This is a genomic window from Nonomuraea sp. CA-218870 (assembly GCF_050936535.1).
Taxonomy (GTDB): Bacteria; Actinomycetota; Actinomycetes; order Streptosporangiales; family Streptosporangiaceae; genus Nonomuraea; species Nonomuraea corallina.
The window spans coordinates 900766-1353805 of sequence record NZ_JBNJMN010000002.1 but is presented as its reverse complement, the minus strand read 5'-3'; the positions used below and the strand labels follow the sequence as shown (position 1 = coordinate 1353805).

Genomic DNA, 453040 nt, shown 5'->3' with positions numbered 1-453040 from the left:
TCGTCGAGGTCGGACGTGACGTAGTGGGCGGTCGCGCCGATCAGCTTGACGCCGCGGTCGTGGGCCTGGTGGTAGGGCTTGGCGCCCTTGAACGACGGCAGGAACGAGTGGTGGATGTTGATCGTCCGCCCGCTCAGCTTGGCGCACAGCTCCTCCGACAGCACCTGCATGTAGCGGGCCAGCACGACGAGGTCGACCTGGTAGTGCTCGACCAGCGCGAGCACCTCGGCCTCCTGCTTCGGCTTGGTGGCGGGCGTGACCGGCAGGTGGTGGTAGTCGATGCCGTGGGACTGGGTGAGCGGGCGCAGGTCGGGGTGGTTGGAGACGACCGCGGCGACCTCGATGTCGAGGGCGCCGCTGCGCACCCGGTAGAGCAGGTCGTTGAGGCAGTGGTCGAACCTGCTGACCATGATCAGCACCTTGGGCTTCCTGGCCATGTCGCGGAGCTGGAACTCCATGGCGAAGTCTGGGGCCAGGGCGGCGAAGGCGGAACGCACCTCGTCCTCGCCGAGCGGGGAGGTGAACTGCACCCGCATGAAGAAGCGCGCGCTCTCCCGGTCGCCGAACTGCTGGCTCTCGGTGATGTTGCAACCGTGCCGGGACAGCAGGCTCGACACGGCGGCCACGACCCCGGGCCGGTCGGGACAGGACAGCGTGAGGACGTACTCGGCAACGCTCATGGATCGCTCTCGGTGAGGTCTGCGCGACTGATCCATCGAGATTACCGTCCCATGAAGCCCACTCTCACCTGCCTCATTCGCTCGATCTTGGGTAGATAGCCCATATCCGTTGCTTGGCCCGGAGGTTGCCCATGCCTGTAGACGCCGTCGTGCTCGTCGTGATCGCGGGGCTGTTCGCGATCGTGTCCGGCATGAACGACGGCGGCGCGCTCCTGGCCACCGGGCTCAAGCTGCCGTCCGTGCGCCCGGTGACCGGCATCCTGGCCATGATCGTGGTGATCGCGCTGGTGCCGCTGGCCACGCACGAGGTGGCGCTGACCCTGGTGAACCGGCTGGCCACCTTCGAGGGGCCCGGCGGCCGGGCGGCGACCGCGATCGCCGTGCTGAGCGCGCTGGCCGTGGTGACGGTGCTCACCTGGAAGGGCCGGCCGACCAGCCTCACCCTGGCTCTCGTCGGCGGGCTCACCGGGGCGGGCCTGGGCTGGGGGCTGCCGGTCTCGGGGCCGTACGTGGCCCTGGTGCTCGGCTTCGGTCTGGCCGCCCCGATCGTGGGCGGCCTGGTGGCGTGGGGGGTGACGGCGCTGCTGGTGCGGGTCTCGGACGCGCGCCAGCTGAGCGGCTGGCATCGGCTGGGATTCCTCCTGCAGATCCTCGCCTACGCGGCCAACGACGGGCAGAAGATGCTCGCCATCTTCATGATCGCGGTCGGTTTCTCGGACGCGCCGCCGCGGTACACGATCCTGGTGGCCGTGCTGTTCGGGCTCGGCGCCATGTACGGGCTGCCGAAGGCGGGCCGCACGCTCAGCAGGGAGATCATCGCCTTCCGTCCGCTGCACGGCGTGGCCGCGGAGCTGTCCGCGGGGACCGCCGTGCTCGGGTGCTCGGCCGTGGGCATGCCGGTCAGCATGACGCAGGCGGTCGCCGGCGGGTTGATCGGCGCGGGACTGGTGCGGGGCAGCGGCCGGGTCCGCTGGTACGCGGCCGTGAAGATCGTCGTCGCGTGGGTGCTGACGCTTCCGGCCAGCGGCCTGCTGGCCGCGGCCGCGGCGTATGTAGGAAAGGGAGTGGTGGGGTGAAGGACAGCAGGCCGGTGAGGAGGCTGCGCAGGATCCGCGACCTGCTGACGGGACGCATGGACACCGCGCTGTCGGACGCGCTGCTCGGCCAGTTGAAGGCGACCAAGGAGGGCGCGTGGCTGGCCATGGCGATGATCGGCGGCGAGGTCGGCAGGACGGGCGCGCACGAGCAGATGCGCACCATTGAGCACCTGGGCGACGAGGAGCGCCGGCTGCTCGTCGAGGAGCTGGAGTCGGCCCTGATCACGCCCATCGACCGGGAGGACCTGTTCAGGTTGTCGCGCTCGATCGACGACGTGCTCGACTCGCTGCGCGACTTCGTCCGCGAGTCGCACCTCTATCGCGTGCCCGACCAGATCCGCTTCACCCCGCTGCTGGATCAGGTGATCGTCGGCATCGACGCGCTGGAGACCGCCGTGCGCGACCTCGTCTCCAGCCCGTCGGCCGTGGTGCACGACGCGCTCGAGGCCAAGAAGGCCGGCAGCGCGATCCGGCGGATGTACCAGTACGAGATCTCGCGCATCTTCTCCGGCGAGCTGACCGCCGACCGCATGAAGGAGCGCGAGCTCGTACGCCGCCTGGAGATCGTGGGCATCGCCATCAGCGAGGCGGCCGATTCCATCGCCGACGGCGCGATGAAGCGCTAGCGCAGGCGGGTCTCCCCGAGCCGGGGATCGGCGTGGGACCCGCCCCGATCGCGTCAGGCGCGGGAGGGCCTCGTCAGAGGCCGAGGGTGGGGGCGAGGCGCTCCAGCTGGCGCGGCGCGTCGTCGGGGTCGGGGCCGTCTGGCGACAGCGGCTGGACCGCCACGTGGTCGGCGCCCGCGTCGAGGTGGGCGTGCGATCGTGCGGGTGGCCCCGACGCGCTCCTCATGAGTACGATGTTCGATCGAGATGGAACACTACACCGAGGTTCGACCGCCATCGAACACGACACGTCCTCCTTCACACGTCTCCCCCGTCGAGGCGACCCTCCAGGCCGCCCTCGACGCGCTCGGCGACCCCATCCGCCGCCGCATCGTCCGCCAGCTGGCCGGAGCGCCCGACTGGACCCATCCCTGCGGCGCCTTCCACCAGCTGCCCGTGGCCAAGTCCACGCTCAGCCACCACTTCGCCGTGCTGCGCGGCGTGGGGCTGCTGGAGCAGCGCGACGAGGGGCCGCGCCGGCTCAACCGGCTGCGCGCGCCCGAGTTCGAGTCCCGCTTCCCCGGCCTGCTGCGCCTCGTCCTGGAGGAGGAGAAGTGACGGCCGTCAACGCCCGGCCCGCCGCCCGCGTGGTCTGTCTCGACCGTGACGACAGGGTGCTGCTCATCCACTGGTACGACAAGGTCAGCGGCGCCGATCTGTGGGAGCCGCCCGGCGGCGGCATCGAGTCCGGCGAGACGCCTCTGCAGGCGGCCCGGCGGGAGCTGACCGAGGAGACCGGCCTGCCGGGCTCGGCCGTCGAGGACCGGTGGGTGGCGGTCGAGCGCGACTTCCCGTGGCTGGGCGTGCGCTACGTGAAGAGCGAGCGCTTCTACCTCGCCCGCTTCGCCGCCGCCCGCCCGCCGGTGGACCCCGGCGAGCTCACGGACGAGGAGCGCGAGGCCTATCTGGGCTGTCAGTGGGTGGAGCGCCTGCCCGGCAGCGTGCAGCCGCCGGAGCTGGCGCAGGTGATCGAGCGCCTCACCGCGCCCTGACCCCGGGCGCGACCCCCTTACGCCTGGTGGCCCAGTTCCGCCAGCGACACGGTCAGCAGCGAGCGGAGCAGCGACCCCGACACCCGCTCGTGCTCCGACTCGACCGACATGCCGGCCAGCACGTCGGCGCGGTAGGACTCCCGCGCGCCCGCGTCGGCGTACGGCTGGGCGGTCAACGCGACCACGACCGTCGCGCGGGTCCCCTCCGAGGGCAGCACGGCCACGGCGTGGGTACGCAGGCAGGTCTCGTCCGGCTCGCCGAACCAGCCGCACTTGACCCCCGATCCCGGCGCGCCCAGCGCCTCCCGTACGCCGAACGCCTGGTCGCCCGACACCTGCCGCATCCACGCCAGCACGTCGCCCGCCACCGGGTCGCCGGCCAGCGCCGCCTGGGCGAGCGCGGCGTACGCGGTCGCCACCTCCTCGGCGGCCACCTCGATCGAGCCGAACCGCGACGGGTCGCCGTTGTGCATCGGCCAGGAGACCCCGGTGCGCTGGTAGATGTCGTCCAGGATGACCAGCGGGCCGACCGCCAGCCACAGGCTGCGGGTGTCGGCGTTCGACGAGACGACGACCGCGGGCTCGGCGTGACGGCGCCACCGTTCGGCGTCGGGGATGCGCCCCGCCGTCACCCACGCGTACAGCGGCTTGAGCAGGGAGGCGCAGCGCAGCCGGTGCGGGCCGGAGCGCACGGCCACGGTCCGGGCGGGCGGGCCGCCGTGCCCCCGGCTGACACCGGCCGCCTGGGCGCCCGCTCCCGGCTGGAGATCGCAGAGCAGCTCGTTGAAGGCCACGCGCCCACGCTAGCCCGCGAGCCACCCCGGAGAGTGGCGATTCGGCTCACTTCCGCAGCCGAGCCGGTAACAGGGCGAACTCAGGGGCGGCCCGCGGACGGCTCACAGGGGGCCGGCGCGGGCCTCGTCGGCCGCGGCCTCCTCGGCGCGGCCGAGGGCGCGCAGGGCGACCGCCCGGTTGGCGTACAGGTCGGGCTCGGGGCCCAGCTCGATCGCCCGCGTCAGGTCGGCCACCGCCCCCGCCGGGTCCCCGGCCGCGTACCGCAGCACGCCCCGGTTGCCCCAGGCCGCCACGAGCCCGGGCGCCCGGTCGATCGCCAGGTCCAGCGCCCCGCGTGCCTCGGCCAGCCGTCCCGCCGCGGTCTCCAGCTGGCCGAGGACCGTGAGCAGGTGCGGGTTTCCTGGCGCTCGCGCGAGCCCGGCCTCGACGTCCGCCCGCGCCTCCGCGTCGCGATCCAGCGCGGCGAGCAGCCCGGCCCGGTTGATGTACGCGTCCACGTACGAGGGATCCAGCTCGATCACCCGGGCCAGGTCGGCCAGCGCCCCCGCCACGTCACCCTGGACGAGGAGCACCTCCGCCCGGTTGTAGTGCGCCTCGGGCAGCGGCGGCCCGACCCGCAGCGCCGACTCGTAGTCCGCCAGCGCCTCCTCGTGCAGGCCCAGCTTGAACAGCAGGTTGCCGCGGTCCACGTAGTAGTCGGGGAACATGGGGTCGACGGCGATCGCGGCGGAGAAGTCCTCCAGCGCCTCCTTGACCCGTCCCATCCCGGCCAGCAGCTGGGCCCGGTTGGCCAGCAGCACCATCCGGTGCACCGGGTGCCCGTCCCCCAGCTCCCGGGCGAGCTCGATGGCCGACTCGACCAGCGCCAGCGCCCGCGCCGGGCGGCCCTCCCGCAGCTCGACGAGCGCCAGCCCGTTGCGGTCGAAGCCGAGTTTGAACGCCCGCTGCCGGGGGTCCGTCAGCAGCGTGGAGATGGCGATCGCCTGGTTGATCCAGCCGCGCGCCCTGCCCAGGTCGCGCCGCTCCGGTTCGGGGTCGCGGGCGTCCAGCATGGCGAGCCCGTAGGCGGTGGCGGCGTGCACGGCCGGGTCCTGGCTGGACCGGCGGGCCCGTTCCCACACGGCCCGCGCCTCCGCCCGCCGGCCCAGGCCGCCGAGCGCGGTCGCGGTGCGCTGCAGGAGCCGCCACCACGGCTCGCGGCCGGGCTCGACCAGGGCCAGCGCCCGCTGGCCCAGCTCGGCCGCCGCGTGCAGGAACCCCTCACGTACGCACCGGTCCACGAGCGCCCACAGCTCGGCGGCGTCGCGGGTGTCGGGAGGGCGCCCGGGTCCGCCTGCGTACACGACGACCGCCAGGACCGACGCCGGGATCCTGCGCATGAGCACGTCCAGCAGCTCGGTGTCGGTGGGGTCGGCCTGGTCGGCGTTGCAGACCACCACGCACAGGCCCGGCTCCACCGCCTCCCGGACGAACTCGGCGATCCCGTTGGCCAGCCGGAGCGTGCGCCGGGGGGCGGGGACGAGGATCCGCTCGTCGTCGGGGAGCCAGGCGTCCAGGGTCACCCGCCGGGCGGGCACGAGCTCCGCCAGCGCGGGCGCCGCGGCCCTGATCTCGATGTCGTGCTCGGCCACCAGCTCGGGGCGCCGGTCGAGGGCCTCCGGCACCAGCCTGCCCAGGAGAGCCGCCCCGACGGTGTACGGACCGAGCGGCTGCCGATGACCGTCGATGGCGGGCATCAGCAGCCGCAGGTTCCCGAACCGGGAGGGCGGACCGCCCTGCGCTCTGAGATGGGACCTGTCCTTCGTCACCCCTTGTGAATGACGCTGGAGGTCCCGCCGAGGCGCGCGGTTCCGGGCTTACGGACGACGATGCGCTTCATCATGCACCTCTTCACTGGGGTATGGTTCATTATTCGGACACCCCAGCGAATATCAAGATTTATACCGTATAAGTCAGCTTATAATAACTAAACAGCGTTCGATATTTCCCCCGGCTATCGTCCTATTCCGGGCGAAACCAGCACGGGTAGGTCTCACCCGATCTTTTCTTGCTCGCCTCGTTCATCAGCTCACACAGGCATCGGCCGAGGAAGGGCACCGACTGACAGCGTCCCTCCTCCGCCTCGCCGCCGGCGCGGACGATCCGGCTGGCGCGCTCGATGAGCCGCTCCAGGCTCGGCTCCGTCGTTCCCTTGACCGCGCGGTCCCGCCAAGGGCACGCCTCGATGCCGGCGCACTCCCCCGCGGCCGCCTCGGGCAGCTCCCGGTCGCCCAGCCGCAGCGGGTCCTCGCGCTTGACCTTCAGCTCGCTGAGCACCCGGGACGCCCGCCGCGAGATCAGCAGCAGGTCACGGCGGCGCGCCTGGGGCTCGTCCAGCGGGGCCGCGCCGGGCGACGGGACCGCGAGCAGCATCGCCGCCGCCATCAGCGCGCCGCCGATCACCATGCTCCAGCCCATCTGCTCGCCGAACCAGATCACCGCGATGGCCGCCACCCAGAACGGCTGCGACGACATCAGCACGGCGCTGGGCACCGCGGGCACATGCGCCTGCCCGTACGACCGAGCCAGGAAGCCGAGCGCGCAGGAGACGACCGCCAGGTGGCCGAGCACCACCCAGTCGGACGTGCTGCCCGGGAGCGTGAGGCCGTCCCGCACGGCGGGCACCCCGGTCCCCAGGCCGATCACCCCCAGCTGGATGACGGTGAGCGCGTAGGCGTTGAACTGCTCGCCCTTCCTCGACAGGCGGGCCAGCAGCAGGGTGTGGCCGGAGTAGAGCGCGGCCGCGCCGAGCGTCACACCGAGGGCCAGCAGCGAGAAGCCGCCGCCCTCGACCCCGCGCAGCAGCGTGAACACGGTCATGCCGGCCGTCGCCAGCGCGACCCCGATCCACACCCGGAGGGGCACCTTGGCCTTGAACACCGCCAGCGCCATGATCGGCGTGATCACGACACTGCACCCGACGGCGAACCCCGAGACGGCGGCCGGCAGGTGGTCCAGCGCCATGGCCTGGGCGCTCTGCCCCACCCCGAACATGACGCCCAGCAGGACCCCGTAGCCCCACGTCCCCCGGGGGAGACCTCTGAGGCAGCCGGGCCGGATCGCGAGCAGCGTCAGGGCGGCCAGCGTGTAGCGCTCGGCGAGCAGGTCCTCGACCGGTAAGCGGGGGATGAGATCCTTCATCAGCGGGAAGGCGGAGCCCCAGGCGGCACTGACGAACAACAGGAGCACGGCGCCCGTGAGGGGCCGGGGAGCGGCCACTACTGCCATGGACGGAAGCATCCCACCACGGTCCGCGACGGCCGGATCGCGGACGGTCCGTGGTGATGCTCCTCTACCACCAAGAGTGAAGAGCCTCACTAGAGGACCGGACATCCTTATCCTCTCGACGCAGTGAACCGGCAATTCCCCACATAACGCCGCGCTCTCTCGTGTCCCATCTGTCCGTTATCGACCTCGTAAAAAGGAAAAAGCGCCCGATAGGGCCGCCTTTTTCGACATATCGCTACATTTCCGCAGATACGGGGGACAGCCGCTTCTCCCCGTGCACGACGGTCAGGGCGCCCACCCGCTCCCGCGCGACCTCCCGCCACCCGTGCCGTTCGTACAGCGCCAGCGCGGCTCCCTGGTTGAGCGTGGTGTCCCCGCGCAGCCGCTGGAAGCCCAGCTCGGCCGCGCGCCGTTCGAGCGCGGAGAGCATGGCCTCGCCGAAGCCGCGCCGCTGGACGTCCGGATGCACCCGCAGCCGGCACACCTCGGCGGTCTCACTGTCGACCGGCTTCAGCCCGCCCATGGCCACGACTCTCCCGCCGGCCTCGCCCACCAGGAAGTCTCCCCCGCACGCCAGATAGATCTCCTGGATGCGGGGGAAGTCGTCGTCGTAGTAGACGCCGTCGCCCGGCACCAGCCCCACCTCGGCGAGGCAGATCTGGTGGAGGGTCAGGAGGGTGTCGAGGTCAGACCACCTGTAGCGGCGAATCCGGAGCTTCATGCACCTCCGGACCCTTCTCCCCCGGCGGTCTGCCGGGGGCGCAGTTGCTCCTGGTAGGCGGGCAGGGCCGGATGGCCGGGGTCACGGGCCATGATCGACTGCTCCAGCGCGACGGCGGGACGCAGGATGAAGTCGGTGCGGTACTCGTCGCCCAGCAGGCTCAGCGCCTCGGTGGCGATGCGCAGCGCCTCACCCGTCTCCCCCTCGATCAGCCTGCACTGGGCCTGGTCCAGCCTGATCAGCGTCTGGTCGAGGATGTGGTCCTGATACTGGTGGAGGGCCTGGTCGAGGATGACCTCCGCCTCCAGGGTCTGGCCGAGCTTGGTGAGCACGTCGCCCTGGTAGAAGTAGAGCTGCTTCTCGGTGTAGCCGAAGCAGACGTCCTCGCGCTCGCCCTCCTTGATGTGGGAGAAGGCGCTGCGCGCCCGCGCGAGCGCGCGCTTGGCCTGGTCGACGACCTCCTTGCGGCTGTCGGTGCCCGAGAGCACGGCCAGCGCCCTGGCCTCGACGACCGGGGCCATGGCCTGCGCCGCGCACGGGGTCTGACCGGCCAGGTCACGGCTCTTCTTGGCGAGGTTGAGCGCCTCGCGGGCGTCGCCGTAGTACAGCGGGACGAGCGCCTCGCGCGCGGTCACCCACGCGCGCAGCGCCCGGTCGCCGGTCTCGTCGGCCGCGATGCGTCCGGTGCGGAAGAACGACCGGGCGAGCCGGTGGTCGCCCAGGTTGATCATGATCATCCCGCTCAGCCCGGAGAGCTGCGCGGCCATCCGGCACAGGCGCTCCTGGAGATCGATCGGCTGGCGCCGGCACATCGCGTTGCGTACCGCGCTCAGCTCCAGCAGCACGTCGCAGAGCAGCCGGAGCGGCGCCGTGGTCGTGTACTGCCGGCCGAAGGCGAGCGTGGCCTCCTCCCACTGGTCCAGCATGGCGGGGGAGACGGTGGACGACACGAGCGTGGAGTCCATCCGCCGCCGGATGCCCTCACAGGCGCCCAGCACCCGCCCGTCGAGGTCGTTGGCCCCGGGTTTCTTGCCCAGGATCGCTAATAGCTTGTGGCGGAGGGTGTGTTCGTCCCCCTCGCTGTCGCTGTTCTTGTCGGGATGCGACGACGGCGTGCGCAGCTCGGTCGGCTCGGGCAGCGCCGCGCCGTGGCGGCCATGGAGGTCGGCGCCCGGCAGGACGCCGGGCATCCGGTGGCCGTGGCCGCAGATGCACGGGCCGTCGTAGCCCAGAGAGGGGGGCTCGACGCGGTAGACGGTGCACAGATAGTGGAGATACTCGGGGCCGGGGCGCTTGAGCCCGCTCTCGTACGCCGACAGCAGGGTCTCCCCGATGCCCGGCGCCGGCTTCTCGTCGCGTTCGAACAGCGCTCTGACCTGTTCGATGACGTCGGCGAGGGCGATGCCGTGGGCGAGACGGTGACTCTTGATCTTCGTCGTGGCGAACTGCGCGCCGCACGTCTCGTGGATCTCCTCGGCGATCTGGGCGGCGGTGCGGCCGGTGGCGAGGCCCTTGGCCCTGATCCGCCGCGCCATCTCCGTTTCCCGGTGTTGTCTGCCGGACATCCCGGCCCCTCTCACGCATCCATCCTGACCGGCTCTCACCCTAGTCACTGAGAGTAGCGTCCAGGTTGCAGTCCGCCTAGATGCGACTATGGCGCAAGGTTGACTCGTTGAAAACGCCTTCCCGAAAGTAACGGATAAGAATCGTCCCCCCACGGACTGTTTCTTCCATTCCCGGAGTGAAAGGCGACTCCCCGTGACCGGTTGTGCGCGTTGCGCCGACAGGCGACATGAGTCATCTTGGGCCCACCAGCAACGATTCGAGGGAGGACTGAAAGGTGGGGGACGACAACTTCGGGCATCTTGAGCGCCTGGTGTCGGAGCTCGACGCCCGCGGGTTGCTCGCACGAGTGGTACGGGCGCAGAGCGGCAGGCTCTTCGTCCGGGTGATCAATCCGAACGCGACCAGCCTGTCCGAGAGCGTCACCTGTCGCCCGGGAACCGACCTGCCGGACTGGTGGTACTGCTGGTCCTGGGGCGAACGGCTGCACACGGCCGACGACCCGGCCGGCGCCGCGACCAAGGTCGCCCGCGTGCTCGCCGCGGTGGGAGAGTGATCCGGAGGCGATCCGGGCGGAACGCAGCCGCCCCGCCGCCTCCCATCACAGAGAGTGACGACTGATAGCTATTTTTCGGTCTTCCCGAAAACCGATCCCCCTCCCCCTCAAACGGCACGGGTCATGCTTCCGGGTGCGTGGCCCGTCCGAGCCGCACGTCATCGGAGCGTCAGGTTCCTCCCTCCGCGGCCCAGGGCCTGACGACCCCGTCTTCCCCGGCGTGATGTGACGGCGGCCGGTTCGACCGGCGGTAGATTTTGGGGCGTACGTGGCCCCGTGCCGCCGGTCGAACCGCTTTTCGGAGGAGGATCTTTCGTGTCCCTGCTGTCCCCGCCATCACCCGAGCCGACGACGTCCATGGTTCCGGACCTCGACGAGGTGAGCACCAAGATGGCGGAAATCTGCGAGGGGGACGCACTCCTCTGCTCCGTGCTGGCCGGCTGGATGGACAACGCCAGCTGGGCCCCGCTCGTGGCGAGCGCGATCACCATCCTGCTGATCGTGATCCTCGGCTTCGTGGTCCGCAACATCGCCAACCGCCTCATCACGCGGGTCGTCGGCCGCGCCGCCACCCGCCCGGTGGGCCGCTTCCGCAAGGGCGCGACCACGGCCGGCGTGGACGCCCTGCTGCACGAGCGGCGCAAGCAGCGGGCCGAGACCATGGGGTCGGTGCTCAAGCACGTGGCCACCATCGTCATCCTCGGCACGACCCTGCTGACCGTGCTCGACCGGCTGACCATCCCCATCGCGCCGCTGCTCACCAGCGTCGGCATCCTCGGCGTGGCCATCGGCTTCGGCGCCCAGGAGCTCGTCAAGGACTTCATCGCAGGCATGTTCATGCTGCTGGAGGACCAGTACGGGGTGGGCGACGTGATCGACGCGGGCACGGCGGTCGGCACCGTCGAGGCGGTCACCCTGCGCATCACGCGGCTGCGCGACGAGGACGGCCGGGTCTGGTACGTCCGCAACGGCACCATCACCCGCGTCGGCAACGAGTCGCAGGGCTGGTCGCGCGCCTACATGGACGTGCCCGTCGCCTACGACAGCGACATCACCACCGTGCGGGTGCTGCTGGAGCACGTCGCCGAGGAGATGTGGGCCGACGCCGAGCTGCGCGAGGCGGCGATCGTGGAGCAGCCGCAGGTGTTCGGCGTGGAGCAGCTCTCCGACAGCCGCCTGGTCTTCCGCGTGTCGGTCAAGACGCTGCCCGCCAAGCAGGGTGAGGTGGCGCGGGAGCTGCGGCTGCGGATCAAGTCCGCGCTCGACGCCGCGGGCGTCCCCATGGTCGCCGGCGCATAGGCTGGAGCCGTGACTGAAACCTCCTTCTATGAGGCCGTCGGGGGCGAGGAGACGTTCCGCCGGCTCGTGCGCCGTTTCTACGAAGGGGTGGCGGACGACCCGCTGCTGCGCCCGATGTACCCCGACGCGGACCTGGAGGGCGCGGAGGAGCGGCTGCGCAAGTTCCTGGTCCAGTACTGGGGCGGCCCCACCACCTACAGCCAGGAGCGCGGACACCCGAGGCTGCGCATGCGGCACGTGCCGTTCGTGATCGGCCAGCAGGAGCGCGACGCCTGGCTCAAGCACATGCGCGACGCGGTCGACGATCTCGGGCTGAGCGAGGAGCAGGAGAACCGGCTCTGGACCTACCTCGTGAACGCCGCCCACAGTCTGGTGAACTCTCCTACATAGCGGGCATGACACGCCACATGGATATCCCCTGGTGGCGTGATGCCGTCGTCTATGAGATCTACGTCCGCAGCTTCGCCGACGCCTCAGGAGACGGCGTCGGCGATCTCTCCGGGGTACGCGAGCGCCTGCCCTACCTGAAGGACCTGGGGGTCGACGCCGTCTGGCTGACCCCCTTCTACCCCTCCCCCATGGCCGACGGCGGTTACGACGTGGCCGACTACCGCGACGTCGACCCGCTGTTCGGCACCCTGGCCGACTTCGACGCGCTGGTGGCCGACGCGCACGCCCTCGGGCTGCGGGTGCTGGTGGACCTCGTGCCCAACCACAGCTCGTCGGAGCACCCGTGGTTCCAGGCCGCGCTGCGCGGCGAGGGCCGCGACCGCTACGTCTTCCGCGACCGGCCCAACAACTGGCAGTCCACGTTCAGCGGCCCGGCCTGGACCCAGGTCGACGACGGTTCCTGGTATCTGCACCTGTTCGCCCCCGAGCAGCCGGATTTCAACTGGCGCAATCCCGAGGTCCGCGAGGAGTTCCTCGACATCCTGCGGTTCTGGCTCGACAAGGGCGTGGACGGGTTCCGCATCGACGTGGCGATGGGGCTGTTCAAGGAGGAAGGGCTGCCGGACGTCGGCGACCAGTCGTTCGCCTCCCGCTCGCCGGTGTGGGGCCGGCCGGAGGTGCACGACGTCTACCGCGACTGGCGGGCACTGCTCGACACCTACCCGGGCGAGCGGATGGCGGTGGGCGAGGTGTGGACCGACACGCTGGAGGACCTGGCGCTGTACGTGCGTCCCGACGAGCTGCACCAGAGCTTCAACTTCGCCTGGCTGCAGGCTCCCTGGTCGGCGGCGGCGTTCCGCAAGGTGATCGACGACACGATGGCGACGGTCCCGTTCGCGACCTGGGTGCTGTCCAACCACGACGTGGTACGTCACCGCACCCGTTACGGCACGGCCGACCCCGGCACCGGCATGGCGCGGGCCAAGGCCGCCCTGCTGGCGACGCTGGCCCTGCCCGGGTCGGCGTATCTCTACCAAGGGGAGGAACTCGGACTCCCGGAGGTGGAGAATCTTCCCCCAGAGGCGCGGCAGGACCCGGTGTTCAAGCGCTCGGCGGGCAAGCTGCCCGGCCGCGACGGCTGCCGCGTGCCGATCCCGTGGTCGGCTCGGGGCGACTCGTACGGGTTCTCGCCCGAGGGGGTCAAGCCGTGGCTGCCGCAGCCGGAGGAGTTCGCCGAGCTGAGCGTGGCCCGGCAGACGGGCGACCCCGGCTCGACCCTGGAGTTCTACCGGAGCGCTCTGGCCTGCCGGCGGGAGCTGGGGCGGACCGTCCCGTACGAGCTGGAGTGGCTGGAGTCGCCCGAGGACGTGCTGACGTTCGCGCGCGGCTCGCTGGTCTGCGTGCTCAACTGCGGGACCGAGGCGGTGCCGCTGCCCCCGCACAAGAGCGTGCTGCTGTCCAGCGGCCCGGTCAGCGGGGCCCTGCCGCCCGACACGGCCGTCTGGCTGGAGCGCGAAACCGGCTAGGGGGACCGGGTGGCGCGCTCGTGGCGGACCGGGATGACCGGGATCGAGATCAGCGTGCAGGCCAGCCCCACCGCGAAGGCGGCCCAGTAGCCGGCCTGGGTGATCAGCACCCCGGCGAGGGGCGCCACGGCCAGGGCGACCACGTTCTGGGCCGTGTTGTGCGTGCCGAGCACCCGGCCGGCCGCCGCCGGGCCGGCCAGCTCGCCCGCCGCGAGGTAGGCCAGCCCGTTCCCGGCCACGCTGACCACCGCGGCCAGCGCCAGCATGACCACGCCCAGCCAGGATCGCCCGTACGTGCCGAGCACGAGCAGGGCGAGGGCGGCGAGCGTGGTGAGGGTGAGCAGGCGCAGCGGCGCCATCCGCAGCCCGGTCAGGTCGGACCAGCGGCCCGCCGCGACCCGCGTGACGGCCCCGGCGACGGCCGCTGCCGCGAACAGCCGCCCGGCCGCCACACCGTCCCACCCGTACACCTCGACCAGGCAGACGACCCCGTACGTGCCGACGATGATCTGCGGCACCACGTGCAGCGCGCTCGTGGCGTGCACGCGCCAGAGCGTGGGCTGCCGGTACGGGGACCCGGCGGGCGTCCTGGCGGAGCCGCCGGCGGCGTGCGGCGGCTCGGCCAGGAACGCGGCCGCCAGCACGGCGGCCAGCAGGCAGACGCCCGAGCAGACCAGCATGACCCCGGAGATGCCGTACGCCCGCGCCACGGGCGGGAGGGTGAAACCGGCCACGGCGATGCCGAGGGTGTAGGAGATCTGCCGCACCCCCATGGCCACGCCGCGCTCGGGCGGCTCGAACCAGCGCAGCACGATCCGGCCGCCGCCGACCAGCGCGGCGCAGCCCGCCGCCCCGGCCAGGGCGAGCAGCGCCACCACCGCCCAGGCGCGCTCGGCGACGGCCGCGGCGGCGAACAGCAGGGCGGCGCTCCCGACGCCGAGGCCGAGCACCAGCCGCTCGCCGTAGCGGTCGGCCAGCGCGCCCCAGGCGACCAGCGCGAACAGGATGCCGATGCCGGGGGCGTTGGCGATGACCCCGGCCACCGGCAGGGAGACGCCGAAGTGGCGCTGCACGTCGGGGATCACCAGGGGCAGCCCGGACAGGCCGAGGGTGACGCCGGCGTGCGCGTTGACCCCGAGCGCCAGCATGACCCAGCGCCGGCGGTGCGGGGCGGTCACGCGAAGCGCTTGAGGTACGCCATCTCGTCCTCGGTGAGCCGGCGCGGCGCCGCCCGCTCGGCGTCGTAGGCCACCATCGTCGACAGGGCCGTGACGTACACCTCGTCGTCGTCGCGGATCTCGTAGCGCAGCGTGAACCGCACCCGGCCGAGCTCGGTCACCCAGGTCTCGACCCGTACCGGTTCGGCGCGGAAGCCGAGCGGCCGCCGGTAGTCGATCTCGTGGCGGGCCACGACCAGCCCTTTGAAGGGGGGATCGCCTGCTTTGTAAGGATCGACGTGCAGCATGCCCCAGCGGGCGTCCTCCAGGTAGTCGAAGAAGCGGACATTGTTCACGTGTCCTTGCGAATCGATGTCCGCGAATCGCACCATGCGGGAGAAGACGTGCCGTTGCGCCAGGGGATGTTCAACCACGAAGGCAACGGTACCGGTTCACCTTCCGCGTCCTGAGGGGCCCTACCATTTCTAGATTTAGTTACTAGAATTTGGTTCGTCATCAGTCAGGCCGAGGATCGAGGTGTCGGATGAGCGGGATCGCCGAGGGGCGCGTGGTGGTCGTCACGGGCGCGGCCAGGGGCATCGGCCGGGGGCACGCGCTGGAGTTCGCCCGCCAGGGCGCCAAGGTGGTGGTCAACGACCTGGGCGCGGAGGTCGACGGGACCGGCTCCTCGGGGGCGGCGGCGGAGGTCGTCGCGGAGATCGAGGCCATGGGCGGGGAGGCGATCGTCAACGGCGAGGACGTCGCCGACTTCGACGGCGCCCGGCGGCTGGTCGAGGCCGCCGTCGAGCGCTTCGGCGACCTGCACGTGCTCGTCAACAACGCCGGCATCCTGCGCGACCGGATGCTGTTCAACATGAGCGCCGAGGAGTGGGACGCGGTCGTCCGGGTGCACCTGCGCGGCACGTTCGCCCCGCTGCGCCACGCCGCCGCCTACTGGCGCGAACGGGCCAAGGCAGGCGCGCCCGTCGACGCCCGGGTCATCAACACCACCTCGTCCTCCGGCATCTACGGCAACCCCGGCCAGGGGAACTACGGCGCGGCCAAGGCCGGCATCGCGGGCCTGACCGTCATCGCCGCCAGGGAGCTGGAACGCTACGGCGTCACGGTCAACGCCATCGCGCCGACCGCGCTGACCCGGATGACCGACGGCCTCATCCCCGGCGACGCCGACGCGGACCCGGGCGACGTGGCCCCGCTCGTGGTCTGGCTGGGCAGCGCGGAGTCGCGCGGCATCACCGGCCGGGTGTTCAACGTGCGGGCCGGGCGGATCAGCGTGGCCGAGGGCTGGCACGCCGGCCCCGGGGTGGACAAGGGCGCCCGCTGGGACCCGGCGGAGCTGGGCGAGGTGATCGCCGCGCTGGTCGGCAAGGCCGCGCCGAACGCGCTGACCAACGGCGAGATCCCCGGCCGGGAGGTCACCGGATCGTGAGCGGGTCGAGGCGGCGGATCAGCGTCATCGCCGCCTCGGCCACCTCGCGGGCGTCCTCCTCGGAGTCGCTGGTGGCGACCTCGCGGGCGGCCTCGCCGATGATGCTGGTCAGCACCGTCACGGTGAACCGATCGAGCGGTTCGCCGCCGGACCCGAGCAGCACGGCGTTCTGCCGTACCCACTCGCGGTTGCGCGTGCGGCGGATCAGCTCGAAGCCGGGCGGCCCGTCGCCCTCGATGAACAGCCGGACCAGGTCGCGCCGCTCCCACGCGCCGTCGAGGTAGGCGCGGGCGCCGGCGATGAGCAGCTCGACGGGGTCGGTGACGCCCTCCTGCTTGGCGCGCGCCACGCTGGCGCTCGCGGCCTGCTCGTGAGCCGCCTGATGGTCCTCGTAGAGGGCCAGGAACAGCTCGGTCTTGCCGCCGAAGTGGTGGTAGAGGCTGCCCACGCTGGAGCGGGCGCGGGCGACGACCTCGGAGACGTTGGCCTCGGCGAAGCCGTGCTCGCCGAACACCTCTCGCGCCGCCTGGAGCATGCTCTTGCGGGTCTGCGCCGTGCGGCTCCACTCCCACGAGGTCTTCCGTGCCATGCGAGTATCTTAGGGCCGTTGAATTCTAGAATCGAATTCTTGACACGCGCCACGCCAGAGCCGAACCTTGTCCTAGAGGTTTGTTCTAGGAAATGAGGCGGCCGTGGACTTCTCGCTCAGCGCCGAGGAACGGCAGATCAGGGACACAGTCCGCGCGTTCGTGGAGCGAGAGGTCATGCCGCTGGAGCCGGACGTGCTGCGCAACGAACGCGCCGGCCGCCCCGCGCTCGACCCCGACGTCCACGAGGAGCTGCGCGACAAGGCACGCAAGACCGGCCTGTGGGGCATCAACACCCCTGAGGAGTACGGCGGCGCCGCGCTCGGACCCATCATGTCCGCGATCATCGCCATGGAGCTGGGCCGCACGTTCGTGCCGTTCACCTTCGGCGGGACCGCCGACAACATCCTGTACGCGGGCACCGAGGAGCAGAAGCGCCGCTACCTGATCCCCACCATCGAGGGCGAGCGCCGCTCCTGCTTCGCCATCACCGAGCCGGGCGCGGGCTCCGACGCCCGCAACATCCGCGCCAGGGCCGTACGCGACGGCGCCGAATGGGTCATCAACGGGGAGAAGACGTTCATCACCGGCGGCAACGAGGCCGACTTCGTCATGGTGTTCGCCGTCACCGAGCCGTACGGGGTCACCTGCTTCCTCGTCGACCGCGACATGGGCTGGACGTCCGAGCCCATCCCCACCATGGGCGAGTGGGGGCCCGCGTCCCTGGTGTTCCAGGACGTCCGGGTGCCGGAGGAGAACATCCTGGGCGAGCTGGGCAAGGGCTTCGAGCTGGCCATGCAGTGGATCGGCCAGGGCCGCTACATGATCCCCGCCAGGGCCATCGGCTCGGCCGAGCGCATGCTGGGCATGGCCATCGAGTACGCCAAGATCCGCAAGTCCATGGGCCAGGCGATCGCCGGCTACCAGGCCATCCAGTGGATGATCGCCGACTCGCAGGTGGAGATCGAGGCGGCCAAGTGGCTCACCCTCTACGCGGCCTGGCGCGTCCAGGAGGGCATGGACGCCCGGCACGCCGCCTCGATCGCCAAGCTGAACGGCGCCGTCATGGCCAACCAGGTCGTCGACCGGGTGCTGCAGATCCACGGCGGCATGGGCTACACCAAGGAGCTGCCGATCGAGCGGTGGTACCGCGAGCTGCGGCTGCTGCGGATCTTCGAGGGCACCGACGAGATCCAGCGCCGCACGATCGCGCGCAATCTCATCAAGGGCCACGCCCGGCTGGGGACGATCGGGGAATGACGTCCGCCGCGCCGGCGGACGATCACGTGCGAGCGGGTCCGGCCCCCGCGGAGACGCGGGGCCGGGAGGGTCGACGTCGCTCAGGGGCTCGGGACGCCGTTGCCGTTCCTGCCGTTCCCGGCCAGCACCTCCTCCAGCGTCGCCCTCGGCCCGTCCGGGCGGGGGCCCACCTGGGCCAGCTGGATGAGCACCCCGTGCGCCTCCTTGGGGTGCAGGAACACCTCCCGCCAGCGAGGTTCCGACAGGTTCAGCCCGTGCAGCCGGTAGCCCCGCTCGGTCAGCCGCGCCACGGCCGCGTCGATGTCGCTCACGTGGAAGTTGAGGTGGTGCACGCCGCCCCGGCCCCGGGTCAGCTCGAAGAAGCTGTCGAAGAACGTCGACCCGGCCAGCGGCTCCATCAGCTCGATCTTGCTGCCGTTGGCATAGGCGAGCTGCAGGGTCCGGTATCCGGCCGTCCGGTTGTCCCCGCCTCCCCCGAGGTGCCGCCCGCGGAGCAGATCGTGGTAGATCGGCAGCAGGTCCCTGATGCGCGGCGCGGCCACGGCCGTGTGGTCGAAGGCCACCTCGATGCCGTCCAGTTCGAGCTCCACCCGGACTCCTTCCCCTGATGAGAATCTAGAATCAGATTCTAGACATTCCGCTCGGTCCCTCGCACCCCCACGTCGCCCGCTCCGCCCGGTCGCGGGCCGAAACGCCGAATCCCGCACGGGACACTCCCCGTGCGGGATTCGGGTGGCCGTGAGGACCTAGCGGGTCAGTCGCGGTGCAGCTTCCGGTAGGTCACCCGGTGCGGCCGGGCCGCGTCGGCGCCCAGTCGTTCGATCTTGTTCTTCTCGTAGTCGGCGAAGTTGCCCTCGAACCAGAACCAGTTGGACCCTTCCTCCCACGCCAGGATGTGCGTGGCGATCCGGTCGAGGAACCACCGGTCGTGGGAGGTGATGACGGCGCAGCCGGGGAAGTCGAGCAGCGCGCTCTCCAGCGAGGACAGCGTCTCGGTGTCGAGGTCGTTGGTGGGCTCGTCGAGCAGCAGCACGTTGCCGCCCTGCTTGAGGGTGAGCGCCAGGTTGAGCCGGTTGCGCTCGCCGCCGGACAGCACCCCCGCCTTCTTCTGCTGGTCGGGCCCCTTGAACCCGAACGCGGCGATGTAGGCGCGCGACGGCATCTCGACGGCGCCGACCTTGATGTGGTCGAGCCCGTCGGAGACGACCTCCCACACGTTCTTGCCCGGGTCGATGCCGCCCCGGCTCTGGTCGGCGTACGAGATCTTGACGGTGTCGCCGACGGTGATGGAGCCGCCGTCGGGCTGCTCGTCGCCCGTGATCATGCGGAACAGCGTGGTCTTGCCGACGCCGTTGGGGCCGATGACGCCGACGATGCCGTTACGCGGCAGGTCGAACGTGAGCTTCTCCATCAGCAGGCGGTCGCCGAAGCCCTTGGTGAGATCCTCCGCCCTGATCACCGTGGTGCCGAGGCGCGGGCCCGGCGGGATCTGGATCTCGTCGAAGTCGAGCTTGCGGTGCTTGTCGGCCTCGGCCGCCATCTCCTCGTAGCGCTGGAGCCGGGCCTTGCTCTTGGTCTGGCGGGCCTTCGGGTTGGACCGGACCCACTCCAGCTCGTCCTCCAGGCGCTTCTTGCGCTTGACGTCCTTCTGGCCCTCGACCCTGAGCCGGGCCGCCTTGGCCTCCAGGTAGGTGGAGTAGTTGCCCTCGTAGGCGAAGGCGCGGCCGCGGTCGAGCTCGAGGATCCAGCCCGCGACGTTGTCGAGGAAGTAGCGGTCGTGGGTGACGGCCAGGACGGTGCCGGCGTACTTCTCCAGGTGCTGCTCCAGCCACTGGACGCTCTCGGCGTCGAGGTGGTTGGTCGGCTCGTCCAGCAGCAGCAGGTCGGGCGCCTCCAGCAGCAGCTTGCACAGCGCCACGCGACGGCGCTCACCACCGGACAAGGAGGTCACGTCGGCGTCGGGCGGCGGACAGCGCAGCGCGTCCATCGCCTGCTCCAGCTGGCTGTCGAGATCCCACGCGTTACGGTGCTCCAGCTGCTCCTGCAGCCTGCCCATCTCGTCGAGCAACTCGTCGCTGTAGTCGGTGGCCATCTGCTCGGCGATCTCGTTGTAACGCTCGAGCATCGCCATCGTCTCGGCGACGCCCTCCTGGACGTTGCCGAGCACCGTCTTCTCCTCGTTGAGAGGAGGCTCCTGCTGGAGCATGCCCACGGAGAAGCCCGGCATCAGCCGCGCCTCGCCGTTGGACGGCTGCTCCAGGCCGGCCATCATCCGGAGCAGCGTCGACTTGCCCGTGCCGTTGGGCCCCAGGACACCGATCTTGGCCCCTGGCAGGAACGACAGGGTGACGTCGTCAAGGACAACCTTGTCGCCATGCGCCTTGCGCACGCGCTGCAACGTATAGATGTACTCCGGCATGCTATCTAGCTTAGGGGCTCCGGGCCCGAGCTTCCGCCGTCCGCGACCGCCCGCATGACCGGGGATCAGCCGGCCGTGTCGTCCCGCAGGCGGGTCGGCGCCACCGGGAGGCAGACGCGGTTCCTCCCCAGCTCCTTGGCCCGGTAGAGGGCCAGGTCTGCGGCCGCGAGAAGCTCGATGAGGTCGTCGCCGTGGACCGCCATCAGGGCGACGCCCGCCGAGACGGTGACCGTGATGATCGCCTCGTCGGCGGGGACGGACATGCGCCCGATCCGGTGCCGCAGGCGTTCGGCGACCCGGCGGGCCTCGTGCAGGTCGGCCCTCGGCAGCAGCACGACGAACTCCTCCCCGCCGAACCGCCCCACCAGGTCGTACTCGCGCAACTGGCTGCGCAGCACCTCCGCCACGTTGATCAGCACCTGGTCGCCCGCCAGATGCCCGTAGGCGTCGTTGACCCGCTTGAAGTGGTCGATGTCGATGACCAGGAGCGCGAGCGCCTCCCCCGTCCGGCGCGCCCGCACGATCTCGGTGTCCGCCTCCCGCTGCCAGGCGGCGGCGTTGAGCAGACCGGTCTTCGCGTCGGTGCGTGCCGCGGCCTGCAACTGGGCGTGCAGGAGGCTGCGCTGCAGCAGCACGACAGGGGGGAGCGCGAGCACGAGCAGGAGGGGATGCAGCGCGCACCCGACGGTCACCGTGACGCCGAGGCACGACTCGACCACGTCCAGCGTGACGCTCTCCCGGTCCCAGAGCACCTCCCGCCAGCCGCCGTCGGGATTGGCGGTGTGGGCGGCGATCGCGATCAGCGTGGTGTTGATCAGCGCGAACACCACGGCGGCCAGGACCGCCACCAGGATGGTGATCGTGGTGTCGCTCTGGGTCAGCGGCCAGGCCCGCGGCGCCAGCCGGTGGAACATCAACGACGCCACGCATCCGGCCAGCCCGATCGCGGCCGCGCTGAACACCCGCCGGTGCAGCATCGCCGCCCGCACCCGCACCTGCAGCAGGGTCTGCAGCACGATCGGCGCGAGCAGCGCGTACATCGGCGGCAGCAGGAGCGCGACCGGCAGCCACCACGCCGACAGCAGGTCGCGGGACACCCCGGCGGGCATGCCGAGCCGCCTGGTGGCCTCGATGCAGATCGCGCCGCAGCTCATCAGCGCGACGAAGATCAGCGGCTCGTGCCAGCGCAAGGGCGCCGCCAGGGCCGTGAACACGATCGCGGCCAGGTCGATCACGACGATCACGCTGATGTAGGCGACCAGGGCCCGGCGTTGCCCGAGAAATGGCCACCGGGTGACCAGAGCCGACAGACCGTCACGTCGCTTTACCGAGTCGTGACTGGTCGCCGCCATCTGGACACCCCTCTCGCTAACGATGTGTAACAGAGTAGTTGCGTAGTGTGCAGTACGCGATGGGAAACGATGGCTTCGCCGGAGAAACCCTCGGGGCTATGCCTCCCTCAGGCGAAGACCCGCACCCACCACCCAGGCTCCCGTAGGCCACGCTCCACGCCCCCCGGAGACCGGGGCGAACCGGTCCCCGGAGCTACGGCGGGCTGAGCGGGCCGCAGGCACGCGTGACGGCGCCCAGCCCGAGGGGTCTCCCCAAAAAGCTTGTGGGGTTTGCGAGAACACCCACCTCAGAACGGGCGGCACGGCCCCCGGGCACACCGCGAGGAGTCCCGGGCGGACGTCAGCGCGCGGGGATGATCGGAGCGGGACGCCGGGCGGTGGCGTCCCGCCGCCGGGGCGGGTCAGGCCGCCGCTCGTTCCTCCTGCGGCCACCCGGCGTCTTCGGACTCCTTCTCGTTGTCGTCGGCGCCGATGATCCGGACCGCCGCCTCGTCCGCCGGGATCTCCCTGACCACCAGGCCCGGCCCCTTGCGGGCGCCCATCGCCCAGTCCTGGGTCTCCTCGTCGAGGCGGTCACGCATCTCCCTGCTCACCCCGGACCCGCCGGCCCGCTCGGGCTTGACGAAGGTGCCGGTGCCCCAGCGCAGGTCGTGGCCCACGGCCGAGGCCTCGATCTCGGGCATGAAACGCCGGTCGCCCTCCGGGCCGAACTCGCGGATGCGCAGTTTGCCCGACACCACCACCGGCTGGCCGACGCGGACGGACTGGGCGACGTTGTCGCCGAGGGTGCGCCAGCAGCGCACCGCGAAGCAGACCTTCTCGCCGTCGACCCACTGGCCGGACTTCCTGTCGAAGTAGCGATGGGCGGTGAGCACCCGGAGCGAGGTGACCTTGGAGCCGTCGTCGAAGGTGTATTCGCGCGGCTCCGCCGCGACGTTGCCGGTGAGCGTGATGTAGATGTCGTTCATCCGTTGCCTCCCCATGTGGCGGGCCGGGCGCCCGCGACCTGGGACTACGGTGCCGCCGGCGTCCGGCCCCGAAAGCCACCGAGCGGTGTTCTGGGGATGACGCCCCCGGCGGCGGCCCGGCCTGTGGAACGCCGCCTCGGAGAGCCGCAGCGAGGCCGGGTCAGCTCGACAGGCCGCGCAGGGCCGTGTAGAAGGCGTGGTGGCGGGCGAGCTCGCGTTCGACCGGCTCCACCACCATCTTCTCGGCGATCCCCGCGACCCGCCGCCGCATCTCCCGTTCGAGCCGCTCCCGCTCGCGCGAGGCGCCCAGCTCGACGAAGTTGCGTGAGGCGATGCCCGACAGCGCCCCCATCCCGAGGACGGAGACCGTCATCAGCGCCGCCCAGGGCAGCGCCGCCGTGTCGCCCATCAGTTCCAGCGCGGGTGGCAGCGCGCCCGGCGCGAGCAGCCCCAAGGTGATCCAGAGCAGGCCGAACCCGAACGCGGCGACCAGGGCGTACTGCCACACCTTGAGCAGCCGCCACCAGCCGGGCACCCGGTCGAGCTGGGGCGCGACCTCGGTGAGGTCCTTGGTGAGCGCGGAGGGCACCTTGCCCAGCTGGGACCGGGCCGCGTGGTGGACCGCCGAGCGCCACACCGGGTGCATCGCGCCGGACAGCCCTTCGGCCAGCGCCTGGACGGCGTTGGTGACCTCGGCCGCCTGCGCGCTCACCGTGCCGGTGGCGATCCCCCTGATCTCGTCGCTGACATCCTCCAGGCGCAGGGCCCTGATCGGGTCGGGGCGGAGCCGGTCGACCCAGCGCGGATAGGGCCAGCCGACCCACCGGTTGGAGCGCTCGACGTAGATGTTCTCCATGGCCTCGCCCACGGCGGGCACGCCGACGGCGTCGCAGAGCGCGTCCACGAGCCCCATCTTGCGGGCCTCGTCGACGGCGGCGGGGACGGCGAGCGCCTCGCCGACCGGCATGGCGGCCGACATCCGCTGCTCCAGCTTGCGGAGGTCGGCCTCCAGCTTCTGGATGGCGGCCCGGCGGCGGGAGACGGCGGCCGCGATGACGCTCTTGAGGCTCTCGACGCCGCGCCCGGTGACGGCGGAGGTGGGGACGACCGTCGGGTGCTCGACGCCTTCGCGGCGCAGCAGGTCGTTGAGGTCGATGACCAGCTCGGCGAGCTCCTCGGGGGACAGCCGGTCGGCCTGGTTCAGCGCGAACACGGTGACGGCCTCGTGTCCCGCCAGCTCCGTGACGTAGCGGCGGTGCGTGGAGGCGTCGGCGTACTTCTGCGGGTCGAGCACCCACACCACCAGGTCGGCCCGCCCGATGAGCCGGTCGGCCTCGTTGTCGGTGAGCGCCCTGATCGAGTCGTGGTCGGGCAGGTCGAGCAGGATGAGCCCGTGCAGCTGGCTCTCGCCCTTGTCCAGCGCGCTGGCGCGGGCGAACCGGTGACGCCACTGGATCTGCAGCCAGTCGAGCAGCGGCGCCGCGCCTTCGAGCCCCCACACGCAGGCGTGGGTGCGGGCGGTGGTGGGGCGGCGCACGCCGGTCGGTGACAGTTCGAGCCCCGAGACGGCGTTGAACAGCGACGACTTGCCGCTGCCCGTGCCGCCCGCGAGGGCGACCACGGTGTGCTCCGACGACAGCTTGAGCCGGTCGCCGGCGCGCCGCAGCAGCGACTCGGCCTCGGCCATCAGCTTCGGGTCGAGCCGTCCTGGCCCGAGCTCCACGAGCTTGGACAGCGCGGTCAGGCGGGGGGCGAGCCCCGGCCTCGGTGGGGTGACGGTGGTCATCGTGCCACCTCGAGATTGTACGTGGCCTGATAGAGCCGCGTCGCGGCGGACTCGTCGGGAACCCCGGCCGAGTCGAGCGCTTGCACGTAACGCATGGACTCCTCGTCGAACAGCATGCCGATCCTGGCCCTCAGGTCGCTCAGCGCCTTGGCGCCGATGCCGCGCAGCGACTCCGCGCCCAGCAGCGCCTTGACCAGCCGGTGCGGCACTCCTTCGACGTTGCCGCCGCTGAACATGGCGACCATGAAGATCAGCGAGAGCGCGTCGGCGTCGAACGACACCAGCTTCGACACCGACCGCTTGGCCACGCCCTCGGTGCGGACCAGGTCGGTGACGTGTTCCTGCCAGGCCGCGACGGCGCGGCCGGTGTGCCGTACGAGGTCGTCGGACGGCCGTTCCAGCCCTTTGGCGAGCGCCGCTCCGGCCTCGGCGCGGTGCCGCCAGCGGGCGTTGACCTCTTCGGCCGCGCGGGTGGCGGCGGCCACGATCACCGATTCGAGGCCCGTCCGCAGCGCCGCGCGGAAGGCGATGATCCGCTCCGGCGTCTGCCTGCCGCTCCTGGCGCGCTTGCGCAGCTGGAGCGAGCGCATCAGGTCGCCGGAGCCGGCGAAGTCCTGCCAGCGGGCGAGCACCTCGCCGTGGATGAGCGCGCCGCTCCTGAACGCCTTGTCGAGGTCGGTGAGTGCGGCGAGGTAGGCGGACTCCACGTCGCCGCGCAGCTCGCCGCGGAAGGCGATCTGCGTCTCCAGGTGCTTGGCCAGCGCCGGCACGCGGGTGCGGAAGCTGTCGAGCACGCCGTTGAGCGTCTCCCTGACCGCCTGCGCCCGGCGCGACTGGTCGACGGACAGCTCGGCGAGCCACAGCCGCAGGTCGGTCACCTCGCTGTCGGGCAGCCGCCCGTCGGCGACCTTCGACTCGCCGACGACGAACCGGTCGATCTCCCCCAGGCCGTACTCGGTGAGCATGCGGACGAAGTGCTTGAGCACCACGTCGCGCGCCCTGTCCTGGACGCGGGAGAGCACGATGGCGAGCCGGGCGCCGCGCTCCTTGGCCAGGCGCAGCAGGTTCCACGCGGGGGCGTCGGCGTAGCGGGCGGCGGTGGTGACGAAGATCCACAGGTCGGCGGCGTCGAGCATCCGGCGGGCGATCTCGTGGTGCTCCTCGACCACCGAGTCGATGTCGGGGGTGTCGAGCAGCGCCACGCCCTGGGGCAGCTTCTCCGTGGAGCTGATCACGATGGACCGTGGACCGGCGTCGGATCTGGCCTGGTCGAGCCGCCGCAGCCCGCCCAGCAGCTCTCCCTCGGCGAACCAGGGGCGGTCGTCCGGGTGGCAGACCAGCACGGGCACACCGGTGGTCGGGCGCCGCACGCCGGTGCGCGAGACGTTCTTCTCGGCGAGGGAGTTGACCAGCGTCGACTTGCCCGCGCCGGTCGAACCGGCGACGACGATCAGGGCGGGCGCGGTGTTCATCCGCACCCGGGGCAGCACATAGTCGTCGAGCTGGGCGAGCAGCTCGCCGCTCGCCTTGCGGGCCTCCTCGGCGCCCGGCAGGTCGAGCCCGAACCGCAGCGAGGCCACGCTCTCGCGCAGCGCCCCCAGCGCCGACGTCAGAGCCTCCACCACCTCGGGCGGCAGCTCCTCCTCGCGCTCCCGCGCCTCCTCACCGTCCTCCGCCGAGGAACCCTCACCTCCGGGCTCGTCCTCGGACGCGTCCTCCGCCTCCGATTCCGGTACGTCCTCCGCCTCGGACTCGGATACGGCCTCCTCGGAAGCCGACTCCTCGGACTCCGGTACGGCCTCCGCCTCGGGACCCGCATCCGCCTCAGGCTCGGATAGATCCTCAGCGTCGGAACCCGGCTCCGCCTCCAAGTCTGGTACGGCCTCGGGCTCGGATACGCCCACAGCCTCGGAAGCCGACTCCTCCGAGTCCGGTACGGCCTCGGGCTCGGGGTCCGGCGCGGAGTCCTCCTTGGCCGGCTCGGGCTCGGCGGACGCGGTGGGGTCGTCGGCCGGCTCCGCCGCGTCGGGCTCCGGCTCGGGCGGGGAGCCCGGAGGGTCGTCGGTGATCGCACGGAACCTCAGGGTCTGCTCCCCCGGCGACTCACCGCGCCCGTCATCCATGGCGGTGTTCACGGCAGGCGCTCCGCTCGAACCATCTCGACCTCCTGGCCGACCTTGACGACGTCGCCGACGACGACGATCGCCGGTGGCCGTATCCCAGCCGCGGACACGCGGTCGGCCACGGTGGAAAGCGAAGCGGTGACCGCCCGCTGGGTCGGAAGGGTACCGTCCTGCACCACCATTACGGGAGTCTCCGGTGAACGTCCGTCTCTGATGAGGGTCTCGGCGACCGCCGCCAGCCTTTCGACGGCCATCATGAACACCAGCGTGCCGCCGGAACGCGCCAGGCCGGGCCAGTCGACGGTGGAGCGCGGGTCGCCGGGCGGGACGTGCACGGAGACGACGTGGAACTCCTGGCTCACCCCTCGGTGCGTGACGGGGACGCCCGCCGCGGCGGGCACCGAGACGGCGCTGGTGATGCCGGGCACGACCAGCACGGGGATGCCGGCCCGGGCGCAGGCGATCATCTCCTCGCCGCCCCGGCCGAACACGAACGGGTCGCCGCCCTTCAGCCGGACCACGAACCTGCCCGCTCTGGCGCGCTCCACGAGCAGCTCGTTGATCGCCTCCTGGGGCAGGGACCGCCCGTAGGGGACCTTGGCGGCGTCGATCAGCTCGACGTCGGGGGCCAGCTCGTCGAGCAGGGCGCGGGGGGCCAGCCGGTCGGCGACGACCACGTCGGCCTGGGCGAGGAGCTGCCGGCCGCGTACGGTGATCAGCCCGGGGTCGCCGGGCCCGCCGCCGACGAGGGCGACGCCCACCGGCTTGGTCCGGTTGCGCCGGGCGTCGACGGTGCCGTCGCGCAGCGCGCCCACCACGGCGTCGCGGATCCCGGCCGCCCTGCGCGGGTCGCCGCCCGCGGTGACGGCCACGCTGATCTCGTCGACCCGGCCGGAGGCCGGGGTCCAGGCGGCGGAGGCGTCCTTGTCGTCGGCGCGCACGCACCAGATGCGTTTGGCCTCGGCCTCGGCGGCCACCGCGGTGTTGACGGACCGGTCGTCGGTGCACGCCTGGACAAGCCAGGCGCCGTCGCAGTCGCCCACTTGGTAGGGCCTGGCGTGCCAGGTGACGCGGCCGGCGGCGATGAGGTCGTCCAGAGCGGGGGTGACGGACGGCGAGACCAGGCTCACCTCCGCGCCCGCCTCGATCAGCGCGGGCACCCTTCGCTGGGCGACTCGCCCGCCGCCCACGACGAGGACGCGGCGGCCGGAGAGCCGCAGGCCGAGGAGGTAGGGACCCATGGTAGGGGAATCTTCCGTTCGCGGAACGTTACGTGCTAGGTGGTAAACCTACCGGCTCCCGGCGCACCGGATCTCAACGCATCAGGTGAATCGCATGGGTCATCGGCCGTCGAGCAGAGGTTGGCGCGGATCCCAGCGCGGGCCGCCCGCGTCGTCGGCGCGGCGTCTGGCCATCGCCGAGAGCGCCTCCAGGATGACCCTGTTGCCGAGCAGTGCGGTGATGTCGGCGTGATCGTACGGGGGCGCGACCTCGACGACCTCCAGGCCCGCGACGGGCAGTTCGTAACAGACGCGCCGCACCGCGTCGAGCAGTTGCCTGGCGGTGAGCCCGCCCGGCTCGGGGGTGCCGGTGCCGGGCGCGTGACCGGGGTCGCACACGTCGATGTCGACCGACAGGAAGATCCGGTCGCACTCGTCCAGCGCGATCCCGAACGCCTCGGTGAGGCAGGTGTCCAGGCCGCGGGCGACGATCTCGGTCATCTCGTACGAGCGCATCCGCTGCTGGGCCATCCACTCCAGCGTCTCGGGCTCCGGCCAGTAGCCGCGCAGCCCGATCTGCAGGAACCGGTCGCCGCGGATCGCGCCGGACTCGATGAGGCGGCGCATCGGCTGGCCGTGACCGTGCAGGTGGCCGAAGGCGATGTTCCCGGTGTCGGCGTGCGCGTCGAAGTGGATCATCGAGGTGCGGCCGGGGGCGTGCGCCCGCGCGGTGCCGCGGGCGTCCGGCAGCGCGATCGTGTGGTCGCCGCCGAGCACGACCGGGACGGCGCCGGAGGCCGCGACGCGGTGCACGGCCGACTCGATGGCCGCCAGCGAGGTCTCCACGTCGCCCGAGTAGCACTCGACGTCGCCGGCGTCGAGCACCCGCAGGTCGCGCAGCGCGTCCACGCGCAGCGCGAGGCTGGGCCTGGCGCCGTCGTGCGGCAGGTAGCAGGCCTGCCGCAGGGCCATCGGGCCGAACCGGGCGCCGGGCCGGTGGGAGGTCCCGCCGTCGAAGGGCGCGCCGACGATGACGACGTCCGCGTCCGCGTAGCTCGCGGGGTCGTCCAGGTCGCAGCGTTCGACGCCGAGGAATGTGATGTCCGGGCCGTACATCGGTCCGTATCTGGGCACTGTCACCTCACATGGCTCCTGTCCCTTTTATCATCACATGGGCTTTTCGGTGACTCCTGCCGAGTCGAACGTGGCGACCTCGTGCATGACCCGTACGGCGGCGCAGACGAGCGGGTGGGCCAGCAGGCCGCCGGTGCCCTCGCCGAGCCGCAGCTCCAGGTCGACCAGGGGGCGCAGGCCGAGGTGGTCGAGCGCGGCGGCGTGTCCTGGCTCAGCGGAGCGGTGGCCGGCGACGCAGTGGTCGACGACGGCGGGATGGAGCGCGGCGGCGGCCAGCGCGGCGGCTCCGGCGATCACCCCGTCGAGGATCACCGGCACCCGCGCCGCCGCCCCGGCCAGGACGAACCCGGCGATGGCGGCGTGCTCGAACCCGCCGACGGCCGCGAGCACCCGTGACGCCTCGGCCCGGCGGTCCGGCGCGGGCCCGCCGTCCGGCCTCCCCGGCGTCGCGGGCTCCCCCAGCAGTCCGTTGACCTGGAGGGACTCGCGGACCACGGCGATCTTCCTGGCGTGGGCTTCCCCGGTGATGCCGGTGCCGAGACCGGTCACCTCCGCGGGGTCGCGGCCGGTGAAGGCCGCGATGAGCGCCGCGGAGGCCGTCGTGTTGGCGATGCCCATGTCGCCGGTGATCAGGCACCGGGCGCCGGACGCGACCAGGTCGCGGGCCACGCCGATGCCCGCCTCCAGCGCGCGTACGACGTCCTCGCCCGTCATCGCCGGCCCGCGCGACAGGTCGGCGGTGCCGTACCCGATCTTCCGCTTGACCAGGCGGGGATGGTCGGGCAGGTCGGCCGCGACGCCGACGTCCACCACGGTGACCGACGCCCCGGCCTGGGCGGCGAAGGCGTTGGCCACCGCCCCGCCGGCCAGGAAGTTGCTCACCATCTGCACCGTGACCTCCTGCGGCCACGGGCTGACGCCCCGGGCGTGCACGCCGTGGTCGGCCGCGAAGATGGCCAGCGCGGCGGGCGCCGGCACCGGCGGCGGGCTCACCCCCGCCGCTCCGGCGAGCCGTACGGCGACCTCCTCCAGCGCGCCCAGCGACCCGCGCGGCTTGGTGAGCCGGTCCTGGTGGGCGCGGGCGTCGGCGAGCACGGCGGGGTCGGCGGGGCGGAGCGCGGCGAGCGTCTCGGTGAGCGTCTCGGCGAGCACGGAACCTCCGGGATCAGGGGACCAGGTGAAGCGCTTCCTCGTAGCGGTCGATGACCACGTCGGCCAGCGTCTCACAGTCCCCGATGACCTCGGCGCAGCGGATGTCGAGTTCGGGATGGCCGGCGCCGTAGGCGAGCGCCTGCGCCCACACGCGCTCCAGCGTGCCGCCCGCGAACAGCAGGTAGGGCACGACGATGACGCGCTTGGCGCCCAGGCGGCGGCAGCGCTCCAGCCCGCCGGGCACGCCGGGCGGGGTGAGGGAGACGAACGCGGTCTCCACGGTCATGAGGTCGTACGCGTGCGTCTCCCAGAACAGCCGGGACACGCGGTGCACGTCGGCGTTGGCGGCCGGGTCGGTGGAGCCTTCGCCGACCAGCACGACGGCGGTCTCGCCCGGCTCGACGTGCGCCGGGACGCCGTCGAGGGCGGCGCCGTCGACGGCGCGCAGCCGGGGCCTGCCGCCGACCAGCTCCAGCGGGCGCGGCCTGGGCATCTCGGCGGCGGCGTCGTTGAGCCGCTCGGCGAGCAGCGCCAGCACGCGCGGGTCGGGGCCGACCGGGCGGCCGTAGTCGTAGCGGAGCGTGGGGTGCCGCTGCTGTTCCAGGGCCATGGCGGCGGGCAGGTCCGCGTTGGCCCGGCTCAGGCTCAGCGGCAGCGCGACCAGCCGGTGGTGGCCGCGGGCGACCAGTGAGGCGACGGACTCGCTCAGCAGCGGCGTGGCCCGCTCCAGGTAGCCGCCCGACACAGCGGCTGCGGTGCGGTCGAGCCGGCAGCGGAGCCGGTGCACGAACCTGCCGAACTCGGCGGAGTCGGCGTCGTCGTTGGAGCCCTGCCCGACGAGCAGGAGCGGCGGCTTCATGGGGAAGGTTCTCCGGTGCGTAGATGAGGACACGCGAGGATAACCGATGCGCGGCGCTGAGCGACAGGTCAGGAACCGTCGGCGGGGGTCGCGTGCACCACGAAGACCGGGTCGGCCGAACTGAGGCTGTGCGCGCCGTCGGGGCCGATGACCAGCCCGGCGGCCAGGATCTGGGTGCCCTCGGCGCGGTAGCCGTGCTCGCGCAGCAGGTCGAGCACCGCGGACACGCGCTCGACGGTCTTCAGCGCGCACACCAGCGAGCGGGGCCGGCGGGCGGCGCAGGCGACGACCACGTCGGGCCCGCCGCCGCCGACGAAGACGGCGTCGGGGTCGGGCAGCGGTTCGAGCGCGGGCGGCGCCTGGCCCCGGGTCAGCGCCACCTTGACGCCGTGGCTCAGCACGTTCTCGCGGAGGCGGGCGCAGGCGGCGGCGTCGCGCTCGACGGCCACGACGGCGGCGCCGAACCTGGCGCACTCCACCGCGATCTCGCCGCTGCCCGCCCCCACGTCCCAGACGAGGTCGCCGAGCCGGGGGCCGAGCTTGGCGAGCACGTACGCGCGCACCTCCGCGGGCAGCCTGGACTCGAAGGGCAGCGCCCATCCGGCCGGACCCGGCTGGGCGCCCGCCACCCAGCCCGGTTCCTTCTGGCGGTGCAGCGGGTCCACGACGAGCACCACGTCCGGGTCCTTCCACGGCCGGGTGGTGGCCTCGCCCATGCGGCTGTGGGTGACGCGCTGGTCGGGGCCGCCGAGGTCCTCGCAGACGATGAGGGAGCGCGGGGTGGTGGGGGCGAGCTCCCTGGCGATCTCGCCGGGGCCGACCCCGGGGGCGACGAGCAGCGCGACCTTGGGGTGCGCCCGGCAGGCGTTGACGACGCGGCCGAGCTGGTGCGGGCCGGCCGGGGCGACGACGAGGGCGTCCTCCCAGTTGAGCCCGGCGCAGGCGAAGGCGCGGGTGACGATCGAGGTGGCGGGCAGCACGTCGGGCTCCAGCCCGTGGCCGCGCAGCGTACGCACGACGCCGAAGAAGCCCGGGTCGCCCTCGGCGATCACGACGGCGGAGCCCTCGCCGCGCCCGAGGTGGGTGTCCAGGGCGTCGAGCAGGCCCTCGGGCGGGGCCGTGGCGGCTGACAGGGTGAGCCGCCGGGTCAGGCTCTCGGGACCGATGACCAGCCTGGCCGCCTTCAGCCGGTCGACCGCCTTGGCCGGCAGATCGGAACCGTCCCACCCGACAACCGTGATCATGCGCCTCACCGTCCTCACCCCCCAGATTGACGGGTGCACCGCCGTTTCACCAAGAGCTCGCGGCGCCCGGTTCGGGGAGAGGGCCGCGCGATCAGCTGAGGTCGGCGGGGACGAGGCTGTAGACGACGAGGTCCTCGCCGCGCAGCGCGCCGCGCTCGACGCCCTCGCGGACGAAGCCCGCCTTCTCGGCGACCCGCTGGGAGGCCGGGTTGGACACGGCGGCCCGCAGCCTGAGCCGGTGGAAGCGCTGCTCCTGGAGCAGCCAGCGGCCGATGGCGGTGACGGCCTCGGCGGTGTAGCCCCGGCCGCGCGCCCACGGCGCGGCCATGTAGCCGATCTCGCCCGTCCGGTTGCCCCAGTCCACGTCCCTGAGGTCGACGCTGACCGCGAACCGGCCGCCTTCCTCCTCCTCGACGGCCCAGGCGACGCCCTCGCCGCGCAGCCGCATCCGCTCCGCGTCCGCGATGAACGCGCGGGCGTGCGCCTGGGTGTAGTTGCGCGGCACGCCGGTCATGGACTGGGTGAGCGGGTCGGCCGCGGTGGCGGCCAGGTCCGGCACGTCCTCCTCGGCGAACGGCCGGACCAGCAGCCGGCCGGTGCGCAGTTCGGTCCTGGGCAGGAGGTCGGCCGGGGTGCGGCTGTCGTCGCGCAGCAGGCCGAAGATCACCAGGTCGTGCGGGCCGTCGTCCTCCAGCACCGCGGCGCGCAGCACGCCCTCCCAGGTGAAGCCCGCCTTCCTGGCGACGCTCAGTGACGGCAGGTTGTCCAGGTTGGCCGTCAGGTCGACGCGCCGCAGCGTGGTCTCGGCGAAGACGTACGCGACCAGCCCGCGCAGCGCCTCGGTGGCGAGCCCACGTCCCCGGTGGAGCGGGTGCACGCCGTAGCCGACCTCGGTGGTGCCGGCGCCCCACACGGTCTTGAACAGGCTGATCGCGCCGACGATGAGCCCGTTCCGGTCCGTCATGGCCAGGTGGATGCCCTGGCCGGAGCGGTGCAGCTCGTGCACGCCGTTCGCGAGCCACTGAGGGACGGACGCCACGTGACCCGGGGCGCCGGGAGGCAGGAACCGGGCGCCGGACTCGACGACGGACCGGATCCGATCCGCGTCGGAGGGGCCGAACGGGCGCAGGACGAGCCGCTCGGTGGCGATGGCCGGCTGGGGATCGAACACGTCCGCAGCGTACACAACTCACCATGTTTGCCCACGAAAGCCCGGGTAGGGGGCGGCAACGGGGAGGAGTGACGATGAAAGAGCAGAGCCCTCGCACGGACGAGCGGCGACGGCACGAAGCGGAGGGGCCGGACGGTTCCGGCGGCGGCCCGCGCGGTCTTCGGACCGCGCCCGCCGAGGAGTGGCGCGAGCCCGAGCCCGGCCAGCTGGAGCGGGTGCACCGCTACTCGCCGGGGCAGCGCGGCCACGCCGGGCGGGCCGACCTGGCCGCGTGGCTGAGCGACGCCGACTTTCCCGCGACCCCGTACGACCTGATGCGGCACGCCGAGCGGATGGGCGCCCCTGACGAGGTGGTCACCGTCCTGCGCCTGCTCCCGGCCCGCCGCTACATGACCATTCCCGAGGTGAGCCGGGCCGCGGGACGCGACCCGGCGAAGCGGAGGTGGTGACCTGTGCGACTCGACTTCATCCGGTCGCTCTACGAACGTCCAGGACCGTACGCGTCGGTGTACGTGGGCGCGCTCACCGCGAGGGAGCGGGCCGCCCAATGGACCAGCCTGCGTGACGAGCTGGAACGGGCCGGCTGCGCCGCGTCGGAGGCGCTGCAGGAGGAGGTGCTGAGCCCGGGGCCCGGCCGGGCGGTGTTCGCCGCCGACGGCGAGGTCGTGCTGTCGGAGCCGCTGTCCGACGTGCCGCACCCGATGGCGGCGTTCGGGCCGCTGCCGCTCGTCACCCCCATGCTGATGCGGCGGGGCGAGAGCGTGCCGCACCTGCGGGTGATCATCGACCACGCCGGCGCGGACGTCGCGGTGTACGGGAACGGCTCGCCGCGCACGACGACCGTGCAGGCCGAGGAGTGGCCTCTGCAGAAGACCGCGCAGGGCGGCTGGTCGCAGCGGCGTTACGAGAAGACGGTCGAGGAGACCTGGGAGAAGAACGCCGTGGCCGTCGCCCAGGAGGTCGACGAGCAGGTGCGGCGCATCGGCGCCCAGCTCGTGCTGGTGGCCGGGGAGCCGCAGTCGCGCTCGATGCTCTGCGACCATCTCGGCACCAGGTCCGCCGACCGTCTCCAGATGGTCGAGCACGGCCACCGCAACGGCACCGGCGCGTTCGAGCAGGACGCGGAGAGCGCGCTCGACAGCTGGCTGGACGACCACCGGGCGAAACTGGTGGAGCGCCACGGCGAGCAGGGCGGCCCGTCCGGCGTGGCGGCGGTGGCGCGGGCCCTGCGCGAGGGCCGGGCGCAGGCGGTGCTCATGCCCGGCGAGCTCGCCCGCACGGTCTGGATCGGCGAGGGCGCGACCCAGCTGTCGCCGGACGCCGGTGAGCTGCGCACGTGGGGGGTGGAGCAGCCGGTGGCCGAGCGCGCCGACTCGGCGCTCGTCAGGGCCGCGGCGATGACCGACGCCGAGGTCTGGTTCACCGACCAGGTCCCGGACGTGGCGGCGGTGCTCAGGTACTGACGATCACCTCCAGGGTTCTGGGGCCGTGCACGCCCTCGACCCGGTTCAGCTCGATGTCGCTGGTCGCCGACGGGCCGCTGATCCAGGTGAGCGGGCGCGCCGGGTCGAGCCTGGCCACGGCCTCGGGAACGCCCGCCACGATCTGATCGGCCCGCACCACGCACAGGTGGTAGTCGGGCACCAGGGTCTGCGCGCGGGTGCCCTGGCCGGGGCCGGTGTCGAGGACGATGGTGCCGGTCTCGGCGATGGCGACCGCGCACCCGGTGACCACCCCGTCGGCGGCGTCCAGCTCGGCCAGCGATCCGCCGGCGGGCTCGGCGCCGCCCGACCACGCGGGCGGCAGGCCGTCGGGGATCACCATGCGGCGCCCCCGTACCAGTCCCGCTATCGCGGCGGGCACCTCGTCGGCGGGCAGCACGCGCACGATCGCGCGGTAGTCGCGCACCCGCTCGGCGAACAGCCCGGCCAGGTCGCCGACCGGCGGCGCGGGCCGGTAGGCGCGCGGGATCCGCACCTCGGGCGCGCCGCGCACGGCCTGCCGGATCCGGCCGAGGATCTCCTCACGCGCGCCCATGCCGCTCCTGCCTTTCCCACCAGTCTCTGAACGGTTCCTCCGGGATGCCGGGCAGGTCGCGGGTGTCGGTCCAGGCCGACAGCGGGCCGGGCAGCCTCCTCGGCACCAGCCCGCGCAGCCGCGAGGCCAGGCGCTGGACCAGGGCCAGGCGTCGCCGGTCGCGGAACACCCAGCCGGCCACCCGCATCCCGGCCCGCTCGGCGACCCCGTGCGGGGCCCGTCCGCGCAGGTGGACGAGCACCTCGGGGATGTCGATCGCCACCGGGCAGGCGTCGAAGCAGGCGCCGCACAGGCTGGAGGCGTACGGGAGCGAGGCGTCCAGCTCGGAGCCCATGCCGCGCAGCTGCGGGGTGAGGATGGCGCCGATCGGCCCCGGATAGACCGAGCCGTAGGCGTGGCCGCCCGCCCGCTCGTACACGGGGCACACGTTGAGGCAGGCCGAGCAGCGGATGCAGCGCAGCGCCTGGCGTCCCACCTCGTCGGCGAGCACGCCGGTGCGGCCGTTGTCGAGCAGCACCAGGTGGAACTCCTGGCCCTCGGCCGAGCCGGTCCACATGCTGGTGTAGGGGTTCATCCGCTCGCCGGTGGAGCTGCGCGGCAGCAGTTGCAGGAACACCTCCAGGTCGCGCCAGGACGGCACCAGCTTCTCGATGCCGACCACGCTGATGAGCGTCTCGGGCAGGCTCAGGCACATGCGGCCGTTGCCCTCGGACTCCAGGACCACGAGCGTGCCGGTCTCGGCGACCATGAAGTTGGCGCCGGAGACGGCGACCTTGCTCCGCAGGAACCGCTGCCGCAGGTGGAGGCGGGCGGCCTCGGCCAACGCGGCGGGCTCGTCGGTGAGCCCTTCGGGCGCGTCGCCCATCCGGTCCAGGAAGATCTCGCGGATCTCGGCGCGGTTGCGGTGGATCGCCGGCACCAGGATGTGGCTCGGGAAGTCGTCGCCGAGCTGGACGATCAGCTCGGCGAGATCGGTCTCGTAGGCGGCGATGCCGTGCTCGGCCAGCGCCTCGTTCAGGCCGATCTCCTGGGTGGCCATCGACTTGACCTTGACCACCTCGGTCTCGCCGGTGGCCTTGACCAGGCCGGCGACGATGCGGTTGGCCTCGGCGGCGTCGCGCGCCCAGTGGACGTGGCCGCCCGCGGCCGTGACGGCCTCCTCCAGCTGGAGGAGGTAGCGGTCGAGGTGGCGGAGCGTCTCGTCCTTGATCGCCTTGCCGGCCGCGCGCAGCTCCTGCCAGTCGGGCAGCTCGGCGACGACGCTCTCGCGCCGGCCGCGGATGGTGTGGGTGGCTTTGCGGAGGTTGTAGCGAAGCTGCGAGTTCCGTACGGCTTTTTCGGCATTTTTCGGGAAACTGGCTGGCATGCCGAGGAAAGTGGCACTCATTCGCCCGCCTCCGTGCCGGCCAGGATCTCCGCGAGATGCATCACCCGTACCCCCGTGTTCTGACGCCCGAGCATGCCGCCGATGTGCATGAGACAGGAGTTGTCGGCCGCGCACAGCACCTCGGCGCCGGTGCCGAGCACGTTGCGCGCCTTGTCCGCGCCCATGGCGGCCGAGACGGCGGCGTTCTTGACGGCGAACGTGCCGCCGAAGCCGCAGCACTCCTCGGCGGCGGGGAGCGGGACCAGCTCCAGGCCGCGCACCCGGCCCAGCAGCCGGACCGGCCGGTCACCGAGGTGGAGCCCGCGCAGCGAGTGGCAGGTCGGATGATAGGTCACCCGGTGCGGGAAGTAGGCCCCCACGTCCTCGACCTTCAGCACGTCGAGCAGGAACTCGGTCAGCTCGTGCACCCGCGGCACCAGCCCGCCGACGGCCGCCGCTCCCCTGCTGCCGGGCCGGACCAGCTTGGGGTACTGCTCGCGGATCATCGCGGCGCACGACCCCGAGGGGACGACCACCGCCTCGTAGCCGGCGAAGACCTCGGTGAAGCGGCGCGCCAGCCGCACGCCCTCCTCCGGGTAGCCGGTGTTGACGTGCATCTGCCCGCAGCAGGTCTGCGCGGACGGGAAGTCGACGTCGCAGCCCAGCCGGCGCAGCAGCGACACGACGGCCTTGCCGGTGCCGGGGAAGAGCGTGTCGTTCACGCAGGTGAGAAACAGGGCGACGCGCACGCTTCTCCTTCCGGGTATGGTCAGACCACAGTATGGTCAGACCATAGAGGACCGCAATGCCTCGACGGAGGTCCCGTTGCCTGATACCCGCCCGAAGCGGACCCGCACGTTCGAGGACGTGCTCGCCCAGCTGGAGCGCCGGATCGCCGAGGACGGCCTGACCGCCGGCGACCGGCTGCCCGCCGAGCGGCAGCTCGCCGAGGAGCTGGGGGTCAGCCGCTCGTCGGTGCGCGAGGCGATGCGCGTGCTGGAGACGCTCGGCGTGGTGACGTCCCAGGTGGGCCGGGGTCCTGACGCCGGCGCGGTGCTGGTCTCCCGGCCCGGCCACGCGCTGACCGACCTGCTCAGGCTGCACCTCGGGCTGACCGGCCTGGAGCCGCGCGAGGTGATCGACACCCGGCTGATGATCGAGCGCTGGGCGGCCGCCCGAGCCGCCGCGTCCGGCGCGTCCCGCGCGTCGGGCATGTCCGGGGCGTCCGGGGCGTCCGGCGCTTCCGGCGCGGACACCTCCGCGCTCGCCGTCGCGCTGGCGGGGATGAACGCGGCGCGGTCGGCCGAGGAGTTCGTCGAGCACGACATCGCCTTCCACTGCGCGATCGCGGACGCGTCCGGCAACCGGCTCATCGCCGCGTTCATGCGCTCGCTCCGCGACGCCATGCGACGGCACGCGGTGGACGCGGTGGAGCGGCTGGGCGACACGGCGGTGCTCCGCGCCGGTCACGAGCGCATCCTGTCGGCGATCCACGCGGGCGACCCGGAGGAGGCGGCCCGCGCGGTCACCGACCACCTGTCCGACGCCTACCCGTCCCTGTTCTGACCGCCCCGTCCTGACCGCCCTGTTCTGGCCGCGCCGTTCGGCCGCCCTGTCGGTCTCGCGCCGCTCCCGCGGGCGGGTCAGCGGGCGGTCAGGGTGTCGGCGATCCGGCAGGTCGCGCCCGAGCAGACCCGCATCGCCGCCAGCCGGGCCCGCAGGTTCGCCAGCAGCTCGGGGTCCGCCCGCCGGGCGAGGTTGTGCAGTTGGTACGGGTCCGCCTGCAGGTCGTAGAGCTGCTCCTCCCCCGTCTCGTACAGGACGTAGGTGTGGCGCCGGGTGCGCAGGGCGCTGTAGCCGGGCACCGGCGTCTGCGCGGCCGACACCTGGTTGGCCGGCCTGGCGAACTCGACCAGCACGTTCTCCCGCCACGCGGCCGGCCGCACCCCCCGCAGCAGCGGCGTCATCGACCGGCCCTCGGCGAACGGCGGCACCCCGGCCCCGCCCAGCTCGGCGATGGTGGGGGCCAGGTCGACGGTGGCGCTCAGCTCCTCGACCGACGCGCCGGCCGGCACCCCCGGCCCGCGCACCACCAGCGGCACCCGGATCGCCTCCTCGAACGGCGTGGTCTTGCCCTGCGTCAGCCGGTGCGTGCCGAGGTGGAAGCCGTTGTCGGAGGTGAAGAACACGTACGTGTCATCCAGCCGGCCCGTGTCCCTCAGCGCCTGCATCACCGTGCCGACCAGGTCGTCCACCCCGAGCATGGCCCGCATCCTGGTGCGGTGGATCTCGTCGGCCCGGTCGATCTCGGTCCGGCTCAGGGGAGGCCGGGCGCGCAGCCAGGCCGGCTCCTCGCTGACGTCCGCCTGGTCGAACGACGGCGTCCGGGGCGCCATGAGGTCGCGGAACGCCTCCGCGTGCCGTACCGGGGGGTGGGCCGGCAGGTGGGGCGCGACCGGCGCGAGGAAGAGGAAGAACGGCCGCCCGTCCGCCTCGATGAACTCGCGTGCCTTGTCTCCCAGCACGTCGGCGAGGTGGTCGTGCTCGCCCCAGCCGTACTCGACGGGGCGGCCGTCGCTGTTGAGCCGGTAGCCGTACTCGTCGTAGAGGCCGCGCACGGGCACGTGCCAGGTGTCCCAGCCGGGCGGCACGTAGGTCTCGGGCATCGGGCCGGGGTAGTGGTTGAGGTACTTGCCCAGGTACGCGGTGCGATAGCCCGCGTCCCGCATCCAGGTGCCGATGGTGGAACGTTCCAGACCAAGGCCGTTGAAACGCTCGAACCCCCCTTCGGGCGCCGTGTTGGTCCAGACGCCGTGGCTGTGCACGTACTGGGAGCGCAGGATGGACGAGCGCGACGGGCAGCACCAGGAGTCCGCCGTGAAGAACCGGTCGAACGACGTGCCCTGCCGCACCAGGTGGCGGGTGATCTCGGGGAAGTGGGCGAGCGTGCCGGCCTCCAGGTCGTCGGCCAGGATCACCACGATGCTCGGCCGGGACGCCCGGTGGGCGCCGCTGGGCTCGGCCGCGAGCGACAGCAGGAGCAGGACGCAGGCGAGGCAGCGGATGAGCACAGCTCTGGCTTCCCCTGCGGCTCGCGCATTGACACCCCCGCCCGCCCCGGGGGTAATAGAACTACCTTCCGGAGGTGTCGATGAAGCTGGGCCTGAACGTCGGCTACTGGCAGCGCCACGCCGACGACGCGACCGAGTCGGTGCTGGCCGCCGAGCGGCTCGGCTACGACTCGGTGTGGACGGCGGAGGCGTACGGAACCGACGTGTTCACGCCGCTGGCCTGGTACGGCGCGCGCACGTCGCGGATCAGGCTCGGCACCTCGGTCGCCCAGCTGTCGGCCCGCCCGCCGGTCACCACCGCCATGACCGCCATGACGCTCGACCACCTGACCGGCGGGCGGCTGCTGCTCGGCGTGGGCGCCTCCGGCCCGCAGGTGGTCGAGGGCTGGTACGGCCAGCCGTTCGCCGGACCGTTGGCCCGTACGCGCGAGTACGTCGAGATCATGCGCAAGGTCTGGCGCCGCGAGGAGCCGGTGACCAGCGACGGCCCGCACTACCCGCTCCCCCTGCCCGGCGGCCTGGGCAAGCCGCTCAAGCTCATCACCCACCCGCTGCGCCCCGACATCCCGGTCTACCTGGGCGCCGAGGGCCCGAAGAACGTCGCCCTGGCCGCCGAGATCGGCCAGGGCTGGCTCCCGCTGTTCGCGTTCCCCTCCAAGATCGAGGAGATGTACGGCGACGCGCTCGCCTCGCGCGGCCCCGGCTTCGACGTCGCCGCCATGGTCATGGTGGTCATCTCCGACGACGTCCGGGCCGCGCTCGACGGGGTCAAGCTGATGCTGGCGCTGTACATCGGCGGCATGGGTGCCAGACACCGCAACTTCCACGCCGACATCATCGGCCGCATGGGCTACGCCGAGGCCGCCGAGCGCATCCAGGCGCTCTACCTGGCGGGCCGCAAGGACGAGGCGTTCCGCGCCATCCCGGACGAACTGGCCGACGGCATCTCCCTGGTCGGCCCGCCCGGCCGGATCAAGGACGCCTGGAGCCGTGGCACAGGTCCCCGGTCACGTCCCTGCTGGTCATGGGCCCCCGCGACGAGGACTCCCTGCGTACGATCCGCGACCTCGTACTCGGCTGAGTTCCGGCCATCCCCGGCATCTCCATCGGCGAGACCGATGACGACGGGGATCAGGGAACGACAATCACCACGCACAGCACCTCAGTGATGACAGTATGTGATTATGCGAACGCCCCCGGCGAAAACCTTCAACACCGCAGGTCCGTGTGATCCCCGGTGCCACTACATGCTGCCTCCCACCCCTCGGCTGCCCGAGGCACGAGCGCTGATCGAGCTGGACCGCTACTTCGTGGTCCACGCGCCCCGGCAGACCGGCAAGACGACAGGTCTGCGCACCCTGGCGTCCGAGCTCATGGCCGAAGGCGACATCGCGGCCCTGGCGTTCTCCTGCGAGCGCGCCAAGGTGGCCCGCGATGACGTCGGCTGGGGAGAGTCGATGCTGCTGGATTCCATCCGCGAGGCCGCCGAGCGATCGGGCCTGCCGAAGAGACTGCTGCCGCCCGACCCCTGGCCGCAGGCCACCCCGGGCAGCCGGATCATCACGGCGCTGAGCGAGTGGTGCCGTCGCAGCCCGCGCCGGGTGGTGCTGTTCTTCGACGAGATCGACGCTTTGCAGGGCGACAGCCTGGTCAGTTTCCTCTGTCAGCTCAGGGACGGTCACAACGCCCGGCCCGACGGGCAGCCGTTTCCCACGTCCGTGATCTTGTGCGGGCTGCGCGACGTGCGTGACTACAAGGCCGCGGTGGGCGCCGACCCGGACCGGCGCAATCCGACCAGCCCGTTCAACATCGTCACGGAGTCGTTGCGCCTGGGCGACTTCACCGCCGACCAGATCGGCGAGCTGTACGGCCAGCACACGGAGGCGACCGGGCAGGAGTTCACCAAGGACGCCGTCGACCGGGTCTTCGAACTGACCCAAGGACAGCCGTGGCTGGTCAACGCCTTCGCTCATGAGATCACCTTCAAGATGGGCGTGACCGGCGCCGTCACCGCCGGGCAGGTGGATGAGGCCAAGGAGCGGTTGATCAGGGCACGCGCCGTCCACCTGGACTCCCTGGCCGCGCGGTTGCACGAGCCCCGGGTCAAGCGCGTGATGGAGCCGGTGGTGGCCGGATCGTTCCCGGACCTCGACCCTGCCTTCTCCGAAGCTCTGTCGTACGTCCGCGACCTGGGCCTGATCAAGCAGAAACCCCCGCTGAAGGTGGCGAACCCGATCTACCGGGAGGTCATCCTGCGGGTGCTGGGAGACCCGGCGGAACAGTACATGATGGCCGATCCACATGGCTTCGTCATGCGAGACGGCCGGTTCGACATGGAGCGGCTGCTGCGGGAGTTCGTCGTGTTCTGGCGGCAGCACGGCGAGGTGATCGTCCAGCAGGAGGGCTACCACGAGGCCGCCTGCCAGATCATCCTCATGGCCTTCCTGCACCGGCTGGTCAACGGCGGCGGCTATCTCGACCGGGAGTACGCGGCCGGAACCAAGCGTCTGGACGTGCTGGTCCGCTGGCCCTACACCGGGCCGGACGGCGAACGCCTGGTGCAGCGGGAGGCGATGGAGCTCAAGGTCTGGCGGGCGGGCAAGGAAGACCCGCTGCCCGAAGGGCTGGCCCAGCTCGACGGCTACCTGGACCGCCTCAGCCTCACCACGGGCGTGCTGGTGATCTTCGACCGGCGGCCCGAGGCTCCGCCGTGGAGCCAGCGAGGGACGTTCGACGAGGCGACCACGCCGTCCGGCCGCCAGGTCACCGTTCTCCGTGGGTGAGGGATCGCGGCCGAAGGGTCAGTCGGGGCGCGGTGACGGGTCGGTGGTGACCGCCACCAGCAGGGGCCTGCTCAGCGCCCCGGCCCCGAGCACGCCCGCGAAGCCCAGCGCCACGCAGATCGCCAGCATGACCGCGCCGCTCACGTTCGGGGCGCCGATCATGAACGGCGTCGCGCAGAACACCCCCGCCGCGATCGTCCCGCCGCCCATCACCGTGAGCGGGATCAGCGTCTCGGCCCGCCGTGCCCGGTCCAGCACCGCCAGCGGGGTCCCCGCCAGCCGCAGCAGCCCGTACGTCTGACGACGGTCCAGCACCGACGAGGCCGCGGTGATGCCCGCGCCGGCGATGGCCACCAGGAACGACACCGACAGCACCACCACCGTGCCCACCCGGACGTCGTCCAGCAGCTGGAACCCGAACCGCTGGTCGTCGGCCTCGCTGGTGGGCGTCCGCCCGGGGACGAGCCCGGCCAGCGCGGTCCGCGCCCGGTCGACGACCGCCGCGCCGACAGCGTCCGCGTAACCGGCGGCTCCCTCGCCAGTAGCCGCGTCACCGGTGGGCGGGGCGGCGACGCCGGTCACCGTTACCGTGACCAGCTTCTTCGAGTGTTCGACCCGGGCGGCGAGCCCGGCGTCCCGCACCCGCTCGCGTGCCTGCTCGGCGACCGCCGCGGGCCGCCCCTCCGGCACTGCGAGCCGGAACACCGTGTCGGACGCCCCGCTGGAGAACGCCCCCGGGCTGAGCATCCCGAGGAACCCGGCGACGAACCCGGTGAGCGCGACCCCGCTGACCGTCCGCCAGGCCGAGCGCGGATCGTCCACGAGCCTGCGCCCGGCCAGCAGCAGGGCGGGCCCGCGGGCGAAGGCGGCGGCGATCCGGCCGACGAGGCCGACCACCCACGGCCCGGCCAGGTTGAGCGAGAGCAGGGTCAGCGCGATCGCCACCGCGATCACCGTCGCGCTGGTCTCCAGCCCCACCAGGGGGAAGGCGGCCAGCACCGCGAGCAGCGTGAGGACCCGCAGCACCCGCATCCCGGGCGGCGTCTCGCGCCTGGCCACGCCCAGCGGGCTGACCACGACCCGCCGCAGCCCGGCGACCGCCGACAGGCCGACCAGCAGCGGCACCGCGACGAGCGCGCCGGCCAGCAGCAGCGGGTGCGGCCACAGGTCGCCGGCGTACCAGGGCCCGCCGCCGATCTCGATCCGGGTCAGCAGCGGCACCGCCGCCGCGTACGCCGCCGTCCCGGCGACCGCGCCGCCGAACGCCACGATGACCGCCTCGGCCACCGTCATCCCGACGACCTGCCCAGGGGTCGCGCCGACCAGTCGCAGCGTCGCCAGCCGCTGGTCGCGCCTGACGACCGTGAGCCGGGCCGCGGCGCCGCCGAACACCAGCAGCGGCACCACCATGAGCACGCTCGCGATCAGCGCCAGCACCTGGTACGCCTGCGCGTCCTCCGACACCCTGCCGGTGAAGTCCGCGACGCGGGTGGGCGGCCGGCCGACGACCCAGTCGTCGCTCCGCCCGGCGGTCATGACGGGCGCGTCCGGCCGGTGCCCGACCACGGCCACCAGCTCACCGGGATAGGCCAGCGCCTCCTCCCCCAGCACCCCGGCCACGGCGGGGAAGCGGGCCGCGAACTGGTCGGCGGGCAGCTCCCGCGCCAGTTCGGCCAGCGCCGGCGACAGCCACGTCTCGCCCGGCGCGGGGAAGCGGTCCAGCCCCGGCGGCGGGGCGGGTGACCTGTCCGGCAGCGCCGCCACGTCCACGACCGTCAGCTGCCGGTCCCGTACGTAGTCGAACCGGGCCGCCTGGACGGCTGTCGCCCCGTTCCCCGCCGGCACCGGGTTGCGCCAGGCGTCGCGCTCGCCCCTGGACTGGAAGGCGAAGTTGGCCGTCACCGCGAACAGCAGCAGCGCCGTGGCCACCGCGACCGCCCCCAGGGTCAGCCAGGTGCCGAGCAGCCCGCGACGGCCGCCGCCCTTGAGCAGTCGCCACGTCAGTTCGAGGTTCACGCCGCCACCCCGCCCGCCGTCAGCCTGCCGTCGCGGACCTCGACCGTGCGGTCGCACCAGGCGGCCACGTTCGGGTCGTGGGTGACCACGACCAGGGAGGCGCCGTTGTGCTTGGTGGCCTCCACGAGCAGCCGCATCGTCTCGTGGCCCGTCGTCTGGTCGAGCGCCCCCGTGGGCTCGTCGGCGAACACCACGGCCGGCTTGGTCACCAGCGCCCTGGCGATGGCCACCCGCTGCGCCTGGCCACCGGACAGTTCGCCCGGCCGCCTGCCTTCCATGCCGCCCAGCCCGAGCGGGCCGAACCACTGCCGCGCGGTCCGTACCGCGTCCTGCCGGGCGACGCCGCCGAGCATCAGCGGGAGCGCCACGTTCTCCTCGGCGGGCAGCTCCGGCAGGAGCTGGCCGAACTGGAACACGAACCCGAACCGGGTGCGGCGCAGCGCGCTGCGTCTGCGCTCGCCCAGGTGGTCGATGCGCTGACCGAGCAGGTGGACCTCGCCCGCGTCCGGCTTCATGATCCCGGCCAGGCAGTGCAGCAGCGTCGATTTGCCGGAGCCGCTCGGCCCCATGATCGCCACCGCCTCCGCTGCGGCCACGGCGAGGTCCACCCCGTCCAGCGCCACCGTCTGCCCGAACCGTTTGGCGAGAGCACGCCCCGCAAGCACGTCGTTCATGGCTCCCCAGCGTGCCGGGACGGGCCGGGCGAGCGGATCGGCCATGGGTACGGTCCGCATCGGCCGTTCGGTTGACCCTAGAGTCTGGGGCGTGACAATTCGGGTTCTCATCGCTGACGACCAGGAACTGGTGCGTACCGGGTTCCAGATGATTCTGGACGCGCAACCGGACATGCGGGTGGTCGCGGCCGTCGCGGACGGCGCGGCCGCGGTCGCCGAGGCCACGCGGCTGCGGCCGGACGTGTGCCTGCTGGACATCCGGATGCCCCGGCTCGACGGGCTGGAGGCGACCCGGCTGCTGGCCGGTCCTGGCGTCGAGAACCCGATGCGGGTGGTCATCGTCACCACGTTCGACCTGGACGAGTACGTGTACGGGGCGCTGCGGGCGGGCGCGACCGGGTTCCTGCTCAAGGACAGCGGGCCGACGCTGCTGGTGGAGGCGGTCAAGGCGGCGGCGGAAGGCGAGTCGCTGGTGTCGCCGTCGGTGACGGTGCGGCTGCTGCGGCACCTGGCCCAGCCCCGGCGCTCCCCCGCTCCGCTGCCCGAGCCGCTGACGGAGCGCGAGCTCGACGTGGTCCGGCTGGTGGCCAGAGGGCGCACCAACCAGGAGGTGGCGGCCGAGCTGTTCGTGTCGCTGTCGACGGTCAAGACGCACCTCGGGAGCATCTTCACCAAGCTCGGCACCAGGAACCGGGTGGAGATCGCCGCGTGGGCGTGGGAATCGGGCGTCGTGAGCTGATTAGCGGGTCAGCCTCCGGGATACAAGTGAATCAGAACCTCAGCGCATGGCCCGGGGGGAGAACATCGTGCGCCTTGCCCAGGCACCGCCCACCAAGAGCGCCAACGCCGTCTACGTGACGCTCGCCGCGCAGGTCGTCTCCCTGGGCGCGCTGGTGGTCTTCGAGCAGGTGCGCGGCAGACACCTGGCCGCCGAGGTGGCCGCGGTCGGCGGGCGGCCGTCGGGCGCCGACGCCGACGCGCTGGCGGGCGCGGCGACGGCCTTCGCGGTGCTGCTGCTGCTCGTGGTGACCGCCACCGTCGCCGCCGCGATCGCCTACCTGACCTGGCTGGTGCGCACCCGTCAGTCGGTCGCCCCCTCCTACGCCCGGAGCACGGTCGTCGCCGCCTGGTTCGTCCCCGGCGTCAACCTGATCGCGCCCGCGGTGCTGGTGTACGAGACGTGGCAGGCGGCCGGTCCGCCGGAGGAGGGCCGGCGCGGGCGCGTGGCCCTGGTGGCGGGCTGGTGGCTGAGCTGCCTGGCGACGCTGGCGGTGTTCACCCTCGTCCTGCCCTTCGACGCGGACGGCCTCACCGGCCTGGGTGTCCCGGAGCTCGCCTGCCTGGCCCTGACGGCCGCCCTCTGCGCGGCCACGGTCCGCCGCATCACCGCGCTCCAGCGCGCGTCCTCCGCACGGATCCGCACCGGGTCCCCGGCCCCGGTCGCCCCGGCCACCCATCTGGACCCCGCGACCTGACGAACCGAGAGAGCTGATCATGCCGCGGTGGGGCCGGAGCTGCCCGGGCTGGCGTGCCAGAGGCGGCGGGGCGGGTTGGTGACGGCCGGGCCCAGGTCGGAGTAGGGCGACAGCCGGAAGCCGTTGGCGTACTCGATGGCACGGCCGCCCACCGGGCCCTGGTCCGCCGAGGGCCGGTCCAGTTCGGCGCGGACGGCGTCGAGGCCGCGGGCCCGCCACAGCGCGTCCAGGTCGGCCAGGTTCCAGCAGTCGAGGGCGCGGATCGAGACCGCGCGGGCGCCGGTGCGGCGGACCGCGCCGCGCACCAGCAGCAGCCACGACCCGAACACGGTGGCCGCGCACCGCCCCTGCACCGACTCGAAGAAGGTCAGGTCGATCGGCCCGGTCGAGTCGTCCAGGGTGGCGAAGATGATCCGCTGGCCGGAGCGGATGGCGGGCGTCTGGGTCGCCACCTTGACGCCGGCCACCAGCACCTCGGCCCCGTTGCGGGGGCGGAGCAGGTCCTGGGCGCGGGTCACGCCGAGCGCGTCGAGCAGCTCGTCGTGGAAGCTGATGACGTGCCGGCTGATGTCCATGCCGAGGATCTCCAGCTCGGCCTCGACCATCTCCGCCTCGGTCATCTCCGGCAGCTCGCCGGGGGTGACGTGCTCGGTGAAGCCGAGGGGCAACTGCGCGGCGGCCGGACGGCGGCTCTCCGACGGCCGCGCCGGCGCGTACCGCCTGCTCCGGCGCGGCCCCGCCTGGACGCCGATCGACGAGGCCCGTTCCAGCGTGCCGACCTGGGCGATCAGGTCGCGCCTGGTCAGCTCGCCGGGCCGCCACCGCTCGCCGGCGCCGGGCCGCAGCCCGTGGACCGCGTCCAGCCCGCCGACCTGCACGATCCGCTCCATCGTGGGCCGGGACGGGCGGGCCCGGTCCCAGAAGTCGGCGAGCGAGGTGTACGGCCGGCCCGCCACCATGCGTTCCACCTCGGCCTCGCTCACCCCCTTGACGGCCGAGAACGGCACCCGCAGCGCGTACCCCTCGCCGATCTCCCCGGCCCTGAACGCGCCGGCCTTGAAGGTGCGCCGGGGCCGGTCGGCGTCTTCCAGCCGGGCCGGGTCGACGCGGACCCGGACCCGCGGGCCGAGCCGTTCCACCCGCCAGTCCTTGTCCGACTTGTTGATGTCGAGCGGCAGGATCCGCACCCCGCACTGCCGCGCCTCGTCGATGATCACCCGGGGCGGGTACATGCCGGGCTCGTGGGTGAGCACCCCGGCGAAGAACGCGGCGGCGTGGTGCCGTTTGAGCCACGCCGACTGGTAGGTGGGCAGCGCGAACGCCGCGGCGTGCGCCTTGCAGAAGCCGAACCCGCCGAACGCGTCCAGCACCTGCCAGGCCCGCTCCACCTCCTCGTCGCCGAACCCGTTGGCCCTGGCCAGCGGCACGAAGTGGTTGCGCACCCGCTCCCGGCCCTCGGGCGTGCCGAGGGTGCGGCGGAGCGTCTCGGCGAACGACAGGTCGCGGCCGGTCATCACCTCGATGATCTTCAGCACCTGCTCGTGGAAGACGACCACGCCGTGCGTCTCCTTCAGCGCCTCGCGCAGCCGCTCGTGCGGGTAGTAGGGCTTGCGCCAGCCGTGCCTGGCCTCCAGGTAGGGCGTCACCATGTCGGAGTTGACCGGCCCCGGCCGGAACAGCGAGATGTCCACGATCAGGTCGTGCATGGTGCGCGGCTCCAGCTTGGCGACCAGCTCCCGCTGGCCCGGCGACTCGATCTGGAAGCAGCCGAGCGTCCGGCCGGCGCAGATCATGTCGTACGTCTCCCGGTCGTCGTGCGGGACGTAACGCGTGTCCGGATCGTCGCCGCTCTGGGCGTCGAGCTCGACCGTGACGCCGTCCACCCGCTTGATCTCGCCGAGCGCGTACGCGAGCGCGGACTGCATCCGGACCCCGAGCACGTCCAGCTTGAGCAGCCCGGCCTCCTCCACGTCGTCCTTGTCGAACTGCGACATGGGGAACCCCAGCAGGCTGCGCTCGACGGGCGTGCGGTCGCGCAGCCCGGCGTTGCCGACGAGCACCCCGCACGGGTGCAGCGCGATGTGCCGGGGCAGCCCGTCGAGCTTCTCCGCCAGCCGGAACACCCGCTCCAGCCCGGCCTCGCCGAGCCGGCTCTCGCGCAGTTCGGGCAGGTCGCGCAGGGACGCGGTGATCTGCCTGGCCCGGATGTGCGGGAACGCCTTGGCGATGGCGTCGATCTCGTGCGGCGGCAGCCCCATCGCGCCCGCCACGTCGCGGATCGCGCTGCGCGCCCGGTAGGTCTCCATCATGGACACGCACGCCACCCGCGACTCGCCGTACCGGTCGAAGATCGCCCGATAGCAGTCGAGGCGGCGCGCGGACTCCACGTCCACGTCGATGTCGGGCAGCCCGATCCGCCCTTCGGACAGGAACCGCTCCATGAGCAGGCCGTGCTCGATCGGGTTCACCTCGCCGATGCCGATGAGGTAGTTGACCAGGCTGCCCGCGCCGGACCCGCGGATGGCGCAGCGCACCCCCATCCCGCGGATCATGTCGGTGATGCCGGCCACCGCGACGAAGTAGCCGGACAGCCGCTTGCGCTCGATGACGTCGAGCTCGGCGGCCGCCCGTTCCCTGGCCTCGCGCGAGCGGCGCAGGCCGCGCTCGGCCAGCCCGTCCTCGACCCGGTGGCGCAGCAGCGGCACCGGGTCGCGGCCGATCTCCGGCAGGTGGAGGCCGGGCGGGCTCTGGCGCAGCGCGAGCAGCTCCACCGGATCGGCCGCGCACGCCTCGGCGATCTGCCGGGTGGTGCGCAGCAGGCGGCCGATCCTGCCCTCGTCGTGGCCGCAGATCTTGGCGGCGACCTGGGCCATCTCCTTGCCGCTCTTGAGGTAGGCGTGGGAGGTGGTGCGTTCGAGGTGGCGCGGGTGCAGCGGGACGAGCTGGCGGGCCGCGTCGAGCACGTCGCCGACCTGGTGGTCGGCCGGGTCGAGGTAGCGGACGGCGTTGGTGAGCACGGCGGGCACGCCCATGGACTCGGCCAGCGCCAGCATCCGCAGCGCGGTGGCGGCGTCGTGGAACCCGTACTGGTCGACCAGCTCGACCACCACGCCGGGCAGCGCGTCGCGCCACCGGCCGAGCAGCGCCCGGGCGTGGTCGTCGCGCCGCTCGGCCACCGCGCGGCCGACGTCGGAGCGCGGTCCGAGCAGCGCCACCAGCCCGCCGTCTCCGGCCGCGTCCCACTCTGCGGCCAGCTCGCGGGTGAGGCGGGGGTCGCCGCGTTCGCCCGTGTGGTGGGCGGCGGTGACCAGCCGCGCCAGCCGCGACCAGCCGCGCGACCGCGCCAGCACGGTCACCCGGTCCCGCGCGCCGGGGCCGGTGCGCGGCCGGGTGTCACGCCCGCCCGCCCGTCCGGCGCCGGGGCCGGTGAGCGGCCAGGGCTCCGGCTCTGGTTCGGCGAGCGCCAGGTCGACGCCGAACACGGGGGCGATCCCGGCGTCCGCGCACGCCTGCGTGTGCTTGACCGCCCCGTACAGCCCGTCGCGGTCGGTCAGCGCCAGGATGTCCATCCCGTGCTCGAAGGCCCGCTCCGCCAGCGCCCGCGGGAACGCGGTGCCGTACCGCATCGAGTAGGCGGAGCTCACGTTGAGGTGCGGGAACGGCCCCGCCAGGACGCCCGCCATCAGTCCCACGCCCGCAGGAGCAGCCAGCCGCCGCTGGCGGTGTCGAACCTCAGCTCGTACGTGCCGGCCTCGCGTCCCGGCCCGGCCTCGACCCGCCAGAACCGGCGCTCACCGGGGTCGGTCTCGCTGATCTTCCACCATTCGCGCGCCACCACCCAGTGGTCGAGCACCCGGTGGACGAGGTGAAGCCGGTCACGCCAGACGAACTGGACCGGCTCCCCGTCTCGGGTCCACACCTCTATCGGATCGCCATAGAGTCTGCTCAAGACGCTTCTCCCCGCGGCTCTGGTGCCAATGCTGAGCCACCCGGGGGAAGGCGGGCGCTATGTATCGAACATATGTTCTTACGCGCCGAAGCGCAAGTCGCCCGTGTGCCGGACGAGCGGGTTCGCCCCGATGGAGTTGCGGATGCTGAAGGCCACGCTCCCCGCCCGGTAGCGGTCGTCCGAGCACTCCACCGGCCTGCCCTCGTGCGTGGTGGTCACCCGCCGCTGGCGCAGCAGGGGGCTGCCGCGCCGGACTCCGAGCAGGCGGGCGTCCTGCGCGCTCGCGGGCACCGCGTCGATGAGGTGCTCGCCGTACGCGAACACCACCCCCGCCGACTCGTACAGCGCCTGCGTCACGGACTCGCAGTCGGGCGGCAGCTCCTCGACGACGGGGGCGATCCACTCCGCGTACGCGGTCCGCTCCAGCAGCACCGGCTCGTCCTCCAGGGTGCGCACCCGCAGCACGTCGAGCACCTCGCCGGGGCCGAGCCTGGCCGCCTCGGCCGGGGTCGGCGGCCGGCGGCGCTGGTTGATCATCAGGCCGCCGTAGCGGTGGCCGTTGGCCCGCGCCCACTGGGCGAAGCTGTGCAGCTCGGCGAAGCTCTGGCTGCGCGCGTTGCCCAGCACGATGCGCCGGGCGCCCTGCCGCGATCCGACCAGGCCCTCGGCGGCGAGCACCGCGACCGCCTGCCGGACCGTCCCCCTGGCGGCGCCGTACCGCGCGGCCAGTTCGGACTCCGACGGAAGGTGCGCGCCCACCGGGTGCGCGCCCGAGAGGATCTCGCTGCGCAGCTCGTCGGCGATCAGTTCATAGCGCGCGACCATTCCCGACCATCCCCGTTCACGAAAGAGCAATGGATATGCGACTTACTGGTGCTCGCTTGTTTGTACAAGTTCCCTTACATTCCTCGCACACCCCCGGAGTGGAGGCCACGTGTTCACACCTCGCGTCCGTGCGGCAGGCGTCATCGCCGCCCTTACCGTAGTCACCGTTGCGTGCGGCGCAGCGCCAGGCACCCAGACCTCGACAGCCGAAGGCGGCGTGGACGCGCGCACCGCGACCTCGGCCGCCGACTTCGGCGGCTTCGACAAGCTCGTCGAGGCGGCCAAGAAGGAAGGCGACCTGCACGTCATCGCCCTGCCGCCCGACTGGGCGAACTACGGCGAGATCATCAAGGCCTTCGAGGCCAAGTACGGCATCAAGATCGAGAGCGAGGACCCGGACGCCTCCAGCGCCGACGAGATCAACGCGGTCAAGACCCGCAAGGGCCAGGACCGCGCCCCTGACGTGCTCGACCTGGGCCAGTCCTTCGCCATCAGCGGCGCCGCCGAGGGCCTGTTCGCCCCGTACAAGGTGCAGACCTTCGACCAGATCCCGGAGGGCCAGAAGGAGCCCACCGGCCTCTGGGTGAACGACTACGGCGGCTACGTCTCCATCGGCTGCGACGCCAAGAAGATCACCACCTGCCCGGAGAGCTTCGCCGACCTGCTCAAGCCCGAGTACAAGGGCAAGGTCGCGCTCAACGGCAACCCCACCAAGTCCGGCTCGGCCTTCGCCGGCGTCTACGCGGCCTCGATCGCCTCCGGCGGCTCCTTCGACGACATCCAGCCGGGCATCGACTTCTTCAAGAAGCTGAAGGACGCGGGCAACTTCAACCCGGTCGAGACCACCCCGGCCACGATCGAGAAGGGCGAGACCCAGATCAGCATCGACTGGGACTACAACAACGCCGCCTACGCCCCGCAGATGGCCGCCAAGGGCATCGACTGGAAGGTCAACGTGCCGACCGACGGCAAGTACTTCCAGATGTACGCCCAGGCGATCAACAAGGACGCCCCGCACCCGGCGGCCGCCCGCCTCTGGCAGGAGTTCCTCTACAGCCCCGAGGGCCAGAACCTCTACCTGAAGGGCTTCGCCCGGCCGGTGCTCATGCCGGTCATGCAGAGCGACGGCACCGTCGACAAGGCCGCCGCCGACGCGCTGCCGGCGGTCGAGGGCGAGCCGACCTTCCCGAGCACGGAGCAGGTCGACGCGGCCAAGGCCAAGCTGGCGAGCGGCTGGGACGCGGCGATCTCCGGATGAGACGGTCCACGGGGTGGCTCGGCGCGCTGCCCCTGCTCGCCTTCTACGCGTTCGTGTTCGGCATCCCGCTGGCCGCGCTGCTGGTGGGGGCCTTCACCTCACGCGGCGAACCGACGCTGGCCAATCTGCGGCAGAGCCTGGAAGGCGGCAACCTGACCGCCATGGCCGGGAGCGTGCAGGTCTCGGCCGTGGTGGCGCTGACCGGGGCGGTGCTCGGCTCGTTCCTCGCCTACGCGGTCGTCACCTCGCGCTTCACCGCGCTGCGCAACGGGGTGCTGACCGCCTCCGGCGTGCTGGCCAACTTCGGCGGCGTCCCGCTCGCCTTCTTCTGGGTGGCCACGCTGGGCAACTCCGGCGTGGTGAGCGGGCTGCTGGGGCTGCCGTCGGGGTCGCTGTACTCGTTCTGGGGCCTGGTGATCGTCTACCTGTACTTCAGCGTGCCGCTGATGGTGCTGGTGATGGCGCCGGCCCTGGACGGGCTGCGCCCGCAGTGGCGGGAGGCGGCGGCCAACAACGGCGCCACCGCCTGGCACTACTGGCGCTACGTCGGCCTGCCCGTGCTGACGCCCGCCCTGCTCGGCGGGGTGGTGCTGCTGTTCGGCTCGGCCTTCGCCGCCTACGCCACGGCGGCGGCCATGGGCGCGGGCACGGTCGTCCCGCTGGTCACCCTGAAGATCGCGAACGCGCTGACCAGCGACGTGCTGATCGGCCAGGAGAACGTGGCGCTCGCGCTGAGCCTGGACATGATCGTCATCGCCGGCCTCGTCATGCTGATCTACCTGCCGCTGCAGAGGAGGACCACCCGATGGCTGCAGTGACGGGCCTGGAACAGTCTCTGACCGCCGCCCCCGCGCGGCCCGCCCGCCCGCGCGCCTGGCGGGCCGTGGTGTTCGCGCTGGCCGGGCTCTACTTCCTGGTGCCGCTCGGGGCGTCGCTCTGGTACACGGTCTACACGCCCACCACCGGCCTGTCCCTCGCCCCCTACGCAGAACTGCTGACGGCTGAGGGCTTCGTCCCCAGCCTGACGCTGTCGCTGGTGCTCGCGCTGGCCACGATCACGCTGGTGCTGCTGCTGACGCTGCCCGCGATGCTGGCTGTCCGGCTGTTCGCGCCGGGGCTGCGGCCCCTGATGGAGGTGCTCTGCACGCTCCCGCTCGTGGTGCCGCCGATCACGTTCGTCGCCGGGCTGAGCACCTCGCTGCGGGTCGGCGCCGACGTGCTCGCCCCCACCCCGTTCTGGGCGACGCTCATCGCCGTCCAGGACCCGGGCTTCCCCATCGTGCTCGTGCTCGCGTACGTGGTGCTCGTGCTGCCGTTCGTCTACCGCTCGCTGGACGCGGGGCTGCGCACCATGGACGTGCGGACGCTGGTGGAGGCCGCGCGCAGCCTCGGCGCGTCCTGGCCGCACGTGCTGTTCAGGGTCGTCGTGCCCAACCTGCGCTCGGCCCTGGCCAGTGCCTCGTTCCTCACGCTCGCCCTGGTGTTCGGCGAGTTCACGGTGTCCAGGCTGCTCGGCTACCAGCCGTTCGCGGTGTGGATCGTGACCATCTCCGGCTCGCGCGGCCAGGTGTCGGTCGCGGTCTCGATCCTCAGCCTGCTGCTCATCTGGCTGCTGCTGCTCGCGGTCTCCACCGCTTTCGGGAGGGAAAAGAAGTGACGTCCAAGGTGGAGTTCCGCGGCCTGCGGCGGGTCTTCGGCAAGACGGTCGCGCTGGACGGCCTCGACCTGACCATCGAGCCCGGCCAGTTCGTCGCCCTGCTCGGCCCGTCGGGCTGCGGCAAGACGACGGCGCTGCGCTGCGTGGCCGGGTTCGAGCGGCCCGACTCCGGGGCCGTGCTGGTCGACGGCAAGGACGTCACCGACGTGCCCGCCAGCAAGCGCGACGCCGGCATGGTGTTCCAGTCGTACTCGCTCTTCCCCAACCTGAACGCCCGCGACAACGTCGCCTTCGGCCTGCGCGTGCGCCGGGTGGCCGCCGCCACCCGCAGGGCCAGGGCGGACGAGCTGCTGGAACTGGTCGGCCTGCCCGGCCACGCCGACCGCTACCCGCACCAGCTCTCCGGCGGCCAGCAGCAGCGCGTCGCGCTGGCCCGCGCCCTGGCCCTGGAGCCGCGCGTGCTGCTGCTCGACGAGCCGCTGTCCGCGCTCGACGCCAAGGTACGGGTCGCGCTGCGCGAGGAGATCCGTCGCCTCCAGCTCGGCCTGGGCATCACCACGATCTTCGTCACCCACGACCAGGAGGAGGCGCTGTCGATCGCGGACCGGGTCGCGGTGCTCCGCGACGGCCGTCTCGAGCAGGCCGGGCCGCCCGCCGAGGTGTACGACCGGCCCGCCACCCCGTTCGTCGCCGAGTTCGTCGGCACCATGAACCACCTGCCCGGCCGGCTCGCCGGCGACGGCAAGGTGACGGTCCTCGGCCAGACGCTCCCCGTCGACGGCGCCGTCCCCGCCGACCCCGACGTGTACGTCCTCGTCCGCCCGGAAGCCGTCCAGGTCACCCGTCCGGAGACCACCGGCTCCGGCCCCCTGCCCGGGTCGGGGGCCGGGTCGGGGGCCGGGGAGGTGGTGACGGCTTCGTTCCGCGGCGCCTCCGTCCGCCTGCGTCTGCTGCTGGACGGTCACGAGGTGCTCGCCGACGTGCCCGGTCACGAGGCGGCCAGGCTCGCGCCCGGCACGCGGGTCGCGATCCGGCTGGTGGAGCGCCCCGTCCTGGTGGCCGCGCGTACGGCGCCGGTGGCCGGCGCCGCGCCCGATGCCGTCTGAGGTGCCCGCGGCGGTCCTGTTCGACCTGGACGGCACCCTCGTCGACACCGAGCCGCACTGGTGGCGGGCCACCGCGAGGGTGGCCCGCGGCCTGGGCGTCGACCTGGGCCCGGACGACCAGCCGGACGTGCTCGGCCGCACGGTCGAGCACACCGCCGCCCACCTGCTCGCCCGCGCCCCCGGCGACCACGCCGCCCTGCCCGGGGACACCGGCGACGCCCTCACCCGCGCGTTCGCCGGCGAGCTCGCCCACAGCTTCGACGTCATGCCCGGCGCCACTCCCCTGTTGCGGGAGCTGGCCGCCGCCCGCATCCCCACCGCTCTGGTGACCGCCTCGCCCCGCAGCATCGCCGCCCTGGTGCTCCCCCGCCTCGGTCACCGTTTCGACGAGGTGGTGGCCGCCGAGGACACCCGCCGCGGCAAGCCCCACCCGGACCCGTACCTGGAGGCCGCCCGACGCCTCGGCGCCCGCCCCTCCCGCTGCGTCGTCCTGGAGGACAGCCCGGCCGGCGTCACGGCCGCCACCGCCGCCGGCTGCCGCGTCATGGTCGTCACCCGTACGGGTCTCCCGACGCTCCGCGAGATCCGGTCGATCGCCTGAAGAACCTCCGGCCGCGCGCGCGTCCCTACCGGAAGGCGGCGGCGTTGCGCCGGGCCCACTCGGCGAACGTGCGGGGCGACCGGCCGAGGAGCCGCTCGACGTCGGGGCTGATGCGCAGCTCGGCCGGGGTGGGCTCGCCGAGGATGGACAGGGTGGTCTCGACCACGGGCTCGGGCATGAACCGCAGCATCTGCGCCCGGGCCTCCTCTCGGGTCTGCTCGGTGAACCGGATGGGCTCACCGAGCGCCTCGCCGATCGCCTCGGCCCGCTGCCGCGGCGTGGTGAGGGCGGGCCCGGTCAGTTCGTAGACCTGGCCCGCGTGACCGTCCTCGCGCAGGGCCACGGCCGCGACCTCGGCGATGTCGTCCGGATCGATGAACGGCAGCCCGACCTCCCCGAACGGCGCGGCGACGGCCCTTTGGGCGCGGATCGACCCGGCCCAGGCGTAGACGTTGGAGGCGAAGCCGCCGGGCCGCAGGATCGTCCAGTCGAGGCCCGACCGCCGGACGGCGTCCTCGATGGACCGCGCCGTGCTCCCGTGCGAGGCCGAGCCGGGACGGGTGGCGACTCCCTGGGAGGAGAGCAGCACGACCCGCCCGGTCCCACGGGATCTCGCGTCGTCGAGGACGCGGCCGATGACGTCGCCCGGGCTGCCGGCGGCCGCGACGAAGTCGCCGGAGATCAGCAGGAACAGCGCCCCGGCGCCGTCGAGAGCGGGCCGGAGACCGGCCGGGTCGGCCAGGTCGGCGGCGAGCACGCGCACTCCCCGCGGCACGTCGGACTCGGTGATCTTCCGCGACACGGCCGTCACCGGCTCGCCCGCCTCTGTCAGCAGCCGCACCAGCGTCCGCCCGACGTTTCCGGTGGCCCCGGTCACCACGATCATGAGATCTCCTATTAGTTAGTTGGCTGACTGACTTGGAGACTAGATGATCGGCGCACCGGCTGTCTATAGTCAGTCGGGTGACTGACTCAAAGGCGCGGGCGCGGGGGGCCGACAAACGGCGGCGGCTGATGACCGCGACCGCCAGGGTCCTGCACCAGCAGGGCGTGGAGCGCACCACCATCGCCGACATCGCGCACGCCGCCGAGGTCCCCGTCGGAAACGTCTACTACTACTTCAAGACCAAGGACGAGCTGGTCCGGGCCGCCCTGTCCGAGCACGCCGACCACCTCGCCCGGCTCACCGGTGAGCTCGACCGGCTGCCCGACCCCCTCGAACGCCTCAAGGCCCTGGTCAGCGGGTGGATCAGCCAGCGCGACATCGCGGCCCGGTACGGCTGCCCGACCGGCACCCTCGCCGTCGAACTGGACAAACGCGCCGAGGGAGGCATCGACCTGGAGGCGGGCAACGTCATCCGGTCGCTCCTGGACTGGGTGGAACGCCAGTTCCGCGAAAAGGGGCTGCCTCATCCGGACGACCTCGCGATCACGCTCGTCGGCGCCTACCAGGGCATGTCGCTGCTGGCCAACGCCCTGCGCGACCCGGAGATCATGATCAGGGAGGGAAACCGCCTCATCCGCTGGCTCGAAACCCTGCCCGAGTCCGCGTAGCGCGGCGGCAGCGTGGTGGCCGCGTGGTGGCCGCGTGCCGGCCCGGCCGCGCGCCACGCCGGTAGGGCCCGCGCGGGCGACGGGAAGGCGTGCCACCGCGCGCACCTCATTCGACGGCAGGGCCGGAATCGGTAAGCTTACGCGCCGTGAGCGGTGAAACCTCCCGCATCGGGCGCTACAGGCTGGTGCGCGTACTGGGCCGGGGCGGGATGGGCACGGTCCATCTCGCCGAGGACCCCTCGGGGCAGCAGGTCGCCATCAAGGTGATCAACCCCGAGTTCAGCCAGCATGAGCAGTTCCGCATGCGTTTCCGCAGGGAGGCCGACGCGGCCCGGCGGGTGCGCCGGTTCTGCACGGCCGCCGTGCTGGAGGCCGCGCTCGACGGCGACCAGCTCTACGTGGTCACCGAGTACGTGCCCGGCCCGAACCTCGAGGAGGCGGTGCAGCAGTCCGGGCCGCTGCGCGGGTCCAGCCTCGACGCGCTGGCCGTGAGCGTGGCGACCGCGCTGACCGCCATCCACGGGGCCGGGGTGGTGCACCGCGACCTGAAACCGTCCAACGTGCTGCTGTCGCCCGTCGGGCCCCGGGTGATCGACTTCGGGATCGCGCGGGCGCTCGACAGCCTGGGCGGCGTCACCGGCACCGGAGAGCTGATCGGCACGCCCCGCTACATGGCGCCCGAGGTGCTGCGCGGCGAGCCGGTGTCACCGGCCTGCGACGTGTTCTCGTGGGGCTGCCTGGTGGCCTACGCCGCGAGCGGGCGCTCCCCGTTCCCCGGCGAGACGCTGCCCGCCATCGTCTACCAGGTGCTCAACACCGAGCCCAACCTGGACGCGGTCGAGCCGGGCCTGCGCGAGCTGGTCCGGGCCGCGCTGCACAAGAACCCCGCCGCGCGCCCGACCGCGCAGCAGCTCCTCGACCACCTGGTGGGCCGGGCGGCCGGGCCCGAGCAGGTCGCGCAGACCGTCCAGGTCGCCTGGCAGCAGGCGACGGCGCCCAATCCCGCCGCGCTCCCGTACTCTCCGCGCAACCCCGCCAAGGCCAAGGTCATCGCGGGCGTCACCGCGGCGGCGGCGCTCGTGGTGGCGGTGGGCGTCGCCGCGTGGGCGCTGATGCCGAGCGGCCCGCCGGACATGACCGTGCTCTACCGGGAGGACTTCACCCAGACGTCCGGCGGCTGGAACGGCCGCTACGACGCGAACGAGAGCTCCAGCTACGGCTACCGCACCGACGGCACGTACGGGCTGGACGTGGTGCCGGACTACGAGGAGCGCTGGGCGGAGGCGGCCATCCCCTTCCTGACCAAGACGCCGACCGCCTCCCCGGCCCCGTCGGCGACGCCGACGCCGACGCTGCCCGCGACCGTCCTGGTCGGCGTGACCGCCGAGGTCAGGGAGGTGACCGGCTCCGGCGAGTACGGCGTCTACTGTCACGCGGCGGACGACGACACCTACTACGAGTTCGGCCTCGACACGGCCGGCAACGCCCGCATCCGCCGCATCTACGAAGGCGCCGGCGGCACCATGTCCCAGCCCGCGACGGTCGACGGGCTGAAGGGCAAGGTCCGCATCGAGGCGGCCTGCGAGCAGTCCGGTGACGCGGTGCGGCTCACCCTGTGGGTGAACGGCGACAAGATCGTCTCGGTGAACGACCCGAACGGCATCGGCAGCGGCTCGGTCGGCCTGTTCGCCCGCACGCCGAAGGACGACGAGTCCGTGCTGAAGATGACCTACGACGACTTCGAACTGCGCGGCGTCCCCGCCCAGCCGTGAGCCGCCGGACGACCGGGCCGGCGCGCCCGGTGACGGGGTCAGGGGCGGGCCGGAGGGGGCGGGCAGGGCAGGCCGCCGGTCAGCGTGTCCTCGGGGCGCAGCGGCAGGTTCGACTCCCTGACGTAGTAACGCCGTACGGGTGAGGTCTCGCGCAGGAGCCGGTGCGCGTACCGCGCCACCACCCCCAGCGCCGCCAGCGTCAGGCCGGCGAGCAGGAGATGGACCGGCGGGAAGGGATTGCCGGTCAGCGCGAGCGCCAAGGCGGCGGCCAGGCCCAGGATCGCGGTCGCGTACACGGCGGTGAGCGGCCGCCACGAGAAGCCGAAGAACAGCTCCAGCGCGTGGGCGGCGAGGCGGACCGGGCGGAGCCTGGAGCGGCCCGCCGTACGCGGCCGGTGGGCGACCGGCGTGACCGCGTATCGGGCGCCGATCAACGGCACGGCGGGGATGAACCAGGGCAGCCGCAGATCCATGATCGTACGGGCCACGCCGGTGCGGACGAGCCGGAACGTGGAGGCGCCCCTGGGCATGTCGATGCCGAAGACCCGGCGGGCCGCCCCGTGCATCGCCCGCGAGCCGATCCTGCGCAGCAGCGGGTCGCGGCGGCCCTGCCGCTCCCCGAACACCACGTCGTAGCCCTCGGCCGCCTTGCCGAGCAGGGACCAGATCTCCGCGGGCGGCACCTGCAGGTCCGCGTCGCACTGGACGGTCCACGGGTGCCGTGCGTACTGCACCCCGGCGTCCATCACGGCGTCGAGGCCGAAGTTGCGGGTGAAGGACACGTACGCGACCCTCGGGTCGGTCTCGGCCAGGCGGCGGATCCGGTCCAGGGAGTCGTCGGTGCTGCCGTCGTCGACGAAGAGGATCTCCAGCTCGCCGATCTCGCCCAGGGCCTCGGCCAGCTCCCGGTGGGCGACCTCCACCTGCGCCCCCTCGTTGAAGCAGGGCACCAGCACGGTCAGTCCTGTCGTCATATGCGCCTCTTCAGTACGAGTCCGAGCACGAGCCCCTGCGCCCCGAGGGCGTACACCGCCCCGGCGGCGCCGGCGAGAGGAACGGCCAGCGCGCCCAGCGCGGCCGTCACGGCCCAGGCGAGGACGGCCGCCTTCGCGCTGTCGCGCAGCCCGGCCTCGCCGGTGTTCTCCAGCACGGCGATGCCGAAGCTCGCCAGCGCGTTGGCCGGGAGCAGGGTGACCAGCAGGACACCCAGCACGACCAGCGAACGGGTGCCGGCCAGCCCGCCCGCCAGCGCGGCCCCCGCGACGACCAGCCACAGGGCGCTCACCCAGCTCGCCAGGCCCGCGACGCGCCGGACGAGCGCGCGTACCCCGGCCGCCTCGTCCGTGCTCATCCGCAGCACCAGCCGGGGCTGGTAGATGCGCAGCACCGTGTAGACCACGGACACGGCGAACCCCCAGCCCAGGGTCATCATGTAGAGGTCGCCGCTCTGACTCGCGTACGCGGTGAGCGACAGCTCCACGAACAGGGTGCCGATCATGGCGTTGTTCATCACGTCGGCCGCGCCCATCAACACGACCGTGCGGCCCAGGACGCGGCGCAGCCCCCGGTGCGGCCCCCGGTGCGGCCCTGGGTTCGGCCCTGGGTTCGGCCCTGGGTTCGGCCCGCCGCCGCGCGGCAGCCCGCGCAGCAGCGCCACGTTGAGCACGGTGACCAGGGCGAGCAGTCCCGTCAGGTACGCGACGGGCGGGATGGACACCGCGAACGCGAGCCCGGCCAGGCCGATCATCCCGACGCCGAGCAGCGTGAAGTGCACCGTGTCCCTGGTGTAGCCGCCGAGCGCCCGGTGCACGGCCACACCCAGCATGCCGCAGCCCAGGCCGACGTAGTAGGCGACGGCCAGCAGGTAGAGCGTGACCGTGGAGCTGGGGCTGAGCAGGAGCGCGGCGACGGCGGCCGCGGTGAAGGGCAGCGGCACGTACGCGACGGCGGCCCGCAGCATGCCCGCGAGCTGGTCGCGGGTGCGGCGGGCCCGCGGGATGAGGGCGAGCGCCGCCTTCTCGGGGCCCGACTGGACCACCATGGACAGCCAGCCCACCGCTCCGACGGCGGCGGCGTACCCGTTGAAGTCCTCCCGACTCCAGGCCGCCACCAGCACCCCTGCCGAGCCGTACAGCAGGAGGCGGAAGGCGGCACGGCCACTCAGCAGGGTGAGCAGGCGGCGCGGCCCGATGCGGTGCGCCTCGGCCGCGTCGGCCCTCGTGGTCATGTCGCATCCAGCTCGGCCGCCACGGTCTCGCGCAGCGGACGGGCACCGCTCTCCAGGTACGAGCGCAGCGCCTCGTGGACGCGTTCGTCACCGAAGCGCGCGCGGACGCCGGGGATGGACGGCCCCTTGTCCACGCCGAACAGAGCGGCGAAGAAGGCGGCGGCCTGCTCCCTGGTGAACGAGCCCTCCATGGTCAGCAGGCTCCTGACCGTCTCGGGCTCCGGTGGCGGCGCGGGGGGCGCTTCGAGCCAGGTGGTGGCGCGGCCCGCCGTGGCGAGCCAGCGGCGCAGGTGCCCGACCCGTTCGGTCACGAAGGGGTCGTCCTCGCCGCCCAGCCGTTCGCCGGCGAGGCGGGCGTCGTAGCAGGTCGCGTGGAGCGCGGCGCACACCTTGGCGAACGCGGGCAGCTTGGCGGGCAGCCGGTCGGCGGGGATCTCGCTGACCCGGCCGAGGGTGGCGCGCGCCTCCGGGTCGGAGCGGGCGGCGGCCACCAGCGCGTCCCACTCCTTGTACCAGCGGGCGAGCGTGGCCCGGTCCGGCGCGCCGGGGATGTCCGGTGCGTCGGCGGCACCGGATGTGTCGGGGGCGCGGCCCTGTTCGCGAACCCAGCGGACCATGCGCTCGGGCATGAACACCGCCAGCGGGTCCTCGTCGGCAGGGGCGAGCGGCTCGGGTTCGAGGAGGGGGGCGGAGCCGGCCGGGGCGGGGGGCTCGGTCCCGGGGAGCGAGCCCGGCCTGAAGACCGCGCCGCAGACGCGGCACGAGTAGCGGGGCCGGCGGGAGAGTCCGGCGATCAGGGCGGGGTGCGGGTGGCCGCACTGCACGCAGGTCATGGGCGCGTCCACGGGTCGAGGTCGGAAGAGGATCGGAGATCGGAAAGGGTTAGGGTCAGAAGAGGACGGGGTCAGAAGGGGACGGCTAGGGCGGAGGAGGGCACCAGGTCGGCGCCCAGGGAGCGTTTGACGTCCGCCTGCCCCTTGCCGAAGACGAGTCCGGCCCGGCCGGCGGCGATGGCCCACTCGACCATCCGGACGTAGCCGTCGAAGTAGAGGTGCTTGCGGCCGCCGGTCTCCGGTGGCAGGGCGCCCCAGCTCAGGCAGATGGGCCAGGCGGGGTGGTCCAGGATCAGGGTGAGCCCGATCAGCCGTCCGCCGTCGCGGTAGGCGATCGCCATCACCTCGTCCCCGCCGACCAGCGCGTCCAGGTAGGGCTGCGGCAGGGGGGCGAGCGGGAAGAGCCTGGCGCGGTGCTTGAGGTCGTTCTCGGCCCGCAGCGCGGCGGCCTCCGTCCCGGTCACCAGCTCGCGGGCGGGGCCGACGGCGATTGACAGCTCGGGGTCCGCGGCGAATCCCCTGGCCCGCCTCTTCAGCGAGTCCCTGCGGGCGCGGTCGATCGTGGCGTACCACCCGTCGAGGTCGCGCCACGGGGTGGCCAGCTTGGCCAGCGGCGCGGTCGGCAGGGTCAGCTTGACCGCGCCGGGCAACTGGGCGGGCTCGCCCGGGGACACCTCTCGCCACACCACGGCGCGCCAGCCTGGGCCCAGCTCGCGCCGGACGCCGCGAACGTAGCCGCGCAGCAGCTCCTGCCGCCGCTCCGGAGCCGGGTCGCCGGTGAACCACCAGCCCTTCTGCGAGCGGTTACCCGGCGCGTGCACGTCCACGACTCCCGCCACGTCGCGGCCGGTCGCGTAGGACCCGCGCCGCGGGCGGACGCCGCGCAGGGAAACCGACACGGCGCCGACGGCGGCGCCGTCCTCGTGCAGCACGGTGAGCAGGACGGGGGCCTGGGCGGCCCAGGCGTAGGCGCGCAGCAGGTCGTAGCGCCAGGTCACGCACTGGCCGGCGGCGGTGCGCAGCCGCTCCCAGCCGTCGGGCTCGGGGTCGTGCCGCGGGTCCAGGATCCGCAGAGAGACGCTCATCCCATCGCCCACCGGGGCACGGCGACGATCTTCATCGGCACGTAGTCGAAGCCCAGAGAGCTCTTGACCTCCACGAACCCCCTGCCGCCGTAGAGCCGTTCAGAGCCGTCGGCCAGGGCCCGCCCGACGATGCGGGCGTAGCTGTCGAAATACAGGTCCCTGCGCCCGCCCTCCTCCGGCTGGAGCGCGGCCCACGGCCCGTACGCGGGCGAGACCGGGTGGTCGAAGACGACGGCGAAGGCGAGCAACCGCCGGGCGGCCTCATAGGAGATGACGGTCACGTCCTCGCGCCGGAGGAACTCGGCGAAGCACTCGGCGGGCAGGGGCGGCCTGGGGTCGAAGCGGGCGGCCAACCTGGCCGTGTGCCGGCGGTTCAGCTCGGCCAGTTCGCCGGGGTCGAGGTCGGTCCTGGCCCGGCCTTCCGTCACGACGAGGTCGTCCGACCCGGCGATCTTCTTGAGCTGGCGGCGCAGCGTCGACCTGCGGTTGCGGCTGAGCGAGCCGATCCACTCCGCCACGGAGGTCCAGCGGAGCGGCATGACCGTGGAGCCCGGCGACTCCCTGACGATCGCGCCCCTGCGAGCCACCGAGGGCAGGTGGGGCTCGGTCACCATGCGGTAGAGCACCCCGGTGAGCATCCAGCCGAGGCGCCGTCGCGCCGCCTGCTCGAACCGCCGGATCAGCAGCCGGCGGTCGCCGGGCGTCACGCGGTCGCTGAAGTGCCAGGTGGGCCCGTTGGAGTGACCGGGCAGGCGGACGTCGAGCAGGAGCGGCTCCCGGCGTGGAAGCCGCTGCGCGCGCGGGCGCAGGGCGGTGCGGACGGCGCCCACCGCCCCCGCGACGCCTTGGTCGTCGCGGAACACCGCCACCAGCGGGCGTTCCCACGTGCCGGCGCAGGAAGCGGCGATGACGTCGTACGCCCAGATGGCGGACAGGCCCTCCGCCTGCCGGAACTCTTCCCAGCCCGGCGGCTCGGGTTCCTCGCAGACATCGACAACATCGAGGTGCACGGGCACGGCCTTGACTCTGCTCCATCACAACATGGACACAAACGATCTCCGGCTACCTTATCGGGATATTTCGTCTGATGTGATCACTGCTGCGTTGTCATACAACCCGACACACGCTGTAAGCATGTGCTCACATCAAGAGGTGGCATGAAGGTTGGAGTAACGGGCGGCAACGGATTCATCGGCCGCTACGTCTGCGAAGAACTCGTAGCCCGTGGCCATGTTCCGCTCGTATTCGATCACCGAGGGGCGTCCGGCGCCGACCCCTCGTGGGAAGTCATGCGGGGCGATATCCGTGACGCCACCGCCATGACGGAGCTCGCGGCGCACTGTGACGCGATCGTGCACCTGGCCGCCGTGCTCGGCACCCAGGAGACGATCTCGAACCCCCGCCCGGCGGCAGAGACCAATCTCATGGGCGGGCTCAACTTCCTGGAGGCCGTCGCCCAGTACGACCTGCCCGGCGTGTACATCTGCGTGGGCAACCACTGGATGGACAACAGCTATTCCATCTCCAAGACCGCCGTCGAACGTTTCGTCCGCATGTTCAACGCGCACCGCGGCACGAAGGTCAACAACGTCCGGGTGGTGAACGCCTACGGCCCGCGCCAGCAGGCCGCGCCGCCCTTCGCCTCCGGCAAGGTCAGGAAGATCACGCCCGCCGTGATCTGCCGGGCGCTGAGCGGGATGCCGGTCGAGCTGTACGGCGGCGGCGCCCAGGTCTCGGACATGGTGTGGGTCGGGGACGTGGCGCGTGCGCTCGTGGCCTCTCTGGAGAAGGCCGCCGAGGGCGTCGTGCTGGACGAGGTCGTCGAGGTCGGCCCGGCCACCTCCTCGACCATCAGGGAGGTGGCCGAGCTCATCATCGATCTCTGCGCCGACCGCGGCTACCCGCGCGTGCCCATCGCCGACCTGCCGATGCGGCCCGGAGAGACGCCCGGCACCGCGGTCACCGCGCAGACCAAGACCTTGCTGTCGGTGGGCATCGAGCCGAGCTCGCTCGTCTCGCTCGAACAGGGCATGGCCAGGACGGTGGACTGGTTCATCGAGCAGCGCGGCGTCCACTGGAAGTCTCCCGGGACCGACGGGTGAAGCGACTGATCATACTGGGCGGCTCGGACGGGACGATCAGCTCGTTCCGCGCCGCCCGGCGGCTCGGCCTGGGCACCATCTGCGTCGACCTCCGCGCCGACGCCCCCGGCGCGCGGGAGGCCGACGAGTTCCTCCACCTCAGCACGCGGGACGTCGACGCGGTCACGTCGGCCCTGCGCGGCCGGGACGACGTGGTGGGCGTCCACGCCCCGGGGACCGACATCAACCTGCCGTCGCTGGTCGAGCTGGCCGGCCGGCTCGGGCTGCCCTGCGGGCTGTCCGACGCCGTGCTGCGCGTTTCGACGGACAAGGCGTACTTCAGGGAGGTCTGCGCGCGGCTCGGCCTGGCCGGTCCCGCGTACGTGAGCGGGACCGCCGGCGAGGTGGCCCGCGACGCCGCCCGGCTGGCCTTCCCCGTCATCGTCAAACCCGTCGACTCGGGCAGCTCCCGGGGGATCGCGGTCTGCGCCTCCCCCGCCGAGCTGCCGGGCGCGGCGGCGGCCGCGGCGGAGGTCTCGCCGTCGTCGACCGTGATCGTCGAGGAGCTGGTGACGGGCCGGGACCTGTGCGGCGAGGCGTTCCTGCGGGACGGGCGGGTGGCGCTGCTCGGGCTGAGCGACCGCGTCGTCGAAGCACCCCAGGTGGTCGCGATCGGGCATGACATGTCCCCGCGCGACGACGCGCTCACCGCGGAGGTCACGCGGCAGCTGGAGCTGGTCTGCGCCGAGGTCGGCTACACCGACGGCCCGGTCAACCTCGACCTGTTCGTGACCTGTGACGGGGTCGTGCTGATCGAGATGGGCGCGCGGCTCGGCGGCAACGGCATGGGCGAGGCGCTCGGCCTGATGTACGGGGTGGACACGGTGTCGGCCGCCGTCCAGCTCGCCGTCGGCGAGCGCCCCGACCTCACGCCCCGCTGGACCAGGCACGCCGCGGTCCGCATGATGCGCGCCGGGGCGGCGGGCACGCTGGTCGCGCTGGACGGCCTCGCCGAGGCGACGGCGCTGCCGGGGGTGGCCGACGTGGTGGTCACCGCCCGGCCCGGCGAGCCCGTCGTGCCCTACACCGAGTGCCGGGCCAAGCTGGGCTACGTGCTGGCCTCCGGCGCCACGGCCGGCGAGCTCGCCGCGACGCTGGCCGCCGTCGACGACCTGATCCGGGTCAGGGTCGATGCCGGCTGAGTTCTCGCCGGCACGCTGGGAGAGGGCCTACCGGGCGACGACCGGCAGGGCCTTCGCGCGGGTGCCGTTCTACCGCGACCAGTGGGTGGAGGCGGCGCGGGCGCTGGACGAGCCGGTGCCCACCCCGTCCGCGGCGCTGGCGGGCCAGTTGCACCGGCTGTGCCCGTTCGCCCGGCCGTTCGACGCCTCGCGGGAGCCGTCCGCGTGGATCGGCGACGGCCGGGACCTGAGGGACGCGCTCGTCCTGGCCGGCGCGCCGCGGCGGGCGCCCGTGCTGGAGATCCGCCCCGCCGTGCTGGACCGGCGCGCTCTCGGGCGCGGCGGTCCCCGCTACGGCGTGCTGCTCCCGCCCGGCGCGAACGTCGTCAGCGAGTCACGCCGCCGGGCGCTGAACTCGGCCGCGCTCCGGCTCGCCAGGGACGCGGGGCAGGTGGCCCTGGTGGGCGAGCCGGCCGCCCTGGACGCGTTCCTGCCGGAGCTCGACGGCGTCCGCGTGACCGCGGTGACACGCCTGCCCATCGGCCGGGCCGTACGGGAGAAGGGCGTCGCCCACGACCCGCACCTCGGCTACCTCGCGGCGACCGCACCGGACTGCGGCGCGACCCACCTGCTGTGGCGCCTCTTCCACGCCCGCCTGTCCGGCGGGACCCCGGCCGTCACGGCGCTGCGCCGCACCCGGCCCTACCTGGTCGGCGTGATCCCCGAGGGCGCGGAAGGGCTCACGCTCGCCACCTGCCCCGACCACGCCACCCCGATCTTCGTGACGCACTGACAGGAACTCATGCCGACTACCTCTTTCTGGCGGGCCAACCGGGTGACGCTGCTGGCCGGAGCCCTGGCCGTGGCACTGGTCATCATGGTCCGCTTCGTCATCCCATACGAGCAGGAGATCACCTCGATCTGGATGCTCCTGGTCAAGCTGACCCCGCAGTTCGCCGCCGTCGTCGCCGTCGCCTGGCTCGACGTCGAGTGGGCGCGGTGGCTGCGGCTGCACCTGGTGGCCCTGCCCGCGATCTTCCTGGCCTTCCTCCTCTACTTCGTGCCCATGACGTTCATGACGTCGATGGACATGCAGGACGGGACGGCCGTGTTCGAGGACCTGTACCTGCACGTGGTGGTCTTCGTCCCGTTCATGATCGTCGCACTCGTGCTGGCCTACCGGCTCGGCGGCGGATCACGCGAGGGCGTGCTGCGGGTCGGCGCCGCCACCACGATCCTGCAGATGTCGGGCCTGGAGGACCTGATGGCGGTGCTCATGAACAGCAGGCTGGACGGGATCCCCGAGGTCTGGGACTGGGCGCATCACATGACGGTGCGGCTGGGCCATCCCGCGACCAGGAACGAGGCCTACGCCTTCATCGTGGTGCACGTGGTGCTCGCCGTCGTGGCGCTCACGGTTCCCCGGCGGGTGTTCGACCGGCTCCCGTGGCGCCGTTGACCCTGGCGGGGGTGGCGCCGGAGGGGCGGCGGGCGCCGGTCCCGGCGAGGTGGCGCAGGCCGACCTCGGAGGCGGAGCCCGGCTCGGCGGCGAACAGGTCCATGCCCTGCAGCTCGGGGTCGCCCGGCAGGGCCATCATCTCGGCCGACAGCCGTAGCTCGCCCACCACGGGATGGTCGAGGACGTAGTCGCGGTGGGTGACGGCGGCCACGTGGTGCTCCTCCCACAGCTCGGCGAAGTCGGGGCTCAGCGCGCGGATCGCGGTCACGTGCGCCGTGATCCTGGGGTTCTCGGGATAACAGGCCGTGAGGAACCGGAGCCGGGCCACGTGCTCCTCGGCGAGCCGCCGCCAGCCGTCGCCGTGCATGCGCCTGACGTCCTCGTCGAGGAAGACCAGGTGAGAGATCGTCCGCTCCTCCTCGGGGATCGCCGCGAAGTCGGCGAAGACGGCGGCGCCGAGCGCGTTCCAGGCGATCACCTCGGCGTGCCGGCCCAGGACGAGCGCCGGGGTGAGCACCAGGGAGTCGAGCAGCCGCTGCAGCCCGGGCCTGATCGGGTGCTGCGGGAAGTCGCGGCACCGGTGCCCCGGGTGGGCCAGCGCGTGCAGGTAGGACCGCTCGTCGGCGGTGAGCCGCAGCACGTCGGCGATGGCGTCCAGCACCTCGGCCGAGACGTTCTGGCCGCGGCCCTGCTCCAGCCGGATGTAGTGGGCGACGCTCACCCCGGCGAGCATCGCCAGCTCCTCGCGGCGCAGTCCCCGTACCCGGCGGGTGCCGTTGCTCTTGAAGGGCAGCCCCGCGTCCTCGGGCCGCAGCCGGGCCCGCCGGGACTTGAGGAACTCGCTCAGTTCCGCCTCACGCTCCATGACCGTCCAGCCTAAGCAAGATCTGCGTACGCACGACCCGGGGCTGGCTGGGCGCCGGAGCCGCGGCGAGGCTGACCGGCATGCGAATCCTGTTCCCTCTTGTCCTGCTCGGCCTGGGCAGCATGATCACCGCCCTGGATTTCACCATCGTCTACGTCGCGCTGCCGCAGCTGGCGCGCGAGGTCGGCTTCTCCCCGCACGCGCTGCAGTGGGTGGTGAGCGGGTACGCGGTGGCGTTCGGCGGGTTCCTGCTGCTCGGGGGCAGGCTGTCCGACCTGCTCGGCAGGCGGCGGATGTTCGTGCTCGGCCTGCTCCTGTACGGGGTCGCCTCGCTGCTCGGCGGGCTGGCCGCGGACCCCGGCCCGCTGATCGCCGCCCGTGCGCTCCAGGGCCTGGGCGGGGCGGTGCTGATGCCGGCCACGCTCTCGCTGGTGGTCACCATGTTCGACGAGGGTCCCGCCCGCAACCGGGCGATGACGGTGTGGGCGGTGTGCGGGGCGAGCGGGCTGAGCCTCGGCGCGCTGCTCGGCGGGGTGCTGACCGGGGCGTTCGGCTGGCAGGCGGTGTTCTTCGTGAACGTGCCACCGGCCGTCGCCGGGATCGTGGCCGCGTTCGCCGTGCTGACGCCGGACGGCCCCCGGCGGCCGGGCCGCTTCGACCTGCCGGGCGCCGTCACCGGCACCGCCGGGGTCACCGGGCTGGTGTTCGCCGTCGCGCACGGCCCGCAGTGGGGCTGGACCTCGCCCGGCGTGCTGGCCTGCCTGGCCGCCGCCGTCGCGCTGCTCGCCGGGTTCGCGGCGATCGAGGCGCGCAGCCGCGACCCGCTGCTGCCGCCGCGCCTGCTGGCGAACCCGCACACCCGCGCCGCCGCCGGGGTGATCCTGATCTACGGCCTGACCCTGCAGTGCGTCCCGTACTTCCTGACCCTGCACTTCCAGGAGGTGCTCGGGTACGACGCGATGCGGTCGGGGCTGGCGTTCCTCGGGCCGACGCTGGGCATCACGGCGGGCAACCTGGCCGGCGAGCGGCTGATCCCCCGGCTCGGGCTGCGCGGCGCGCTGACGGTCGGCGTGCTCGTGGGCGCGGCCGGCACGGCGGTGCTGGCCTGGAGCCTGTCCGCGGACGGCTCGTACCTCGGCCTGCTGGCCGGGCTCGTCGGCTTCGGGCTGGGCTCGGGGCTCTGCTTCACCACCATGTTCATCATGGCCACGACCGGGGTGCGTCCGTCCGAGCAGGGCGCGGTCTCGGGGCTGTCCTCCACGGTCCTTCAGGCGGGCAGCGGCGCCGGCCTGGCCGTCCTGGTGGCCGTCGCGGGGCGGGCCGCCGGCCCTGCGGACGCCGTCACGGTGGACGGGCTGCGCTCGGCGATCTTCCTGGCCGCGGCGGTGGCCGCCGTGGGCGCGGTGGCGGCGTCGCGGGCGCCCAGGGAGACGCGGGTGCGCTAGGCCCAGGGCCGGTGTTCCGGCCGCCTGCGCCGCGGGCTCGCGGTGAGCCGGTCAGAGGACGCCGGCGCGGGCCGCCGCCAGGGCCGCGTCCGCCGCCCGGTCGGCGTCCGCCTCCGTCACCGGCTCGTGGGTGACGAACAGCCGGTAGTAGATCGGGGCCACCGCCGCCCTGATCACCTCGTGGGCGTCGACCGTGTGGGGCAGCTCGCCGCGCTCGACGGCCCGGTGCACCACCTGGGCCGACTGCTCGTGGCGGGCCTGGAAGAAGTCGTGCAGGGCCCGGGCCGCCTCGGGGCTCTGCATGGCCGCCGCCACGAACGCCGACGCCACCGGCCCCAGCTCCGGATCGGCGAACCCGCTCCGCACGAGCCGGGCCACCCCGCGCAGGTCGCCCTCGACGGCGCCGGTGTCGGGGACGGGCCACGGCTCGTCGCGGGCCAACTCCAGCGCGTCGGAGATCAGCCCTTCGACGCTGCCCCACCGCCGGTAGACGGTGGTCTTGTGGACCCCGGACCGCTCGGCGACGTGCTCCACGGTGAGCCCTCGGAACCCCTTTCCGGCCAGCTCGGCCAGGGTCGCCTGGCGTACGGCGTCGCGGACGCGGGCGCTGCGCCCGCCGGGTCGCCTGCTCGGCTCCACGGACCCCCTCCTTACGCAACTTCAGTTGCGTTAATACTAAGCCCTGTGCACACTAAAGCGACACAAGTTGCGATTGGAGCGCTGTCCGAAGGCGGCGGGGGCACGCGCTTGCCCGGATCAGTGCTCGAACTCACGGGAGGACGCCATGTTGATCACTATTGCGGACGGGGCCCCGTACGGGGTCGCGACCGGCGCCGACGGGGCGCTCTGGTTCACGCTGGTGCACCAGGGCGCGGTCGGGCGGCTGGTCCCCGGCGGGGAGCCGGTCGTCCACCGGCTCGACCCGGCCGACGGCGGACCCACCGTGATCGCCCCAGGACCCGGCGGCGCCATGTGGATCACCGAGTTCCAGGGGAACCGGATCCGGCGGATCACTCCGGAGTTCGAGGTCACCTCGTACGAGGCCGAGGCCCCGTACGGGATCGTGGCCGGGCCCGACGGCGCGATGTGGTACACGAGCATGCGCGACAAGGTCGGCCGGATCACCGCCGGCGGGGAGCGGGCCGAGTTCGCGGTGCCGGTGGAGGGCGGGATGCCGTCGGGCATCGCGGCCGGCGCCGACGGCGCGCTCTGGTTCACGCTCAACCAGGCCGCGGCCGTCTGCAGGATCACGACCGGCGGCGAGGTGACCGTGCACCCGCTGCCCACCGAGGGGGCGGCACCGGTGCACCTCACGGCGGGGCCGGACGGCGCGCTCTGGTTCGCGGAGATCGGCGCGGGACAGATCGGGCGGATCGACCCGGCGGGTGAGATCTCCGAACACCCGCTGCCCGACCGCGACTGCCGGCCGCACGCGATCACGACAGGCCCGGACGGGGCTCTCTGGTTCACCGAGTGGGCCGCCTGCCGCCTGGGCCGCATCACGGTCGACGGCGTGATCCGGGAGTTCGACCTGCCCAGGTCGGAGCCGCACGGCCTCACCACCGGCCCCGACGGCGCGATCTGGGTGGCGATGGAGTCCGGGAGCCTGGCCCGGGTGCCGCCGGACCGGCTCGCCGCGTGACGCCGGTCCCCCCCGTCTCCGGCCGCCGGGCGATCCGTAGTTGACTAGGGGCATGCGTGCGATCGTGCTGGCCGCCCAGGGCGGCCCCGAAGTCCTCGAGTACGTCGAACGGCCCGACCCGGAGCCCGGACCGGGCGAGGTGGTGGTCGACGTCGCCGCGAGCGGGGTCAACTTCATCGACATCTACCACCGCTCCGGCGCCTACCCGCTGCGGCTGCCCTGCACGATCGGGTCCGAGGGCGCGGGCGTGGTGTCCGCTGCCGGGCCCGGCGTGACGGACGTGGCGGTGGGCGACACGGTGGCGTGGGCGATGACGCTCGGCAGCTACGCCGAGAAGGCCGTCGTGCCCGCCCGCCAGGTGGTGCCGGTGCCCGAGGGGGTCGCGCCCGACCTGGCCGCGGCCGCGATGCTGCAGGGCATGACCGCCCACTACCTCACCCACTCCACCCACCGGGTGAAGGAGGGCGACGTGGTGCTCGTGCACGCCGCCGCAGGCGGGATGGGGCAGCTCCTCGTCCAGGTGTGCAAGATGCTCGGGGCCACCGTGTACGGCACGGCGTCCACCCCGGCCAAGGAGAAGCAGGCGCTGGAGGCGGGCGCCGACGAGGTGCTGACCTACCAGAACTTCGCCGAGCGGCTGCGCGGCAAGGTGGACGTGGTCTACGACGGCGTGGGCGCGACCACGTTCGACGGCGGGCTGGAGGCGCTGCGCCGGCGCGGGCTCATGGCCCTGTACGGGGCCGCGAGCGGTCCGGTGCCGCCGGTGGACCCGCAGCGGCTCAACCGGGCCGGGTCGCTCTTCCTCACCAGGCCGACGCTGGCCGATCACCTGGCCGAACGCGACGAGCTGCTGTGGCGGGCGGCCGACCTGTTCGACTGGATCGGCTCCGGCCGGGTGCGCGTCAACGTGTCGCACCGCTACCCGCTGGCCGACGCCGCCAGGGCGCAGGAGGACCTGGCCGCCCGGCGGACCACGGGCAAGCTGCTGCTGATCCCGTGACGGCCGCGCCCGGCTAGTCCCAGGGCCAGTCGAGCAGGCGGGCGCCGAGCACGGCAGTCTCCAGCGTGAACCGCTGGGTGGGGTCGTCCGGCGAGAACCCGGTGAGGCGGTGGACGCGCTGCAGCCGGTACGTGACCGCGCGGGTGCTGATGCCCAGCCGGCGCGCGGCGGCGGTCTGGTTGCCGTGCGCGGCGAAGACCGCCTCCAGGGTCTCCAGCAGCGGCTCGTGCCCGCCGCGCGCCCCCAGCATCGGGCTGAGCACGCTCGTCACCAGATCCTCCATCGCGCCTCTGTCGCGCAGCAGGACGGGGAAGACGAGCAGGTCGGCGGCCTTGACCACGTCGTGTCTGAGGCCGAGCCTGTCGGCCAGGTCGAGGGCGCCGGCCGCCTCCCGGTAGGAGGTGACGATCCCGCCGGGACCGCGCTGCGGCCTGCCGACGCCGACCCGCCAGCCTGCGGGGAACCGGGAGCGCACGTGGTGGGTGAACTCGCCGACCGCCGCCGGGAGCGTGGCCGGGACCACGCACACCAGCAGCCCGTCCCGCACCGCGACCAGGATGTTGTGCGAACCGAACCGGGCGGTCAGGTCGCGCTCGATGCGGTCCGGGCCGTTCTCGTCGAGCCCGCGGGCGACGGCCACCTGGTACGACTCCGCCAGCCGCAGCCCGAAGTGCTCGGCCCGTTCCGCCAGCCGCTCGGCCCGGCCCTGCAGCAGGTCGTCGACGAACACGCGGCGTTCCTGCTCGGCCTCCCGCAACGCGGCGTGCTGGGCCTCCTCGTACCCGGCCATGAGGGCGCCGACGGACCTGCGCAGCGCCGGCAGCAGCGCCGGCGGCGGTGCCGCCGGAACGTCCGCGGACGGAGCGCGGGGCGTCAGGGCGGCGGCCAGGGCGGCGTCGACCAGCCGGCGTAACGGCACGCCCAGCTCGGCGGCGCGGCGGCCGTCGGCGCGGCAGGCGTCCAGTTCGTCCCTGCCGGGCAGCCGGCCGGTGCCGGCGGCCGCCCGCAGCACCCGAAGGTGCCCGCCGAGCAGCTCGGCGGGCAACTCGGCGGGCACCTCGGCGGGCACCTCGGCGGGCAGCTCGGCGGGCACCGGCGGAGGCATCACACGCCCACGTCGCGCCGGTCGAAGGCGAGCACCGCGGTCAGCGCCAGCACCGCCGCGGCCCCGGCCAGCACCAGGTAGTCCCCCACCGGCAGCCCTTCGTGGAGCGGCCGGCCGGCGGCGTAGTAGTGGAACGGCGACGCCCACTTCAGCCAGGCGATGGCGTCCACGCTCCGCCCGAGGGTGACGACCACGTACCCGGCCACCGCCCACACCCCGGTGACCGCCATGGCGGGCCCCTTGCGGCCGGTGGCCGCGCCGACGGCCAGGGTGACCGCGCCGAAGAACAGCCCGAGCAGCAGGACGCCGGTGTGCGCCGCGAGTATCCGGTCGAACGGCACCCCCATCCCCACCGCCTCGGCCAGCACCCAGGTGATCAGCAGCGTCACGGCGGCCACCGCCACCAGCCCGGCCACCAGGGCGGCGAACCGCTCCAGAACGAGCCGTCTGCGGTCGATCGGGAGCGTGACGACGAGCTCCAGCGTCCCGGCCTCCTCGGGTTCGGCCAGCGCCCGGTTGGCGATGATCATGGCGCAGGCGAGGAAGAGGAACGGCACGAAGAGCTGGTAGACGACCGACTGGAGGTAGCCGGCGCCGCTGGTGAAGTCCTCCAGGCCGCCCATGAGATCTTTGAGCGCGCCGGGGAACTTCGCCATCGCCTGCGGCCCATAGATGTCTTGATTTGTCTTGATATTTCCGTAAACGCCCAGGTAGATCGCCATGAAGGCGCTGATCCCGATCGTCCAGCCGATGAGGGCCCGCCGGTAGTCACGCAACGACTTGGCGATCATCGTGCCTCCCCTCCTCGCCGTAGTAGGTCAGGAAGATCTCCTCCAGGTCCGGCTCCGCGCTGACCAGGTGCACCACGGTGAACCTGGCGGCGGCCTTGACCAGCGCGTCCGGCCGGCCGTCGATCGTGCAGCGCACGCTCGCGCCCTCGACCCGCAGGTCCCGCACGCCCGGCAGCCCCGCGAACGCCTCCGGCGGCACGGGCGCGTCGAAGTGCAGCTCCACCCGCCGCACCGCCTTCTCCCGCAGCGCGGCCACGTTCTCCACGGCGACGAGCCGCCCGGCCCGTACGATGCCGACCCGATCGGAGACGTGCTCCACCTCGGCCAGCACGTGCGAGGACATGAGCACGGTCCTTCCGGCCAGGCGGACCTCCCGGAGCATGGCGAGGAACTCCTGCTGCACCAGCGGGTCGAGGCCGCCGGTCGGCTCGTCCAGGATGAGCAGCTCGGGCTCGTGCATGAACGCCTGGATGAGCCCGACCTTCTGTTTGTTGCCCTTGGAGAGCTTGGCCATGGGCACGCCCAGGTCGGCGCCGAGCCGCTCGGCCAGCTCCTCGATCCGGCCGTGAGGCACCCCGCCGCGCACCCTGCCGAGGAACCGCAGGTAGTCGTGGGCCTTCTCCCGGCCTTCGAGGACGAGCTCGCCCGGCAGGTAGCCGATCCTGGCCCGTACGGCGGCCTCCCGCGAGCCGGCTCCCAGGACGGTGACCCGGCCGCGGGTGGGCCGGATGACGTCGAGCAGGAGCCGGATCGTGGTGGTCTTGCCGGAGCCGTTCGGCCCCAGGTAGCCGAAGATCTCTCCCGGCTGGATCTCCAGGTCGAGGTCCTCCAGTCCACGGCGGCCGCCGTAGTACTTGGTCAGCCCCTCGGCCAGCACCACTGCTGTCATGCCCGCCATGGTGCCCGTCCGGGGGCGCCGCCGTCACTGGCGGGCTCCGGCAAGGTAGGCGGCGGTTCGCTTCCGGCACCCGGCAACCGCCGACTTTGGAATTCCGGTTTTCCGGGTATCTTTCAGCCTCGTGACGACGATCGAGGAGCGGGTGGCCGCGCTGGAGGCCCGGGTCACCGCGCTGGAGGGCGGGGCGTCCGAGCCCCGCGACGCCGGCGAGGAGTCGGGAGTGCTGATGTACGGCGGGCATGCCAGGTTCGGCGACCACCGGTGGAGCTGGGAGATGGCGCGACCGCCCGGCTGGCTGGTGGAGCAGCCGCCGGGCCCGCTGGCGGCCGTGCTGGCCGCGGCCGGCCACCCGGCCCGGCTGCACCTGCTGCAACTGCTCGTGCGGGGTCCCCTGGCCGTCTCCGATCTGCAGGCCGAGCTGTCACCGGCCTCGCAGGGGCAGCTCTACCACCATCTCAAGACCCTCGGCTCGGCCGGGCTGGTCGAGCAGCCTGAGCGCGGCGTCTACCGGGTGCCGCCGAGGGCCGTCTTCCCGGTGCTGGCGCTGATCGCCGCGGCGACGGACGTGGTCCACCCCCGCTGACGGTCACCGGGCTCCTGGCGGCAGGCCGGGCACGTCCGGCGGGCCGTTCCTGATCAGGTCGAGCAGCGCCCCGGTGTCCAGGTTCCGCTCCACCAGGTCGCCGAGCGCGTCCAGGCGCCGCTCGCGCAGCAGGGCGAAGTCGGTGGCCGGGTCGGGCTCGAACGCGCGGCCCGCCCGTCCGGCCACGTCCGCCAGGAAGGCGCGCCTGAAGGCGTCGTTCTCCAGCGCCCCGTGCCAGGTCGTGCCCCACACGTTCGCGACGCGGCAGCCGTCCAGGAACGGCTCGCCGCCCTCCACCATCACCCGTCCGTGGTGGATCTCGTACGCGTGCACCGGATGCCCGTACGCCTGCCCGGACGGCCTGCCGAGGACCTTGTCCGGCCCGAACACCACCCGGGCGGGCAGCAGCCCGAGCCCGGGGACCCGGCCCGCGCCGGACTCCACGTCGTCCACGATCTCCCTGGCGAGCATCTGGAAGCCGCCGCAGACGCCGAGCACCGGCCCGGCCCGCGCGGCGAGGGCGTCCGCCAGCCCGCGCTCGCGCAGCCAGGCCAGGTCGGCGACGGTGGCGCGGGTGCCGGGCAGCACCACCAGGTCGGCGTCGTCCAGCTCGGCCGGGCCGGTGACGAACCGCACCACCACGCCCGGCTCCGCGGCCAGCGCGTCGACGTCGGTGAAGTTCGACACGCGGGGCAGCCGCACCACCGCCACCCGCAGCGTCTGCCTGCCGTACGGGCGACCGGCCACCACGTGGCGGCCGTCGAGGGCCAGCGAGTCCTCGACGTCCATCCAGGGCCCGTCGAGCCAGGGCAGCACCCCGTACACGCGCCGCCCGGTCAGCTCCTCGATCAGGTCCAGGCCCGGCCGCAGCAGCTCCTGCGCGCCCCTGAACTTGTTCACCACGAACCCGGAGACCAGCGCCTGGTCCTCGGCGTCCAGCAGGGCGACCGTGCCGTAGAAGGCGGCGAGCACCCCACCCCTGTCGATGTCGCCGACGACGATCACCGGCAGTCCCGCGGCCCTGGCCAGGCCCATGTTGGCGAGGTCGCCGGCGCGCAGGTTGATCTCGGCGGGGCTGCCCGCGCCCTCGCACACCACCACGTCGTAGGCGTTCCTGAGCCGGTCCAGCGACTCCAGCGCCGCCGACCGCAGCCGGTCCCGGAGCGACCCGTACTCCATCGCGTCCACGTCGGCCAGCGGTCGGCCCATGAGCACCACCTGGCTGCGGCGGTCGCTGCCGGGCTTGAGCAGGATCGGGTTCATGTCGGCCACCGGCTCCAGGCCGGCGGCCCGCGCCTGCGCCGCCTGCGCCCGGCCGATCTCGGCGCCGTCGGCGGTCACGTACGAGTTGAGCGACATGTTCTGGGCCTTGAACGGCGCCACCCGGACGCCCCGGCGGGCCAGCCAGCGGCAGATGCCCGCGGTGACGACGCTCTTGCCGGCGTCGGATGTGGTGCCCGCGACGAGCAGCGCCCCTCTCACGCGCTCCACGGTAACGGTGCGACCGAAATCACCCATTTACGAATCCTGTGACTTCTGCCACTCTGACTAGAACGAATACCTAGAACTGAATTCTAGAGCTGTCTGGGGAAAGGTAGGGCATGGTCGGAACGCTGGGCTCGGCTCGCACCGGCAAGATCGACGCCACGTCCTCGGCGCCGTTCGGCTGGGCGCCGCTCGTCGTGCTCTTCATCGTCGGCCTGGTCGACCGCGTCGAGGCCAACCTCCTGTCGGGAGTGTTGCCGCACATCATCGCGGAGTGGGGGATCAGCGACGTCGCGGCGGGCGCCATCCCGACCGCCGCCGCGATCGCCGGGGCGATCGTGGCCATCCCCGCCGGATACCTGGCCGACCGCTACAGCCGCACCCGCATCATCGCCATCGTGGTCTTCATCTGGGCCATCGCCACGGCGGGCTCCGGACTGGCCACCGGGTTCGCGATGTTCTTCGGGATGCGGGTGCTGCTCGCCGCCGCCGAGAACATCGACAACCCGGCCTCGGGCAGCCTGCTCGCCGACTGGTACCCGCCGGTCAGCCGGGCCAAGGCCTACGGGCTGGTCCGGGTCACCACCTACCTCGGCGGCGTCGGCACCCTGATCGGCGGGGTGCTCGCGCACCAGCTGGGCTGGCGGCAGGCGTTCCTCATCATGGTCATCCCCGGCGTGCTCACGGCCCTGCTGGTGTGGTTCCTGCGCGAGCCGCGCCGCGGCGAGCTGGACCGGATCGTCGCCGGCGCCCCCGCCCCAGGCCCGCAGGCCGCCGTGCACGCCGAGCCGGTGCCCGAGGCCGCGCCGGACACCATTCCCGTGCACGACAAGGTGCCGTTCCGCACCCAGTTCCGCCAGATCCTCCGCATCCCCACGCTGATCTTCGTGTGCGTCGGGCTCGGCCTGCTCACCCTGGGCCTGGCCGGCGTCTTCTACTGGATGACGACCCTGATGGTGCGCTCGTTCGGGGTCACCACCGACGTCGCCGGGTCGCTGAGCGGCCTCATCACCATCACCGGCACGCTGAGCGGCACCCTCGTGGGCGCCTGGCTGGGACGCCGGTGGCACGGCGCCCGCAAGGGCGGCCGGCTGCTCGCGGGCGGTGGCGGCATCACGATCGGTTCGCTGATCCTGGCGGTCGCGCTGTCCATGGACTCGCTGCCCGCGCTGGCCGCGCTGACCGCGCTCGCCAGCGCCTCGATGTCGATCGCCATCCCCAACATGACGGCCTGCCTGGCCGACGTCGTGCCGGCGAGCGCCAGAGGGCTCGGCTTCGCCGTGCTGCAGTTGCTGATGGCGGGCTTCGGCGCGTTCGGCTCGCTGATCGTCGGGATCGTCTCGCAGTACAGCGGCTCGCTGGTGACCGGCATGTACGCGCTGGTCCCCGTCATGGTCGTCGGCGGTCTGCTGACGCTCGGCGCCCGCGCCTCGTTCGAACGGGACGCGCGCAAGGTCCTGGACGCGGCCCGCGCCTCCTGACCGCCACGGGCGGAAGAGTTCCGGCTCTTCCGCCCTTTCGCGTCCGCAGAAGAGCGACGACGGCCGCGAACGCTGGTGGCGCCGGAGCACACGGCCATGCATCCCGACATCCATCTGCGGCTCATGGAGATCCGCGACGCCGAGTTACGCGAACGCGCCGACCGGTGGCGCGCCACCCGCCACCGGCGGCCCATGATGAGCTGGCGCGCCGGCTGGACCCTCGTCGAGCTGGGCCTGCGTCTCGTCCACCGGACTCCCGCCCACTTTCAGCGCATTTAATGTGATCCGCCAATGTGATCCGCCGGTGTATCAAGTGACAGGGTCCTCACTCCATGAGGTTGTCGAAGGAGGCACTCGTGGAATCTGAGGACGGCCGCGTCATCCTGTTCCTCGTCATCGCGATCGCACTGTTCATCGCCGGCCGCCGCTACCAGACGCTGGTCACCACCCGGCGGGCGTGGCGGGACGCGATGCGACTGGTCATCACTCGCAGGCAGGTGGCCGCCGGCGCCACCAGGTCCATGCTCTGGGTGGCCGTCATCACCGGGTTCCTCCTCTGGCTGGTGGCGAGCCTCAACCGGGTGATGTGACCCGGCGCACCGCCCACGCGGCCAGCACCGCCGCACCCGCGGCCGCCAGGCTCACCGCCCTGGTCAGCCGCACCGCCCGCCGGATGTCGCCCACCTGAGGCCGGGGTCCGTCGCCCATGGTGGGCCGGTGCTCCACCCTGCCGCCGTACACGTTCGCACCGCCGAGCGTGACGTCCAGCGCGCCCGCGAAGGCCGCCTCGCACCGCCCGGCGTTCGGGCTCGGGTGGCGGTGGCCGTCCCGGCGCAGCACGGCCAGCGCCCGGCGCCGGTCCGGCGCGGCCAGCACGGTGATCAGGCCGGTGAGCCTGGCCGGCACGTAGTTGGCCACGTCGTCCAGCCGTGCCGCGGCCCACCCGAACCGTTCGTACCGCGGCGACCGGTGGCCCACCATGGCGTCCAGCGTGTTGACCGCCCGGTAGGCCAGCAGCCCCGGCACGCCCGCCACCGCCCCCCAGAACAGCGGCGCCACGACCGCGTCGGAGGTGTTCTCGGCCAGCGACTCCACCGTCGCCCTGGCCAGCTCCGGCGCCTCCAGCTCCGACGGGTCGCGCCCGCACAGGTGCGGCAGCCGCGCCCTGGCCGCCCGCAGGTCGCCCGACTCCAGGGCCGAGGCCATGCGGGCGCCCTCCCGCGCGAGGGTGGTGCCGCCCAGCGCCGCCCAGGTGGCCGCCGCGGTCAGCGCGGTGCGGGCCAGCGGGCTCCCGGCCCGCTCCGCCAGCAGCCCGGCCCCGGCCGCCGCCCCGACGCACACCGCGACGTACCCGGCGCCGTTCGCCCGCGCGTCCGCGTACATCCCGCTCTCCAGCCGGGTCGCGGCCCGCCCGAACAGCGCGACCGGATGCCCCCGGCGCGGATCGGCGAACACGGCGTCGAGCGCCACCCCGAGCGCCAGCCCGGCGGCGCGATCAGACCAGACACCCATGCGCGCCATCCTCCCGCACACCCCGGCGGAAGAACCCGGCGCCCCATCCCCACGCGCGCACCGGTGAGGCGCGGCCCGTCTCGCGGCCCGGCTCTCGGGTGGTCACACGAGCGAGGTGCGCAGGCCGTCCTCGTGGGCGTCCAGCCAGGCGGAGGCGCGGCGGATCCGTTCGCCCGCGCCGCCGGCCCACATCCGCGCCCAGCTCCCGCCGCCCGCCGCCCGCGTCTTCATGACCGCGTACGAGCGGTGGAAGCGCAACCGCGCCACCTCCAGCAGCCGGCGCCGTTCCCTGGGCGGCGTCCCGTACGCGTCGCAGAACAGCCGCAGCCGCTCCCCCACGTCCACCCCGCGCAGCAGCGGATGGCGGTCGACCGGGTCGGCGATCGGCGCCCAGTGGCGCAGGGTCGTCACCATGTCGAACAGCCGCGTCGTCGGCCGCGCCTGGTCGAAGTCGATCATCGCGTACGGTGCCCCGCCGGAGAACACGACGTTGGCCGGGGTCAGGTCGCAGTGGCCGATCACCTCCGGCGGCGCGTCGTCGTTGGACCCGCCGGCCCAGCCGTCGCGGTCGAGCGGCAGCCCTTCGGTGGCGTCGTGGAACCGGCGCAGCAGCCGCGCGAGGTCCGCCAGGGCCTCGTCGGTGACCGAGAGCAGGCTCACGCCGGTCGTGCCGGGCAGGTAGGTGAGCACCTCGCGCCCCAGCTCGTCGAACCCGAGTACGCGCGGCGCTCCCCCGAAGCCGGCGGCTTCCAGGTGGCGGAGCAGGGCATGCACGGCAGGCGTCGAGGGAGTCGTCGGCCTGCGCACCGTGTCACCGACGCGCACCACGCCGTCGGTCACGTCCCCGCCCTGCAAGGGGATCTCATGCAGGAGCGTCGCGAACATGCCACGACAGCTTAGACCCTTCCGGGCCGTCCGCGCCGGGAGTTTCGGTCTCGCCGCCGGGCCGCCGCGACCCCTCGAAGGCGGACCGGCCCGATCTCGGGACGGTCACAGGTCCGTCGCCGGCGCGCATCTCCTGTCGCTTTCTGATCGTTTATGCCTATTTATCGCCATAAACAGGCATAAACTCCTCCCGCACCCCGCGAGAAGGAGGCTCAGTGGAAGACCTGCGTGTCGGAGTCGTCGGCCTCGGCCTGCGGGCCGACCTCGCCCGCGCCGCGCACCGGCCCGGACGCGGATCGGTCGTCACGGCCGTCTGCGACACCGATCCGGAGGCGATCCGGCGCCGGGCCGCGGACTTCGGCGAGCCGGCGATCTTCACGGACCACCGGCGCCTGCTCGACCGCGACGACCTGGACGCCGTCCTCGTCCTCACCCCCGACGACACCCACGAGCGGATCGCCGTCGACTGCCTCGGCGCGGGAAAGGCCGTCTACCTCGAGAAGCCGATGCACATCACGGTCGAGGGCTGCGACGCCATCCTGCGCGCGGCCCGCGCGACCGGAACCCGCCTGTACGTCGGCCACAACATGCGTCACATGGGCGTGGTCCGGATCATGCGCGACATCATCATGCGCGGCCTGATCGGCGAGCCGAAGACGGTGTGGGTGCGGCACTTCGTCGCCTACGGCGGCGACTACTACTTCAAGGACTGGCACGCCGAGCGCGAGCGCACCACCGGTCTGCTGCTGCAGAAGGCGGCGCACGACCTCGACGTCGTCCACTGGCTCGCCGGCGGGTACACCGAGCGGGTCAACGCCTTCGGCGATCTGATGCTCTACGGCGGGCTGCCCCGCCGGGCTCCCGGCACCCCCCGCCCGGACGGCTGGCTGCGCGCGTTCGACTGGCCGCCCACCCGGCGCCGCGACCTCAACCACCGCATCGACGTCGAGGACGTCAGCGTGATGAACATGCGCCTGGACAACGGCGTCATCGCCGCCTACCAGCAGTGCCACTTCACGCCCGACTACGTCCGCAACTACACCGTCATCGGCACGGAGGGCCGGCTGGAGAACTTCGGCGACCGCCCCGGCGACATGGTCAAGGTCTGGAACACCGGGCCCACCGGTTACCGGGACGACTGCGACCTGGCGTACGAGGTGCCCGCGGCGGACGGGTCGCACGGCGGCGCGGACGCGCGGATCATCGCCGAGTTCTGCCGGTTCGCGCGGGAGGGCGGGCACACCGACACCTCGCCCGTCGCCGCCCGGATGAGCGTGGCCGCCGGTCACGCGGCCACGCTCTCGCTGCGTGACGGCGGCATGCCGTACGACGTGCCGCCGCTCGACCCCGGCCTGGCCGCCTACTTCGACCACGGCCAGGCGGAACCGGCTACGCCCGCCTCGTGAACGGCAGCACCAGCCGGGACGGGTGCGCGGCGTCCCGGTAGATCTTGTGCGTGACGGGGCGGCCCACCGGCAGGTGGAACGCGTCCGGCGGCAGCAGCGCGTTGTGCGCGTCGGCCAGGGGCTCGTCGTTGGACAGCTCCGCCACCAGGCGGTGGCCGGGGTTGAGGGTGGCCGCGAACGGATAGAGCCGCAGCACGTACTCCTCGATCTTCCCGGGCTGCACCGGCACGGCGCGGGTGTGCGGGTGGTACGGGTCGCCCTCGCGCGTCCGGTCGTCCAGCTCGCGGTGCGACGCCTTGAGGAAACCGGTGGTGAGCAGCTGACGGCTCCCGTCCGGTGCCGCGTCCCACAGCCGCATGATGAAGTTGGTGTCGTCCTGGTCGATCTCCGCGAACAGGTGCGCCGCGCCGGGCCCGATCAGCTCCGTGGGCTCCTCGAACGGCGGGGTGCTCCAGCTGAGGATCTCCACCTTGTCGGTCACCGTCAGCGGCGCCTGGTAGAAGCCGTCGGGGGCGGCGTGCTCGGCGCCCATCAGCTCGGGCTCGCGGGAGAGCCTGCGGCGCGGGCGCAGGTAGAGCGGCCGGTGGTCGATCTCCTTCGGCGGCCACTGCGCCGCGGTGACGACCTGGCGCGAGCCCTCCACGAAGACGCTGACGGCCGGCTCGTCCATGATCCCGTTGTCGACGCCCTTGAGCCAGTACTCGTACCAGCGGAACATCTTGTCGTGCTCCTCGATCCAGGGGCGCGACTGCATGGGAGGGTACGAGCCGATGTCGAGCTTCTTGGGGCCCTTGAGCACGTGGAAGAGCTCGATGTGGCCGTCGACGGTCCAGCCTCGGCCCTGGTCGATCTGCAGGTAGACCGGGATGTCGATGTTCTCGGCCAGCCTGATGGGGTTGCGCTCCTCGTACCACTCGCCGTCGAGCGGGTTCATCACGATGTCGAACCAGAACTCGCGGTTCTTCGGGTATCTCAGCACGTGCACCAGGTTGGGCCACGCGGCCACGTCCGGGTCCCTGAGCCGCTCCTCGACGAGCTCGGCCAGCCTCTCCGGGGTGTGGACCTCCCGCATCCGGGACCTGACGTCGGTGTGCGCGATGCCGGAGTCGCCGCCGCGCCCCTCCCGGGCCGCGCGCGGCATGAACCACATGACGCCGCCGTGGTACGTGGTCTCGTAGAAGTCGAAGTGCCCGCCGCTGACGAAGATCGCCTTCAGGTGAGGGGGCCGTTCGGCGGCGGCCAGCACCTGCATCGACCCGAAGTACGAGATGCCGATCATGCCGACGTTCCCGTCGCACCACGGCTGCGCGGCGACCCACTCGACGACGTCGTACAGGTCCTGGCCCTGGGGGACGCCGCCGGCGTTGTAGTTGCCGATCATGACGCCGCCGGAGTCGCCGGTGCCGCGCATGTCGCCGATGACGTGCACGTAGCCCTCCGCGACCACGCGCGCGATGTCGCCGGCCTCGATGCAGCCGTCCCACATCGGGCTGGGGCGGCGCTGCGGCGGCGTGGTGAGGGCGAGGGCCTGCAGCTCCTTGCCGTAGGCGCTCATCGCGATCAGGGCCGGCCTCGGCCTGTCCTCCGCGGCGTGGTAGGCGTCAGCGGCGAGGGTGACCCCGTCGCGCATCGGCACCCGCAGGTCCTTGCGGACGGCGATCGTCTGCTCGCCCGCCCGGATCGTCTGGAAGTCAGCCATGGTGGGTGGTTCCTTGTCCTCTTTCAGGAGTTCTGGTCGGCGTGCGCGCGGTAGCCGTGCATCGAGGTGAAGAACGGCGACGGTTCGAGCGCGGGGTCGCCGGTGTAGCCGAGGCTCCGCGCGACCGGGTCGAACGGGGAGTACGGCGAGTCCGTCTCCCGCAGGCCGTCCCGGAGGCAGCGCCGGGCCGCCTCGCCGACCCGGGCCTCGAGGTCCAGGCTCGCCTGGATGGCCTGCGCCGCCTGGCCGGCGTCGAGCTCGACGCCGTACGGCCGGCCGTCCGCGCCGCGGTACGGGTGCCCGAGGTACAACTGCCGCGGGCGCACCTCGTCGCGCAGGTGGAGCAGCCCCGCCCGGTAGGCGACCGGGTCCGCGTAGCCGGGGAAGCCGTTGGCGGCCCCGTGGACCTGGACCGCGTCGCCGACGAACGCGGAACGCCGGCCGTCGATCACGTAGGCCACCGACCCGGGCGTGTGCCCGGGGACCGGGTGGACGGACACGGTCACGTCGCCGCCCAGTGAGAGGGTCTCGCCGCCCTGGAGCGCCAGGGCCGGCTCCAGCTCGCCGGAGATGACCGCGTCCGCGGCGGCGGCCACCTTCGCCGCGCCCTCGGGGTCCTTCAGGTAGCGGCCCCGGCCGTTCAGATACTCCTCCACGTGCGCCCGGCGCGAGCGCAGCATCGGCGCGTCGGCCTCGTGGATCACCACCCGCGCGCGGCGGCCGGTCAGCTCCCACAGGGCGTGCGCGCCGCCGACGTGGTCGATGTGACCGTGGGTGAGCAGGATCCAGCGCACATCCTCGACGCGGCGCCCGATGGCCTCCAGCGCGGGGGCCATGCCCTCGGCGGGCGAGGACGCGATCCCGGTGTCGACGATCGCGGGCTCGGGGGCGTCGATGTAGAAGCTGTACAGCCCGAACCGGCCCCACGGGGAGACCAGCGGGTGCACGTCCCCGTGTCTCATGACGCGCCCCTGAGGAAGGCGGCCGTCTCCTCGAAGACCCGGTGGTACTCCGGGATCCAGGAGAAGTGCTGCACGAACCCGTGGTTGGCGCCGGGGTAGCGGATCACCGCGGCCTCCACCCCGGCCTCCTTCAGCCGCCGGCCGTAGAGTTCGCCCTCGTCGCGCATCGGGTCGTACTCGGCGGTCACGATCAGCGCGGGCGGCAGCCCGCCGAGGTCGGCCCGCTTGATCGGGGACACCCGCGGATCGGCCGGGTCGGCGCCGCTGTCGAGGTAGAAGGCGTTGAACGGCTTGAGCCCCGCCGTCTCCAGCCCGTAGCCGACGGCGTTCTCGCGCAGCGAGGGGTAGCGGGCGGTGTCGAAGTCGAGGTCGAGCGACGGGTAGTACAGCACCTGGTGGGTGATCCGGTCGAAGCCGTCGTCGTGCGCCGTCGCGGCGACGGCCGCGGCGAACGTGCCGCCGGAGCTGTCACCGGCGACGGCCAGCGTCGTGCCGTCCCAGCCCAGGCTCCCGCCGTTCGCGGCGGCCCAGCGGACGACGGCGTAGCAGTCGTCGAGCCCGGCGGGGAAGGCGTGCTCGGGCGCCCGACGGTAGCCGGCGGAGACGACCTTGAGGCCGGTCTCCTTCGCCAGCGACCGGGCGACGTGGTCGTGGGTGTCCAGGCTGCCGAGGAAGAAGGCGCCGCCGTGGAAGTAGATCAGCAGGCCGTGCGTCCCGGCCTCGTCCGGCGTGTAGATCCGTACCGGGACCTGGCCCGCCGTGGCGTCCTCGACCGCGTGCAGCGGCAGCCGCTCCGCCACGGGCGGCACCTGCGCCTCCTCGGCCGCGCGCATGGCCGCCGGGTCCAGCGGGCCGGGAGGCGGGGGCGGCAGGGTGGCGAGCGCCTTGGCGATGTCGGGGTGCAGCGGCATGGTGTCAGCCCTCCTTCGACGCGAACCGCTGGGACTCCGGCTTCTGGCCGGGGAAGACGTCGCTGATCTCGTCCTCCGTCCAGCCCTGGCGGGAGATCCGCTGCAGCTCGTCGGTCACGGGCTTGCGGGCGGCCTGGTAGCCGGCCAGCGCCTCCTTGACCGAGCCGGCCTCCTTGAGCGCGTCGGCGAGGGCGCCGGCGTCCAGGATGGCCGAGTTCGCGCCCTGGCCCTGGTGGTGCAGCATCGAGTGGGCCGCGTCGCCCACGAGGACGACGGAGTCGGAGTGCCAGGTGTCGACCGGGTCGATGTCGTACACGGCGCGGCAGTTGACGGCGTCCATGTCGAGGCCGCGGGTGATGTTCACGATCCGCTCGTCGAAGCCCTCGACGGTCCTCAGCAGGTCGTCCTTGGTGACCTTCGGCGCCCAGGTGGCGTCCGGGCACAGGGCGGTGATGTCGAACGAGACCTGGCCGCGGTGGCGCAGCGGCAGGAAGTAGACCTTCGTGCCGCGGCCGATGTACATCCGGAAGTTGTCGTCCACCGCCATGCCGTGGGCGTCCTCGACGGGGATCACGACGCGGTAGGCGTGCTCGCCGGAGAACACCGGCTGGTTGTCGCCGAACAGCTGCGCGCGCACGACCGACTTGATGCCGTCGGCGCCGACCACCAGGTCGGCGGTGACCGACTCGCCGTTGGCGAAGGTCAGCGTCGCCCTGTCGCCCTCGTCCTCGATGGTCTCCAGTTTGTGGCCCAGGTGGACCATGCCCTCGGGGAGCACGCTCATGAGCGCCTCGATGAAGTCCCCCCGGTGGATCAGGCGGGTCTTCTCGCCGAAGACGTCGATCTCCGGCCACGCCTCCTTGATGATCGGGTCGGCGGTGGCGCTGAGGATCTCGAAGTAGTCGCTCGGCGAGCTGACCCCGGCGATCGCGTCGAAGACGCCCCATTGGCGGAACCGGTCCATCGTGGACGGCCGCAGGCCGATGCCGGCGCCGACCTCGCGGATGGCGCTCGCCCGCTCGTAGACGTTGACGGTGGCGCCGAGGAGGCTCAGGCCCTTGGCCGCGGCGGCGCCGGCGTAGCCCGCGCCGACGACGGCGATGTTCAGGTTCTTCAGGTCCGAGGGCTGCATGCTGGGGTCCTTGTCAGTTCTGGAGCGTCAGGAAGTCGGCGGGGTTGTCGACGAAGATGGTGGTGATCGCGGCCTCGTCGAGACCTGCGGCGCGCAGGTCCGGGATGAGGTCCTCGAAGAGGTAGTTGACGGTGTGGCCCTTCACCCCCGGCCAGCCCAGCGGGCTGCAGTTGGCGTCGGCCGAGGCGAGCACCCGGTCCAGGTGTCCCTGCCGGATGAAGCGGAGGAAGTGGTCCAGCCGCTCCTGGCGCGGACGGGCCCAGAAGGGCGGGTCCTCCAGCTCGGTCTCGTAGCCGAAGGTGTCGAACCCGATCCGGCCGCCCTGCTCGGCGATCCAGGTGTCGCGCGTCCTGTCCGCGTTCACGCCGTCGTCGACGTGGCCGAACAGGACGCGGTCGAGCGGGAGGCCCTCGGCGGTGAAGATGGCGATCGCGTTCTCGGCGTCGATCGCGAGGTGGGTCAGGACGGGCGCGCCGGTGGCCAGGGCGGCGCGGGCGGCGGCGCGGTAGATGCGCTTGTCCAGGTCCGTCATGCGGCCGCCGCGGCTCACGCCGACCTTGATGACGCCCGCCCGGCCGCCGGTGCCGCCGATGCCGACGGTGATCTCGTGGATGAAGTGCTCGGTCAGGTAGTCCACGCTCGCCCGGGCGAAGAACGGCAGCGCGGTGTCGCCGCCGACGAAGCCGGTGCTCGCGACGATGTGCACGCCGGTCTTCGCGGACAGCGTCCGGTAGTAGTCGACGTCCCGGCCGTTGCAGATGCCGGTCGCGTCGACGAACGTGCCGCCGCCGTACTCGTGGAAGCGGCGCAGCTTCGGAACGGTCTCCTCGTACCGCTCCTCGGGCGTCTTCCACCACTTCGTGTCCAGCTCGGAGCCCGGCATGCCGTAGCCGATGTGCTCGTGGACGGCCACGAGACCCAGCTCCTCGGTCGGGATCGGCCCCAGAACGGTGTTAACTCTCGACACAACGCCCACCTCCGGAAATGACGTGACGGTCTCGGACTGCCGTGCTCAGCGCACCGGCAGCAGGTCGCGCGGGTTGTCCACGAGGATCCGGCGGACGTCCTCGTCGGCGACGCCCCGCTGCTTGAGGAGGGGGACGAACGCGGTCAGGACGTGGCTGTAGCTCACCTCGGTGCCCGGGTGGCCCTTGGCGACGCCGGTCGCGCTGCTGGAGAGCAGGATCCGGTCGCCGTGGCCGGCCTCGATCAGTTCGGCCACCAGGGCGGCGCGCTCGGCGTCGGTGACGTGGCCGCCGTCCTCGGTGCCCACGTGGTCGAGGGTCGCGTAGGCACCGCGGGCCGCGACCGCGAGCGGCGCGCCCGCCGCGACGGCGTCCTCGCGGTCGAGCCCGCCGACGGCGACGCGACCCGCGGGCAGGCCCTCGTCCAGGACGACCTCCAGGTCGTGCACGGCGTCGTGGCCGTACCGGATCGAGACCGGGACGCCGGTGCTCAGGGCGGCGCGGGCCGCGCCGCGGAACAGGCTCTCGTCGGTCGCGGTCATGCCCGCGCGGGTCGCGGCGGTGGCCACGAGACCGGCGACGGCGCGCCGTTCGACCCGGGGCACCACCATGCCCTCGGTGACCTCCTTGGCGAACAGGTCGGCGAACTTCCCGGCCGGCCAGGGCGTCGGCGGGTCGGTCTGCGGCGTGAGGAAGTAGCCGCCGAGCAGGTCCTCGGGGCCCTGGCCCGTCGAGGCGACGATGTGCACGCCGGTCGCGCGCGAGAGCGTCTCGTACAGGCGCACGTCGCGGCCGTGGAACATGCCGGTGCTGTCGACGATCGTCCCGCCGCCGTGCTCGCGGAAGTCGACGAGCTTCCCGGCGAGGATCTCGAAGATCTCGGCGCGGTCCATCGTCACGTCGAACGCGAGCTCCGCGCCGGGGAGCACCGACAGCAGCGCCTCGTGGACCGCGACGACTCCCAGCTCCTGCGCGGGAACGGGGCCGAGGACGGTGTTCACGCTCTGGACACGCATCGCTGTCCCTCCTTGGGTCTCGGCAGGTGACCGGGGTCAGGCATGCTGTGAATCGTGTCACCTCAATTTACACGACGTCAAGTAAGCATCCTGGACGTTAATTTTATATTTCCCTCGTACGAGAACAGACCGGCCACCCGGCAGGACGTGCCCTAAGCTGACGGCATGGCGACGCTCCGTGCGGCACAGAAGGAGATGACGCGCAAGCTCCTGCTCGACGCCGGCCTGGACCTGTTCGGGTCCAAGGGCTACGCGGCGACGACGGTCGACGACATCGCGTCGGCGGCGGGGACGACGCGCGTCACCTTCTACGCGTACTTCCCCTCCAAGGTCGACCTGATGAAGGCCCTCATCGCCGAGCGCCTCAACGCCGCGCTCGACCGGCTCCCCTCCCCCGAGCACGGGTCGACCGCGCGGGAGCTGGTCGCCGTGGTCGAGGACGGCTCGCGCGAGCGGATCCGCGCGTGGCTCGCCGCCACCTCGGACCGGTGGGACCTGATCCGCCCCTACACCACCACCGCTTTCGAGGCCGCGGCCGTCGACCCCGAGATCCGCGCGCTCTTCGACGCCTGGCTGGACGAGGCCATCGGCGACGTCGAGGAGGGTCTCGACCGCGCCGGCCGTTTCCCGGCCGGCACCCGCCGCTTCCGCAGCGTCCTCGCCATCACCGAGCTCGACCACGTCGCCCGCCATTGGAAGCCCGGGACGTGGGGCGTCGACCGCGAGGCGATGCTCGACGTCCTCACCGAGAGCTGGCTCGGCTCCATCGGCCGCTCCTGACCCCCGCCGAATAACCGGTGGCGCCGAATAACCGGTGGCGCCGCGAAACCGGCATGGCGCACGATGCCTGGGTGACTACGTCGGAAGAGCACGAATCCGTACCCGAGCGGTGGACGAAGTCGACCGTGTACCTCGACATGTGGGTCAACCCGGACGACGACCCGCGCGAGGAGGGCGACCCGCCCGGCGACGAGCGCGCCATCCTGCTCAGCTCCCTGCGCTACTACCGCCTGACCGTGGAGATGAAGTGCGCCGGCCTGGACGCCGAGCAGCTCGCCAGGCGGTCCGTCCCCCCGTCCACGATGTCCCTGCTCGGGCTGGTGCGGCACCTGACCGAGGACGAGCGGCACCTGCGCCGGGTCATGGCCGGCGAGGACGCGCCGAGGCTCTACCGCACCGAGGAGGACCGTGACGGCGACTGGAACGGCGCCGTCGCCGACCCCGCGGTGGTGGAGGACGCCTGGCGGCGGTGGCGCGCCGAGGCGGAGCTCACCGACCGGTTCGTGGCCGGGGTCCCCGACCTCGGCGCCTGGAACACCGGCGTCTCCGACTACGGCCCCGACGGAGCCGACCTGCAGCTGCGCGACGTGCTGGTGGCGCACATCGCGGAGTACGCGCGCCACTGCGGCCACGCCGACCTCCTGCGCGAGCGCATCGACGGCCGCGTCGGCCAGTGAGCCGGCAGGCGGGCTGGACAAGGCTTCGCCCGGCATGATCACATATGGCGCTGTTCCGCTTGCTCCTCCGCGTGAAAGGCGTCTCGTGATCAGAAGAAGTATGACGGGGCTGTTAGCCCTCGTCCTCGTCCTCGGCGCCGGTGCCCCCGGCGCCTCGGCGGACGCCACGTCCGGCGACCCCACCCATCCCGGCCCCGTCTACAGGACGGTCACCGACAAGAGCGCGAAACTGTCCCTCCAGACGTTCGGCCGTCCGGACGGCAAGGACATGGTGTTCCGCATCTCCGGCTCGGTGTACGCCAACATCGAGGGCAACAGCCTGGACCCGGCGCTGCGGCACGGCCAGAAGCTGTTCAACATCGAGGGGTACAACATCCGGCGGCTCTACCGGGCGCCGGGGACGAACCAGCTCTACCAGCTCTCCCGGGAGATCGTCTTCTACACCGACCCGGCCGACCCGCAGCGGATCGCGCGCGAGTGGCGCAACCCGGTCGACGGCAGGACCTACCCGGTCGTCCCCATCAACAACGACACGGTCAACTTCGGCCCGTTCCCGATCTCGTCCGCCTACGTGGGCCCGCCGCTGCAGCGGCTGCACGACGAGACCGTGTGGACCAGCGACATCCCTGTGCGGACGAACTTCGGCGCCACACTGGGCGAACGGTTCGGCCTGGTCGGCGGCGTGTACGCGGCCCAGGAGATGTTCGACTTCTCCGTCGACGACCGCGAGGTGGCGGCCCGCACCAAGCCCGGCGTCCCGGCCGGCGCGATGAAGACGAAGATCAGCTGGGCCAGGACCAGCCCGTGGGCGCCGTTCATGTGCCTGGCGGAGAGCGAGACGCGCGGGCAGCTCACCTACCACGCCCGCAGCTGGTCGCTGAACTCCTACGCCGACATCGAGCCGTGGCTGCGGGCCGAGGTGGAGAAGAACCACCCGCTGTACAAGGCCGCCCCCAGCGCGCCGGGGGCCAGCGAGAACTCCTGGACGTCCTTCCGCAACAAGCAGCTCCGCCAGGGCGCCGTCACCTGGGCGGACTGGTGCGCCGCCAACGGCCGCGGCTGAGCCTCCCCGACGCGAGCGCCCGGGTCAGACCGCGGGGCGCGGTGCGCTGCCGGACCGGGCGGCCATCAGGTGGTCGACCAGCGCCAGCAGCACGTCACGCCCCGCCGCCCGGTCGCGCGCGTCACAGAGCACCAGGGGCACCTGCGGATCGAGGTCGAGCGCCTTGCGGACCTCCTCCTGCGTACGGTCCCTGACCCCGTGGAAGCAGTTGACCCCGACGACGAACGGGATGCCGCGGCTCTCGAAGAAGTCGATCGAGGCGAAGCTGACCTCCAGCCGGCGGGTGTCGACCAGGACGACCGCGCCCAGCGCCCCGTTGACCAGGTCGTTCCACATGAACCAGAACCGTTCCTGCCCGGGCGTGCCGAACAGGTAGAGCACCAGCCGCTTGTTGATGGTGATGCGGCCGAAGTCGAGCGCGACCGTGGTGGTGGCCTTGCCGCTGACGCCTTCCAGGTCGTCCACGCCGACGCTGGCGTGGGTCAGGTACTCCTCCGTGCGCAGCGGGGGCACCTCGCTCACCGCGCCGACCAGGGTCGTCTTCCCGACGCCGAAGCCGCCGGCGATGAGGATCTTCACCGCCATGGGAGCCGGGGCTCCCCGGTCAGAGTTCGCGTAACCCATCCCTCACCGCCTCCAGGATCGCCATGTCGGGAAGACCGCCCGCCCGCGCGAAGGCCAGCGGCGGGCGGGCCCGCACGTGACCCGACTCGACCAGATCCCCGACGAGGATCTTGGTCACCGACACCGGGAGGTTCAGCGCGGCGGCGACCTCGGCCACCGCCAGCGGCCGCTTGCACAGATCGAACACGGCGCGGTGCTCCGGCTGCATCCTCAGCCGCCCGCGCCCGGTCTCCGGGAAGGAACCGGAGACCGTGGTCACCAGGGTGATCAGCGCCAGGTCGTCCCGTTCGGGAGCGGTCCGCCCGCCGGTGATCGTGTAGGGACGGACGAGGGACTCCTCGGCGTCATCGTCCTCGAAGCCCTCCGTCCAGTGCCTCATCCGTGTCTCTCCCCGCCGTGCGGCGTACGGGCGTCGGCTCCCAGCTTCTGGCCGACCTGCTGGATCAGGGTGTGCATCGCGACGCTCATCAGCTCGGCGTCGACCTCCTGGGACGCGACCACCGCCAGATGGGTCCCCCGGCCCGCCGCCGTGATGAACAGCCACAGGTCGGCCATCTCGATGATCACCTGGTGGACCGGCCCGCCGCTGAAGAGCTGGCCGACGCCGCGGGCCAGGCTCTGCTGGCCGGTGGCGATCGCGGCCAGCCGCTCGGCGTCCGCGCGGTCGATGGACCTGGACCGGCTGATCACCAGCCCGTCGTCGGACAGCACGATGGCGTGCCGGGTGCCCGCGACCTGATCGACCAGGCCGTCCAGCAGCCAGTCCAGGTCTACGTTGGTGGCGGTGGTGCGCTGCGTCATCATCGGTCTTCCGTCGTGGGTGGACTGGGCTCGGCGGATCCGCCCGCCCCGGGCGTGCGGGCGTCGTCACCGGTTCTGCGCCTGCGCGACTGCCTCTGGAAGGCGCCGATCGTGGCACCGGATCGTCGGGGCTGGTCCCGTACGGTCCAGGACTCCTCGCCCGTACGCTCCGCCCTGTCCGACGGGACCCTCAGCTCCGCCGCCAGGCTGGCCTGGCGGACCCGCTGGGGCAGCGGGCCGCGGCCGGGCGGCGGCGCGGCGCCCCGGTCCGGCGGTCCCGGCGACGCCGAGACGGACGCCATCGCGCGTCCCCGGGTGCGGGCCGGCAGCTCGCCCCCGTCACGGGGCGCGCCGGCCGGCTCCGGGGCCTCCGGGGGGACCTCCTCGGTGCGCGGGGCGGGGGCCGGCGCCGTGCGGGGGCGCTCCACCACCAGCGACTCGGGGAGCAGCACGATGACCCGGGTCCCGCCGAAGGCCGAGGTGCGCAGCTCCACCTTGAGGCCCAGGCTCGCGGAGAGCCGCGCGACCACGTACAGGCCGAGACGCACGTCGTCGGCGTGGGTCATCACGTCCAGGCGCGGCGGCGACCGCAACAGCTCGTTGGCGGCCTCGTACTGCTCGGGCTCCATGCCGAGGCCGCGGTCCTCGATCTCCACGGCGACGCCCCGGCTGACCGGAGCGGCCCGCACCTCCACCGGGGTCATCGGCCGGGAGAAGGCGGTGGCGTTCTCCATGAGTTCCGCCAGCACGTGGACCAGCGGCCCCACCGCGCGCTCGGCGATCCACGGCTCACCCTCGACGTCGATCGAGATCCGGCGGTAGTCCTGCACCTCGCCCTGCGCGGCGCGCAGCACGTCGAGCAGGTGCACCGGCTTGCGCCAGCGCCGCTGCGGCTGCCCGCCGCCGAGGATCACCAGGTTCTCCTCGTACCTGCGCAGCCGGGCGGTGAGGTGGTCCAGGTCGAACAGGCCCTCCAGCACCTCCGGGTCCTCGTGCCTGCGCTCCAGCTCGTCCAGCTTCTTCAGCTGCAGGCCGATGAGGATCTGCGTGCGGCGGGCGATCCGCTGGAGCATGCGCTGGAAGCCGCGGTGCTGTTCGGCCTGGCGCACGGCGGTCAGGACGGCGCTGCGGCTGGCCAGGTTGAGCGCGTGCCCGAGTTCGCCGAGTTCGTCGGGGGTGGGCCGGAGCATGCGCACCTCCGCGTCCACGTCGACGTCCTCGCCGCGTTCCAGGCGGGCGACCACCTCGGGCAGCCGTTCCTGGAGCTCCTGGGCCTCGCGGCGCAGGTGCAGGATGCGCCGGCGCAGGACCGCGGTCAGCCGCCAGCTCGTGAAGAACACCAGCACCAGGGCGAGCAGGCCCACGGTGGAGATGCTGACGAAGACGGTGAAGACCATGGTGGCGTGGTCGTAGCCGATCCTGCTCAGGTTCGCGAACCGCAGGTCCAGCAGCTCCCGCAGCTGGCCGGTGACCTCGTCCATCGCCGAGCGCCACGCGGCGCCGTCGTCGCGGAGCGTCACCTGGTCGGCGACGGCGCCGGAGCTGATCAGCCGCCCTTCCAGCGTGGTCAGGGTCTGCCACGCCCTGCCGTCCGTCATCGCCGCGTACGGGGTCTCGTCGCCCGTCAGCGCGGGGATCACCCGCGACCGCATGAGGTGGTTCCTGGTGCCGACGGCGTCGGTGACGATGCCGTACTCGGTCCTGGTCAGGCGCCCCGTCTCCCAGCCGCGGGCCAGGACGGCGTCCTCGCGGCCGAGCATGTAGACCACCCAGTACAGGTCGACCAGGGCCTGCGCCTGCCTGTTCACCTCGCCCTCGTCGGTCTTGCCGAGAGCGGTCAGCACCGCGAGGTCCGACTCCAGGACGCCGCTGTAGTAGTCGAAGGCGCGCTGCGCGCTGGACCAGCCGGCGTCCACCGACCGGCGCTGCTCGGCCAGGCCGGTCAGGCCGCGATCGGTCCTGGCGATGGCGTCGAGGAGCCCTTCCTGCGCGTTCTCGGCGTCCAGGCCCGTCAGCGGGCGGAAGGCCGCCACGGCCCGGTCGGTGACCGCGCGCTGCTCGGCGAGCTGGTCGCGGGCGGCGCTGCCGGGGGCGGCCAGCACCTGCGCGGTGAGCCGCCGCTCCTGGTCGATGCTGAAGAGCAGCTCCGCCGCGGGCCTGCCGACGGTGTCCGTGGCCAGGTCCATCTGGACCTTCTCCGCCTGCCACTGCGTGGCCAGCTGGGACATGCCCGAGGCCAGCAGCGGGGCGAACGTCAGGCTCGGCACGAACACGACGATGAGCAGCACGGTGCGCAGCTTGAGCCGCCGGGCACCTTTCAGCCGTCGCGGCCCGTCGCCGGCCGGCTCCGTTAACCCGTTCCCGTCGCCCATCGTCCCCATCCGTTGTCGCCCGACCTGCCGCGTGCGGGACTCACTCCTCGCCGATCGGCGAGTGAATGAAGAAGATCGCTGTCGGAGCGATCGATGCACGATCGTAGCCATGCGACAGTTGAGTCGAAAGCCCCCGATTCACCGGCATGGGCGGGGTTTTCGACCGATCAACGGGTTGACGTGTGGAATCGCGCGTTAGAAAAGGGACCGGGCCATCGGCGGTCGAAAAGCTTCACGGCCATGCTTGCGCCTCCGCTATTCAGCGTTACTATGTACCAGTAGTCATCATCACTAGGTAGCTGAAGAGGTTGTTCCGTGAGCAAGCTGATGACGGAGATGCTCAAGGGGACGCTGGAGGGCGTCGTCCTCGCGATCCTGGCGACCCGGCCCGCGTACGGCTACGAGATCACGGCGTGGCTGCGGGACCAGGGCTTCTCCGACATCGCCGAGGGCACGGTCTACGCGCTGCTGGTCAGGATCGAGCGGCGCGGGCTCGTCGACGTGGAGAAGGTGCCGTCCGAGAAGGGGCCACCACGCAAGGTGTACTCCCTGAACGCCCGGGGACGCGCGTATCTCGACGAGTTCTGGACCGCCTGGGGCTTCCTCACGGAACGGCTCGGACAGCTTCGCGAAGGAGCCGAGTAGCCGTGGACACAGGGACGAACGAGCCGAAGAGGCGCTACCTGCGCTATCTGGAGGTGGTCACCGGATCGCTGGAGGAAAAGAGACGCTGGTGGCGGTACAAGGCGCGCGTCAAGGAGCTGCCGGAGGACTACCGCCTCGCGGCCGAGGCGCTGGAGCGGTACCTCATGCACTTCGGGCCGGGTGACGGCGCCGAGGCGGCGTCGATGTTCGAGGACCTCGCCGACCTGTTCGAGCGGAGCGCCGCGGACGGCACCCCGATCCGCCAGATCTTCGGACATGACCCCGTGGAGTTCGTCGAGGCGTTCCTGCAGAACTACTCCTCGGGCAGCTACGTCCGCCGCGAGCGCGAACGGTTCACCGACGCCATCGCCCGCGCCGCCGGCGAGACCCCCCGCGACGACGACAGGACGGTCCGATGACGACCCGGCGAGCCCACGCGATCCATGTCGAGGGCCTGGAGAAGTCGTACAAGGAGCTGCGGGTGCTGCGCGGCGTGGACTTCGCCGTGGCGCGAGGCGGCATCTTCGCCCTGCTCGGCTCGAACGGGGCGGGCAAGACCACGGCGGTGAGAATCCTGTCCACGCTGCTCAGGCCCGACGCGGGGACCGCCCGCGTCAACGGCTTCGACGTGGTCACGCAGGCCGCGGAGGTGCGCGCGTCGATCAGCCTGACGGGGCAGTTCGCGGCCGTGGACGAGATCCTCACCGGGCGGGAGAACCTGACGCTCGTGGCCCGGCTGCGCCACCTGAGGCATCCGGACCGGATCGCCGACGACCTGCTCGGCCGCTTCTCGCTGACGGACGCGGGCGGGCGCAGGGCGGCGACGTACTCCGGAGGCATGCGCCGCCGCCTGGACCTCGCGATGAGCCTCATCGGCGACCCCGCGGTCGTCTTCCTGGACGAGCCGACGACCGGGCTCGACCCGCAGGCGCGCGTCGAGGTGTGGCAGGCCGTCAAGGAGCTCGCCGGCCGGGGCACGACGGTGCTGCTCACCACGCAGTACCTGGACGAGGCCGAGCAGCTGGCCGACCGGATCGCGATCCTCCACCAGGGCCGGATCATCGTCGAAGGCACGCTCGCCGAGCTGAGGCGCCTGCTCCCGCCCGCCGAGGTCGAGTACGTCGAGAAGCAGCCGACCCTTGAGGACGTCTTCCTCACCCTCGTCGGCCCGAAGACCTGAGGAACCCCATGGCCAAGCACTTCTTCGGCGACACCGCCACCCTGCTGGGACGGTCCCTGCGCCACATCGCGCGCAGCCCGGACACCGTCATCACGACGGCGATCATGCCGATCGCCATGATGCTGATGTTCGTCTACGTTTTCGGCGGCGCGATCGACGCCGGCACGGACTCGTACGTGAACTACCAGCTGCCCGGCATCCTGCTCATCACGGTCGCCTCGGGCATCGCCTACACCGCGTTCCGGCTGTTCACGGACATGAAGGATGGGATCTTCGAGCGTTTCCAGTCCATGCCGATCGCCCGCTCGTCCGTGTTGTGGGCGCACGTGCTGACCTCGCTGGTCGCCAACCTGGTCTCGCTCGTGGTCGTCGTGCTCGTCGCCCTGCTCATGGGCTTCCGCTCGTCGGCGGGGGTGATGGCCTGGCTCGCGGTGGCCGGCCTCCTGATCCTGTTCATCCTGGCGCTGACGTGGATCGCGGTCATCCCCGGCCTGACCGCCAGGACCATGGAAGGCGCGAGCGCGTTCTCCTACCCGCTCATCTTCCTGCCCTTCCTCAGCTCGGCCTTCGTGCCCACCGACACCATGCCCGGCCCGCTGCGCGCCTTCGCCGAACACCAGCCGGTGACCTCGATCGTCAACGCCATCCGCGACCTGTTCGACCGGCAACCGGCCGGCGCCGACCTGTGGATCGCCCTCGGCTGGTGCTCGGGCATCCTCGTCGTCGCGTACGTCCTCGCCATGAACACCTACCGCCGCAAGATCTCCTAGGCCCGCGTCCGATCAGCGCCCCGAGAAGATGACGGTCATGAAAGGCGTAGGGAACCCATCAAGATTCCCGCCGTGCCCGTATGAAAGCCGTCAAGAACGACAGAACCCCTCAATCCCCCGCGTTTGCTTGATCCGAGGCCGCACAGCAGCGGCGGCGCTCTCGTCATCGAACGGAGGAGTGGGGATGGTCGACGTCATCTTCGTCGCCCTGACGATCGCGATTTTCGCGATCTTCGGCCTGGTCGTGAAGGCGGTGGAACGGCTTTGAGCGCCGTGAACGCCACCGGTCTCGTCGTGGCCGCCGGCCTGATGATCTTCATGGTCGTGGCCCTGCTGTTCCCGGAGCGGTTCTGATGAGCACGGCCGTCGCGGGGGCGCTCTTCGCCGGCTCCCTGGTCGCCGCGCTGGCCCTGGTGCACCGGCCGCTCGGCGACCACCTGTACCGCGTCTACACCGGCACCCGGCACACCAAGGTGGAGCGGGCCGCCTACCGGCTGCTGGGCGTGCGCGCCGACGGCGAGCAGAGCTGGGGCGTCTACGCGCGCGGCCTGCTGGCCTTCTCGCTGGTCTCCGTCCTGGTCGTGTACGGCATCCAGCGACTGCAGGACAAGCTGCCGCTGAGCCTGGGCATGGAGCCGGTCACGGACCACCTCGCCTGGAACACCGCGATCAGCTTCGTGACCAACACCAACTGGCAGGCGTACTCCGGCGAGTCCACGATGGGCCACCTGACCCAGATGGCCGCGCTGGCCGTGCAGAACTTCGTGTCGGCCGCGGTCGGCCTGGCCGTGGCGATCGCCCTGGTGCGCGGGTTCGCCCGGCGCGGGGCCGCCACGGTCGGCAACTTCTGGGTGGACCTGGTGCGCGGCACGCTGCGCGTCCTGCTGCCGATCGCGTTCGCCGGGGCGCTGGTGCTGGTCGCCGGCGGCGTGGTCCAGAACTTCTCCGGCGTCCAGGAGGTGACCACCCTGACCGGCGGCACCCAGTCGATCACCGGCGGCCCGGTGGCGTCCCAGGAGGTCATCAAGGAACTGGGCACCAACGGCGGCGGCTTCTACAACGCCAACTCCGCCCACCCCTTCGAGAATCCGACCGCCTGGACGAACTGGTTCGAGATCCTCCTGCTCCTGCTGATCCCGTTCGCGCTGCCGCGCGCCTTCGGCAGGATGGTCGGGCAGGTCCGTCAGGGGTACGCGATCCTGGCCGTGATGGGCGTGCTGGCGCTGACCAGCGTCCTGCTCACCAACGTCTTCGAGCTGTCGGGGAACGCGACGGTGCCGCAGGCGGCGGGCGCGGCCATGGAGGGCAAGGAGGTCCGCTTCGGCGTCTCCGGCTCCGCCACCTTCGCCGCCGCCACCACCCTGACCAGCACCGGCGCGGTGAACTCCTCCCACGACTCCTACACGCCGTTCGGCGGCATGATGACGCTGGTCGACATGATGCTGGGTGAGGTGGCACCCGGCGGGGTGGGCGCCGGCCTGTACGGCATGCTGATCCTGGCCGTGATCACCGTCTTCGTGGCGGGCCTGATGGTCGGCCGCACCCCTGAGTACCTCGGCAAGAAGATCGGCGCACGCGAGATCAAGCTCGCCTCGCTGTACTTCCTGGTCACCCCGATCCTGGTGCTGACCGGCACCGCGTTCGCGATGGGCTCGGAGGAGCGGCGCGCGGCCATGCTGAACACCGGCCCGCACGGCCTGTCCGAGGTCCTGTACGCGTTCACGTCCGCCTCCAACAACAACGGCTCCGCCTTCGCCGGTCTGACCGTCAACACCCCGTGGTACGACGTCGCGCTCGGCCTGTGCATGGTCCTCGGCCGGTTCCTGCCGATCATCCTGGTGCTGGCCCTGGCCGGCTCGCTGGCCGCGCGGACGCCCGTCCCCGAGGGCGCGGGCACGCTGCCGACCCACCGCCCGCAGTTCGTCGGCATGATGGTCGGCGTGACGGTCATCCTGGTCGCCCTCACCTTCCTCCCCGCGCTGGCGCTCGGCCCGATCGCAGAAGGGCTGTCCTGACATGTCAACCCCCGTACTCGACCGGCCTCCCGCGGTGAAGGGGACCGGCCGGGTGGGTGGCGGCCTGCTCGATCCCCGGCAGCTCGTCACCTCCCTGCCGGACGCGGTCAAGAAGCTGAACCCGGTCACCCTGTACCGCAACCCGGTCATGTTCGTCGTCGAGGCCGGCGCGGTGTTCACCACCGTGCTGGCCGTCCTCGACCCGTCGTTCTTCGCCTGGGCCGTCGTGGCGTGGCTCTGGCTGACCGTCCTGTTCGCCAACGTCGCCGAGGCCGTGGCCGAAGGCCGCGGCAAGGCGCAGGCCGCCACGCTGCGCAGGGCCAAGACCGACGCCCGGGCCCGCAGGCTGAAGGATCCGGCCGACCCCGGCCGGTGGGACGTCATCCGCGCCTCCGAGCTGCGGCAGGGCGACCACGTGATCGTCGAGGCAGGGGAGGTCGTCCCCGGCGACGGCGACGTGGTGGACGGCGTCGCCAGCGTGGACGAGTCCGCCATCACCGGCGAGTCCGCCCCCGTCATCCGCGAGTCCGGCGGCGACCGTTCCGCGGTCACCGGCGGCACGAAGGTGCTGTCCGACCGCATCATCGTCAGGATCACGCAGAAGCCGGGCGAGAGCTTCATCGACCGGATGATCAGCCTGGTCGAGGGCGCGAACCGGCAGAAGACGCCGAACGAGATCGCGCTCAACATCCTGCTCGCCGCCCTGACGATCATCTTTCTGGTGGCCACCGTCACCATGCAGCCCCTGGCCGTCTACTCCAAGCTGGTCAACCCGGGCGTGCCGGACTCCCTCGCCCTGGACGGGAACGGCGTCACCGGCGTCGTGCTGGTCTCGCTGCTGGTCTGCCTGATCCCCACCACGATCGGCGCGCTGCTGTCGGCGATCGGCATCGCCGGCATGGACCGCCTCGTGCAGCGCAACGTCCTGGCGATGTCCGGCCGCGCGGTGGAGGCGGCCGGTGACGTGTCCACGCTGCTGCTGGACAAGACCGGCACGATCACCCTGGGCAACCGGCAGGCCGCCGCGTTCGTCCCGGTGGACGGGGTCGGCGAGGCGGAGCTGGCCGGGGCGGCCCAGCTGTCCAGCCTGGCCGACGAGACGCCGGAGGGCCGCTCGATCGTGGTGTTCGCCAAGGAACGCCACGGCCTGCGCGAGCGCGGGCCGGGCGAACTGGCGCACGCGACGTGGGTGCCGTTCACCGCCCAGACCCGCATGTCGGGCGTAAACCTGGACGGCCGCGAGATCCGCAAGGGCGCGGCCACGGCGGTGACGACGTGGGTGCGCGAGGCGGGCGGCCACGTCACCGGCCAGGTCGCCCGCCTCGTGGACGACATCTCCGCCTCGGGCGGCACCCCGCTCGTCGTCGCGGAGAAGGGCCGCGTGCTGGGCGTCATCCACCTCAAGGACGTGGTCAAGCAGGGCATGCGGGAACGCTTCGACGAGATGCGCCGTATGGGCATCCGCACCGTCATGATCACCGGCGACAACCCGCTGACCGCCAAGGCCATCGCGGACGAGGCCGGGGTGGACGACTTCCTGGCCGAGGCCACCCCCGAGGACAAGCTCGCGCTGATCAGGAAGGAGCAGGAGGGCGGCCGGCTGGTCGCCATGACCGGAGACGGCACCAACGACGCCCCCGCCCTGGCGCAGGCGGACGTCGGCGTGGCCATGAACACCGGCACCTCCGCCGCCAAGGAGGCCGGCAACATGGTCGACCTCGACTCGAACCCGACCAAGCTCATCGAGATCGTCGAGATCGGCAAGCAGCTCCTCATCACCCGGGGCGCGCTGACGACCTTCTCCATCGCCAACGACCTCGCGAAGTACTTCGCGATCATCCCGGCCATGTTCGCGGCCGTCTATCCGGGCCTGGACGCGCTCAACGTCATGCGCCTGGCCAGCCCTCAGTCCGCGATCCTCGCAGCCGTGATCTTCAACGCGCTGGTCATCGTCGCGCTGATCCCACTGGCCCTGCGGGGCGTGCGCCACCGGCCGTCCAGCGCCTCCAAGCTGCTGTCCCGCAACCTGTACGTCTACGGGCTCGGCGGTATCGTCGCCCCCTTCATCGGCATCAAGCTCATCGACCTGCTCGTCCAGTTCCTTCCGGGGATGTCATAAATGGAACGCCTGCCCGGCTGGCTGCGCCAGCACCTCGCCGCGCTCCGCGCGGTCGCCGTCCTGACCGTGCTGCTCGGCCTGATCTACCCGCTCGTCACCACCGGCGTCGCCCAGGCGCTCTTCAACGACCACGCCAACGGCTCGATCATCCACCAGGATGGCAAGGCCGTGGGCAGCTCGCTCATCGGCCAGTCCTTCACCGACGCCGACGGAGACCCGGTCGCCGGGTACTTCCAGTCCCGCCCGTCCGCCGCCGGCGACGGCTACGACCCGACCGCCACCTCGGCCGGCAACCTCGGTCCCGAGGACGTCGTCGACGTGCGGCCGGTGCCGGGCGCCGCGGACGAGGGCAGGCAGTCGCTGCTCACCCGGGTCTGCGCCCGCTCCAAGGCGGTCGGCGAGCTGGAGGGGGTCAGCGGCGCCCGCCCGTACTGCACCCCGGACGGGGTGGGCGCGGTGCTGAAGGTCTTCCCCGACCGCGCCGTCAGCGTCAACCAAGCCTGCCCCGCGACCCCCTTCACCGCCACGTACCAGGGGCTGAAGGTGGAGTGCGCCCGTCCGGGCGAGGACTACGCGGCCGGCCGCACCGTCCCGGTCCGGGGGGACGCGGCGACCCCGGCCGTCCCCGCCGACGCGGTGACGGCCGGCGGCTCCGGGCTGGACCCGCACATCTCCGTCGCCTACGCCGAGCTGCAGGCGCCCCGGGTGGCGAGGGAACGCGGCCTCGCCCTCGACCGGGTGAGGGCGCTGATCGCGGCGCACACCACCGGGCGGACGCTGGGCTTCATGGGCGAGCCGGCGGTCGACGTGCTCGAACTCAACCTCGCCCTCGATCGAGGCTGACATGCGCGGACGGCTACGGGTCTACCTCGGGGCGGCGCCCGGCGTCGGCAAGACCTACGCGATGCTCGGCGAGGGCCGCCGGGCCAGGGAACGCGGCCGGGACGTGGTCGTGGGCCTGGTCGAGACCCACGGCCGTCCCCGCACCGCCGCCCTCCTGCAGGACATGGAGGTCATCCCCCGCAGGACCGTCGTCCACCGCGGCGCGTCCTTCACCGAACTCGACGTGGCCGCCGTCATCGCCCGCGCCCCCAAGGTCGCCCTCATCGACGAGCTCGCCCACACCAACGTGCCCGGCTCCCCCCACGCCAAGCGCTGGCAGGACATCGACCAGATCCTCGACGCCGGCATCGACGTCATCACCACCGTCAACATCCAGCACCTGGAATCGGTCAACGACGTCGTCCAGGAGATCACCGGAGTTCCCCAGCGCGAGACCGTCCCGGACGAGGTGGTCCGCCGCGCCGACCAGATCGAACTGGTCGACATGTCCCCCGAAGCGCTGCGCCGCCGCATGGCCCACGGCAACGTCTACGCCCCGGAGAAGGTCAGCGCGGCCCTGTCCAACTACTTCCGCGTCGGCAACCTCACCGCCCTGCGCGAGCTGGCCCTGCTGTGGGTGGCCGGCAAGGTCGACGAGCAGCTCGACCGCTACCGCGCCGACCACGGCATCGCCACCACCTGGGAGACCCGGGAACGCGTCGTCGTCGCCCTGACCGGCGGCCCGGAAGGCGACACCCTCATCCGCCGGGCCGCCCGCATCGCCGCCCGCACCAAGGCCGCCGACCTGCTGGCCGTCCACGTCACCACCGCCGACGGCCTGACCGGCGCCGACCCCGCCACCCTGACCCGCCAGCGCACCCTGATCGAGAACCTGGGCGGCACCTACCACCAGGTCATCGGCCACGACATCCCCCGCGCCCTGCTCGACTTCGCCCGCGGCGTCAACGCCACCCAGCTCGTCCTGGGCGCCTCCCGCCGCGGCCGCCTCGCCCAGATCCTCTCCCGCGGCGTCGGCGTGGAGACCACCGCCCGCTCCGGCTCCATCGACGTCCACCTCGTCACCCACGACCACGTCAAACAAGGCCGCCGCCCCCGCCGCGGCCGCGCCGCCCTGACCCGCGCCCGCCGCCTGACCGGCTGGGCCGTCACCGCCACCGGCCTGCCCGCCCTTACCGCCGCCCTGATCCCCTTCCGCGACACCCTCCACCTGCCCAGCGACATCCTGATCTTCCTGTGCCTGGTCGTGACCGTCGCCCTCATCGGCGGCCTGTGGCCCGCCATCGCCGCGGCCGTGGGCGGCTCCCTGCTGCTCAACTGGTTCTTCACCCAGCCCACCGGGCAACTGGCCATCGCCCACCCGGACAACCTGCTCGCCCTGGTCGTGTTCGTCCTCACCGCCGCCGCCGTCAGCACCGTCGTCGACCTGGCCGCCCGCCGCACCCGCCAAGCCGCCAGCGCCGGCGCCGAGGCCGAACTGCTGTCCACCCTGGCCGGGCACGTCCTGCGCGGCCAGGCCGCGCTGCCGTCGCTGCTGGCCCGGCTGCGCGAGACCTTCACCCTGGACTCGGTCACCCTGCTCGAACGCATCGGCGAACCCGCCCCGCACGACCAGTCCGACTCCGGCGCCTGGCGGATCGTCGCCACCACCGGCGGCCCTCCCTGCACCGCGCCCGGCACGGCCGACACCGACGTGGTGATCAGCCAGGAACTGGTGCTGGCCGCCCGCGGCCGGCTGCTGGACGCCGGCGACCGGCGCGTGCTGGAGGCCTTCGCCGCCGAGGCCGCCGTCGCCCTGCGCCAGGAACGCCTGCGCGAGCAGGCCGAACGCGCCGAACCCCTGGCCGCGGCCGACAAGATGCGCACCGCCCTGCTCGCCGCCGTCAGCCACGACCTGCGCACCCCCCTGTCCGCCGCCAAAGCCGCCGTCGAGAGCCTGCGCAGCCACGACATCACCTGGACCGATCACGACCGCGACGAACTGCTGGCCACCGCCGGCGAATCCCTCACCCGCCTGCACACCCTGGTCGACAACCTCCTCGACATGAGCCGCCTGCAGGCCGGCGCCCTCGGCCTGTCCCCGCAGCCCGTCGCCCTGGCCGACATCATCCCCCGCGCCCTCGACGACCTCGGCCCCCTGCGCCACCGCGTCACCAGCCACGCCTGCGCCGGCCTGCCCGACATCGTCGCCGACCCCGCCCTGCTGGAACGGGTCCTGGTCAACCTCCTGGCCAACGCCGTGCGCCACAGCCCAGCGGCCCGCCCGGTCCTGCTCACCGCCGGCCGCCACCACGACCGGGTCGAGATCCGCGTCGTCGACCGCGGCCCCGGTATCCCGCCCGAGGACCACGAACGGGTCTTCCTGCCCTTTCAGCGCCTCGGCGACCGCGACAACGGCACCGGCGTCGGCCTTGGCCTGGCCCTGGCCCGCGGCCTGACCGAGGCCATGGGCGGCGCCCTCACCCCCGAGGAGACACCGGGAGGCGGCCTCACCATGATCGTCAGCATGCCCGTCCACGCCGCCACCATGACGCCATGACCAAGATCCTCATCGTCGACGACGAACACCTGGTCGCCGGACCCGGCAGGGGCCACCGGTCAGAGGCGGGTCCAGCGCTGGTTGGCGCCGCTGTGGCAGGCGTAGAGCTGCAGGCGCGTGCCGTTGGCGGTGCCGGCGCCCGCGGCGTCGAGGCACAGCCCGGACTGGACGCCGGTGATGCTGCCGTTGGAGTTGACGCGCCACTTCTGGTTGTCGCCGCCCCAGCAGGAGTAGATCTGGATTCTGGCGCCGTTGCCGGTGCCGGCCGCGTCCAGGCACTTGTTGCCGTACACGCGCAGTTCTCCCGATGAGGTCTGGCTCCACTGCTGGTTGGACTGGCCGTTGCAGTCCCACAGTTGCACCGCGGTGCCGTCCGCGGTGGCGGCGTTCGGCACGTCGACGCAGCGGCCGGAGGCCGCGCCCCTGATCGGGCCGGTGTCGCCGCCGGGCGCCGTCGGCGTGACCGTCGGCGTGACCGTCGGTGTCGTCGTCGGTGAGCCGCCGTCCAGGCCGAAGAAGCGGATGGCGTACGCGGCCATCCCGGGTCGCGGCAGGTCATGGCCGGCGCCGGTGATGGTGTACGCCTCGACCTGCCCGGCGCCGAAGACCCGGCGCGTCCATCCGGACTGCGGGCTGTCAGTGGTCGTGGGGGTCTGGCTCAGCCCGTGCACGTTGGTCCACTGGTCGACCTCTTCCTGCAGCATCGTGTAGGGCAGCACCGAGTCGGCGGTGCCGTGCCAGGCCATCACCCGCGGCCGGGGCCCGGTGTAGCCGGGGTAGGCGTTGCGTACCAGGTCGCCCCACTGCTGCGGCGTCTTGTCCCCGCAGCCGGCGGGCCCGAGGCAGGCGTAGGGGACGCCCGCGAACGGCGCGCCCGCCTTGAACACGTCCGGATACGTGGCGAGCAGGTTGAGGGTCTCCATGGCGCCGGAGGAGAAGCCGGTGGCGAACACCCGCTCGGGGTCGCCGTTGTAGCGTTGCAGCGCGTAGGTGGCCATGGAGACGATCGACACCGGGTCGCTGCCGCCGCCGTGGCGCAGGGCCTCGTCGGACCACACGTCGAAGCAGTTCGACATGCCGTTGGCGCTCTTGTTCGCCTGCGGGTAGACGACGATGAAACCGTGCCGGTCGGCCAGCGAGGCGAACTCGGTCCCCTGGTGGAATCCCTGGGCCCAGCCGTTGCAGCCGTGCATCGCCACCAGGACGCCGGGCCGGGACGCCGGCCGGTCGGGGACGTAGAGGTACATCCGCAGGCCGCCGGGATTGGCCCCGAAGCCGGTGACTTCGGTGAGTACCGCCGCCGACGCTCGCGGGGCAGTGGTGAGGACCATGGACAGTGCGGCGGCCATGACCATGACCAGAGCGGCCACGCCGGCTCCGATGGTGGCGTACGCGCGAGGACGCGGGTTCAATCCTGCCCCTTTCTTCACTCTGGCCCCCGCCGGCCGTTCAGCGGCGGTGAGCTGGGCGGAGGCGAGGGCCGCAGGGTGCCTGTGCGGATCTCGCGTCGCCGTGGTCGTGAGCGCCGCGTGTCCCCGGCGCAGGCCGGGTTGTGAGCGCTAACGCAGGGATGTGCTGGTCGGGCTCCTCCTCGGGGCGGCGGGAGGTGGTGGCGTCCCGGAGCAAATACGAGCGGGAAAGGTCATGTCAAGGCGCCCCATCCCGGGGGCGGCCGGAGGACGCCGCCGCTCCCCGGGCCGACCTGGGGTTACCGGGAACGGCCGCACCCGGCCGGCGAAGGCGGCGCCGTGAAACTTTCATCCCACTCCGCTGGTCCCGCTAGCCGAAACTTTCGACCTGCCTGATCGGGATACCGCACCGGTGAAAACCTGATCGGGCGAGGGCCGTACGCCGAAAGATTTCATTGATTCCTTGACAAGTTTCGGCCAGATTCTCACACTGAGTCCTCGAGGCGATCTCCCCTGCCGGATCGGTGGTGCGCGGCAGGGATCGCCGTCACGACGCCCTTGTGGTGCGCGTTCCCCGTGGCGCGGCGTCGGGTCATGCGGGCGTGTCCCGCGCGCTTTCCTCTCCGATCCACTTATGGAGGCTCAGTCATGCGCATGTCCCCACCTGCCCACCGGCACCCGCTCAGCGGGCGCCGCCGGGCTCTCATCGCCGGCGCGGCCGGCGCGATCGGCCTGGTCGCGGCCCTGACGGTGCCGCTCCCCGCGGACGCCGCGGCGACCACGCTCGGCGCGGCGGCCCAGCAGAGCGGGCGGTACTTCGGCACCGCGATCGCCTCGGGCAAGCTCGGCGATTCGGCGTACACGACGATCGCGAACCGCGAGTTCGACATGGTGACGGCCGAGAACGAGATGAAGATCGACGCCACCGAGCCCAACCGGGGTCAGTTCAACTTCAGCGCCGGTGACCGGGTCTACAACTGGGCCGTGCAGAACGGCAAGCGGGTGCGCGGGCACACCCTGGCCTGGCACAACCAGCAGCCGGGCTGGATGCAGTCGTTGTCGGGCGGCACGCTGCGCCAGGCGATGATCGATCACATCAACGGCGTGATGAACCACTACCGGGGCAAGATCTACGCCTGGGACGTGGTCAACGAGGCCTTCGCCGACGGCAACTCCGGCGGCCGGCGTGACTCCAACCTGCAGCGCACCGGCAACGACTGGATCGAGGTCGCCTTCCGCACCGCACGCGCCGCCGACCCGGCCGCCAAGCTCTGCTACAACGACTACAACATCGACAACTGGACCTGGGCCAAGACCCAGGGCGTCTACAACATGGTCCGCGACTTCAAGGCCCGCGGCGTGCCGATCGACTGCGTCGGCCTGCAGTCGCACTTCAACAGCAACAGCCCCTACAACAGCAACTACCGCACCACCATCCAGAGCTTCGCCGCCCTCGGCGTCGACGTACAGATCACCGAGCTGGACATCCAGGGCGGCTCGGCGACCACCTACGCCAACGTGACCAACGACTGCCTGGCCGTCCCCCGCTGCACCGGCATCACCGTGTGGGGCGTCCGCGACAGCGACTCCTGGCTGGGCGAGAACACCAGCCCCCTGCTCTTCGACCGCAACGGCAACAAGAAGGCCGCCTACACCTCGGTCCTCAACGCCCTCAACGCCGCGGACCCGGACCCGGACCCCGACCCCGACCCCGACCCGACACCCACCCCGGGCGTCGGGCAGATCAGGGGCGCGGCCTCCAACCGCTGCGTCGACGTGCCGAACGCCGCCACCGCGGACGGCACCGCGGTGCAACTGTGGGACTGCAACGGCCAGTCCAACCAGCAGTGGAGCCAGACCTCATCAGGAGAACTGCGCGTGTACGGCAACAAGTGCCTGGACGCGGCCGGCACCGGCAACGGCGCCAGAATCCAGATCTACTCCTGCTGGGGCGGCGACAACCAGAAGTGGCGCGTCAACTCCAACGGCAGCATCACCGGCGTCCAGTCCGGACTGTGCCTCGACGCCGTCGGTGCCGGCACCGGCAACGGCACGGGGCTGCAGCTGTACAGCTGCCACAGCGGCGCCAACCAGAGGTGGACCTACAACGCGTCGTAGGGCCGTCCCGAGGGGCGGGGGCGGGCTTCCGCGAGGCGGTGACCGCTCCCCTCCCCAGGACCGGCGCACCCGGGGACGCGGTGAAACTTTCAGCCGCACGAGCGGTTCGACGCGATCCTTCCGGGGGTGAAACTCCAGGAGGAAAGACCTTCCCCCCTCCCGGCGGATCCGCCGGGAGGGGGCTCGCGTTGACGGCGGGCCGGACCGTCGGATGTACTTCGCGACAACCCGATCGACGGCCGGATCGCAACGCTCTTCTCGCGATTGAAATGTTAGCGCTAACAGCATGACAGCCGAGGTCCCGGGCCCCCGGCGGCGTCCCCGCACACCGTGCCCGGCGCGAACGACACCCTCTGGAGGTTCCTGTGAGGCGCGTGCTCGTTGCTCTCTCGTCCCTGCTTCTCCTGGGCGTGTTCCTCACGCCCCAGGCGTCCCCCGCCCACGCGGCGACCGTCGACACCAACGCCTGGTACGTCCTGGTCAACCGCAACAGCGGCAAGGCCCTGGACCTCTACAACCTCGCCACCAACGACGGCGCCCGCATCACCCAATGGACCAGGAACAACCAGAACCAGCAGCAATGGCAGTTCGTCGACTCCGGCGGCGGCTACTACCGCCTCAAGTCCCGCCACTCCGGCAAGGTCCTCGACGTCTACAACTTCTCCACCGCCAACGGCGGCTCCATCGTCCAATGGACCGACCACAACGGCACCAACCAGCAATGGCGACTCGCCGACAGCTCCGACGGCCACGTCCGCCTCATCTCCCGCCACAGCAACAAGGCCCTCGAAGTCCAAGGCGCCTCCACCGCCGACGGCGCCAACATCGTCCAGTACGACGACTGGGGCGGCAACAACCAGCAGTGGCAACTCGTCAAGATCGACGGCGGCGGCGACCCCGGCCCCGGAGGCACCTACGCCAACCCGGTCGTGTGGCAGGACTTCGCCGACGGCGACATCATCCGGGTCGGCGACGCCTACTACTACTCGGCCTCGACGATGCACTACTCGCCGGGCGCGCCGATCCTGCGCTCCTACAACCTGGTCGACTGGGAGTACGCGGGGCATTCGGTCCCGAGGCTCGACTTCGACTCCGCCGCCTACGACCTGTCCGGCGGCCGGGCGTACGTGAAGGGCATCTGGGCCTCGACCCTGAACTACCGGCCCAGCAACAGCACCTACTACTGGATGGGCTGCGTCGAGTTCAACCGGACCTACGTCTACACCGCCTCCGTCGTGGACGGCACGTGGACCAAGCGCTCGCGGATCAACAACTGCTACTACGACGCCGGCCTCCTGATCGACACCGACGACACCATGTACGTCGCCTACGGCAACGGCACCATCAGCGTGGCCCAGCTCTCGGCCGACGGGCTCAGCCAGGTGCGCGCGCAGCAGGTGTTCCAGACGCCGAGCAGCGTCGGCACCCTGGAGGGCGCCCGCTTCTACAAGCGCGGCGGCTACTACTACATCTGGCTGACCCGCCCCGCCAACGGCCAGTACGTGCTCCGCTCCACCTCGCCGTGGGGCCCGTACGAGATGCGTCAGGTCCTGCTCGACATGCCCGGCCCCATCTCCGGCGGCGGCGTGCCCCACCAGGGCGGGCTCGTCCAGACCCAGAACGGCGACTGGTACTACATGTCGTTCGTCGACGCCTACCCCGGCGGGCGCGTCCCGGCGCTCGCACCGATCACCTGGACCGGCGACTGGCCCGTGGTGCAGACGGTCAACGGCGGCTGGGGGGCCACCTACCCGAAGCCGAACATCCAGACCAGCCGGACCGTCGCCCCCATGATCGGACCCGACACCTTCACCTCCGCCACGCTCGGCCACCGCTGGGAGTGGAACCACAACCCCGACACCAGCCGCTTCTCCACCGGCAACGGCCTGCGCCTGCAGACCGCGACCGTCACCGGCGACCTCTACAACGCCCGCAACACCCTGACCCACCGCATCCAGGGCCCGTCGTCGACGGCGACGATCGAGCTGGACTACTCGCAGATGGCCAACGGCGACCGCGCCGGGCTGGCCATGCTGCGCGACCAGTCGGCCTGGATCGGCGTCAAGCGCGACAACGGCGTCAACCGGGTCGTGATGACCAACGGCCTGACCATGAACAGCTCATGGCAGACCACCGGCACCGGCACCGAGGCGGCGAGCGCGAACATCTCGGGCGGGCGGATCTGGCTGCGGGTCAGCGCCGACATCCGGCCCGGTTCCGGACGGCAGGCCCGCTTCTCCTACAGCACCGACGGCAGCACCTTCACCAGCCTCGGCCCGGCCTTCACCTTGAACAACGCCTGGCAGTTCTTCATGGGCTACCGCTTCGGCATCTTCAACCACGCCACCCAGGCCCTCGGCGGCGCGGTGACCGTGCGCCGCTTCGACCTCACCACCCCCTGACACGGACCTCCGACAGATCGGCCCCCGAAGACCGACGCAGAAAGGCGAATCGGAGCACATGATGAAGTTCAAACCCCTGGCCGTCCTCGCGACGGTGGCCACCTTGGTGGCGAGCCTGTTCATCGCCCTTCAGACGCAGGCCGCCCACGCGGCGACCGTCGACACCAACGCCTGGTACGTCCTGGTCAACCGCAACAGCGGCAAGGCCCTGGACCTCTACAACCTCGCCACCAACGACGGCGCCCGCATCACCCAATGGACCAGGAACAACCAGAACCAGCAGCAATGGCAGTTCGTCGACTCCGGCGGCGGCTACTACCGCCTCAAGTCCCGCCACTCCGGCAAGGTCCTCGACGTCTACAACTTCTCCACCGCCAACGGCGGCTCCATCGTCCAATGGACCGACCACAACGGCACCAACCAGCAATGGCGACTCGCCGACAGCTCCGACGGCCACGTCCGCCTCATCTCCCGCCACAGCAACAAGGCCCTCGAAGTCCAAGGCGCCTCCACCGCCGACGGCGCCAACATCGTCCAGTACGACGACTGGGGCGGCAACAACCAGCAGTGGCAACTCGTCAAGATGGACGGCGGCGGCGACCCCGACCCTGACCCGGGCACGTGCGCACTCCCGTCGACCTACCGCTGGACCTCGACCGGACCGCTGGCGCAGCCGAAGTCGGGCTGGGTCTCCCTCAAGGACTTCACCGTCGCGCCCTACAACGGCAGGCAGCTCGTGTACGCCACGACGCACGACTTCGGCACCCGATGGGGCTCGATGAACTTCAGCCTCTTCACCAACTGGTCCGAGATGGCCACCGCCAGCCAGAACACGATGAACTCCAGCACCGTCGCGCCCACGCTCTTCTACTTCGCCCCGCGCAACATCTGGGTCCTCGCCTACCAGTGGGGCGGGACCGCCTTCTCGTACCGGACGTCGAGCGACCCCACCAACCCGAACGGCTGGTCCTCGGAGCAGGTGCTCTTCTCCGGAAGCATCTCCAACTCCTCGACCGGCCCCATCGACCAGGCGCTCATCGGTGACAGCAGCAACATGTACCTGTTCTTCGCCGGGGACAACGGCAGGATCTACCGGGCCAGCATGCCCATCGGGAACTTCCCGGGCAGCTTCGGCTCCACCTCCACGGTGATCATGAGTGACTCGACGAACAACCTGTTCGAGGCCGTCCAGGTCTACAAGCTGCAGGGCCAGAACCGGTACCTCATGATCGTCGAGGCGATCGGCTCGCAGGGCCGCTACTTCCGCTCGTTCACGGCCACCAGCCTGAACGGTTCCTGGACCCCGCAGGCCACCTCCGAGAGCAACCCGTTCGCCGGCAAGGCCAACAGCGGCGCCACCTGGACCAACGACATCAGCCACGGCGAGCTGCTCCGCACCAGCGCCGACCAGACCATGACCGTCGACCCCTGCAACCTGCAACTCCTCTACCAGGGCCGCAGCCCCAGCTCCGGCGGCGACTACGGCCTCCTGCCCTACCGGCCGGGCCTGCTGACCCTGCAGTAGGGATCGGACGACACGGATCGGGGCGGCCGGCTCCGACCACCGTGTGAACCGGGCCCCGGGTACGGCGTTCTGGGAGCAACCGCCGTACCCGGGGCCCGAATGTCATGGAATGTCCTTGACGCGAGGAAGGTTGACTCGCGTATGAAGAACATCGGTTTCCTGAGCTTCGGGCACTGGTCCTCGTCGCCGCACTCGAAGGCGCGCAGCGCGGCCGACACCCTGCTGCAGTCGATCGAGCTGGCGGTGGCCGCCGAGGAGCTCGGGGCCGACGGCGCCTACTTCCGCGTCCACCACTTCGCCCGGCAGCTCGCGAGCCCGTTCCCGCTGCTGGCGGCCGTCGGCGCGCGGACGAGCCGGATCGAGATCGGCACGGGCGTCATCGACATGCGGTACGAGAACCCCCTCTACATGGCGGAGGACGCCGGCGCGGCCGACCTCATCGCGGGCGGCCGGCTCCAGCTCGGCATCAGCCGCGGATCACCCGAGCAGGTGATCGACGGCTGGCGCTACTTCGGCTACGAGCCGGCCGAGGGCGAAACCGACGCGGACCTGGCGCGCAGGCACGCCGAGGTCTTCCTCCAGGTGCTGGAGGGCAGGGGGTTCGCCCAGCCGAACCCGCGGCCCATGTTCCCCAACCCGCCGGGGCTGCTGCGCCTCGAACCGCACGCCGAAGGGCTGCGGCAGCGGATCTGGTGGGGCTCCGGCTCCAACGCCACCGCCAAGTGGGCCGCCGGGCTCGGCATGCACCTGATGAGCTCCACGCTCAAGGACGACGAGAACGGCAAACCGTTCCACGTGCAGCAGGCGGAGCAGATCGCGGCCTACCGGGAGGCGTGGAAGGAGGCCGGGCACGAGGGCGAGCCGCGGGTGTCGGTGAGCCGCTCCATCATGCCGATCGTCAACGAGACGGACCGCGCGTACTTCGGCCACGAGCGCGACAGCTCCGACCAGGTCGGCTTCATCGACGCCACCACCAGGGCCGTGTTCGGGCGCACCTACGCCGCCGAACCGGACGTGCTGGTCAAGGAGCTGGCCGCCGACGAGGCGATCGCCGCGGCCGACACGCTCCTGCTGACGGTGCCCAGCCAGCTCGGCGTGGACTACAACGCCCACCTGATCTCCTCGGTCCTGACCCACGTCGCCCCGGCACTCGGCTGGCGCTGACCGCCTTCCACCATTATCCGGAAACGAATATACGAAAGCACGGAAAGAAAACACCTGAAGCGGCGTTTCAGCAGGCCACGGCCTTTGAATTTCGCCAAGAGAATTCCTGTATCACTCCGCGCAAAAGTCCTATAATCGATGACGATCCGACCGGAAATCCTCGGCGGAATTCGATGCACAGCGCGTGGAGAACGGCATGATGTTTTCACCCGGCCCGTATGAGGAATTCGACCTGACGGGGCGCGCCTGCGTCGTCACCGGAGCCGCGCAGGGCATCGGCGCCGCCGAGGCGCGGTTGCTCGCCCGGCGCGGGGCCGCCGTGGTGTGCGTGGACCGGGCGGACGCCGGGCCGGTGGTGGACGAGATCCGCGACGCGGGCGGCGCAGCCGTCTCCTGGCGCGGCGACCTCGCCGAGCCGGGAGCGGCCGAGGACGTCCTGGCGGTCGCCGAGGACACCGGGGTGCCGGTCTCGGTCCTGGTCAACAACGCCGGCGTGGTCCGTGATCGCATGGTCTTCAACCTGGACGACGCCGACTGGGACACGGTGCTCGCCGTGAACCTGACCGCGCCGTTCCGGATGTGCCGCGCCCTGGCCCGGCACTGGCGCGCGCGGCCGCGGCGCGCGGGCCGGCGGATCATCAACACGAGCAGCGAGTCGGGGCTGTACGGCAACGCCGGCCAGAGCAACTACGCGGCGGCCAAGGCGGGCCTCGCCACGCTGACCCTGACCCTCGCCGCCGAACTCTCCCGCCACGGGGTCTGCGTCAACGCGATCGCCCCTCGGGCCCGCACCCCGATGAGCGAGGCCGCGTTCGGCACGCTGCCCGGCGGCGCCGGGGCGCTGCCGCCCGAGCGGGTCGCCGCGCTGGTCGCCTGGCTGGCCGGCCCGTCCGGCGAAGACGTCACCGGCCAGGTCTTCGTGGTCGCCGGCGACGTGGTCCAGCGGATGCGCACGTGGTCGCCCGTACGGGAGGTCCGGCAGCCGGAGGAGTGGTCGCCGGGGACGAGCACGCGCTTCCGCGAGGAGCTCTTCGGCGGGGACGCCACCCGTCACGAGCCCGCTCCGATCAGCGCCCTGTTCACCGGCGAAGCCATCAGGTAGGAGCGGCGTCCGTACGGCGGGTGGTGGGCACCCGCCGTACGGACGCGGGCGCGCCCCGGCGCGGATCAGGCCGGCCCCCGGGGGAAGGAGCGGGCGTCGACGGCGGCGAGGGATTCCAGCGCGAGCCCGTGCGCGAGCCCGAACTGCAGCTCGCGGCGGATCAGCATGGTGAGGCACGCGCGGGTGTAGCGGAGCATGAGCGTGGTGTTGGCGGCGAGCAGACGGGCGTGCTCCCAGGCACGGTCGAGCAGCCGGTCCGGCGGCAGCACCTCCGCCACCAGGCCGAGGTCGAGGGCCTCGCGGGCGTCGATGGTGCGCCCGGTGAGCAGGAAGTGCCGGGCCCGGTTCATGCCCAGCAGCCACGGCCAGACGAGGTGCACCCCGTCGCCGGGCACCACCCCGGCGACGACGTGCTGGTGGTCGGCGAACGTGGCGGTCTCGGAGGCGAGGACGATGTCCGACAGGAGGGCGAGCTCGGCGTGCTCGGTGGCCGGGCCGTTCACCGCGGCGATGACCGGCACTTCGATGTCCAGCAGGTCGAAGAGCAGGTGCCGGCCCTCGTGCGCCACCCGGTCCCAGCCCTGCGGGGTCGTGTTGCGCCGCTCGAACGCCATCTCCGTGAGGAAGTCGGGGCCGCTGCCGGTGAGGATGACGACGCGGTTGTCCGGGTCGGTGGCGATCTGCCGGAACGCCTCGGGCAGCTCGCGATGCGCGCGCTCGGTCCACTTCAGCGACCCGCCGTCGGTGTGCAGGGTCACCTGGAGGATGCCGTCGTGCCGCTCCATCCGCACGTCGCCGAACCGGTCCCGGTAGTCCTCGAACCTGCTCACCGCCCGGCCTCCGCGTCGTGGTCGCCGGGCCGCCGGCCGTCGGGCGCCCATTCCGCATAGCCCGGTTCCAGCGGCACCTGGAAGGTGTCCATGAGCATGGTGAGCGCCCGCCAGATCGCGATGACGTAGCAGATCTCGACGACCTCGCCGTCGTTCGCGAGCACCTCCTTCAGGTCGTCCAGGGTCCGCTCGGAGATACTGTCGTCGCGTACCATCTCGTCGGCCGCGCGCATCACGGCGCGTTCGGCGGGCCCGAAGCCCGCGTGGGCGGCGCCTTCGCGCACCCCGAGCACGTCGGCGGGGCGTCTGCCCGGCAGGTCGACGTCGACGGTCGGCGCGTAGTGGTGCGCCCACAGGTAGGCCGAGCCGGTCACCCACGCCACGCGCATGATCGCGAGTTCGCGCAGCCGGGTCGCCTCCGGCCTGACGGTGAGCCTGCCCTCCCAGAGGATGCGGTCGTTGATCTCGTTCTCCACGCGGGCCGACTGCGGCGAGTTCAGCAGCAGCCGGTAGAAGTGGATGCGCGACAGCTCCTCGCGCAGGCCGGCCTCGACGGCGGTCCGCGCCGCCTCCTCCACGGGGAGCATCGGGATCAGGCCCTGGGGTTCGTCGGTCGGCATGGCCGTCGTCTCCTTGTCGTCGATGCGGGTCGCCGGTGTCCTGACCGCCCGGGCACGCGGCCGTCACCGGCCGGGGACGACGGGGAGCACGAGCGCCGACGGGTGGCGGGCGTCGTGGAACACGGTCCGCGGCGCGGGGCGCAGGTCGTCCGGGGTGGCGGCGGCGCCGTCCGCGGTGCCGGCGTGGCGGTCGTACGCGGGGAAGGAGCTGCCGGCGATCTCCAGCCGGACGCGATGGCCCGGCAGGAAGACGTTGGCGGTGGCGATCAGGTCGACCTCGACCCGCACCGGCCCGGATCCGGCGGCGGCGACCTCGGCGGCGCTCACCCGCCGGATGCCGTCGCAGAGCAGGAACGCGCGGCCGTCGGGGTGGACGTCGACGAGCTTGGCCGTCACGTCCATGGCGGGGCCGCCGGCGGTCAGGTGGACCACGGCGCGCACGGGGCCGATGACCTCGACCGGGGCGGTCAGCGGGTCGCTGCTGTAGACGAGGACGTCGTCGCGGTCCTCGACCGCGCTCTGGTCCATCGGGCCGGAGTTCGCGGCCGGGTTCGGCAGGTAGGTCGCGCCGCCGCGGGTGGGCACGGGGTCGCGCGGGTCGTGCCGGAACGTGTCGGGCGGCTGCGGCCCCTCGGGAGGCTCGGGGGCGAGGCGGCCGTCCCCGTGGCGCGAGTTCGCGGCTCCCCCGCTGTGCAGGAACCAGGGGGTGGCGCGGGCGCGGGCGGGCGGCCACTCCCGCTCGTCGCGCCACTCGTCCACGCCCATCACGAACACCCGCACCGGCGGCAGCCCGGGTCCCGCGGCGCCGGCCAGGTGCTGCGCGAACCAGGCGAGCTGCAGCCCTTCCATGTCGATCGCGGCGGGGAAACGCCGTTCGGGGCCGCAGGCGTCGCCGAACAGGGCGGGCGACCACTGCGTCCACGGGCCGATGATCAGGCGCTGCCGCTCCGCGGCCGGCCCGCCCGCCGCCTTGATCGTCTCGTACGCGGCGAGGTTGCCGTCGAGGTGCACGTTGTACCAGCCGGCGACGTGCAGCACGGGCAGGTCGGTCGCGGCGACCGCGTCGCGGGCGCTGAGCTCGTCCCAGTACGGGTCGCCCGGCGGGTGCGCGAGCCACTCGCGGTAGTGGGGGGCGATGTCGTCCAGGGCGGGCACGTCCGTCAGCGGCAGGGCCCGCAGGGCGGTGTCCGGGTCGCGCAGGGCGCGGGCGAGCGCTTGCGCGGTGTCCTCGTGCGCGGCGGCGCCGTCGCGGGCGATCGCGCGGCGGAGCTGGTCGGGGGCGAGGTTCGCCAGGCTCCACCACAGGTTGAAGCCGAGCCGGAACGCGCCGCCGCGCCAGACCCAGCCGTCGCCGTACTCGGGCGCGGTGAAGTGCGGCACGATCGTGCGCAGCGCCGGCGGCCGGTGCCGCAGCGCCTGCCACTGGGGGACGCCGTTGTTCGACGCGCCGTACATGCCGACCGCGCCGCTCGACCACGGCTGCGCCGCCGCCCAGGCGACGCACGCGGCGGCGTCCTCGCCGGAGCGGGCGAACGGGCGGAACGGCTCGTCGCCGCCGGAGCGGAACCGGCCGCGCGCGTCCACGACCACGACGGCGAAGCCGTGGTCGACCGCCCGTTCCGGATTGATCACCCCGTAGACGGAGGCCCAGTTCGACTTGTCGTACGCGGTGTACTGCAGCAGCACCGGGCGCGGTCCCGCGGCCGGGTCGCGGTAGACGTCGGCGCGGAGCACGACGCCGTCCGGGAGCTCGATCGGCACGTCCCGCTCGCGCAGGATCGCCGGACGCATCAGGCGTCCCCCGCGCGCTCCACGCGGGTCTCCAGCGCGCCGAGCCCGTCGATCTCCAGCCGGATCACGTCTCCCGGCTTGATCCAGCGGTCGATCTCGATCCCGGCGCCGGTGCCCACCGTCCCCGAGCCGAGCAGGTCGCCGGGCAGCAGCGTCTCCCCCGCCGAGGCGTGCGCCACGAGCTGCTCGATGGACCAGTGGATCGACCCGGCGGAGCCCTGCGACCACAGCTCGTCGTTGACGAAGGCCCGCATGCCGGCCTGGAACGGGCGCGGGATCTCGTCGACGGTGACGAGATACGGCCCGGTGGCGCAGCCGCGGTCGAAGCCCTTGGTCTTGGCCGGGCCGACGGCGGTGCCCATCTCGCGGCGCTGGACGTCGCGGCAGGACAGGTCGTTGAAGATGGTGAGCCCGGCGATGTGGTCCCAGGCCCGCTCGGGCGGGATGTCACGGCCGCGCCTGCCGATGACGATCGCGAACTCCAGCTCGTAGTCGAGCTTCTCGGTGTACGCGGGCCACTGGCCGGTCTCGTCGGGGCCGAACACCGACGCGCTGCGGGTCACGTAGTGGGAGGGGGCCTCGTACCACGCCCGCGGGACCTCCCTGCCGAGGTTGCGCAGCGCGTTGACCATGTGGTCCTCGAAGGCGAAGAAGTCGCGCAGCGCCGGCGGGCGGTCGACCGGGGCGAGCAGGCGCACCGCCTCGCGCGCGTGGGCGTGCGGCCCGAGCGGGCCGGTCTGCCGCAGCGCCGCCGCGGGGTCGCCGAGAGCGGCGAGGAGCCGCTCGGCCTCGCGCTGGGCCCGGCCGCCTGAGCCGAGCAGAGCGACCGTGCTGCCGGGGAAGGTGGCGCGGGCGAGTTCGGCGGCGCGGCCGGGCTCGCCGCCGTCCGCGACGATCTCCGAGGCGAGGAGGGAGGCCAGGTCGACGATGACCGGCGCGTCGAGCGCTCCGACCGCGGCGCCGGACCGCACCTCTGCCTCCGGCCAGCCGTGCGGCGTGAAGCGGCAAATCCTCATCAGAACCCTCCGTAGATCGCGGCCGGCTGCCGGGCTTGTCGTGCCGCAGGTCTATGTGCGGGCGCGTTACTCCGTCATTAACGGCCACGGAGAACGGCCCGGTAACTACGCGCCCGTTGGATGGCTGCGATGTATCCGGTCACTAGCCTGAGGAGCGAGATTTGAGTGTCAAGGCGATCGTGCAGCTCTATCCGGTCATTCCCGCCGAAGGCGGTGCCGCGGGGCGCGCCGCCCGGCGCCCGCTGGGCCGCGATCGGGACGAGTTCCAGAAGGTGATGCGCGACTGGGCGAGGATCGCCAAGGCCGCCGAGGACCTGGGCTATTGGGGCATCGCCGGGATCGAGCATCATTTCCACTCCGAGGGGTACGAGGTCGCCCCCTCGCCCGGCGTGGTGAACGCCTGGCTGGGAGCGCAGACGAGCCGCATCAACGTCGGCACCAACGGCTACGTGCTCGGCACCCAGGACGCGATCCGGGTGGCCGAGGAGTGCGCGATGCTCGACCACATGCTGGAGGGCCGGTTCTGGGCCGGGGTCAGCCGCGGCTACCAGTCGCGCTGGACCGACGTGCTCGGGCAGCACCTGGGCACCCCGGCCACGCTGTCCGACGGCGGTTCGGCCGACCAGAAGAACCGCAGCATCTTCGAGGAGCAGGTCGAGCTGATGCTCAAGGCCTGGACCGAGGACTCCTTCGACTTCAAGGGCTCCAGGATCCAGGTGCCGTTCCCGTACGACACCGGCATCACCACCTATCCGGCCACGGACACCGCGTCGCTGATGGGCGCGCTGGACGAGGTCGACGAGAACGGCGCCATCCGGAAGATCTCGGTCACGCCGCCGCCGTACCAGCGGCCGCACCCGCCGGTGTTCGTGGCGTCGTCGAGCTCGGAGGAGTCGATCCGGTACTGCGCGCGCAACGGCTTCGTCGTCACCAGCTTCTCCCCCGCGGCGAAGACCGAGGAGTTCGCGAAGATCTACGCCGAGGAGGCCGCCAAGTCCGGCCACCCGGTGCCGCTCGGCGCGAACCAGGCTCCGGTGCGCTGGCCGCACATCACCGACTCCCCTGCGGCGTACGACCGGGCCCTGCGGGACTACGACGCGGACATCTTCGAGAACTTCTACGCGAAGTTCTTCAAGAAGAAGATGCCGGTGAACGGCGACGTCGTACAGGCGGTCAAGGACTCGGGCCTGTTCCTCGGCGGCACCGTCGACCAGGCGAAGGCCCAGTTCGCCGCCGAATGGGAGCAGGTCCCGTACGAGTACTCCGTGCTGATCTGGCACTGGGCGCAGCAGCCGACCGACGACCTGATCCGCGAGATGGAGCTGATGGCCACCAAGGTCTACCCGGAGATCGGCGGCCTGGCCGGCCCCGAGGAGCGTCCGCGCGCGCAGTGGGCCACGACCTGAGCCGCCCCGCCCGCAGGCGCGCCGGGTAACGCCGCCCTGAGAACAACCGTTTGTACATGTGACTGATGAGAAGTACGCAGGATCCGCGCGGCGTGAGGGCTCGCGGCGTCGGACCGTTCCGCGAAGGAGTCGCCGTGTTCGAGTTCTTCCCGGGCGACCACGTCCGGTCGTCGAGCGTGAACCTGGCCTTGATGGCCGGCGGCTCACTCGCTGACCTGGGGCGCTGGCTCGGCCCGCTGCGCGACGCGCCGGAGGCCGGCCTGGACGCCTGGGCCGCCGCCTGGGCCGGCATGGCGCACCAGCAGGAGGCGCTCGCCGCGGCCGACGCCGCGGCCGGCTATCTGGCGGCGGCCGGCCGTCGCTATCTGCGCGCGTCGGTTTACCACGCGGCCGGCCAGCGGCAGATCCCGCCGGGGCCGACCAAGTCGGAGAGTTACGCCGCGTCCCTGCAGGCCTTCGGGAACGCCCTGGACTGCGGAACCTTCCCGCTGGTGCGCATCCACGTCGACTCCCCCGACGGCACGCTGCCCGGTTACCTGATCGCGCCGGACGCCTCCGGCCCGCGTCCGGTGGTCATCGTGTACGGCGGGCTCGACCTGACCAAGGAGATGCTCTACGCGACGGTGGGCGACACGTTCGCCCGGCGCGGCATCACCTGCCTGGTCATCGACACCCCCGGCACCGGGGAGCTGATCCGGTTGCGCGGCGTGCCGTCCCGCCCGGACTACGAGGTGCCGACCGCGGCCATCATCGACCATCTCCAGACCCGCCACGACGTGGACGCCCGGCACGTCGCCGTGCTCGGCGTCAGCTTCGGCGGCTACTACGCCGCCCGCTCGGCGGCGTTCGAGCCGAGGGTCTCGGCCTGCGTCTCCTGGGCGGGCAGCTGGGACTGCGGCGCGCTGTGGCGGCGGCGCTGGGACGAGGGCTCGGCCGAGGAGCCGACGCGGTGGTTCCTGCCCTGGGTGACGGGCACGGGCACGGTCCAGGAGGCGCTGGAGCGGCTGAAACTGTGGACGCTCGCCGACGTCTGGCCACGGGTGAGGCAGCCGCTGCTGATCGTGCACGGCGAGGACGACCGGGAGATCCCGGTCGCGGACGCGCGCCGCGCCTTCGAGGCCGCGGGCTCGGCCGACAAGCGGCTGCGCGTCTTCACCCGCGAGGATGGCGGCGCCGAGCACCTCCAGTCGGACGATCCCGGCCCCACCCTCGACCTGATCGCCGACTGGCTGTCGTCGCGCCTGCCGGCCCTGCCGGGGTCGCCGGTGCCGGCGTTCGCCTGAGACGCGCGGAAGCCGGGAGGGGGACGCCCCCTCCCGGCTTCCGTGTGCCTCCGGACGGCTCAGCCGGCCACAGGCCGCCAGAACGGCAGCGACGCCTCGTCGTTCAGCGGGACGAACTCGACCTCGACCCGCATCCCGATGCGGACCTCGTCGACCTCGCAGCCGATCACGTTGCCCATGACGCGGGGGCCCTCGTCGAGCTCCACGATCGCGACCGCGTACGGCGTCCACTGGTTGAACGGGTAGGCGCCCTGCTGGCGCACCACCGAGAACGTGTGCACGGTGCCCTTGCCCGCCGTGGTCAGCCAGCCGGGCGTGTCACCGCACTCGACGCAGATCTGACGCGGGTAGAACTGGCGGTGGCCGCAGCCGGGGCACTCCTGCACCAGCAGCTCGCCCCGGATGGTGGCCTCCCAGTACGGGCGACCGGCCGCGTCGAGCAGCGGGACCGGCCGGCCCTCCGTCGCGGGAGTGGTCACGTTCGTCATGCCTTGTCCTTTCCGAGTATCACGGTGCCCATCGCCGACAGCCAGCCGCCCGAACCGCACGCGAGGGCGACCTCGGCGCCCTCGACCTGCGCCTCGCCGGCCTGGCCCCGGAGCTGCCTGGTGGCCTCGATGAGCAGGAAGATGCCGCGCATGCCGGGGTGGCAGGAGCTGAGGGCGCCGCCGTCGGTGTTGAGCGGGAGGCTGCCGCCGAGCTGGAGGGCGCCGGAGGCGGCGAACGGCCCGCCCTCGCCCTTCTTGCAGAAACCCAGGTCCTCCAGCATGAGCAGCGCGGTGATGGTGAAACTGTCGTAGAGCTGCACGGTGTCGACGTCGTCCGGGGTGAGCCCGGCCTGCGCGAACGCCTCCTTGCCGCTGCGCTCGGCCGCGGTGCGCGTGTAGTCGGGCATCTGGCTGATGTTCCAGTGGGTCTGGGCCGACGCCGCGCCGAGGATGTGGACCGGGGGCTGGCGCAGGTCCCGGGCGCGCTCGGCGGTGGTGACGATCACCGCGCCGCCGCCGTCGGAGACGACGCAGCAGTCGAACAGGTGCAGCGGATCGGCGATCATGCGCGAGTTGACGACGTCCTCGACCGTCAGCGGCTTGCGGTACTGGGCGTTGGGGTTGAGCCCGGCGTGCGTGCGGCAGGCCACGGCGATCGCCGCGAGCTGCTCGGAGGTGGTGCCGTACTCGTGCATGTGCCGCTGGGCGGCCATCGCGTACGCGCCGATCAGGGTGTTGCCCCAGGGCGACTCGTACTGCAGCGCGCCCGCGACCTGCTCACCGGGCTTCTTCGCGCCGAACCCGGGGTTGGTGCCCGACTTGGTGTAGAGGTCCGAGCCGTAGACGATGAGCACGTTCTCGCACAGCCCCGCCTCGATCGCGGCCTTCGCGTGCTGGATGTGCAGCTCGAAGCTGGAGCCGCCGACGGCGGTGCCGTCGAAGTAGCGGGGGTTGATGCCCAGGATCTCCGCCATGGTGCCGGCGTTGTCCGGCTGGGCGAAGTCGCCCTGGGCGCACATGAACCCGTCGATCTCGCTCTTCTTCAGGCCGCAGTCGGCCAGCGCCCGCTGGGTGGCGAGCACGTGGTGCCCGACCGCGTCCAGGTGGGGCGCTTTGGGGTAATCGCTCAGGCCGATGCCGGCGATCACGGGCGTACGGTCAGCCATGGATGTGATGTCTCCTCGGATACGCGAAGGGATGACGCGAAGGGATGACGCGAAGGGATGACGCGAAGGGGTGACGCGAAGGGGTGACGCGCCGCCTGCGGGCGGCGCGCCGGCGAGGTCAGGTCAGGGGGCGGGGCTCACGGGGCAGGCCCAGGATGCGCTCGGCCATGATGTTGCGCATGATCTCGTCGGTGCCGCCGGCGATGCGCCGTGAGGGCGCGCTGAGCGCGAGCTCGGCCCAGACGTAGGTGCCCCACTCGCCGGTGTCGGCCGTCATGCGCGGGCCGAGCACGCGGCCGGCCAGCTCGCCGATGGCGCGGACGTTCTCCGAGTCCATCAGCTTGATGATCGACGCCTCGGCCCCCGGCTCGCCGCGGCCGGAGGCGCGGGCGGCGGTCCACCGGATCACGTCCCGCCGGATCGCGATCCTCGCGAACTCCTGGCGGATGTGCGGGTCGCCGGCGAGGCCGAAGTGCTGGATGAGGCCGAGCAGCCGCTCGACCGGGTCCGTGGCGGGCGAGGCGGTGCGGTAGCCCATCGACGCGCGCTCGTTGCCGAGCGTGGTCATCGCCACCTTCCAGCCGTCGCCGGGCTTGCCGAGCACGTGGCTGTCGGGGACGAAGACGTCGTCGACGAACACCTCGTTGAATGCCTCACCGCCGGTGAGCTGGCGCAGCGGGCGGACTTCGACCCCCGGATCGTGCATGTCGACCATCAGCATGGTGAGCCCGGCGTGCTTGGGCGCGTCCGGGTCGGTGCGGACGAGCATCTCGCCGATGTCGCTGTAGTGGCCGCCGGAGGTCCACACCTTCTGCCCGGAGACCCGCCAGCCGTCGCCGTCGCGAACCCCCCTGCTCTTCACGCCCGCGAGGTCGGAGCCGGCCTCGGGCTCGGAGAAGAGCTGGCAGGCGACGAGGTCGCCCCGGTACAGCGGGCGCAGGTACCTCTCCTTCACCTCCGGCGTGCCCCAGGCGAGCAGCGTCGGCGCGACGATGTGGTGGCCGACGATGAAGCAGGCCTCCGACGGCAGCTCGTAGTCGGCCGCGACCTCGTCGAACAGCTCCTGGTAGCGCTGGGCCCGGCCGGCGCCGCCGTACTCGGGCGGGCCGGTGAGCCAGCCGAAGCCGGCGTCGAACAGCTCGCGGCGGAAGGCCACCGCGGCCGCCACCATGCTCAGCTCCTCCTCGCGGGTCGGTTCGGCGCCCGCGCTCAGCTCGTCGGGGCCGTTGCCCCAGCCCTCCTCCCATTCCGGCAGGGGCTTGGCATGGGTGTCGAGGAAGGCCCGGACGGCGTCCTGGAACGCGGTCTCGTCCGGGGTCCGGCGCTGGTCGCTCACGATTGCTCCCGAAGCAGGCGGTGGAGCACCTTGCCGCTGGCGTTCTTGGGCAGGGTCTCGCTGTGGATGCGGATGTGGTCGGGGACCTTGTACTTGGCCAGGCGTTCACGGCAGAACGCCTGGAGTTCCTCCGGGGTGGCCTCGACGCCCCCGGCGAGCACGACGTGGGCGCGCACGGTCTCGCCCCAGTGCGGGTCGGGGACGCCGACGACGGCGCACTCCACGACCCCGGGATGGGCGAACAGGGTGGCCTCGATCTCCAGCGGGTAGACGTTCTCGCCACCCCGGATGATCATGTCGTCCTTGCGGCCGGCCAGGTAGAGATAGCCGTCCTGGTCGAGGTAACCGAGGTCGCCGCCCTTGAACCAGCCGTCGGAGATGACCTGTGCGGTCTTCTCCGGCTGCCCGTGGTAGCCGCTCATCACCATGTCGCTGCGGGTGACGATCTCGCCGACCGTGCCCACCGGCACCTCCTCGCCGGCGGCGTCCCAGATCTGCAGGTCGATGTTGAAGCCGGGGCGGCCGACCGACCTGAGCAGGTGCGGGTGGCCGTCGAGGGCGCGCAGGTGGTCCTCGGGGGTGAGCACGGTCTGCATGCCCGCCTCGGTGCCGGCGCCGAAGCCGTTGTAGAAGTCGCACCGCATCATCGCCATGGCCTGGGTGAGCAGCTCGGGCGACATCGGCGCGGCCCCGTAGAAGACCGAGCGCAGCGTGGCGAAGTCGTCCGGCTTCACGCCCGGCTGCCGCAGCAGGGCGCTGATCATCGTGGGGACGAGGAACACGTCGGTGAGGCCCTGGCGGCACCACCGCAGCAGTTCTGCCGGGTCCCACTGAGGGACGATCAGGGACGCCGAGCTTCGGCAGATCGCGTTGAGCACGAGGCTGAGGCCGGCGACGTGGTAGAGCGGGGACGCCGAGTAGCGGAACTCGTCGCGCAGGAAGCGGTACTCCAGGATCGCGTTGGAGACCATCGTCTTCCACATCCGGTGCGACTGCATGACGCCCTTGGGCAGCCCGGTCGTGCCGCTGGTGTAGGCGAGCGCGACGATGTCCTCGTCGTCGACGAACGCCTCCCGGGGCGAGCCGGCGGCGCCGCGCCGGAGCACCTCCTCGAAGGGCACCGTGCCGGCCGCGGCGCCGAAGCCGACGACGTGGTCGAGATGGTCCAGGTCGTCCATGGCGGCCAGGACGCCGGCCGCGTACCGGTCGCCGACGAACGCCCAGGACGCCTCGGCGCTCCGCAGCAGCGTCGTGATCTCCGCAGGGGACAGCCGGAAGTTGAGCGGGACCGCGACCGCGCCGAGCTTGAACAGGGCGAGGAAGGTCTCCACGTACTCCGGCGAGTCGGTGTCCAGGACGGCGACCCGCTCCCCCTGGCCCAGGCCCATCTCCTGCAGGCCGCGGGCGAGCCGGTGCACCCGGTCGCGCACCTCGGCGAAGGTACGGGTGCCCGACCCGGTGACGAAGCAGGCCCGGTCCGGGGAGCGCTTGGCCGCCAGGTCGATCCACTCGCCGAGCTGGACCCTCGACAGGCGCCGGCCGGTGAGGGAGGCCGGGCGGGTGCGCTGGGCGGTCATCTCACTTCCCCAGCAGGTCCGCGAGCAGGGTCATCTCGGCCATGCTGTTCTCCGGCACCTGGTAGCCGGCGTCGTCGAAGATCTCGGCCAGGTGGTCGCGGACGTCCTCGGCGGTGAGCCGGCCGTTCAGGTAGCCGCGGGTGACGCCGATGAACACGCGCGCCACCCGGCCGCCGCCGGCGCTGAGGATCTCGCCGGAGAGCTCGCAGGAGTCGTGGCACAGGTATCCGACCACCGCCGAGACCAGCGCGGGGTCCAGGTGGTCGGCGAGCGGGTTGTCGAAGCCCTCGGTCATGCGGGTCTGCGCCACCGGGCCGATCGCGTTCGCCTTGATGTCGTACTTGGCGCCCTCGATCGCGAGCACCTTGATCAGGCCGACCAGGGCGAGCTTCGCCGCGGCGTACGACGACTGGCCGAAGTTGCCGAAGAAGCCGGCCGACGACGAGGTCACCACGACCCGCCCGAACCCCTGCTCCCTGAACCGCGCCCACGCCGGGCGGGTGACGTTGAACGCGCCCTTCAGGTGCACGTCGAGCACCGGGTCCACGTCGTCGGGGCTGGTGTTGTGGAAGGTCTTGTCGCGCAGGATGCCCGCGTTGTTCACGACGATGTCCACCCTGCCGAACGCGGACAGCGCCGTCTCGATCACCGCCTGGCCGCCGGCCACGGTGGCGACCGAGTTCGTGTCGGCCACCGCGATGCCGCCGCGTTCCTCGATCTCCTTGACGACGATCGCCGCGCGGTCCCGCTCCAGCCCGTCGCCGGACAGGGACGTGCCCATGTCGTTGACGACCACCCGCGCTCCGCGACGGCCCAGTTCGAGAGCGTGGGCGCGGCCGAGGCCGCCACCCGCTCCCGTGACCACGGCGACACGACCATCGAAGCTGAGATCCACGGCAGTTTCCTCCTTCTGGCGGCGGGCATACGCCGGCGTCGGCACCGTCCGCACTCTTGCGCGCGGGGAGTTACTGCGGTCGTTACGGCTCGCGCCGCTCATGCCCGGTGCACGCGGGCCTCCTACCGTCCTGTGGCATGAGCGGACTTCAGCAACTAGCCGACGCGACCGCGTCGTTCACCGGCCTCGCCGAGGAGCACGAGGACTTCCGGGAGAGCGTGCGGTCGTTCGTTGAGCACCTCTCACCGGAGACGCGGGTACGCCACCTCATGGAGGACGAACAGGGCCACGACCCGCAGGCGTGGCGCCAGATGGCCGAGCAGCTCGGCCTCCAGGGGCTCGCCCTGCCCGAACGCTACGGCGGCTCGGGCGCGTCCTTCCTCGAACTCGGCGTGGTGCTGGAGGAGATGGGCCGGGCCGTGATGTGCGGGCCCTTCTTCTCCACCGTGGTCCTCGCCGCCAACGCGCTGCTGCACTCCGGCGACGAGCAGGCCAAGGACGACTTCCTGCCGGGGATCGCCGCCGGGGAGACGATCGCCACGGTGGCGATCGCCGAGCGCTCCGGGTCGTGGCGGGCCGGCCACGTCGAGGCGCGCGCCGTCAGGGAGGACGGCATCTGGCGGCTGAGCGGCGTCAAGTCGTTCGTCCTGGACGGGCACGTCGCCGACCTGCTGCTGGTCTTCGCCCGGACCGGCGCCGGCCTGTCGCTGTTCGCGGTGTACGGGCAGGCCGCGGGGGTGACCAGGACACCGCTGCCGACGATGGACCAGACCCGCAAACAGGCGGTGCTGGAGTTCGACCGGAGCCCGGCCCGCCTCGTCGGCGCGGAGGGCGGCGCGGAGCCCCTGCTGGAGCGGGTGCTCGCCCTGGCGGCGGCGGGCCTGGCCGCCGAGCAGGTGGGCGGGGCGCAGCGATGCCTGGAGATGTCCGTCGAGTACGCGAAGGTGCGCACCCAGTTCGGGCGGCTGATCGGCTCCTTCCAGGCGATCAAGCACAAGTGCGCCGACATGCTCATGGCGGTCGAGACGGCCCGGTCGGCGGCGCACTACGCGCTGTTCGCCGCCGGGGAGGACCTGCCGGAGCTGCCGGTGATCGCCAGTCTGGCCAAGGCGTACTGCTCGGAGGCGTACACGATGGTGGCGACGGAGAACGTGCACGTCCACGGCGGCATCGGGTTCACCTGGGAGCATCCGGCTCACCTGTATGTCAAGCGGGCGATGTCGTCGGCGCTGCTGTTCGGCGGCCCCGACGAGCACCGGGCCCGGTACGCGGACGGGGTGGGACTGTGAACACGCTCCCCGCCATCGCGCGCGACGACCTGCGCGGCGTCATGGCCTGCTTCGCGACCGGCGTCGCGGTGGTCACGGCGGCCCCGCCCGGCGGGCCGGCGGTCGGCATGGCGGTCAACTCGTTCGTGTCGGTGTCGCTGGATCCGCCGCTGGTGCTGTTCTGCGCCGCGCACACCTCGTCCACGTGGCCGGCGATCCGCGCCGCCGGGCACTTCTGCGCGAACGTGCTCGCGTCCGGCCAGGAGGAGCTGGCCCGCGCGTTCGCCCGCAAGGGCGACCGGTTCGCGGGCGTGGCTCACAGCCCCGGCATCACCGGCGCGCCCGTGCTGCGCGACGTGCACGCGCACGTCGAATGCAAGATCGTCGAGACGTTCGAGGCCGGCGACCACACGGTGGTGCTCGGCCGGGTGCTCGGGCTCCACGCCGACACCGAGGCCACGCCGCTGCTGTTCTACCGCAGCGCCTACCGGCTTTTCCGACCCCCCGCGACCTAGAGGAGGACGACGTGGTCGACGCGATCCGTCAGGCCGAATGGCATGCGCAGTTCCCCGAAGACTACCGATGGTCGTACAACGTCATGCTCGTGTACGCCGTGATCCCGGCCGGCGGCGCCGAGGTCGGCGAGATCGACCGGGTCTGCCGCAGGCTCGCCGGCCACGTGGGGGACGACGAGCGGTGGTTCCGCGAGTGGCGGGCCATGGGCGACCGGGTCCGGGCGCTCGCCGAGGACGCGGAGGCGCTCGGCGACCGCCGCGCCGCGACGGGACACTACCGGCGGGCGACGAGCTACTACTTCGCCGCCGAACGGTTCCGCTTCCCCAAGGACGACGAGGCGCTCGACGTCTACCGCGCGATGGTCGGCTGCTTCCGGCGGGCCGCCGAGCTCGACGACCGCTACCGGGTCGAGTACGTGGACGTCCCGTACGAGGACACCGCGCTGCCGGGCTTCTTCGTCTCCGCCGCGCGCCCGCCCGGCGGACGCGCGCCCGCCGTGCTGTTCATGAGCGGCTTCGACGGCAACAAGGAGCACAACTGGTTCCTCGGCGTCGAGGAGCTGCTCGCCCGCGGCGTCTCGGTGCTGTCGCTCGACAGTCCCGGTGTCGGCGAGGCCGTCCGCTTCCGCGGCGTCCACCTGCGCCACGACTACGAGGTCGCGGGCAGCGCGGCCGTCGACTGGCTGCGGGCCCGCGACGACGTGGACCCGGACGGGATCGGCGTGCTGGCGCTCAGCCTCGGCGGCTACTACTCCTCGCGCAGCGCGAGCATGGATCCGCGGTTCCGGGCGTGCGCCGCCTGGGGCGCGATCTGGGACTACCACCGCGTCTGGCGCGAGCGCGTCGAGGCTGCGTTCGCCAAGCAGCTCCCGGTGCCCGGCGACCACCTGGTCTGGTCCACCGGGACCGGCTCGACGCAGGAGGCGCTGAAGGTCCTGGAGGGCTTCCGGCTGGCCGACGTCGTGCCCCGGATGCGGGGCGCGTTCCTGCTGGTGCACGGCGAGGACGACCAGCAGGTGCCGGTGTCCGACGCGCACCTGCTCTTCGAGGCGTGCGGCTCGCCGGACAAGACGCTGCGGATCTTCACCGCCGAGGAGGGCGGCGCGCAGCACTGCCAGATGGACAACCTGTCCATCGCCGTGCCCGAGATCACCCGATGGCTGGCCGACAGGCTCGGCGCGACCCCCTCGTCCCGATAACGACCGGCTTAACGGTCCGCCGCCTAGCGTGCCCGCACCGGCCCCCACCACCCCGCCGACCGTCACCACTGGAGGAAGCTCACGATGTCCACCGGTAAACCTCGCCCGCTGATCTCGGTCGACTCCCATGTCGTGGAGCCGAAGGACCTCTGGCTCAAGCGGCTGCCGCAGCGCTTCCAGCACCAAGCCCCCCAGGTGCAGTCCACCGACCGGGGTGACTACTTCGTCGTGCCGAACACCGGGATGGCCCCGAAACCCGTCGGCACCGAGGGCGCGATGATCAACACCAAGATCAACGGCGTGATCACCAAGCCCACCGGCTACCGCTTCGAGGACCAGCGGCCCGGCGCCTACGATCCGGCCGCCCGCCTGGAGGACCAGGACAGCCAGGGCATCCGGGCCGAGGTCGTCTACCCGGGCTGGCTGATCGTGCACAGCATCCCGGACTTCGACCTCAAGGTCGCCTGCGTCCGCGCCTACAACGACTGGCTGTTCGAGGAGTTCTGCTCGTACGCCCCCGACCGGCTGATCGGCGCGGCGGCGCTCCCCGTCGGGCAGGGCCCGGTCGAGCCGGCGATCGAGGAGGCGCGGCGCTGGGCCGCGCGCGGCGCCAAGACCTTCCTGCTCCCCCAGGCCGTCCCCGGCATGGCCTGGGGCGACGCGCACTGGGAGCCGCTGTGGGCGGAGCTGGAGGAGATCGGCGTCCCCGTCGGGTTCCACCAGGCGGCCGGCCAGGTCGCCATCTTCAACGACAAGACCACGCCCGGCGTGTTCTGGACCACCGCCATCGGCAACAAGATCAGCCTCGGCTGGGTGTTCATGCAGCTCGTCTACGGGGCGGTGCCCGAACGGCACCCGAACCTGCGGTTCATCCTCGTGGAGGGCGGCATCGGCTGGATCGCCTTCCAGCTCAACACGATGGACCACATGTTCACCGACCATCACCGCTGGACGGTCCCCGAGCTGTCGATGAAGCCCAGCGAGTACTTCAACCGCAACTTCTGGGCCACCTTCGAGGACGACCGCCCCGGTATCCTCACCCTGCCGATGCTCGACGAGAAGCGCCTGATGTGGGCCGGCGACTACCCGCACACCGAGGGCAACTTCCCCTTCGCCCAGGAGCAGGTCGCCCACGACTTCGAGGGCATCGACGAACCGGTCGTGGCCGCGATCACCCACGACAACGCGATCGACCTCTTCGGCCTCGACGTCCCCCGCCTGATCGGATCCTGACCGGCGGGGGAACGGTGCGGCGGCGGCCGGGAGGGCCGCCGCCGCACCGTTCCCCGTCGGGACGGGTCACGTACCCCTGAGCTCGCGGACCAGGTGCCGGGTCGCCGGGGTCGGTTCGACCCCGAGCTCGGCCAGGGCCGTGGTGAGCCGCTGGAACTCGGCCAGGACCGCGTGCGGCGACCCCAGCGCGCCCTCCACCCGCATGCGCACGCAGTAGGCGGACTCGCAGAACGGGTCGCGGTTGATCGCGAGCGAGGCCAGGTGTTTGGCGCGTTCCACATGCCCGAGGGAGAACGCCACCTCGGCCGCGTCCACCGCCGCGTTCACGATCATCACCTCCAGCTCGTGCCGGCGTTCCTCGGCCCACTCCAGCTCGCTCTCCGGCAGGTACGGCCCCTCGACCAGCTCCAGCGTGGACTCGACGCGGTCCAGCCGCTCCTCGCCCGACAGGCGGCACGCATCGCCGATCATCCGCTCGAAGCGCAGGTCGGTGCTGTCCACGTACAGGCCGTCCGCCCAGCGGACGTGGCCGTGCGCGGTCCTGGACAGGTTCACCCCCGTCGCCTGGCGCAGCTTGTGCACCACCTGGCGGAAGTAGTTGCCGCCCCGGCGCGGGTCCGCGTCGGGGAACAGCCGCTCCTGCAACCGGTGCCGCTCCACGCCCTCGGGGTGCAGCGCGAGGTAGGCGGCGAGTTCGAGCACCTTGGTGCGGCGCGAGCAGCGGGGCACCCCGTCCACGATCAGGTCGACCACCGGGCCGTGCGTGTGCACGTCCACGACGATCACCCGTTCGGAGGGGGTGGCCGGCTGACGCCTGCGCGCCTCCTGCGGCTGGTGCCCGACGAGCTGCCGCCACTTGGTGCCGCCGGCGTCGTTCTCGATCTGGCGGCGCAGCACGCCCGGCACGTCGTTCAGCGCGTTCTTCAGCATGAACAGGCAGCCGATCGCGCTCGCGGTCTGGTAGGCGAGCTCGACGGCGGCGGAGGCCGCCTCGGCGCGGCCCAGCCGCGCCTCCGCCTCGGCCAGGTACGTCGCGGCGAACGGCAGCATGAGCGTGCGCCCGGAGGCCCGCATCGCCTCGGTGGCGCCGCGCAGCACCCGGGCCGCGTCCTCGGGCCGGTCGATGCGCAGGTAGGCGAGCCCCTGGAAGGTCTGTCCCCACTCGGCGTAGCAGCGGTTGCCGCTCGCCGCCGAGCGGCTGATCGCGTCGGCGAGCGTCATGCGGGCGTCGTCCACCCGGCCGAGCGCGAGTTGCAGCACGCCGACCACGACCTCGAAGCAGGGCTCCCAGCCGAACAGGGTCCGCCGGCTGTGGTCGACCGCGGCCTCGGCGGCGGCCAGCGCCTTCTCCACCTGGCCCTCGGCCCACAGCAGCCACGCCTCGTGGAAGAACCACAGGTCGGTGTGCGCGCCGAACTTGATCGCCTCGGGCACCTCGTCGAGCAGCTCGCGGGCCAGGGGCAGCTCTCCCCGCCACACCAGGGCGAGCAGCGGGTGCGGGGTGCGGAAGAAAGAGCGCGGCGGCCAGTTCCCCTCGTCGGGGAGCATGCGCAGGAGCTGGTCGAGCCGCCCCTGCACGAGCAGCCCCCAGGAGTAGACGCGCTCGCTGTCCACCCAGTCGCGGCCGGGCGGCGGGGCCACCGGCTCGCGGCCCGCCACCGCCTCCAGCTCGTAGCGCACCGCCTCGGCCCGGTAGTCGCCCTCGTAGTTGCGGATCAGCTCCAGGGCCTCGGCCGGGCGCCACTGCATGGCGTACCCGACGAACGCCACCGCGCCCGGGTCGGCCTTGGCGACCTCGCTCAGCCTGCCCTCCTGGTGCAGCCGGAGGATGAGCGCCTGCGCCTCCGGGATGCGCCGCACCCCGTACAGCGCCCGCAGCGCGGCGCCGAGCAGGACCGGGCGGGACTCGACCGCCGCCGGGCCGAACGCCTCCAGCCAGCGCAGCAGCACCACCCAGTCGGCGCGGGCGGACAGCGCGGCCACGGCCTGTTCGGCCACGTCGGCGGCCTTGTCCAGCTCTCCGGCCTCCAGGTAGGTCTCGACGGCGTCCTCGTGCATCCCGCTCTCCTGGAGGAGGCGGGCGTACCGGCTCTGCAGGCCGGGCAGCTCGCTCGGCAGGCGGGCCTGCAACTGCTCGCGCAGGTACTGCCGGAACCGGGGATGGTAGACCAGCGCGCGGTCGACCTTCGTGGCCGGCAGGTGCCGCGAGCCGAGCGACTGCCACAGCCGGTAGCCCCGCTCGCCGCAGAGGGCGACGGCCGCCCTGGCGGTCACCCCGGCCGGGATCGACGTGCGCAACAGGAAGTCCTGCTCTTCCGCGGGCAGCCGGGCGAGGATCTCGCGGGAGACGAAGCCGGCGAGCGCGTCCGGGCCGTTGCCGGGCTGCAGCCCGGGGATGATGTCGAAGGCCACGGCGGCGATCCAGCCCTTCGTGACCTCCATCAGCGGCGCGGGATCGCGGCCGCCCTGGCCGTGCGCGGCGAGCAAGGTGCGGGCCTCGTCCATGTTGAGCGCCAGGTCCTCACCGCTCACCCGGGCGATCCTGCCCTGCAGCATCATGCGGCCGATCGGGCCGCCCAGGTCCTCGCGGCTCATGATGATCGTGCGCACGTTCGGCGGCAGATAGTCGAGGAAGACGCCGAGCGCGGCCAGCGCCTCGTCGGCCGCCACCAGCCATTCGCAGTCGTCCAGGACGAGCAGCAGGGAGGTGTCGTGGACGCCCTCGGCGAGCATCGCCGCGACCTCCTCCGCCGGGAAGCCCTCCTCCAGCGCGGTCTCGACCGTGCGGGGCGCCTCGGGGTTCACCTCGGCGAGGGCCTTGGCCAGGTAGATCATCAGCCGGGACGGGCTGCGGTCTCCCGCGTCGAGCGTCAGCCAGGCGAGCGGCCAGCCGAACCGCGCGGCGAACATCCGGGTCTGGACGGTCTTGCCCGATCCCGCCGCGGCGAAGATCACGATGGTCTCGTGGACGTCGAGCAGCGCCGAGAAGTGCTCGTCCAGGCGATCTCGCGCGATGGTCCCGCGCGGCAGACCCGGGGGAAGAACCTTGTGACTCAAGATCATGCAGACCTCAGTTCACCGGAGAGTAACGTCACGCCATGCCGCCGAAATCCCCGAGTAACAGCGGTGTTGGATTCCATCAAGTGGTACGGGCCGTCCAAAGTCAATAGCTTCGCGTCATTTAATGGCTCTTGGGCGTTATATACCCATAAATGATCACCTGGACGGCTCAGTCCGCCGCCAGCCACCCATCGTGCCTCCCCGGCGTGCTCCGGGCGTCACCCGGACCGCCTTCCCCGAGGCGCCCACGGCCATAACGAGGGGGGTAACGCGGGACGGGTGAGGTGGCTCGCGGAGCCTTTCGCCCACCGCACGTGAACGGAGCCCCTCAGGTGTTCTACTACTTCCCGGACAACTACATGTGGTCCTCGGCCTTCAACCTCGCCCTGATGGCGGGCGGCTCGCTCGGCGAGATGCACCGGTGGCTCGCTCCGCTGCGCGACGGCGAGCCCGAGGCCGAGGCCTGGGGCAAGGCCTGGGAGGGCATGGCCGGACAGCAGGAGGAGCAGGCCGCCAGAGACCTCCAGGCGGGGCTGCGCCGCAGCGCCGGCCTGCGCTACCTGCGCGCCTCGATCTACCACGCCAGCGGCGAGCGGCAGATCGCGCCCGGCCCCGAGAAGGCGGCCAGCTACCGGGCCGCGCTCGCCGCGTTCGAGAAGGCCGTGGAGCTGGCGCCGCTGAACGTGGAGCGGATCGAGGTCCCCTCGCCCGACGGCGTCCTGCCCGGCTACCTCATCCCCGCCCGCACCGCCGAGCCCGCCCCCGTGGTGATCTTCTACGGCGGCTTCGACGTCACCAAGGAGATCCTCTACGGCTTCGTCGAGGAGGAGTTCGTCCGCCGCGGCATCACCTGCCTGGTCATGGACAGCCCCGGCGTGGGCGAGCCGCTCCGGCTGCGGAACGTGCCCTCCCGCCCCGACTACGAGGTCCCCACCGGCGCCGTCATCGACTATTTGGAGACCCGCGCCGACGTCGACGCCGACCGCGTCGGCGTCATGGGCATCAGCCTCGGCGGCTACTACGCCCCGCGGTCGGCCGCGTTCGAGCCGCGCGTCAAGGCGTGCACCGCCTGGGGCGGCATCTGGGACTGGGGCGCCACCTGGGAGAAGCGCTGGGCCACCCGGTCCAAGACGGTCTCGGTGCCGTGGTTCCAGCTCCCCTGGGTGATGGGCACCGACACGATGGAGGCCGGGCTGGAGCGGGTCAAGCAGTGGACGCTCGTCGACGTGCTGCCCAGGCTCACCCAGCCGCTGCTGATCGTGCACGGCGAGAACGACCGCCAGGTCGCGGTCGAGGACGCGCACAAGGCGTACGAGGCCGCCGGCTCGGCCGACAAGACCCTGCGGATCTTCACCGTCGCGGAGGGCGGCGCCGAGCACTGCCAGACGGACGAGCCCGACCCCGCCCGGCAGCTCATCGCCGACTGGTTCGCCCAGCGCCTGGGCACCCCGCCCGCGCAGTCCTGAGTCCCGTTCCGCCACGATGGGGAGACATTGACGTGAGCACCGACACGACCGCCGGGGAAGGCGCGGCGCGCGCCACACGCGGCAAGGTGACGCTGGACGACGTCCACGCCCTGTGCGAGCGCTACCGCACCTGGGGCAAGTGGGGCCCCGACGACCAGATCGGCACGCTGAACTACATCGAACCGGAGATGGTCGTCGCCGCGTCGGCGCTCGTCCGGCAGGGCAAGGTGATCTCCTGCGCGCTGCCGTACGACGGCGACGGCCCGCAGAACGGCTGGGGCGGCCGGGTCAACCCGATCCACCTCATGCTGCAGGACGGCGGCGACGCCGCCATCGGCGCCCAGGACCACATGGCCCGGCTCCGCTACGCCGACGACGCCGTCTACATGCCGCTGCAGTCGGGCACCCAGTGGGACGCCCTGTCGCACGTGTTCTACGACGGCAAGATGTACAACGGCTTCGGCCAGGAGCACGTCTCCAGCACCGGAGCAGGCAAGTGCGGCATCGAGCTGACCACCGAGAAGGTCGTCGGCCGGGGCGTGCTGCTCGACATCCCCCGCCACCGCGGCGTGCCGTGGCTGGAGCCCGGCCAGGGCATCGACAGCGCCGAGCTCGCCGCGTGCGCCGAGGCGCAGGGCGTCACCGTCGGGCGCGGCGACTTCGTCCTCGTCCGTACCGGGCACATCGCCATGTGCCGGGCGCGAGGCTCGTGGGGCGACTACGCGGCAGGCGACGCGCCCGGCCTCTCCCTCGACTCCGCGCACTGGATCTGCGGCAACGAGATCGCCGGCGTCGCCACCGACACCTGGGGCATGGAGGTCCGGCCCAACGAGACCGACGAGATCTTCCAGCCGGTGCACATCGTGCTGCTCGTCAACGCGGGCCTGCTGATCGGCGAGATCTTCGACCTGGAGAGGCTCGCCGACGACTGCGCCGGCGACGGCGTCTACGAGTTCATGTTCGTGGCCGGGCCGCTGCCGTTCACCAGGGCGGTCGGCTCCCCGCTGAACCCGCTGGCGCTCAAATGACCCCGCGCGTCCTCCGGAGACTGCTGTGAACGTCGACGAGCTGAACCGGCTCCCCATCGCCTGGGAGCCGGACCCCGCCGCCTTCCCCGGCACCCCGCTCGGGCGGATGGCCGCCCGGCACGGCCTCACCTCGGTCGACGAGGTCGCCGCCCGCGCCGCCGCCGACCCCGAATGGTTCTGGGCCGCCGCCGCGGACGACGTCGGGCTGCGCTGGCGCCGGCCGTACGAGCAGGTCCTCGACCTGTCCGACGGCCCCGCGTTCCCGCACTGGTTCAAGGGCGGCGGGCTCAACTGGGCCGACTACGCCGTGGACCGCTGGATCGACGAGGGCCGCGGCGGCGCCGAGGCGATCGTCTGGGAGGGCGACGACGGCGCGGTGCGCACCCTGACCTACGCCGAGCTGAAGGAGCGGATCGACCGCGCCGCAGCCGTGTTCGCCGCGCGCGGCGTCGGCGTCGGCGACGTGGTCGCGCTGTTCCTGCCGATGGTGCCGGAGGCCGCCGTGGTCATGCTCGCCGCGGCGAAGATCGGCGCGGTCGTCGCCCCCTTCTTCAGCGGCTTCGGCCCGGCCCCCGTCCGCGAGCGGCTGCTCGACTCCGGGGCGAAGCTCATGGTCACGGCCGACGGGTTCGAGCGGCGCGGCAAGCTCGTGCCGCTCAAGGAGACCGCCGACGAGGCCGCCGCCGGCGTCCCCGGCCTGCGCACCGTGCTCGTGGTCCGCCGCCTCGGCCGCGACGTCCCCCTCGTGCCCGGCCGCGACGAGTGGTGGGACGAGGCGACCGCCGCCGCCGAGCCGATGACCGAGACCCCGGTCTTCGACGCCGAGACGCCCTGCGTGCTGCTGTACTCCTCCGGCAGCACCGGCCGGCCCAAGGGCTGCCTGCACACCCACGCCGGGCTGCCGTTCAAGTTCGCGCAGGAGGCCAGGCACGGCTTCGGCATGGACGCCGGCGAGCGCCTCATGTGGGTCACCGACATGGGCTGGGTCATGGGCGCCTACGTGGTGACGGCCGCCTTCACCAACGGCGGCACCGCCGTCCTGTACGAGGGCACGCCCGACCATCCCACCCCGGACCGGCTGTGGTCCGTCGTGGAGCGCCACCGCGTCACCGCCCTCGGCGTCTCCCCCACGCTCATCCGCGTCCTCGCCGGGCTCGGCGACCGGTGGCCGGACGCCCACGAGCTGCCCGACCTGCGGGTCATCTGCAGCACCGGCGAGCCGTGGAACCTGGAGCCCTGGTGGTGGTGCTTCCGCCACGTCGGCAAGGGCCGCACCCCCATCGTCAACATGAGCGGCGGCACCGAGTGCGGCGCCTCCATCGTGAGCGGCTCCGTGCACCGCCCGATCAAACCGGCGGGCTTCTCCGCCCCCTCGCTCGGCATGGCCGCCGACGTCTTCGACCCCGGCGGCCGCTCCGTCCGCGGCCAGGTGGGCGAGCTCGTCGTCCGCGCGCCCTGGCCCGGCATGACCAAGGGCCTGTGGGACGGTCCCGAACGCTATCTGTCGACCTACTGGAGCCGCTTCCCCGGCAACTGGCGGCAGGGCGACTTCGCCTACGTCGACCCCGACGGCCACTGGTTCCTCCTCGGCCGCTCGGACGACACCATCATGCTCGCCGGCAAGCGCGTGGGTCCGGCCGAGATCGAGTCCCTGCTCGTGGACGACCCCGCCGTCGTGGAGGCCGCCGCGGTGGGCGTCCCCGACGACCTGAAGGGCGAGGCCCTCGTCTGCTTCGTGGTCCTCACCGGCGACGCCGACCCGGCCGAGGTCCTCCCCCGGCTGGAGGAGTCGATCGTGGCCCGCGAGGGCAAGGCCACCCGGCCCAAGGCCGTCCACGCTGTCGCGGCCCTGCCGAAGACCCGCAACGGCAAGGTGATGCGCCGCGTCGCCCGCGCCGTCTACATCGGCGCCGACCCCGGTGACGTCACCGCCCTGGAGAGCCGGGAGCCGCTGACCGGCTTCCCGCGCCGGGACGACGTCTGACCAGGCTGCTCCTGATCCGCCACGTGGAAACCCCGCGCCGCCGTTCCCGGCGGCGCGGGGTTCCGCGTGAGGTCAGGCGGTCTGCGAGCGCTTCTCCGCGACGATGTCGGCCAGCGCGTCCTCCAGGGACCAGCGGGTGGCGTAGCCGTAATCCCGGCGGAAGAGGGAGTCGTCGAAGTTCATGGGCCAGCGGTGGCCGGAGTCGCCGGGCTCGATGACGGCGCCCGGGATGAGCTTGCGGGCGACCTCCACCATGTCGCCGACGCTCCGGTAGTCGCCGCGCACGTGGTAGACGGGGCTCGACGGGGCCGGGCCCTGGCTGGCGCGGACGAACGCGTCGGCGGTGTCGTGGATGTAGACCATGTTCATCATCGAGCCGGCGTGGTAGGCGGGCCTGCCGGGCTCGCCCGCGAGGGGCTTGGTGACCAGTTCGTCGATGAGCCGCCGGGCGGTGCCGATGAGGCAGGCCGCGCCGTAGGCCAGACCGATGCGGATGGAGGTGTTGGCGACCCCGAGGGTGCGCAGGTAGTACTCCCCCATGGTCTCGCCGAAGATCTTGCTGCCTTCGTAGACGTCGCCGCCGTGGATGCGGGCGTCCTCGGCGATCGGGTGCGCGGGGTCGTGGTGGGCCGGGCTGAACAGGGCGGCGCTGCTGGCCAGGACGGTGCGGGTCACGCCGAACAGGCGGGCTGCTTCCAGGACGTTGTAGGTGCCCACGATGTTGGACTGGATGCACTGGCCGCGCTGGGCGGCGGAGCGGTCGTGCAGTTCGGCGGCCAGGTGGATCACCCGGTCCACGCGGTGGCCGCTCACCAGGTCGGCGACGAGGGAGAAGTCGGTGACGTCGCCCTCGACGGCGGTGAGGGCGGACGGGTCGGGGGCGGCCGGCTCGCGGGCCCACTCGGGGCGGCGGTCGAGCGCGACCACCCGGTGGCCGTCGCGCAGCAGCCGGTCGACGACGTACGAGCCGATGAATCCGGTGGCGCCGGTGACCAGGTAGGTCATGGGGGTTCTCCTGATGGCTGGTGGTACGGGGTTGCTCGGGTGGTCGTCAGGTGCCGGGCCGGTAGCCGCCGTCGATCTGCAGCGCGGTCCCGGTGATCGATCGCGCCGCGTCGGAGGCCAGGTAGGCGAAGGCCGCCGCGGTCTCCTCCGGCTCGATCATGCGGCCGAGCGCCATCGACGCGGCGTAGCGCCGCTCCAGGTCGGCCAGGTCGAGGTCCGCGGTCGCGGCCTCGAAGATGCCGGTGCGGGTGGGGCCGGGCACGACGGCGTTGACGCGGATGCCGTCCCGGCCGTACGCGGCGGCCAGGGAGCGGGTCAGGTGCAGGACCGCGGCCTTGGCCAGGCCGTACGCGGGGAAGGCGGGGGTGGGCCAGAGCGCGGCCGCCGAGGCGGTGTTGAGGATGACGCCGCCGCCGTTGTCGCGCATGCGGGCCACGGCGGAGCGGCAGCCGTGCCAGACGCCGCTGACGCAGACCCGCCAGACCAGGTCGAACTGCTCGTCGGCGTCGTCGGCGTCCAGGGGGCCGCCTGCGATCACGCCGGCGTTGTTCACCGCGATGTCGCAGCGGCCGAAGCGGTCCATCGCGACCTGGAACGCGCGGTCCACCTGGTCCGGGTCGCGGACGTCGGCGCGCTGGAAGACCACCGTCGTGCCGGCGGGGTCGATCGCGGCGGCGACCTCGGCCGCGGAGTCGGCGAGGTCGGCGAGCACGACGCGCGCGCCGTCGGCGGCGAAGCGTTCGACGGTGGCGCGGCCGATCCCCGAGCCGCCGCCCGTGACCACGGCCACCCGGCCGTCGAGGGGCGCGGTCATGACCCCGCCCCGGACGGCAGGTGCTCGGCGAGGAACGCGCCGGCCAGGTCGGCGGTGGTGTCGGCGAGCTCGCCCATGGGTCCGCCGTGGCCGCCGCGCGGCAGCAGGTGCAGCACCTTGGGCTCGCCGGCGCGGGCGTGCAGGGCCAGCGAGTGCTCGGCCGGGATGACCGTGTCGTCGCTGGTGGTGATCAGGCACAGGGCGCGGGGGGCGATCGCGGGGACCAGGCGCTCGGGTGAGAAGTCGAGGGCGAGGCGGGCGTTCTCCAGCGGGTAGCCCTCGGGGTAGGCGGCGGCCATGAGCGCGGCCTCGGCGTCGGCGGCCGGGCTCGGCGGCAGCGGCATGAGCGTGCCGAGCGGCACCCGCTCGCCGGCGCCGGTCCGCGCCCGTTCCGCCTCGTCCCCGGCGATCCGGGCGAGGAAGGCGGCCCAGGCGTCGGGGCCGTGCAGGCCGGTGTGCAGGTCACGCAGCCAGCGCCGCCCGTCGGCGAGCGGGACGAGGGCGACGCACGCGCGCAGGCGCTCGTCGGCGGCCGCGGCGGCGATCGCGACGGCCCCGCCGAAGCTGGCGCCCATCACGCCGAGCGCGGAGCCGTCGATCTCCGGCCGGCCGGCGAGGTAGGTGGCGGCGTTGGAGACGTCGCGGACCTGCTCGTACGGGTCGCAGCGGAGTCTGGCGCCCTCGCTGCCGCCGAAGCCGCGATGGTCGAGGGCGAGCACGGCGTAGCCGCGCCGGGCGAGCCGCCCGGCGAGCGGCAGGACGCGGAAGTTCACCGCGCCGCTCCAGCCCTGGCCGGCGACGAGGGCGGGCAGGGCTCCCGCCCGTTCGCGGGGCGTGACCAGCACGCCGCGCAGCCGCAGTCCGTCACTGTAGAAGTGCACGATCTCGGCGTCGACCCGCGGGCCGTCCGGGAGGTCGAGCCGGATCTCGTTGTCGGCCGACACGATCATGGTCGAAGGGCTCCTGTCCGCATGAAGGGGGTGCTCGTCGATGAGGGGTCCACCGCTGGGGCGCTCATCGCTGACACGTAACGCGGCCCCCCATTACCTCCCGCGTTACGCCCGCGCGCCGCCGCGCCGGGGCATGCCGGGCGGTTGTAGTGGGCGCGGGAGAAAGGAGCCCGCCATGGGAAACAGGCCGCTGCCGATCGAGCCGGGCGAACGGCTGGACTACCTGCTGTCGAGGAAGAGCCTGCAGCTCGCGACGCTGGATCCGGACGGGGCGCCGCACCTGGCCACGATGTGGTTCGGCGTGCTCGACGGCGACATCGTGATGTGGACGCAGCGTACGTCGGTGAAGGCGCGCAACCTGCGGCACGACCCGCGCGTGGCGTGCCTGGTGGACTCGGGCGAGGACTACGGGAGCCTCAAGGGACTGTCGGTGACCGGTCGCGCGGAGCTCGTCGAGGACGACGAGGGGCTGCTGCGCATCGGGGAGGCGATCGTCTCGCGCAACTTCCCCGAGCCGGGCCGGCCCGACTACCGGGAGATGGCGCTGTCCGGCGCGCGGATCGGCATCGTGGTGCGCGCCGACCGCTGGGCGAGCTGGGACTTCGCCCGCACGGCCGGGCGGCGCTGAGCCGCCGTTCGGCCGGCCCTCGACGGCGCTGAGGCCGCCGGTCAGCCGGCTCCGTGTGAGGCCGCCAGCGCGGGCAGGAGCTCGCCGAGCACGGCGGCCTCGTGCCGGGGGGACTCGTCCAGCGGGTGCAGGATCAGGTCGGTGACGCCGAGCCGGGCCAGTTCGGCGAGCTGCCCGGCGCAGGTCGCCACGTCGCCGTGGACCGTGGCCTCGCGTCCCCCGTCGGGAGTCCCGTAGAAGCCGGCGAACCAGTCGTCGATCGTCCGGTGGGCGCGGGCGCGGTCGGGCTCGACCAGCAGGTAGACGCGCTTGGCGACGCTGAAGGAGCCGAGCGGCCGGCTTTCCTCCGCGGCGACCTCGGGCAGGCGGGCGGCCAGCTCGGCGAAGCGCGCGGTGGGCTGCCGACCGGCCGCCACCCAGCCGGAGCCGAGACGCAGCGCCCGGCGCAGCGCCGGGATCGACCCGCCGCCGACCCACAGCGGGGGCGGGGCGGCCGGGCGCGGGGTGATCGTGACGCCGGAGCACGGCCAGATGGGACCGTCGTGGGTGACGCCGGGCTCGGTCCACAGCCGGCGCACCACCGTCAGGAACTCGTCGAGGACCGCGCCCGGCCGGTCCGCCCACTCGCCCAGCCGGAGCGCGGGCCACAGGCCGCGGTCGCCGCTGCCGACGCCGACGACGAGACGGCCGCCGGCGAGGTGGCCGAGCGAGGCGAGCTGCTTGGCCGCCGCGACCGGGCCCCTGCCGGGCGCGACGAGGACGGCGATGCCGAGCCGCACGCGGGTCGTCCGCGCGGCGGCGAAGCCGAGCAGCGTGACCGGCTCCGGGGTGGGGACGCGGCCGGCGAGCTGGTCGAGCGTCCAGAGCGCGTCGACGGGCGCGGTCTCGACGGCGCCGAGCCAGGCGGCGATGGCGCCGGGGCCGGCGGTGGCCAGGCGCAGGGGCAGGTTGAGCCCGATACGCGGGCGTGGCGGAGCGGACACGGGGACCTCCTCGGCGAGGGCGTCGCCGTCGCGGACAGAGGGCGGCCAGCGTGCCGGGGTCGCCGTTACCCGCGACGTTACGAACCCGGACCGTAACCCCGGGGCGAACGGCGGAGCGGGAAGGTCACGGACGACAACCAGGAGGCACGAGCATGGCAGTCGAGCGGTTCCCGGTCGAGGGGGGCCACATCATGATGTTCGCGCGGGCCGTCGGGGATCCCCACCCCGCCTTCCACGGCGCGCTCACCGGCACTCCGGCGATCGCCCCGCCCACGTTCGTCTGGGCGGCCGACCACTACGACCCGGACAGCGCCGTCCGCCCGAAGCCGGGCGAGCCCTGGATGGGGTCGGGCGCGACGCCCTCCGGCGTGCCGGCGGGCGAAGGGCAGGGGCTCGGCCTGCACGCCGAGCAGCGGTACGAGTACCACCGGCCGGTCCGGGAGGGCGACGTGCTCAGCGCGGTGGACCGCCCGGGCAGGACGTGGCGGAAGGAGGGGCGCCGGGGCGGCGCGCTCACCTTCACCGAGCGGATCACCGAGTACCGCGACCAGCACGGCGAACCGGTCGTCACCGCGACGATGGTGATGGTGACCACGTCCACCGCGGTGGCCGGCGGATGACGGCCGTGGCGGCGGGCGCGACCAGGGAGCTGGTGCTCGTCCGGGATCTGACGCGGACGCGGATCGTCCAGTACGCGGGGGCGTCGGGCGACTTCAACCCGGTGCACACCGACGAGCGGTTCGCCGTGGAGGCGGCCGGCTACCCGTCGGTGTTCGCCCACGGCATGCTCACCATGGGCATGGCGGGCCGGGTGCTCACCGGCTGGTTCGGGCCCGAGTCGCTGCTGCGCTACGAGGCGCGCTTCCGCGCCCAGGTGTTCCCGGGGGCGTCGCTGACCGCCCGCGCCCGGGTGGAGTCGGTGGACGGCGACGGGACGGCGACGGTCTCGCTGACCGTGACCGACGGACAGGACGTGGTGGTGATGACGGGGAACGCCGTCGTCCGCGCGTCCGCCGATGCGAAATGACCTCCGCGGAACGAGGAGACGTTGTCATGCCGGATGAGAGAGCGTTGATCGGCCGTGTCGGCTTCGGCAGCGGCACCATGATCGCGCAAGGGTACGGCCGGGTGGACGAGGACGCCGCCCGGGGCGCGGTCGAGGCCGCGTACCGGGCGGGGGTGCGGTTCTACGACACGGCGCACTTCTACGGCTCGGGCCGCTCGGAGGCGATCGTCGGCGAGATCCTCCAGGGCCGGCGTGACCAGGTGCGGCTGTGCACCAAGGGCGGCGTGCGGTACACCGACCCGGCGAACCTGCTGACGCTGGTCCGCGACTCCTCCTACGACGCGCTGCGCCGGTTCATGGAGGAGTCGCTGACCCGGCTGCGCACCGACCACGTCGACGTCTACCTGCTGCACCAGTTCGATCCCGCGCTCACGCCGGAGCAGCAGATGGAGAACCTGCAGCGGCTCAAGGACGAAGGGCTCGCCCGCGACGTCGGCTTCTGCAACTTCGGCGCGGAGGCGAGCAGGCGGGCGCTGGCGACCGGCATCCCGACGGCGGTGGAGTACAGCTTCAGCCTGCTGGACCACCGCTACCTGAACGAGCTCGCGGACGCGGGCGCGCGGGGCGCGCTGCGCATCACGTACGGGTCGTTCGTGCACGGGCTGCTGTCGGAGGACTTCGCCGAGGACCACGAGTTCGAGCCGGACGACTGGCGTGGCCGGAGCCGGCGCGAGGGCCGGTCCGGCACGTCGGGCAACGTGTTCTTCGCCGGGGACGCGTTCGCGGCGAACGTGGCGATCGCCCGGCGCCTGCGCGCCATCGCCGGCTCGCTCGGCATCTCGCTCGCCGCGTTCGTGCTGGCCCTGACCGTGCGCCGGCCGTACTCGGATGTCGCGCTGTTCGGCTGCCGCACCGCGGCGGAGGTGGAGGACGGCCTGCGCGGGCTGCCGCTCGCCCTGGACGACGCGACGCTGGCGCGGGCCGAGGAGATCCTGGCGAGCGCGAACCGCCCGGCCGAGAACCTGCTCGGCCTGTGAATCCCCACTGCGGTGGCCCAGCGTAACGGACCCGTTAACGAGGCTTCCGCAGTATCTGGACCCCTGACGCATCGCCGTCACGTTGCAGGTGGCTCCGCCTGAGTCATCCACCCCCCGAGAGGTTGATATGCGAACGAGTAAACCGCGCAAGAGCAGGCTCGGCATCATTCTGTGCACGGCGCTACTGGCGGCGGCGTGCGGCTCCGGCGGGGGCGAGAGCGGCGACTCGGCGCAGGCGGGCGGCCTGCCGGCCACCGTCAAGGTCGGCGTCCCGCTCGACCTGAGCGGCGCGGCCGGCATCGCGGGCGTGGGCACCAGCGAGCGCGACGGGGTGCGGCTCGCCGCCAAGGAGATCAACGAGACCGCCTTCCTGGGCGAGACGAAGATCGAGCTCGTGGAGATCGACACCAAGGCGGACAAGCAGGAGGCCGTGCAGGCGGTGCTGCGCCTCGCGGCGGACCAGGTCGACGCGGTCGTGGGCTTCACCCTCACCCCGTCGTTCCTGGCCGCGGGCCCGCAGCTCCAGCAGAACGGCATCCCGACGATGGCGGTCGGGCTCTCCGCGGCGGGCGTCACTGAGGTGGGCGACTACATGTTCCGCCTCTATCCGGACATGGCGAACGTGATGCCGCCCGCCGACAAGGAGTTCGCCGAGACGTTCACCGGTCTCAAGACCGCGGCCTACCTGTACCAGAGCGACTCCGAGGCGGCCAAGATCGTCATCGGCAAGCGCAAGGAGGTGCTGGAGGGCATGGGCATCTCGACCGTCGGCGAGGAGACCTTCGTCGGCACCGACACCGACGTGCGGGCCCAGCTCACCAAGCTCAAGCAGGCGAACCCGGACGTGCTGGTGACCATGCCGCTGCCCGGCATGATGAGCACGATCTATCTGCAGCTGGACGAGATCGGCTACGACGGCCCGGTGTTCATGGCGCCGGACGTGAGCGACGCCACCATGGAGCAGGCGGGCAAGGCCATGCAGTGCTTCGTGTACGTGACCGCCTGGAACGGCCAGAGCACCGAAGGGAACAACCCGCACTTCCTGGACTACTGGCAGCAGCATGGCGAGAAGCGCTCCGCCACCGTGTTCGAGGCGGCCGGTTACGCGTCGCTGTGGTCGATGGCGCACGCGTTCAAGGCGGCGGGCAGCACCGACAAGAAGGCGGTCCGGGACGCGCTCGCCGGGCTGAAGGACATCGACTCGCCGTTCGGCAAGATCGGCTTCACCGAGAACCGCGCCGCCAGCATCAAGGGCACCAAGCTGCAGATCGTGGACAGCAAGATCCAGCTGTTCGACCCGCAGACCGCCGCCTCCTGTAAGTAACCACCACCGGGAACGCCCCGGCACGCCACCGGCGTGCCGGGGCGCCGCCGTTCCCGCACGGAGAAAGGACTCCCACGATGACTCTGGGCATCACCCACCTCGTCCACGCCAACGTGGTCTGCACGGACTTCGACCGGTCGTTCGACTTCTACACCCGCGTGCTCGGCGCCCGCCTGCTCGGGCAGGTCTTCGCGTTCGACGCCGGGGCGGACTTCCAGGCGATCCTGGACGTCACCGGCTCGGTGCGCTGCAAGGCCGCGCTGCTCACCTGGAGCGACGACGACGCCGCCACCTACCTCGACCTGCTGTGCTTCCTCGACGAACGCGGCGAACCCGTCCACCGCACGGCCAGGCAGCCCGGCCTGGCCCGGCTGGGCCTGCGCGTCCGGGACCTGGCGGCCACGCTGGCCCGGCTGCGCGAGCACGGCGTGCCGGTGACCGCCGGACCGGTCACGCTCACCCCCATGCCGGGCCGGCACCGCCACGTGCTGACGATCCGCGACCCGGACGGGACCATGCTCAACCTCATGGAGTTCCCCGAACTCGCCTCCGGGCGGGGATAACGGCCTGATCCGTCCCCTGATCGGGGTGGCGGGACACGTAACGGCGGCGATAACGAGCGGGCGACACGCTGGGCACCGATCTCGTCACACCACAGTCAGCCTGACCCCCAAGGCTGTGAGAGGGAGCGGAGGATGGTGTGCAGCAGACCATTAACGGCTTGGCCTTGGGCAGCACGTACGCCCTGTTGGGCGTAGGTGTCACCTTGGTGTGGGGTGTCCTCGGCATCCTCAACTTCGCGCACGCGCAGATCCTCACCTGGGGCAGCTTCGCCGCCCTGGTGGCCCTGCACCTGGGCTTCCCGGTGCCGCTCGCCATCCTGGTGGGCATGGTGGCGGCGGGCGTGCTGTCCGTGCTCCTCGATCTGGCCGTCCTCGCCCCGCTCCGGGCCCGCAAGGCGCCCGAGTTCTCCTTCGTCGTCGCGACGATCGGGGTGTCGCTCGTGCTCACCACGATCCTGCGCGCCTACACCGACGCGCAGACCGAGGCGTTCCCCCGGCAGGGCTTCCCGGTGGGGGCCTTCGAGGTGGCGGGGCAGAACGTGCCGCGGCTCCAGGTCGTCATGCTCGCGATCGCGATCGTGGCCATGGCCGGCCTCGCCTTCTGGCTGAACCGCACCAGGTCGGGACGGGCCGTACGGGCGGTCGCCCACAACCGGGAGACCGCCGAACTGCTCGGCGTCAACAGCCAGCTCGTCTTCTCCATCTGTTTCTTCGTCGCCGGAGGTCTCGCCGCCGTGGCGGGCATCTTCGTGGCGGCGTCGGCGGCCCAGGTGTCCTACTCCTCCGGCGACGGTCTGCTGCTGGTCGCCTTCGCGGTCATCATCCTCGGCGGCATGGGCTCGGTGAAGGGCGCGATCGTCGGCGGCCTCGTGCTCGGCGTCATCGAGGTGTACGCGACCTCGTACGTCTCCAGCGTGTTCCGGGAGATCATCGCGTTCGCGACCATCCTCGCGGTGCTGGTCGCGCGGCCGTCCGGGTTCTTCGGCAAGAAGGAGGCCGCTCGTGTTTGACTGGCTCGAACCGCTCCAGCTCTTCCGGCTGGACACCGCTCTCATCCTCACCCTGCTCGTGGTGAGCGTGCACGTCACGTTCCGGGTCGGCATCATGTCGCTCGCCCCCATGGGGTTCGCCGCGGTCGGCGGTTACACGGCCGCGCTCATCTCCACCAGGACCGAGCTGCCCTTCGCCGTCGGGCTGCTGGCGGCGACCCTGTTCGCCGGGGCGATCGGCGCGCTGTTCGCGCCGCCGGTGCTGCGGCTGCGCGGCATCTACATGGCACTCGGCAGCCTGGCGCTCGCGCAGGCCATCGTGGTGCTGATCCGGATCAGCGACTTCACCAACGGGCCCAACGGCATCGCCGGCATCCCCGTCGAGGTCCGTACCGAGTATCTCGTCATCGCGCTGGTCGTCGCCTTCGTCGTGCTGGAGCTGGGCCATCGGTCCTACTTCGGGCGGGCCGCCAAGGCGGTGCGGCTGGACGAGCGCACCGCCGAGGGCCTCGGGATCAACGTGTTCCGGGTGCGGTTCGTGGCCTTCACGGCCGCGGCCGCCATCGCCGGCTGCGCGGGCGCGCTGGAGGCGCACCGCACCATGGTGATCAGCCCCGACCAGTACGGCTTCGCCACGCTGGTGATCGTGTTCACGTACGTGCTGGTCGGCGGCAACGGGCACTGGGCCGGGCCGGTCCTGCTCACCTGGGGCCTGACGATCCTGCGCGACATGCTGCACGTCGCCGGCTCCTACTGGGAGGACATCGTCTACGGCCTGCTGCTCGTGCTGGTCCTGCTGGTCGCGCCGAACGGCCTGTCCGACCGATCCCTGTACCGGGGGCTGCGACGGCGATGGCGGGGCCGCGCGAACCCGTCCCCCACGATCGACGAGCCCGCGGAGAAGGTGGCGAGCCGATGACCGCACTGCTGGAACTGTCCGGTGTGAGCAAGCACTTCGGCGGCATGAAGGCCGTCGACGAGGTCTCCTTCGCCGTGGCGGAGGGCACGGTCTGCGGCCTCATCGGGCCCAACGGCGCCGGCAAGACGACCGTCGTCAACCTCATCAGCGGCTATCTGCGGCCGACCGCCGGGACCATCAGGCTCGCCGGGACGGACGTGGCCGACCTGCGCCCGCACCGCCTGGCCGCCGCGGGGGTCGCCCGCACGTACCAGAACCTGCAGCTCTTCGAGGAGAGCACGGTCCTGGAGAACGTCCTCATCGGCCGCCACATGTCGTTCAAGGGCCGCCGCTGGCAGATGGGCCGCACGCGCAGGCGGGAGGAGGCCGAGCAGCACGAGGCGGCCCGGCGGATCATCGACCGCGTGGGCCTGGCCGGGGTGATCGACGCCGACGTGGCCGAGCTGTCGTACGGCATGCGGCGGCGGGTCGAGATCGCGCGGGCGATGGCCACCGAACCCCGGCTGCTGCTCCTCGACGAGCCCACGGCGGGGATGAACCGTACCGAGTCCGACGAGATCGGCGAGCTCATCGGCTCGATCAACGCGGAGGGCGTGACCGTGCTGCTCGTCGACCACAACGTCCGGCTCGTCACCGAGGTCTGCCACCGGGTCGTCGTGCTCGACTGGGGCAGCGTCCTCACCGAGGCCGGGCCCACCGAGGTGTGGCAGGACCAGCGGGTCAAGACGGCCTATCTCGGCACCCATGACCGTCACGCAGTGGAGGCACCCGATGCTGGCCGTTGATTCCCTCGTCACCCGCTACGGCGCGGTGGAGGCGCTGCACGGGGTGAGCCTCACGGTCGGCCCCGGCGAGGCCGTCGCGATCGTCGGGCCGAACGGCGCCGGCAAGACCACCCTGCTGCGCACCATCTCCGGCCTGGTGCGGCCCGCCGCCGGCACCGTCGAGATCGACGGCCGGGTCATGGGGCGCACGGCCGCGCACCGGATCGCCCGGCTCGGCGTCAGCCACGTGCCGGAGGGACGGGCCATCCTGTCCACGCTCAGCGTGCGGGACAACCTGCTCATGGGCGGCTACCGGCTGCCCGGCGGCGAGGTCGAGGGCCGCGTGGCCGAGATGATCGACCTGTTCCCGGTGCTCGGGCGCAAGCTCGACGACCTCGGCGGCGTGCTCTCCGGCGGCGAGCAGCAGATGCTGGCGATCGCGCGCGGGCTCATGGCCAAGCCGCGCCTCCTCATGATCGACGAGCCGTCGATGGGGCTGGCGCCGCGCATCGTCGGCGACGTGCTGGAGGCGCTGAAGCGGGTGGTCGCCACCGGCACCGCCGTCCTGGTGGCGGAGCAGAACGCCGGTCTGGCGCTGGAGGTGGCCGACCGGGCCTACGTGATGGTCGTCGGCGAGGTCGTCACCTCCGGCCGCAGCGCCGACCTCGACGAGAACAGGCTCCTGGAGACCTACCTGGCCTGACGCGACCCCGGGCCAGGGGGAAACGGCCGGGCCGGCGGTGATCCCGCCGGCCCGGCCGTTCCGGTTCGGGAGGTGGGTCAGAGCCGCTCGATGATCGTGACGTTGGCCTGGCCGCCGCCCTCGCACATCGTCTGCAGGCCGTAACGGCCGCCGGTGCGCTCCAGGTGGTTGAGCAGCGTCGTCATCAGCCGCGCGCCCGTCGCGCCGAGCGGGTGGCCCAGCGCGATCGCGCCGCCGTTGGGGTTGACCTTGGCCGGGTCGAAACCGGTCTCCTTCAGCCAGGCGAGCACCACCGGTGCGAACGCCTCGTTGATCTCGACCGCGTCGATGTCGTCCGGCGTCATCCTGGCCCGCCGGAGCGCCCGCTTGGTCGCGGGGATCGGCGCGGAGAGCATCATGACCGGATCGTCGGCCATCACGCTCATGTGGTGGATGCGCGCCCGAGGCGTCAGCCCGAGGTGCTTCACCGCACGCTCGCCGGCGATCAGCAGGGCCGCGGAGCCGTCGCTGATCTGGCTCGCGCAGGCGGCGGTGATGCGCCCGCCGGGCCGCAGCGCGGGCAGCGACCTGATCTTCTCCCAGTTCGGCTCGCGCGGGCCGTCGTCGGCGGCGACCCCGTTCAGCGGCGCGATCTCCGGTTCGAAGAGCTTGACGGCGTTGGCCCGCAGCGCCCGCTCGTGCGACCCGACGGCGAACTCCTCCATCTCCTCGCGGGAGATGTCCCAGTGCGCGGCCATCATCTCCGCGCCCCGGAACTGGCTGACCTCGCCGTCACCGAACCTGCCGGTCCACGCCGCCGAGGTGGAGAACGGGTCGTCGAAGCCGAGCGCCTTGCCCGCGTTCGCCGCCGACATGAGCGGCACCATGCTCATGTTCTGCACGCCGCCCGCGACGACGAGGTCCATCGTCCCGCTCATCACCGCCTGGGCGGCGAAGTGCACGGCCTGCTGCGCCGACCCGCACTGCCGGTCGATCGTCACGCCCGGCACGTGCAGCGGGAACCCCGTCGCGAGCCAGCAGGTGCGCGCGATGTCGAACGACTGCGGGCCCACCGAGTCCACGTTGCCGAACACGACGTCGTCGACGAGCCCCGGGTCGATCCCGGTCCGCTCGACCAGGGCGCGGATGCTGTGCGCGCCGAGATCGGCGGGGTGGACGGTGCTCAACGGCCCGCCGCGTCTGGTCACGGGGGTGCGGACGGCGTCGATGATGAAAGCTTCTGCCATGACGGGAACGTACGAGCGCGGCGTTAACCCGGCGTGCGCCCCGCGCGCCGTCCGGCGTTAACCGGGCCGTGCGCGCCGGGCGCGGGGCGTGGTCAGGCGGGCAGGCCGCCGCGCTCGACGAGCTGCCGGGCGATGACGTTGCGCTGGATCTCGTTGGTGCCCTCACCCACGATCATGAGCGGGGCGTCGCGGAAGTAGCGCTCGACGTCGAACTCGGTGGAGTAGCCGTAGCCGCCGTGCACCCGGATCGCGGAGAGCGCCACCTCCATCGCGACCTCCGAGCAGAACAGCTTGGCCATGCCCGCCTCCAGGTCGCTGCGCTCGCCCGAGTCGAACCGCTCGGCGGCGTACAGCAGCAGCCGGCGGGCGGCGGTCACCTTGGTGCCCATCTCGGCGAGGTGGTTGCCGACCGACTGGTGCCGCCAGATCGGCTTGCCGAACGACTCCCGCTGCCGGGAGTAGGCGAGCGCGTCGTCGAAGGCGGCCCTGGCCACGCCCGTCGCCCGCGCCGCCACCTGGATGCGGCCGATCTCCAGGCCGCGCATCATCTGCCCGAACCCCTTGCCCTCGGCCTCGCCGAGCAGCGCGCCGACCGGCACGCGGGCGTCGTCGAAGACCACCTCGCAGCTCTCCACGCCCTTGTAGCCGAGCTTGGGCAGGTCGGCGGTGACGGTGACGCCCGGCACCTTCTCCACCAGCAGGATCGAGATGCCCTGGTGCCGGGGGACGGCCTCGGGGTCGGTCTTGCACAGCAGCGCCACCAGCCCCGACATGCGGGCGTTGCTGATCCAGGTCTTGGTGCCGTTGATCACGTACTCGTCGCCGTCGCGCCGGGCCACGGTGCGCATCGCCTGCAGGTCCGAGCCGCCGCCCGGCTCGGTGAGCGCCATCGTCGCGCGCAGCTCGCCCGTCGCCATCCGCGGCAGGTAGCGCTCCTTCTGCTCGGGCGTGCCGTACGCGAGGATGAGCCCGGCCACCACCGTGTGGCCCCCCATGGCTCCGGCGAGGCTCATCCACCCGCGCGCCAGCTCCTCGGTGATCATCGCGAAGCAGGGGGTCGAGACCTGGACGTCGCCGTACGGCTCGGGGATGGCCAGGCCGTAGACGCCCATCCGCTTCATCCGGTCGATGAGCTCGCCCGGATAGGCGTTGGCGTGCTCCAGTTCCCTGGCGACGGGCCGCACCTCGCGGTCGACGAAGTCGCGCACCGCCTCCACCATGGCCGTCTCTTCGGCGTTCAGCGTCATCGCAACTCCTTCGCCGCCCTCTGCGGGCCGGTCAGATGATCTTCTTGTCGGCGAGGTCGTCGATCTCCCGCCGCGAGCGGCCGAGCTCGGCCAGGACGGCCGCGGTGTGCTCGCCGACGGCGGGCACCGGGTCCATCCGCGGTTCCGCGCCGAGGGAGATGGGCGGCAGCAGCGCCCTGATGGGGCCGCCGGGCGTGTCGACGTCCCGCCAGCGCCCGCGCTCCCGCAGCACCGGGTGGCGCAGGAAGTCGCCGACCGTGTTGACGCCCGCGTTGGCGATCCCCGCCCGGTCGAGCAGGGCGGAGGCCGCGGGCGCGTCGAACCCGGCGAAGCGGGCCTCGATGAGGGCTTCGAGGGCGTCGCGATGGTTCACCCGCAGGGTGTTGGTGGCGAAGCGCGGGTCGGTGGCGAGCTCGGGCGCGCCGAGGAACTCCGCGCAGAACCGCGCCCACTCGGTCTCGTTCTGGATCGAGATCAAGATCGTGCGCCCGTCCCCCGCCGTGAAGGGCCCGTACGGGGCGATGGTGGCGTGCCGGGCGCCCGCGCGCGGCTGCTGCCGGCCGCTGCCCGCGGTGTAGTGGGCCGGCTGTCCCATCCACTCGGCCAGGGCCTCGAACAGGGAGACCTCCAGGGTGGCGCCCTCGCCGGTGGCCTGGCGCCGGTAGAGGGCGGCGAGGACGGCGCTGAACCCGTACATCCCGGCGGCGATGTCGGCGACCGAGATGCCGACCCTGGCCGGCTCTTCCGCACCGGTCAGCGAGACCAGCCCGGCCTCGCACTGGGCCAGCAGGTCGTAGGCCTTGCGCCCGGCCCAGGGGCCGTCGCTGCCCCAGCCGGTGATGCCCAGCACGATCGTGCGAGGGTCGCGTGCGCGCACGGCGGCGGCCGACAGGCCGAGGCGGTCGGCGGCGCCCGGCCCGAGGTTCTGCACCAGCACGTCGGCCCGGCCGACCAGCTCGTGCAGGATCTCCCGGCCGTCCGGTGACTTCACGTCCAGCGTCACCGACTCCTTGGACCGGTTGAGCCAGACGAAGTAGCTGGACTGGCCCTTGATCGACTCGTCGTAGCGCCGGGCGAAGTCGCCGGCTCCTGGCCGCTCTATTTTGATCACCCGAGCGCCGAGGTCGGCGAGCTGACGCGTCGCGAACGGCGCGGCCACCGCGTGTTCGAGCGCGACCACGGTGATCCCGGTAAGTGGCAGCACAGCTCCCCTTTCATTGGCATATATAATATATAATCTTTGCCAGCATGGCCAGCCTCGCCTTGCATCACGGTGAGAAACCTCTCCGATCAGGGGGTGGGCGACGGCCGAGAGAGAAGCCGCGATATAGAGGGGGACGCAGACGGCGGCCGGTGGACTAGGCGGGACCCGGTTCGCTCGCGGCCCGCTCGTCGAACTGCCTGGCCAGCAGATCCCCCGCGTGCGCGATGTGATCGCGCATCGCCGTCCGCGCGGCCTCCGCGTCCCGGGCGCGCAGGCCCTCCAGGATCCTCGTGTGGTCGTGCAGGGTGGCCTGCGGCCAGCCCGCGATCTCCGAGTAGAAGCGGGTGGGGATGTACCGCCCGGTCAGGGTCAGCACCCAGGTGATCTTACGGGCGTCCGCGGCCAGGTTGACGAGGCGATGGAAGGCGTGGTTCTTCTCCTCCAGCAGCGCCAGGTCCTTCCGGTAGGCCGCCGCGAGCAGCTCGTGATGCAGCGCCTCCAGCTCGGCGAGCTGCTCCGGGGTCAGCCGGGCCGCGGCCCTGGCCGCCAGCTCCCCCGAGATCAGCGCGTGCGCCTCGAACAGGTCGCGGATGTCCTGCCCGGTCAGCGGCGCCACCTGGAAGCCGCGCCGGGGCAGCAGGTCGAGGAACCCCTCCACGCGCAGCACGTGCAGCGCCTCGCGGGCGGGGGTCGCGGAGATGCCCAGCGCCTGGCCGACCGCCTCCGGCCGCACCGAGTCGCCCGGCCGCCACTGCCCCGACATGATCATGCTGCGTACGTAGGCGGCGGCGTCGTCGCTGAGCTGGGGACGCCCGGCCTCAGCCGCCCTCGCGCCCATCGCACCACTCCTCGCCTCGACCCCGGCCGGTGGCTTTCCCGGAAGGGCAGCCGCCGTCTCCGAGATCCTATATAAAATATCCTCCGGCCCGAGGCCGCATCCGCGGACCCGGCAGGCGGTCGCGCCGGGTCGGTCCGGTGCCCGCGGGCGCCGGCGACCATCCGCCATGGTTCGCCGACCCCCGGCGCACGGACCTCGCCTTGATCGCCGCGATGACTAGACTGATCGCCGTACTGCCGGAAGCCGGGGTCGAGACCCTCGCGTCACGAGGAAGCGCGGAACCGACTTGACGATGAGCGCGGAAGAGGATTTCCGGCAGGTCGGCGCGGAGCTGGCCGATCTGGGGGTGGGGATCTCCAGGATGATGGGCAGGCCCGCGCTCAAGGACCAGGCGGGGAAGGTGTTCGCGAGCCTGAGCCGCGACGGCGCGATGGTGTTCCGGCTGGTCAGGGATACCCCCGAGCACACGGCCGCGCTTCAGCTGGCCGGGGCGTCCCTGTTCGACCCTTCGGGCCGGGGCAGGGTGGTGAAGGACTGGGTGGTCGTGCCCCACTCCTCGGCCGACAAGTGGACGGACCTGGCCGAGGCCGCCCTCAGCCGCCCCCGCTGATCAGCACACACAGCTCCGCCCAGGCTACCTTGAGGTAGTACTCGGCAGTACGAAGTACCAGGAGATCGAGAAGAGCCCGCGATGGACGACCTGACGGAGATGCTGAAGGGCACGCTTGAGGGCTGCGTGCTGGAGATCATCGGCGGCGAGGAGACCTACGGGTACGCCATCACCCGCCGGCTGAACGAGCTCGGCTTCGCCGACGTCGTCGAGGGGACGGTCTACACCATCCTGCTGCGCCTGGAGAAGAACGGGCTCGTCCAGACGACGAAACGACCGTCCGGGCTGGGCCCGCCACGCAAGTTCTATGCGCTCAACGACGCGGGACGCGAAGAACTCGCCAGGTTCTGGGCGAAATGGGAGTACGTCACCTCACGGATCGACAAGCTCAAGGAGGGCGGGAGATGACCTTCTGGGAGCGGACTTCACCGGCCGCAACCTGACGCCGATTCTCGACCCTTTCCACACCGGCCCGCCGATCTCGGGCCGACCGGGCGAAGCCGGCTCGCCGGAGGTGAGGGCGGGATAGCCTGCCTGCGATCTCTCGAACTGACCGAAGGAGTTGATGCTGGAATGACGGCAGGGCGGCCGACACCCGCGCAGGACGACGCGCTCGCGTACTTCGACACGCTGTCGAACTGGGGCCGGTGGGGTGACGACGACCAACTCGGCACGCTCAACCACATCACCGACGATGTCCGGCTGGCCGCCGCGCGGGCCGTGCGCCACGGCCGGAGCGTGTCGTGCGCCTGGGAGGTCGCCGCACCCGAGGACATGGAACGGTCGACGATGACGTGCCCGCGCGCCGTCGACATGCCGGGCGCCGACACCATGCCGGCGCCCGGATTCCTCCGCGACCGGCGCTGGGGCTTCTCGTCCGAGCGGCTCGGCCTCACCTTCCACGGCAACACCGTCACCCACCTCGACTCGCCGTGCCACATCTTCTGGGACGGCACGCTGTACAACGGGCGGCCCCACGCGTCGGTCGACGCCGCGACGGGATCGGCGTGGGCGGCCGTCACCGCGGCGGCGAACGGGATCGTCACCCGTGGTGTCCTGCTGGACATCGCGCGAGTCCGCGACGTGCCGTGGCTGGAACCGGGGCAAGGGGTGTACCCCGAAGATCTCGAGGAGGCGGAGCGTCGCCAGGGTGTCCGGGTCCGATCCGGCGACGCCGTGCTGCTGCGGACCGGCCGTGGCCGCCTCCGGCACGAGGCCGGCCGGGACGGCGGCTACGAGCAGGCCGGCTGGCACGCGTCCTGCCTGCCGTGGCTGCGTGAACGGCAGGTCGCGCTGATCGGCGCCGACACCCCGCAGGAGGTTCAGCCGTCAGGGTACGAAGACGTGCTGATGCCGGTGCACGCCGTGGGCCTCGTCGCGATGGGCCTGTGGCTGCTCGACAACTGCGACCTGGAGGCGTGCGCGACGACGGCCGCCGAGCTCGGCCAGTGGGACTTCCAGTTCGCGGTCGCGCCGGTCCGCTTCGCCGGCGCGTCCGGCAGCCCGGTCAACCCGATCGCCACCTTCTGACCCCGAGGCGCGCACGATGCGCGCAGTACGGATCACGAGAACCCGGCCTCCGTCGTCATCGTCCCGCTCGGCTGACAGTGCGACGTACGCCGGGCGGAGACCGCTCAAGTTCCGATACCGAGATCCTGTTATCGTTGTTACATGGCTGATCGGGAAGAGGTTCGCCGGCGCATCATCGACGCCACGACCGAGCTGCTCCGGGACAAGGGCCGCGAAGGAGTGACGACGCGCACCGTCAGCGCGGCGGCCGGGGTGCAGGCGCCCACGCTCTACCGCCTGTTCACCGACATGAACGGGCTGCTCGAAGCGGTCGCGGCCGACGGGTTCGCGCGCTACCTCGCCCGCAAGCACGGCCAGGCACTGTCCGACGACCCCGTGGACGACCTGCGCCGCGGCTGGGACACCCATGTCGGCTTCGGCCTGGAGAACCCGGAGCAGTACCTGCTCATGTACGGCCGGCCGGCCCCGGGGACCCGCAGGCGCAGCACCGAGCAGGCGACGGCGCGGCTGCGGCTGCTGGTCGAACGCATCGCCGTCGCGGGCCGGCTCTCCGTCGGCGTCGAGACGGCCATGGACATGGTCCATTCGGCGGGAGTCGGCCTCACGCTCAACCTCATCGGCATGCCTCCCGAACAGCGCGATCCCGCTCTGCCCGGCCGCCTGCGCGAGGCCGTCCTCGCGGCGATCACCACGGACGCCCCGGCCGGCCCGCCGAGCGTGGCCCAGCGGGCCGTGGGGCTGAAGGCCGTCCTCGACGAGGTGCCGGACCTGTACACGCCGGGCGAGCTCGCCCTGCTCACGGAGCTCCTCGACCGGGCCACGAGCCACTCCCCCGCTCCCTGACGTCCGCGTTGACATCCCACGGGCGGTCGAGCGGCTCAGCCGTCGCCCGCGCGCAGTACCTCGCCCAGGCGCCGGCGGCGGCGCAGCGCCGACTCGACGGGCGCCACGACGGCGACCCCCGCCAGGAACACGACCGCCACCAGGCCGAGCCCCCACCACGGCGGCGCCGGGTCCGGATCGGTCCCGGTGAGCAGGTGCAGCGCGAGCGAGCCGAACGTCAGGTGGGCGAGCGCCACCCCGAGCAGCGGACCGCCCACAGCGGCGACCAGCACCGGCGGCAGCAGTTCTCCCGCGGCGACCCGGCGGGCCTCCACCGGCCGCAGCCCGAGGGTGCGCAGCCGGGTCAGGGTCCGCCATCGCTCCGGCGCGCCGGCCGCCGCGCCGAGAGCGAGTCCCAGCAGGCCCAGTACCGGCAGGGTGACAGCCGAGACCCACGCCAACCGCACCAGTCCAGCGGCCAGCGGCCCGTCCTCGCTCCCCTGGCCGATCGCGGCGGCGAACGTGAGCGCGTACGAGGTCAAGGCCGCGGAGGTCACGAGCACCAGCAGCGGGAGCACGCGGGCCGAGGTCGCCGCCGCCCTCGCGGCCCCGAACACCGCCAGCGGCCGGCTCGACCGCAGCAGCCGTCTGAGGAGGAGGCGCGTCCCGAGAGGCAGCGCGCGGGCCAGCAGGAGCCCGCCCGCGAGCGCGCAGAGGGCGGGCGCGCCGGCGGGCAGCACCCCGCCGCCGCTCCCCCGCTGGTACAGAGCGACGACGGCGCCGGAGGCGGCCGCCAGCACGCCGGCCTCGAGAGCGGCCCGGCGCAGCCGTACGGTGTCGCGCAGCCACCGCCGGGCGCTCCGGTTGGCCGGGACGCGGCGATCCCGGGTGGCGCGGGCGGCGGTGAGCGTCCCGAAAGCCGGTCCGGCGGCGACGGCCGTGACCACCACGGGCGCGATCCACTCCCACGAGACCCCCGGCGTGACGGCCCGGGCCAGGCCGAGCCCGGCCGCCGCGGCCAGCAGCGCCATCACGGCGGATTCGAGCAGCAGCTCGCCACCGATCACCGGGAGCGACATCCCTCTCTGCCGGGCGGCCGCCAGGGCGGGGGCGCGGCGGCGCACCAGCAGGTCGGCGGCGAGCAGCAGGACCAGGACGGCGACGGCGAGCAGGGTGACGAGCAGGACGGACGCCTGCGAGAACGCCGCGCCGACCTGGGAGCTCACGTTCCGCAGCACCCCGTCGAGCCCGGTCTCCCACTGCGGCGAGCCGTCCCGGGCGGCGGAGGAGCCTGAGGCCGCCTTGAGCGCGACCACCTTCGCGGCGACCGACGGGACCAGGTCCCAGGTGAGCCGGGCCGGGTCGGGGGTGAACGAGACGGTACGCCGCAGCTCGTCCGGTCCGAAGGCGAGCCGGGCGTCGGGCAGCGAGTCGCGGGACAGCAGCCCGGCGAACCGGGTGGTTCCCGTGCCGTCCGCGCCGGTGACGGGACCCAGCAGTGCGGGGAGCAGCCGCCAGGCGGGATCGGCGCTGTCCCGGGGCCGGAAGACGCCGCTGATCCGGACGTCCTTGTCATTCCCCTGGTCGTCGGCCAGCGGGAGGCGGGCGCCTGGACGGAGCTGGAGAGCGGCGGCGTCCGCCTCCGACAGGCCCACCTGCACCGGCCACGGCGGCGCGCCGTAGGCCATCGTCGCGGTCGCGGAGGCGGTGGGCCGGGGCGGGCCGCCCGCGATCCAGGTCACCTCGGGTCCGCCGTCGCGGGCCACGTAGGCGAGCTGGAACGTCCGCAGCACACTGCCGTCGGTGATCTTGAGGGTGGGGCTGACGACGGTGGCGACGGGTGGACGCAGGGCGGCGCGCAGGCCGGGGCCGAGCTCGTCCGTCACCCTGGCCCGGAAGTCGTCCACGGACTCGGCGAGGCGGGGGTGCCGGACGCGGCCGGCGTTCGGCCCTTCGTCGGTCTCCATGCGGCTGTGCACCCGAAGATCGCCGCCGCCCGCGCGCAGCGCGTCCCGTACGGCGGTGTCGGCGGTCTCGGCCAGGAGCGGCGGCGTCGCGGCGGCGAGCAGCGTGATGGCCATCACCACGACGGCGGCCAGGAGCAGGGGCCCCGCGTCCGCGCGGGCGCGGCCGGCGACGCTGGGCCAGTGCGGCGCCGGGATCCTCACGACGCCACCCGCAGATGCGCGGCGTCGGCGAGCCGGGCCTGGACGACGACCACCGCGCTCACCGCCAGCGCGCACGCGGCCGGCAGCGCGGCGAGCAGGACGGCCTCGGCGGCCCACGGCCAGACGGGCAGGACCTCGGGGACGGGGGCCGCGCCGGTGTCGGAGCGGACGAGCAGCGGCGCGACGACGCGGGTGGCCAGCGCGCCGACGACCGCGCCCGCCGCGAGCAGCGGCAGCAGGATGCCGGCATGCTGGCCGAGCAGCACGGCGCGGATCTCGCGCCGGGTCATCCCCAGACCCCGCAGGCGCGCCACCTCGACCGCGCGGGCCCGCAGGTCGAACGTCACGTGCAGGACGATCCCGGCGAGCATCAGCAGCACGGCGGCCGGCACGAGCAGCCGGAGCACGGCCGGCAGCCCGGCCTGCAGCGGACCGCCGGTCAGCCGGGCGGCCTCCGACGCGCGGGTGGTGAAGCCGCCGAGGCCGAGATCGGCCACGTCGTCCCCGGCGGGTCGGCCGACCCACCACGCGTCCACGGGCGCGTCGAAGTCGCCGCTGACGGCGAGGGCGCGCGAGAGGGCGTCGAAGTCGGCCAGGATGGCCGCGGCGCCGGGGGCGGAAGGCACGGCCGGCAGCACCTCGGCCACGCTGACCTGCACGGGGGTGAGCCCGACGGTGAGGTCGAGCCGGGAGCCGGGCCGGGCGCCCGCCTCGTCGGCGAAGCGGGCGGAGACGGCGACGGGCACCGGCCCGGGAGCCGGGAAGGCCGTGGCGACCAGGGTCCTGGCTGCTTCCGGTGGGCCCTTCAGCGCGACGGTCGTGGTCATCCTCAGCTCGGTGCCCGCGGAGGTGCCGGTCACGGCTATGGCCGGGTCGCCGAGCTGTCCGGGGGCAGGCCCGGCCGAGGTGGCGGTCCAGGGCGAGGGCGCGGAGCCGGTCCCCGCCACGGTCAGCGTGACGGCGACGCGGCTGTCGCCCGCCGGGGGTTCCGCCAGGGCGTCGGCGTACCCGGTGCCCACGTTCCCCGTCTCGATCGCGAACGGCAGGGACACCGCGACCAGCCGGAGCCCTTCGGCCGTCGCGCAGTCCGGCAGCGGACGCGCCTTCCCGTCGAGGGGGACGGGCGCGCCGGTGCACGGTGTGCGCAGCCCCGTCGCGTCCTCCAGCAGCAGCCTGGGCGTCACGGTGAGCGGCGTCGCGCCGGTCGCGTTCCCCGTCAGGGAGAACGCGGCTCCGGCCGGGACGGCGACACCGGAGGCCCGCGTCGAGGGCGCGAGGGCTGCGCCGACGGCGTTCCAGGTCCGGCCGTCGGGCAGCCGTCCGCGCAGCAGCGCCCCGGCCCGTGTGGTGTCCACGGCGATCAGCCGCGGCGGGTCACCGGCGCCGCCGAGCCACTGCCCGACCGCGATGCCCCGATCGGTGGCGGGGCTCACCTCGCCGCCGGTGGCCTCGCCGACCCTCGTGCCCTGCCCGGCGGTGGGCGGGGCGGTGAGGGTGAGCGCGAGATCGGTGCCGACGGACAGGTCGGCCTGGTCCTGCTGGGACCGCTGCCACGTGGCGTCGAACCCGATCCCGAACGTGGCCGCCGCGCAGCCCAGCGCGACCAGCAGTCCCGCCGCGACCGCCTGCGGCCTGCGGGCGGCCTCGAACGCGGCCAGCGGCACCATCAGCCCTCGAGCCCGTCCGGCCAGCCGTTCCACGACCCGCAACGCGGGCCACACCAGCCGCAGCATCACCGCGGACCCGGCGATGAGCAGCAGCGCGGGAGCGAGCACCCGTACGGCGTCGACGGGAGACCCCGAGCCGGTCGGCTGATCGCGCAACTGCCACCAGCCGACGGCGGCGAGCGCCACGAGCAGCACGTCGGCGCCGGACCGGGCGAGCAGTTCGCGCCGCCCGCGCACCCCCGGTGACGAGGTCCGCAGCGACGGCATGACGAGCACCGCCGCCAGCGCCAGCGCGCCGCCGGCGACGGACCACACCTGCGCGGCGTTCACGCCGAAAGGCGCGGCGAGCCCGGCCCCGGCCATGGGCGGCAGCCGGGTCAGCCCGGCGTGCAGGGCGGACGAGGCCGGGATCGCGACCGCGGTGGCGAGCACGGCGAGCGCCCCGGCCTCGGCGAGCGCGGCGCCGGCGAGTTGACCGCGGCCGGCGCCCAGCGCGGACAGCAGGGCGGTCTCGTCGCCGCGCACCCCGGCGCTGAGCCGGCCGGCGAGCGCGAGGGCGGTCGCGGTCAGGACGAGCCCGATGGCGGCGACGGCGAGCACGGCGGCCGTGGTGACCCGCTGCTGATCGTGCGCGGCCAGCAGGGTCGCGGGCAGTGCGGAGGCGACGCGCTGGATGCGCACCCGGTCGCCGAGCGTCCGTCCCAGCCGGCGGTCGGCGCCGAGCAGGGCCTGGGTGACGGTGTCGAGGTCGCGGCGGTCGGGGTCGGACAGGTCGGGGCGGGCGGTGATCTCCAGCCGGTCCAGGGTGGAGCCGCCGCCGAGCAGGTCGGCGAGGTCGACGACGAACGGCCCGTACGCGTGAACCGGGCGCGCGGAGCGGCCGTCGCGATAGGCCGGCTCGTAGCCGGCGGCGGCGAGGGGGTCACGCTCCCAGCCGGCGCCCGGCAGCGGGCGTACGATCCCGACCACGCTCACCTCGATCCCCTGGTCGGGGTCGTCGGCCAGCTCCGCGCCGAGGCTGACCCTGCTGCCGACGGTCAGGCCGAGCCGCCGCGCGGTGCCCTCCAGGACCACCGACTCCGCCGGCGCGGCGCCCGCCCGAGGCAGACGTCCGACGGCCGGTTGGACGCGGGCCGGCAGGTCCTCCACCCCCGACAGGTACGCCACGGCCGGAACGCCGGCGCCGGGGAACGACCGCATCACGGACGACGCGCGCGCGGCCGTCGTCGTCGCGAACGGGGCCAGGGCCGAGGTCAGCACCGCGCGGGTGTCGTCGGCGACGGACCTCGCGTGCTCGCCGCGAACGGTGACGGTGTAGGCGGTGACGTCGATCCGGTCGGCGGTGGCGCGGGAGGCGGAGGTCTCCAGCGCCGTCTCGGCCGTACGGGTGAGCAGGAGGGCGCAGGTGCCGAGCAGCGTGGGGCCGACCACGGCGACGGCCAGCAGAGCCGCCAGCAGGGGCCACTGCGCACGGGCTCGCCGGGCGGCCAGCCTCAGCACGGGCGGCTCTTGTCGATCAAGAATCGTCCCGGCAGTCGGAGCGGGCGTCGAGCCGCCCGTCGTCGATGCGGATCACCCGATCGGCCAGCGCGAGCATCGTCGGGTCGTGCGTGGAGACCAGCGCTGTCACCCCTTCCGACTCCACCACCCCGCGTAACAGCGCCATCACCGACAGGCCGGTCTCGGCGTCCAGCTGCCCGGTCGGCTCGTCCGCGATCAGCAGCCGGGGCGAGGCGGCCAGCGCCCGGGCGATCGCCACCCGCTGCTGCTGCCCGCCGGACAGCTCATCGGGAAGCTGTCCGGCATGGGCGGCGAGGCCGACCAGGTCCAGCAGCAGCGCGACCCGCCGCTCACGCTCCGCCGGACGCACGCGGGCCAGCCGCAGCGGGGCGCCCACGTTCTCCGCGGCCGACAGCACCGGGATCAGGCCGAAGGTCTGGAAGACGTACGCGACCTTCTCCCGCCGCAGCAGGGACAGGCCGTCCTCGTCGAGGGCGGTGACGTCCGTGCCGTCGACGACGACGGTGCCGGAGTCCGGGCGGTCCAGGCCGCCGATGACGTTGAGCAGCGTGGTCTTGCCGGAGCCGGACCGGCCGACGAGGGCGGTCATGGTGCCGGACGCGAGCTCGAACGTCACGTCCCGCAAGGCGTGCACGGCGGTCGCCCCGCTGCCGAACCGGCGGTGCACGCCGCGCACGCTGACCAGGGGCCCGCCGTTCATCCGGCCTCGCCGTCGTCGGGACGGATCGCGACGTGGTCGGCCTCCAGGACCAGCCGGACCCGGCGCGTCAACGCCAGCGCCTCCCGGTAGTCGCGCGGCACCTGCACCCGCCCCGCCCGGTCCATCACCGCGTACTCCTCGGCGATCATCCGCTGGGCGCCGTCGTCGCCGGTGGCGGTACGCCGCAGCACCTCGCTGCTGGTGCGCCCGTCGCGGATCGCCACCGTCCGCTCCACCTGCCCGCTGACCGCGGGATCGTGGGTCACGACGACGACGGTGACGCCCAGCCGCCGGTTGACCTCGCGTAACAGCCCGAACACCGCCGCAGACGTGGCGCTGTCCAGCTCGCCCGTCGGCTCGTCGGCCAGCAGCACCCTGGGCTCGTTGGCCAGGGCCACCGCGATGGCCACCCGCATCTGCTGCCCGCCGGACAGCTGCGCGGGCCGCCGCTCGGCGCACTCGCCGACGCCCAGCAGGTTCAGCAACTCGGCGGCACGCCTGCTGCGCACCCGGCCGGGGGTGCGGGCCGCGGTCATCGACAGGTCGACCATCTGCCGCGCGGTCAGGTACGGGATGAGGTTCGCGGCGGTCTGCTGCCGGACGAATCCCACGGTGTGCCGCCGATACCGGACCCGGTCGGCCCGCGACATGTCCAGCAGGTTCCAGCGGTCGACCCGTACGCGTCCGGCGGTGGGCGCGTCGACCCCGGCCAGGATGGACAGCAACGTCGACTTCCCCGACCCGGACGCTCCGACGACGGCCACCATCTCCCCGCCGTCCACGACCAGGTCCAGCCCTTGCAGCGCCTGCACCTCGACCGACCCGGACTGGTAGATCCGCACCAGGCTCTCGCACACGATCAGGGCGTCCTGCCCGAACTCCGGCGCCTTCGCGGGAGGCTGCGGCAGGGACCAGGGCGAGACGGACATCCCCCTCCTCAACCCGGCGCGGGCGGTGCTCCGGCGCCAGACTCTATCGTCCTCACCGATCGGGCCCAAGGCCTTTCCCGCCGCGGATCTCACCGTGCGCCCGCACGAGATGCCCGACGGCGGCGAGGGGGACGTCCTCGGTGAGGCCGCGGACCAGCAGGGTCTCGACGCCGAGCAGCATGGCTCTCGCCGTCTCCCTCGGCAGGTACGCGGTGTCGACGATGAGGCTGAGCCGGCCGGTGCCGGGGTCGGTCCCCAAGGTGAAGAACACCTTGAACCGGACCCCGGGCCAGGCGTTCGTCACGTACGTACGGGTCTTCGCCGTGAGGAGGGTCAGGTCGTCGCCGGGGGCGAGGCGGGGCAGGTTCGGCCAGGTTCCGTCGCCCCGCCTGTCGTTGAAGAAGGCGTCCAGGTCCGGTTCCCCGCCCCTGACGCGGCCGATCTCCTCGCGCATGGCCTGCATCTCGAACGGGTCGTAGTGGGCGTTGCGGTAGGCCATGAGGGCGCTGCGATGCGCGGCCAGGCAGGTGTCGGCGAAGCCGGTCCCGGGCAGGTCGAGCACGAGCAGGCCGTCCTGGCCCACGGTGGCGACCAGCGGACGGGTGCGGGGATCGCGCCGGTTGCTGTGGACGAGCTGCATGACCGCCCGCGGCCGTCCGCTCACGACCGCCAGCACGGTGGCGCAGGCGGCCATGACCACGCTCGTCGTGCTGATCGTCAGCCGCTCGGCCAGCCGGACGGCCGCCGCCGCGAGCGCCACCGACTCCATGCCGACCTCGATGAACCGCGGCTCCTCCGGCTCGCCCGGCGGATGGTCGAACACTTCCAGCGGGACCGTTTCGAGCACCGAGCGCCAGTAGCCGACCGACCGCCGCGAGCGCCTCAGGAACGGCTCCTCACGCTCCAGCGCCGCCTGCTCCATCGGCTGCCACTCCGGCGGCGGCAGGTCGTCGCCTCTCAGCAGCGCCCGCCACTCGGCGGACAGCAGGCTCAGCGCCTGGAAGTCCACCGCCAGGTGCGAGAAGGCGAACGCCAGGGCTCTCGGCCTGCCGTCGGCGAGCACGACGACGCAGCGCAGCGGCAGGTCCTCACCGTGGGCGAAGACCGTCGTGCCCAGCTCGGCGGCGATCCGCTCGGCGGTGCCCAGCGGCCCCTCCGGGCCCGTCACCGCCAGCTCCACGGTCAGCTCGCCGTCGCGCGCCACCCGCTGCACCGGGCCGTGCGGGGTGTCGGCGAAGGTGGTGCGCAGGCTCTCGTGGCGTTCGAGCATCCGGCGCAGCGCGGCCAGCACGGTCGCCAGATCGCGCCTGCCGTGGACCGGCAGCACCCACGGGCAGTTGAGGAAGGACTGGCTGGGACCCATGAGGTGCACGGCCCGCCACATCAGCCGCTGCCCCCAGGTCAGCGGCGCCTCGCCGCCCCGCGTCCCGCTGAACGGCACCGAGGCGGTCGCCGGAGCGGTCGCCGGAGCGGTCATCGGGGTGGTCGCCGGGGTGGTCATCGGGGTGGTCATCGGGGTGGTCATCGGGTGTCCAGCAGGTCCGACACATGGGCGGCCAGGGCGTCCACGTGGTCGAAGGCGGACAGGTCGCCGCCGAGATCGACGTCCACCCCGAAGTCGTCCTCGATCGCGTCGATGAGCCGGATCCACGCCAGCGAGGTCAGGCCCAGCGCCGACAGCGAGTGCTCGCCCGCGAGCGCCTCCTCGGCGCTGATCTCCCCGTCGGACACGGCGGCCACCAGGTCCGCGAGCCTGCGTTCCAGGTCGCCGCTCACCGCGCGCTCCCGCCGCGTCCTGGCGCGGCCGTACTGTCGACGACCGCCTGGTGTCGTCCCGTCATTTCACTCTCCTTGGATCGCAGGGCTCGTACGCCGACCAGGTCGTCGGCGACGGCGTCGGGGACCTCGCGGTCGAAGCGGGCCAGCGCGGGGACGCGCATGGCGGCCAGCGCGATCGCCACGATGACGAGGCCGAAGAGCACGTACATGAATCCGATGCCGCGGCCGGGGCCGGTGCCGATGACCGCCCCGACCGTGGAGGCCAGCGCGCCGCCGTCCAGCAGCAGCGGGTCGAGCAGCGAGGCGGCGTACGGGGCGACGAGCCCGTAGCCGATCGGCAGCGTGGACCAGGCGATGAGCGTGTTCATCGCGAACACCCGGCCGTGGAACCGCTGCGGCACCTTGACCTGCACGATCGTGGTGTAGATCCCGTTCAGCAGCGTGATCCAGAGCGTGATGCCGCACACGCCGGCGGCGATCACGGCCAGGTCGGCGCGCAGGCCGGTGAGCAGGCAGAAGAAGCCGAGGACGAGGGTGCACAGCAGCACGCCGCGCAGGCGCAGGCGGCGCGGGCCGCCCCAGACGATCATGACGAGGGCGCCCGCGAACGTCCCGACCCCGGCCAGGAAGGAGATCCTGCCGACGTCGGCGAGTTCGGCGAAGGCGAGCACCAGCGGCGAGAACATCAGCAGCAGCGGCGCGAGGAACACGTTCAGCACGACGAAGAACAGCAGCATGGCCACGAACCCGCGATGGCCGAGCGAGTACCGCAGCCCGCCCAGGATCTCGTTCTTGATCGACTCCCGGCGCCGCCAGGGCATGGTGGCCGGGAACCGCACCACCAGCAGGATGACGATGGCGACCGCGTAGCCGGCGATGTCGAGCAGGAGGATGCCGCCGAGCCCGATGGTGGACAGCAGGCCGACGGCGAAGAGGGGCACCAGGAGCTGGGCGGTGCCGGTGCCGAGCTGCGTGACGCCGACGGCGTGCCCGAGAAGGTGCTTGGGCACGAGCTGCGGCACGGCCGAGAAGTACGCGAGCCGCTGGAACGTGAGCGCGACGGACAGGCAGCCCAGCAGCGGGTAGATCATCTCCACGGAGAGGTTCCCCGTCCACAGCAGCACGCCGAACGCGAGCTGGATCGCGAACGCGGCGACGTCGCCTGCCAGCATCACCCGCCGCCGGCTCGTCCTGTCGATGATCGCCCCGGCGAGCGGCGCGACCAGCATCCCCGGCACCAGGCCCACGACCGCCATCAGGGCGAACTTGGCCACCGACCCGGTCGTGGTGTAGATCCACAGGGGTACGGCGAACTCCGTCAGCGCCGACCCCGTCATGGACACGAGCTGGCTCAGCGCGACGGCGAGGAAGCGCGGGATGCCGGGCCGCACTCCGGCCGGGGCGGGCAGCGTGTCGGAGTGGGACAGGTCGTGCAGCCACCAGGTACGGTCGCCGGTTCGTGCCGGTTCGTCCACCGGTTCGTCCACCGGTTCGTCAGGGGTCGGGTGGGCCGGTTCCTCCAGGCCGCGGTGGACGGTGGTGACGATCTCGGCCAGCTCTTGCGCCCGATATTTCAGGAAAAAGTGTCCCGCTTCCGCGAGCACGACCACCGCCGTCACCGAGGTCAGGAAGTGCCATTCGCGGAAACGTTCCTGGTAGTAGTCCGTCGCCGGGTCCTCGGAGCCCACGATGCTGACCACGGGGGCGCGCAACCGTCGCGTGCCCGACTCGAACAGGCGGGTGTAGTACTCCTCGGCCTCCCGCGAGTCGCGGCGCATGTTCCTGACGATGCGGCGGGCCTGCGCGGGATCGAGGTCGCTCATGTCCACGCCCTGCGAGATCAGCCAGTTGACGTAGCGCTGGTCGCTGCGGAGCCGCTCGGCCTCGGCGATCCTGGCGATCCGCGCCATCACGCGGCCGCGCGGGCGGGCGAACGGGAAGATGCCGCCGATGTAGACGCCGTCGAGGTCCCTGCCCGCGGCCTCCAGCCTGCGGGCGATCTCCACGGTCAGGGCCGAGCCGACGCCGCAGTGCCCGTACAGGGCGATCGGGCCTTCGACCTTCTCCAGGATCTCGCGCACGCACCCTTCCGCGAGCTCGTCGAACGACAGTCTGTCCTCGTCGACGCCCACGTCGTGGCCGGGGATCGCCACCGACCACAGCGCGTGCCCGTCCGGCAGCGCGTCCGCGAGCGGCTGGTAGACGACGGCGCTGCCGCCCCCGTACGGGACGCACACGTAGCTCAGGACCGGGCTCATGCTGCGGGCGGCGGTGAGCCGGTGCAGCAGCGCGCGGGGGCCGCGCCGGTCCGCCGGGGTGTCGGCGAGCGCGGCCAGCTCGCGGATGGTGCGGTGTTTGAACACGTCCATGACGCTGACCTCGGCGCCCGCCTGCTGCCGCAGCCGGGCCACCACCTGGGTCGCGAGCAGGGAGTGGCCGCCGAGGTCGAAGAAGTCGTCGGCCACGCCGACCGCCTCGACGCCCAGCAGGTCGCCCCAGATCGCGGCCAGCGTCCGTTCCGTGGGGGTGTCCGGTGCGATGAACTCGACCGTGGCGTCCCTGGCGGCCACGGGCGCGGGGAGCCGGCGCCGGTCCAGCTTGCCGTTGGGGCTCAGGGGCAGGGCGGCGAGGGTGACGTAGCCCGCGGGGACCATGTAGTCGGGCAGCGTCTTCTTCAGCTCGGCCCGGAGGGCGCCGTGATCCAGCGCCTGGTCCAGCGCCTGGTCCAGCGCCTGGTCCAGCGCGTGGTCCAGGGCCTGGTCCAGCGCGTCCGCGCCGTCGGCGGCGCCGGTCCGGCCGGCGTCCGGGGTGACGTAGGCGACCAGGCGGTCGTCGCGGACGATCACGGCGGCGTCCCCGACGGCCGGCAGGGCGCGCAGGGCCGCTTCGATCTCGCCCGGCTCGATGCGCAGGCCGCGCAGCTTGACCTGGGCGTCCAGCCGGCCGAGGAACTCCAGGACTCCGTCGGGGCGGCGCCTGACCAGGTCGCCGGTGCGGTAGAGCCGCGATCCCGGCGGGCCGTACGGGTCCGGCACGAACCGTTCGGCCGTGAGGGCGGGACGGTTCAGGTAACCCGTGGCCAGGCCGGCGCCGCCGATGAACAGCTCGCCCGGCACCCCGATCGGCACCGGTGACAGGGCGGCGTCCAGGACGTACAGGGTGGTGTTGGCGATGGGGGCGCCGATCGGGACGCGGGCCGCCGAGGTGAGGGTGCCCGGCAGGCAGTGCCAGGCGGACACGTCCACGGCCGCCTCGGTGGGGCCGTACAGGTTGTGGAGCTCGGCGGCGGGGAGCGTCGCGACGCAGCGGCGGGCCAGGTCGGCGGGCAGCTCCTCGCCCGAGCAGATCACCCGCCGCAGCGAGCCGCAGCCCGCGCCGCCGTTCCCTGCGCTCTCAGGGCCGCCGTTCCCGGCGAGGAAGACGGCCAGCATCGACGGGACGAAGTGGGTGGTGGTCACGCCTTCCGTGGTGATCAGTTTGCGCAGGTACGCGGCGTCCTTGTGGCCGCCGGGCGTCGCGAGCACCAGCCTCGCGCCGCAGCGCAGCGGCCAGAACAGCTCCCACACCGACACGTCGAAGCTCAGCGGCGTCTTCTGCGCCACGACGTCCGCGTCGTCCAGCCGGAACCGTTCCTGCATCCAGTCGAGCCGGTTGGCGATGCCGCCGTGGGTGTTCGGCACGCCCTTGGGCCGGCCGGTGGAGCCGGAGGTGTAGATGACGTAGGCGACGTCGCCGGGCCGCACCTCGGGAAGCGGGCCGGAGCCGCCGGTCCAGACGTCCGGATCGTCCAGGTCGAGGATGGTCGCGGTGGTGTCCGGCAGCGCCGGGCGGATCCCGCTCTGGGTGAGCAGCACGGCCGGCGCGGCGTCCGCCAGCATGAACGCCACCCGGTCCGGCGGATAGTCGGGGTCGATCGGCAGGTACGCCGCCCCCGCCTTGAGCACGCCGAGCAGGCCGGGCAGCAGCTCCAGCGAGCGTTCGGCGCACACGGCGACCACCGACCCCGGGCCTGCGCCGAGGCCGCGCAGCGTGCGGGCGATCCGATCCGCCGCCGCGTCCAGCTCGCCGTACGTCAGCGCGCGCCCTTCGAAGCGGACCGCGACCGCGCCGGGCGTACGCGCCGCCTGCGCCTCGATGGGACCGTGCAGCGTGGCCTCGCCGGGGAAGTCGGCGGCGGTGTCGTTCCATGCGTCCAGGACGAGGCGGCGTTCGTCCTCGCTGAGCAGGTCGATCCGCGAGAGCCGGGCGTCCGGCCGGGCCGCGACCCGTTCCAGCAGCGTGCACAGGTGACCGGCGAGGCGTCCGACGGTGTCGGGCTCGAACAGGTCGGTGTTGTAGACGAACATGCCGCCCGAGTCGTCGCCGGCGTACAGCTCCAGGTCGTATCTGGTCGCCCAGGCGTCCACGGGGAAGTCGGCCACGGTCAGCCCCGCGGGCGGGTCGACGGCCTCGTTCCGGTAGTTCTGCATCGCGAACATGACGCCGAACAGCGGCGACCTGGACACGTCGCGCGGCAGGTCCAGCTCCGAGACGAGCTGCTCGAACGGCAGGTCCTGGTGGGCGAAGGCGTCCAGGACGGCGTCGCGCACCCGGTCGAGCAGCTCGGCGAACGTCGGATCGCCCGTCAGGTCCACCCGCATGGTCAGCATGTTCACGAAGCAGCCGATCACGCCGTCCAGCTCCGGAACCTGACGGCCGGCCACCGGCGATCCCACGGCGACGTCCTCGACGCCCGCGTACCGGCCGAGCAGCGCGGCGAGCGCGGCCAGCATGACCATGTACGGGGTGGCCCGGTGCTCGCGCCCGAGCCGGGCCAGCCCGTCGGCCGCCTCCTGGCCCAGGGAGAACGGGTGCGCGGCGCCGGTGTAGGTGCGTTCCGGCGGGCGGGGCCGGTCGGTCGGCAGGTCCAGCGGTTCCAGGCCGGACAGCCTGGCCCGCCAGAAGTCCAGGTCGCGCCGGGAGGGGGCCAGGCCGCGCTGCCAGGCCGCGTAGTCGCCGTACCCCACCCGCGGGGCGGGCGGCGTGCGGCCGTCGTAGCGGGCGAAGACCTCGCGCATCAGCACGTCGGCGGACCAGCCGTCGGCGGCGATGTGGTGCACCGCGACCACCAGCACGTGGTCGTCGTCGCCCAGCCGCACCAGCAGCGCCCGCGCCACCGGGCCCGCCACCAGGTCGAACGGGACCGCCAGGAACCGCTCGGCCAGCGCCTTCGCGGCGGCCTCGTCGGGCGCGTCGCGCACGGTCAGCGGGAACGTCGCGTCGTCGGCGAGGACGACGCGCGGCCGGCCGTCCCCGGTGTCGGGGAAGCGCATGCGCAGCGCGTCGTGCCCGGCCACGACGGCGTCGAGCGCGGCGGCCAGGGCGCCGGCGTCCAGCGGGCCGCGCAGCCGCAGCCTGATCGGGATGGTGAGCTGGGTGGTGCCCGGCGCGAACTGCTCCAGGAACCACAGCCGCTCCTGCGCGTGCGACAGCGGCGGCGGCTCGCCGGCAGGGCGCGAGGGTATGGTGTGGCGCGCCACCGCCGCCGCTCCGCGCCGCAGCCGCTGCGCCAGCAACGCCTGCTTGGCCGCCGACAACGCCTCGGAGTCGGTCACTCCCCCACCTCCAGCAGATGTGCCGCCTCGTCGTCGGTGAGCGAGGACAGCTGCTCGATCACCAGCCTCTCGACCGCGCTCGCGAACCCGGCGACGGTCGGCTGGTCGAACACCGTGCGGATCGGCACCTCCGTGTCGAGCGCGTTGCGCAGCAGGGCCGCGACCCGGGTCGCCAGCAGGGAGTGCCCGCCCAGGGCGAAGAAGTCGTCGTCGACGCCGACCGCCTCGACGCCCAGCAGCTCGCCCCAGATCCCGGCCACGAGCGCCTCGGCGTCCGTGCGCGGCGCCACGAACTCCGCGACGGGGCCGGGCCCCGGCGCGGGCAGGGCCGCCACGTCCACCTTGCCGGTGATCGTGAGCGGCAGCGCCGGCAGGCTCACCCAGGCCGTGGGCACCAGATGGGCCGGCAGGGCCGAGGCCAGATGCGCGCGCAGCTCGTCCGGCCCGGCCGGCCCGACCACGTACGCGGCCAGCCGCTCCCCGTCCGCTGTCACCACCGCCTGGCGGACGCCCGGATGGGTCAGCAGGGCGGTCTCCACCTCACCCGGCTCCACCCGGAAGCCGCGGACCTTCACCTGGGCGTCGAACCGGCCGAGGAACTCCAGGGTCCCGTCCGGCCACCGCCTCACCCGGTCGCCGGTCCGGTAGAGCCTGGCTCCCGGTGGGCCGTGAGGATCGGGGACGAACCGGTCGGCCGTCAGCTCCGGGCGGCCCAGGTAGCCCCTCGCCAGTCCCTCCCCGCCCAGGCACAGCTCGCCGGGGAAGCCCGGCGGCACGGGCTCGCCGTACGGGCCGAGGACGTGCGCCGTCGTGCCGCCGATCGGCCGGCCGATGGGCGGGCGGCGGACGGCGTCCGCCTCGTCGAGGTCGGCGGCCGTGGCGATGACGGTGGCCTCCGTCGGCCCGTACGTGTTGACCAGCCGGACCCGGTCGCCGAACCGGTCCCGCCACCTGGCCACCGCCGCCGCGTGCACCTGTTCCCCGCCGAGTATCACCAGCCGCAGCGGCTCCGGCCAGGTCACGTCGTCGAGCGCCTCGGTGAGCCGGTGCCAGTAGGCGGTGGGCAGGTCCAGCACGGTGACCTGCCCACCGGCCGGGGTGCGCAGCGCGTCCGGCAGCGACGCGGCGCCGTCGGGCAGCAGCAGCACGCCCGCGCCCGCCGTCAACGCCGGGTACAGCTCCTCGGCGTGGGCGTCGAAACTGAGCGACGCGAACTGCGCGACCCGGTCGTCCGGCCCGACGCCGTACGCCTCCCGCATCCAGCGCACTCGCCCCGCCAGACTGCCGTGCTCGACCAGCACCCCCTTCGGCCTGCCCGTCGATCCGGACGTGTAGATCACGTACGCCGGGTCGGCCGGCTCGACCGGGCTCCAGCCGCCCGACCACCGGGGGTCGCCGTCCTCGGACTCGTCGGCGGACACGAGCACGACGGTCTCCCCGGGCAACCTGGGCGCGAGCTCCGCGTCGGTCACCACCAGGCGTGCGCCGCTGTCGTCGACCAGGAAGGCGAGCCGTTCGTCGGGATAGTCGGGGTCGAGCGGCAGGTACGCGCCGCCGGCCCGCCATACGGCCAGCAACGCGACGACGGCCTCGGCGGATCGCCGCAGGCAGACGCCGACCACGCACCCCTCAGCGACCCCGCGCCGCCGCAGGGCCGCCGCGAGCCGCGCCACCTCGGCGTCGAGCCGCGCGTAGCTCATCGCCTCGCCGCCCCACAGCAGCGCCGGGGCGTCGGGGGTGGCGGCGACGGTCCGCTCGATGAGCGCCGGCACGGTCTCCGCGCCGCCGCGCCGCCCGTCCTCGTCGCCACGCGCCGGGGCACCCCGTACGGCCGCGTCGTCGGCGTCCGTCAGCATGGGCAGCTGTGAGATCGGCGTGCCGGGGGCGTCCGCGATGCCCCGGAGCAGCACCTCGAACCGCGCGGCCAGCCCTTCCATGGTGGCCGCGTGATACCGGGTGGCGTCGTAACCGAGCACCGCGAGCAGCCCCTGCTCGTTGCGCCAGGTCTCCAGGGACAGATCGAACTTCGTCTGGCGGTAGCCTCCGTCGAACAGCTCCACCCCGAGGTCGCCGACCCGCTCCGGCGGAGTCCCCTCCCCCGCCTGACTGTGCAGAATGATCATGGTGGCCAGCAGCGGATTGCGACGGAGGTCGCGCGGCACGCCCAGCTCGCCGATGAGCCGTTCGAACGGCACGGTCCGGTGGGCGTGCGCGTCGAGCACGGTACGGCGGGTCGCGCCGAGCAGGTCGGAGAAGCTCGGGTCCTCCGTGAGATCGCCGCGCAGGACCAGCGTGTCGGTGAGGTAGCCGATGACCGGTTCCAGCTCCATCCGGTCCCGGGTCGCCCACGGCGTGCCGACCAGGATGTCTCCCTGCCCCGTGTGCCGGGCCAGCAGCGTCTGGTAGGCGGCCACCAGCACCATGAACAACGACGCGTTGTGCTCCTGCGCGAGCCGCTCCAGCCGGGACACCAGCTCCGCGGGCACCAGGAACGAGTGGAACGCGCCCTCGGGCCGCTCCCCGCCGGGCAGGTCGGCGGGCAGCTCCAGCAGGGGCGGGTCGGCGAGCTGTCCGCGCCAGTAGGCCAGCGACTCCTCGGCGGCCTCGCCGGAGTCCCGTTCCCGCTGCCACAGCGCGATGTCGCCGTACTGGACCCGGAGCGGCGCGAGCTCCGCCTCCTCGCCCCGCACCCGGGCCAGGTAGAGGGCGAACAGGTCGTCGAACAGGACCCCCAGCGACGACCCGTCCGCGATGATGTGGTGCAGCACGAAGCAGAGCACGTGGTCGTCCGGCCCGAGCCTGAGCAGGCTGATCCGCAGGGGCGGCGCCCCGGCCAGGTCGAACGGCGCGTTGGTGCGGTCGGCGACCAGCCGCTCGGCCTGCTCCTCCGCGTCAGGCGAGCCCTCCAGGTCGAGGCGTTCGCAGGACACGGGACCGGGCGGGTGGACGACCGTGACCGGCTCGCCGTCCACGTCGGCGAACGACGTGCGCAGGCTCTCGTGCCTGGCCACCACCGCGTCCAGCGCCTCCCCCAGCGCGCCGGTGTCCAGCCCGCCCCGCAGCCGCAGCACCAGGTACATGTTGTACGAGGCGTCGCCGGGGTCGAACCGCTGCAGGAACCACAGCCGTTCCTGCACGAACGACAACGGCGGGTCGGCCCCGTCCGGCCGGGGCCGTATCTCCATCGGCGGGCCGTCCGCCTCGTCCGCCGCGACCCGCTCCCCCCGCAGCCGGACGATCTCCTCGACGACCCCCTTGATCGTCGGATCGTCGAAGAAGGCGTCCAGCGACACGTCCACGCCGACGCTCTTCCTGATCCTGGCCGAGATCTGCGTGATGGTGAGCGAGTGCCCGCCGAGGTCGAACAGGTCGTCATCGGCGCCGACGTCGTCCAGCTCCAGCACCTCGCACCAGATCCGCCGCACCTCCTCGACCAGCGCCACCTCGCCGTACAGGCCCGGCTCCAGGCCCGAGGCCGGATCCGGGCCCGCCGGCCCGGACGGTTCGGGGAGGGCGGCGCGGTCCAGCTTGCCGATCGGGTTCAGCGGAAGGGCGTTCAGCACGACGTAGGCGCTCGGCACCGTGGCGGCGGGCAGGGTCCGCGCCAGGTGGGCGGCCAGCGCGCCGGCGTCGGGGGTGGCCGCGCCCGGCGCCGGGACGACGTACGCGATCAGGCGGTGGTCGTCCGTCTCCCCGTCGCGGACGACCACCGCCGCCTCGCCGACCTGGGGGTGCTCCAGCAGCCGGGTCTCGATCTCGCCGAGCTCGACCCGATGCCCGAGCAGCTTGACCTGACCGTCCTGGCGGCCGAGGAACTCGATCTCGCCGTCGGCCCGGTAGCGGGCCAGATCCCCGGTACGGTACAGCCGTCCCCCGGGCGGACCGAAAGGATCAGGGACGAAACGCTCGGCCGTACGCGCCGGCCTGCCCCGGTAGCCCCGCGCCACCCCGGCCCCGCCGATGCACAGCTCGCCCGCGACACCGGGAGGAACCGGGCGCATCGCCGCGTCGAGCAGGTAGATCCGGGTGTTGGCGAGGGGACGGCCGATGGTGATCGGTTCACCGGGGTCGCCCGGCTCGCCGTAAGTGCTCCAGATGGTCGTCTCGGTCGGGCCGTACACGTTGACGACGCGGTCACAGCGGGCGCGTAACTCCCGCGCGAGCCCGGCCGGCAGCGCCTCTCCCCCCGCCAGCGCGGTCACCCCGGCCATGCCGCCGGGCAGCAGCAGCCGCCACACCGACGGCGTGGCCTGGACGTGCGTGACGCCCTGCTCGGCGACCAGCCGGGCCAGCGCCTCCGGCTGCCGCACCGCGCCGTGGGGCGCGACGACGACCCGGCCGCCGACGACCAGCGGCAGGTACAGCTCAAGGGCGCTGATGTCGAACGCGGGCGAGGTGAGCGCGAGCCAGGTGTCACCGGGCGCGGACCCGAGCCGGTCGCGCATGGCGAGCAGCAGGTTGGCCAGGTTGCCGTGGTCGACCTCGACCCCCTTGGGCCGCCCCGTCGACCCCGAGGTGTAGATCACGTAGGCCGTCTCCCCGGGCGACGCCGGCCGTACCTCCTCCCGCGGCGCCGGGTTCCCGCCCGCCAGGAGCCCGCAATCCACCAGGAGCACGGGCCCCGGCAGCTCGTCCGGCACGGCGGCCTCGGACAGCAGCAGCCGGGGACGGGCATCGGCCACGATCATGGCGAGCCGTTCGGCGGGGTGGTCCGGATCGAGCGGCAGGTACGCGGCCCCGGCCCTGTGCACGGCGAGCAGGCAGACCAGCAGCAGGTCGGAGCGCCGCAGGTGCACGCCGACCAGCTCGCCGCGCCCGACCCCGGCCTGCCGGACCCTGGAGGCCAGCCGGTCGGCCGCCGCGTCCAGCTCCGCGTAGGTCAGCGACCGCTCCCCGAACGTGACGGCGCACGCGTCCGGCCGGGCCCGCACCTGCTCGGCGAGCAGACCCGGCAGCGTCGCCCCGGCGGGGTAGGCGGCCTCGGTGTCGTTCCACCCGATGAGCATCCGCCGCGACTCCGCCGCCGGCATGACGTCCAGGTCGGCCAGGCGGGTGTCGGGATCGTCGGCGGCGTGGCGCAGCAGGGCGCGCAGCCCGTCGGCGAACCGGGCCGCGACGTCCCGGTCCACGGCCGCCGGGTCGTGGCGCACGCACAGCGCCAGCCCGTCCGGACCGTCCAGGAACTGCAGGTGCAGCGGGTTCCGCGCGCCTCCGCCGAACATCATGCGGTCCACGGTGACGGTCAAGCCGGGGAAGACGGGGTCGGCCTCCCGCCTGCGGTAACTGATCGACACGGGTACGGCGGCGCCCCGGGCCTCCCGGCCCAGCACCCGTCCGGGCGGCACCTCGCGGAGCCTGTAGACCGCGCGCAGCTCGTCGCGCAGCTCCCGGACGAACCCGCGGAACGCCTGGCCGGCCTCGGGCCGCGACAGCACGGGCAGCTCGCTGACGAACGGGCCGATGTGGTCACGGGTGGCGGGGCCGCGCGTGGTCACGTCGATGGCGACCGCCACGTTGTCCGTGCCGTACCTGAACAGCAGCGCGTGCACCCCGGCGAGCAGCACCTCGAAGGTCGACGCGCCGATCGCCGCCGCGGCCTTCGCGGCGGCGCCGCCCAGCTCGTGGTCGAACCCGGCGTCGATCTCCTCCCCCGGCCCGTACCGCCGGCCGGTGCGCCGCTGGCCCGGCAGGACGATCTCGGCCGGCTCCGACCAGCGCCCGGCCCAGAACTCCCGGGCCTCGGCCAGCGCGTCCGGCCCCGGCTCCCGCCAGGCGAACGACACCGGCTCCACCGCCTCGCCGGCGCCGAGCCCGGACGCGTAGAACCGGGCGAGGTCACGTACCAGGATGTCCTTGGACATGCCATCGAAGACCAGGTGGTGTGCCACGAACAGCAGCAGATGCCGTCCCGGTCCCGCCGGCGCCAGCGTGAACCTGGCCGGCGGCCCCTTCTCCAGGTCGAACTCCCGCGCGCTCTCCTGCCTGATCAGCCGTTCGAGGGCGCCGGGCGAGGGGTCGGGCAGCTCGGCGAGGGTCACGACCGGTTCGGCGGCGGACACCAGCCGCAGCCCGTCGCCGCTCTCCGCGACGGCGGTGGCGAGCACCGGATGCCGGGCGACCACCCGCGCACACGCGCCGAGCAGCCTGGACACGTCGAGCTCGCCTTCGAGCCACAGGGCGAGCGGCAGGTGGTACGTCAGCCCCGCCCCCATGCGTTCGCCGACCCACATGTCCTGCTGTACGAACGAAGCCGGCATGCTCTCCTGGCAGTGCGTCATGTGCGTTCTTCCTGTGTTCGCATGGAGCTCTGTGTGGTCACGTGGAGCCGTCCGCCGGTGGCCCGAGCAGGTCACGCAGCCGCGACTTCACCACCTTGCCGAGGTGGTTCTTCGGCAGTTCGGGCACGAACAGCAATCGGCTCGGCAGCTCGTGCCTGGCGAGCCGGTCCATCAGGAACGTCCGGAGGTCGGCGGGGGTGACCGGCGATCGGGTGACGACGGCGGCCGCGGTGACCCGGCCGAGCACCGGATGGGGAACCCCGACCACGGCGGCCTCGGCGACCGACGGATGCTCGTACAGCGCGGCCTCCACCTGCAGCGTGGACACCTTGTGCGCGCCGGACTTGATGACGTCGCTCTCACGGTCGACGAGGTAGAGGTAGCCGTCCTCGTCGAGGTAGCCGACGTCGCCCATGCGCACCCAGCCGTCACGGAAGATGTCGTCGCTCAGCCGCCGGTCGCGGTAGTAGGAGCGGGTCCCGGCGGGCGAGCGCAGCCAGACCTCGCCCCGCTCCCCGGCCTTCGCGGACCGCCCGCCCTCCCCGACGATCTTGAGGTCGCCGCCCGAGGAGGGCCGCCCCACCGACGCGGGCCGATCGGGGTCCACGATCATCACGGTCTGCGCCGGAGCCGCCTCCGTCGAGGTGTAGTAGTTGACGATCGTCGCCCTCGGGAACGCCTTCGCCATCCCGGCCGCCACGGCGGGCGGCAGGCTCGCCGCCGTGGAGCCGAGCAGCCGCACGCTCGACAGGTCGTGGCGCTCCTGGACGCCCGCGTTGAGCAGCTCGATGGCCATGGCGGGCACCACGAAGACCGTCCCCACCCCGTACGACTCGATCAGCCGGGCGAAGCGCGCGGGCGTGAAGCGCGGCAGGGTCAGCGCGGCCGGGCGGGCGCCCAGGGCGTTGACGAGCATGGTCTGTCCCGCGTTGCTGCCGATGGGGAACGCGTGCAGGAAATGCCGGGAGTGCAGGAGCGTGCGGCGCCGAGGGTCGGCGGAGAGGCCGTAGGCGAGGTTGGCATGGGTGGCGCCGACCCCCTTGGCCCGGCCCGTGGTGCCGGACGTGTAGATGATCTGCGCCAGCCCGCCGGGGGCGACGTCCCGCCGCACCGGGCCGTTCCCTCCCCGGTCCCGCTCCTCCAGCTCCGACGGCGTCGCCCGCCAGGCCCCCACGTCAGGCGGGCCGACGCCGGACCCGTGCAGGACTGCGCTCACGGAGCAGTCGGTCAGCGCGTGGCGCACCTCGGCGGGAGCCAGCCGGCCGGACAGCGGCACGGCGACGCAGCCGGCCCGCATGACCGCGCACCAGGCGACGGCGAGGTCGATCCAGTCCCGCTCGTCGAACAGCAGCCCGACCCTGCCACCGGACGGCAGACCGCGCTCGACCAGTGCGCGGGCGACCGCGTCGGACCGCCGGTCCCAGGCGCCGAACGTGAGCGTCCCGACCTCGGCCACCACGAGCGCCGGGTTCTCCGGCCGCTCCTGGGCGCGACGCGCGAGCAGGTCCGGAATCATGAGCCCGGCGTCACGGTTCACCACGCCAAGTGACCGAAATATTTCGGGAGCATGACCCACCTCCTGATTCACAGTCCATCAGACAGGGCCATATAGGGCCGCCCCGAAGCCCGTACGTTCGGAAGAATAGGCAATCGGGGCCGTTTGCAACAGAGAAATATTTAAGTACTTTCCCGAAACTTTCGGCTCGGCGAGCAGGCGCCGGCGGGGGTGTTCGCGTCTCACGAGACCTCGGGAGGTCGGTCACGTCCTCGAAGCCGGCGGGTAGCCGACCTTGAGGTCCCTGAACCTGAACGGCGGCCGGCGACCTGGACCGTTCGTCCACTGGCAGGAGACACCGTCCTCGACGACGAGGCGAGCCCTTCGGCGCGGTGGTGGGGTGCGATCAGTGGGTCCGCGCGCTCGGGCGCGCCGCCAGGGCGGTGATGAAGGTGGCGACCTCGTCGGGGTTCTCTTCGGCCATGAAGTGCCCGGATGAGGTGGGCTGGTAGGTCAGGTCCGGCGCCCAGGCCCGCCACAGCGATGCGGCGTCGAAGCCGAGCTGGGAGCCCCAGTCCTGCGAGATGACGCCGACCGGCATCGCGAGCTGCGCACCACGCTCACGGTCGGCTCGATCCATGTCGAGATCGACGCTCGCGGTGGCGCGGTAGTCGGCCACGATGGAGTCGATCGCGGCGACCGAGCTGTCGATGTAGTAGGCGCGCTCCTCCGGGGTGAACGTCGTGCCGCCGGGGTCCCACGCGTCCAGGAAGGAGCCGAAGAACTCCGGGGCGACTGCGCGGATCATCTTCTCGGGAAGCCCGACGGGCTGAGCCATCAGGTACAGGTGCCAGGCGACCTTGGCGTCGGCTCCTCGCAGGACGGCCCACGTGTCCAGAGTGGGCAGGACGTCGAGGATCCCCAGGTAGTCCACGACGGCGGGGTGGTCCAGGCCTGCGCGGACGGCGACCAGCGCGCCGCGGTCGTGCCCGACGAGCCCGAAGTGGTCCGCGCCGAGGGCGGACGCGACCGTCACGATGTCCTGGGCCATCGTGCGCTTGGAGTACGTGGCGGGGTCACTCCCGTCCGGCTTGTCGCTGGCGCCATATCCCCGCAGGTCAGGGACGATCACCGTGTGGTCGCCGGCGAGCCTCGCCGCGACGTGGCGCCACATGTGGTGGGTCTGCGGGAACCCGTGCAGCAGGACCACGGCCGGCCCGCTCCCGCCGACGGCGACGTTGAGGTTGACGCCGTGGGCGCCGGGGATGGTCCGGTAGTCGAAGCCGCTGATCGTCGGTCGAGTGGTCATGCGTTCTCCTTCGCGTCGGGCGCGGCGCTGTCATGGGCGGCGGGGGCCGGACGGCCGGAGAAGATCCCGGCGGGCAGCGGGGCCCGCCGGGACGATGCCTTCAGGGCCGGGATGACGACGGTGTCGACGAGTGCGGACAGGTACTCCTCGTCAACGGCGAGGTCGTTGACCCGTCGCAGCAGGAGGGCGGCGCCGACCACCTCCTCGAAGGCGAACGGATCGGCGCCGTGGGGCAGCTCGCCGCGTGCGATCGCGTTGTCGATGACCTGTCGCGGCAGCCGAGCTCCTGTGGGGCCAACGGCGTTCTCGATGGCCTGGCACAGGTCCGGGTCCTCCAGACCTGCTTGCAAGAGCAGCATCGCGGTCTGACTGTCGGCAGCGCGCATGGTCTGGTCCAGGCGCCGGCACAGGCTCAGCACGTCGCCGCGCAGGGTGCCCGTGTCGATCGGCTCGCCGGCCTCGCGCCGTGCGGGGCCGGCCTTGACCGCAGCGATCACCATCTCCCGCTTGGACCCCCACCGTCGATACAGGCTCGCCTTGGAGGTCTGGCAGCGCCGGGCGACCTCCTCGAAGGACACCCCTTGGTAACCGGACTCCGCCAGCACCTCCAGGACGACAGCGGTGATCCGCTGATCCAGGGCCGCGTCACGGGGACGGCCGCGCGCCGTCCCATTTTGATACGTCACGAACCGTATCGTAATACATGGTGCTCACCTTCAACTTCAGCAGGGTCAGCCGGTCGATGCCGTGCTCTGCGGCACTTCGCACGGCTTATCGACTCCTACCGATGAGTTGAGCCGGCTTACGGCTGTCGCGCCGGCTTCCTGAGCACCTCCGTGAGGACCGAGATGCTCTGATCGCCGTAGCCCGCCTCAACCGCCCGCCTCACCAGGTCGTGGAGCGGGGCAAGCCAGGCCGTGTCGACGTTCGTCTCCCCGGCCAGGTCTTCGTCGTGGGCCGCCGCCGCCAGGAAGAGGTTCACCGAGGAGACGGCGTCGGTGTAGTCGCCGCTGTCAATCTCCTTGGCGTAGGTCGGCAGCAGGGACTTGATCATGTCCAGCCACTTGCCGGCGAAGCGCACCATCGTGTTCACCTCCAGCCCGCGCGCCTGGACCGCGGCGGCGCCCTGGAAGAAGCCGACGAGAGCCGGCAGCAGCATGGCACCCACCGCCATCTCGTACAGGGCAGCCAGGTCGGCCTCGTCGCCGAGGTGGACGGTGTCGCCGCCCAGCACCTTCAGGGTCGTCTCGAACTCCTCGAAGACCGCCTTGTCGCCGCTGTAGTACAGCAGGGTGTCCGGCGCTCCCACGGCCGAAGGCACGTTCTTGACCGCGCCGGCCAGGAACCGGGCGCCATGGTCGATGGCCCAGGCGGCCGTCTCGCGGGCCCCGGCGGGGGAACCGCTGTTGAGGGTGACCAGGGCCCGTCCAGGCAGCGACGCGCCGGCGGGCCGCAGTGCCAGCCGGGTGTCATCGAAGGCGGTCAGGCAGGTGACGACCAGGGGACTTGCCGTTACGGCGTCCTCAACGGCCTCCGCATGCCTGGCTCCCATGGCGATGAGGGGCGCGGCTTTGGCGGCGGTTCTGTTCCAGACGGTGGTCGGGTGTCCGGCCTTGACGAAGGCCTCGGCCAGTGCTGTGCCCATCGAGCCCAGTCCGATGACGGTCACGGGTGTCATGTTCTTCGCAGTCATATGCGTACTCCAGCCACAGAGATAAGGAGGCGAGCCGCTGCCTTGAGACCGTCGTGGTCCTGGCGCGAACCTGACCCATGCTGGCCGGAGCGCTTACATTCTCTCAAGTACCTACATTTTTGCCGGGTACTGACATAAGTGTGAGTATAGGCCGGTGAAAGAGACGAAGAAGCGGACGTTCACCTGCGGTCTCGACGCTGCCATCGCCGTCATGGGAGGCAAGTGGAAGGGGTTGATCCTGTTCGCGCTCCAGGATGGCCCCCTGCGCTTCGGTGAGTTGCGGCGCGCGGTGCCCGGCATCAGCGAGCGGGTGCTGATCCTGCAGTTGCGGGAGATGGAGACCACCGGGCTGCTGCATCGTGAGGTCTATCACCAGGTCCCGCCGAAGGTGGAGTACTCGCTCACCGAGTTCGGCCATTCGCTGAACACCGCGATGGCGCCGCTCGGTGAGTGGGGCGAGGAGCACGTCGAGCGCATCGAGGCCATCCCGTGGGACCAGATGGGGTGAACTGGCGCGGACGGATGGGCAGCTCGGCATGCCCTGATCCGGTCGGAGACCATGCGGCCTGAGCCGGTTGACCTACATGATCGTAGAGGCGACGCTGGTCTGCTCTGCTGCGGTCATGGGCGTACGAGCCTGACGGCGAGGAAACACGGTCTTTGGTGCAGCCTGTCGTAAGCGGCCTCGTCGATCTCTCGCAGTTCGGCCACCGGGCGCGGCTCGATGAGTCGTTCCAGGACGAATCCGGCGACCAGCAGCTCACCCAGGAACGTCTCCAACGGCATCCGCTGGAAGCGGATCGACAGTGAGCTGCCATTGAGGGGAAGCTCGACCCAGTCGTCGGCGTAGTACGAGCCGCCAAAGTGGCGCCAGTCGGCCGCCGGGTGGGTCGTCGAGACCACGAGCCATCCCCCGGGCCGCAGCACACGGCGCAGTTCGCCCAGCAACCGCGCGCGATGGGTGAGGTGGTGTAACACCAGTGCACATACGACCCCGTCGAACGACGCGTTATCGGCGAAGTCGAGGGGTTCCTCCAGATCGTGCAGAACAAGCGTGGTCCGCTCGCCTGCGCGTACCCGCGCGTGCTCCAGCAGCGTGGCGCTACCGTCGACGCCGACCACCTCTGCACCGCGTGCCAGCAACTCAGCCGCGTAGTGCCCGGCGCCGCAGCCGACATCGAGGACCTTCGCGCCGGCGACGTCACCGGCGAGGTCCAGCATCGCGGGCCGATCGGTGTAGGCGTTGTACGGGCTGATGCCGGCGTGCTCGGCGAAGTAGTCTCCGAGCGCGTCGTGGTAGGCGGTCTTCGGGGGCATCAGCACATCATGGCGGCGCTTGTGATCCACCGCGAATGGATTTCAGCGTGCCGGAGCCACACTCGTGATCAGATGCCGGACGCTGACACTGGTACAGCTTGACACCTTAGCCTGGATCCACGGCTAGAAATCTGATGGATGTGTTGTGAATGCGGCGAGGTACCCTCTGACCTGGGAAGATTGGAGTTCTCTACGCTTCAATCAGCCAGCTCAGGAAGGCACCTCGTAAGTGCGATTCTCCCACGCCGCGAGCAACACTCATGCGATCTTCGATGAAGAGCATCTAATCTCCTACGGTGGGCTGGCCCCGGCGCTGCGGCTGGCTGAGCGGGCGGGCCTGGAGCGTCTGGTCGGCGAGCATGTGGCCCCGGCAGCGGCGGACGGAGCGAACGCTCCTGCGAAGATCGCCTCGATCGTGGCCGGGATGGTCTGCGGCGCCGACACTACACAGGTTGAATACGTAGAGTCCTAGCGCGTGACGGATCGCTTTCGAAGCGGTACGACCGAAGCATGCGGTACGGGCAAAGGGGTGGGTACACGCCCGCGGAGCAGGAGCGGCGGGAGCGTGTACGGCTGCAGGCGGCCGAGTGGTTCGAGGCCGGAGAGCCGACCAGGACGGTCGCGGCGCGGTTACGGGTGCACGAGCGGTCGGTGACCCGCTGGCGGAAGGCCTGGCGGGAGGGCGGCAGGTCGGCGCTGCTGTCCAAGGGGCCGGTGTCGAGGGAGAAGCTGTCGGCCCGGCAGTGGGCGCGGCTGGATGCCGAGTTACGGCGGGGCCCACTGGCCTGGGGTTATGCCGAGGACCAGTGCTGGACGCTGGGTCGGGTCAAGACGCTGATCGGGCGGCTGTTTCACATCGGCTACACCATCGAGGGCGTGGGCAAGCTGCTCCATCGCCACGGCTGGTCGGTGCAGGTCCCGGCCCGGCGCGCGATCGAGCGGGACGAGGAGGCCATCACGTTGTGGAAGGCCGAGGTGTGGCCCGCGGTAAAAGAACCGCGGCGGACCTGGGTGCCTACCTCTGCTTCGAAGACGAAGCCGGGCAGGGTCTGAGGCCGCCGAAAGGACGCACCTGGGCGCCGGTCGGCGCCCGGCCGGTGGTGACGGTACGGGGCAGAGGCTCGGGCCGGGTCAACATGGCCGGCGTCCTGTGTTACCGCGACGGCGAACGGCCGCACCTGTTCTACCGCCTACACGTCCACCACGGCCGCAAGGGCGAGCCCAAGACCTTCTCCTGGATGGACTATCGGGACCTGATCGTGGCCACCCACCAGCACCTGGGCACGCCATTGGTGTGGTGCTGGGACAACTTGAACGTGCACCTGGCCACGCAGCTCGCCGACTTCGCCGCCGAGAACGCCGACTGGTTACGCATCGTCCAGCTTCCCGCCTACGCTCCCGAACTCAATCCAGCCGAGGGTGTGTGGTCGCTGCTCCGCCGGGCCTTGGCCAACTTCACCGTCACCGACTTGCCCGGTCTGGTCCGAATCGTCAAACGCAAGCTGAAGAAGATCCAATACCGGCCCCACCTGCTCACCGGCTGTCTGACCCAGACCGGGCTCACCCTCGATACCCCGGCAAACCCATGACCGACTCTACGAATTCAACCTGTGTAGCAATGAGAGTAAGAATCTTGTGCGTGTTGCCTTAGGGCCTAAGAAACATCCGGAAGCCGACGAAGCATCTCTGGTAGCTACCGCAAATCATCCGTTCTGGGATCCCGTGCGGCGAGAGTGGATAGAAGCAGGAAATCTTCAGCCCGGACAATGGCTCCAGACGTCTACTGGAACTTAGGCACAAGTTGACTCTATCCGCAACTGGACGGCAGTCCAGCGCGTGCATAACCTCTCCATTGCTGGTTTTCACACCTATCATGTTGCAGCAGATGATGTTAATCTCCTCGTCCACAACACGGCGCCATGCTATAAGCTGGCGTCGGACATCAAGAAGGATTCATTTCTAGTTCGCGAGGCCAAGGCAGCTGGCGCGAGCCGCCAGCGAAGCCTAAATCAGCTGCTTGTACAGATCGCCAATGGAAATTTCAACTCAGGAATCGGCGGCTCGGCTTTGAAGGGAACGGATGTTGTCGGCAAAGCTAATAAAAGAAAAGAAGACAGGGTTATAGCGAGGCTGAAGAAACTGTATGGATAATGACGCTTACTATACCTGGCGAGAAGCAGGATTCTCCGTATCGATACTGCTCGATGGAGATGCCGATCCAGAAGATCTAGAACGTGGAGATGCGATCGTTCTCTTGCCGAGGGGAGATCGATATAGTGCACTGCTGCTCACAAGAGAGGAGGTCGCTCGCGTGATGGATCGTGGTGCAGAATCCGGAGAATCGCTGAGTGGAAGCTATTTCTGCACATCCGATCTTGTGATTGTTAGGCTGCGAGGGGTGACAGCTATGATTGATGTGATCCGGGATATCGTTGCATCTGGTAATATATCGGCCTATCTTCCCAAGATTGTGGACGATGGAGAAATCGTAGTGCCAACGATGTAACGTAGCAAAACTATGCCGCCTAATGGATAACTGTATAGGTGTATATTCTGCGCCGCTGCCAGAGCCTCGCCACTGTCCAGCGCATTGTCGTCGGCAGGACGCGATCACGTCCCGCGTCGTGCTGAACTAACCTCGATCCTTCAGGGGTGCTGATCGTTTGATTGAGTGTCCGGTTGCTGCCCTTTTGTCCTGTGGTGAGGCTGGGCCTTCGCGTGTCGCTGCGGCTGCGTCCGGTTCGCTCTATCACTTGATCGCCTTTCGCGGGTTGCGCCGCGGAGAGGCGTGCGGGGCGCGGTGGGTGGATCTCGACTTCGACGACGCCGTGCTGACGGTGGCCAGACAGCTCACGATCGTGGACCGGAAGGTACGGGAAGGGCGTCCGAAGACGGAAGGCAGTGATGCGCCGGTGGCCCTCGACTCGGGAACGCTGGCTGTCCTGCGCGCGCACCACCGGCGGCAACGTAAGGAGCGGCTGGCCTCGGCGGGAACATGGCTTGAGTCGGGTCGGATCTTCACCCAGGAGGACGGCAGCGAGCTGAAGCCGGACTGGGTGTCGGAGTACTTCGAGCGGCTGGTCTTCGCAGCCGGGCTGCCGCCGATTCGTCTGCACGATCTGCGGCACGGCGCCGCGACCCTGTATCTCGCGGCGGGGAACGACATGAAGACCACGAGCGCGATGATGCGGCACTCGAATCAGGCGATCACGTCGGACACCTATACGAGTGTGCTGCCGGAGCTGGCTCGGGTGGCGGCGGAGGCGAGCGCGGCGCAACCCGCAGGTCACAGCGGTGATACAGGCGCGCCCTGCAGGATTCGAACCTGCGACCGTCGGATTAGAAGTCTGTGGATCAGCGTGCCGGGTGGTGTCAGGTCTTCGCGCGTTCTGACATTTCCGCAGGTAGGTGAGTCGTAGGCGGGGTCGGACAGTGTCGGAAACACCGTGCTGAAACGGTAGTGTCCGAGACTGCCGGTCCCCCTACGGTCCCCCACTTGGAGCCCGACGACCAGGCGCAGCACAGCCCCGATCGCGGGCCTGCCCTGCCCTCGTTGAGATCTTCGGGTGGCGCAGGACTCCTCACTGGGCCTGGACCGGACAACCATGGACGCGCTCGTAGACGGTGGGGTCGTCCGGCAAGCTTGAAGACAGCTGGCCCGCAGCATCGGCGGCACGCCGACAAGGCCGGGGCGTCGGCCACACCCGCACTTGACGGTCGTCGAGAGTGTCCTCCACGATGATCATCGAGGCGAAGAGGTACAGGTGTCATGACGTTGTCCGGCAGGCACATCTCCCTGACGGGTTGTGCGGCACTAGTTGCAAGTTTGCTGGTGCTCGCAATTATTGTGATCGGATCAGGCTGGGACGTACTTGGCTTCCCCAGGGAACCTAACGTACGAAAGGTGGATCCACTCGCGCTTTCGGAGATTCGTAAAGTAGGGCAACTAATCGGCGAGGATACCGACATAGCTCACGAGTGGGAGAACGACTACGTTGAAGCGAAGCACTTGGCAGTATACCTGAAGCCAGGTACGGGGAACGATATTATCACCGAGGCCGAAAAACGCTTGCACCAGGCGGGTTGGCATGTCTGGAACAGAGAGCCGCCCGAAATTTTCCTGGAATCGGCCAAATGGCCTGCCACCTACATGGTGGTGGAGGGCCTTGGTGGGGCGGACATTTTAAGCGAAAAACTGCAAAAAGCAGTCAATGCCTCCAGCTTGGCCGTAAGCAGGATGGTATATATCGTCATCCACAGATAGATGCACTGCTGCGTTAGCCTCGATGACTCACGGGGTGGCCGTCCCTCCTAGTGGTTTCAGCTGATGGAGGTTTCCGACTGATCGTCCCGTTCGCTTCGGGCGACCGGGACGGCAAGCCGCCCGAAGCGCTCGGGCGGGCGGCGGTTCCACAGGCCGCGGCAGGGGCGGAAGTTACTCCTCTCCGGATCGGCGGGACGCGATCGCGATGGTCAGGTAGGTGCGGGCAGGGCGCAGAGCCGCTGCCAGCAGACCAGGAAGGCGTTCGTCCACGGCCAGGTGGCGCTGATCTTCAAGATCCGCCGGCGGGCGTGGCAGACGAGCCGGGCGGGCAGATGCCACAGGCAGTAACGCAGGGTCTGCGGCTCGGCGCGGGCCAGCTCGGCATCGTCGTGCAACCCCAGCAGTCGCGTCCAGGCATCGAAGTCGGCGGCGAGGTTGGCGGCCAGCACCCAGCCGACGTTGACGTTCCAGGTCTTGGACGGCAGGTTGCGCAGCCCCATCGCCTTGTTGCAGCGCACCCGGTCCTCGACTTCGGCGTGGTCGCGGTGGACGGCGTCGATGAAGGCGAGCTGGTGGCTGCCGGGCACGCCGCGCAGGCCGCGCGGCCCACGCGATAGGCGCGCCCTGCAGGATTCGAACCTGCGATCGTCGGATTAGAAGGGTGGTGTCAGGTCTTCGCGCGTCCTGACATTCTCGCAGGTAGATGGATCGTAAGGAGGTCGGACGGTGTCGGAAACACCGCGCTGAAACAGCAGTGTCCGAGACTGCCGGTCCCCCTACGGTCCCCCCACATGGAGCCCAACAACCAGGCGCAACACGGTCGTGATCGCGGGCCCGCCCTGCCCTCGCTGAGATCCTCGGATGGAGGCGGCACGCCGAGGAACCATCGCGCATCTCCAGGTTCATGTCTTCGACACATGTCGGCGGGATCCCCGAGTTCCGCAGTTGGCGGGCAGACGAGAGCTCAAAATTCCGAGACCACAACCCTCATCATGATCACCAGGCGACGCTACCAGCAAGCTCGCTGTCTAAACAGCATTGGCCCTCTTAGTGAGTGTTTGAGATCGACGATCTTGCTTAGCCGCAGACGATTTTGGCCTGTCGCCGAGCGGGGCCGCTCCGGGTGAGGCGGCGGGTCATGCCGGCGATGGCAGCCCAGCGGATGATCGCCTCGGAGACGGCGGGGTCGCGTTCATAGTCACGGGCAAGCCGTCGGCAGGCGGTCAGCCAGGCCAGCGTTCTCTCTACCACCCAACGGCGGGAGATGACGCTGAAGCCGCGCTGGTCAGCGGGCTTGCGCACGATCTCCAGGGTGGTGCGCAGAGTGTCACGGGCCCAGTCCACCAGCCGGCCGGCGAAGCCCTGGTCGGCAAAGACGGGCCGGATCGGGGTGGTCAGGTACGCCGACAACAGGGCGGTCTTGGCGCCATCGCGGTCCTGCCAGCTCGCGGCCAGCACCGCGACCGTCACGAGCAGGCGGGTGGTGTCGGTGACGATGAACCGCTTGCGGCCGTTGACCTTCTTGCCCGCGTCGTAGCCGCGGCTGTCGCGGCCGACGGTGTCGGCGCCCTTGACGCTCTGGGAATCGATGATGCCCGCGGTCGGCTCATCGGCGCGGTCGGCCTGGCGGCGGGCCTTGACGCGCAGCTCGGTCAGCAACGCCTCGGTGACGCCGACCTGTTCCCACTGCTGGAAGTACCAGTACACGGTCTGCCAGGGCGGCAGATCGGTGGGCAGGTAGCGCCACGGGCAGCCCGAGCGGACCACGTACAGGATGGCGTTGACGATCTCTCTGCGTGGGTGCTTCTCCGGACGCCCGCCGGTGTTCGGCTCAGGCAATAACGGCTCGATCAGCTCCCACTGCGCATCGGTCAGGTCCGAGGGGTAGCGATCCGAGGGCATTGGGCCACCTTGGCAGTGTCAGTGCTCGTCGTCACGCTGCCGCGCCGAACATGAAGATCTTCCAAACACGCACTTAGCCTCTGCGCTCCACTTAAGGGACCTTTGACACCTCAATATAGACAAGTGATCGTTCTTCGACAGGCACCTTCTCAAGCTGCCTCAAAACCTCTGGGTAGTCTTCTAGATACGCAGCATTGAATGGCCTCAAGACCACCTCTACGCCTTTCCACTTACTAGAGTTCATCGATATAATGGTTGGGCGGTTTTCAGCAACAGTCACCCAGCTTCGCTCGCCCAGAAGATTTGCAGCCCGATCGAGCGCCTCTTGCTTACCCTCAGTTCCGACGTCTATCACTAGCAGGTTGTAAATTTGCGTCCCGTTACCCCAGCTGCTCTCGAAGCTGGACTCCGCCTTAGTCTCCCCAATACTACGAACACTCTCGAGAGCAACCGACGGAACTCGCAGGATCAGAGGTGCTGATCCAAAGCAACTTGTGAGTAGGATAACTACACCGATAGCGATCGGAGTTACCCAATAGCCACGAACCCTATCATTTCCAAGGAAGGCCATCAGTCGCAGTCCTTCTCCCAGCCCACACGATTGCAGAATTCATCCGCAGCATGACCCGGGGAAAGCCATGTCAATATCTGATTGCGGCGCGCTATTCCAGTCAGCCGGCTGTTGCCTTGAAGAGCCTTATCTTGCCAACCGCTTTCCGCCCAGGCTCTGAACTTTGTCGTAGTTAGCTTCGTGTTGCCCGAGATAGGATTATCCACCGTTACACCAGAACATCCACAGTAAGCAATTGCAGCTTCCCTGTCATCGAGATAATGCTTCACCCCACCTTTCATGTACCACACGTTTTCCTTCAAATGAGCCAGCCAGGCGGCGGCCAAATGTATGGCCCGGTTCGGATTAAACGCCTGCTCGGCATATTCGCCGATTGTTTTACCCTCCCACTCCTTCTTCCCGTAATGTTTCATCATCATCATGCGAACCTTGTAAATTTCCAATTGGGCAATGCCCACAGATACCCCCGCCCCCTGATTTTTCCTATCTCCAAGATTCCCGAAAACCCAGTCAGCGAATTGACTCCACGCCCCATATTTGTTGGCCTTCTGATTGATCTCCCAAAGAAGGACGGCAGTAAGAACATTTTTGTTGATTCCATGGTTCGTTGCTGCCTTGGCTATAGTTTTATGGTACCTCAGAAGGCGCTTATAAGTATCGTAGTACTTGAATTCAAGCTTTTTTGGACTGTAAATTGGGCCACCGGCATATCCGCCACTGGCATATAGATGGGCGGTTGCCATTGCACCGCCCGCCAAAGCCCAGTTATTCATCAACCTAATATCATCTGCTTCAGGATACCAGCCAGCCATATAGGCGTTACGAACTTCTTCTGAAACTGCGTCGTCCCAGAAGAACGGCTGGTCTACCGGCCGTCCGTTGTTCATAACTCCGATACGTTTGGCCTCCTCATCCGACATCAGTGGACTGGAGTCGTAGTCGTAGCCGGGGGAGTTGATGAGATCGCTCCACCAGCGTTCGTTTACGTAGGTCTCGTGGCAGATGCTGCTGCTGCTGTCGACGCAGCCGCCTCCGTAGCTCATTGTGGTACCAGCGTAGGCGCTGATATCTCCGTAGCCGGTACCCGGACTCTTGAACCCGCCGTTGAGGGCGTCACCACCTCCCGCTCCCAAGCACAGGTAGCCAATGCTGCATCCGGCACCCGAATAGCCGCTGCCGCTGTCGGTGCCCAAGCCCGTTGAGGTGGTGTAGTGGCCGGTTGGGTCGATGCCTGTCAATGGTGCGGCGTTGGCGTAGGTGTAGCGGTTGGCTTGAACGGACGGCCTCGGATTTAGGGTGGCGGTGTCGCGACTGGTGAAGGTGCCGGTTACGGGCTGGTACCAGCGGGCGTGCATGTTGACCTTGCCGGTGTCCGGGTCGGTGTACTCACCCTGGTATCCCAGTGTGGTGGCGGCGCCGGTCCGGGCGGTGACAGCACCGAACGGGTCGTAGCTGGTGCTGCTGGTCAAGGATGTGGTGAACGTGGCGACCAGGTCGCCGTGCAGGTCCGACAGGGCGGCGACGGCAGACCCGCCGGCTTCCTGCAGGCCGAGCAGGGCTCCGAACGCGTCTCGGCTGTACTTCGCCTGGAGGGTGCCGCCAGCGCTGATGGTGGCCAGGTCGTTGCCCAGCCCGGAGTAGGCGAAGGTCTGGTTGGTGGTGCCGCGGATGCGGCTGGTGACGCGGTTGAGGGCGTCGTAGCTGTAGAGGCTGTCGCCGTCGGCGATGAGCCGGTCGAAGGCGTCGAAGGTGTAGGAGGTGGTGGTGCCGTTCCTGGTGTGGCCGGCCAGGGTGCCGCGCGGGGTGTAGGTGTAGTCGGTGCCGTCGCCGGAGGTGAGGCGGTTGCGTTCATCGTAGGTGAAGGTCTTACTGCCGGCTTTGGTGCGGTTGCCGGAGGCGTCCCACTCATATGCGGTGGTGGTGCCGCCGGGGGCGGTCCAGGAGGTCAGGCGGCCGGCGTGGTCGTAGCCGTAGGTGTTGGTGCCTGCGCCAGCAGTACCGGTGGTGGTCTTGGTGGTGAGGTTGTCGTCCTTGTCCCACCCGTAGGTGATCTTGGCGAGCTGGGTGCCGGAGCCGTTCTTCAGCGTGTGGCCGGTCAGCCGATCCATCGCGTCGTAGTCGAAGGTCTGGGTGCTGGCCTGGCCGCTGGTGGCGGTGATGGTCTTCAAGCGGCTGGCCGCGTCGTAGCCGTAGGTGAGGGTGCGGCCGGTGACCGGGTCGGTGGCGGTCTGCAGCCGGCTGTTGTTGTCCCAGGTGAAGGCGGCGGTGCCGGCGGCGTCGATGCGCTGGATGGGGTTGCCGAGCGCGTCGTAGCTGTAGGCGCTCTGCTGGCTGCCGCCCTTCGACACGGTCAACGGAAGGCTGCGGTCGTTATAGTCCACGCTCAGGTCACCGATCGTGGTGGCGCGACCGGCCAGGTCGTAGCCGAAGCTGCGCTCGGCGGTCGCCGCACCGCCGCCGCTGCCGTCCTCGTCGGTGAGGCGGCCCAGGTGGTCGAAGATGCGGTCGATCCGCACCCCGCCCGGCTGGACGGTGGCGACCTGGTTTCCGGCCGCGTCGTAGAGGTGAGTCCAGGTACGGTCGGACAGGTTCGGGTGGACGGTGGTGGCGGGTTCGGTGACGGTTTCGGGCAGACCGAGGCTGTTATAAGCCGTCCAAGTGGCGTTGCCGCGGCCGTCGGTGAGCCGGGTGCGGGCGCCTGCGGCGTCGTAGCCGAAGCTGGTGGTGATCGACTCGCTTGCGGAGACCGGTTCGATCAGCGAGGTCAACCGGCTGAGGGCGTCGAAGGTTTGCTCGGTGGTGTGACCCTCCGGCGTAGTCGCGCTGGTCGGGTTGCCGGCCGCGTCGTAGCCGTAGGAGAAGGTGCGCTGCACGATGCCGCCGGAGTTGAGGTCCTTGGCCGCGGTCTGCCGTCCGGCCAGGTCGTACTCGGCGGTGGTGGCGTTGCCCAGCGGGTCGGTGGTCTTGATCAGGCGTCCGGCCACGTCATAGTCCATCGTGGTGGTCTGGTTGGCCGGGTCCTTGACCGCGGTGACGTCGCCGGCCGGGTTCACCGTGTAGATGGTGGTCTTGTTACCGGGGGCGATCTGCTTGACCAGCCGGCCGGCGTCGTCGTACTCCATCCGGCTGACGTAGGCGGCGGTGGAGGGCTTGCGCTCGATCCGGGTGCTGGTGATCTGGCGACCCAGGTCGTCGTAGGTGGCCTCAGCGCGGGCACCTGTCGGGTCAGTCGTGACCCGAGTCTCCCCGGCCTCGTTGTATTCGGTCACCCAGGTTCCGGCGGTCTGCCCGGCAGGTGCCGGATCAGTGACCCTGACCTGGCGGCCGAGCTGGTCATAGGTGTAGCCGGTCACGTTGCCACGCGGATCGGTAGTGCTGGTGCGTAGTCCGGCCGCGTCGTAGGCGTGCTGGATGACCGGGGTGATCGGGCTGCCGCCCGGCGGGGTGTAGGCGGGCGCGGTGGCGCTGATCAGGCGTCCCGCCTTGTCGTAGGCGGAGATGTGGGTGCGGCCCTCTGGGTCGGTCTGGTGGGTCTGGTTGCCGGCGGTGTCGTAGCCGATCAGCGCCGACGGGCTGGTCTGGCTGGTGGTGCCGTTCTTGTCCACCTGCACCTCGGGGGCGGTGGTCTCCACCAGCCGCTCCAGCGCGTCGTAGCGCAGCGTGGTGGTGTAGTCGGCGGCGGTGGCGCCGTCGGCGTTGCCTCGCGGGTCGGTGATGGAGGTGACCAGGCCGCGCTCGTCGTAGCCGAGGGTGGAGATGATGTCCTGGGCGCCGTTCTCGACGGTTTCGCGGGTGATCTGGTTGAGCTTGTTGTAGGCGTAGCTGGTTGACTCGGTCCGGCTGGTGCCCGCGGCCGTCAGGGTCTTGCTGGTGACGTTGGTGTTGGCGTCGTAGGCCAACGTGGTGGTGCGGGCCAGAGCTCCCGGGTCCAGCGTCTGCGATACCAGCCGGCTGGCCTGGTCGTAGGTGAAGACGGTGATGGCGGTGCCGTGGCCGGCCATCTGCTCGATCAAGTTGCCCGCCGGGTCGTACTCATCTGCGCGCACGACCACATCGCGCGGCGTCGTTGAGCCGTTGAGCTTGGCGTCGTCGGCGATCTGCTCCTTGAGGCGATTGTCCGTCCAGTACACGTTGGTGGTCTTGCGGCCCATCGCCTCCACGCTGGCGACCCATCGTCCGGCCGCGTCGTAGGCGTAGGACTCCAGCAGCAGGTCTTGTGGCGCCTGCGGGTTGACCGGGCTGCCGGTCCAGCCCTTCAACGTGCGCGAGACGAGTTCGCCGCGCTTGCTGTAGCCCGACTCGATGACCGTGCCCCGTGGGTCGGTGGTCTGCATCAGCCAGCCCCGCTCGTTGAACACCTGCTGGACCACGCCGCCCTCGGGGCCGGTGATCGTCTCCTGTCGGCCGTGGCTGTCGTAGGTGTAGGTGGTGACGCGGTCGGGCTCACCGCCGGTCAAATCCGCCACCGTCTGCGACAACACGTTGCCGTCCGCGTCGTAGACGTAACGGCTCTGAGCGGTGTGCGTGACCTCGGTGATCTCGTTCTCCACCCCGGGAGCCGTGCTGGTGGTCACCCGGCCGCGCCCGTCGTAGGCGATTGTGGTTTCCGCGCCCGCAGGGACGGCATCGGAGATGCGGGTGCTGGAGACGAGGCGGCCCAGCAGGTCATGCTCCAGTTCGGTGACCAGGCCTTCGGGGTCGGTCTGCTCGGCCAGGTCACCGGCGGCGGTGTAGCGGTAGCTCCACACGTTCCCGCGCGGATCGGTGCGGGTCTTGACCAGGCCCGCCGGGGTGCTGCCGCCGCCGACCGCGCTCTCGGTGCCGTCGGTGTAGGTGACGCTGGTCGAGCGGCCGGACGGGAAGTCCGTCGTCTTCGGGCTGGTCTGTGCCGTCGGCTCGCCGTAACTGTTGTAAACGGTGGTGCTGGCGTAGGTGTTGTCGGTGTCGGAGTTCGAGCGGCCGTCCCGATAGGCGACCACTCGGTCGTTGCGCGGGTCGAACGGGTCGTTGGCGTTCAGGTAGTACGTCCAGAACTCGATCGCGCATTCTCCTGGGGCCCGGCAGTACTGCCGGCCGAGGGTGTTGCCGCGTTTGTCCTGGTAGATCTCGTTGGCGATGTTGTTGCGGTCGATGACCTTCTTCAGGAAGCCGGCCTGGTCGTACTCGTACCAGGTGGTGTATTCGAGTTGATCGGTCTCGCCGCGGATGCGGTAGCCGCGCCAGGCGTCATACAGATACACCAGCGTCTCGTCGTCCGGGTCGGTGACGGTCACCTGGGCCTCACCGTACTGCTGGTTGATGCCGAGGTCGCCGATCTGCCAGGTGCCGCCGTGGTTGTCGGTGTGGGTGGCGATCCGGTCGGTCTTGCCGTCGTAGGTGTTGGACGCCCACACCCGCCCGGACGGCAGCGTGATCGTCGACAACTGATGCGTCGCCCCCGCTCGGGCCGCGTAATGCGCCTGCACCTCGGCCGCGGTCAACGGCTTACCGTAGAGGGCGACCTCGTCCATCTGGCCCTGCAACGGGAACGCCTGTACCCCGGAGGGGACCGCCGGCGACTTGGCCGGATCGGTGACGCCGTTGCCGATCGTGGCGTAGGTCCGCCACGCCGTGCCGGCGCCGGTGGTGGTGCCCGCCTGCTGCCCGTCCAGATACAGCGTCTGATCCTCACCGGCCACGGTCAGCACCACGTGATGCCATTGGCCGTCGTTCACCGTGCCGGTGGAGGTGATGGGGGTCATGACCGCGTCCAGCGCGCCGCGCAGCTTGCCGTCGGTGCCCACGTACAGCATCGCGCCGCGGGCGAGGTCGCCGGTCTGCTGGGTGCCGGCCGCGACCAGCACGCCGGACTGGCTGGTCTTGAACCAGGCCTCCACTGACAGTTGATCGCCCAGGTGCGGGATCGTGTTGGACGGCAGCTTGACGATCGAGCCCGTCTGGAAGGTGGCGGCGGTGTCGGTGGTGCCCGTCAGGGCGCCCTGCTGGCCCAGCGTCACCCCCTGGTAGGTCAGATCTCCGGCGCCGGACCCGAGGTCGGTGCCGGTGGTGCCGGATGCCTCGCCCAGCCTCCAGTAGCCGAACGGGTCGGAATCCAGCACCCGGCTGCGATACAACGACCCGCTGCCGTAGGCGTAGGTGGTGCAGTTCGGTGCCGCCACCGGCGCGCAAACCTGCTCCAACCGGCCCGCGTCATAGGTGTAGGTCCAGGTCAGCGGCTGCCCGCCGACCGGGTCGCTGGAGACTGAGGCCACCTGGTCGCCCTGCCAGGTGAACGTGATCGACCGGCCGCCCACCCCGCTGACCGTGGTGAGTTTGCCGCCGACGTCGTAGGTGAGGGTCTGGGTGCGTTCCCGCGAATCCTTGATCTCGGTCAGCTTGCCGGAGGAGTTGAACAGGTAGGTGGTGGCGCTCTTGTCCATCAGCCGCCACTCGCCGCCGCTCTCCTCGGCCAGGGTGGCGTACATGCCGGGCGGCGGCTGGAAGGTGCCGTCCCCGTTGGAGATGAACCGCACCTGACGCCCGTCCGGGTAGGTTACCAGCGCTGAGGTCGAGGCCCCGCGTACCTCCTTGGCCACCTTCATGTCCCAGCGGGTCGACCAGCCCACACCGAACATGCCATCGGTGCGCGGGTCCATGCTGTTGTAGGTGCGCACCACCGACAGTGGCGGTCCTGCGGTGGCCACGGTCAGGTCGGTGAAGGTGGCGGTGTAGTTACCGGTCTGCTGGTTGAACTCCTGCCCTCCGGCGCCCGGAGTGGCCAGCAGCGACGACACCACCGGTTGGCGCACACCGGTGGTGAAGGTCAGCAGCGGCGAGTCGGTCGTGGAGAAGTCGTAGGGGTCGCGGATGGTGACCCGCCACCAGTACTGCTTGCCCCACGCCAGCTTCCCGGCCGGCACCTGCCAGTTGTTGCGGTTGCCGGACACGTATCCCGAATCGGTGCATCCGGAGCCGGACATCGCCTCCACATCGCAGATCTTGAACGAGTACGACAATGCCGAACCGCCGTTGTTGCTGCTCCCCCACGCCCGCAACGTCGGCCTCAGCACGTCGACCAGATAACCCTGCTTCGGGTAGACGTCCACCAGGCTCGGCACCGCCAGCACAGCGCGTTCGGCCTGTTCGGCGTTGCGCACCCCCGCCGGCAGGTCTTCATCCGTCTGAGTACCCGTGTCCTGGGTTCGGTCTTCGGCGGGCACAGCCCCCTCGGGAGGCTGCACCTGCGCCTTCCACCCACCCCCGGGTTCTGCCACCTGTTCCAACTGCGTTGCAGGCAGCAACGACGGCAGGTTCTGCGCCGAGCCGCGCATCTGCTGCGGAACCACCGGCGAAGCCGCGACATCGTTGGCCAGCGCCGTCACCGAGGTCGCCGTGGCCGGGTAGGCGGGCAAGATGAGTAAGCCCGGCGTCATACCGGCCAGCGCGACAACAGTGCTTACAGAACGACGCCATGACAAAACCCGGCGCATGCGCCACCACACTCCGAACCACAACGGACGTTAGGACATCGACCGTCACTCGTCACCGCGCGTTCCACGTTCCTGCTGCGGCTCGAAGTTGATCGTCTAGCTAAGATCAACGTAAGAAAACCGGTCCAACCCGACAAGATCCGCAATGATCACAAATTGGACACCGGCTCTAGCGGGCGAGTTACGCTCCGTACGCATTCCCTCGGCGCGGAACCGGGCGCGCGCACGGTAGGAGGCACAGCGACAGTCAGCCGTCGAAAGAGTCCGGCGCCTTCCTTTCGGCCAGCGACCAGGACGCATTTGGCGCAGTATCAGACCAGTCACCTATCGTGTCCCTTGATCACGGTTCGCTTCTTCTCGATCGGGCCACGGGCACTTTCCATCTCGCGTTCGGGATGAAGGTCACGGGGCTGGTCCACGTATCGCCCGGAGCGAGCCTCCGCGGATTGCTTTATGCGCACAGCAGCTTCAACACTGCGTCGCTCGGGAGACAGCGTCCTGCGCCGGGCGACTTCCTGCTCCACAGCAGCATGCTGGCGCCGCAACAGCACACGATTCCCGCGGGCGGCCTCCTCCCGCCGCCCGGCATCAACCACATCCTGAGCACGAGCACTTCGTTGAGCAGCGGTGAAGTCTCGATCCAGGTCGTCGCGACGGCGCCGTACCAGCGGCCAGGTGACCTTCGGCGGTGCCTGTTCCGCCGCCTCCTGGGCGGCCTGCCGCAGCTCCGGCATGCTCTCGGCGAGGACGTCACGTCGTTGCCGGTGCTGCGTCCGCTGGTCCGCCACGCCCGCCAACTCAGTTTCCAACTCGCGGCGGCGTGCCCGTTGCCACGGCCGCAGCTTGCCGAGTTCGCCGGCGAGGTCGTGCTCACGCTGACGGAGCTCATCGAGCTGGCGGCCGTCCGCCGCCGCGGCGAGGGCCTGATGCAGTCGCTCGGCGGCCGACGATGCCGCCTCGATTCTGCGGACCTGCTCGGCCGCATGATCGCGCTTGGCGATCAGCCGGCTCTCGATGGGGCCGCCGCCGGCTTCGGCGAGCCGGCGCCGGTCCCGCTCGGCGGCCCGGATCTCGGCTTCCGCGACGGCGATCTGCCGGTCCAGCTCGTGCAGGCGCATCTGGAGCTCGCTCTCGGCGAGCAGGCCCACCCCGTACCGCGACTGGGCCAACGCCAGGGCCGCCGCCGCCCGCCGCACGGCGACCAGCGCCTCACGCTCAGCATCGCGCGGCTGGCCGTCACCAGCCCTCGCAGGGACGTCGTCATCGCGAGACACCTCCCGGTCGGCCGCATGCTCGCGGCTGATCTCCTTCTCCCGTCCGCCGGCCGGGCGCGGGGCGACCGGCTCGGGCTCGGGAGTGAGGAGCTTGTCCGTGCGGTCGCCTTCCAGGGTGGCGGCGTAGGCTTCCATCGCCCGCTGCAGTTCATGGTCCTCTCCCCTGACCTCGCCGTGACGCGCGCGATCGGCGTCGGTTTCCAGCAGTTCCAGCGGCAGATACAGGCGGGCGGTGGCGCGGTCGCGGGCCATCGCCGAGTACAGCGTGTGCGGGTCCAGGCCCATGCCGTAGATCAGGGCGTGCTCGGTCGTCAGCCCCTGCGCGGCGGCCACCGTCATCGCCGTCCCGTACGACAGACCACCCTCGGCGATGAACCGCCGACTGATCCACTCGGTGGCCAGGGCAGGCCCGTCGGGGCCTGCCTGGCGCCACTCGACCTGGACCCGGTGGCGCGCGTCGATGGCCACCACTGTGCCGCGGTAGCCATTGAGCACGTTGAGCTCGCCCTCGCCGCGCCGGGCCCGGTAGTCGTTGCGCCGTACGCGGACGTGATCCCCGACGGCCAGAGTGATGCTACGGCCGCCGGCGATCCGGTAGGTGCGCTCCGGCCCGGTGATCTCGCCGAACTCGCGCCGCAGAGCCCGAGCCGCCAGATTGAGCCGTTCGACGGCTTCGTTGGTGCCGGCCAGGACCAGCACGTCGCCGAGTTCGTCGTGCACCGCCTCGCGGTCACCGGTGCGATAGGACTGCCTGGCCTCGGCCCAGTCGGCGATCAGCCGGGCCATGGTGTCGTCGGCGCCGCGCCCGAAACGCACCCGCTCGCCCTGGCTCCACACGTACAGGGCTTCACCTCGTTGGTGGGCCCGCCACAGCTCCAGGGCTTTGCGTTCCAGCGGATCCCGCTGGCGGCGGTTGTGCCGCAGTATCAGCCCGCCGATCTGGCGGTGCACCGCGCCGAAGCCGCCGCCGACGCCGACCGCGCGCAACTGCAGCGGGTCGCCCACGAGCACGATCTTGGTGCCCCTGCGTTCGGCCTCCTGCAGCAGCACGGCCAGCTCGCGATCGTCCACCATCGCGCCCTCGTCGACCACCAGCACGTCCACACCCCGCAGCCCTCGCCGGTCGGGATCGCGGATGCGGCGCAGCCAGCCGGCGACGGTGTGTGAGGCGATGCCGGATTCGGCGGTCAGGTTCGCGGCCGCCACTGCGGCGGTGGCCGCGCCGCGCACCACGAGGCCGTGCGCCTCGAACGCGGTCTTGACGGCCGCCATGAGCGTGGTCTTGCCCGCGCCGGCCACACCGATGATCGCCTCGACACCGTGCCCGCCGGCCAGCACCCGCTCCACAGCGGCTCGCTGCTCGCCGGACAGCTCCACGGCGTTGCCGACCTCGAAGGCGTCGACGGCCATGCGCACCGTCCGGGCGTCGAGAACGGCTACGCCGCTGCCGTACCTGCGTCGTACGCTGGCCAGGATCGCGTTCTCGGCGTCCAGGACGTCCTGGGAGGTGAAACGCTCGGCGTTGCTCAGGTGGCCCGGCCCGGATTCCGGTAGTTCCACGGCGGGCGCGTGCCGCAGGACCTCGTCGGTGAGCGCCTCGGCATCGGCCACGCCCGCTACCCCGTCGGGCAGCGCGTCGATGACCGCAGCCAGCACATCGGCGCGGGTCACCACCTTGCGATGCGCGGTTAATCCTCCTCCGGCGCGCCAGATCCAGGCGGCGATCTGTTCGGTGCTCGGCCGCGGCGGCAGGGCGGCACTCTGCTGGGAGGCTTGGATCAGCGTGTCCGCGTCGATGCCCTCGGCTGAGAGCTGGCGGAGCCAGTCCGCGCGCAGGTCCACGTCCCCGACGTCGTCTCGTTTGTGCTGGCGGCTCTCGGCGGCAGCCACCTTGCGAGCCCGGCGCGAGGCCTGCTCATACGGCTTGCCGAGCTGGGCCAGCAGCTCCTTGACCTGCCCGTCCCGCTTGGAGAACAGGACGCGTACCCGTTCGGGGATAGCGGCGATCTCCCAGGCGCCGGTGTGCGGGTCCCGGATCCAGGAGATGCCGTACCGCTCGGTCAGGACGCGGCGGATGCGGGCCTTGAGCAGGGCGTCGGCGGCGTGCGCGTGCCGATGGATGTCCCGGCCGCCGGCGGCGATCGCCGACCACCGGCCGTCGCCGCGGCCGCGCACCAGGTTGGCGATGGTCACGTGGGCGTGCAGGTGCGGGTCGGGTGCCGCGCCGTCCACTGGCCGGGCGGTACGGTGCCACATCACCCATCCGAGCAGCCCGGTCGACTCCTCCCGCTCGGCTACCTGGCCGTCGCCCTGGTGGCCGCGAAGCCCGTAGGCGGCCCAGCCCTCCACCGCCCCCACTGTCTCGACCACGGCGTCGGCGAACACCGTCTCCAGTTCGGCGGCGAACTCCCGCCCGGCCAGCCCGTACAGCACCGACAGGCTCTTGGCGACGTCCAGGGTCAGGTCGTAGCCGCGGTTGCCGACGCGTACCCGACCGGTGCGCCACCGGCGTGCGGCGGCCAGTTCGTCGGCTGGGTACGCCTCCCCCACGTCGAGGTCGGCGGCGCGGGCGACCTGCTCGATCTCGGTGACCGTCATGAGATGGGCCTCGCCTTGGCGGGAGATGCCGCGCGCCATGCGGGCCACGCGCCTGGCCACCGCGGGCCGGTCGGATAACCGCTCCTGCACCGTGGTGCCCTGCTCGGCCGCGGCCGCTTCCAACGCCGCCAGGAGCGGTGCGGCGGGCAGCTTGGCGCGCGGGTCGACCGCGTGCTTGGCGGGCACCAGGACCTCGCCGCTCCACGGATGCACGCCGTTCATCAGCGCGCGGGCGGTGGCGTACTGGTCGGGGGTGAGCGGGGTCTGCGGGATGATGCCAAACTCGCCCAAGCCCTGGCCGATCCACATCAGTCCGCGTTCGTCGGCCAGGTAGGTGAGCTGCTCGTGCGGTTGCTGGGGCGGTGCGCCTTCAGCTCGGTCATCCTCGCGGTGGGCGCCGCATCCGGCGCCGTCCTGCAGTCGGTACTCCACCTGTTGCGTGGAGGGTCCGATCACGCTCACCCAAGCCAAGGCGATCCACCTCCCCCTGGCGGCCGGTACGGCTGCGGACCAGGCGCGAACATCGCAGATACCTTGGTCCAAGGACATGATCAGGTTGCGTAGGAGTGAGATAGATCGTCAAGATCATGCCGGTTGCAGGTGGGTTGGCGGCAGGTAAGGATCTCGCCGGGGTGTACTCACCTGGGGGGATGAGGGATGGGATGGGGGTGCGGATTCCCGAGATCGTGTGCCTCCGCACCCCTCGCCGGGATCCCGCTTATCGATCGGACGGGGTGTGGGTGCCCAGCACGCGCCGCCTGAACCTGCGTGGGGAGGTGGGAGATGCGGCCGGAACGCCGCGCCGGTCGTCGCGCTGGATACTGACTACGGCGGCGCCGAACCCGACGAGTACGAGAACGCCGAGGGCGATACCCGCTGCGGCGATGAGAGTGCCCCAATCGAGGGCGATGGTGCGGAGGAAGGTGTTGCGCATGAGGGGCTCCTGTCTGCTGAAGGGGGCCGCTTGCGTGAGCGGCACCGGCCTTGGGTGTCCCGGCGAGGGCGACTTCGCAGGCGAAGGAGCGAAGGACAACTTGACCGTCAAGATGTTTTGCGCAGCAAAAGATCTTGCAAGGGGCAGGTTGTCCGCAGTGACGGCCTGCGAGGCTGACCTTGTTCGGGACACCAGACGGAGGTGCGAAAGTGCCGCCTGCGCGACGGCGAGCCGCGGGCGGGCGCTGGCGAGAGCCGGGGACCGCAAGGGAGGGCGAGGTGCCGCGCGGAGCGTAGGCGTGACGAAGGCGGAGCGCCAGCGGAGCCGAAGTTGCGCCGAAGTGGAGCGCGCCGCGCACCGGGTCGGCCGCAGGCCGATCGTGTGCGACGCTCGCGCAGCGAGCGCCCTGTGCGCGGAAGATCTGGGCTGGCGAGCCCGCTACGGCGAGGTAGATCCGGGTCGGTGGGCAGGGACGACGGCGCTCGTCGGGACCAACGTACGGCGTCGCACGGTAGAAGCGGCCGGCCTGGAGGGGCGGGCTGTGCTCTGGACTGAGGAGCGATGGAGCGAAGCGACTGAGCGACGAGGGAAGAGCGCAGCCTCAAGCGCCCCGATACTGGCCGGCCGCGGTACGGCGGCCAGCCGGTCCGGACAATCGCCCCTCCCCTCCAGGCAGCGGGCTTGCCTGATCGCCCACGGCGCGGCTTCCCCTGTGATTAAGGGTGAGACCTTCTGGCGCATCTGTTCGATAATCAAGTGAGTGAAGCTCATGCGCTTCGAGATCATGACCTGGCCGTCCGGGAGAGGACGGCGGCGCCGGCTTGGCGCCGCCGTGGTCGGCCGCGTCCGTGAGACTTCGCCCCCGCCTGCCCTCGAAGGAGATCCCGTGCCCGCCTCCCTGTCCCAGGTACGTCTGCATGCCGACCAGGACGGTCACCGCTACGAGCTGACCCTGACCGTCGATGGTGATCGGCTGCACATCGAGCTGCGCGGCAACGACGCCGACGGCCAGCTCCTCGCCGACTTCAGCACAGCCGAGCCCATCCCGGCGGCCCACCTGCCGGTGCTCATCCAGCTGCTGACCGGCGGCCAGGCCGCGCTCGCCGGAAACCGGCGGACACCGACATTGCAGGAGCGGCGGCACACGCACAGCAACTCGCACCGCCCCTGGACCCCCGAGGACGACCAGCGGCTCAAAGACCTGGCCGCGGCTCCTGGCACCACCGTCCGGGATCTGATGCAGGTCTTCGGCCGCAGCCGCGGCGCCATCCGCTCCCGGCTGGAGAGGCTGGGAGTCGAGCCGGGCGACGACACAGGCAAGAGCTGAAAGTTCGGCCTTGCCGTGTTCAGCCGCTGCCCAGGAGCGGCGTGGCGGAGTTCGTACGTCCGCCACGCCGCCCTCGGCGTCCTTACGCGGGCGTCGTCTGGCCCTCCGGCGCTCGCTGCGTGGCCTTGGCCGAGGCGCTGGCGAGGATGTCGGGCAGGTGCTTCTTGACGAGGGTGCGCAGGCGGCGCTCATCTGTGCCGAACCGGTTCGCGGCCTCGCGTACCAGCGGCTCGACGTCCGCCAGGTCCGGGGTCGGCTCGGGCAGGACGCCGGCCTCGTCCGCGCGCTTGAACAGGCGCTCGAACTCGCGGCACCACCCCTGCCGCTCGCCGAACTCCTCCATCTCCTCACGGCTCATCGGCAGCGCCTTCAGCACGTCGTGCACGTGCTGGGGGTAGGCCTTCACCTCCGGATCGGTGAGGAGGAAGCGCAGCAGCGGGTCCTCGGAGGCGGCCAGCTTCTGGTGTGCCTCGGCGTGCCTGGTCTTGTACGCCTTCTCCACCTCGCGCAGGGCGGCGTCCCGCTTGTCCTGCGCTTCGGAGTAGGCCGCGACCTGGTCGGGAGACATGGTGTGGTCCCAGTCCGGAACCGGATGTGCGCGGTACACGCGGTCGGTCTCGATGTGGAGATTCCGGTCGTCGATGGCGTCGAAGAACGCCTTCACCTCGGGCAGCATGATGGAGAGTTCTCCTTGTTCCCGTGCTGATGGATGGGCTGCCGGAAGAAGGGCTTGAGGGGTGAGAACCCCGGGCCGAGGCGGCGGGCTTCCCCCTTCCGGCGAAGAGCCGACAGCGGCACGGCGAAGCGGGCCCGCGATCGTTCGGTTCTGCCTGTTTCAAGATGTTTTGCGCCAGCAAAAGATCTTGAAACAGGCAGAACTCGCCCACCAGGATCCGCAGAGCGGGGCGAGAGGACGGTCGCGGGGCGCGCCACAGTGCCGCAGGCTGCGAAGCCGGAAAGGAGAAGCCTGCTACTGCCCGGATGCCGCACCCCCGGCGCCCCTGAGGAGGCCTGCGTGTCAGCTGCGTGGAGCCCCGGGGCATGCTGACGGCCGCTGGTGATCGCGGCCGCCAGCACACCGCCTGAGGCTCAGTGCCGGGTGGCGGTCCTGTCCTCGTCGGTGAAGCCGTACCGGCCACTGAGGCTGCCCCGGCGGACCATCTCGCCGGCGGTGGACAGCGCCGTCTGGCTGAGGTCGTGGTCGTAGTGGATGGTGGTCTCCTGCCGGATGCCGAGCAGGCCGGCGAGCCTGGTGACGTAGGAGCCCGCGCCCAGCAGGACGAACACCCACTTGCGTTTCTTGGCCTGCAGTTCCTCGATCCAGGCCCGCAGGCGCGGCGCGTCGTAGCGGTGGGAGGAGTTCTCCGCGCCGTCGGTCAGGATGACCGTGATGATCTCCTCAGGGCGTTCCGGCTTGGGCAGTGCCAGCACCAGGGTGCGGGCCCGCTCGATGGTGTCGCCGATCGCGTCGAACAGGGCGGTGGCGGCGCGCGGCTGCAGCCGGATCTCCGGCACCTCGGCCAGTTCCACGTTGCTGAAGACGAGTTCGCCGACGTCGTCGAACTGGTACAGGGTGGCGGTGGTGCGGCCGGGCACCTCCCGCTGTGCTTGCAGGAAGGCGCGCAGGCCCGCTTCGGTCTGGGCCGTGATCGGGTGCATGGACCCGGACCGGTCCAGGACGATCTCGATGTGCCGCCAGCGGGCGGCGGGGTCGTCGGTCACCGCGTTCTCCTTCAAGAGGTCGGTGCGGCGGGCCGGAGTGGCCCGCGCGTGGGCCGCATCGACCACGGGTTCCAGGCGCGGGGGCCGGCCGCGCCTGGAAGGGCTCTGGCGGCGGCGCCCCCGCGCCGGGGTTCCGTGGTAGGCCCAAGCAAGCGCGGGCCCATCCGGCGCGAGCGTCCGGCCGGGAAGTCAGCCGGCGGTGAATCTCAGGCGGCCTGAGCGCGGCGGCGCAGCTCGGCCAGCGGCAACGGGCGCGTCACTCCGTGCCGTCGTCGCTTGAGGATGGCGACGTCGCCAAGTTCGGCGAGTAGCCGGTTCTCTTCGTGCTCGGCGCGCAGGAAGCGGTCGGGATGCGTGCGCAGGTGGTGCAGCCATTGCCGCTGACCGGCCCTTACGCAACTGCCGCCGCAGTTGTTGTGCCGGTAGCCCTGCTCGTACAGGCGGGGCGGGCGCACGCCCAGCGTTCGGGCGGCCTGCAGCATCTGTTCCTGGGTCAGGAGGGGCGGCTCGGCCATCGGGAAGCGCACCCGCCACGGTGTGCCCAGCCCTTCTGGATGCCGGGGATGCGGTGTCTTTCGGAGGAGTCGATGCCGACGTACACGATGGTGGTGCGCGGGTCGGCGTGGGCGGTGAGCCAGTCGCGGCAGGGTTTCTGCTTCAGCCAGTACGAGCAGGGGGCGATCCTGGCGTTACCGAGGAAGCGGACGTCGGCGAACACCTCGAACGGGGTGCGGCCGTCGCAGACGACGGTGAGGTCGACGCCGAGCTGGGCGGTGGCGTCCCGGTTGAACCGGTACAGGTCGTCGTCCTCGACGAGAGTGTCGGCGAACAGCAAGGTCAGCCGCTCGGTCCCGTGCACGGCCGCGACGCGCTGAGCGGCCGCCCAACTGCCGATGCCGCCGGAGAACTGGACTACGTGGCGCATCATGTGAGCTTTCCGGGCGACGGCCGCCGGGGCCAGGACACGAGCTTGCGCTGCGCGGTGGCCTGCCGGCACAGCCGGGCGCAGGCGGGGCACAGGGCTTGGCGCTGGACGAGGGGATCGCCGCGCCGGGCCGGATTGCCGTCGGGGCCGACCGGGGTGCCGGTGGCCTGATGGATCAGGACGGATACGGCATGGTCGGGGTCGACGAGGAGCGGACGCACGCCGCACCGGCAGCATTCGGTGAGCAGAAGCATGTGCCCCTCGAACGGGAGCGGCTCGTGCTCTCCGGGGTCGCTCACGGACATCACAGGTCCGCCCACCCATCGGGCGTACGCCGGATATGGCGGATTTCGCCAGCGGCGCGGACTTTGAGCAGCGCTCCCCCTTCCCGGACGGCCAGCACGACAGCGGAGCCGCGGCCGGGCACGGAGAGGATCTCCCCGGCGGTTGCGGAACGGCCGGGAGCGGGCGTGGGGGTGTTGCCGAGCACGCAGGCGAGCTCACGCTCGTCGATCTCGTCGCTGAGCAGGCGAGCCAGCTCGTCGATGACATGCAGCAGAGCGGGGCGCAGATCCGCGCCAGACTCGTTGAGCACAGCGCCGACGAAGTTCAGCAGATCCGTCAGGTCCGCGCGCGTGGAGGTCGTCAACATCGAGATCGTTCTCCTTCCATGACGGGCCGCCGTTGCCTCCGACAGGCGGACGGCCGCAGGCGCGGCGAAGCGAAAGGGATCGAGTGGGATGAGGGCGAAGGGCCCGCCCGGAGGGAAGCCGGGCGGGCCCTGTAGGTGTCAGAAGTCCGGCTCGTCACCGGCCGCCGCGCCGGCGGGAACCGGCTCGCCGTTGGCCTGCGGCCGCTCGGGCAGCGTGCTCTCCCACGGACTGTCCTGCGGCGGAGTGTTCGGGCGGTTGCGCCGGGTCTTGGCCACCTTGGCAGTGGCGTGGCGCAGGGACGGGCCGATCTCGTCGACCTCGATCTCGTACACGGTGCGCTTGTCGCCGTCCTTGGTCTCGTACGAGCGCTGCCGGAGCCGGCCCTGGACGATGACGCGCATGCCGCGGGTCAGGGACTCGGCGGCGTTCTCCCCCGCCTGCCGCCAGACGTTGGCGGTCAGGAAGAGGCTGTCGCCGTCCTTCCACTCATTCGACTCGCGGTCCATGTACCGCGGGGTGGAGGCGATGCGGAACCGGGCGACCGCCTGCCCCGTCGGGGTGAAGCGGAGCTCGGGGTCGTCGACGAGGTTGCCGACGATGGTGATGACGGTGTCGCCTGCTGCCATGGGTCTTCCTCCTGTGCAGTGGTTACGGCGGGTTCCGAAACGAGGGGCGGAAGGTGGCGGAGGCCGGAGCCCCCGTCACCGGCCGGGGGCTAGAAGGGGATCTCGCGGTCGGCGACCGTGGACTGGCGGTAGGCCTCGACGGCCTCGCACACGCACCCCAGGCAGATACGGCCACCGTCGAGGGTCTTCCAGCTGTGCTGGAGGGTGACCTCGTTGCCGCAGCGGGTGCAGGCGGTGATGTCGGTGGCGTAGAGAGGGAGGTCGAGGCTGAGTCGCATGTCCGGCTCCTTTTCGTACGGTGCCCCTGCTGGGCGGCCGTTCCGCGTTTCGGTGAGGGAGGACACGCAGGTGGAAGTGACGGAAGGCAAGGCGGCGGCCCCGTATGGGCTAGATGTTTTGGCGCCCGTTCCTGCTCTTGCGCCAAAAGATCTTGACCGTACGGGGTGAGCGGAGCGAAAGCCGCCTTGCCTGGAGGAACGTGCCTGCGAGGCTGACCGGTCCGAAATGAGGGGCGGGTGACCGGCAGGCGCATACGGCAGGGCCGACCACCGGCGTCAGATTCGACCGCACCTTCGGCGCCGGACCTCGGCCACCAGCACGGGACTACGGCGACGTGCTCGTCCGGCTCGGCCGGCCCCGGGCGCGTCCGATGTCCGAGCGGCTCGGTGAGCGGCTCGACCGGTCACCGTCGACATGAGCGCGTGCGCCGCGCGATGGAGTCGCCCACGAAGGGCCGGCCTGCTTGGGCGCAGGACGAGAAGATCGCTTGCCATGGTGGTCTCGGGGGCGTGCTCAAGATCGGCCGGACGAATCACCATGCCATCACCGGCGGCGACCGGCCGACAATGCGACCACTCGTCGGCTCATGCCTCCAACGTCGCCTCGGCGGCCGGCTTGAGACGCGGGACGGCGAGGTCATGGGCGGAGCGGGCCAGCCAAATCATGATCAGGACACTCGAGACCACACCGAGAGCCTCGACGGCGCTTTCCTGGTCCGGGAACGGCAACGCCGCCAGGATCAGGAAGATCGGCGCCACCAGGGCGGCGATGCCGTACGCGACGGTCGCCGTCCCCCAGCGGTCGTCGCACGCCTGGGCCCGCAGGACCAGCACCGTCCAGACCAGGATGGCCAGGCCGCAAACCAGCTCCGCCCCATCCGGGACGGACCAGTCGACGAGGTCGAGGACGCCGAAGACGGTGAACCCGCCGTACCCGAGCACCCCCGCGCCCCTCGCGTACTCCCGGTCGCCGCCCAGCACGCGCATGAACAGCAACACGACCACCCACATCGCCCCGGTGTCGAGCACCGAGGCAACCGCCCAGATGCCCGGCGGGACGAGGTGGAGCAGCCACGCCGTAGCGGTCGCGACGTAGAGCGCCACCCGTAACCGCAGGGTGTTCCGGTCCTGCTGAGCTGGCGGCCCCGCCAGCGGCCCGCGCAGGACCTGCCAGATCCCCCATGCCCAGAACAGCCCGGCCAGGACCAGGAGGAGCACGTTCTGTCCTGTCGCCGCGATGCCTTCGCTCACGGCCGCGAACAGCGTCAGCCACCGCAACGGGCCGAGGTCGCCCGAGATCAGGGCGATGACGACGGCGAGCGTCAGCGCGGCGCCGTACAGACCGGTGAGGAGCAGGGCGGGCAGGGCTGAACGGTGACGAGATAACACGGGCGCATCCTGGGAGGTTCGTAGGACAGGGGTGCGAACGCCTCACCCTACAAGCGATCAAGAGGAGCGGCCCCGGGCGGAGATCGTGCGCCCGCGGGGGCTGGAACGAGACAGGAAAGGACAAGCTCCTGCCAGCCTCAGTCCAGCTGTTTCACGAACGATCCCAGCCGGTGGTGACGTTGTTCAGCGGGCGGACTTGAGATAGCCGGCCAGAGTCTGCTGCAACGGCTGGAGCCAGTCCGGCCGGGGCGGCCCCATCATGATGTCGATCTCGCCGAGCGTGGGCATGCGGTCGCGAAGGGCTCCTGCGGGCACGTTGTGCTGCAGCGCCATCTGAACCAGCAGGGCCATCGAGTAGAAGGGCTCCCTTGCCAGAACCTCGGTGACGGCGCGGCAGGCGGTGTCCCGTTCGCCGAGGTGCCAAGCGGTGAAGGCCAGCAGGGAGCCGACCGGAGCCAGGAACGCGGGCTCGATCCGATCGGCCACATCCAGCAGCACAGCGGTCATGACGACCGGCTCGACCTGCGAGGCCAGCCAGGCTTCGTCGCGGACGCGGATGATCCGCAGGTCCATGCTGAGGCGGATGGCGGTGGCGTCATCCACGCTCCCGCCGTCGCGGTAACGGCTGATTGCCTCCTGCAGCCGGGCCCGAGCCTCGTGCACGATCTGGCCGGTCGGCGGTTGGGTGCTGAGCTGGTCGGCGAGTTCGGTGGCGAGCCGGCGGGTGAGGTGTCGCAGCCGTGCGGCGCGGTCTGCGTCCGGCTGGGGGGTGGGCAGGTTGGCGGAGGTCATGGCAGGCTCCTTGATCGATCCAGCCGCTGTCCGGGGGCCGGTCCCCCGGACGGCGGACACGATGGGCGAGGGCGTTCACGGATGGCGGGCGAGGGCCGCCTCGTCGGGGGTGCGGCTGAAGACCAGGTCGTCGGCGTAGGCCATGGCCGCCCGGTCGTCGCCGAGGAACCAGATGCGCAGCCGGCCGAGGTGGTCGACGGTGTCGATGCGGGCCTGGACGGGCATCCACCCGCCGCCGTCCGGGGTGTCGCCGGCGGCGAGGCGGACGTGCCAGCCCGGCTCGATGGCGCGGGCCGGCCGGAACTCGCCGGTCATGCCGGTGCCGGATGGTGTCCGAGGCCGAGTGCGGCGCCCAGCTTGGGGCCGAGTTCCAGCGCCTCGTGCACGGCGGGCAGGGCACGGCGCTGCCAGCCTTCCAGCGCCACCGGCAGGTCGGCGCCGTAGCGCAGGTGCTGCCGCAAGGTGGCGGCCAGGGAGGTGGCCTGCTCGATGCCGTTGTTGGCGCCGCGTGCGGTGTTGGGCCGGACCGGGGCGAGCGCGTCGCCCAGCAGGACGGCGTGGGCGTGGCGGCCGACCGGGTACACCATGCGCTCGGGTGGGGCGATGTCGACGATGGGGGCGGCGGTCCAGGCGGTGGTGGCTTCGATGATGTCGGCGGCTGCGGTGGGCAGCAGTTGCCGGGCGTGGCCGGAGACGTGCTCGCGGGCGTGCGCGGTGATCTGCTGCGGCAGGACGTAGGTGCGGCGGGTGGGATCGGCGGCCAGCAGGGTACGGAACTCCTGCTCGGAGTGGTTGAGGTAGAAGGTCCAGTCGGTGGCGATGCCGCCGTCACGCCGCTGGATCGGAAACAAGTGGAAGCCGGCCCCGTACGGTTCGATGCGGGTGTAGTCGTGCAGGGCCTGCGGGACGGTGGGCGCCTGGCCGCGCCAGGCGACGTAACCGCCGTAGCGGAGCTCCCGGCCCGGGTCGAGCAGGCGACGACCGGTCGAGCGGCGGCCGTCGGCGAAGACCACCAGGTCGGCGCTGATCGGGTCAGCGTCGGCGATCTGCAGCTGGGCGCGGCCGTCCGGACCGGGGGTGAGTCCGTGGACGCGGCGGCCCAGGCGCAGCCATCCCTTGGGGAGGCGCTGCAGCAGCGCGGTGTTGATCAGGTGCCAGGCGGTGGAGCGGCCCGGGTAGAAGGTGTGGGTGCGGCCGGTCTCGCGACGGTCGGCGACCTTGACCGCAACCACGCGCTCGCTGGTGAAGGGGACGAACTCGTGCTGCGGGACGCCGATGGAGTCCAGGACGTCCAGGGCGGTGTGCTCCAGGCCGATGACGCCGCCGGCCTGCGCGTGCAGGTGGGTGGAGGCGTCCAGGACGGTCACGTTCGTCAGGCCGGCCTGGTGGAGTAACAGGGCCAGGGTGGGGCCGGTGATGGAGGCTCCGACGATGACAATCGCGGGCTGGTCGTCAGGCTGGCAGGACGGTGCGGGGCGTACGGGGGCGAGCGAGGACATGGCAGCTCCTTGCCGGATGGCTGATGGGCTGCCGGATGAGGGGCCCTGGCATCTCGGAGGGCTGAGTGCGGCGGGGGTTCCCCTTCCGGCGGCGGCCGTCAGCGACGCGGGGAGCTGCGCCCGCAACCGTGCGTGTCTGGCGGGTTCAAGATGTTTTGCGCCAGCAAAAGATCTATGGATCGCCAGACCTCGCCCTCCGAAGGCCCCGCTGTGCGGGGGCGAGAGCAGGGTTGCGGGAGCGGCGACCGTGTCGCAGGCTGCGAAGCCCGGAAGGGGTCACCGTCGTGCTGGCCAGAGCATGCCAGGCGGTCAGCCGCGTCGAGCCGAAGTTCACTTGGCTGGAGCAGTTCATGATGCGATCAAGACAGTGCTCCGGCTCGTTCCGCGATGTCCTTGGACAGATGCACGACTCGCCTGACCAGCAGCGGACGCTCCTTCAGCGGATAGCGGTCTGGTCCGTACACGCGGGGGCCGAGAAGGCCCGCCGGAATCGCCCACACCCGCCTGATCACCTCTGCGGTGAGCCCGGCTGGGATACATTCCCCGACGCGTGCGAGTCACCGGCGTGGTCATCGAAGCCGAGCGAAGCCAGGTGCTGGACCAGGGCAACGACCGCTCCTGATCATGCGGGGAGCAGACCCCCTCGATCTCGATGGGGAGCACATGAGCAGGGACCATCCCCGCGTGCGCGGGGAGCACATCACCCTCCGGCACGCGGACGGGACCCCCGAGGGACCATCCCCGCGTGCGCGGGGAGCACCGGTACGGGGTGCCGGACCCGAGCAGGAAGCCGGGACCATCCCCGCGTGCGCGGGGAGCACGCTTGGCCGGCGTACGCCGCTTGCATGAGCCAGGGACCATCCCCGCGTGCGCGGGGAGCACCCCCCGCAGCGCAGGCCCGACACGCCGTTCTCGGGACCATCCCCGCGTGCGCGGGGAGCACCCGGGCGATCGGCCGTCTGTGATCTCGCTGAAAGGAGACAGCTACCGGCTGAAGAACCGCGACCTGGGCCGCGTCCCACCGGCCCGGCCTGAGCACAAACGATAGTCAACGACAACAGCAGGGGGTCAAGATTCAGACGTCGCTAGGGGGTCAGGATTCGACCGTCGTTGACACACCCGAGGTTCTCCCGCAGGCTATCGACCTCGTGGGGACCATCCCCGCGTGCGCGGGGAGCACCAGCGTGCTGGAGTCGTCCACCTGCACGAGCGGGGACCATCCCCGCGTGCGCGGGGAGCACGCCAAGGTCGCATAGCTCAGAGGAAGAGCACCGGGACCATCCCCGCGTGCGCGGGGAGCACGCCCTGGAGGAGGAGGGGTGCAAGACGTTCTCGGGACCATCCCCGCGTGCGCGGGGAGCACTCCGGCGGAGGTGTCGGCAGTCACCGGGACGGGGGACCATCCCCGCGTGCGCGGGGAGCACCTTGCATGACGGGTCCTTTCGGTCGGTGCCCGGGGACCATCCCCGCGTGCGCGGGGAGCACCACACCTACTTGTGTTCGTGTTTTTTACGAGCGGGACCATCCCCGCGTGCGCGGGGAGCACGAACGCCTCGGCGAGCTGTTCCTGGCCTGCCGGGGACCATCCCCGCGTGCGCGGGGAGCACATCACGTCTGCGATCTGCGTCCATTTCGCCGCGGGACCATCCCCGCGTGCGCGGGGAGCACTCCTCTTCGTCATCGAACGGCCTGCCGTCCTGGGGACCATCCCCGCGTGCGCGGGGAGCACATCCAGTTGGCGGCGGCTTACGTTCATGACGGGGGACCATCCCCGCGTGCGCGGGGAGCACGACCGTCCCCGGTTCCACGTCCACGCGGGCGGGGGACCATCCCCGCGTGCGCGGGGAGCACTCCGCCGGCCATCCCACGGAGTCCAAGATGCGGGGACCATCCCCGCGTGCGCGGGGAGCACCTGGCCATCCCCCGGAAGTTCAAGCGGTTCAAGGGACCATCCCCGCGTGCGCGGGGAGCACTCCGGTCGCGAGGGCCGCAAGATCGCGGAGATGGGACCATCCCCGCGTGCGCGGGGAGCACTGGTCGTGGCCGACTACGGCCAGATCGAGCTCGGGACCATCCCCGCGTGCGCGGGGAGCACATCGTGCAGTGGTTCGCCCAACTGCCCGGCATGGGACCATCCCCGCGTGCGCGGGGAGCACGACGGCTGCCTTGATCCGGGCGTCCAGCTTGCCGGGACCATCCCCGCGTGCGCGGGGAGCACTTGCCCGCCGACAGGTCGTAGTGCAGCAGCGTGGACCATCCCCGCGTGCGCGGGGAGCACTCGCCCGGCTGTGGCGCGGCCGACGGCCGCGTGGGACCATCCCCGCGTGCGCGGGGAGCACCGTGCAAGCAAAGGAGGTGGGATGCGTAGATCGGGACCATCCCCGCGTGCGCGGGGAGCACCCGTCCCCGCCTCCTGGTTCCCCGCCGACCAGGGGACCATCCCCGCGTGCGCGGGGAGCACCCTCGACGACCTGCGGGTTTACAGAGCAACGAAGCCGATTCTGAGCACTTTTGAAGAGTCAGACATTCTACCCATAAGATCCATATAGCCCCACATCCGGAACTGTTGCCACGTAGCATCTCAGGCAGACTCTGATCACCAAATCTGAGATCAGCGTGCTGGCGGCTGCCGTCACTTGGTCCGCGTCACGTCAAGGAAATCATGCTGTCAACGGCTGGGAGCCGTTCTTCGTCTCACGACCCGCACCAGCGCGTACGGGCGGGTGGAACACGGCGTCGATTCGTACGCTTACGCCACCCTCAATGGTCAAGAGGTGGAGGACACCGACTACGGGCGAGGACCGACCTGCTGAGCAATAAGCCTCTCCAGATCTCCGCGAGTGTTGTCGGACTCGAAAAGCCCACCCTCGTCGTGGTGCTCGGCTTCGGGATCGAGGCCGATGAGATGGGCAGCTCGGTGACTGACGTGGATGACACGCTTGCCGCGCACCTCCCGTACGAGGTGCACGGGGTCGTCGTCGGTGGCGAGCATGTACTGCCAGAGCGAGTACGGCACGGCCGGGAGGTCGGCCTCGGTGACGGGAGTGTCGTCAATGAGCATCCGGTGGTCGCGGATGTGCACGAGCCACTTGCCGCCGGCAGCGAGGGCGACATGGCCGGCGTAGCAGCAGCCCGTTCCGCACCGGCTGCGGTAATGGAACTGCCACCAGCGTTCGCCGGAGTCCGGGCGGGTTTTGATGGCGGTGATGCGGTCGAAGCCCCGCCAGGCCGCCTGGCGGTGGCGAAGCCGCTGGGCAGAATCGGTGGTCATGGCGATTCCCTTCATCGTGGGTCCTGGCGCGACCCTTCGGCCGCGGGGTGGGCAGCCTGCTGGTCTTCGATGAGGTCGGCGTCGACGACCTCGTGGTCCTGTTCGCCGACGAGTTGCCGGTGCAGGGTGGTGGCGAAGGTCTGCAGTTGATCGAGATTGGCCCGTCGCATCGTGGTGCCGGTCATCGCGTGGAAGGTGTCGTGCAGCTCCGTGAGGCCGCCTGGCCAGCTGTGGAGGATCTGGTGGCGTAGCCACTCGGCCTGTACCTGGGGGGTGGGCCCCGGGATGGCGTCGCTCTCGGCCGGATCTGGTGCGGCAGGCGTCTCGGCGGGGTCGTGCTTTCCAGCAGGCGCCTCGTCGACGCCCTCGGGGCCGGCCGGCTCCTGTTGCCGGGCTGTAAGCGCGGCGCCCACGGTGTTGAGCACGGTGCGCAACTCTGGGGTGAGGTGTCCGGCCTCGAGTGCCTGACGCCAGATGACGCGTATCCGCTCGGGAGTGGTCGCGGCGGCAGCCAGCGCGAGGTAGTCCGGCAGCGTCTGGCCGGAGGGGTCGCCCTCGTCGGGTGCGTCGGGCGGCTGGGTGCTGTGGCCGCGGGGCAGCGCGGGCGCGTTGCGCCGCGCCAGCTCGGAACGCGCCGGTACGGTGCCGGTCATCAGCTGCCGGGGTGAGATGCCCTCCACCCGCAGCCGCGGCACCGGGAAGGTGACGGGCTTGCCGTCCTTCAGGGTGCGAGTTTCGGTGACGAGCAGGATGGCGTCGATGTAGTCGCCGGCGCGTTCGATGAAGGCGGCCCGGTCCGGCAGGTCCTCGGCGGCGTTCAATCCGCCGCTGACCAGCAGCCACGTGCCCAGGCTGGGCACGTCCTGCAGCAGGACCGACAGCCGGGTCTTGACCGTGCACCGCAGCCGCCCCTCAGCCCGGCACAGGCAGGGCCGCCCCGACTTCTGTTCGATGGTCTCGCCGTCGCAGCGGCGTTCGCAGTAGGGGCCGTCCCAGTACTCCATCCACTGGGTGACCGAGTGCGGCGGCAGCAGCACGGGGATCTCGTCGGCCGTGGTGGTGACCTGCCATTTGTCCATGCCCCGGGTCATCTCGGCGACGGTGCCGCCGTACAGGTCGGCGGCGGCCTCGATGAGCGGGCGGGACGGGGAGGTGAAGCGGAAGGTCGACAGCTTGCGCGGGCGTACGCCGTGCTCGGTGGGGACGCTGTCGCCGATGCGGATGTGGCCGTCGGGCCAGTGGGCGCGCTGCTGGCGTTTCATCCGCTCGAACATGCGGGGGTGGATCGGCATCATGACTCCTTCCTGGTGGGCGGTTGGATGGGCTTGCGGCCGCGCAGGTCGGTCCGGTGCAGGTAGGCGGTGACGGGCTGCAGCCCGCGGAAGGCGGCGAACGCCGCGTCGTCGGCGGGTAGTGGGATGAACCCGTAGCCGGTGGTGCGCAGGTTGAGCACCGCGGCGCCGACGAACTGCGGGACCGGGAACTCGTGGGTGCCGTCGTGGTGGTCGGTGGCGCCGTAGCGGCACGCGGGCGGGCAGGCCAGCGCCACCGTCGCGTGCCGCAGCGCGGCGAGCTGCAGCGGGTACTCCTCCCACACCGCCGAGGCGGGATGTTTGAGGCTGGTCTTGATGTCGACCAGCCACAGCCCGGACGGGGTGGGCAGCGGTGCGGCCGGCACCGAGCGGGGCTTGAACCGGGGTACCAGCGGCGAGGTCGGGGTGGGGAAGCTCAGGTTCACCCACAGGTCGCTGGTGCCGCCGTAGCCGAGGTCGCGGTTGAGCATGGTGCACTCGGCGGTGACGATGTCGGAGGCGATGTCGGAGGGGATGTCGAGGCCGAAGTCGGTCAGCCACTGCCGGTAGGAGCCGAGGAACGGTTCGGCTTCGGGGTCCGGCGCGATCGGCGCCTGAAGGTTGACGGCCTGGGCCTGGCGATGGACGCGAGTCCCAAGCCGCATTCGCCGCTCCCACTCGATCTGATAGGCGGTTTTGGCCTGTTTGACGAAGTCGGCCAGGTCGTCGGGGTCGGCGGCGGCGCGGAGCGCGGCGGGCAGGTGTTCGGCGAACCATTCGGCGGTGTGCTTGGCGGCCGCCGGCGCCAGGGCGTGCTTGGCCATGGTGGCCAGCACGTTGGTGACCGAGATCAGGAGCGCGCCGGTGGCCGGGTCGCTGTAGTAGCGGCCGTTGCCGGTGGCGACGGCATGCTGGGGGGCGTCGGGATCGTGTTCGTGGACGGGGTCGTCCGGCGCGGCGCCGGGGCGGGCCGGGGCATCCGCGCTCATCGCTGTTGCCCCGTCTCCTGCTCCGCCTGCGCGGCCGTGGTGGAGGTCGTGGTTGAACGGTCGGCGTCGCAGGCCTGAGTCAGCGCGGGTCCGTACAGGAGTTGCCCGTCGACGGTGACGCGTAGCTGACGGTCGGCGCGCCGGTCGCGGGTGTACAGCTCGACCAGGATGCCGCCGTCCAAGGTCTGGCGGACGTAGCCGGTGATCTGGTTGGCCTGGATGCGGGCGATCGGCCAGCCGGTGACCGCGTCCTCGATCATGTCGGCGGTGATGGCTTCGACGTCAACGATGCTGCGGCCAGTCGCGGTGATGATGGCGCTGATGGCGGCGAGGGTGTCCGGTCCCCAGTTGCCGTAGGCGGCCAGGAGGGTGCGGTAGATGTCCTCGATCGCCTGGATGTCGGAGATGAGCGCGTGGGCGCGCGGCACCGGCAGCGGGTACGGGCCGGGCAGGTCAGACAGGCACACCACAGTGCCTCCAATCCGAAAAAGGTACGCACGAAGGGACCGCGGCCCCCGGTCCCGGAGGGAAGACGGACCGGAGGCCGCGGAGACAAGGGGTTCAGGCGCCGGCGGCCAGGTGCAGCACGCGCACGGCCTGGCCTTCCATCTCGTGCGCGGTGTCGGCGTCGGGCAGCGTCCGGGCGACGCTGGTGACGGCGTGCATGACGCCGCCGGCGCTGGTGTCGCCGCCCTGGATGAAGTGGGACAGGATCTGCCGCTGCTGTTCCTCGGTGTAGGAGAGCTTCTTGGCCACCAGCTCGATCGTCGCGGCAGGGTCGGCGACGCGGGCGCCGGACATCCGGGCCAGCTGCTCCAGCTTGACGCGGACGTAGTCGAGGTCGAGGAAGGTGGTGATCGCGTCCCGGGTCTGGGCGGTGATCAGGGCCAGATTCTTGTCCTGGGTGTCGGCGCTCCAGCGCACCACGCCCTCGTCCATGCGTCCGCCGAGGTGGACGTGCCGGGCGGCGTCGGCGTTGATGGTCATGCCGTTGCGGCAGACCTGTACCACCAGGCGCGGCACGATGGTGAACGCGCCTTCGCCGACCTCGCTGTTGGTGATGACGAACCCGGCGAACACGACGGGGTTGTCGGCGCCGCGCTCGCCGGTGAACGGGCTGCGGTAGTCGCGCAGCAGGTCCGGGGCGAGGGCGCGGACCTGCTCGCAGACCACGCGGACGTACATGCGGCGTTCGGTCAGGTCGCAGCCGTCGATCTGGACCTGCACGCCGCTCTGGCGCACGCCGTCCAGGGCCGCCATGAGGACGTCGAAGTTGTCGATGATGCGGTAGCTGTCGGACAGGAAGGCCCGCGCGATGCCGTGCTCGCCGTCGCCGCGCAGGCCGCGCAGCAGGAAGCGCCGGTCGGCGTCGGCGAGCCAGCCGTTGACGTTCGCGTCGTACAGGTCGGGCTTGTGCTCGCGCAGGCGGCGCAGGTACGGCAGCGGGATGGCGAGCTTGCCGGCCACGCCGCCGTCGCACACCGTGGTGGGGGTGTAGAGCCCGGCGGTGGTGGTGACGCCGCGCTCGGACAGCAGCGGCGCGGTGCTGATGCGCAGGCGGGCGCCTTCGGCGCGGATCTGGTCGCTGTGGACCACGACGTCGACCTTGTGCGCCTGCTGGTGGCGCAGCAGGTCGACGAGGTCTTCCAGGGCCGCGTTGCGGGTGGTCAGCGTGGGTGCGGACGCGGAACTCATGGGAGGGCTCACTTTCGGGAGAGTGGGCGGAAAGGGAAGGTCCCGGCCGCCTGGCGGGCGGCCGGGACCCAGAGGGGCAGGGGGTGGGGGTTACAGCGTGGTGAGGAATTCCTCGTCGCTCGGCAGTTGGTCGAATCGCCAGCCCGTGACCAGGGCCGCCGGATAGTGATCGTGGGGGTGCGGCCGGGTGGCGAAGCGGCCTCGGTTGTGCGGGGCGGCCTGCCGGCCCCGGTACACCTCGAAGACCTGGGTGTCGAGGTCGACGAGGTAGCCCCACTCGCAGTCGGAGGACTCCACGGGGTAGCAGGAGGCGTCCTCGATGACGCCCGCGCGCAGCATCGCCTCGGGGCCGCCCTGGGTTTTCCAGAGCAGTTCCACCCAGGAGGTGACGCCGCAGGAGGAGAGGTCGTCGGCGTACTCGCCCAGCCGCTCGATGTCTTCCACGGTGGGCCGGGTGTCGGAGCGGACCACCCGCAGGGCGGCGACACGCTCGCGCAGCAGGTCGGGCGTCTTCGCGGCGGTGCGCAGCCACGCCAGCACGAGCAGGCCGATGCCGTCCGGGCCGGAGTCGAAGTGGTTGTAGGCGATCTTCTCGGTGTGGTCGGTGACGAAGCCGACGAATCCACGGCTGGCCATGGTCACCGGACCTCCGCGTCGGTACAGGTCATGTCAGGTCCTTCGCGTCGTTGGCGGGAATGCCGGAACTCGGTGGGAACGGGGCAGCCGCCGTTGGTTTCAGGCCGCCTGGAGACCGTCGTCGGCGATGACGGTCTCCGTGCCATCGGCCGCCCCCGGGTCCGCGGGTTCAGAGGATGTGGCGTCGTGCTCCGGGATGTCGGCGGTGGTGGCGCCGTGCTCGGGTGCGGGCGCATCGTCCGCGGCGGGGTTCTGGTCCACGGCTGAGTCCGCCGGATCGTCGTCGTCCGGGCCGGGAGTGACCGGTTCGGTGGCGGGCGTGTCTCCGAGGTACGGGACGCCGTCGATCAGGGCCTGCTCGATGGGCGCCGGCACGTACGCCTTCTCGCCGAGCTCCGGCCCCAGCTCGTTGACCAGGAAACGCAGCCAGGCAGCGGCGTCAGCGGTCGAGCAGGGGCTGTAGCGGCCCTCGCGCCAGGTGTTCTTGCACTCGGCGGAGGCCTGGCTCATCTGGTACTCCCACGCCACGGCGATCGGCAGGAGCTGGAGCATGGTCAACCGGCCGGCAGCGGCGGTGGCCAGGGCCGCCTCCAGGTCCGCGGGCCCGCCGAGCTTGCCGTACAGCGTCGACAAGGCGGCTGAGCCGAGCTTGTCGCGCACCGGCGCCGGCATGTCGTTGAGCATGCGGGTGATGAACCTGGCGACCGGCTTGGGCGCGCTCTTGCGCGCCAGCAGCGTGGCCAGCCACTCCTGGCGGACCGTGGCCGCCGCCATCCACGCCCGGTTGCCCTGGACGACGACCTTGCGGGACGGGCCGTCGTGCTCGGTCTTGGCGGGCGGCGGAAGCGTGATGGCCGGCGGTGGCGTGTAGCCGTGCCGCTCGGGGGTGCTGCAGTACAGCTCCGGCTGTTCGGGGCGAAAGCTGGAGAAGAACGCGCCGCGGCCCGGGCAGTCGGTGTGCTGCTCGGGGTCGAAGCCCTCCATCCTGGTCGCGAGCCGGCTGAGGCGGACGGCACCGGCCGGTTCGTCCTCGGTCACTGGAATGCCGGCAGCGGCGAGGTCGGCCAGTGCCCGGTCGTGCGCGGCCGCCTCCTGGCGTTCCCGGCGCACCCGCTCGATGGCGTGCCGGCCGCTGTGCCCCCAGCTGGAGATGAAGGAGTCGATCCGGGCCAGGGCCTCCTGGTCGCCGTCGAACTCCTCCAGCAGCGCGAGCTCGTCCAGCGTCCAGGCGTACTCCATGGCCTGGGCCCTGCGGCGGGTCCGCTCCGACAGCTTGCCCGCGGCGATCGCCTGGGCGACCTCCTCCCGGGTGCGGCCGGTCCGCTTACGGATCTCGGTCCTGGTGGCGCCCAGCTGGTGGGCCATGAACAGAGCGCGGGACTGCTCGAACGGGGTGAGGCCGATGCGGAAGTCGTCGTCGTTCTCCACGACCTGGTCGACCAGCAGGCTTGCCTTGTCCTCGGCCTTGGTCAGGTCGATCAGGCACAGCAACTTCGGCAGCTTGATCGTGATGGCGCCTTCCAGGCGGCGGTTGCCTTTCACCACCCACCAGCGGTGTTCCTCTTCTCCCTCGCCGCGCTGGTAGTCGGCCGGGATCGGGATGACGGTGACCGGGACCTGCAGCTGAGCCTTGAGCGAGGCGCAGAACTCCTGGGTGAGGTGGTAGTCCTCCCGCACGTTGTCGGGGAAGTGGCCGAGCTGGCGTACCGGGATCCGCGCCAGGCGGAAGTCCTCGGGCAGTTCCAGATCGGCATCGGGTTCGACGGTCTCGGAATCGGAGCCGGACGGCTCGCGGGCTTGGTCGGTGATGGACATGGGGCAGCGACTCCCGTCGGGACGAGTGGAAGGGAAGAGGGCTCCCGCCGCCCGCCCATCCGCGCAGGCGAGTGCGCGGAGGACCCGGCGGGGCGGGCGGCGGGAGGAACGAAGAGACGCCGGCGGGAGGGAAGGCCGGCGCCTCTTCGGCTTGGGAGGCCGTCAGGCCGCGGCGGCGGTGGACGCGCTCTCGTCGGCGGCGGAGGCTCCCTGCACCATGCGCGGGGAGACGGCGCCGGGCTGCGAGGGGCTGACGCTTTCGCCGACCATGCTGTAGCGGGAGGACAGCCCGATCGCGGTGGCGGTGATCTTGATGATGCTGCGTACGGTCGGGTGACCCTTGCGGTCCTTGGACTCGAAACTCCGGGCGACCATGTCGCATCCCTGGACCACCAGCAGGTGGCCCTTGCGGTAGGACTCGCCGGCGCGGATGGCCGCGACCCCGTAGGTGACCACCTCGACCGCCCGGGTCGGCACGTACGGAGAGCCGTCGCGGCCGGGCGTCGGCGGCCCGTTGACCTCCAGCCTGGCCGACCACATGGCGGGCGAGTCGCCTTTGGCGGGGAAGAAGCGGGGCGGGAAAGCGATCCTGCCGGTGACGCTGACCTGGATGTCCATGTGCGAGGCCCTTCCTCGGCCGACGCCCCGGACGGGACGCGGCGGACTTGATCGGCTGCCGGGGCGAGCTCTGACCGTGTGGTGGAGCCCGTCCCGGCAAGGCAGACCCAGCGCCGCCGGGCGTGAGGGCCGCAACCGGGTGGTGCCGGCCACGGGCAAGATGTTTTGCGCCAGCAAAAGATCTCTGCCGTGGCGGGCACGAGCCTCCTGGCGAGAACCCGGTTTGCGGCACCGCGACCAGGGCGGCGCACAGTCAGCCGGCCGGGACGAGCCCGCCATCCGGTCCCTGACCCGAGCTGATCCCTGGCTGATCAGGATGCTGGGGCGCGGCGGCTATCCGGCGAGCTTGGCCCGGCAGCGCTTGGCGTCCTCCACTCCCCCGTCCGCTTCGAACGTCGCGGCCGCGTCCCGGTACTGCTCGTCGGCCTCCTGCCGGCGGCCCAGCGCGGCCAGCGCGTCACCGGCCGTCTCCTGCGCGCGTGCCTGCCCGGCTCGGTGGCGCAACCGCACGCTCAGCTCGCGCGCCTGCTCGCTCAACCGCAACGCGGGCTCCGCGTGACCGGCGTTGAGCATCAGCGTGGCCAGTGTCTGCAGTGCCAGCCGCAGGTAGGACCGATCCTGCGGTGCCTCAGCGAGTTGCTCGGCCACGGTCACCGCCTCATGGCCCAGGGCCAGCGCGCGTTCGTGCTCGCCGCGCGCGCTGAGCACGGTGGCCATGGCCCGCAGGCAGACCAGCTCCGCGTGACGGTTGGCGATCTCTCGGGCGATGCGCAGCCCTCGACCGGCGTCCGCCTCGGCTTCGCTCAGCAGAGCGGAGTGATCCGGGCCGCTCGAGAGCTGACGGCGGCATACCGCTCGCAACGCCAGCGACCGCGCCAACCCGAAGAGGTCTCCACTGCTCTCCCTCCCCTGCACACAGTCATCCAGCAGTGGCAGCGCCCGCTGTGCCCCGCCCGGCCCCTGCATGATCAACGCGGCCAGACGATGGCGCACCTCCGCGGTCATGCGCGCATCGGTGGGCGAGAAGCTCTGCAGCAGGTGCCGCCACATGTCCGCGGCGTCGCGATGGCGGCTCTCGCGGTACAGATAGGACGTCACGCGCAACGCCAGCCCCATCGCCAGGCGGTGTAGCCCGTGCTCGCTGACGATCCGGATCACGTACAGGAGATTCGCCGCCTCGGTCGCCAGCCAGCCATCGGCGTCGTCCACGATCGACTGGCGGACATCCGACGGCGCGAACATGACCATCTCCAGCACCACGACGGGCGGGTCATGCGGTTCCCGGGCGATCTGCTCGTCGGCCAGGCTGGCCAGCTCCAGCCAGCCCAGCATTAGCCGGTGGATGGCCCGGTCGCGCTCGTTGGGCCGTTCGGCCAGGCACGCGGCGGCGAAGACGCGCAGCAGGTCATGCTGGTGATAGCGGGGCTGGCCCAGCGAGTCCACCCCGAGCATGGTCAGCAGGCTGCGGCGGCTCAGGCGCTCCAGCACCTCCTCGACGTCGTCGATGTCCCCGCCTCCCAGCATGGCGACCTCCCAGCCGGCGAACCCGCCCGGCCTCAGCAGCGACGCCAGGCGGAAGACCCGCGCTTCGGGATCCGGCAGCGACTCGTAGCTGTCGGCGATGCTTGCCTCGACCGTCATGCCGTCGGCCTGCAGCATGCTCAGCAGCCGCTTGCGCAGCCGGGTGACGAACATCGCCAGCGGCCAGTGCGGCTGCCCGGATAATCGAGCGCCGGCGATCCGCACGGCCAGCGGGAGCCCGCCACAGGCGTCGACGATGTCGGCGGCCGCGACCGCGTCGGACCGGATGCGCTCGGCGCCGATGATCTCGCCCAACAGGGTCAGCGATTCCTCCGATGACAGGGGTTCCAGCCGCACCGTCCGCATGCCGGCCCCGCCGACCAGGTGCGCGCGGCTGGTCACCATCACCGCGCATCCCGGCGTACCCGGTAGCAGCGGGTCCATCTGGTGCATGCCGGACACGTCATCGAGCACCACCAGGACCTGGCGGCCGGCCAGGACCGAACGGTAGAGCGCGGTGCGGCCGGGAACGGTGGCGGGCACGTCGCTGAGTTCGACGCCCAGCGCGGCCAGCACCTCCCCCAGCACATCGGTGATCTCCCGCGGCTGGTCGGACAGGCCGGCGAGATGCACGTACACCTGGCCGTCCGGGAAGTGCGGCCGCAGCAGGTGCGCGACCTGATGGGCCAGGGCGGACTTGCCCACTCCCGGAGGGCCGCTGATCGAGGCGATAGGCATGCGACCGGTCTGTTCGGCGGTGCGCAGGTATTGGGTCAGTTCTTCCATCTCCGCCGCGCGGCCGGTGAAGTCGCTCACCGCCGGTGGCAGCTGTGCCGGAGTCAGTCCCCCGGCGCCCCATGTGGTGGCGGGGGTTGCTTGCTCGTTCTCGTCCAGAGTGCGGAGATCGAGGGTGTCGTTGACGATCTCGTCACGCAACCGGCGCAGCCTCGCCCCTGGGTCCGCCCCGGCCTCCTGGGCCAGCAGCGTCACCAGGCCGTCGTAGTGCCGTAACGCCTCCATCCGGTATCCGGCCCGGTACAGGGCGGTCATCAGCAACGCGTTGAGCATCTCCGACAGCGGATCCTCAGCCAGCTCCCGGCGGAGGTCGCCGAGCAGCTGCTGGTGCTCCCCCGTCTTCAGCCGGGCCTTCAGGAGGTCCTGCTGGGCGACCTTGCGTTCCCACAGCAGTTCTTGCCGCCAGGTCGCCAGTCGGATGGGGTCCTCGGGCACGTCGGCCAGGGGAGGGTCGCCCCATAAATCCAATGCCCTTCGTAATGAGGCGACTGCGGCATGTTGATCACCGGTTGCTATCCGGACCCGACCCTCCTCGGCCAGCAGCCGGAATTCCGTCAGGTCGAAACTGTCTTCCGGGCGCAGCACGATGCGGTACCCATGACCGCGTGCGGACGGAATACGCCCTGGGAGCAGTTGACGAAGCTGCGACAAGGCGGTTTTCAGCGAGTTCTCCCGGCCGTAAGTATCACCCCAGACCGCCTGCGTCAGCGTCTCGGCGACGATCCCGTCGGAGCCGGCCAGCAGCAGTGTCGCCAGCAGCGATCGCCTGGTACGCGTGATCTCGACCGGCTCGTCCCCGCACTCGACCTGGAGCCGGCCCAAGATGGCGAACCGCACAGGAGCCCTCCATTCACCATGTGAAGGCGATCGGCGATGTGATAGCAGTGATTCCTGATCAAATATGACCAATGTGGATATTACTGCGCAAATCCACGAGAGGATCATGACCCGGCGACAACCACATCACAACCGGGTCAACACCATCGCCTGACAGGTTCCCAAGGGGTCAAGAGTCTCGCCTGCGAAGACGGACTGAGCCTTGTGTCTCGTTTCCATTGACGTGAAACATGTATGCGTTATCTGCCTTGAGTGAAGGGGCTCGGCGTCTCCGAGTATGAACAGCTCCAGCGCCGCCGGCTTCTCCCTCAGAGGCCGAGCCAATAGGCTCGGGCAGTGAGGAGAACCTTCGTCTTCGATGTCGGCGAGACCATCGTCCGCGACGACCGTTACTGGGCATCCTGGGCAGACTGGCTCGACGTACCGACACACACGTTGTCGGCGCTCGTCGGCGCTGTAGTCGCTCAAGGTCGGGACAACGCCGACGCCCTTCGACTCCTGCGACCCGGCATTGATATCAGGGCCGAGTATGCCGCACGTGAAGCAGCAGGTCGCGGTGAGCGCATCGAGGAGGCCGACCTCTACCCGGACGTCCGACCGGCGCTCGCCGCGCTGCGGGCGGCCGGCCACCGCGTGCTCATCGCCGGGAATCAGACACGTCGCGTCGCCGAGCTGCTACGCGCTCTCGACCTTCCCGTCGACGGGATCGCCACCTCAGGCGAGTGGGGCGTCGCCAAGCCGCACCCGGCATTCTTCGCCCGCCTGGTGGAGTTCGCCGACACTCCGCCTGAGCGAATCGTGTACGTCGGCGACCATCCCGCCAATGACGTCATCCCGGCCAAGGCGGCCGGCCTCGGCGCCGCTCACATACGGCGCGGCCCCTGGGGGTACTTGTGGGCCGACGATCCCGGCACGGCCGCGGCCGACTGGCGGATCACCAGCTTGCGGGAGCTCGTCGACATCACCGGGTGACGCGAACCTCTGGGCACAATCGTCACCGGGTCGCTACAGTCCGAGAAGAGCACACGGGAGCACCTCATGCCTACCACTCCTCACCGCGGGATAGGCAAGCGTGTCGCCTATTACCGGAGCGTCGCTCGCCTCACTCAGCAGCAGTTGGCCGATGCCGCGAGCATCCATGTGGGCACGCTACGCAAGATCGAGCGTGGAGCTCGAGGGGCTGGCGACAACATCCTGGAAGCACTCGCCGCGGCGCTCGGCATCGACCCGTCGCTATTGGTAGCCGATCGGGCGCAGGCAAGCTCCCGGATCGCCGCGGCGATCCCCGCTCTGTCGGCAGCCATCGCGGCCTATGATCTGCCCGACGACGGACCCGTGCGCCCGCTGCCGGAGCTCCGTGCTGCCGTCGCCGAGGCGACCACGTGGCGGCTGGCCTCCCAGTACGTGCGCATCACGCGCCGACTGCCCGAGCTGCTCGGCGAGCTGTTACGTGCCGGGCCCGACCACGATCCCGACGTGGCAGCACTCCTCGCGTCCGCCTGTAGAGCGGCGGACGCCGTCGCCTTCAAGTTCGGCGCCTACGACCTATCCGCTAGATACATCGAGCTGATGCGGTGGGCCGCCGCCAAAACTGGCGACCCCATCCTGACCTCCACGGTCGCCTACGTCCGCACGGAGACTTTCTTCGCCTCCAACGCCCATGCCAAGGGCCTGCTTGCCCTCGAACTCGCCATCGACGCCGCGGCCTCGCCAGACACCCCGCCAGCCATCGCCGCGTGCGGCGCACTTCACATGCGGGCTGCTGTGATTGCCGGTCGTACCGCAGACGCGGACGCCGCCGACCTCCATCTCGCCGAAGCCCGTCGGCTGAGCGACCAGGTGCCCGAAGCCATCTACTCCGGCACTGCCTTCGGGCCGTCATCGGTCCGCATACATGAGGTGTCCGTCGCGGTCAGCCTCGGCAGAGACTACGTCCGTCGCGCCCTTGACATCGTCCGCGGGTGGACACCGCCGCCTGAGCTGCCCGCCGAGCGGCGCAGCGGGTTCTACATTGAGCTGGCCCGCGCGCAACTGTGGTCCGGCTTGCCGGACGACGCGTTCGAGTCCCTGAAGATTGCCCGGCGAACCGCCCCTCAACACGCGCGCGACCATCGATGGGTACGGGAGGACGCCGCGACTCTGCGCAGACTCAAGCGCGCCAACAGCGAGGATCTGAACAGCTTCGCCGAGTGGTGTCACGCCACCTGACCCCGGTGACCCACATTGGGTCACTTCCCCTCTGGCCTCCGGACGACCATCTGAGTGTCACAGCGACCAGACGGGACCCGCTATGTCAGAGGCAGCACTCCCCACCAAGCTGATCACCGCGCTGGACGACGCCACCACTCTGCGGGCCCGGGCGCACAGGGACGGCGAAGATCGCTTCGAGACCGGCCGAACCATGGTCGCCGTGCTGGACAGAATCTTGCTTGGGATACGGCTCAACACGCTGAACCGCCGCGATCGCCCCGCCTGATCACGCCATGACCAGGTGCGACCCGGCCACCTCTAGCAGGTGTAAGCAGGGTCGGCCAACCCGGCCGAGGAACGGGACCACATGCCGCGCGAGCGGAACTGCTCACTCTCGGAGCCCTGCGCCCGCGCCCTCCTGCATTCCAACTTCCGGAAGGACTCCTTCTCATGCCGCCCCCCACCCCCACCGACCACATCGCCGCCACATACGCCGGCCATCTGCATACGTGGACAGGCGAACCAGGCCTGGCCGGCGTTGCCGCGTACCGGATCCAAGCCGAACTGTGGCAGGGGCATCGGGTCGCGTCGGAGGTGCACCACGGCGGCAAGGTCGCTCTGGTGTCGGTGGCCACGGAGCTGGTCTGCTGGACGGACGGGCATCGCTGGTGGTGGTGGACGGGCCGTACCTCGGTCAAGGGGCACCGCCTCTACACCTACGTGCGCACCGAGTTCCTCGAGGAGGCCGCCCAGCGGGTCGCCGCCCGGTACGCGGAACTGCAGGTGGAGCAGGACACCTCCCGCCCAGCTACTTCCCCTCAACCCATGTCGGAGGTCAGCGCTCGATGAGCCTCCCTGATCACGCCCCCACGCCTGGCGTCGAGCCCCTGTCCCAGCAGTCGACACCCGCCCGCCTGTACGGAGCGCTCGGCGAAGGCAAGGATCACTTCCAGGTCGACGAGGACAACGCCGCCGCGCTCGACGAGATTCTGCCGGGCATGGCGCGCATCGTGCCGGACAACCGCAGCTGCCTGCGCCGCATGGTGGCCGCCGCAGCGGATCTGGGGATCAGCCAGTTCGTCGACCTCGGCTCCGGCTTGCCCGACCAGCCGCCCAACCTGCACGAGGTGGTTCATGACCGGCAGCCCGGCGCGAGCTTCGTCTACGTTGACCGTGACCCGGTGGTGTGCACGCACGGGCGTGCCCTTCTACGCGCCCCCCGGGTGACCATGGTCGAGGCCGATGTGCGTGACCTTGACGACGTGTTCAGTCGGCCTGAGGTGCGCATGCGGGTCGACTTCGGGCTGCCGGTATGCCTGGTGCTCGGCGCGGTTCTCCACTTCCTTGCTGATGATGAGGTCCGCGGGGTGATGGAGGCGTCCCACGACTGGTTGCCGCAGGGCAGCCTGCTGCTGGTCACGCACGCCACCAGCGACCAGCCCCACTACACGCCCGAGCAGGTCGAGGCCGCCCGTGACTTCTACCAGGCTCAGACCGGCGAGCGGCTTTACCTTCGCCGGGTGCAGGAGATCGCCGACCTGGTACTACCCGGGTGCGCGCCGATGTGGCCCGGCCTGGTCAGCACCGCCTTCTGGCGGGCGGGCCCGGAAGCGGGGCCGGACGCACGGGCACCGTACTTCGTGGCTGTGGCCGCCGAAGTGCGTGGTCTCGTCGAAGATCGGCGTGCTGTCCAGGAGTCGGCCGGATGAGCGGCGACTCCCCAGACCGGCGGCGGAGCCGGTCGCACCCCGGATGTACTCCTATGCCCAACAGGATGGTCCGGGGCGACGACCACACCGCGGGCTTCGCCGCCTTCAGATGCTCGTGGTCCGATGCGGAGATTCGTCGCACCCCCGTCGGGCCACGAGTGTCCACCTCATGCTCTGCGCGGCCCACTCCAGCCGTATGTCGCCTGCCCGGCGGATGCGGCGGCCGGCGCAGCAAGGAGGACGGGGCAAAGGCAGGCCACCGCCCCCTGCCCCGTCCTCCATCTCATGAAGAGAGCTGACACATGGACGCCGGCATCGCGCTGTCCTGCCTCACCCGCGGGGATCTGGACACGGTGGCCGCCGCGCCCGCGCACGACGATGACGGTCAGGAGCCGACCTTGGCTCCCGACCAGGACGAGGCCTAGCCGAGCCGTTCGGCCGGTCGGCACAAGCTGCCCGGCCGCGCCGCGCTGACCCTCCTGTCACGGTGCGGCCGGGTGCCCCTCCCCCGCCAGATGTCCTCCCTCGCCTCTGTACGCCTTGGGATGTTCACACATGACACAGCTACAAAGAGCAATATTGTCCGTACTCACTGTGCTCGCCATGGTGGGGTGTGGCTCTCCGCCGTCAGCCTCTCGCCCGAGCGGCAGCCAGCTGCAGACAGTCAAGGTCGGGATCATGCCCATACCCGACTGCGTCACCGTCCCCCTCGCGAACATGAGGGGCTACTTCGAGGACGAAGGGCTTCAAGTCGAGATCGAGACCGTCCAGGGCGGCGGCGTCGCCCTGCCCAAGCTCAAATCCGGAGCCCTGTCTTTTTCGATCATGAATTACACCGCCGCCGTGCTCGCCGAGTCCCAACAGCCTGGCACTCTGCGCATCGTCGCCGACGCCTACCAGTCGGCTCCCAACACCTTCAAGCTCATGGTCGCCAAGAACTCACCCATCAAGGGCCTGGCCGACCTGCGCGGCAAGCACATCGCGGTCGTGACCCTGCGCTCGGTCGGCACGCTGACCACCGAAGCCGCTTTGAAGATCTCAGGCTTGACCGCCGACGACGTGCGAATCTCCGAACTGCCGCTGCCGGACATGATCCCGGCGCTCCAAACCGGGAAGATCGATGTCGCCTGGATGACCGAGCCGTTCATCACCGCCTACCAGCAACTCGGCGGGCAGACGCTCTACGACGTGATGCAGGGCCAGACGGAGAACTGGCCGATCGCCGGCTGGGCCACCACCACCGACTACGCCAAGAACCACCCCCGCCAGGTCGTCGCGTTCCAGCGCGCCATCCTCAAGGCCCAGGCCGACGCCCAGAACCGGCAGGTGATCACCGACACTCTGCCCACCTACACCAAGATCGGCCCCGAGACGGCGGCGACCATCACCCTGGGAACCTTCCCCATGAACCTCCACCCGGATCGCATCCAGCGGGTGGCGGACGTGATGCTGGAACACCAGTACATCACCGGCGAGCTCGACGTCAGCCGGTTCCTGATGCCGCCCCCGGCCACCGTCGGCCACTCTCCGGCGCCACCGCCCCCGCCGGCCACGCCCTCGACGCCCGCCGCCACGCCGTCAAAGGTGCCCACGCCGTGACCCTTCACCAGCACCCCGACGCCCTGACCTTCAGCCTCGTCGACCCGTACCAGCACATCCAGAAGATGCTCGACGCCGTCCCGGACTTCGCCGCCCTGCACGCCGCCGTCGAGCTGGACGTCTTCGAAGCCCTGGCGACCCAGACGGTGACCAGCGACGAGCTGGCCGACGCCTGCGGCGCCGACCCGGACGCGATGAACCGGCTGCTGGGCTGGTTGCACGCCCGTGGCTTCGTCGCCGACAGCTCCGCCGGCTACCGGCTCACCGAACTCGGCCACGTCCTCACGGCCGAGGCCGACCCGTCCCAGCGGCACGCGGTGCTGGTGGCGGGCTCGACGTACTGGTGGAACGCGATCGGCCGCCTGGCCCACACCATCCGCCGCGGACAGCCCACACAACTTGAGGGTCAACCGGTGTACGAATACCTCGCCTGCACTCCCGGACTGGCCGAACAGTTCGACCGGTTCATGACTGCGCGCAGCACCGCCGTCGGCCGCGACCTCGCATCCCTCGACGGGTGGGCCGAGGTCCGGCTCGTGGCCGACCTCGGAGGCGGCCTGGGCGGCGTCCTGGCCGCCCTTGTCCATGCCCATCCCCATCTACGGGGCGTCCTGGCCGAGCGCCCCGGCGTCACCGCGCGCGCCCACGCCTACCTGAAGGAACAGGGCCTGCTCGGCCGCGTCGAGATCGTCGCGGCCGACATCTTCGAGGAGATCCCCCGGGGAGCGCAGCGGTACCTGCTGTCGTCGATCCTGCACAACTACAGCGACGAAGCGTGCGTCAGCCTCCTGACCGAGGTGCGCCACGCCCTCCAGGACAACGCCGGCGGACAAGTGTGGATCGTCGAGGGCCTGCTGCCCCGGCGCACCAGCACGCCCAGCCCCTGGTATGCCACCGACATCCGGATGATGTCCCTGTTCCAGGGCGGCCAGGTACGCCGCGCCTCCCAGCTACGCCGGCTGGCCCGACAGGCCGGGCAGACCATCGTGCACGCGACGCCCCTGCCCTGCGGACAGACCGTGCTGGCCGCCCGGCCGGCACGCGGGCATGAGAGCTGACCACGCCGGCGCTTCCTCCCACCCCGAGCAAGGAAGGTGACCCGTGACGACCATTTCCGGTGACTCGATCACCGAACTGTTCGCCCGTGCCGTGAGGCTGACCATCGACGGTGAGAAGGTCATCCCTCGCGGCATGGACACACGCGAGCTGCTGGACGTGCGCCTGTTGCTTCACGAGCCTCGCGCACGTCTGCTGGCCGCTCCTTCGGGGCGCGTTTTGAACACCGCGTTCGCCGTCGCCGAGACTGTCTGGATTCTGTCGGGCTCCGATGCGCCGTGGATCTACGAGTTCAACGGTCAACTGCGGCAGTACGCCGAGGACGACGGCATTCTGCGAGGCGCCTACGGGCCACGCTTGCGCTGCTGGGACGGGCACGTCGATCAGCTCGCTCTGGCGCTCGCCACTCTGCGGGGCGATCCCGATTCGCGACGGGCGGTCATCCAGCTCTACGACCCCGCCCGTGACGCCGGCGGGCACCGGGACGTGCCCTGCACGCTGGGCTACCGCTTCCACCTTCGCCAGGGACGCCTGCACATGGCGACCACCATGCGCAGCCAGGACCTGTGGACCGGGCTGCCGTACGACGTCTTCGCCGCGACCACGCTGCACGAGTTGATGGCCTCCTGGCTGGGCGTGGAGCTGGGTGTCTACCACCATCATGTCGACTCGCTCCACCTGTACGAGCACGACCTGGACAAAGCGGCCAGCGTCCTTAACACGACGGTCCCGACGTCCGGGAAGCTGCCCTCGCTGGAGACGCCGTGGGAGGGGTTCGACGCCTTGCTCGCCGATGTCCGCTATGGCCGGAGGGTGAACCATCCGGGCTGGGACACGATGACCGCCGTGCTGGCCAGCTACCAGCAGTGGAAGCGCGGCCAACGCGAAGCCGCCGTCGCCAAGGCTGAGGACATCGAGGGAGCACTCGGCGAGGGACTGCGCGCCTGGTACGCCGTTCTGCGGGGGCGGTGATCTCGATGCAGCCCTATGTCGTCCTGGGCGTGTGCTCCTTCACCCACGACTCGTCCGCGGCCCTTCTGGTGGATGGCGAATTGGTCGGGTTCGTCGAGGAGGAACGCCTATCCGGGGTGAAACACACCCGCACCTATCCCGAGCATGCGGTCACCTGGTTGATGAGCGAGGCGGGCATCACGCCTGAACAGGTCAACGAGGTCGCCTACAACTTCCACGGTCTGCACTACCTGCGCGTTGTCCCGGCGGCCCTCGGCCTGGTCGGCGACCCAGCCAGCCGTCACCGCGCGGTGGCGCGCGCGGCCAGCTTCACCAAGGTCGCGCTCCGTACCGTCCGCCGCGTTCAAGCCCTGAGGCGCCGTTTCCCGCACGCCCGCGTCCGCCCGTCGCTGCATCACCGCACCCACCAGATGTACGCCTTCGCCGCGTCCGGATGGGAGAGCGCGGCCGTCCTGGTCGTGGACAGCCTCGGCGAGGCGCAGACCACCACCATCGCACTCGGCCGCCAATCAGAGCCCGGCCGGCCCGCTCTGCGGCCCGTGTACGAGCTGACCGACCCGGCCTCGCTCGGCTACGCCTACGGCTCGGTCACCGAGCATCTGGGCTGGCGGCGCGGCGATGAGGAAGGCACTGTGATGGCGCTGGCCGCCTTGGGCGATCCAGCACGCTTCCGGGCGCTGTTCGCCGACGCCATCCCGATCACGCCGACGGGGTTCGCTCCGCACCCGGGCTACTTCGCGCCCAGGGTGCTCGCGTCGTCCTTCGCCCGTCTGACACCTCGCTTCGCCGCGGAGACCTGCCCGCGCCGTGCTTCAGACGCCCCGATCAAGCAGGTCCACCGGGACCTGGCCGCCGCGCTCCAAGAACGCGCCGAGAACGTGATGCTGCATCTGGCGGCCCTGGCCAAGACACGTACCGGGAGGCGGCGGCTGTGTGTCGGTGGAGGAGTCGCCACCAACTGCGTGGCTGTCGGCAAGATCGTCAAGTCTGGCCTCTTCGAGGAGGTGTTCGTGCCGCCGGCTCCGGGCGATGCGGGAACCGCGATCGGCGCGGCAGCGGCCGTACACCTGGAGGGCAGCGCGCGTCCGCTGGCCGGGGTTGCCAACGCCTGTTACCTCGGCCCCGCCTACGCCGATCAGTTGCCGGATCTTTCACGGTTCACGGTGCATCGGCTCGATGGTGATGTCGCCGAGGTTCTGGCGGAGCGGCTCGCCGACGGTCAGATCGTCGGCCTCTTCCAGGGGCGCGTCGAGGCTGGACCACGTGCGCTCGGCAACCGCTCGATCCTGGCCTCACCGCTGAAGCCTGGCGTGGTGGCACGGCTCAACGACACCGTGAAGTTCCGGGAGTCGTTCCGCCCGTTCGCGCCGATGGTGACGGCCGAACGCGCCGCCGAGTACTTCGCCCTCGGTCAGGAGGCGCCGTTCATGTCGATGGCCTCGTCCGTGACCGACCTGGCCCGCGAGCAGATCCCGGCGGTCGTGCATGCCAACGGCACGGCTCGCGTGCAGACCGTCACCCAGGACGGCAACCCGTTCATTCACAAGGTGCTGACCGCCTTCGCCCGCCGCACCGGCGTCCCCGTATTGATCAACACATCCCTCAACGTGAAAGGCAAGCCGATCTGCGGCACCCCGGCCATGGCCCTGGACTGCCTGGCCGGCAGCGGCCTGGACGCCCTGCTGCTGGAAGGCAGGTGGATCACCACATGAGGATCGGCTACAGCTTCTGGGGGTTCCTGGGAACCGGCATCACCGACACCCCGGACGGTGGGCGCAGCCATCGGCGCCCCTTCATCGACGCCATACAAGCCAGAGGTCACCAGGTGGTGTTCCTCCAGCCGAACCGCGATCTGATCGAGGCGGGAGATCACCTCGCCGACCAGTACCTGTTCGACGCCGACCTGCCGGACATCGACGTCCTCTTCGCCGAATGGCGTTGGCCCATCCCGGGCCGCAACACCACCGCCTGCACCGCCCCCGGCCACACCTGCGACCTGCATCGCCAAGCCGAGTTGCTCGATCACTACACGCACACGCGCGGCCTGCCCACGCTCGTCTGGGACAAGGACCGCAGGCTCCCCCAGAAGGATCCGCTGCGCCGCCACCCCAGCGTGATGGTCTGCGAGGCCGCGCTGACCGCCTCCCCGGGCACCCGCTCGCTGTTGTTCCCGCTGGACGATGCGCTCCTGGATCAGGCCGATCCGGTGGTTCTCGCCGCGCGGCCGAGGCCGTTCCCGCTGACCTATGTGGGCAACCAGTACGACCGCGACCAGGCATTCGAGGACTACTTCGCGCCCGCGGCGGACCGTCTGCCGCACCGCGTGGCGGGCAAGTGGTACGACACCGGCCGCTGGCCCAGCGTGGCCTTCATCGGGAGGGTGCCCTTCAGCCAGGTGAGCCGGTTGTACGGCGAGAGCCTGGCCACGGTCCTGCTACTGCCGGACCGGTACGCAGCCGTAGGGCAGATGACCCAACGCATCTTCGAGGCCGTCCTGGCCGGCTGCCTGCCGCTCGCACCGTCCACCATCGCCCACGTCGACCAGTTCGTCCCGAGTGAGCTGATCGTCCACGACGGGTACGAGGTGATCGCCGCTGTGCAGTGGCTGTCGTCCCTCGCGGGCACCGCCGAACACACCGACCTGATCGCCGCCTGCCTGGCCAAGCTCGACCTGTTCCGGCTCAGCCGGCAACTCCAGATGCTGGAGACGATCCTCGGTGAGTTCGCCCCCGCCGCTGCTGGGAGGCGCCGATGAACACGGCCCCAGCCAGGTCTGCCCCGACTATCGTGGAGCATCATGCAGATGAACCGGGTCGCCATCGTCGGGTCCGGAGGGAGCGGCAAGTCCTATGTGGCCCGCGAGCTCGGACGTCTGCTGGATGCGCCGGTCACCCACCTGGACGCCGTCTACTACGACGACGCGTGGAACCCGCTGCCGCCGGAGAAGTTCGAAGCCGCCCAGCGCGAGCTGGTCGCGGCCCCGCGCTGGGTGATCGACGGCAACTACAACTCCTCGCTGCACGTCCGGCTGCAGGCCTGCGACACTGTGGTCATGATGGACGTGCCCACCTGGGCCGCCCTGTGGGGGATCTTCGCCCGCCAGCTCCGGCACGGCGCCGGCCAGCACACCTGCGGCGTCTACAACCGCATCCACTGGGGCGTGATCACCTACGTCGCCACCTACCGGCGACGCATGCGCCCCAAAGTCCTGGCGAAAGTCCACGAGCTCGCCGCGGGCAAACAGGTGGTGCTCCTGACCAGCCGTACCCAGACTCGCCGCTGGCTGGAGCAGGTGGCAGCCGGCCGCTGACCCGCCGTGACGGCGTGGACGGGCGGCACCCATGACCTCGCCCTTCATCCACCCCGCCACGACGTCCGCCCTGTACCGGGACGGCTCCCGCCTGGCCGCCCGCACCTCGGCGCTGCACCAGGCCAAGATCCGTGGACGCCCTGTCGCCGACGTCATCGCCGGCATCGCCACCGCGCACCTGCCGCATCCCCACCAGGCGATCGTGGCCGACCTCGGTTGCGGCCGCGGCACCAGCAGCCGCATCCTGGCCGCGCACCTGCGGCCTCGCGGTCTGCTGGCTATCGACAGCTCGCAGGCGATGCTCACCACCGCACGCGCCCGACTCACCGACACGGCGACAGCGGTCATCTACATCCGCGCGGACTTCCACCGTCTGCCCTTCGGCGACGGCGTTTGCGATCTAGTGGTGGCCGCGTTCTGCCTTTACCACGCCCCCGACCCGCGCCCGGTCATCGCCGAGATCGCCCGCGTCCTGGCTCCGGCTGGAATCGCCATCCTGGTCACCAAGTCGGCCGACAGCTACCGCACCCTCGACTACCTGGTGGCCGCCGCGGGCCTCGACACCCGTGCCACCGGGCGGCCGAGCCTGTACCAGACCGCGCACAGCGGCAACCTGGAGGCACTCACCGCGCCGATCCTGCCGGTCATCGGTGTGGAGCACGAGGAACACCGGTTCGCCTTCACTGGCCCGGACCATGTCGCCGCCTACCTGGCCACCACGCCCAAGTACGAGCTCCCGCCGGCCATGGCCGCCGACCCGGACGCGATCGCCGCAGCCTTGCGCACCCAGATCGCCGACGGGCCGGTGACAACCACCTCCACCGTCACGTACGTGATCGCGGGAAAGGGCAGCTTTCCATGATCTTCAGCAAGACGTACGCCACTCGTGCGGACCTCGACCAGACCCTCGCCAATCACGCATGGCTCGACGAACACGCCGGGCCGCTGCGACTTGCGTCCATCGTCCGCGTCGACGTCGACCGCATCGACTTCGCCTTCGTCGAGGGCCGCCACGCCGTCTTCGCTGACACCCTTGATGTGGCCGCGGTTCTCGGCCGCGCCCACGCCGCCGCCTGGCACAGCGATCTGCACCGCGCGCTCCTCACCACCACCCATCCGCTGGACGGCGCCCACCATATGGCCGACTTCGTCTCGCCACGTATCGCAGCGCTGCGCCGACGCACCGAGGCCGGACTGATCGGCGAACAGCAGGTGACCGCCGCCGTCCAGGCGCTCCTCGCGGCCAGCCCTGCCCCGGTCGCCTTCTACAAAGACACCAACCCGCGCAACGTCCTCATCACCGCTGATGGGCCTGTCATGGTGGACTTCGACGATCTCACCCTGGCACCGTTCGGCTACGACCTGGCCAAGCTGCTGGTCACCCTTGCCATGACGCACGGTCCACTCCCGATCGAGGCCTTCACCACCGCCCTGGCCTGCTACAACCAGCCGCTCATCGACGCCGGCCTGCTTCCCGTCTCCGTCGATCAGCTTCTCGGCCACGCCGACCTGCATCACCTGCTCACCCTGCCCTACTTCGGCCAGGGCGGCTACCGGCATCCGTGGCCGAGCGTCCGCCCTTGCCTGGAGGAGTTGAAGTGATCTCCACTGAACTGATCTTCGCCCGGCACGGCGAGGCTCAGTGCAACGTCGACGGCGTCGTCGGCGGCCCCCGCACCTGCACGGGGCTGACCGATCTCGGCCGCCGGCAGATGAAGCTCACCGCGGCCCGCCTCGTCACAGAGCACCAGACCAAACCCTTCACTCACGTGTACGCCGGACCTCGCCGGCGGCTGCGCGAAAGCGGCCGCATCCTGGCCGACGCCCTCGACCAACCGCTGATCATCAGCAACCTGCTGGACGGCCCCGTCCACGGCGACGCCGACGGCCAGCCCTGGCACCAGGTGAAGACCGTCTTCCGCGGCGGCCCGCACGCTCATCCCGAGCGAGCATGGGCACCGGGCTCCGACACCTGGAACGGCTACCTGCAACGCGCCGGCGCCATCCTCGCCGACCTCATCACAGACCACCGAGGACAGCGCCTCCTGTTCGCCGCCCATGGCGAAACCGTACTCGCCGCCCACAGCCTGCTGCTCGACCTGCGTCCCGGGCTGATGTCCGGCTTCACCGTCCACCACGCCTCGATCACCCACTGGGAGCTTCACCGCAGCCGATTCGGCGACGAGCGCTGGATGCTGCTACGCCATAACGACACCGCCCACCTCACCGGCCCATGAACCGCACCGACCGCCTCCTGGCCATGGCCCGCCGCCACCTCGGCCCACTCACCACGCTCCCCTGCCCCTACCTGCCCTCACACCTGCAGGTCCTCGCCACGAACGACGGACAGCGCTACATCCTCAAGCAGCACAGCATCCCCGACCGCTTCCAGGCCGAAGCCCGTGCCTACACCACCTGGGTCCCGGCCTTGGGAGAGCATGCCCCGTCCCTGATCCACGCCGACCCCGGCAACCTCGCCTTGCTCGTGACCGTCATGCCGGGCCGGCCGGCCACGCAGCTTTCCGGGGATTCTCTCGCTGCCCGGCAGGCCCACCACGAGGCGGGCCACGTCCTCAGGCTGCTCCATGAAGCTTCACCAGGCCCGCAGGTCAGCACCGAGGTATCCGCCTACCTCGCTGAACGCATGCGCTGGTGGGCCGCCCGCGCGCACCAGGCAGCCCTCATCACCCCGTCAGAACTCCGCACCCTGCACGCCTGGGCGGACCAGATGGCGGCCGAAACACTCGACACCACCGTCTGCCACCTCGACTACCAACCACGCAACTGGATCATCGAGGCCACGGGACAGGTCGGCATCGTCGACTTCGAGCACACCCGCTTGGACGCTCGGATCCGCGACTTCAGCCGCCTCGAACACCGCCACTGGCGACGGAATCCTCACCTCCGCACAGCGTTCTTCGAGGGCTACGGCCGCCCTCTCAACCCCTCTGAACAGGACCTGCTCGAACGCTTCCACCTCATGGAAGCCGTCACCGCACTGGTCCGCGGCCACGAAACCGACGACCGGGAGCTCCTCGCCCATGGCCGTGCGCTGATCACCGCTTCCTGCCGACCGCGAAGGACCGCCATGACCATCCCGCCCGTCCCCCAACAGGCCCATGCACCACTTCCCCGGCGGGCCGTCGTCACCGGCGCAGCCGGATTCATCGGCTCCCACCTCTGCCAGGCCCTGCTCGAACGAGACGTGACCGTGATCGGCGTGGACCGCCGCGACCCCAGCAAGCACCTCACCGCAGCCCGGAACCTGGCGACCATCCGTGACCACCCAGGATTCGTCTTCGCCACCGGCGACCTGCGCACCTGCGCCGTCGAGCCCCTCCTGCTCGACGCCGACGTCGTCTTCCACCTGGCCGGCGTCCCCGGCGTCCAGCCCTCCTGGGGCGCCGACTTCGACGACTACGTCGCCTCCAACATCTCGGCCACCCAACGCCTCATGCACGCGATCACCAGGCTGCGCATCCCCCGCCTCGTCGTCGCCTCCTCCTCCAGTGTCTACGGCGCGACCTCGGGTGAGCGGCCCAGTGCCGAGACCGACCATCCGCGCCCCGCTTCCCCGTACGCGGTCACCAAGCTCGCCGAGGAACAACTCTGCCTCGCCCACGCGGCCCGATCCGACTGTCGCACCACCGTCGTGGCCTTGCGCTACTTCACCGTCTACGGCCCTGGCCAACGAGAGGACATGTTCATCCAGCGCCTCCTGACCGCCGCCACAACGGGAATGACCCTCCAGATCTACGGTGACGGCCGGCAGGGCCGAGACTTCACCTACATCGACGACGCCATCGCCGCCACCATCGCCGCAGGAACCGCCCATCTGCCGAACAGCCTGATCAACGTCGGAGCCGGCGCCACCACTTCCCTCAACGATGTCGTCGACCAAGCCCGCCAGATCACCGGACGATCTGTCAGCGTCCGCTCGGCGAACCCCCGCAGTGGCGATGTGCCCGGCACTCGCGCCGACCCATCTCACGCGCGCCGACTGCTCGGATGGACGCCCACGACCGATCTCCTCACTGGCATGACCGAGCAATACAGGTGGATGAATACGCACCGTAGCAGTAGCCATACACCCGTCAAGGAGAAGAGCGGCCAGTAGCACAGCCGTCCAGACTCAATCGCAAGCAGGGGAGTCGCAACCGACGTCGCCAGCCAGTTCAGACGCATCTCGTCCCGACGGGTCTCCGTCACGCTCCGCAGTCACCGCTATAGAAGCCGAGGCCGCGGCTACTACTTCCAGACGCCGCTCCCCGCCCGAACCGGAGCCGGATCAGTCCGAGGAAACGAACTTCAGCGTTTCCGGGCCACGCCGCCCAAGACCCGCACCCGCCCAGGGGTGAAGTCGTCGGCGACGCCGTCCGGCTGCCAGCGCTGCACGTCGACCATGCCCGGCGCCAGCAGTTCCCAGTCCGGCTGATCGAAGAAGCGGGCGATCTCCTCCATCGTCCGATACGTGATCGGATTGCTGAGATTGTTGGCGTTGGTCGCCATCAGAATCTTGTACAGCTCCGGGTCCACGTCAGTCCTGCTGACGTGGGAGAAGATCAGGTAGCTGCCCGCCGGCACCGCCTCCATCAACCGGTAGACCACGCCGTAAGGGTCGTCGGCGTCGGGCACGAAGTGCAGCACCGAGCACAGCACGACCGCCCACGGCCGGGCGGGGTCCAGATGCTGCAGCGTCTCCTTGTGGTTGAGGATGCCGTGCGGGTCGCGTACGTCGGCCTGGATGTACCGGGTCCGGTCATCACCGATGATCAACGCCTGGGCCTGCGGCAGCACGCTCGGGTCGTTGTCGACGTAGACGGTCCGCGCGGACGGGGTGACCGACTGGGCGATCTCGTGCACGTTCTCCTGGGTGGGCAGGCCGGAGCCGATGTCCAGGAACTGGTCGACGCCCTGTTCGGCGACGAAGCGGATGGCGCGGATCAGAAACTGCCGGTTGGCCGTGGCGATGGTCTTGATCTCCGGCGCGTAGGCCAGCCCGCGTTCGGCGGCGTCTCTGTCGACCTGGTAGTTGGTGGTGCCGCCCAGGAAATAGTCGTACATCCGGGCAGGAGAGGGAGAGGACATCTCTTCATCGGGCTGTTGCGTGCGCACGCCACTCCTCGAGTCACAGGGTGAGTTTCTCTGACATCGGGCCCATCAAGATCATAGTGAGATCTCGTACGCGTTGGCGAGAGGAAGATCCTCTACGGCCGCTCGTGATCGAATTTATCGACCCCACACGCTCACCGGCAGTTCGCGACCGACGGGCATCCTGATCAAAACCTCGCCGCGACCGCCCCCACACCGGCCCTACCTACGTTGCGGCGGGTGACCATCGAGGTAACGAGCAGCCCATCCCCCGTCGCCGACTCGCCCGCCCTGCTGGGTTCCCCCCGTCGCCCACGGTACGGAGAAGCCGAACCCCCTGCACGAGAGCGGCCCAGCCCGACCGGCCGCTCCCTGAGCCAGGCCCGCCCCGGCCCCCGCCCCACCCGGGGCGGGCCTGCCAGACGCGGCAGCCACCGCGCTCGCCATCGCCGCGGGTTGCTGCTCACCGCGTCCTGCGCGGCGATGGCGGTGGTCATGGCGGATGCGGGGGTGACCACGCTGGTGGTCAGCGAGCTGGCGGTCGATCCGATGACCGATCAGGTGCCGGCGTCCCAGCTCACCTGGGTCAACGTCGTCAACTTCGCGGCCATCGCGGCGCTGCTGGTGGCCGCCGGCCGCTGGGCGGATGCGCTGGGCCGGCGCGGCGTGCTCGCGGTCGGGGTGGCGTTGTTCGGTCTGGGCGCCGTCGCGGTCGCGTGGACAGGCAGCTGGCCGGTGTTGCTGGGTGGCCGGCTCCTCCAGGGGATCGGTGCGGCGATGATGTTGCCGACGTCGCTCGCGCTGCTGCTGGGCGAGCTACCTCCCGCCCGCCGCCGCGGCGCGCTGGCGATCTGGAGCGGCTGCTCCGGGCTGGGCGTCACGGTGGCGCAGGGCGGTGGCGGCATGCTGATCGCCGCTCACGGGTGGCGGGTCGCCTACCTGTGCAGTGCGGGACTGGCGATCACTCTCCTGATGGTCGTCCCGCTGCTGCCGAGGGGCCGGACCCGGACGGCCCGGCCTGAGGTGGCGGACACGCTCGTGCCCGCTGCCGGGATCGCGGCGGCGGTGCTGGCCCTCTGGTACGGCGGCCAGTGGGGGTGGACCTCGCCGCAGACCGTGGGCTGCGTGGCGGTCGCCATGGCGGCGGCGGCCGTCAAGCTGACGATCTCGCTGCGCCGTGCCGGAGTCGGAGTGCGGCCGAGAACTGCCGTCACCACGCTCGCATCCGCGCTGTTCGGCTCGGTGCAGTACACGGTCCTGGTGGTGACTCCGCTCTACCTGGAGCGGATACACGGGCTGCAGGTCGCGGAGGCGGGCTGGTGGCTGATCCCGATCTCGCTGGCGGTGCTCGTCGCCGCGCCCTTGGCGGGCCATCTGGGGCGGCGGCGCGGCACCACTGCGGTGATCTACACGGGGGCGATCGCCGTAGGAGCCGGGTGCACGTTGTTGCTCGGCGTCAGCGAGCTGTCGGCCTGGATGGTGCTCGCGCTGGCGGTCCTCGGCGCCGGGATCGGCACGCTGGCCACGGGAACGTTCACGGCAGGCACCTTGGCGGCCGAGCCGGAGGAGTTCGCCACGGCGGCCGGCGCGGTGACCGCCGCCCGCATGGTCGGCGGAGCTCTGGGGGTCGCCGGCTCGTCCATCTTGCTGGAGCAGCACGTGCTGTCCGGCCCGCACGCCGGTTTCACCGCGGTGCTCGTCGCCGTCATCGCCGTCGCCTCGCTCCTGGCGGGCGCCGCCGTCTTCACCGCGCTGCGCGCCGCCCGGGGAGCTCATGCCCGCGCGAACCCCGGGCGCGTCTCAGCCGAGCAGGAAGTGCAGGAGCTGCACCGGCTGCTGGCCGAACTGCGCGCCACCCTCGTCCAGGTGCGCAGCGAAGCCGACTACGAGCTGTCCCGGGTGACCTCCGGCGTCCGCCCCGCGTACTCGCTGTCCCTCCACTCCTAGGGGAACCCCATGCCTTCTCACGGTGACCTCCTCACCATCCCTCACCCCCGCCGCTCCGCCGACCCGACTGCCGCAGCGAGGCCGGAGGAGGTGACGACCGCGCACCTCCCCGCGCTGAACGTGGCGTCCGCCGACCGCCTGTGCCGGCTTCACCACGTACGCAGCGTCTGCGACAACGCCATCGCCGCCATCGACGCGGCGCTGAACCGAGCGGACGACACGTGACGGCCACCGAGCACGTCGCCGGGATCACCGGCCGCGTCGCGCTGGTGACCGGCGCGGGCCAGGGCATCGGCGCGGCGATCTGCGCCAGACTCGCCGCCGCCGGGGCCCGAGTCGCCGCGCTCGACCTGCACCACGGCGAACCCCAACCCCTGCCACACGTGGTCGCCTTCCACTGTGATGTACGAGATCCACACACCGTCGAAGCCGCGACCAGATCGGTCCAGCGGGAACTCGGCCCGGTGGACATCGCCGTCAACGTCGCCGGTGTCCTGCGGCAGGGCCCGCTGGCTCGCCTGAGCGAGCACGACCTGCGCGAGCTGTTCGAGGTCAACACCTTCGGCGTGATCCGGGTCTGCCGGGCGGTGGCCGGGCCGATGGAGCGGCGCCGCAAGGGCGCGATCGTCAACGTCGCCTCCAACGCCGGCCATGTGCCGCGCATCGGCCTGGCCGCCTACGGCGCCTCCAAAGCCGCCGTCATCGCCTTCACCCGTCACCTGGCGTTGGAGCTGGCTCCTGCCGGGGTCCGCTGCAACAGCGTCTCGCCCGGCTCGACCGACACGGCCATGCTGTCCGCGCTCACCAGCGCCGACCGGGCGATCGCGGGCGATGCCGTCAGGTTCCGGCTGGGCATCCCGCTGGGCCGGGTCGCCCAACCGGCCGACATCGCCGAGGCCGTGCTGTGGCTGGCTTCCGAACAGGCCCGCCACGTCACCATGCAGGACCTCGTCGTCGACGGCGGCGCCAGCTTGACCGGGTGACCTCATCCCTTCCCTTCGAAAGGCCCCTTCACCATGACCGTGTCCACGCCGCCGCTGATCCCGATGCGCGCTCCGACGCCAGGCGACGTCCCCGTACCACTGCCGATGGAGTACACGCCCTCCACCGTCATGATCAGCACCCCCGACCGCACCCTGCTGGCCGACGGTGGGGAGGAACCGCCGTTGACCGCGCCGCTGAGGGCGTTGCCGAGCGAGGTCGCTTCCGCCCTGCACCGGCCCGGCATGGTCGCCGCGGGCTTGATCGCCTTCGACGCCGAGCGCTCCCGCCTGGTGCTGTCCAACACGCCGCTCTGGCGCGATCCGCTGCTCGCCCCGTACTGCTTCCGCTGCCGTCACCCGTCCTGGACGCTGACCGACGATCCCGGGCCCGCCGCTTACCTGGCGGCGGTGGAGCGGGCACGCACGATGATCGCCACCGGGCCGCTGAACAAGGTGGTGCTGGCTCGTACCCTCCTTCTGGAGGCGGACCAGCCGCTGGTGGTCAAGGAACTGCTGGCTCATCTCCCCGGCCCGAACGCCAGATACGTGTACGCCGCGCCCGCCGGCGAGGACGCCACGCTGATCGGCGCCAGCCCCGAGCTGCTCGTCTCCCGCCACGGCCGTATGGTGGCCACCACCCCGATGGCGGGCTCGGCCCGGCGCAGTTTCGACCCGGCCGTGGATCAGGCCCGTGCGCTGGCCCTGCAGAGCTCGGACAAAGACCTGCACGAGCACCGGCTGGTGGTCGACGCCGTCGCGCGGGCGCTCGCGCCGTTCTGCGAGCACCTGTACGTCCCGGCCCGGCCGCAGGTCACCGCGACCTCCACCCTGTGGCACCTGAGCACCCCGATCACCGGCCGGCTACGTGACCCGAGCGTGTGCAGCCTGACCTTGGCGGCCGCCCTGCATCCCACCCCGGCGGTGTGCGGCAGCCCCGAGAGCCTGGCCCGCCAGGTCATCGAGGAGCTGGAACCCGTGCACCGCGGCTTCTACTCCGGGCTGGTGGGCTGGCAGGACGCGGGCGGCGACGGCGAGTGGGCGCTGGCGCTGCGCTGCGGCGTCGTGTCGGGCACCACGCTGCGGCTGTACGCGGGAGCGGGCATCGTGGCCGACTCCGAGCCGGAAGCCGAGCTGGCCGAGACCGGCGCGAAGTTCTCCACTCTCCTGCGCGCGCTGCGCGTCCGCACCGACCCGTGATTTCTCCGCGCGCACGCGCGGACCGGACGAGAGGAGCCGCCGTGGCCATCCCCGCCATCGCGCCCTACATGCTGCCCGCCCTGCCCGACAACCGCCTGAGCTGGACGATCGACCCGGATCGCGCCCTGCTGCTCATCCACGACATGCAGCACTACTTCCTGCGGCCCTACCAGATGGACGCCTCCCCCATCGCCGACGTCCTGTCCAACCTGCTGGCCGTCCGCCAGCGCTGCGCCGAGTCGGGCGTCCCGGTCGTCTACACCGCCCAGCCGGGCTCCCAGTCCCCGGCCGACCGCGGCCTGCTCGCCGACGTATGGGGTCCGGGCCTGACCGATGCGCGGGAGGACACCGACATCTGCGCGCCGCTCATGCCCGCGCCGAACGAGATCCTGCTGGCCAAGCACCGCTACAGCGCTCTGGCTCGCAGCCCGCTGGTCACCCTGATGCGCAACGCCGGCCGGGACCAACTGCTGGTCGGCGGCGTCTATACCCACATCGGCATCCAGGCCACCGCGGTCGACGCCTTCAGTCATGACATCAAGCCCTTCGTCCTCGGCGACGCGACCGCCGCCTTCAGCGCCGAGGACCACCGGGCGGCGCTGGTCTACATGGCCCGGCACTGTGCCCGCGTGGAGGCCACCGGCGAGGTGATCCGCGCCTTGAGCCGCCCCACCTCACCCCTTTGATCCGAAAGGCGACCTTTCATGCTCTTTCCTCCTGAACAACGGCCCGGCCGCCAGAGCCCGCAGACGTCGGTAATCCCGGTCGCCGAGGCAGCAGGGCAGGCACTTGCCGCACTCGGCGTCCGCACCGTCTTCGCCGCGGCGGCCGACGACTGTCCCCTCGTTCCTGCTCTGACCACGCATGGCCTGAACGTGGTCGACGCCCGCCGGCCGGGCGCGGCGACGACCATGGCGGAGGCTCACACCCGCACCGGCGGCCAGCCTGCCGTGCTGGCTGTCCCCCAGGGCTCGGCCTTGATCAGCACGATCCCGGGCCTTGTGGAAGCGGCGCGCAGCCGTACCCCGTTGCTCGTGCTCGCGGCCGAGACCTGCGACGGTCTCGGCGTGGCCAGGCAGGCGGCGCTGCTGACCGCTGCCGGCACGCTCATCGAACCGGTCACCGACCCCGCCGAGATGGCATCGGTCATCGCCTGGGCGTTGCACGCCACGCGAGTCCAGCGCCGCCCGCTGGTGCTGACGTTCGGGCGGCAGGTCCTGGCGGCTTCCTGTCCGCGGCCGCCGGACGACCTGCTCGCCTCCCTCGGCGACCTGCACACTCCCGATCCACCGCCACCCGATGCCGGAACGATCAGCTCCCTTGCGCATCTGCTCACCACCGTGAGCCGGCCGGTGTTCATCGCTGGGCGCGGAGCCCTGCATGCCGGGCGGGAGTTGGAGGAACTGGCCGAGCGGACCGGTGCGCTGCTTGCGACGTCCACCGCGGCGCATGGCCTGTTCGCCGACGACCGCTGGAATCTGGGAGTCGCCGGCGACTGGTCGGCGCCGGCGGTCGCCGAGTTGGTCCGCGATGCGGACGTCCTGATCGGCTGGGGGTGTTCGATGCGCGAGTGGACCACCCGTCGCGGCGACCTCGTCGGGTCGGACGCCCGCGTGGTTCAGGTCGATCTCAACCAGGCCGTCGGAGCCCAGGGCGGCATCGATGTGAGCGTGGCGGGCGACGTCGCGGTCACGGCCCGCGCCCTGCTGTGCGAGCTGGCCGAGCCCCGTACGGGGTATCGCACCGACGAGGTGCGCCGCCGCATCATCGAGCAGGGCAACCAGCACGACGCCGACTATCAGCCGGTCCACGTCGAGGGACACATCGATCCCTGGACCCTGGCGTACCTGCTGGAGGCGTTGCTGCCGCAGGAGCGGACGCTCGTGGTCGACCGCGGTGACTTCATGCGTTACCCGATCAGCTTGATGCGGGTCCCCGATGCCCACGGGTTCTGGTACTCCCAGCTGATCGAGGAAGCGGGGCGTGCGCTGGCGGCCGGGATCGGTGCGGCGCTGGCACGGCCGGAGCGGCTGGCCGTGGCGGTGCTCGGCTATCGCGGCGTGCTGAGAGCCGCTGCGGATCTGGAGACTGCCGTCCGGCTCGGGCTGTCCCTGCTCATCGTCGTCTACAACACCGGCGACGATCGACCTTCCGGCTCGGTCGACCTGGCGGCGGTCGCCGCCGGGTACGGGTGCGCGGCGAGCGTCGTACGGCAGGGCCGGGATCTCAAGGCGGTCAGCGACTGGCTGGCCGGGCCACGCCAAGGGCCCTTGCTGATCGACGCGAGGATCGCGTCGGCGCGGCCCGGCAGCGCCTCCGAGGAGGCCTGATGACGGCCCTTCATGTGCTGGATCAGCTCGGCACGCGTTTCCCGAGCCGGCTGGAGCGGATCGATCTCTCCTGCGGCGATCAGCCGGAGCGGCAGTTGACGGGCGGGTGGTGGCAGACACCCGTCGAAGGAGCTTCGCCTTCCCTGCGCAGAGCCGTGGTGCGGGCCGTCAGCCGCCAGGAGCGGCTGTTCGGTTACTTGTGGAACGCGGCTGTGCCAATGCAGGACGCCTTGTGCGAGCGGGATTCGCGTCCCGGCCACGAGACCGTCACCGCCTACGGCGGGCTGCGCCTGCGGGATGTCGTCCATCACGTCCTCATCGGCGGTGGCCCGCCCCGTGAAGGCGGGGTGGCCGATCTGCAGGAGGTGACCTTCGTCTCGGGCGGATGCCACTTCAGCGCCCGCACGGCCCGGGTGATCACCGAGAGCGGGCGCAGTCTTCCGGTCACCGGCCTGCGGCGCGGCCGGGTCGGCGAGCAGATCGTGGGGCTGCGGCTGGACCCCGAGCTGACCGTCTCCGAAGTCGACACCGCGGCCCGGCTGCCTGCCGTGGGCGCTGGGGTGCTGTCACGCATCCCACCCGGTGTGCCGGTCCGGGTGCTACTGGACGTGCCGCATGCCGCGACCGCGTTGATCCTGCTGGAGGCCGCCCAGCGTGGCGAGCTCTCTCCTCGGCTGCTGTCGCAGTGGTGCGAGGCGGTCGATGCCCGCCATCCGACTCTGGTCAGGCTGCACGCCGAGCGCTGGCGAGCCGGTTCCGGGCTCGGGGCGCGGCCGATGCGGGTGGAGGTCTCGGCCGAGCTGGACATCGTCGGCGCCTACCTGCGGCATGTCCTGTCGTGCGGCCGGATTCCGGCGACGGACGAGCTGGTCGACGTCGTCACCGCCCGGGACCGGTTCTGGCGTGCGCTCGTGCGGATCGCGCCTCCTGTCACGCCGGTCGAGCTGGCCGAGTTGAGTTACGTCGCCGCCCAGCTGCGTGCTGCCGCGTCCACGGCTGAATCTCCCCGGCTGGCGATCGCGGTGGAGAACGTGCACGAAGCCAAGATTCAGCGACGGTCCGGGCTTCTGGCGCGCTCCTTGCGGGCCGAACTGCCCGGCACTCGGTTCCCGCTGATGGGGCTCTATCCGCTGAGCCGGATCTGGGTGCGGGGGACGGACGGCGGGGTCCGGCTCAACCTGCACACCCACGACCCTGGGCGGTGGGCGGTCGACGAGCACGGGAACACGGTCGACCTGATCCGCCTCGCCGACGATCTGTATGCGGGCGAGGCCAGTCCGCTGGTGAGCCATGGATGAGCCGAGAACGCTGCTCACTCCTCGTGGACCGGTAGATCTCTCATCTCAGGAGAGCCGATGTGGCACTCGCTATCGGACGACGCCCGGCAGGCCATCGAGGACCTGCGCCGCCGCCACGGCGACCGGCTGTATGACTACCTGCGGACCACGCTGGATCCCGGCGAGGCCGAGCTCGCCCTCGCCGGAACGCTGATGTCGGCCTGCGTCCACGTGAAACGCGTGCTCGACGACGAGCACCTGCGCGCCTGGCTGTACGGACTCGCCCGGGCGCACCGTGCCTCGGCCGCCTCCCGCAGCGGACTCCGGCCATATCTGTTCGCGAACCTGGAAAGCCCGCTGAGCGAGGCGATGGCCGGACTCTCGCCGGCTCATCGCGAGGTGCTCGACCTGGCCGTGCGGCACGGGCTCTCCCACGTGGAGATCGCCCTGATCTTCGATGCGGGGGCGGTCCAGGTCGAGGCCCTGGTGGACGAGGCCCGCGAACACCTTGCGGCGGCCACCTCCCATGACGCCGGCTCTCTGCCGGACGAGCTGCCGATCGTCACAGCACCGGACACCCTGGCCGACTCGTTGGCCATGGCCGAACCTCTCGGCGAGGAGCAGGCGTTGTGGCGCGCGGACGGCTTCCCCGCCCAGCCCACCCCCTTGCCCGACGCCCCGCGCACGCCCGGCATCCGGTTCCCCGGGATGGCGAAGAACCCGCCGTTCCGAGCCTGGGAGCAGGCGGAGGAGTTCTGGCAGCGGCGCCCCGACGAATCCGATCCCGAGGCCCGGCTCTCCCTGCGCCCTCTGGTCCCGGCGTTGCGAGTCTTCTCGTTGATCGTCGCGGTGGTCACCGGTGTGTTACTCATCGGCATGGCCTGGTCGGGACTGCAGCCGACCCGCCGAGCACACACCACACCGCCCACGGCGCAGACCATCACCTTGATCGCCACGGTCCCTCCCTCCGAGCCGGCCGTCGAAGAACCTCCCGGGCCTGCCCCCACCCCGGCTCCGACCGGCCGCGCGACCGCCAAGCCCAGCCGGGACCAAGCCGGTCCCGGGAAACCTTCCGGTACACCTACCGCCACCGGCCGCGCCACCTCCGGCGTCAGGATCCGCCGGCTTCCCGAACCCGCCGCGCCGTCAGCCCGGGTCTCCCCCGCCGGCATCAGTCTGGGACAGCTCCGCACGGGCTCGTTCACCCTCAAGATCTCCCCTGGCAGGGGCCGCGTGGTCTCCACCTCGGCCAGCGACGGGATCGTCGTCGACGGCACCCGCTTCACGGTCGCCGCCCCGCTGAGCAGGCCCGGCTGCTCGCCGTCCAACGGTGCGGGAACGATCATGCTCACCTGGCGCGCCACCAACACCGGCGACGGGCGGACCTCGGCGGGCGCCACCACCACGAGCGGCACCGTCACCATCCGCGTGAGCTGGACCGTCGTGGCTGACAAGGGTACCTGGATGCCCACCGGCAGGTACGTCAACGACGGCCAAGGCCACTGGTCGAACTGCCCCAACGGCTGACCCCCTTCGTAGTCATTTCTGGAGTGAGCATGCAGATGAGACAGTTCTTCTCCGGCGTCACCCGGCGGGAAGCGCAGTTCACCGCAGTCGGCGTCGGCCTGGCCCTGGTGGTGTGCATGCCGCTCCTGGCCAAGGCCGATCCCGGCATGATCCGCGGCAACGGGCCGGCGGATCCCGGCGCCGAGAAGGCTCTGGACGTACAGCGCGGCGATTCCTGCCGGGAGCTGCTGCCCGACGACACGCCTACCCACGTGGTGTGTCGCTGGCTGACTCCGCCTCAGGACGCCGCCGAGGTCGCCGCGTTCTGGGCCGCCGACGACGGCGCCAACCTGGAGGCTGCAGAACCGCTGTCCCCCACCGCCGCCAGCACGGTCCGTCCCAGCCGCTCGGCCACGACGAGTTCGATTTCCTCCCCCGTGCCGACGGCCAGTCCCGTCGAAAGCATGCCGCCCGACGCCGATCCGAGCCCTTCGACGGCAGAGCGGCCGAGCACCGAAGCGATCAAGGCCGCGCGGGCGGCCGGGCTGCGCGTCTGGGTGGAGAGCGACCTGGCCGACGACTACCTCGCCGGTTCCACACGATTCCGTGCTTCTGTGGACGCGCTCGCCGAGACCGCCCGTCAGCCGGGCGTGATCGGCGTCAAGTTCGCCGACAACCTCGCCTACAGCGGGTTCACCAGCTCCGACGACGTCGAGACCTTCGTACAGCAGACCACCGCCGCGCTGCGCCAGGCTGTGCCCGGCAAGCGGCTGGCCATCGGCGTGGTGGTGCCCGAGCTGGGCTGCGGCGCCGCCACCGCCTGCGTCACCGCGATGCGGGCCAAGGCGCCGCTGGTGACCAAGAAGCTCGTCGAAGGTTATATCCAGGCCGCCGCGGTCGAGCAGGTGTACGTCTCCAACGGGTTGTTCGCCTCCGCCTATCGCCAGCATCGGCTGCGCGACCCGAAGACGGGCGCGCAGCAGCCGATCACGCCAGCGGTCGCCACCCGGGCCCAATGGCTGAATATCAAGGCGCTTGGCTGGGACACGCTGGCCCAAGTCAGCTCGCGTGAGTACGGCCTGGCCCACGGCGGTTCCACTGCCCCTTGGGACGAAGCCCAGGCCACCGCCCAGCTCGACACCCGGATCGGCACGGTGATCGGGCTCGGTGTGCCCACGGTGACGTTGTGGGGGCACCACGCCGTCGACGGCGGCCGCACCTACCGGCTGTTCGACGCCGACCTGGCGAACAACCCGATGTGGTCGCAGCTGATCCGCCAGAAGCTGCGCGAGCGGCTTTCGGTGGTGTTCGACCCGCGCTCGACCGAGGTCGGCATCCGCCAGGACATCGCCGCCCTCGGCAAGGTGGCCGGCGAAATCTTCATCGTCGTTTGATCGGCGTCGAAAGGGTGCGACACCTCATGCCGTCCGACGCTCCAGACCTGCCTGATGCCCCGGATGACGGCTACGAAGGCCCAGCGGCGTTCGCCGACATCGGCGACGGGTACCCCATCGAACTCGGCCCGGACAAGCCAGACTCGCCTGCTCACGGCGGGAAACCGGACGCGCCGCTCACGCCGATCAACGCACGCCGCCTGCTTCACCCCCTGCCACCCGCACCAGCCTCCGACCACGACTGGGACGAGTTCGGACCGGCCCGCACCGACTGGCGCAAGCTCATGCCTCTGGCCGTCACCCTGGCCGCCGCCATCGGCCTGGGCACCTGGCTGGCCCTCGTCCCGATCCGACAACTGCTCACCGAACCCGGCGAGGCTGCCTCGTACGCGCAGCACACCCCACCCTCCCGCCGGTCACCGACCATCGCCGAGCCCCGTCCCAGCCCGACACGCACCTCCGCGTCCCCCCGCGCGACCATCTCCGCCAGCCTCCGCCCCTCCCGCGCCTCGTCCGCCACCACGTCTGCTAGCTCGTCTGCCGAGAAGCCCAGCAGGCGGCCAACCAGCAGGCCGAGCAAGCGGGCAACCGGCACGCCCACCGTGACCGGCATCAAGACCTCACGCGCCGCACCCACACGCACAGTCCGCACCCCTGCACCCCGGCACGGCGGGCCGGAGGAACCACCGGGCACACCGTTCGCTCCGGCCTGTCTGACCTGGGCCGAATGCCACGACGAACCGCCCCCGGGCAACCGATGACCACGGGGCTCACCGCCGACGACAGCTGGCAGCGGTTCCCGCAGGCCGGACCGCTCGTCGCCACGCTCGCCGTCCTGCTGGCCGCCTCGGTGGCTGCCGTAGCCGTACACCGCCTGCGCAACCCCCGCCGTCGTCAAGGTCTGGCGCTGTGGTGGCGGCTGCGTCTGCGGATGTATCCGGGGGCGGGCTTCGCTCGCCGTCTGGAGCTCTACCTGCACTACGGGCTGCCCGCCGCCCGTAAGGTCGCCCGCCACGCGCGTCCGTCGGTGCGGGGCTGGTGGCGGCGGCGGTTGCTCGCGCACAGCGAAATCGCCCTGTTCCTCGGCTGGGCGCAGGGCTGGATCTTCCGCATGCGCGCCTACGCCACCTTCGAGGACGGCCTGCTGTGCCTGGCTCCGCAGAAGGAGGGCAAGACCGCCCACCTGGCCGGGCGCATCCTGGACGCCCCGGGCGCGGTGATCGTCACCAGCATCCGCGACGACATCGTCGGCCTGACCGCCGGCCTGCGCGGCGAGCAGCGGCGTGTCCACCTGTTCAACCCTGACCGGTTCGGCACCTGGGCCTCCACTGTCCGCTGGTCCCCCGTGGACGGCTGCCACGATCAGGCCACCGCCATCCGGCGGGCCGCGCACATGGTCGCCGCGGCGGAGACCGGCGGCGTGTCCGACGAGGGGTTCTGGACCAACCAGGCGGCCATGGTGCTGGCCTCGCTCATGCACGCCGCCGCCCTCGAACGGCTGACGATGGAACAGGTCTACGCCTGGGCGTTGGACGAGGACCCCACTCCGTTGAAGATCCTCACCCGCTCTCGGCCGGGGCTCGACACCGACCGCGCCGCCGCTCTGGTGCGCCGTTATCACACCTTGCACGTCCGTACGCGCGACAGCATCTTCCTCACCCTCCGGCAGGTGCTGCGTTGCATGGACGACCCGGCCATCGCCCACATGATCTGCCCGCCCCCCGGCGATGGGCTCGACCTGGACGAGCTGCTGCGCCGCCGGGAAACCCTGTATCTGATCGCCGGTGATGACGTGACCCCGGCCGTCCCGGTGCTGTTCACCACGCTGGTCGCCGAACTCCACCACCGGGCCCGCGAGTTGGCTTCCCGTCGCGCCGGCCGCCGAATAGATCCGCCGGTGCTGTTCGTGCTGGACGAGGCGCCGGAGGTGTGCCCGATCCCGCGGCTGCCGGGCTGGCTGGCCACCGCCGCCGGCTCTGGTCTGGTCTTCATCGTCGCGGGCCAATCCCAAGCGCAGTTCCGGCAGAAGTGGGGCCTGGAGGGGGCCAGGACCATCTGGAACAACGCCAAGGCCAAGATGCTGTTCGGCGCCACCTCCGATCCCGAGGACCTGAAGACCATGTCGGAGTTGTGCGGCGAGATCGCGATGCCGTACTGGGAGACCTCGGTGGACGGCTCGGGTCGGCGGCTGCGCACCCGCCGCTGGGAGAACGTCCCCGTGCTGCCGCCCGAGCAGGCCCGCCGACTGCCGACCTGGCGGGCCCTGGTCCTGCGCCGCAACGCCACGCCGACCATCGTCCGTATCGAGCGGATCTGGAAGCGCGCCGACTACAAGCGCTGGCGCAAGAATGGCCAGGTACCGTTGCCGCCCCTGGAACCATCGCAGGTCATTTCGGGATATTCCCCCAGACGGCCCGAGCTACCCGGCACCGTCCGCCGAAGGCGCCGTATCGCCCGGCCCTGGCACATCCGCCCCCCGAAGCGGACGACCGGTGAGCGATAGGCACCACCAGGGTGGAGACGACGACCGGCCCGCGATCATCACCGGCCTGGCCGCCGAGTCGGAAGAACTCGCCCGCACCGTCGCTCAGTTGAACGCCTCCTCCAGCGAGCCCAAGCCCTCCAAGGCCAAGGCCTCATCCGGGCGAAGCCCACGCCCCTGGTGCTGGCCCCGGATGCCGCACGAGGAGAAGGCCGAGCGACTGGCGGAGCTTGCCGACTGGGTCCGCGAGGTGCTGTTCGCCTGGCCCGACGCCCCGCGGGCCATCCTGAGCTGCTGGCCACGCCACTGGGACGTCATCGAAGAGCTGTCCATGCTCTACTGCGCCTGGCAGACCGCCTACACCTGGGACGGCGCCACCTCTAGCGACGCCGCCTACTACCTCGACCGGCTCCGGCCCAGCACGGTCGAACGCCTGCAGATCCGCATGCGGCCTTGCAGCCAACACCACCAACCGGACGGCCCTCCACGCGACGACGTTGACATCGTCGACCGCACCATCACTGAACTGGACCTGCTGGAGAACCGAGGCTAAATGTCGGTCGGTATCCGTACCGTGAAGGCCCCTGCCGGCGACGCCGAGGAGGACATGACGATGCCTGACTCGTACGGATCCGCCGGCGCGTCCGCCCGCGCCCGCTACCGCACCCTCCAGACGGTCGGCCGTACCCGCCGTCTGCTGGTCCTCCTGGCCGTCGCGGTCATCGTCGGTGGGCTGGTGGCGTGGCTGAGCATTGTCTGGCTCGGGCTGATCGCTGCCGCACTGTCCTGCCTGATCATCGTGGTCCGGCGGAGACGTACGCACACGCCGGCGGCGGCCTGGCGCAAGGGCGCGGCTGGAGAACGCGCCACCGCCCGTCGCCTGCGCACCCTTGAACTGGCCGGCTACACCGTGTTGCACGACCTGGCGATACCGCACAGCAACGCCAACATCGACCACCTCGTCATCGGCCCGACCGGCGTGTTCGTCATCGACTCCAAGAAGTGGCACCGCCGCACCACCGTCCGAGCCGCCACCGGCACACTGTGGATCGGCAGGACTCCGATCAACGCAGTGGTGCGACCGGTCCTCTTCGAGGTCCGCCGAGCCGGCGAGGTCCTCAGTCAGGCAACCGGACGCCACGTCGAGGTCCTGGCCGTCATCGCAGTACACGGCCCCCGCTTGCCCCGTTACCGCGCTATCACAGCTCATGGAGTGACCCTGCTACGCGCGACCCGCCTCGTCGGTTGGATCACCCGCCATCCTCATCGCTACGACACAGCCGAGGTGTCCACGCTGACCACCGCCGCCACCACGCACCTGCCGCCCTATGCTCGGGCGCCAAAGCTACCCGGCCCGTAGAATTCTCTCGGCTGACCTCTCGTTCGCGGCTGAAGCGCGAAAGCTCCCGCTTGAGGGGGGAGCAAGCCGGCACCCTTTCGAGGTCCTCAACGCCTATCGGGATCATCCCCGCGTGCGCAGGGAGCACTCCTGCTGCCTGTGGTTCCCGCCTGAGGATCGGGGACCATTCCCGCGTGCGCGGGGAGCACAAGGTCACGATGAACGTGTCCGGTCTGATCGAGGAACCATCCCTGCGTGCGCGGGGAGCACGTGGACGCGGTGGCGGTAGACGCCAGATTCGCGGGACCAGCCCCGGGTGCGCGGGGAGTGTGGACGGACACGAGTTTCTCCCGGTAGACGGACATGGCGATCCTGGCAGACGGACAGGAGTTCTCCCGGCACACGGTCACCAGGAAGCTGGTGTGGCGGCCACGTCGGGCTCGGTTTCGATCATGATGGCCAGCCAGAACGCCCTACGATCGCCATGCGGTGGCTGGTGCCGGAACGTGGCTGGGGGGGCGATCAGCGCCGCAGGGCCTCCTTCGTCGGCCCCACGGCATCGGGCACGGTCTCCCCGGACTTCGGGACGCGGAGCCAGATCGCAATGACGAGCCTTTGGGACCCAACCCGGTACCGAAGCTGGCCCTCGCGCGATGAGTCCGACTGCCGGGATTTTTCGTGGCCGTCTGCCTGGAACCCATGGCCGTCCACCAGGATTGTCAGTGGCCGCCGACCGGGGTTTCCTGATGACCGCTAACAGGGGGCACGGTCGGCGTCGTCGGGGAGGTCGCGGGCTTCGGGGACTATCCCCGCGTGCGCGGGGAGCACGTCCCGGCCGGCGAGTACAGGCTGTGCGGCCCGAGACCATCCCCGCGTGCGCGGGGAGCACGAGGCCGCGCGCCATCCGGAGAGAGCACAACCGGGACCATCCCCGCGTGCGCGGGGAGCGCATGTCGGTCCGGCACGGTCGTGTGTGCGCGCTGGGGGACCATCCCCGCGTGCGCGGGGAGCACTGGTACGAGAACCCCGACCAGCCCGGGGAGCGGGGACCATCCCCGCGTGCGCGGGGAGCACGACGACACCCGCCTCGCCATCCCGCACGGCGAGGGACCATCCCCGCGTGCGCGGGGAGCACCGTAGCCGCCACGACCAGCCCCCCGGACATGCGGGACCATCCCCGCGTGCGCGGGGAGCACGGCAATCCGCTTATGGACCTTTCGGAGGAATAAGGACCATCCCCGCGTGCGCGGGGAGCACTATTGCACGTCTCACGGCTTACCTTCCTGCGCTGGACCATCCCCGCGTGCGCGGGGAGCACGTCTCTTCGAGGTGCTGGGCGCGGTACCACCGGGGACCATCCCCGCGTGCGCGGGGAGCACGGGGTGATGTACTCGCGCACCTTCCGCGGCACGGGACCATCCCCGCGTGCGCGGGGAGCACGGCGTGGCGGTGCGCGGGCCAGCGGTGGGGCCGGGACCATCCCCGCGTGCGCGGGGAGCACAGGTCGGTGGCGGGCATCGCGAAAGGAGTGGAGGGGACCATCCCCGCGTGCGCGGGGAGCACGCGTTTCGCCAGGCGATGCACAAGCTCGCAGAGGGACCATCCCCGCGTGCGCGGGGAGCACATCAAATGAGAGTAGACCCTATCCCGCTAATGGGGACCATCCCCGCGTGCGCGGGGAGCACGACGCCCAGGAGAAGCTGTAACCGGCGTTGATGGGACCATCCCCGCGTGCGCGGGGAGCACCGCCACGAAGCCGAAGCCGATGGAGTCGAGGCGGGACCATCCCCGCGTGCGCGGGGAGCACCTCGCGCACTACCTGCCCGAGCTGGCCGAGCTGGGACCATCCCCGCGTGCGCGGGGAGCACCATGGGCCACATTTTGTAATAGGTTTGTAGCTGGGACCATCCCCGCGTGCGCGGGGAGCACTTGCCCGCCTGCGAGGACTGTGCCCCACAGGTGGGACCATCCCCGCGTGCGCGGGGAGCACTCCAGCTCGGCCTCGACGCGGGCCAGGCGGGCGGGACCATCCCCGCGTGCGCGGGGAGCACCGCCGAGCCCTTGAAGCACGCTGCGTACGGTGCGGACCATCCCCGCGTGCGCGGGGAGCACGGCACCGACCCGGTCACCGTGCTGCACTACCGGGGACCATCCCCGCGTGCGCGGGGAGCACATCCTCGCCGACTCCAGGCCGGGGTTCCTGCGGGGACCATCCCCGCGTGCGCGGGGAGCACATCCTCGCCGACTCCAGGCCGGGGTTCCTGCGGGGACCATCCCCGCGTGCGCGGGGAGCACGGGAGCTTGCCTGTGCCACCGCACCGCCTGCAGGGACCATCCCCGCGTGCGCGGGGAGCACACGACCGGCATCGCCAACATCACCACGACCACGGGACCATCCCCGCGTGCGCGGGGAGCACTCGATCGCGGCGCCCGGCGAGCCGGTGTTGACGGGACCATCCCCGCGTGCGCGGGGAGCACCCGAGCCACAGCCACGGGGAAGTCTGAGCCTTGGGACCATCCCCGCGTGCGCGGGGAGCACGCCGGGGTCATGCTCGGCGCGCGGGCTGGCTATGGACCATCCCCGCGTGCGCGGGGAGCACCCGCTCCTCTTTCGAGGGGCGGGCCCGTTCGCGGGACCATCCCCGCGTGCGCGGGGAGCACTTCTGGACAAGGTGCGGTTGCGCGGCCAGTTCGGGACCATCCCCGCGTGCGCGGGGAGCACCTCCACGGCATGGAGGGCGACAGCGCCGAGACGGGACCATCCCCGCGTGCGCGGGGAGCACGTGGGTGGTGGTGGTTCCGGTCTCCGGCCACCGGGACCATCCCCGCGTGCGCGGGGAGCACAACATGGTCGACGGCCACTACGGCAACGGCGGGGGACCATCCCCGCGTGCGCGGGGAGCACGCAGCGACGAGACGAGGACGCATCCTGGACCCTGGACCATCCCCGCGTGCGCGGGGAGCACTCCGTCGCCGCTCCCGTACCGCCGGACAGCGTGGGACCATCCCCGCGTGCGCGGGGAGCACTGGGCGAACCGCAGCCCCGGTGCGCCGCCGGTGGGACCATCCCCGCGTGCGCGGGGAGCACTTCGTCCAGGCGGCGATCTCGGCTGCGGTCACGGGACCATCCCCGCGTGCGCGGGGAGCACTTGAAGTCCCCTCGAAGGAGCACCCTCATGCAGGGACCATCCCCGCGTGCGCGGGGAGCACTCCGGTTGGCGGACCTGCCCGATGACCAGGTGGGGACCATCCCCGCGTGCGCGGGGAGCACGCAGTCCGCCTCCTTGAAGAGTTCGCGGACGGGGGACCATCCCCGCGTGCGCGGGGAGCACAGGTCGCGCCTGGAGGCCCGCTACGCCGTGCTGGGACCATCCCCGCGTGCGCGGGGAGCACAGTCAGCCACGACCCACCTCCTGCGAGGTGCCGGGACCATCCCCGCGTGCGCGGGGAGCACAAGACCGTCGTCCGCGTGGCCGCCGCCGTGCTGGGACCATCCCCGCGTGCGCGGGGAGCACACTCGACGACCTGCAGGTTTGTCACGTGATCAAGCAGATTTCGAGCACTTTCGAAGAGACGGACATTTCAGATAAATCCACAATAGGAGTACTTATAGACAGATTCGCGATGTCTTAAGACATACCCTTCCCTGCTGCCGCGGGTCAGCGTTGTCCATAGCGGCGTCGCTTCCCCGCCTTGCTCCAATTGCGGGGTGGAGCGCTCGCGACGCCTGGGCCCGGGTCCTTCGGCCGGCGCAGCAAGATGAGACCCTCGTGATCAATTGGATGCCACTTGTGATCGTGAGTCTCGAACGTGAACCCCTGCTCGTTGTCGGTGGTATAGGCGAGAAGGGCTCGTCCTGTGTCCGCGTAATTCTGAACCTCCAACCACAGTGCTTCCCGGATTCTGGCTGATGGCCCTCCGATGAAGACGCCCGGCGAGATTTCCATCAGCCAGCGGGTGAGGAAGCCACGCAGCCCTGACGGACATCGGGTCAGCACGATCACAGTCACCAGGGGACCTCGATGTCGTCCTGATCCGCATAGTTGCGGCCCGACTCGACCTCTCCCTCGTCGCTTTGCAGCGTCACGATGTCGATGTCGTCGGGGTCGTCCAGGGTGGTCTCCTGAAGGAGCAGGTGCTTTATGTCGTTGACACAACGCTTCAGCAGAGCGCTCTTGTTGACGTGATCACGAATGGCCCTGCGTGTACGAGCGCCGATGTCGTCGACGCTCTCGGCAGCGACGTTGAAGGCGATCGGGATGGCGATCTCGGTCTTGTAGAGGTCGGCGATGTCGAGGACGAAGGCGAGTTCGTGACCGGAATGGATGAAGCCAAGACCAGGAGCGCAGCCCAAAGCCGTGACCGTGGTCTGGGCGATGCCGTACATGCACTGGGCGGCCGCGGTCACCGCCTGGTTGGCGGGATCTCCGGCGCTGAATTCGCCTGGTACATAGATCCTTCCGTTCCAGGGCACCCCTGTACGCTGCGCTTCTCGCCGGTAGGACTCCTTGACCCTGCGCCCTTCCCTCCCGAGCAGTTCGTGACGGGTCAGTCCGTCGGGGTTCTCGTTGGGGAAACGCATCCGGTACATCTCACGGGCCACGTCGAGCCGGGTGCGGCGGTTGGCCCATTTGGCCGCCTGTGCTTCCACGAGAGACGACGAGCGGTTCAGCGACCGCCCGCCCGAGTAGAAGCGCACGCCGCGCTCACCCACCCAGACCACTCCGGCTCCGCAGTCGCCCAGCAAGCTCATGGCCTGGTGGGTGACTCGCGTGCCGGGACCGAGCAACAGGGTGCCGATCGTGGCGGCCGGGATGTGGGTCACGCCCTGAGCGTCCTCGGCCGTTATGGCGTTGTCTTCCCGGTGCAGGACGCAGCGTTCCAGGTAGACGAAGGAGATGCGGTCGCCCATGCGGGTGAGTTCGCGTGGTGACGAGGCCCCCCGTTGCCCGACCGTGGCCACCGCTACGCCTCTGCCAAGGTCATGAGGCCGCAGCCGTAGGCTTTGCCCCGGCCGAGCCCTCGGGTGAGGGTACGGCTGAACGCTTCCGGGTCGGTGACCTCCAGGCGACCGTCGAAGGTGACCGTGAGCAAGGTGACCGGCTTGGCGTTGCCGCGCTTCTTGAACGTGAGCTGATGCCGGTCGTGGATGACGAGCTCGTGGGAGTCGAGGCCAGGTATGAGCTGGTGCTCCGTCGGCTTCTCGATCACCTTGAAGCCGGCGCTCTCCTGGCGTTGCAGCAGCCAGTCGATCTGGTGCTTCTGGCTGACGTGCGCGGTGAGCTTGGTGGGCTCTTCAGCCTTGCGGCGGATGCTGTGCACCGGGTTGGCGGTCAGCCGGAAGGCCCATCGGTTGCCCTTGGCCAGCCGGGACAGCAGCGCTTGGTAGTCATAGGTCTGCCAACGCCCGGTTTCCGGCCAGCCGGCCTGCTCCACCAGGTGGGTGAGCTCGGGCTTGTCCGGGCTGACGATGTAGAGGCAGGTCTCGACCTTGCTGTTGCGGTCGATCCGCCACAGCACCCGCGGCCCCTCTTCGTTCACAGGCGGGATCTCGGCGAACGAAGACATCACGGCGGCGTGCAGGGCCTGAGGCGAGGACAGCAGCTTGCGCGCGCCCACGCGGGCGGTGTTCAGGCGAAACCGTGTCAGATACATCAGGCACCTTCCAGTAGGGAGGTGGGATCGTGAACCGGCAGAGCAGCCGGGTTGGGCACGCTCACCGGGATGCGGCGCACCCCTCTCAGCGCGTAGCGGCGGTGCAGGGGATCGAAGCTCAGCGGCTGGTCACGCAGGCTGTCGCCGCCGCCTTCGGCGGGGGTGGCCTCGACGAGGATTTCCAGGTCGATCTGCTGGTCGTGACGGCGGCGACGCTGGTGCCAGGGGGCTGCCTGCCAGGGCACGTCTTGCAGAGCTTGTTCGAGGGCGTGTTCGTGGTCGGTGTCGATTTCCAGCGGGCGTGCCGGAGGGCACGAGCGACGTCCGAGGTAAGGCAGGAACACCGGACAGCGCAGCGCGGCAAGCAGGTCGTCGATGAGTCCCGCGTCGCCTTCCACGCCGGCGACGAAGACGGCGTCGGCCAGGTAGTAGCGGTCGGAGATAGGTTGGGCGTCACCGGTGGCGAAGTGGTGGGCTGTCTGAAAGTCGCGCAGCAGCACTCCACGCTGATCGGTGCGCACGCCGAATCGCAGCGCCGCCAGGTCGGCGAGGTCATCAGTGCGTTGCCGTCCCAGTGCCGCCGCCAGCAGACCGATCACGCCGCTCTTGGTGGGCGCCGCCTCGGTGGAACGCCGGGAGAACCTTGAGGACGCCCCCCACGACTGCAGGGGCCCGGCGAGCCGCATCAGCAGGACGCTCATCCCTGGCCCTGCCTCCCGGCGATCTCCTCGCCGACGGCCACCACGAGCTCCGGAAGCGATACCTCGATCCCGAGGTCGGACAGCGCCTGGGTGTTCTTGCCGACCCTCATGACCCAGCTCGGTGCGTCGTTCGCGACCCCGTACACCTGCTCGACCTCGGGGAGATAGGAGGCCAGGGCTTGGGCGGCGTGGCGCACGTGTCCGCCGGTCTCCGGCTCCGCGCGGCAGGGCTCCTCGAACGCCGCCACGGCGTTGATCGGGCGTGACGACCGCACCTTCACCACCACCGCGTCGGGCAGAGTGTGGTTGCCGAAAGTGTTGATCTTTCCGGTGGGCAGGGACGTGATGAAGCTCTCGACGAATGCTTCCACGGCCCGGCGCACGGGCTCAGTCACGGGCTCGTCGTCACGTAGCCCCTTGCCGAGGTTCTTGCCCAGGAGATCGACGTCGACCGCGGCGTAGCGGTACAGGGTGGCCGAGTTGAACTCGACGGTGCCGATCATGCCCGCGCCCAGGTCGTCGGTGTCCCGGTTCTTGTAGTCGTCGACGGCGGTGTAGTAATCGGACTCGATGTCGGCCTGGTGGACGCTGATGGCATGCGCCACCTGGGCCGCCGCGTCAACGTTGATGTCGGCGCCGTCCGCCACCATGCGTCCGAACAGCGCGATGTCCACGGAGTGCCGAGTGTTGGCGATCTGCTTGGCCTCCTCCTTGACCGCCCTGTCCTTGAAGAAGTCCTTGCCGGCGCCGCGCGCCTTGAGCGCCAGCGCGGCCAGCCCGTCCAGCTGGTGGGCGCTGAGGAACATCAGGTACTTGGACTCAGGAGCGGCAGGCCCCTCGGCGTTCGCCTTGGCGCGCTTGGGCGGCTCGATCTTCGATCCCGTGGCCACCTGAATCGTCTCGGCGGCCAGCGCCCACGCTTCGGTCGTCTCGACGGATCCGTCGATCTTCCGGATCCGCTCGGTCAGCAACTCGGCCACCCTGCGGGTGCGGACCCCGAGCTCGGCCGGGTCCAGCGTGTCGTGGAAGCGCCGCCGGGTGGCGCGCTTCCATGCCTGGCTGGACACGCGGGCGCGGCGGACACCGCCGTAGGTCGCGGTCTTCGGGGTGCCGGTGTCGTCGCGGTTGAGGCAGCTGGGCGGGACGGTGTGCAGCACGTGCAGTTCGAGGATGGTTCGTGTCATCGTGCTTCCTTCTTGGGGGATGCGGCGTTGTCGGCGCCGGTTTCTATCGGTGACGTGCGGCGTCGGTAGGCGTGGAAGGCGCGTCCCCAACGTTCACGTACGCGCCGCATGCCGTCGGGATCCTGGGCGAGGTAGAGCAGCCGCGCGAGCAGGGCATAGTCGAGTTCGATGGAGTCGCGGCGCAGCAGCGAGACGATTTCGCGCAGGCGGTTGGCCAGCGCCTGGCGGGTGGTGGCGGTGCCGAGGCGGACGAACCGGCGCCTGATCGTCTCGTCGATGCCGTCGTCCGGCATCAGGCGGCGGACCGCCTCCCCCAGGTCGACCCCGTCTTTGTGCATCCCCTTGCTGTCCTGGGACTGCTGGTGGAGCGCATACAAGGTCACCGCGAGGAAGAGCGCGGCCTCCGCCCTGACCGCTTCCTTCTCGGTCAGGTCTCGCTCTTCGTACAACCGCTCGATGCCGCAGACGCCCCACAACTCGGGCACCTCTTGCGGCAGCTTGCCCGCCCCCCGGCGCAGCTGCGCGAGGGTCGCCACCGCCCAGCTCTGGTCTTTCAGGTAGCCCTTCTGCAGTTCGCTGATGTAGGCGCCGGCGCTGGAGCCCACAAGTTCGTCGATCTTGCGGGAGGTTACGGGAGCCGTGATGGTCATGATCGTGCCTCGGCTTTCTGTGGCTGGCCGCTTCCTTGATCTCCCCCGGATATGGCGGCCATCGGTAGCGCCCTGCGTAGGCGGAATCGGAAGGACAGGTCAGCTTGGGAGGCGCTGAGCCAGAGGGGGCGTCCCTTCACCTCGATGACGCGCCCCTCCCAGGCGGAGTCGCCCGCCGCACGCAGAAGCTCGCCGGCGAGGCGGCTGATGAGGCGATGCGTCTGGCTCTGCCAAGCGGCCCTTCGCTCCTCCGGATCATTTTGAGGGGTGAGGTGCCTCAGCCAGTCCCGGAACGGTCCATCAAGTGTGCTGAAACCCTGGGATCGTGCGGCTTCCTTGGCCGGGTCGGTCTCGGCTCCCGCCGCTCGGGCCAGGTCTGCGGCGAAGTCGCCGAGCACGGTCACCGCGTCCTCGGCGTCGCCGACGGCGTCGATAGCCGTCTGTCCAAGGCGTTGGTCTTCCTCGTACAGCAGCACCAACGGCATGGCCACCGCGTCATCGATGATCTCGTCGATGACAGACTGCTGGGTGCCGTACTCCGCACCGAACAATCGCGCGCGGATCAGCAGGTCGAGCGGCAGCTCGCCTTCCACGGCCAGCCGGGCGGCCCAGCCGAGAATCCGTGGCCTAACGACCTGCGCAGCTTCCTTGCGTTGCTCCCAGCCGGGGGCGCGACCGGCGACCAGGGCGGCCAGGCCACGCCAGGCGCTGCGGCTGCGGTCATGTTCGCGGGGCATGTAGACCTGCGGCAGGCTGAGCTTCTTCTCCTGGGCTTCGCTGCGCCGCCAGCCGGTCATCGGCTCGTACAGGTGCTTGTTGTGCGCGTCCAGCGGATCTCCATAGGTGAGGATCGCGCCGTAGACGCCGTCGGCGTCGAAGGCCAGCCGGATGCGGCGTGACTGCCAGGTGTACAGATCGCGTAGACCTGCCGGTCGCCGAGCGAGTTCGAGCTCGTCGACCTGGCCCGGCCCCGTGGGTGGGCGTCGCCAAGCGGGTCGGTCGTGTGCGGCGTCGATCCGCAGATTGTCGGTGTCAAAGGCGACGAGGTTGAGCAGCAGCGTCTGCTGGAGGTTCGCGCCCTCGATCAGGACACCGCCCAACCTGCCTGCCCAGGCCACGCCGCGGGGGTAGGCCTTGCCTCCCTTGACCAGCGGGTCGCCCACGACACCGGTCTTGATGCCGGAGGTGTCGTAGCTGTGGGCGTGAACGACCCAGCGGGCCGCTTCCGCGTAACTCAGCCGGTCGACGCCGCGGGCGCGCATGGTGAAGAAGGGCGCCCCGTTGGGGACATCGGCCACCAACCGGTCCAGGGATGTCATGTCCCCTCTGGTCGTCTGCAGGCCAGGGGTCTGGAAGAACGGCTGACCGGGGTCGAGCAGGTCGAAGCGATGCCGGTGCTGATCCAGGTAGGCGTGGACCCGCTCGATGGGGAGCCCCGTATCCCAGAGCTCCTGCCACTCCTCCAGGTCTTGCGGACCGTCGATCGTGTCGTGGACGATCGCGAGCAGCAGCCGCAGCAGCGCGAACTCCTGCGTCGGAACGTCCCCGACCAAGCGGCGCAGCTCGCCCGCCTGGGCGAAGACCTCCCGCAGGGAGACCTCCTCCTCGCGGCCGTCCCGGTACTGCACCGGGAGCCACCGCTCGCGGGTCAGGTCGAAGGACAGTGCGGCGGAGTCATTGAGCACGAGTCACCTCCAAACCATCAGCAGGGGTGTAGCGCAGGTCGAAGCCTGCCAGCCGGCGGCGACAGTTTTCGTCCAGCACGAGAATCAGCTCGCCTGCCAGCCAATGGGACTCTTTGGTCTGCCATGCCGCGATGTAGTCCTTCTCCAACTCCTCGATCGCCTGGTCGAGAACTTTCGGAAAAGTGAAGGCGAACGGCAGCCGCAGGCCGCATCCGGCGACGACCTGTGCGAGCTTGCGGTCTGGCGGAGAGTCGACGGAAAGCTCCAGCCCGCCTCGTCCCCTCGTGAGATGGGGCAGGGTGGCAAGTGCGCCGTCCGGGCGGCGCTGGACGACGAGCACTTCCAGGCTCTCTCGGCTGTCGCGAACCTGGGCGCGGCCCTTCCGCGTGTCGTCGGCGTCACCGACGCCCGCCTCCAGCCAGCCGAGCAGCGGCCGGCCCGGTCGTCCTTCAGCCGCGATCTGAAAATCCAGCGCCCTTTTGCACTGGTCGGCGTGATGGAGATCCTGCTGCCGCCGCGCCTGCCGGAGAGCCTCCTGCCACGGTGACGGCCCGACCTCCTCCACACCATAAGCCTGTTGTACGAGTGCGCTGATGTCTTCGGGCAGCCGTACGACGTGGCCGGTGTCGGCGGCGCCGGACAGATACGGCTCCAGCACCGCGGCCGAGCGCAGCAGAGCGTGCCTGCGGTAGACGGAGACGGATCCCGACACCGGCTCGACCGGGACCGTCGTCCAATCCACGCCAGTCACCAGACAGCGCGCGGTACGCAGCCGTGGCGGGCGATCGCTCTGACCTTCCCCTCGTCTGTGCCGATGTGTCCTGCCCATACGCTGCAGAAGGAGGTCGATGGGACACAAGTCCGACACCAGGAGATCGAAGTCGATGTCGAGGGACTGCTCGGCCACTTGGCTCGCCACCACGATGTGCGGCCCGCTCGGGCGTCGGTCCTTACCGGGCTCCGGTGGACCGAAACGGTCCAGCAGATCAGCGTCCTTGGCAGCACGATCCAGATCGACGAATCGGGCGTGCGCCACGGTCACGTTCTCGGCGCCGAACCGGCCCCGTAAGAAGGCCGCGGTGTCCAGCACACGGTCGACGGTGTTACGCACGACGAGCGCACAGCCGCCGTCCACGAGTTCCTCGGCCAGCCGATCGCCCAGGACCGTCAGATCATCGTCAAGCCGCTCCACGTGCACATCGGCCCTGCGGCCGGACGCCTCCACCGTCTCAGGCGCGTGCAGCCGGTCCGGCTCGACAGCCGTGAGCAGGGGGTAATCCCTGGCAGCTTCGATCCGAGCGAAGTCAGCGCTCGGCTCGGCCGTCCCGGCGTACGCCTCGGCCAGTTCACGCCTGCGCCCGGCCGGCAGAGTCGCGGACAGCACGATCACGGGCACGCGGTAGGCCCCCAGCCACGAGAGCACCCGGTCCAGGTACGAGTTCATGTACGTGTCGTACGCGTGAGCCTCGTCGATGATGACGACCTTGCCCGCCAGCGCCAGGTGCCGCAACGCCAGATGACGGCTCTTCAACCCCATGAACAGCAGCTGATCGATCGTTCCAACGACGAACGACGCCAGCATGCCCTTCTTCCTGCCGCGCAGCCAATGATGGGCCACCATCGCGGCGGAGCTGACGGTGCGATCCTCCTGCGGACGGTAGTCATCGGCACGGCCGTCGACGTCGACGGCGAGGATGCGGCGGACGCCGGAGCGCGCCAGCCGCGCGTAGTCCTCGTTGAGAGCCGCCTTGGAGTGCGCCAGCTGCACCGAACGAACCAGGGCGTCGGCCTGCTCCCCAGGCACCCGCTCCAGCCACTGCACCATGCGCGGGAACATGGCGCTGCTCGTAGCCATGGTCGGCAATCCGACGTAAAGGCCACCAGCACCGGATCGGGCGGCGAAGATCTCGGCCGCCGCCAGCGCCGCCTCGGTCTTGCCCTCCCCCATCGGCGCTTCGATCATCATGAGGCCAGGTGCCGACATCGACCGCGCGACTTCGACCGCGCGTTCCTGTACGGGCCGCACACGAGCCCCCTCCGGGAGCCGAAACCGCGAGAAGATCAGTTGCTCTGCCTCGCCGGTGAACTCGCGCGCACGCCAGGGAGACGGCAGGCCCAACGCGTGCCAGGCTCTGTCCGCCCGCTCGCTCTCGCTCCTCCCCCATGCTTCCGGCGAGTACGGAAACAGGTCGGCGTCGCTCGCGATCCAATCGGCCACGATGACCAAACCGGTCAACAGGACCTGCGCGGGCTGGGACAGCTTGACCGCCGCCCAGTCCGGCAGGCTGCCGACGACGCCACACGCTTCGGCGCAGCGATCCAGGATCTCCCATTGCACCTGCTGCCACAGAGCGGCACACGCCGGAGTACGCACCAGATGCGAGTGCGAGTCCAGATCTCGGATGCTCTCGTGGGTGGGCGGGACGCCGTGGTGCCCGCCGGCGATAACCGTGAACTGATATGTGGCCGAACGCTTCCAGCCGTACCGCTCGACCAGCCAGTCACGCAGAAGCACCTGCCCGGCAAGGCCATGAGGGGCCAGCTTCCTATCGGGCATCCGACTTTGCAGCGGCATATCCAGGCCGGCCGATCGCATCGCATCGGCAAGTGACTCCACCTGACAGGCGAACGCCGGAGTTGCCTTTCCGATGTCGTGAGTGGCTGCCAACCAGACCGCGAGCCGACGCCCATCTTCCAGGCCACCGGGAAGCGGTTCAGCGATCAGCTGCTTGACCTGATCAGGGAGCCATCGGTCCCATAGCCGGCCCGCAACCGCACCGGCGTCTGCCAGGTGCCGCCACAAGGGCAGCCATTCTTCTGTAGAACGATCATGTTTTGCCCAGACCGAAACTGCGGCTTTCGATAGGCCGGCAGCAAAATGGCCCGGAAGATCTCGATCGTTCTGCACGATGGCATTAAAGGGCATGATCTCGCACGGCGCTCAGCAAACGATGAAATATCCCAAAGATCCTATTTGCGGCGTACTACAATTTCACATACTTTCTGGTCACCTCCATCCTAAATTCCGGCCATCCATAAACCTGCTAAGATGCCCGTCAGCATGTACTGTGCGCTATCCCCACGTGCGCGGGGAGCACCCGACCGTGCGGGACATCTCCCGGTAGTTCTTGGGACCATCCCCGCATGCGCGGGGAGCACTGCGGGTTCGATCCCCGCCTCTTCCGCCAGGCGGGACCATCCCCGCGTGCGCGGGGAGCACCCCTTCTCGGTCCAGTTCAAGTCTCCTTATCAGGGACCATCCCCGCGTGCGCGGGGAGCACCCTTGCGCCAGGTCCGGGCCTTGAAGTTCATCGGGACCATCCCCGCGTGCGCGGGGAGCACAGGTGGCGGCCGATGCACTCCTGTCCGGCCGGGGGACCATCCCCGCGTGCGCGGGGAGCACCCGCCACCACTACAGCGTGATCGAGCACGGCATGTTCACCGGACCATCCCCGCGTGCGCGGGGAGCACCCAGTCTCACCCTTGTGACCACACGGACCGACGGGACCATCCCCGCGTGCGCGGGGAGCACTGCCTTCACCGCCGTTGGCGTGGGTGCCGCAGGGGACCATCCCCGCGTGCGCGGGGAGCACACCGCCGGCTCGTCGGAGCCCTCCTCCTACCGGGGACCATCCCCGCGTGCGCGGGGAGCACAGTACGAGGCGGCGATCCGACGCTGAGAGGAGGGGACCATCCCCGCGTGCGCGGGGAGCACGTCGAGGAGAGGCCGCTTCGGCGTGCCTCCTGGGGACCATCCCCGCGTGCGCGGGGAGCACGCTTGCAGGCTCGGCCGTCCGCGTCCGTGCTGGGGACCATCCCCGCGTGCGCGGGGAGCACGCCCAGTCGTTCCAGGCGAAGACGACCGTCAAGGGACCACCCCCGCGTGCGCGGGGAGCACGCGGGCGCGCTCCGCACCCGCGGCGGGGTGGAGGGACCATCCCCGCGTGCGCGGGGAGCACGATCGGCTGTACCGGCTGGTCCGGGACGGCACGGGACCATCCCCGCGTGCGCGGGGAGCACACCGACACGCCCGAGGAGCTGCCGCTGTAGCCGGGACCATCCCCGCGTGCGCGGGGAGCACATGTCCATGTCGAACGTGCCCGGCGGGGCGTCGGGACCATCCCCGCGTGCGCGGGGAGCACGCCTCGGTGGTCGGCGGGTGGTAGGCGAACCGGGGACCATCCCCGCGTGCGCGGGGAGCACGCAGCAGGTCCCAGCCGTCCGGGCCGGTCATCGGGACCATCCCCGCGTGCGCGGGGAGCACCTCCGGGATGCCCGGGACGCGGTGCGCTGGCTGGGACCATCCCCGCGTGCGCGGGGAGCACTGCCATGTCCAGTTGGCCGGCGCGGGTCAGGAGGGACCATCCCCGCGTGCGCGGGGAGCACGACGTGGCCGGCTGGCTGCTGATGGCGTTCGAGGGACCATCCCCGCGTGCGCGGGGAGCACGCGAGGCCGGTGACGGTGAACGCCGTGCCGTAGGGACCATCCCCGCGTGCGCGGGGAGCACCTCGTCGACAGGCGGGGCGGTGATCCGCTTCAGGGACCATCCCCGCGTGCGCGGGGAGCACGAGGAGGCGTCCCGGCATCCGGTGGTCGAGTCGGGACGCTCCCCGCGTGCGCGGGGAGCACAGCGCCGTCTCCGAGGTGAGGTCGATCCCCAGGGGACCATCCCCGCGTGCGCGGGGAGCACCTGAGGACCACGTACTCGCCGTTGAGCGAGGTGGGACCATCCCCGCGTGCGCGGGGAGCACCAGCACCGGTAACGCTGGTGCGGTCGCCATGCGGGACCATCCCCGCGTGCGCGGGGAGCACGGCGACCCGGTGATGTAGCTGCTGTTGGACGGGGGACCATCCCCGCGTGCGCGGGGAGCACGCGCGCACCGAGAACCTGCGCGCCTGGTACCCGGGACCATCCCCGCGTGCGCGGGGAGCACTACGCCGACTTCTGCGAGCGGGTCGCCGGACGGGGACCATCCCCGCGTGCGCGGGGAGCACCGCTGCGACTGCGGCGAGGCGTCCTCGTCGATGGGACCATCCCCGCGTGCGCGGGGAGCACCCCTTGTCGCCGAAATGTTCAGGATGATGCCTGGGACCATCCCCGCGTGCGCGGGGAGCACACCTGCAGCCGCAGGTTCGCGTACTGGGTCGGGGGACCATCCCCGCGTGCGCGGGGAGCACATCAACCCCCGCACCCTCGTGGACGACAACACGGGACCATCCCCGCGTGCGCGGGGAGCACTACCTGCCCGGCGCCGAGGAGGCGACCGTGGAGGGACCATCCCCGCGTGCGCGGGGAGCACAGTCGGTCTCGGGCATCAGGCTTCTCCTTGTCGGGACCATCCCCGCGTGCGCGGGGAGCACAGAACCTCGGACGGACCCACGTCAACGACCCTGGGACCATCCCCGCGTGCGCGGGGAGCACGGCGGTTCAGGTCCTTGCAGACGACCGCAGCCGGGACCATCCCCGCGTGCGCGGGGAGCACTGCCCGAGGAGTAGCCCTCCCTTCCCGGCCCGGGGACCATCCCCGCGTGCGCGGGGAGCACAAGAACTACCGCGAGCAGACGGCCAAGGAGGAGGGACCATCCCCGCGTGCGCGGGGAGCACACTGAATGACCTGCAGGTTCATCATGCGATGAATTCGAAATTGAGCACTTTTAGAGAAGTGGACATTTTCACCAAATAACTCGAATAATACAAAGGGGACACTCTGGCGGTAACCACCCAGAGTCCTGCAGTTGGCTCCCATCGGGCGCCAGGATCGAGTTTACGCCCGAGTCACGCCAGCCATGCGCTGCGACCGTCAGGCTTCCTATGCCCGCAACGGTTCGACAGCAGCAGGCCCCACACGGGACGGAGTGATCACCGTACTCGTGGCCGAGACAGGCCCCACCAGTGTCCTTGATGACAAGACCAGCAGCCGGCTCCTCCCCGGACACGTCGCCGCGCTCTCACGTTGCTTGCGAAGACAGCACATCCCCGACAGTTTTAGAAGATCGCGTCCTGTAGCAGGGCAGGGATCTGCTGCCGCTTGATCAGTCGCAGGCATCGCCGGCAGTTCACCGGTGCCGTCGAAGCACGCAGTCGTCGCGGGTCCCAACCCGAGATCGCCGTGTGACAGGCCGGTGCGGGGAGTTCTACGTCGTAGCGGTCGACGCTGGTGCCGGCCAGATGGATGGTGTGCGAATTCTCCACTCGTAAGGCGCTGGCCTCCATACGGCCGATTCTACCAAGGAGCCATTCGTTTCAAACGCTATTCGAAACGCTCATGTGTCTCCCTGCTCCTGTTCGGTCTCCGGCCCGGGGGTTGATGACAAAATGACAGAACATCCGGAGACCTGCTCTGATCTGGCCCGTTGTCGTCCGATGCCGCAGCGACGGAACCGTGACAGATGTCCTCTGCACATGACAGAACTCGAATCCTGCCCGCCGTCGCGGCGAAGAGCAATGACGGAAAGGAGTTCTGTCATTGTTCTGAAGTTCCGTCATCGTTCTGTCTCACCCCCTGTCCAAGCTGTTTCCGCAGGCCATCAGCATCGCATCGGTTCTGTCATGGCTGTCCGAAGATAAGGGGGTTGACGGCGTACTTCGGAGAAGGTTTGCGTCCGCCTCGCGAACCGGCGGAGGGCTCAGGAAGGGGACGGATATAACCGTGGGCGTCCAGCAGCGACAACACCGCGCCCACCGTCGAGGCGTCCTTGAACTTCGCCTGCATCCCCCGGTGGAGGTCGCGTCGGCTGAATTGCCGGGCCGTCCGGACGTTTTCGTTCCTGGCCAACCACGTCACGGCGTCCCGGGCCAGTTCGGTGTGCCGGCCTTCCACCATCGCGCCGAAACAGGCCACGGCATGGGCGATGAAGTAGCGGGCGATGTTGATGGCCCGCCGCATGGTCTCCTCGACGAGGGGTTTGCGGAAGCCGTCGTCGAGGTGCTCCGCCAGGTGCAGCAGGCCCGCGATCCGTACGGCGGCGCCGACGAGCTTGCCCGCCCAGTCCCGCAGGTTGTCGAGCTCGCCGACACCCGCCCGGAGCTTGGGCTCGATCTCGTCCTGGAACTCGATGACGAGCTTGGTGGCCGGCGGGGACAGCGTGAGGATCTGTGGCCGGTCCCACTCGGCGAGACTGATGACCAGTTGCCTCATGTTCTGCTCGTAGGTGTGGCGGACGTCGTCGAGGACGAGGCCGGGATCGCTCTTGCGGTAGCCGACGGTGTCGGGTGGAAGCGCGTACAGGAAGCGGGCCAGCAGGCCCTGGCCGCGCAGACGGGGCTTTTGGGCGATGAAGGCGAGCACTGCGGGCTGGATGCACACCGCGATGGTCAGCGCGGGAGAGCGCACGTACTCGGCCCGGCCGCGGCGGTTGACCTTGAGCACGTCGCCGGCGTGGGCTTCGAGGAACGGGCTCAGGGCGGGCACGCCGTTGCTGTAGCGGCCGCACACGATGTCGAACAGGTCGCCTTCGGCCGACAGGATGGCCAGCCGGCCGGCCTGCTGGGACAGGATCGTGGAGCACTCCTCGGGGGTGACGTTCTTGGCGATCAGCTGGACCTCGGGCGGGACGATCGCTTCTTCGAGGGCCAGAGCGGTGGATTCGGCCTCGGCCAGGTCGTTGGCCGAGCCGCTGCGTACCGCTTTGGTTCTGGCCTGCTTGTCGGTCTCCTCCAGCTGCAGCCGGAGCAGTTCGGCCTGCCGTGCCTTGGCCCGGCCGGCGAGGATGAGTTGCTCCTCGGCCTGGTAGAGCGGGGCGGTCATGGCCCGGAAGACGGCTGATTTGCGGGTGGCGGGCGGGGCCACGCAGAGGAGGAAGAGGTTGAGCGGTTCGTGCCAGCCGCCGCGTACCCGGACGACGGCTTTGCCGCCGGCCGCGGTGGACAGCCCGCCCAGGGCGAAGGCCGCGGCGAGGTCGGGGGCGGTCTGGGTTTCTTCGGCCACGGCCTGGACGATGTCCGCCAGCCACGACGGCAGGCTGTCGAGCGGGAACGCGGGCGGTGCGAGGCGTGTGTCGAGAGGGATGATCTCGTCCCAGGGTTCCTCCTGGTCTGGAGGGTGGGCGGGTTTTGTGACGTCGGGGGTCCAGTTCGGCCCGCTGCCGGCGTTCACCCGCCGGTTCCCTGGAGGGTGTAGGGCTTGGGCGCCCATACCTCGATGAAGTCGCCGATGGTGCCGCCGGCGGTGAGGTGGTCGCAGGCGTCCTTGCCGTGCCGGGCCTGCAGCACGTAGAGGGAGCGGGTCACGGGCATGAGGGTGGCCACGATCGCTTGGGCGTGGTCGCGGCCGGCCTGGTCGCGGTCGGCGATGATGGAAACGTCGGCGCCGTGGAAGTAGCGCGCGAAGTCCGGTTGCCACTTGCCGGCGCCCATGGCGTTGCAGGTGGCGGTGATGCCGGGGCGGGCGCGGAGGGCTTCGGCGTCCTTCTCGCCTTCGGTGATCATCACGACCCGGGATTCGCGGACCGCGGTGATGACTTCGGGCAGGCGGTAGGGCACCAGGCGCACGGCCATCGTGCCGTCGGCGCCGGATAAGCTCCAGCGTCTGCCGGAGCGCCGGGTCGGGTCGGGCCGCCACTGGCGAAAGCCCTGGCAGCCGTTGCCTTTGCGGTCGCATCGGGCGACGCCGTACAGAACGGTTCCCTGCTCGTCCTGATAGAGGTAGTCGGCCACCCGGTCGTGGCCGCAGGGCATCCAGCGATCCGGGTGGTCCCGCCGGGGCGGCGGGGTGTGCGGAGAGCCGGGCCAGAGGGCGGACATGGGCAGGCCGAGAGCTCGCATGACGTCCTCGGTGGGGCATCGAGGCCCGCCGTGGCAGGTGATCACGACGACGCCGGTGCTGGTGACGCCGACCGACAGGGATGGGTGCCGGTCCTCGTGCGCTGGGCAGCGGGCGCTCTTCTGGGTGGCGGAGCCGCGCGGGGCGTGGCCGGTCCTGGCGTAGAGCGCTTGCAGAATGCGGGCGTACGGGGTGCTCATGGGGTGGCCCCGGTCAGGATGCGAGGTCGGCGGCCTGGGCGGGCGGCGCCGGGGTGAGCGCGGGGTCGTCGATGTCGAGGCAGCGCAGCAGGGCGGCGCGGCCGACGCGGTAGGTGTGGCCGACACGCAGAACGGGGCAGGGGAACTGGCCGCTGCGGGCGAGTTCGTGGGCTTTGGTCCGGCCGATGCCGAACGCTCGTGCGGCGGTGACGAGGTCGACGGTGACGGGCAGGGCGAGCAGTTCCGCGGTGGTCAGGGCCTTGGCCATGGAGGGCGTGCCTTTCTGACGGTCCGCTCGGGATCGTGGTGGCAGGCCGAGCGGTTCATGACATGTGGGATTGAATCTCGCTCGCGATCAGGATGGCATGGACAATGCCAACCGATCAACCCTAGTGTTAGTGAATATCCATCCATTCAGGATGAATCACCGTGATGCCGAGGAGTGACGCATGCCAGCGGACCAGACGCGCCATCAACCCAAGCGAGAGCCGGGCGGCCGCAGCTTCAGCGAAGAGAACGTCGCCCTGCGGATCGCCTGGGAGATGCGCCGCCGCGGCTGGTCACAAGAACGCATGGCCCAAGAACTCACCAACGCCGGCTGCCCGACCCACCAATCCGCCATCTCCAAGATCGTCAACCCCAGACCCGACGGCAGCCGCCGCGCGATCAGCGTGGACGAGGCCATCGCCCTGGCGCGCGTGTTCGGCATCGCCCTGGAAGAACTCCCCCTTCCCCTGGACGACGCCCAAGGCCGGGACCTACACGACCTGAGCCGGACGGTCACCCACGAAGGCCGCAACGCCGCCGAGCAGTACGCGCACTTCCTCCTGGCCTGGGCCCGCCTGCGTCACCGCCTCGCCCAAGAGAGGAACCGAACCGCCTACGAAGGCTTCCTGGCGCAGCGAAAAGTCGACCCGGACACGGCCGAGCAGGCGATCGCCTTCTGGCGGGACGCCGACTCCTGGCGCGAGGCGACCGCCGCCTTCGACGTGCTGCACCGGATCCTGCGGGCCATGGGCGACGGACGCGACCTCACCCCGCCGGGGCAACAGTCCCGGCGGCGTCACAGCGTCGTGGCCGATCTTGTCCGCCTGCGCGACCTGTTCGCCACCAAGATCCCGGGCTCTCCCGTACGAGTGGTGCCGGACCTCATCTATCACGCCACCGAACTGCTGGTACGCGCCGGCATCCAGGAAGCCGCCATCGGCGTCATCGACGCCTACGACCGCGGCACCGCCCACCCCACCGAACCGGTGGTGGAGGAGATCGACGGCAGGCTACGGCAGATCAGCGACCGGCCACCGCAGGACCACTGGGATCAGATCGAAAGCCTGGCAGCCCGGATCGCCTTGAGCCCAGGAGGCCACGGCGCCGGGCAGCCTCAGGAGGACTTGCTCGCCGAACTGGGGGTGAGCATCGAGGACTACCAAGAAGCGAGAAAGATCGCACGCATGCACCGCGAAACCGGAATGAGGTGAAAACAAGAACTTGACGGGAAATGGATACAAACGATGCAAGTGCCGGGAGAGCGGCCGTGAACTCGGCGCCAAATGTCCGAAGCTCCGCCGCAAGGACGGCACGTGGAATCCGCATCACGGCACCTGGCACGGCAAGGAAGAGCTGCCTGCCGGGCCTGACGGCAAGCGCGTCTACCTGAGGCTGGGTGGCTTCAGGAGCGAGAGCGAGTTGTCCGCCTTCTATCAGCAGGCGGGGCGCCTGCTCGACATCGCGGACGCCGGGCCAGTGGGGCACGAGACGCGGATGGAAATCCTAGAGATGATCAGGGAGGCACACCAGAAGCGCCTGGCACTACCGGCATACGAGGAACTGCAGCGCAAGTACCGGGCCGGCCAGCCGTTGCAGGCGATGACCTTCGGCGAGTACTGGGAACGATGGGTGGAGCGGCGACGCCGTCTCGGCGATATCCGCAAGTCCACGCTCGTCGGGTACATCTCTCACCACAAGGTGCACTTCGGTGAAGTCCTCGACGATGTTCGCCTGGACCGGCTGTTCGTGTCCACGGTGGAGAAGGTGTTCATCCGTATCGATGCCAAGAATGCCGCCATCCTGGCCGACCGGAAATCGCGCGATCCAGACGTGCGTAAGGCGGCGCGCGGGCGGAAGCTCACCGGGCCGACGACCAAGCAGCGGGTGCGGGCGACGATTCGCACGGTGCTGGCCGAGGCACAGCGTGAGCATCTGGTGTCCTTCAACGCGGCAGCGCTGGTGACGTTGGCATCCGGCAAGAAGCCCAAAGCCCTGGTGTGGACGGCAGCCCGGGTAGAGGCGTTCCAGGAGCAGTTTCGGGCAAGGTTGCTTGAGGTGCGCAAGGATCCAGAAGCGAGCTCGATGTCAGCGGCTCGGATCTGGCTGGGGACACCACGGCCTTCGCCGGTGATGGTGTGGACGCCCGCTCAGCTGGGGGCGTTCCTGGACTACGCGACCACGGATCGGCTGTACGCGCTCTACCATCTGATCGCCTTCCGCGGGCTGCGGCGCGGGGAAGCGTGTGGCGTGCGGTGGGTGGACGTGGACCTCGACGAAGGCGTGCTCACGGTGTCCACACAGCTGATCATCGTGGAAGGCGAGATAGAGGAGGGAGATCCGAAGACGGAGGCATCCGACGCGGCGGTCGCCCTGGACAACGGAACGGTGGCGGTGCTGCGCGCGCACCGGCAGCGGCAGGACGGTGAGCGGCTGACGTGGGGTGACTCGTGGCGGGACACGGGCCGGGTCTTCACCCGGGAGGACGGCAGCGAGCTGAAGCCGGACTGGGTCTCGGAGCAATTCGAGCGGCTGGCTTTCGCGGCAGGGGTGCCGCCGATCCGTCTGCATGACCTCCGCCATGGTGCGGCCACCCTGTCGCTCGCGGCGGGCAACGACTTGAAGACGACGTCTTCGATGCTGCGCCACTCAAGCTTGTCGATCACGTCGGACATCTACACGTCCGTGCTCCCGGAGATGGCCCGGGCGGCGGCCGAGGCGAGCGCGGCGCTGGTGCCGAGGAAGAGCCTCGTGGAGGGGGTGTCCCCGACTGGCGGTCTCCCCTCGGTCTCCCCAGCACCTTCCCAGGTGGTGCTGCCTTCAAGCCCGCCGAATAGTCGCAGGTCACAGCCTCGCGGTAGGCGCGCCCTGCAGGATTCGAACCTGCGACCGTCGGATTAGAAGTCCGGTGCTCTATCCAGCTGAGCTAAGGGCGCTCTCGCCTTATTGTGCATGATCTGGCGACCTGCCATGTACGCGATTTCCCCCTACCCCGTCACGGCGCCCGCGCACCACCCGTCTTCCGCCCGCCCTTCCACCGCGCTGGAGGAGGCCGGGGGTGCCGGTTCAGGGGTGGCCGGCGGTGCCTTCAAGGAGTGCCGTGCCGAGGGAGGTGAGCGTGTGCAGGACGGCGGGGCCGTCGCGGCGGGTGTCGATCAGGCCGGCCTCGCGCAGGACGGTGGCGTGGCGGCTGGCGGCGGCGGGTGAGATCCGCAGCATGCGGGCGAGTTGGGTGGTGGTGGCGCTGCGGCCGAGGGCGTGCAGGACGGCTGATCGGTTCGCGCCCATCAGCGCGTTGAGGTTGGTGCGGCGGGTCGCCTCGGGTCGCCACCGGTGCCGTTGCTCGATGGGGTAGATGAGCACGGGCGGGAGGTCGGGGTCGGCGAGGGTGAGCGGGGTCCGCAGGCAGAAGTACGAGGGCACGAGCCGCAGGCCGCGTCCGCCGAGCACGAGGTCCTGGTCGATGACGTACTCGGCTTCCAGGACGGGGGGCCGCCAGCGCAGGAGCGGCGCGAACCCGGCGAACAGCCCTTCGACGCCGCCGGTGAGGAGGGCGCGGGCGCGGCAGGCGTGGTCGGCGGCGACGGCGGAGCCGGTGAGTTCGCGGAAGGGTGCCACGGCCGCTTGGTGGTAGTCGCGCAGGGCGGTTTCCATGCTGGTGAGCGCGGGGGCGCTGCCTTCGGCGATGGGCCGGACCCAGCCGGGCAGGTTCCGGTGGCGGGCGAGCTGGCGCAGTTCGGCGGTCAGGCGGGGTCTGGGGGTGCGGAGCAGCGCGGTCAGGCCGCTGTCCAGTCCGCGGTGTCCTTCGTACGGGGTGAGGAAGTCGGGGAAGTACGGGCCGGCGGGGACGAGCGTGTCGAGCAGGCGGGCGCCGCGCCGCATCCGGGAGGTGGCGGCGGGGTCGGCGTGCAGGTCCTCGTACCAGGGCTGGAAGGCCGGTGAGCGCACGCGGTCCCGGAGGCGGAACCTGGTGAGGATCATTTCCCAGAGGGGGTCGGGCTCGTCGGCGAGGGTGACGCGGGTGAGGTCCTCAGCGTGGAAATGGATCCTCAGCGTCCCCATTCCGCCCCCGTTGTTGACAGGTCTTGTCATGCGAACGACACCATGGCGGCGATTCGGCAGTCAAGCAGATTTGAGGCATTTGTCGGCTTTTCGGTGGAGCGGAAAGGCCCTTCCCTCCGGCTGCCGAAAGGATCACCATGGGGAGGCTCTTCAGTCATCACCGTCATTTCCCGCCACGTGAAGGAAGTGCCCGTGAAAGTCGCGCACCGTCGGTCCGTCCGCCGTCTCTCGGCCGCCCTCCTCGCGGCGTTCGCCCTCGTCCTCGCCATGACCTCGCCGAGCGCCGCCGGCGGCGTCCGCGGTGAGCAGGCCGATCCCGTCCAGGTCAAGCCGCTGTCCGTGCGGAGCGTCGCCCCGATGGGCGCCAAGGCCGCGGAGCTGACGGCGAGCGCCCGGGGCGGCCAGGCCAGAGCGGCCCGCCCGGAAGGAGCGGCCCGGACGCAGGCCGCCCGGTCGTTCCACGCGCTCCAGCTCAACCTGTGCAACAGCGGCAAGGCCAAGTGCTACGCCGGCGGCCGGGCGATCTACGAGGGCGGCGACCTGATCTACGCCCTCGCCCCCGACCTGGTGACGCTGAACGAGATCTGCTCGATCGACCTGCCGAACTACCTCCAGCCGTCACTCGCCGAGGCCTGGCCCGGCGACTGGACCTATTACGTCTTCTACCCGGCGCTCGACAAGCCGACGGGCAACCCGATCACCTGCACGAACGGCGGCACGTTCGGCAACGCCGTGCTCGGCCGGGTCCCGGCGGCCCAGTGGCAGGGGGCGAACGGCTGGGTCGGCGCGTACTCGACCCAGGACAGCGGCAACGAGGTGCGCACGTTCGCCTGCGCCTACGCGGTGGGCGACCACCTGTCCTGCGCCACCCACCTCAGCGCGAACAGCGAGCCGATCGCGCTGGCCCAGTGCAAGGCACTGACGTTCGACGCGGTGCCGTACATCAGGTCCCAGGAGGGGATCTCCGGCAAGACCGTCGTCGGCGGTGACTTCAACCTGGAGTACGACACCTCCGACCCGGAGAACGCGCAGAACTGCGTACCGGGCGGCAACACCCGCAAGGGCGACGGGGACGTGCAGCACGTCATCTTCAGCAACGACTTCTCGTTCGTCAGCCGGAGCACGTACGGGCTGTCCTACAGCGACCACGACGGCCTGCTGATCCGGCTGACCAAGCCGTGACCGTCACCGCGGCGCGCTAGGTCCTGCGCGCGAGGACGAGCCGGCACCGCGGGCCGCCGTCCTCGCGCCGGCCCAGCGCCGTCAGGGGGACGGTCGTCACGCTGAAACCGGCCGCTTCCAGGTCGTCGCGGACCGCGCTGAGCGGGCAGGTGCCGTAGTACATGACGAAGGGCGGGCGCCACACGGCGTTGCGCACCCGCATGACCGCGTCGAAGCCGAGCAGCGCCCAGTAGCGGCCGGAGGTGACGGGCGGCGGCGCGCCGATCGGGAAGGCGAACAGGCCGCCCGGCCGCAGCGCGCGGCGCACCTCGGAGAAGAGGCCGGGCCGCTCGGCGGGCAGGAAGTGGCCGAGCGCGCCGAAGCTGACCGCGAGGTCGAAGGCGCCGGCGAAGGGCAGGGCGCGCACGTCGGCCCGCACCCACCCGGCGTCCGGGTGCGCCGCGCGGGCCCGCGCGAGCATGCCCGCGCTGAAGTCGACGCCGGTGATCGCCTCCCGGCACAGCGGCGTGAGGACCCGCACGGCCGCGCCGGTGCCGCAGCACACGTCCAGCCCTCGCCCGAACGGCCCGAGCGGCCGCAGCGCGTCGGCGGTCGCGTCGAGGATGACGTCGGGGGTCCGGAAAGGCGTGTGGTCGAACGTCGGGGCGAGCAGGTCGTAGCCGCGCTCGACCGACGACAGCGCCTGGACCATCAGTTCGCGCAGCGACGGACCTCGGGGCGAGAACACCGGCCCAGGCTACTCTTCCCGGCACCGGTCGGCACCAGGGTGCGTGCTAGCGGGGTCCCACGACCCGCTGGCGCTGCCTGCCGAGGCCGTCGATGCCGAGTTCGACGACGTCACCGGGGCGGAGCCAGATCTGCGGGTCGTGGCCCATGCCGACGCCGGGCGGGGTGCCGGTGTTGATCAGGTCGCCGGGCTCCAGGACCATGAACTGGCTCAGGTGGTGCACGATGACGTACGGGTCGAAGATCATGGTCTTGGTGGTGCCGGTCTGGCGGCGTACGCCGTTGACGTCCAGCCACATGCCGAGGTCGCGCACGTCGGGGATCTCGTCCGGGGTGACCAGCCACGGCCCGGCGGGGTTGAACGTCTCGGCGGACTTGCCCTTGCTCCACTGGCCGCCGCGCTCCATCTGGAAGGCGCGTTCGCTGACGTCGTTGACGACGCAGTAGCCGGCGATGGCGTCGCGGGCATCCTCGGCGGAGGCGAGGTAGGAGGTGCGGCGGCCGATCACGACGCCGAGCTCGACCTCCCAGTCGGTCTTGGTGGCACCGCGCGGGATGCGCACGTCGTCGTACGGGCCGACGAGGGTGTTGGGCGACTTGGTGAACAGGATCGGCTCGTCGGGCACCGGCTGGCCGGTCTCGGCGGCGTGGTCGCGGTAGTTGAGTCCGATGCAGAGGATCTGGTGCGGGCGGGCGATGGGGGCGCCGATCCGCTCCCCCGCGAACGCGCGGGCGTCGCCCCCGGCCACCCGGTCGGCCAGCAGGGCGGCGCCGCCCGCGGCGAAGAACCGCTCGTCGAAGTCGGGGGTGACGTCGGAGACGTCGATGTAGTGGGTCTCGTCCACGCGGACCACGGGCTTCTCGGCGCCGGGCGCGCCGATGCGCATGAGCTGCACTGATCGCTCCGTCAGTTAGGGGGTCGCGCCGGAGAGACCGGCACGCGGGCCTCCGCTCGGCCGCGCCCCCGCATGCTAGATCGTCGTTCCGGGGATGAGAAGACGTCCGCCCGCCGGCCGGGCCGGCGGCGGCCGGTCAGAAGGAGGCGCTGCCGGGCTCCGGCGGGTCCGGCCACAGGTAGCGGACGGCCGCGATCGCGGCGAGCCCTCCGGCGAAGTTCATGGCCAGCCTGATGACGGAGGCGGTCCACGGCTCCGGATGGCCGAAGTCGGCGAGCAGCAGGACCATGACGGGCATCCAGATCGACCAGTAGGTGTAGTTCGCCGCCCGGTAGGTGTGGGCCAGCGCCCCGGCGGCGCCCACGCAGAAGGCGGTCACCAGGGTGGACGGGTGGCCGATCAGGATGAGCGCCGCAATCGCGCTGCCGACCGTGCCGCCGAGCATCCGCTGGGCGTAGCGGATGGTCATGCCCTCGGGCGTCATGGGGCGCAGCGTGATGAGGACCGCGGTGACGAGCCAGTGGCCCCCGGACGAGCGCATCCCGGACAGCGCCATGATCGACATGGACGCGCCGACGAGCAGGCCGAGCCGCCCGGCGTGGCGGGCCCGGGTGGCGAGGCTCGAAAGTGACGGCGGGACGCTGACCGACAGCCGGCCCAGGAGCAGGACCGCCAGCGCCGCCCACGCGGCCCCGATGAGCTGGGCCAGGCCGGGCACGCCGACGCCGGGGTCGGCCATGATGCCGATGAACAGGCAGGCGAGCGCGCCCGTGGTGCTCAGGATCGGCCAGAAGGCCCCGGCGACGGCCGCCGCCGTCACCCCGGCCGCCAGCAGCCACGGCTGCTCGGCCACGAGCCGGACGAACACGCCCGCGGCGGTGACCGCGGTCCCGCGCACGAGCATGAGCCGGGGCAGCGGGTACGGCGACGGGTACAGCATGAGCGTGGCCGACAGCGTGATCGCCGCGCCCAGCGAGGTCCGGCCCAGCGCGGCGGCGACCAGCAGCGGCACCACGATCAGCACGCCGGCCGTCAGCCCGGCCGGGACGTCCGGCCGGCCCACCGGCCGGAGCAGTTCCCATAGCTGCCCGGCCCATCTGGCGGCGATGTTCAGGGTTTGCGCCTGTCGGGTGCCGGGCTGCCGGTGATGGTCCTTCTGGCGGCGTCCCACAGCCGTTCCAGGGTTTCGATGACCTGCGGCGACTCGGGGCCGAGCAGCCTCGCCCAGGCGCCCGCCCGGTTCGGCAGCGTGCTGGCCCCGCCCGTGAGCCCGCTGCCGGCGACCACCTCGTGCATCGTGTCCGCCAGTTCGGCGGCGTCCGCCGCGGACGTGATCACGTACAGGGTGGAGAGCACGCCGTGGTCGCCGAACATGGCCGGGCCGGTGACCGGCGACCGGGCGGGGACGAGCCTGATCGGGTCGGCGAACAGCAGCTCGCCGCCGGGGCGGCGGACCTCCAGGTCGCTGCAGTAGGCGGTGTAGTCGTGCCGTTCCCCGCGGGCCAGCCGCCCGGCCAGCATGGTCTCGGCGAGGACCACGGTGGCGGTGGGGTCGAGGGTGACCTGGGTGCGCTGGTAGAAGCGCGACTCGGCGAACGGGATCACCGCGTCCGGCAGATACTCGACGTAGCCGCCGGGACCGGCCGTGATGGTGACGAGCTGGCTGGCGTAGTCCTGCTCCATCCGGAAGATCTTGGTGGCGGCCTGCGTCATCACGTGCACCGCCGCGTCCGCGCCACAGGTCAGGTCGATCCGGTAGCGGTCGCCCTGCAGCGCTCCGGCGCCCGCGGCCATGACGATCACGTACGGCATGTCCGGCCGGGCCGGGTCGTAGTAGAGCGGCCGCATGATCTGCAGCGGCGTCTTCTGGTAGTGGGCCGTCATCTCGGTGCGGTCGCCGCGCCGTTCGAAGGCCAGGTCGAGCACGCCGACCTTGCCCGGGCTGCCGACCGGGAGCCCTGTGTAGGGCCCCACGGCGTGGCGGGCCACGTCGTGCGGGATCGACGGGATCGTGTAGTGGCCGGCCGCCAGCCGGTCTACGCGGTCGGCGAGCATACCGGCCTGCGGCCGGCGATGAAGTCGGCGACCGCCTCCACCCCGGTGCCTTTCAGCGAGTCGGTGAGGATCACCGGGCGTCCCTCCCTGACGCGGTCGGCGTCGCGGGCCATCACCTCCAGGTCGGCGCGCACGTACGGGGCGATGTCGATCTTGTTGATGACCAGCAGGTCCGAGTTCGTGATGCCCGGTCCGCGCTTGCGCGGCATCTTGTCGCCCTCGCCGGTGTCCAGGACGAACACGTACACGTCGGCCAGGGCCGGGCTGAAGGTGAGCGTGAGGTTGTCGCCGCCGCTCTCGTACAGCAGCGTGTCGATGTCGGTGAAGCGCTGGATCAGTTCGGCCCCGGCGGCGAGGTTCATCGTCGGGTCGTCGCGGACGGCGGTGTGCGGGCAGGAGCCGGTCTCGACGCCCACGATCCGCTCCCGGTCCAGCACGCCGTCGAGCGTGCGCTTGACGTGGTCGGCGTCCTCCTGCGTGTAGATGTCGTTGGTGACGACGCCGACGCTGTGACCGCGCTCGATCAGGATGGGGACCAGCGCCTCGATCAGGGCCGTCTTGCCGGAGCCGACGGGGCCGCCGACGCCGACCTTGAACACCCCCTCCAGCTCGGGCCGCACGGCGGGGTGGGTGTCGTGATGGTGGTGGTGATGGTCCATGTCGTGCTGCCTTTCAGGTGGTGAACAGCCGGGCCTCCGCCCGTTCGTGGACGGCGCTCATCGTGTCCGCGACCGGGCTGGCGGCGTGCAGGTCGTACGGGCCCGCGGCGGCCAGGGCGTGCGCCGCGGCCCGCTCGATGGCGCCCGCCGCGCCGTACAGCGTGGCCTGCGCCTGCCGGAAGTCGAGCCGGCCGAGCCGGACGGCGGCGCTGACCCAGCTCGCGGCGAACGCGTACAGGTCGGCCGTCACCGCGCCCTCCACCGGCACGCCGAGCCCGGCGTGCGCGGCGCCCAGGACGACGGCGTGGTTGCCCGGCGTGCGGCCGGCCTCGACCAGCTCGGCGAGCCGGGCGAGTTCCGGGGTGCGGAAGACCAGGGCCGCCGTCCGCAGGACCTGGTTGCCGGTCCTGGTGGCGGCGGCCCGGATCTCCCGGTTGAGCTTGATCGCGTGCAGCCGCCGGTCGGTCTCCACGACCGCGTCCCAGTCGCCCGCCGCCACCGCCCGGTGGGTGAGCACCAGGGCGGTGGCGTCGCCGGGGCCGGCCGCGTGCAGCAGCACGTCCTCCAGCAGCTCGCCGACGTCGACCGGCCCGGCCTGCGTGTACGCCTCCAGTCCGTGGGACAGCGTGTACAGGCCGCCGGGGAAGGCCGAGTCGGCGAGCTGGAGCTGGGCGAGCAGGCTCATGCCAGGAAGAACAGGTGGTTCAGCGGCAGTTCCCTGGCCGGCGCGATCGTCGCGTGCTCGCCGTCGACCATGACCTTGAACGTCTCCGGGTCCACGGTGATCTTGGGCAGCGCCGAGTTGCGCACCATGTGCCGCTTGTCGACCGTACGGGTGTGGCGGACCCTCGCGATCAGCCGCTGCAGGCCGAGCCGTTCCGGCACCCCGGCGGCGATCGCGGCGTCCGGCAGGAAGGTCACGTTGCACTTGCGCTGCGCCATGCCCATCGCGCCGAACATCGGCCGGTAGTAGACGGGCTGCGGCGTGGGCAGCGAGGCGTTCGGGTCGCCCATCTGCGCCCAGTTGATCAGCCCGCCCTTGATCACGACCGCGGGCTTGGCGCCGAACGAGGTGAACGGCCAGAGCACGATGTCGGCCAGTTTGCCGTCCTCAAGCGAGCCGACGGTCTCGGCGATGCCCACGGTCCTGGCCGGGTTGATCGTCAGCTTGGCCAGGTAGCGCAGCACCCGGAAGTTGTCGTTGCGCTCGGAGTCCTCCGGCAGCTTGCCGCGCTGGTCCTTGTTGTGGTGCGCGGTCTGGAAGGCGCGGGTGAAGGTCTCGCCGACGCGGCCCATGGCCTGGGAGTCGGAGGAGAACATGCTGATCACGCCCATGTCCTGCAGCACCGTCTCGGCGGCGATGGTCTCCGCGCGCACCCGGCTGTCGGCGAATGACACGTCCTCGGGGATGTCGTGGCTGAGGTGGTGGCAGACCATCACCATGTCGAGCAGCTCGTCCACCGAGTTGATCGTGTACGGCAGCGTCGGGTTCGTCGAGGACGGCAGCGCGTTCGGCTCTCCGGCGATGCGGATCAGGTCGGGCGCGTGCCCGCCGCCCGCGCCCTCGGTGTGGAAGGTGTGGATGGCCCGGCCGTTGATGGCGCTGATCGTGTCCTCGAGGTAGCCGGCCTCGTTGAGGCTGTCGGAGTGCAGCGCCACCTGGACGTCGAAGTCGTCGGCCACCCGCAGCGCGCAGTCCACCACGGCCGGGGTGGAGCCCCAGTCCTCGTGCACCTTCAGCACGCACGCCCCGGCCTCGATCTGCTCGGCCAGCACGGGGGGCAGGCTCGAGTTGCCCTTGGCCATGATGCCGATGTTGATGGGCAGCCCTTCGACGGACTGGAGGATCCGGGCGATGTTCCACGGGCCCGGCGTGCAGGTCGTGCCGCGGGTGCCGTCGGTGGGGCCGGTGCCTCCGCCGATCAGCGTGGTGATGCCGTTGGTGAGGGCGTGCTGGGCCTGCTGCGGCGTGATCAGGTGGACGTGCGGGTCGATGGCGCCCGGCGTGGCGATCATGTTCTCGCCCGCCAGCACCTCCGTGCCCGCGCTGATCACCAGCCGGCGGTCCACGCCGTTCTGGGTGTGCGGGTTGCCGGACTTGCCGATGCCGACGATCTTGCCGTCCTTGATGCCGATGTCGCCCTTGACGACGCCGAGGATCGGGTCGAGCACCACCACGTTGGTGATCACCAGGTCGAGCGCGATGGTGGCGTTCTGCGAGAGCGGGTCGGCCGACATGCCGTCGCGGATGGTCTTGCCGCCGCCGTAGACGGCCTCGTCGCCGTAGTGGCCGGCGGTGTGGTCCTTCTCGATCTCGATCACCAGGTTGGTGTCGGCCAGGCGGACGCGGTCGCCCACCGTCGGGCCGAACATGCTCCCGTACTGCTTGCGGCTCATCGTGGCCATCGGTGTCAGCCCTTCTTCTTGCTGGGAGACTTCTTGGGTCCGGCCGGCTTCTCCGCGTTGCCGCCCGCCTTGCCGGCCTTGCCCGCCTTGCCCTCCGCCTTGCCCTCCGCCTTGCCCGCCTTGCCGCCGCCCGCCGGCTGGACGGTGGCCGACGGCTCCGGCTCGTTGGCGTAGCCCAGCTCGTCCAGCAGCCGCATCGCGCGGATGTGCGCGTCGCGGGTCCTGAGGCCGCCGTTGACCAGGCCGGCGAAGCCGACGACGCGCAGGCCGCCGCCGTACTCGACCAGATCGACCTGGTGGGTGTCGCCCGGCTCGATGCGGACCGCGGTGCCCGCCGGGATGTCCAGGTGCATGCCGTACGCCTTCTCGCGGTCGAAGCTGAGCGCCCGGTTGGCCTCGAAGAAGTGGAAGTGCGAGCCGACCTGCACAGCCCGGTCGCCGGTGTTGCGCACGGTCAGCCTGACCGTGCGCCGCCCGGCGTTGATCTCGATCGAGCCGTCGGCGTAGACGACCCTGTCCGTGTCCGTCATGACGAACCGGTCCTTTCTGGTCTGGTGGCGGTGTCAGCCGCCGATGGGGTCGTGGCAGGAGACGAGCTTGGAGCCGTCCTTGAACGACGCCTCGACCTGCATCAGCTTGAGCATTTCGCGCACGCCGGGCATGACGTCGCCGGCGTCGAGCACGTTCTTGCCGAGTTCCATGCACTCGGCGACGGTCTTGCCCTCGCGGGCCGCCTCCAGGACGGCGGCGCTGATGAGAGCCACCGCCTCGCTGTAGTTCAGCTTGAGACCGCGTTCGCGCCGCTTGGACGCCAGGTCGGCGACCACGTAGATCAACAGCTTGTCGAGTTCACGTGGGGCGAGGTTCATCAGCTCTCCTTAGGTGGGACTGCGCCGCAGGCCGGAGAACGCCGGCACTGCCGCCAGGAAGATCCAGGTGACGAGGACGAAGGGCCAGGTCAGGGTGTGTCCGCCGACGGGCTCGAAAAGGTCGGTGACGAACGCCGTGAGCACGGCCGCCGACACCGCCCCGGCCACCGCGTACAGCACGCCGAGCCGGCTCAGCGCGACGAACGTCCCGGTCAGGGCGATGCCGGTGAGCACCGCGTTGTAGCCGTACAGTCCGGCGCCGATGTCGGCGGCGGGCGCGCCGAGCACGATCGCCACCACGATGCCGACGGCGCTGGAGAGCAGCGCGGCCAGGGCCACGAGCCACCCGCCGAACCACAGGCCGATCAGGAAGATGAGTCCGACGTACCACTTGCCCTGGAAGAACACCTGGCCGATCCCGTTGAACAGGCCCTGCCACAGGTCGGTGAACGTCAGCTCGCGCCCCGGGTAGGCGGCCGACGGCGGCGGCGCCATGCTGCGCCCGCGCCAGATCCGCTCGAACGCCGGGGCGCCGATCACCAGGAAGGTGGTGATCGCGCAGAACGGCGCGGTGAAGGTCGGCAGGTTGTACGGGCCGAGCAGCGCGACGAGCGCCGAGGTCAGCACGCTTCCCATGATCGAACCAATGATCACGAGTAGTACGGTCACCCAGTGGACGTCGAAGTACAGCACGAGCGCGACGCCGATCAGCGTCCCGTTGAAGCCCTCCAGCCCGCCGGTCACCCGATCGGACGACACGCCGAGCACCACGGCGGTGAGCGTGGCCACGGCCGCGCCGAGCAGGCCGAAGACCCCGAACTGCCAGCCGCCGACGAACAGCGCGACGATGAAGCAGAGAGCCGTCCGGTAATCGGCCTGGAAATCGACCTGGCTGACACCGCGGGCTATCGCGGGCGGCAGCTCGGCAGCCTTGACATTCACATGTCCGCCCCTGTCTTTCCGGTTCGAATGATGCGACGAGCGGCAACATTCCCGGCGCGTCCCCACTAAAGCGCAAATGCCATTTAGCGGGACAACCATGAGATAAGTCGTCCATTAAATGATGATTTCTATAACCACGATCACCCCGCCACGGCCCTGCCGAGCAGGTAGCACAGGCTCACCGCGGCGAGACCCGCCACGAGGTTCATGCCGATGTTGACCAGCGCCTTGCCGGTCGACCCGGCCGAGAGCAGCTTGTACGTGTCGGTGCTGAACGTGCTGAACGTGGTGAGCGCGCCGCAGAAGCCGGTGCCGATCAGCGAGAGCACGGTGTGGGAGAGCGCGTCGACCGACGACAGCCCCATCAGGAAGCCGAGGATGGCCGAGCCGAGGATGTTGACGGTGAGGGTCCCCCACGGCAGGGCCGACCCGAACCTCTTCTTGACGGACGAGTCGACCAGCCAGCGGGCCGGGGCGCCGATCAGGCCGCCGATGAAGACGACGAGGACAGTGATCATTTCCGGCTCCCCGCCAGCGACATGCCGGCCCAGACGGCCAGGAGTCCCAGCACGACGCTGAGCACCAGGTAGACGGCGGCCCAGCCGGGCGTGCCGTCCACGGTCAGCTCGCGGATCCCGTCGACGTAGTGCGAGAACGTGGTGAAGCCGCCCAGGAACCCGGTGCCGAGCAGCATCTTCACCGGCTGACGGTGCAGCGGGTGCCGCGTCAGCTCGGCGGTGAGCAGGCCCATCAGCAGGCAGCCCAGAGTGTTGACGATCAGCGTCGGCCACGGCAGCGGGTGGGACGCCCCCAGCAGCGCCTCGGTGAGCAGGTACCGGGCGACCGCGCCGATGCCGCCGCCGACCCCGACGAAGGCCAGGGCGCGGCCGATCCGGGGCGTGTCAGCCATCATTCCTCCTTGCCGATCACCAGGCCGCGATCGAGACGTGACTCCTCCCCCTGCTCTCTTGGAGTGATCGGCGAAGCCCTACTCAAAACCGATAATGGCGTCCCTTTTGCCCTTGCCTTCCGAAATTAGACTTTGGGGCAGAAGGTCGAAAATGAAGAAATCGATCCCTGAAATGACTATTCCGTGATAGTCCCGCACCGCCTCTCACGGATGCGTCAAAGCTCTCTCTGCGGAACCACGCCGGATGATCTCCGGCGGCCGGTGCGTACTTTTCCCCACTCGGCGGTTGAACTCCACGGCGCGGCGGGCCGTACCACGCCACAGAGACCAGCGAAAGGGTCAAGATGGACAAGCGCACCCTCGTGATTCCCGGCCTGGCCGCCGCCACCGCTCTGATCGCCGCCTCGCTCAGCCCGGTGACCGCCCAGGCCACCACCCCCGTATACCTGGCCGCGGCGCTCAACGGCGCCCAAGAAGTGCCGGTCCGGGGCGCGAAGGCCGGCGATCCTGACGGCCGTGCCCTCGCGGTGTTCAGGATCCACGGCCGGCGCGTCGACTACGCCATCAGATGGCACGAACTGGGCCCGCCCAGCGGGTTCCACATCCACCGGGGACGGGCGGGCGAGAACGGCGAGGTCAAGGTCCCGTTCTTCGGCCAGGCCCTGCCCGCCGGCCTGCACGCCGTCAAGGGCACGGTCCGGGTCGCCGACGTCCGGCTGCTCCACCGCATCGCCGCCGCCCCAGGCAACTGGTACGCCAACCTGCACAACGCCCAACACGCCGCCGGGGCGGTGCGGGCCCAGCTGTACCGGATCCGCCCGGTGGAGCTGGAGTCGGTGCTGGCGCACGGGTTCGGCAGGACGCTCACCACGCGGGCCGACGGCCGCCAAGAGGTGCCGGCGCCCGGGACCAAGGTGGGCGACCGCGACGGGCGGGCCGGATGGCTGGTGCAGCCGCAGGGCAGGCGCGTCTGGTTCGCCACCGCGTGGAAGCGGATCGGCGCGCCGGTCGCCGCGCACATCCACCGCGCGCCCAAGGGCGGGAACGGCCCCGTGGCCGTGCCCTTCTTCGAAGCCAGGAAGGGCCTGCCGCCCGGCGTCAACGGCGTCGCGGGCAGCGCTCCGGTCACCCCCGCGCTGGGCCGCCGCATCTGGAACAACCCGAAGAACTGGTACGTCAACCTGCACACCAAGCAGTTCCCCGGCGGCGCGGTCCGCGGCCAGCTCTACCGCGGCGACTGGTGAACCGCCGCCGCGTCAGCCGGTCTTCCCACGCGGGATGACGCCGCTCACCGTCGTGCCCTCCCGCGGCACGCTGTGGACGGTGAGCGAGCCGCCCATGGCCGCGAACGCCGCGCGGCCCTGCGCCAGGCGCGCCTCCAGCGCCGCCACCGGCATCCCCGCGCCGTCGTCACTGACCGTCAGGCGCACGCGGGCCGGGCTCACGGTCAGGGCGATCGCGACCGTACGGGCCAGCCCGTGCTGTTCTATCTCCGCCAGCACGGCGCGGATCACCGGCCGTACGACCGCGTCGACGTGCGCGGGTAAGCCGTCATCGGGCAGCGCCCACGTCTCCACCGCTATGCCGCTCAACGACGCCCAGCGGGCCAGTTCGTCCTCCAGGCAGACCGACGTCGAGTCGAGCGATGGGTCGGCAGGAACCATGAAATATCCCCTTTTCTTATCCCATTGCGTGAACCGTACTCGGTTCTGGATCGGGTGTGTCCCAGGACGCCGGAGATCGCGGCCCCGAGCGCCGTCCTGTCCGGGCCGGTGGACACGGAGGACGGGTGTCCCGCCCGTCCGGGACACCGGTCCCGTGCCGGCGGGACGCGGCGTGTGACACCCTGACGACGTGTCCGACCCCGCCGTCGACGGCCACCCCCCGCCCACGGCCCACCATCCCGGCCCCGCCCACCCCGAGACCCTCACCACCGGTTCTGTGGGACGTGATCGGTGGGTGGCGGCGGGGGTGATGGGGGTGGCCGGGGCGGCCGTGCTGGCGGCCGCGGCGGCGATCGCGGTCGAGGTCGCCACCGGCCCGGTGACCAGGCCGGAGGCGATGGACTGGCCGGTTTGGTCGTCGGCGGTGCCCGGCGCGGCGCTGGCGGTCGCCGGAGGGGTGCTGGCGGCCCGGCTGCCGCGCCACCTGATGACCCTGCTGCTGGTCGCGGGCGGCCTGGTGACCGCCGTGAACGGCCTGGCGGGCGCGTACGCGGTGCTGTCGCTGACGCGCCACGGCGGCGCGCTGCCGCTGACCGCCGCCGCCGTCTACGCCGGGGCGCGGCTGGGCCCGCTGCTGAACCTGGTGCCGCTGCTCGTCCTGCTGTTCTTCCCCGACGGCCGGCTGCCCTCGCCGCGGTGGAGGTGGGCCGCGGGCGTCGCGCTCGGCGCGTCGGGGCTGGCCGTCCTGATCTACCTGCTCGTGCCGTGGCGTGACGTGTCGCCGACCGGATACCTGCCCGGCCTCGACCCGCCGGGGCCCACGCTCCCCGGCGCCTTCTGGCAGGCCGCGCTCGGGGCGTCGCCGTACCTGCTCGTGGTGGGCCTGCTGATCCCGGTGGCGGCCTTCGCGTGGCGGTTCCGCGGCTCCTCAGGCGAGCGGCGGGCCCAGCTCCGCTGGATGCTGCTGGCGGGGATGCTGAACATCGCCCTCATGGCGGGCTCCGCCTTCCTGGAGGGTGTCCCGCAGGATCTCGGGTTCGTGCTGTCGCTGGTGGCGCTGGCCGCGGCGGTCCTGGTGGCGGTGAGCCGCTATCGGCTCTACGACGTCGACCCGGTGCTCGGCTGGACGCTGCTGTACGGAGGGCTCGCGCTCGCCGTCGTCGCCATCGACGTGCCGCTGTTCGCCGGGCTCGGCGCGCTGATCGGCGAGCCGGTCGCGGCGGTGCTCGCGGCGGTCGCGGTGGGCGTCGTCTACGCGCCGCTGCGGGAACGGGTCCGGCGGTGGGTGGACCGGGTGCTGACCGGGCGTCCCGAGCCGTACGAGATCGTCTCGGCGCTCGCCCGGCGGCTGGAGGAGTCCACCAGGCCGGAGGAACTGCTGCTGGAAGTGGCCAAGGCGGTGTCGGCGGCGTTCCGGTCACCGTACGTGCGGGTCGAGCTGGACCGCCCCGACGGCACGGCCTTCACGGTGGAGCACGGCCGGCCGCTCGGTGACCCGGTGGTGCTGCCGTTCGCCTACCGGGGGGCGCCGATCGGCCGGCTCGCCCTAGTGCCGCGCCCCGGCGCCTGGCCGGCCGAGGCCGCCCAGCGGCTCCTCGCCGACGTGGTGCGCCAGGCCGCCGCCGCCGTACGGGCCACCGCGCTCACCGACGAGCTGCAGCACAGCCGCGAGCGGCTGGTCACCGGCGTGGCCGAGGAGCGGCGCAGGCTCCGCCGCGACCTGCACGACGGGCTCGGGCCGACCCTGGCCGCGGCCGCGCTGAAAACGCAGGCCGCGGACAACCTCATGGACCGCGACGCCGGCGCCGCCCGTGCGGCCCTGGACCAGGTCAGGGCGGACCTGGCGGGCATGCTCGGCGACGTGCGGCGGCTGGTGCACGACCTGCGGCCTCCCGCCCTCGACCAGTTCGGGCTCGCGGGGGCGGTGCGCCATGAGGCGGCCAGGTTCCGCGACGGCTCCCTGGCCGTCCGGGTGGACACCGACGGCGACCTCGCGTCGCTGCCCGCCGCGACCGAGGTGGCGGCGTACCGGATCGTCTGCGAGGCTCTGACCAACACCGCCAGGCACGCCCGCGCGGCCAACTGCCGCGTGCGCGTCGCCGTGGCCGGGGACGAGCTGGAGGTCGAGGTGAGCGACGACGGGTGCGGCGTGCCTCCCGGCGCGGTCGCGGGCGTGGGCCTGGTCGGCATGCGCGAGCGGGCGGCGGAGCTGGGCGGCCGGTGCGCGGTCGGCCCGGGACCGGACGGCGGCACCGTCGTCCGCGCCGTACTGCCCGCCGGGGCGGTGACGGCGTGAGCCCCCGGGTGCTGCTGGCCGACGACCATCCCGTCTACCGCGACGGCCTGCGCATGATGCTCCACTCCACCGGCCAGGTCGAGGTGGTGGGCACCGCCGCCGACGGCGAGGAGGCCGTCGCCGAGGCCGTCCGGCTGGCGCCCGAGGTCGTGGTGATGGACCTGCGGATGCCCCGCCTCGACGGGGTGCGGGCCACCGAGCGGATCGTCGCCGCCTGCCCCGGCACCCACGTGCTGGTGCTCACGATGCACGAGGACGACGAGAGCGTCTTCGCCGCCATGCTCGCCGGAGCCCGCGGCTACCTGCTCAAGGGCGCCGACCAGACCGAGATCCTGCGCGCGATCACGGCGGTGGCGGGCGGAGAGGTGATCTTCGGTCCGGCGCTGGCGGAGCGCGTGACGCGCTACTTCGCCAGGCTCGCCGCCGTCCGCGTGCCGCGCGAGGAGCCCTTCCCGCAGCTCACCGCCCGGGAACGGGAGATCCTCGGCCTCATCGCGGCCGGGCTGGCCAACCGGCAGATCGCCGAACGCCTGTCGCTGGCGCCGAAGACCGTGCGCAACAACGTCTCCAACGTGTTCGCCAAACTGCAGGTCGCCGACCGGGCCCAGGCCATCGTGCGGGCCCGCGAGGCCGGCCTCGGCCGCTGACCCCCGGCGGTGCCCCCGGGGCGGCGGTCCCGGCCAGGCCGGGACCCGGGTCCCCGTCACGGCGGGCCGGGACGGGGACCCGGGCGTGACTCCGCTCCCTGGCCGCCCGGGACGCGAGGCCGCGATGGTGCTTCTCGACGAACGACCGAAGAAGGAGCACCCGTGTCCGCCCACACCATGTCCGGCAACACCGTCCAGCCCACCCTCACGCCGGGGACGATCCGCGCCGCCGGCCTCCTCCTGGCCATCGGATCCGCCGCCTGGGCCACCGGGATCGCCATCGTCGGCGACGAGATCCAGAAGGGCATCCAGACGCTCGACACCATCACCGGCATGCTCTTCGTGGTAGGCCTGTTCGCCTACGTCCTGGTGGTCCGGGCGACCCGCGGCGCCGGTGACGGCTGGACCCGCGTCATCCCGTACGGCCTGCTGGTGTTCCTGGCCGGCGCGTTCCTGCTCAACGCGCTGTCCTTCGGGTACGCCACGCACGACGAGTTCCCGCTGCCGCTGATGATCCTGGACGCCTGCTGGCCGCTGAGCCAGCTCGGCATGCTCGCCCTCGGCGTCACCGTCGCGGTCCGGGGCCGCTACCGGGGAGCCGCCCGCTGGCTGCCCCTGGCCGCGGGGATGTGGTTCCCGGTGACCATGGTGGCGCAGATCTTCGGCGGCTCCACCGTCTCGGTGTGGGTCAGCGCGGCCGTGCTGCTCGGCGCGCACGCGCACCTCGGCGTCCGGCTCGCCGCCCGTCCCGCGCTGTGAACCTCCCCCTGGAGGGAGCGGTCAGGCGGGGGCGCGCTCCGCGGCGGAGGACTGGGTCATCCGGTAGTGCGAGGGAGGCACCCCGTAACGGTCGACGAAGGCCTGGCGCAGCGTCTCGGCGGTGCCGAAGCCGCATCGGGCCGCCACCACGGCCACCGGCAGGGACGTGGAGGCCAGCAGGTGGGCCGCGGCCTCGGTCCTGGCGTGCCGGATGAACCTGCCCGGGGTCAGGCCCGCGTGCTTGAGGAACAGCCGGGTCAGGTGACGGTCGCTCACCCCCGCGCCGGCGGCCAGGGTGGACGTGGTCAGATCACCGGCGAGGTTGGCGACGATGTGGCGCATGACCCGTTCGACCAGGCTGTTGTCGGGCGGAGGCGCGGCGGTGAACATGCTCATCTGGGCCTGGTTGCCGGGCCGCTGCAGGTAGGTGACCAGGTGGCGGGCGACCCTCCGGGCCACCTCGGGGCCGTGGTCCTCCTCGATGAAGGCGAGGGTGAGGTCGATGGCGCTGGTCACCCCGGCCGAGGTGGCGACGTCCCCGTCGCGGATGAAGATGGGGTCGGGGTCCACCTGGATCTTCGGGTACTTGGCGGCCAGATGCCGCGCCCACTCCCAGTGGGTGGTGGCGCGCCGCCCGTCGAGCAGGCCCGCCTCGGCCAGGATCTCCGCCCCGGTGCAGACCGACGCGACACGGCGGCTCTCCCTCGCCAGACGGCGGACGTGGGCGATGACCAGCGGGTTGTCGGCGGCCGCCATGCACCCGATGCCGCCGGACACGACGAGCGTGTCGAGCGGGCCTCTGAGCTGTTCGAGGGCCTCGTGGGCCTGCAAGGTCAGGCCGCTGGCGCAGGTGATGGGGTGTCCGCCGGGGGTGGCCAGGACTATCTCGTATTCGGGGGCCGCCCCGCTCCAGTTCGCGCTCTGCAGCGCGGACGTCACGCAGGCGATGTCGAGTAACTGCGCGTCGGGATAACCGACGACGACGACACGGCGCTCGGGCATGCATCGACTGTACGGCGTACCCGGGGAACGGGCACGCGGGCAGGCGGCGCGTGACACGGTCGTCAGGGCGGGGGTGCGGGGTGATGGCGTGGGCGTCAGGGACCGGGTTCTGGCAAGGGCCGGGGCCGGACGGGAGCGGGTTCGGACAGAGGCTGGGGGCGGACGGGGGCGGGGAGCAGCTTGCCGAACGGGACGGAGCGCAGCGCCCGGAGCCGTTCGGCCGCGCCCGGGTGGCCGTGGTCGGCGGCGAGCTTGTAGTAGAACCTGGCGATGTCGTGCTTGTTCGTGCTCTCCCGCTCGTACGCCTGGCCGTAGCCGAAGGCCAGGTCCGCCGCCAGCGTCAGCGGGGGCCGATCACCGGTGAAGGGCTCGGCGCCGGGATGGCGGCGGTGGACCGCGATGTGGGCCCAGTACCGGGACTCGGCGACCTCGCCCGCCAGCGCGTGCACGATCGCCAGGCGGTAGGCGGGCTCGGAGCCGCCCTCGGCCGCCCGGCGGACCAGGTAGGCGACGGTTCTGGAGGTGCGGCGCTCGGCCTCGTCGGCGGGCGTCCGGTAGAGGTCGAACGAGCCGGTCACCTGTGGCCCCGGCTGCTCGCTCCTGGCGGCGAGCCAGCGGCTCTGCCACTGCTCCAGCGTGCCGAGGCGGGCCGTCGGCAGACCCGTCTGCGCGGCGTGGCGATGACAGACCATCACGAAGGAGGCGACGAGCTTCCAGTCGGGGAGGCGTTCCCGCTTGCAGTTGAGGATGTCGCTGAGCGTGCTGGCGGGCAGCTCCTTGGGGACGTCCTCTGCGCGTGACAGCAGGTTCATCTCGGAATAGCTCGGCTGGCCGGCCGATTCTCGCAGCTCTTTGAGCTGGGCAATGAAGGCGGCGTGGAACTTGCCCGCAGGGGTTTCGGTCATCGTCCTTGGCGGTGTTGACGGCAGATGTCGCCATATTTACAGAAAAAATCTCGCAGCCAGGATGGTTCTCTCATTTCCATCTCGTCCGGTATCAGTGGCCACTCCAAGGGGTCTCCGGCTCAGAGGTCCCAGGTGCGGCCTCGGCCCTGATTCCGCTGATCATGACGGTGCCGGTGCGGGGCGCGCGCGCCTTGAGCGGCGCGTTTCCCGGTAAATCCGGAAAAATCCGGATGAGATCGTACGATCGCGCATCGCCTTTCCCCCAGCGGCGCCTTTTCCGATCTTCTCCGGTCTCGTCCGAACCCGTTTGGGCCGCTGGCCCGACCCCTTCCCGGCCCGCCACGGTGGGGGCGCTCACCACCGTTCCAGGAAAGGCCGTCGCCCATGCCGTTGTTCACGGCTCGCCCGTCGAGTTTCGCGTACCGTGCCGACGCCCCCTGCCCGGCGGACGAGCACCTGCTGATCACGCTCCTGACGACCTGGGTGCTCGCGACCGGGCGCACGCCGCCCGCCGCGCGCCCGGAGGACCTGACACCCGACGAGCTCATCGACTTCTGGGCCGACGACCGCGCCTGAAGGGAAGAGGACCCGATGTTCACCACCTGTCAGCTGCTCACGCTCACCCTCGCGATCCTGGTCGCCGCGATCACCTGCGCGCTCGTCCTGGCCACCGGCGCCGCGTGGCCGGCCGCCCTGCTCAGCGGCGGCGGCGCCGGCGCGGCGACCCTGGCGGCCCTGCCCCAGCTGCTGAAGAACCGTGATCCGTAGCCCCGGCGCGTTCCCGTCCCGGCCCCGGGGATCGCCGGTCGCGACCGTCGTCGCCGGATCGCTTCCCTTCGCCGGATTCCCTGTCCGTACGGGCCCGGAGGATCCGGGCGTGGGCCGTCCGGAATCCACGAGCCGCACGGCACTCGGGTGCTACGGTTGGCGCGCAATACACGTAAAAGGGGACATATGTTCGGCATCGTCCGCCCGTGTCGGCACGTCATGTGCGAGGGCCTCTTCGCGGACTGGATGGGTCATCTGTGCGGACTCTGCCTGGCCCTGCGCGACGAACACGGGCACCTGTCCCGCGTGGTGACGAACTACGACGGCCTGCTCGTGTCCGTCCTCACCGAGGCGCAGTCCCCGGCTTCCGCGCCCCGCCGTCGGGCGGGCGCGTGCGCGCTGCGCGGGTTCAGGGGCGCCGACGTGGTGGAGGCGGAAGGGGTGCGACTGGCGGCCTCGGTGTCGCTGCTCCTGGCGGCGGGCAAGGTACGCGATCACGTGGCGGACCGGGACGGCGTGTTCGCCCGGCGCCCGGTGGCGGCCGGCGCCGGACGCCTGGCGCGCCGCTGGTCCTCGGCCGGAGCCGCCACGGCCGGCGCGCTGGGGTTCGACCCCGGCCTGTTGACGCGGGCGGCCCACCGGCAGGCGGTCCTGGAACGAGCCCCGGCCGGGACGACGGCGCTGCGGGAACTGACGGGGCCGACCGAGGACGCCGTGGCCGCCGCCTTCGCGCACACCGCGGTGCTCACGGGCAAGCCGCACAACCGGGAGGCGCTGGAGACGGCCGGGCGCGAGTTCGGCAGGCTGGCCCACCTGATCGACGCGGTGGAGGACATGGCCGCCGACACGGCGTCCGGCGCGTACAACCCGCTGACCGCCACCGGCACCGGGCTGGACGAGGCGCGACGGCACTGCGACGACGCGCGGGCCGGGCTCGGCGCGGCCGTGGACGAACTGGACCTGGCGCGTCCCGGCCTGGCGCGCGCCCTGCTGGTCAGGGAGACCGGCAGGGCGGTCTCCCGCGCCTTCGCGACCGCCGGCCCCCGCGGCCACGGGCAGGCGCCGGAGGCCCCGCCGGGCGACCCCGGTCATCCCGGCGCGCCGCCCGGGAGCCGGCCGCCGAAGCGGGACCCCGGCGGGCTGCTGTCGTTCGCCTGCGCCGCCCTGGCCTGCTGCACGTGCGGCCTGTACCGGCCGCCGTGGGACGAGGAGCACGAGAGCTCCTGCTGCCGGCGGTTCGACTGCTCGGGCTGGGACGCGTGCGGCAACTGCGGCAACTGCGGCAACTGCGGCGAGTGCTGCAACTGCTGCAGCTGCTGCAACTGCTCCTGCGACTGCTGACTCCCCCGTACACGCTTGACACTGCATGCTGCCGGGCGTGTGCGGCGCCCCCGCCGTCCGCGCCTGACCGGCCCTGCGGGGACCGTGTCCGACGGCGGGTCGGCGCGTCCGGTACGGGGTCCGGGACCGCCCCGGTGGCGCGTCCGGTGCCGCGGCGAGAGCCGGTCAGCGGATGAAACGGTCCACGTAGTCGGCGCCCAGCCCCACCTCGGCGTAGTGACGGCGAGCGTTCTCGATCTTGGAGAAGACGTCCTCCACGCCCGTGGGGTTGCCGTCCGGGTCGACGTAGATGTACGCGCCCGTCACGTGGAACAGGGTCCGCATCTCCTCGACGCCCTCCGGCACTTCGAGGGTGTGGATGTCGCCCGGCGGCTCGAAGGCGTAGCTGCCCTCCTCGGCCCACCAGTCGTGCTCCAGGTAGTGCCAGCGGCCGCGGAGCGTCGTCGCGTGGACGGGGCCGGCGTGCCGGTGGCGTGACAGGATGCCGGACTTCCTGACCCGCAGGATGTTGACGAAGTAGCCCTGGGTCGGGCTGAGCAGGAGCGGACGGAACGTCACGTCCGGTGCCTGCGGCACCCACAGGCGCTCGTCGCACTCGGCGTCCAGCGCGCCGAGCTCCACGAGGTCGTCCACGGTGTTCGGCAGGAGCGGTCCGCGGTAGGGGATCGCGGCGGCGCTCCGGATCATGTCGGCGGTAGGTGTCTCCGTCATGACGTCGTTCCTTTCTCGGTCGGCACAGGTCTCGCTCGGCACAGGTCTCGGTCGGCACAGGTCTCGGTCGGCACAGGTCTCGGTCGGCACAGGTCTCGGTCGGCGTACGGTGTGGTCGGCGTACGGCTCGATCGGCGTACAGAGTTGAGCGGCGCAGGGGGCGGTCGGCGCGCGGGCCGGTCGGCGCAGGGGGCGGTCGGCGCAGGGGGCGGTCGGCGCAGGGCGGGGTCGGCGCCGGACCCGGTGGGTGCGGGGTGGTCGGGCTAGCGGTGTGAGTCGGAGGGCAGGGGCTTGCCCCACCAGGTGGCGGGGCGGGCCCAGCCGAGGTCGCGCGACGCCCGCTCGGCGGCCTCGACGGTCTGCTCGGCCAGCCGGTTGGCGGGGTCGAGGATGACGTCGCGCAGGCCGCTCACGGAGAGGGCGCCTTCGAGCTCGTTGCGGAAGTTGAACACGGGGGCGCCGACGGCGGCGATGCCCGGTGTCACGTTCTGGTCGGAGACGGCGTAGCCGCGCTGGCGAGTGACCTTGACCTCTTCGTTGATCTCCGCTGCGGTGCCGCCGTCCTTCGCGCCGTTCTCGGCGAGGTCGAGCAGCCACTCGCGATAGACGTCCTCGGGAGAGAACGCCAGGATCGCCATCGGCCCGGCGCCCAGGTGGAGCGGCATGGAGCCGCCCAGTTGCAGCGCCAGGCTCTGCACCCGGCGGCCGTCGAGCCGCTCGACGCAGACGGCGTCGAGGCCGCGCCGGATGCACAGGAAGACCGTCTCGCCGCTCTCGTCGTGGAGGTGCTGCATGTGCGGCAGGGAGGCGCGGCGCACGTCCATCCGCCGGACCGCGCCGGAGCCGAGGCGGAACAGGTGGAGGCCGATGCCCCACTGGCCGCGGGTGCCGGACTCGACCCAGCCGAGCGCGGCCAGGTTGCGCAGCAGCCGGTGGATGGTGCTGCGCGGCTCCTGCAGCGTCTCGGCGAGCTCCGCCGCGCTGACCCACTCGCGCTGGGCGAGGATCTCCAGGATCGCGGACGCCTTGTCGAGCAGGCCGACCGGCTCCCCGTCTCCGGCGGAGGGGGTGCCTGGCGAAGCCTGTCCTCTCATGGAACAAACCCTATCTTGGTGGTGGCGTGACACTGGTCCGATCAACGATCGGGAAAGTCAGTCCCGGTGGAAGGTTCCGTCGACGGTGATGCCGCCGTCGACGGGCAGCACCACCCCGGTGACGAACGCCGCCTGCGGGGAGACCAGGAAGGCCACCGCGTCGGCCACCTCCTCCGGCCTGCCGAACCTGCCCAGCGGGGTGCGCCGCAGCAGGGTCTCCTCGTCGAGGACGCCCAGGGCCAGCCCGGAGCGGAACATGTCGGTGTCCATGTAGCCGGGCGCGACCGCGTTCACCCGGATGCCGCGCCCGCCCCACTCGACCGCCAGGACCCGGGTGAGCCCCGAGACGCCGGTCTTGGCCGTGGTGTAGGCGAGCCGCAGCGGCAGGCCGAAGGTCGAGCCCACCGACGCCAGGTTGACGATCGCGGCCCTGGGGCTGCGGGCGAGCAGCGGGAAGGCGGCGCGGGAGCAGCGCATGCCGCCGCCGAGGTGGACGTCGAGCTCCCGCATGAAGCCTTCGGTGGGGAAGTTCTCGGCCGGGGCCCGCGCGATCACGCCGGCGTTGTTGATCAGCGCGTCCAGCCGTCCGAAGCGGGTGCCCACCTCGTCCAGCAGCCGGGCGACGCTGTCGTCGTCGGTGACGTCGGCCTGCGCGGCGACGGCCGTGCCGCCTTCCTTCGCGGCCACGTCTGCGACCGCCTGCGCCGTGGCGGCGGCGCCGTCGGCGTCCAGGTCGGCGAGCACGACGTCGAAGCCGTCCCCTGCCAGCCTGGCGGCGATGGCGGCGCCGAGCCCGCGGGCGGCGCCCGTGACGAGCGCGACTGGTCGTGACTCAGCGGACATCGGAGGTGATCCTTCCTGACGTCAGGAACGCGCGGGCCTCCTCGGCGACGCCCGGCCCGTCCAGGCGGTAGTGGCGGTAGAGATGGGTAGGCGGGCCGATGGGGGCGTACTCGTCGCGGATGCCGTGCCGCAGCAGCGGCACGCCGATCCCGTGGTCGGTCAGCGTCTCGGCGACCGCGCCGCCGAGTCCGCCGTACACGTTGTGCTCCTCGACCGTCATCAGCCCGCGCGACCGCTCGGCGGCGGCCCTGACGGCGGCCGCGTCCAGCGGTTTGATCGTATGCATGTCGATCACGCCCACGCTGTAGCCCGCGCCGCGCAGTTCCTCGGCGGCCACCAGGGACGGGTGCACCGAGGTGCCGGTGGCGATGATGGTGAGGTCGTCTCCCAGGGAGTGCACGACCGCCTTGCCGGGCTGGATCCGCTCGTCGCCCGGCTGGTACACCAGGGGCTCGCGGCCGCGGCCCATCCGGAAGTAGACGGGGAGCGGGTGGTCGGCGTACGCCCTCATGAGCGCGCCCATCGCCACGTGGTCGGCGGGCGCGACGACGGTCATGTTCGCGATCGACCGCATGATCGCGATGTCCTCGGTCGCGTGGTGGGAGGTGCCGTAGAAGCCGAAGGTGATGCCGGAGTGGTGGCCGACGAGGCGGACCGGCTGCTGGGTGTAGGCGAGGTCGGTGCGGATCTGCTCGCAGCACAGCAGGGCCAGGAAGGAGGCGAAGCCGGTGACGTACGGCTGCAGTCCCGTGGTGGCCAGGCCGGCGGCGACGGACACCGAGTTCTGCTCGCTGACGCCCATCTGCAGGTAGCGGTCGGGGTGGCTCTCCCGGAACGCCCACAGGCCGTTGGAGTACGACAGGTCCGGCGTGAGCACGACGACCGGGCGGCCCTCGTCGACCAGGGCGCCCAGCTGCTCCCCGAGGGCGAGCAGGCCGGGCGACTTGAGCAGCATGCTGGGGATGTGCCAGGTGCCCTCGGCCATCGGCCGGCCGTCGGCGCCGAGGGGAATCAGGCTCTCGGTGTTCAGATCCACTTCTCGTCCTTCAGTTCGCGGACGACGGCGGCCTCGTCCTGTTCGGCGAGCCAGCCCAGGTGCCAGCCGAAGTCCCGTTCCATGAAGCCGACGCCCTTGCCCTTGACGGTGTGCGCGATGACGGCGGTGGGCTTGGCGATCTCGCGGTCGCGGATGCGCAGCAGGGTGTCGAGCAGCGCCGGCACGTCGTGACCGTCGACCTCCTCGACCTCCCAGCCGAAGGCCCGCCACCGGTCGGCGAGGGGTTCGATCGCGATGATGTCGTCGACCTTGCCGTCGAGGCAGTAACCGTTGCGGTCGACGATGGCGACCAGGTTGCCGACGCCGTAGTGGCCGGCCGCGGCGGCGGCCTCCCAGATCTGGCCCTCGTGCAGCTCGCCGTCGCCGAGCAGGGCGTAGACGTCGAAGTCCCGCCCGGTCATGCGGGCGCCGAGCGCCATCCCGAGGCCGACGGACAGGTTGTGGCCGAGAGACCCGGAGCTGAAGTCGCAGCCCGGGACCTTGGTCATGTCGGGGTGGTCGCCGAGCGGGTTGCCGAGGCGGGTGTAGCCGTCGAGCAGCTCGGGGTCGAAGAACCCGTGGTCGGCCAGGATCGGGTAGAGCCCCACGGCGGCGTGGCCCTTGCCCATGACGAACCGGTCGCGGTCGGCCCACCCGGGGTCTCCGTGCCGCAGGCGCAGCACCCCGTAGTACAGGGTCGCGAGGATCTCGGCGCACGAGAACGTCGACGAATAGTGCCCCGTCTTGGCGATCGAGATCAGGCGGACGGTCTCGAGGCGGACGAACTGGGCGCGCTCGCGAATCCGCTCGACCAGCTCCGATGAGGTCGTGAGGGGCGCGCCTTCACTTGCCGGCATGCAGTCGGTTCCTTACGTGGTGTCAGGGCCATCGGCTTAGCCATCCAGGGCTACCCGCTCCCACTATGAACGAAGATCAAGACTCAGTCAATGGGACATGCTCTCAGTTCATGAGATCAGACAACAAGTTAGTCTCATCCAACGAATGTGTGTCCTACTCATTGACATCTACCGTTCTGGTTGCGACGCTTTCTCGTCATCGCCCCGACTCAGCGAGAGGAACGCCATGGAGGCCCTGGTCTACGCCGGTCCCGGCGCGGTCGAAGTCCGCGACGTGCCCGACCCCCAGCCCGGCCGGGGCGAGGTTCTCGTGGAGATCGGCCACGTCGGCGTCTGCGGGACCGACCACCTCCTGGTACGCGGCGGCCTGGCCCGGGTCCGGCCCGGCGTGGTCATCGGGCACGAGATGGCCGGCCGCGCCGTCGGCGGCGATCTGGACCGGGCCGGCCTGCGGCCCGGCGACCCGGTGGCGGTGGAGCCCCTCATCAGCTGCGGCGTGTGCCGCACCTGCGCCCGCGGGCACCGGCACATCTGCGAGACGCTCGGCCTGTACGGCATCGACCGCGACGGAGGCGCGGCGAGCCACGTCGTGGTCCCCGCCGACCGGCTCCACCGGCTGCCGGACGGCGTCCCGGCGCGGGTCGCGGCGCTCGCCGAGCCCTTCTCCGTGGCGGTGCACATGGTCGCCAGGGCCGGCGTGGCGGCCGGCGACAAAGTCATGATCTTCGGGGGCGGCCCCATCGGCGCGCTCCTGAGCCTGGTCGCCCGGCTCTCCGGCGCCGGCGCGGTGCTGGTCGCGGAGCCGCGCGCGGACCGGCGGGAGTTGCTGGCCGAGCTAGGCATGACCGTGACCGACCCGCTCGCCGCCGACGTGACGGCGTGGTGCCTGAACCGCGCGCCCGGCGGGGTCGACGTCAGCTTCGAGGTGTCGGGCGCCGACGCCTCCTACGCGGCCGCGCCCGAGGTCACCAGGCCGCGCGGCACCGTCCTCGTGGGCGCGCTGACCGACCGGCCGGCGCGGGTGCCCATGTCCCAGGTGATGTTCAAGGAGCAGCGGCTCGTGGGGTCCCGCGTCTACACCGGCGACCACATGGCCCGCGCCGTGAGCCTCATGGGGACGGCGGGCCTGCCTCTCGACGCGCTGGTCAGCGACGTGGTGCCGGTGCGCGAGGCGCCCGGGCGCGTCTTCGGCGGCGGGCCCGCCGGCCTGATGAAGACCCTCATCGCCGCCGGTGACGGATCATGACGGTCCTCGTGGCGGGCGCGTCCGGCGTCATCGGGCAGGCCGCCGCCGAACGCTTCCTGGCCGACGGGCTGGACGTGGTCGCCCTGTCGCGCCGGCCTCCCGACGTGGAGCCGCACCCCCGGCTCCGGCACGTCGCCGTGGACCTGACGGACGCGGCCGCGTGCCGGGACGCCCTCGGGCGCCTGGAGGGCGTGACGCACGTGGTCTACGCGGCGCTGTTCGAGAAGCCGGGCCTGGTGGCCGGATGGCTCGAAGAAGATCAGATGCAGACCAACCTGGCCATGCTCACGAACCTCGTCGAAGCACTCGTCCGGGCGCCCCGGCCGGCCCTCCGCCATGTCAGCCTCATGCAGGGCGCGAAGGCGTACGGCGGTCACGTCCACCCGCCTCGCCGGATCCCGTCCCGCGAGCGGGAGCCGCGTGACCCCCACCCGAACTTCTACTGGCTGCAGGAGGACTACCTCCGGGAGGCGGCCGGGCGGCACGGGTTCGAGATCACCGTCTTCCGCCCGCAGATGCTGATCGGCGGGGCGACCGGCTCGGCCATGAACGTGGTCCCCGTCATCGGGGTCTACGCGGCGCTCTGCGCGCGGCTCGGCCTCCCGTTCGGCTTCCCGGGCGGGCGGTCGTACGTCTGGGAGGCGGTCGACGCCCGGATCGTCGCGGCGGCGCTATCGTGGGCCCGGACGTCGCCCGCGGCCTGGGGAGAGACCTTCAACCTCACCAACGGTGACGTGTTCGAATGGCGCGACCTGTGGCCCGCGATCGCGGCGGAGCTGGGCGTGGAGCCCGCGGCCGACACGCCCAGGGCGCTGGCGGACTTCATCCCCCGGCACGAGCACGTGTGGGCGGAGATCGTACGGACCCGGGGGCTGCGCCCGCTGTCACTGGCGGAGCTGCTCGGCCAGTCCCACCACTACGCGGACCGCTGCTTCGCGTACGGCAGGGACGATCCCATGCCACCGAAGTTCCTGAGCACGGTCAAAGTGCGCCAGGCGGGCTTCCATGACTGCGTGTCCACCGAGGACTCGATCCGGCACTGGCTCGCCCACCTGCGAGAACGCCATATCTTGCCCTTGTAACACCCTTGAAATCTCATTCTCACTCTGATGTCATATGTCCACTGAGTTGGACAAATCGCTTTACCCAGCGGCCGACGTCCCGCTTAGAGCTACGTCGGGATCGGATGCGACTGCATCTCTTCGCACGACGCAACAAGACAGGAGAAGACGTGATCGCAAAGTCGACCCGTCGGTTCAGCAGAATCCGCGCGCTCGCCGCCGTGGGCGCCACGGCGGCCCTGGTCGCCGCATGCGGGGCCGACACCTCCACCGGCCAGGCGGGCAGCGCCCCGGCGGAGGGTGACCCCTTCAAGGTGGGCATCGTCGCCCTGGACGCCACGCAGATCACCGCGCTGAACGAGCGCACGGCGGCCCAGAAGAAGATGAAGGAGATCGGCTGGGAGACCACGGAGATCAACTCCGACGGCGACCCCGCCAAGGCCATCTCCGCGATGCAGAACCTCGTGCAGAGCGGCGTGAACGCCATCATCGTGCAGACCTACACCCCCGACCAGCTGGCCGCTGGCCTCGCCGCCGCGAAGGCCGCCGACATCCCGGTCTTCTCGACCGCGGGCGGGCTGGCCGGCGGCGGGGAGGCGGGCGCCGTCGAGCTCGTGGCCGCCGCCAACGTCAACGACAAGGTGATCGAGGCGATCAAGGACAAGCCGAAGGTGGAGCTGCTCCAGCTGCGCTACACCCCCGGCGCCCCCTGCCGCTCCCGCGCCGAGGACCTCGACGCCAAGCTCTCCGGGCTGTCCAACGTCAACGTCACCCGCCAGGAAGTGAAGATCCCCGGCGGTGAGCAGTCGGCGCAGGAGGCCACCGCCGCCTGGCTGCAGGCGCACCCGGACGACGGGCAGACGACCTTCGTCATCTGGCCGTGCTTCTCCGAGGCCGCCATCGGCGCCGTGTCCGCCGAGAAGCAGGCCGGCCGCGGCCCGTACGAGCTCTACACCTGGGACATCTCCAAGCCCGCGATCCAGGCCATCAAGGACGGCTACGCCACCGGCGTGCTGTGGATCCAGGTCGACAAGGCCGGCGAGCAGATCGTCGAGATGATCAAGGAATGGCGTGACGCCGGCGGGTCGTGGCAGACCAAGAACGTGACCGCGCCCAGCGTCCTGCTGACCAAGGACAACATCGACCAGACGCTCCAGGAGAACCCGGAGCTTCAAAACTGACGGTCAGGCGACCAGGCAAGGCATGACGAGGAAGGCGAGTCAACGTGATGGCGACAGAGCACGCGGCCGCGCGGGCGGCGGGAGACGGTTCCGCGCCCCTGCTGTCGGTGCGAGGCGCGGTGAAGCACTACGGCCTCGTCCAGGCCCTGCGTGGCGCCGATCTCACCGTCCAACGCGGTGAGGTGCACGGGCTGCTCGGCGCCAACGGCGCCGGGAAGTCCACCCTGGTGAAGATCCTCGCCGGCCTCGCCAGGCCGGACCAGGGCAGCTTCGAGCTCGACGGCGCCGCCCTCCGCCCGGGGAACATCCGGGAGGCGGCGGCCGCCGGCGTGCGCCTGGCGCACCAGGAGCTCGCCATCGTCCCGGCGCTCAGCGTGCGGCAGAACCTCCACCTGGGCCGCTACCTCCACCCCGAGCTGACCGGCGCCAAGGAACGCGAGCACGCGTACATGGCGCTGTTCGAGGAGTGGGGGCTGGACATCTCGTTCGACGCCGTCATGCGCGAGCTGTCCCCCGCCCACCAGGCGACCGTGGCGCTGGCCAAGACGCTGGTGGGCGACGGGCGCCTGCTCATCCTCGACGAGCCGACCGCCTCGCTCGGCCCGAAGGAGGTGAACGGGCTGTTCTCCATCATCCGCCGCCGCGTCGCGGCCGGGGCGGGCGTCATCTTCGTCAGCCACCGGCTGGGCGAGGTCAGCCGGCTCTGCGACGCCATCACCGTGCTGCGCAACGGCCAGCGGGTGCACGACGGCCCGATGCGGGGCGTCGACGAGCACGCGCTCGCCGACCTCATCGCGCACGACGCCGGAGGTGACCGCGGCCGCGCCCGGCGCGCCGCGCCCGCCCCCGCCACCAGGAACAGGCCGGGCGCGCGCGCCGACGGCCCGCTCCTGTCGGTCAGCGGCCTGCGGCTGCAGAGCCGCGTGGCGGACGTCTCGTTCGAGGTGAACCCCGGCGAGATCGTCGGCATCGCCGGCCTCGTCGGCGCCGGCCGGACCGAGGTGCTGGAGGCACTGGTCGGCCTCCGCCGCGTCGCGGCCGGGGAGATCCGCCTCGACGGCCGGCCCTACCAGCCGCGCGACCCGGCCAGGGCGCTGGCCAGGGGCGTCGTCCTCGTACCGGAGGAACGCCTGGCACAGGCGATCTTCACGCAGCGGGACATCGTCTTCAACTTCTCCAGCTCCCGCTTCCGCACCCTGGGCGGCGGGCCCGGAGGCATCCTGAGCAGGCGGTCCCGCTACCGGGAATCCGCGCAGCGGCTCGCCGAGTCGCTGCGGCTCAAAGCGCGGTCCCTGAACGACTCGATCATGTCGCTCAGCGGCGGCAACCAGCAGAAGGTGGTGCTCGGCCGGGCGACCGTCGACGGGCTGCGCCTGCTCCTGCTGGACGAACCCACCCGGGGCGTGGACGTCGGGGCGCGCTACGACTTCCAGCAGATGGTCCGCGGTCTCGCCGACCAGGGCGTCGGCGTCGTCTACGTCTCCTCCGAACTGGCCGAGCTGGAGTACTGCGACCGCATCGTGGTCATGGTCGAAGGCCGCGCCACCACGCAGTTCGACAACGACGACGGTTTCGACGAGGACGAGCTGACCCGCCTCTGCTTCCTGCCCGCCGGCCCGGCCGCCGTCGAGCAGGCATAGAAAGACGAACCTGGAGAGTCACATGAACACCGCCCGTCATATCGCGGCCGACGCGCCCGCGGCCCCACCGCCACCGCCTGATCAGGCGGGCGCGAGCTCGGTGACGCTGGTGGCCGTCAAGTTCCTCGGCCGTTACGGCACGCTGCTCGTCCTCGCCCTGCTCGTCCTGGTCTTCTCCCTGCTGGACGGCAGCCGCTTCCTGTCGTTCACCAACTTCCAGAACATCCTGCTGCAGTCGACGATCTCCGTCGTGATCGCGCTCGGGCTCACCGTGGTCCTGGTGGTCGGGGAGTTCGACCTGAGCATCGGCTACACCGCCAGCCTCGCCGGCGTGCTCACCGCTGGGCTGTACGCGGGATCGGCCGGGGGCAAGCTGGGCGCCATCGGGCTGGTCCTCGCCGTGGGGGCGCTGATCGGCCTGGTCAACGGGCTGATCGTGACCAAACTCGGGGTCAACGCCCTGGTCGGCACCCTGGGCATAGGCAGCGTCGTCATGGGCGCCACCTACATCGTCACCTCAGGCGTGCCGCAGAGCCTGGACGCCAGCGGGATGGACCTGATCCAGGTCTACCTGGGCAAGCTCGGCCCGATCCCGTGGCCGATCATCATCCTCTTCCTGATCGCCGGGGTGCTCTGGCTGCTGCTCAACCGCACCTCCCTCGGCCTGGAGTGGCAGGCCGTGGGCGGCAACAGGACCGCCGCCGAGCTGAGCGGCATCCGGGTGCACCGGGTGGTCATCTTCGCGTTCGTGGTGTGCGGCATCCTCGCCGCCGCCGGCGGGGTGCTGATCACCGCGAACGTGGGCAGCGGCCAGATCGCGGGCGGCCAGGGCTACCTGCTGTCGTCGTTCGCCGCGGCCTTCCTGGGCTCGGCGTGCCTGCGCGACGGCGAGTTCCACGTCCTGGGCACGGTCATCGGCGTCGTCACCGTGGCCGTGGGCTTCAACGGCATGGCGATCCACGGCGTGTCCACCTCCGCGCAGTTCATCTTCCAGGGTCTGCTGCTCATCGCGGCCGTGGGCATGAGCACCAGCGCCCGGCGCATGGTGTCCGGAAGAAGAGTGGGCCACTGATGAGCGTTCCCGGAGGCAGCCGGCTGATCGTCGGCATCGACAAGGGGACCACCGTCACCAAGGCGGCCGTCTTCGACGAGGCCGGCAACGAGCTGTCCCGGGCCGCCCGGTTCATCCAGGTGCTGAGCCCGCGGCGGGGCTGGCACGAGGAAGACGCCGAGGTGAGCCTGCGCAGCACGATGGACGCGGTCGCCGAGGCCGTCGCCGCCCTGCCCGGCCGGGCCGGGGACATCGCCGCGGTGAGCGTGTCCGGCCACATGACCGGCGCCTGGCTGCTCGACGAGGCGGGCCGGCCGGTCCGCAACGCGATCGCCTGGCCGGACGCGCGCACCCTGGACACGCTGACGGCGTTCGAGGCGGGCCCGCTGTACGAGGAGTACCTCGACATCTCGGCCACCAGCGCGCTGCCCGGCATGACCATGCTGCTCCTCGGGCACCTGGCCAGGCACGAGCCCGAGGTGATCGCGCGAACCCGCTACTTCGGCTGCGCCAAGGACTACGTCCAGGCGTTCCTGACCGGGCGCGTGGTCACCGACCCCACCGACGTGTCCCTGATGCCCGGCGACATCGCCTCGGGCCGGATCTCGCCGCGGCTCATGGAGCTGACCGGGGCGGAGGCGTTCCTGTCCAGGGCGCCCGAGGTCCGCCCGTCCGGGGAGATCATCGGCACGGTCACCCGGGAGGCGTCGCTGGCCACCGGGATCCCCGAGGGCACCCCGGTCGCCAACGGCCTCGGCGACGCCATCTCCGCCATGCTCGGCACCGGCGTCGTCCTGCCCGGCCAGGCCGTGTCGGTGCTGGGCACGAGCTGGCTGAACCAGCTGGTCAACAGCCACCTGGACGACGACCTGCGCGGGGTCGGCTGGGTGTACCCGTCGCCCGACGGCGAGCACTGGATCCGGTGCCTGGCCCACACCGCGGGCGCGGGCACGTTCGACTGGGCCGTGCGCACGTTCTGCCGCGACCTGACGGACGGCGACGGGGCCGACTTCGCCGCCGTCGAGGCCGAGGCGCTGGCGTCGCAGGAGGCCGGCCACGGCCTGACCTTCCTGCCGTACCTGTCCCCCGCCGGCGTCCAGGCGCCCTTCAAGGACGGGAACGTGCGCGGGGTCATGCTCGGCCTGGAGCACGGGTCCACGCGCGGCGACATCCTGCGCGCCGTCTACGAGGGCCAGGTGTACGCCGCCCTGGACTGCTACCGGCGGCAGAGCGACGACCTGAGCCTGCTCAGGCTGACCGGCGGCGGCGCGCGCAGCCGGGTGTGGCGGCAGACCTTCAGCAACGCCCTGCAGGTGCCGGTCGAACTGGTGACCACCAGCGAGTCGGCCGCGCTCGGCGTCGCCATCCTCGCCTCGGTCAGCGTCGGCATCTGGAAGGACCTGGAGACCGCGGTGTCGGCGATGGTCCGTACCGTGGGCCGGGTCGAGCCCGACCCCCGCATGGCCGAACCGCACCGGGAGGCGTTCGAGCGCTTCCTGCACGCGCAGGCCGCGGCGCGCGAGCTGTTCGCCGGCTTCGGCCGCGCAGGCATCCAAGGAAAGGACTGATCGTGTACACCGCAGAACCGGCCGGGCTGGTCCGCACGGTGCTCGGGGACGTGTCCCCGGACTCCCTGGGCGCGATGCTCATCCACGAGCACCTGCTCACGGCGCCGCCGGCCTACGCCGTTCACCAGGACCCCGACCTGGAGTTCGGCACCCCGGCGGGCGCCGAGGCGGAGGTCGCCGACCTCGTCGCGGCCGGCGGCGGCGGGCTCGTGGAGCTCACCACGGTCGACTACGGGCGCGACGTCACCGCCGCGCTGGCCGCCGCCAGGGCCACCGGCGCCCGCATCGTCCAGAGCACCGGCCTGCAGAAGGGCATCTACTACCCGGCCGGCACGTCCAGGCGGACCAGTGAGGAGCTGGCCGCCGGCTTCGTCGACGACATCCGGACGGGCTTCGGCCCGGAGAACACCAGGGCCGGCGCCATCAAGGCCGGGACCTGCTCCACCGAGGAGCTGTGGGACGTGGAGCGCAAGGTGCTCACGGCGGCGGCCCTCGCGGCCAGGGCCACCGGCGCGCCGATCCTCACCCACACCCAGGCGGGCCGCCTGGGCCACCAGCAGCTCGACGTCTTCGAGGCCGCCGGGCTCGACCTCGGCCAGGTCTGCGTCGGCCACCTCGACCGCAACCTCGAAGCCGACTACCTGATCTCGCTGGCCCGCCGCGGCGCCTGGCTCGGGCTCGACCAGTGGACCAAGGACAAGTACGGCCACGACGCCGACCGGGCCGCGATGGTGCGCCGCCTCGTCGACGCCGGCCACACCCGGGTGATGGTCTCCGGCGACCTCGGCCGCGGCTCCTACCAGCGCGCCTACGGCGGCTCCCCCGGGCTCGGCGCCTGCCTCGGCGCCATCAGGAAAGCCCTGGGCGACGAGCTGGCCGAGCTGACGCTCGTCGCCAACCCCGCCCGGTTCCTCGCCTTCAGGGAGGCCGGCCGATGACCCGCGCGGTGCTGTTCGACCTCGACGGAACCCTCGTCGACTCCCGCCCGGCGATCCTGGACTGCTACCGGGCCGCGCTCGCCCCCCTCCCTCAGGGCTGGGAGACCTTGCTGGAGCTCGGCCTGGGCAGGGTGATGCGCTGGCGGATGCGCGAGGTGATGGCCGTGGTCGCGGGCGACCGCGCGGCCGAGTGCGAGTCCCGGTACGAGCGCCACTACCTCGACGAGGGACACCGGAAGGTCGTCCTCTACCCGGGCGCCGTGGACATGCTCGACGCGCTGCGCGAGCAGGGGTCGCGCCTCGGCATCGTGACGAACAAGGGCCGGGTCCGCACCGAGCACGACCTGCGCACCGTGCACGGCACGCGGGACCTGCTGCCGCTGTTCGACGTGGTCGTCACCACCGAGGACACCATCGAGCGCAAGCCGTCGCCCGCGCCGATCCTGCTCGGGCTCCAGCGCGCGGGCTGGACGGCCGGCGACTGCGTCTACGTGGGCGACGGCCCGCACGACGCCGAGGCCGCCCTCGCCGCCGGGACCGGCTTCGTCGGCGCCGGCTGGGGCTACTACCCCGACGAGCTCGCCTCGGCCCGGCCCCCGCTCGCCGTCGCCGCCGTCCCCGGCGATCTGACCGGCCTCCTGCCCCGGACCCGGTGAAGGACCGCCATGGCACCGTTCACGTTCACCCCGCTCACCCCCTCCGCCTTCCTGGAGCGCTCCGGGCTCGTCTTCCGTGACCGGCTCGCGGTCATCGACGGGAGCACGCGCCTGACGTACGGCGAGCTCCTCGACCGGGCGCGGCGGCTCACCGGAGCGCTGGCGGGCCTCGGCGTCGGGCCCGGCGACCGGGTGGCGGCGCTCTGCGTCAACAGCCACGTGATGCTGGAGCTGCACAACGGGGTGCCGATGCGCTCCGGGGTGCTCGTGCCGCTCAACATCCGCCTGTCCGCCGGGGAGCTGGCGCACATCGTGACGCACTCCGGCGCGCGGGTGCTGGTCGCGACGGCCGAGCTGGCCGGGCGCGCGCGGGAGGTCGCCGCGGCGACCGGGGTCCGGCTCGTGGTGGCCGGCGGCCCCGAGGACGAGTACGAGGCGCTGCTGGCCGCGGCCGAGCCGCGGCCGATCGCGTGCGAGGACGAGCGCGGGCTGCTGGCGATCAACTACACCAGCGGGACCACGGGACGCCCGAAGGGCGTCATGTACCACCACCGGGGCGCCTACCTGCAGTCGCTGGCCATGGCGCTGCACACCGGGCTCGGCCCCGGCAGCGCCTACCTGTGGACGCTGCCCATGTTCCACTGCGACGGCTGGTGCTTCACCTGGGCCGTCACCGCCGCCGGCGGCACCCACGTCTGCCTGCGCGCCGTCGACCCCGCCGAGATCTGGCGGCTGCTGCGCGAGGAGGACGTCACGCACTTCAGCGCCGCGCCGACCGTCCTCACCATGATCGCCAGCGCGCCGGAGGCGCGGGTGGACGTCCCCCTGGGACGGACCGTGCGGGTGCAGACCGGCGGCGCGCCGCCGACCCCGACGCTGCTGGCCCGCATGGCCGAGCTGAACATGGAGGTCACCCACCTCTACGGGCTCACCGAGACCTTCGGGCCGGTGGCCGTCAACCAGTGGCAGCCGCAGTGGGACGACCTGCCCCCGGCGCGGCGGGCCGAGCTCAAGGCCCGCCAGGGCGTCGGCAACACGATCGCCGAGCGGATCCGGGTCGTGGACGGTTCGGGCGCGGACGTGCCCGCCGACGGCGAGACGATCGGCGAGATCGTGGTCCGCGGCAACGACGTCATGCTCGGCTACTACCGCGACGAGGAGGCCACCGCCGAGGTGGACCTGGACGGCTGGCTGCGCACCGGCGACCTGGCCGTGCGCCACCCCGACGGCTACCTGGAGATCCGCGACCGGTCCAAGGACATCATCATCTCCGGCGGCGAGAACATCGCCTCCGTCGAGGTGGAGCGGGTGCTCGACGGCCACCCGTCGGTGCTGGAGTCGGCCGTCGTCGGCGTCCCCCACGACAAGTGGGGCCAGGTGCCGGTCGCCTTCGTCGCACCGCGGCCGGGTTCGCCGCCGGTGACCGAGGGCGACCTCATCACGTACGTACGCGAGCGGCTGGCGCACTTCAAGGCCCCGCGGAAGGTCGTCTTCGGCGAGCTGCCCAAGACGTCGACCGGGAAGATCCAGAAGAACGTCCTGCGCGCGAGCGGGGACGCATGACCCGCTCCGCGCCGCCGACGGCCGGGCCGCGGGCACCGAAGGAGGGCGTTCGCGCATGACCAAGACGACGACCAGGCCCGCGGCGCTGGTGACCGGCGCCTCCCGGGGCATCGGCCTCGCCATCGCCGAGCGCCTCGCCGCCGGAGGGCACGACCTGACGATCTGCGCGCGCGGCGGCGAGGCTCTTTCTGCCGCGGCCGGCGGGCTGGCCGCGCACGGGACCGCCGTGCGCGCCGAGGCCGCCGACATGGCGGCCGAGGACGACGTGCGGCGGCTCGCCGGGGCGCACGTGGACGCCTACGGGCGGCTCGACGTGCTGGTGGTCGCGGCCGGCGTCGGCACGGCGGGCCCGGTGGAGACCGCGCCGCTGCACCGGTTCGACAAGCAGTTCGCGGTCAACGTGCGCGCCGCCTACACGCTGGTGCAGGCGCTGGTGCCGACGCTCAGGGCGACGGCGGCGGCGCGCCCCGACCGGGGCGTGAAGATCATCATGCTGTCGTCGATCACCGGCGTCTTCCCCGAGCCCGGCCTGGCCGCGTACGGGGCCTCGAAGGCGGCGCTCATCTCGCTGTGCCGGTCGCTGAACGCCGAGCTCTCCGCCGAAGGCGTCACGGCCACCGCGATCTGTCCCGGTTACGTCGACACCGACATGTCCGCGTGGGTGCACGACCGGATCGACCCCGCCGGCATGATCCGCACCTCGGACATCGCCGAGCTGGCGATGAGCCTGACGCGGCTCTCCCCCCAGGCCGTCGTGTCGGAGCTGGTGGTCACCCGGCCCGGCGGGCAGTTGCACCGGGCCTGAGTGGATCACGCCACTACGTGCCCCATGAGAAGATTTTCCCCGTTATTTACTCTTAAAGGCTGATTTGAGTACGGGGGCGGCATGTTCGCGGTTTCTCTGGGTGACGACGGCGCGGAACTGCGGCCGCTGGAGGCCTGGCACGCCGAGGAGTTCCTCAAGCACATCGACCGGGGCCGGGACTACATCGGGCAGTACGTCGGGCTTCCCGACTCCGTCACCGACCTGGAGTCCAGCCGCTCGCTCCTGCGCGGCTACGCCGAGAAGGCCGCGGCTGACACCGGGCGGCTCTACGGCATCTGGGCCGGCGGCGAGCTGGTGGGCGGCGTCCTGTTCCGGACGATGGACGTCGCGAAGGGCTCCGCCGAGGCCGGCTGCTGGCTGGAGCCGTCGGCGGCCGGCCGGGGCCTGGTGACCAGGGCCGTGCGGGTGATCATCGACTGGGCCGTCGAGGAGCGCGGCATCCACCGCGTCGAATGGGTGGTCTCGACGGAGAACGAGCCCAGCATCGCCGTCGCCCGGCGACTCGGGATGACGAAGGAGGGCGTGCTGCGCGAGTACTACGCCTACCGCGGCCGGCGGCAGGACATGGAGATCTGGTCGGTGCTCGCGCCCGAATGGCGGGCGGCCCGCCGGCCCTGATCAAGGCGGCCGGGGCCGGGCCGGTGCGCGGCGCCGCCCCGCGCTTCTGCGCGCCGGGAGAAGGTTGCATACTGCAAGGGAGACGTGAACGGCGGCACCCTGGAGGCGCTATGCCGAAGACGACGCCCTGGCCGCGCGCGGGCCCCGGCGGGACGCCGGGGAGGGTCGCGACGCCCTCCCGGCCCGGCCCACCGGCCCGTTCCGATCCGAGGGGGCGGCTGCGGGCCGCGTGAGCGCCATGGGCCTTTCCCGTGAGGAACGCCAGGCTCTCGACGAGATCGAGGAGCGACTGGCCTTCGACGATCCCGACCTCGACGCCCTCCTGTCCGGGTCGCTGCCCGAGCGGCGGCGCGAGGTGCCGGCGGCCGTCTGGTGGACGATCGCCATCGTGGCCTACGTGGTGTTCCTGATCGGCGTCGTCATGACCGTGGCCACCCCTGAGGACGCCTGCCGGGGCACCTCCGACGGCCGCTGCCAGCCGCCCCCGGCCCGCACGACCCAGACCGTCCACGGTCAGCCGCTCCCCCCTGCCGCCGGGCTCACAGGTGAGCCGGCGCGTTCGCGGGATAGGGGGACGTCATGAACCGCAAGGACGACCACCCCGATGACGAGTTCTTCGCACCCGTGCTGCGTGAGCCGCCGCCCTCGGCGCGGGACGGCCGCTCGGGCCAGGTGAGCGACACCGGCGTGCCCGGCGTCGCCGGCGGCGGCAGGGGCGACTGGGACGAGGCGCCCCCGCCCTCGAACGCTGTCAGCTACCGCCTGCTCGGCGCGGCGCTCGCGCTGCTCGCCGGGATCGTGCTGGCGGTGCTCGCCGTGCTCGCCGGCCTGCCGTGGCTCGCGCTCCTGCCCGCCGCCGTGGCGGTGGCCGCGGCCGTGTATCTGGTCCGGGTGAGCGTACGGCGCACCCGCGCGGGAGGAGGCCCGCCCACCTTCGGCTGACCGCGCCCGAGATCGGCCGGGGGCCGGGCTATCGAGGTTCTCCGTGATCCGGCCGGTACGCGGACGCGCGGAACAGGAAGGAGGCCCAGGAGCGGTAGGGCCGCCAGTGGTCGGCCAGCTTCCGGTACGCGGCGGCGGGCGCGTCCTCCGGCAGGCCGTACATCTCGCGCAGGATCGCGAACAGCCGCGGCTCGTCGCCGGGGAAGGCGTCCGGGGCGCCCGCGCCGCGGATCAGGATCAGCCCCGCCGAGAACGGGCCGACGCCGGGCAGGGAGCGCAGCTCGGCCAGGGCCTGCTCCGGGGGGAGCGAGCGCAGGTGCTCGGCGGTCAGTACGCCGTCGAGCGCGGCGCGGGCCAGGCCGCGGATCCACTCCTCCTTCTGCGCGGGCAGGCCGAGGCCGCCGGCCTCCACGAGCGTCATGGGCGGCGGGAAGACCGCGTGCTCCCGGCCGTCGACGTCGATCGCGGCGCCGTACCGTTCGGCGATGCGCTGCTTGAGGCGCGAGGCGATGAGCATCGACGAGCGCTGCACGATCACCGCCCAGCACGCCGACTCCCACGGGGTCCAGAAGCAGACCGGCCGCAGGCCGGGCGCGGCGCGCTGGAGGTCGCCGAGCACGGGGTCGGCCTCGGCGAGCGCGGCGAAGCCGGAGCCGTCCACGTCGAGGGAGAGGATGCGCGCCACCTCGCCCCGGATGCCCGGCCCCGCGGGCCGGGTGGTGGCCACGGCGACCCCGCCGGGCGCGGCGGTCACGGACACGCCGATCGGCAGCCAGTCGGTCTCCGGGCAGAACCCGAACCGCAGCGCCCGGCCGTCGGAGGGCAGCGCGCTGGTGGCCGGCCAGTCCTCGACGAAGCGCAGCGAGGCGCCGAAGTCGAACGGGCCGGCGGCGGTGATCGTGAATCCGAACGTGGCCATGCGCCGTATCGTAGGAGCGCCGCGGAAGCGCTGGAGACACCCCTACCAGCACTCCGGAAATTTCCGGCAAAGCGGGATATTTTCCCGCCCTGGTGTTTGCCCCGCGGGCTCCTCGGAAGGGGCTACGGGTGAAACGCATAGCGATCGTGGGCACCGGCTTCGGTGGATACGCCTGCGCAAGACAGCTGGAGCGCCGGCTCAGACCCGGCGAGGCGGAGATCGTGCTGATCACGCCCAAGGACTACACCCTGTATCTCCCGCTGCTGCCACAGGTGGCGGCCGGGGTGCTGCAGCCCCGCTCCATCGCGACGCCGCTGCACGCGGGGCTGAAACGCAGCAAGCTGCTGCCGGGCGTGGCGATGGAGGTGGACCTGGACGCCCGGGCGGTGAACGTGCTCAAGATCAGCGGCGAGCCGGTGCGGGTGCCCTTCGACGTGCTGGTGCTCGCACCCGGCAGCATGACCAGGACGTTCGACATCCCGGGGCTGAAGGAGCACGCCCGCGGCATGAAGACGCTGGCCGAGGCGGTCTACCTGCGCGACCACTCGATCGCCCAGCTGGAGCTGGCCGCCTCCACCTGCGACCCGGAGGAGCAGGCCGCGCGGTGCGGGTTCGTGGTGGTGGGCGCCGGCTACTCGGGGGTGGAGACGGCCGCGACGCTGCAGCTCGTCACCCGCCGGGCGATGGCCCGCTTCCCGCAGCTCGACCCCGGCCTGCTGCGCTGGACCCTCATCGACATCGCCCCCGCGGTGATGCCGGAGCTCGGTCCCGAGCTGGGCGCGGCGGCGCGGGACCTGCTGGAGCGGCGCGGCGTCGAGGTGCGCCTGGGCACCACCCTGGAACGGATCACCGAGGACACGGCGATGCTGACCGACGGCACCCGGCTGTCCGCGCACACCGTCATCTGGACGGCCGGGGTGACCCCGCGGCCGGTGGTGTCCAGCCTCGGCACGGAGACGGTCAAGGGCCGGCTGGTGGTGGGCGCGGACCTCCAGGTGCCGGGGTGCGAGGGCGTGTTCGGGCTGGGCGACGCCGCGGCGGTGCCCGACCTGACGGCCGAGCCCGGCACGCCCTGCCCGCCGACCGCCCAGCACGCCCACCGGCAGGCCAGGACCGCGGCGCGCAACGTGCTGGCGGCCCTGCGCGGCGGCCGGCCGCACGAGTACCGCCACCACGACGCCGGCCTGGTGGTGGACCTGGGCGGCTCGGACGCGGTGGCCAGGCCCTTCGGGATCGGCCTGACCGGGATGGCGGCGCAGCTCGTCACCCGCGGCTACCACCTGCTGACGACGCCGTCGAGCCGGTCGCGGCTGCGGGTGAGCGGCGACTGGCTGCTCAACATGATGGCCCCGGACGACCTGATCAGGCTGGACTTCCTCAAGGACTCCCCGGGCACGCTGGAGGAGCTGGAGCACATGCCGATCACGCCGCGGTCGCGCCGGATCAGCGTGACCGAGTCAGTGGGATCCCGACCGTGATCTCCTTGCCGAGCCGGTGGTCGCCGGCCAGGTCGAGGTCGTCGCCGCTCCAGAACCTGCCCGGGTCGTACCAGTTGGGCCGCCGGCCCGGGGGCAGCAGCCCCATCTCCTGGTAGGTGACGGCCACCACCTCGGCGCAGTAGGCGTTCTCCAGCGCCCGCTCCCCCATCGCCGTACGCGGGCGCGATCCCCGGGCCGGCCGGGGCAGGCGTGGCAGCCGGCCGCCCATCCACCGGGCCGCCAGCCTGGCGGTGGACGGGAACGGCGTGCCGTCGAGCCGGGCCACCGCGCGCAGCGCGGCGTCCTCCATCTCCGGGGTCGCCTGTGGCTCCAGCTGGCGCAGCCACGCCCGCTGGCCGTAGCGGTCGGCCCAGACGGTCACCGCGTCGCGCAGGTCGTGCAGCTGCACGCCCCGCTGGTGGGTGCCGGACCACAGGTCGGGCAGCGACTTGCCCAGCTCGGCGTGCCACATCATGGGCGGCAGGTCCTCGATGACGAGCGCCATGCCGACGTGGTTGACGGGACTGTTGGTCATGGTCTGGATGGCCCGGTCGGGGACGGTGCGGCCCCGGAAGATCCACAGGTCGCCCGTTCTGGTGAGCTCCACGGCTTCGTCGAGAGTCAGCACAGGGCTAGCCTAGGGACATGCGCTGGTGGAAGATACTCGGCCTGGCGGGGGTCGCGGGCGTCGCGGCCACGGGAGTGGCGATCGCGCGGGCGGAGCGCCGCCGCCGCGCCTACACCCCCGAGGAGATCAGGTCGCGGCTGCGCGAGCGGGTCGAGGGTCAGCCCGAGGGCCGCAGGTCGTAGACGAACACCACGTCCGGATAGGCCGGGTTGTCCACGTACCCCTGGACGCTGCCCAGGTAGGCCCGCCGGTAGTTGACCACCCACGGCATGGCCGCCGCCGCCTGCTGGTCCAGCACCCTGCGGGTGGCCCGGACGAACGACTGCTGCGCCGTGGCCCGGTCCGTCACGGTCAGCTCGGGCAGCGAGTCGAGCAGCGAGTCGGTGGTCGGGTCGTCCAGGTAGGCGAGGTTGAACACGGGCGGCTCGGCGCTGTGGAAGACGTTGCCGAACCAGGAGTAGCCGTCGGCGTAGTCCGGCCACCAGTACATGACGAAGATGTCCTGGCCGCGCCTCTTGCCCAGGTCCCACTGGTCGGGCCAGGGCATGGCGCGGGCCCGGAGGGTGACGTTGAGTGACTCCAGGTCCCGGCGCAGCCGGTCGACCAGGACCTGCTGATCGCTGTCGCCCTCGGCGTAGGTGAGGGTCAGCCGCAGCGGCCTGCCCTGCGGCCCGTACCCGGCCTCGCGCAGCAGCTCGGCCGCCTTCGCCAGGTCCTGCCGGGGCTCGCGGCCGGGCACGTGCCCGAGCAGCCCTTCCGGTACCACGCCGCTGTGCGGCATGACGCCGCCGCCCAGCGCCCGGATCACGCCCCGGTAGTCGACGGCCCGCTGCACCGCGCGCCGCACGCGCGGGTCCTTCATCGGCCCGGCGGAGGTGTTGAACAGCAGCATGGCCGTCTGGAACGAGGGCCGTTCGGAGGTGCGCAGGCCCGGCCTGTGCTCGGCCCGCGCGTACAGCTTCGGTTCCAGCCGGTAGAGGAAGCTGACCTCGCCGCGCAGCAGCTCCCGCCAGGCCTGGCGCGGGTCGGGCAGCACGCGGAACTTGACCGTGCGGTAGTGCGGCCGGTCCCAGCCTCCCCAGTATCCGTCGTACGCCTTGAGCGTCAGCTCGTCCCTGGCCCCCCGTTTCCAGGAGCCCACCGTGTACGGCCCGGTCCCGGCGTCCCTGCCCTCGGCGAACCACTTCTTCAGGTCCGGGGCCGCCCGCGTGTCGTAGATGTAGGCCGCGTAGGCGGAGGAGGCCACGACGTCGAGCGGCACCGGGTAGCGCAGCGCGAACGTGATCGTGTACGGGTCGTCGATCCTGATGGACGAGATCGCGTCCCAGATGTAGTAGGCGCCGGCCTTGGACGCCACGGTGCGCTCGATCGACTGCTTGACGGCGACGGCGTCCATCACCCGGCCGGTGTGGAAGGTGACGTCCCGGCGCAGGTTGAAGGTCCAGGAGCGCCCGTCCGCGGTGCTGCGCCACGCGGTGGCCAGGCGGGGGGCGCTCTTCTTGGTGATCGGGTTCCACAGCGTGAGCGTCTCGTAGACGTTCTGCAGGGCGACGACCTCGTTGGAGTACGACGTGCCGGGGTCCCAGTCCGTGATCACGTCCGTGTTCTCGACATAGACGAACGCCGACTCCCCGAGCCGCGGCTGCCGGACCACCGCCGGCGCCGAGCACGCCGTGGCGAACAGCACCAGCGCGGCGACCGCTGCGAGACAACGGCGCAACGCATCTCCCTCTATGACCGATCTTCCGTGAGAACCTACTAGACGATCATGGCGGATGTCCGAAACCACCGAAAAATTGGGCAATCCGGAGATCGAATTGCTATCCTCGTGCCTTGTCCCGTCCGGGGTTGCCAGCAGGGGACCGACCGGAGTGAGGTGCCATGGGTCGTAGCCGAACGATCCGCATGAAGATCATCGGCCTACTGCTGGTTCCGCTCGCCTCAATGGTGGTGCTGTGGGGAGTCATCACCGCCGTGACGGCGAGCGAAAGTCTGGAGTTGAAGCAGTATCAGACGCTCTGGACGAACCTGCGACAACCGGCGTACAAGCTCGGCAACGAGCTGCAGCGCGAGCGCCTCGCCTCCGTTCAGTTCCTGCGCGGGGACGCGTCGGCCGGCAGGCCGGCGCTCGCCGGGCAGCGTGCCCGCGGCGACAGGGCGAAGGAGGAGTTCAGGAAGCTCTCGGGCAGGTCCCGGGACACATCGGAGACGATCCGCAAACAGGTGGACGCGGTGTATACGCAGCTCGACAGGCTCGACGCGGTCAGAGGAGAGATCGACACGGGTCTGTCCGACCGTATGCGCACGGTGGAGTCGTACAGCACGATCATCGACTCCCTCTTCGACCTGCACCGGCGCGTCGGCTTCAGCGGCGACCTGCCGATCTACGAGCAGTCCAGGGTCGTCATCGACCTCGGCTACTCCAAGGAGCTCCTCACCCGCGAACAGGCGCTCGGCCTGGCCCCCACCACGACGGCCGAGCGCAGGCTGTTCACCCGGCTGGCCGGCAACCGGCGCTTCCTCATCGACCACGCGCTCGGCCAGCTCGACCCCGGCCTGCGCGACGTCCAGGTGTCGATCATCACCTCCTCCGACTACCAGCGCATGCGGCTGATGGAGGACCAGATCATCGCGGGCGGCTCGCCGGACGGGTGGCTGAAGACCACCGAGTCGCTGGCGAAGTCTTTTCAGGACGCCCAGATGCGCGCGAGCATGATCCTGCAGGAACGCTCGAAGCCGGTGGCCGACGCCGTGCTGATCCGGGCGTACGTGCTGGCCGGGACCTGCCTCGTGCTGGTCCTGGTGTCGATCGCGTTCACCCTGCGGATGGGCAACCGCCTGTCCAGGGAGCTGGCCAATCTCCGTGAGGCGGCGCTGGAGGTGGCCCAGGAACGGCTGCCCGAGGTCGTCGCCAAGCTGCGGAAGGGAGAGGAGGTCGAGGTGCCCGGACTGTCGGTCAAGAGCACGACCGTCGAGATCGACGACGTCGGCCAGGCCTTCTCCACCGTCCAGCAGACGGCCGTGGAGGCGGCGGTCGGCCAGGCGCAGCTGCGCGACGGCGTCGGCCACGTGTTCCGCAACCTCGCCAGGCGCAGCCAGGCGCTGCTGCACCGCCAGCGCATCCAGCTGGAGGGCATGCAGCACCGCGCCACCGACCCCGACGACCTGGACGACCTGTTCCGGCTGGACCATCTGGCCACCCGGATGCGCCGCCACGCCGAGGGCCTGATCATCCTGTCCGGCGCCACCCCCGGCCGCGGCTGGAGCAGGCCGGTGCCGATGCTCGACGTGGCCCGCGGCGCCGCCGCCGAGGTGGAGGACTACCAGCGCGTCACGGTCGAGCCGATGCCGGCCCAGCGCCTGGCCGGCCCGGTGGTCGGCGACGTGATCCACCTGGTGGCCGAGCTCATCGAGAACGCCACCGTCTACTCTCCCCCGCACACCTCGGTGATCGTGCGCGGCGAGGTGGCCGCCCGCGGCTTCGCCTTCCACGTGGAGGACCGGGGCCTCGGGATGAGTGACGAGCAGCTGGCGGAATACAACGCGCGGCTGGCCAGCCCGCCCGAGTTCGACCTGGCCGACAGCGAGCGGCTCGGTCTCTTCGTCGTTTCCCGCCTGGCCGCCAGGCATGACATTCGCGTGATGTTGCGCGATTCACCATATGGAGGGACCACCGCCATCGTGCTGATCCCGGCAGAACACGTGACAGCCGCTCCGGACGAGCCGGAGGAGCCCACCGGGGCCCCGGTCCGCCCGATCCGGGTGGTGCAGGGTGAGTAGGGACGAGCGCTGGCTGGACGAGGACGCCGGTCCGATCGTCCCGGCCTACCTGCTGACCCGGGGCCGCACCGTGCCCGCGAGCGAGGCCATCGACCTCATCGCGGTCATCATCACCTCCGGCGGCCTGACGCCGCCGGTCGGGCTTGGCCCCGAACACCTGATCATCCTGCAGAAGTGCACCAGGCCGACGCGGCTGGTGGACGTCGCGGCGGAGCTCAACCTGCCCATCGGCGTGGTGCGGGTGCTCGTCGGCGACCTGCACCAGCAGAAGCTCGTCCAGGTCGAGTCGCCGCCTCCGGCGCCCGACGCCACGGTGCTCCTGGAGGTCATCGACGGTCTGAAGGCTCTCTGAGCACCTCTTCGGCCCGATGACAGGCGACCCGGCGTCCTCCGGGCCGTCCGTCCAGGTCACGCAGCGCGGGCATGCTCTCACACTCCGCCACCGCCATCGGGCAGCGCAGCCGGAACGGGCAGCCCGTCCCCGCCGGCCGCGCCTCCGCGCGCCCGCGCGCCGCGGGCGGCTCTCCCCCGAGCCTGGGCACGGCGTCGCGCAGCGCCAGCGTGTACGGGTGAGCGGGCCGGGAAAGCAGGTCGGCCGTGGGCCCCGACTCGACCACGCGGCCCGCGAACAGCACGTGCGAGGTGCGGCAGAGCCTGCCGACGACGGCCAGGTTGTGCGTGATGAGCAGGCGGCCGGCCGGCAGCCCGGCGAGCAGGTCGAGGATCTTGGCCTGGACCGTCACGTCGAGGGCGCTGGTGGGCTCGTCGAGGATGAGCAGCCGGGGGTTCACCGCCAGGGCACGGGCGATCACCACGCGCTGGCGCTGGCCGCCCGAGAGCTGGTGCGGCCTGCGGCTCGCCAGCGCGGGGTCGAGGCCGACCTGTTCGAACAGCTCGGGGACGCGGTGGCGGGCGTGGCGGGGCAGCGCCTCGGCGACGGAGGCGCCGGCGCGCATCCGGGGGTCGAGGGCCTCGGCCTGGAAGACGGGCTGCACGTCGCCGTGGAAGCGCCTCATGTCCACTTTTTTCAGGTTCTCGTTCCCGTACCAGATATTTCCTGACATGGGGGTGAGGAGGCCGAGGAAGGCCCGCGCCAGCGTCGTCTTGCCCGACCCGCTCTCGCCGATCAGGCCCACGCCGCCCTCGACGATGTCCAGGGTGACGTCGTGGACCACGGGCGTGCGCCCGTACCCGAGCGTCACCCGCTCAGCCCTCAGCAGGGCGCCCGGCAGGCTCACGGCAGCGCCTCCAGCAACTCGCGGGTGTAGGGGTGGGAAGGCTCGGCCAGCACGCGGGCGGCCGGGCCGCTCTCCACGACCTCGCCGTCGCGCATGACCAGCACCCGGTGGGCGATCGTGGAGACCAGGGCCAGGTCGTGCGAGACCAGCAGCAGCGCCAGCCCGCGCGCCGCGCACAGCTCGCGCAGCACGGCCACCACCTCGGCCTGCACGGTCACGTCCAGCGCGCTGGTCGGCTCGTCGGCCAGGATGGCCTCCGCGCCGAGCGCGATGGCCAGCGCGATCGCGAACCGCTGCGCCTGCCCGCCGGACACCTCGTGCGGGTAGCGGCGCAGGACGGCCGGGTCGAGCAGCACCGCCTCGACCGCCTCCGCCATGACCCGCTCCGCGTCGCCGACGCCGTGCAGCTTCAGCGCCCGGCGCATCAGCGTGCCGAGCCGGGTGGTGGGGCTGAGCGCGGCCTGCGGCGACTGCATGACCAGCGCCACCCGCGCCCCCCTGATCGCGCGCAGCCGGGCCGGCGAGGCGGTCAGCACGTCCACCCCGGCCACCCGGACCAGCCCGCTGACCTCGGCGCCCTCGGTGAGCCCGAGCAGCGCCATGAGGGTGGTCGACTTGCCCGAGCCGCTCTCCCCCACGATCGCCACGCACTCGCCGGGCGCCACGTCCAGCTCCGGCACCCGCGCCACGACCCGATCGCCGTACCTCACCTGAAGGTCGCGTACCTCGATCACTTCACGATCCTCCGCGGGTCCAGCGCGTTGCGCAGCCCCTCGCCCAGCACGTTGAACGCGAACGCGGTCAGCAGGATCGCCAGCCCCGGGAAGGTGACGACCCACCAGTTCGTGGTGAACAGCGTCTGCCCCTGCTCCACCATCAGCCCCCACTCCGCCGTCGGGTCCTGCGCGCCCAGCCCCAGGTACGACAGCGCGGCGGCGGTCAGGATGACCCCACCGGCGTCGAGCGAGACCTGGACCAGGACGGGCGTCAGGGAGTTCGGCAGCACGTGCCGCAGGATGATCATGATGGCCGGCACGCCGAGGCAGCGCGCGGCGTCCACGTACGGCCGGGTGGCGATGGAGGCGGCCGTCGACGCCGACAGCCGGGCGTACCAGGGCCACCAGGTGACCGCGATGGCCACGATCACGGTGGTGACGCTCGGCTCCAGCACGACCGCCAGGGCCACCGAGAGCAGCAGCGCGGGGAAGGCCAGGAACACGTCCGTGATCCGCATGATCACGTCTCTGACCCAGCCGCCCGCGTACCCGGCCACCATGCCGAGCAGGACGCCGGCCGTGGCCGAGGCCGCCAGCACGGCCACCGCGATCAACAGTGACGTCCGGCCGCCGTGCAGCACCCGGGAGAACACGTCGCGGCCGGCCGCGTCGGTGCCGAACCAGTGCTCGCCGTCCGGCGGGCTCAGGGCGTTGACCGGGTCCACCTCGTCCGGCGCGTACGGGGTCAGCCAGGGCGCCAGCACGGCGGCCAGGACGATGAGGGCGATCAGCACCGCCCCGGCGAGGGCGAACCGGTCGGTGATCCGCGGCAGCGTGCGGCGCAGCGGCGCCGTCCCCGGCGGCGCGCTCACCGGGCCCTCGTCCTCGGGTCGATGACGCCCTGCAGCAGGTCGACCATCAGGTTGGCGAGCACGTACACCAGCGCCACCAGCAGGGTGACGCCCGCGACGGCCGGCGTGTCGGAGTGGGAGATGGCGCTGACGGCGTAGCGGCCCAGGCCGGGCCAGTTGAAGACGGCCTCGACCAGGAACCCGTTCACGATCGCGTACGCGAACACCAGCGCGATCAGCGACAGCACCGGGTTGAGCGCCGGCCGCAGCGCGAACCGGGTGAGGATCGTCGTCTCCCTGAAGCCGAGCGCCCGCTCCAGCCGGGCGTGGTCCTGCGACGCCTCCTCGATGAGCGTGGCGCGCACCAGCTGCGCGATCACGCCCGCCGGGTACGCGGCCACGACCAGGGCCGGCAGCACCAGGTGCGCCAGCGTGCTGGTGAAGATCGGCCAGTTGCCGGTGATGAGGGCGTCCACGATGGTGATGTTGGTCCAGAGGGTCAGCGGGCTGGTGGTGTCGAGCGAGCTGTCGTACTCCCCGGCGACCGGGAACCAGCCCAGGTTGCTGCCGAAGACCGTCTGCAGCGCCAGCGCCAGCCAGAACACCGGCAGCGACACCGCGAGCATGCTGGTCAGCCGGACGGAGAAGTCCGGGAAGCGGCCCCGGAACCGCGCGGCCAGCACGCCGACCGGGACGCCCACCGCGATGGCGATCACCAGCCCGGCCCCGACCAGCTCCAGGCTGGCCGGGAACGCGTGGTACAGGTCCTCCAGCACCGGCCGCCGGGTGTGCAGGCTGGTCTGCCAGTCACCGGTCGCCAGGTCCCTGACGTAGACGGCGAGCTGCACCCACAGCGGGTCGTCCAGCCCGAACCGCTCGCGCACCTCCGCGAGCTGCTCGGGCGTGGCCTTGGGCCCGGCGTAGGCGACCGCCGGGTCGCCGGGCACCATCCTGGTGATCACGAAGGTGAGCGCGACCACGCCGGCCATGACCAGGAGCGCCTGGCCCAGCCGGCGGATCAGGTAACGCGGCATCGCTCAGCCGGCGGGCTTGAGGTCGTAGAAGAAGACGACGTTCGGATAGGCGGGGTTGTCGACGTACCCGAGCACGTCCGCGGTGAGCGCGCGCTGGTAGGTCTGCACGTACGGCACCGCGACCGCCGCCTCCTCCTGGATGATCTTCTTCTGCAGGTCGGCGTAGGCCTGGTCCGCCGCCAGCGCGTCGGTGGCGGCGAGCTCAGGCAGCTTGTCGATCGCGTCGTCGATCGCGCCGTCCTTGAGGTACGACAGGTTGAACTGGACCTCCTCGGCGCTGCGGAAGACGTTGAAGAACCAGGAGAACGCGTCGGCGTAGTCGGGATACCAGTACATGACGAAGATGTCCTGGTCGCCCTTCTTGCCGCGGTCCCACTGCGCGTTCCAGGCCATCGCCCGCGCCTGGAGGGTGACGTTGACCTGCTTCAGCGCCGCGGTGAGCAGCGTGACCAGCAGCTTCTGGTCCTCGTCGCCCTGGGCGTAGGTGAGGGTGAGCTTCAGCTCGGGGTTGTCCGGGCCGTACCCGGCCTCCTGCAGCAGCGCCCGCGCCTTGTCGAGGTCCTGCTTGGGCTCCAGGCCGGTGGTGTGGCCGAGCAGACCGGGCGGCACCAGCCCGCCGGCCTTCTGCCCGGCGCCCTTGAGCGCCGCCACCAGTCCGTCGTAGTCGATGGCGTGCTGCAGCGCCTGCCGGACCCGCACGTCCTTGGTCGGCCCCTCGGCGGTGTTGAACAGCACCAGCAGGTTCTGGAACGACGGCGCCTGCTTGGCCTGCACGCCCTCGGTCATGCCCGCCTGCTGGAACAGCTGCGGGTTGAGCCGCTGCACGAAGTTGACCTCGCCGCGCTGGACGAGCTGCCAGGCGGTGGTGATCTCCGGCGTGACCCGGAAGGCCGCCTTCTTGTACTGCTCGGGCCGCCAGCCGCCCCAGTAGTCCTCGAACGCCTTCAGCGTCAGCTCGGTCTCCTGGCCCTTGCGCCACGAGTCGATCGTGTACGGGCCGGTGCCGACGTCCAGTTTGCCGTTCTTGACGTCGTCCTCGTTCTTCTCCAGCGCCTCGGCGTCGTAGAGGTAGGCGGCGTAGCCGGAGGAGGCGATGAGGTCCATCGGGGACGCGTACTTGAGCGTGAACTTCAGCGTCGCGTCGTCCGGCGTCTCGATCTTGTCGACCGCGCCCCAGATGTAGGCGGCGCCGCCGTTGGACTTCATCGTGCGCTCGATGGCCTTCTTGGCGGCCTCGGCGTCCAGCGGGGCGCCGGTGTGGAACTTCACGCCCTGGCGCAGCTTGAACGTCCACTCCTTGCCGCCGTCGGCCGAGGACCACTCGGTGGCCAGCCGCGGCTCGGCCTCCTTGGTCGCGGCGTTGTAGCGGGTCAGGCCCTCGTAGATGTTGGACATGGCGATGATCTCGTTGGAGTACGAGGTCGCCGGGTCCCAGTCGGTCACCACGTCGAGGTTCGGGGCGTAGACGAAGGTGGCCTCGTTGTCCTGGGTGGCCGTCTGGCCCGCCGGGGTTCCGCCGGTGCTCGGCTGCGGGCTGCCGCCGGCGCCGCGGACCTGGCCACCCGCGCACGCGGATGCGGCCAGGGCCACGACGCCGGCGACCCCGGCGACGAGCAGACGCTTGTGCCAGCGCATGGGGGGATCCTTTCGAGTTGTCACCGGGTGAGAGGGCCGGCGGCTTTGGCGTGTATCCGCACGGCAGGCTCCGCGAGATAGCTGAGCGGCACCTCCAGCAGGTCGACGATCTGGACCCGGTCCGGGTCCGCGCCCGCGGCCACGGCTCGCGCCGCCGCCTCCTGCTTCACCCTTTCGATCGCCTCTGTCCGGCTTTCACCCGCAGGCATGATCGTATCGACTCTGCCGCTCGCCAGGGCGATCGCGGCGCCGACGGCGTTGGCCACCTCGGCGTGCTCGGGGCGGATGACGCGGCTCACGCCGGGGATCCGCTCGGGCAGCAGGAAGGCCCCGCCACCCACCGCCACCAGCGGCCGTCCGGCGCGGCCGAGCGCCATGCGGTCCACCGCGTCGGCGGCCAGCTCGTCGGCGGCGGCGATCACCCTTTGCAGAGTGTCGCGGAAATCTTCCGATATGTCGCTCAAGTCCCACTGGACTCCCGCCGGGCGCCGCCCCGCCGCGACCGCCGCGTCCGTGAGCGTCGCCGTGCCGCCCCCGAACACCAGCGCCTCCTCCGCGATCCGGTAGCCGACCGAGCCGGGGCCGAACCGCGTCCCGCGCACGATGGTGCCTCCCCCGAGCGCGATGGCCAGGATGTCCGGCATGCGGAAGTTGGTCAGCACGCCGCCGATCTCCACGGCCGCCGACGACTCCCGCGGGAACCCGCCCGTCAGCACGCCCAGGTCGGTGGACGTGCCGCCGACGTCCGCGACGATCGCGTCCGGCACCCCCGACAGGAACGCGGCGCCGCGCAGCGAGTTGGCCGGGCCTGACCCGATGGTCGACACCGGCAGCCGCGCCGCGTGCTCCAGCGTCATCAGCGTGCCGTCGTTCTGCGCCAGATAGGGGGTGGCCGCCAGCCCGCGCTCGGCCAGCGCGGCCGTCAGCGCGCCGGTGACGTGCCCGGCGACCCCGTACAGCGCGGCGTTGAGCACGGTCGCGTTCTCGCGCTCCAGCAGCCCGAGCGAGCCGACCTCGTGGCTGACCGAGACCGGCAGCCCGTACTCGCTCCTGACCAGCTCCTCGACCGCCCGCTCGTGGCCGGCGGTGGCCGGGCTGAACACGGCCGTGACCGCGACCGCGTCGGCCTCCACCCCGTCCAGGAAGCGCCGGATCGCCCCGGGGTCGATCCGGCCGATCTCGCGCCCGTCCACGTAGTGACCGCCGGGCACCACCGCCTCGCCGGCCGAGACGGCCTGGCGCAGGTCGGCGGGCCAGCCGGAGAGCGGCGGCACGGCCGTGGTGGCGGGCGCGCCCAGCCGCAGCACGGCCACCCGGCCCAGGTTCGCGCGCTCCAGGATGGCGTTGGTGGCGTGCGTGGTGCCGAGCATCACCCGGCCGACCCGCCCGTGCGCTCCCGGGCCCAGCTCGCCCAGCACCGCGTCCAGCGCCGCGCGCAGGCCCCCGGTGACATCCCGGCTGGTGGGCCGCTTGACCTTGACGATCACCCGGTCGTCCGCGCCGAGCACCACCGCGTCGGTGTTGGTGCCGCCGACGTCGACGCCGATCCGCAGGTCCGCCTCGCGCTCAGCCACGCGCCAGCTCCTCGACCGGCACGTAGTCCAGGTCGTAGCCGAACGCCCGCGGCCCCGCCGTGTCGAGCCCCTTCTCGGTGCGCCAGAGCGGGTCGCACGGCCAGGCGAGCACGGTGACGCGCTGGCCGTAGCGCAGGTCCTCCGTCTGTACGGCGGCCGCCGTCTCGGTGTCGACCACCGAGATCAGGTCCGGCACCATGGCCCTGACCTGGTTGTCCTCGACGGCGACCAGGTTCTCGTTCTGCAGCTCCAGGACGAGCGTGCGGCCCCGGTCGTCGCCGGTGCCCTCGATCGTGGCGGTGCCCCTGACGAACCCGCCGGTGGTGCGCCGCGCCACGTCCGTCAGCTTGCCGGTGATCAGCCTGGCCGCCCCCAGCTCCGCGGCGAGTGCGGCCAGCGGGTCGGCCGCGCCCTCGGTCGCCCGGCCGATCTCCAGCGCGCGGGTGACCGTGCCCTCGATGACCGCGCCCCTCGCCCGTTCGGCCGTGAGGACGTAGTCGGCCATCAGCGCCGAGGAGCCCGCGGCCACGCAGACCGCCCGCGCCAGCCGCTCCGACCACAGGCCGTCGACCGGCCGGATCGTCACCACGTTGCCGGCCACGTCCGACATGATCACCAGGTCGGCGGGCAGCCCCGCGACGTACATGGAGACCATCTGCACCTCGGGGAAGGCCCGGCCCATGCCGTCGGCGTCGAGCAGGGGCAGCCCGAGCCCCGCCGCCCAGGCCACCGGCTGCACCCCGTTGGAGCCGCCGATCTCCGACGACATGACAGCCGCGGGCGGCCTGCCGAAGAGGCGCTCGACCTCCTCGGCGACGCGCTTCGGCTCGTCCTCGCTGTGGATCATCTCGTGGCTCACGGTCGGCGCCCCGATCCCGGACAGCGGCAGGACCAGCGCGTCCGGGGGCAGCTCGGCCAGCCGCACGAGCGGCACCGGGCCGTGCTCCGCCACGGCCCGCGCGGCGGCCAGCGACCCGGCCCGCACGCCGCCGCCCCCACCGGTGCCGAGCACGGCGCAGCCTCGGGCCAGAGCCGGTATGTCAGTTTCGCGGATGCTCATAGGGAGCCCCAACCAAGCACATACCGCGCCATAACGCCAGCCTGTCGTTCCCCTGACTGGTAGACCTGAGGAGGGTCCAGAGGCGGAGGAGGAGCGCGGATGCGGATCTCGGTGGCGGCCGACAGCCTGGACGGGGTGGCCGAACGGGTGGTCACCGCCCTGCGGCGGCGCGGCCACGAGGTGATCAGCCACGGCGCGCTGGCCGGCGGCGAGCGCGACGACTGGGCGTGGGCGTCGGAGTCGGCCGCCCGCGACGTCGCGGAGGGCCGCGCCGACCAGGCGGTGGTGTGCTGCTGGACCGGCACCGGCGCGTCCATCGCGGCCAACAAGGTGCCCGGCGTCAGGGCCGCGCTCTGCGTCGACGCCTACACCGCCGACGGCGCCCGCAAGTGGAACGACGCCAACGTGCTCGCCCTCAGCCTCCGCCTCACCTCGGACGTGGTGCTCGACGAGATCCTGGACGCCTGGCTGGAGGGCGCCCCGAGCACCGACGCGTCCGACCGCGCCAACGTGGCCCACCTGGACGAGATCTGATCCCGGACGCCGACCGGGCCGCCGGCGTCCCCCTCTCCGCGCCTATGACCTGACCCGGACGCCCGCGAATCGTCGGTGCCGCGCTTTAGGGTGCAGGGCATGACCGACCTCATCCTCCGGGGCGGGCTGCCCTGGGGCCTCGACGGCCCCGCGGACGTGCTCGTCCGCGACGGCCTGATCGAGCGGGTCACCCCCGCCTCCGACGCCCCCGGCGCGCGCGTCGTCGACGTCGCCGGGCGGCTGATCCTGCCCGGTCTGGTCGACGCCCACTGCCACCTCGACAAGACGCTCCACGGCGGCCCCTGGGTGCCCCACTCGGCCGACGACACGCTCGCCGGCCGCATCGGCAACGACCTGTCCCGCCGCGGCGAGCTGGGCGTGCCGAGCGTGCCGCGCATCGTGTCCCTGCTGCGGACGATGAGCTCGTACGGCACCACCAGCGTGCGCAGCCACACCGACATCGACCCCCGGGTGGGGCTGCGCGGCGTGGAGGCGGTCCGCGAGGCGGCCGGGCAGGTGCCGGTCGACGTGACGCAGGTGGCGTTCCCGCAGCACGGCCTGCTGACCAACCCCGGCACCGCCGAGCTGCTGGAGGAGGCGCTCAAGAGCGGCGTGGAGGCGGTCGGCGGCCTCGACCCCGCGGGCATCGACCGCGACCCCGTGCGCCACCTCGACCTGATCTTCGGCCTGGCCGGCCGCTACGGCGTCCACGTCGACATCCACCTGCACGACGGCGGCTCGCTGGGCGCGTGGGAGGTGGAGCTGATCACCGAGCGCACGCGCGTGCTCGGCCTGGCCGGCCGGGTCACGATCAGCCACGCCTACGCGCTCGGCCAGGTCGACGCCGCCCAGGCGGGCCGGCTGGCCGAAGGGCTCGCCAGGGCGGGCGTGGCGGTCTGCACCGCCGCCGTCTACAGCTTCCCGGTGCCGCCGGTCAAGATCCTGCGGGCGGCCGGCGTGACGGTGGCGTGCGGCCACGACGGCATCCGCGACCTGTGGGGGCCGTTCGGCAGCGGCGACATGCTGGAGCGGGCCATGCACCTGGCCTACCGCAGCACGTTCCGCCGTGACGAGGACATCGAGCTCGCTCTGGAGGCCGCCACCTACGGCGGCGCACGCGCGCTCGGGCTGCGCGGATACGGGCTCGCACCGGGTGACCGGGCCGACCTGGTCGTGGTCGAGGCGGGCGGCGCGGCCGAGGCCGTGGTCGTTCACCCTCGGCGCACCCTGGTCATGAAAGACGGCGTCGTCCTGCACAATTGACCGGCGGGACCATCGAAAGGCAGGGCAAGTGCTCTCTATTCACCAGCGGATCGCCGAAGAACTCGGGGTGCGCGAGGGGCAGGTGCGGGCCGCGGTCGACCTGCTCGACGGCGGCGCGACCGTGCCGTTCGTCGCGCGTTACCGCAAGGAGGCCACCGGCGCGCTCGACGACGCCCAGCTGCGCACGCTCGAGGAGCGCCTGCGTTACCTGCGCGAGCTCGACGAGCGGCGGGCCGCGATCCTGGAGTCGATCGAGTCCCAGGGCAAGCTCGACGACGAGCTGCGCGCCCAGATCATGGCGGCCGAGACCAAGGCCCGCCTGGAGGACATCTACCTGCCCTACAAGCCGAAGCGGCGCACCAAGGCGCAGATCGCCCGCGAGCTGGGGCTGGAGCCGCTGGCCGACAAGCTGCTCGGCGACCCGTCGCTCGACCCGGCCGGGACCGCCGCGGGCTTCGTCACCGAGGGCGTGGCCGACGCCGGGGCGGCGCTCGAAGGCGCCAGGGCGATCCTCATCGAGCGGTTCGCCGAGGACGCCGACCTGATCGGCACGCTCAGGGAGCGGCTGTGGGAGCGCGGCAGGCTGGCCTCCAAGGTGCGTGAGGGCAAGGAGGAGGCCGGCGCCAAGTTCTCCGACTACTTCGACTTCGCCGAGCCCTTCACCAAGCTGCCTTCCCACCGCATCCTCGCCATCTTCCGCGGCGAGAAGGAGGAGATCCTCACCGTCACGCTCGAACCCGACGACGCCGCCGACTACGAGCAGCGGATCGCCGCCCGGTTCGGCGTCTCCGACCAGGGGCGGCCCGCCGACCCGTGGCTGACCGAGACGGTCCGCTGGGCGTGGCGCACCCGCATCCTCGTCCACCTGGGCATCGACCTGCGGATGCGGCTGTGGCAGGCGGCCGAGGACGAAGCGGTGCGGGTGTTCGCGGCCAACCTGCGCGACCTGCTGCTGGCCGCGCCCGCCGGCAGCCGCCCCACGATGGGCCTCGACCCCGGCCTGCGCACCGGCGTCAAGGTGGCCGTGGTCGACGCGACCGGCAAGGTCGTCGACACCGCGACCGTCTACCCCCACGAGCCCAAGCGGCAGTGGGACCAGTCGCTGGCCGTGCTCGGGGCGCTGGCGCAGCGCCACGGCGTCGAGCTGATCGCCATCGGCAACGGCACCGCCTCCCGTGAGACCGACAGGCTGGCGGGCGAGCTGGTCAAGCACCTGCCGTCGATCACCAAGGTGGTGGTGTCGGAGGCGGGCGCGTCCGTCTACTCCGCGTCCGCGTACGCCTCGCAGGAGCTGCCCGAGCTGGACGTGTCGCTGCGCGGCGCGGTGTCGATCGCCCGCCGGCTGCAGGACCCGCTGGCCGAGCTGGTCAAGATCGACCCGAAGTCGATCGGCGTCGGCCAGTACCAGCACGACATCGCCGAGTCGAAGCTGTCCCGCTCGCTCGACGCGGTGGTCGAAGACTGCGTCAACGGCGTGGGCGTCGACGTCAACACCGCCTCCGCGCCGCTGCTGACCCGCGTCTCGGGCATCGGCTCCACGCTGGCCGAGAGCATCGTCCGCCACCGCGACGCCAACGGCCCCTTCCGTGCCCGCACCGCGCTGAAGGACGTGTCCCGCCTCGGGCCGAAGGCGTTCGAGCAGTGCGCGGGCTTCCTGCGCATCCAGGGCGGCGACGACCCCCTCGACGCCTCCAGCGTGCACCCCGAGGCCTACCCCGTGGTCCGCCGCATCCTCGACTCCGTCGGCACCGACCTCAAGTCGCTGATCGGCAACACCGCCGCGCTGCGCTCCCTCGACCCGCCGGCGTTCACCGACGACAAATTCGGCCTGCCGACGGTCACCGACATCCTGCGCGAGCTGGAGAAGCCCGGCCGCGACCCGCGACCCGCCTTCCGCACGGCCACCTTCAAGGAGGGCGTCGAGAAGCTCTCCGACCTGGAGCCGGGCATGATCCTGGAGGGCGTGGTCACCAACGTGGCTGCGTTCGGCGCCTTCGTCGACATCGGGGTCCACCAGGACGGCCTGGTCCACGTGTCGGCCATGTCCCGCACGTTCGTCAAGGACCCCCGCGACGTCGCCAAGCCCGGCGACATCGTGCGCGTCAAGGTGCTGGACGTCGACATCCCGCGCAAGCGCGTCTCCCTCACGCTCCGCCTCGACGACGCCGCCGCCCAGCCCGCCGCCCCCGGCTCCCGGGGCGACGGCAGGCGCGGCGACGCCCGCGGCAACGGCGCCAAGCCGGCCGGCGGACGCGGTGGCGGACACGGTGGCGGACGCGGTGGCGGCGCCCGCGGAGACGGCGCCAAGCCGGGCGGCCGCGCGGACGGCGCCAAGTCGGGCGGCGGCCGTGCGGACGTCGGCCGGGGCGACGGCGGGGACGGCGGGGACGGCGGGGACGGCGGGGACGGCGCCAAGAGCGACCGGCGCGGCAGGGGCGAGAACAACCAGCGCGCCAACACCCAGCGCGACCGGCGCGGCCAGTCCCAGCGCCGCGCCGAGCCGACAGGCGCCATGGCCGAGGCCCTCCGCAAGGCCGGCCTCACCGACAAGTAGCCGCACCGGTGCCTCCCGGATCACCCGGGAGGCGGCGGCGGCCCCGGCTCGTCACCGGGGACGACCGGCGTCCGCACGGGGCGATACGGTCGAAGGGTGACCACGTACGACCGCGCGATCGAGCAGGCCCGTGACCTTCTGCGGTGGCGTTCGCCGCTGCGCACCGAGCTCTGGGCGTCCCGCCTGGCGGCCGAGGCCGACCAGGACCTGCTGGACGGGCTGGCCCGGTCGGAGCGCCCGGAGGCGCGGCTGGCACTCGCCGCCCTGGCCGCCGTCGACGCCGCGGACCTCCTCACACCCTCCGACCCGGACACCCCACCGACCGGCCAGGAGACCGACCACCCCACCCTGCCGGATGAAGCGGACCCGACCGCGCACACCCCCACCTCGCGGGAGACGGAGCCCTCCGTGGACGGGGCGGGTGAGGTCGGGGCGGGTGAGGTCGGGGCGGGTGAGGTCCGGGCGCCCGATCTCGCCGGGCTCGGGCGGGAGGCGTTGACGTGGCTGCCCGGGTGGGCCGGTCGCATGGGCCGGGTGAGGTGCGAGGGGGCCTGGTACGGCCGGGGCGACCGTTACGGCGAGCAGGTGCTCGCGGCCCTCGCGTTCCGTTACGCCAACGGCAAGGAGCCGCACCTGCTAGTGGTGGGCATCGACCAGGCGCACGGCGGGCTGGCGGTGGACGCGGTGGTGGAGGAGCCGACGTTCCTCGACGACCTCGGCCTGGCTCCGGCGCCGGAGGACGTGGTGGCGGGGCGGGTGCTGGACGCGTTCGAGGTGACCGACCTGCTCATGGGGGCCGAGGTGGCCGACAGCCTGCCCGCCGTCCGGGCGCTCGCGCTGTCACGCGCCCGGTCCGTCCCCGATCCGGTACGGCACGCGCCCGACGAGACGTTCACCGCCTTCGAGGACCTGCCCGCGCTGCCCGGGGCGGACGAGGCGTTCGGCGCGCTGGCCGAGTTCCTGGGCGAGCGGCCGCTGTGGTGGAGCCCGGCCCGGGTGTCGGCGTTCCTGACGTCGTGGCTGCCGCGCGAGGCGATCCTCGGTGATGCGGCGATCGCCGCCATGCCCGAGGTCCTGCGCGCCTGGACGCGCCACCTGGGCGACCATGAGGAGATCCTCGACCGGATCGCCGCTGAGGCTCCGCGGCTGCCCGCCCTCATGGCCGACGACTCCCTGGCCGGCCTGGCCAAGCGCGTCGCCCGCAGCCGTCCCCGGTAGCCACGCCCCGGACGGGCCCGCCTGCCACGCCCCGGTTGACGGACGGTGCCGCCGGATCAGCGGTGGGTGGTGGGCGGGGGCGATCCACGGGTCGCGGGCGGCTATGCTCGCTGTGACGTTCACCGCTGCCCCCGCCCGGGCGTTGAGAGGGAGTTTTACGCGATGTACAAGGAGTTCGCTGCCGAGGCGGTCGTCTGGCTCGTGCCGATCGTGGTTCTCATCGGCCTTGCCCTGCTGATCACCGCCTGACAGCCAGGGGCGCTTCGCCCCTGGCCCTCACTCTCAACGCGCGAAGGTCGAAGCGGATCTCGCCGTCGAGCCAGCGTCTCCACAGCCTCGACAGCGTTCCGGCGCGATTTCCGTTTCCGGCGCGATTTCCGGCAAGGTGTCGTCCACGCACTGTTGCCCCCATGACGGCCCGGACCCCCGCCGCCTCCCCCTGTTGAAAGCGGCATTCCGATTAACCATCGGCACCAGAGTGACAGTCAACGTCCAGATTTGCCGAAAAATCGGGCTATGAGGCCCAGGCCAGCAGCGGCCCGCCCTCCCGCAGGCGCTTGAGCGCCTGTTTCTCCAGCTGCCGGATCCGTTCCCTGGTCAGTCCTAGATGCCCGGCGATCTCGGTATAAGTCCGGATCTCCTCTCCGGCCAGCCCGAACCGGAGCCTGATGATGTACGCCTCGCGCGGCGGCAACGTCGTGACCAGCTCGTTCAGCTCGGCGCTCAGTGCCCGGCGTTCGGTGAACTCCTGCACCTCCACGCCGTCCTCGTCGGCGATCAGATCGCCGATGCTGGCCTCGCCGTTCTCCCCCACCGGCGTGTCGAGGCTGACCGTCTCCTGGGCGTACGACCGTAACGTCATCACCTGCCGGATCGAGCGCCCGGCGGCCTCGGCCAGCTCGTCGGGCTCCGGGTCGCGGCCGAGCGAGGCGGCCAGCCGCCGTTCCACGGTGAGCAGCCGGGAGAGCTCCTCGGCGACGTGGATCGGCAGCCGCACCGTACGGCTCTTGTCGTGGATGCCGCGCTCGATGGCCTGCCTGATCCACCACATGCCGTAGGTGGAGAACTTGTAGCCCCGCCGGTAGTCGAACTTCTCCACGGCCCTGATCAACCCGAGGTTGCCCTCCTGGATGACGTCGGTCATGGGCAGCCCGCGGTGGGCGTACTTGCGCGCCGCGGCCACGACGAGCCGCAGGTTGGCCCTGATGAGCAGCTCTTTGGCGCGTTCGCCGTCGCGGCGGACGTCGTCCAGCTCCGGGGAGTCCGCGCCCCGGCCGATCAGGTGGTCCGCGTACAGGCCGGCCTCGATCCGTCTGGCCAGGTCGACCTCGTCCGCGGCGGAGAGCAGGGGGGTCTTGCCGATCTGCCGTAGGTAGACGCCGAGCAGATCGGGCTCTTCGGCCGACATGCCGGGGCGACTACCCGGTAAACGGCGGGGAATTCCCCTCTTCGCTCAGCTCGGCGATGGCCAGCTCGGCGGTGGGCCTGATCTCGAAGAACTTGTCGAGCGCGGTGATCGCGAACAGGTGCTTGCACCGGCCGTTGAGCCCGGACAGCAGCAGCCTGCCGCCGGAGGCGGTGACGGCCTTGTGGAGGTAGACCAGCACGGACAGGCCGGAGGAGTCGCAGACGCTGACCGCCTGCATGTCGATGATGAGCATCGGCGGCTGGGTGAGGTCGAGGGCCTTGGTGACCCGGTCGCGGACCTCGGCGGCGGAGCCGAAGTCGAAGTCGCCCGTCAGCCTCGCGATGACGCACGGCCCCTGAAGGCCGAGGCTGATCGACAAGGCTTGGTCCGAAGTCACCCGGCTCCACCTACCCGCGTTGCGTATGACTTTCCCTTACTTTACGAGAAGTATCGGCGGGGGTTGACCACGAGCATCTGCTCGATCTGGGCGTCCGTCACGCCCGCCGCGCGCAAGGCCGGCAGCACGTCATCATGAATATGGTCATAACGCCAGTTGGGCGCGATGGCGGCGACCTGGTCCCACTCGTTGGGGAAGTAGTCCATGAAACACGCGGCGTCGTGGCTGAGCACCATCCGGTCGGCGTAGCCGCGTTCGCACAGGGCCGCGATCGTGGCCACCCGCTGGGGCGTCGGGTTGTAGAGGTCGAGCCCGAACCGGTCCATGCCGAGCGTCGCCCCGGTGTCGGCGAGCCGCCGCAGGTAGTCCAGGTCGTTGCTGTCGCCGGCGTGCCCGACCACGACCTTGGTCAGGTCGACGCCCTCCTCGGCGAACAGGTCGAGCGCGGTGATCCCGCTCTGGGTGGCGGAGTTGGTGTGCACGGTGATCGGGGCGCCGGTCCGCGCGTGCGCCCGGGCGACGGCCCGGCAGATGCGCTCCACGCCGGGGGTGAGCCCTTGCCGGTCGACCACGCACTTGAGGAAGGCGGCCTTGACCCCGGTGTCGGCGATGCCCTCGGTGAGGTCGCGGACGAAGTCGTCGATCATCGGGTCGGGCATGTCGAGGAGCAGTCCGGGGCCGCGGTGCTCGTACTGGTGGGGAAGTTCCTCGAAGCTGTAGACGCCGGTGGCGACGATGACGTGGAGGTCCGGCACCCCGGCGGTGACGCGCTGGATGCGCGGGATGTACCGGCCGAGCCCCCACACGGTCGGGTCGGCGATCGTCCGCACCCCCTTGGCCGCGAGCGCGTTCAGCTTGCCGATCGCGTCGGCGACCCGGACCTCCTCGTCCCACCAGGCGCCCTTGCCGTAGTTGTCGACGTGCTCGGTCGCGGTGACGAAGACGTGCTCGTGCATCAGGGTCTGGCCGAGTTCGGCGACGTCGACCGGGCCTCTGACGGTGTTGACGACGGACATGGCCACCTCCGTACCGGCTGGTCTGTCGGCGCAACGGTAAGCGGGCGCTGACTGGCCGTCAACCACCGGCCCAGCCGGGGGAAGAGCGGCACGGGCGCGGGCAGCCGCCCGTCCTCCCGCTCGCGCACCGGCACGCCCGCCGCCTCGGCGGCCAGCACGTTCTTCAGCGAGTTGTCGTCGGTGGTGGCGGGCCAGCACGTCGCCCTGCGCGATCTCCAGCACGAACCCGAGGTGCGGGCGGGCGTTCACGTAGGGAATGGTCGTCGTGATGTACATCGGGTGCCTCCCACGGGCCCCTGACACGACGAGAGGCCCCGCTCGCAGGGCCTCATCAAGGACGTCGTCCGGTGAACCCCGCTAGGGGGCCGTCATCACCGGGAACGCCATCATACCGCCCAGCCTACCGACCGGCCCACGACTCTCCCGGCATTTTCCGTACGGGGAGACGGCGCTTCAGGCGAGCCGTCGGCGCACCGCCCACAGCGCCGCGCCGACGGCGAACACGATCAGCCCCGCGACCACCGACGGCAGCGGCAGGGTGGCCGCGAGCAGGAGGCAGAGCGCCAGCCCGAGCACCGGCACGGCCTTCGGCGGGGCGCCCTCGTCGCGGCCCAGGGTCAGGGCGGCGGCGTTCGCGATCGCGTAATAGACGAGCACGCCGAACGAGGAGAACCCGATCGCCTCCCTCAGGTCGGCGACGAGCACCAGCACGACCACGGCCGCCCCCACCGCCAGCTCGGCCCGGCGCGGCGCCTGGCGGACGGGGTCGACGGCGGCGAGCGCGCCGGGCAGGTCACGCTCGCGGGCCATGGCGAGCACCGTGCGTGAGACGCCCAGCAGCAGCGCGAGGAGGGCGCCGAGCGAGGCCACCGCCGCCCCGGCCCGAACCACCGGCTCCAGCCATCTCTCGCCGCCGGCCTTCACGACCTCCACCAGCGGCTCGGGCGAGGCGGCGAGCAGCCCGGGCCCGAGCGTGTGCAGCGCGGCGGCGGCGACCAGCGTGTAGACCACCAGCGTGAGGCCGAGCGCGATCCCGATGGCGCGCGGGATGGTCCTGCCGGGGTCGCGGACCTCCTCGCCCATGGTGGCGACGCGGGCGTAGCCGGCGAAGGCGAAGAAGAGCAGCCCTGCCGCCTGGAGCACGCCCCACCCGGTCACCTCGGGATCGAGGATCAGGTGGAGCCCGGGCGGCAGGTCGTCCAGGGAGCCGACCTGGACCACCTGGTCCTTGTCGACGACCTGCGCGTTGGGGATCCCGGCGGGGTCGGCGGTGTCGTCCACGGGAAGGCCGATCGCGGTGCCGGTGTCCGGCAGGAACGCCGCCGCCACGACGGCGGTCAGCACCAGCAGCACGAACCCCACCATGAGCCGCGCCGCCCGCGCCGACCGCCGCACCCCGGACAGGTTGAGCACCGTCAGCACGACCACCGCCGCCACGGCCAGCGGCCTGGCGAGGTCCGGGGCCGCGTACGCGCCGAAGGTCAGCGCCATGGCCGCGCAGGAGGCGGTCTTGCCGACGGTGAAGCCCCACCCGGCGAGATAGCCCCAGAAGGGGCCCAGCCGGCGTCGTCCGTACACGTAGGTGCCGCCCGACTCCGGGTGGCGGGCCGCCAGGCGGGCGGAGGAGGTGGCGTTGCAGTAGGCGACGACGGCGGCCAGCCCGAGCGCGGCGAGCAGCCACGATCCGGCCGCCGCGGCGGCCGGCGCGAACACGGCGAAGACCCCGGCCCCGATCATCGCGCTCAGCCCCACGACGACGGCGTCCCTGGTCTCCAGCCGCCGCGCCAGTTCGTCGGCCACGCGTCCCCTCCTCGCTGTCCGGAGCACTCTTCCGCACCGGACGGCGCCGATCAACCTACGGCCGGGGAACGCGAGCCGAACGGACGGTGACGCGCTACCCGTCGGTCCCCGGGCCGGGCACGACCAGCACCGGCCGGCGCGCGTGGTGCAGCACCCGGTCGGAAGTGCTGCCGAGCAGCAGCGACTTCACGCCGCCGAGTCCGCGGGTGCCGGTCACGATCAGCTCGGCGTCCAGTTCGTCGGCCACGTCCACGATCGTCGCCCACACGGCCGTCGCGTCAGGCACGCGGCGCGGCCGGGCCTCCAGCCCCGCCGCGCGGGCCTGCTCGACCCCCTGCGCGACCAGCGCGTTCATGGCCTTGTCGATCGCCTCTTCCTCCACGGGCGAGGTGTCGATCGTCATCATGAGCCCGGCTGAGGCTCGCGCGGTGGTCATCGCCAGCCTCTCCCACACGGTCAGCACGACCGTGTCATGCCCGGGGAACATGCGCCCGGCGAAGGCGATGGCCGCCTTGGCGTCGTCGGATCCGTCGTACGCGAGGAGAATCGTCATACCCGATCCTCTACCGGGAACCGGGGTGGTCATGCCAGGACGGGCGCACCGGCGCGGCGGACGGGCGGGCGCAGCATCGACAGCCCGGCCAGCGCGAGCACGCCCAGCTCGGTGACGACCACCGTGCGCTGGATCAGCCCGGCGGGGAACTCCTCGTTGGTCAGCGGGACGCCGAACATCCGCACCGCGTACGGGATCACGACCATCACCAGCGCGGTCAGGGCGACGACGCTGAGCGTCCGCACCCAGCCGGCGTACCGGATCCGCGCCCTGGCCAGCAGCAGCCCCGCCAGCGGCATCACCAGGAACGCGACGAAGGCGGCATACCGGTGGATTCCCCCCGAGATCGACAGCGGCAGGCCGGGCGCGTCGGTCGGGAAGGCGCCGACCAGGAACATGCTCACCCCCCACACGGCCAGCAGCGCCACGACCCACCGGTCCGCGCCGGACCGGCGCAGCGCCTCGGCGATCAGGGCCGCGCCGGCGGCGAACGACGTCAGCGACAGCGGCAGCAACCAGCCGGCCGCCTGGAAGGCGTACTCGCTGATGACGGTGTGCATCGGGTCGAGGCCCGCCTCGGTGTGCAGGGTGAGCATGGCGCCGGTGCCGGCGCCGATGGCCGCGAATCCGCCTAAGAGCAATCCCCTCATGACTCAACGGTCGTGGCGCGCGGCCTCGCGGAGTATCGGAGAAGAGCCCCAGCGTCCCCTGAACCGTCCCTTAGTACTTTGGTGGCGCCGTCCCCTGAGAGCCGCCCGCGACCTGCGCGGACGCGACCCCGGGTAGGGCCTGCCGGATCAGGGGGGCGGGGGCGGGCCTCAGACCTTCGCCGGGGGCACGTCGAAGTAGGCGCGCACCACGGTGGCCCCGGCGCGGGTGTGGATCCGGACCAGGTCGCTGAGCAGGTTGACGATGAGCAGCCCGCGCGAGCCCGCGATGTGCGGGGCGACCGGCCTGCGGCCGGCGAGCAGGTCGGTGATGTGGCCGGTGTCGCCGACCTCGCACACCAGCCGGTCGCCCTCACGCCACACCCGCAGGAGACCGGCGCCGCCGCCGTGGTCGAGGCTGTTGGCGCCCAGCTCGGCGACGACCAGGCGGATGTCGTCGAGCCGGTCGCCGGTGAACCCCATTCCGGCCGCCGCGTCGGCCGCCAGGGCGCGGGCGCCGGCCAGGTCGCCGCGGTCGAAGCGGAGCGCGACGTGGTCGGCGGGGTCGCCGAGCGGCCGGTTGTGGCCCTCGACGACGGCGTGCGGGGCGTAGCGTGGGCTCGGCCGCTCGCCGTCGGCGTCGCACAGCACGGGATGGGTGAGCTCCGCCTCGCGGAGCACCTCGGGGTCGAGGCCGTCGGCGTCGTACGGGCACAGGATCGTGAGCGGGCGGCCCGAGAACGCGACGTTGATCAGAGCCTCGTGCTGGGCGCACGCGGGGTACTCCACGTCGCTGCGGCCCGGCCAGATCGGCTCCCCGACGATGCGCACGCGGTCGTCGCGATGGCGGTCGGCGAAGTCGAGCAGGACCGCCGGGATGATGCGGCCGGGGTTGCGGCCCTCGGCGGTCATGTCGAGCATCAGCACACACTCGGCGGCGGGACCCAGCTCCCGCCGCAGCAGCTCCAGCTTGGCGCCGGGAACGGCGACGGCGACGGGCTCGCCGACGGCCAGGCCGTCACGGACGAACCCCGCGACGGCGGCCGTGTATTCCCGGTCGCCTCGGTAGAAGAGGGCGGGATGGGTGAACGGCTCAGCGTACATCGCCCTACAAGCTACCCGGCATCGACGACTTCATGGCCTGCCGCTACCGCCTCTTTCCCGGCGAGGGGATATCGGCACGCCGATGGGTATCCATCCGTCGTGAAGAGCTATCAGATCGTACGGCGACCCCGTCGGCCGCGCCGCACGCACTCCCTGGATCTGCGCACCCCGACCGGCCGACTCCTCCCCTTCTAGCCTTGCTGTACCTATGCTCGTTCCATGTCGGATTTGCAGATGCGCGCCTCGGACGAGGACCGGGAACGCATCGCCCAGCAGCTGCAGCAGGCGTTCACCGAGGGCCGTCTCGACCAGTTCGAGCTGGAGGAGCGGCTGGAGAAGGCGCTGAGCGCCAAGGTCCACGGAGATCTGACCGGGCTGGTGGCGGACCTGCCCGCGACGGCCCCGTCCGTCAGGGACGTGGTGACGCTGGAGAGCACCCACGACCACATCAAGCGCGCCGGCGACTGGGCCGTCCCCCGCCGGATCCGGGTCGCATCCAAGCACGGCGGGGTCCACCTCGACTTCTCCGAGGCGGTCGTCCCCCACCAGGTGGTTGAGGTCGAGCTGGACCTCAAGTACGGGTCCGCGAAGATCATCCTGCCGCCCGGGGCCTCGGCCGACGTCGACGGCTACCGGAGCGACTGGGGCACCACGACCGTCGCCGACGTGTCAGGCCGCCGGCAGCCCGGCGTCCTGCACGTGGTGATCACCGGGCAGAGCAAGTACGGCGCCCTGACCGTCCGCTATCCCCGCAGGCGCTGGTTCACCCAGTCGTGAAAGGCGGCGAGGTGGTGCTCGCTGGGCACCAGCACGCCGCCTGACCGGTAGGCCCGCGAGGACATCCCGGGCTGGGTCCGCTCGCAGGCGTCGAAGTCCTGCTCGTTGACCCGGTGGAAGAGCTCGACCGAGCGCGACAGGTCGGCGCCTGAGGCCACCACCTCCGGGTGGTAGAGCCAGTCGCACTCCACGACCGTGCGGTCGGCGGCGAGCGGGAACATCCGGTGCACGATGACGTGGTCGGGCACGAGGTTGACGAACACCTGCGGCTTGACGGTGATCGCGTAGTAGCGCCGGTCCTGCTCGGCGGAGACGTCGGGCAGCCTGCCGAACCCGGGGCCGCCGTCGACGGTGAAGCCCTGCACGCGTTCGGCGAACTCGGCGCCGTGGCCGACGTAGTACTGCGCGGCGTAGCCCCCGGCGAACTCGGGCAGCACGGCCGTGAGCTCGGGGTGGATGGTCGCGCAGTGGTAACACTCCATGAAGTTCTCGACGATCAGCTTCCAGTTGGCCCGCACGTCGTAGCGGATGCGGCGGCCCAGGGCCAGTTCGTCGGTCCGGTAGTGGCCGATGGCGGCGGGGTCGCCGAGCCGTTCGGTGGCCGCGTGCACGACCGTGTCCTCGAACGAGGGCGGTCGGTCGGCGAGGCAGACCCACGCGTAGCCGAGCCACTCGCGCAGCGCGACCGCGATCAGCCCGTACGCGACGCGGTCCACGTCGGGCATCTTGACCAGGTTGGGCGCGGCGGCCAGCCGGCCGTCGAGGTCGTAGGCCCAGGCGTGGTAGGCGCACTTGAGCGTGCGCTTGACCTCGCCCGTCTCCTCCACGCAGACGCGGGCGCCGCGGTGCCTGCAGACGTTCAGGAACGCGCGCAGGGCTCCGTCGCGGCCGCGTACGACGATCACGTTTTCCCTGCCGACCTGGACGGTCCTGAAAGCGCCCGGCCTGGCCAGTTCGTCCGATCGGAGTGCGCAGAACCACAGCGCCTCGAAGATCCTGGCCTGCTCCGCCTCGAACAGCGCGGGATCGGTGTAGGAGCGTCCGGGCAGCGTGGAGATCAAACTCGAGGTGCTGGTCAACCGACACTCCTTGTTGCGTATTACGCACCGAGTTGCTCTATATGCGACATAGTCAGGTCGGCCTCCGAGCGTGTCAAGAGGAACGGACCGCCCTCGGCCCGCGCCGGCGCGCCGGTTTCCGCCGGCTTGACGCCGAGGTTTCAGTACCGTGCAAGCGGCGATCAAGATCCCGCCCATAATGTGCCTTCGTCCCTGAAACTACGAAAGGCACAACCATGACACCCCCACGCCGTCGCCTCACTCTCGCGTTCGCGACGTTCGCGCTTGCCGGCCTGACGATCACCGGGTGCGGCGCCATCGGTCAGGCCGTGGACTGCAACACCGCCGCCGCCGAGGTGACTCCGATCCTGAACGAGTTCTCCACCGCGATGACCTCCTCCGCCGCCGACCCGAAGGCCGCCGAGGCCGCCGGCCAGGAGGCCGCCGCCAAGGTGAAGACCCTGGCCGCCAACTACGACGGCGAGGTGGGCGCCGCGCTCACCGACCTCGCCACCGGCCTGGAAGGCATCAAGATCGACGGCTCGGACCCGGCCGGCTCGCTGGAGTCGGTCAACAAGCTGCAGGGCTTCGTCACCAAGATCCAGCAGGCCTGCGCCTGACACCCCGCCTCCCGGGGGCAGCGCTCGACTGCCCCCGGTCGCTCGTCAGGTGGGCGTGGCCGCGTTCGGCGGGCGGGAGGCGATCCGGGCGGCGATCGACCGCTCCCAGGACTTGAGGAAATCCCCGTAGCCGTCGGCGAACCCGCGCAGCTCGCGTGCCCCCTGCGGGGACAGGGCCGTCAGCTCGTACGCGACCTCGACCGTCGTCCCGCCCCGGCCGTCGTCCACGGCGGTGACCGTCACCGTGCCGGCCCGCGAGCCGGGGGTCACCCGGGCATAGCTGATCCGGCCCTCCTGCCGGTCGACCACCACCCAGATCGTGCGCTCGCCGTGGGAGTCGGTCTCGAACACCGTGCCGGGCCGGGAGTCGTCGGCGGCGGGCACGGGGAAGCGCGGACGCCAGCCCTTGACCCACTCCTCCTCGCCGCGCGGGGTGAACAGGCGCAGCGCCTCCGACGGCGGCAGCGCGACCGGCACCTGCCCGGTCAGCGCGTAGTGCGCCGGGCTCACCGGTCGACCAGCCTGTGGGCGTCGTCGGCGGTGAGCGTCAGACCGTAGACGGACTTGAGCTGGGCGATCTTGTCGAGGGTCTCCTCGGAGAACGGCGCCCGCCCCTCCAGGGCGTGGAGCGTGATGCCCTCGACAAGGTCACCGAGGGACATGTCGAGATATTCGGCCAGCCCTTTGAGGACCTTGAGCAGGTTCTTCTCCACCCGGAGACCGGTCTGGGTTCGCTCACTTGGTACCACGGTAACAAGATAACACGATCATGCCTGGCCGGCCGCTTCCGCGTAGGCCCGGTCGAAGCCGGCGAGCACGGCGGGCCACGAACCGGCCGCGGGCGGGTTGTCCCGGTTGTGGCGGGTGATCCGCTCCCGCAGCTCCCGGTCCGCACAGAGCCGCGCCACGGCCTCGGCGAGGGCGTCGGCGTCCCGCCCCAGCAGCCCCTCCGTGCCGTGCTCGACGAAGTCGGCCACCCCGCTCTGCGTCCGCGCCACCACCGGCAGGCCGGCGGTCCTGGCCTCCAGCGCGGCGATGCCGAACGACTCGCGCGGCGCCGGGGCCACGAAGACGTCCGCCGACTCCAGCACCTTCGCGATCCGCTCCCTGCTGTAGCGGCCGGGCAGCGACACCCACCCGGCCATGCCGCGCCTGGCCAGATAGCGCTCCATGGCGGACCTGGCCGGCCCGTCGCCGACCACCGTGGCCCGCAGCGGGATCGCCGCGGGCACCCGCGCCCGCGCCTTCTCCAGGATCCGCAGCAGGCCCACCGGATGCTTGCGCGGGGCCAGCCGGCCGACGGCCACCACGTGCACCTCGTCACGGGCCTCCCGGCCGCCCGCGGGCAGCGGCCGCCAGCCGGACAGGTCGAGGCCGTTGGACACCACCCGCACCGGCACCAAGGCCCCGGCGACCCGGCGGATCGGCGCCGCCGCCGCGCTGCTCACCGTGGTGGCCACCAGACCCCAGCGCTGCCACCCGTACAGCAGCTTGAGCAGCCGGTAGAGCGCCCGCGTGACCGGGTCCCACATGCTGTGGACGGTCACCACGCACGGCAGCCCGAGACGTACCGCGGCGCGCACCCCCATCCACGCGAACGGCGAGACCGCGCCCATGTGCACGTGCACCACGTCGGGCCGGGACAGCGCCAGCCGCCTGGTGAGCCCGCGCACCCCGCGCGGGTGGACCGGCAGGTCGAACGGCATCCTGGCGACGATGCGGTGCACCCCCTCCAGCGGCTCTCCCCGGGTGGCGGTGGCCACCTCGACGGCGTGGCCGGACTCGCGCTGCGTCCGCACGAGATCGGCGACCTGCACCTCGATCCCTCCGAGCCGCGGCAGGTAACAGTCGCTCACGTGAAAGATCCGCACCTCGCCCAGACTAATCTGGGGCTGTGCCTCCACGTACCGCAGTCTTCTTCCACGCGCATCCCGACGACGAAGCCCTGCTGACGGCGGGCACGATGGCGATGCTGGCGGCCGAGGGCCACCGTGTGGTGCTCGTGGTGGCCACGGCCGGCGAGCGCGGCCTGGCCGACCTCGGACCGGGCGAGGCCCTCGGCGAGACCCGGATGAAAGAGCTCTACCAGTCGGCCGCGGTGCTCGGCTGCGCCCGGGTGGAGTGCCTGGGCTACGGCGACTCCGGGCTGAGCCCGAAGGGCGGCGTCGCCGACGAACGCCCCGACAACGCGTTCATCGACGCCGACACCGAGAAGGCCGCCACCGCGCTCGCGGAGATCCTGCGCGAGGAGGAGGCCGACCTGCTCACCATCTACGACCCGGCCGGCGGCTACGGCCACCCCGACCACCTGCAGGTCCACCGGGTGGGCAAGCGGGCCGCGGAGATCGCCGGCACGCCGATCGTGCTGGAGGCGACGGTCAACCGCGACCCGCTGCTGCGGCTGCTGCGCCTGGCGGGCAAGGTCTACCGGTTCCCGCCTGAGTTCGACGTGCGCACCTTCGAGAGCGCCTACGCGGCGGGCGAGACCATCACCCACCGGGTCAACGTGCGCCGCTACTCCCGGCAGAAGCGGGCCGCGATGGCCGCGCACGTCTCCCAGGCGACCGGCGGCGACAGCGACCGCACGCTGGCCGTGATGCTCAAGGTGCCGGGCCCGCTCTACCGCCTGGTGTTCGGCACCGAGTGGTACGTCCGGCGCGACCTGCCGCCCGGCACCCGCGTCCGTCACCCTTTCGACCCGGGCCCGAAATAGTACGCCGGGGGGATCCGGGCGCTCCCCGCAGCCGACAGACTGGGACCCGATGAAGAACAAGTGGCTCCAGATCTCACTGTCCGCCCTGTCACTGGGCCTGGCGGTGGTCCTCGTCGTCTACCTGCCCCAGATCGTCCGGGCGCTGACCGGCAAGGACGTCTCCTGGCGGGAGATCTGGGCCGTGTTCGGCACGCTCGGGGCCGGCACGATCGCGCTGATGACCGCGCTGTGGCTGCTCAGCCTGCTCGCCTACACGTTCGTGCTGACTGGCTCCCTGCCGGGGCTGGGGCGGCTGCAGGCGCTCACGCTCAACGCGGCGGGCAGCGCGGTGAGCAACCTGCTGCCGTTCGGCGGCGCGGCCGGGGTGGCGCTGACGTTCGCGATGGCCAGGGGCTGGGGCTTCGGCAACCGCGCGATCGTGGTGATGACGCTGGTCAGCGGCGTCTGGAACACCTTGTTCAGGTTCGTCCTGCCCGCCGTGGGCATCATCGCGCTGCTCATCGCGGGCCGGGTGCCCGACGCGCGGGTGGCCAACGCCGGCTGGGCGGGCGCGGTCTCGATCCTGGTCCTGGTCGCGGTGGTGGCCGTGGCGCTCTACTGGGACCGCGCCGCCGCCGCGCTGGGCCGCGGGCTCGACTTCCTGGTACGGATCATCCGGCTGCGGGTGCGGCCTTCGGAGGCGTTCCACCGGCTGCGGGCCGACACCGCGGGGATCGTCAGGACCCGGTGGCTGCCGCTGTCGGGAGGCATGGTCGCGTTCCTCGGCCTGCAGTGGGCGATCATGGTGGCCTGTCTGGTCGCCACGGGCGCCTACCCGGGCCTGGCCGAGTCGATCGCGGTGTTCGCGCTGTCGCGGGTGCTGACGACCGCCCTGGTCACGCCCAGCGGCGCCGGCATCATGGAGGCGGGCGTGGTGGTCCTGCTCACCTCGGCGTTCGGGGTGCCGCTCGCCCCGGCCACGGCCGCCGCACTGCTCTTCGGCTTCTGGACTTACACTGTCGAGATCCCGTTCGGTGGCCTCGCGCTCGGCGCGTGGGCGCTCCTGCGCAGGCGCGACCGCCGTGATGCCGCCGCGGAGCCGCCCCCGTCCACGATCTCGAAGGCCCCCAGGTGACGATCAGAAACATAACGCTCGATTATCAACCACGGGCCTTGTGCGTGATTCGGAAGCCCGCATAGCGTGGCGGCTGACATGGTGGCGTTCCGAGTTCTGGGGCCAGTCGAGGCGTACGAACACGACGAACTCGACCTCGGCGGGTTGCGGCAGCGGGCCGTCCTCGCCCGGCTCCTCGTGGCCAGAGGCCAGGTCGTGCCCGTTGACACCCTGCTCTACGACCTGTGGGCCGACGACACGGCCAAGGGCGCCCAGTCGGGTCTGCAGGTCTACATCTCCCGGCTGCGCCGCGTGCTGGAGCCGGGCCGTCCGCGCGGCGGGCCCAACCGGCTGCTGGTGACTGTCGCCTCCGGCTACGCGCTGCGGGTGGCGCCCGACCAGGTCGACGCCCTCCGGTTCGAGCAGCTGGTCCGCGCGGCGGGCGAGCACCTGGAGGAGGGCGACCCGCAGTCGGCGCGCGGCCGCCTGGAGAAGGCCCTCGGCCTGTGGCGCGGCACCCCCTACGCCGACTTCGCCGACCAGCAGTGGGCCGAGGCCGAGGTCAACCGGCTCGCCGAGCTGCGCCTGGTGGCGCGCGAGCGGCACGCCGACACCGGCCTGCGCCTCGGCCAGCCGGCCGAGACCGTGCCGGACCTGGAGGCGCTGACCACCGAGCACCCGCTGCGCGAGGAGGGCTGGCGGCTGCTGGCTCTCGGCCTCTACCGCTGCGGCCGGCAGGGCGACTCGCTGGCCGCGCTGCGCAGGGCGCGCGGCATCCTCGCCGACGAGCTGGGCATCGACCCCGGCCCGGCGCTGCGCAAGCTGGAGTCCGACATCCTGGCCCAGTCGCCCGAGCTCGACCTGGCCCCGCCGCCGCGCCCGTCCAGGCCGGTCCCGGTGGCCGACACCTGGCCGCCCCGCCCGGCCACGCCCGTCGAGCCGCCGCCGCTGGAGCCGGAGCCGTTCGTCGGCCGCGACGCCGAGCTGTCCAGGCTGACCACGGCCGCCGCCCGCACCGGCCGCTTCCAGGTGGCGATCGTCACGGGCGTCGCCGGCGCGGGCAAGACCACGCTGCTCCGCCAGCTCCAGAGCAGGCTCTCCACCGACGGCTGGACTGCCGCCTCCGGCGCCTGCCCCGACTCCAGCGCCACCCCGCCGGGCTGGGCGTGGGTGGAGATCCTGCGCACGCTCGTCGGCGTGACCGGCGCCGGCGAGTACGCCCAGTTACTCGCCCCGCTGCTCGACGACGCCGCCCCCGACCCCGACGACGACGAGGTGTCGGGCGGCTTCCGGCTGCACCGCGCCGTCGGCGGCTACCTCGCGGGCGTGGCGAGGCGCTCACCCGTCCTGCTCACGCTCGAAGACCTCCACTGGGCCGACGACCAGACGCTCGCGCTGCTGCGCGCGCTGCCCAGCCTGCTGGCCACCAGCCGGGTGCTGCTCGTGGTCACCTGCCGCGAGAGCGAGCTCGACGACAGCCAGGCCGACGTGCTCGCCGCGCTGGCCCGCCTCGGGCCGGTGCGGGTGTCGTTGTCCGGGCTCGACCCGAAGGCCGTGGCGCAGCTCGTCCGCGCCACCTGCGTGCGCGAGATCGAGGACGACGCGGTCGAGTCGATCGTGGAGCGCACCGCGGGCAACCCGTTCTTCGTGCGCGAGACCGTACGCCTGCTCGACGCCGAGGGCGCGGCCGACCGGGCGAGCGCGGCGGAGGTGCTGTCGCAGGTGCCGTCCGGGGTGCGCGACGTGCTGCGGCGGCGCATCTCCCGGCTGCCCGCGGGGGCGCAGCAGATCCTGCTGCAGGCCGCGGTGATCGGCCGGGACGTGGACGTGGACGTGCTGGTCGACGTGGCCGGCGACGAGGACGCGGTGGTGGAGGCCGTGGAGGCGGCGCTGCTGGCCGGGCTGGTGACCGAGCCGGGGCCGGGCCTGCTGCGGTTCGACCACGACCTGGTGCGCGACACGATCTACTCCGACGCCTCGCGGCTGCGCCGCACCCGGCTGCACGCCGCCGTCGCCGCGGTGATCGAGCGGCGCGCCCCGTCCGACGTGGCGGCGCTGGCCCACCACTACTTCCTGGCCGACGCCGCCGAGAAGGCGGTCCACTACGCCGGGCTGGCGGCCGAGCAGGCCGAGCGGCGCTTCGCCCACCGCGAGGCGGCCACGCTGTGGGAGCAGGCCATCGCCGCGTTCGACCGCACCGGCGGCGACACCAAGCAGCGCCTGCAGCTCATGCTGCGCCGCATCAAGGCGCTGGCGCTCTGCGGCGACATGTCGGCGGCCCGGCTGCTGCGGCGCGAGGCGATGGACTCCGCGCTCCCGCTCGGCGACCTGGAGCTGACGGCCCGGGTGGCCGCGTCGCTGGCGGTGCCGCACAAGGGCATGGCCCGCGACTTCACCCGCACCGCGTGGGAGATCGTCGACATCACCGAGCGGGCGCTGTCGGAGCTGCCGGAGGGCGAGCAGTCGCTGCGCGCCAGCCTGCTCACGACGCTGGCGCTGGAGCTGGAGGGCTCCTCCTCCCCTGAGCGGGGCCGCCAGGCGTCGCTGGAGGCGCTGGAGGTGGCCCGGCAGAGCGGCGACCCGGCGCTGATCGCGGTCGCGCTGAGCGCCCGGCTGCGCCAGTCCTACGACATCCCCGCGGTCGACACCCGCGAGAGCATCGGCCGCGAGCTGCTGGAGGTGGCGCGGCGCTCCGGTCAGATCGCCACCCAGGCGCTGGCCCACCTGGTGCTGCTGGAGTGCGCGGCGGCGCGCGGCGATTTCGCGGTGGCCGACGAGCACGCCGCGGCGGCCGACCAGCTGGCCCGCCAGTACGACCTGTCGGCGCCGGCCGCGGTGCACGCCTGGTACGTCGGGCTGCGGCGCATGATCGCCGGTGACTACCCCGCGGCCGAGCGGGCCTACCGCGACGCGGCCCGGCTGACCGCCAGGGCGGGCATGCTGGAGGGCCGCCAGGACCTGCCGCTGATCACCACGTTCTGCCTCCACCTGGTCGACGGCCGGGCCTCGGAGATGGTCGACCTGCTGGGCGAGGCCCACCAGCGCGGCGCCAAGTGGACCCTCGACGCCTACGCGCTGGCGCTGGCCTCGGCGGGCCATCAGGCCGACGCCAAGGCCGTCGCCGCGGTGCGCCCTCCGGTCCGTCCCGACTTCCTGTACGAGCTCGCCATGACGTGGCGGGCGCTGGCCGGGATGCTGCTCGACGACCGGGAGCGGATGGTCGACTGCTACGACAAGCTCAAGCCGTTCGCCGACCGGGTGGCGGGCGCCGGCACCGGCGTGGTGGCGCTGTGGCCGGTGGCGCTGACGCTCGGCGACCTGGCGATCCGGGTCGGCCAGCCCGAGGCGGCCCGCGACCACTACCTCAAGGCGCTGGAGGTGGCCCGGCGGGTCGGGGTGCCGCGGTGGGTGGAGGCCGCGGAGCGCTCGGTCAGCAACGCACCTGGAACCGGTCGCTCCTGATCGTCTTGGCGCCCTCGGCGGCCAGCTCGATGCGGTACCAGCCGGGGTTGCCGGAGATCGTGGCCTCCCACTCGGCCGTCTCGCGCGCCCCGGCGAAGCCGGAGTGGTCGACAAGGTAGGTGCGCCAGGTCCTGGCGGCCGGGCTCCAGCGGGCCAGCTTCCAGCTGTAGGAGACGGTCCGGCCGGTGTCCGGGTTGACCATGAGGGTGCGGGCCACGAACGTCTTCACGCAGCCCGGCTCGGTGGGCAGCGCGCCGACGGTGACCGTGCCCGCGGCGAGCGCCCGCGCGGCCGGCTCGGTGGTGACCGGCGTCTCCCGCGCCGACAGGGTCGCACGGGTGGCCGGGGCGGTGGCCGGGGCGGTGGCCGGGGCGGTGGCCGGGGCGGTGGCGAGGGTGGCGGCCGGGGCGGAGTTCGCGGTGCCGTAGGCCGACAGTCCGGCGTAGGCTGCGGTGAAGGCCAGGGCCGCCACCGTGAACTTGACCGCGCTCGCCGCACCGCCCGCCAGGACCGCTCCGCTTCTCGTCGCCATCGTCACCCACCTCTTTCGCTCGCTTCAGGTGTACTGGGAGGTGGTTGACCGCGGCTTGCAGGCCGGTATGGCAGCCGATTGCAAGCTGAAGTAAGGTAAGCCTGACCTAACGATTGGGGGTGTGGAGTCCGCCATGAGGCACTTCCCGCTCGTCCTGCCTGCGCCGGCCGAACCGTTCTGGCTGGGTCTCCCGTACTGGCTGGTGGGCGTCATCCTCATGATCGCCTTGTTCGCGGTGTTCCAGGTCTACTACTGGGGCGGCCGCCGGTTGGGCGAGAAGCTGTACGAGTCGCGCGTCGGCGAGCGGATGGGCCGGGAGCGGATCGCCAGGATCGAGCGGGTCGTGGAGAAGTGGGGGGCCCTGGCCGTCTACGGTTGCTTCTGGGTGCCCATGCTGCGCCACACGCTGCCCTGGGTGGCCGGGGCGCTGCGGGTGTCCTATCCCTGGTACGTGGTGGCGAGCGCGCTCGGCTGCCTGACCTGGGCGCCGTTGTGGTGGTTCGGGGGCATGGTCGCGCTCTGGGCGTGGCTGCGGCTCGCCGCCCAGTCGCCGGTCCTGGCGGCGCTGGTCGCGGTGGCCGTGGTCGCCGCGGTGGCGGCCTACATCGCCTGGCGGCGCAGGAAGCGGGCGAAACAGGAGACGCTGGCCGCCTGACCTCCTTATCGGCATGTTTCACCGGATCGACGGCCTCGTGATGTCACCATGGTGCGCATGCGCATCGCCGTTCTCGCAGGTTCCGCCCTGGTCGCCCTGGCCGTAGGGGTCCCCGCCGCGCCCGCCGTCGCGGTCCCGGCCGCCGACGCCCCGGCCGTGGCCGCGAAGCAGGCCCTCGTGATCGACTCCACCGGCACGGTCCACTTCGGCAAGCGCGAGACCGCCCGGGTGCCGGTGGCCAGCCTGGTCAAGGTGATGACCGCGTACGTGGTGCTGCGCGAGGCGAAGCTGACGGAGATCGTCACGGTCACCGCGCAGGACGTCCGCTACGCCGCCAGGGGCGGCGCGGCGACGGCGGGCCTGCGCGCCGGCGAGCGGCTCACGGTCAGGGACCTGCTGTACGCGCTCATGCTGCCCTCCGGCGCCGACGCGGCGAACGCGCTGGCCCGCACCTACGGGCCGGGCAAGCCCGCCTTCGTCGCCAAGATGAACGGCACCGCCAGGCGGATGGGCCTGCGCGACACCCTCTACACCAACGCCGACGGGATGCCCACCCCGCGCGACGGCGGCTACTCCACGGCCGCCGACCAGGCGCTGCTGGCGCGGTACGCGCTGGAGATCCCGGCCTTCAGGACGGTCGTGGGCCGCGAGACGCACCGGGTGGCCAAGACGGCGCTGCACCCGGCGCACACCTGGCGCAACACCAACAAGCTCCTCGGCCGGACCCCCGGGATCGTCGGGGTCAAGACGGGCTACACCCGCAAGGCGGGGTACTGCCTGCTCTTCGCCGCTCAGCGCGACGGGCGCGAGGTGATCGGGGTGCTGCTCGGCGATCGCGACGAGCGCCGGTTCGCGACCGCCGAGCGGCTGCTGGAGTACGCCACCGGGGAGGTCGTCCTCGGCTGAGGCCCAGCGGGGGGATCAGCCGGGGATCAGCACTCGACGACCGGGTCGAGGCGGTCGGCGGTCCAGCGCAGCGTGTGCGCCAGGCGGACCCTGACCCGGGCCCGCTCCCGATGCGGCAGCACCGGCGCGTCCGGCAGCGCCGCGTGCGCCGACTCCTGGTGTCCCATCGCGGTCCGGTAGGCGAGGACCTGCATGGCATCCATGAAACCCTCCTTCTTAATCCATTAAGACCTTAATCGATTAAGAGGGCACGCGCAAGAGATCCGCTACGGTGGGACGATGGCCAGGGTCACTCTGCAGACGATCGCCGATCGGCTGGGCGTGTCCAGGGCGACGGTGTCCTACGCCTTCTCCCGGCCCGACCAGCTCAGCGACGACCTGCGGCGGCGCATCCTCCAGGTCGCCGACGAGCTGGGCTACGCCGGCCCCAACGCGGCCGCGCGCTCGCTGCGCCTGGGCCGGGCCGGCGCCGTGGGGCTGCTGTTCAGCGAGACCCTCGCCTATGCCTTCGCCGACCCGTACGCGCTCGGGTTCTTCCGGGGGCTGGCCACCGCCGCCGAGGAGGCCGGGGTCGGGCTGCTCATCCTGCCGCTCCCGCGCGGCGGCACGCGCACGCCGCCGGTGCTCGACGCGGTGGTCGACGCGTTCTGCGTGGTCTCGCTGCCCGACGGCCACCCGGCGCTGGCCGAGGTGCTGTCTCGCAGGCTGCCCGTGGTGGTGGTCGACGAGCCGTACGTGCCGGGCCACCCGTTCCTGGGCATCGACGAGCCGGCCGCCGGGGCGCGGGCCGCGCGCCACCTCATCGAGCTGGGCCACCGGCGCATCGGCGTGGCCATGGTGGGCCTGCACGGCGACGGCCGGACGGGCTGGGCCGACCCGGCCCGCCAGCGCGGGGCGGTGTTCGAGGCGATGCGGGGGCGGCGCTCCGGCTACGAGGCGGCCTGCGTCTCGGCGGGCGTCGACTGGGCGTCCGTGCCGTTCTACGAGCTGGCCAGGAACTCGCGGGCGGCCGGCAGGGAGGCCGGCCACGCGCTGCTCGGGCGCACGCCGCGGCCGACCGCCATCCTGGCCAACACCGACGTCCTGGCGCTCGGCATCCTCGACGCCGCCGCCGACCTGGGGCTGGACGTGCCCGGTGACCTGTCCGTGGTGGGGTTCTCCGACAGCGCCGCCGAGGAGGCGGGGCTGACCACGATCCGGCAGGCCAAGCAGGAGATCGGGGCGGCGGCGGGGCGGCTGCTGCTGGAGCCTCCGGACGAGCCCGAGCGGCTGCTCTTCCCCCATGAGCTGGTCGTCCGCGCCTCGACCGCGCCGCCGCGCCTATAGTCGGCCAGTCAAGTGGCGCAAAGGGCAGGTTTTCACATCATTGCCCGTCATTGACCCTTGTTGTGCGGTACGCGTAGTTTCGATGATCGAAGTGCTGATTCCTCCGAGGGAGACGCGTATGGGGACGACGGGCGTGGCGATCGTCGGGTGCGGCAACATCGCCCAGCGGTACGCGACCCACCTGGCCGCCTACCCGGAGATCGACCTGCTCGGCGCGCAGGACGCCGACCCCGAGCGGGCCCGGACGCTGGCCGCCGCGCACGGCGCGCGGGCGTACGAGACCCTGGACGAGCTGCTGGCCGACCCGGGCGTCGAGATCGTGGTCAACCTGACCGCGCACAAGGCGCACTACGAGGTCATCCGCCGCTGCCTGGAGTCCGGCCGGCACGTGCACAGCGAGAAACCGCTCGCGCTGCGGTACGAGGAGGCGGCCGAGCTGGTGGCGCTGGCCGGCGAGCGCGGGCTGCGGCTCGGCGCCGCCCCCGCCACCTTCCTCGGCGAGTCCCAGCAGACCGCGCTCAAACTGCTGCGCGAGGAGGCGATCGGCCGCGTCCGGCTGGTGTACGCGGAGGTGAACTGGGGCCGGATCGAGGTCTGGCACCCCGAGCCTGTCGGCTTCTACGAGGTGGGCGCGCTGTTCGACGTGGGCGTCTACCCGCTCACGATCGCCACGGCCGCGCTCGGCCCGGCCCGGCGGGTGACGGCGTTCGCCTCCACCCTGCACCCGCAGCGGACCCGCCTCGACGGGACGCCGTTCACCCTGACCACGCCCGACTACGTGGTGGCGAACCTCGAGTTCGACGGCGGCGTCCAGCTCCGGCTCACCTGCGACTTCTACGTCGACGGGTACAACACCAGCCAGCACGGCATGGAGTTCCACGGCGACGAGGGGTCGCTGCTGCTGCGCGGCTGGCACGACTTCGACGCGCCGCTGGAGATCAGCGCCTTCCGGGAGCCGCCCCTGCCGGTGACGCCGCTGCGCGAGCCGTACCGGGGGGTCGAGTGGGGCCGGGCGGTGCGCGACCTCGCCGCCGCGATCCGCGAGCGACGGCCCCACCGCGCCACCGGCCGGCAGGCCGCGCACGTGGTGGAGATCCTCTGCGCCGCGCGCACCTCGTACGAGAAGGGCGGGACGGTCGAGCTGACCAGCTCCTTCGAGCCGCCGGCGCCGATGAGCTGGGCGGAATGAGGGTACGGCACCCACGGTAGGGGATCACGAGGGGGCGTGAGATGGCGATCAAGGTCACGGTGTGGGGTGAGAACCGCCACGAGCGGCAGGAGAAGGACGTGCGCCGGCGCTACCCCGAGGGGATGCACGGCGCGATCGCGGCAGGGCTGGCCGAGCACCTCGGCGCGCGGGTCCGCGTCCGCACCGCGGTCCTGGACGACCCCGAGCACGGGCTGTCGGACAAGGAGCTGGCCGACACCGACGTGCTCACCTGGTGGGGTCACTCGGCCCACGAGGAGGTCGCCGACGAGGTGGTCGAGCGGGTGCGGCGGCGGGTGCTCGGCGGCATGGGGCTGCTGGTGCTGCACTCCGGCCACTACTCCAAGCTGTTCCGCTCCCTGATGGGCACCACGTGCACCCTGAACTGGCGCGACGCGGGCGAGCGCGAGCTGGTGTGGACCGTGGCGCCGGGCCATCCGATCGCCGAGGGGGTGCCGCGCCCGCTCGTCATCCCGGAGCACGAGACCTACGGCGAGCCGTTCGGCGTTCCCGAGCCGGACGAGCTGGTGTTCGTCAGCTCGTTCGGCGGCGGCGAGGCGTTCCGCAGTGGCTGCTGCTACCGGCGAGGGCTGGGCCGGATCTTCTACTTCAGCCCCGGGGACCAGAAGTATCCCGTCTACCACCATCCTGACGTGCGCCGGGTGCTGGCCAACGCGGTGCTGTGGGCGGCCCCGCCGGCCGGCGTCGGCCCGCCGCTCGACAACGCCCACGCTCCCGTCCGCTGGTAGGCGGAATCTCGGGGCCCGATCCGGTCGGGAACATTCCGCGATGGCGCGGGGACGGACCGGAGCCACATCAGTTGCCACAAAAATCCTGGAATTTCGTCCTCTGCCGTTTTCGGTTGCTGAGAGCAAGCGCTATCCCTAATATTACGGCTTGTGAAAATTCGCATGACAATGGCGATGGCCGCGCTGACCCTCCCTTTCTCCGCCACCGCGGCCGGCGCCGCCGTGGACCCGATCAAGAGCCCTGAGCTCACCGCCAACGATCTCTACGAAACAGGTCCGCTCCCCCGGACGAAGTGCGCGGAAAAGCGCGTCAGGTCCGGCGACAAGAAGCAGGCCAGGGCCTACATCAACGGCATCGTCGCCTGTCTCGACAGGACGTGGGGCGCGCACCTGGGCAAGGCCGGCGTGGCCTTCGACAAGGTACGGGTCAAGCACGTCAATCGGGTTCCGAAGAAGTACTGCGACTTCGAGTACTCCAAAAACCCCTCACAAATGCTGTATTGCGACAGAAACCAGACGATTATGGTCCAGCTCGGCAAGGACTGGCTGAAGGACCCGGACGACCTGTGGCTGTTCCACCACACCGCGGCCATGTACGGCTATCACGTGCAGAATGTCGTGGGCATCGCCGACGCCTACGAAGACGAGCCCTACGACCGCAGATCCGAGCTGCTGGAGCAGGGGCGCCGCTCCAGCCTGCAGGCCGACTGTCTCGGCGGCGCCTTCCTCAAGAGCGTCTGGCCGCTGAAGGGCCGGTCGTCGCGTGACTTCCGCGAGCTGCTGAGCCTGCTCGAAGGCGACGTGCGCGGCGAGGAGCGCTGGTACGGCAAGACGGCCAACATGCGCGCCTGGATCAAGCGCGGGTTCGCCTCCGGCGACCCCAAGTCGTGCAACACCTGGGTGGCGCCGTCCTCCCGGGTGGCCTGAGACGGGTGGCCCGAGAAGGGGCCTCACCGTCTGCGCATCAGGCCGTGGCAGGCGATCGCGGCGGCGGCCACCACGTTGAGCGAGTCCACCCCGGCGTCCATCGCCTCCGGGCTCATCGGGATGCACACCGGCTCGTCGGCCTCGTGCAGCCACCTGGACGACAGGCCGTCGCCCTCGGCGCCGAGCAGCAACGCCACCCGGTCGGCGAGCTTGACCTCGTCGAGCGGGGTGGCCGACTGGTCCGGGGTGAGAGCGAGGGTGCGGAAGCCGGCCGCGCGCAGCTCGTCCAGGCCGGTGTACCAGTTGTCCATGCGGGCGTACCGGATCGAGAAGACCGCCCCCATGGACACCTTCACCGCGCGCCGGTAGAGAGGGTCGGCGCAGCGGGGCGAGAGCACGATCCCGTCCACGCCGAGCGCCGCCGCGCAGCGGAAGATCGCGCCGACGTTGGCGTGGTCGACGATGTCCTCCAGGACGACGAGGCGGGTGGCGGACCCCAGGAGCGAGGCGGCGGACGGCAGCGGGAGGCGGGCCATGGAGGCGAGGGCGCCGCGGTGGATCCGGAAGCCGGCGACGGCCGACATGACCTCGTCGCTGACCACGTACACGGTGGCGTCGCCGAGGACGTCGGCGAGCTGCGGGAGCCAGCGGCGGGTGGTCAGGACGGACCGGATCGGGTAGCCCGCGCCGACGGCACGCCTGATCACCTTCTCGCCCTCGGCCAGGAACAGGCCGCGCTCGGCCTCCAGGCTCTTGCGCAGTTCGACGTCGCGCAGCCGGGTGTAGTCGGTCAGGCGGGGGTCGGCGGCGTCCGTGACGTTCTCAAGCACGTTCCGATACTGCCATGAGCCGCCTGACCTGCCAGACCGCCGCGTAGCACGTCAGGACCAGGCAGAGCCCGACGACGGTGCCGGCGCCGACCTTGGTGATGACGCCCGGCAGGCCGAAGACGGGGTTGGGCTCGTCCAGCCGGGGCCAGGCCAGCGCGCCGGCCACGGTCCCCACCGCGCCCCAGGTGAGGACCGTCCAGCGGACCCGGGCCGGGGTGCGCAGGTCGGCGGGCGGCGGCACGGGCGCCATCCTGGACAGGCCCCGCCAGGCCCACCACACGACGACCGCCAGCCCCACCGCGGACGAGACGTACTGCAGCACCCGGAACAGCGGGAGCACGCCGAGCACGGTGACCGACAGCCACGCGCCCCACTCCCCGGGTCCGGTGGAGTGGGTGAAGGAGTCCCACCCGACGTGGGTGGCCGAGCCGATCAGGCCGCCGGCCACGATGGCGGGCACGCCGCGGACGAGCTGGGGCCAGGTGGGCCGCAGCGTGGCGGCGCGGCCGGCCAGCCCTGGCGGCAGCAGGGCGAGGAGCGGATCGCGGAGCAGCCCGTGGAAGAGCACCAGCAGGATGAGCACCGCTGCCAGGTCCACGGTCACCACGCCCCGCCAGGAGTGCCAGTCGCTGTAGTCGGGCAGCATCGGCAGGAAGATCGGCAGGTCGGGCACCATCGCCCCGAGCGCCAGCGCCCACGGGTCGGCGAAGCGGCGCAGGCGGGGCGAGGAGATGAACGGCAGCACCGCCGCCACGTGGCTGGGTGTGAACGGCACGGGCCCCCCTCAGCGTGAATGCTTGATCATGACATACCCACGCGTTTGGCTTTCCTCGCCCTCAGCGTCTATGGTCACGCTCTGTAATGAATGAGGTACGCAACGCTGCCGACGCTCGGCAGCCGGAGAGCGCGGAGGTCGGCGATGCCTGATCAGCGGGTTCATGAGCATCCGGCCGCGTCGGCCGAGTGGCTGCGGGCGGCACGCCACGCGCGGTGGCTGTCGGTGGTCACGCTCGTCTGGCTCGGCGTGGAGAGCACGCTGGGGCTGGCGGCCGGGTTCGGCGCGCACTCGGTGGCGCTGATCGGGTGGGGGCTGGCGGCGCTGGTGGAGGCGCTGGCGAGCCTGATCGTGGTGTGGCGGTTCACCGGGGCGCGCACGCTGTCGCGGACGGCCGAGCACCGGGCGCGGCGGGCCGTGGCGGTGAGCTTCTGGCTGCTCGCCCCCTACCTGGTCCTGCACGTGGGCCACGACCTGGACGCGGGGCACCGGCCGCAGGTGAGCGTGTTCGGCATCGTGGTGACGGCGGTGAGCCTGGTCAGCATGCCGGTGCTGGGCGTGATCAAGCGGCGGCTCGGGGCGCGGCTGGGGTCCGGCGCCACGGAGGGCGAGGGCACCCAGAACATCATCTGCGGCGCCACGGCCGCGGGCGTGCTGGCCGGGCTGTGGCTCAACACCTTCGGGCTGTGGTGGGTCGATCCCATCGTGGCGCTGGCCCTGGCCGTGGTCGCCGTACGGGAGGGGATCAGAGCCTGGCGTGGTCACGTTTGCCACCACTGATGGTGACCTTGAGTGATAAGTGCACCAAAAGAGGTGTTTTCCCCCAGCAAGCGTACCGAGTATCGTTCCCCGGGTATCGCGGAGTACCAACCGCCAGGGTCTCCGGAAGATCAGGGCCAGCCAGGCGATCAAGAACACCAAGAGGACAGCCGTGGGGCGACACCGCACAGACGACTTCGACGGCGGCTACCGAGCCCAGGATCCAGCCCCCCGCACCTCGCGCAGACGGGCGCGTGGCGGACGGGGACGGGTGCTCGTACCGCTCGCCGGGGCCGTCGCGCTGTCGGTGCTGCTGGGCGTCGCGGCCTTCGTCATCTTCAACCGCGAGCACGACTGCTCCGACGGCACGCTGCCGCTGCGGGTGGTGGCGAGCCCCGACGTGCAGCCGGCGCTGAGCAAGATCGCGGGCACGTACACCAAGGCCCTGCACTCGATCGACAGCAAGTGCGTCGAGGTCACCGTGGTCAAGGAGACCTCCGCCAAGGCGGCGAGCGCGGTCGCGGCCGGGAAGTTCGCCGGTGACGTCTGGGTGCCCGACTCCAGCCTGGTCCTGAGCCGGCTGGAGTCGGCCGGCAGGCCGGCGGAGGCGGCGGTCCCCCAGCCGGCCGGCTCGATCGCGAGCTCGCCGGTGGTGCTGGCGGCGGCCAGGTCCTCGGTGACCAAGCTGGAGGGTGCGCTCAAGCCCAGCTGGTCGACCCTGGTGGCGGCGGCGAACGCGGCCGACCCCGACGGCCCCGGCAAGAAGGTCCGCGTGGTCGCGCTCGATCCGCAGAAGAGCTCGGCCGGGCTGGCGGCGCTCATGGCCGCCTCCGGCGTGGCCAGGGAGACGGGCCAGACCAAGGCGCTGGTGGGCGCGCTCAAGCGGCTGTCCGGCCAGGTCGCGGCCGACTCCGCCGCGCTGCTGGCCAGCCTCACGGTCAAGACCGGCGGCAAGGTACCGATCGGCGTCAGCTCCGAGCAGGCCATCCACACGCACAACACCAAGAAGCCGGAGACGCCGGCCGTGGCGCTCTACCCGGCCGAGGGCACGCTCAGCCTCGACTACCCGTTCACCGTCCTGACCAAGGACCTCGCCACGCAGAAGGCCGCGGCGGACTTCCGCCAGGAGCTGTCCAAGGACTCCGCGCGCAAGGTGCTGCGGACGCAGGGCTTCCGCGACCCCGACGGCAAGGCCGGCGGCGCGCTGTCGGAGGACGAGGGCTTCACCCCCGCGGCTCCCAAGGCGCTGCCCGCGCCCGACGCCAAGACGGTGGCCACGGTCAGCCAGACCTGGAGCAGGCTCAACCTCGGCACCCGCCTGCTCACCCTGCTCGACGTCTCCGGCACGATGGCGCTGCCGGTGCCCGGCACGAACCTGACCCGCATGCGGGCCATCAGCAAGATCGCCACGGAGGGCCTGGCGCTGTTCCCGCCGGACTCGGAGATGGGCGTGTGGATGTTCTCCACCCACCTCGACGGCCGGGGCAAGGACTGGAAGGAGGTCGTCCCGGTCGGCCCGCTGACCGAGAGCATCGACGGCGCGCTGCGCAAGGACGTGCTGGCCAGGGAGCTGTCCACGGTGCAGGCCAAGGCCACCGGCGACACCGGGCTGAACGACACGCTCAAGGCCGCCTACACCGAGATGACCAGGACCTACGCGCGGGACAGGATCAACACGCTGCTGATCCTGACCGACGGCGCCGGCAACGACGACCCCGACGGCGGCGTCGGCAACGCGGAGATCCTGCGGTTCCTGGAAGAGACCTACGACCCGCAGCGGCCGGTCAGCATCCTGCTGATCGCGTTCGGCCCGGAGGCGCAGGCGGGCAAGAAGCAGATGGACGCGGTGGCGAAGGCCACCGGCGGCGAGGCGTACATCGCCAAGGACCCGCTCCAGGTGCGCGACTTCTTCCTCCAGGGGATGGAGCGCCGGCTGTGCACCCCCGACTGCGACGGCTGACACACCAGTCACATCTGACCCTGTTTTACCTGGTTACAACCACTTAGCCGGAATCTGGCAACCCGCTGGATGGCAGGGGCGTCCTCTACGCCGGGGATGTCCTTGTCACCCGCGGGGAGGTACACGTGCCCGGATGGCCGGCGGTCGACCGCGCCCACGATCTGGAACTGGTGGCGGCGCTGCGCCGCGGCGACCGGGGGGCGCCGGAGCGCCTGTACGACGCGTACGGCGACCGGCTGCACGACTACGCCGCCTCGCTCCTCGGTGACCGGCGGGCGGCCGACGCGGTGCACGACGCCGTGGTCACCGCGCAGGGGTGCGCGGAACGGCTGCGGGAGCCGGCCAGGTTACGCGCGTGGCTGTACGCCCTGGTGCGCTTCCAGGCCATGGCCAGGCTGGGATCCCGTCGCGTGGCCGCGGCGCCGCCGGACGATCCCGACGACCCCGAGCTGGCCGAGGTCGTCGCGGTCACGCTGGACGAGCTGCGCAGGAGCGAGCGGGAGATCCTGGAGCTGTCGCTGCGGCACGGGCTCACGTCCGCCGAGACCGCCGCGGTGCTGGGGCTGACCTCGCGGCAGGCGGCGAGCAGGCTGCGCCGCTCGCGTGACCTGCTGGAGAACGCCGCGGCCGCGGTGGTGCTGGCCAGGACCGGTCGGGCGCACTGCCCGGAGCTCTCGGCGCTGCTGGACTCCTGGGAGGGCCGGCTGACGCCGGCGCTGCGACGGCGGCTGGCCGCGCACGTCGGCGGCTGCGAGGTCTGCACCGAGCGGCGGCGCAGGCAGGTGTCGGCGGCGCGGCTGCTGGAGATGCTCCCGGTGGCGTACGCGCCGTTCTCGCTGCGCGAGCGGGTGATCGGCACCTGCGGGGACCCGGGGATGGGCGACACCCGCACGATGATCGTCGACCGCGGTGACGGCTTCGACCGCGCCGGCTTCCCGGTGCCGTCCGGCCGGCCGCGCGTCCGCCGCCGGCCCGGTCTGGCGCCGGCGCTGGTGACGGCCGCGGCGCTGCTGGCCGGCACGACCGTGGTGGTGGCGCTGACCGGGGCCGAGGGCGCAGGGACGGCCCTGCGACCGCCGCCCGTCGCCTCCCCCGTCAGCTCCCCCACCGTCCCGGCCACCCCGTCCGACACCGCGTCCGACACCGCGTCTGCCACCGAGACCGCCTCTGCCGGCGAGGACACCGGCAGCCCGCCGGCCGAGTCCGCCGAGACGCCGGACCCCACGCCGGCCGCGAGCGGACGCGAGCGGACGCCGTCGCCGGGGCCGACCCGGCGGACCGCCGCCGAGGCGGCGACCACCAGGCCCCCGGCCGTCGGCACCCCCACCCGGCGGCGGACCGCCCGTGCCGCCAGGCTCACCGCGACGTGCCCGGCGGACATGGCGAACGCCGCCACGATCGGCTTGCGCGCGCGCAATCAGACCGTCTCTTGGAAGGCAGTGGCGTCCGACGGGCTGGACGTGGTTCCGGCCAGGGGCTCGATCCGGCCGGGCGGCACCGCCGTGATCTGGGTCACCGTGCACGACCCCGGGGCGGCGGGCGACGGCACCGTCACCATCACCTCCAACGGCGGCGGCTCGACCTGCGCGCTCAGCTGGGACGACCCGGCCACGCCCACCAGCCTCCCGGACGACGACGTCACCGCGAGCGCCGAGGCGACGGACACCCCCGCGCCTGAGGCGGCCGTACGACCGGCCGCATTTTCCCTCCGTGACAAAGTGTGACAAGTTGGACGCTGTGTCGATACATGGGTGGCGGATAGGGCATCCTGGTGTGCTTGGGAGCACGTAGGCCGGGGCTGGTCTTACCCATGTGGCGAATCCCACATGGAAACGGGGCGGGCTGCGGTAAACCTGACGTGATTGCCAAGCGTCGGCGTTGACGTGCGCGCGCACCGATTGGTCCCATGGAGCGATCGGCCGCAGACCAGCGCAACGTAAAGAGAACCGGAGAGAGACGGCACATGCTCAAGCAGCACCGCAGAGCGGTCACCTGGCTGCTTTCGCTGGCCTGCGTCGCGGGAGCGGTGGTCGCCCTGCTCGACATCGACACCCCCCTGCGGCCGTTCCTGATCTCCCTCTTCCTGCTCGTCGTGCCGGGCACCGCCGTGGTCGGGCTGTTGCGTGATCGCGATCCGCTCGCGGCGCTGTCCGTCGGAGCCGCCGCGAGCCTGGTGATCAACGTGCTGCTGGCCCAGGCCATGCTCATGTTCGACGCCTGGTCGCCTCGGGCGGGCGTGGCGACGGTCGCCGTGCTCGGCGGGTTCATGTACGTGCTGCGCGTGTTGTACCGGGGCAAGAACCTGCAGACCGGACAGGGGGCCAGGGCAAGGTGAAGATCAGCATCGCGCGCCCGCGCGAGCTCGGGGCCCCGGAGCGGGCCCGATGGCGGGAGATCCAGAAAGGCGATGCGAGCCTGGACAACCCGTTTCTCTCGGTGGAGTTCGCGGTCGCCCTGGATCGGCTGCGCGATTATGTGCGCGTCGCGGTGATCGAACAAGATGATCGAATTGTCGGCTTTTTTCCGTATGAGCGGCATAGTTTCGGCATTGGTAAGCCTCTTGGGGGTTTTCTCACCACCTGCCATGGTTTGATCGCGATGCCCGGACTGGAGATGGACGCCCGGACGCTTCTGCGCGCGTGCAGGCTGACCGTCTACGACTTCGATCATCTCGTCGCCGGCCAGCCGACGTTCGCCCCGTACGAGAACGACGTCCGTCCGGCTCCCGTCATGGACTTCACCGCCGGCTACGACGCCTGGCTCGACCAGGTCAAGGCCAACTCCCCGAAGAACCTCAAGACCGTCCGCTACAAGGAGCGCAAGCTCGGCAGGGAGCAGGGCGAGCTCCGCCTCGCCTGGGCCTCCCCCGACGCCGGCGAGCTCCGCACGCTCCTGGCCTGGAAGTCCGACCAGTACCGGCGCACCGGCCGCGTCGACAGGTTCGCCCAGCCGTGGATCGTCGAGCTGACCGACCTGATGCACGCCTCCAGGTCGCCCGACTTCTCCGGCGTGCTCACCATGCTGTACGCGGGCGACACGCCGGTGGCCGGCCACTTCGGGCTGATGACGGCCACCACCCTCGTCGGCTGGTTCCCGGCCTACGACACCGAGTACGCCCGCTACTCCCCCGGCATCGTCCACCACATGCGGATGGCCGAGGCCGCGGCGCGGAGCGGCCTGGACATCATCGACATGGGCAAGGGCGGCAAGGAGTACAAGGACTGGCTCAAGAGCGGCACCCTCTACGTCGCCGAGGGCCGCGTGTCGCGACCGACGCCCGCCGCCGCCGTCCACTGGATCGGCCGTACTCCCGTGAACAAAGCCCGAACAATCGTCCTCGATCGGCCGTCTCTCTATAAGGCAGCCGACCGAGTGCTCAAAGGCTTCGGACGGGTGCGAAGTTCCTTACAGCACGATCCGAACACAGTCCCGAAAGAAATGCCGGGAGCGCACTAGCACTCCCGGAGCGCCACAGCAGCACAGCATCACCCCAGCACCACAGCAGCACAGCACCACCCCAGCGCCACCCCAGCACAGCCCCCGAGCACAGCCCTCACCTCACTGGACCCGGTCGATGCACCAACTGTCTCGTCAGCTATTCCCTCCACACGGGGGATCACTGACGCCGGCAGGTCTCGGCGGAGTCCCGGAAGGAACGTCGTCATGAGTCCCGAGACTGTCAAGCCCAACGGCAAGTCGCCTGTCACGCCCCTGCGTTCGATGCCCCCCATCGAGCGGTTCACGCCGATCACCCCGCATTTGGCCATCTCACCCACGGTGAGCGTGGTGGTGCCGGCGATGAACGAGGCGGAGAACCTCCCTCATGTCTTCGCCACATTGCCGCAGTGGATCGACGAGATCGTGCTCGTGGACGGCAACTCCGTCGACGACACGGTGGCCGTGGCCCGCCGTCTGCGACCCAATGTGAAGATCGTCACGCAGACGGGCCGGGGGAAGGGCAACGCGCTCGCGGAGGGCTTCGCCGCCTGCACCGGCGACATCATCGTCATGATCGACGCTGACGGCTCGACCGACGGCCACGAGATCATCTCGTTCGTGGGCGCTCTCATGACCGGCGCCGACTTCGTCAAGGGCTCGCGCTACGCCTCCGGTGGCGGCAGCGACGACCTGACCTTCAGCCGCCGCCTCGGCAACAAGGTCCTCACCGGCATCGTCAACAAGATGTACGGCACGCAGTACACCGACCTGTGCTACGGCTACAACGCCTTCTGGTCGCGCCACCTGGACGTGCTCGACCTCGACTGCGACGGCTTCGAGGTGGAGACCCTGATGAACATCCGCGCCGCCAAGGGCGGGCTGAAGGTGCACGAGGTGCCCAGCCACGAGCGCGACCGCATCCACGGCGAGAGCAACCTGCACGTCGTACGCGATGGCCTGCGCGTGCTCAGGACGATCCTGCGGGAGTGGCGCCGCCGGCCGGCTCCCCCCAGGCCCGAGCCCGCCGCGGCCCCTGCTGCGGACCGGGGCGTCGCGTAAGCGCTCCGCACGCTCGAACGCCCCCGAAGGAATCGTCGTGAACACGTCTGTCGTCATCTGCGTCTACACCGAGGACCGGTGGGAGGACATCAGGCAGGCCGTGGAGTCGGTCGAGCGCCAGACGCGCCCGCCCCACGAGCTGATCCTGGTCGTCGACCACAACCCCGACCTGCACCTGAAGCTGAAGCGCGCCTACCCGGACGCGACCGTCGTGGAGAACTCCCACGAGCCGGGCCTGTCCGGCGGCAAGAACACCGGCGTGGCCGCCGCCAACGGTGAGATCGTCGCGTTCCTCGACGACGACGCGGTCGCCGATCCCGGCTGGCTGGAGGCTTTGGAGGAGGGCTTCCAGGATCCGGGCGTCGTCGGCGTGGGCGGCCGCACCGAGCCGATCTGGGCGTCGGGCCGCCGGCCGCGCTGGTTCCCGCACGAGTTCGACTGGACCGTGGGCTGCACCTACCGGGGCATGCCCGAGGTGAAGGCGCCGATCCGCAACGTCATGGGGGGCAACGCGGCCTTCCTGCGCGACGCGGTGTCCGAGGTGGGCGGCTTCCACAGCGGCATCGGCCGGAGCGTGCAGGGCCGCAAGAGCCGTCCGCTGGGCTGCGAGGAGACCGAGTTCTGCATCCGGCTCAGCCAGCGCAGGCCCGGCTCGGTCATGATCTTCCAGCCCGCCGCGGTCATCGGCCACAAGGTGTCCCGGCAGCGCGAGACGTTCGCCTATTTCCGCTCCCGCTGCTACGCGGAGGGCCTGTCCAAGGCCCTGGTGACCCGCGAGGTGGGCACGCAGGACGGGCTGTCCAGCGAGCGGGCGCACGCCATGAAGACGCTGCCGCTCGGCGCGCTGCGCGGTCTCGGCGAGGCGGTCAGGGGCGACGTGGGCGGTCTGGGCCGGGCCTTCGCGATCGTGATCGGGCTGGCCTGGACGGCCTGGGGTTATCTGGTGGGCTCGATCCGGCTGAAGGCGGTGCGCTCATGATCAGGGTGCCGATCCTGATGTACCACTCGGTCACCGACTCCCCCAACGAGGAGACCAAACCGCACTCGGTCCGGCCGTCCGACCTGGACGAGCAGCTCGCCTACCTCGCGGAGAGCGGCTTCACGCCGTTGACGCTGGGCGACCTGGTGGCCAGACTCAACAAGATCAACGGCAGGGAGCTGCCGGGCAAGCCGATCGTGCTCACCTTCGACGACGGCTACGCCGACTTCCACGCCCAGGCGCTGCCGCTGCTGGAGCGCCACGGATTCCCCGCCACGGTCTTCCTGACCAGCGGCTGGGTCTCCGACGCCGGCAAGGACGCCGCGGGCCGGCCGCTCGACGACATGCTGAGCTGGGGCCAGGCCCGCGAGGCCGCCCAGTGCGGCATCGAGATCGGCGGTCACAGCCACAGCCACCCGCAGCTCGACCAGCTCCGCGCGGAGGAACTCCGCCAGGAGCTGCGCCGCAACAAGGGCCTGCTGGAGGACAAGCTCGGCACGCCCGTCGCCACCATGGCCTACCCGTACGGCTACTCCAGCGCGCGGGTCCGCCGCGAGGTGCGCAAGGCGGGCTACTTCGCCGCCTGCGCGGTGAACAACGCGATCGCGGCCGACCGCCACGACATGCTCGCCATCCCGCGCCTGACCGTCTCCCGCCACACCACGATCAGCATGTTCAAGAAGGCCGTCGAGGGCACCGCCGTGCCCCTGATCTATCTGCGCGAACGCGTCCTGACCAAGGGGTACGCGGTCGTCAGAAGGACGCGATACGGGCTGCAGCGGGTTCGCGGCCATGTCTGATCTCTGGCGGAGGCTGCTGCGCGACCTCCGCAACCCGCTGTTCCGCAACGGTTACGCGCTCATGGCCAACACCGGCATCACCGCGGTGCTCGGCATGGGCTACTGGCTGCTGGCCGCCCACTACTTCTCCGAGGAGGAGTTCGGCAGGGGCCAGGCGGTCATCACGCTCATGCGGCTGTTCGCGTCGCTGACCGCGCTGGGCCTGGTGGGCGCGCTCGCGCGCTACCTGCCGATCGCCGGCCGCCGCACGCCGGGGCTCATCCTGCGCGGCTACGGCATCGCCGCCGCCACCGGCGTCGCCGCGGCCTTCGGCTTCCTGCTGACGCTGCCCCTGTGGGGCGAGACGTACTCCGTGCTGGCCGGGTTCGGTCCCGGGCTGTTCTTCCTCGGCGCGGTCGCGGTCTGGGCCGTCTTCACCCTCCAGGACGTGGTGCTGACCGGGCTGCGCAGCGCCGTGTGGGTGCCGGTCAACAGCATCGTGTTCGGCCTGGCGAAGATGGGGCTGCTGATCGCGCTCGCCGGGGCGCTGCCCGACGGCGGCATCTTCGTCTCCTGGATGGTGCCGACCGCGATCGCGCTGATCCCGATCAACTGGCTGATCTTCGGGGTGGTGGTGCCGCGGCACCTGCGGCAGACCGCCGCCCTGGACCGGCGGCCGCCGGGGATGCGCGAGATCGGACGGTTCCTGTCCGGCGACTTCCCCGGCACGCTCTCCGTCCTGGCGATCGTCTACCTGGTGCCGGTGGCCGTGGCCACCCAGGTCAGCGAGGCGACGTTCGGGCGGTTCTCCATGGCCCACACGCTGGGCTGCATGATCGAGCTGCTGGCCATGAACATGGCCGTGTCGCTGACCGTGGAAGGCTCCTTCGACCGGTCGCAGCTGGCCGCCAACTGCCGCAACGCGCTGCGCAGGGCGTTGATGATCATCGTGCCGATCATCCTGGTGGTGGTCGTCGGCGCCCCGCTGATCCTCCAGGTGTTCGGCGACGACTTCGCCGCCGAGGGGACCCTGCTGCTCCGGCTCATGGCGCTGGCGGTGCTGCCGCGCGTGCTGATCGAGATCTATCTCAGCGCGCTGCGGGCGATGGGCGAGGTGCGTAAACTGGCCGCCCTCCAGATCGGGCTGGCGGCGGCTGTGCTCACCGCCATCGCCGTACTGTTCCCGTTCGCGAGCGTGGAAGCGGCGGGATACGGCATGCTGATCAGCCAGACTCTCGTCGCGTTGGTGATCTTCGGAAAACTACGTAAGATTCTCAAGCCTGCCGAAACGCGGCAGCTCAGCGTCGCTCAGGGGCCGCCCGGGGCCCCATGATGGTCTACGTGAGGCAACGGGACGGCGATGGTATGACAGCGGGTTTCACCGGCTCTTCCGGCGTACGGGGGGACACGGGAGAGGAGTCAGAGGTGCCCTTCGATCCGGAGGCTACGGGGATCATCCCGCGGCTGGACCTCGACGCCGCCCAGAGCCCGCCCGGCAAGCCCCGCCCCGACGAGAAGACCTCGCCCGGCGAGAACCCCGCCACCGGCCGTCCCGCCGACGCCGCCGATGACGCGCAGGACACCGCCGACTCCGGCTCCACCGGAGACGAGCGGGACGCCGAGGACTCCACCGCCGACGCCGCCGGCTCCACCGGTGACGGGCGGGACGCCGAGGACTCCAGCCAGACCATGACGTTCCGCATCCCGGACATCCCGGAGGCGGCTCCCACGCCGCAATCCGCCACGCCCCGCCCGGCGGCTGAGGAGCCCTCCTCCACCCCCGAGGACGCGGACGAGTCCGAGCTCCCCGCCCAGGAGGACGCGGAGAAGGATCGGACGGCCCGCCAGAAGGCCGGCGCCCCGCAGGACGATCCCGGGGACTCCGAGGAGTCCGGGACGGCCACGCTGCCCAAGGTGACGCTCCGTCCCGTGGCCGAGCCGGTCGAGGACTCGTCCGCCACGACCCCGTTCCCCGTCCAGCAGGTCCGCAAGGACACCGACACGGCCGCCAAGACCGACGGCAAGCCGGCCACCACCGCCACCAAGACCCACGACAAGCCCGCGACACCCGCCGGGACCGGGGACACGTCCGCGACCTCCGCCCAGACCGGCGGCAAGCCCGTGACCCCCGCGGAGGCGGAGGGCGGGTCCAGGGGTGATGGGGCCACGGCGCTTCGGCGAGAGGTGAAGGCGCCCGAGGCGGCGCCCGGCGAGGCGACGGAGGAGGCGCCCGGCGAGACGTCCAGTGAGGCGCCGGAGGCGGAGCGGCCGGCCGCCGAGCCCGCGCCGCGGCCCCAGGTCCAGCAGCAGGCCGGCCGGCCGGCGGGGCTCTGGGCGCGGCTGCTGGTCAGCGCGCCCAAGTGGCTCCCGGTGCTGCTCGTCCTTGAGGGCCTGGTCATGTACGTGCTGGCGGTCAAGGCGCCGCCCGGCCCGTACTGGGGCGTCGACCCCGACGACATCAACGGCCTCGGCCTGATCTCCGCGCTGCCCGTCACCGCCTTCGCGGCCATCCTCATCATGATCGTGTCGTTCTTCGTCACGGTCGCGCAGAGCACCGACCGCAAGTTCCTGCTGTTGTTCCAGATCGCCGCCATCACGTTCGCCCTGCACGGGGTGGGGGCGCTGGTGGCCGAGGAACCCCGGTTCCCGACCGCGTACATCCATGCCGGTTTCGTGGAGTTCATCGGCAGGACCGGCGAGACGGCCATCAACATCGACGCGCGCATGGGCTGGCCGGGCTTCTTCGCGCTGTTCGCGTTCGTGACGAAGGCGGCCGGGATCGAGGATCTGACGCCGATCCTGAACTGGTCGCCGCTGCTGTCGAACCTGCTCTACCTGTTGCCGTTCGTGCTCATCCTGCGCCAGGTGGTGGCGACGACGCGGGCGCGCTGGTTCGCGGCGCTGCTGTTCATCCTGGTGCAGTGGATCGGGCAGGACTACTTCTCGCCGCAGGGTTTCACGTTCGCGCTCTATCTGGCGTTCGTGGCGATCCTGCTGCGCTGGTTCGGGCGGGTGGAGCCGCGTACCAAGCCGATCCCGGCGAAGGGGCTGCGCAGGCTGCTGGGCCGCCTGGACGCGATGACGCCGGGCGAGCTGGCCAACACCGGCATGTACCGCGCCGACAAGCTGCTCATGCTGATGCTGCTGCTGGCGCTGTTCGTGGCCTCCACGGCGTCCCACCAGATCACGCCGTTCATGATGCTCGGCGTGGTGACGGCCTTCCTGTTGTTCAAGCGGACCTCGCTGACGTGGGCGCTGCCGTTCTCGCTCGGCCTGGTGGTGCTGACCTGGATCAGCTACATGGCCGTCGGCTTCTGGGTGGGCCAGATCGAGACGATCTTCGGTGGGCTCGGCCGGGTCTTCGACAACCTGCAGACCAACACCGGCGCCCGGATCGAGGGCAGCGACTCGCTGCACGCGCTGGTGCTCCAGGCGCGGCTGGGCATCCTGGTGGTGATCCTGACGCTGGCCGCCGTGGGGCTCTACCGGCGGCTGCACCGCGGGGTGTTCGACCGGGCGGCGCTGATCCTGCTCTGCGTGCCCGCGCTGGCGCTGGCGATGCAGAGCTACGGCGGCGAGATGGGGCTGCGCATCTACATGTTCGCGCTGCCGGGCGCGTGCCTGCTGGCCGCGTACGCGTTCTTCCCGAACATGCCGGCCGACAGCGCCGACGTGCGCGAGGAGACCGTCCCGCTGCGCAAGCGCAACGTGCGTTTCAACCCCGACCTGACCAGGAAGGTCTCGCTGGTGCTCGCCGCGTGCATCGCGGTGGGGCTCGCGGGCGCCTTCCTCGTCGCCCGGTACGGCAACGAGAAGTTCGAGCGGGTGACCTCCGGCGAGGTCGCGGCCATGCACTACGTGTACGAGCACGACAAGCCGAGCGCCCGGGTCGTCTACCTGGTGCCGAAGCTGGGGCCGGAGGTCACGCCGACGCTGCCGTGGGGCGAGCGCGACATCGAGCTGGTCAACTTCGCCGGTCAGGCGCAGGTGTACAAGGATCCGTCGAACATCTCCGGCGTGATCGAGCGGCTGCGCCCGGGGCCGGAGAGCCCGCGCAACACCTACATAGTGGTCAGCCGCGGCCAGGTCAGCTACCTGCAGCTCAACGAGGGCTTCCCTGAGGGCTGGGGCGAGAGGTTCCGGGCCGCGCTGGACGCCGCGCCGGAGCTGAAGCGGGTCTACGCGAACGAGGACGCGGCGCTCTACACCTGGGGCTCGTTCGTGCGCGGCACGGAGATCCCCGAGCCTCGCCCGTACAAGGGCAGGGGAGATCCGACCTCCCCGTGGACACCCGTCGGCGTGGCGGCGCTGGGGGTGGCGTGGATCTGCCTGCTCGGCTACGAGGTGATCCGGCTCGGCGGCCCGCGCCGGGCGCCGCGAGCCCGCCGGTGGCTGCTGTGGGTGGGCGTCCCGGCGTTCGCGGCGGCGCTCGGGGTGATCGTGGAGCGGTTCGTCCACATCGCGGGGCTGTGACGGCTCAGGAGCCGCCGCGGCCGCTCCACTGGATCTCGTACGGCTGGAGCGTGACCTGCTTGCCGTCGACGGTGGCGGTCACGGCGGTCTCGGCGGTGTTGACCATGAAGAGCTGGCGTTCCTGAGCCAGGACGCGCACCCGCGGGTCGGATGACTGGACCTGCTCCAGCCGCGCGTGCGCGGGGAACCACTTGGTGAAGCCGCTGAGCAGGCCCGCCATGGGCAGCTCCTCGCCGGTGCCGGGCCGCCACAGGCAGCCCGGGCACTCGGCGCCGCCCTTGGCCTGCGGGTTCCAGTAGAGGGCCGTGTTGACGCCGCTCTTGGCGAACTCGATGAGGGCCGTGGCCTGGACGGCGACCCGCTTCTCCTCGGACCAGCCGGAGTTGTCGGGCTCGACGTACCACTCCGCCCACCAGACCGGCAGCTCGCCGGCCTTCTGCCGGAGCCAGCTGGTGATCGCGCTGAACTTGGCGGTGGCGGCGAAGTCGTCGGGGACGTTGCCGGCGTCGGTGGTCATGGTGGCGCCGTCGACGACGATGAAGTCGGCGCCCTTCTTGTGCTCGATCCAGTACTCGATCGCGTCCAGCGCCCGCTGGTCGACGGTGCCATAGGGGCCGCTCAGGTCGGAGGGCCGCCCGGCCTTGGCGCTCTCGATCGGCATGTACGGACCGCCGACCTTGATCTTCGGGTTCACCTTCTTGAGCGCGTCGTAGACCTTGTTGTAGAGCTCGGTGTAGCCCTCGGCGTCCCACCGGTTGGCGCTCTCGTTCCAGAAGCCCTTGAACTCGTTCCACACCATGAAGTACTCGACCGTCGGGTACTGCTTGGCGACGCGGACGGCGAGCTTGGCGTAGTCGTCGAAGTGCTCGGGCTTGACCGCGACCGTGTGGTTCTTGCTCCAGTCGGTGCGGCCGGCCTGGCCGCCCTTCATCCAGTCGGGCGCGCAGCACAGGGTGATCACCGGGATGGCGCGGGACGACGACATGAAGGTCAGGCGCCGGTTGAGGTCGACGAAGTTGTGCTGGCCGGGTCTCGGCTCGGGGTTGCCGGCGCCCCAGCCCATGATGTGCTGGTTCTGCAGCATCGGGACCCGGCCGAGGATGTTCCTGGCCCGGTCCTGGACCTTCGCGCCCTCGTTGTCGGCGCTGTACTGGGTGTGGGTGACGCCCCAGCGCGGCCAGTCCTCCACCACGGGGGGCGGCGGCAGGTCGGGGGCGGGCTCGGTGGGCGCGGTCGAGGCGATCTCGCCGCCGACGTAGGTGGCGGGCGGCGGCTCGTCCGAGCCGGACCGCAGGCCGGCGTAGGTCATGATCCCGGCGACGAGCAGCACCGCCACCACACCCGCCCCTACTGCCAGCGGCCACGGGGACCGCTTGCGGGCATGTCGACCCTCCGTCGGAATCACCGAACCCACCCTTCGCGAACGTTCCGAGCGAGGCCGGGCGGTGAGGCCCGGCTTTCTTCACCGTAACCGTCCAGCTTGCGAGTGGCTTGCGAACGGTCAGGACGATGGTGGCCGTTGCCCGGTCGCGGGTCCAGGAACCCCCGCATAACGGTACGGCACCGGTTGCCTACCCGGCTGTACGACGAACAAGCTGCCGGTTTCCTCGGTGTAGAAGGCCGATTCCACGGCGGCGGCCACCTCGTCGGCCTCCAGAAGGGGGAACCCGGCGCTGACGAACAGCTCGCGCGCGTCGGCCACCAGCGGGGTGTCGGTGAAGCCGGGGCAGACGGCGGAGACGCGGATGTGCTCCTTGGCCAGCGGCGGGGCGAGCGCGCGGACGAGCCCGACGACGGCGTGCTTGGTCATGGTGTAGATCGGGTCGCCGTCGTAGCCCACCAGCCCGGCCAGCGAGGCGGTGACCACGATGGCGCCGCCTCCGGAGCGCCGCAGCAGCGGCAGGGCGGCGGCGACGCCGTAGACGACGCCGTCCACGTTGACCCCGACGGTCTTGCGGTACTGGGCCGGGTCGAAGGCGTTCAGGTCGACGCCGCTGGAGATGCCGGCGTTGAGGTGGACCAGGTCGAGGCGGCCGTAGGTGCTCGCGGCCAGGTCGACGGCTCGCCTGGACGCCTCCTCGGTGCTGACGTCCGCGGCCAGGGCGGCGCCTCCGACCTCCTTGGCGAGCCGCTCGGCGCCTTCGCGGTCCAGGTCGACGAGGACGCACCTGGCGCCGCCCGCCGACAGGCGGCGGGCGACCGCGGCGCCGATGCCGCTCGCCGCTCCGGTGATGAGTGCGACAGTGCTCATGAAGCTCCTCAGCGAGGTGGGTGGGTGACGGACCTCGGGCGGCGGCCGTGACCGGCGGTCACGACGGGCCGAGCATGCGGTGCGCGCGGGCGATCAGGACGGGCACGGCGGCGCCGATCCGCTCGAACCCCTCCCCCACGGTCTTACCCTGGCGGAAACGGGCGTGGATGCCCTCGATGATGACGGCGAGCTTGAAGTTGCCGAGCGCGACGTAGAACCCCAGCTCGGCGGTGTCGCGGCCGGAGACCTCGGCGTAGTGGGCGGCGAACTCGGCGGCGGTCAGGAACCCCGGCGCGGCCGTGACGTCGCCGGAGACGGGGATGCCGGCCCGCTCCTCGTCCCCCGCGTCCTGCCAGTACGTGAGCGTGAGCCCGAGGTCGGCGAGCGGGTCGCCGAGGGTGGACATCTCCCAGTCCACGACCGCGCGGATCTCCGGTTCCGGGCCGAGCCGGACGAGCGTGTTGTCGAGCCGGTAGTCGCCGTGCACGAGCGTGCCGGCCGACCGCGCCGGCAGCCTCTCGCGCAGCCGGTCGGCCAGCCGGTCGAAGTCGGGCAGGTCGGCCGTCTTCGACCGCTCCCACTGCTTGCACCAGCGTTCGACCTGCCGGGCCAGGTATCCGTCGGGGCGGCCGAACCCGTCCAGCCCCGCCTCCCGGTAGTCGACGGCGTGGATGGCGGCCAGCACCTCGGCCAGGCTCCGGCTCAGCCGCCTGGTCGGCTCGGGCGCCAGGTCGCCGAGCTCCTCCCTGGTCCGCACCGCCGCGCCCGCCACGTGGTCCATGAGGTAGAACGGCGCGCCGATGACCTCCTCGTCCGCGCAGAAGGCGACCGGTCCGGGGACGGGCACCGGCGTCGGGGTCAGCGCGGAGATGACCCGCCACTCGCGTCCCATGTCGTGCGCGGTGGGCAGCACGTGGCCCAGCGGCGGGCGGCGCAGCACCACGCGGCGCTCGCGGGTCTCGATGAGGTAGGTCAGGTTGGACCTGCCCCCGGAGATGAGCGAGACGGACAGCGGCTCACCGGCGTCGGGCGCGTGGCGGCCCATCCAGGCGAAGAGCCGGGGCCGGTCGATCCCTGGTACGGTCATGGTCAGATATTAGAACGTTATTCGGTCCTGAAGGCGAGCTGAGAGTTGGATAACGTTCCGAACCTGTGGGAAAAGCGCTGGTCTGTAGCCCGTAAACTAGCTGTCCACATGTCTGCCGCTTGAGGCATGTCGACAGTAGGAGCCCCGTGCAGGTCACCCTCGCTCATCCCAGAGAGTTGGGAGACGCCGAAGTCAGCCGCTGGCGCACGCTACAGGAAAGCGACCCGGCGTTCGACAACCCCTTTCTCTCTCCCGAGTTCACCCTGATCGTCGGCGAGCTCCGCGACACCGTACGGGTCGCGGTGCTCTACGACGGGCCGGAGATCGCGGGCTTCTTCCCGTTCGAGCGCCATCCACTGGGCATCGGCAAACCGGTGGCCGCGGGGCTGACCGACGCGCAGGGCATGATCTTCGCCAAGGACCTGGAGGTCGACCCGTTCCGGCTGCTGCGGCGGTCCGGGCTCAGCGTCTACGAGTTCGACCACCTGGTGGCAGGCCAGCCCCTGCTGGGCTCCCGCCACGAGACCTACCCGTCACCGATCATCGACCTGAGCGACGGCTACGACGCCTACACCGACTACCTGCGGGCCAACTCCGGCAAGACCTACAAGACGACGCTGGCCAAGTCACGCAAGCTGGGGCGCGAGGCCGGCGAGGTGCGCCACGAGTACGCGATCACCGACCCGGCGCCGCTCCACACGCTGCTGGGCTGGAAGACCGACCAGTACCGCCGCACCGGCCGTGCCGACCGGTTCTCCCACCGGTGGATCGTCGAGCTGGTGGAGCGCCTGCAGACGACCGGCGGAGAGAGCTTCGCCGGGGTGCTCGACATGGTGTACGTCGGCGACCGGCCGGTGGCCGGCCACTTCGGCATCCGCACCCGCACCACCCTGGCCGGCTGGTTCCCCGCCTACGACACCGACTTCGCCAAATACTCCCCCGGCCTCATCCACCACCTGGCGATGGCCGAGAAGGCCGCCGCCGCCGGCATCCAGGTGATCGACATGGGCCGCGGCGACAAGGAGTACAAGGAGAAGCTCAAGAACGGCGAGTTCACGGTCGCCGAGGGCCGCCTCGCCAGGCCGGGACCGGCGGCGGGCTTCCACTGGATGATGCGGGTGCCGGCGCGCAAGGCCAGGGCCACCGTGCTGGCCAACCCGGTGCTCCACAAGACCGCCGACAAGGCGCTGAAGACGTACGGCCGGCTGCGGGCCGGTCTCATCGGCTGATCCCCCCGATGAAGCCGATAGAGGAGCGCACCGGGCGTCACTGCCTGCTCCTCCCGTCCAACCGTCTCGGCCTCTACCTGGCGCTGCGTCACTGGTGCTCGCCGGGCCAGCGGCTGCTCATGTCGCCGATCTCCGCGGATGAGATCCTCTTCCTGGTGCTCGCCGCCGGGCTGCGCCCGGTGATCGCGCCGCTGTCGCCGCGCGACGGCAACATCGACGCCGGCCGCGTCGACCTCTCCGACGTGGACGCCGTACTGACGACCAACCTGTACGGGCTGCCCGACCAGCTGACCACGTGCGCCGGGAAGGTCCTCGTCGAGGACGTCGCCCACGCCATGGAGACCTGCGTCGGCGGCCGGCCGCTGGGCACCTTCGGCGTGGCCGGGGTGTTCAGCCTGTCCAAGCACGCCGCGGCGGGCTCGGGCGGGGTGCTGGCCGTGGCGGACCCTGCCGACCTGCGGGCGCTGGAACGGGCCCGCGACGCGCTGCTGCAGCCGGCGTCGTGGTGGGCGGAGCTGGTCTCCGTGGCCACCTCGATGGCCCGCCAGGCGGCGCTCCGGCTCGACCTGGTGCGCCCCGCGCTGTGGCTGATGCGCGCGCTGGGCATGCAGGAGGAGCGCGAGGGCTACCGCATCGCGCTGCTGGCCCGCGAGCTGGAGGAGGCGCTGCCGTACGCGCCCGCGCTGCCGGCGTTCGACCCGTGGGTCCGGGCCGACCTGCACGACTACCGGACCCGGCGGGGCCCCGTCGCCCGCTGGTACCAGACCCGGCGGGTGGCCGAGGTGCCGCGCGAGCGCGCGCGCAGGCTGGCCGGGGTCGCGTTGCTGGCAGGTTTACCGATCGCCGCTCCGGCCGTCCGCGAACAGACCGATCAGCCCCTGTTCAGGGTGCCGATGCTCGTGCGCGACCGCGACACGGCCATCGCCGAGCTGGAGCGCCACGGGGTGGCGACCGGCTACCTCTACGACCCCCCGTACGACGACTACGCTCCGGGATTCACCGATCCCTCGCCCGACCCCGAGCCGGCCCGCTGGTGGGCCCGTCACGTGCTCCCGGTCGATCCGCTCTACGCGCACCGGGCGCTGCCCCTGCTGCGCGAGCTGGAGCCCGCGCCCGCGCTCAGCCTTCCTTGATCATCTCTGCCACGATCCGGCAGCCCCGCCGCACCTGCGCGAGCGACGCGGACCCGTACCCGATGACCAGGCCGTGCACCCGCTCGGGCCCGAGATGGTGGCGCTCGGCCGTGTCGAGCAGCACGCCGCGCTCCGCCGCGCGCTCCATGATCCGCGGGGCCAGTCCCGGCGGCAGCTCGGCCAGCATGTGCAGCCCGGCCGTGTCGCCGCGCAGCCGGCAGACCGGGCCGAGCACCTCCACCACGGCCACGCGCCTGCGCGCGTACTCCAGCCGCATCCTGCGCAGGTGGCGGTCGAGGTCGCCGCGCTCCAGGAGGGTGGCCACCGCCTGCTGCACCGGCCCGCTGGTGCGGTCGGAGACGGCGCGGCGGATGGCGGCCATCCGGTCGACCAGGTCGGGCGTGGCGACCAGCCAGCCGACGCCGACGTCGGGCGCCAGGGACTTCGACAGCGTGCCCAGCAGCACCACCCGTGACGGGTCGAGGCCGTGGAGCGCGGGCAGCGGGGCGACGTCGTAGCGGAACTCGGCGTCGTAGTCGTCCTCCACGACCGTCGCGCCGGTGCGCCTGGCCCACGACAGCAGCCGCTCGCGGCGCGGGATCGGCAGCCGCCCGCCCAGCGGGTACTGGTGCGCGGGGGTGGTGTAGAGCACCCGCAGGCCGGCGGGCAGGTCGTCGACGATCACCCCGTCCTCGTCGACCGGGCACGGCACCACCTCCGCGCCCCTGGCGGCGAACACGGTGCGCGCCACGTGGTAGCCCGGATCCTCCACGCCTGCCCGGGTCCCCGGGCCGAGCAGGGCCTGCGCGCACAGGTCGAGGCCGTTGCCGGTGCCGCGGGTGACCAGGACGTGCTCCGGCCCGACGGCCATGGCCCTGGTGCGGCGCAGATGGCCGGCCAGCAGCTCTCTGAGCCGGGGCAGGCCGTAGGGGTCGGGGTGGTCGCCGGGCGGCAGGTCGGCGGCCTTGCGCCAGGCCCGCCTCCAGGCGGCCGCGTCGTAGTCGCGCACCCAGGGCTGACCGGGCGACAGGTCGATCACGTCCCCGGGTCTCCGCGTCCACGCCGGCCTCGGGACGGGCGGGTCCCCCGCGACCTCGCGGACGGCGGCCGGCGGCGTCTCCAGCGAGGCGACGTACGTGCCGGAGCCGTGCCTGCCCTCCAGCCAGCCCTCGGCGTAGAGCTGCTGGTAGGCCTCCGTCACCACCGTGCGGCTGACCCCGAGCTGGGCGGCCAGCCCGCGCGACGACGGCAGCCGCTCACCCGCGGCGAGCGCGCCGGACAGCATGGCCTCGCGCAGCCGGGCGGCGAGCTGGGCGATCAGCGGCACCTCGGACTCCCGGGACAGGGAGATGGGGAGATCGACGAGAGCGCGCAAGTGGTCTCCGGAAAGGGGGTGATAGTGGCTCTCCAGAATAGGTCCACTTCGCCGTTACGGTCGACGCCATGCTCTCCACCACCGCCCGCACCCGGCTGGGCCGCTCCAAGGAGCGCGCCGCCGCCGACAGGGACGATCTGTACGAGGTGCTCGACACGGGCCTCATCTGCCACCTGGGCGTGGTGACCGACGGCTACCCGATGGTGGTGCCCACCGGCTACGGCCGGGTCGGCGACACCCTCTACCTGCACGGCTCGACCGGGGCCCGGTCGCTGCGGGCGGCCGAGGAGCGGGAGGTCTGCGTCACGGTGACCCACCTCGACGGCATCGTGCTGGCCAGGTCGGTCTTCAACCACTCGGTGAACTACCGCTCCGCGATCGTCTACGGCCGGGCCAGGCTGGTGACGGACGAGGAGGAGCGGATCACCGGGCTGCGCGCGCTGACCGAGCGCCTGGCCCCCGGCCAGTGGGACTACGCCCGGCAGCCGAGCCGCAAGGAGCTGGCCGCGACCGTGGTGCTCGCCCTGTCGCTGGAGGAGGCGTCGGTCAAGATCCGCCGCGGCGCGCCCTCCGACGAGGAGGCCGACTACGCGCTCCCCGTGTGGGCCGGGGTGCTCCCCCTGGTCACCACCTGGGGCGAACCCGTGCCCGACCCGGCGCTCCCCGACGGGATCGGCATACCTGTTCACATCCGTGACAGAAAGTAGTTCCATGAACGAGGGCGGATCCGGCCAACTCACCTCCTAGATCACGCGTCTCATCAGGTGGGCCGACCCTTGGTTGCAAGAAGGCGGACACATGGAGTGGAGCGCACCCGGCTACACGGAGATCAGGCAGCTCGGCGCGGGCGCCGGCGGCCGGGTCGTGCTGGCCGTGCACGAGGAGACCGGCGTCAAGGTCGCGATCAAGTACCTCTCCGAGAGGTGGCGGCACGACCCGGCCGCGCTGGACAGGTTCCGCTCCGAGGCGCGGTTGCTCACCACCTTGCGCGACCCGAACGTCGCCACCCTGTGGGAGTACATCCAGGACCCGCAGGGCGCCGCCATCGTCATGGAGCTGGTCAATGGCGTCCCCCTGCGCGCGCTGCTGCGTGAGAGCGGCGCCACCGGCCCCGAAGCGGCGCTGGTGGTGCTCAAGGGCTCGCTGCTCGGCCTGGCCAGGGCGCACGCGCTCGGCCTGGTCCACCGCGACTACAAGCCGGAGAACGTGATCGTCCGTGAGGACGGCCGCAGCAAGCTGGTCGACTTCGGCATCGCCGTCAGGCAGGGACAGGCGACCAGGGCCGAGGGCACGCCGCCGTACATGGCTCCGGAGCTGTGGGCAGGCGAGCCCGCCTCCCCGGCGACCGACGTGTACGCGGCCACCGCCGTGTTCTTCGAGTGCCTGACGGGCCACCGGCCCTACCGCTCGTCCGAGCCGACCGTGCTGGGCTACCAGCACCTGCACGCCCCGGTCCCGGCGCACGACGCCCCCGAGCCGGTACGCGGGCTGATCCTGCGCGGGCTGGCCAAGGACCCCGCCGACCGGCCGGCCGGAGCCGAGGCGTTCGTCGCCGAACTGGAGCGGGTGGCCAGGGCCGCCTACGGCGAGGACTGGGAGGAGCGCGGCCGCCGGCGGCTGGCCGGGCTGGTGCTGCTGCTCGCCCTGCTGCTGCCCGAGCCCGCCGAGCCCGCCGCCACGCAGGTGACCACCACCCTGGCCCACACGGTGTTCAAGGGCGTGCGCCGCAAGGCGGTGCGCGTCGCCATGGCGGGCGGGCTGGCCGCCGTGGTGGCCGCCGGCGTGGTGGTCGTCGCCGTCAACAGGGAGACGCCCACCCGGCTGAACCCGGTGGCCGCCGCGCCGTCGGAGCCGCCGGCGCTGACACCGTCCCCGGCGCCGGAGCGTACGCCCGAGCAGAGCCCCGGACCCGCCACGGACCCGACGAGCGAGCCGTCGGACCAGGCGCTCGGCAGGCTGCCGACCGTGGACGACGCGACCCTGCCCACGCCCGGCACGACCGGCGTCCCTGACCTCGCCACCACCGGCTTCTCCGACCCGCGCGTGACCGCCACCGGCACGTCCACGAGCGTCCCGACGTCCACGAGTGCCCCGACGTCCACGGCCCCGGAGACCACCCGCCCGCCGACCACCCAGCCGCCCACCTCTCAGCCCCCGACCTCGCCGCCGACCACTCCGACAGGCACCCCCACCACGGGCACCCCCACCACGGGCACCCCGACGCCGAGCGGCCCGGTCACCAGCGCGCCGCCCGAGACCGCGGTGTCCTCGCTGTCCGTGAGCCGGTTATCGGTCCGGGGCGCCGTGGCCGCGGGAGCCTTCGCCCTCGACGCCACCGGCACCGGCCCTGTGACCGTCCGCGCCACCTGGCTCGTCGCCGGGGAGGCCGTGCGCTCCGAACGGATCCGGCTCGGCGACGCCCGCTCCTACACCCGCTCCCTCTCGTACGACCTGGGCGAGCGCCCCTGCGGCAGGAGCGTCACGCTCACCGTCGCCTCCGACCCGCCCGCACGCGGCGGCAACGCCACGGCCACCATGAACGTGCCGCCCTGCCCGACCGAGGCGACCGGTCTGCGGGTGCGGCTGGCCATGGCGGGCGGCACCGCCGCGGCCACCGTGTCCCTGCGCACCAGCGGCACCGGCCAGGTGCCGGTCACCGCCGCCTTCGCGGTGGACGGCGACCAGGTCGCCACCCGGACTGCGAACGTGTCCGGGCGCACCTCGTACCTGCGGACCTTCCGTCACGCCTTCCGCGCCCGCCCGTGCGGCTCCACCATCACGGTGCGGGTGACCGCGGGCGACCGGACCGCCGCCGCCCGCGCCGCCGTCGTCTGCCCCATCGAGGTGAAGAGCGTGTCCGTCGTCCGCGCCGTGGCGGGCCGGGGCGCGCTGACCACCACGGTCGCGGTGACCACCGGCGACGCGCGGCCGGTCCGCCTGGTCGTGGGGTTCTACCAGGACGGCCGGCTCGCCGGCACCAGGCAGCTCACGCTGTCCGGCGCCACCTCGTACACCCGGACGCTCCGGCATCCGGTCGAGGCCGCCTGCGGGACGTCCTGGCTGGTACGGGCGAGCACCCGGCCGGGCGCCGGCAACGGCGTCTCCCAGCGGGACGGCCGGCTGCCCGCGTGCGAGCCCGAGGTGACGGAGACCCCGCAGCCGCAGATCGACTGACCTCGTAGTTCCGATTTCGGATATCTGCTGCCGGTGATGGTGAAACGCCGGTTAAGCTACGCTCCGTCTGTTGAGGGTGGGGGCCCGGACAACCGTAGAGGAGACCGCTATGTACGGCGATGAGCGGTGGGGGGTCCCCGGTTACACCGAGGTCCGAGAGCTGGGCAGCGGCGCCGCCGGCCGGGTGGTCCTGGCCACGCGCGACCACGACGGGGCCGAGGTCGCCGTCAAGTACCTGTCCGACCGGCTCAGGGACGACGTCAGCTTCGTCGCCCGGTTCCGCCAGGAGGCCAGGGTGCTGGGCGCGATGCGCAGCCCGCACAACGCCAGGCTGATCGACTACGTCGAGCACGGCGACGGCGCGGCCATCGTGATGGAGCTGGTGAACGGCGTCTCGCTGCGCGAGCTGCTCCGCTCCGAGGGCCCCACCGGGCCGGAGGCCGCGCTGACCGTGCTCAAGGGGTCCCTGCGGGGCCTGGCCGCGGCGCACGCCATGGGCATCGTGCACCGCGACTACAAGCCGGAGAACGTGATCGTCCAGGGCGACGGCGCCAGCAAGCTGGTCGACTTCGGCATCGCCGCTCCCGTCGGCGTCGGGGCCGGCGCGGCCGGCACGCCCCCGTACATGGCGCCGGAGCAGTGGTCGAGCGCGCCCGCCTCGCCCTCGACCGACGTGTACGCGGCCACCGTCGTCTTCTTCGAGTGCCTGACCGGCGCCCGCCCGTACCGCGCGACCAACCTCGCCGCGCTGGCCCGGCAGCACCAGGCCACCCCGCCGCCCGTCGAGGAGGTGCCGCCCGCCCTGCAGGGCCTGGTGGAGCGGGGCCTGGCCAAGCACGCCGCCGACCGGCCGGAGTCCGCCGAGGCGTTCCTGACGGAGCTGGAGTCCGTCGCCCGCGAGGCGTACGGGGACGACTGGGAGGAGCGCGGCAGGCGGCGCCTGAGCTCGCTGGCGGGCCTGCTCCTGCTGCTCTGGCCGATGCCGCCGGAGGCGCCGGCCGAGGCGGTGACCACGCTGGCGGAGACCCGTTTCGGCGGGCCGGGCAAGCTGCTGAGCAAGGTGTCCGCCAAGGCCGCGATCACCACGGCCTGCGTCGGCGTGGCCATCGCCGTGGCGGTCGTCCTGGTGAACCCGTGGAAGGGCGAGACCGCCCTGCGCGCGCAGACCAGCACGGCCACGCCCACGCCGTCGGTCTCCGCGGCCGAGCCGGAGGAGACCGAGTCCCTGGACCCGATCGAGACCGAGACGCCCGAGGAGCCGACGCCCACCCCTGAGGAGACGACTGAGGAGACGACGCCGCCCCGGACGCAGTCCGCCGCGCCCGTCACCCAGCCGACGGCGACCCGCAGCCCTTCGGCGAGGCCGAGCAGGTCCCGCACGCCCACGCAGCGGCCCACCCGTACCCGGGTGCGGACCTCCGCGGCCACCCCGACCGAGGAGCCGGAGCCCGAGCTCACCGGCAGGGCGGGCACCGCCAACCAGGGCACCGCACAGCCCACGCGGGCCTCGGCCACGCCCACGCGGGCTCCCACGACGCGGCAGCCGACCCGGCAGCCCACGCGGACCCCGTCCACGGACCCGACGCCCACGCCGAGCGACACCTCGACCGGCGAGGAGCCGCCGCCCGGCATCACCCGCTCGCCCACGCCGGAGGTAAGCGACGGGCCCGCGCTGCTGTCGCTGGGGCTGGTGACGTTCGGCGCGGTTCCCGTCACACTGGCGGTGAGGCGACGCATGGCGGGGCGTCACCGCAGGAAGCGCTGACGCTCCGGGGGGACGGACGGGGATGAGCAGTCCGAGACACGGGATCGCCGGGTTCCGGCTGACCGAGCACACGTGGATCACCGAGCTGGGCAACTGGATCGACGCGATCTCGCCCGACGGCCGCAGGGCCGGGGCGCTGCTGTTCGACTCCAGGATCATCGAGTTGCCCGGGGTGCGCGACCGGGTCGTGGCGGCGGTGCTGACCGATCGCCGGCTCGTCATGGGAGGGCTGGGCGGGCTGATCCCGGTCGCCGACGTGGTGGCGGCCGGCGACCAGGTGTGGCTGCTCACCGCCCAGGCGGTCACGCCCACGCTGTCGAGCCTGCTGGCGGCCGGCGCGATGGAGGCGGCCGGCGCGGCGGCGGTGCTGGCCGACACCGCCCAGACCCTGCTCGCGCTGCACGCCTCTGGGGTGACGCACGGCTCGGTGCACCCGGGCACCGTGGTCGTCACGGCCGACGGCGCGGCGCTGCTGTCGGAGCGCGGGCTGGCCGACGCCATCAGGGGCGGCACCTCCACGCCGGAACGCGACGTGTCCGGCTGGGCGGCGCTGGCCCGCGGGCTCGCCGCCGCCTGCCGGCACCAGGCGCCGCAGGCGGCCGCGCTGTTCGAGCGGGTCGCGGCCACGGCGACCACCCACGGGCTGGCGACGGCCAGGAGCGGCCTGCTCGCCGAGTCGCACGCGCTGCCCGGCGGCCTGCTCACCCGTGACGGGCTGGCGCGGGCGGCGCGCGGCCAGTCGATGTTCGCGCAGCCTCCCGCGTACGGCAGGCCCGCCGAAGCCGAGCAGGAGCGCGACGAGGGCGACATCGTCACCCTGCTGCACGTCCCGCAGGGGCATGACAGCACGCCCCACACCGCGCACGCCGGCCGGGCGACCACCAGGCCAGGCAGCGGGGAGGCGGTGCGGTTCGGCCCCGGCGTCGCGCCCGACCCGCCGCCGAGCGCCGCCGAGCGGATCTGGCGCGAGGGCGCTCTCCCCTCCCGGAACGGGGGACGCCGGGCGGCCGGGGCGCGGCGTCGCCGGACGATCGTGTCGGCGCTGGTGTTCGCGGCCGTCATGGCCGGGGCGATCGTGGCCTGGCTGCGGCTGAGCGGCGGTGACGACCCGCCCGTGGCGGTGCGGAAGGTGGCCGTCAGCGCGTCGGAGAAGACGCTGGGCTGCGACAGCGACGCGTTCATCACCGGCACGATCGACACCAACGGCGGGGTCGGCGAGATCCGCTACGAGTGGCGGATGAACCTCGACAAGGACGTGGAGAAGGGCACCCTGCGCGCCACCGCCGGCACCACCTCCTACGACGTGGACCTGACGTGGCGGCTTCAGGGCGAGCGCACCGCCAAGGCCACGGCCACGCTGCGGGTGACCTCGCCGGGACCGGCCCGTACCGGGAAGACGACCTTCACCTACAAGTGCTGAATGCACACCAAAGCGGTTGTTTACTACGCTGACGTGCATGACCTCGCAGACCCCCGCGGGCTGGTACCCCGACCCGTACGGCTCCCCTCAGCTGCGGTGGTGGGACGGCGGCGAGTGGACCGACGCCACCCACCCGTTGGAGCAGGGCCCGGCGAACCAGGGGCCGGCGCAGCAGCCTTCCGGCCCGCAGCCCGCCTCCGGCCCGCAGCACCGTGACCAGCAGCCCGATTGGCCCTCGGCGGGGGCGAATCCCACCCTCGCCTACGGGCAGCCCCCGATCCAGGACCGGCCGCCCGCGTCCGGGCCCCAGCAGCCCCCGTACGGCCAGCCCGGTTCTCAGCCCTACGGCCAGCCCGGCCAGCAGCAGGCGTTCGGTCAGTCCGGTCCGCAACAGGGCCCCTACGGGCAGTCCGGCCCCCAGCAGCCGTACGGGCAGCCCGGCCAGCAGCAGGGCCCCTACGGGCAGTCGTACGGGCAGCAGCCGCCGTGGGGCGGCCCGGGGTACGGCCCGCCGCCCAAGCGGAGCAACCCCACGCCGTGGATCATCGGCGGCGCGGTGGTGGTGCTCGTGCTGGCGATCCTCGTGACCGCCGGCGTCGTCTTCGTCAACAACGCCGCCGACCCGGTCGCCGCGCCGACGTCGACGTCCCAGGCCCCGACCGAGGACCCCACCGAGAACCCCACCGAGGACCCCACGGAGACCGAGGAGCCGGACCCGGCGCCCTCGACCGGCCCGCCGGCCGCCGCCGAGCTCCCGCAACCGGTCGAAGGCCGCGTCACGGACCCTCAGGTCAAGGTCTCGTACGAGGTCCCTGACGGCTGGGAGGTGCCTGCCTCCTCCTCGATCAACAGCACCGAGCCGGGGGCCCAGCTGTGGAGCAGCGCCGTGCAGCGGACCTCCCAGGAGAAGTTCGACGGCCGGTCCGACTGGATCGGCAACGTCTACACCGGGCCGCTCAGCGACCGTTACCCCTATCCGGGGGCCGCAGGGATCGGTCTGTCGGCCAAGGCGGTCTACGCCGACTTCAGCAACAGGTTCTACTCGCTCCAGCACACCACCAAGATCGTCAAGGACCAGGCGATGAAGATCGGCGACCGGGACGCGTGGCTGGTGCAGTTCGAGCTCGACTTCACCCCGATCTCGGAGGATAAGGGCTACAAGTGGAAGAAGGAGAACGGCGCCGTGGTGCTCATGGACCGCGGCGAGGGCGAGCGGCCCGCGCTCATCTTCATCTCGGTGCCCGACAACCTCGGAACCGGCGTGGTGGACAAGGTGGTGAGCTCGCTCAGGCCCGCGTGACGGGTGCCACTAGGCTGGGGCCCATGGTCAAGCGGGCGGGGTCACTCCGAGCCGCTGCGGCGAGGAGAACGTATGAGTGATTCGCTGGTCTGGATCGACTGTGAGATGACGGGTCTCGACCTCGGGCGCGACGCGCTGGTCGAGGTGGCGTGCATCATCACGGACAGCGAGCTCAACCAGCTCGACGACGGCGTCGACGTGATCATCAAGCCGCCGCCGGAGTCGCTGGAGCAGATGTCCGAGGTCGTCCGCGAGATGCACACCGCGTCGGGGCTGCTGCCGGAGCTGGCGACCGGGGTCACGCTGGCCGAGGCCGAGTCGCTGGTGCTCGACTACATCCGCCGTCACGTACCCGAGCCGAAGAAGGCCCCGCTGTGCGGCAACTCGATCGGCACCGACCGGACGTTCCTGGCGAGGGACATGCCGGCGGTCGACGCCTATCTCCACTACCGGATGGTCGACGTGTCGTCGATCAAGGAGCTGGCGCGGCGGTGGTACCCCCGGGTCTACTTCGCCGCGCCCGAGAAGCAGGGCGGCCACAGGGCTCTGGCCGACATCCTGGAGAGCATCCGCGAGCTGCGTTACTATCGTGCAGCCGTGTTCGTCGGCCAGCCGGGGCCTGACTCGGCGACGGCCCGGACACTCGCGGAGCGTGTCAGCGGTTAACGGGTGGCGTGAAGACTCCCGAACACCGCTACACTTTTCCTGTGCCGCCGCGCAGGCGGCGCGATGGTGGGTGTAGCTCAGTTGGCAGAGCGCCAGGTTGTGGTCCTGGATGTCGAGGGTTCAAGTCCCTTCACTCACCCCAGGTGCCAACGGCCGGTCCTTCGGGACCGGCCGTTGGCGTTTTCTTCCGACAACTCCCCAAAAACATGTCAATGCGAGTTATGCTCGCTGTCTACCGCTAACGCCGGTTGGTCGGGGGGACTCGGCGATCTGACCGTCTGCCGCCCCGGAGGCCGGATGAGAGTCGACGACGCAGCGTTCGATAGCGTGTTCACGTCCCTGAGCAAGCGTGAGGCCGAGGTCATGGACCTGATCGCGACAGGGCAGTCCAACAGCCAGATCGCCCAGCGGCTGTTCCTCAGCGAGAAGACGGTCAAGAACCACGTCAACCGCATCTACGCCAAGCTCGGCGTGGACTCCCGCGTCCGCGCCATCGGCCTGTGGCGTTCCCGCCATACCGAGTGAACCCGGCCCCTCCGGGCCTCCGCCCCTAGCCGAACACCGCGGGCGGGGGCACCGGGGCGAGCACCGCGTCGCCGTCCCTGATCGGGGCGGCGCCGGCGACGAAGTTCGTCAGCGCTTCCCCGTACAGGCACCTGGCCTGGGTGAGGCCGCCGGCGGCGCGGCGGGCGAGCGGGCCGAGCGGCAGTTCGGCCCGTGAGGCGGCGACGATCAGGTTGCCGAACCGGCGGCCGCGCATCACGCCCGGCTCCGCCAGCAGCGCGACGTGGCGGAAGGCCCCGGTGACGGTGGCGAGCAGGCGTCTGGCGAAGGCCAGGCCCTTGCCGTCGGCGAGGTTCACCAGCAGCGTGCCGGTGGGGCGCAGGACGCGGGCGAGGTCGCCGAGATACTCGACCGTGGCCAGTTCGACGGGCATGGTGGCGCCGGTGAAGGCGTCCAGCACCACGAGGTCCGCCGAGGCGTCCCAGACCTTGGCGGCGCCCTCCCGGCCGCCCGCGACGATCATCTTGAGCTTGGGCACGGAGCGCAGGTCGAGCTGCTCACGGACCAGGTTCACCAGGAGGCCGTCGGGTTCGATCACGATGTGCCGGGAGCCCGGGCGGGTGGCGGCGACGTAGCGGGGGATGGTGCAGGCGCCGCCGCCCACGTGCACGCAGCTCAGCGGACCCTCGGCGAGCAGGTCGATGACGTCGGCCATCAGCCGGACATATTCGAATTCGAGAAAAGTCGGGTCTTGTAGGTCCACGTACGACTGAGGTACGCCATCCTTGGACAGCACCCAGCCGTCCTGCCTGTCCAGGTCCCGGAGCAGCTCCACCTCGCCGAAGCTCACAGAATACTGGCCGGGCATCGGTTCCCTCTGTCCACGTGCCACGTTCATCTCCTCCTGGGAGAAACCGTATGCGACAGCGCAGGCTGATTGTGGTCGTTGGCGCGGTTCTGGCCGTTTCAGCGGCGGCCGCCTTCGCGGTCTGGTCCGCCGCCGGCGGCGTAGAGGGCAGCCCCGCCGAGACCTCGGCCGCGTACTTCCAGGCCTGGGAGGACAGTGACGTGGTCGCCATGTCGCGCCTGGTCGACCGGCCGCCGGCGGACTTCCGCGCCTGGCACGACGCGATGACCGGGGAACTCGGCGTGGAGCGGCTGCGGCTGGAGCCGGGTCGGGTCAGGGTCACCGGCGAGGAGACGGCCGAGGTGCCGTTCAGCGGGGTCAGGGAGCTGGAGGAACTGGGCGAGTGGCCGTTCGCCGGGACGCTCCGGCTGGCGGTGCGCGAGCGGGAGTGGAAGGTGCTCTGGCAACCCGAGACCCTGCACCCGCTGCTCAAGGACGGCGGCACGATCCACCTGGTGGAGCTGTTCGCCTCGCCGTCCGAGCCGCTGACCCGGGAGGGCGACAAGATCCCGCACAGAAGCTACGCCGACGCCCACCTGGTGCCGCTGCGCGACGATCGGGAGGAGGCCGAGCCGGTGGGCCGGGTGCTGGTGGCCAGGGCGCCGGGCCGGCCGGACCAGGAGCTGCTGCGTGACGTACCGGAGGAGAAGGGACAGCGGACCACCCTGTCCCGCGCGGTGCAGGCGGCGGCCGCGCGGGCGCTCGACGCGCGGGCGGACGCGGCCATCGTGGCGATCGACCCCCGCACCGGCGAGATCCTCGCGGTGGCCGACCGGCTGCGGGACAACTACAGCGCCTTCAAGGACACCTTTCCGCCGGGTTCGGTCTTCAAGGTCATCACGGCGGCCGCCCTGCTGGGATCCGGTCTCCGGGCCGACGACCAGGTGCCGTGTCCCGGCACGTACACCGTCCCCGGCCACAGCGGCTTCCGGAACGACGGCGAGGCGGAGCGCGGCGTCGTCTCCTTCACCGACGCGTTCGCGCACTCGTGCAACACCACGTTCATCGAGCAGGCGCTGAGCCGGCTGGACGCGGCGGACCTGACCGAGACGGCCGCGCAGTGGGGGTTCGGGCGTTCCCTGCCCACCGGCGTGGACGGCTTCTGCGGCAAGATCCAGGACAGTGACGACCCCGACCAGCGCGCCATCGACGCGATCGGGCAGGGCACGGTCACGGCCAGCCCGCTCTGCATGGCCGCGGTCGCCGCCGCCGTGCAGAACGGCACCTGGCGGCCGCCCAGGCTGGTCTCCGAGCGGGCCGCCCGGCTCATCGACGGTCCGGCGCCGGAGCCCGTGGAGCTCGACCCGGACGTGGTGGCCGGGCTGCGCACGATGATGCGCGCGGTGGTCGACCACGGCACGGCCGCGGGCGCCGGGCTGCCCGCGGACCTGCACGGCAAGACCGGGACCGCCGAGACCGTGGACGGCGAGCCGCACGCGTGGTTCATCGGATACCGGGGCGATCTGGCCTTCTGCGTCTTCGTCCGGCACGGGGGGTCCAGCGTGTCGGCGGCGCTGCCGATCGCCTCCCGGTTCCTGAACGGGCTCTAACCTACGGTACCGTAGGTTCATGTCCACGATCTCCGTCAAGCCCGTTCTGCGGGGGTGGTTGCACGCGGGAGCCCTGCCCGTGTCGCTGGTCGCCGGGATCCTGCTCGTGGCGCTCGGCCCGACCCTCCAGGCCCGCATCGCCTCGGCCATCTACGCGATCACCTCGGGGCTGCTCTTCGGCATCTCGGCCACCTACCATCGCGGCACCCTCGGCCCCACCCTGGCCGAGTGGCTGCGCCGGCTCGACCACGCCAACATCTACCTGATCATCGCCGGCACCTACACGCCCTTCGCCATGCTCGCGCTCGACGGCGCCGCACAGGCCGCCGTGCTCGGCGTCACCTGGGGCGGCGCGCTGGCGGGCGTGCTGTTCAGGGTGCTGTGGATGGGCGCGCCGCGCTGGCTCTACACAATCCTCTACATCGCGCTCGGCTGGACCGCGGTCTTCGTGCTGCCCCAGCTGGTGGAGGGCGCCGGGGTGGCCGCCGTGGTGCTGGTCGCCGTCGGCGGCGTCCTCTACAGCGCCGGGGCCGTCGTGTACGGGCTGCGCCGGCCCGATCCGTCGCCCCGCTGGTTCGGCTATCACGAGGTGTTCCACGCCTGCACCCTGGCCGCCTACCTGGTGCAGTACATCGCGGTGTCGATCGTGGTCTACTCCCAATGATCGCCCATTCTTGACCAGGCCGGGAGATGCCCCAGCGACTCAGGCGGACATCAGGGAGGAATGGAACACCTCGCACGCGCCTGGTGGCTGCCGCTCGTCCGGGGCATCGCGGCCGTCATCTTCGGCATCCTCGCGGTGATCTGGCCGGGCATCACCCTCCTGGTGCTGGTCACGTTCTTCGGTGCGTACGCCATCGTGAACGGCGTTTTCGCGATCTTCACCGCGTTGCGCCACGACGTGCGGTCACGGATCTGGGCCATCGTGGTCGGCGTCCTCGGCATCCTGGCGGGTTTCGTCGCGTTCGCCTGGCCGGGGATCACCTCGCTGGCGCTGCTCTACGTCATCGCCATCTGGGCCATCTTCAGCGGTCTCGCGGAGATCGTGGACGGCATCCAGCTTCGCAAGATCATCGACAGGGAGTGGACGCTCATCCTGGGCGGCGTGCTGTCGGTCGTCTTCGGCGTGCTGCTGTTGATCTGGCCGGCCGCGGGGATGCTCAGCCTCGTCTGGCTGATCGGGCTCTTCGCGATCCTGTACGGGATCACGCTGATCGCTCTGGCCTTCCGCCTGAAGAAACTCGGTCCACAAACGGTTTATCCGTAAATTTTACGTATATATCGACGCTCCGGTGGGGATTATATGGCTGTCTGGCCCAATGCGGAGGAGACATGGACGTTCACGCCCGCCTTGCCCGCCACCTGCTCGTCGACGGATACCGCCTCGTGCTCGACCTCGAACTGAGCCAGGGCTCCTGGCTCGTCGACGCCCGCGACGGCCGCCGCTACCTGGACTTCTACACGTTCTTCTCCTCCGCGCCGCTGGGCGTGAACCCTCCCTTCGACCCCGACTTCGCCCGGCTGCTCGGCCAGGTGGCCCGGAACAAGCCCGCCAACCCCGACATGTACACCGAGCATCTGGCCGACTTCGTCGACACCTTCACCCGAGTGCTGGGCGACCCTGACCTTCCCCACCTGTTCTTCGTCGAGGGCGGCGCGCTGGCCGTGGAGAACGCGCTCAAGACCGCGTTCGACTGGAAGAGCCGCCGCAACGAGGCCGAGGGCCGTTCGCCCCGGCTCGGCGGCAAGGTCCTCCACCTCACCAAGGCCTTCCACGGCCGCAGCGGCTACACGCTGAGCCTGACCAACACCGACCCGGTCAAGACCGAGCGCTTCCCCACCTTCGACTGGCCGCGGATCGACGTGCCCGCGATCCACGCCGGCGACGTCGAGGCGGCCGAGGAGCGCGCGCTGGCCCAGGCGCGCGCCGCCTTCGAACGGCACCCGCACGACATCGCCTGCTTCATCGCCGAACCCATCCAGGGCGAGGGCGGCGACAACCACATGCGGCCGGAGTTCCTTCAGGCCATGCAGCGCCTGTGTCACGAGCACGACGCGCTGTTCGTGCTGGACGAGGTCCAGACGGGCGGCGGCGCCACCGGCACCCCGTGGGCCTACCAGCAGCTCGGCCTGCAGCCGGACATCGTCGCCTTCGCCAAGAAGGTGCAGGTCGGCGGCATTATGGCGGGACGGCGCGTGGACGAGGTGCCGGGCAACGTCTTCGAGCGCAGCGGGCGGATCAACTCCACCTGGGGCGGCGGGCTGGTCGACATGGTCCGCAGCCGCGGCATCCTGGAGATCGTCGAGCGGGACGGGCTCATCCCGAGGGCGGCCGCGCTCGGCGCCACCGTCCTGGAGCGGCTCGGCAAGCTGGAGGCCGAGCATCCGGAGACCGTGTCGAGCGTCCGGGGCCGCGGGCTGATGTGCGCCTTCGACCTGCCGGCCCCCGCCGACCGGGACGCCCTGGTCACCCGGCTGCGGGAGGAGGCGGGCGTCCTGGTCCTGCCGTGCGGGCCCCGGTCGGTCCGCCTGCGCCCCGCGCTGAACATCACGGAGACCGACGTCGACCACGGCCTCTCGGCGCTCTCCGCCCTCCTGGAGAGCGCCCCCTGAACGCGGCCCGCTGAGAGCGGGAAGGCTAGCTGATCGTCAGGCAGGCGACGCGCTCGCCGGCGTCGCCCGCCTCGGAGCCGCTCGTCTTCGTCGTCTCCGAGTGCACGACCAGGGAACGGGGCGGCGAGGCCGGGTCGAAGCCCCACGGGTGGCGGGCGGTGGCCCGGCCGGCGCCTTCGCTGTCGGTCTTGAAGTCGAGCCAGATCTCGTTGTCGGCACTGGCCTGACCGGGCCGGTGCTGGTAGTGCGGCCCGGCGTCCGCGCCCGACTTGCCGCACGGCGCGGTGTGGAGGTGGGCGCCGTAGGCGCGGCGGGGCCGGAAGCCCTCGACCACGAGCGACGTGATCGTCTGGCCGCCCGACGACTCGGCGGTGAGGCTGGCCTGGGCGCCTCGGGGCACGAGCTTGCGGTCGTAGACGATCGCGGAGGCGCCGGCGGTGGTGAACTCGCCGGCGCCGTTGAGCGTCGTGGCCACCTGCTCGCCCGCCTGGTCGCCCGGCTGGTCGGCCGGGTGGGCGAGCTGCGGCGGGCTCGCGCCGCAGCCGGCGGCGAGCAGGACGAGCAGGACGGGCGGCAGGACGGGCATGCGTGTGGGCATGCCCCACTCATATCAGTAACTCAATGACTACGCACCGTGTTTGGCCGCGATGGCGTCGATCCGTGCCGCGAGGGTGAAGTCCAGCTCGGTGAGGCCGCCCCGGTCGTGGGTGGTCAGCGCCAGGTGGAGGGTGCGCCACCGGATGTCGATGTCGGGATGGTGGTTGAGCGCCTCGGCCTCGACCGCGATCTCGTCGACGACGCGGATGGCGGTGGGGAAGTCGGGCGCGGTGATCGTGCGCCGGATCTCGTCGCCCTCGCGCCGCCAGGCCGGTAGTTCGCGTAGTTTCTGCTCGACGTCCATGGCCCCCACTCTAGGGATCGGCGGTCGCGCGCTCAGCCGAAGTGGGCCCGGGTCTCGGCGAAGGCCCGGTCGGTGCCCTCCAGGGCGCGGGCCACGTCCTCCTCGGTGTGGGCCGCCGACATGAACCAGTTGTGCCAGGGATGCAGGTAGACGCCGTGCCTGAGGCAGGCGTCGCTCCAGTGCAGCGCCACCGACAGGTCGGCGTCGCCGTCGAAGCTGAGCCACGGGATGGTCACCGGGCCGGTCTGGTTGACCGTGAAGCCGTGCGCCTTGGCCTGGGCGTGAAGCCCTTCCCTCAGCTGGGTCCCGGCTCGTTCCATGGCCGCGATGCCGTCGGTGTCGCGCAGGGTCTCGATGGTCGCCTTGGCCGCCGCCATGGCCACCGCGGAGAACCAGAACGACCCGGTCGTGTAGAGCGTCTGGGCCGCGCCGCGCAGCGCGTCGGTGCCGGTCAGGGCCGCGATCGGGTATCCGTTGGCCATGGCCTTGGACCAGGCGGTCAGGTCGGGCCGCACCCCGTACCGCTCCCACGAGCCGCGCAGGTCGATCCGGAACCCGGCGCGCACGTCGTCGATCACGAGCGCGGCGCCGATCCGGTCGGCCAGCGCCCGCGCGCCGCGGGCGAAGGCCGGCTCGACGAGCTCCTGGTCCTCGAACGAGTCGTGCTTGAACGGGGTCACGATGATCGCCGCCACGTCGCCGTCGGCGCTCGCGGCCGCGGCCTCCAGCGACTCCAGGGAGTTGTAGTCGAACTCGACCAGGTCGGCCCGCTCGTTCGGGGTGGTCCCCGCGGTGGAGGGGGTGCACCACGGGTCGGCCCCGTGGTAGGCGCCGTGCGCGCGGAGCACCTTGGCGCGGCCGGTGGCGGCGCGGGCGACCATGAGCGCCTGGGTGGTGGCGTCGGTGCCGTTCTTGGAGAACATCGCCCAGTCGGCGCTGGGGATCGTGTCGACCAGCAGCTCGGCCAGCTCCACCATGATCGGGCCGGGGCCGTTGAGGCAGTCGCCGAGCGCGGCCTGGCGGGCGGCGGCCTCCTCCACCCTGGGGTGGCGGTGTCCCAGCACGACCGGGCCCCAGCTGCACATGAAGTCGATGTACGCGCGCCCGTCCGCGTCCCACTGCCGGCAGCCTTCGGCCCGCTCGAAGAACTGGGGGTAGCCGGGGGCGAAGATGGCCGCGTTGAGGTGCCCGTACATGCCGCCGGGGACGACCTTGGCGGCCCGCGCGCGGAGTTCGGCGTCTGTCATCGGGGACTCCTGGGGTGTGGGTGGTCGGCGGGGAGGGGACGTGGGTGGCGTCCGCGGGCGCGGGGCCCGTCCGAGCGGGACGAGTGCCGGTCGAGAGGGGACGGGCGATCAGCCGAGGAGGGACAGCACGGCGTCGAGGTCGGTGAGCCCGGCGTCGGAGCCGAGCCCGGTGGCGACCAGCGAGGCGGCGGCGGTGCCCCAGCGGGCGGCGGTCAGCACGTCCTGGCCGTGCAGCAGTCCGGTGACGAACCCGGCGCAGTACGCGTCGCCGCAGCCGGTGGTGTCGGCCACCTCGGTCTTGATCGCGGGCACCCGTTCGGCGCCCGCGCCGGTCACCACGAGGCTGCCGTGCTCGCCGAGGGTGACGAGCACGCCGCGCGGCCCGTCGGCCAGCAGCGCCTCGGCGGCCTCCCGCACGTCGTCGGCGCCCGCCATCAGCCGGGCCTGGCTCTCGTTCGGCAGGACGTAGTCGACGTGCGGCAGGAACGCCCGCGCCAGGCCGAGCAGGTCGGGCATCTCGGACAGCAGGTCCATCGTGACCAGCGTGCCCGCGGCCCTGACCTCGTCGAGCAGCGCGAAGAAGGCGGGGTCGGCGAGGGCGAAGGTGACGTCCATGCCGCCCAGGTGGATCGCCCGCGCCCGGCGCAGCAGGCCGGTGTCCAGGTCGGCGAGGGTGACGCCGAGGTTGGCGCCGGGGACGTGGAAGCTGGGGCGCCCGCCGTCCGGCCGGATCGGCAGGATCGAGGCCGCCGTGCGCTCCCCCGCCCTGCGGGCCAGCCGGGAGACGTCCACGCCGTGCTTGGCCAGCACCGCGACCAGGAAGTCGCCGAGCTCGTCGTCGCCCGCGGCGCCCATGGTGACGACCTCGTTGCCCAGTTTGACGAGGTCGACGGCGGTGCCGGCGGCGGAGCCCGCGGCGGTGAGCCGGATCTCGTCGACCAGCACGGTGTCCTGTCCGCCGGGGATGTGGGAGACGGGCCTGGCGAGGATGTCGACGATGTGCACGCCGACGGTGACGACGGTCATGAGCCTAAATAGACAGACGTCCGACTAAAAAGTCAATATGCTGGAGTGAACACGAAAGGGGGGCATGCCGGTGCCGAAGATCGTGGACCACGACGAGCGCAGGCGCGAGGTGCTGTCCGCCGCCCGCCGGGTGATCGTCCGGGACGGCATCGACGCGGCCACCACCCGCGCCATCGCCAAGGAGGCGGGCTACTCCAACGGCGTGCTGGCCCACTACTTCACCGACAAGGACGAGATCCTGCTGTCGGCGCTGCGCCAGTCGCACGAGCGCATCCGCGACCGGCTGTCCCGCAAGGTCGACGGCGTCTCCGGGCTGGCCGCGCTGCGCGAGCTGCTCCTCGACAACCTGCCGCTGGACGCCGAGCGGACCCAGGAGACGCGCCTGGAGGTCAGCTTCTGGAGCCGCAGCCTGGCCTCCGAGCGCCTGGCCGAGGTGCAGCGGTCGGAGGCGGCCGAGCTGCGCGCGGCGGTGCGCGACCTGCTCGGCCAGGCCAGGGCGGCGGGCGAGCTGACCACCGAGCAGAACCTCGACGACGTCGCCGAGCACCTGCTCGCCCTGGTCGACGGCCTGAGCCTGCACCTGCTGCTCTACCCTGACCGCCTGCGCCGCGTCGACCTGGAACGCCTCCTGCTGCAGCACCTCGACGGGCTTTAGAGCGTCAGCTCGAAGGCGCCCTGTGCGGCCAGCCGGCGCAGGAACGGCTCGGCCTCGAACGCCTCCGCCGTGCTCAGCACGCCGGACTTGCCGGGGCCGTCGCCGCTGACCAGCCGCACCGCCGCGTCGGCGGAGGCCAGCGCGCCCACCCACCAGATGTCGCGGCCCCGCAGGTGGGCGGTGCGCCCGCCGCCGCCCTCGGCGACGACCTGCGCGGCCACCATGAACGTGGTGCGCGCCCGTTCCTCCGGCGAGGCCTCCTGGCTGGTGAAGATCTGCTCCTCCTCGAACGTGCTCGCGGTGAGCTGGGACTCCACCGTACGGGCGGGCACGTGGCGGGGGATGGTGACCATCTCTCCCGAGGGGAACGGCGCGATCATGGAGCGCGGCCCGACGGGCGGCGGGAACGGATAGACGGTGTTGCGGATGTCGACCGGGCCCACGTGGAGCGCCCCGCCGGTGTAGGTGACGCGGTCGATCTCGCCGATGAGCAGCTCGGCGGTCTTCACCGCGGCGGGCGTCATCCGCCAGCCGCTGATCGAGTAGCCGATCGTCACCCGGTCCACGGCCGGCAGTCCGCCGGCCGCGGCGGCGGCGAGCAGGTCGGCCAGCCCGCCGTAGAAGCTCAGCTGCGGGATCATCACCACGCCCGCCTGCTGAGCCGGTCCCTGCATGGCGTCGAACAGCCACTTGACCGGCTTGGGCTCGATGGCGTGGTCGATGTAGTGGCAGCCGCCCGCCACGGCGGCCTGGGCGAGCGGCTCGCAGGTGCGGGTGAACGGCCCGGCGCAGTGGATCAGTGCGGCGCTGTCTGCGGCCAGCTCGCGCAGCGCCCCGGTGTCGTCGAGCGCCGCCGGGTGGACGCGGACGCGGGGCGAGGCCAGCTCTCCTGCCAGCGCGCGCAGGGCCTCGGCGTTCCGCCCGGAGAGCACGATGTCCTGGTCGCGGGCGAGCAGCTCGGCGGCGACCAGGCGGCCGGTGTGCCCGTTGGCGCCGTAGATCGCGATGGTCATGGACGTTCCTTCCCTAGGATGGGTTCGAACTTACGTTCGATCGTAACCACAGTCAACGGCGTTGCTGCATTTCGGACGACCGACTACATTGCCGCCATGAGCCTCCGCGAGCAGCTGTGCGCGTACGGCCGGCGCGCCGTCGAGCTGGGCCTGGTCATCGGGACTTCGGGCAACCTCAGCGTCCGCGAGGGCGACCGGGTGACGGTGACCCCGTCCGGGGTGGCCCTCGACCGGCTGACCCCGGAGCTCTGCCCGGTCGTGGACCTCGACGGCCACCTCCTGGAGGGCGAGGCGGCGCCGTCGTCCGAGACGCCGATGCACCTGGCGATCTACCGCACCACCGACGCGCGGGCGGTGGTGCACACCCACTCGGTGTTCGGCACGGTCGTGGCCACCACGAAGACCGGGCTGCCGCCGGTCCACTACAACGCGCTGCTGCTGGGCGGGGCGGTCAGGGTCGCCGAGTACGCCACGTACGGCACCGACGAGCTGGCCGCGAACGTGCGCGCGGCGCTGGAGGGCAGGCGGGCGGCGCTGATGGCCAACCACGGCGGGGTGACGATCGGCGCCACGCTGGAGGAGGCGTTCGAGGCCACCCGCCAGCTGGAGTGGCTGTGCGAGGTCTACGTGCGCGCGCTCGGCGTCGGCGAGCCGGTCGTGCTCACCGACGAGCAGCTCGCCGCCGTGGTGGAGCGCGCGCTCAACCCGCCGGAGTTCCCCCGCCGTTGAGCGCCGCCTCGGCGAGCCCGAGCGGCAGCCCGCCGGACCCGGCGATCCGGTCGTGGAAGGACTTCAGCGAGCCTCCGTACGCGTCGCGGATCCGCTCGATCTCGATGGCCCCGGTCAAGTACGACGGCGCCTGGGTGGGCCAGGCGCAGTAGCGGCCGACCTCGCCGCGCGCGGTGCCGGGCGACAGCGACGCCCTGGTGGCCATGAACGTCTCGGCCTCCTCCACCGTCATGTCGCCGCAGTGCAGCGCGGTGTCCACGACGATGCGGGCCGCCCGGAAGATCCGGAAGTCCAGGTGGGCCAGCTCGGTGGCGGGCGTGTCGAAGTAGCCCTGCTCGTGCAGGAGCTTCTCCACGTACAGGCCCCAGCCCTCGGTGAAGTACGGGGTGCGGAAGACCTTGCGGACCGGGTGCGGGTTGGCGGCCAGCGTCGCCAGGTGCCAGTGGTGGCCGGGGTAGGCCTCGTGGACCGCGATCGACGGCATCTGGGCGCGGCTGTTGGTGCGCAGCCGCTGCCGTACCTGCTCGGGGGTGAAGTGGCCGGGCGTGTACGGGACGAAGAACACGCCGGTGCGCGAACTGCTGAGCGGCGGCGGCGCCAGGTAGTGGGCCACCGACACGACCGGGCGGCTGTAGACGGCCGACGGCAGGACCAGGCACTCCTCGCCCTCGGGGAACGTCACCAGGTCCCGCTCCAGGACGAACGCGCGGGCCCGGGCGGTCTCGGCCTCGTACTCGGCCCGCATCAGCTCCAGCGTCTCGGGATGGTCGTCCATGAGCGTCTCCATGGCGGCCCTCCAGTCGGGCGAGCCGCCGGCCCGTACCGCGACCTCGCGCATCCGCCCGTCGAGCTCGTCCCAGGCGGCCCTGCCCTTCTCGTGCAGCTCGGCCGACCCGTACCCGAGCAGCTCGCGCTCGCGCAGCAGGCGCGAGTAGAGCCGCTCCCCCATCCGCCAGGTGCCGCCGCAGCGGAAGTCCGCCAGGAACGCGACCAGCTCGTCGAACGCGACGGCGGCCGGCTCGGCGGCCTCGGCGAGGCGGGCCCGCAGGTCCGGGTCGGCGACCATGCCGGGCACGGTCTCGGTGAGGAAGCCGCGCCCGGTGCGGGCCTGCCCGAGCCCGCGCTCCACGAGCAGCGGCGCGGCCAGTTCGGGGTCGAGGTTGGCCCGGCAGGCGGCCAGCACGCCGGGCACCTCGGCCAGCCGGGAGATCGCGGCGGCCACCAGCTCGGGCTCGGGCCTGAGCCGGTGCTGGAACGGCGTGAACAGGGCGGCGAAGACCGCCGACAGGTAGACGGCGGGGTCGCGCCGCCAGTCGGGCCACTCGGCCAGCGCGACCGCGCCGCGCAGCTGGGAGAGCACGAGGCCGCGGTCGATCGGGTCGCCGGCGGGGTCCGCTTCGAGCCGTGCGAGCCACCGGGCCTCCTCGCGCTCGCGCTCGTCGAACGCGGCGGCGGAGAAGTCGCCCAGTGTGTGGTCGTAGCCTTCGGCGCCCAAGGTGCTCGCGACGACCGGACGCCGGGAGAAGTACCACCTGAGAAACTCGTCCACCGACGCACCTTATCCTGGCCCCATGCCCCTCCAGATCACCGGTGCGTTAGGCGATCCCGACCTGATCCGCCTCCCCTGGGAGCTGCCGCTCGCCGAATGGCCGCAGCACCATCTCGTCGACCTGCCCCGCGGCATCTCACGGCACGTCGTGCGGTTCGCCCGGCTGGGCGGCAAGGTCTACGCGATCAAGGAGATCAGCGAGAGGTACGCCAAGCGGGAGTACCAGCTCCTGTGGGACCTGGCCCGGCTGGACGCGCCCGCCGTGGAGCCCGTCGCCTACGTCACCGGCCGCGAGGAAGGGCTGGACGCGGCGCTGATCACCCGCCACCTGCAGTTCTCGCTCCCGTACCGGGCCGTGATGTCCGGGACGCTGCGGCCCGACACCCTCACCCGCCTGATGGACGCGCTGGTCGTGCTGCTGGTGCGGCTGCACCTCACCGGGTTCTACTGGGGCGACTGCTCGCTGTCGAACACCCTGTTCCGGCGCGACGCCGGGGCCTTCGCCGCCTATCTGGTCGACGCCGAGACGGGCGAGATGCATCCGATGATCAGCGAGGGGCAGCGGCTCGGCGACATCGACGCCGCGCACCTGAACATCTTCGGGGAGATGCTCGACCTGGAGGCCGGCGGCCTGCTGCACCCGTCGATCGACCCCATGGAGACCGCCGAGGACATCGTCAGCCGCTACCACCGGCTGTGGGCCGAGCTGACCCAGGACGAGATCATCGAGGAGGTCGACTGGCACCGGGTGGAGCAGCGGATCCGGCGGCTGAACCTGCTCGGGTTCGACGTGGCCGAGATGATGGTGCGGCGCAAGGTCGGCACCGGCCGGCTGATCGTCCGGCCCAAGGTGGTGGACTCCGGACATCACCAGCGCCGCCTGCTCCGCCTGACCGGCCTGGACGCCGAGGAGAACCAGGCCCGCCGGCTGCTCAACGATCTCGACGGGTTCCGGGTGGCCAAGGGGCTGCGGCACGAGGACGAGGCGATCGTGGCGCACCGCTGGCTGGCCGAGGTGTTCCAGCCGACGATCGCGGCGATCCCGGCGGAGCTGCGCGGGAAGCTGGAGGCGCCGCAGCTGTTCCACGAGATCCTCGACCACCGGTGGTACCTGTCGGAGGCGGCCGGGGCCGACGTGGGACTGGCCACCGCGGTGACGTCGTACGTGCGGAAGGTGCTGGTCTTCAAGCCCGACGAGAAGGCGCTCCTTCCCGACGACGAGAACGCGAGTCAGATCTCCTGAATGGCTGAACTCCCCCTTTGGGGAGGGTTTTTCTTCGCCTCAGCTATAAACACCTTCATCTCGGTACGACTGCCGTTGTCACGGTTGGCTTTCCGTCCCTTCCGGCACTTCTAAGCTGTCGGGGTCCTCAAGCCACGCCTCCACCCCGAGGACCCGGCGGTCCGCGTCCGGGCGCGGCGAGCGCGGGCCGCCGCCCCTTCCACGGCACTCCGGTACGGCACCTGTCCCCGGGTCGCGTGAGGAGATCACCCGGCCGGGCCGGGACGGCGGGCGGTCAGCTTGGTGACGGCCTCGACGATCTCCGGCCAGAGGGCCCTCGGCAGGTCGTGTCCCATGCCGGGGAAGACCATGAGCTCCGCGCCGGGGATCGCCGCGGCGGTGGCCTGACCGCCCGCGAGCGGGATGAGCGGGTCGTCGGCGCCGTGGATGACCAGGGTGGGGACGTCGAGCCGGGCCAGGGCCTCGGTCCGGTCGGGAGAGGAGACGATCGCGGCGAACTGCCTGGCCACGCCGGCCGGGTCGTGGCAGCGGTCGAACGCCAGCCCGGCCAGCCGCTCGACGCGCTCGCGGTCGGGTCCGTACCCCGGGGAGCCGATCACCGACGACGTGGCCACCGCCTGCGCGACGGCGCCCTCCCGGGTGGTCGCCGGCCTGGTGAACAGGACCGCGCGGGCCTCCTCGCTCGGCGGGGCGACCGAACCGCCGGGCATGGACATGATCGAGGTGAGGGTCAGGACCCGCTCGGGGTGCCGGAGGGCGAGCGACTGGGCGATCATGCCGCCCATCGAGGCGCCCATCACGTGCGCGGCCGGCCAGCCCAGCGCGTCCATCAGCCCGGCGGCGTCCTCGGCCATGTCGTCCAGCAGGTAGGGCACGGGCCTGCCCGAGCCGGGCACGCCCGCGTCGTGCAGGTGGGTGGACAGTCCGGCGTCGCGGTTGTCGAACCTGACGACGTGGTGTCCCTGGTCGGCGAGCAGCTCGCAGAGCGGGTCGTCCCAGTGCACGAGCTGGGCGCCCAGCCCCATGATCAACAGGAGCGGGCGCCCGCCGGGAGAGCCGAAGCTCTCGTACGCGATGTCGATGCCATGGGCCGATGCGATCGAGGTCACGGCCCTAGAATGACATTCTGATGTGGGTCAAGCCAAGCTCAGCGGCGCAGGAGCTTGCGCAGCCGCTCGCGGCCCAGCACCAGGCCACCGCCGAGCAGCACCGCGCCGCCGACCACGACGGCGCCGGTCACGTTGCTCCGCTCGGTGGCCGCGGCGGCCTGGGCGGCGGCGCCTGCCGTCGGCCTGCCGTCCGCCATCGGCTCCACGGCGACCGCCTTCGGAGCCTCGGTCTTGGCGGGCTCGGTCTTGGCGGGCTCGCTCTTCGCGGGCTCGCTCTTCGCGGGCTGGGCTCCGGCGAGGGCGTTCGGCGCGTCCTGCTCGGCGTCCGCCTTGGCGCCGGCCAGGGCCTTGCCGTCCTCCGCCTTCTCCCCGGCCTTGTCCTCGGACTTGTCCTCGGCCAGGACCGGCGGGCTGGCAGGGTTGCGGTCCATGCGGCCCCAGGCGCCGGTGGAGAACGCCACCGGGTGGTTCTTCAGGCCCACGCCGTCGCCCCACTTGGTGATGACGTACTCGACCTTGATGTGGCCCTTGCCGCCGTTGCCGTCCACCATCAGCGTGCGCGGGTTGAACGTCCCACCGGTCAGGTCGGCGAAGGTCTTCCCGTCCAGGTCGAGCATGATGCCCCTGTTGGAGGGCGTGCCCGGACCGCGGTCACCGACGAAGAACGGCGCCTTCTTGCCGTTGTAGAGGACGTAGCCCTCGGTCAGCAGGGGCCAGCTGGGGCTGGCGGCCATGCCCTTCTGCATGGGCTTGCCGCTGGCCGGCAGCCCGGTGTCACCGGCGCGGCCGGAGCCGTCGTCCCAGAAGTAGGAGGCGGTGGTATCACCCTTGAGCAGGATCTTTTCGGTGCTCATGTCGAGGTCGGCGTGGGCGGCGCCGGAGCCGAACGCCAGCGTGCCGGCGGCGGCGACGAGCACGGCGAGGGAACGCATGCTGAAACGAGCGGGCATGAAAGCGCAAATCCTTTGTGAGGCAACAGCAAAACGCGCGCACGAAGGGCGTAGCCGGGCGTCAAGCCATGCGGACGCTACGCGGGGGCGCGACGAGAAAGATCAGGAAATGGTGCCGCTCAACCGGCGGCCGGTGACATCCCGCGATAGGGGGGACGTGCGCGGTGATACATCACGAAGAAAAGTCCTCTCCATCTCGCCTACCGGGTTAGCTGACGGGTTCGGACGTGGAGATGTTGCCCTACCGGCCGCAAGGGCCGGATTCACCCCAAGGAGATGGGTCCCCGGTTCCCGCGAGGCGCGGGATTCGGCGCCAGGCAGCGGCCTCTTCCTGGTGAAGAGTCATGGTCACCGCCTGGTAACGCTTACCAATTTAGCGGGCAAAGCGGACATATGCAAAGGTAAGCCCATGATTCGGGCGAAGATCTACCTATAAAAAGGGGGTACGGCATGCCGTACCCCCTCGGAACACCCGGTTTCAGCCGCCGCTCTTGCGCCTGAAGGACCGCTTGCCCGCAGCCGGACCATGAGTCCCGTGGACCTTGGAATGGTCGGCTCCCCTACCACCCCCGCCGGTGCCCGCCTGCTGGCCGCGCTTGCGTTCCAGAGCCTCACGGAACTTGCGCTTCATCTCGTCCTCGGGAGTCTCGTCGACTTCCGGCTCCGGTGTTTCCGCCATGAGGACCTCCTGGTGTGCGTACGGTCCCAGCTTCCCACGCGAACCTTGACCGCGCGAAACCGGGGATCATCACGAAACCCGCTCCGGCGGCTTGGTGTTGGCTTGACCCGATCCAGGAAACACCCCTGACATGCAGTCCGACCCCCCGGAGCGGCGGCGGTGAGCCCGCTCGGCTTCCTCGGCCGCGACCTCGCCGTCGATCTCGGCGCGGCCACCACCCAGATCTACGCGCGAGGCCTGGGCATCGTGCTCAACGAGCCGTCTGCCGCCCTGACGGCCACCGGCCGCACCCTCTTCGGCGCTCCCGCGTACGAGTCGGGCGGCGGGATCGCCCGCTGGCCGGTGCGCGAGGGCGGCGAGCTCGCCGGGCGGCTGATCAAGTACTTCCTGACGAAGGTGCACGGGCACCCGTTCGCCCGGCCACGACTGGTGATGGCGCTGCCCGACGCCTCCTCGCCGCTCCTGCGGGCCGCGGCGCGCGACCTGGCCTACCGGGCGGACGCCCGGCGGGTCTACCTCGTCGAGCACGCCGTCGCGGTGGCGCTCGGCGCGGGACTGCCGGTACGGGAGCCGGCGGGCCGGATGATCGTCGACATCGGCCCGCGGCTGACCAGGATCGCGATCCTGGCCTGCGGCGCCGTCGTCGCCGCGACGACCGTCCACACCGGCGGCGACGCCGTGAACAGGGCGATCGCCGCGCTGGCCGCCTGCGAGCTCGGCCTGCTGGTCGGCGAGGCGGAGGCGGAGGCGGTCAAGCTCCGCGCCGGTTCGCGCTGGAAGCCGATCGACCGGCACGTGATCGTCCGCGGCCTCGACCCGGAGTCCCGGCGCGAACGGATCGCGTGGCTGCCCGTCCAGCAGCTGTACGAGGTCACCAGGGCGCCGGCGGACGCCATCGCCCGCGCCGCGGCCTCGGCCCTGGAGCGCTGCCCCGCCGAGCTGGCCGGCGACGTGGCCATGCACGGGGTGGTGCTGACCGGCGGCGGCGCCCTGCTGCGCGGCCTCGCCAGGCGCCTGCGCGCGGCCATGGGCGTGCCGGCCCGGCGCGCGGACCGGCCCGTCGAGTCGATGGCGCTCGGCCTCGGCCGATACGCCGACCGCCTGGGCGCCATCGGCCCCCGGCCCCCGCTGTGACAGCCCGGCTACAGCGGGGTCGAACAGGTGCCCCGCGCTATGTAGGCGAGCCCGTCGAAGGCAGCGCCGAGCACGGCCGGGGTGAAGGACAGCTTGTACGAGAAGCGCCCGGCCACGGCGCCGTAGCCGCGCACGTACCGCTGCTCGCCCAGCCATCGGGTCACCGCCTCGGGCCTGGGCCCGAGGCGCAGGTCGACGACGTGATCGCGGGGGCAGGCGGCGGCCAGCAGGGATTCGGCCACGTCGGGCCGGCCGGCGGCGGGCACCCGGTGGCGTACCGGCGGCCTCCGCACGTCGGGCCTGCCGAACCGGAGCCGCCTGGCCCGGAACTCACCCTGCCCGAACAGCAGGCCGAGCGCGTAGTAAGCGGCGCCGTGACGCTGACGCAGATGACCTCCCATGAGCGGAGCGCCGTAGCCCGCGTAGTGGCCGGCCGCCACGTGAGCGTTGTGCGCCCAGACGGCGATCTTCGCCGCCGGGTCCTCCAGCAGCCGGTCGACGTTGTCGGCCATGAACAGGTCGCGGGCCGCCCCGGCCGTGCGCGTCCCGTCGGCGTCGCGCATCGGCCGGGTCATCAGTGTCGCGAACTGCAGCACGGTCCTGGCATGCGCCGCCGCCTCCCCCGGCCCGCCGGCGCCCACCTCGTCGGCCAGCCTGCGGGCGGCCGCCTCGATCGCCGGGCCGAGCGGCTCCCCCACCCCCAGGCGCGCCGCCCCCAGCACCTCCAGCGGCCCGAGCGACTCGCCGGCCCGCTCATCCAGGTGATCGCGGAGCCACCGCAGCGACGCCCCGGGGAACTGCGGGTCGATCCCGGCGAAGCGCACCTTCGGCTCGGCGGTGCGGTTGTGCTCGCGCATCCACTCCACCACGGCCAGCATCTCCCGCGTCCGCCACGTCCAGAACCCGAGGTCGGCCAGCAGCCGCTCCGGCTCGCCCGCCCCGCCCAGGACGTAGGCGTCCAGGGCCTCGGACGCCGACACACTGGCCTCCATCGCCAGTACGGTGAACCCCAGCTCCTCCACGAGGAACCGCAGCAGCCGGTGCTTGAGCAGGAAGAACTCCCGCGTGCCGTGGGTCGCCTCCCCCAGCCCCGCCACCCTGACACCGTCGAGAACCTCTCGCAGCGGCTCCAGGCCGGTGACCGGCGCGCGCGGGTCGAGCCCGTCGAGCGGGACGGCTCTGGACGCGAGCCAGCCGGTCACCTCGGCCGCTCCCGTCACGACCCGTCTCGAAGGCTTGCCAGGGCGAGCATCAGGCCGAGCACGCCCAGCACGACGCTCACCACCGTCAGCGCAGTGCCGTCGAGCCAGAAGTGCAGCAGCCCGAAGTCGCTGTCGAAGAACTGGTGGGCCACGAACCCGCCGAACCCCTGGAGCATGAGAATGACGCCGATGAACCCCATGGGAACCACGCTGGCACCTCCGGCGGGCCCGCCGCATCCGACCAAGGTATGGTCCGCATCAGCCCTTGGCCCACACCGCCCAACTAAATCGCCCTTTCGGTGGATATAGATCCCTTCGTCACGAAAAAGCACTAGATTTGCGGCAGAGGCTACGACGAAGGCGAGGACATGGCGCAGCTTCCGGGGCAGATCGACCCTAACGTGCCCAGTGTGGCCCGCATGTACGACTACTACCTGGGCGGCAAGGACAACTTCCCCGCCGACCGGGAAGCCGCGGAGCAGGTGATCGAGCTCGGCCGCCGGACCGGCACCGACATCCGCGAAGTCGCGCTGGCCAACCGCGGTTTCCTCATCCGCAGCGTGCGCCATCTGGCCCAGTCGGGCATCCGGCAGTTCCTCGACATCGGCACCGGTCTGCCCACCCAGGACAACGTCCACCAGGTCGCCCAGCGGGTGGCGCTCGAATCCAAGATCGTGTACGTGGACAACGACCCGATCGTGCTGGCCCACGCCCGCGCCCTGCTGGCCGACAACAACGAGACGATCATCGTCCATGGCGACCTGGCCGAGCCCGACGCCATCCTCGCCGCCGCCGCCGACCACCTGGACTTCACCCAGCCGGTGGCCGTGGTCATGGCGGCGGTGTTCCACTTCTTCCACGACGACGACCAGGTGGCCAAGATCATGGAGACGCTCCGGCGGCCCCTGGTGTCCGGCAGCCACCTCGTCGTCTCGCACGGCTACATCGAGCCGGGCGAGGGCGAGGAGGACAAGGTCGACGAGGTCCGCGGCGTCTACCGGCGCAGCACCTCTGGCGGCATCGCCTGGCGCGGCCGGGAGGAGCTGCTGTCCCTCTTCGACGGCCTGGAGATCCTCCCGCCGGGTGTGGTGCCGGCCCAGAAGTGGCGCAACGACGACGACCCGTACCCGTGGCCCGGCCTGGCCAGGGGCGGCGTGCTCGGCGTCGTCGGCCGCGTCCCCTGACGTGCCCGCCCTGAAGTGGCCCCGGCCCCGGATCGTGCCCCCGCCTGGAGCGACCCTCTTATCGGCGGGGACGGGTCGTACTGGATGATGCGCCGGATCTGCCGGGCCCGCCCGACCGACTCCACGTAAGCGGCGGGCTCCGCCCAGGTCAGCCGCGTGAGGCGGTGCGCAGCGCCCGGTAGAGCAGCCGCGCGTCGCCCAGGTGGTGGCGCAGCAGCTTCTCCAGGCCGCCGATCGGCACCAGGTTCTGCGGGGCGCGCGGGTCCTTGTAGTCGACGCCGGCCAGCGGCGGCAGGGCGAGCGTCACGGCGTCGGCCAGCCCCGCCGCCTCCGCCGGGTCCAGGTCCGCGCTCGCCTCGCAGCGCACGATGCCCGCCCACGGCGTGGGCGAGTGCGCCGGCAGCCGCACGTACCAGGCGTGCCGCCGCCAGCTCGTGCCCATGAGGAACACCGGCGTGCGCTGTCCCGGCGCCAGCGACGACACCACCGCCGACTGGGCGGGCGGCAGGTAGGCGGTGTGGTGGGTCTTGATGTAGCCGATCGTGCGCGGCAGATGGCCGCGCCCGCGCAGCGGCCCGTCGACCAGCAGCAGGTCGTCGGCCATCCCCCGGTGCCGCACCGACAGATCCACCTCCAGCTGGGTGACCTGCCGCTGCAGCGCCAGCGACAGCTCCTCCACGGTCGAGTCGGCCGCCCTCCCGGGACGGTAGTCGGCGTGCGCGGTCTTCACCTCCGGGGTGTACGGGGAGGCGCTGATGAGCGCGCGGTGCACCTCGATGTCGGCCAGCTCGGCGCCGTCGGGGCCGCACCGCACGATCCCCGCCGCGTACGAGGCCGCGATCCCCGGCATCGGCATGGCCGCGTCGGGGTCGTCCACCCACACCCGGGCGTCGATCCGGCGGACCCCGTCGGCGACCAGCAGCGTTTCGGGGGCGCGGGCGCCGGGGCCGGGGGTGACGGGCTTCCAGTCGCCGGCCGGCCGCTCGACGTCCAGGACCAGCTCGGCGCTGGTGGCGCCCAGCTCGGAGAACGCCTCGGCCGCCAGCGCCGCCGCGTAGCCCGGATCCCAGGGGTCGACGGAGAACGCCGTCACAGCCCCGCCTTCCGTACGTGTGAGCCCTTGGCGTCGCGGCTGACCTCGAACCGCACCGGCACCCGCTCGGCCAGCGCCGGGACGTGGGTGACGACGCCGACCATGCGCTCCTGCCCGGCGGCGAGCCGCTCCAGCGTGGTGGCGACCGTGTCGAGGGTCGCCGGGTCGAGCGTGCCGAACCCCTCGTCGAGGAAGATCGAGTCGAGGCCGCGGGCTACCGCGTCGGACAGCGCCAGCGCCAGCGCGAGGGCCGCCTGGAAGGTCTCGCCCCCGGACAGCGTGCGGGCGCTGCGCCGCAGCCCGGCCTCGGCGTGGTCGATCACCTCGATCTCGGTGCGGTCGCTCAGCGCGAGCTCGTACTGGCCGTCGGACAGCTCCTTGAGCAGGCCGGACGCGGTGGTGACCAGCACGTCGAGCGCCTCGGCGCACAGCCAGCGTTCGAAGGCGTTGGCGCGCAGCCGCAGCGCCAGCTCGTGCGCGACCTTCGCGGCGTGCTCCTTCCCTGCGGCCTCCTCCGCCAGTTCGGCGGCGCGCTCGCGGGCCTCCCTGACCCGTTCGAGCCGGGACTCGACGCGGGCGACCTCGCCGGCGACGGCCGCGCCGAGCTGGTCGGGGGTGCCTTCGCCGGGCAGCGGGACCTGGTGCTCGCGCAGGCGTTCGGCGAGCCTGGCGCGTTCGCGGGACAGGCCCGCGCCGGCGACGGCGAGCGCCTCGTCGCGCTCGGCCAGCGCCGCGGCGGCCGCCCGCGCGGCCCGGTCGCGCCAGGCCAGCAGGTCGGTCCAGGCGCGGTGGAGGTCGTCGCGGGCCAGCGGGGGCGGCGGGTCGTCGTGCGAGCCGAGCGCGAGCAGCCGGTCGCGGGCCGTCTCCAGCGTCCGCCACGCCTCGGCGGCCCGCTGGTCGGCCCGCTCGGCGTCGGTCTGCGCCTGACGCAGGCGGGAGCGGGCGGACCTGGCGGCGGCGCGGGCCTCGGCGGCCACCTCCTCCGCCTTGGTGATCGCGGCCAGTCTTCCCTCGGCCGCCGCCCGGTCGACCGCCGGGGGCAGCGCGGCCAGCTCCGCCTCCAGCTTGGCCACCTGGGTGGAGTAGAGGCCCGCGGACGTCTCGGCCTTGGCGTAGGCGGTGCGCGCCCGTTCGGCCTCCTTCCGCGCGGCGGCCAGCGCGCCTTCGGCGGCCCGGATCTCGGCGGCGCCGGGCGCCCGCGCGGCCGGCCCGGAACCCGGATGGGCGTGGCCCGTCCGGCCGTCCCGGGTCTGCTCCGGTCGCCCGGCGGCCCGGGGGGAGTCGACGGGGCGGAGGCAGACGGGGCACGGGTCCCCCGGGGCGAGCCGGGAGGCGAGGTCGGCGGCGGCGTGGGCGTCGCGCAGCCGGTCGCGCAGCCGCTCCGCCTCGGCCATGGCGCTGTCGGCGTCCTGGAGCGCCGACCTCAGCGAGGCCAGGGACTCCGCCGCCGAGCGGGCCTGGGCCCGCGCCGACTCCGCCTGGGCGGTGAGCCGGTCGCGGGAGTCGAGCGCGGCGAGCGCGGCCTGGGGCCGGTCACGGCCGCCGAGCGCGGCCAGCGCCTCGTCGGCCGCGTGCTCGTCGGCCTCCAGCGCGGCCACCTGGTCCAGCAGGGAGGCCGCCGCCTCGGCCGCCGCGCGCCGGGCCGTCGCGAGCGTCTCCACCCCGTCGGGCATCCGCGGCCCGGCCAGCGCCGCCTGGCGTTCGACCACGGCCGCGCGCTCCTGGGTGGCCCGCCGGATGTCGGCCTCGCGGGCGCGCAGCAGGTCGAGGTCGGCGTCGAGGGTGCCGGCCAGCCGGCGCAGCGCGGACAGCCGCTCGGCCAGCTCCGCCTCCAGCTCGGCCGTCGCGCCGGACAGCTTGGCGAGCTGGTCGCGGGCGAGCGAGGCGGCGCTCCTGGCCGTCTCCTCCTCGCGCACCGCCCGCTGCCTGATCGCCTCGTACACGTCGGCGTCGAGCAGCTGCACCAGCAGGTCCTGCCGCTCGCGCGGCGCGGCGTGCAGGAACTCGGCGAAGCGCCCCTGCGGCAGCACCACGCACTGGGTGAAGAAGCGGTATTCGAGCCCGGTCACCCGCTGCACCTCGGCGGTGACGTGCTCGCCCTCGGCGAGCGGCCTGACCACGGCCTCCCACGCCTCGTCCAGCGGCGCCCCGCCGGCCAGCTCGTCGATCCTGGCCTCTTTGGTGCGGACCGTGCCCTTGCCGTCGCGGACGAGCGCCCGGACCACGCCGTAGCGGCGGCCGTCGCTCTCGAACAGCAGCGCCACCTTGCCGGCCGCGACGGACGGGGCCAGCGCGTGGGCGATGACGTTCTCCCTGCCCCAGCGCGGCACGGTGCCGTAGAGCGCGAAGCAGAGGGCGTCGATGATCGTGCTCTTGCCCGCCCCGGTCGGCCCGGTCAGCGCGAAGTAGTCGACGTCGGAGAAGTCCACCTCCACCGGGTCGCGGAAGCTGCCGAAGTGGTCGAGTCGCAGCAGCAGCGGGCGCATCAGCCGGTCACCTCGTCGTAGAGCCGGTCGAACAAGGTGGCCACCTGCTCGTCGGCGCGGCCGGTCGCGGTCAGGTACTCGCGGAACAGCTCGCGCGGGCTGCGGGCTGGCGCGCGCGACTCCCGTACGGCGGACACGGGACGGAAGCGCTCGTCCAGCGACACGTCGAGGGTGCCCGGCAGCAGCTCGCGCACCTGGTCGGCGAGGCCGACGCGGGGTTTCTCCTCGACGACCACCCGCAGCCAGTCGTCGCCCGTCTCCAGCGACTCCAGTTGGTCGAGCGTGCCGCGCACGGTGCGCAGCCTGCGCGGCGAGCGGAACACGACCTCCTCCACGACGGCGGGCCGGCCGGGCGCGACGTCCACCAGCAGCGCGCCGGGAAGGTTGCCCTCCTCGCCGAAGTCGACGGCGAGGGGGGAGCCGCTGTACCAGATGGGGCACGGGCCGGGCAGCTGCTGGCGGCGGTGCAGGTGGCCCAGCGCGGCGTACTGGGTGGACGGCGGGAAGGCGGTGGCCTCGAAGTAGTAGGAGAAGATCGACTGGGCTTCCCGCTCGCCGCCGCCGAACCGGCCGCCGGGGAGTGTGCCGTGCGTGGTGATCAGGTTGACGGTGTCGCCCTGGAACCCCGCGGTGAGCGCGCCGATCAGCTCGCCGATGCGGGCGGCGTAGTCGCGGTTGTGCTCCGCGGCGGTGCCGGCCAGCACTTCGGCGGCGCGCACCACGTAGCGGTGCGACAGGAAGGGCAGCACGGCGAGCCGGACCGGTTCGCCGGTGCGCGCGGCGAAGGAGAGCGTGCCGCCCTGGTCGGGGCGGCGGAACGAGCCCACGACGTGCAGGCCCAGCTTGCCGAGGAGCGGCCGGTAGACCTCGAACAGCTGCGGGTTGTCGTGGTTGCCGGCCAGCACGACCACGTCGCGGCCGCCCTCGCGCAGCGCCATCAGCGCGGGCAGCACGAGCTGCTGCGCCTCGGGGGTGGGGGCGGAGGTGTCGAACAGGTCGCCGGCCACGATCACCAGGTCGACGTCGCGCTCGCGGGCGGTGGCCACCAGCTCGCGCAGCACCGCGCGGTGCTCGTCGAGGCGGGGGCGCCCCTTGAGCACCTTGCCCACGTGCCAGTCGGCGGTGTGCAGGATCTTCACGAGTCGGCCTCTCAGAAGGGCGGGATGTCGTCTTCGACGCCGGGCAGCCCCTGGAACGGATCGGCCGACGCCTCGGCGGGGGCGAGCGCCTCCGACGGGCGGGTGGCCCAGGCGGGGAACGGGAAGGCGACGGCCAGCGGCACCGGGATCTCGGGCTGGGCCACGAACATCGTGCCCGGCCTGGCGATGGTGGCCCGGTCGCGGACGGCCGGGGGCAGCCAGCCGTACTCGGACCTGGCGGCCTCGGCGGTGTCGAGGCGGCCCGCGACGCGCACGGCGCTGTTGGCGACGATGCGCCGCTCCACCTCGGACGCGGTCTGCTGGGCGCCGATCAGGATCACGCCGAGGCTGCGGCCGCGCTCGGCCACGTCGAGCAGGATCTCCTTGATCGGCGAGTCGCCCTCGCGCGGCGCGTACTTGTTGAGCTCGTCGAGCACCACGAACAGCAGCGGCTTGGCCGTGCCGGAGGACTCCTTGCGGTGGAACTCGCCGCGCAGCACCACGCCGACCACGAACCGCTGCGCCCGCTCGGGCAGGTTGTGCAGGTCGACGATCGTCACCTGGGCGCTGGAGGTGCTGACCGAGTGGTTGCGGTAGAACGGCAGGTCGCCGCGGATGATCGGCGACAGCGCCCGGACGGCGCTCCTGAGCCGGCGCAGGAAGGCGTTGACGGTGCCGAGCGGGGTCTGCGCGCCGGTCCACTGCTGGCGGCTGCCCTCGTCCTGGAGCTGGTCGGACAGCAGCTCGACCAGGTCGGAGAAGGTGCGGCAGGAGGTGCCCTGGATCATCACGGCGCCGCCGTCGCCGACCGGCTCCGCCCACGCCTTGAGCCGGGCCGCGACCTGGCCCACCAGCAGGGAGTAGCCGGCCCGCTCGTCGTCGGCGTCGGCGAAGGCGAAGCGCAGCAGCTCGTCCTGGCAGAACTCGACGAGCGTCCAGTAGAAGGCGCTGACGCCGTGGGTGCGGGCGGAGACGTGGGGGACGCCGTTGGGGTCGCCGGGCCGGGGCGGGGCGAACACGTGGACGCTGCCGAACGGCCTGGCCGGCAGCCCGAGCCGGCCGTAGACGCTCTTGGCCGCCGCGTCGAGCCGGATGTTGTCCTGGTCGAGGAAGAGCAGGTCCTCGCCCTTGACGGAGAAGATCAGCGCCTTGGTGTTGGCCGCCTCGCCGCCCAGGACGCCCGAGTTGAAGATCGAGTAGAGCAGGAACGTGGCGAACGAGGTCTTGGTGGCCACCCCGGAGACGCCGGAGATCGACACGTGCGCGCCGCGGGTGCCGTCGAGGAAGTCGAAGTTGACGTAGAGCGGCTGCCCGTCACGGCCCACGCCGAGCGGCACCCGGCGGTCCATCACGTCGAAGTAGAGAGCCTGGTCGCGGTCTCCCGCCCCGGCGAGGTAGACCCTGGCGCCAGGCAGCGGCGGCACGAACACCTCGGGCTCGACCCGGGTGACCCGCACCTCGGCCACCTCGATCACGGCGGCGGGCAGCGCGCCCTCGGCGATCAGGAACACGTCGGAGTCATAGGCGGCGCCCTCGTGACGCGCCTCCACGGCCGTCACCACCCCGGCCACCACCAGCGGGCCGTGGCCGGGCACCTCGCGTCTGGTCACCACGACGTCGTCGAGCTGCACGACCTTGCCCGGCTCCAGCCCGATCCAGAACGACAGCGGCGAGGCGGCCTGCGTGCCCAGCACCCGGCCGACCGACTCGGCCGCCCCGGAGGCTCCGGAGGCCACGGCGGCCCCATCGACGCTCGCCATCCCGTTGACCGTCACGAAGCCCTCCACCCCCATCAACGCCTCCCAGCAGGGTAATGCGCCACGGTGACAGAAGCGTGCCGCACACCGGAAGAACCGCCTCGACCCGGCGCTCGGGCACACTGTGCGGGTGACGTCGATCGATCATCCGCCGGCCACGCCGTTCGAGGAGCGGCTGTGGGCGGCTCATCACGACGGCCGCACGGCCCTGTGCCTGAGCCTGCTCCGCGACGCCGACCTGGCCCTGCCGATCACGGCCGGCGCGGCGGCGGGGACGGAGGCTCCCGCGTGGGCGACGGCCGCGGACGCCGAGCGGACGTGGGTGCTCGCGTACACCTCCGTGGCGGCGATGCTGGCGGCCACCGGCGGCGTCGCCGCGCACTGCCGGGTCGTCTCGCCGGTCGAGCTGGCGGCCGGCTGGCCGGACCCGCGCTGGGGCCTGGCGGTCAATCCGGGGCTGCCCGCCTCCTTCATGCTGGAGTCGGGCACGCTCGCCAGGCTGGCGGTGCCCACGCTGGCCCAGGACCTCCTCATCGCCCCCGGGTCCGGGGTGCCGACGGTCCAGAAGCTGCTCTCCCCCGCGGACGTGCACGACCTGATCACCGGCGGCGAGCCGAGGATCTCCGGATACTGCCATCACGCGCTGGACGTCTCGCACATCGCGACGCCGTCCGTGCTCGCCGAGGCGCTGGGGCAGCCCGGCATGCTGACCGGCGACGGCTCGCTGAACGTGCTGCGCTGGCGCCCGGTCGGTCTCGATCTCTACCGCACCCCGTACGGCGGGACCGACGAGGAGCGCAGGGCGGCGGTGGCCGGGTGGGTGGTCGAGGAGCCGCCGTTCGTCGGGCTCGGCCTGGTCCCGAACGTGGACCAGGTCATCCGCGAGTACAAGGTGTACGGGGTGGTCCTGCCGCACGGCGCGGAGATCTGGGAGCTCACGATCGGGGGGACCGAGCACCGGCGCGCCATGTACCACGGCGACCTGCGGCGGTGGTTGCTGATCGGGACGGGCGCGGCATGAGCCGGGCGTTCTACCGGGCCCGGTGGCGGGGCGCCGACTACCTGGCCAGTCCTGAGCCGCACGCCCTGGAGCTGTGGGTGCGGCTGCGCAGCCCCGAGCCGGCTGACGGGTTCGAGGAGGTCGAGCCCGGCTGTCATGTCCGCGCGGTCCCGGCCGCCGAGTGCGCGGCGCTGGACTTCGTGACCGTGGAGTGCCGGTGGCGGGGCGAGCCGTTCCAGGTGCGCGAGGAGCGGGACGGGCAGGTGCTGCTGGAGTATCTGGGCGGGTCCGTGCTCACCGCCCGGGGGCTGGGGCTGGAGCGGATCGAACGGGGCGTGTACCGGCTCTGGGTGCCCTCCGTAGAGGTCGACGACCTCGGGGAACGGGCCGTACCGCTCAAAGGTGACGATCAGCCCTTTTGATCTTTCACTTGCCATCCGCTGTTCATGTGACGGAAACTGGCCAGAAACACAGAAGTTTCGTCGGATGCGACAGGGGCGAGGGGGGTGTTCGGCGTGGAACCCGTCGGTCCTCCCGATACGGCCGCGATGCGGGCATACGCCGACGAGCTGCGCGAGATGTTCCGGCAGATCCAGGACAGCGGGCTGGAGCTGCACGCCCGCGCCAAGACGGTGCAGATCACCGAGAAGTCGCGTGACGGCCTGGTGTCGGTGACGGTCAACGTACGCGGGGAACTGGTCCGGCTCGACCTCGACCCGCGCGTCTACCGGCGTCCCGACGCACGGATGCTGGCCGACACGATCACCCAGACGACGCACCGGGCGGTCGCCAGGGCCCGGGAACGCGTCATGGAGATCTTCGAGCCGGTGATCCCGCGGGCGGAGTTCCAGGCCCACCTCGACGGCGACGTCGAGGCGGCCATGGCGCGCCTCGCGGATCGGATGGAGGGCAAGGCGTGAGGCTCTGGAACGGCACCGAGATCACCAAGCCGGTGGTGGACCGCGGCCTGGCCCAGTGGGAGACCATGGCCGGGGAACTGGACGCGAGCCTGGCGGACCTGACCCTCAAGCTCAAGGAGGCGCTGGCCGCGGCCCCGTGGGGCGCGGGCGCCGAGGGGCGGGCGTTCTGGAAGGCCCACTTCCAGGGAGACGGGCCCACCCGCCTGATCGAGCAGTGTCTCCACCTCTCCAAGGAGATCTCCGGCGAGTCGGACAGGGTGCGCAGCGCCGTCGACAACACGCTTCAGGTGGACGCCGCCATGAAGCAGGACCTCTCCTCAGGATTGAGAGCCTGAGGCCGGGGACGTGACGCTCAACGGGGGATCGGACGTCCAGGGCCCCACCAGCTATGGCGGCAGCGGACAGCCGAGCATGTCGGAGATCGTGGCCATCGACAGCGACGTCCGTCCGGTGTGGGAGACCGAGGCGCTGCCCGACTGGGTGGTCAACTGGCTGATCCCCATGCTGTCGGCCGGGCAGAAGTGGCCCGAGGCCAGCGAGAGCGGGCTGTCGACGCTGGCCAAGAGGTACGTGAACCTGGCGAACGACGTCACCGCCGGCACCACCCAGGCGGGTCAGGCCACCCGCACCGTCGTGACGGGCTGGGCCGCGCCGTCCACCGCGAACTTCGTCGCCAGGGCCAGAACCCTGCACGGTGAGCAGGGCGGGCTCGCCGGCGTGGCCAGGAACGCGCGCGGCTACGCGCAGCAGGCCAACAACTTCGCGGTCGAGACCCAGTACTCGAAGATCTCCATCAACGTGGCCTTCTGGGTGACGGTCGTCGCCATCGCCATCGCCCTGATCGCCTCGTTCTTCAGCGCCGGGGTCAGCACCGCGATCATCGGTCCGTACGCGGCCGCGGCCCGGGCGGCGATCACCCGGATCCTCGTCAGGCTGATGACCGTCGGCGCCAGGCAGGTGGGCACCACGCAGCTGGCCAGGGTGACGGCGCTGAGCGGGGCCACCGGGCCCGCGCTCATCTCCCGCCTGCTGGCCTCGACGCTCGGCAAGGAACTCATCGAGGAGATCGGCGAGGAGTTCTTCATCGACGCGGCCACCCAGTACCAGCAGATCAAGGACGGGACCCGCGAGAGCTGGGACTGGAAGAAGTCCCTGGCCGCCATCTCCGGCGCGGGCACGGGCGCCGTCGTCGGCACGAAGGTGGCCGGGCCGGTGTCCCATGTCACCAGCATCGTGCCGGGGTTCGCCGGGCGCGCCCTGACCACTGGCGCGACCAACATGGTCGCCTCCCCGGCAGGCAGCTTCGTGGCCAACGGCGCCGTCTACGGGCAGTGGCAGAACCCGTTCAGCGCCGAGTCCCTCACGGGCGCCTTCCTCGGCGGCGTCGGACGTACCGGGTCGATCAGCCCCTTCAGTCCCGATGTCTACTCGGCGCTGGCCAACCCGGCCTCGACCCTCGCCTCCGCGTACGACAACGCCGCCCGCACCGACGCCGCCCGCGCGGGTGACCCGCCCCCCTCAGCCCCGGGCGGGAACGCCCCGAACGGCGGGAACACCCCGGACGGCGGCCAGCCGGGCACGCAGGGAACCGCGCGCACCGGCGAGCCCGCGGCCGCGCGGCCGGCGAGCGCGACCGCTCAGAACGGGACCCAGACCGGGGCGCCAAGGCCCGCCGCGACCCCGGCCTCCGCCGCGCCGGACGCCGAGCCGGCCAGGCGCGCCACCGCCCCCGCGCAGCCGGGGGACCAGCCGGACGCCGACAGGGCCCGCAGGACCGCCGCCTCGCCGCAACAGGCCGGCGAGACGACGCCCCGGCCCGATCAGCCCGCCCAGGACGCCGAGACGACCGAACGACGGTCCAGGGAGGCCACGCCCCAACAGCCGGCGCCGGACACCGAGCAGCCCGACCGCGCCGCCGAACGACCTGCCCCCCGCACCGCCGAGCCCTCCGTCCAGGACACCCGCGCCCCAGAGCCGGCCGTCCAGGACACCCGCGCCCCAGAGCCGGCCCAGGAGGGCCGCCCCGCCGAGCCGGCCGCCCAAGACGTGCGCGCCGAGCAGCCCGCCCAGGACACCGGTGACGCTCGGCCCGAGGCGCCCGCCGCCCAGGACCCGGCTGCGGGCACCGCGACGACGCCGGACGTGGACGGCACCACCGCCCACACCGGGGTCGCCGACCCGGCCGCCGCACCAGGCGGTGCGGCGCCGGCCACCGCGCCGGGCGCCGCCCCCGACCAGTCGCCCGGCGGCGCGACCACGTACCAGAGCAGGCCGGGGACCGTCACGTCGCGGCCGATCGCCGGCACCAGGTTCGTGACCGACGGCCGCCAGGGGCCCGACCTGACCCTCGACGCCGTGCGGGCGGCCACCGGCGAGCTGCTCACCAGCCACTTCCTCGACGGGAGCGTGACCGGCCTCACCTGGTCGGACGACGGCCGGACGCTGGCGGTGCACACCTCGGCCAACGGCACCCACTACTTCAGGCCCGTCGTGGGCTCGAGAAACAGACGCGACGAGATGGCCCGGACCAAGGTCAGGAAAGGGGTCTCCGACGAGAGCCGCCCCCATGAGGTCCGCTTCAACCCGCGCGTCGCCGACGACCAGCTGTCCAGGGTCTGGCTGCACGAGATCACCGACACGCTGCAGCAGGTGCGCGCCGAGCGGCTGCCCGTTCTCATGCGTCCCACCCGCGAACAGGCCAGGCGGGACATGTGTGTGGACGCCCGGTTCAACGAGCTGGCGTTGCTGACCGACAAGTGGCACAACGCTCCGACGTTGCCGGACAAACGGCTGCTCGCCGTCGAGATCGACGGGGTGAACCGGGACCTGCTCGGCCGCGGTCACACCCCGCCCCTGCCGCCGTGGGCGCCCACGCAGGAGATCCGGCAGCCACACGCGCCGCCGCTGCCGCAGGGACGGCCGTCCATCGACGAGGTCCAGGCCATCATCGACACGCTGACCCGGGCCGAACAGGAGCTCCGGGCCCAGATCGAGGCGAAGACCGCCAGCGCCGCGCAGGCGCGCGAGGAAGCGCTCAAGTCCACCCAGGAAGCCAGGAAAGCGCTGCGGCAGCACGACTCGGGCCGGTTCGAGCGAGCCAGGAAGGCGCGCAAGGCCCACCTGCAGCACCAGGCCACGCAACGCCGGCACCTCCGCATCGCCAAGGCGTACGAGACCGCCCTGGTCAGGGCCGGCGAGTCCAGGAAGGCGTACGAACAGCTCCTGTCGTCGTTGCGGCGGGCGCCCGCGCCGAACCAGCTCGGCCAGCTGACCCTGCCCAAGTCCGCCCGGCGGGCCGAGGCGGCGGCGCGGCGGCGCCACCAGAGCTACCTCGATGCCCTGACCAAGGCGCTGCCGCAGCAGGCCGCCCTGACCACGGCCCTGCCCGCGGGCACGCTCGCCCACCTGTCCGCCCTCACCACCGCGGTCAACGACCTGCTGGCACGCAACGGAGCCCGGCACCGGTTCGCCCCGGACGAGCTGGAACGCGTCCTGCGGGCGGACTTCCACCGGATCGTCTCCCCCGACGGCCTGGTGCTGCGCGTGGGCCACGGTGACACGGCGGCGGAGATCCGGTTCAAGCTCACGCTCTCCGACCTGGCCGAGGTGCTCAACCCAGGCATCAAGGCGTCGGAGATGATGGTGGGCCTGTTCTTCCAGGCTGCCCGTACGGTCACCGCGACCCAGGCGGGCAGCGTCGGCATGTCCGGCGGCTTCGACACCAGTGTGCTGGCCAAGCTCATGCCGGAAGGCGAGTGGTACCAGGCGTTGACCCAGACTCTGGGCATCAGCGCCGGAGGAAGCGGCGGGCGCGGCAACTCCACGACGGGTGGCGCCGGCATGTTCGCGCAGGGCGGCTCCGTCGCGGACAACAGGAGCGAGTCCCTGCTCTTCGACGCCGCCGCCGCGTGGACCGTCGAGATCCGGACCGGGCAGCAGACCGCCTGGCGGGACACCACCGTGGTGGACACCGGCACACCGGGGGATCCCGGCGCGCAACGCCTGTGGTTCTCGCACTCCTACACCGACCAGCCACCGGGCAGGCTCGTCCGGATCCCCGATGATCAGCGCGTCCAACAGCTCCCCAACGTCGTGGTCAGCGAGATGAGCGGCCTGCAGGACGCGTTCGACGTGATCGCGCGGGAACTCGGCGGCGACTACGCCAAGATCGGCGAGATCGAGCGGGCGAACCTGCGCGCCTTCGTCTCCCACGAACTGCCCCACCGGCTGCGGGACGCGGTCAACACCGGGATCGAACGCGTCTTCACCGTCGACGGCAGGCCGCACGCGCGGGTGCGCGCCGAGAGCAGGATCGTGCTGGTGGCCGCAGAGCCGCTGGGCGGCGCGACCGCCGAGGAGTGGGAGGAAGAGGTCCTCGTGGACTTCGTCGCCACTCCCGGCGGCCTGTCGTCCAACAGGTCACTCGGGGGCGAGCTCTCGGCGGGGTTCCGCAGTCCCCTGCTGGAGGATGTGAACGGTCCCGGCGACTACCGTCCCAGCATCGGCCCCAGGGTCAAGGGCTCCATGGGCAGGTCGCGATCGGCCTCGGCGACGGCCAACAGGCAGGCGATCCACCCGAGCGTGCACCGGAAGATCGGCCGGAAGCAGACGTACCGGCTCGCGGTGGAGACCACGTTCACCGTGGAGAAGTTCGGCAAGCCCCCGGTCACCCTGCCCACACTGCACAGCACGGTCACCGCGAGCATGCGGGAGGCGGCCGCCTACCGCTACGGCCTGCCCGTCGACCGGAACGCGCTGGTGTACCGGAACGGCCGGCCGGTCACCGACGCCGACGGGAACGCGCTGGTGCGGGGCGAACCCAGTCCGCAGGCGCCTCCCGGCCGCAGGGCCGAACTGCCGGCGTCGCTCGGCGACGGCCCGGGGCGGATGCGAGGCGCGGGACCCGGCCTCGTCCAGGACATCGACGGGCTGGACACGGTCCGGCGGAAGGTGCTGGACCAGCTCGCGGAGCGCGGCCTGATCCCGAAGACCGTGAACGGCGCACCGAAGTACGCCTTCGGCGACCTCGCGCGCGCCGCCCAGATCCTCAACCTGCAGGAGGTCACCGAGCAGCTCTCCGAGCACCGGATCAGAAGCGCGTACGACTCGCTGGCGCAGGACGGCATCGTCTTCGACCTGGTGAAGCTGGGCGTCAACGGCGCGCCTGAGCACTTCACGCTGAAGATCTCCCTGGAGCAGCACTTCGCCGGCGGAGCCCGCTACATCGGACACACCGATGCCGAGACGGTGGTCAATCTCGAGATCAGCTCCGACACCACGGCCCGGGCCTCGGGCCGGTCCAGGAGCGGCGGCGTCGGCGGATCACTCGGCCTGAGCGACGGCCCCGCCGAAGGGCTGGACGGGACGGTGCACGAGGCCGGGGGCCGGTACGACTACCAGAGAGGTCGCTCGATCGGTTCCAGCGGCGGCAACACGACCAACGAGGTGGTGCTGTACGAAAGCACGGGCCCTGTCGCGATCTTCTCGCTGGCCCACGACCTGAAGGTCGAGCTTCTGCACGACGACGAGCCGACGCTGCTGGCGTCCGAGCGGGGCACCGCCAGACTGTTGTTCGCCGCCGACCTGCTGCCATCGGACACCGCGACGCCGCCGGCTCCGCTCGGCGAGGTGCCCGCGGGCGCCAGGGCCAAGATGACGCTGCTCCATCTGGACGTGCCCGGGATGTGGCAGGCGGCACGCGGGGTGCTGCCCTGGGCGACGCGTGCGGACTCTCCGGCGTTCCAGAAGATCTTCTCGACGCTGAACGTGCGCAACCTGGTCGCGCACGCCAAGATCCTCAACGGTCCCGTCCTCACCAACACGGTCGTCCGCCCCCAGGGAATACCGGTGCGCTCGTCGCTGTCGGTGTCGGCGGAACTGGGCCAGGCCGAGGTCATCGCCGTGGTCGACCAGGTGGACGGCAAGATCCTCTTCGGGCTCGGCAGCGCCGGCGTGTCCTGGGGCGGGTCGTCCGGCCACAACGTCGGCGGCTCGGGGAAGGCCGGCGACCTGGACGACGGCGGGCAGACCAGCGACAGCGGCACCCTGGGCGGACCCTCCCGCTCCTCGGGCAGCTCCACCTCGCAGTCGATCCTCAACATCTGGGGCACGGAAGAGCTCCTGATCGACTTCGGCCGCCAGTACGTCATCAGGTCGTCGGTGGATCTCACGCTGACCGGCTCGGAGTCCGCGACGTCCGGGCTGCCGATCGCCGAACAGCTCGGGCTGGGCACGAGGACCGCCGAGGTGACGGGCACCGGACTGTTGTCGATCTCCGAGTACGACGCGCTGGTCCTGTACTCGGAGGGCAGGCTGAACCTGCCGGGCCGCCTGGTCGGCGACGCGGTCGAGCGCCTGCTCAACGGCAGCCTGCCGCTGGACGCCGGCCTGGCCGTGCCCCTCACCCAGAGGTACCTCAAGGACGTCGCCCAGGCCCGGAGCGCCGGCCAGGACGTCGGCTACGCCGACCGGCACACGCCCGCCGCGCTGCTCGCCAAGGTGCAGGAGCTGACCGGACTCGGTCCGGTCCCCGGCGCCCCGAGCGTCAGCGAGGAGCAGCGGCTCCAGAACGCGCTGAGCGAGGCGGCCGAGCTCATCGAACGCTCCCGCGACGTCGTGGTGGCTCCGTCGCTCGAAAGCGCGACAGGGATGGGGCTGGTGGAGTCGCTGATCCTGAGCGACGAGCAGGGCAAGGCCGTCACCTCGGTCAACGCCGTGGTGGCCGCCATCCAGGCCGGCGCTCCCGAGCTGGCCCAGGACCCGGACCTCCGGGCCCAGCTGGACAGCGACTTCTCCGAGAACGCCATCAGGATCCACGTCGACGACGCATGGTCACGTCGCGGCTACCAGAAGACCTACGGGTTGCGGATGGGCCTGTCGGAGGCGACGCCGTCCGAGGAGCTGACGGTCAGGTACCGGCTGCTGTACGAAGACCCCGCGGGCGAGCGGCGGGCCGAGGTCCTCAGGCATTCGCAGACGTCGGGCCTCATCAAGCAGCACTACGACTACATCGACCGCACCCGCTCGGAGACCCGGACAGGCTCCTACGCGGCCGGTCTGGAGTACGGCGGCGGCGACCACGGCGACGGCCAGGGGGCCGGCGTCTCGACGGACGTCGGGTATGCGTTCTCGCACTCCGCCAACGAGCAGGGCACCCGGCTGAACCGGCTGAGCCTGTTCATCGGCAACCACCGGATCGCTCAGGGCGGCATGTTCGTCGTCGTCGATGTCTCCCGGCACAAGGTGGGCGGCGAGCCGGTCTTCGGCACACCGGTCGTGTTCGACGCCTCGCTGACCCGGCCGGTCCCGACCGGCATGATCATGCCCGCCGACCAGGACCCCGGTCCGGTCTCCACCGTGAGCGATCCCCGGCCGGCCGAACTGCGGGCCGGGCAGTTCCCCGTGGCGCTCTGGGAGGATCCGGCCAAGCCCGACCTGTTGGAGGTCGTCAGCTGGCAGGCGTCGAAGATCGTCGGGGCCAAGGCCGTCCGGGAGAACCGGGCGGTGCTGGAGGAGCGTCTCAAGCGATCGGCCCTGCTGGCCGCCTTCGAGCGGATGTCGGGACCGGAGGGCATCGTCATACCGATCAACGACCTGCGGTTCAAGAACCAGGGCGCCCGGATCACCATCCATGCGCGCACCTCGGATCTCACCGTCATCGCCGGACCGTTCGAGGGCGAGAAGGGCCAGGTCGACAGGAAGGCCGACTCCCTCAACGCCTCGATCACCCGCAGCCGGGCGCTGCCCCTCGGCATCAGCGCCGGCCGGAGCGACGGCGCCACCGGCCTCAACGCCGGCGTCCGCGGCGGCGAGCAGGCGTCGGAGAGCGTGACCGACCATCACGGCGCCCGGCGCGAGCGCAGCAGCTTCGAGAAGGGCAACCTCTTCATCGTCCGGCTCAGGGTGGACTACGACGCCACCTACCAGCACGTCGCCCGGCTCCCGAACCAGGAGGAACGCCTCGTCGGCGAACCCGTCCGCCGGACGGGCATCACGAGCGGCTGGACGGACGTCATCCTCACCCAGCAGGAGCTCCAGGAGATCATCTCCCGGATGGAGTCGGACGTACGGCTCACACCCCCCTCCGCTCCGGAGACGGAGCCGTTCTGGTTCATCCCGGAGACCGGCCGTCACGGGCTGATCCAGGTGCTGCAGGACGCGCGCCTGGCCGCCCGCGAGCGCGGCGTCCCGGCGCGGGTGAGGGTCATGGAGGCCGACGGCCTCCACGTGTACGTGGCCTCACCCGACGGTTCGGTGACCAGCGCGACGCCGGACGGCCGGTTCGCCGAGGCGTTCGCCACCCTGCCCCCCGCCCTGCTGGAGGCCGCCGACAGGGTCCGCTTGGACCTGCGCGGCGTGTTCATGAACTCTCCGGTGTCCGGCTCGTTCGCGCAGCAGGTCACCCATGCGCTGAGCCGGCACGGCGTCTTCGCGGTGGACGCCGGCAAGCCGGTCTGGCCCGCCGACGTCCGCAAGTCGGCGGCGCCGGTGGGCAGCAGCGTCGCCCAGGGCTGGTCCACCGGCGGCGGCACACCCTCCGCCAGCGGCGGCGCGCCCTCCCCAGCGATGGAGGGCACGCTGTTCGACCGGGCCGGGCGCCCGGACGCGGCCCCGGACCTGACCCTGCAGGAGACCCGCGGGCACGAACTCACCGCGGCGGATCTGGGCGGTGCCGCCGCGCACATCTCCTGGGTCTCCGCCTACCAGATGAACGTCCAGTTCCCCGCCGCCCCCGACCAGCGCGTCCGGGTGCAGATAGAGGACCCGGGCGCGGGCCTCCTCGCCTCTACCGAGCTGCGGGCGGGCACACCTGATGATCCGCACGTGGTGCGCCTGTGGCCGCGGATCCACCCGGACGTGGTGTCGTCGGTCCTGGTGCACGAGCTGTCGCACGTGGCCCAGACGGTCACCGCGACCTCGGCCGGCGCGCCGCAGGGCGTGATCAGGCCGTCGACGACGGGCCGGCCGGTCGAGGGCGACGACCTCTGCGTGGTCCCCCGCCTGGACGAGCACGCCCACCTGGCGCGCAGGTGGAGGGCGGCCGCCGACTCCGCGGACCGCGCCCGCCTGGCCGACGCGATCGACGCCATCGCGGCCGACGTCGAACGCCGCGGCCAGACCCCGCCTTCTCCCCCGTGGGGCACGGGGGAGCGCGACGCCGCCCCGCAGCCGCGGAGCCGGATCGACAGGCTGCTCAACGGCGGGCTGGAGCTCAGGGACACCCTCTCCGGGCGGCGTCCCACGCTCCCGGAATCGGCCGCGTCCGCCGCGATCGAGCGCGCCGCCGCACTCATGGGCGGCCGCACGCGGGTGGCCTCACCCGGCGTGACGGACATCCTGCTGCCCGGCCGCCCGCCGATCCGCGTCGAGGTCCGCCCGCCGCAGCCCGCCGCGCCGGACCGGGACCCGGAGCTGAGCCGCATCCCGGAACAGGGCGGGCTGGTGTTCCAGGTGGACGGGCGGCTCACGATCGGGGCGACCGAGCGGTCCGCCGCCGCCATGACCGCTCGGGCGATCGCCCTGGCCCAGGGCCGGGCGAGCGCCGACCAGGCGGCGCTGGCCGAGCTGTCCGAGCTGTCGGAGGCCGTCCGCCAGGTGCGAGCCGCCACCGCGGCGCAGCGGCCCGGGCGGCTGGGCGTGCTGTTCGACCTGGTCTCCGCCGCCCGCCCGGAGGCGCTCCAGCTCCTGCCCGGGCCGGTGGCGGCCGAACTGGCCACGCTCGCGTCCGGGGAGCGTCCCCGCGACTGGGCCGCGATCCTGCACCGCCTGCGTACGCTGGCCAACACGACCGGCTGGGACCCGCCGGAGTGCCGGTGCCCCGAGGGCGAGCCGTGCACGTGCGGCCGGAACCCGCGGCCGGCCGTGGCCCCGGCGGACGCGGTTCCGGCGGACGCGGTTCCCGCATGATGAGATTCACCGAGAGAGGGTGCACCGAGCGAGGGTGCGCCGAGCGAGGGTGCGCCGAGCGAGGGTGCGCCGAGGGAGAGGACGGTCATGGCGTTCGCGGTGGCGAGGGCGAGAGACGAGGCTCACCTCTATCTCGATCTGCATCCGTGCTCCTGCGGGTCGACGGACACCACCTGGGAGAGCGGGCTGGTCAGCGTGGAGGGCGAGCTGGTCAACCTCTACTCCGGCACGTGCCGGGAGTGCGCGGCCCCGCGTGAGTACGTGTTCGGCCTGCCGGAGCGTCCGGTGATGCCCACCGGCTATCCGACGTTCGGCGGCCCGGAGCCGTCGGAGCTGCTCGACGCGGGTGAGTGGATGTGGGTGGCCGACCTGTCGGCGGGCAACGTCCCGGTGGACGACCCGGCCGAGGCCGAGCGCACGCTCCGGGTGGCGGCCGCGGCGGTGGCGGAGGTCGTCAAGTTCGTGCCGGCCGGCGCGGACGAGGTGCCCGACGACGGGTTCTGGTCCGAGCGGGGCCTGCGCGTGCGCGCGGCCGAGCCTGGCCGGTTCCGGCTCGACCGGCTGCTGGTCGTGAGGGACACCTACCAGGACCTGGTGAGCCGGCATGCCTGAGCCCGGTCCGGCCCGTACGCTCGTGGAGGCGTACGTCTATCTCGACCTGGCCGGCGGTTCGCGCGGGGCGGAGACCGACGAGGTGGCCGACGGCTGGCTGGTGCGGCTCGGCGACGTGGAGGTGCTGGTGCCCCGTGAGTCCGAGGCGTGGGCGCGGGAGCAGGGCCTGACCTTCGGCGCGGGCCTGTCGGAGCTGATCGATCCCGGCCAGTGGGTGCTCGTCGCGACCACGTACGCGCGCCGGGCGCTGGAGGGGGCGCTGTTCTTCGCCGCCGACCCGTCGGACGCCGGGACGTTCGACGAGGTCGCGTCCGGCTGGCGGTTCGCCGCCGACGCGGTGGAGGAGGCGCTGAAGTTCTTCCCCGACGGCGCCGCGGAGCTGGACCCCGGGGACTTCTGGACCGAGGCGGGCAGGTCGCTGCGCGAGTCGGAGCCCGAGCGGCTCACCAGGGACAGGCTGGAGAGCGATCTCGCGTCCTACCGCGGGCACCTGGAGGACTTCCGCCGCCTGCACGGCCGCTGACCGGCGGGGTCCGCCCCGATCGTCAGGGGGACAGCAGGCCGTGGGAGAGCTGGTCGGCGGCCCAGTCCTCCCACCGCGTCGCCGGCCAGCCGCATTCGCGTCTCATCACCGGGAACAGGTCGGGCGACAGGATCCCGACGGTGATGTCGGTGGCCCGGCGTTCGTCAGGCCGGGCCGCAGGGCCCGCAGGCGGGCCAGGACGGCGACGGCCGTCCCGTGGGCGGCGGTCACGATGCGGCTTCTGGTCTGTGCCGAGCGGTGCCTCGGGCTCTTGACGTCCTCCACGCCGGCGGGTGGGGCGGGTTCGATCCCCTGGCGCCGGCCGTACCGACCGTGGAGGCGCTCCCGCGCCTGGTCCGACCACCTGGACGCACTCGGCGTGGGGCGCTCCCCCGTCAGCGAGGGCAGCGTGGGCCGGCTGATCAGCGGCATCACCGACCCCGGCGGCATCGAGATCCGGCTCTGTACCCGGCAGAGCCGGTCATGAGCGCGCGGCCCGGCCCTGACAAAAGGAAAAACCCCAGTTCAGTTTCCTGAGCTGGGGTTTTCTGCGGTACGCCGCCAGGGACTCGAACCCCGGACCCGCTGATTAAGAGTCAGCTGCTCTGACCAACTGAGCTAGCGGCGCTTGCGGGGATGAATATACCGGTGAATCGCAGGCTGGTCGAATCGGTTGGACGCGGACGTATCCGGCTAGAATAAAGTTCGGCCAGCAGACAGGAGCCTTGATGTTCGCCTCCCCCGCCGACGTGACCGAGCGGCTCGCCGCCGTCGACTACCTCTCCGACGACGCCATCTCCACCTCGGTGTTCCTGGCCGCCGCGCTCGGCAAGCCGCTGCTCGCGGAGGGGCCCGCGGGCGTCGGCAAGACCCAGCTGGCCAAGGCGGTCGCCCAGGCCACGGGGGCCGCCCTGATCCGGCTCCAGTGCTACGAGGGCCTGGACGAGGCGCGGGCGCTGTACGAGTGGAACTACAAGAAGCAACTGCTGCGCATCCAGGCCACCAGCGCCGACCACGACATCTTCACCGAGGAGTTCCTGCTGGAGCGGCCGCTGCTCAAGGCCATCAGGACCGAGGAGCCGACCGTGCTGCTCATCGACGAGATGGACAAGGCCGACGTCGAGGTCGAGGGCCTGCTGCTGGAGCTGCTCTCCGACTTCCAGGTGACGATCCCGGAGCTGGGCACCATCACCGCGCGGCGCAGGCCGTACGTCGTGCTGACCTCGAACGCCACCCGCGAGCTGTCGGAGGCGCTCAAGCGGCGCTGCCTCTACCTGCACATCGAGTACCCGACGCCGGAGCGCGAGCGGGACATCGTGCTGGCGCAGGTGCCGGAGCTGCCGGCCGACCTGGCCGAGCAGCTCGCCCGCACGGTGGCGACGCTGCGGGCGCTGGAGCTGAAGAAGGCGCCGTCGGTGGCCGAGACCGTCGACTGGGCCCGCACGCTGCTGGCGCTCGGGCGGGCCGAGCTGGACGAGCAGACGGTGGCGGGCACGCTCGGCGTGGTGCTCAAGCACAACTCCGACCACGAGCGCGCCGTCAAGGAACTCGGGCTGGCCTGATGTCGCTCGTCGACAGGCACGTCGGGTTCGTGCACGCGCTGCGGGACGCGGGGCTGCCCGTCTCGCTGGCCGAAGGGCTGGACGCGGCGCGGGCGCTGCGGGTGATCGACCTGGTCGAGCGGGAGTCGCTGCGCGAGGCGTACGCGGCCACGCTGGTGAAGAAGCCGGCCTACCGGCCGGGTTTCGACGTGCTGTTCGACCTGTGGTTCCCGCCGGCGATCAGCGGCCTGCGGCAGCGCGAGGAGGTGGACCTGGAGCAGGCTCCGGTCGCCGAGCTGCGCGAGCACCTGGCCGGCCTGCTGGTGGACGGCACGGAGATCGAGCTGCGCGCGTTCGCCCGCGCCATGGTGGACCGCTTCGGCAGGCAGGAGGCGCAGCCGGGCCGGCAGAACTGGTTCTCCTACAGCGTGCTGCGCGCCCTGTCGCCCGAGACGCTCATGGCCGGGATCCTGCGCGAGGTGCTCACCGGGCGGGAGCGCGGCGGGCTGGCCGAGAAGACCGCCAGGCAGCGGGTGAACTCGGGCATCCGGCGGTTCGAGGAGGCGGTGACCGCCGACGTGCGCCGCCGCATCGCCGAGGACTCCGGCATCGAGAAGATCTCCCGCTCGGCCGTGCGGCCGCCCCTCGACCAGATCGACTTCCTGCGCGTCACCAAGGCCGACCTGTCCAGGCTGCGCCGCGAGGTGCACCCGCTGGCCCGCAGGCTGGCCGCGCGGCTGACGATCAAGCACAGGAAGGGCCGGCGCGGGCGGCTGGACTTCCGCCGCACCGTGCGGGCCTCGCTGCAGAGCGGCGGCGTGCCGATGGACATCCACGTCAAGCCGCCCCGGCCGCACAAGCCGGAACTGGTCGTCCTCTGCGACACCAGCGACTCGGTGTCGTCGTTCGCGCACTTCACGCTGCTGCTCACGTACGCCCTGCGCGAGCAGTTCACCAAGGTGCGGGCGTTCGGGTTCGTCGACACGGTGGACGAGATCACCCGGTTCTTCCAGCCGGGCGCCGACGTCGTGGACGCGATGGCCCGGCTCGCGAACGAGGCCGACATGGTGCGCTTCGGCCGCACCAACTACGGCCACGCGCTCGAGACCTTCGCCGAGCGCTACGGCGACGCGATCGGGCCCAAGACCTCGCTGCTCATCCTCGGCGACGCGCGCTCCAACTACCAGCCGCCGGCCCTGGAGGTGCTGAGGTCGCTGACCGGCAGGGCCCGGCACGCGTACTGGCTGAACCCGGAGCCGCGCCGGCAGTGGGACACCGGCGACTCGATCGCCACCGAGTACGGCTCGGTGGTGCCGATGCACGAGTGCAGGAACGTGGCCCAGCTCGCCGCGTTCATCGAGGACCTCGCCTGACCGCGAGGTCCGGACGCGATCTAGACGCGCTGCAGTTCGCGGGCGGCGGTGCGGGCCAGCAGCTCGATCTGCGCCGCGTCCAGCAGGGCGGTCCGGTTGGCCCTGATGTGCTTGGCCGCCAGCCGGGGCTTGAGCAGGGTGAGGCCCTCGGCCGTGAGCGTGCCGCCGCGCGGCAGCATGCCGCAGTGGACGGCGATCAGCGGACGGATGACGACCTCGATGCCGGTCTCGCGGCTGAGCAGCTCGGCGAACGCCGTCGCGGCGGCGGTCTGCTGGTTGGCCGTCTTCGTGCCGTACTTCTCGCCGAAGAAGAGCCTGCCGCCGTACGAGGCGATCTCGGTGTCAGGGCTCCACGACTCGTTGTCGACGATCCACACCCCGCCCGGCCCGATGACCAGGTGGTCGATGGACGCCTGGTCCCTGATGGCGCGGCCGTCGAGCACGCGGTAGCCCTGCCGGCCGAGCGCGCGCCGCAGCAGCCTGCCCGTGATGACCTCGCCGCGCCGCCTGCCCCGCCACACGGCGGTGGCCCGGAACGAGCGCCAGTCGAGCCACCAGTCGACGCCCGCGACGACGCCGCCGAGGGCCAGGCCGCAGAGGGCGGGCACCGGCAGGCCGAACCGGAGCGCGAGCGCGAACCCGGCGACGGCCCCCACCGCCGCCTTGAGAATCCGGGAGCGGCGCCGGCTCTGGGCCCCCTCCCGCCAGAACTTCTCGTACCACCACTGCGGAGAAGACCCCGTGAACTTCTCGTCCTGCTGCACGTAGATAGAGCCACCGGGCACGGCAAACTCCCCGAATGAAGATGTCGTTCCATTACGGGATCTGCCACTCCGAAGATCCCTCGCCGCTAAAAGAGATACCCCATGCCGAAGGAAGGTGAGCCTAAGGTGACGTAATTGGTACCTCAAGGACCGCACTCAAGACGTTCGACCGACCAGTCGGTACGCTTGCTCCCGTGAGAGATGAACCGGTACGCCGGCGGCTCCTGGCCGAGGCCACCAGGCTCTTCGCCGAACAGGGCTTCGAGAGCACGTCGGTGCAGGAGATCGTCGTCGCGGCGGGCGTCACCAAGGGCGCCATGTACCACTACTTCGACTCCAAGGACGACCTGCTGCACGAGATCTACGCCAGGGTCCTGCGCATGCAGATGGACCGCCTGACGCAGATCGCCGACAGCGGCGGCACAGTGGTCGAGCGGTTGCACCGGGCGGCGGCCGACGTGGTGGAGACCACGACGGACAACCTCGACGACTCCAAGATCTTCTTCCGGTCGATGCACCTGCTGGCCCCCGAGACCCGCAAGACCGTGCGGGCCGAGCGCCGCCGCTATCACGAGCGCTTCCGCGCCCTGGTGCTGGAGGGCCAGCGCGAAGGCGTGTTCAGCGACCGGGTGCCGGCCGAGCTGGTCGTCGACTACTTCTTCGGCTCGGTCCACCACCTGGGCACCTGGTTCCACGCGGACGGGCCGCTGACCGGCGCCCAGGTGGGCGAGCACTTCGCCGACCTGCTGCTCACCTCACTCGGGTCAGGACGACCCGGTGAGCACGGGTCAGGACGACCCGGCGAGCTCGGGGCCGGGCACCCCGGCCAGTGAGGCCAGCGCCTCCCGGTGGTCGCCGGGCGTGCCGAGCGCGACCTCGGCCGACTTGGCGCGCTTGAGATACAGGTGCAGCGGGTGCTCCCAGGTCATGCCGATGCCGCCGTGCAGCTGGACCGCCTCCTCGGCGGCGTGTACGGCCACGCCCGCGTTCCACGCCTGGGCCACGGCGACGGCGGTCGGCGAGCCCTCGGCCACGGCGTTGCGGGCGGCGGCGCGGGCGCGCACCACGTCCAGCCACAGGTCGGCCAGCCGGTGCTTGATCGCCTGGAAGGAGCCGACCGGCCGGGCGAACTGGTGACGCTCCTTGACGTAGGCGAGCGTGGTGTCCAGGCACCACTGCGCGACCCCGTACTGCTCGGAGGCGAGCAGCCCGGCGCCGAACCGCAGCACGTCCGCCAGGTCCACGTCGCCCACGCGGGTGGCGTCCGCGCCGTCGAGCGTCACGGTGGAGACCGGCCGGGTCAGGTCGAACGAGGTCGTCGCCCGCACCTCGGCGCCCTCCACGAGGTACAGGCCGCCGCCGGCCGGGACGAGCAGCACGTCGGCCACGTCGGCCCCGGCGACGCCGGTGACCGTGCCGGACAGCGTCCCGCCGTCCGGCGCCCGCACCGACGCGCCGCGCTCCGGCCGGTACGGGGACGCGGCGAACGACACCGCCAGCGCGGCCGTCGAGCGGCCGTCGGCCAGCCGTTCGAGCAGCTCGCCCGCGTCCGCCTGGACGAGCGCGTACGTGGCCAGCACGGAACTGGTGAAGAACGGCACCGGGGCGATGCCGCGGCCCAGCTCCTCCAGCACGACCGCGGCCTCGCTGGCGGACGCGCCCGCGCCGCCGTACTGCTCGGGGACGAGCAGCCCCGCCACGCCGATCTCCCCGGCCAGCGTCTTCCACAGGTCCGGGTCGTACGGACGCGACTCGGCGCGCTTGAGCACCGCGGCCGGCGGGCAGCGGTCGGCGAGCAGGTCGCGCACGGCGGCCCGGAGCTCCTCCTCGACCTCGGAATAGAGCAGGCTCATCGCGGCAGGTCCTTCCAGGGCACGTCCTTGTCGATGCGGGGTTCGGAGGGCAGGCCGAGCACCCGTTCGGAGATGATGTTGCGCAGGATCTCCGAGGTGCCGCCCTCGATCGAGTTGCCCTTGGCCCGCAGGTAGCGGTAGCCGGGGCCGCGGCCGTAGAAGTCGATGCTCTCGGAGCGGCGGAAGGCGTAGTCGTCGTAGCCGAGGTCGCGCAGGAACTCCATCTCCAGGCCGGTCAGCGCCTGGTTGAGCCTGGCGAACGACAGCTTCATGCCGGAGCCCTCAGGCCCCGGCTGGCCGGCCGCGAGCTGCTCGCGCAGCCGCGCGCCCGACAGGCGGGTCACCTCGGCCTCCACCCAGAGCGACAGCAGCCGCTGGTGCAGGTCGTGGGTGCGCAGCTCGGGGTGCTCGCGCCAGGAGCGCAGCACGCCGCCGACCATGCCGGCGCCCCGGCCGCCACCGCCGCCGCCGATGGCCACCCGCTCGTTCATGAGCGTGGTCTGCGCGACCCGCCAGCCGTCGCCGACGGCGCCCAGCCGCAGGTCGTCGCCGAGCCGCACGCCGGTCAGGAACACCTCGTTGAACTCGGCCTCGCCGGTGATCTGCCGCAGCGGCCTGACGTCGACCCCCGGCGCGTGCATGTCGCAGACGAAGTACGTCAGGCCGCGGTGCTTGGGCACGTCGGGGTCGGTGCGGGTGACCAGGATGGCCCAGCGGGCGTGGTGGGCGCCGGACGTCCACACCTTCTGCCCGTCGACCACCCACTCGTCGCCGTCGCGTACCGCCCGGGTGGCGAGCGTGGCCAGGTCGGAGCCGGCGCCGGGCTCACTAAAGAGCTGGCACCAGATCTCCTCGCCGGTCCACAGCGGCCGCAGGAAGCGGCGCCTCTGCTCGTCGGTGCCGAAGGCCAGGATGGTGGGCGCGGCCATGCCCAGGCCGATGCCCTGCACGCCGCCGTCGATCTGCGGGGTGCCGGCCAGCTCGCGCTCCACGACCGCCTGCATGTCACGGGAGAGTCCCAGGCCGCCGAGCCCTTCGGGGAACCAGACCCAGGCCAGGCCGGCGTCGAACCTGGCGCGCAGGAACTCCAGCCGGTCGCCCGCCGGGTCGTTCTCGCTCAGGAACGCGGCCACGCGCTCCTTGAGCCGTGCTTCGTCCACTCCAGCTCCTGTCGTCGGGGGGATCACATGTACTGCTTGAGCTCGCGGTAGGCGAGCGACCGCTTGTGCACCTCGTCCGGCCCGTCGGCCAGGCGCAGCGAGCGGGCCCCCGCCCAGAGCGCGGCCAGCGGGAAGTCCTGGGACACGCCGCCCGCGCCGTGCACCTGGATGGCCTTGTCGAGGATCCGTTCCACGGTGATCGGGGTGGAGATCTTGATGGCCTGGATCTCGGTGTGGGCGCCCTGGTTGCCGACGGTGTCCATCAGCCAGGCGGTCTTGAGCACGAGCAGGCGCAACTGCTCGATGCTGACGCGGGACTCGGCGATCCAGTCCTGTACCACGCCCTGCCGGGCGATCGGCTTGCCGAACGTGGTCCTGGCCAGCGCCCGGCGGCACATCAGCTCGACGGCGCGCTCGGCCATACCGATCAGGCGCATGCAGTGGTGGATGCGGCCGGGGCCGAGCCGGGCCTGGGCGATGGCGAAGCCGCCGCCCTCCTCGCCGATGAGGTTGTCCACCGGGACCCGGACGTCCTCGAAGACGATCTCGGCGTGCCCGCCGTGGTCGGCGTCGTCGTAGCCGAAGACCCGCATGCCGCGCTCGATGCGCATGCCGGGGGTGTCGCGCGGCACCAGGACCATGCTCTGCTGACGGTGCTTGGGCGCCTCGGGGTCGGTCTTGCCCATCACGATGAAGATCTTGCAGGTGGGGTTCATCGCGCCGGAGATGAACCATTTGCGACCGTTGATGACGTACTCGTCGCCGTCGCGCACGATCGAGGTGGCGATGTTGGTGGCGTCGGAGGAGGCCACGTCGGGTTCGGTCATCGCGAACGCCGAACGGATCTCGCCGTCGAGCAGCGGCCGCAGCCACTCCCGCCGCTGCCACTCGCTGCCGAACATGGAGAGGACCTCCATGTTGCCGGTGTCGGGCGCGGCGCAGTTGGTGGCCACCGGCGCGAGGTGCGGGCTGCGGCCCATGATCTCCGCGAGCGGCGCGTACTGCAGGTTGGTGAGCCCGGCGCCGTGGTCACCCGGCAGGAACAGGTTCCACAGGCCGCGTTTCCTCGCCTCGTCCTTCAGGTCCTCGATAAGGGGCGGGACGCCCCAGCCGCTCGCCCTGACCTGCTCCTCGAAGGCAGGCTCGGCCGGGTGGACGCATTCGTCCATGAACCGCAGCAGCCGCCCGCGCAGCTCCTCGGTGACGCTGTCGAAAGCGAAGTCCATGCCGCGAGCCTACCGACCGGCCGGTATGCCTGTCGACAGTGGTCGCCCGCAAAACCCGCCAGGTGGCCCTCTCCGGTACGAACCGGCCCCTCTAAGGTCGGCGCCATGACCGCGAACCTTCCCGCACCCGTGGTGCTCGAAAACGACGTCGTCCGGCTGGAGCCGCTGACCCTCGCCCACGTGCCCGACCTCTTCGCCGCGGGCGGCGGGGACGACGAGGTGTGGCGGTGGATGCCGATCGCCACCCCGCGCACCGAGGAGGACCTGGCGACGGCCGCCCGAGCCCTGATCGACGACGACAAGCACGTGCCGCTGGCCGTGGTGCGTCAGGAGAGCGGGCGGGCGATCGGCTGGACCGCGTACTGCGACGTGCCGGGGTTCGACGAGAGCGTCGAGATCGGCTGGACCTGGTACGGCCGCGCCCACTGGCGTACGGCCGTGAACACCTCCTGCAAGCTCCTGCTCATCGACCACGTCTTCGACAAGCTCGGCCACAACCGGGTGCTGCTCAAGACCGACGCGCTCAACCTGCGCTCCCAGGCCGCCATCAAGCGGATCGGCGGCCTGCACGAGGGCACGCTGCGCCGTCACCGCCTCAGGCCGGACGGCACCTGGCGCGACACGGCCTGCTTCGGCATCCTCGACGAGGAGTGGCCGGCCCACCGAGCCCGGCTCACCGGCTGACCCCCGGCCGCCCGCCGTCCTCGCCACCCCCGCCGGACCCGTCGCTCGGGTCGGCGGGGTCGCGGTGGAGCATGCCGGCCAGGAGCTCGCGCACGCCGGCGCGCAGGTCGTCCGGGGACGGTTCGGCGCCCGCGCCGGCGATCGTGTCGAAGATGACGCGCGGGTGCGGGCCACGCTTGGACGTGGACCCCGGCAACCCGGTCGCCGTGGCCCTGCGCGACACCGCGATGTCGCCGGCCACGCGGCTCACACCCGATCTGATGCTGCGGTCAACGGACGAGCTTCTACGGTGGCGGCCACCGGCGCCGGCCGCGAGTGGTCCGGTGCCAGACGGCCGAGCGTGATCGTGCCGGCGATGGTCAGCGCCGCCGCGCACAGCGCCGGGATCGCGGCGGACGGGCCGGTCGGCAACGGCTCGCCGAGCAACAACACCCCGGCCGTCACCGAGGTGATCGGGTCGACCACCTGCACGCCCGCGTAGGCGATGCCGAAGTAGCCGACCGCGTAGGAGCGCTGCAGCAGCACCACCGCCAAGATCAGCAGCACCGGCACGGCCAGTGTGAACCAGTGGACCAGGCGCCCGAGGTCGCCCTCCAGGCCGCCGCCCACCACCCGGACGAACGTCGACACGCCGGCCGTGACCACGCCCGCGCCGATCGCCAGCAGCATCGCCCTGGCCGGCCCGCGCACCCGGGTGGCGGCGACCTGGCTGACCAGGGCGATCAGCAGGATCACGCCGATGAACCCGAGCGCCGCGCCGTCGCTCAGCCGGGGGACGGCGTCGCCGTGCGGGACCAGCATCATCAGCCAGAGCAGGCCCACGACCACGGCGATCGACCCGAGGATCTCCGCCCGGTACGGTCTGCGGCCGTGCAGGAAGGCGGCCAGCGGCACCGCGAACACCAGCGTGGCCACGCTGATCGGCTGCACCGCCACCAGCGGCGCGAAGCTCAGCGCGACCGCGTGCAGGCACGCGCCGGTGAGCCCGATGGCGCCGCCGATCCACCACCTCGGGCGCCGCATCAAGGTGAGCGAGGCGCCCGCGGACACGGCCTCGTACTGCTGCAGCGCCGCACCCAGCGCGTATCCGAGAGCACCCGCCAGCGCGATGAGCACGCCGATCCAGGTCATGGGCGCCCGCGCCGGGGAAGAGGTCCTTGGAGCATTGCTCCAGCCTAGGGCGTACGCACCACGACCGAATCATCCTTTCGGACATTCTTCCCCCGGTCGGGCGGGGCCCCGCGGGTCGGCCTGAAGATCAGGACGTCAGGAGCGCTCGGGGCAGACGCAGAACGCGTGGCCCTCCGGGTCCAGCAGCACGACCCAGCTCACGCCCTCGTCGGTGACGCCGGGCTGGAACTCCGGCTTGGTGGCGCCCAGCCCGAGGTACTCCTCCACCGCCTTGTCCACGTCGGGCACCCGGAAGTCGAGGTGGAACTGCTTGGCGGCACTGGGCCACGGGACGGGTTCGCGGCCGGGCACCCGGCCGAAGTAGAGGGTGGTGGTGCCGTCGCCCACCCCGGCGTACTCGTCCTCGGCGTGCAAGATGGGCAGCCCGGTCACCTGGTGGTAGAACTCGGCCAGTTTCTTCGGCTCCGCGCAGTCGATGCTGGTGGCGAGGAGCTTCGCTTTCGTCGTCATGCACCCAGCGTCCCAGCCGTACCTGCCATCCTCTGTCAGGTACGGATCATGTACGCGCGGAGCCGCCCTTGACCCGCTTGAGAATGCGGTCCCACTCGGTGCCGAACGGGTTGTCCTGCACCAGGTAGGTCCAGGTGGCCTCGGGCCGCCTCAGGTCGGGCTCGGGCGCCTCGAACGCCTCCAGGGAGCGCCGCTCGATCTCCGCCTGCAGCGACTTGTACTCGGCCACCGCCTCCCGGTGGAACTCGTCGATCGGGCTCATCCGGCCCAGCGCCCGCAGGTGGATGCCCTCGCGCAGGTCGTGCAGGAAGGCCAGGTGCTCGGTCCAGCAGGTGTCGATGGCGTGCAGCACGATCTGCCGGGCGGTCTCCTCGCGGGTGTCCTCCGGCAGCGCCGCCCACCGCTCGGGGTCGGACTCGGCCAGCGCGCGGGCGGCCGAGTCGGTGTGGAGCACCTTGTCGCGCCACTCCAGGATGAGCTCGCGCTGCTGCTCCAGCAGGCGGGTGTAGCGCCAGGTGTTGCGGTGGATCTCCAGGTTGACGCCCTCGGCCACGCGCTGGGCGTGGCCGACGATGTAGGCGGCGCGGCGGTGGCGCACCCGGCCGTCGGGGTCGGCGGCGGGTGGCCGCTCGTCTGCGGCGAACTGGGTGACCAGCCCGTCGTCGAGGCCGACGAAGAACACCGAGCCGCCCGGGTCGCCCTGGCGCCCGGCCCGGCCGCGGAGCTGGTCGTCCAGACGGCTGCTGGCATGGCGGCCGGAGCCGATCACGTACAGGCCGCCCAGCTCGGCGACGCCCTCGCCGAGGCGGATGTCGGTGCCGCGGCCGGCCATCTGGGTGGACACGGTGATCGCGTCGCGCTCACCGGCCCTGGCGATGATGGCGGCCTCCTCGGCGTCGTTCTTGGCGTTGAGCACCACCGGGTCGAGGCCGCGGCGGCGCAGCAGCGTGGCGAGGCTCTCCGACTCGGCCACGTCGAGCGTGCCGATGAGGATCGGCCGGCCGGTCTCGTGCACCCGCTGGATCTCCTCGACCAGCGCGGTCTCCTTCTCCGCCGCCGTCGGGTAGATCCGGTCGGGCTCGTCCTCGCGGACGCACGGCCGGTTGGACGGGATCACCGCGACCTTCAGCCCGTAGAACTCGCCGAGCTGCTCGCTCACCGCGACGGCCGTGCCGGTCATGCCGCACACCCTCGGGTAGCGCTTGATCAGGCCCTGGACGGTGATCGAGTCGAGGATCTCGCCCTTGTCGCTGGCGGGCAGCGCCTCCTTCGCCTCGACGGCCGCCTGCAGGCCGTTGGGCCAGCGCTGCAGCACCGCCACGCGGCCGCGCGACGGGTTGATGAGCTGCACCTTGCCCTCGCGCACGATGTAGTCGACGTCGCGGCTGAGCAGGGCGTGGGCGTGCAGGGCCAGGTTGAGCTCGATCAGCGTGCCGGGCTCGTTCTCGTCGTAGAGCTCGACCTCCAGCAGCTTCTCCACGGTCTCGGCGCCCTTGGGCGTCAGGTAGACGTTGCGGGCCTGGTCGTCGATCTCGTAGTGGTAGCCGCGTACGAGCGTGCGGACCAGCGCGGCCATCTCCGGCACCGTGTCGCCCGCGTCGGACGAGCCCGCCATCACCAGCGGCACCTTGGCCTCGTCGACCAGGACCGAGTCGGCCTCGTCGACCAGCGCCACCTCCGGCTCCGGCACGATCAGCTCGCCCGCGTCCGTGCGCAGCCGGTCGCGCAGCACGTCGAAGCCGATCTCGCTGACCGGCCCGTAGGTGACGTCCCTGGCGTACGCCTCGCGCCGTTCGGCGGGGGTGGAGTTCTGGTCCAGCCAGCCGACGGTGACCCCCATGGCCTCGTAGAAGGGGGCCATCCACTCGGCGTCGCGCCTGGCGAGGTAGTCGTTGACGGAGATCACGTGCACCCGCCTGCCCTGCAGGGCGTAGCCGGCGGCCGCCATGGCGCCGGACAGCGTCTTGCCCTCGCCGGTGGCCATCTCCGCGATCTTCCCGTCGAGCAGGGCGAGCGTGCCGATCAGCTGCACGTCGTACGGACGAAGCCCGAGCGTGCGGTCGGCGGCCTCCCTGGCGATGGCGCAGAACCCGGCGAGGTCGCTCATGTCGGGCGCGGGGAGCTCGTCGAGCGCCTTGACCCGGTCGGCGCGCTCGGCCGCGGCCTTGACGACCTTCCGGTACGGGCTCAGGCTCACCCCTCCGGGGCGGTCCAGAAGGTTTCTGACGATTCCTGTAATCGAGGCCACAGTTCCTCCAACGCGCGCTTCGCCGGCACCGTTCCCCTCGCGCCCGCGCGGAGCGGTCCGCCGTACGGACCCTAACCCATCCGGCGGACCGCACCCGCCCGCTACTCCCGGCGCGCCCGCCAGGCCGGGACGACCCCGGCCAGCAGCAGCAACGCGCACCCTGCCCAGCCCGAGGGGCCTGGCCGCTCACCGAGCAGCACCACCCCGACCAGGGCCGCGAAGGCCGCCTCGCCGAGGGAGACGATGGCGACGGTGGTGGCGCTCAGCGTGCCGAGCGCGCGGAAGAACAGCCCGTAGGCCAGCGCGGTGGGCACCGCGCCGAGGAAGACGAGCAGGGCCGCGCTCTCCCAGCCGAGCCGCGGCAGCACGCCGCCGGCCAGCGCGAACGGCAGCACGCACGCCGCCCCCACGAGGAACCCGACGGCCGCGGTGACCAGCGGGCTGCCCGGCTCGGCCGCCGTGCCGCGCCGCCGTGACAGCAATGTCACCCCGGCGTACCCGAAGGCCGACAGCATCGCGTACCCGGCGCCCGCGAGCGGATCGCCCGGCACGGCGGCCGCCTCGGGTCCCGCCGTCCCGGCGAGCACCGGATCGGGGTCGAGAGGGGCGGGGTTCTCTCCTGGGGAGCCCGCCACCAGCAGGGCCAGGCCCGTCAGGGCGGCCAGGAGTGCGGCGAGTCCCGGGACGCCCAGACGCTCGCGGAGGAAGAGCCGCCCGCCGAGAGCGGTGAACACCGGGGTCGCGCCCATGGTGATCACGGTGGCCACCGCGACCCCGGACCCCGCGATGGCGGCGAAGTAGGCCGCCTGGTAGACGGCCATGCCCGCGCCCACCACGAGCACGTGCCCGCGGAGGTCGCGGTCCAGCAGCGACCGCGCGGCGCCGAGCAGGGGGCCGAGCAGGGGGAGGAGGAAGGCGGCGCCGAGCAGGAAGCGCCAGAAGGTGACGTCGAGGGCGTCGAGGCCGCCCGCGGCGAACAGCAGGGATCCCGCCGCGCCGCCGGTGCCCCACGCCGCCGCGGCCGTGACCACGTACCCGGTGGCACGCCGGATGGACAGTTGGGTCATGACAGATCGCTCCGGATGGGAGTGGTGGAAAAGGGCCCGTAGGCGGGCAGCAGCCACCCCCGGATCGGTCAGACCCGGAAAATCAGGAAACGCCGCCCGCTAGTGGGCGGGCGGCGGGGAGCAGATGATCAGTCGCGGCACGGGGCCCACCTTAGCGCCGGCGGCGGGCGCGGTTCATCCGGAAATCGCACAGAGAGCCCGGAGAGCCCGGAGAGCCCGGAGAGCCCGGCACCCCGGGAGCGGGGCGCCGGGCTCGGACCACATGATCATTTGGAATCGGGCACGAAAATGCCGCGTCCCCCGTGACGCGGCCCGCAGCGGTGTCCGTGGCTCACGGCCAGGAGGTGTCTCCCGCGGGCTCGATCGGCGACTCCAGCACGCCGAGCCGTTCGAGCAGCGTCAGGAAGGTGGCCGCGTACGGCGAGGACCCGGTCACCGCGGCGACCCGGCCCCAGTCGACCTGCTCCCGCAGCGCCCGCACCTGGGGCAGCAGCGCGCCGTAGTCGCAGGCGTGCTCCGACAGCGGCATGAGCCAGGAGATCACCAGGTCCGTCGCCTCCAGGACGGGCACGATCACCGCCGACGCCTTCATCGGCTCCGCCCGGTCCAGCAGCTCGTCGGTGACCTCCCGGTCCGACACCCGGAAGATCAGGTCCACCAGCTTGCCGTCGTCGTACGCCTTGACCAGCCAGTCCTCCGGTGGCTTGGCCGTCTGGAACCCGATGTTCCGCAGCGCGTCGAGGGCCGCGGGGACGTCGTGCTCGGTGATCACGAAATCCACGTCGTGCAGGGACGGCGCCGCGCCCCGCGCGTACGCGGCGCACCCTCCCGCGAGCGCGAACTTGACGTTCGCGTCCTTCAGTCCGGAGCTCGCCCGTTTGAGCGTGTCAAGGATGGCGTCAGTGACTTCATGGCTGTGACTGCTCATGAAAGGCGGCTACCCTCACGATCGCCGAATAGGCCTGCTCTGACGCGTAGAATGACGGGTTCTGGGTAGCGCGCCGACCCATGACGGAGTTCCTGGAGAAGACCGAGCAGGAGTACGAGGGCGAGCACGACAGGCCCTTGCGCACCTACGCCCGCATCATCGGCGTGTACGGGACGGTCGTGGCGGCGGCGACCGTGGCCGCGAAGCTCACCGGCAGGCGTCCGCCGGAGCGGATAGGACTGATGGACGTGGGCCTGATGGCGGCCTGCACCCACAAGCTGTCGCGCCTGCTGGCCAAGGACCCCGTCACCAGCCCGATCAGGGCGCCGTTCACCCGCTTCGAGGGGGTGAGCGGGCCGTCGGAGCTGAAGGAGGAGCCGCGCAACACCGTGGGCGAGCTGGTGAGCTGCCCGTTCTGCATCGCGCAGTGGGCCGCCACGGGATACGCCATCGGCCTGGTCTTCGCGCCCCGGGCGACGAGGCTGGCCGGGGCGGCGATGACGGCCGTCGCCGCCTCCGACTGGCTGCACCTCGCGTACGCCAAACTCGTGAAGTCCAGCTCGTGAAAGTCCGGCCGTGAGAGCCGGGCTCACGAAGAGCCCGGCCCGCTAGCGCACCCGGGGCAGCACCTCCCGCGCGTAGAAGTCGAAGAACGCGTCCTGCTCCGGCCCGATCTGCCCCACGTACACCTCGTCGAAGCCGGCCTCCACGTACGCGCGCAGAGCCTGCGCGTGCACCTCGGGGTCGGGGCCGCACGGGCTGCCGCCCACGGCCTCCTCCTCCGTCACCGACTCGGCGAGCTGCTCGAAGTGGCGGGGCAGCGGCAGGATCTGGGACGCCTCCCCCTTGATCCCCTGGGTGGGCCAGAGCCGGTGCACGGTACGCCGCGCGCTCGCCTCGTCGGCCGCGTAGCAGGCCTTGAGCCCGCCCACCGCCGGCTTGCCCGAACCCCCCGACTTGTGGAACAGCTCGACGGACTCGGCGCTGGGCCGGGTGGTGACGAAGCCGTCGCCGATCCGTCCGGCCAGCTCGGTGGAGATCTCCCCGAGACCTGAGACGTAGACGGGCGGCGGCTCGTCGGGCAGCGTGTAGAGCCTGGCCGTGTCGACCTGGTAGTGACGGCCCCGGTGGGAGACGAGCTTGCCGGTCCACAGCTCGCGCATGAGCCCGACGGCCTCCTCCAGCATCTCCCGCCGCTCGGCCGCGGGCGGCCAGCGTGACTCGATGACGTGCTCGTTGAGCGCCTCGCCGGTGCCGACGCCGAGCCGGAACCGGCCGCCGGTGATGGCGGCGCTGGTGGCCGCCGCCTGCGCCACGATCACCGGGTGGACGCGGACCAGCGGGCAGGTCACGGCCGTGGCGATGGGGAGCGAGGTGGCCTCGGCCAGCGCGCCGATGACCGTCCACACGAACGGTGACTGGCCCTGGGCGTCCAGCCAGGGGTGGAAGTGGTCGGAGATCCACAGGGACTCGAACCCGGCGCGCTCGGCGGCCTTGGCCTGCCGGACGAGCTCCTGGGGACCGTGTTCCTCCGCGGACAGCAAGTAGCCGAAAGTCGTCATGAATTTTTCCTGCCCGAGGTCGAACAGGAAAACATGTTAAAGGGTCCACCACGCGGGCAGTAGCGGAGGCATGGCTACTTTGCTCTGGATCATCGCAGTGATTCTCGTCATCGCCGGCATCTATGTGATTCTGGCCCGTCGCGATCTCCTCTGGGGGATCGTCCTGATCGTTCTGGGGTTCCTGGTCGGCCCTGGCGGGGTCAGCATCTTCAATGTGTAGGGCGTTTGCGGACGCCCCACACGCCCGTTCATTGGGCCGGTGGTTATGCCGGCCCAATGAATTGTCATAGATAAAGACGGAGTTGTACCTATTGAAGCCCTTCCCGGGACGGCCCCGGGAAGGGCTTCTGCTTCGGCCGCGCCGGTGAACCCGGCGCCGGGTTCGCCGGCGCCGGGGGCGGTCAGTCGCCCGACAGGCGGTAGACGGCGTACGCGGCGCCGAGCACCGGCAGGGCGACGTTACGCACCCGGATGCCGCCGGAGGTCATGCCCTTCTCGGAGCCCTTGTGCGCGTGACCGTGCAGGATGAGGTCGGCGCCCGCCGTGTCGACCGCCTCGGCGAGCAGGTAGCTGCCCAGGAACGGGTAGATCTCCAGCGGTTCGCCTTCCAGCGTCTCCTTGATGGGCGAATAGTGCGAGAGCACCACCTTGCGGTCGGCGTCCATCTCCTTGAGCGCCTTCTGCCAGGACTCCGCGATCAGCCGCGTGTGCCGGACGAAGTTCTTGGTCTCGCGCTCGCCGAACTCGCTGGCGCACTTGCCCGCGAACCCGCCGCCGAAGCCCTTGCCCCCGACCACGCCCAGCCGGGTGCCGGGGCACTCGATGACGACGCCTTCGTCGTTGAGTACGATGACGCCGGCGTCGCGCAGCTCGCCGGCGATCTCGTGCTGCAGGTCGGAGTGGTAGTCGTGGTTGCCGAGCACGGCCACGACGGGGATCGGCAGGTCGCGCAGCTCGTCGGCCACCACCCTGCCCTCCGCCAGGGTGCCGTGCCGGGTCAGGTCGCCGGCCACCATGAGGATGTCCGCGCGCTCGTCGATCCCGTCCAGGCTCTTGCGGTACTGGCCGCGTACGTCCTCACCCAGGTGGATGTCTCCCACGGCCGCGATGCGCACCTCAGTCAAGTCGCTCATCCTCTCCTGGCCGGTTGACCTCGACGACGTTGATCTCGTTGTGCACGCGCAGATCCGGGGCGATCTCCCGTGCCACCTCGCCGAGCCGTTCACGCTGTTCGGCGCCGCTCACCTGGCCGCGCAGGAACAGCTGATCGCCTCTGACGTCGACGCGGATGCCCAGCTCGTGCGTGCGGACGTCCTCGGCCAGCGCCGCCTGGACGCGGGCCGCGACGTACTGCGGAGCTTCCATCGCTTTCCTCCCTTTACTCTTTGCCGCGCATGCCCGGCAAAGAACCGCTCAAACGGTACGAAGGAGGCGGATGACGGCCCGTTCCACCTCACCGTGGGTGGCGAGCTTGCCGAAGTCCACGTCGGCGCCCAGTTCGGTGAGCGCGTGGGAGATCGTCCTGCCCTCCTCGTACGCGGTTATCACCCGCGGATCCACGTACGACGCCCGCGCCACGGCGGGGGTGTTGCCGAGATACTCGGCGACCTCCTGGACCACCCGGCTCACGGCCCGCTTCCTGGCCGTGTCGCTGTCGGCCATGCGGGAGACGGCCAGCCCGACGGCGGCCAGCACCGTGCCGTGCCAGGTGCGGAAGTCCTTGGCCGTGAACTCGCCGATGGTCTCGCGCAGGTACTCGTTGATGTCCTCGCTGCGCACGTCCACCCAGCCGTTCTCGCCCTGGTAGCGCAGCAGCTCGCCCTCGGCGCGCAGCGCCTTCAGCGCCCTGACGACCCGGCAGGCGCCCGGGTCGGCCACCTCGACCTCGCGGGGCACGTCGCCCTTGGCGGGGTACGAGCACGTGATCGTGCCGCGGCCGCAGGCCACGTGCTCCATCCGCAGGGTGGCCAGGCCATAGCTGTCGTAGCCCTCGCCGCCGACGCGGAAGAAGCCGACGTCGAGCAGCCGCGCCGCGGCGGCGAGCACCCGCTCCTTGGTCAGCTTGCGCCCCTTGAGCTGCTCGTCGACGCTCTTCCTGAACGCGGGCAGCCGCTCGGCCAGCTCCAGCACCCGGTCGAACTTGGCCTCGTCCTGCCGCTGCCGCCACACGTCGTGGTAGCGGTACTGGCGGCGCCCGGCCGCGTCGGTGCCGACCGCCTGGAGGTGCCCGTGCGGGGAGGCGCAGATCCACACGTCGGTCCACGCGGGCGGGATGGTCAGGGCCCTGATCCTGGCCAGCGTCGCCGGGTCGCGGATCGTCTCGCCTCGCGGACCGTGGTAGCTGAATCCCCGGCCTCTCCGGCGCCGGGTGATCCCGGGCTCGTTCGGGTCGCTGGGACGCAGGTCGGGCACGCCCGCCGGGCTACCCGCCGCGTTAAAGGGCAAACGGCCAGGGCAGGTGAGTTCGCATGAGTGAAGACAAGAATTGGTCCGAGACCAAGGACAAGAAGGGCCATGCGATGGTGCCCGCCACACCTCGCGACGTGGCCCACATCCGGGTCGGCTCCTTCATCCTGGTGTTCCTGTTCGCCTTCGCGGTGCTCGGCGTCATCTCCCGGGCCTGGATCATGACGGGGATCGCCATCGTGCTCGCGATCCTCACGGCGGTCGACATCGCGCTCGCCGTCCGCCGGCAGAAGAACCGCGACGTCGGAGAGGCGGGCTGATCACCCCCATGGCTCCCCACATCCTCCAGGACAGGGTGGTCGTCGTCACGGGCGCGAGCGGCGGTGTGGGCCGGGCGGTGGTCCGCGAGCTCGGCGCCAAGGGCGCCAAGGTGGCGCTGGTCGCCCGCGGCGCCGTGGGGCTCGGCGCGGCGGCGGTGGACGTCGGCGCGGCCGGCGGCATCGGCCAGGTGTACGAGGCGGACGTCGCCGACTACGAGCAGGTGCGCAAGGCCGCCGAGCGGATCGAGGCCGAGCTGGGGCCGATCGACGTGTGGATCAACGCGGCGTTCTCGTCGGTGTCCGCCCGGTTCACCGACATCTCCCCCGAGGAGTACGAGCGCACGACCGCGGTCACGTACCTGGGGTACGTCTGGGGGACCAGGGTGGCCCTCGACCTGATGCGGCCGAGGAACCGGGGCACGATCGTGCAGACGGGCTCGGCCCTGGCGCACCGGTCCGTCCCGCTGCGGTCGGCGTACTGCGGGGCCGAGCACGCCATCCGGGGCTTCACCGAGTCGCTCCGCACCGAGCTGCTGGCCGAGCGGAGCGGCATCCGGGTCACCACGGTCCAGCTCCCCGCGATGAACGCGCCCCGCCTCGGCTGGACGCCGTCCGAGCCGGGCGGCCGTCCGCGGCCGAAGCCCCCGGTCCACCAGCCGGAGGTGGCCGCCCGGGGCATCGTGCACGCGGCCGCGCACCCGGAACGCAAGGAGTACTGGGTCGGCGCCGGGACCACGGCCGTCCTCCTGGCCCAGCGCGTCGCCCCCGCCCTGGTCGACCACTACCTGGCCAGGACCGCCGGCCGGGCGCAGCAGTCCGAAGAGCAGCCCGCCGGCGATGCCGCGAACCTGTGGGAGCCGGTCGAGGAGGTCCCCGGCCATGGCGACGACTCCGGCCACCGCCATCCGCACGCGCGCAGCCTCCAGCTGTGGCTCTCCCAGCATCGCCGCGCGGTCCTGCTCACCCTGGCGGCCGGCGGCGCGGTGGCGGCCGCGGCCGTGACCAGGAAGTCCTCCCCCTGAGAGAACCGGTTCTTTTCACAGAACGGCCGTTCCCCGGACAGCGGAACGGCCGTTTCGCGCTCTCCGCGCGGGACCGGGCCCGCGATTCGCCCATTCCCCCACGGGTAGACGCCCCCGGAAACGATCGGAGGGAACCATGGCTGAGCAAGATCTGCGGTTTCTCGGCGAGCTGGCGGCGCAACTGCGCGTCGACTCGGTGAGAGCCGCCGCCGAGGCGGGTTCCGGCCACCCGACGTCGTCGATGTCCGCCGCCGATCTGATGGCGGTGCTCCTCGCCCGCCATTTGCGCTACGACTTCGAGGACCCCGGCAACCCGGCGAACGACCATCTCATCTTCTCCAAGGGCCACGCCTCGCCTCTGCTGTACTCCCTGTTCAAGGCGGCGGGCGTGATCACCGACGACGAACTGCTGTCGTTCCGGAAGCGCGGCAGCCGCCTGGAGGGGCATCCGACGCCCAGGCTGCCCTGGGTGGACGTGGCCACCGGCTCG

406 protein-coding genes, 3 tRNA genes, 2 pseudogenes, 4 CRISPR repeat arrays and 1 riboswitch (2 of these 416 running past the window's edge) are annotated in these 453040 nt (G+C 71.8%); of the genes and pseudogenes, 200 read left to right on the top strand and 211 right to left on the bottom strand.

The features are described 5' to 3' along the window. Window positions 1-680 carry the 5' portion of a formyltetrahydrofolate deformylase gene (purU, locus tag ACQEUU_RS34930; RefSeq protein ID WP_433074269.1) on the bottom strand. The gene continues 172 nt to the left of window position 1, outside the view, so only the first 680 of its 852 coding nucleotides appear in the window; its start codon is at window positions 678-680; the stop codon falls past the left edge of the window. Window positions 681-811: 131 nt separating this feature from the next. On the opposite strand from purU, the gene ACQEUU_RS34925 reads away from it, so the two are divergent. Continuing rightward, the gene (locus tag ACQEUU_RS34925) at window positions 812-1756 is read left to right on the top strand and encodes an anion permease (protein ID WP_433074266.1); all 945 of its coding nucleotides are present in this window, start codon (window positions 812-814) and stop codon (window positions 1754-1756) included. Continuing rightward, window positions 1753-2403 (top strand): DUF47 domain-containing protein, encoded by a 651-nt coding sequence (locus ACQEUU_RS34920; protein ID WP_433074263.1) that lies wholly within the window; start codon window positions 1753-1755, stop codon window positions 2401-2403. The genes ACQEUU_RS34925 and ACQEUU_RS34920 overlap by 4 nt, the downstream gene beginning before the upstream one ends. Window positions 2404-2476: 73 nt before the next feature. Here the strand turns inward: ACQEUU_RS34920 and ACQEUU_RS34915 are convergent, their stop codons facing one another. Continuing rightward, window positions 2477-2629 carry a hypothetical protein gene (locus tag ACQEUU_RS34915; RefSeq protein ID WP_433074260.1) on the bottom strand — a complete coding sequence of 51 codons (153 nt, stop codon included), beginning with the start codon at window positions 2627-2629 and terminating at the stop codon, window positions 2477-2479. A 20-nt stretch (window positions 2630-2649) separates the two neighbouring features. Here ACQEUU_RS34915 and ACQEUU_RS34910 point away from each other — a divergent pair, with 20 nt between their 5' ends. Together ACQEUU_RS34910 and ACQEUU_RS34905 are read left to right on the top strand one after the other, a co-directional pair. Further along, window positions 2650-3000: an ArsR/SmtB family transcription factor gene (locus ACQEUU_RS34910; protein ID WP_433074258.1), complete on the top strand. Its 351-nt coding sequence runs from the start codon at window positions 2650-2652 to the stop codon at window positions 2998-3000. Further along, window positions 2997-3434, top strand: a complete 438-nt coding sequence (locus ACQEUU_RS34905; RefSeq protein WP_433074255.1) for an NUDIX domain-containing protein — start codon at window positions 2997-2999, stop codon at window positions 3432-3434. Before ACQEUU_RS34910 ends, ACQEUU_RS34905 begins: the two co-directional genes overlap by 4 nt. 17 nt (window positions 3435-3451) lie before the next feature. Here the strand turns inward: ACQEUU_RS34905 and ACQEUU_RS34900 are convergent, their stop codons facing one another. From ACQEUU_RS34900 to ACQEUU_RS34880, 5 genes are all read right to left on the bottom strand, one after another. Beyond that, on the bottom strand, window positions 3452-4228 hold the full coding sequence (locus ACQEUU_RS34900) for a hypothetical protein (RefSeq protein WP_433074252.1): 777 nt from the start codon (window positions 4226-4228) through the stop codon (window positions 3452-3454). 102 nt (window positions 4229-4330) lie between these two features. Beyond that, complete coding sequence (locus ACQEUU_RS34895; protein WP_433074249.1) at window positions 4331-6037, bottom strand: tetratricopeptide repeat protein; 1707 nt, start codon at window positions 6035-6037, stop codon at window positions 4331-4333. A 193-nt stretch (window positions 6038-6230) separates the two neighbouring features. Continuing rightward, entirely contained in the window at window positions 6231-7496 is a 1266-nt protein-coding gene (locus tag ACQEUU_RS34890) for a DMT family transporter (RefSeq protein ID WP_433074246.1), read from the bottom strand. A 235-nt stretch (window positions 7497-7731) separates the two neighbouring features. Beyond that, entirely contained in the window at window positions 7732-8217 is a 486-nt protein-coding gene (locus tag ACQEUU_RS34885) for a GNAT family N-acetyltransferase (protein ID WP_433074243.1), read from the bottom strand. Next, window positions 8214-9782 carry an XRE family transcriptional regulator gene (locus ACQEUU_RS34880; RefSeq protein WP_433074240.1) on the bottom strand — a complete coding sequence of 523 codons (1569 nt, stop codon included), beginning with the start codon at window positions 9780-9782 and terminating at the stop codon, window positions 8214-8216. The genes ACQEUU_RS34885 and ACQEUU_RS34880 overlap by 4 nt, the downstream gene beginning before the upstream one ends. A gap of 275 nt (window positions 9783-10057) precedes the next feature. On the opposite strand from ACQEUU_RS34880, the gene ACQEUU_RS34875 reads away from it, so the two are divergent. From ACQEUU_RS34875 to ACQEUU_RS34860, 4 genes are all read left to right on the top strand, one after another. Next, window positions 10058-10336, top strand: a complete 279-nt coding sequence (locus ACQEUU_RS34875; RefSeq protein WP_270155417.1) for a hypothetical protein — start codon at window positions 10058-10060, stop codon at window positions 10334-10336. A gap of 315 nt (window positions 10337-10651) precedes the next feature. Next, window positions 10652-11635, top strand: a complete 984-nt coding sequence (locus ACQEUU_RS34870) for a mechanosensitive ion channel family protein (RefSeq protein ID WP_433074236.1) — start codon at window positions 10652-10654, stop codon at window positions 11633-11635. A gap of 9 nt (window positions 11636-11644) precedes the next feature. Next, window positions 11645-12025, top strand: coding sequence for a globin (locus ACQEUU_RS34865; protein WP_433074233.1), 381 nt, complete (start codon window positions 11645-11647; stop codon window positions 12023-12025). Between the two features lie 17 nt (window positions 12026-12042). Next, window positions 12043-13551, top strand: coding sequence for a glycoside hydrolase family 13 protein (locus ACQEUU_RS34860; protein ID WP_433074230.1), 1509 nt, complete (start codon window positions 12043-12045; stop codon window positions 13549-13551). Here ACQEUU_RS34860 and ACQEUU_RS34855 read toward each other — a convergent pair. Beyond that, window positions 13548-14729: an MFS transporter gene (locus tag ACQEUU_RS34855; RefSeq protein WP_433074227.1), complete on the bottom strand. Its 1182-nt coding sequence runs from the start codon at window positions 14727-14729 to the stop codon at window positions 13548-13550. The two genes, ACQEUU_RS34860 and ACQEUU_RS34855, sit on opposite strands and share 4 nt — an antisense overlap. After that, complete coding sequence (locus tag ACQEUU_RS34850) at window positions 14726-15100, bottom strand: acyl-CoA thioesterase (RefSeq protein WP_433074505.1); 375 nt, start codon at window positions 15098-15100, stop codon at window positions 14726-14728. The genes ACQEUU_RS34855 and ACQEUU_RS34850 overlap by 4 nt, the downstream gene beginning before the upstream one ends. Before the next feature lie 152 nt (window positions 15101-15252). Between ACQEUU_RS34850 and ACQEUU_RS34845 the strand changes: the two genes are divergently transcribed. Then, window positions 15253-16158 carry an SDR family oxidoreductase gene (locus tag ACQEUU_RS34845; protein ID WP_433074224.1) on the top strand — a complete coding sequence of 302 codons (906 nt, stop codon included), beginning with the start codon at window positions 15253-15255 and terminating at the stop codon, window positions 16156-16158. Here the strand turns inward: ACQEUU_RS34845 and ACQEUU_RS34840 are convergent. Beyond that, on the bottom strand, window positions 16145-16747 hold the full coding sequence (locus ACQEUU_RS34840; protein ID WP_433074221.1) for a TetR/AcrR family transcriptional regulator: 603 nt from the start codon (window positions 16745-16747) through the stop codon (window positions 16145-16147). The two genes, ACQEUU_RS34845 and ACQEUU_RS34840, sit on opposite strands and share 14 nt — an antisense overlap. A gap of 103 nt (window positions 16748-16850) precedes the next feature. On the opposite strand from ACQEUU_RS34840, the gene ACQEUU_RS34835 reads away from it, so the two are divergent. Further along, a complete protein-coding gene (locus tag ACQEUU_RS34835; protein ID WP_433074219.1) occupies window positions 16851-18005 on the top strand; it encodes an acyl-CoA dehydrogenase family protein in 1155 nt (384 codons plus the stop codon). Window positions 18006-18085: 80 nt separating this feature from the next. On the opposite strand, the gene ACQEUU_RS34830 is transcribed toward ACQEUU_RS34835, so the two are convergent. The 12 genes from ACQEUU_RS34830 to ACQEUU_RS34775 form a co-directional block, all read right to left on the bottom strand. Beyond that, window positions 18086-18595, bottom strand: a complete 510-nt coding sequence (locus ACQEUU_RS34830; protein WP_433074216.1) for a VOC family protein — start codon at window positions 18593-18595, stop codon at window positions 18086-18088. 164 nt (window positions 18596-18759) lie between these two features. Then, window positions 18760-20424, bottom strand: a complete 1665-nt coding sequence (gene ettA / locus ACQEUU_RS34825; RefSeq protein WP_433074213.1) for an energy-dependent translational throttle protein EttA — start codon at window positions 20422-20424, stop codon at window positions 18760-18762. 65 nt (window positions 20425-20489) lie between these two features. Continuing rightward, window positions 20490-21776, bottom strand: coding sequence for a GGDEF domain-containing protein (locus tag ACQEUU_RS34820; protein ID WP_433074210.1), 1287 nt, complete (start codon window positions 21774-21776; stop codon window positions 20490-20492). A 401-nt stretch (window positions 21777-22177) separates the two neighbouring features. Then, on the bottom strand, window positions 22178-22744 hold the full coding sequence (locus tag ACQEUU_RS34815) for a single-stranded DNA-binding protein (RefSeq protein ID WP_433074207.1): 567 nt from the start codon (window positions 22742-22744) through the stop codon (window positions 22178-22180). Between the two features lie 160 nt (window positions 22745-22904). Beyond that, entirely contained in the window at window positions 22905-24530 is a 1626-nt protein-coding gene (locus tag ACQEUU_RS34810) for a GTPase (RefSeq protein WP_433074204.1), read from the bottom strand. Further along, window positions 24527-26665: a GTPase gene (locus ACQEUU_RS34805; protein WP_433074200.1), complete on the bottom strand. Its 2139-nt coding sequence runs from the start codon at window positions 26663-26665 to the stop codon at window positions 24527-24529. Before ACQEUU_RS34805 ends, ACQEUU_RS34810 begins: the two co-directional genes overlap by 4 nt. After that, complete coding sequence (cobA, locus tag ACQEUU_RS34800; RefSeq protein WP_433074197.1) at window positions 26662-27894, bottom strand: uroporphyrinogen-III C-methyltransferase; 1233 nt, start codon at window positions 27892-27894, stop codon at window positions 26662-26664. The genes ACQEUU_RS34805 and cobA overlap by 4 nt, the downstream gene beginning before the upstream one ends. Window positions 27895-27993: 99 nt before the next feature. Then, window positions 27994-29013, bottom strand: a complete 1020-nt coding sequence (speB, locus tag ACQEUU_RS34795; protein ID WP_433074194.1) for an agmatinase — start codon at window positions 29011-29013, stop codon at window positions 27994-27996. 27 nt (window positions 29014-29040) lie between these two features. Continuing rightward, a complete protein-coding gene (cobT, locus tag ACQEUU_RS34790) occupies window positions 29041-30159 on the bottom strand; it encodes a nicotinate-nucleotide--dimethylbenzimidazole phosphoribosyltransferase (RefSeq protein ID WP_433074191.1) in 1119 nt (372 codons plus the stop codon). A gap of 13 nt (window positions 30160-30172) precedes the next feature. Further along, window positions 30173-31018 carry a sirohydrochlorin chelatase gene (locus ACQEUU_RS34785; protein ID WP_433074188.1) on the bottom strand — a complete coding sequence of 282 codons (846 nt, stop codon included), beginning with the start codon at window positions 31016-31018 and terminating at the stop codon, window positions 30173-30175. 68 nt (window positions 31019-31086) lie between these two features. After that, window positions 31087-32262, bottom strand: coding sequence for a bifunctional cobalt-precorrin-7 (C(5))-methyltransferase/cobalt-precorrin-6B (C(15))-methyltransferase (locus ACQEUU_RS34780; protein ID WP_433074185.1), 1176 nt, complete (start codon window positions 32260-32262; stop codon window positions 31087-31089). A 91-nt stretch (window positions 32263-32353) separates the two neighbouring features. Then, window positions 32354-33433 (bottom strand): GNAT family N-acetyltransferase, encoded by a 1080-nt coding sequence (locus ACQEUU_RS34775; protein ID WP_433074182.1) that lies wholly within the window; start codon window positions 33431-33433, stop codon window positions 32354-32356. Between the two features lie 74 nt (window positions 33434-33507). Between ACQEUU_RS34775 and ACQEUU_RS34770 the strand changes: the two genes are divergently transcribed. Further along, on the top strand, window positions 33508-33882 hold the full coding sequence (locus ACQEUU_RS34770) for a DUF2795 domain-containing protein (RefSeq protein WP_433074179.1): 375 nt from the start codon (window positions 33508-33510) through the stop codon (window positions 33880-33882). 3 nt (window positions 33883-33885) lie between these two features. Then, window positions 33886-34896 (top strand): Vms1/Ankzf1 family peptidyl-tRNA hydrolase, encoded by a 1011-nt coding sequence (locus ACQEUU_RS34765; RefSeq protein ID WP_433074176.1) that lies wholly within the window; start codon window positions 33886-33888, stop codon window positions 34894-34896. Here the strand turns inward: ACQEUU_RS34765 and ACQEUU_RS34760 are convergent. Genes ACQEUU_RS34760 through ACQEUU_RS34750 form a run of 3 tightly spaced genes read right to left on the bottom strand, consistent with a single transcriptional unit; the run spans window position 34886 to window position 37585 of the window. Beyond that, window positions 34886-35470 (bottom strand): LutC/YkgG family protein, encoded by a 585-nt coding sequence (locus ACQEUU_RS34760; RefSeq protein ID WP_433074173.1) that lies wholly within the window; start codon window positions 35468-35470, stop codon window positions 34886-34888. The two genes, ACQEUU_RS34765 and ACQEUU_RS34760, sit on opposite strands and share 11 nt — an antisense overlap. Then, a complete protein-coding gene (locus ACQEUU_RS34755) occupies window positions 35457-36836 on the bottom strand; it encodes a lactate utilization protein B (protein WP_433074170.1) in 1380 nt (459 codons plus the stop codon). The genes ACQEUU_RS34760 and ACQEUU_RS34755 overlap by 14 nt, the downstream gene beginning before the upstream one ends. Before the next feature lie 17 nt (window positions 36837-36853). Then, window positions 36854-37585, bottom strand: a complete 732-nt coding sequence (locus tag ACQEUU_RS34750; protein ID WP_433074167.1) for a (Fe-S)-binding protein — start codon at window positions 37583-37585, stop codon at window positions 36854-36856. Between the two features lie 76 nt (window positions 37586-37661). Between ACQEUU_RS34750 and ACQEUU_RS34745 the strand changes: the two genes are divergently transcribed. Then, window positions 37662-38402 (top strand): FadR/GntR family transcriptional regulator, encoded by a 741-nt coding sequence (locus ACQEUU_RS34745; protein WP_433074164.1) that lies wholly within the window; start codon window positions 37662-37664, stop codon window positions 38400-38402. Window positions 38403-38479: 77 nt separating this feature from the next. Here ACQEUU_RS34745 and ACQEUU_RS34740 read toward each other — a convergent pair whose 3' ends face one another. Then, complete coding sequence (locus ACQEUU_RS34740) at window positions 38480-39907, bottom strand: sulfatase family protein (RefSeq protein ID WP_433074161.1); 1428 nt, start codon at window positions 39905-39907, stop codon at window positions 38480-38482. Between the two features lie 80 nt (window positions 39908-39987). On the opposite strand from ACQEUU_RS34740, the pseudogene ACQEUU_RS34735 reads away from it, so the two are divergent. Then, window positions 39988-40988 (top strand): annotated as a pseudogene (locus ACQEUU_RS34735) (LLM class F420-dependent oxidoreductase). 166 nt (window positions 40989-41154) lie between these two features. After that, entirely contained in the window at window positions 41155-42690 is a 1536-nt protein-coding gene (locus ACQEUU_RS34730) for an AAA family ATPase (protein ID WP_433074158.1), read from the top strand. 18 nt (window positions 42691-42708) lie between these two features. Here the strand turns inward: ACQEUU_RS34730 and ACQEUU_RS34725 are convergent, their stop codons facing one another. Further along, entirely contained in the window at window positions 42709-44706 is a 1998-nt protein-coding gene (locus ACQEUU_RS34725; protein WP_433074155.1) for an FtsX-like permease family protein, read from the bottom strand. Beyond that, the gene (locus ACQEUU_RS34720) at window positions 44703-45380 is read right to left on the bottom strand and encodes an ABC transporter ATP-binding protein (protein ID WP_433074152.1); all 678 of its coding nucleotides are present in this window, start codon (window positions 45378-45380) and stop codon (window positions 44703-44705) included. Before ACQEUU_RS34720 ends, ACQEUU_RS34725 begins: the two co-directional genes overlap by 4 nt. A gap of 91 nt (window positions 45381-45471) precedes the next feature. On the opposite strand from ACQEUU_RS34720, the gene ACQEUU_RS34715 reads away from it, so the two are divergent. Beyond that, window positions 45472-46119, top strand: coding sequence for a response regulator (locus tag ACQEUU_RS34715; RefSeq protein ID WP_433074149.1), 648 nt, complete (start codon window positions 45472-45474; stop codon window positions 46117-46119). Window positions 46120-46186: 67 nt separating this feature from the next. Beyond that, window positions 46187-46855 (top strand): DUF4328 domain-containing protein, encoded by a 669-nt coding sequence (locus ACQEUU_RS34710; protein ID WP_433074146.1) that lies wholly within the window; start codon window positions 46187-46189, stop codon window positions 46853-46855. A 17-nt stretch (window positions 46856-46872) separates the two neighbouring features. On the opposite strand, the gene ACQEUU_RS34705 is transcribed toward ACQEUU_RS34710, so the two are convergent. The 3 genes from ACQEUU_RS34705 to ACQEUU_RS34695 all read right to left on the bottom strand — a co-directional run bounded on the left by ACQEUU_RS34705 (window position 46873) and on the right by ACQEUU_RS34695 (window position 51629). Beyond that, on the bottom strand, window positions 46873-50538 hold the full coding sequence (locus ACQEUU_RS34705; RefSeq protein WP_433074502.1) for a DNA polymerase III subunit alpha: 3666 nt from the start codon (window positions 50536-50538) through the stop codon (window positions 46873-46875). Then, window positions 50538-50804, bottom strand: coding sequence for a DUF6504 family protein (locus ACQEUU_RS34700; RefSeq protein ID WP_433074143.1), 267 nt, complete (start codon window positions 50802-50804; stop codon window positions 50538-50540). The genes ACQEUU_RS34705 and ACQEUU_RS34700 overlap by 1 nt, the downstream gene beginning before the upstream one ends. 78 nt (window positions 50805-50882) lie before the next feature. Further along, window positions 50883-51629: a GntR family transcriptional regulator gene (locus ACQEUU_RS34695; RefSeq protein ID WP_433074140.1), complete on the bottom strand. Its 747-nt coding sequence runs from the start codon at window positions 51627-51629 to the stop codon at window positions 50883-50885. A gap of 217 nt (window positions 51630-51846) precedes the next feature. On the opposite strand from ACQEUU_RS34695, the gene ACQEUU_RS34690 reads away from it, so the two are divergent. The 5 genes from ACQEUU_RS34690 to ACQEUU_RS34670 are packed head-to-tail and all read left to right on the top strand — an operon-like array spanning window position 51847 to window position 56251. Further along, window positions 51847-52887, top strand: coding sequence for an ABC transporter substrate-binding protein (locus ACQEUU_RS34690; protein WP_433074137.1), 1041 nt, complete (start codon window positions 51847-51849; stop codon window positions 52885-52887). Then, window positions 52884-53705, top strand: coding sequence for an ABC transporter permease (locus ACQEUU_RS34685; protein WP_433074134.1), 822 nt, complete (start codon window positions 52884-52886; stop codon window positions 53703-53705). Before ACQEUU_RS34690 ends, ACQEUU_RS34685 begins: the two co-directional genes overlap by 4 nt. Continuing rightward, window positions 53693-54544 (top strand): ABC transporter permease, encoded by an 852-nt coding sequence (locus ACQEUU_RS34680; protein WP_433074131.1) that lies wholly within the window; start codon window positions 53693-53695, stop codon window positions 54542-54544. Before ACQEUU_RS34685 ends, ACQEUU_RS34680 begins: the two co-directional genes overlap by 13 nt. Continuing rightward, window positions 54541-55650: an ABC transporter ATP-binding protein gene (locus ACQEUU_RS34675; RefSeq protein ID WP_433074128.1), complete on the top strand. Its 1110-nt coding sequence runs from the start codon at window positions 54541-54543 to the stop codon at window positions 55648-55650. Before ACQEUU_RS34680 ends, ACQEUU_RS34675 begins: the two co-directional genes overlap by 4 nt. A 1-nt stretch (window position 55651) precedes the next feature. Further along, window positions 55652-56251 carry an HAD family hydrolase gene (locus ACQEUU_RS34670; RefSeq protein ID WP_433074125.1) on the top strand — a complete coding sequence of 200 codons (600 nt, stop codon included), beginning with the start codon at window positions 55652-55654 and terminating at the stop codon, window positions 56249-56251. A 25-nt stretch (window positions 56252-56276) separates the two neighbouring features. Here the strand turns inward: ACQEUU_RS34670 and ACQEUU_RS34665 are convergent, their stop codons facing one another. After that, window positions 56277-57137, bottom strand: coding sequence for an NAD(P)H-binding protein (locus ACQEUU_RS34665; RefSeq protein ID WP_433074122.1), 861 nt, complete (start codon window positions 57135-57137; stop codon window positions 56277-56279). Between the two features lie 77 nt (window positions 57138-57214). Here ACQEUU_RS34665 and ACQEUU_RS34660 point away from each other — a divergent pair, with 77 nt between their 5' ends. Then, a complete protein-coding gene (locus ACQEUU_RS34660) occupies window positions 57215-57805 on the top strand; it encodes a TetR/AcrR family transcriptional regulator (RefSeq protein ID WP_433074119.1) in 591 nt (196 codons plus the stop codon). A gap of 146 nt (window positions 57806-57951) precedes the next feature. Continuing rightward, complete coding sequence (locus ACQEUU_RS34655; RefSeq protein WP_433074116.1) at window positions 57952-59577, top strand: serine/threonine-protein kinase; 1626 nt, start codon at window positions 57952-57954, stop codon at window positions 59575-59577. Window positions 59578-59615: 38 nt separating this feature from the next. Here ACQEUU_RS34655 and ACQEUU_RS34650 read toward each other — a convergent pair whose 3' ends face one another. From ACQEUU_RS34650 to ACQEUU_RS34630, 5 genes are all read right to left on the bottom strand, one after another. Next, window positions 59616-60551: a glycosyltransferase family 2 protein gene (locus ACQEUU_RS34650; protein WP_433074113.1), complete on the bottom strand. Its 936-nt coding sequence runs from the start codon at window positions 60549-60551 to the stop codon at window positions 59616-59618. Continuing rightward, window positions 60548-61804 (bottom strand): hypothetical protein, encoded by a 1257-nt coding sequence (locus tag ACQEUU_RS34645; protein ID WP_433074110.1) that lies wholly within the window; start codon window positions 61802-61804, stop codon window positions 60548-60550. The genes ACQEUU_RS34650 and ACQEUU_RS34645 overlap by 4 nt, the downstream gene beginning before the upstream one ends. Continuing rightward, entirely contained in the window at window positions 61801-62637 is an 837-nt protein-coding gene (locus ACQEUU_RS34640; protein WP_433074107.1) for a hypothetical protein, read from the bottom strand. Before ACQEUU_RS34640 ends, ACQEUU_RS34645 begins: the two co-directional genes overlap by 4 nt. A 71-nt stretch (window positions 62638-62708) precedes the next feature. Beyond that, window positions 62709-63722, bottom strand: coding sequence for a hypothetical protein (locus ACQEUU_RS34635; protein ID WP_433074104.1), 1014 nt, complete (start codon window positions 63720-63722; stop codon window positions 62709-62711). Further along, the gene (locus ACQEUU_RS34630; protein WP_433074101.1) at window positions 63719-64738 is read right to left on the bottom strand and encodes a hypothetical protein; all 1020 of its coding nucleotides are present in this window, start codon (window positions 64736-64738) and stop codon (window positions 63719-63721) included. The genes ACQEUU_RS34635 and ACQEUU_RS34630 overlap by 4 nt, the downstream gene beginning before the upstream one ends. Before the next feature lie 141 nt (window positions 64739-64879). Here ACQEUU_RS34630 and ACQEUU_RS34625 point away from each other — a divergent pair, with 141 nt between their 5' ends. From ACQEUU_RS34625 to ACQEUU_RS34610, 4 genes are read left to right on the top strand one after another with little or no spacing between them, the layout of a single operon-like run. Then, entirely contained in the window at window positions 64880-65824 is a 945-nt protein-coding gene (locus ACQEUU_RS34625; protein ID WP_433074098.1) for an NAD-dependent epimerase/dehydratase family protein, read from the top strand. Continuing rightward, a complete protein-coding gene (locus tag ACQEUU_RS34620) occupies window positions 65821-67005 on the top strand; it encodes an ATP-grasp domain-containing protein (RefSeq protein WP_433074095.1) in 1185 nt (394 codons plus the stop codon). Before ACQEUU_RS34625 ends, ACQEUU_RS34620 begins: the two co-directional genes overlap by 4 nt. Continuing rightward, window positions 66995-67777 (top strand): hypothetical protein, encoded by a 783-nt coding sequence (locus ACQEUU_RS34615; RefSeq protein ID WP_433074092.1) that lies wholly within the window; start codon window positions 66995-66997, stop codon window positions 67775-67777. The genes ACQEUU_RS34620 and ACQEUU_RS34615 overlap by 11 nt, the downstream gene beginning before the upstream one ends. A gap of 9 nt (window positions 67778-67786) precedes the next feature. Continuing rightward, on the top strand, window positions 67787-68443 hold the full coding sequence (locus ACQEUU_RS34610; RefSeq protein WP_433074089.1) for a hypothetical protein: 657 nt from the start codon (window positions 67787-67789) through the stop codon (window positions 68441-68443). Here ACQEUU_RS34610 and ACQEUU_RS34605 read toward each other — a convergent pair. Next, window positions 68397-69308 (bottom strand): helix-turn-helix domain-containing protein, encoded by a 912-nt coding sequence (locus ACQEUU_RS34605; RefSeq protein ID WP_433074086.1) that lies wholly within the window; start codon window positions 69306-69308, stop codon window positions 68397-68399. The two genes, ACQEUU_RS34610 and ACQEUU_RS34605, sit on opposite strands and share 47 nt — an antisense overlap. An 80-nt stretch (window positions 69309-69388) precedes the next feature. Here ACQEUU_RS34605 and ACQEUU_RS34600 point away from each other — a divergent pair, with 80 nt between their 5' ends. Continuing rightward, window positions 69389-70753: an MFS transporter gene (locus ACQEUU_RS34600; protein WP_433074083.1), complete on the top strand. Its 1365-nt coding sequence runs from the start codon at window positions 69389-69391 to the stop codon at window positions 70751-70753. A 51-nt stretch (window positions 70754-70804) separates the two neighbouring features. Here ACQEUU_RS34600 and ACQEUU_RS34595 read toward each other — a convergent pair whose 3' ends face one another. After that, window positions 70805-71392, bottom strand: a complete 588-nt coding sequence (locus ACQEUU_RS34595) for a TetR/AcrR family transcriptional regulator (protein ID WP_433074080.1) — start codon at window positions 71390-71392, stop codon at window positions 70805-70807. Between the two features lie 145 nt (window positions 71393-71537). Here ACQEUU_RS34595 and ACQEUU_RS34590 point away from each other — a divergent pair, with 145 nt between their 5' ends. Together ACQEUU_RS34590 and ACQEUU_RS34585 are read left to right on the top strand one after the other, a co-directional pair. Continuing rightward, window positions 71538-72395, top strand: a complete 858-nt coding sequence (locus ACQEUU_RS34590) for a Vgb family protein (RefSeq protein WP_433074077.1) — start codon at window positions 71538-71540, stop codon at window positions 72393-72395. A 52-nt stretch (window positions 72396-72447) separates the two neighbouring features. After that, the gene (locus tag ACQEUU_RS34585; protein WP_433074074.1) at window positions 72448-73395 is read left to right on the top strand and encodes a quinone oxidoreductase family protein; all 948 of its coding nucleotides are present in this window, start codon (window positions 72448-72450) and stop codon (window positions 73393-73395) included. Between the two features lie 13 nt (window positions 73396-73408). On the opposite strand, the gene ACQEUU_RS34580 is transcribed toward ACQEUU_RS34585, so the two are convergent. The 3 genes from ACQEUU_RS34580 to ACQEUU_RS34570 are packed head-to-tail and all read right to left on the bottom strand — an operon-like array spanning window position 73409 to window position 76180. Next, window positions 73409-74500 (bottom strand): PucR family transcriptional regulator, encoded by a 1092-nt coding sequence (locus tag ACQEUU_RS34580; protein WP_433074072.1) that lies wholly within the window; start codon window positions 74498-74500, stop codon window positions 73409-73411. Continuing rightward, window positions 74500-75291: an ABC transporter permease gene (locus ACQEUU_RS34575; RefSeq protein WP_433074069.1), complete on the bottom strand. Its 792-nt coding sequence runs from the start codon at window positions 75289-75291 to the stop codon at window positions 74500-74502. Before ACQEUU_RS34575 ends, ACQEUU_RS34580 begins: the two co-directional genes overlap by 1 nt. Beyond that, window positions 75269-76180 carry an ATP-binding cassette domain-containing protein gene (locus ACQEUU_RS34570; RefSeq protein ID WP_433074066.1) on the bottom strand — a complete coding sequence of 304 codons (912 nt, stop codon included), beginning with the start codon at window positions 76178-76180 and terminating at the stop codon, window positions 75269-75271. Before ACQEUU_RS34570 ends, ACQEUU_RS34575 begins: the two co-directional genes overlap by 23 nt. A gap of 130 nt (window positions 76181-76310) precedes the next feature. On the opposite strand from ACQEUU_RS34570, the gene ACQEUU_RS34565 reads away from it, so the two are divergent. Further along, complete coding sequence (locus ACQEUU_RS34565) at window positions 76311-76772, top strand: ArsR/SmtB family transcription factor (protein ID WP_433074063.1); 462 nt, start codon at window positions 76311-76313, stop codon at window positions 76770-76772. Window positions 76773-76775: 3 nt separating this feature from the next. Here ACQEUU_RS34565 and ACQEUU_RS34560 read toward each other — a convergent pair whose 3' ends face one another. Then, the gene (locus ACQEUU_RS34560; RefSeq protein ID WP_433074060.1) at window positions 76776-78254 is read right to left on the bottom strand and encodes a cobyric acid synthase; all 1479 of its coding nucleotides are present in this window, start codon (window positions 78252-78254) and stop codon (window positions 76776-76778) included. 119 nt (window positions 78255-78373) lie between these two features. Here ACQEUU_RS34560 and ACQEUU_RS34555 point away from each other — a divergent pair, with 119 nt between their 5' ends. The 3 genes from ACQEUU_RS34555 to ACQEUU_RS34545 all read left to right on the top strand — a co-directional run bounded on the left by ACQEUU_RS34555 (window position 78374) and on the right by ACQEUU_RS34545 (window position 80328). Next, complete coding sequence (locus tag ACQEUU_RS34555) at window positions 78374-79738, top strand: MFS transporter (protein ID WP_433074057.1); 1365 nt, start codon at window positions 78374-78376, stop codon at window positions 79736-79738. Between the two features lie 96 nt (window positions 79739-79834). Beyond that, window positions 79835-80017, top strand: a complete 183-nt coding sequence (locus ACQEUU_RS34550; RefSeq protein WP_433074055.1) for a hypothetical protein — start codon at window positions 79835-79837, stop codon at window positions 80015-80017. 77 nt (window positions 80018-80094) lie between these two features. After that, window positions 80095-80328 carry a hypothetical protein gene (locus ACQEUU_RS34545; RefSeq protein WP_433074052.1) on the top strand — a complete coding sequence of 78 codons (234 nt, stop codon included), beginning with the start codon at window positions 80095-80097 and terminating at the stop codon, window positions 80326-80328. Here the strand turns inward: ACQEUU_RS34545 and ACQEUU_RS34540 are convergent. Further along, a complete protein-coding gene (locus tag ACQEUU_RS34540; RefSeq protein WP_433074050.1) occupies window positions 80312-81250 on the bottom strand; it encodes a cobalamin biosynthesis protein in 939 nt (312 codons plus the stop codon). The genes ACQEUU_RS34545 and ACQEUU_RS34540 overlap by 17 nt on opposite strands. 102 nt (window positions 81251-81352) lie before the next feature. Further along, window positions 81353-82135, bottom strand: coding sequence for a phosphotransferase (locus ACQEUU_RS34535; RefSeq protein ID WP_433074047.1), 783 nt, complete (start codon window positions 82133-82135; stop codon window positions 81353-81355). Window positions 82136-82350: 215 nt separating this feature from the next. Between ACQEUU_RS34535 and ACQEUU_RS34530 the strand changes: the two genes are divergently transcribed. After that, window positions 82351-83541 (top strand): Gfo/Idh/MocA family protein, encoded by a 1191-nt coding sequence (locus ACQEUU_RS34530; RefSeq protein ID WP_433074044.1) that lies wholly within the window; start codon window positions 82351-82353, stop codon window positions 83539-83541. On the opposite strand, the gene ACQEUU_RS34525 is transcribed toward ACQEUU_RS34530, so the two are convergent. From ACQEUU_RS34525 to ACQEUU_RS34500, 6 genes are read right to left on the bottom strand one after another with little or no spacing between them, the layout of a single operon-like run. Then, a complete protein-coding gene (locus tag ACQEUU_RS34525; protein WP_433074041.1) occupies window positions 83525-85240 on the bottom strand; it encodes a CocE/NonD family hydrolase in 1716 nt (571 codons plus the stop codon). The genes ACQEUU_RS34530 and ACQEUU_RS34525 overlap by 17 nt on opposite strands. Before the next feature lie 23 nt (window positions 85241-85263). Continuing rightward, window positions 85264-86202, bottom strand: coding sequence for an MBL fold metallo-hydrolase (locus tag ACQEUU_RS34520; protein WP_433074038.1), 939 nt, complete (start codon window positions 86200-86202; stop codon window positions 85264-85266). Beyond that, window positions 86199-87113: an alpha/beta hydrolase gene (locus ACQEUU_RS34515; protein WP_433074035.1), complete on the bottom strand. Its 915-nt coding sequence runs from the start codon at window positions 87111-87113 to the stop codon at window positions 86199-86201. The genes ACQEUU_RS34520 and ACQEUU_RS34515 overlap by 4 nt, the downstream gene beginning before the upstream one ends. Before the next feature lie 4 nt (window positions 87114-87117). Next, window positions 87118-88245 (bottom strand): FAD-dependent monooxygenase, encoded by a 1128-nt coding sequence (locus ACQEUU_RS34510; RefSeq protein WP_433074032.1) that lies wholly within the window; start codon window positions 88243-88245, stop codon window positions 87118-87120. Between the two features lie 13 nt (window positions 88246-88258). After that, window positions 88259-89212 carry a phosphotriesterase gene (locus tag ACQEUU_RS34505; RefSeq protein WP_433074029.1) on the bottom strand — a complete coding sequence of 318 codons (954 nt, stop codon included), beginning with the start codon at window positions 89210-89212 and terminating at the stop codon, window positions 88259-88261. Window positions 89213-89257: 45 nt separating this feature from the next. Next, entirely contained in the window at window positions 89258-90226 is a 969-nt protein-coding gene (locus tag ACQEUU_RS34500) for a phosphotriesterase (RefSeq protein WP_433074026.1), read from the bottom strand. 165 nt (window positions 90227-90391) lie between these two features. Here ACQEUU_RS34500 and ACQEUU_RS34495 point away from each other — a divergent pair, with 165 nt between their 5' ends. The 3 genes from ACQEUU_RS34495 (at window position 90392) to ACQEUU_RS34485 (ending at window position 92746) form a co-directional block, all read left to right on the top strand. Then, window positions 90392-91006: a TetR/AcrR family transcriptional regulator gene (locus ACQEUU_RS34495; protein WP_433074024.1), complete on the top strand. Its 615-nt coding sequence runs from the start codon at window positions 90392-90394 to the stop codon at window positions 91004-91006. A 71-nt stretch (window positions 91007-91077) separates the two neighbouring features. Then, a complete protein-coding gene (locus ACQEUU_RS34490; protein ID WP_433074021.1) occupies window positions 91078-91683 on the top strand; it encodes a DinB family protein in 606 nt (201 codons plus the stop codon). Window positions 91684-91783: 100 nt separating this feature from the next. After that, a complete protein-coding gene (locus tag ACQEUU_RS34485; RefSeq protein ID WP_433074018.1) occupies window positions 91784-92746 on the top strand; it encodes a DUF1838 family protein in 963 nt (320 codons plus the stop codon). Between the two features lie 24 nt (window positions 92747-92770). Here the strand turns inward: ACQEUU_RS34485 and ACQEUU_RS34480 are convergent, their stop codons facing one another. Genes ACQEUU_RS34480 through ACQEUU_RS34465 form a run of 4 tightly spaced genes read right to left on the bottom strand, consistent with a single transcriptional unit; the run spans window position 92771 to window position 96543 of the window. Continuing rightward, window positions 92771-93370, bottom strand: coding sequence for a GTP-binding protein (locus tag ACQEUU_RS34480; protein ID WP_433074015.1), 600 nt, complete (start codon window positions 93368-93370; stop codon window positions 92771-92773). Continuing rightward, complete coding sequence (locus tag ACQEUU_RS34475; protein ID WP_433074012.1) at window positions 93351-93749, bottom strand: DUF742 domain-containing protein; 399 nt, start codon at window positions 93747-93749, stop codon at window positions 93351-93353. Before ACQEUU_RS34475 ends, ACQEUU_RS34480 begins: the two co-directional genes overlap by 20 nt. Beyond that, complete coding sequence (locus ACQEUU_RS34470; protein WP_433074009.1) at window positions 93746-94174, bottom strand: roadblock/LC7 domain-containing protein; 429 nt, start codon at window positions 94172-94174, stop codon at window positions 93746-93748. Before ACQEUU_RS34470 ends, ACQEUU_RS34475 begins: the two co-directional genes overlap by 4 nt. Beyond that, complete coding sequence (locus ACQEUU_RS34465; RefSeq protein ID WP_433074006.1) at window positions 94171-96543, bottom strand: sensor histidine kinase; 2373 nt, start codon at window positions 96541-96543, stop codon at window positions 94171-94173. Before ACQEUU_RS34465 ends, ACQEUU_RS34470 begins: the two co-directional genes overlap by 4 nt. Before the next feature lie 315 nt (window positions 96544-96858). On the opposite strand from ACQEUU_RS34465, the gene ACQEUU_RS34460 reads away from it, so the two are divergent. The 9 genes from ACQEUU_RS34460 to ACQEUU_RS34420 all read left to right on the top strand — a co-directional run bounded on the left by ACQEUU_RS34460 (window position 96859) and on the right by ACQEUU_RS34420 (window position 106651). Continuing rightward, window positions 96859-97188 carry a PadR family transcriptional regulator gene (locus ACQEUU_RS34460; protein WP_433074003.1) on the top strand — a complete coding sequence of 110 codons (330 nt, stop codon included), beginning with the start codon at window positions 96859-96861 and terminating at the stop codon, window positions 97186-97188. 2 nt (window positions 97189-97190) lie between these two features. Continuing rightward, a complete protein-coding gene (locus ACQEUU_RS34455) occupies window positions 97191-97607 on the top strand; it encodes a DUF1048 domain-containing protein (RefSeq protein WP_433074000.1) in 417 nt (138 codons plus the stop codon). Beyond that, window positions 97604-98368, top strand: coding sequence for an ABC transporter ATP-binding protein (locus ACQEUU_RS34450; RefSeq protein ID WP_433073997.1), 765 nt, complete (start codon window positions 97604-97606; stop codon window positions 98366-98368). Before ACQEUU_RS34455 ends, ACQEUU_RS34450 begins: the two co-directional genes overlap by 4 nt. A gap of 8 nt (window positions 98369-98376) precedes the next feature. Beyond that, complete coding sequence (locus ACQEUU_RS34445) at window positions 98377-99138, top strand: ABC transporter permease (protein WP_433073994.1); 762 nt, start codon at window positions 98377-98379, stop codon at window positions 99136-99138. 273 nt (window positions 99139-99411) lie between these two features. Then, window positions 99412-99492 (top strand): K(+)-transporting ATPase subunit F, encoded by an 81-nt coding sequence (kdpF, locus tag ACQEUU_RS34440; RefSeq protein WP_433074499.1) that lies wholly within the window; start codon window positions 99412-99414, stop codon window positions 99490-99492. Beyond that, a complete protein-coding gene (gene kdpA, locus ACQEUU_RS34435; protein WP_433073991.1) occupies window positions 99492-101153 on the top strand; it encodes a potassium-transporting ATPase subunit KdpA in 1662 nt (553 codons plus the stop codon). Before kdpF ends, kdpA begins: the two co-directional genes overlap by 1 nt. 1 nt (window position 101154) lies before the next feature. Next, window positions 101155-103272, top strand: coding sequence for a potassium-transporting ATPase subunit KdpB (gene kdpB, locus ACQEUU_RS34430; protein WP_433073988.1), 2118 nt, complete (start codon window positions 101155-101157; stop codon window positions 103270-103272). Further along, entirely contained in the window at window positions 103273-104115 is an 843-nt protein-coding gene (locus ACQEUU_RS34425; RefSeq protein ID WP_433073985.1) for a potassium-transporting ATPase subunit C, read from the top strand. Between the two features lies 1 nt (window position 104116). Beyond that, a complete protein-coding gene (locus tag ACQEUU_RS34420) occupies window positions 104117-106651 on the top strand; it encodes a DUF4118 domain-containing protein (RefSeq protein WP_433073982.1) in 2535 nt (844 codons plus the stop codon). 59 nt (window positions 106652-106710) lie between these two features. Here the strand turns inward: ACQEUU_RS34420 and ACQEUU_RS34415 are convergent, their stop codons facing one another. After that, complete coding sequence (locus tag ACQEUU_RS34415; RefSeq protein WP_433073979.1) at window positions 106711-108063, bottom strand: extracellular catalytic domain type 1 short-chain-length polyhydroxyalkanoate depolymerase; 1353 nt, start codon at window positions 108061-108063, stop codon at window positions 106711-106713. Between the two features lie 645 nt (window positions 108064-108708). Here ACQEUU_RS34415 and ACQEUU_RS34410 point away from each other — a divergent pair. The 5 genes from ACQEUU_RS34410 to ACQEUU_RS34390 all read left to right on the top strand — a co-directional run bounded on the left by ACQEUU_RS34410 (window position 108709) and on the right by ACQEUU_RS34390 (window position 116371). Beyond that, a complete protein-coding gene (locus ACQEUU_RS34410) occupies window positions 108709-110178 on the top strand; it encodes an endo-1,4-beta-xylanase (RefSeq protein WP_433073976.1) in 1470 nt (489 codons plus the stop codon). Window positions 110179-110552: 374 nt separating this feature from the next. Then, on the top strand, window positions 110553-112580 hold the full coding sequence (locus ACQEUU_RS34405; RefSeq protein ID WP_433073973.1) for an RICIN domain-containing protein: 2028 nt from the start codon (window positions 110553-110555) through the stop codon (window positions 112578-112580). A gap of 61 nt (window positions 112581-112641) precedes the next feature. Next, window positions 112642-114105: a non-reducing end alpha-L-arabinofuranosidase family hydrolase gene (locus ACQEUU_RS34400; protein ID WP_433073970.1), complete on the top strand. Its 1464-nt coding sequence runs from the start codon at window positions 112642-112644 to the stop codon at window positions 114103-114105. Between the two features lie 141 nt (window positions 114106-114246). Continuing rightward, window positions 114247-115269 (top strand): LLM class flavin-dependent oxidoreductase, encoded by a 1023-nt coding sequence (locus ACQEUU_RS34395; protein WP_433073967.1) that lies wholly within the window; start codon window positions 114247-114249, stop codon window positions 115267-115269. A gap of 196 nt (window positions 115270-115465) precedes the next feature. Further along, entirely contained in the window at window positions 115466-116371 is a 906-nt protein-coding gene (locus ACQEUU_RS34390; protein WP_433073964.1) for an SDR family NAD(P)-dependent oxidoreductase, read from the top strand. Between the two features lie 65 nt (window positions 116372-116436). Here ACQEUU_RS34390 and ACQEUU_RS34385 read toward each other — a convergent pair whose 3' ends face one another. The 4 genes from ACQEUU_RS34385 to ACQEUU_RS34370 all read right to left on the bottom strand — a co-directional run bounded on the left by ACQEUU_RS34385 (window position 116437) and on the right by ACQEUU_RS34370 (window position 120628). Then, on the bottom strand, window positions 116437-117201 hold the full coding sequence (locus ACQEUU_RS34385; RefSeq protein ID WP_433073961.1) for an enoyl-CoA hydratase/isomerase family protein: 765 nt from the start codon (window positions 117199-117201) through the stop codon (window positions 116437-116439). Beyond that, entirely contained in the window at window positions 117198-117821 is a 624-nt protein-coding gene (locus ACQEUU_RS34380; RefSeq protein WP_433073958.1) for a carboxymuconolactone decarboxylase family protein, read from the bottom strand. The genes ACQEUU_RS34385 and ACQEUU_RS34380 overlap by 4 nt, the downstream gene beginning before the upstream one ends. Before the next feature lie 63 nt (window positions 117822-117884). Continuing rightward, window positions 117885-119612: a CocE/NonD family hydrolase gene (locus ACQEUU_RS34375; RefSeq protein WP_433073955.1), complete on the bottom strand. Its 1728-nt coding sequence runs from the start codon at window positions 119610-119612 to the stop codon at window positions 117885-117887. Continuing rightward, on the bottom strand, window positions 119612-120628 hold the full coding sequence (locus ACQEUU_RS34370) for a fumarylacetoacetate hydrolase family protein (protein ID WP_433073952.1): 1017 nt from the start codon (window positions 120626-120628) through the stop codon (window positions 119612-119614). Before ACQEUU_RS34370 ends, ACQEUU_RS34375 begins: the two co-directional genes overlap by 1 nt. Window positions 120629-120789: 161 nt before the next feature. On the opposite strand from ACQEUU_RS34370, the gene ACQEUU_RS34365 reads away from it, so the two are divergent. Then, a complete protein-coding gene (locus tag ACQEUU_RS34365; protein ID WP_433073949.1) occupies window positions 120790-122034 on the top strand; it encodes an LLM class flavin-dependent oxidoreductase in 1245 nt (414 codons plus the stop codon). A gap of 134 nt (window positions 122035-122168) precedes the next feature. Beyond that, window positions 122169-123317: an alpha/beta hydrolase family protein gene (locus ACQEUU_RS34360; RefSeq protein WP_433073946.1), complete on the top strand. Its 1149-nt coding sequence runs from the start codon at window positions 122169-122171 to the stop codon at window positions 123315-123317. Window positions 123318-123376: 59 nt separating this feature from the next. Here ACQEUU_RS34360 and ACQEUU_RS34355 read toward each other — a convergent pair whose 3' ends face one another. The 5 genes from ACQEUU_RS34355 to ACQEUU_RS34335 form a co-directional block, all read right to left on the bottom strand. Next, the gene (locus tag ACQEUU_RS34355; RefSeq protein WP_433073943.1) at window positions 123377-123805 is read right to left on the bottom strand and encodes a Zn-ribbon domain-containing OB-fold protein; all 429 of its coding nucleotides are present in this window, start codon (window positions 123803-123805) and stop codon (window positions 123377-123379) included. Next, complete coding sequence (locus tag ACQEUU_RS34350) at window positions 123802-124971, bottom strand: acetyl-CoA acetyltransferase (protein WP_433073940.1); 1170 nt, start codon at window positions 124969-124971, stop codon at window positions 123802-123804. Before ACQEUU_RS34350 ends, ACQEUU_RS34355 begins: the two co-directional genes overlap by 4 nt. A gap of 118 nt (window positions 124972-125089) precedes the next feature. Beyond that, entirely contained in the window at window positions 125090-126307 is a 1218-nt protein-coding gene (locus ACQEUU_RS34345; RefSeq protein ID WP_433073937.1) for an acyl-CoA dehydrogenase family protein, read from the bottom strand. Beyond that, window positions 126304-127884 (bottom strand): class I adenylate-forming enzyme family protein, encoded by a 1581-nt coding sequence (locus ACQEUU_RS34340; RefSeq protein ID WP_433073934.1) that lies wholly within the window; start codon window positions 127882-127884, stop codon window positions 126304-126306. Before ACQEUU_RS34340 ends, ACQEUU_RS34345 begins: the two co-directional genes overlap by 4 nt. A 1-nt stretch (window position 127885) precedes the next feature. Continuing rightward, the gene (locus tag ACQEUU_RS34335) at window positions 127886-128779 is read right to left on the bottom strand and encodes an SDR family NAD(P)-dependent oxidoreductase (RefSeq protein WP_433073931.1); all 894 of its coding nucleotides are present in this window, start codon (window positions 128777-128779) and stop codon (window positions 127886-127888) included. Between the two features lie 137 nt (window positions 128780-128916). Between ACQEUU_RS34335 and ACQEUU_RS34330 the strand changes: the two genes are divergently transcribed. From ACQEUU_RS34330 to ACQEUU_RS34315, 4 genes are all read left to right on the top strand, one after another. Continuing rightward, window positions 128917-130068 carry an acyl-CoA dehydrogenase family protein gene (locus tag ACQEUU_RS34330; RefSeq protein ID WP_433073928.1) on the top strand — a complete coding sequence of 384 codons (1152 nt, stop codon included), beginning with the start codon at window positions 128917-128919 and terminating at the stop codon, window positions 130066-130068. After that, a complete protein-coding gene (locus ACQEUU_RS34325) occupies window positions 130065-130562 on the top strand; it encodes a flavin reductase family protein (protein WP_433073925.1) in 498 nt (165 codons plus the stop codon). The genes ACQEUU_RS34330 and ACQEUU_RS34325 overlap by 4 nt, the downstream gene beginning before the upstream one ends. Window positions 130563-130573: 11 nt before the next feature. Next, window positions 130574-131761 (top strand): alpha/beta hydrolase family protein, encoded by a 1188-nt coding sequence (locus ACQEUU_RS34320; RefSeq protein WP_433073922.1) that lies wholly within the window; start codon window positions 130574-130576, stop codon window positions 131759-131761. Between the two features lie 84 nt (window positions 131762-131845). Continuing rightward, complete coding sequence (locus ACQEUU_RS34315; RefSeq protein ID WP_433073919.1) at window positions 131846-132994, top strand: amidohydrolase family protein; 1149 nt, start codon at window positions 131846-131848, stop codon at window positions 132992-132994. Between the two features lie 66 nt (window positions 132995-133060). Here the strand turns inward: ACQEUU_RS34315 and ACQEUU_RS34310 are convergent, their stop codons facing one another. Next, window positions 133061-136057, bottom strand: a complete 2997-nt coding sequence (locus ACQEUU_RS34310; protein ID WP_433073916.1) for a BTAD domain-containing putative transcriptional regulator — start codon at window positions 136055-136057, stop codon at window positions 133061-133063. Window positions 136058-136368: 311 nt separating this feature from the next. Between ACQEUU_RS34310 and ACQEUU_RS34305 the strand changes: the two genes are divergently transcribed. Genes ACQEUU_RS34305 through ACQEUU_RS34295 form a run of 3 tightly spaced genes read left to right on the top strand, consistent with a single transcriptional unit; the run spans window position 136369 to window position 140532 of the window. Continuing rightward, window positions 136369-137520, top strand: coding sequence for an alpha/beta hydrolase family protein (locus ACQEUU_RS34305; protein ID WP_433073913.1), 1152 nt, complete (start codon window positions 136369-136371; stop codon window positions 137518-137520). Between the two features lie 32 nt (window positions 137521-137552). Beyond that, on the top strand, window positions 137553-138548 hold the full coding sequence (locus ACQEUU_RS34300) for a cyclase family protein (protein ID WP_433073910.1): 996 nt from the start codon (window positions 137553-137555) through the stop codon (window positions 138546-138548). A 25-nt stretch (window positions 138549-138573) separates the two neighbouring features. Then, window positions 138574-140532: an AMP-binding protein gene (locus ACQEUU_RS34295; protein ID WP_433073907.1), complete on the top strand. Its 1959-nt coding sequence runs from the start codon at window positions 138574-138576 to the stop codon at window positions 140530-140532. Window positions 140533-140604: 72 nt separating this feature from the next. Here ACQEUU_RS34295 and ACQEUU_RS34290 read toward each other — a convergent pair whose 3' ends face one another. Genes ACQEUU_RS34290 through ACQEUU_RS34280 form a run of 3 tightly spaced genes read right to left on the bottom strand, consistent with a single transcriptional unit; the run spans window position 140605 to window position 143301 of the window. After that, a complete protein-coding gene (locus tag ACQEUU_RS34290) occupies window positions 140605-141537 on the bottom strand; it encodes an NAD-dependent epimerase/dehydratase family protein (RefSeq protein ID WP_433073904.1) in 933 nt (310 codons plus the stop codon). Window positions 141538-141583: 46 nt separating this feature from the next. After that, complete coding sequence (locus tag ACQEUU_RS34285; RefSeq protein WP_433073901.1) at window positions 141584-142351, bottom strand: SDR family NAD(P)-dependent oxidoreductase; 768 nt, start codon at window positions 142349-142351, stop codon at window positions 141584-141586. Beyond that, window positions 142348-143301 carry an alpha/beta hydrolase gene (locus ACQEUU_RS34280; RefSeq protein ID WP_433073898.1) on the bottom strand — a complete coding sequence of 318 codons (954 nt, stop codon included), beginning with the start codon at window positions 143299-143301 and terminating at the stop codon, window positions 142348-142350. The genes ACQEUU_RS34285 and ACQEUU_RS34280 overlap by 4 nt, the downstream gene beginning before the upstream one ends. Window positions 143302-143476: 175 nt before the next feature. Between ACQEUU_RS34280 and ACQEUU_RS34275 the strand changes: the two genes are divergently transcribed. Beyond that, entirely contained in the window at window positions 143477-143929 is a 453-nt protein-coding gene (locus ACQEUU_RS34275; protein ID WP_433073895.1) for a pyridoxamine 5'-phosphate oxidase family protein, read from the top strand. A gap of 41 nt (window positions 143930-143970) precedes the next feature. On the opposite strand, the gene ACQEUU_RS34270 is transcribed toward ACQEUU_RS34275, so the two are convergent. After that, the gene (locus tag ACQEUU_RS34270) at window positions 143971-144912 is read right to left on the bottom strand and encodes an LLM class flavin-dependent oxidoreductase (RefSeq protein WP_433073892.1); all 942 of its coding nucleotides are present in this window, start codon (window positions 144910-144912) and stop codon (window positions 143971-143973) included. 152 nt (window positions 144913-145064) lie between these two features. Between ACQEUU_RS34270 and ACQEUU_RS34265 the strand changes: the two genes are divergently transcribed. The 9 genes from ACQEUU_RS34265 to ACQEUU_RS34225 all read left to right on the top strand — a co-directional run bounded on the left by ACQEUU_RS34265 (window position 145065) and on the right by ACQEUU_RS34225 (window position 152217). Then, entirely contained in the window at window positions 145065-145532 is a 468-nt protein-coding gene (locus ACQEUU_RS34265) for an FAS1-like dehydratase domain-containing protein (RefSeq protein WP_433073889.1), read from the top strand. Then, on the top strand, window positions 145529-145939 hold the full coding sequence (locus ACQEUU_RS34260; RefSeq protein WP_433073886.1) for a MaoC/PaaZ C-terminal domain-containing protein: 411 nt from the start codon (window positions 145529-145531) through the stop codon (window positions 145937-145939). The genes ACQEUU_RS34265 and ACQEUU_RS34260 overlap by 4 nt, the downstream gene beginning before the upstream one ends. Window positions 145940-145965: 26 nt before the next feature. After that, window positions 145966-146955, top strand: a complete 990-nt coding sequence (locus tag ACQEUU_RS34255; RefSeq protein WP_433073883.1) for an aldo/keto reductase — start codon at window positions 145966-145968, stop codon at window positions 146953-146955. A gap of 127 nt (window positions 146956-147082) precedes the next feature. Further along, window positions 147083-148279: an ABC transporter substrate-binding protein gene (locus tag ACQEUU_RS34250; protein WP_433073880.1), complete on the top strand. Its 1197-nt coding sequence runs from the start codon at window positions 147083-147085 to the stop codon at window positions 148277-148279. 77 nt (window positions 148280-148356) lie between these two features. Next, window positions 148357-148842, top strand: coding sequence for a VOC family protein (locus ACQEUU_RS34245; protein WP_433073878.1), 486 nt, complete (start codon window positions 148357-148359; stop codon window positions 148840-148842). A 137-nt stretch (window positions 148843-148979) separates the two neighbouring features. Next, window positions 148980-149852 carry a branched-chain amino acid ABC transporter permease gene (locus ACQEUU_RS34240; RefSeq protein ID WP_433073875.1) on the top strand — a complete coding sequence of 291 codons (873 nt, stop codon included), beginning with the start codon at window positions 148980-148982 and terminating at the stop codon, window positions 149850-149852. Then, window positions 149845-150750, top strand: a complete 906-nt coding sequence (locus ACQEUU_RS34235; RefSeq protein WP_433073872.1) for a branched-chain amino acid ABC transporter permease — start codon at window positions 149845-149847, stop codon at window positions 150748-150750. The genes ACQEUU_RS34240 and ACQEUU_RS34235 overlap by 8 nt, the downstream gene beginning before the upstream one ends. Continuing rightward, on the top strand, window positions 150747-151535 hold the full coding sequence (locus ACQEUU_RS34230) for an ABC transporter ATP-binding protein (protein WP_433073869.1): 789 nt from the start codon (window positions 150747-150749) through the stop codon (window positions 151533-151535). The genes ACQEUU_RS34235 and ACQEUU_RS34230 overlap by 4 nt, the downstream gene beginning before the upstream one ends. Further along, a complete protein-coding gene (locus ACQEUU_RS34225) occupies window positions 151522-152217 on the top strand; it encodes an ABC transporter ATP-binding protein (RefSeq protein ID WP_433073866.1) in 696 nt (231 codons plus the stop codon). The genes ACQEUU_RS34230 and ACQEUU_RS34225 overlap by 14 nt, the downstream gene beginning before the upstream one ends. Before the next feature lie 77 nt (window positions 152218-152294). Here ACQEUU_RS34225 and ACQEUU_RS34220 read toward each other — a convergent pair whose 3' ends face one another. From ACQEUU_RS34220 to ACQEUU_RS34205, 4 genes are all read right to left on the bottom strand, one after another. Further along, window positions 152295-153443: an acetyl-CoA C-acetyltransferase gene (locus ACQEUU_RS34220; RefSeq protein WP_433073863.1), complete on the bottom strand. Its 1149-nt coding sequence runs from the start codon at window positions 153441-153443 to the stop codon at window positions 152295-152297. A 92-nt stretch (window positions 153444-153535) separates the two neighbouring features. Next, window positions 153536-154690: an acyl-CoA dehydrogenase family protein gene (locus tag ACQEUU_RS34215; RefSeq protein WP_433073860.1), complete on the bottom strand. Its 1155-nt coding sequence runs from the start codon at window positions 154688-154690 to the stop codon at window positions 153536-153538. A 31-nt stretch (window positions 154691-154721) separates the two neighbouring features. After that, window positions 154722-155894, bottom strand: coding sequence for a CaiB/BaiF CoA transferase family protein (locus ACQEUU_RS34210; protein WP_433073857.1), 1173 nt, complete (start codon window positions 155892-155894; stop codon window positions 154722-154724). Between the two features lie 154 nt (window positions 155895-156048). After that, window positions 156049-156732 carry a GntR family transcriptional regulator gene (locus ACQEUU_RS34205; protein WP_433073854.1) on the bottom strand — a complete coding sequence of 228 codons (684 nt, stop codon included), beginning with the start codon at window positions 156730-156732 and terminating at the stop codon, window positions 156049-156051. Between the two features lie 292 nt (window positions 156733-157024). On the opposite strand from ACQEUU_RS34205, the gene ACQEUU_RS34200 reads away from it, so the two are divergent. From ACQEUU_RS34200 to ACQEUU_RS34185, 4 genes are all read left to right on the top strand, one after another. Then, a complete protein-coding gene (locus tag ACQEUU_RS34200) occupies window positions 157025-157342 on the top strand; it encodes a hypothetical protein (protein WP_433073851.1) in 318 nt (105 codons plus the stop codon). 81 nt (window positions 157343-157423) lie between these two features. Further along, complete coding sequence (locus ACQEUU_RS34195) at window positions 157424-157750, top strand: PadR family transcriptional regulator (RefSeq protein ID WP_433073848.1); 327 nt, start codon at window positions 157424-157426, stop codon at window positions 157748-157750. A gap of 165 nt (window positions 157751-157915) precedes the next feature. After that, a complete protein-coding gene (locus tag ACQEUU_RS34190; protein WP_433073845.1) occupies window positions 157916-158872 on the top strand; it encodes a cyclase family protein in 957 nt (318 codons plus the stop codon). A 141-nt stretch (window positions 158873-159013) separates the two neighbouring features. Next, window positions 159014-159715, top strand: coding sequence for a TetR/AcrR family transcriptional regulator (locus ACQEUU_RS34185; RefSeq protein ID WP_433073842.1), 702 nt, complete (start codon window positions 159014-159016; stop codon window positions 159713-159715). Window positions 159716-159750: 35 nt separating this feature from the next. Here ACQEUU_RS34185 and ACQEUU_RS34180 read toward each other — a convergent pair whose 3' ends face one another. The 12 genes from ACQEUU_RS34180 to ACQEUU_RS34125 all read right to left on the bottom strand — a co-directional run bounded on the left by ACQEUU_RS34180 (window position 159751) and on the right by ACQEUU_RS34125 (window position 184812). Beyond that, a complete protein-coding gene (locus tag ACQEUU_RS34180; protein WP_433073839.1) occupies window positions 159751-161862 on the bottom strand; it encodes a hypothetical protein in 2112 nt (703 codons plus the stop codon). Beyond that, the gene (locus tag ACQEUU_RS34175) at window positions 161859-165029 is read right to left on the bottom strand and encodes an FtsX-like permease family protein (RefSeq protein ID WP_433073836.1); all 3171 of its coding nucleotides are present in this window, start codon (window positions 165027-165029) and stop codon (window positions 161859-161861) included. The genes ACQEUU_RS34180 and ACQEUU_RS34175 overlap by 4 nt, the downstream gene beginning before the upstream one ends. 16 nt (window positions 165030-165045) lie before the next feature. Continuing rightward, complete coding sequence (locus ACQEUU_RS34170) at window positions 165046-165750, bottom strand: ABC transporter ATP-binding protein (protein ID WP_433073833.1); 705 nt, start codon at window positions 165748-165750, stop codon at window positions 165046-165048. Further along, entirely contained in the window at window positions 165747-166679 is a 933-nt protein-coding gene (locus ACQEUU_RS34165; RefSeq protein WP_433073830.1) for an ABC transporter ATP-binding protein, read from the bottom strand. The genes ACQEUU_RS34170 and ACQEUU_RS34165 overlap by 4 nt, the downstream gene beginning before the upstream one ends. 52 nt (window positions 166680-166731) lie before the next feature. Continuing rightward, window positions 166732-168204, bottom strand: coding sequence for a condensation domain-containing protein (locus tag ACQEUU_RS34160; RefSeq protein WP_433073827.1), 1473 nt, complete (start codon window positions 168202-168204; stop codon window positions 166732-166734). Further along, on the bottom strand, window positions 168201-168455 hold the full coding sequence (locus tag ACQEUU_RS34155) for an acyl carrier protein (protein WP_433073824.1): 255 nt from the start codon (window positions 168453-168455) through the stop codon (window positions 168201-168203). Before ACQEUU_RS34155 ends, ACQEUU_RS34160 begins: the two co-directional genes overlap by 4 nt. Then, entirely contained in the window at window positions 168452-174052 is a 5601-nt protein-coding gene (locus ACQEUU_RS34150) for an amino acid adenylation domain-containing protein (protein WP_433073821.1), read from the bottom strand. The genes ACQEUU_RS34155 and ACQEUU_RS34150 overlap by 4 nt, the downstream gene beginning before the upstream one ends. Beyond that, a complete protein-coding gene (locus tag ACQEUU_RS34145) occupies window positions 174049-180330 on the bottom strand; it encodes an amino acid adenylation domain-containing protein (RefSeq protein ID WP_433073818.1) in 6282 nt (2093 codons plus the stop codon). Before ACQEUU_RS34145 ends, ACQEUU_RS34150 begins: the two co-directional genes overlap by 4 nt. Window positions 180331-180367: 37 nt before the next feature. Then, on the bottom strand, window positions 180368-181867 hold the full coding sequence (locus ACQEUU_RS34140) for a class I adenylate-forming enzyme family protein (RefSeq protein WP_433073816.1): 1500 nt from the start codon (window positions 181865-181867) through the stop codon (window positions 180368-180370). Between the two features lie 364 nt (window positions 181868-182231). Beyond that, window positions 182232-183134 (bottom strand): alpha/beta fold hydrolase, encoded by a 903-nt coding sequence (locus tag ACQEUU_RS34135; protein WP_433073813.1) that lies wholly within the window; start codon window positions 183132-183134, stop codon window positions 182232-182234. After that, window positions 183131-183820: a TetR/AcrR family transcriptional regulator gene (locus tag ACQEUU_RS34130; RefSeq protein ID WP_433073810.1), complete on the bottom strand. Its 690-nt coding sequence runs from the start codon at window positions 183818-183820 to the stop codon at window positions 183131-183133. The genes ACQEUU_RS34135 and ACQEUU_RS34130 overlap by 4 nt, the downstream gene beginning before the upstream one ends. Window positions 183821-183936: 116 nt before the next feature. Then, window positions 183937-184812 (bottom strand): NAD(P)-dependent oxidoreductase, encoded by an 876-nt coding sequence (locus ACQEUU_RS34125; protein ID WP_433074496.1) that lies wholly within the window; start codon window positions 184810-184812, stop codon window positions 183937-183939. A 169-nt stretch (window positions 184813-184981) separates the two neighbouring features. On the opposite strand from ACQEUU_RS34125, the gene ACQEUU_RS34120 reads away from it, so the two are divergent. After that, the gene (locus tag ACQEUU_RS34120; protein WP_433073807.1) at window positions 184982-185335 is read left to right on the top strand and encodes a winged helix-turn-helix transcriptional regulator; all 354 of its coding nucleotides are present in this window, start codon (window positions 184982-184984) and stop codon (window positions 185333-185335) included. Window positions 185336-185448: 113 nt separating this feature from the next. On the opposite strand, the gene ACQEUU_RS34115 is transcribed toward ACQEUU_RS34120, so the two are convergent. Then, window positions 185449-186144: a class I SAM-dependent methyltransferase gene (locus ACQEUU_RS34115; protein ID WP_433073804.1), complete on the bottom strand. Its 696-nt coding sequence runs from the start codon at window positions 186142-186144 to the stop codon at window positions 185449-185451. Window positions 186145-186654: 510 nt separating this feature from the next. Between ACQEUU_RS34115 and ACQEUU_RS34110 the strand changes: the two genes are divergently transcribed. The 6 genes from ACQEUU_RS34110 to ACQEUU_RS34085 all read left to right on the top strand — a co-directional run bounded on the left by ACQEUU_RS34110 (window position 186655) and on the right by ACQEUU_RS34085 (window position 190408). Beyond that, window positions 186655-187197, top strand: a complete 543-nt coding sequence (locus tag ACQEUU_RS34110; RefSeq protein ID WP_433073801.1) for a winged helix-turn-helix domain-containing protein — start codon at window positions 186655-186657, stop codon at window positions 187195-187197. Beyond that, window positions 187107-187733 (top strand): IS630 family transposase, encoded by a 627-nt coding sequence (locus ACQEUU_RS34105; protein WP_433073798.1) that lies wholly within the window; start codon window positions 187107-187109, stop codon window positions 187731-187733. The genes ACQEUU_RS34110 and ACQEUU_RS34105 overlap by 91 nt, the downstream gene beginning before the upstream one ends. Window positions 187734-187980: 247 nt before the next feature. Next, on the top strand, window positions 187981-188295 hold the full coding sequence (locus ACQEUU_RS34100; RefSeq protein WP_433073795.1) for a hypothetical protein: 315 nt from the start codon (window positions 187981-187983) through the stop codon (window positions 188293-188295). Continuing rightward, window positions 188288-188650 carry a hypothetical protein gene (locus ACQEUU_RS34095; protein ID WP_433073792.1) on the top strand — a complete coding sequence of 121 codons (363 nt, stop codon included), beginning with the start codon at window positions 188288-188290 and terminating at the stop codon, window positions 188648-188650. The genes ACQEUU_RS34100 and ACQEUU_RS34095 overlap by 8 nt, the downstream gene beginning before the upstream one ends. A gap of 157 nt (window positions 188651-188807) precedes the next feature. Next, on the top strand, window positions 188808-189563 hold the full coding sequence (locus ACQEUU_RS34090) for a site-specific integrase (protein WP_433073789.1): 756 nt from the start codon (window positions 188808-188810) through the stop codon (window positions 189561-189563). Window positions 189564-189913: 350 nt separating this feature from the next. After that, complete coding sequence (locus ACQEUU_RS34085; protein ID WP_270155954.1) at window positions 189914-190408, top strand: hypothetical protein; 495 nt, start codon at window positions 189914-189916, stop codon at window positions 190406-190408. A gap of 209 nt (window positions 190409-190617) precedes the next feature. Here ACQEUU_RS34085 and ACQEUU_RS34080 read toward each other — a convergent pair whose 3' ends face one another. The 6 genes from ACQEUU_RS34080 to ACQEUU_RS34055 all read right to left on the bottom strand — a co-directional run bounded on the left by ACQEUU_RS34080 (window position 190618) and on the right by ACQEUU_RS34055 (window position 205156). Beyond that, window positions 190618-190995, bottom strand: a complete 378-nt coding sequence (locus ACQEUU_RS34080; RefSeq protein ID WP_270155953.1) for a transposase — start codon at window positions 190993-190995, stop codon at window positions 190618-190620. Window positions 190996-191485: 490 nt separating this feature from the next. Continuing rightward, the gene (locus tag ACQEUU_RS34075; protein ID WP_270155952.1) at window positions 191486-192310 is read right to left on the bottom strand and encodes an IS5 family transposase; all 825 of its coding nucleotides are present in this window, start codon (window positions 192308-192310) and stop codon (window positions 191486-191488) included. 91 nt (window positions 192311-192401) lie between these two features. Next, entirely contained in the window at window positions 192402-192881 is a 480-nt protein-coding gene (locus ACQEUU_RS34070; protein ID WP_270155951.1) for a hypothetical protein, read from the bottom strand. Continuing rightward, the gene (locus ACQEUU_RS34065; RefSeq protein WP_433073784.1) at window positions 192881-200350 is read right to left on the bottom strand and encodes a LamG-like jellyroll fold domain-containing protein; all 7470 of its coding nucleotides are present in this window, start codon (window positions 200348-200350) and stop codon (window positions 192881-192883) included. The genes ACQEUU_RS34070 and ACQEUU_RS34065 overlap by 1 nt, the downstream gene beginning before the upstream one ends. Before the next feature lie 320 nt (window positions 200351-200670). Next, window positions 200671-204684 carry a MobF family relaxase gene (gene mobF / locus ACQEUU_RS34060; protein ID WP_433074493.1) on the bottom strand — a complete coding sequence of 1338 codons (4014 nt, stop codon included), beginning with the start codon at window positions 204682-204684 and terminating at the stop codon, window positions 200671-200673. Window positions 204685-204940: 256 nt separating this feature from the next. Then, entirely contained in the window at window positions 204941-205156 is a 216-nt protein-coding gene (locus ACQEUU_RS34055) for a hypothetical protein (protein WP_433073781.1), read from the bottom strand. Window positions 205157-206042: 886 nt separating this feature from the next. Here ACQEUU_RS34055 and ACQEUU_RS34050 point away from each other — a divergent pair. Beyond that, window positions 206043-206483 carry a hypothetical protein gene (locus tag ACQEUU_RS34050; RefSeq protein ID WP_433073778.1) on the top strand — a complete coding sequence of 147 codons (441 nt, stop codon included), beginning with the start codon at window positions 206043-206045 and terminating at the stop codon, window positions 206481-206483. An 82-nt stretch (window positions 206484-206565) separates the two neighbouring features. On the opposite strand, the gene ACQEUU_RS34045 is transcribed toward ACQEUU_RS34050, so the two are convergent. The 21 genes from ACQEUU_RS34045 to ACQEUU_RS33945 all read right to left on the bottom strand — a co-directional run bounded on the left by ACQEUU_RS34045 (window position 206566) and on the right by ACQEUU_RS33945 (window position 227836). After that, a complete protein-coding gene (locus tag ACQEUU_RS34045; RefSeq protein ID WP_433073775.1) occupies window positions 206566-207159 on the bottom strand; it encodes a hypothetical protein in 594 nt (197 codons plus the stop codon). 413 nt (window positions 207160-207572) lie between these two features. Then, the gene (locus tag ACQEUU_RS34040) at window positions 207573-208205 is read right to left on the bottom strand and encodes a hypothetical protein (protein ID WP_433073772.1); all 633 of its coding nucleotides are present in this window, start codon (window positions 208203-208205) and stop codon (window positions 207573-207575) included. A 206-nt stretch (window positions 208206-208411) separates the two neighbouring features. Then, complete coding sequence (locus tag ACQEUU_RS34035) at window positions 208412-208720, bottom strand: hypothetical protein (RefSeq protein ID WP_433073769.1); 309 nt, start codon at window positions 208718-208720, stop codon at window positions 208412-208414. Continuing rightward, window positions 208699-209130, bottom strand: a complete 432-nt coding sequence (locus ACQEUU_RS34030) for a hypothetical protein (RefSeq protein WP_433073766.1) — start codon at window positions 209128-209130, stop codon at window positions 208699-208701. The genes ACQEUU_RS34035 and ACQEUU_RS34030 overlap by 22 nt, the downstream gene beginning before the upstream one ends. Further along, window positions 209130-209429: a hypothetical protein gene (locus ACQEUU_RS34025; protein ID WP_433073763.1), complete on the bottom strand. Its 300-nt coding sequence runs from the start codon at window positions 209427-209429 to the stop codon at window positions 209130-209132. Before ACQEUU_RS34025 ends, ACQEUU_RS34030 begins: the two co-directional genes overlap by 1 nt. A gap of 5 nt (window positions 209430-209434) precedes the next feature. Beyond that, entirely contained in the window at window positions 209435-209782 is a 348-nt protein-coding gene (locus ACQEUU_RS34020; RefSeq protein WP_433073760.1) for a hypothetical protein, read from the bottom strand. A gap of 138 nt (window positions 209783-209920) precedes the next feature. Further along, entirely contained in the window at window positions 209921-210409 is a 489-nt protein-coding gene (locus ACQEUU_RS34015; RefSeq protein ID WP_433073758.1) for a single-stranded DNA-binding protein, read from the bottom strand. An 89-nt stretch (window positions 210410-210498) separates the two neighbouring features. Continuing rightward, complete coding sequence (locus tag ACQEUU_RS34010; protein WP_433073756.1) at window positions 210499-210687, bottom strand: hypothetical protein; 189 nt, start codon at window positions 210685-210687, stop codon at window positions 210499-210501. A gap of 585 nt (window positions 210688-211272) precedes the next feature. After that, entirely contained in the window at window positions 211273-212076 is an 804-nt protein-coding gene (locus ACQEUU_RS34005; protein WP_433073753.1) for a hypothetical protein, read from the bottom strand. A gap of 183 nt (window positions 212077-212259) precedes the next feature. Continuing rightward, complete coding sequence (locus ACQEUU_RS34000) at window positions 212260-212868, bottom strand: DUF4192 family protein (protein ID WP_433073751.1); 609 nt, start codon at window positions 212866-212868, stop codon at window positions 212260-212262. 75 nt (window positions 212869-212943) lie between these two features. Next, the gene (locus ACQEUU_RS33995; RefSeq protein ID WP_433073748.1) at window positions 212944-213183 is read right to left on the bottom strand and encodes a hypothetical protein; all 240 of its coding nucleotides are present in this window, start codon (window positions 213181-213183) and stop codon (window positions 212944-212946) included. After that, the gene (locus ACQEUU_RS33990) at window positions 213180-214367 is read right to left on the bottom strand and encodes an FAD-dependent monooxygenase (RefSeq protein WP_433073745.1); all 1188 of its coding nucleotides are present in this window, start codon (window positions 214365-214367) and stop codon (window positions 213180-213182) included. Before ACQEUU_RS33990 ends, ACQEUU_RS33995 begins: the two co-directional genes overlap by 4 nt. Window positions 214368-215037: 670 nt before the next feature. Continuing rightward, window positions 215038-215310: direct repeats of the CRISPR family, unit length 29 nt; unit sequence GGGACCATCCCCGCGTGCGCGGGGAGCAC. Between the two features lie 207 nt (window positions 215311-215517). Then, window positions 215518-216828: direct repeats of the CRISPR family, unit length 29 nt; unit sequence GGGACCATCCCCGCGTGCGCGGGGAGCAC. A gap of 327 nt (window positions 216829-217155) precedes the next feature. Further along, window positions 217156-217653 carry a hypothetical protein gene (locus ACQEUU_RS33985; protein ID WP_270157527.1) on the bottom strand — a complete coding sequence of 166 codons (498 nt, stop codon included), beginning with the start codon at window positions 217651-217653 and terminating at the stop codon, window positions 217156-217158. Beyond that, complete coding sequence (locus ACQEUU_RS33980) at window positions 217650-218930, bottom strand: hypothetical protein (RefSeq protein ID WP_270157528.1); 1281 nt, start codon at window positions 218928-218930, stop codon at window positions 217650-217652. Before ACQEUU_RS33980 ends, ACQEUU_RS33985 begins: the two co-directional genes overlap by 4 nt. Beyond that, window positions 218930-219919 carry a hypothetical protein gene (locus tag ACQEUU_RS33975; RefSeq protein WP_270157529.1) on the bottom strand — a complete coding sequence of 330 codons (990 nt, stop codon included), beginning with the start codon at window positions 219917-219919 and terminating at the stop codon, window positions 218930-218932. The genes ACQEUU_RS33980 and ACQEUU_RS33975 overlap by 1 nt, the downstream gene beginning before the upstream one ends. After that, window positions 219916-220386 (bottom strand): hypothetical protein, encoded by a 471-nt coding sequence (locus tag ACQEUU_RS33970; protein WP_270157530.1) that lies wholly within the window; start codon window positions 220384-220386, stop codon window positions 219916-219918. The genes ACQEUU_RS33975 and ACQEUU_RS33970 overlap by 4 nt, the downstream gene beginning before the upstream one ends. Before the next feature lie 94 nt (window positions 220387-220480). Beyond that, complete coding sequence (locus tag ACQEUU_RS33965) at window positions 220481-221614, bottom strand: DUF932 domain-containing protein (RefSeq protein WP_433073740.1); 1134 nt, start codon at window positions 221612-221614, stop codon at window positions 220481-220483. A gap of 90 nt (window positions 221615-221704) precedes the next feature. Further along, window positions 221705-222256 (bottom strand): hypothetical protein, encoded by a 552-nt coding sequence (locus ACQEUU_RS33960; RefSeq protein WP_270155169.1) that lies wholly within the window; start codon window positions 222254-222256, stop codon window positions 221705-221707. A 93-nt stretch (window positions 222257-222349) separates the two neighbouring features. After that, window positions 222350-224065 carry a ParB/RepB/Spo0J family partition protein gene (locus ACQEUU_RS33955; protein ID WP_270155170.1) on the bottom strand — a complete coding sequence of 572 codons (1716 nt, stop codon included), beginning with the start codon at window positions 224063-224065 and terminating at the stop codon, window positions 222350-222352. 162 nt (window positions 224066-224227) lie between these two features. Continuing rightward, window positions 224228-224683 (bottom strand): single-stranded DNA-binding protein, encoded by a 456-nt coding sequence (locus tag ACQEUU_RS33950; protein ID WP_433073736.1) that lies wholly within the window; start codon window positions 224681-224683, stop codon window positions 224228-224230. Between the two features lie 333 nt (window positions 224684-225016). Next, on the bottom strand, window positions 225017-227836 hold the full coding sequence (locus tag ACQEUU_RS33945) for a BTAD domain-containing putative transcriptional regulator (protein WP_433073733.1): 2820 nt from the start codon (window positions 227834-227836) through the stop codon (window positions 225017-225019). Between the two features lie 336 nt (window positions 227837-228172). Here ACQEUU_RS33945 and ACQEUU_RS33940 point away from each other — a divergent pair, with 336 nt between their 5' ends. From ACQEUU_RS33940 to ACQEUU_RS33865, 16 genes are all read left to right on the top strand, one after another. Next, on the top strand, window positions 228173-228808 hold the full coding sequence (locus ACQEUU_RS33940) for an HAD family hydrolase (protein WP_270155173.1): 636 nt from the start codon (window positions 228173-228175) through the stop codon (window positions 228806-228808). A gap of 66 nt (window positions 228809-228874) precedes the next feature. Continuing rightward, window positions 228875-230044 carry a helix-turn-helix domain-containing protein gene (locus ACQEUU_RS33935; protein WP_270155174.1) on the top strand — a complete coding sequence of 390 codons (1170 nt, stop codon included), beginning with the start codon at window positions 228875-228877 and terminating at the stop codon, window positions 230042-230044. Window positions 230045-230126: 82 nt separating this feature from the next. Beyond that, the gene (locus tag ACQEUU_RS33930; RefSeq protein ID WP_433073729.1) at window positions 230127-230312 is read left to right on the top strand and encodes a hypothetical protein; all 186 of its coding nucleotides are present in this window, start codon (window positions 230127-230129) and stop codon (window positions 230310-230312) included. Window positions 230313-230476: 164 nt separating this feature from the next. Continuing rightward, window positions 230477-230875, top strand: coding sequence for a hypothetical protein (locus ACQEUU_RS33925; protein ID WP_433073727.1), 399 nt, complete (start codon window positions 230477-230479; stop codon window positions 230873-230875). Beyond that, a complete protein-coding gene (locus ACQEUU_RS33920; protein WP_270155175.1) occupies window positions 230872-231735 on the top strand; it encodes an SAM-dependent methyltransferase in 864 nt (287 codons plus the stop codon). Before ACQEUU_RS33925 ends, ACQEUU_RS33920 begins: the two co-directional genes overlap by 4 nt. Before the next feature lie 302 nt (window positions 231736-232037). Beyond that, window positions 232038-232160, top strand: coding sequence for a hypothetical protein (locus ACQEUU_RS33915; protein WP_270155176.1), 123 nt, complete (start codon window positions 232038-232040; stop codon window positions 232158-232160). 178 nt (window positions 232161-232338) lie between these two features. Then, window positions 232339-233334, top strand: coding sequence for an ABC transporter substrate-binding protein (locus ACQEUU_RS33910; RefSeq protein WP_270155213.1), 996 nt, complete (start codon window positions 232339-232341; stop codon window positions 233332-233334). Next, complete coding sequence (locus ACQEUU_RS33905) at window positions 233331-234392, top strand: methyltransferase (RefSeq protein ID WP_270155177.1); 1062 nt, start codon at window positions 233331-233333, stop codon at window positions 234390-234392. Before ACQEUU_RS33910 ends, ACQEUU_RS33905 begins: the two co-directional genes overlap by 4 nt. 43 nt (window positions 234393-234435) lie before the next feature. After that, complete coding sequence (locus tag ACQEUU_RS33900) at window positions 234436-235362, top strand: thymidylate synthase (protein WP_270155178.1); 927 nt, start codon at window positions 234436-234438, stop codon at window positions 235360-235362. Between the two features lie 5 nt (window positions 235363-235367). Further along, a complete protein-coding gene (locus ACQEUU_RS33895) occupies window positions 235368-237074 on the top strand; it encodes a carbamoyltransferase family protein (protein ID WP_433074489.1) in 1707 nt (568 codons plus the stop codon). Beyond that, on the top strand, window positions 237071-238117 hold the full coding sequence (locus ACQEUU_RS33890; protein ID WP_433073722.1) for a glycosyltransferase family protein: 1047 nt from the start codon (window positions 237071-237073) through the stop codon (window positions 238115-238117). The genes ACQEUU_RS33895 and ACQEUU_RS33890 overlap by 4 nt, the downstream gene beginning before the upstream one ends. Window positions 238118-238159: 42 nt before the next feature. Beyond that, window positions 238160-238672: a topology modulation protein gene (locus ACQEUU_RS33885; protein ID WP_433073719.1), complete on the top strand. Its 513-nt coding sequence runs from the start codon at window positions 238160-238162 to the stop codon at window positions 238670-238672. A gap of 31 nt (window positions 238673-238703) precedes the next feature. Then, the gene (locus tag ACQEUU_RS33880; protein WP_433073716.1) at window positions 238704-239534 is read left to right on the top strand and encodes a class I SAM-dependent methyltransferase; all 831 of its coding nucleotides are present in this window, start codon (window positions 238704-238706) and stop codon (window positions 239532-239534) included. Continuing rightward, entirely contained in the window at window positions 239531-240274 is a 744-nt protein-coding gene (locus tag ACQEUU_RS33875; RefSeq protein WP_433073713.1) for an aminoglycoside phosphotransferase family protein, read from the top strand. Before ACQEUU_RS33880 ends, ACQEUU_RS33875 begins: the two co-directional genes overlap by 4 nt. Beyond that, a complete protein-coding gene (locus ACQEUU_RS33870) occupies window positions 240271-240909 on the top strand; it encodes a histidine phosphatase family protein (RefSeq protein ID WP_433073710.1) in 639 nt (212 codons plus the stop codon). The genes ACQEUU_RS33875 and ACQEUU_RS33870 overlap by 4 nt, the downstream gene beginning before the upstream one ends. Further along, window positions 240906-242789: an NAD-dependent epimerase/dehydratase family protein gene (locus ACQEUU_RS33865; protein WP_433073708.1), complete on the top strand. Its 1884-nt coding sequence runs from the start codon at window positions 240906-240908 to the stop codon at window positions 242787-242789. The genes ACQEUU_RS33870 and ACQEUU_RS33865 overlap by 4 nt, the downstream gene beginning before the upstream one ends. A 191-nt stretch (window positions 242790-242980) precedes the next feature. On the opposite strand, the gene ACQEUU_RS33860 is transcribed toward ACQEUU_RS33865, so the two are convergent. Continuing rightward, on the bottom strand, window positions 242981-243760 hold the full coding sequence (locus ACQEUU_RS33860; RefSeq protein ID WP_433074486.1) for an SAM-dependent methyltransferase: 780 nt from the start codon (window positions 243758-243760) through the stop codon (window positions 242981-242983). Window positions 243761-244219: 459 nt separating this feature from the next. Here ACQEUU_RS33860 and ACQEUU_RS33855 point away from each other — a divergent pair, with 459 nt between their 5' ends. The 13 genes from ACQEUU_RS33855 (at window position 244220) to ACQEUU_RS33795 (ending at window position 258239) form a co-directional block, all read left to right on the top strand. Continuing rightward, window positions 244220-245710, top strand: a complete 1491-nt coding sequence (locus ACQEUU_RS33855; protein ID WP_433073705.1) for an MFS transporter — start codon at window positions 244220-244222, stop codon at window positions 245708-245710. Between the two features lie 90 nt (window positions 245711-245800). Further along, entirely contained in the window at window positions 245801-245935 is a 135-nt protein-coding gene (locus ACQEUU_RS33850; protein ID WP_433073703.1) for a hypothetical protein, read from the top strand. Beyond that, complete coding sequence (locus ACQEUU_RS33845) at window positions 245932-246693, top strand: SDR family oxidoreductase (RefSeq protein ID WP_433073700.1); 762 nt, start codon at window positions 245932-245934, stop codon at window positions 246691-246693. The genes ACQEUU_RS33850 and ACQEUU_RS33845 overlap by 4 nt, the downstream gene beginning before the upstream one ends. A 33-nt stretch (window positions 246694-246726) precedes the next feature. Next, on the top strand, window positions 246727-247890 hold the full coding sequence (locus ACQEUU_RS33840; RefSeq protein WP_433073697.1) for an isochorismate synthase: 1164 nt from the start codon (window positions 246727-246729) through the stop codon (window positions 247888-247890). Between the two features lie 41 nt (window positions 247891-247931). Continuing rightward, window positions 247932-248576 (top strand): isochorismatase family protein, encoded by a 645-nt coding sequence (locus tag ACQEUU_RS33835; RefSeq protein WP_433073694.1) that lies wholly within the window; start codon window positions 247932-247934, stop codon window positions 248574-248576. An 18-nt stretch (window positions 248577-248594) separates the two neighbouring features. Further along, a complete protein-coding gene (locus ACQEUU_RS33830; RefSeq protein WP_433073691.1) occupies window positions 248595-250220 on the top strand; it encodes a thiamine pyrophosphate-binding protein in 1626 nt (541 codons plus the stop codon). A gap of 14 nt (window positions 250221-250234) precedes the next feature. Then, window positions 250235-251518: a hypothetical protein gene (locus ACQEUU_RS33825; protein WP_433073688.1), complete on the top strand. Its 1284-nt coding sequence runs from the start codon at window positions 250235-250237 to the stop codon at window positions 251516-251518. Between the two features lie 57 nt (window positions 251519-251575). Then, complete coding sequence (locus ACQEUU_RS33820; protein WP_433073685.1) at window positions 251576-253024, top strand: RNA polymerase sigma factor; 1449 nt, start codon at window positions 251576-251578, stop codon at window positions 253022-253024. A gap of 35 nt (window positions 253025-253059) precedes the next feature. After that, window positions 253060-254397 carry a hypothetical protein gene (locus ACQEUU_RS33815; protein ID WP_433073682.1) on the top strand — a complete coding sequence of 446 codons (1338 nt, stop codon included), beginning with the start codon at window positions 253060-253062 and terminating at the stop codon, window positions 254395-254397. Window positions 254398-254423: 26 nt separating this feature from the next. Further along, window positions 254424-255158 carry a hypothetical protein gene (locus tag ACQEUU_RS33810; protein ID WP_433073679.1) on the top strand — a complete coding sequence of 245 codons (735 nt, stop codon included), beginning with the start codon at window positions 254424-254426 and terminating at the stop codon, window positions 255156-255158. Next, window positions 255155-256900 carry a type IV secretory system conjugative DNA transfer family protein gene (locus tag ACQEUU_RS33805; RefSeq protein WP_433073676.1) on the top strand — a complete coding sequence of 582 codons (1746 nt, stop codon included), beginning with the start codon at window positions 255155-255157 and terminating at the stop codon, window positions 256898-256900. Before ACQEUU_RS33810 ends, ACQEUU_RS33805 begins: the two co-directional genes overlap by 4 nt. Beyond that, window positions 256890-257432, top strand: coding sequence for a hypothetical protein (locus tag ACQEUU_RS33800; protein WP_433073673.1), 543 nt, complete (start codon window positions 256890-256892; stop codon window positions 257430-257432). The genes ACQEUU_RS33805 and ACQEUU_RS33800 overlap by 11 nt, the downstream gene beginning before the upstream one ends. After that, entirely contained in the window at window positions 257433-258239 is an 807-nt protein-coding gene (locus ACQEUU_RS33795) for a nuclease-related domain-containing protein (RefSeq protein WP_433073670.1), read from the top strand. A gap of 778 nt (window positions 258240-259017) precedes the next feature. Then, window positions 259018-261733: direct repeats of the CRISPR family, unit length 29 nt; unit sequence GGGACCATCCCCGCGTGCGCGGGGAGCAC. 144 nt (window positions 261734-261877) lie between these two features. Here ACQEUU_RS33795 and cas2e read toward each other — a convergent pair. From cas2e to ACQEUU_RS33735, 12 genes are all read right to left on the bottom strand, one after another. Then, the gene (gene cas2e, locus ACQEUU_RS33790) at window positions 261878-262228 is read right to left on the bottom strand and encodes a type I-E CRISPR-associated endoribonuclease Cas2e (RefSeq protein ID WP_433073667.1); all 351 of its coding nucleotides are present in this window, start codon (window positions 262226-262228) and stop codon (window positions 261878-261880) included. Then, a complete protein-coding gene (cas1e, locus tag ACQEUU_RS33785; RefSeq protein WP_433073664.1) occupies window positions 262225-263181 on the bottom strand; it encodes a type I-E CRISPR-associated endonuclease Cas1e in 957 nt (318 codons plus the stop codon). The genes cas2e and cas1e overlap by 4 nt, the downstream gene beginning before the upstream one ends. A 2-nt stretch (window positions 263182-263183) precedes the next feature. Further along, window positions 263184-263873: a type I-E CRISPR-associated protein Cas6/Cse3/CasE gene (gene cas6e, locus ACQEUU_RS33780; protein ID WP_433073661.1), complete on the bottom strand. Its 690-nt coding sequence runs from the start codon at window positions 263871-263873 to the stop codon at window positions 263184-263186. Then, a complete protein-coding gene (gene cas5e, locus ACQEUU_RS33775; protein ID WP_433073659.1) occupies window positions 263873-264574 on the bottom strand; it encodes a type I-E CRISPR-associated protein Cas5/CasD in 702 nt (233 codons plus the stop codon). The genes cas6e and cas5e overlap by 1 nt, the downstream gene beginning before the upstream one ends. Further along, window positions 264571-265758 carry a type I-E CRISPR-associated protein Cas7/Cse4/CasC gene (gene cas7e / locus ACQEUU_RS33770; RefSeq protein WP_433073656.1) on the bottom strand — a complete coding sequence of 396 codons (1188 nt, stop codon included), beginning with the start codon at window positions 265756-265758 and terminating at the stop codon, window positions 264571-264573. Before cas7e ends, cas5e begins: the two co-directional genes overlap by 4 nt. After that, window positions 265755-266408 carry a type I-E CRISPR-associated protein Cse2/CasB gene (gene casB, locus ACQEUU_RS33765; protein WP_433073653.1) on the bottom strand — a complete coding sequence of 218 codons (654 nt, stop codon included), beginning with the start codon at window positions 266406-266408 and terminating at the stop codon, window positions 265755-265757. Before casB ends, cas7e begins: the two co-directional genes overlap by 4 nt. Then, entirely contained in the window at window positions 266405-268093 is a 1689-nt protein-coding gene (gene casA / locus ACQEUU_RS33760) for a type I-E CRISPR-associated protein Cse1/CasA (protein WP_433073650.1), read from the bottom strand. The genes casB and casA overlap by 4 nt, the downstream gene beginning before the upstream one ends. Further along, window positions 268083-271001 carry a CRISPR-associated helicase Cas3' gene (gene cas3 / locus ACQEUU_RS33755; RefSeq protein WP_433073647.1) on the bottom strand — a complete coding sequence of 973 codons (2919 nt, stop codon included), beginning with the start codon at window positions 270999-271001 and terminating at the stop codon, window positions 268083-268085. Before cas3 ends, casA begins: the two co-directional genes overlap by 11 nt. Window positions 271002-271162: 161 nt before the next feature. Then, window positions 271163-273699: direct repeats of the CRISPR family, unit length 29 nt; unit sequence GGGACCATCCCCGCGTGCGCGGGGAGCAC. Window positions 273700-274080: 381 nt separating this feature from the next. Continuing rightward, a complete protein-coding gene (locus ACQEUU_RS33750) occupies window positions 274081-274308 on the bottom strand; it encodes a hypothetical protein (protein WP_433073644.1) in 228 nt (75 codons plus the stop codon). A gap of 334 nt (window positions 274309-274642) precedes the next feature. Continuing rightward, window positions 274643-276190 carry a YfjI family protein gene (locus ACQEUU_RS33745; RefSeq protein WP_433073641.1) on the bottom strand — a complete coding sequence of 516 codons (1548 nt, stop codon included), beginning with the start codon at window positions 276188-276190 and terminating at the stop codon, window positions 274643-274645. Continuing rightward, window positions 276187-277056 (bottom strand): hypothetical protein, encoded by an 870-nt coding sequence (locus ACQEUU_RS33740; RefSeq protein ID WP_433073638.1) that lies wholly within the window; start codon window positions 277054-277056, stop codon window positions 276187-276189. Before ACQEUU_RS33740 ends, ACQEUU_RS33745 begins: the two co-directional genes overlap by 4 nt. A gap of 13 nt (window positions 277057-277069) precedes the next feature. Continuing rightward, window positions 277070-277324 carry a DNA-binding protein gene (locus tag ACQEUU_RS33735; RefSeq protein ID WP_270155181.1) on the bottom strand — a complete coding sequence of 85 codons (255 nt, stop codon included), beginning with the start codon at window positions 277322-277324 and terminating at the stop codon, window positions 277070-277072. A 181-nt stretch (window positions 277325-277505) separates the two neighbouring features. Between ACQEUU_RS33735 and ACQEUU_RS33730 the strand changes: the two genes are divergently transcribed. Beyond that, a complete protein-coding gene (locus ACQEUU_RS33730) occupies window positions 277506-278534 on the top strand; it encodes a helix-turn-helix domain-containing protein (protein ID WP_433073635.1) in 1029 nt (342 codons plus the stop codon). Between the two features lie 331 nt (window positions 278535-278865). On the opposite strand, the gene ACQEUU_RS33725 is transcribed toward ACQEUU_RS33730, so the two are convergent. After that, the gene (locus tag ACQEUU_RS33725) at window positions 278866-279255 is read right to left on the bottom strand and encodes a hypothetical protein (RefSeq protein WP_433073632.1); all 390 of its coding nucleotides are present in this window, start codon (window positions 279253-279255) and stop codon (window positions 278866-278868) included. A 150-nt stretch (window positions 279256-279405) separates the two neighbouring features. On the opposite strand from ACQEUU_RS33725, the gene ACQEUU_RS33720 reads away from it, so the two are divergent. Next, on the top strand, window positions 279406-280221 hold the full coding sequence (locus tag ACQEUU_RS33720) for a site-specific integrase (protein ID WP_433074483.1): 816 nt from the start codon (window positions 279406-279408) through the stop codon (window positions 280219-280221). On the opposite strand, the gene ACQEUU_RS33715 is transcribed toward ACQEUU_RS33720, so the two are convergent. After that, window positions 280183-280256 (bottom strand) — tRNA-Arg (locus ACQEUU_RS33715). The genes ACQEUU_RS33720 and ACQEUU_RS33715 overlap by 39 nt on opposite strands. 130 nt (window positions 280257-280386) lie before the next feature. Continuing rightward, the gene (locus ACQEUU_RS33710) at window positions 280387-281412 is read right to left on the bottom strand and encodes an ArsR/SmtB family transcription factor (protein ID WP_433073629.1); all 1026 of its coding nucleotides are present in this window, start codon (window positions 281410-281412) and stop codon (window positions 280387-280389) included. 162 nt (window positions 281413-281574) lie between these two features. Here ACQEUU_RS33710 and ACQEUU_RS33705 point away from each other — a divergent pair, with 162 nt between their 5' ends. Further along, window positions 281575-282564, top strand: a complete 990-nt coding sequence (locus ACQEUU_RS33705; RefSeq protein ID WP_433073626.1) for an endonuclease/exonuclease/phosphatase family protein — start codon at window positions 281575-281577, stop codon at window positions 282562-282564. 16 nt (window positions 282565-282580) lie between these two features. Here ACQEUU_RS33705 and ACQEUU_RS33700 read toward each other — a convergent pair whose 3' ends face one another. The 12 genes from ACQEUU_RS33700 to crcB (ACQEUU_RS33645) form a co-directional block, all read right to left on the bottom strand. Then, on the bottom strand, window positions 282581-283291 hold the full coding sequence (locus ACQEUU_RS33700; RefSeq protein ID WP_433073623.1) for a class I SAM-dependent DNA methyltransferase: 711 nt from the start codon (window positions 283289-283291) through the stop codon (window positions 282581-282583). Window positions 283292-283337: 46 nt separating this feature from the next. Continuing rightward, window positions 283338-284186 carry a fumarylacetoacetate hydrolase family protein gene (locus ACQEUU_RS33695; RefSeq protein ID WP_433073620.1) on the bottom strand — a complete coding sequence of 283 codons (849 nt, stop codon included), beginning with the start codon at window positions 284184-284186 and terminating at the stop codon, window positions 283338-283340. Between the two features lie 136 nt (window positions 284187-284322). Beyond that, window positions 284323-285357: an FUSC family protein gene (locus ACQEUU_RS33690; RefSeq protein ID WP_433073617.1), complete on the bottom strand. Its 1035-nt coding sequence runs from the start codon at window positions 285355-285357 to the stop codon at window positions 284323-284325. Next, the gene (locus ACQEUU_RS33685) at window positions 285297-286241 is read right to left on the bottom strand and encodes an urease accessory protein UreD (RefSeq protein ID WP_433073614.1); all 945 of its coding nucleotides are present in this window, start codon (window positions 286239-286241) and stop codon (window positions 285297-285299) included. The genes ACQEUU_RS33690 and ACQEUU_RS33685 overlap by 61 nt, the downstream gene beginning before the upstream one ends. After that, a complete protein-coding gene (gene ureG / locus ACQEUU_RS33680; RefSeq protein ID WP_433073611.1) occupies window positions 286223-286900 on the bottom strand; it encodes an urease accessory protein UreG in 678 nt (225 codons plus the stop codon). Before ureG ends, ACQEUU_RS33685 begins: the two co-directional genes overlap by 19 nt. 13 nt (window positions 286901-286913) lie before the next feature. Next, window positions 286914-287585, bottom strand: a complete 672-nt coding sequence (locus ACQEUU_RS33675; RefSeq protein WP_433073608.1) for an urease accessory protein UreF — start codon at window positions 287583-287585, stop codon at window positions 286914-286916. After that, window positions 287582-289306, bottom strand: a complete 1725-nt coding sequence (ureC, locus tag ACQEUU_RS33670) for an urease subunit alpha (RefSeq protein ID WP_433073605.1) — start codon at window positions 289304-289306, stop codon at window positions 287582-287584. The genes ACQEUU_RS33675 and ureC overlap by 4 nt, the downstream gene beginning before the upstream one ends. Before the next feature lie 5 nt (window positions 289307-289311). Continuing rightward, complete coding sequence (locus tag ACQEUU_RS33665) at window positions 289312-289836, bottom strand: urease subunit beta (RefSeq protein WP_433073602.1); 525 nt, start codon at window positions 289834-289836, stop codon at window positions 289312-289314. Between the two features lie 33 nt (window positions 289837-289869). Continuing rightward, window positions 289870-290175, bottom strand: coding sequence for an urease subunit gamma (locus ACQEUU_RS33660; protein WP_270155193.1), 306 nt, complete (start codon window positions 290173-290175; stop codon window positions 289870-289872). Window positions 290176-290184: 9 nt separating this feature from the next. After that, a complete protein-coding gene (locus tag ACQEUU_RS33655; RefSeq protein ID WP_433073599.1) occupies window positions 290185-291117 on the bottom strand; it encodes an urea transporter in 933 nt (310 codons plus the stop codon). 140 nt (window positions 291118-291257) lie between these two features. Continuing rightward, a complete protein-coding gene (crcB, locus tag ACQEUU_RS33650) occupies window positions 291258-291635 on the bottom strand; it encodes a fluoride efflux transporter CrcB (protein WP_433073596.1) in 378 nt (125 codons plus the stop codon). Beyond that, complete coding sequence (gene crcB, locus ACQEUU_RS33645; RefSeq protein WP_433073593.1) at window positions 291632-292027, bottom strand: fluoride efflux transporter CrcB; 396 nt, start codon at window positions 292025-292027, stop codon at window positions 291632-291634. Before crcB (ACQEUU_RS33645) ends, crcB (ACQEUU_RS33650) begins: the two co-directional genes overlap by 4 nt. 344 nt (window positions 292028-292371) lie before the next feature. Between crcB (ACQEUU_RS33645) and ACQEUU_RS33640 the strand changes: the two genes are divergently transcribed. After that, entirely contained in the window at window positions 292372-293271 is a 900-nt protein-coding gene (locus ACQEUU_RS33640; RefSeq protein WP_433073590.1) for a CHRD domain-containing protein, read from the top strand. Window positions 293272-293283: 12 nt separating this feature from the next. Here ACQEUU_RS33640 and ACQEUU_RS33635 read toward each other — a convergent pair whose 3' ends face one another. Beyond that, the gene (locus ACQEUU_RS33635) at window positions 293284-293691 is read right to left on the bottom strand and encodes a hypothetical protein (protein WP_433073587.1); all 408 of its coding nucleotides are present in this window, start codon (window positions 293689-293691) and stop codon (window positions 293284-293286) included. A 190-nt stretch (window positions 293692-293881) separates the two neighbouring features. Here ACQEUU_RS33635 and ACQEUU_RS33630 point away from each other — a divergent pair, with 190 nt between their 5' ends. The 3 genes from ACQEUU_RS33630 (at window position 293882) to ACQEUU_RS33620 (ending at window position 297393) form a co-directional block, all read left to right on the top strand. Beyond that, window positions 293882-295987, top strand: a complete 2106-nt coding sequence (locus ACQEUU_RS33630; RefSeq protein WP_433073584.1) for a sensor histidine kinase — start codon at window positions 293882-293884, stop codon at window positions 295985-295987. Beyond that, window positions 295984-296634 (top strand): response regulator, encoded by a 651-nt coding sequence (locus ACQEUU_RS33625; RefSeq protein WP_433073581.1) that lies wholly within the window; start codon window positions 295984-295986, stop codon window positions 296632-296634. Before ACQEUU_RS33630 ends, ACQEUU_RS33625 begins: the two co-directional genes overlap by 4 nt. Before the next feature lie 162 nt (window positions 296635-296796). After that, window positions 296797-297393 (top strand): hypothetical protein, encoded by a 597-nt coding sequence (locus ACQEUU_RS33620; protein WP_433073578.1) that lies wholly within the window; start codon window positions 296797-296799, stop codon window positions 297391-297393. 21 nt (window positions 297394-297414) lie between these two features. Here the strand turns inward: ACQEUU_RS33620 and ACQEUU_RS33615 are convergent, their stop codons facing one another. Together ACQEUU_RS33615 and ACQEUU_RS33610 are read right to left on the bottom strand one after the other, a co-directional pair. After that, window positions 297415-298395, bottom strand: a complete 981-nt coding sequence (locus ACQEUU_RS33615; protein ID WP_433073575.1) for a GlxA family transcriptional regulator — start codon at window positions 298393-298395, stop codon at window positions 297415-297417. A 95-nt stretch (window positions 298396-298490) separates the two neighbouring features. Then, window positions 298491-299300, bottom strand: coding sequence for a hypothetical protein (locus tag ACQEUU_RS33610; protein WP_433073572.1), 810 nt, complete (start codon window positions 299298-299300; stop codon window positions 298491-298493). 384 nt (window positions 299301-299684) lie between these two features. Here ACQEUU_RS33610 and ACQEUU_RS33605 point away from each other — a divergent pair, with 384 nt between their 5' ends. The 3 genes from ACQEUU_RS33605 to ACQEUU_RS33595 all read left to right on the top strand — a co-directional run bounded on the left by ACQEUU_RS33605 (window position 299685) and on the right by ACQEUU_RS33595 (window position 301409). Beyond that, window positions 299685-299876 (top strand): hypothetical protein, encoded by a 192-nt coding sequence (locus ACQEUU_RS33605; RefSeq protein WP_433073569.1) that lies wholly within the window; start codon window positions 299685-299687, stop codon window positions 299874-299876. Window positions 299877-299891: 15 nt separating this feature from the next. Continuing rightward, a complete protein-coding gene (locus tag ACQEUU_RS33600) occupies window positions 299892-300068 on the top strand; it encodes a hypothetical protein (protein WP_433073566.1) in 177 nt (58 codons plus the stop codon). A gap of 186 nt (window positions 300069-300254) precedes the next feature. Continuing rightward, on the top strand, window positions 300255-301409 hold the full coding sequence (locus ACQEUU_RS33595) for a DUF5685 family protein (protein WP_433073563.1): 1155 nt from the start codon (window positions 300255-300257) through the stop codon (window positions 301407-301409). 165 nt (window positions 301410-301574) lie between these two features. Here ACQEUU_RS33595 and ACQEUU_RS33590 read toward each other — a convergent pair whose 3' ends face one another. The 5 genes from ACQEUU_RS33590 to ACQEUU_RS33570 all read right to left on the bottom strand — a co-directional run bounded on the left by ACQEUU_RS33590 (window position 301575) and on the right by ACQEUU_RS33570 (window position 305950). Further along, window positions 301575-302120, bottom strand: a complete 546-nt coding sequence (locus tag ACQEUU_RS33590) for a 2,4'-dihydroxyacetophenone dioxygenase family protein (protein WP_270155204.1) — start codon at window positions 302118-302120, stop codon at window positions 301575-301577. 263 nt (window positions 302121-302383) lie between these two features. Next, complete coding sequence (locus tag ACQEUU_RS33585) at window positions 302384-303214, bottom strand: IclR family transcriptional regulator (RefSeq protein WP_433073559.1); 831 nt, start codon at window positions 303212-303214, stop codon at window positions 302384-302386. Window positions 303215-303271: 57 nt separating this feature from the next. Next, window positions 303272-304057, bottom strand: a complete 786-nt coding sequence (locus tag ACQEUU_RS33580; protein ID WP_433073556.1) for an SDR family NAD(P)-dependent oxidoreductase — start codon at window positions 304055-304057, stop codon at window positions 303272-303274. Continuing rightward, the gene (locus tag ACQEUU_RS33575) at window positions 304047-305093 is read right to left on the bottom strand and encodes a transketolase family protein (RefSeq protein WP_433073553.1); all 1047 of its coding nucleotides are present in this window, start codon (window positions 305091-305093) and stop codon (window positions 304047-304049) included. The genes ACQEUU_RS33580 and ACQEUU_RS33575 overlap by 11 nt, the downstream gene beginning before the upstream one ends. Then, the gene (locus tag ACQEUU_RS33570; protein ID WP_433073550.1) at window positions 305084-305950 is read right to left on the bottom strand and encodes a transketolase; all 867 of its coding nucleotides are present in this window, start codon (window positions 305948-305950) and stop codon (window positions 305084-305086) included. The genes ACQEUU_RS33575 and ACQEUU_RS33570 overlap by 10 nt, the downstream gene beginning before the upstream one ends. Before the next feature lie 226 nt (window positions 305951-306176). Here ACQEUU_RS33570 and ACQEUU_RS33565 point away from each other — a divergent pair, with 226 nt between their 5' ends. The 13 genes from ACQEUU_RS33565 (at window position 306177) to ACQEUU_RS33505 (ending at window position 319240) form a co-directional block, all read left to right on the top strand. Further along, entirely contained in the window at window positions 306177-307196 is a 1020-nt protein-coding gene (locus tag ACQEUU_RS33565) for a zinc-dependent alcohol dehydrogenase (protein WP_433073547.1), read from the top strand. Beyond that, window positions 307193-308278 (top strand): SDR family oxidoreductase, encoded by a 1086-nt coding sequence (locus tag ACQEUU_RS33560; RefSeq protein WP_433073544.1) that lies wholly within the window; start codon window positions 307193-307195, stop codon window positions 308276-308278. The genes ACQEUU_RS33565 and ACQEUU_RS33560 overlap by 4 nt, the downstream gene beginning before the upstream one ends. A 149-nt stretch (window positions 308279-308427) precedes the next feature. Next, the gene (locus tag ACQEUU_RS33555) at window positions 308428-309438 is read left to right on the top strand and encodes a sugar ABC transporter substrate-binding protein (protein ID WP_433073541.1); all 1011 of its coding nucleotides are present in this window, start codon (window positions 308428-308430) and stop codon (window positions 309436-309438) included. A gap of 47 nt (window positions 309439-309485) precedes the next feature. After that, on the top strand, window positions 309486-311078 hold the full coding sequence (locus tag ACQEUU_RS33550) for a sugar ABC transporter ATP-binding protein (RefSeq protein ID WP_433073538.1): 1593 nt from the start codon (window positions 309486-309488) through the stop codon (window positions 311076-311078). A 22-nt stretch (window positions 311079-311100) separates the two neighbouring features. After that, the gene (locus tag ACQEUU_RS33545) at window positions 311101-312150 is read left to right on the top strand and encodes an ABC transporter permease (RefSeq protein WP_433073535.1); all 1050 of its coding nucleotides are present in this window, start codon (window positions 311101-311103) and stop codon (window positions 312148-312150) included. Then, window positions 312150-313697 carry an FGGY-family carbohydrate kinase gene (locus ACQEUU_RS33540; protein WP_433073532.1) on the top strand — a complete coding sequence of 516 codons (1548 nt, stop codon included), beginning with the start codon at window positions 312150-312152 and terminating at the stop codon, window positions 313695-313697. Before ACQEUU_RS33545 ends, ACQEUU_RS33540 begins: the two co-directional genes overlap by 1 nt. A 2-nt stretch (window positions 313698-313699) precedes the next feature. Then, complete coding sequence (locus ACQEUU_RS33535) at window positions 313700-314635, top strand: phosphotriesterase family protein (RefSeq protein ID WP_433073529.1); 936 nt, start codon at window positions 313700-313702, stop codon at window positions 314633-314635. Next, the gene (locus ACQEUU_RS33530; RefSeq protein ID WP_433073526.1) at window positions 314632-315291 is read left to right on the top strand and encodes an HAD family hydrolase; all 660 of its coding nucleotides are present in this window, start codon (window positions 314632-314634) and stop codon (window positions 315289-315291) included. The genes ACQEUU_RS33535 and ACQEUU_RS33530 overlap by 4 nt, the downstream gene beginning before the upstream one ends. Window positions 315292-315300: 9 nt before the next feature. After that, window positions 315301-316854, top strand: a complete 1554-nt coding sequence (locus tag ACQEUU_RS33525; RefSeq protein ID WP_433073523.1) for an acyl--CoA ligase family protein — start codon at window positions 315301-315303, stop codon at window positions 316852-316854. Between the two features lie 55 nt (window positions 316855-316909). After that, complete coding sequence (locus tag ACQEUU_RS33520) at window positions 316910-317659, top strand: SDR family NAD(P)-dependent oxidoreductase (protein ID WP_433073520.1); 750 nt, start codon at window positions 316910-316912, stop codon at window positions 317657-317659. Window positions 317660-317740: 81 nt separating this feature from the next. Beyond that, entirely contained in the window at window positions 317741-318298 is a 558-nt protein-coding gene (locus ACQEUU_RS33515) for a GNAT family N-acetyltransferase (RefSeq protein ID WP_433073517.1), read from the top strand. Window positions 318299-318536: 238 nt separating this feature from the next. Beyond that, on the top strand, window positions 318537-318881 hold the full coding sequence (locus tag ACQEUU_RS33510; protein ID WP_433073514.1) for a DUF3040 domain-containing protein: 345 nt from the start codon (window positions 318537-318539) through the stop codon (window positions 318879-318881). Continuing rightward, window positions 318878-319240, top strand: a complete 363-nt coding sequence (locus ACQEUU_RS33505; protein ID WP_433073511.1) for a hypothetical protein — start codon at window positions 318878-318880, stop codon at window positions 319238-319240. Before ACQEUU_RS33510 ends, ACQEUU_RS33505 begins: the two co-directional genes overlap by 4 nt. A 28-nt stretch (window positions 319241-319268) precedes the next feature. On the opposite strand, the gene ACQEUU_RS33500 is transcribed toward ACQEUU_RS33505, so the two are convergent. Beyond that, window positions 319269-320159: a DNA-3-methyladenine glycosylase family protein gene (locus ACQEUU_RS33500; RefSeq protein WP_433073504.1), complete on the bottom strand. Its 891-nt coding sequence runs from the start codon at window positions 320157-320159 to the stop codon at window positions 319269-319271. A gap of 128 nt (window positions 320160-320287) precedes the next feature. Here ACQEUU_RS33500 and ACQEUU_RS33495 point away from each other — a divergent pair, with 128 nt between their 5' ends. Beyond that, the gene (locus tag ACQEUU_RS33495) at window positions 320288-321637 is read left to right on the top strand and encodes an NAD(P)/FAD-dependent oxidoreductase (protein WP_433073501.1); all 1350 of its coding nucleotides are present in this window, start codon (window positions 320288-320290) and stop codon (window positions 321635-321637) included. Here ACQEUU_RS33495 and ACQEUU_RS33490 read toward each other — a convergent pair. After that, a complete protein-coding gene (locus tag ACQEUU_RS33490; protein WP_433074480.1) occupies window positions 321603-322262 on the bottom strand; it encodes a hypothetical protein in 660 nt (219 codons plus the stop codon). The two genes, ACQEUU_RS33495 and ACQEUU_RS33490, sit on opposite strands and share 35 nt — an antisense overlap. 20 nt (window positions 322263-322282) lie before the next feature. On the opposite strand from ACQEUU_RS33490, the gene ACQEUU_RS33485 reads away from it, so the two are divergent. Further along, window positions 322283-322447, top strand: coding sequence for a hypothetical protein (locus tag ACQEUU_RS33485; protein WP_270157594.1), 165 nt, complete (start codon window positions 322283-322285; stop codon window positions 322445-322447). Here ACQEUU_RS33485 and ACQEUU_RS33480 read toward each other — a convergent pair. Continuing rightward, window positions 322423-323985, bottom strand: coding sequence for an ABC transporter substrate-binding protein (locus ACQEUU_RS33480; protein ID WP_433073498.1), 1563 nt, complete (start codon window positions 323983-323985; stop codon window positions 322423-322425). The genes ACQEUU_RS33485 and ACQEUU_RS33480 overlap by 25 nt on opposite strands. A 161-nt stretch (window positions 323986-324146) precedes the next feature. On the opposite strand from ACQEUU_RS33480, the gene ACQEUU_RS33475 reads away from it, so the two are divergent. Together ACQEUU_RS33475 and ACQEUU_RS33470 are read left to right on the top strand one after the other, a co-directional pair. Beyond that, the gene (locus ACQEUU_RS33475) at window positions 324147-326045 is read left to right on the top strand and encodes a sensor histidine kinase (RefSeq protein WP_433073495.1); all 1899 of its coding nucleotides are present in this window, start codon (window positions 324147-324149) and stop codon (window positions 326043-326045) included. Further along, the gene (locus ACQEUU_RS33470; RefSeq protein ID WP_270157582.1) at window positions 326038-326397 is read left to right on the top strand and encodes a DUF742 domain-containing protein; all 360 of its coding nucleotides are present in this window, start codon (window positions 326038-326040) and stop codon (window positions 326395-326397) included. Before ACQEUU_RS33475 ends, ACQEUU_RS33470 begins: the two co-directional genes overlap by 8 nt. On the opposite strand, the gene ACQEUU_RS33465 is transcribed toward ACQEUU_RS33470, so the two are convergent. Genes ACQEUU_RS33465 through ACQEUU_RS33435 form a run of 7 tightly spaced genes read right to left on the bottom strand, consistent with a single transcriptional unit; the run spans window position 326372 to window position 334153 of the window. Beyond that, a complete protein-coding gene (locus ACQEUU_RS33465; protein ID WP_433073491.1) occupies window positions 326372-327283 on the bottom strand; it encodes an ABC transporter ATP-binding protein in 912 nt (303 codons plus the stop codon). The two genes, ACQEUU_RS33470 and ACQEUU_RS33465, sit on opposite strands and share 26 nt — an antisense overlap. Beyond that, a complete protein-coding gene (locus ACQEUU_RS33460; RefSeq protein WP_433073488.1) occupies window positions 327280-328017 on the bottom strand; it encodes an ATP-binding cassette domain-containing protein in 738 nt (245 codons plus the stop codon). The genes ACQEUU_RS33465 and ACQEUU_RS33460 overlap by 4 nt, the downstream gene beginning before the upstream one ends. Then, window positions 328014-328871, bottom strand: a complete 858-nt coding sequence (locus ACQEUU_RS33455) for an ABC transporter permease (RefSeq protein ID WP_433073485.1) — start codon at window positions 328869-328871, stop codon at window positions 328014-328016. Before ACQEUU_RS33455 ends, ACQEUU_RS33460 begins: the two co-directional genes overlap by 4 nt. Then, the gene (locus ACQEUU_RS33450) at window positions 328868-329884 is read right to left on the bottom strand and encodes an ABC transporter permease (protein ID WP_433073482.1); all 1017 of its coding nucleotides are present in this window, start codon (window positions 329882-329884) and stop codon (window positions 328868-328870) included. The genes ACQEUU_RS33455 and ACQEUU_RS33450 overlap by 4 nt, the downstream gene beginning before the upstream one ends. Window positions 329885-329887: 3 nt before the next feature. Further along, window positions 329888-331519: an ABC transporter substrate-binding protein gene (locus tag ACQEUU_RS33445; protein ID WP_433073479.1), complete on the bottom strand. Its 1632-nt coding sequence runs from the start codon at window positions 331517-331519 to the stop codon at window positions 329888-329890. Window positions 331520-331539: 20 nt separating this feature from the next. Then, window positions 331540-333093, bottom strand: coding sequence for a hydantoinase/oxoprolinase N-terminal domain-containing protein (locus tag ACQEUU_RS33440; protein WP_433073476.1), 1554 nt, complete (start codon window positions 333091-333093; stop codon window positions 331540-331542). Further along, window positions 333086-334153 carry a DUF917 domain-containing protein gene (locus ACQEUU_RS33435; protein WP_433073473.1) on the bottom strand — a complete coding sequence of 356 codons (1068 nt, stop codon included), beginning with the start codon at window positions 334151-334153 and terminating at the stop codon, window positions 333086-333088. The genes ACQEUU_RS33440 and ACQEUU_RS33435 overlap by 8 nt, the downstream gene beginning before the upstream one ends. Window positions 334154-334252: 99 nt before the next feature. On the opposite strand from ACQEUU_RS33435, the gene ACQEUU_RS33430 reads away from it, so the two are divergent. The 4 genes from ACQEUU_RS33430 to ACQEUU_RS33415 all read left to right on the top strand — a co-directional run bounded on the left by ACQEUU_RS33430 (window position 334253) and on the right by ACQEUU_RS33415 (window position 339722). Beyond that, window positions 334253-334687 (top strand): RpiB/LacA/LacB family sugar-phosphate isomerase, encoded by a 435-nt coding sequence (locus ACQEUU_RS33430; protein ID WP_433073470.1) that lies wholly within the window; start codon window positions 334253-334255, stop codon window positions 334685-334687. Between the two features lie 99 nt (window positions 334688-334786). Next, complete coding sequence (locus ACQEUU_RS33425) at window positions 334787-335950, top strand: amidohydrolase (RefSeq protein WP_433073467.1); 1164 nt, start codon at window positions 334787-334789, stop codon at window positions 335948-335950. Window positions 335951-335978: 28 nt separating this feature from the next. Next, window positions 335979-338504, top strand: coding sequence for a Tex family protein (locus ACQEUU_RS33420; protein ID WP_433073464.1), 2526 nt, complete (start codon window positions 335979-335981; stop codon window positions 338502-338504). 96 nt (window positions 338505-338600) lie between these two features. Further along, window positions 338601-339722, top strand: coding sequence for a hypothetical protein (locus tag ACQEUU_RS33415; RefSeq protein WP_433073461.1), 1122 nt, complete (start codon window positions 338601-338603; stop codon window positions 339720-339722). A gap of 514 nt (window positions 339723-340236) precedes the next feature. Here ACQEUU_RS33415 and ACQEUU_RS33410 read toward each other — a convergent pair. The 8 genes and pseudogenes from ACQEUU_RS33410 to ACQEUU_RS33375 form a co-directional block, all read right to left on the bottom strand. Next, window positions 340237-341130: a sigma-70 family RNA polymerase sigma factor gene (locus ACQEUU_RS33410; protein ID WP_433073458.1), complete on the bottom strand. Its 894-nt coding sequence runs from the start codon at window positions 341128-341130 to the stop codon at window positions 340237-340239. A gap of 10 nt (window positions 341131-341140) precedes the next feature. Next, window positions 341141-341527, bottom strand: a complete 387-nt coding sequence (locus ACQEUU_RS33405) for an STAS domain-containing protein (RefSeq protein WP_433073455.1) — start codon at window positions 341525-341527, stop codon at window positions 341141-341143. A 41-nt stretch (window positions 341528-341568) separates the two neighbouring features. Beyond that, complete coding sequence (locus ACQEUU_RS33400) at window positions 341569-342543, bottom strand: phosphotriesterase family protein (RefSeq protein WP_433074477.1); 975 nt, start codon at window positions 342541-342543, stop codon at window positions 341569-341571. Window positions 342544-342762: 219 nt separating this feature from the next. Beyond that, window positions 342763-342819, bottom strand: a pseudogene (locus ACQEUU_RS33395) (hypothetical protein); the annotation flags it as partial. Between the two features lie 177 nt (window positions 342820-342996). Then, window positions 342997-344343, bottom strand: a complete 1347-nt coding sequence (locus ACQEUU_RS33390; RefSeq protein WP_433073452.1) for an APC family permease — start codon at window positions 344341-344343, stop codon at window positions 342997-342999. Between the two features lie 94 nt (window positions 344344-344437). Next, entirely contained in the window at window positions 344438-344896 is a 459-nt protein-coding gene (locus ACQEUU_RS33385) for a universal stress protein (RefSeq protein WP_433073449.1), read from the bottom strand. Between the two features lie 29 nt (window positions 344897-344925). Continuing rightward, window positions 344926-345546, bottom strand: a complete 621-nt coding sequence (locus tag ACQEUU_RS33380; protein WP_433073446.1) for a DUF998 domain-containing protein — start codon at window positions 345544-345546, stop codon at window positions 344926-344928. A 168-nt stretch (window positions 345547-345714) separates the two neighbouring features. Beyond that, complete coding sequence (locus ACQEUU_RS33375; protein WP_433073443.1) at window positions 345715-346647, bottom strand: anti-sigma factor RsbA family regulatory protein; 933 nt, start codon at window positions 346645-346647, stop codon at window positions 345715-345717. 219 nt (window positions 346648-346866) lie between these two features. Between ACQEUU_RS33375 and ACQEUU_RS33370 the strand changes: the two genes are divergently transcribed. Next, window positions 346867-347424: a DUF1707 SHOCT-like domain-containing protein gene (locus tag ACQEUU_RS33370; protein ID WP_433073440.1), complete on the top strand. Its 558-nt coding sequence runs from the start codon at window positions 346867-346869 to the stop codon at window positions 347422-347424. Here the strand turns inward: ACQEUU_RS33370 and ACQEUU_RS33365 are convergent. Continuing rightward, complete coding sequence (locus tag ACQEUU_RS33365; protein ID WP_433073437.1) at window positions 347391-348503, bottom strand: aromatic ring-hydroxylating oxygenase subunit alpha; 1113 nt, start codon at window positions 348501-348503, stop codon at window positions 347391-347393. The genes ACQEUU_RS33370 and ACQEUU_RS33365 overlap by 34 nt on opposite strands. Window positions 348504-348718: 215 nt before the next feature. Between ACQEUU_RS33365 and ACQEUU_RS33360 the strand changes: the two genes are divergently transcribed. Continuing rightward, on the top strand, window positions 348719-349102 hold the full coding sequence (locus ACQEUU_RS33360) for a hypothetical protein (protein ID WP_433073435.1): 384 nt from the start codon (window positions 348719-348721) through the stop codon (window positions 349100-349102). A gap of 45 nt (window positions 349103-349147) precedes the next feature. On the opposite strand, the gene ACQEUU_RS33355 is transcribed toward ACQEUU_RS33360, so the two are convergent. From ACQEUU_RS33355 to ACQEUU_RS33345, 3 genes are read right to left on the bottom strand one after another with little or no spacing between them, the layout of a single operon-like run. Continuing rightward, the gene (locus ACQEUU_RS33355; protein WP_433073432.1) at window positions 349148-349612 is read right to left on the bottom strand and encodes a hypothetical protein; all 465 of its coding nucleotides are present in this window, start codon (window positions 349610-349612) and stop codon (window positions 349148-349150) included. Beyond that, a complete protein-coding gene (locus ACQEUU_RS33350; protein WP_433073429.1) occupies window positions 349609-349851 on the bottom strand; it encodes a hypothetical protein in 243 nt (80 codons plus the stop codon). Before ACQEUU_RS33350 ends, ACQEUU_RS33355 begins: the two co-directional genes overlap by 4 nt. Before the next feature lie 18 nt (window positions 349852-349869). After that, the gene (locus ACQEUU_RS33345) at window positions 349870-350958 is read right to left on the bottom strand and encodes a glycosyltransferase (protein ID WP_433073426.1); all 1089 of its coding nucleotides are present in this window, start codon (window positions 350956-350958) and stop codon (window positions 349870-349872) included. Window positions 350959-350996: 38 nt separating this feature from the next. Between ACQEUU_RS33345 and ACQEUU_RS33340 the strand changes: the two genes are divergently transcribed. The 3 genes from ACQEUU_RS33340 to ACQEUU_RS33330 all read left to right on the top strand — a co-directional run bounded on the left by ACQEUU_RS33340 (window position 350997) and on the right by ACQEUU_RS33330 (window position 356370). Next, window positions 350997-351815, top strand: coding sequence for a PIG-L deacetylase family protein (locus tag ACQEUU_RS33340; RefSeq protein WP_433073423.1), 819 nt, complete (start codon window positions 350997-350999; stop codon window positions 351813-351815). 49 nt (window positions 351816-351864) lie between these two features. Further along, the gene (locus tag ACQEUU_RS33335) at window positions 351865-352929 is read left to right on the top strand and encodes a lysylphosphatidylglycerol synthase domain-containing protein (RefSeq protein WP_433073420.1); all 1065 of its coding nucleotides are present in this window, start codon (window positions 351865-351867) and stop codon (window positions 352927-352929) included. Between the two features lie 78 nt (window positions 352930-353007). Beyond that, window positions 353008-356370: a BTAD domain-containing putative transcriptional regulator gene (locus ACQEUU_RS33330; protein WP_433073417.1), complete on the top strand. Its 3363-nt coding sequence runs from the start codon at window positions 353008-353010 to the stop codon at window positions 356368-356370. Here the strand turns inward: ACQEUU_RS33330 and ACQEUU_RS33325 are convergent. Next, complete coding sequence (locus tag ACQEUU_RS33325) at window positions 356339-356902, bottom strand: hypothetical protein (protein ID WP_433073414.1); 564 nt, start codon at window positions 356900-356902, stop codon at window positions 356339-356341. The genes ACQEUU_RS33330 and ACQEUU_RS33325 overlap by 32 nt on opposite strands. Window positions 356903-357035: 133 nt before the next feature. Between ACQEUU_RS33325 and ACQEUU_RS33320 the strand changes: the two genes are divergently transcribed. Both ACQEUU_RS33320 and ACQEUU_RS33315 read left to right on the top strand, forming a co-directional pair. Beyond that, window positions 357036-357557 (top strand): DedA family protein, encoded by a 522-nt coding sequence (locus ACQEUU_RS33320; protein WP_433073411.1) that lies wholly within the window; start codon window positions 357036-357038, stop codon window positions 357555-357557. A 57-nt stretch (window positions 357558-357614) separates the two neighbouring features. After that, window positions 357615-358463, top strand: a complete 849-nt coding sequence (locus ACQEUU_RS33315; RefSeq protein WP_433073408.1) for a D-alanyl-D-alanine carboxypeptidase family protein — start codon at window positions 357615-357617, stop codon at window positions 358461-358463. 26 nt (window positions 358464-358489) lie between these two features. On the opposite strand, the gene ACQEUU_RS33310 is transcribed toward ACQEUU_RS33315, so the two are convergent. Next, window positions 358490-358666 (bottom strand): hypothetical protein, encoded by a 177-nt coding sequence (locus ACQEUU_RS33310; RefSeq protein ID WP_270157718.1) that lies wholly within the window; start codon window positions 358664-358666, stop codon window positions 358490-358492. 76 nt (window positions 358667-358742) lie between these two features. Between ACQEUU_RS33310 and ACQEUU_RS33305 the strand changes: the two genes are divergently transcribed. The 4 genes from ACQEUU_RS33305 to ACQEUU_RS33290 all read left to right on the top strand — a co-directional run bounded on the left by ACQEUU_RS33305 (window position 358743) and on the right by ACQEUU_RS33290 (window position 362672). Then, window positions 358743-359789, top strand: a complete 1047-nt coding sequence (locus ACQEUU_RS33305; protein WP_433073405.1) for a LacI family DNA-binding transcriptional regulator — start codon at window positions 358743-358745, stop codon at window positions 359787-359789. A 118-nt stretch (window positions 359790-359907) separates the two neighbouring features. Further along, the gene (locus tag ACQEUU_RS33300; protein ID WP_433073402.1) at window positions 359908-360978 is read left to right on the top strand and encodes a Gfo/Idh/MocA family protein; all 1071 of its coding nucleotides are present in this window, start codon (window positions 359908-359910) and stop codon (window positions 360976-360978) included. Window positions 360979-361019: 41 nt separating this feature from the next. Next, window positions 361020-361745: a ThuA domain-containing protein gene (locus tag ACQEUU_RS33295; protein ID WP_433073399.1), complete on the top strand. Its 726-nt coding sequence runs from the start codon at window positions 361020-361022 to the stop codon at window positions 361743-361745. Window positions 361746-361907: 162 nt separating this feature from the next. After that, window positions 361908-362672, top strand: coding sequence for a neutral zinc metallopeptidase (locus ACQEUU_RS33290; protein ID WP_433073396.1), 765 nt, complete (start codon window positions 361908-361910; stop codon window positions 362670-362672). A 23-nt stretch (window positions 362673-362695) separates the two neighbouring features. On the opposite strand, the gene ACQEUU_RS33285 is transcribed toward ACQEUU_RS33290, so the two are convergent. Beyond that, window positions 362696-363502, bottom strand: a complete 807-nt coding sequence (locus ACQEUU_RS33285; RefSeq protein WP_433073393.1) for a TrmH family RNA methyltransferase — start codon at window positions 363500-363502, stop codon at window positions 362696-362698. After that, window positions 363495-364277 carry a DUF4184 family protein gene (locus ACQEUU_RS33280; RefSeq protein ID WP_433073390.1) on the bottom strand — a complete coding sequence of 261 codons (783 nt, stop codon included), beginning with the start codon at window positions 364275-364277 and terminating at the stop codon, window positions 363495-363497. Before ACQEUU_RS33280 ends, ACQEUU_RS33285 begins: the two co-directional genes overlap by 8 nt. A 144-nt stretch (window positions 364278-364421) precedes the next feature. On the opposite strand from ACQEUU_RS33280, the gene ACQEUU_RS33275 reads away from it, so the two are divergent. The 10 genes from ACQEUU_RS33275 (at window position 364422) to ACQEUU_RS33230 (ending at window position 377724) form a co-directional block, all read left to right on the top strand. Then, entirely contained in the window at window positions 364422-365057 is a 636-nt protein-coding gene (locus ACQEUU_RS33275) for a hypothetical protein (protein ID WP_433073387.1), read from the top strand. Window positions 365058-365307: 250 nt separating this feature from the next. Continuing rightward, window positions 365308-366996 (top strand): substrate-binding and VWA domain-containing protein, encoded by a 1689-nt coding sequence (locus ACQEUU_RS33270; protein WP_433073384.1) that lies wholly within the window; start codon window positions 365308-365310, stop codon window positions 366994-366996. 125 nt (window positions 366997-367121) lie between these two features. After that, window positions 367122-368720, top strand: coding sequence for a sigma factor-like helix-turn-helix DNA-binding protein (locus ACQEUU_RS33265; RefSeq protein WP_433073381.1), 1599 nt, complete (start codon window positions 367122-367124; stop codon window positions 368718-368720). A 239-nt stretch (window positions 368721-368959) separates the two neighbouring features. Beyond that, entirely contained in the window at window positions 368960-369331 is a 372-nt protein-coding gene (locus ACQEUU_RS33260; protein ID WP_433073378.1) for a hypothetical protein, read from the top strand. Beyond that, the gene (locus ACQEUU_RS33255; RefSeq protein WP_433073375.1) at window positions 369328-370452 is read left to right on the top strand and encodes a GNAT family N-acetyltransferase; all 1125 of its coding nucleotides are present in this window, start codon (window positions 369328-369330) and stop codon (window positions 370450-370452) included. Before ACQEUU_RS33260 ends, ACQEUU_RS33255 begins: the two co-directional genes overlap by 4 nt. A 207-nt stretch (window positions 370453-370659) precedes the next feature. Continuing rightward, a complete protein-coding gene (locus ACQEUU_RS33250; protein WP_433073372.1) occupies window positions 370660-371493 on the top strand; it encodes a glycosyltransferase family 2 protein in 834 nt (277 codons plus the stop codon). Between the two features lie 37 nt (window positions 371494-371530). After that, window positions 371531-372472: a glycosyltransferase family 2 protein gene (locus ACQEUU_RS33245; RefSeq protein WP_433073369.1), complete on the top strand. Its 942-nt coding sequence runs from the start codon at window positions 371531-371533 to the stop codon at window positions 372470-372472. Then, entirely contained in the window at window positions 372469-373272 is an 804-nt protein-coding gene (locus tag ACQEUU_RS33240; protein ID WP_433073366.1) for a polysaccharide deacetylase family protein, read from the top strand. The genes ACQEUU_RS33245 and ACQEUU_RS33240 overlap by 4 nt, the downstream gene beginning before the upstream one ends. After that, window positions 373265-374584 carry a lipopolysaccharide biosynthesis protein gene (locus ACQEUU_RS33235; RefSeq protein WP_433073363.1) on the top strand — a complete coding sequence of 440 codons (1320 nt, stop codon included), beginning with the start codon at window positions 373265-373267 and terminating at the stop codon, window positions 374582-374584. The genes ACQEUU_RS33240 and ACQEUU_RS33235 overlap by 8 nt, the downstream gene beginning before the upstream one ends. Before the next feature lie 92 nt (window positions 374585-374676). Continuing rightward, window positions 374677-377724, top strand: a complete 3048-nt coding sequence (locus ACQEUU_RS33230) for a hypothetical protein (RefSeq protein WP_433073360.1) — start codon at window positions 374677-374679, stop codon at window positions 377722-377724. 4 nt (window positions 377725-377728) lie between these two features. On the opposite strand, the gene ACQEUU_RS33225 is transcribed toward ACQEUU_RS33230, so the two are convergent. The 3 genes from ACQEUU_RS33225 to ACQEUU_RS33215 all read right to left on the bottom strand — a co-directional run bounded on the left by ACQEUU_RS33225 (window position 377729) and on the right by ACQEUU_RS33215 (window position 381062). Next, window positions 377729-379129 carry a GH39 family glycosyl hydrolase gene (locus ACQEUU_RS33225; RefSeq protein ID WP_433073357.1) on the bottom strand — a complete coding sequence of 467 codons (1401 nt, stop codon included), beginning with the start codon at window positions 379127-379129 and terminating at the stop codon, window positions 377729-377731. A 96-nt stretch (window positions 379130-379225) separates the two neighbouring features. Beyond that, entirely contained in the window at window positions 379226-379975 is a 750-nt protein-coding gene (locus ACQEUU_RS33220) for an SDR family oxidoreductase (RefSeq protein ID WP_433073354.1), read from the bottom strand. 58 nt (window positions 379976-380033) lie between these two features. Next, window positions 380034-381062, bottom strand: a complete 1029-nt coding sequence (locus ACQEUU_RS33215; RefSeq protein WP_433073351.1) for a phosphotransferase family protein — start codon at window positions 381060-381062, stop codon at window positions 380034-380036. A 176-nt stretch (window positions 381063-381238) separates the two neighbouring features. Between ACQEUU_RS33215 and ACQEUU_RS33210 the strand changes: the two genes are divergently transcribed. Both ACQEUU_RS33210 and ACQEUU_RS33205 read left to right on the top strand, forming a co-directional pair. Then, window positions 381239-382291 carry a GNAT family N-acetyltransferase gene (locus ACQEUU_RS33210; protein ID WP_433073348.1) on the top strand — a complete coding sequence of 351 codons (1053 nt, stop codon included), beginning with the start codon at window positions 381239-381241 and terminating at the stop codon, window positions 382289-382291. Between the two features lie 8 nt (window positions 382292-382299). After that, on the top strand, window positions 382300-383424 hold the full coding sequence (locus ACQEUU_RS33205; RefSeq protein ID WP_433073345.1) for a DegT/DnrJ/EryC1/StrS family aminotransferase: 1125 nt from the start codon (window positions 382300-382302) through the stop codon (window positions 383422-383424). On the opposite strand, the gene ACQEUU_RS33200 is transcribed toward ACQEUU_RS33205, so the two are convergent. Further along, window positions 383411-384799: a PLP-dependent aminotransferase family protein gene (locus tag ACQEUU_RS33200; protein WP_433073342.1), complete on the bottom strand. Its 1389-nt coding sequence runs from the start codon at window positions 384797-384799 to the stop codon at window positions 383411-383413. The two genes, ACQEUU_RS33205 and ACQEUU_RS33200, sit on opposite strands and share 14 nt — an antisense overlap. Before the next feature lie 68 nt (window positions 384800-384867). Here ACQEUU_RS33200 and ACQEUU_RS33195 point away from each other — a divergent pair, with 68 nt between their 5' ends. From ACQEUU_RS33195 to ACQEUU_RS33160, 8 genes are all read left to right on the top strand, one after another. Then, a complete protein-coding gene (locus ACQEUU_RS33195) occupies window positions 384868-385506 on the top strand; it encodes a pyridoxamine 5'-phosphate oxidase family protein (protein ID WP_433073339.1) in 639 nt (212 codons plus the stop codon). Between the two features lie 91 nt (window positions 385507-385597). Continuing rightward, complete coding sequence (locus ACQEUU_RS33190; protein ID WP_433073337.1) at window positions 385598-387973, top strand: protein kinase domain-containing protein; 2376 nt, start codon at window positions 385598-385600, stop codon at window positions 387971-387973. Window positions 387974-388082: 109 nt separating this feature from the next. Next, window positions 388083-389738, top strand: a complete 1656-nt coding sequence (locus tag ACQEUU_RS33185) for a protein kinase domain-containing protein (RefSeq protein ID WP_433073334.1) — start codon at window positions 388083-388085, stop codon at window positions 389736-389738. Between the two features lie 22 nt (window positions 389739-389760). Continuing rightward, a complete protein-coding gene (locus ACQEUU_RS33180; protein WP_433073331.1) occupies window positions 389761-391158 on the top strand; it encodes a hypothetical protein in 1398 nt (465 codons plus the stop codon). A 37-nt stretch (window positions 391159-391195) separates the two neighbouring features. Next, window positions 391196-392458, top strand: coding sequence for a DUF2510 domain-containing protein (locus ACQEUU_RS33175; RefSeq protein WP_433073328.1), 1263 nt, complete (start codon window positions 391196-391198; stop codon window positions 392456-392458). A 72-nt stretch (window positions 392459-392530) separates the two neighbouring features. After that, window positions 392531-393124, top strand: a complete 594-nt coding sequence (gene orn, locus ACQEUU_RS33170) for an oligoribonuclease (RefSeq protein ID WP_433073325.1) — start codon at window positions 392531-392533, stop codon at window positions 393122-393124. Window positions 393125-393190: 66 nt separating this feature from the next. Beyond that, window positions 393191-393266, top strand: a tRNA-His gene (locus tag ACQEUU_RS33165). A gap of 185 nt (window positions 393267-393451) precedes the next feature. Beyond that, complete coding sequence (locus ACQEUU_RS33160; protein WP_433073322.1) at window positions 393452-393649, top strand: helix-turn-helix domain-containing protein; 198 nt, start codon at window positions 393452-393454, stop codon at window positions 393647-393649. 25 nt (window positions 393650-393674) lie between these two features. Here the strand turns inward: ACQEUU_RS33160 and ACQEUU_RS33155 are convergent, their stop codons facing one another. Further along, on the bottom strand, window positions 393675-394496 hold the full coding sequence (locus ACQEUU_RS33155) for a spermidine synthase (RefSeq protein ID WP_433074474.1): 822 nt from the start codon (window positions 394494-394496) through the stop codon (window positions 393675-393677). Window positions 394497-394546: 50 nt separating this feature from the next. Between ACQEUU_RS33155 and ACQEUU_RS33150 the strand changes: the two genes are divergently transcribed. The 4 genes from ACQEUU_RS33150 (at window position 394547) to lat (ending at window position 398698) form a co-directional block, all read left to right on the top strand. Next, entirely contained in the window at window positions 394547-396085 is a 1539-nt protein-coding gene (locus ACQEUU_RS33150; RefSeq protein WP_433073319.1) for a penicillin-binding transpeptidase domain-containing protein, read from the top strand. 19 nt (window positions 396086-396104) lie between these two features. Next, complete coding sequence (gene trhA, locus ACQEUU_RS33145; RefSeq protein WP_433073316.1) at window positions 396105-396749, top strand: PAQR family membrane homeostasis protein TrhA; 645 nt, start codon at window positions 396105-396107, stop codon at window positions 396747-396749. A gap of 60 nt (window positions 396750-396809) precedes the next feature. Then, window positions 396810-397352 carry an HdeD family acid-resistance protein gene (locus ACQEUU_RS33140; protein WP_433073313.1) on the top strand — a complete coding sequence of 181 codons (543 nt, stop codon included), beginning with the start codon at window positions 396810-396812 and terminating at the stop codon, window positions 397350-397352. Between the two features lie 65 nt (window positions 397353-397417). Beyond that, complete coding sequence (gene lat, locus ACQEUU_RS33135; RefSeq protein WP_433073310.1) at window positions 397418-398698, top strand: L-lysine 6-transaminase; 1281 nt, start codon at window positions 397418-397420, stop codon at window positions 398696-398698. Window positions 398699-398723: 25 nt separating this feature from the next. On the opposite strand, the gene ACQEUU_RS33130 is transcribed toward lat, so the two are convergent. From ACQEUU_RS33130 to ACQEUU_RS33115, 4 genes are all read right to left on the bottom strand, one after another. After that, window positions 398724-399296, bottom strand: coding sequence for a hypothetical protein (locus ACQEUU_RS33130; protein WP_433073307.1), 573 nt, complete (start codon window positions 399294-399296; stop codon window positions 398724-398726). 27 nt (window positions 399297-399323) lie between these two features. Then, the gene (locus ACQEUU_RS33125) at window positions 399324-399599 is read right to left on the bottom strand and encodes a 4a-hydroxytetrahydrobiopterin dehydratase (RefSeq protein ID WP_433073304.1); all 276 of its coding nucleotides are present in this window, start codon (window positions 399597-399599) and stop codon (window positions 399324-399326) included. Between the two features lie 32 nt (window positions 399600-399631). Continuing rightward, window positions 399632-400846: an aminotransferase class III-fold pyridoxal phosphate-dependent enzyme gene (locus tag ACQEUU_RS33120; protein ID WP_433073301.1), complete on the bottom strand. Its 1215-nt coding sequence runs from the start codon at window positions 400844-400846 to the stop codon at window positions 399632-399634. 108 nt (window positions 400847-400954) lie between these two features. Beyond that, window positions 400955-401872, bottom strand: a complete 918-nt coding sequence (locus tag ACQEUU_RS33115; protein WP_433073298.1) for a carbohydrate kinase family protein — start codon at window positions 401870-401872, stop codon at window positions 400955-400957. A 64-nt stretch (window positions 401873-401936) separates the two neighbouring features. Here ACQEUU_RS33115 and ACQEUU_RS33110 point away from each other — a divergent pair, with 64 nt between their 5' ends. Then, window positions 401937-402527, top strand: a complete 591-nt coding sequence (locus ACQEUU_RS33110; RefSeq protein ID WP_433073295.1) for a TetR/AcrR family transcriptional regulator — start codon at window positions 401937-401939, stop codon at window positions 402525-402527. Here the strand turns inward: ACQEUU_RS33110 and ACQEUU_RS33105 are convergent. Then, the gene (locus ACQEUU_RS33105) at window positions 402524-403540 is read right to left on the bottom strand and encodes a saccharopine dehydrogenase NADP-binding domain-containing protein (protein ID WP_433073292.1); all 1017 of its coding nucleotides are present in this window, start codon (window positions 403538-403540) and stop codon (window positions 402524-402526) included. The two genes, ACQEUU_RS33110 and ACQEUU_RS33105, sit on opposite strands and share 4 nt — an antisense overlap. Before the next feature lie 96 nt (window positions 403541-403636). Between ACQEUU_RS33105 and ACQEUU_RS33100 the strand changes: the two genes are divergently transcribed. After that, a complete protein-coding gene (locus tag ACQEUU_RS33100) occupies window positions 403637-404269 on the top strand; it encodes a class II aldolase/adducin family protein (protein WP_433073289.1) in 633 nt (210 codons plus the stop codon). On the opposite strand, the gene ACQEUU_RS33095 is transcribed toward ACQEUU_RS33100, so the two are convergent. Then, window positions 404241-405818, bottom strand: coding sequence for a DUF885 domain-containing protein (locus ACQEUU_RS33095; RefSeq protein WP_433073286.1), 1578 nt, complete (start codon window positions 405816-405818; stop codon window positions 404241-404243). The two genes, ACQEUU_RS33100 and ACQEUU_RS33095, sit on opposite strands and share 29 nt — an antisense overlap. 22 nt (window positions 405819-405840) lie before the next feature. Here ACQEUU_RS33095 and ACQEUU_RS33090 point away from each other — a divergent pair, with 22 nt between their 5' ends. Beyond that, window positions 405841-407061 (top strand): DUF4032 domain-containing protein, encoded by a 1221-nt coding sequence (locus ACQEUU_RS33090; RefSeq protein WP_433073283.1) that lies wholly within the window; start codon window positions 405841-405843, stop codon window positions 407059-407061. 245 nt (window positions 407062-407306) lie between these two features. Here the strand turns inward: ACQEUU_RS33090 and ACQEUU_RS33085 are convergent, their stop codons facing one another. The 3 genes from ACQEUU_RS33085 to ACQEUU_RS33075 form a co-directional block, all read right to left on the bottom strand. Next, window positions 407307-408170 (bottom strand): alpha/beta fold hydrolase, encoded by an 864-nt coding sequence (locus ACQEUU_RS33085; protein ID WP_433073280.1) that lies wholly within the window; start codon window positions 408168-408170, stop codon window positions 407307-407309. 38 nt (window positions 408171-408208) lie between these two features. Beyond that, window positions 408209-409120 (bottom strand): hypothetical protein, encoded by a 912-nt coding sequence (locus ACQEUU_RS33080; RefSeq protein ID WP_433073277.1) that lies wholly within the window; start codon window positions 409118-409120, stop codon window positions 408209-408211. Window positions 409121-409302: 182 nt separating this feature from the next. After that, a riboswitch (cyclic di-AMP (ydaO/yuaA leader) is annotated at window positions 409303-409443 on the bottom strand. A 155-nt stretch (window positions 409444-409598) separates the two neighbouring features. After that, complete coding sequence (locus ACQEUU_RS33075) at window positions 409599-409799, bottom strand: DUF5302 domain-containing protein (RefSeq protein WP_433073274.1); 201 nt, start codon at window positions 409797-409799, stop codon at window positions 409599-409601. 159 nt (window positions 409800-409958) lie between these two features. On the opposite strand from ACQEUU_RS33075, the gene ACQEUU_RS33070 reads away from it, so the two are divergent. Then, complete coding sequence (locus ACQEUU_RS33070; protein ID WP_433073272.1) at window positions 409959-410933, top strand: rod shape-determining protein; 975 nt, start codon at window positions 409959-409961, stop codon at window positions 410931-410933. An 8-nt stretch (window positions 410934-410941) separates the two neighbouring features. On the opposite strand, the gene ACQEUU_RS33065 is transcribed toward ACQEUU_RS33070, so the two are convergent. Continuing rightward, window positions 410942-412135: an erythromycin esterase family protein gene (locus ACQEUU_RS33065; protein WP_433073269.1), complete on the bottom strand. Its 1194-nt coding sequence runs from the start codon at window positions 412133-412135 to the stop codon at window positions 410942-410944. A 14-nt stretch (window positions 412136-412149) separates the two neighbouring features. Beyond that, window positions 412150-412335, bottom strand: coding sequence for a hypothetical protein (locus tag ACQEUU_RS33060; RefSeq protein WP_433073266.1), 186 nt, complete (start codon window positions 412333-412335; stop codon window positions 412150-412152). 168 nt (window positions 412336-412503) lie between these two features. On the opposite strand from ACQEUU_RS33060, the gene ACQEUU_RS33055 reads away from it, so the two are divergent. Next, complete coding sequence (locus tag ACQEUU_RS33055; protein ID WP_433073263.1) at window positions 412504-413319, top strand: SAM-dependent methyltransferase; 816 nt, start codon at window positions 412504-412506, stop codon at window positions 413317-413319. A 148-nt stretch (window positions 413320-413467) separates the two neighbouring features. On the opposite strand, the gene ACQEUU_RS33050 is transcribed toward ACQEUU_RS33055, so the two are convergent. From ACQEUU_RS33050 to ACQEUU_RS33035, 4 genes are read right to left on the bottom strand one after another with little or no spacing between them, the layout of a single operon-like run. Next, window positions 413468-414412 (bottom strand): hypothetical protein, encoded by a 945-nt coding sequence (locus tag ACQEUU_RS33050; protein ID WP_433073260.1) that lies wholly within the window; start codon window positions 414410-414412, stop codon window positions 413468-413470. Continuing rightward, on the bottom strand, window positions 414409-416898 hold the full coding sequence (locus ACQEUU_RS33045; protein ID WP_433073257.1) for an AAA family ATPase: 2490 nt from the start codon (window positions 416896-416898) through the stop codon (window positions 414409-414411). Before ACQEUU_RS33045 ends, ACQEUU_RS33050 begins: the two co-directional genes overlap by 4 nt. Beyond that, the gene (locus ACQEUU_RS33040; protein WP_433073255.1) at window positions 416898-418037 is read right to left on the bottom strand and encodes an exonuclease SbcCD subunit D; all 1140 of its coding nucleotides are present in this window, start codon (window positions 418035-418037) and stop codon (window positions 416898-416900) included. Before ACQEUU_RS33040 ends, ACQEUU_RS33045 begins: the two co-directional genes overlap by 1 nt. 11 nt (window positions 418038-418048) lie before the next feature. After that, a complete protein-coding gene (locus ACQEUU_RS33035; RefSeq protein WP_433073252.1) occupies window positions 418049-419830 on the bottom strand; it encodes an ATP-binding protein in 1782 nt (593 codons plus the stop codon). A gap of 94 nt (window positions 419831-419924) precedes the next feature. Between ACQEUU_RS33035 and ACQEUU_RS33030 the strand changes: the two genes are divergently transcribed. The 7 genes from ACQEUU_RS33030 to ACQEUU_RS33000 all read left to right on the top strand — a co-directional run bounded on the left by ACQEUU_RS33030 (window position 419925) and on the right by ACQEUU_RS33000 (window position 432755). Next, window positions 419925-420815, top strand: a complete 891-nt coding sequence (locus ACQEUU_RS33030; RefSeq protein WP_433073249.1) for an SseB family protein — start codon at window positions 419925-419927, stop codon at window positions 420813-420815. After that, window positions 420812-421216: a hypothetical protein gene (locus ACQEUU_RS33025; protein WP_433073246.1), complete on the top strand. Its 405-nt coding sequence runs from the start codon at window positions 420812-420814 to the stop codon at window positions 421214-421216. Before ACQEUU_RS33030 ends, ACQEUU_RS33025 begins: the two co-directional genes overlap by 4 nt. Window positions 421217-421342: 126 nt before the next feature. Next, the gene (locus ACQEUU_RS33020) at window positions 421343-421714 is read left to right on the top strand and encodes a YbaB/EbfC family nucleoid-associated protein (protein ID WP_433073243.1); all 372 of its coding nucleotides are present in this window, start codon (window positions 421343-421345) and stop codon (window positions 421712-421714) included. Then, window positions 421711-422049 carry a hypothetical protein gene (locus ACQEUU_RS33015; RefSeq protein ID WP_433073240.1) on the top strand — a complete coding sequence of 113 codons (339 nt, stop codon included), beginning with the start codon at window positions 421711-421713 and terminating at the stop codon, window positions 422047-422049. Before ACQEUU_RS33020 ends, ACQEUU_RS33015 begins: the two co-directional genes overlap by 4 nt. Window positions 422050-422125: 76 nt before the next feature. Then, on the top strand, window positions 422126-431620 hold the full coding sequence (locus tag ACQEUU_RS33010) for a hypothetical protein (RefSeq protein WP_433073237.1): 9495 nt from the start codon (window positions 422126-422128) through the stop codon (window positions 431618-431620). Window positions 431621-431707: 87 nt separating this feature from the next. Then, the gene (locus ACQEUU_RS33005) at window positions 431708-432232 is read left to right on the top strand and encodes a hypothetical protein (protein ID WP_433073234.1); all 525 of its coding nucleotides are present in this window, start codon (window positions 431708-431710) and stop codon (window positions 432230-432232) included. Continuing rightward, complete coding sequence (locus ACQEUU_RS33000) at window positions 432225-432755, top strand: hypothetical protein (RefSeq protein WP_433073231.1); 531 nt, start codon at window positions 432225-432227, stop codon at window positions 432753-432755. The genes ACQEUU_RS33005 and ACQEUU_RS33000 overlap by 8 nt, the downstream gene beginning before the upstream one ends. A 554-nt stretch (window positions 432756-433309) precedes the next feature. Here the strand turns inward: ACQEUU_RS33000 and ACQEUU_RS32995 are convergent. Further along, window positions 433310-433383: transfer RNA gene (locus ACQEUU_RS32995), tRNA-Lys, on the bottom strand. Between the two features lie 100 nt (window positions 433384-433483). Between ACQEUU_RS32995 and ACQEUU_RS32990 the strand changes: the two genes are divergently transcribed. Together ACQEUU_RS32990 and ACQEUU_RS32985 are read left to right on the top strand one after the other, a co-directional pair. Then, entirely contained in the window at window positions 433484-434317 is an 834-nt protein-coding gene (locus tag ACQEUU_RS32990; protein ID WP_433073228.1) for an AAA family ATPase, read from the top strand. Then, window positions 434317-435669: a vWA domain-containing protein gene (locus tag ACQEUU_RS32985; protein ID WP_433073225.1), complete on the top strand. Its 1353-nt coding sequence runs from the start codon at window positions 434317-434319 to the stop codon at window positions 435667-435669. The genes ACQEUU_RS32990 and ACQEUU_RS32985 overlap by 1 nt, the downstream gene beginning before the upstream one ends. Before the next feature lie 20 nt (window positions 435670-435689). Here ACQEUU_RS32985 and ACQEUU_RS32980 read toward each other — a convergent pair whose 3' ends face one another. Beyond that, the gene (locus ACQEUU_RS32980) at window positions 435690-436454 is read right to left on the bottom strand and encodes a nuclease-related domain-containing protein (protein ID WP_433073222.1); all 765 of its coding nucleotides are present in this window, start codon (window positions 436452-436454) and stop codon (window positions 435690-435692) included. Between the two features lie 173 nt (window positions 436455-436627). Between ACQEUU_RS32980 and ACQEUU_RS32975 the strand changes: the two genes are divergently transcribed. After that, window positions 436628-437266, top strand: coding sequence for a TetR/AcrR family transcriptional regulator (locus ACQEUU_RS32975; protein WP_433073219.1), 639 nt, complete (start codon window positions 436628-436630; stop codon window positions 437264-437266). Here the strand turns inward: ACQEUU_RS32975 and ACQEUU_RS32970 are convergent. The 3 genes from ACQEUU_RS32970 to ACQEUU_RS32960 are packed head-to-tail and all read right to left on the bottom strand — an operon-like array spanning window position 437222 to window position 440672. Further along, complete coding sequence (locus ACQEUU_RS32970; protein WP_433073216.1) at window positions 437222-438286, bottom strand: acyl-CoA dehydrogenase family protein; 1065 nt, start codon at window positions 438284-438286, stop codon at window positions 437222-437224. The genes ACQEUU_RS32975 and ACQEUU_RS32970 overlap by 45 nt on opposite strands. After that, window positions 438283-439446 (bottom strand): acyl-CoA dehydrogenase family protein, encoded by a 1164-nt coding sequence (locus ACQEUU_RS32965; protein WP_433073213.1) that lies wholly within the window; start codon window positions 439444-439446, stop codon window positions 438283-438285. The genes ACQEUU_RS32970 and ACQEUU_RS32965 overlap by 4 nt, the downstream gene beginning before the upstream one ends. Before the next feature lie 23 nt (window positions 439447-439469). After that, entirely contained in the window at window positions 439470-440672 is a 1203-nt protein-coding gene (locus ACQEUU_RS32960) for an acyl-CoA dehydrogenase family protein (RefSeq protein ID WP_433073210.1), read from the bottom strand. A 105-nt stretch (window positions 440673-440777) separates the two neighbouring features. Between ACQEUU_RS32960 and ACQEUU_RS32955 the strand changes: the two genes are divergently transcribed. Then, window positions 440778-441356, top strand: a complete 579-nt coding sequence (locus tag ACQEUU_RS32955; protein ID WP_433073207.1) for a GNAT family N-acetyltransferase — start codon at window positions 440778-440780, stop codon at window positions 441354-441356. Here the strand turns inward: ACQEUU_RS32955 and ACQEUU_RS32950 are convergent. The 6 genes from ACQEUU_RS32950 to ACQEUU_RS32925 all read right to left on the bottom strand — a co-directional run bounded on the left by ACQEUU_RS32950 (window position 441346) and on the right by ACQEUU_RS32925 (window position 447240). Next, a complete protein-coding gene (locus ACQEUU_RS32950; RefSeq protein WP_433073204.1) occupies window positions 441346-441606 on the bottom strand; it encodes a hypothetical protein in 261 nt (86 codons plus the stop codon). The two genes, ACQEUU_RS32955 and ACQEUU_RS32950, sit on opposite strands and share 11 nt — an antisense overlap. Further along, window positions 441603-442487 carry a DMT family transporter gene (locus ACQEUU_RS32945; RefSeq protein ID WP_433073201.1) on the bottom strand — a complete coding sequence of 295 codons (885 nt, stop codon included), beginning with the start codon at window positions 442485-442487 and terminating at the stop codon, window positions 441603-441605. The genes ACQEUU_RS32950 and ACQEUU_RS32945 overlap by 4 nt, the downstream gene beginning before the upstream one ends. Window positions 442488-442622: 135 nt before the next feature. Next, window positions 442623-442997 carry a VOC family protein gene (locus ACQEUU_RS32940; protein WP_433073198.1) on the bottom strand — a complete coding sequence of 125 codons (375 nt, stop codon included), beginning with the start codon at window positions 442995-442997 and terminating at the stop codon, window positions 442623-442625. A gap of 46 nt (window positions 442998-443043) precedes the next feature. Beyond that, window positions 443044-445194, bottom strand: a complete 2151-nt coding sequence (secA2, locus tag ACQEUU_RS32935) for an accessory Sec system translocase SecA2 (protein WP_433073195.1) — start codon at window positions 445192-445194, stop codon at window positions 443044-443046. Window positions 445195-445346: 152 nt separating this feature from the next. Continuing rightward, the gene (locus ACQEUU_RS32930) at window positions 445347-446312 is read right to left on the bottom strand and encodes a DMT family transporter (RefSeq protein ID WP_433073192.1); all 966 of its coding nucleotides are present in this window, start codon (window positions 446310-446312) and stop codon (window positions 445347-445349) included. Window positions 446313-446643: 331 nt separating this feature from the next. Further along, window positions 446644-447240, bottom strand: coding sequence for a nucleotidyltransferase (locus tag ACQEUU_RS32925; protein WP_433073189.1), 597 nt, complete (start codon window positions 447238-447240; stop codon window positions 446644-446646). A gap of 80 nt (window positions 447241-447320) precedes the next feature. Between ACQEUU_RS32925 and ACQEUU_RS32920 the strand changes: the two genes are divergently transcribed. Further along, window positions 447321-447806 carry a DUF1360 domain-containing protein gene (locus ACQEUU_RS32920; protein WP_433073187.1) on the top strand — a complete coding sequence of 162 codons (486 nt, stop codon included), beginning with the start codon at window positions 447321-447323 and terminating at the stop codon, window positions 447804-447806. A gap of 42 nt (window positions 447807-447848) precedes the next feature. Here ACQEUU_RS32920 and ACQEUU_RS32915 read toward each other — a convergent pair whose 3' ends face one another. Beyond that, window positions 447849-448802 (bottom strand): TIGR03557 family F420-dependent LLM class oxidoreductase, encoded by a 954-nt coding sequence (locus tag ACQEUU_RS32915; RefSeq protein ID WP_433073185.1) that lies wholly within the window; start codon window positions 448800-448802, stop codon window positions 447849-447851. A gap of 70 nt (window positions 448803-448872) precedes the next feature. On the opposite strand from ACQEUU_RS32915, the gene ACQEUU_RS32910 reads away from it, so the two are divergent. Next, window positions 448873-449022, top strand: coding sequence for a GPGG-motif small membrane protein (locus ACQEUU_RS32910; RefSeq protein WP_020543887.1), 150 nt, complete (start codon window positions 448873-448875; stop codon window positions 449020-449022). 181 nt (window positions 449023-449203) lie between these two features. On the opposite strand, the gene ACQEUU_RS32905 is transcribed toward ACQEUU_RS32910, so the two are convergent. From ACQEUU_RS32905 to ACQEUU_RS32895, 3 genes are read right to left on the bottom strand one after another with little or no spacing between them, the layout of a single operon-like run. After that, a complete protein-coding gene (locus ACQEUU_RS32905) occupies window positions 449204-449935 on the bottom strand; it encodes a metallophosphoesterase family protein (protein ID WP_433073181.1) in 732 nt (243 codons plus the stop codon). Beyond that, on the bottom strand, window positions 449919-450167 hold the full coding sequence (locus ACQEUU_RS32900; protein WP_270156857.1) for a BON domain-containing protein: 249 nt from the start codon (window positions 450165-450167) through the stop codon (window positions 449919-449921). The genes ACQEUU_RS32905 and ACQEUU_RS32900 overlap by 17 nt, the downstream gene beginning before the upstream one ends. A 48-nt stretch (window positions 450168-450215) precedes the next feature. Next, window positions 450216-451214 (bottom strand): DNA topoisomerase IB, encoded by a 999-nt coding sequence (locus ACQEUU_RS32895; protein ID WP_433073178.1) that lies wholly within the window; start codon window positions 451212-451214, stop codon window positions 450216-450218. Between the two features lie 56 nt (window positions 451215-451270). On the opposite strand from ACQEUU_RS32895, the gene ACQEUU_RS32890 reads away from it, so the two are divergent. From ACQEUU_RS32890 to ACQEUU_RS32880, 3 genes are all read left to right on the top strand, one after another. After that, window positions 451271-451528, top strand: a complete 258-nt coding sequence (locus ACQEUU_RS32890) for a hypothetical protein (RefSeq protein ID WP_433073175.1) — start codon at window positions 451271-451273, stop codon at window positions 451526-451528. Between the two features lie 8 nt (window positions 451529-451536). Further along, window positions 451537-452550, top strand: coding sequence for an SDR family oxidoreductase (locus ACQEUU_RS32885; protein ID WP_433073172.1), 1014 nt, complete (start codon window positions 451537-451539; stop codon window positions 452548-452550). 136 nt (window positions 452551-452686) lie between these two features. Further along, window positions 452687-453040 carry the beginning of a transketolase gene (locus ACQEUU_RS32880; RefSeq protein ID WP_433073169.1) on the top strand. It continues 1473 nt past the right edge of the window, so only the first 354 of its 1827 coding nucleotides appear in the window; its start codon is at window positions 452687-452689; its stop codon lies off the right edge, out of view.

Coding starts and splice junctions, on each gene's coding strand:
- ACQEUU_RS34925 (WP_433074266.1), top strand. CDS start 812: ATGCCTGTAGACGCCGTCGTGCTCGTCGTGATCGCGGGGCTGTTCGCG.
- ACQEUU_RS34915 (WP_433074260.1), bottom strand. CDS start 2,629: ATGAGGAGCGCGTCGGGGCCACCCGCACGATCGCACGCCCACCTCGAC.
- ACQEUU_RS34910 (WP_433074258.1), top strand. CDS start 2,650: ATGGAACACTACACCGAGGTTCGACCGCCATCGAACACGACACGTCCT.
- ACQEUU_RS34890 (WP_433074246.1), bottom strand. CDS start 7,496: ATGGCAGTAGTGGCCGCTCCCCGGCCCCTCACGGGCGCCGTGCTCCTG.
- ACQEUU_RS34885 (WP_433074243.1), bottom strand. CDS start 8,217: ATGAAGCTCCGGATTCGCCGCTACAGGTGGTCTGACCTCGACACCCTC.
- ACQEUU_RS34880 (WP_433074240.1), bottom strand. CDS start 9,782: ATGTCCGGCAGACAACACCGGGAAACGGAGATGGCGCGGCGGATCAGG.
- ACQEUU_RS34860 (WP_433074230.1), top strand. CDS start 12,043: ATGGATATCCCCTGGTGGCGTGATGCCGTCGTCTATGAGATCTACGTC.
- ACQEUU_RS34850 (WP_433074505.1), bottom strand. CDS start 15,100: ATGGTGCGATTCGCGGACATCGATTCGCAAGGACACGTGAACAATGTC.
- ACQEUU_RS34845 (WP_433074224.1), top strand. CDS start 15,253: ATGAGCGGGATCGCCGAGGGGCGCGTGGTGGTCGTCACGGGCGCGGCC.
- ACQEUU_RS34840 (WP_433074221.1), bottom strand. CDS start 16,747: ATGGCACGGAAGACCTCGTGGGAGTGGAGCCGCACGGCGCAGACCCGC.
- ettA (WP_433074213.1), bottom strand. CDS start 20,424: ATGCCGGAGTACATCTATACGTTGCAGCGCGTGCGCAAGGCGCATGGC.
- ACQEUU_RS34820 (WP_433074210.1), bottom strand. CDS start 21,776: ATGGCGGCGACCAGTCACGACTCGGTAAAGCGACGTGACGGTCTGTCG.
- ACQEUU_RS34815 (WP_433074207.1), bottom strand. CDS start 22,744: ATGAACGACATCTACATCACGCTCACCGGCAACGTCGCGGCGGAGCCG.
- ACQEUU_RS34810 (WP_433074204.1), bottom strand. CDS start 24,530: ATGACCACCGTCACCCCACCGAGGCCGGGGCTCGCCCCCCGCCTGACC.
- cobA (WP_433074197.1), bottom strand. CDS start 27,894: ATGGGTCCCTACCTCCTCGGCCTGCGGCTCTCCGGCCGCCGCGTCCTC.
- ACQEUU_RS34785 (WP_433074188.1), bottom strand. CDS start 31,018: ATGAAGCCGCCGCTCCTGCTCGTCGGGCAGGGCTCCAACGACGACGCC.
- ACQEUU_RS34780 (WP_433074185.1), bottom strand. CDS start 32,262: ATGATCACGGTTGTCGGGTGGGACGGTTCCGATCTGCCGGCCAAGGCG.
- ACQEUU_RS34770 (WP_433074179.1), top strand. CDS start 33,508: ATGAAAGAGCAGAGCCCTCGCACGGACGAGCGGCGACGGCACGAAGCG.
- ACQEUU_RS34760 (WP_433074173.1), bottom strand. CDS start 35,470: ATGGGCGCGCGTGAGGAGATCCTCGGCCGGATCCGGCAGGCCGTGCGC.
- ACQEUU_RS34755 (WP_433074170.1), bottom strand. CDS start 36,836: ATGCCAGCCAGTTTCCCGAAAAATGCCGAAAAAGCCGTACGGAACTCG.
- ACQEUU_RS34730 (WP_433074158.1), top strand. CDS start 41,155: ATGCTGCCTCCCACCCCTCGGCTGCCCGAGGCACGAGCGCTGATCGAG.
- ACQEUU_RS34720 (WP_433074152.1), bottom strand. CDS start 45,380: ATGAACGACGTGCTTGCGGGGCGTGCTCTCGCCAAACGGTTCGGGCAG.
- ACQEUU_RS34705 (WP_433074502.1), bottom strand. CDS start 50,538: ATGGCGGGCGTCCTGGCGGGGCCGTTCCCGCACCTCAACGTGAGCTCC.
- ACQEUU_RS34695 (WP_433074140.1), bottom strand. CDS start 51,629: ATGGTCGCGCGCTATGAACTGATCGCCGACGAGCTGCGCAGCGAGATC.
- ACQEUU_RS34685 (WP_433074134.1), top strand. CDS start 52,884: ATGAGACGGTCCACGGGGTGGCTCGGCGCGCTGCCCCTGCTCGCCTTC.
- ACQEUU_RS34680 (WP_433074131.1), top strand. CDS start 53,693: ATGGCTGCAGTGACGGGCCTGGAACAGTCTCTGACCGCCGCCCCCGCG.
- ACQEUU_RS34665 (WP_433074122.1), bottom strand. CDS start 57,137: ATGATCGTGGTGACCGGGGCCACCGGAAACGTCGGGCGGACGCTGGTG.
- ACQEUU_RS34650 (WP_433074113.1), bottom strand. CDS start 60,551: ATGACGACAGGACTGACCGTGCTGGTGCCCTGCTTCAACGAGGGGGCG.
- ACQEUU_RS34645 (WP_433074110.1), bottom strand. CDS start 61,804: ATGACCACGAGGGCCGACGCGGCCGAGGCGCACCGCATCGGGCCGCGC.
- ACQEUU_RS34640 (WP_433074107.1), bottom strand. CDS start 62,637: ATGACCTGCGTGCAGTGCGGCCACCCGCACCCCGCCCTGATCGCCGGA.
- ACQEUU_RS34635 (WP_433074104.1), bottom strand. CDS start 63,722: ATGAGCGTCTCTCTGCGGATCCTGGACCCGCGGCACGACCCCGAGCCC.
- ACQEUU_RS34625 (WP_433074098.1), top strand. CDS start 64,880: ATGAAGGTTGGAGTAACGGGCGGCAACGGATTCATCGGCCGCTACGTC.
- ACQEUU_RS34615 (WP_433074092.1), top strand. CDS start 66,995: ATGCCGGCTGAGTTCTCGCCGGCACGCTGGGAGAGGGCCTACCGGGCG.
- ACQEUU_RS34610 (WP_433074089.1), top strand. CDS start 67,787: ATGCCGACTACCTCTTTCTGGCGGGCCAACCGGGTGACGCTGCTGGCC.
- ACQEUU_RS34605 (WP_433074086.1), bottom strand. CDS start 69,308: ATGGAGCGTGAGGCGGAACTGAGCGAGTTCCTCAAGTCCCGGCGGGCC.
- ACQEUU_RS34600 (WP_433074083.1), top strand. CDS start 69,389: ATGCGAATCCTGTTCCCTCTTGTCCTGCTCGGCCTGGGCAGCATGATC.
- ACQEUU_RS34590 (WP_433074077.1), top strand. CDS start 71,538: ATGTTGATCACTATTGCGGACGGGGCCCCGTACGGGGTCGCGACCGGC.
- ACQEUU_RS34585 (WP_433074074.1), top strand. CDS start 72,448: ATGCGTGCGATCGTGCTGGCCGCCCAGGGCGGCCCCGAAGTCCTCGAG.
- ACQEUU_RS34580 (WP_433074072.1), bottom strand. CDS start 74,500: ATGCCTCCGCCGGTGCCCGCCGAGCTGCCCGCCGAGGTGCCCGCCGAG.
- ACQEUU_RS34575 (WP_433074069.1), bottom strand. CDS start 75,291: ATGATCGCCAAGTCGTTGCGTGACTACCGGCGGGCCCTCATCGGCTGG.
- ACQEUU_RS34570 (WP_433074066.1), bottom strand. CDS start 76,180: ATGACAGCAGTGGTGCTGGCCGAGGGGCTGACCAAGTACTACGGCGGC.
- ACQEUU_RS34555 (WP_433074057.1), top strand. CDS start 78,374: ATGGTCGGAACGCTGGGCTCGGCTCGCACCGGCAAGATCGACGCCACG.
- ACQEUU_RS34550 (WP_433074055.1), top strand. CDS start 79,835: ATGCATCCCGACATCCATCTGCGGCTCATGGAGATCCGCGACGCCGAG.
- ACQEUU_RS34540 (WP_433074050.1), bottom strand. CDS start 81,250: ATGGGTGTCTGGTCTGATCGCGCCGCCGGGCTGGCGCTCGGGGTGGCG.
- ACQEUU_RS34535 (WP_433074047.1), bottom strand. CDS start 82,135: ATGTTCGCGACGCTCCTGCATGAGATCCCCTTGCAGGGCGGGGACGTG.
- ACQEUU_RS34525 (WP_433074041.1), bottom strand. CDS start 85,240: ATGGCTGACTTCCAGACGATCCGGGCGGGCGAGCAGACGATCGCCGTC.
- ACQEUU_RS34520 (WP_433074038.1), bottom strand. CDS start 86,202: ATGAGACACGGGGACGTGCACCCGCTGGTCTCCCCGTGGGGCCGGTTC.
- ACQEUU_RS34515 (WP_433074035.1), bottom strand. CDS start 87,113: ATGCCGCTGCACCCCGACATCGCCAAGGCGCTCGCCACCCTGCCGCCC.
- ACQEUU_RS34510 (WP_433074032.1), bottom strand. CDS start 88,245: ATGCAGCCCTCGGACCTGAAGAACCTGAACATCGCCGTCGTCGGCGCG.
- ACQEUU_RS34500 (WP_433074026.1), bottom strand. CDS start 90,226: ATGCGTGTCCAGAGCGTGAACACCGTCCTCGGCCCCGTTCCCGCGCAG.
- ACQEUU_RS34495 (WP_433074024.1), top strand. CDS start 90,392: ATGGCGACGCTCCGTGCGGCACAGAAGGAGATGACGCGCAAGCTCCTG.
- ACQEUU_RS34485 (WP_433074018.1), top strand. CDS start 91,784: ATGACGGGGCTGTTAGCCCTCGTCCTCGTCCTCGGCGCCGGTGCCCCC.
- ACQEUU_RS34480 (WP_433074015.1), bottom strand. CDS start 93,370: ATGGGTTACGCGAACTCTGACCGGGGAGCCCCGGCTCCCATGGCGGTG.
- ACQEUU_RS34475 (WP_433074012.1), bottom strand. CDS start 93,749: ATGAGGCACTGGACGGAGGGCTTCGAGGACGATGACGCCGAGGAGTCC.
- ACQEUU_RS34470 (WP_433074009.1), bottom strand. CDS start 94,174: ATGATGACGCAGCGCACCACCGCCACCAACGTAGACCTGGACTGGCTG.
- ACQEUU_RS34465 (WP_433074006.1), bottom strand. CDS start 96,543: ATGGGCGACGGGAACGGGTTAACGGAGCCGGCCGGCGACGGGCCGCGA.
- ACQEUU_RS34450 (WP_433073997.1), top strand. CDS start 97,604: ATGACGACCCGGCGAGCCCACGCGATCCATGTCGAGGGCCTGGAGAAG.
- ACQEUU_RS34445 (WP_433073994.1), top strand. CDS start 98,377: ATGGCCAAGCACTTCTTCGGCGACACCGCCACCCTGCTGGGACGGTCC.
- kdpA (WP_433073991.1), top strand. CDS start 99,492: ATGAGCACGGCCGTCGCGGGGGCGCTCTTCGCCGGCTCCCTGGTCGCC.
- kdpB (WP_433073988.1), top strand. CDS start 101,155: ATGTCAACCCCCGTACTCGACCGGCCTCCCGCGGTGAAGGGGACCGGC.
- ACQEUU_RS34425 (WP_433073985.1), top strand. CDS start 103,273: ATGGAACGCCTGCCCGGCTGGCTGCGCCAGCACCTCGCCGCGCTCCGC.
- ACQEUU_RS34420 (WP_433073982.1), top strand. CDS start 104,117: ATGCGCGGACGGCTACGGGTCTACCTCGGGGCGGCGCCCGGCGTCGGC.
- ACQEUU_RS34410 (WP_433073976.1), top strand. CDS start 108,709: ATGCGCATGTCCCCACCTGCCCACCGGCACCCGCTCAGCGGGCGCCGC.
- ACQEUU_RS34400 (WP_433073970.1), top strand. CDS start 112,642: ATGAAGTTCAAACCCCTGGCCGTCCTCGCGACGGTGGCCACCTTGGTG.
- ACQEUU_RS34395 (WP_433073967.1), top strand. CDS start 114,247: ATGAAGAACATCGGTTTCCTGAGCTTCGGGCACTGGTCCTCGTCGCCG.
- ACQEUU_RS34390 (WP_433073964.1), top strand. CDS start 115,466: ATGATGTTTTCACCCGGCCCGTATGAGGAATTCGACCTGACGGGGCGC.
- ACQEUU_RS34380 (WP_433073958.1), bottom strand. CDS start 117,821: ATGCCGACCGACGAACCCCAGGGCCTGATCCCGATGCTCCCCGTGGAG.
- ACQEUU_RS34375 (WP_433073955.1), bottom strand. CDS start 119,612: ATGCGTCCGGCGATCCTGCGCGAGCGGGACGTGCCGATCGAGCTCCCG.
- ACQEUU_RS34370 (WP_433073952.1), bottom strand. CDS start 120,628: ATGAGGATTTGCCGCTTCACGCCGCACGGCTGGCCGGAGGCAGAGGTG.
- ACQEUU_RS34355 (WP_433073943.1), bottom strand. CDS start 123,805: ATGACGAACGTGACCACTCCCGCGACGGAGGGCCGGCCGGTCCCGCTG.
- ACQEUU_RS34350 (WP_433073940.1), bottom strand. CDS start 124,971: ATGGCTGACCGTACGCCCGTGATCGCCGGCATCGGCCTGAGCGATTAC.
- ACQEUU_RS34340 (WP_433073934.1), bottom strand. CDS start 127,884: ATGACCGCCCAGCGCACCCGCCCGGCCTCCCTCACCGGCCGGCGCCTG.
- ACQEUU_RS34330 (WP_433073928.1), top strand. CDS start 128,917: ATGAGCGGACTTCAGCAACTAGCCGACGCGACCGCGTCGTTCACCGGC.
- ACQEUU_RS34315 (WP_433073919.1), top strand. CDS start 131,846: ATGTCCACCGGTAAACCTCGCCCGCTGATCTCGGTCGACTCCCATGTC.
- ACQEUU_RS34310 (WP_433073916.1), bottom strand. CDS start 136,057: ATGATCTTGAGTCACAAGGTTCTTCCCCCGGGTCTGCCGCGCGGGACC.
- ACQEUU_RS34290 (WP_433073904.1), bottom strand. CDS start 141,537: ATGACCTACCTGGTCACCGGCGCCACCGGATTCATCGGCTCGTACGTC.
- ACQEUU_RS34285 (WP_433073901.1), bottom strand. CDS start 142,351: ATGACCGCGCCCCTCGACGGCCGGGTGGCCGTGGTCACGGGCGGCGGC.
- ACQEUU_RS34280 (WP_433073898.1), bottom strand. CDS start 143,301: ATGATCGTGTCGGCCGACAACGAGATCCGGCTCGACCTCCCGGACGGC.
- ACQEUU_RS34275 (WP_433073895.1), top strand. CDS start 143,477: ATGGGAAACAGGCCGCTGCCGATCGAGCCGGGCGAACGGCTGGACTAC.
- ACQEUU_RS34265 (WP_433073889.1), top strand. CDS start 145,065: ATGGCAGTCGAGCGGTTCCCGGTCGAGGGGGGCCACATCATGATGTTC.
- ACQEUU_RS34260 (WP_433073886.1), top strand. CDS start 145,529: ATGACGGCCGTGGCGGCGGGCGCGACCAGGGAGCTGGTGCTCGTCCGG.
- ACQEUU_RS34255 (WP_433073883.1), top strand. CDS start 145,966: ATGCCGGATGAGAGAGCGTTGATCGGCCGTGTCGGCTTCGGCAGCGGC.
- ACQEUU_RS34250 (WP_433073880.1), top strand. CDS start 147,083: ATGCGAACGAGTAAACCGCGCAAGAGCAGGCTCGGCATCATTCTGTGC.
- ACQEUU_RS34245 (WP_433073878.1), top strand. CDS start 148,357: ATGACTCTGGGCATCACCCACCTCGTCCACGCCAACGTGGTCTGCACG.
- ACQEUU_RS34230 (WP_433073869.1), top strand. CDS start 150,747: ATGACCGCACTGCTGGAACTGTCCGGTGTGAGCAAGCACTTCGGCGGC.
- ACQEUU_RS34225 (WP_433073866.1), top strand. CDS start 151,522: ATGCTGGCCGTTGATTCCCTCGTCACCCGCTACGGCGCGGTGGAGGCG.
- ACQEUU_RS34220 (WP_433073863.1), bottom strand. CDS start 153,443: ATGGCAGAAGCTTTCATCATCGACGCCGTCCGCACCCCCGTGACCAGA.
- ACQEUU_RS34215 (WP_433073860.1), bottom strand. CDS start 154,690: ATGACGCTGAACGCCGAAGAGACGGCCATGGTGGAGGCGGTGCGCGAC.
- ACQEUU_RS34205 (WP_433073854.1), bottom strand. CDS start 156,732: ATGGGCGCGAGGGCGGCTGAGGCCGGGCGTCCCCAGCTCAGCGACGAC.
- ACQEUU_RS34200 (WP_433073851.1), top strand. CDS start 157,025: ATGAGCGCGGAAGAGGATTTCCGGCAGGTCGGCGCGGAGCTGGCCGAT.
- ACQEUU_RS34195 (WP_433073848.1), top strand. CDS start 157,424: ATGGACGACCTGACGGAGATGCTGAAGGGCACGCTTGAGGGCTGCGTG.
- ACQEUU_RS34190 (WP_433073845.1), top strand. CDS start 157,916: ATGACGGCAGGGCGGCCGACACCCGCGCAGGACGACGCGCTCGCGTAC.
- ACQEUU_RS34185 (WP_433073842.1), top strand. CDS start 159,014: ATGGCTGATCGGGAAGAGGTTCGCCGGCGCATCATCGACGCCACGACC.
- ACQEUU_RS34170 (WP_433073833.1), bottom strand. CDS start 165,750: ATGAACGGCGGGCCCCTGGTCAGCGTGCGCGGCGTGCACCGCCGGTTC.
- ACQEUU_RS34165 (WP_433073830.1), bottom strand. CDS start 166,679: ATGTCCGTCTCGCCCTGGTCCCTGCCGCAGCCTCCCGCGAAGGCGCCG.
- ACQEUU_RS34160 (WP_433073827.1), bottom strand. CDS start 168,204: ATGACCACCCCGATGACCACCCCGATGACCACCCCGGCGACCACCCCG.
- ACQEUU_RS34145 (WP_433073818.1), bottom strand. CDS start 180,330: ATGACGCACTGCCAGGAGAGCATGCCGGCTTCGTTCGTACAGCAGGAC.
- ACQEUU_RS34135 (WP_433073813.1), bottom strand. CDS start 183,134: ATGACCACTCGACCGACGATCAGCGGCTTCGACTACCGGACCATCCCC.
- ACQEUU_RS34125 (WP_433074496.1), bottom strand. CDS start 184,812: ATGACACCCGTGACCGTCATCGGACTGGGCTCGATGGGCACAGCACTG.
- ACQEUU_RS34115 (WP_433073804.1), bottom strand. CDS start 186,144: ATGCCCCCGAAGACCGCCTACCACGACGCGCTCGGAGACTACTTCGCC.
- ACQEUU_RS34110 (WP_433073801.1), top strand. CDS start 186,655: ATGCGGTACGGGCAAAGGGGTGGGTACACGCCCGCGGAGCAGGAGCGG.
- ACQEUU_RS34095 (WP_433073792.1), top strand. CDS start 188,288: ATGGATAATGACGCTTACTATACCTGGCGAGAAGCAGGATTCTCCGTA.
- ACQEUU_RS34085 (WP_270155954.1), top strand. CDS start 189,914: ATGACGTTGTCCGGCAGGCACATCTCCCTGACGGGTTGTGCGGCACTA.
- ACQEUU_RS34075 (WP_270155952.1), bottom strand. CDS start 192,310: ATGCCCTCGGATCGCTACCCCTCGGACCTGACCGATGCGCAGTGGGAG.
- ACQEUU_RS34070 (WP_270155951.1), bottom strand. CDS start 192,881: ATGGCCTTCCTTGGAAATGATAGGGTTCGTGGCTATTGGGTAACTCCG.
- ACQEUU_RS34065 (WP_433073784.1), bottom strand. CDS start 200,350: ATGCGCCGGGTTTTGTCATGGCGTCGTTCTGTAAGCACTGTTGTCGCG.
- ACQEUU_RS34055 (WP_433073781.1), bottom strand. CDS start 205,156: ATGCGCAACACCTTCCTCCGCACCATCGCCCTCGATTGGGGCACTCTC.
- ACQEUU_RS34045 (WP_433073775.1), bottom strand. CDS start 207,159: ATGCTGCCCGAGGTGAAGGCGTTCTTCGACGCCATCGACGACCGGAAT.
- ACQEUU_RS34035 (WP_433073769.1), bottom strand. CDS start 208,720: ATGGCCGAGCCGCCCCTCCTGACCCAGGAACAGATGCTGCAGGCCGCC.
- ACQEUU_RS34030 (WP_433073766.1), bottom strand. CDS start 209,130: ATGCGCCACGTAGTCCAGTTCTCCGGCGGCATCGGCAGTTGGGCGGCC.
- ACQEUU_RS34020 (WP_433073760.1), bottom strand. CDS start 209,782: ATGTTGACGACCTCCACGCGCGCGGACCTGACGGATCTGCTGAACTTC.
- ACQEUU_RS34015 (WP_433073758.1), bottom strand. CDS start 210,409: ATGGCAGCAGGCGACACCGTCATCACCATCGTCGGCAACCTCGTCGAC.
- ACQEUU_RS34010 (WP_433073756.1), bottom strand. CDS start 210,687: ATGCGACTCAGCCTCGACCTCCCTCTCTACGCCACCGACATCACCGCC.
- ACQEUU_RS34000 (WP_433073751.1), bottom strand. CDS start 212,868: ATGACCTCCGCCAACCTGCCCACCCCCCAGCCGGACGCAGACCGCGCC.
- ACQEUU_RS33995 (WP_433073748.1), bottom strand. CDS start 213,183: ATGACCGGCGAGTTCCGGCCGGCCCGCGCCATCGAGCCGGGCTGGCAC.
- ACQEUU_RS33990 (WP_433073745.1), bottom strand. CDS start 214,367: ATGTCCTCGCTCGCCCCCGTACGCCCCGCACCGTCCTGCCAGCCTGAC.
- ACQEUU_RS33985 (WP_270157527.1), bottom strand. CDS start 217,653: ATGAAGGGAATCGCCATGACCACCGATTCTGCCCAGCGGCTTCGCCAC.
- ACQEUU_RS33980 (WP_270157528.1), bottom strand. CDS start 218,930: ATGCCGATCCACCCCCGCATGTTCGAGCGGATGAAACGCCAGCAGCGC.
- ACQEUU_RS33975 (WP_270157529.1), bottom strand. CDS start 219,919: ATGAGCGCGGATGCCCCGGCCCGCCCCGGCGCCGCGCCGGACGACCCC.
- ACQEUU_RS33965 (WP_433073740.1), bottom strand. CDS start 221,614: ATGAGTTCCGCGTCCGCACCCACGCTGACCACCCGCAACGCGGCCCTG.
- ACQEUU_RS33955 (WP_270155170.1), bottom strand. CDS start 224,065: ATGTCCATCACCGACCAAGCCCGCGAGCCGTCCGGCTCCGATTCCGAG.
- ACQEUU_RS33950 (WP_433073736.1), bottom strand. CDS start 224,683: ATGGACATCCAGGTCAGCGTCACCGGCAGGATCGCTTTCCCGCCCCGC.
- ACQEUU_RS33935 (WP_270155174.1), top strand. CDS start 228,875: ATGCCTACCACTCCTCACCGCGGGATAGGCAAGCGTGTCGCCTATTAC.
- ACQEUU_RS33930 (WP_433073729.1), top strand. CDS start 230,127: ATGTCAGAGGCAGCACTCCCCACCAAGCTGATCACCGCGCTGGACGAC.
- ACQEUU_RS33925 (WP_433073727.1), top strand. CDS start 230,477: ATGCCGCCCCCCACCCCCACCGACCACATCGCCGCCACATACGCCGGC.
- ACQEUU_RS33920 (WP_270155175.1), top strand. CDS start 230,872: ATGAGCCTCCCTGATCACGCCCCCACGCCTGGCGTCGAGCCCCTGTCC.
- ACQEUU_RS33915 (WP_270155176.1), top strand. CDS start 232,038: ATGGACGCCGGCATCGCGCTGTCCTGCCTCACCCGCGGGGATCTGGAC.
- ACQEUU_RS33910 (WP_270155213.1), top strand. CDS start 232,339: ATGGTGGGGTGTGGCTCTCCGCCGTCAGCCTCTCGCCCGAGCGGCAGC.
- ACQEUU_RS33895 (WP_433074489.1), top strand. CDS start 235,368: ATGCAGCCCTATGTCGTCCTGGGCGTGTGCTCCTTCACCCACGACTCG.
- ACQEUU_RS33890 (WP_433073722.1), top strand. CDS start 237,071: ATGAGGATCGGCTACAGCTTCTGGGGGTTCCTGGGAACCGGCATCACC.
- ACQEUU_RS33885 (WP_433073719.1), top strand. CDS start 238,160: ATGCAGATGAACCGGGTCGCCATCGTCGGGTCCGGAGGGAGCGGCAAG.
- ACQEUU_RS33880 (WP_433073716.1), top strand. CDS start 238,704: ATGACCTCGCCCTTCATCCACCCCGCCACGACGTCCGCCCTGTACCGG.
- ACQEUU_RS33875 (WP_433073713.1), top strand. CDS start 239,531: ATGATCTTCAGCAAGACGTACGCCACTCGTGCGGACCTCGACCAGACC.
- ACQEUU_RS33865 (WP_433073708.1), top strand. CDS start 240,906: ATGAACCGCACCGACCGCCTCCTGGCCATGGCCCGCCGCCACCTCGGC.
- ACQEUU_RS33860 (WP_433074486.1), bottom strand. CDS start 243,760: ATGTCCTCTCCCTCTCCTGCCCGGATGTACGACTATTTCCTGGGCGGC.
- ACQEUU_RS33840 (WP_433073697.1), top strand. CDS start 246,727: ATGACCGTGTCCACGCCGCCGCTGATCCCGATGCGCGCTCCGACGCCA.
- ACQEUU_RS33830 (WP_433073691.1), top strand. CDS start 248,595: ATGCTCTTTCCTCCTGAACAACGGCCCGGCCGCCAGAGCCCGCAGACG.
- ACQEUU_RS33820 (WP_433073685.1), top strand. CDS start 251,576: ATGTGGCACTCGCTATCGGACGACGCCCGGCAGGCCATCGAGGACCTG.
- ACQEUU_RS33815 (WP_433073682.1), top strand. CDS start 253,060: ATGAGACAGTTCTTCTCCGGCGTCACCCGGCGGGAAGCGCAGTTCACC.
- ACQEUU_RS33810 (WP_433073679.1), top strand. CDS start 254,424: ATGCCGTCCGACGCTCCAGACCTGCCTGATGCCCCGGATGACGGCTAC.
- ACQEUU_RS33805 (WP_433073676.1), top strand. CDS start 255,155: ATGACCACGGGGCTCACCGCCGACGACAGCTGGCAGCGGTTCCCGCAG.
- ACQEUU_RS33795 (WP_433073670.1), top strand. CDS start 257,433: ATGTCGGTCGGTATCCGTACCGTGAAGGCCCCTGCCGGCGACGCCGAG.
- cas6e (WP_433073661.1), bottom strand. CDS start 263,873: ATGTATCTGACACGGTTTCGCCTGAACACCGCCCGCGTGGGCGCGCGC.
- cas5e (WP_433073659.1), bottom strand. CDS start 264,574: ATGAGCGTCCTGCTGATGCGGCTCGCCGGGCCCCTGCAGTCGTGGGGG.
- cas7e (WP_433073656.1), bottom strand. CDS start 265,758: ATGACACGAACCATCCTCGAACTGCACGTGCTGCACACCGTCCCGCCC.
- casB (WP_433073653.1), bottom strand. CDS start 266,408: ATGACCATCACGGCTCCCGTAACCTCCCGCAAGATCGACGAACTTGTG.
- ACQEUU_RS33750 (WP_433073644.1), bottom strand. CDS start 274,308: ATGGAGGCCAGCGCCTTACGAGTGGAGAATTCGCACACCATCCATCTG.
- ACQEUU_RS33740 (WP_433073638.1), bottom strand. CDS start 277,056: ATGAGCACCCCGTACGCCCGCATTCTGCAAGCGCTCTACGCCAGGACC.
- ACQEUU_RS33735 (WP_270155181.1), bottom strand. CDS start 277,324: ATGGCCAAGGCCCTGACCACCGCGGAACTGCTCGCCCTGCCCGTCACC.
- ACQEUU_RS33730 (WP_433073635.1), top strand. CDS start 277,506: ATGCCAGCGGACCAGACGCGCCATCAACCCAAGCGAGAGCCGGGCGGC.
- ACQEUU_RS33725 (WP_433073632.1), bottom strand. CDS start 279,255: ATGCTCACGCTGTGCCTCGGCCAGCACCGTGCGAATCGTCGCCCGCAC.
- ACQEUU_RS33720 (WP_433074483.1), top strand. CDS start 279,406: ATGTCAGCGGCTCGGATCTGGCTGGGGACACCACGGCCTTCGCCGGTG.
- ACQEUU_RS33710 (WP_433073629.1), bottom strand. CDS start 281,412: ATGACAAGACCTGTCAACAACGGGGGCGGAATGGGGACGCTGAGGATC.
- ACQEUU_RS33685 (WP_433073614.1), bottom strand. CDS start 286,241: ATGCTCGCCGACCGCGTAGACCGGCTGGCGGCCGGCCACTACACGATC.
- ureG (WP_433073611.1), bottom strand. CDS start 286,900: ATGGACCATCACCACCACCATCACGACACCCACCCCGCCGTGCGGCCC.
- ACQEUU_RS33675 (WP_433073608.1), bottom strand. CDS start 287,585: ATGAGCCTGCTCGCCCAGCTCCAGCTCGCCGACTCGGCCTTCCCCGGC.
- ureC (WP_433073605.1), bottom strand. CDS start 289,306: ATGGCCACGATGAGCCGCAAGCAGTACGGGAGCATGTTCGGCCCGACG.
- ACQEUU_RS33665 (WP_433073602.1), bottom strand. CDS start 289,836: ATGACGGACACGGACAGGGTCGTCTACGCCGACGGCTCGATCGAGATC.
- ACQEUU_RS33660 (WP_270155193.1), bottom strand. CDS start 290,175: ATGAACCTCGCCCCACGTGAACTCGACAAGCTGTTGATCTACGTGGTC.
- crcB (WP_433073596.1), bottom strand. CDS start 291,635: ATGATCACTGTCCTCGTCGTCTTCATCGGCGGCCTGATCGGCGCCCCG.
- crcB (WP_433073593.1), bottom strand. CDS start 292,027: ATGGCTGACACGCCCCGGATCGGCCGCGCCCTGGCCTTCGTCGGGGTC.
- ACQEUU_RS33640 (WP_433073590.1), top strand. CDS start 292,372: ATGGACAAGCGCACCCTCGTGATTCCCGGCCTGGCCGCCGCCACCGCT.
- ACQEUU_RS33635 (WP_433073587.1), bottom strand. CDS start 293,691: ATGGTTCCTGCCGACCCATCGCTCGACTCGACGTCGGTCTGCCTGGAG.
- ACQEUU_RS33615 (WP_433073575.1), bottom strand. CDS start 298,395: ATGCCCGAGCGCCGTGTCGTCGTCGTCGGTTATCCCGACGCGCAGTTA.
- ACQEUU_RS33610 (WP_433073572.1), bottom strand. CDS start 299,300: ATGACCGAAACCCCTGCGGGCAAGTTCCACGCCGCCTTCATTGCCCAG.
- ACQEUU_RS33605 (WP_433073569.1), top strand. CDS start 299,685: ATGCCGTTGTTCACGGCTCGCCCGTCGAGTTTCGCGTACCGTGCCGAC.
- ACQEUU_RS33600 (WP_433073566.1), top strand. CDS start 299,892: ATGTTCACCACCTGTCAGCTGCTCACGCTCACCCTCGCGATCCTGGTC.
- ACQEUU_RS33595 (WP_433073563.1), top strand. CDS start 300,255: ATGTTCGGCATCGTCCGCCCGTGTCGGCACGTCATGTGCGAGGGCCTC.
- ACQEUU_RS33590 (WP_270155204.1), bottom strand. CDS start 302,120: ATGACGGAGACACCTACCGCCGACATGATCCGGAGCGCCGCCGCGATC.
- ACQEUU_RS33585 (WP_433073559.1), bottom strand. CDS start 303,214: ATGAGAGGACAGGCTTCGCCAGGCACCCCCTCCGCCGGAGACGGGGAG.
- ACQEUU_RS33580 (WP_433073556.1), bottom strand. CDS start 304,057: ATGTCCGCTGAGTCACGACCAGTCGCGCTCGTCACGGGCGCCGCCCGC.
- ACQEUU_RS33570 (WP_433073550.1), bottom strand. CDS start 305,950: ATGCCGGCAAGTGAAGGCGCGCCCCTCACGACCTCATCGGAGCTGGTC.
- ACQEUU_RS33565 (WP_433073547.1), top strand. CDS start 306,177: ATGGAGGCCCTGGTCTACGCCGGTCCCGGCGCGGTCGAAGTCCGCGAC.
- ACQEUU_RS33560 (WP_433073544.1), top strand. CDS start 307,193: ATGACGGTCCTCGTGGCGGGCGCGTCCGGCGTCATCGGGCAGGCCGCC.
- ACQEUU_RS33550 (WP_433073538.1), top strand. CDS start 309,486: ATGGCGACAGAGCACGCGGCCGCGCGGGCGGCGGGAGACGGTTCCGCG.
- ACQEUU_RS33545 (WP_433073535.1), top strand. CDS start 311,101: ATGAACACCGCCCGTCATATCGCGGCCGACGCGCCCGCGGCCCCACCG.
- ACQEUU_RS33540 (WP_433073532.1), top strand. CDS start 312,150: ATGAGCGTTCCCGGAGGCAGCCGGCTGATCGTCGGCATCGACAAGGGG.
- ACQEUU_RS33530 (WP_433073526.1), top strand. CDS start 314,632: ATGACCCGCGCGGTGCTGTTCGACCTCGACGGAACCCTCGTCGACTCC.
- ACQEUU_RS33525 (WP_433073523.1), top strand. CDS start 315,301: ATGGCACCGTTCACGTTCACCCCGCTCACCCCCTCCGCCTTCCTGGAG.
- ACQEUU_RS33520 (WP_433073520.1), top strand. CDS start 316,910: ATGACCAAGACGACGACCAGGCCCGCGGCGCTGGTGACCGGCGCCTCC.
- ACQEUU_RS33515 (WP_433073517.1), top strand. CDS start 317,741: ATGTTCGCGGTTTCTCTGGGTGACGACGGCGCGGAACTGCGGCCGCTG.
- ACQEUU_RS33510 (WP_433073514.1), top strand. CDS start 318,537: ATGGGCCTTTCCCGTGAGGAACGCCAGGCTCTCGACGAGATCGAGGAG.
- ACQEUU_RS33505 (WP_433073511.1), top strand. CDS start 318,878: ATGAACCGCAAGGACGACCACCCCGATGACGAGTTCTTCGCACCCGTG.
- ACQEUU_RS33500 (WP_433073504.1), bottom strand. CDS start 320,159: ATGGCCACGTTCGGATTCACGATCACCGCCGCCGGCCCGTTCGACTTC.
- ACQEUU_RS33485 (WP_270157594.1), top strand. CDS start 322,283: ATGCGCTGGTGGAAGATACTCGGCCTGGCGGGGGTCGCGGGCGTCGCG.
- ACQEUU_RS33475 (WP_433073495.1), top strand. CDS start 324,147: ATGGGTCGTAGCCGAACGATCCGCATGAAGATCATCGGCCTACTGCTG.
- ACQEUU_RS33450 (WP_433073482.1), bottom strand. CDS start 329,884: ATGCCGCGTTACCTGATCCGCCGGCTGGGCCAGGCGCTCCTGGTCATG.
- ACQEUU_RS33445 (WP_433073479.1), bottom strand. CDS start 331,519: ATGCGCTGGCACAAGCGTCTGCTCGTCGCCGGGGTCGCCGGCGTCGTG.
- ACQEUU_RS33435 (WP_433073473.1), bottom strand. CDS start 334,153: ATGAGCATCCGCGAAACTGACATACCGGCTCTGGCCCGAGGCTGCGCC.
- ACQEUU_RS33430 (WP_433073470.1), top strand. CDS start 334,253: ATGCGGATCTCGGTGGCGGCCGACAGCCTGGACGGGGTGGCCGAACGG.
- ACQEUU_RS33425 (WP_433073467.1), top strand. CDS start 334,787: ATGACCGACCTCATCCTCCGGGGCGGGCTGCCCTGGGGCCTCGACGGC.
- ACQEUU_RS33410 (WP_433073458.1), bottom strand. CDS start 341,130: ATGTCGGCCGAAGAGCCCGATCTGCTCGGCGTCTACCTACGGCAGATC.
- ACQEUU_RS33400 (WP_433074477.1), bottom strand. CDS start 342,543: ATGTCCGTCGTCAACACCGTCAGAGGCCCGGTCGACGTCGCCGAACTC.
- ACQEUU_RS33385 (WP_433073449.1), bottom strand. CDS start 344,896: ATGACGATTCTCCTCGCGTACGACGGATCCGACGACGCCAAGGCGGCC.
- ACQEUU_RS33380 (WP_433073446.1), bottom strand. CDS start 345,546: ATGAGGGGATTGCTCTTAGGCGGATTCGCGGCCATCGGCGCCGGCACC.
- ACQEUU_RS33375 (WP_433073443.1), bottom strand. CDS start 346,647: ATGTACGCTGAGCCGTTCACCCATCCCGCCCTCTTCTACCGAGGCGAC.
- ACQEUU_RS33370 (WP_433073440.1), top strand. CDS start 346,867: ATGTCGGATTTGCAGATGCGCGCCTCGGACGAGGACCGGGAACGCATC.
- ACQEUU_RS33360 (WP_433073435.1), top strand. CDS start 348,719: ATGACACCCCCACGCCGTCGCCTCACTCTCGCGTTCGCGACGTTCGCG.
- ACQEUU_RS33335 (WP_433073420.1), top strand. CDS start 351,865: ATGAAGAACAAGTGGCTCCAGATCTCACTGTCCGCCCTGTCACTGGGC.
- ACQEUU_RS33330 (WP_433073417.1), top strand. CDS start 353,008: ATGGTGGCGTTCCGAGTTCTGGGGCCAGTCGAGGCGTACGAACACGAC.
- ACQEUU_RS33325 (WP_433073414.1), bottom strand. CDS start 356,902: ATGGCGACGAGAAGCGGAGCGGTCCTGGCGGGCGGTGCGGCGAGCGCG.
- ACQEUU_RS33320 (WP_433073411.1), top strand. CDS start 357,036: ATGAGGCACTTCCCGCTCGTCCTGCCTGCGCCGGCCGAACCGTTCTGG.
- ACQEUU_RS33315 (WP_433073408.1), top strand. CDS start 357,615: ATGCGCATCGCCGTTCTCGCAGGTTCCGCCCTGGTCGCCCTGGCCGTA.
- ACQEUU_RS33310 (WP_270157718.1), bottom strand. CDS start 358,666: ATGGATGCCATGCAGGTCCTCGCCTACCGGACCGCGATGGGACACCAG.
- ACQEUU_RS33305 (WP_433073405.1), top strand. CDS start 358,743: ATGGCCAGGGTCACTCTGCAGACGATCGCCGATCGGCTGGGCGTGTCC.
- ACQEUU_RS33300 (WP_433073402.1), top strand. CDS start 359,908: ATGGGGACGACGGGCGTGGCGATCGTCGGGTGCGGCAACATCGCCCAG.
- ACQEUU_RS33295 (WP_433073399.1), top strand. CDS start 361,020: ATGGCGATCAAGGTCACGGTGTGGGGTGAGAACCGCCACGAGCGGCAG.
- ACQEUU_RS33290 (WP_433073396.1), top strand. CDS start 361,908: ATGACAATGGCGATGGCCGCGCTGACCCTCCCTTTCTCCGCCACCGCG.
- ACQEUU_RS33275 (WP_433073387.1), top strand. CDS start 364,422: ATGCCTGATCAGCGGGTTCATGAGCATCCGGCCGCGTCGGCCGAGTGG.
- ACQEUU_RS33260 (WP_433073378.1), top strand. CDS start 368,960: ATGCTCAAGCAGCACCGCAGAGCGGTCACCTGGCTGCTTTCGCTGGCC.
- ACQEUU_RS33250 (WP_433073372.1), top strand. CDS start 370,660: ATGAGTCCCGAGACTGTCAAGCCCAACGGCAAGTCGCCTGTCACGCCC.
- ACQEUU_RS33240 (WP_433073366.1), top strand. CDS start 372,469: ATGATCAGGGTGCCGATCCTGATGTACCACTCGGTCACCGACTCCCCC.
- ACQEUU_RS33235 (WP_433073363.1), top strand. CDS start 373,265: ATGTCTGATCTCTGGCGGAGGCTGCTGCGCGACCTCCGCAACCCGCTG.
- ACQEUU_RS33220 (WP_433073354.1), bottom strand. CDS start 379,975: ATGAGCACTGTCGCACTCATCACCGGAGCGGCGAGCGGCATCGGCGCC.
- ACQEUU_RS33215 (WP_433073351.1), bottom strand. CDS start 381,062: ATGACCGTACCAGGGATCGACCGGCCCCGGCTCTTCGCCTGGATGGGC.
- ACQEUU_RS33205 (WP_433073345.1), top strand. CDS start 382,300: ATGAAGCCGATAGAGGAGCGCACCGGGCGTCACTGCCTGCTCCTCCCG.
- ACQEUU_RS33195 (WP_433073339.1), top strand. CDS start 384,868: ATGCTCTCCACCACCGCCCGCACCCGGCTGGGCCGCTCCAAGGAGCGC.
- ACQEUU_RS33190 (WP_433073337.1), top strand. CDS start 385,598: ATGGAGTGGAGCGCACCCGGCTACACGGAGATCAGGCAGCTCGGCGCG.
- ACQEUU_RS33185 (WP_433073334.1), top strand. CDS start 388,083: ATGTACGGCGATGAGCGGTGGGGGGTCCCCGGTTACACCGAGGTCCGA.
- ACQEUU_RS33180 (WP_433073331.1), top strand. CDS start 389,761: ATGAGCAGTCCGAGACACGGGATCGCCGGGTTCCGGCTGACCGAGCAC.
- ACQEUU_RS33175 (WP_433073328.1), top strand. CDS start 391,196: ATGACCTCGCAGACCCCCGCGGGCTGGTACCCCGACCCGTACGGCTCC.
- orn (WP_433073325.1), top strand. CDS start 392,531: ATGAGTGATTCGCTGGTCTGGATCGACTGTGAGATGACGGGTCTCGAC.
- ACQEUU_RS33155 (WP_433074474.1), bottom strand. CDS start 394,496: ATGCCCGGCCAGTATTCTGTGAGCTTCGGCGAGGTGGAGCTGCTCCGG.
- ACQEUU_RS33150 (WP_433073319.1), top strand. CDS start 394,547: ATGCGACAGCGCAGGCTGATTGTGGTCGTTGGCGCGGTTCTGGCCGTT.
- trhA (WP_433073316.1), top strand. CDS start 396,105: ATGTCCACGATCTCCGTCAAGCCCGTTCTGCGGGGGTGGTTGCACGCG.
- ACQEUU_RS33140 (WP_433073313.1), top strand. CDS start 396,810: ATGGAACACCTCGCACGCGCCTGGTGGCTGCCGCTCGTCCGGGGCATC.
- lat (WP_433073310.1), top strand. CDS start 397,418: ATGGACGTTCACGCCCGCCTTGCCCGCCACCTGCTCGTCGACGGATAC.
- ACQEUU_RS33130 (WP_433073307.1), bottom strand. CDS start 399,296: ATGCCCACACGCATGCCCGTCCTGCCGCCCGTCCTGCTCGTCCTGCTC.
- ACQEUU_RS33125 (WP_433073304.1), bottom strand. CDS start 399,599: ATGGACGTCGAGCAGAAACTACGCGAACTACCGGCCTGGCGGCGCGAG.
- ACQEUU_RS33120 (WP_433073301.1), bottom strand. CDS start 400,846: ATGACAGACGCCGAACTCCGCGCGCGGGCCGCCAAGGTCGTCCCCGGC.
- ACQEUU_RS33115 (WP_433073298.1), bottom strand. CDS start 401,872: ATGACCGTCGTCACCGTCGGCGTGCACATCGTCGACATCCTCGCCAGG.
- ACQEUU_RS33110 (WP_433073295.1), top strand. CDS start 401,937: ATGCCGGTGCCGAAGATCGTGGACCACGACGAGCGCAGGCGCGAGGTG.
- ACQEUU_RS33105 (WP_433073292.1), bottom strand. CDS start 403,540: ATGACCATCGCGATCTACGGCGCCAACGGGCACACCGGCCGCCTGGTC.
- ACQEUU_RS33100 (WP_433073289.1), top strand. CDS start 403,637: ATGAGCCTCCGCGAGCAGCTGTGCGCGTACGGCCGGCGCGCCGTCGAG.
- ACQEUU_RS33090 (WP_433073283.1), top strand. CDS start 405,841: ATGCCCCTCCAGATCACCGGTGCGTTAGGCGATCCCGACCTGATCCGC.
- ACQEUU_RS33080 (WP_433073277.1), bottom strand. CDS start 409,120: ATGCCCGCTCGTTTCAGCATGCGTTCCCTCGCCGTGCTCGTCGCCGCC.
- ACQEUU_RS33075 (WP_433073274.1), bottom strand. CDS start 409,799: ATGGCGGAAACACCGGAGCCGGAAGTCGACGAGACTCCCGAGGACGAG.
- ACQEUU_RS33060 (WP_433073266.1), bottom strand. CDS start 412,335: ATGGGGTTCATCGGCGTCATTCTCATGCTCCAGGGGTTCGGCGGGTTC.
- ACQEUU_RS33055 (WP_433073263.1), top strand. CDS start 412,504: ATGGCGCAGCTTCCGGGGCAGATCGACCCTAACGTGCCCAGTGTGGCC.
- ACQEUU_RS33045 (WP_433073257.1), bottom strand. CDS start 416,898: ATGCGCCCGCTGCTGCTGCGACTCGACCACTTCGGCAGCTTCCGCGAC.
- ACQEUU_RS33035 (WP_433073252.1), bottom strand. CDS start 419,830: ATGGGGGTGGAGGGCTTCGTGACGGTCAACGGGATGGCGAGCGTCGAT.
- ACQEUU_RS33025 (WP_433073246.1), top strand. CDS start 420,812: ATGAGCCGGGCGTTCTACCGGGCCCGGTGGCGGGGCGCCGACTACCTG.
- ACQEUU_RS33020 (WP_433073243.1), top strand. CDS start 421,343: ATGCGGGCATACGCCGACGAGCTGCGCGAGATGTTCCGGCAGATCCAG.
- ACQEUU_RS33010 (WP_433073237.1), top strand. CDS start 422,126: ATGTCGGAGATCGTGGCCATCGACAGCGACGTCCGTCCGGTGTGGGAG.
- ACQEUU_RS33005 (WP_433073234.1), top strand. CDS start 431,708: ATGGCGTTCGCGGTGGCGAGGGCGAGAGACGAGGCTCACCTCTATCTC.
- ACQEUU_RS33000 (WP_433073231.1), top strand. CDS start 432,225: ATGCCTGAGCCCGGTCCGGCCCGTACGCTCGTGGAGGCGTACGTCTAT.
- ACQEUU_RS32990 (WP_433073228.1), top strand. CDS start 433,484: ATGTTCGCCTCCCCCGCCGACGTGACCGAGCGGCTCGCCGCCGTCGAC.
- ACQEUU_RS32985 (WP_433073225.1), top strand. CDS start 434,317: ATGTCGCTCGTCGACAGGCACGTCGGGTTCGTGCACGCGCTGCGGGAC.
- ACQEUU_RS32970 (WP_433073216.1), bottom strand. CDS start 438,286: ATGAGCCTGCTCTATTCCGAGGTCGAGGAGGAGCTCCGGGCCGCCGTG.
- ACQEUU_RS32960 (WP_433073210.1), bottom strand. CDS start 440,672: ATGGACTTCGCTTTCGACAGCGTCACCGAGGAGCTGCGCGGGCGGCTG.
- ACQEUU_RS32955 (WP_433073207.1), top strand. CDS start 440,778: ATGACCGCGAACCTTCCCGCACCCGTGGTGCTCGAAAACGACGTCGTC.
- ACQEUU_RS32945 (WP_433073201.1), bottom strand. CDS start 442,487: ATGACCTGGATCGGCGTGCTCATCGCGCTGGCGGGTGCTCTCGGATAC.
- ACQEUU_RS32940 (WP_433073198.1), bottom strand. CDS start 442,997: ATGACGACGAAAGCGAAGCTCCTCGCCACCAGCATCGACTGCGCGGAG.
- ACQEUU_RS32930 (WP_433073192.1), bottom strand. CDS start 446,312: ATGACCCAACTGTCCATCCGGCGTGCCACCGGGTACGTGGTCACGGCC.
- ACQEUU_RS32925 (WP_433073189.1), bottom strand. CDS start 447,240: ATGAGCAGTCACAGCCATGAAGTCACTGACGCCATCCTTGACACGCTC.
- ACQEUU_RS32920 (WP_433073187.1), top strand. CDS start 447,321: ATGACGGAGTTCCTGGAGAAGACCGAGCAGGAGTACGAGGGCGAGCAC.
- ACQEUU_RS32915 (WP_433073185.1), bottom strand. CDS start 448,802: ATGACGACTTTCGGCTACTTGCTGTCCGCGGAGGAACACGGTCCCCAG.
- ACQEUU_RS32910 (WP_020543887.1), top strand. CDS start 448,873: ATGGCTACTTTGCTCTGGATCATCGCAGTGATTCTCGTCATCGCCGGC.
- ACQEUU_RS32905 (WP_433073181.1), bottom strand. CDS start 449,935: ATGAGCGACTTGACTGAGGTGCGCATCGCGGCCGTGGGAGACATCCAC.
- ACQEUU_RS32900 (WP_270156857.1), bottom strand. CDS start 450,167: ATGGAAGCTCCGCAGTACGTCGCGGCCCGCGTCCAGGCGGCGCTGGCC.
- ACQEUU_RS32890 (WP_433073175.1), top strand. CDS start 451,271: ATGAGTGAAGACAAGAATTGGTCCGAGACCAAGGACAAGAAGGGCCAT.
- ACQEUU_RS32885 (WP_433073172.1), top strand. CDS start 451,537: ATGGCTCCCCACATCCTCCAGGACAGGGTGGTCGTCGTCACGGGCGCG.